At 68.8% G+C, this 362,775-nt stretch carries 323 protein-coding genes, 2 tRNA genes, 1 pseudogene and 4 riboswitches (1 of these 330 only partly in view); of the genes and pseudogenes, 166 read left to right on the forward strand and 160 right to left on the reverse strand.

Features of this window, described 5'->3' with window-relative positions:
• Window positions 1-992 carry the 5' portion of a serine hydrolase domain-containing protein gene (locus ACFWZU_RS00805; RefSeq protein ID WP_439699507.1) on the reverse strand. It extends 304 nt beyond the left edge of the window, so 992 of the gene's 1,296 nt are visible here — the first part of the coding sequence; the start codon lies at window positions 990-992; the stop codon falls past the left edge of the window.
• Window positions 993-1,270: 278 nt separating this feature from the next.
• Here ACFWZU_RS00805 and ACFWZU_RS00810 point away from each other — a divergent pair, with 278 nt between their 5' ends.
• Complete coding sequence (locus ACFWZU_RS00810) at window positions 1,271-2,494, forward strand: NTP/NDP exchange transporter (protein WP_439699804.1); 1,224 nt, start codon at window positions 1,271-1,273, stop codon at window positions 2,492-2,494.
• Between the two features lie 76 nt (window positions 2,495-2,570).
• Here the strand turns inward: ACFWZU_RS00810 and ACFWZU_RS00815 are convergent, their stop codons facing one another.
• The 3 genes from ACFWZU_RS00815 to mtgA all read right to left on the reverse strand — a co-directional run bounded on the left by ACFWZU_RS00815 (window position 2,571) and on the right by mtgA (window position 4,752).
• On the reverse strand, window positions 2,571-2,999 hold the full coding sequence (locus ACFWZU_RS00815) for a CBS domain-containing protein (protein ID WP_439699508.1): 429 nt from the start codon (window positions 2,997-2,999) through the stop codon (window positions 2,571-2,573).
• An 86-nt stretch (window positions 3,000-3,085) separates the two neighbouring features.
• Window positions 3,086-4,009: a glycosyltransferase family 2 protein gene (locus ACFWZU_RS00820; protein ID WP_439699509.1), complete on the reverse strand. Its 924-nt coding sequence runs from the start codon at window positions 4,007-4,009 to the stop codon at window positions 3,086-3,088.
• A 2-nt stretch (window positions 4,010-4,011) separates the two neighbouring features.
• The gene (gene mtgA / locus ACFWZU_RS00825) at window positions 4,012-4,752 is read right to left on the reverse strand and encodes a monofunctional biosynthetic peptidoglycan transglycosylase (RefSeq protein WP_439699510.1); all 741 of its coding nucleotides are present in this window, start codon (window positions 4,750-4,752) and stop codon (window positions 4,012-4,014) included.
• A 108-nt stretch (window positions 4,753-4,860) separates the two neighbouring features.
• Here mtgA and ACFWZU_RS00830 point away from each other — a divergent pair, with 108 nt between their 5' ends.
• Window positions 4,861-5,760, forward strand: coding sequence for an Hsp33 family molecular chaperone HslO (locus ACFWZU_RS00830; RefSeq protein WP_439699511.1), 900 nt, complete (start codon window positions 4,861-4,863; stop codon window positions 5,758-5,760).
• 46 nt (window positions 5,761-5,806) lie between these two features.
• On the opposite strand, the gene ACFWZU_RS00835 is transcribed toward ACFWZU_RS00830, so the two are convergent.
• Window positions 5,807-8,701 carry an EAL domain-containing protein gene (locus ACFWZU_RS00835; RefSeq protein WP_439699512.1) on the reverse strand — a complete coding sequence of 965 codons (2,895 nt, stop codon included), beginning with the start codon at window positions 8,699-8,701 and terminating at the stop codon, window positions 5,807-5,809.
• 277 nt (window positions 8,702-8,978) lie between these two features.
• Between ACFWZU_RS00835 and ACFWZU_RS00840 the strand changes: the two genes are divergently transcribed.
• Window positions 8,979-9,857, forward strand: coding sequence for a hypothetical protein (locus ACFWZU_RS00840; protein ID WP_439699513.1), 879 nt, complete (start codon window positions 8,979-8,981; stop codon window positions 9,855-9,857).
• Between the two features lie 170 nt (window positions 9,858-10,027).
• Here ACFWZU_RS00840 and ACFWZU_RS00845 read toward each other — a convergent pair whose 3' ends face one another.
• The 5 genes from ACFWZU_RS00845 to ACFWZU_RS00865 all read right to left on the reverse strand — a co-directional run bounded on the left by ACFWZU_RS00845 (window position 10,028) and on the right by ACFWZU_RS00865 (window position 14,710).
• Window positions 10,028-10,936 carry a DUF4097 family beta strand repeat-containing protein gene (locus ACFWZU_RS00845; RefSeq protein WP_439699514.1) on the reverse strand — a complete coding sequence of 303 codons (909 nt, stop codon included), beginning with the start codon at window positions 10,934-10,936 and terminating at the stop codon, window positions 10,028-10,030.
• A 22-nt stretch (window positions 10,937-10,958) separates the two neighbouring features.
• Window positions 10,959-11,378 (reverse strand): hypothetical protein, encoded by a 420-nt coding sequence (locus ACFWZU_RS00850; protein ID WP_439699515.1) that lies wholly within the window; start codon window positions 11,376-11,378, stop codon window positions 10,959-10,961.
• On the reverse strand, window positions 11,375-11,926 hold the full coding sequence (locus ACFWZU_RS00855; RefSeq protein ID WP_439699516.1) for an RNA polymerase sigma factor: 552 nt from the start codon (window positions 11,924-11,926) through the stop codon (window positions 11,375-11,377). Before ACFWZU_RS00855 ends, ACFWZU_RS00850 begins: the two co-directional genes overlap by 4 nt.
• A gap of 300 nt (window positions 11,927-12,226) precedes the next feature.
• Window positions 12,227-14,005, reverse strand: coding sequence for a phosphoenolpyruvate carboxykinase (GTP) (locus tag ACFWZU_RS00860; protein ID WP_439699517.1), 1,779 nt, complete (start codon window positions 14,003-14,005; stop codon window positions 12,227-12,229).
• A gap of 126 nt (window positions 14,006-14,131) precedes the next feature.
• Window positions 14,132-14,710, reverse strand: coding sequence for a TetR/AcrR family transcriptional regulator (locus ACFWZU_RS00865; protein WP_439699518.1), 579 nt, complete (start codon window positions 14,708-14,710; stop codon window positions 14,132-14,134).
• Window positions 14,711-14,814: 104 nt separating this feature from the next.
• On the opposite strand from ACFWZU_RS00865, the gene ACFWZU_RS00870 reads away from it, so the two are divergent.
• The 4 genes from ACFWZU_RS00870 (at window position 14,815) to ACFWZU_RS00885 (ending at window position 23,384) form a co-directional block, all read left to right on the forward strand.
• On the forward strand, window positions 14,815-15,708 hold the full coding sequence (locus ACFWZU_RS00870) for an alpha/beta fold hydrolase (RefSeq protein ID WP_439699519.1): 894 nt from the start codon (window positions 14,815-14,817) through the stop codon (window positions 15,706-15,708).
• A gap of 1 nt (window position 15,709) precedes the next feature.
• Window positions 15,710-18,181 (forward strand): acyl-CoA dehydrogenase, encoded by a 2,472-nt coding sequence (locus tag ACFWZU_RS00875; protein ID WP_439699520.1) that lies wholly within the window; start codon window positions 15,710-15,712, stop codon window positions 18,179-18,181.
• A 404-nt stretch (window positions 18,182-18,585) separates the two neighbouring features.
• Window positions 18,586-21,756, forward strand: coding sequence for a TonB-dependent receptor (locus ACFWZU_RS00880; protein ID WP_439699521.1), 3,171 nt, complete (start codon window positions 18,586-18,588; stop codon window positions 21,754-21,756).
• 110 nt (window positions 21,757-21,866) lie between these two features.
• Entirely contained in the window at window positions 21,867-23,384 is a 1,518-nt protein-coding gene (locus ACFWZU_RS00885) for a tryptophan halogenase family protein (RefSeq protein WP_439699522.1), read from the forward strand.
• 210 nt (window positions 23,385-23,594) lie between these two features.
• Here ACFWZU_RS00885 and ACFWZU_RS00890 read toward each other — a convergent pair whose 3' ends face one another.
• From ACFWZU_RS00890 to ACFWZU_RS00925, 8 genes are all read right to left on the reverse strand, one after another.
• Window positions 23,595-24,611, reverse strand: a complete 1,017-nt coding sequence (locus ACFWZU_RS00890; RefSeq protein WP_439699523.1) for a diguanylate cyclase domain-containing protein — start codon at window positions 24,609-24,611, stop codon at window positions 23,595-23,597.
• Window positions 24,608-25,180: a chemotaxis protein CheB gene (locus ACFWZU_RS00895; RefSeq protein WP_439699524.1), complete on the reverse strand. Its 573-nt coding sequence runs from the start codon at window positions 25,178-25,180 to the stop codon at window positions 24,608-24,610. Before ACFWZU_RS00895 ends, ACFWZU_RS00890 begins: the two co-directional genes overlap by 4 nt.
• Window positions 25,167-26,021: a CheR family methyltransferase gene (locus ACFWZU_RS00900; protein ID WP_439699525.1), complete on the reverse strand. Its 855-nt coding sequence runs from the start codon at window positions 26,019-26,021 to the stop codon at window positions 25,167-25,169. Before ACFWZU_RS00900 ends, ACFWZU_RS00895 begins: the two co-directional genes overlap by 14 nt.
• A gap of 10 nt (window positions 26,022-26,031) precedes the next feature.
• Window positions 26,032-29,676, reverse strand: coding sequence for a response regulator (locus tag ACFWZU_RS00905; protein WP_439699526.1), 3,645 nt, complete (start codon window positions 29,674-29,676; stop codon window positions 26,032-26,034).
• 76 nt (window positions 29,677-29,752) lie between these two features.
• Entirely contained in the window at window positions 29,753-30,688 is a 936-nt protein-coding gene (locus ACFWZU_RS00910; RefSeq protein WP_439699527.1) for a lysostaphin resistance A-like protein, read from the reverse strand.
• Window positions 30,689-30,832: 144 nt separating this feature from the next.
• Window positions 30,833-32,434, reverse strand: a complete 1,602-nt coding sequence (locus tag ACFWZU_RS00915) for a peptide chain release factor 3 (protein ID WP_439699528.1) — start codon at window positions 32,432-32,434, stop codon at window positions 30,833-30,835.
• A gap of 296 nt (window positions 32,435-32,730) precedes the next feature.
• Window positions 32,731-33,417, reverse strand: coding sequence for a M24 family metallopeptidase (locus ACFWZU_RS00920; RefSeq protein WP_439699529.1), 687 nt, complete (start codon window positions 33,415-33,417; stop codon window positions 32,731-32,733).
• On the reverse strand, window positions 33,414-34,133 hold the full coding sequence (locus tag ACFWZU_RS00925; protein WP_439699530.1) for a 2OG-Fe dioxygenase family protein: 720 nt from the start codon (window positions 34,131-34,133) through the stop codon (window positions 33,414-33,416). Before ACFWZU_RS00925 ends, ACFWZU_RS00920 begins: the two co-directional genes overlap by 4 nt.
• Window positions 34,134-34,532: 399 nt before the next feature.
• A riboswitch (SAM riboswitch) is annotated at window positions 34,533-34,647 on the forward strand.
• Window positions 34,648-34,727: 80 nt separating this feature from the next.
• Between ACFWZU_RS00925 and metX the strand changes: the two genes are divergently transcribed.
• Genes metX through ACFWZU_RS00940 form a run of 3 tightly spaced genes read left to right on the forward strand, consistent with a single transcriptional unit; the run spans window position 34,728 to window position 38,036 of the window.
• Window positions 34,728-35,756, forward strand: coding sequence for a homoserine O-succinyltransferase MetX (gene metX / locus ACFWZU_RS00930; RefSeq protein WP_439699531.1), 1,029 nt, complete (start codon window positions 34,728-34,730; stop codon window positions 35,754-35,756).
• 19 nt (window positions 35,757-35,775) lie between these two features.
• A complete protein-coding gene (gene metB / locus ACFWZU_RS00935; protein WP_439699532.1) occupies window positions 35,776-36,963 on the forward strand; it encodes a cystathionine gamma-synthase in 1,188 nt (395 codons plus the stop codon).
• Window positions 36,960-38,036, forward strand: a complete 1,077-nt coding sequence (locus ACFWZU_RS00940; RefSeq protein WP_439699533.1) for a homoserine dehydrogenase — start codon at window positions 36,960-36,962, stop codon at window positions 38,034-38,036. The genes metB and ACFWZU_RS00940 overlap by 4 nt, the downstream gene beginning before the upstream one ends.
• A gap of 168 nt (window positions 38,037-38,204) precedes the next feature.
• Here the strand turns inward: ACFWZU_RS00940 and ACFWZU_RS00945 are convergent, their stop codons facing one another.
• The 6 genes from ACFWZU_RS00945 to ACFWZU_RS00970 form a co-directional block, all read right to left on the reverse strand.
• Window positions 38,205-38,450, reverse strand: a complete 246-nt coding sequence (locus tag ACFWZU_RS00945) for a DUF6582 domain-containing protein (protein ID WP_439699534.1) — start codon at window positions 38,448-38,450, stop codon at window positions 38,205-38,207.
• Window positions 38,451-38,753: 303 nt separating this feature from the next.
• Window positions 38,754-40,418 (reverse strand): APC family permease, encoded by a 1,665-nt coding sequence (locus tag ACFWZU_RS00950; RefSeq protein ID WP_439699535.1) that lies wholly within the window; start codon window positions 40,416-40,418, stop codon window positions 38,754-38,756.
• Window positions 40,419-41,099: 681 nt separating this feature from the next.
• Complete coding sequence (locus tag ACFWZU_RS00955) at window positions 41,100-43,535, reverse strand: GH92 family glycosyl hydrolase (protein ID WP_439699537.1); 2,436 nt, start codon at window positions 43,533-43,535, stop codon at window positions 41,100-41,102.
• A 64-nt stretch (window positions 43,536-43,599) separates the two neighbouring features.
• Window positions 43,600-45,027 (reverse strand): glycoside hydrolase family 125 protein, encoded by a 1,428-nt coding sequence (locus tag ACFWZU_RS00960; protein ID WP_439699538.1) that lies wholly within the window; start codon window positions 45,025-45,027, stop codon window positions 43,600-43,602.
• On the reverse strand, window positions 45,024-47,687 hold the full coding sequence (locus ACFWZU_RS00965; protein WP_439699539.1) for a beta-mannosidase: 2,664 nt from the start codon (window positions 47,685-47,687) through the stop codon (window positions 45,024-45,026). The genes ACFWZU_RS00960 and ACFWZU_RS00965 overlap by 4 nt, the downstream gene beginning before the upstream one ends.
• Window positions 47,684-48,466, reverse strand: coding sequence for a copper homeostasis protein CutC (locus ACFWZU_RS00970; protein WP_439699540.1), 783 nt, complete (start codon window positions 48,464-48,466; stop codon window positions 47,684-47,686). The genes ACFWZU_RS00965 and ACFWZU_RS00970 overlap by 4 nt, the downstream gene beginning before the upstream one ends.
• Window positions 48,467-48,667: 201 nt before the next feature.
• On the opposite strand from ACFWZU_RS00970, the gene ACFWZU_RS00975 reads away from it, so the two are divergent.
• Both ACFWZU_RS00975 and ACFWZU_RS00980 read left to right on the forward strand, forming a co-directional pair.
• The gene (locus tag ACFWZU_RS00975) at window positions 48,668-49,642 is read left to right on the forward strand and encodes a GlxA family transcriptional regulator (RefSeq protein WP_439699541.1); all 975 of its coding nucleotides are present in this window, start codon (window positions 48,668-48,670) and stop codon (window positions 49,640-49,642) included.
• Between the two features lie 86 nt (window positions 49,643-49,728).
• Window positions 49,729-50,334, forward strand: a complete 606-nt coding sequence (locus ACFWZU_RS00980; protein WP_439699542.1) for a cytochrome P460 family protein — start codon at window positions 49,729-49,731, stop codon at window positions 50,332-50,334.
• A gap of 41 nt (window positions 50,335-50,375) precedes the next feature.
• Here ACFWZU_RS00980 and ACFWZU_RS00985 read toward each other — a convergent pair whose 3' ends face one another.
• Window positions 50,376-51,758, reverse strand: coding sequence for an L-serine ammonia-lyase (locus tag ACFWZU_RS00985; protein ID WP_439699543.1), 1,383 nt, complete (start codon window positions 51,756-51,758; stop codon window positions 50,376-50,378).
• Window positions 51,759-51,834: 76 nt separating this feature from the next.
• Here ACFWZU_RS00985 and ACFWZU_RS00990 point away from each other — a divergent pair, with 76 nt between their 5' ends.
• Window positions 51,835-52,065, forward strand: coding sequence for a glutaredoxin family protein (locus ACFWZU_RS00990; protein ID WP_439699544.1), 231 nt, complete (start codon window positions 51,835-51,837; stop codon window positions 52,063-52,065).
• Between the two features lie 187 nt (window positions 52,066-52,252).
• Here the strand turns inward: ACFWZU_RS00990 and ACFWZU_RS00995 are convergent, their stop codons facing one another.
• Genes ACFWZU_RS00995 through ACFWZU_RS01005 form a run of 3 tightly spaced genes read right to left on the reverse strand, consistent with a single transcriptional unit; the run spans window position 52,253 to window position 53,992 of the window.
• The gene (locus ACFWZU_RS00995) at window positions 52,253-52,819 is read right to left on the reverse strand and encodes a YceI family protein (RefSeq protein WP_439699545.1); all 567 of its coding nucleotides are present in this window, start codon (window positions 52,817-52,819) and stop codon (window positions 52,253-52,255) included.
• The gene (locus ACFWZU_RS01000) at window positions 52,816-53,388 is read right to left on the reverse strand and encodes a cytochrome b (protein WP_439699546.1); all 573 of its coding nucleotides are present in this window, start codon (window positions 53,386-53,388) and stop codon (window positions 52,816-52,818) included. The genes ACFWZU_RS00995 and ACFWZU_RS01000 overlap by 4 nt, the downstream gene beginning before the upstream one ends.
• On the reverse strand, window positions 53,375-53,992 hold the full coding sequence (locus tag ACFWZU_RS01005; RefSeq protein WP_439699547.1) for a YceI family protein: 618 nt from the start codon (window positions 53,990-53,992) through the stop codon (window positions 53,375-53,377). Before ACFWZU_RS01005 ends, ACFWZU_RS01000 begins: the two co-directional genes overlap by 14 nt.
• 108 nt (window positions 53,993-54,100) lie before the next feature.
• Here ACFWZU_RS01005 and ACFWZU_RS01010 point away from each other — a divergent pair, with 108 nt between their 5' ends.
• Together ACFWZU_RS01010 and ligD are read left to right on the forward strand one after the other, a co-directional pair.
• Complete coding sequence (locus ACFWZU_RS01010; RefSeq protein WP_439699548.1) at window positions 54,101-55,069, forward strand: Ku protein; 969 nt, start codon at window positions 54,101-54,103, stop codon at window positions 55,067-55,069.
• A gap of 85 nt (window positions 55,070-55,154) precedes the next feature.
• Complete coding sequence (gene ligD / locus ACFWZU_RS01015) at window positions 55,155-56,078, forward strand: non-homologous end-joining DNA ligase (RefSeq protein WP_439699549.1); 924 nt, start codon at window positions 55,155-55,157, stop codon at window positions 56,076-56,078.
• Window positions 56,079-56,370: 292 nt separating this feature from the next.
• Here ligD and ACFWZU_RS01020 read toward each other — a convergent pair whose 3' ends face one another.
• The 5 genes from ACFWZU_RS01020 to ACFWZU_RS01040 are packed head-to-tail and all read right to left on the reverse strand — an operon-like array spanning window position 56,371 to window position 62,900.
• The gene (locus ACFWZU_RS01020; protein ID WP_439699550.1) at window positions 56,371-58,320 is read right to left on the reverse strand and encodes a M1 family metallopeptidase; all 1,950 of its coding nucleotides are present in this window, start codon (window positions 58,318-58,320) and stop codon (window positions 56,371-56,373) included.
• Between the two features lie 14 nt (window positions 58,321-58,334).
• Entirely contained in the window at window positions 58,335-59,546 is a 1,212-nt protein-coding gene (locus ACFWZU_RS01025) for an AGE family epimerase/isomerase (protein ID WP_439699552.1), read from the reverse strand.
• A complete protein-coding gene (locus ACFWZU_RS01030; protein ID WP_439699553.1) occupies window positions 59,543-60,511 on the reverse strand; it encodes a carbohydrate kinase family protein in 969 nt (322 codons plus the stop codon). Before ACFWZU_RS01030 ends, ACFWZU_RS01025 begins: the two co-directional genes overlap by 4 nt.
• On the reverse strand, window positions 60,508-61,830 hold the full coding sequence (locus ACFWZU_RS01035) for a sugar MFS transporter (RefSeq protein ID WP_439699555.1): 1,323 nt from the start codon (window positions 61,828-61,830) through the stop codon (window positions 60,508-60,510). The genes ACFWZU_RS01030 and ACFWZU_RS01035 overlap by 4 nt, the downstream gene beginning before the upstream one ends.
• 20 nt (window positions 61,831-61,850) lie before the next feature.
• Entirely contained in the window at window positions 61,851-62,900 is a 1,050-nt protein-coding gene (locus tag ACFWZU_RS01040) for a LacI family DNA-binding transcriptional regulator (protein WP_439699556.1), read from the reverse strand.
• A 140-nt stretch (window positions 62,901-63,040) separates the two neighbouring features.
• Here ACFWZU_RS01040 and ACFWZU_RS01045 point away from each other — a divergent pair, with 140 nt between their 5' ends.
• From ACFWZU_RS01045 to ACFWZU_RS01060, 4 genes are all read left to right on the forward strand, one after another.
• A complete protein-coding gene (locus tag ACFWZU_RS01045; RefSeq protein ID WP_439699557.1) occupies window positions 63,041-65,305 on the forward strand; it encodes a GH92 family glycosyl hydrolase in 2,265 nt (754 codons plus the stop codon).
• 531 nt (window positions 65,306-65,836) lie between these two features.
• Window positions 65,837-67,609 (forward strand): ATP-binding protein, encoded by a 1,773-nt coding sequence (locus tag ACFWZU_RS01050; protein ID WP_439699805.1) that lies wholly within the window; start codon window positions 65,837-65,839, stop codon window positions 67,607-67,609.
• On the forward strand, window positions 67,606-68,052 hold the full coding sequence (locus tag ACFWZU_RS01055; protein ID WP_439699558.1) for a response regulator: 447 nt from the start codon (window positions 67,606-67,608) through the stop codon (window positions 68,050-68,052). The genes ACFWZU_RS01050 and ACFWZU_RS01055 overlap by 4 nt, the downstream gene beginning before the upstream one ends.
• 46 nt (window positions 68,053-68,098) lie before the next feature.
• Window positions 68,099-69,673 carry a response regulator gene (locus ACFWZU_RS01060; protein WP_439699559.1) on the forward strand — a complete coding sequence of 525 codons (1,575 nt, stop codon included), beginning with the start codon at window positions 68,099-68,101 and terminating at the stop codon, window positions 69,671-69,673.
• A 213-nt stretch (window positions 69,674-69,886) separates the two neighbouring features.
• Here the strand turns inward: ACFWZU_RS01060 and ACFWZU_RS01065 are convergent, their stop codons facing one another.
• Together ACFWZU_RS01065 and ACFWZU_RS01070 are read right to left on the reverse strand one after the other, a co-directional pair.
• Window positions 69,887-71,314: a sigma-54-dependent transcriptional regulator gene (locus ACFWZU_RS01065; RefSeq protein WP_439699560.1), complete on the reverse strand. Its 1,428-nt coding sequence runs from the start codon at window positions 71,312-71,314 to the stop codon at window positions 69,887-69,889.
• Window positions 71,315-71,464: 150 nt separating this feature from the next.
• Window positions 71,465-73,045: a sensor histidine kinase gene (locus ACFWZU_RS01070; RefSeq protein ID WP_439699806.1), complete on the reverse strand. Its 1,581-nt coding sequence runs from the start codon at window positions 73,043-73,045 to the stop codon at window positions 71,465-71,467.
• 344 nt (window positions 73,046-73,389) lie between these two features.
• Here ACFWZU_RS01070 and sucC point away from each other — a divergent pair, with 344 nt between their 5' ends.
• The 3 genes from sucC to ACFWZU_RS01085 all read left to right on the forward strand — a co-directional run bounded on the left by sucC (window position 73,390) and on the right by ACFWZU_RS01085 (window position 77,332).
• Complete coding sequence (gene sucC / locus ACFWZU_RS01075) at window positions 73,390-74,550, forward strand: ADP-forming succinate--CoA ligase subunit beta (RefSeq protein WP_439699561.1); 1,161 nt, start codon at window positions 73,390-73,392, stop codon at window positions 74,548-74,550.
• Window positions 74,551-74,563: 13 nt separating this feature from the next.
• On the forward strand, window positions 74,564-75,436 hold the full coding sequence (gene sucD, locus ACFWZU_RS01080) for a succinate--CoA ligase subunit alpha (protein WP_439699562.1): 873 nt from the start codon (window positions 74,564-74,566) through the stop codon (window positions 75,434-75,436).
• 279 nt (window positions 75,437-75,715) lie between these two features.
• Window positions 75,716-77,332: an NAD+ synthase gene (locus ACFWZU_RS01085; RefSeq protein WP_439699563.1), complete on the forward strand. Its 1,617-nt coding sequence runs from the start codon at window positions 75,716-75,718 to the stop codon at window positions 77,330-77,332.
• Between the two features lie 103 nt (window positions 77,333-77,435).
• Here the strand turns inward: ACFWZU_RS01085 and ACFWZU_RS01090 are convergent, their stop codons facing one another.
• On the reverse strand, window positions 77,436-78,263 hold the full coding sequence (locus ACFWZU_RS01090) for an outer membrane protein assembly factor BamD (protein WP_439699564.1): 828 nt from the start codon (window positions 78,261-78,263) through the stop codon (window positions 77,436-77,438).
• Between the two features lie 68 nt (window positions 78,264-78,331).
• Between ACFWZU_RS01090 and rluD the strand changes: the two genes are divergently transcribed.
• Together rluD and pgeF are read left to right on the forward strand one after the other, a co-directional pair.
• Window positions 78,332-79,300: a 23S rRNA pseudouridine(1911/1915/1917) synthase RluD gene (gene rluD / locus ACFWZU_RS01095; RefSeq protein ID WP_439699565.1), complete on the forward strand. Its 969-nt coding sequence runs from the start codon at window positions 78,332-78,334 to the stop codon at window positions 79,298-79,300.
• A 79-nt stretch (window positions 79,301-79,379) separates the two neighbouring features.
• Window positions 79,380-80,123, forward strand: coding sequence for a peptidoglycan editing factor PgeF (gene pgeF, locus ACFWZU_RS01100; protein ID WP_439699566.1), 744 nt, complete (start codon window positions 79,380-79,382; stop codon window positions 80,121-80,123).
• Between the two features lie 73 nt (window positions 80,124-80,196).
• On the opposite strand, the gene ACFWZU_RS01105 is transcribed toward pgeF, so the two are convergent.
• Both ACFWZU_RS01105 and ACFWZU_RS01110 read right to left on the reverse strand, forming a co-directional pair.
• Window positions 80,197-81,972 (reverse strand): acyl-CoA dehydrogenase C-terminal domain-containing protein, encoded by a 1,776-nt coding sequence (locus ACFWZU_RS01105; RefSeq protein ID WP_439699567.1) that lies wholly within the window; start codon window positions 81,970-81,972, stop codon window positions 80,197-80,199.
• A 67-nt stretch (window positions 81,973-82,039) separates the two neighbouring features.
• Complete coding sequence (locus tag ACFWZU_RS01110) at window positions 82,040-82,519, reverse strand: hypothetical protein (protein WP_439699568.1); 480 nt, start codon at window positions 82,517-82,519, stop codon at window positions 82,040-82,042.
• A 153-nt stretch (window positions 82,520-82,672) separates the two neighbouring features.
• On the opposite strand from ACFWZU_RS01110, the gene ACFWZU_RS01115 reads away from it, so the two are divergent.
• A complete protein-coding gene (locus tag ACFWZU_RS01115; protein ID WP_439699569.1) occupies window positions 82,673-83,140 on the forward strand; it encodes an SET domain-containing protein in 468 nt (155 codons plus the stop codon).
• A gap of 77 nt (window positions 83,141-83,217) precedes the next feature.
• Window positions 83,218-83,766, forward strand: coding sequence for a type 1 glutamine amidotransferase domain-containing protein (locus ACFWZU_RS01120; protein WP_439699570.1), 549 nt, complete (start codon window positions 83,218-83,220; stop codon window positions 83,764-83,766).
• A gap of 298 nt (window positions 83,767-84,064) precedes the next feature.
• Here ACFWZU_RS01120 and fusA read toward each other — a convergent pair whose 3' ends face one another.
• The gene (gene fusA / locus ACFWZU_RS01125; RefSeq protein WP_439699571.1) at window positions 84,065-86,104 is read right to left on the reverse strand and encodes an elongation factor G; all 2,040 of its coding nucleotides are present in this window, start codon (window positions 86,102-86,104) and stop codon (window positions 84,065-84,067) included.
• A gap of 442 nt (window positions 86,105-86,546) precedes the next feature.
• Here fusA and ACFWZU_RS01130 point away from each other — a divergent pair, with 442 nt between their 5' ends.
• Both ACFWZU_RS01130 and ACFWZU_RS01135 read left to right on the forward strand, forming a co-directional pair.
• Window positions 86,547-87,368, forward strand: a complete 822-nt coding sequence (locus tag ACFWZU_RS01130) for a hypothetical protein (RefSeq protein WP_439699572.1) — start codon at window positions 86,547-86,549, stop codon at window positions 87,366-87,368.
• Between the two features lie 81 nt (window positions 87,369-87,449).
• Window positions 87,450-89,378 carry a hypothetical protein gene (locus tag ACFWZU_RS01135; protein ID WP_439699573.1) on the forward strand — a complete coding sequence of 643 codons (1,929 nt, stop codon included), beginning with the start codon at window positions 87,450-87,452 and terminating at the stop codon, window positions 89,376-89,378.
• Between the two features lie 187 nt (window positions 89,379-89,565).
• Here the strand turns inward: ACFWZU_RS01135 and ACFWZU_RS01140 are convergent, their stop codons facing one another.
• The 5 genes from ACFWZU_RS01140 to ettA form a co-directional block, all read right to left on the reverse strand.
• Window positions 89,566-90,717: an FG-GAP repeat domain-containing protein gene (locus tag ACFWZU_RS01140; RefSeq protein ID WP_439699574.1), complete on the reverse strand. Its 1,152-nt coding sequence runs from the start codon at window positions 90,715-90,717 to the stop codon at window positions 89,566-89,568.
• Between the two features lie 118 nt (window positions 90,718-90,835).
• On the reverse strand, window positions 90,836-91,174 hold the full coding sequence (locus ACFWZU_RS01145; RefSeq protein WP_439699575.1) for a TfoX/Sxy family protein: 339 nt from the start codon (window positions 91,172-91,174) through the stop codon (window positions 90,836-90,838).
• A gap of 73 nt (window positions 91,175-91,247) precedes the next feature.
• On the reverse strand, window positions 91,248-92,402 hold the full coding sequence (locus ACFWZU_RS01150; protein ID WP_439699576.1) for a hypothetical protein: 1,155 nt from the start codon (window positions 92,400-92,402) through the stop codon (window positions 91,248-91,250).
• Between the two features lie 168 nt (window positions 92,403-92,570).
• On the reverse strand, window positions 92,571-93,398 hold the full coding sequence (gene pyrF, locus ACFWZU_RS01155) for an orotidine-5'-phosphate decarboxylase (RefSeq protein WP_439699577.1): 828 nt from the start codon (window positions 93,396-93,398) through the stop codon (window positions 92,571-92,573).
• Window positions 93,399-93,635: 237 nt separating this feature from the next.
• Window positions 93,636-95,294: an energy-dependent translational throttle protein EttA gene (ettA, locus tag ACFWZU_RS01160; RefSeq protein ID WP_439699578.1), complete on the reverse strand. Its 1,659-nt coding sequence runs from the start codon at window positions 95,292-95,294 to the stop codon at window positions 93,636-93,638.
• Window positions 95,295-95,449: 155 nt separating this feature from the next.
• On the opposite strand from ettA, the pseudogene ACFWZU_RS01165 reads away from it, so the two are divergent.
• The 9 genes and pseudogenes from ACFWZU_RS01165 to nusB form a co-directional block, all read left to right on the forward strand.
• A pseudogene (locus ACFWZU_RS01165) lies at window positions 95,450-96,256 on the forward strand (DUF817 domain-containing protein); the annotation flags it as partial.
• 117 nt (window positions 96,257-96,373) lie between these two features.
• Window positions 96,374-97,627: a serine hydroxymethyltransferase gene (gene glyA, locus ACFWZU_RS01170; RefSeq protein WP_439699807.1), complete on the forward strand. Its 1,254-nt coding sequence runs from the start codon at window positions 96,374-96,376 to the stop codon at window positions 97,625-97,627.
• 101 nt (window positions 97,628-97,728) lie between these two features.
• A complete protein-coding gene (gene nrdR / locus ACFWZU_RS01175; protein ID WP_439699579.1) occupies window positions 97,729-98,241 on the forward strand; it encodes a transcriptional regulator NrdR in 513 nt (170 codons plus the stop codon).
• 123 nt (window positions 98,242-98,364) lie between these two features.
• Entirely contained in the window at window positions 98,365-99,513 is a 1,149-nt protein-coding gene (ribD, locus tag ACFWZU_RS01180) for a bifunctional diaminohydroxyphosphoribosylaminopyrimidine deaminase/5-amino-6-(5-phosphoribosylamino)uracil reductase RibD (protein ID WP_439699808.1), read from the forward strand.
• Window positions 99,514-99,630: 117 nt separating this feature from the next.
• Window positions 99,631-99,777: riboswitch (FMN riboswitch) on the forward strand.
• Window positions 99,778-99,900: 123 nt separating this feature from the next.
• A complete protein-coding gene (locus ACFWZU_RS01185; protein WP_439699580.1) occupies window positions 99,901-100,542 on the forward strand; it encodes a riboflavin synthase in 642 nt (213 codons plus the stop codon).
• Between the two features lie 92 nt (window positions 100,543-100,634).
• A complete protein-coding gene (gene ribBA / locus ACFWZU_RS01190) occupies window positions 100,635-101,726 on the forward strand; it encodes a bifunctional 3,4-dihydroxy-2-butanone-4-phosphate synthase/GTP cyclohydrolase II (protein ID WP_439699581.1) in 1,092 nt (363 codons plus the stop codon).
• 180 nt (window positions 101,727-101,906) lie between these two features.
• Window positions 101,907-102,827, forward strand: coding sequence for a muramoyltetrapeptide carboxypeptidase (ldcA, locus tag ACFWZU_RS01195; RefSeq protein ID WP_439699582.1), 921 nt, complete (start codon window positions 101,907-101,909; stop codon window positions 102,825-102,827).
• A 130-nt stretch (window positions 102,828-102,957) separates the two neighbouring features.
• Window positions 102,958-103,419, forward strand: a complete 462-nt coding sequence (ribH, locus tag ACFWZU_RS01200; protein ID WP_439699583.1) for a 6,7-dimethyl-8-ribityllumazine synthase — start codon at window positions 102,958-102,960, stop codon at window positions 103,417-103,419.
• The gene (nusB, locus tag ACFWZU_RS01205; protein WP_439699584.1) at window positions 103,419-103,865 is read left to right on the forward strand and encodes a transcription antitermination factor NusB; all 447 of its coding nucleotides are present in this window, start codon (window positions 103,419-103,421) and stop codon (window positions 103,863-103,865) included. Before ribH ends, nusB begins: the two co-directional genes overlap by 1 nt.
• A 79-nt stretch (window positions 103,866-103,944) precedes the next feature.
• Here the strand turns inward: nusB and ACFWZU_RS01210 are convergent, their stop codons facing one another.
• Window positions 103,945-104,433 (reverse strand): nuclear transport factor 2 family protein, encoded by a 489-nt coding sequence (locus tag ACFWZU_RS01210; RefSeq protein WP_439699585.1) that lies wholly within the window; start codon window positions 104,431-104,433, stop codon window positions 103,945-103,947.
• Between the two features lie 147 nt (window positions 104,434-104,580).
• Between ACFWZU_RS01210 and thiL the strand changes: the two genes are divergently transcribed.
• From thiL to ACFWZU_RS01300, 18 genes are all read left to right on the forward strand, one after another.
• Window positions 104,581-105,543 (forward strand): thiamine-phosphate kinase, encoded by a 963-nt coding sequence (gene thiL / locus ACFWZU_RS01215; RefSeq protein WP_439699586.1) that lies wholly within the window; start codon window positions 104,581-104,583, stop codon window positions 105,541-105,543.
• Window positions 105,544-105,585: 42 nt separating this feature from the next.
• The gene (locus ACFWZU_RS01220) at window positions 105,586-106,089 is read left to right on the forward strand and encodes a phosphatidylglycerophosphatase A family protein (protein ID WP_439699587.1); all 504 of its coding nucleotides are present in this window, start codon (window positions 105,586-105,588) and stop codon (window positions 106,087-106,089) included.
• 121 nt (window positions 106,090-106,210) lie between these two features.
• Window positions 106,211-107,179 carry a potassium channel beta subunit family protein gene (locus ACFWZU_RS01225; RefSeq protein WP_439699588.1) on the forward strand — a complete coding sequence of 323 codons (969 nt, stop codon included), beginning with the start codon at window positions 106,211-106,213 and terminating at the stop codon, window positions 107,177-107,179.
• A gap of 1,067 nt (window positions 107,180-108,246) precedes the next feature.
• Entirely contained in the window at window positions 108,247-109,518 is a 1,272-nt protein-coding gene (locus ACFWZU_RS01230; protein ID WP_439699589.1) for an efflux RND transporter periplasmic adaptor subunit, read from the forward strand.
• A 168-nt stretch (window positions 109,519-109,686) separates the two neighbouring features.
• Complete coding sequence (locus ACFWZU_RS01235) at window positions 109,687-110,400, forward strand: ABC transporter ATP-binding protein (RefSeq protein ID WP_327475897.1); 714 nt, start codon at window positions 109,687-109,689, stop codon at window positions 110,398-110,400.
• A 149-nt stretch (window positions 110,401-110,549) separates the two neighbouring features.
• Window positions 110,550-111,857, forward strand: a complete 1,308-nt coding sequence (locus ACFWZU_RS01240) for an ABC transporter permease (RefSeq protein ID WP_439699809.1) — start codon at window positions 110,550-110,552, stop codon at window positions 111,855-111,857.
• A 13-nt stretch (window positions 111,858-111,870) separates the two neighbouring features.
• Window positions 111,871-113,103, forward strand: a complete 1,233-nt coding sequence (locus ACFWZU_RS01245; RefSeq protein ID WP_439699590.1) for an ABC transporter permease — start codon at window positions 111,871-111,873, stop codon at window positions 113,101-113,103.
• Between the two features lie 168 nt (window positions 113,104-113,271).
• Window positions 113,272-114,585 carry an ABC transporter permease gene (locus ACFWZU_RS01250; protein ID WP_439699591.1) on the forward strand — a complete coding sequence of 438 codons (1,314 nt, stop codon included), beginning with the start codon at window positions 113,272-113,274 and terminating at the stop codon, window positions 114,583-114,585.
• A gap of 8 nt (window positions 114,586-114,593) precedes the next feature.
• Window positions 114,594-115,832, forward strand: a complete 1,239-nt coding sequence (locus tag ACFWZU_RS01255; protein WP_439699592.1) for an ABC transporter permease — start codon at window positions 114,594-114,596, stop codon at window positions 115,830-115,832.
• Between the two features lie 46 nt (window positions 115,833-115,878).
• The gene (locus ACFWZU_RS01260; RefSeq protein WP_439699593.1) at window positions 115,879-117,177 is read left to right on the forward strand and encodes an ABC transporter permease; all 1,299 of its coding nucleotides are present in this window, start codon (window positions 115,879-115,881) and stop codon (window positions 117,175-117,177) included.
• A gap of 9 nt (window positions 117,178-117,186) precedes the next feature.
• The gene (locus ACFWZU_RS01265; RefSeq protein WP_439699594.1) at window positions 117,187-118,407 is read left to right on the forward strand and encodes an ABC transporter permease; all 1,221 of its coding nucleotides are present in this window, start codon (window positions 117,187-117,189) and stop codon (window positions 118,405-118,407) included.
• 46 nt (window positions 118,408-118,453) lie between these two features.
• The gene (locus ACFWZU_RS01270) at window positions 118,454-119,755 is read left to right on the forward strand and encodes an ABC transporter permease (protein ID WP_439699595.1); all 1,302 of its coding nucleotides are present in this window, start codon (window positions 118,454-118,456) and stop codon (window positions 119,753-119,755) included.
• 10 nt (window positions 119,756-119,765) lie between these two features.
• Window positions 119,766-120,989 carry an ABC transporter permease gene (locus ACFWZU_RS01275; RefSeq protein ID WP_439699596.1) on the forward strand — a complete coding sequence of 408 codons (1,224 nt, stop codon included), beginning with the start codon at window positions 119,766-119,768 and terminating at the stop codon, window positions 120,987-120,989.
• Window positions 120,990-121,219: 230 nt separating this feature from the next.
• A complete protein-coding gene (locus ACFWZU_RS01280; RefSeq protein ID WP_439699597.1) occupies window positions 121,220-122,542 on the forward strand; it encodes an ABC transporter permease in 1,323 nt (440 codons plus the stop codon).
• A gap of 44 nt (window positions 122,543-122,586) precedes the next feature.
• Window positions 122,587-123,801, forward strand: a complete 1,215-nt coding sequence (locus ACFWZU_RS01285; protein WP_439699598.1) for an ABC transporter permease — start codon at window positions 122,587-122,589, stop codon at window positions 123,799-123,801.
• 204 nt (window positions 123,802-124,005) lie between these two features.
• Window positions 124,006-125,319, forward strand: coding sequence for an ABC transporter permease (locus tag ACFWZU_RS01290; protein WP_439699599.1), 1,314 nt, complete (start codon window positions 124,006-124,008; stop codon window positions 125,317-125,319).
• A 68-nt stretch (window positions 125,320-125,387) separates the two neighbouring features.
• Window positions 125,388-125,705 (forward strand): hypothetical protein, encoded by a 318-nt coding sequence (locus ACFWZU_RS01295; RefSeq protein ID WP_439699600.1) that lies wholly within the window; start codon window positions 125,388-125,390, stop codon window positions 125,703-125,705.
• Between the two features lie 24 nt (window positions 125,706-125,729).
• The gene (locus ACFWZU_RS01300) at window positions 125,730-126,620 is read left to right on the forward strand and encodes an ABC transporter permease (RefSeq protein ID WP_439699601.1); all 891 of its coding nucleotides are present in this window, start codon (window positions 125,730-125,732) and stop codon (window positions 126,618-126,620) included.
• Between the two features lie 39 nt (window positions 126,621-126,659).
• Here the strand turns inward: ACFWZU_RS01300 and ACFWZU_RS01305 are convergent, their stop codons facing one another.
• The 3 genes from ACFWZU_RS01305 to ACFWZU_RS01315 are packed head-to-tail and all read right to left on the reverse strand — an operon-like array spanning window position 126,660 to window position 129,650.
• Window positions 126,660-127,112 carry a response regulator gene (locus ACFWZU_RS01305; protein ID WP_439699602.1) on the reverse strand — a complete coding sequence of 151 codons (453 nt, stop codon included), beginning with the start codon at window positions 127,110-127,112 and terminating at the stop codon, window positions 126,660-126,662.
• 19 nt (window positions 127,113-127,131) lie between these two features.
• Window positions 127,132-128,202, reverse strand: a complete 1,071-nt coding sequence (locus tag ACFWZU_RS01310; RefSeq protein ID WP_439699603.1) for a sensor histidine kinase — start codon at window positions 128,200-128,202, stop codon at window positions 127,132-127,134.
• A 2-nt stretch (window positions 128,203-128,204) separates the two neighbouring features.
• A complete protein-coding gene (locus ACFWZU_RS01315) occupies window positions 128,205-129,650 on the reverse strand; it encodes an ATPase domain-containing protein (RefSeq protein ID WP_439699604.1) in 1,446 nt (481 codons plus the stop codon).
• Window positions 129,651-129,985: 335 nt separating this feature from the next.
• Between ACFWZU_RS01315 and ACFWZU_RS01320 the strand changes: the two genes are divergently transcribed.
• The 7 genes from ACFWZU_RS01320 (at window position 129,986) to ACFWZU_RS01350 (ending at window position 136,616) form a co-directional block, all read left to right on the forward strand.
• Entirely contained in the window at window positions 129,986-131,326 is a 1,341-nt protein-coding gene (locus ACFWZU_RS01320) for a sigma-54-dependent transcriptional regulator (RefSeq protein WP_439699605.1), read from the forward strand.
• Between the two features lie 35 nt (window positions 131,327-131,361).
• Entirely contained in the window at window positions 131,362-131,658 is a 297-nt protein-coding gene (locus ACFWZU_RS01325) for a hypothetical protein (protein WP_439699606.1), read from the forward strand.
• A 57-nt stretch (window positions 131,659-131,715) separates the two neighbouring features.
• The gene (locus ACFWZU_RS01330; protein ID WP_301143809.1) at window positions 131,716-132,048 is read left to right on the forward strand and encodes a hypothetical protein; all 333 of its coding nucleotides are present in this window, start codon (window positions 131,716-131,718) and stop codon (window positions 132,046-132,048) included.
• Window positions 132,049-132,076: 28 nt separating this feature from the next.
• The gene (locus ACFWZU_RS01335; RefSeq protein ID WP_439699607.1) at window positions 132,077-133,453 is read left to right on the forward strand and encodes a sensor histidine kinase; all 1,377 of its coding nucleotides are present in this window, start codon (window positions 132,077-132,079) and stop codon (window positions 133,451-133,453) included.
• A 94-nt stretch (window positions 133,454-133,547) separates the two neighbouring features.
• Entirely contained in the window at window positions 133,548-134,489 is a 942-nt protein-coding gene (locus ACFWZU_RS01340; RefSeq protein ID WP_439699608.1) for an SPFH domain-containing protein, read from the forward strand.
• 415 nt (window positions 134,490-134,904) lie between these two features.
• Window positions 134,905-135,354 carry an NfeD family protein gene (locus ACFWZU_RS01345; protein ID WP_439699609.1) on the forward strand — a complete coding sequence of 150 codons (450 nt, stop codon included), beginning with the start codon at window positions 134,905-134,907 and terminating at the stop codon, window positions 135,352-135,354.
• Window positions 135,351-136,616, forward strand: coding sequence for a threonine/serine ThrE exporter family protein (locus ACFWZU_RS01350; protein WP_439699610.1), 1,266 nt, complete (start codon window positions 135,351-135,353; stop codon window positions 136,614-136,616). The genes ACFWZU_RS01345 and ACFWZU_RS01350 overlap by 4 nt, the downstream gene beginning before the upstream one ends.
• Window positions 136,617-137,309: 693 nt before the next feature.
• Here ACFWZU_RS01350 and yjgA read toward each other — a convergent pair.
• On the reverse strand, window positions 137,310-137,873 hold the full coding sequence (gene yjgA / locus ACFWZU_RS01355) for a ribosome biogenesis factor YjgA (protein WP_439699611.1): 564 nt from the start codon (window positions 137,871-137,873) through the stop codon (window positions 137,310-137,312).
• Window positions 137,870-138,109, reverse strand: coding sequence for a DUF1653 domain-containing protein (locus ACFWZU_RS01360; RefSeq protein WP_439699612.1), 240 nt, complete (start codon window positions 138,107-138,109; stop codon window positions 137,870-137,872). Before ACFWZU_RS01360 ends, yjgA begins: the two co-directional genes overlap by 4 nt.
• A gap of 90 nt (window positions 138,110-138,199) precedes the next feature.
• Between ACFWZU_RS01360 and pmbA the strand changes: the two genes are divergently transcribed.
• Both pmbA and ACFWZU_RS01370 read left to right on the forward strand, forming a co-directional pair.
• Window positions 138,200-139,552 (forward strand): metalloprotease PmbA, encoded by a 1,353-nt coding sequence (gene pmbA / locus ACFWZU_RS01365; protein WP_439699613.1) that lies wholly within the window; start codon window positions 138,200-138,202, stop codon window positions 139,550-139,552.
• A gap of 205 nt (window positions 139,553-139,757) precedes the next feature.
• The gene (locus ACFWZU_RS01370; protein ID WP_439699810.1) at window positions 139,758-140,102 is read left to right on the forward strand and encodes a DUF4870 domain-containing protein; all 345 of its coding nucleotides are present in this window, start codon (window positions 139,758-139,760) and stop codon (window positions 140,100-140,102) included.
• Window positions 140,103-140,198: 96 nt separating this feature from the next.
• Here the strand turns inward: ACFWZU_RS01370 and ACFWZU_RS01375 are convergent, their stop codons facing one another.
• The 19 genes from ACFWZU_RS01375 to pyrH form a co-directional block, all read right to left on the reverse strand.
• The gene (locus ACFWZU_RS01375) at window positions 140,199-141,134 is read right to left on the reverse strand and encodes a polyprenyl synthetase family protein (protein ID WP_439699614.1); all 936 of its coding nucleotides are present in this window, start codon (window positions 141,132-141,134) and stop codon (window positions 140,199-140,201) included.
• Window positions 141,094-141,351 carry an exodeoxyribonuclease VII small subunit gene (locus ACFWZU_RS01380; RefSeq protein ID WP_439699615.1) on the reverse strand — a complete coding sequence of 86 codons (258 nt, stop codon included), beginning with the start codon at window positions 141,349-141,351 and terminating at the stop codon, window positions 141,094-141,096. Before ACFWZU_RS01380 ends, ACFWZU_RS01375 begins: the two co-directional genes overlap by 41 nt.
• Before the next feature lie 186 nt (window positions 141,352-141,537).
• Window positions 141,538-142,842: a tRNA lysidine(34) synthetase TilS gene (gene tilS / locus ACFWZU_RS01385; RefSeq protein WP_439699616.1), complete on the reverse strand. Its 1,305-nt coding sequence runs from the start codon at window positions 142,840-142,842 to the stop codon at window positions 141,538-141,540.
• Complete coding sequence (locus tag ACFWZU_RS01390; RefSeq protein WP_439699617.1) at window positions 142,835-143,587, reverse strand: NYN domain-containing protein; 753 nt, start codon at window positions 143,585-143,587, stop codon at window positions 142,835-142,837. Before ACFWZU_RS01390 ends, tilS begins: the two co-directional genes overlap by 8 nt.
• A 606-nt stretch (window positions 143,588-144,193) precedes the next feature.
• Window positions 144,194-145,150: an acetyl-CoA carboxylase carboxyltransferase subunit alpha gene (locus tag ACFWZU_RS01395; RefSeq protein WP_439699618.1), complete on the reverse strand. Its 957-nt coding sequence runs from the start codon at window positions 145,148-145,150 to the stop codon at window positions 144,194-144,196.
• 159 nt (window positions 145,151-145,309) lie between these two features.
• Window positions 145,310-148,852 carry a DNA polymerase III subunit alpha gene (gene dnaE, locus ACFWZU_RS01400; protein ID WP_439699619.1) on the reverse strand — a complete coding sequence of 1,181 codons (3,543 nt, stop codon included), beginning with the start codon at window positions 148,850-148,852 and terminating at the stop codon, window positions 145,310-145,312.
• 95 nt (window positions 148,853-148,947) lie between these two features.
• Window positions 148,948-149,154: a hypothetical protein gene (locus ACFWZU_RS01405; RefSeq protein WP_439699620.1), complete on the reverse strand. Its 207-nt coding sequence runs from the start codon at window positions 149,152-149,154 to the stop codon at window positions 148,948-148,950.
• Between the two features lie 185 nt (window positions 149,155-149,339).
• Window positions 149,340-150,068, reverse strand: a complete 729-nt coding sequence (gene rnhB, locus ACFWZU_RS01410) for a ribonuclease HII (RefSeq protein ID WP_439699621.1) — start codon at window positions 150,066-150,068, stop codon at window positions 149,340-149,342.
• A 55-nt stretch (window positions 150,069-150,123) separates the two neighbouring features.
• Entirely contained in the window at window positions 150,124-151,320 is a 1,197-nt protein-coding gene (lpxB, locus tag ACFWZU_RS01415) for a lipid-A-disaccharide synthase (protein ID WP_439699622.1), read from the reverse strand.
• Window positions 151,321-151,410: 90 nt separating this feature from the next.
• Complete coding sequence (lpxA, locus tag ACFWZU_RS01420; RefSeq protein WP_439699623.1) at window positions 151,411-152,184, reverse strand: acyl-ACP--UDP-N-acetylglucosamine O-acyltransferase; 774 nt, start codon at window positions 152,182-152,184, stop codon at window positions 151,411-151,413.
• Complete coding sequence (gene fabZ, locus ACFWZU_RS01425; protein ID WP_439699624.1) at window positions 152,181-152,654, reverse strand: 3-hydroxyacyl-ACP dehydratase FabZ; 474 nt, start codon at window positions 152,652-152,654, stop codon at window positions 152,181-152,183. The genes lpxA and fabZ overlap by 4 nt, the downstream gene beginning before the upstream one ends.
• Window positions 152,647-153,675, reverse strand: a complete 1,029-nt coding sequence (lpxD, locus tag ACFWZU_RS01430; protein WP_439699625.1) for a UDP-3-O-(3-hydroxymyristoyl)glucosamine N-acyltransferase — start codon at window positions 153,673-153,675, stop codon at window positions 152,647-152,649. Before lpxD ends, fabZ begins: the two co-directional genes overlap by 8 nt.
• Before the next feature lie 191 nt (window positions 153,676-153,866).
• Window positions 153,867-156,263: an outer membrane protein assembly factor BamA gene (gene bamA / locus ACFWZU_RS01435; protein WP_439699626.1), complete on the reverse strand. Its 2,397-nt coding sequence runs from the start codon at window positions 156,261-156,263 to the stop codon at window positions 153,867-153,869.
• Window positions 156,264-156,419: 156 nt separating this feature from the next.
• Complete coding sequence (rseP, locus tag ACFWZU_RS01440; RefSeq protein ID WP_439699627.1) at window positions 156,420-157,766, reverse strand: RIP metalloprotease RseP; 1,347 nt, start codon at window positions 157,764-157,766, stop codon at window positions 156,420-156,422.
• A gap of 39 nt (window positions 157,767-157,805) precedes the next feature.
• Window positions 157,806-158,996, reverse strand: coding sequence for a 1-deoxy-D-xylulose-5-phosphate reductoisomerase (locus tag ACFWZU_RS01445; protein ID WP_439699628.1), 1,191 nt, complete (start codon window positions 158,994-158,996; stop codon window positions 157,806-157,808).
• On the reverse strand, window positions 158,993-159,814 hold the full coding sequence (locus tag ACFWZU_RS01450) for a phosphatidate cytidylyltransferase (RefSeq protein ID WP_439699629.1): 822 nt from the start codon (window positions 159,812-159,814) through the stop codon (window positions 158,993-158,995). Before ACFWZU_RS01450 ends, ACFWZU_RS01445 begins: the two co-directional genes overlap by 4 nt.
• Window positions 159,815-159,839: 25 nt before the next feature.
• Entirely contained in the window at window positions 159,840-160,562 is a 723-nt protein-coding gene (gene uppS / locus ACFWZU_RS01455; protein ID WP_439699630.1) for a polyprenyl diphosphate synthase, read from the reverse strand.
• A gap of 224 nt (window positions 160,563-160,786) precedes the next feature.
• Complete coding sequence (frr, locus tag ACFWZU_RS01460; RefSeq protein WP_439699631.1) at window positions 160,787-161,344, reverse strand: ribosome recycling factor; 558 nt, start codon at window positions 161,342-161,344, stop codon at window positions 160,787-160,789.
• A gap of 165 nt (window positions 161,345-161,509) precedes the next feature.
• Complete coding sequence (gene pyrH, locus ACFWZU_RS01465; RefSeq protein WP_439699632.1) at window positions 161,510-162,232, reverse strand: UMP kinase; 723 nt, start codon at window positions 162,230-162,232, stop codon at window positions 161,510-161,512.
• 122 nt (window positions 162,233-162,354) lie between these two features.
• Here pyrH and ACFWZU_RS01470 point away from each other — a divergent pair, with 122 nt between their 5' ends.
• A complete protein-coding gene (locus ACFWZU_RS01470; RefSeq protein WP_439699633.1) occupies window positions 162,355-162,741 on the forward strand; it encodes a VOC family protein in 387 nt (128 codons plus the stop codon).
• Between the two features lie 251 nt (window positions 162,742-162,992).
• Here ACFWZU_RS01470 and tsf read toward each other — a convergent pair whose 3' ends face one another.
• Window positions 162,993-163,877, reverse strand: coding sequence for a translation elongation factor Ts (tsf, locus tag ACFWZU_RS01475; protein WP_439699634.1), 885 nt, complete (start codon window positions 163,875-163,877; stop codon window positions 162,993-162,995).
• A 60-nt stretch (window positions 163,878-163,937) separates the two neighbouring features.
• On the reverse strand, window positions 163,938-164,822 hold the full coding sequence (gene rpsB, locus ACFWZU_RS01480) for a 30S ribosomal protein S2 (RefSeq protein WP_439699635.1): 885 nt from the start codon (window positions 164,820-164,822) through the stop codon (window positions 163,938-163,940).
• A 305-nt stretch (window positions 164,823-165,127) separates the two neighbouring features.
• On the opposite strand from rpsB, the gene map reads away from it, so the two are divergent.
• Both map and glnD read left to right on the forward strand, forming a co-directional pair.
• Window positions 165,128-165,892 (forward strand): type I methionyl aminopeptidase, encoded by a 765-nt coding sequence (gene map, locus ACFWZU_RS01485; RefSeq protein ID WP_209616282.1) that lies wholly within the window; start codon window positions 165,128-165,130, stop codon window positions 165,890-165,892.
• Window positions 165,893-166,189: 297 nt separating this feature from the next.
• Complete coding sequence (gene glnD / locus ACFWZU_RS01490; protein ID WP_439699636.1) at window positions 166,190-168,757, forward strand: [protein-PII] uridylyltransferase; 2,568 nt, start codon at window positions 166,190-166,192, stop codon at window positions 168,755-168,757.
• A 40-nt stretch (window positions 168,758-168,797) separates the two neighbouring features.
• Here glnD and ACFWZU_RS01495 read toward each other — a convergent pair whose 3' ends face one another.
• Window positions 168,798-169,913 (reverse strand): HD-GYP domain-containing protein, encoded by a 1,116-nt coding sequence (locus ACFWZU_RS01495; protein ID WP_439699637.1) that lies wholly within the window; start codon window positions 169,911-169,913, stop codon window positions 168,798-168,800.
• A gap of 150 nt (window positions 169,914-170,063) precedes the next feature.
• Here ACFWZU_RS01495 and dapD point away from each other — a divergent pair, with 150 nt between their 5' ends.
• The 3 genes from dapD (at window position 170,064) to dapE (ending at window position 172,491) form a co-directional block, all read left to right on the forward strand.
• Entirely contained in the window at window positions 170,064-170,891 is an 828-nt protein-coding gene (dapD, locus tag ACFWZU_RS01500) for a 2,3,4,5-tetrahydropyridine-2,6-dicarboxylate N-succinyltransferase (RefSeq protein ID WP_439699638.1), read from the forward strand.
• Window positions 170,888-171,244 (forward strand): Spx/MgsR family RNA polymerase-binding regulatory protein, encoded by a 357-nt coding sequence (locus ACFWZU_RS01505; protein WP_439699639.1) that lies wholly within the window; start codon window positions 170,888-170,890, stop codon window positions 171,242-171,244. Before dapD ends, ACFWZU_RS01505 begins: the two co-directional genes overlap by 4 nt.
• Before the next feature lie 113 nt (window positions 171,245-171,357).
• Entirely contained in the window at window positions 171,358-172,491 is a 1,134-nt protein-coding gene (gene dapE / locus ACFWZU_RS01510; protein WP_439699640.1) for a succinyl-diaminopimelate desuccinylase, read from the forward strand.
• A 197-nt stretch (window positions 172,492-172,688) separates the two neighbouring features.
• Here dapE and ACFWZU_RS01515 read toward each other — a convergent pair whose 3' ends face one another.
• Together ACFWZU_RS01515 and ACFWZU_RS01520 are read right to left on the reverse strand one after the other, a co-directional pair.
• On the reverse strand, window positions 172,689-173,942 hold the full coding sequence (locus ACFWZU_RS01515; RefSeq protein WP_439699641.1) for an RNA polymerase sigma factor: 1,254 nt from the start codon (window positions 173,940-173,942) through the stop codon (window positions 172,689-172,691).
• A gap of 132 nt (window positions 173,943-174,074) precedes the next feature.
• Entirely contained in the window at window positions 174,075-174,500 is a 426-nt protein-coding gene (locus ACFWZU_RS01520) for a YciI family protein (RefSeq protein WP_439699642.1), read from the reverse strand.
• A 133-nt stretch (window positions 174,501-174,633) separates the two neighbouring features.
• Between ACFWZU_RS01520 and ACFWZU_RS01525 the strand changes: the two genes are divergently transcribed.
• Window positions 174,634-175,023 carry a DUF3224 domain-containing protein gene (locus ACFWZU_RS01525; RefSeq protein ID WP_439699643.1) on the forward strand — a complete coding sequence of 130 codons (390 nt, stop codon included), beginning with the start codon at window positions 174,634-174,636 and terminating at the stop codon, window positions 175,021-175,023.
• 314 nt (window positions 175,024-175,337) lie between these two features.
• Here the strand turns inward: ACFWZU_RS01525 and ACFWZU_RS01530 are convergent, their stop codons facing one another.
• Window positions 175,338-177,758 carry a penicillin acylase family protein gene (locus tag ACFWZU_RS01530; protein ID WP_439699644.1) on the reverse strand — a complete coding sequence of 807 codons (2,421 nt, stop codon included), beginning with the start codon at window positions 177,756-177,758 and terminating at the stop codon, window positions 175,338-175,340.
• On the reverse strand, window positions 177,755-178,546 hold the full coding sequence (locus ACFWZU_RS01535; RefSeq protein WP_439699645.1) for a phosphodiester glycosidase family protein: 792 nt from the start codon (window positions 178,544-178,546) through the stop codon (window positions 177,755-177,757). Before ACFWZU_RS01535 ends, ACFWZU_RS01530 begins: the two co-directional genes overlap by 4 nt.
• Window positions 178,547-178,647: 101 nt before the next feature.
• Here ACFWZU_RS01535 and ACFWZU_RS01540 point away from each other — a divergent pair, with 101 nt between their 5' ends.
• On the forward strand, window positions 178,648-179,142 hold the full coding sequence (locus ACFWZU_RS01540; protein WP_439699811.1) for an NUDIX hydrolase: 495 nt from the start codon (window positions 178,648-178,650) through the stop codon (window positions 179,140-179,142).
• Window positions 179,139-179,552 carry an NUDIX hydrolase gene (locus tag ACFWZU_RS01545; protein ID WP_439699646.1) on the forward strand — a complete coding sequence of 138 codons (414 nt, stop codon included), beginning with the start codon at window positions 179,139-179,141 and terminating at the stop codon, window positions 179,550-179,552. Before ACFWZU_RS01540 ends, ACFWZU_RS01545 begins: the two co-directional genes overlap by 4 nt.
• Before the next feature lie 113 nt (window positions 179,553-179,665).
• Here the strand turns inward: ACFWZU_RS01545 and ACFWZU_RS01550 are convergent, their stop codons facing one another.
• The 11 genes from ACFWZU_RS01550 to crcB form a co-directional block, all read right to left on the reverse strand.
• The gene (locus tag ACFWZU_RS01550; RefSeq protein WP_439699647.1) at window positions 179,666-181,084 is read right to left on the reverse strand and encodes a M16 family metallopeptidase; all 1,419 of its coding nucleotides are present in this window, start codon (window positions 181,082-181,084) and stop codon (window positions 179,666-179,668) included.
• An 8-nt stretch (window positions 181,085-181,092) separates the two neighbouring features.
• A complete protein-coding gene (locus ACFWZU_RS01555) occupies window positions 181,093-182,466 on the reverse strand; it encodes a M16 family metallopeptidase (protein ID WP_439699648.1) in 1,374 nt (457 codons plus the stop codon).
• Between the two features lie 274 nt (window positions 182,467-182,740).
• Window positions 182,741-183,517, reverse strand: a complete 777-nt coding sequence (locus tag ACFWZU_RS01560) for a lipoate--protein ligase family protein (protein ID WP_439699649.1) — start codon at window positions 183,515-183,517, stop codon at window positions 182,741-182,743.
• Entirely contained in the window at window positions 183,514-183,819 is a 306-nt protein-coding gene (locus ACFWZU_RS01565) for a biotin--protein ligase (RefSeq protein WP_439699650.1), read from the reverse strand. Before ACFWZU_RS01565 ends, ACFWZU_RS01560 begins: the two co-directional genes overlap by 4 nt.
• 52 nt (window positions 183,820-183,871) lie before the next feature.
• On the reverse strand, window positions 183,872-184,288 hold the full coding sequence (locus ACFWZU_RS01570; RefSeq protein WP_439699651.1) for a hypothetical protein: 417 nt from the start codon (window positions 184,286-184,288) through the stop codon (window positions 183,872-183,874).
• A gap of 257 nt (window positions 184,289-184,545) precedes the next feature.
• A complete protein-coding gene (parC, locus tag ACFWZU_RS01575; RefSeq protein ID WP_439699652.1) occupies window positions 184,546-186,786 on the reverse strand; it encodes a DNA topoisomerase IV subunit A in 2,241 nt (746 codons plus the stop codon).
• A gap of 207 nt (window positions 186,787-186,993) precedes the next feature.
• Window positions 186,994-187,851: a TraB/GumN family protein gene (locus tag ACFWZU_RS01580; RefSeq protein WP_439699653.1), complete on the reverse strand. Its 858-nt coding sequence runs from the start codon at window positions 187,849-187,851 to the stop codon at window positions 186,994-186,996.
• A 16-nt stretch (window positions 187,852-187,867) separates the two neighbouring features.
• Window positions 187,868-188,893 carry a proline iminopeptidase-family hydrolase gene (locus ACFWZU_RS01585; RefSeq protein WP_439699654.1) on the reverse strand — a complete coding sequence of 342 codons (1,026 nt, stop codon included), beginning with the start codon at window positions 188,891-188,893 and terminating at the stop codon, window positions 187,868-187,870.
• 76 nt (window positions 188,894-188,969) lie between these two features.
• Window positions 188,970-190,094: a cyclopropane fatty acyl phospholipid synthase gene (gene cfa, locus ACFWZU_RS01590; RefSeq protein ID WP_439699655.1), complete on the reverse strand. Its 1,125-nt coding sequence runs from the start codon at window positions 190,092-190,094 to the stop codon at window positions 188,970-188,972.
• A 29-nt stretch (window positions 190,095-190,123) separates the two neighbouring features.
• Window positions 190,124-190,459, reverse strand: coding sequence for a DUF190 domain-containing protein (locus tag ACFWZU_RS01595; RefSeq protein ID WP_439699656.1), 336 nt, complete (start codon window positions 190,457-190,459; stop codon window positions 190,124-190,126).
• A gap of 10 nt (window positions 190,460-190,469) precedes the next feature.
• Window positions 190,470-190,859, reverse strand: a complete 390-nt coding sequence (crcB, locus tag ACFWZU_RS01600; RefSeq protein WP_439699657.1) for a fluoride efflux transporter CrcB — start codon at window positions 190,857-190,859, stop codon at window positions 190,470-190,472.
• A gap of 73 nt (window positions 190,860-190,932) precedes the next feature.
• A riboswitch (Fluoride riboswitch) is annotated at window positions 190,933-191,013 on the reverse strand.
• A gap of 173 nt (window positions 191,014-191,186) precedes the next feature.
• Between crcB and ACFWZU_RS01605 the strand changes: the two genes are divergently transcribed.
• The 4 genes from ACFWZU_RS01605 to chaB all read left to right on the forward strand — a co-directional run bounded on the left by ACFWZU_RS01605 (window position 191,187) and on the right by chaB (window position 195,982).
• Entirely contained in the window at window positions 191,187-192,443 is a 1,257-nt protein-coding gene (locus tag ACFWZU_RS01605) for a multidrug effflux MFS transporter (RefSeq protein ID WP_439699658.1), read from the forward strand.
• A gap of 154 nt (window positions 192,444-192,597) precedes the next feature.
• Window positions 192,598-194,820: a DUF5916 domain-containing protein gene (locus ACFWZU_RS01610; protein WP_439699659.1), complete on the forward strand. Its 2,223-nt coding sequence runs from the start codon at window positions 192,598-192,600 to the stop codon at window positions 194,818-194,820.
• Window positions 194,821-195,072: 252 nt separating this feature from the next.
• Entirely contained in the window at window positions 195,073-195,696 is a 624-nt protein-coding gene (locus ACFWZU_RS01615) for a DNA-3-methyladenine glycosylase (protein ID WP_439699660.1), read from the forward strand.
• A 58-nt stretch (window positions 195,697-195,754) separates the two neighbouring features.
• Entirely contained in the window at window positions 195,755-195,982 is a 228-nt protein-coding gene (chaB, locus tag ACFWZU_RS01620) for a putative cation transport regulator ChaB (RefSeq protein WP_209614420.1), read from the forward strand.
• 165 nt (window positions 195,983-196,147) lie between these two features.
• On the opposite strand, the gene ACFWZU_RS01625 is transcribed toward chaB, so the two are convergent.
• The 5 genes from ACFWZU_RS01625 to ACFWZU_RS01645 all read right to left on the reverse strand — a co-directional run bounded on the left by ACFWZU_RS01625 (window position 196,148) and on the right by ACFWZU_RS01645 (window position 199,220).
• Window positions 196,148-196,615: a hypothetical protein gene (locus tag ACFWZU_RS01625; RefSeq protein ID WP_439699661.1), complete on the reverse strand. Its 468-nt coding sequence runs from the start codon at window positions 196,613-196,615 to the stop codon at window positions 196,148-196,150.
• Window positions 196,616-196,677: 62 nt separating this feature from the next.
• Window positions 196,678-196,947, reverse strand: coding sequence for a cell division topological specificity factor MinE (gene minE, locus ACFWZU_RS01630; protein WP_439699662.1), 270 nt, complete (start codon window positions 196,945-196,947; stop codon window positions 196,678-196,680).
• A gap of 1 nt (window position 196,948) precedes the next feature.
• On the reverse strand, window positions 196,949-197,764 hold the full coding sequence (gene minD, locus ACFWZU_RS01635) for a septum site-determining protein MinD (RefSeq protein ID WP_439699663.1): 816 nt from the start codon (window positions 197,762-197,764) through the stop codon (window positions 196,949-196,951).
• Between the two features lie 38 nt (window positions 197,765-197,802).
• Window positions 197,803-198,582, reverse strand: a complete 780-nt coding sequence (minC, locus tag ACFWZU_RS01640) for a septum site-determining protein MinC (protein ID WP_439699664.1) — start codon at window positions 198,580-198,582, stop codon at window positions 197,803-197,805.
• 8 nt (window positions 198,583-198,590) lie between these two features.
• On the reverse strand, window positions 198,591-199,220 hold the full coding sequence (locus ACFWZU_RS01645) for a GNAT family N-acetyltransferase (RefSeq protein ID WP_439699665.1): 630 nt from the start codon (window positions 199,218-199,220) through the stop codon (window positions 198,591-198,593).
• A gap of 195 nt (window positions 199,221-199,415) precedes the next feature.
• On the opposite strand from ACFWZU_RS01645, the gene ACFWZU_RS01650 reads away from it, so the two are divergent.
• The 7 genes from ACFWZU_RS01650 (at window position 199,416) to ACFWZU_RS01680 (ending at window position 208,438) form a co-directional block, all read left to right on the forward strand.
• Window positions 199,416-200,645 carry a sensor histidine kinase gene (locus tag ACFWZU_RS01650; RefSeq protein ID WP_439699666.1) on the forward strand — a complete coding sequence of 410 codons (1,230 nt, stop codon included), beginning with the start codon at window positions 199,416-199,418 and terminating at the stop codon, window positions 200,643-200,645.
• An 89-nt stretch (window positions 200,646-200,734) separates the two neighbouring features.
• A complete protein-coding gene (locus tag ACFWZU_RS01655) occupies window positions 200,735-201,376 on the forward strand; it encodes a response regulator (RefSeq protein ID WP_091333901.1) in 642 nt (213 codons plus the stop codon).
• Window positions 201,377-201,729: 353 nt separating this feature from the next.
• Window positions 201,730-203,133, forward strand: coding sequence for a polyketide cyclase (locus ACFWZU_RS01660; protein ID WP_439699667.1), 1,404 nt, complete (start codon window positions 201,730-201,732; stop codon window positions 203,131-203,133).
• Between the two features lie 279 nt (window positions 203,134-203,412).
• Window positions 203,413-204,339, forward strand: a complete 927-nt coding sequence (locus ACFWZU_RS01665) for an ATP-binding cassette domain-containing protein (protein WP_439699668.1) — start codon at window positions 203,413-203,415, stop codon at window positions 204,337-204,339.
• Window positions 204,339-205,073 (forward strand): ABC transporter permease subunit, encoded by a 735-nt coding sequence (locus tag ACFWZU_RS01670; RefSeq protein ID WP_439699669.1) that lies wholly within the window; start codon window positions 204,339-204,341, stop codon window positions 205,071-205,073. Before ACFWZU_RS01665 ends, ACFWZU_RS01670 begins: the two co-directional genes overlap by 1 nt.
• Before the next feature lies 1 nt (window position 205,074).
• Window positions 205,075-206,940 carry a Gldg family protein gene (locus ACFWZU_RS01675; RefSeq protein WP_439699670.1) on the forward strand — a complete coding sequence of 622 codons (1,866 nt, stop codon included), beginning with the start codon at window positions 205,075-205,077 and terminating at the stop codon, window positions 206,938-206,940.
• Between the two features lie 646 nt (window positions 206,941-207,586).
• Window positions 207,587-208,438 (forward strand): cytochrome c oxidase assembly protein, encoded by an 852-nt coding sequence (locus ACFWZU_RS01680; RefSeq protein ID WP_439699812.1) that lies wholly within the window; start codon window positions 207,587-207,589, stop codon window positions 208,436-208,438.
• A 61-nt stretch (window positions 208,439-208,499) separates the two neighbouring features.
• Here ACFWZU_RS01680 and ACFWZU_RS01685 read toward each other — a convergent pair whose 3' ends face one another.
• Window positions 208,500-208,940, reverse strand: coding sequence for a copper chaperone PCu(A)C (locus ACFWZU_RS01685; protein ID WP_439699671.1), 441 nt, complete (start codon window positions 208,938-208,940; stop codon window positions 208,500-208,502).
• Window positions 208,937-209,539 carry an SCO family protein gene (locus tag ACFWZU_RS01690; RefSeq protein ID WP_439699672.1) on the reverse strand — a complete coding sequence of 201 codons (603 nt, stop codon included), beginning with the start codon at window positions 209,537-209,539 and terminating at the stop codon, window positions 208,937-208,939. Before ACFWZU_RS01690 ends, ACFWZU_RS01685 begins: the two co-directional genes overlap by 4 nt.
• A 71-nt stretch (window positions 209,540-209,610) precedes the next feature.
• Here ACFWZU_RS01690 and ACFWZU_RS01695 point away from each other — a divergent pair, with 71 nt between their 5' ends.
• Both ACFWZU_RS01695 and ACFWZU_RS01700 read left to right on the forward strand, forming a co-directional pair.
• Window positions 209,611-210,006 carry a DUF423 domain-containing protein gene (locus ACFWZU_RS01695; RefSeq protein WP_439699673.1) on the forward strand — a complete coding sequence of 132 codons (396 nt, stop codon included), beginning with the start codon at window positions 209,611-209,613 and terminating at the stop codon, window positions 210,004-210,006.
• A gap of 31 nt (window positions 210,007-210,037) precedes the next feature.
• Window positions 210,038-210,418: a hypothetical protein gene (locus tag ACFWZU_RS01700; RefSeq protein WP_439699674.1), complete on the forward strand. Its 381-nt coding sequence runs from the start codon at window positions 210,038-210,040 to the stop codon at window positions 210,416-210,418.
• 81 nt (window positions 210,419-210,499) lie between these two features.
• Here ACFWZU_RS01700 and ACFWZU_RS01705 read toward each other — a convergent pair whose 3' ends face one another.
• The 3 genes from ACFWZU_RS01705 to ACFWZU_RS01715 form a co-directional block, all read right to left on the reverse strand.
• The gene (locus ACFWZU_RS01705; RefSeq protein WP_439699675.1) at window positions 210,500-210,703 is read right to left on the reverse strand and encodes an Arc family DNA binding domain-containing protein; all 204 of its coding nucleotides are present in this window, start codon (window positions 210,701-210,703) and stop codon (window positions 210,500-210,502) included.
• 95 nt (window positions 210,704-210,798) lie between these two features.
• The gene (locus ACFWZU_RS01710; RefSeq protein WP_439699676.1) at window positions 210,799-211,665 is read right to left on the reverse strand and encodes an SPFH domain-containing protein; all 867 of its coding nucleotides are present in this window, start codon (window positions 211,663-211,665) and stop codon (window positions 210,799-210,801) included.
• Window positions 211,666-211,726: 61 nt separating this feature from the next.
• On the reverse strand, window positions 211,727-213,268 hold the full coding sequence (locus tag ACFWZU_RS01715) for a transglutaminase-like domain-containing protein (RefSeq protein WP_439699677.1): 1,542 nt from the start codon (window positions 213,266-213,268) through the stop codon (window positions 211,727-211,729).
• A 111-nt stretch (window positions 213,269-213,379) separates the two neighbouring features.
• On the opposite strand from ACFWZU_RS01715, the gene purT reads away from it, so the two are divergent.
• Together purT and ACFWZU_RS01725 are read left to right on the forward strand one after the other, a co-directional pair.
• The gene (gene purT, locus ACFWZU_RS01720; protein ID WP_439699678.1) at window positions 213,380-214,561 is read left to right on the forward strand and encodes a formate-dependent phosphoribosylglycinamide formyltransferase; all 1,182 of its coding nucleotides are present in this window, start codon (window positions 213,380-213,382) and stop codon (window positions 214,559-214,561) included.
• Between the two features lie 221 nt (window positions 214,562-214,782).
• Window positions 214,783-216,318 (forward strand): FMN-binding glutamate synthase family protein, encoded by a 1,536-nt coding sequence (locus ACFWZU_RS01725; protein ID WP_439699679.1) that lies wholly within the window; start codon window positions 214,783-214,785, stop codon window positions 216,316-216,318.
• Between the two features lie 153 nt (window positions 216,319-216,471).
• Here the strand turns inward: ACFWZU_RS01725 and ACFWZU_RS01730 are convergent, their stop codons facing one another.
• The 4 genes from ACFWZU_RS01730 to ACFWZU_RS01745 all read right to left on the reverse strand — a co-directional run bounded on the left by ACFWZU_RS01730 (window position 216,472) and on the right by ACFWZU_RS01745 (window position 219,589).
• The gene (locus ACFWZU_RS01730; protein ID WP_439699680.1) at window positions 216,472-217,197 is read right to left on the reverse strand and encodes an arginyltransferase; all 726 of its coding nucleotides are present in this window, start codon (window positions 217,195-217,197) and stop codon (window positions 216,472-216,474) included.
• A 69-nt stretch (window positions 217,198-217,266) separates the two neighbouring features.
• The gene (locus ACFWZU_RS01735) at window positions 217,267-217,659 is read right to left on the reverse strand and encodes a hypothetical protein (protein ID WP_439699681.1); all 393 of its coding nucleotides are present in this window, start codon (window positions 217,657-217,659) and stop codon (window positions 217,267-217,269) included.
• 10 nt (window positions 217,660-217,669) lie between these two features.
• Window positions 217,670-218,536, reverse strand: coding sequence for an acyl-CoA thioesterase II (gene tesB, locus ACFWZU_RS01740; protein ID WP_439699682.1), 867 nt, complete (start codon window positions 218,534-218,536; stop codon window positions 217,670-217,672).
• 498 nt (window positions 218,537-219,034) lie between these two features.
• The gene (locus ACFWZU_RS01745) at window positions 219,035-219,589 is read right to left on the reverse strand and encodes an N-acetylmuramoyl-L-alanine amidase (RefSeq protein ID WP_439699683.1); all 555 of its coding nucleotides are present in this window, start codon (window positions 219,587-219,589) and stop codon (window positions 219,035-219,037) included.
• Between the two features lie 65 nt (window positions 219,590-219,654).
• Between ACFWZU_RS01745 and ACFWZU_RS01750 the strand changes: the two genes are divergently transcribed.
• The 5 genes from ACFWZU_RS01750 to ACFWZU_RS01770 all read left to right on the forward strand — a co-directional run bounded on the left by ACFWZU_RS01750 (window position 219,655) and on the right by ACFWZU_RS01770 (window position 226,011).
• Window positions 219,655-220,173, forward strand: coding sequence for an alpha/beta hydrolase (locus ACFWZU_RS01750; RefSeq protein WP_439699684.1), 519 nt, complete (start codon window positions 219,655-219,657; stop codon window positions 220,171-220,173).
• Window positions 220,170-222,359 (forward strand): bifunctional 23S rRNA (guanine(2069)-N(7))-methyltransferase RlmK/23S rRNA (guanine(2445)-N(2))-methyltransferase RlmL, encoded by a 2,190-nt coding sequence (gene rlmKL, locus ACFWZU_RS01755; protein ID WP_439699685.1) that lies wholly within the window; start codon window positions 220,170-220,172, stop codon window positions 222,357-222,359. The genes ACFWZU_RS01750 and rlmKL overlap by 4 nt, the downstream gene beginning before the upstream one ends.
• A 1,179-nt stretch (window positions 222,360-223,538) precedes the next feature.
• Entirely contained in the window at window positions 223,539-224,927 is a 1,389-nt protein-coding gene (gene chrA, locus ACFWZU_RS01760; protein WP_439699686.1) for a chromate efflux transporter, read from the forward strand.
• A 62-nt stretch (window positions 224,928-224,989) separates the two neighbouring features.
• Entirely contained in the window at window positions 224,990-225,478 is a 489-nt protein-coding gene (locus tag ACFWZU_RS01765; protein ID WP_439699687.1) for a GNAT family N-acetyltransferase, read from the forward strand.
• Window positions 225,479-225,510: 32 nt separating this feature from the next.
• Window positions 225,511-226,011 (forward strand): acyl-CoA thioesterase, encoded by a 501-nt coding sequence (locus ACFWZU_RS01770; protein WP_439699688.1) that lies wholly within the window; start codon window positions 225,511-225,513, stop codon window positions 226,009-226,011.
• Here ACFWZU_RS01770 and ACFWZU_RS01775 read toward each other — a convergent pair.
• The 6 genes from ACFWZU_RS01775 to ACFWZU_RS01800 all read right to left on the reverse strand — a co-directional run bounded on the left by ACFWZU_RS01775 (window position 225,983) and on the right by ACFWZU_RS01800 (window position 233,607).
• The gene (locus ACFWZU_RS01775; protein WP_439699689.1) at window positions 225,983-226,996 is read right to left on the reverse strand and encodes an acyltransferase family protein; all 1,014 of its coding nucleotides are present in this window, start codon (window positions 226,994-226,996) and stop codon (window positions 225,983-225,985) included. The genes ACFWZU_RS01770 and ACFWZU_RS01775 overlap by 29 nt on opposite strands.
• A 171-nt stretch (window positions 226,997-227,167) precedes the next feature.
• Window positions 227,168-228,454 carry an amino acid permease gene (locus ACFWZU_RS01780; protein WP_439699690.1) on the reverse strand — a complete coding sequence of 429 codons (1,287 nt, stop codon included), beginning with the start codon at window positions 228,452-228,454 and terminating at the stop codon, window positions 227,168-227,170.
• A gap of 147 nt (window positions 228,455-228,601) precedes the next feature.
• On the reverse strand, window positions 228,602-229,681 hold the full coding sequence (locus tag ACFWZU_RS01785) for an aromatic ring-hydroxylating oxygenase subunit alpha (RefSeq protein ID WP_439699691.1): 1,080 nt from the start codon (window positions 229,679-229,681) through the stop codon (window positions 228,602-228,604).
• Window positions 229,682-229,733: 52 nt separating this feature from the next.
• Entirely contained in the window at window positions 229,734-229,931 is a 198-nt protein-coding gene (locus tag ACFWZU_RS01790) for a hypothetical protein (protein ID WP_439699692.1), read from the reverse strand.
• A 68-nt stretch (window positions 229,932-229,999) separates the two neighbouring features.
• Window positions 230,000-231,490, reverse strand: a complete 1,491-nt coding sequence (locus ACFWZU_RS01795; protein ID WP_439699693.1) for a S10 family peptidase — start codon at window positions 231,488-231,490, stop codon at window positions 230,000-230,002.
• 242 nt (window positions 231,491-231,732) lie between these two features.
• A complete protein-coding gene (locus ACFWZU_RS01800) occupies window positions 231,733-233,607 on the reverse strand; it encodes a 3'-5' exonuclease (protein ID WP_439699694.1) in 1,875 nt (624 codons plus the stop codon).
• 177 nt (window positions 233,608-233,784) lie between these two features.
• Here ACFWZU_RS01800 and ACFWZU_RS01805 point away from each other — a divergent pair, with 177 nt between their 5' ends.
• Window positions 233,785-234,978: a GGDEF domain-containing protein gene (locus ACFWZU_RS01805; protein ID WP_439699695.1), complete on the forward strand. Its 1,194-nt coding sequence runs from the start codon at window positions 233,785-233,787 to the stop codon at window positions 234,976-234,978.
• Between the two features lie 72 nt (window positions 234,979-235,050).
• Here ACFWZU_RS01805 and ACFWZU_RS01810 read toward each other — a convergent pair whose 3' ends face one another.
• Window positions 235,051-235,476 carry an OsmC family protein gene (locus tag ACFWZU_RS01810; RefSeq protein ID WP_439699696.1) on the reverse strand — a complete coding sequence of 142 codons (426 nt, stop codon included), beginning with the start codon at window positions 235,474-235,476 and terminating at the stop codon, window positions 235,051-235,053.
• Between the two features lie 142 nt (window positions 235,477-235,618).
• On the opposite strand from ACFWZU_RS01810, the gene ACFWZU_RS01815 reads away from it, so the two are divergent.
• A complete protein-coding gene (locus ACFWZU_RS01815; protein WP_439699697.1) occupies window positions 235,619-235,894 on the forward strand; it encodes a GNAT family N-acetyltransferase in 276 nt (91 codons plus the stop codon).
• 75 nt (window positions 235,895-235,969) lie between these two features.
• Window positions 235,970-236,650 carry a DUF1345 domain-containing protein gene (locus ACFWZU_RS01820; protein ID WP_439699698.1) on the forward strand — a complete coding sequence of 227 codons (681 nt, stop codon included), beginning with the start codon at window positions 235,970-235,972 and terminating at the stop codon, window positions 236,648-236,650.
• A 29-nt stretch (window positions 236,651-236,679) separates the two neighbouring features.
• On the opposite strand, the gene ACFWZU_RS01825 is transcribed toward ACFWZU_RS01820, so the two are convergent.
• Window positions 236,680-237,162 (reverse strand): YajQ family cyclic di-GMP-binding protein, encoded by a 483-nt coding sequence (locus ACFWZU_RS01825; protein ID WP_439699699.1) that lies wholly within the window; start codon window positions 237,160-237,162, stop codon window positions 236,680-236,682.
• 91 nt (window positions 237,163-237,253) lie between these two features.
• Between ACFWZU_RS01825 and ACFWZU_RS01830 the strand changes: the two genes are divergently transcribed.
• Both ACFWZU_RS01830 and ACFWZU_RS01835 read left to right on the forward strand, forming a co-directional pair.
• A complete protein-coding gene (locus ACFWZU_RS01830) occupies window positions 237,254-238,429 on the forward strand; it encodes an NAD(P)/FAD-dependent oxidoreductase (protein WP_439699700.1) in 1,176 nt (391 codons plus the stop codon).
• A gap of 146 nt (window positions 238,430-238,575) precedes the next feature.
• A complete protein-coding gene (locus ACFWZU_RS01835) occupies window positions 238,576-239,457 on the forward strand; it encodes an NAD(P)-dependent oxidoreductase (RefSeq protein WP_439699701.1) in 882 nt (293 codons plus the stop codon).
• Between the two features lie 65 nt (window positions 239,458-239,522).
• On the opposite strand, the gene ACFWZU_RS01840 is transcribed toward ACFWZU_RS01835, so the two are convergent.
• Window positions 239,523-239,993 (reverse strand): YaiI/YqxD family protein, encoded by a 471-nt coding sequence (locus ACFWZU_RS01840; protein WP_439699702.1) that lies wholly within the window; start codon window positions 239,991-239,993, stop codon window positions 239,523-239,525.
• A complete protein-coding gene (locus ACFWZU_RS01845) occupies window positions 239,990-240,871 on the reverse strand; it encodes a PhzF family phenazine biosynthesis protein (RefSeq protein ID WP_439699703.1) in 882 nt (293 codons plus the stop codon). The genes ACFWZU_RS01840 and ACFWZU_RS01845 overlap by 4 nt, the downstream gene beginning before the upstream one ends.
• Window positions 240,872-241,009: 138 nt before the next feature.
• On the opposite strand from ACFWZU_RS01845, the gene ACFWZU_RS01850 reads away from it, so the two are divergent.
• The 3 genes from ACFWZU_RS01850 to ACFWZU_RS01860 are packed head-to-tail and all read left to right on the forward strand — an operon-like array spanning window position 241,010 to window position 243,356.
• The gene (locus ACFWZU_RS01850; RefSeq protein WP_439699704.1) at window positions 241,010-241,612 is read left to right on the forward strand and encodes a rhomboid family intramembrane serine protease; all 603 of its coding nucleotides are present in this window, start codon (window positions 241,010-241,012) and stop codon (window positions 241,610-241,612) included.
• 8 nt (window positions 241,613-241,620) lie between these two features.
• Window positions 241,621-242,559 carry a diacylglycerol/lipid kinase family protein gene (locus ACFWZU_RS01855; RefSeq protein ID WP_439699705.1) on the forward strand — a complete coding sequence of 313 codons (939 nt, stop codon included), beginning with the start codon at window positions 241,621-241,623 and terminating at the stop codon, window positions 242,557-242,559.
• A complete protein-coding gene (locus ACFWZU_RS01860; protein ID WP_439699706.1) occupies window positions 242,556-243,356 on the forward strand; it encodes a metallophosphoesterase family protein in 801 nt (266 codons plus the stop codon). The genes ACFWZU_RS01855 and ACFWZU_RS01860 overlap by 4 nt, the downstream gene beginning before the upstream one ends.
• On the opposite strand, the gene ACFWZU_RS01865 is transcribed toward ACFWZU_RS01860, so the two are convergent.
• Complete coding sequence (locus tag ACFWZU_RS01865) at window positions 243,281-243,895, reverse strand: hypothetical protein (protein ID WP_439699707.1); 615 nt, start codon at window positions 243,893-243,895, stop codon at window positions 243,281-243,283. The two genes, ACFWZU_RS01860 and ACFWZU_RS01865, sit on opposite strands and share 76 nt — an antisense overlap.
• 7 nt (window positions 243,896-243,902) lie before the next feature.
• On the opposite strand from ACFWZU_RS01865, the gene ACFWZU_RS01870 reads away from it, so the two are divergent.
• The 5 genes from ACFWZU_RS01870 to pncB all read left to right on the forward strand — a co-directional run bounded on the left by ACFWZU_RS01870 (window position 243,903) and on the right by pncB (window position 247,734).
• Window positions 243,903-244,292 carry a hypothetical protein gene (locus ACFWZU_RS01870; RefSeq protein WP_439699708.1) on the forward strand — a complete coding sequence of 130 codons (390 nt, stop codon included), beginning with the start codon at window positions 243,903-243,905 and terminating at the stop codon, window positions 244,290-244,292.
• 107 nt (window positions 244,293-244,399) lie between these two features.
• A complete protein-coding gene (locus ACFWZU_RS01875) occupies window positions 244,400-244,798 on the forward strand; it encodes a hypothetical protein (protein ID WP_439699709.1) in 399 nt (132 codons plus the stop codon).
• Between the two features lie 52 nt (window positions 244,799-244,850).
• Window positions 244,851-245,936: an aminopeptidase gene (locus ACFWZU_RS01880; RefSeq protein ID WP_439699710.1), complete on the forward strand. Its 1,086-nt coding sequence runs from the start codon at window positions 244,851-244,853 to the stop codon at window positions 245,934-245,936.
• Between the two features lie 183 nt (window positions 245,937-246,119).
• The gene (locus ACFWZU_RS01885; protein WP_439699711.1) at window positions 246,120-246,506 is read left to right on the forward strand and encodes a hypothetical protein; all 387 of its coding nucleotides are present in this window, start codon (window positions 246,120-246,122) and stop codon (window positions 246,504-246,506) included.
• 46 nt (window positions 246,507-246,552) lie between these two features.
• The gene (pncB, locus tag ACFWZU_RS01890; RefSeq protein WP_439699712.1) at window positions 246,553-247,734 is read left to right on the forward strand and encodes a nicotinate phosphoribosyltransferase; all 1,182 of its coding nucleotides are present in this window, start codon (window positions 246,553-246,555) and stop codon (window positions 247,732-247,734) included.
• Window positions 247,735-247,740: 6 nt separating this feature from the next.
• Here the strand turns inward: pncB and ACFWZU_RS01895 are convergent, their stop codons facing one another.
• The gene (locus ACFWZU_RS01895) at window positions 247,741-247,872 is read right to left on the reverse strand and encodes a hypothetical protein (RefSeq protein ID WP_439699713.1); all 132 of its coding nucleotides are present in this window, start codon (window positions 247,870-247,872) and stop codon (window positions 247,741-247,743) included.
• Between the two features lie 100 nt (window positions 247,873-247,972).
• Here ACFWZU_RS01895 and ACFWZU_RS01900 point away from each other — a divergent pair, with 100 nt between their 5' ends.
• Complete coding sequence (locus ACFWZU_RS01900; RefSeq protein WP_439699714.1) at window positions 247,973-248,458, forward strand: glutathione peroxidase; 486 nt, start codon at window positions 247,973-247,975, stop codon at window positions 248,456-248,458.
• A gap of 82 nt (window positions 248,459-248,540) precedes the next feature.
• Here ACFWZU_RS01900 and dacB read toward each other — a convergent pair whose 3' ends face one another.
• On the reverse strand, window positions 248,541-250,040 hold the full coding sequence (gene dacB / locus ACFWZU_RS01905; protein WP_439699715.1) for a D-alanyl-D-alanine carboxypeptidase/D-alanyl-D-alanine endopeptidase: 1,500 nt from the start codon (window positions 250,038-250,040) through the stop codon (window positions 248,541-248,543).
• A gap of 100 nt (window positions 250,041-250,140) precedes the next feature.
• On the opposite strand from dacB, the gene ACFWZU_RS01910 reads away from it, so the two are divergent.
• Complete coding sequence (locus ACFWZU_RS01910; RefSeq protein WP_439699716.1) at window positions 250,141-250,623, forward strand: FKBP-type peptidyl-prolyl cis-trans isomerase; 483 nt, start codon at window positions 250,141-250,143, stop codon at window positions 250,621-250,623.
• A 95-nt stretch (window positions 250,624-250,718) separates the two neighbouring features.
• Here ACFWZU_RS01910 and ACFWZU_RS01915 read toward each other — a convergent pair whose 3' ends face one another.
• Window positions 250,719-251,807 carry a phospholipase A gene (locus tag ACFWZU_RS01915; protein WP_439699813.1) on the reverse strand — a complete coding sequence of 363 codons (1,089 nt, stop codon included), beginning with the start codon at window positions 251,805-251,807 and terminating at the stop codon, window positions 250,719-250,721.
• Between the two features lie 174 nt (window positions 251,808-251,981).
• A complete protein-coding gene (locus ACFWZU_RS01920; RefSeq protein ID WP_439699717.1) occupies window positions 251,982-252,635 on the reverse strand; it encodes a hypothetical protein in 654 nt (217 codons plus the stop codon).
• Between the two features lie 121 nt (window positions 252,636-252,756).
• Here ACFWZU_RS01920 and ACFWZU_RS01925 point away from each other — a divergent pair, with 121 nt between their 5' ends.
• Window positions 252,757-254,040: a winged helix-turn-helix domain-containing protein gene (locus ACFWZU_RS01925; protein ID WP_439699718.1), complete on the forward strand. Its 1,284-nt coding sequence runs from the start codon at window positions 252,757-252,759 to the stop codon at window positions 254,038-254,040.
• Here ACFWZU_RS01925 and ACFWZU_RS01930 read toward each other — a convergent pair.
• Complete coding sequence (locus ACFWZU_RS01930) at window positions 254,037-254,528, reverse strand: hypothetical protein (protein WP_439699719.1); 492 nt, start codon at window positions 254,526-254,528, stop codon at window positions 254,037-254,039. The genes ACFWZU_RS01925 and ACFWZU_RS01930 overlap by 4 nt on opposite strands.
• Before the next feature lie 308 nt (window positions 254,529-254,836).
• Here ACFWZU_RS01930 and ACFWZU_RS01935 point away from each other — a divergent pair, with 308 nt between their 5' ends.
• The 6 genes from ACFWZU_RS01935 to ACFWZU_RS01960 all read left to right on the forward strand — a co-directional run bounded on the left by ACFWZU_RS01935 (window position 254,837) and on the right by ACFWZU_RS01960 (window position 259,142).
• Window positions 254,837-255,046 carry a cold-shock protein gene (locus ACFWZU_RS01935; protein ID WP_209614482.1) on the forward strand — a complete coding sequence of 70 codons (210 nt, stop codon included), beginning with the start codon at window positions 254,837-254,839 and terminating at the stop codon, window positions 255,044-255,046.
• Between the two features lie 261 nt (window positions 255,047-255,307).
• Window positions 255,308-255,517 carry a cold-shock protein gene (locus ACFWZU_RS01940; RefSeq protein ID WP_091333775.1) on the forward strand — a complete coding sequence of 70 codons (210 nt, stop codon included), beginning with the start codon at window positions 255,308-255,310 and terminating at the stop codon, window positions 255,515-255,517.
• A 95-nt stretch (window positions 255,518-255,612) separates the two neighbouring features.
• A complete protein-coding gene (locus ACFWZU_RS01945; RefSeq protein ID WP_439699720.1) occupies window positions 255,613-256,479 on the forward strand; it encodes an alpha/beta hydrolase family protein in 867 nt (288 codons plus the stop codon).
• A gap of 171 nt (window positions 256,480-256,650) precedes the next feature.
• On the forward strand, window positions 256,651-257,724 hold the full coding sequence (locus tag ACFWZU_RS01950) for an NADH:flavin oxidoreductase/NADH oxidase (protein WP_439699721.1): 1,074 nt from the start codon (window positions 256,651-256,653) through the stop codon (window positions 257,722-257,724).
• 12 nt (window positions 257,725-257,736) lie between these two features.
• Window positions 257,737-258,612 carry a pirin family protein gene (locus ACFWZU_RS01955; protein ID WP_439699722.1) on the forward strand — a complete coding sequence of 292 codons (876 nt, stop codon included), beginning with the start codon at window positions 257,737-257,739 and terminating at the stop codon, window positions 258,610-258,612.
• A 227-nt stretch (window positions 258,613-258,839) separates the two neighbouring features.
• Window positions 258,840-259,142: an Mpo1-like protein gene (locus tag ACFWZU_RS01960; RefSeq protein WP_439699723.1), complete on the forward strand. Its 303-nt coding sequence runs from the start codon at window positions 258,840-258,842 to the stop codon at window positions 259,140-259,142.
• 92 nt (window positions 259,143-259,234) lie between these two features.
• On the opposite strand, the gene ACFWZU_RS01965 is transcribed toward ACFWZU_RS01960, so the two are convergent.
• Genes ACFWZU_RS01965 through ACFWZU_RS01975 form a run of 3 tightly spaced genes read right to left on the reverse strand, consistent with a single transcriptional unit; the run spans window position 259,235 to window position 262,033 of the window.
• Window positions 259,235-260,251 (reverse strand): response regulator, encoded by a 1,017-nt coding sequence (locus tag ACFWZU_RS01965; protein WP_439699724.1) that lies wholly within the window; start codon window positions 260,249-260,251, stop codon window positions 259,235-259,237.
• Window positions 260,248-261,597 (reverse strand): sensor histidine kinase, encoded by a 1,350-nt coding sequence (locus ACFWZU_RS01970; RefSeq protein ID WP_439699725.1) that lies wholly within the window; start codon window positions 261,595-261,597, stop codon window positions 260,248-260,250. The genes ACFWZU_RS01965 and ACFWZU_RS01970 overlap by 4 nt, the downstream gene beginning before the upstream one ends.
• A gap of 40 nt (window positions 261,598-261,637) precedes the next feature.
• Window positions 261,638-262,033: a cytochrome c gene (locus tag ACFWZU_RS01975; protein WP_439699726.1), complete on the reverse strand. Its 396-nt coding sequence runs from the start codon at window positions 262,031-262,033 to the stop codon at window positions 261,638-261,640.
• Between the two features lie 137 nt (window positions 262,034-262,170).
• Between ACFWZU_RS01975 and ACFWZU_RS01980 the strand changes: the two genes are divergently transcribed.
• On the forward strand, window positions 262,171-262,956 hold the full coding sequence (locus ACFWZU_RS01980) for a tRNA threonylcarbamoyladenosine dehydratase (RefSeq protein ID WP_439699727.1): 786 nt from the start codon (window positions 262,171-262,173) through the stop codon (window positions 262,954-262,956).
• A gap of 169 nt (window positions 262,957-263,125) precedes the next feature.
• Here the strand turns inward: ACFWZU_RS01980 and phbB are convergent, their stop codons facing one another.
• Together phbB and gluQRS are read right to left on the reverse strand one after the other, a co-directional pair.
• Complete coding sequence (phbB, locus tag ACFWZU_RS01985) at window positions 263,126-263,866, reverse strand: acetoacetyl-CoA reductase (RefSeq protein WP_439699728.1); 741 nt, start codon at window positions 263,864-263,866, stop codon at window positions 263,126-263,128.
• A 183-nt stretch (window positions 263,867-264,049) separates the two neighbouring features.
• Window positions 264,050-264,913, reverse strand: a complete 864-nt coding sequence (gene gluQRS, locus ACFWZU_RS01990; RefSeq protein ID WP_439699729.1) for a tRNA glutamyl-Q(34) synthetase GluQRS — start codon at window positions 264,911-264,913, stop codon at window positions 264,050-264,052.
• A gap of 198 nt (window positions 264,914-265,111) precedes the next feature.
• Here gluQRS and htpX point away from each other — a divergent pair, with 198 nt between their 5' ends.
• Complete coding sequence (gene htpX, locus ACFWZU_RS01995) at window positions 265,112-266,002, forward strand: protease HtpX (protein WP_439699730.1); 891 nt, start codon at window positions 265,112-265,114, stop codon at window positions 266,000-266,002.
• Between the two features lie 73 nt (window positions 266,003-266,075).
• Window positions 266,076-267,944: a molecular chaperone HtpG gene (gene htpG / locus ACFWZU_RS02000; protein WP_439699731.1), complete on the forward strand. Its 1,869-nt coding sequence runs from the start codon at window positions 266,076-266,078 to the stop codon at window positions 267,942-267,944.
• Window positions 267,945-268,034: 90 nt separating this feature from the next.
• Here the strand turns inward: htpG and ACFWZU_RS02005 are convergent, their stop codons facing one another.
• Together ACFWZU_RS02005 and ACFWZU_RS02010 are read right to left on the reverse strand one after the other, a co-directional pair.
• Window positions 268,035-268,919, reverse strand: coding sequence for an EamA family transporter (locus tag ACFWZU_RS02005; protein ID WP_439699732.1), 885 nt, complete (start codon window positions 268,917-268,919; stop codon window positions 268,035-268,037).
• A 133-nt stretch (window positions 268,920-269,052) separates the two neighbouring features.
• Complete coding sequence (locus ACFWZU_RS02010; RefSeq protein ID WP_439699814.1) at window positions 269,053-269,988, reverse strand: oxygenase MpaB family protein; 936 nt, start codon at window positions 269,986-269,988, stop codon at window positions 269,053-269,055.
• Between the two features lie 217 nt (window positions 269,989-270,205).
• Between ACFWZU_RS02010 and ACFWZU_RS02015 the strand changes: the two genes are divergently transcribed.
• Window positions 270,206-271,753, forward strand: a complete 1,548-nt coding sequence (locus ACFWZU_RS02015; protein WP_439699733.1) for a tetratricopeptide repeat protein — start codon at window positions 270,206-270,208, stop codon at window positions 271,751-271,753.
• Window positions 271,750-272,469, forward strand: coding sequence for a hypothetical protein (locus tag ACFWZU_RS02020; RefSeq protein WP_439699734.1), 720 nt, complete (start codon window positions 271,750-271,752; stop codon window positions 272,467-272,469). The genes ACFWZU_RS02015 and ACFWZU_RS02020 overlap by 4 nt, the downstream gene beginning before the upstream one ends.
• Here ACFWZU_RS02020 and ACFWZU_RS02025 read toward each other — a convergent pair whose 3' ends face one another.
• Window positions 272,470-272,622 carry a hypothetical protein gene (locus tag ACFWZU_RS02025; RefSeq protein WP_439699735.1) on the reverse strand — a complete coding sequence of 51 codons (153 nt, stop codon included), beginning with the start codon at window positions 272,620-272,622 and terminating at the stop codon, window positions 272,470-272,472. It lies immediately after the preceding gene.
• A gap of 250 nt (window positions 272,623-272,872) precedes the next feature.
• Between ACFWZU_RS02025 and ACFWZU_RS02030 the strand changes: the two genes are divergently transcribed.
• From ACFWZU_RS02030 to ACFWZU_RS02040, 3 genes are all read left to right on the forward strand, one after another.
• Window positions 272,873-273,334, forward strand: coding sequence for a metallophosphoesterase family protein (locus ACFWZU_RS02030; RefSeq protein ID WP_439699815.1), 462 nt, complete (start codon window positions 272,873-272,875; stop codon window positions 273,332-273,334).
• Between the two features lie 288 nt (window positions 273,335-273,622).
• Window positions 273,623-274,897, forward strand: coding sequence for a M20 family metallopeptidase (locus tag ACFWZU_RS02035; RefSeq protein ID WP_439699736.1), 1,275 nt, complete (start codon window positions 273,623-273,625; stop codon window positions 274,895-274,897).
• A 31-nt stretch (window positions 274,898-274,928) separates the two neighbouring features.
• Complete coding sequence (locus tag ACFWZU_RS02040; protein ID WP_439699816.1) at window positions 274,929-275,582, forward strand: trimeric intracellular cation channel family protein; 654 nt, start codon at window positions 274,929-274,931, stop codon at window positions 275,580-275,582.
• 14 nt (window positions 275,583-275,596) lie between these two features.
• Here ACFWZU_RS02040 and pnuC read toward each other — a convergent pair whose 3' ends face one another.
• The 3 genes from pnuC to ACFWZU_RS02055 all read right to left on the reverse strand — a co-directional run bounded on the left by pnuC (window position 275,597) and on the right by ACFWZU_RS02055 (window position 279,774).
• Window positions 275,597-276,181, reverse strand: a complete 585-nt coding sequence (gene pnuC, locus ACFWZU_RS02045) for a nicotinamide riboside transporter PnuC (RefSeq protein WP_439699737.1) — start codon at window positions 276,179-276,181, stop codon at window positions 275,597-275,599.
• Entirely contained in the window at window positions 276,181-278,343 is a 2,163-nt protein-coding gene (locus ACFWZU_RS02050; RefSeq protein ID WP_439699738.1) for a TonB-dependent siderophore receptor, read from the reverse strand. The genes pnuC and ACFWZU_RS02050 overlap by 1 nt, the downstream gene beginning before the upstream one ends.
• A 62-nt stretch (window positions 278,344-278,405) precedes the next feature.
• Window positions 278,406-278,503, reverse strand: a riboswitch (TPP riboswitch).
• Between the two features lie 137 nt (window positions 278,504-278,640).
• Entirely contained in the window at window positions 278,641-279,774 is a 1,134-nt protein-coding gene (locus ACFWZU_RS02055) for a phosphotransferase enzyme family protein (RefSeq protein WP_439699739.1), read from the reverse strand.
• Between the two features lie 120 nt (window positions 279,775-279,894).
• On the opposite strand from ACFWZU_RS02055, the gene ACFWZU_RS02060 reads away from it, so the two are divergent.
• Both ACFWZU_RS02060 and ACFWZU_RS02065 read left to right on the forward strand, forming a co-directional pair.
• Window positions 279,895-280,794, forward strand: coding sequence for an AEC family transporter (locus ACFWZU_RS02060; RefSeq protein WP_439699740.1), 900 nt, complete (start codon window positions 279,895-279,897; stop codon window positions 280,792-280,794).
• Between the two features lie 35 nt (window positions 280,795-280,829).
• A complete protein-coding gene (locus tag ACFWZU_RS02065; RefSeq protein ID WP_439699741.1) occupies window positions 280,830-281,234 on the forward strand; it encodes an RNA-binding S4 domain-containing protein in 405 nt (134 codons plus the stop codon).
• 31 nt (window positions 281,235-281,265) lie between these two features.
• Here ACFWZU_RS02065 and ACFWZU_RS02070 read toward each other — a convergent pair whose 3' ends face one another.
• From ACFWZU_RS02070 to mutS, 3 genes are all read right to left on the reverse strand, one after another.
• Window positions 281,266-281,688: an organic hydroperoxide resistance protein gene (locus tag ACFWZU_RS02070; RefSeq protein WP_439699742.1), complete on the reverse strand. Its 423-nt coding sequence runs from the start codon at window positions 281,686-281,688 to the stop codon at window positions 281,266-281,268.
• Complete coding sequence (locus tag ACFWZU_RS02075) at window positions 281,685-283,175, reverse strand: catalase (RefSeq protein WP_439699743.1); 1,491 nt, start codon at window positions 283,173-283,175, stop codon at window positions 281,685-281,687. Before ACFWZU_RS02075 ends, ACFWZU_RS02070 begins: the two co-directional genes overlap by 4 nt.
• Before the next feature lie 110 nt (window positions 283,176-283,285).
• A complete protein-coding gene (gene mutS, locus ACFWZU_RS02080; protein ID WP_439699817.1) occupies window positions 283,286-285,877 on the reverse strand; it encodes a DNA mismatch repair protein MutS in 2,592 nt (863 codons plus the stop codon).
• Window positions 285,878-286,294: 417 nt separating this feature from the next.
• On the opposite strand from mutS, the gene ACFWZU_RS02085 reads away from it, so the two are divergent.
• From ACFWZU_RS02085 to ACFWZU_RS02110, 6 genes are all read left to right on the forward strand, one after another.
• A complete protein-coding gene (locus ACFWZU_RS02085) occupies window positions 286,295-286,810 on the forward strand; it encodes a CinA family protein (protein ID WP_439699744.1) in 516 nt (171 codons plus the stop codon).
• Window positions 286,811-286,937: 127 nt separating this feature from the next.
• Complete coding sequence (gene recA, locus ACFWZU_RS02090) at window positions 286,938-287,972, forward strand: recombinase RecA (RefSeq protein ID WP_439699745.1); 1,035 nt, start codon at window positions 286,938-286,940, stop codon at window positions 287,970-287,972.
• Between the two features lie 110 nt (window positions 287,973-288,082).
• Window positions 288,083-288,577 carry a regulatory protein RecX gene (locus tag ACFWZU_RS02095; protein ID WP_439699746.1) on the forward strand — a complete coding sequence of 165 codons (495 nt, stop codon included), beginning with the start codon at window positions 288,083-288,085 and terminating at the stop codon, window positions 288,575-288,577.
• Between the two features lie 54 nt (window positions 288,578-288,631).
• Window positions 288,632-291,259, forward strand: coding sequence for an alanine--tRNA ligase (gene alaS / locus ACFWZU_RS02100; protein WP_439699747.1), 2,628 nt, complete (start codon window positions 288,632-288,634; stop codon window positions 291,257-291,259).
• Between the two features lie 274 nt (window positions 291,260-291,533).
• A complete protein-coding gene (gene csrA, locus ACFWZU_RS02105) occupies window positions 291,534-291,740 on the forward strand; it encodes a carbon storage regulator CsrA (protein WP_209618355.1) in 207 nt (68 codons plus the stop codon).
• A gap of 70 nt (window positions 291,741-291,810) precedes the next feature.
• Window positions 291,811-291,903, forward strand: a tRNA-Ser gene (locus ACFWZU_RS02110).
• A gap of 110 nt (window positions 291,904-292,013) precedes the next feature.
• On the opposite strand, the gene ACFWZU_RS02115 is transcribed toward ACFWZU_RS02110, so the two are convergent.
• The 6 genes from ACFWZU_RS02115 to ACFWZU_RS02140 form a co-directional block, all read right to left on the reverse strand.
• Window positions 292,014-292,478 carry a hypothetical protein gene (locus tag ACFWZU_RS02115; protein WP_439699748.1) on the reverse strand — a complete coding sequence of 155 codons (465 nt, stop codon included), beginning with the start codon at window positions 292,476-292,478 and terminating at the stop codon, window positions 292,014-292,016.
• Window positions 292,475-293,641, reverse strand: a complete 1,167-nt coding sequence (locus tag ACFWZU_RS02120) for a sialidase family protein (RefSeq protein WP_439699749.1) — start codon at window positions 293,639-293,641, stop codon at window positions 292,475-292,477. The genes ACFWZU_RS02115 and ACFWZU_RS02120 overlap by 4 nt, the downstream gene beginning before the upstream one ends.
• 13 nt (window positions 293,642-293,654) lie before the next feature.
• On the reverse strand, window positions 293,655-295,910 hold the full coding sequence (locus ACFWZU_RS02125) for a TonB-dependent receptor (protein ID WP_439699750.1): 2,256 nt from the start codon (window positions 295,908-295,910) through the stop codon (window positions 293,655-293,657).
• Window positions 295,911-296,096: 186 nt separating this feature from the next.
• Window positions 296,097-296,675 carry a response regulator transcription factor gene (locus ACFWZU_RS02130; RefSeq protein WP_245188033.1) on the reverse strand — a complete coding sequence of 193 codons (579 nt, stop codon included), beginning with the start codon at window positions 296,673-296,675 and terminating at the stop codon, window positions 296,097-296,099.
• Window positions 296,676-296,743: 68 nt separating this feature from the next.
• Complete coding sequence (locus ACFWZU_RS02135) at window positions 296,744-298,012, reverse strand: ATP-binding protein (protein ID WP_439699751.1); 1,269 nt, start codon at window positions 298,010-298,012, stop codon at window positions 296,744-296,746.
• A gap of 43 nt (window positions 298,013-298,055) precedes the next feature.
• Window positions 298,056-299,612 (reverse strand): peptide MFS transporter, encoded by a 1,557-nt coding sequence (locus tag ACFWZU_RS02140; protein WP_439699752.1) that lies wholly within the window; start codon window positions 299,610-299,612, stop codon window positions 298,056-298,058.
• Window positions 299,613-299,863: 251 nt separating this feature from the next.
• Here ACFWZU_RS02140 and ACFWZU_RS02145 point away from each other — a divergent pair, with 251 nt between their 5' ends.
• The 4 genes from ACFWZU_RS02145 to ACFWZU_RS02160 all read left to right on the forward strand — a co-directional run bounded on the left by ACFWZU_RS02145 (window position 299,864) and on the right by ACFWZU_RS02160 (window position 302,408).
• On the forward strand, window positions 299,864-300,250 hold the full coding sequence (locus ACFWZU_RS02145) for a diacylglycerol kinase (protein ID WP_439699753.1): 387 nt from the start codon (window positions 299,864-299,866) through the stop codon (window positions 300,248-300,250).
• 133 nt (window positions 300,251-300,383) lie between these two features.
• Window positions 300,384-301,007, forward strand: coding sequence for a LemA family protein (locus tag ACFWZU_RS02150; RefSeq protein WP_439699754.1), 624 nt, complete (start codon window positions 300,384-300,386; stop codon window positions 301,005-301,007).
• 1 nt (window position 301,008) lies between these two features.
• The gene (locus tag ACFWZU_RS02155; RefSeq protein WP_439699755.1) at window positions 301,009-301,905 is read left to right on the forward strand and encodes a TPM domain-containing protein; all 897 of its coding nucleotides are present in this window, start codon (window positions 301,009-301,011) and stop codon (window positions 301,903-301,905) included.
• Window positions 301,905-302,408 carry a TPM domain-containing protein gene (locus ACFWZU_RS02160; RefSeq protein WP_439699756.1) on the forward strand — a complete coding sequence of 168 codons (504 nt, stop codon included), beginning with the start codon at window positions 301,905-301,907 and terminating at the stop codon, window positions 302,406-302,408. Before ACFWZU_RS02155 ends, ACFWZU_RS02160 begins: the two co-directional genes overlap by 1 nt.
• Window positions 302,409-302,495: 87 nt before the next feature.
• On the opposite strand, the gene ACFWZU_RS02165 is transcribed toward ACFWZU_RS02160, so the two are convergent.
• A complete protein-coding gene (locus ACFWZU_RS02165) occupies window positions 302,496-304,442 on the reverse strand; it encodes an alpha/beta hydrolase family protein (protein WP_439699757.1) in 1,947 nt (648 codons plus the stop codon).
• A 183-nt stretch (window positions 304,443-304,625) separates the two neighbouring features.
• On the opposite strand from ACFWZU_RS02165, the gene lgt reads away from it, so the two are divergent.
• Window positions 304,626-305,504, forward strand: a complete 879-nt coding sequence (gene lgt / locus ACFWZU_RS02170) for a prolipoprotein diacylglyceryl transferase (RefSeq protein ID WP_439699758.1) — start codon at window positions 304,626-304,628, stop codon at window positions 305,502-305,504.
• Between the two features lie 88 nt (window positions 305,505-305,592).
• Here lgt and ACFWZU_RS02175 read toward each other — a convergent pair whose 3' ends face one another.
• The gene (locus tag ACFWZU_RS02175) at window positions 305,593-306,600 is read right to left on the reverse strand and encodes a TIGR00266 family protein (RefSeq protein ID WP_439699759.1); all 1,008 of its coding nucleotides are present in this window, start codon (window positions 306,598-306,600) and stop codon (window positions 305,593-305,595) included.
• Window positions 306,601-306,757: 157 nt separating this feature from the next.
• On the opposite strand from ACFWZU_RS02175, the gene ACFWZU_RS02180 reads away from it, so the two are divergent.
• The gene (locus tag ACFWZU_RS02180; RefSeq protein WP_439699818.1) at window positions 306,758-307,654 is read left to right on the forward strand and encodes a thymidylate synthase; all 897 of its coding nucleotides are present in this window, start codon (window positions 306,758-306,760) and stop codon (window positions 307,652-307,654) included.
• A 52-nt stretch (window positions 307,655-307,706) separates the two neighbouring features.
• Here ACFWZU_RS02180 and ACFWZU_RS02185 read toward each other — a convergent pair whose 3' ends face one another.
• The 5 genes from ACFWZU_RS02185 to ACFWZU_RS02205 are packed head-to-tail and all read right to left on the reverse strand — an operon-like array spanning window position 307,707 to window position 314,030.
• On the reverse strand, window positions 307,707-307,958 hold the full coding sequence (locus ACFWZU_RS02185; RefSeq protein ID WP_439699760.1) for a hypothetical protein: 252 nt from the start codon (window positions 307,956-307,958) through the stop codon (window positions 307,707-307,709).
• Window positions 307,959-307,987: 29 nt separating this feature from the next.
• Complete coding sequence (locus ACFWZU_RS02190) at window positions 307,988-308,926, reverse strand: DUF6671 family protein (RefSeq protein ID WP_439699761.1); 939 nt, start codon at window positions 308,924-308,926, stop codon at window positions 307,988-307,990.
• Entirely contained in the window at window positions 308,923-309,936 is a 1,014-nt protein-coding gene (locus ACFWZU_RS02195; protein ID WP_439699762.1) for an L-threonylcarbamoyladenylate synthase, read from the reverse strand. Before ACFWZU_RS02195 ends, ACFWZU_RS02190 begins: the two co-directional genes overlap by 4 nt.
• Window positions 309,933-312,434 carry a YbcC family protein gene (locus ACFWZU_RS02200; RefSeq protein ID WP_439699763.1) on the reverse strand — a complete coding sequence of 834 codons (2,502 nt, stop codon included), beginning with the start codon at window positions 312,432-312,434 and terminating at the stop codon, window positions 309,933-309,935. Before ACFWZU_RS02200 ends, ACFWZU_RS02195 begins: the two co-directional genes overlap by 4 nt.
• A gap of 9 nt (window positions 312,435-312,443) precedes the next feature.
• Window positions 312,444-314,030, reverse strand: coding sequence for a proton-conducting transporter transmembrane domain-containing protein (locus ACFWZU_RS02205; RefSeq protein WP_439699764.1), 1,587 nt, complete (start codon window positions 314,028-314,030; stop codon window positions 312,444-312,446).
• Between the two features lie 99 nt (window positions 314,031-314,129).
• Here ACFWZU_RS02205 and ACFWZU_RS02210 point away from each other — a divergent pair, with 99 nt between their 5' ends.
• Window positions 314,130-315,026, forward strand: coding sequence for a LysR family transcriptional regulator (locus tag ACFWZU_RS02210; RefSeq protein WP_439699765.1), 897 nt, complete (start codon window positions 314,130-314,132; stop codon window positions 315,024-315,026).
• A 173-nt stretch (window positions 315,027-315,199) separates the two neighbouring features.
• Here the strand turns inward: ACFWZU_RS02210 and ACFWZU_RS02215 are convergent, their stop codons facing one another.
• Genes ACFWZU_RS02215 through ACFWZU_RS02225 form a run of 3 tightly spaced genes read right to left on the reverse strand, consistent with a single transcriptional unit; the run spans window position 315,200 to window position 317,187 of the window.
• A complete protein-coding gene (locus tag ACFWZU_RS02215; protein WP_439699766.1) occupies window positions 315,200-315,766 on the reverse strand; it encodes a GNAT family N-acetyltransferase in 567 nt (188 codons plus the stop codon).
• A gap of 4 nt (window positions 315,767-315,770) precedes the next feature.
• Window positions 315,771-316,259, reverse strand: coding sequence for a GNAT family N-acetyltransferase (locus ACFWZU_RS02220; protein ID WP_439699767.1), 489 nt, complete (start codon window positions 316,257-316,259; stop codon window positions 315,771-315,773).
• Window positions 316,260-316,284: 25 nt separating this feature from the next.
• Entirely contained in the window at window positions 316,285-317,187 is a 903-nt protein-coding gene (locus tag ACFWZU_RS02225) for a hydroxymethylglutaryl-CoA lyase (protein ID WP_439699768.1), read from the reverse strand.
• A gap of 236 nt (window positions 317,188-317,423) precedes the next feature.
• Here ACFWZU_RS02225 and rpmI point away from each other — a divergent pair, with 236 nt between their 5' ends.
• The 7 genes from rpmI (at window position 317,424) to ACFWZU_RS02260 (ending at window position 322,414) form a co-directional block, all read left to right on the forward strand.
• The gene (rpmI, locus tag ACFWZU_RS02230; protein ID WP_026635107.1) at window positions 317,424-317,621 is read left to right on the forward strand and encodes a 50S ribosomal protein L35; all 198 of its coding nucleotides are present in this window, start codon (window positions 317,424-317,426) and stop codon (window positions 317,619-317,621) included.
• A 12-nt stretch (window positions 317,622-317,633) separates the two neighbouring features.
• Window positions 317,634-317,993 (forward strand): 50S ribosomal protein L20, encoded by a 360-nt coding sequence (gene rplT / locus ACFWZU_RS02235; protein ID WP_091333679.1) that lies wholly within the window; start codon window positions 317,634-317,636, stop codon window positions 317,991-317,993.
• A 257-nt stretch (window positions 317,994-318,250) separates the two neighbouring features.
• Window positions 318,251-319,246, forward strand: coding sequence for a phenylalanine--tRNA ligase subunit alpha (pheS, locus tag ACFWZU_RS02240; protein ID WP_439699769.1), 996 nt, complete (start codon window positions 318,251-318,253; stop codon window positions 319,244-319,246).
• A gap of 9 nt (window positions 319,247-319,255) precedes the next feature.
• Window positions 319,256-321,634: a phenylalanine--tRNA ligase subunit beta gene (pheT, locus tag ACFWZU_RS02245; protein WP_439699770.1), complete on the forward strand. Its 2,379-nt coding sequence runs from the start codon at window positions 319,256-319,258 to the stop codon at window positions 321,632-321,634.
• 1 nt (window position 321,635) lies between these two features.
• On the forward strand, window positions 321,636-321,935 hold the full coding sequence (gene ihfA, locus ACFWZU_RS02250; RefSeq protein WP_091333672.1) for an integration host factor subunit alpha: 300 nt from the start codon (window positions 321,636-321,638) through the stop codon (window positions 321,933-321,935).
• Window positions 321,916-322,272 (forward strand): MerR family transcriptional regulator, encoded by a 357-nt coding sequence (locus tag ACFWZU_RS02255; RefSeq protein ID WP_209618439.1) that lies wholly within the window; start codon window positions 321,916-321,918, stop codon window positions 322,270-322,272. Before ihfA ends, ACFWZU_RS02255 begins: the two co-directional genes overlap by 20 nt.
• A 65-nt stretch (window positions 322,273-322,337) precedes the next feature.
• Window positions 322,338-322,414, forward strand: a tRNA-Pro gene (locus tag ACFWZU_RS02260).
• A gap of 275 nt (window positions 322,415-322,689) precedes the next feature.
• Here the strand turns inward: ACFWZU_RS02260 and serA are convergent.
• The gene (gene serA / locus ACFWZU_RS02265; RefSeq protein WP_439699771.1) at window positions 322,690-323,922 is read right to left on the reverse strand and encodes a phosphoglycerate dehydrogenase; all 1,233 of its coding nucleotides are present in this window, start codon (window positions 323,920-323,922) and stop codon (window positions 322,690-322,692) included.
• A 123-nt stretch (window positions 323,923-324,045) separates the two neighbouring features.
• Here serA and ACFWZU_RS02270 point away from each other — a divergent pair, with 123 nt between their 5' ends.
• Window positions 324,046-325,431, forward strand: coding sequence for an FAD-binding oxidoreductase (locus tag ACFWZU_RS02270; RefSeq protein WP_439699772.1), 1,386 nt, complete (start codon window positions 324,046-324,048; stop codon window positions 325,429-325,431).
• A 70-nt stretch (window positions 325,432-325,501) separates the two neighbouring features.
• Complete coding sequence (pip, locus tag ACFWZU_RS02275; RefSeq protein WP_439699773.1) at window positions 325,502-326,458, forward strand: prolyl aminopeptidase; 957 nt, start codon at window positions 325,502-325,504, stop codon at window positions 326,456-326,458.
• 130 nt (window positions 326,459-326,588) lie between these two features.
• Here the strand turns inward: pip and upp are convergent, their stop codons facing one another.
• Complete coding sequence (gene upp, locus ACFWZU_RS02280) at window positions 326,589-327,227, reverse strand: uracil phosphoribosyltransferase (RefSeq protein WP_439699774.1); 639 nt, start codon at window positions 327,225-327,227, stop codon at window positions 326,589-326,591.
• A gap of 165 nt (window positions 327,228-327,392) precedes the next feature.
• The gene (locus ACFWZU_RS02285) at window positions 327,393-328,889 is read right to left on the reverse strand and encodes an aminotransferase class III-fold pyridoxal phosphate-dependent enzyme (protein ID WP_439699775.1); all 1,497 of its coding nucleotides are present in this window, start codon (window positions 328,887-328,889) and stop codon (window positions 327,393-327,395) included.
• Between the two features lie 266 nt (window positions 328,890-329,155).
• Between ACFWZU_RS02285 and ACFWZU_RS02290 the strand changes: the two genes are divergently transcribed.
• The 5 genes from ACFWZU_RS02290 to ACFWZU_RS02310 are packed head-to-tail and all read left to right on the forward strand — an operon-like array spanning window position 329,156 to window position 333,881.
• Window positions 329,156-330,082: an ATP-binding cassette domain-containing protein gene (locus tag ACFWZU_RS02290; RefSeq protein ID WP_439699776.1), complete on the forward strand. Its 927-nt coding sequence runs from the start codon at window positions 329,156-329,158 to the stop codon at window positions 330,080-330,082.
• A 1-nt stretch (window position 330,083) separates the two neighbouring features.
• Window positions 330,084-330,869 carry an ABC transporter permease gene (locus tag ACFWZU_RS02295; RefSeq protein ID WP_439699777.1) on the forward strand — a complete coding sequence of 262 codons (786 nt, stop codon included), beginning with the start codon at window positions 330,084-330,086 and terminating at the stop codon, window positions 330,867-330,869.
• A gap of 38 nt (window positions 330,870-330,907) precedes the next feature.
• Complete coding sequence (locus tag ACFWZU_RS02300; protein ID WP_439699778.1) at window positions 330,908-332,101, forward strand: sensor histidine kinase; 1,194 nt, start codon at window positions 330,908-330,910, stop codon at window positions 332,099-332,101.
• A complete protein-coding gene (locus ACFWZU_RS02305) occupies window positions 332,101-333,282 on the forward strand; it encodes a sensor histidine kinase (RefSeq protein ID WP_439699819.1) in 1,182 nt (393 codons plus the stop codon). Before ACFWZU_RS02300 ends, ACFWZU_RS02305 begins: the two co-directional genes overlap by 1 nt.
• Window positions 333,279-333,881, forward strand: a complete 603-nt coding sequence (locus tag ACFWZU_RS02310; RefSeq protein WP_439699779.1) for a response regulator transcription factor — start codon at window positions 333,279-333,281, stop codon at window positions 333,879-333,881. Before ACFWZU_RS02305 ends, ACFWZU_RS02310 begins: the two co-directional genes overlap by 4 nt.
• Before the next feature lie 128 nt (window positions 333,882-334,009).
• On the opposite strand, the gene ACFWZU_RS02315 is transcribed toward ACFWZU_RS02310, so the two are convergent.
• Complete coding sequence (locus ACFWZU_RS02315; RefSeq protein ID WP_439699780.1) at window positions 334,010-334,795, reverse strand: enoyl-CoA hydratase/isomerase family protein; 786 nt, start codon at window positions 334,793-334,795, stop codon at window positions 334,010-334,012.
• A 282-nt stretch (window positions 334,796-335,077) separates the two neighbouring features.
• Between ACFWZU_RS02315 and ACFWZU_RS02320 the strand changes: the two genes are divergently transcribed.
• The 3 genes from ACFWZU_RS02320 to ACFWZU_RS02330 are packed head-to-tail and all read left to right on the forward strand — an operon-like array spanning window position 335,078 to window position 337,472.
• A complete protein-coding gene (locus tag ACFWZU_RS02320; protein WP_439699781.1) occupies window positions 335,078-335,320 on the forward strand; it encodes a FeoA family protein in 243 nt (80 codons plus the stop codon).
• Window positions 335,317-337,167, forward strand: a complete 1,851-nt coding sequence (gene feoB, locus ACFWZU_RS02325) for a ferrous iron transport protein B (protein WP_439699782.1) — start codon at window positions 335,317-335,319, stop codon at window positions 337,165-337,167. The genes ACFWZU_RS02320 and feoB overlap by 4 nt, the downstream gene beginning before the upstream one ends.
• Window positions 337,164-337,472: a DUF6587 family protein gene (locus tag ACFWZU_RS02330; protein WP_439699783.1), complete on the forward strand. Its 309-nt coding sequence runs from the start codon at window positions 337,164-337,166 to the stop codon at window positions 337,470-337,472. Before feoB ends, ACFWZU_RS02330 begins: the two co-directional genes overlap by 4 nt.
• 175 nt (window positions 337,473-337,647) lie before the next feature.
• Here ACFWZU_RS02330 and ACFWZU_RS02335 read toward each other — a convergent pair whose 3' ends face one another.
• From ACFWZU_RS02335 to ACFWZU_RS02345, 3 genes are all read right to left on the reverse strand, one after another.
• Entirely contained in the window at window positions 337,648-339,255 is a 1,608-nt protein-coding gene (locus ACFWZU_RS02335) for a carboxyl transferase domain-containing protein (RefSeq protein ID WP_439699784.1), read from the reverse strand.
• 212 nt (window positions 339,256-339,467) lie between these two features.
• Window positions 339,468-339,884 (reverse strand): hypothetical protein, encoded by a 417-nt coding sequence (locus ACFWZU_RS02340; RefSeq protein ID WP_209618510.1) that lies wholly within the window; start codon window positions 339,882-339,884, stop codon window positions 339,468-339,470.
• A gap of 158 nt (window positions 339,885-340,042) precedes the next feature.
• Entirely contained in the window at window positions 340,043-341,221 is a 1,179-nt protein-coding gene (locus ACFWZU_RS02345) for a thiolase family protein (RefSeq protein WP_439699785.1), read from the reverse strand.
• 201 nt (window positions 341,222-341,422) lie between these two features.
• Here ACFWZU_RS02345 and ACFWZU_RS02350 point away from each other — a divergent pair, with 201 nt between their 5' ends.
• The gene (locus tag ACFWZU_RS02350; RefSeq protein ID WP_439699786.1) at window positions 341,423-344,239 is read left to right on the forward strand and encodes a S8 family serine peptidase; all 2,817 of its coding nucleotides are present in this window, start codon (window positions 341,423-341,425) and stop codon (window positions 344,237-344,239) included.
• Window positions 344,240-344,331: 92 nt separating this feature from the next.
• Here the strand turns inward: ACFWZU_RS02350 and ACFWZU_RS02355 are convergent, their stop codons facing one another.
• The 4 genes from ACFWZU_RS02355 to ACFWZU_RS02370 form a co-directional block, all read right to left on the reverse strand.
• Window positions 344,332-345,489 (reverse strand): isovaleryl-CoA dehydrogenase, encoded by a 1,158-nt coding sequence (locus ACFWZU_RS02355; protein WP_439699787.1) that lies wholly within the window; start codon window positions 345,487-345,489, stop codon window positions 344,332-344,334.
• 306 nt (window positions 345,490-345,795) lie between these two features.
• Entirely contained in the window at window positions 345,796-346,899 is a 1,104-nt protein-coding gene (locus tag ACFWZU_RS02360; protein WP_439699788.1) for a Glu/Leu/Phe/Val dehydrogenase dimerization domain-containing protein, read from the reverse strand.
• A 226-nt stretch (window positions 346,900-347,125) separates the two neighbouring features.
• Window positions 347,126-347,464: a YXWGXW repeat-containing protein gene (locus ACFWZU_RS02365; RefSeq protein WP_439699789.1), complete on the reverse strand. Its 339-nt coding sequence runs from the start codon at window positions 347,462-347,464 to the stop codon at window positions 347,126-347,128.
• Between the two features lie 348 nt (window positions 347,465-347,812).
• Window positions 347,813-348,610 carry a M48 family metallopeptidase gene (locus ACFWZU_RS02370; protein WP_439699790.1) on the reverse strand — a complete coding sequence of 266 codons (798 nt, stop codon included), beginning with the start codon at window positions 348,608-348,610 and terminating at the stop codon, window positions 347,813-347,815.
• A gap of 185 nt (window positions 348,611-348,795) precedes the next feature.
• On the opposite strand from ACFWZU_RS02370, the gene ACFWZU_RS02375 reads away from it, so the two are divergent.
• The 3 genes from ACFWZU_RS02375 to ACFWZU_RS02385 all read left to right on the forward strand — a co-directional run bounded on the left by ACFWZU_RS02375 (window position 348,796) and on the right by ACFWZU_RS02385 (window position 350,788).
• Window positions 348,796-349,398: a TetR/AcrR family transcriptional regulator gene (locus ACFWZU_RS02375; RefSeq protein ID WP_439699791.1), complete on the forward strand. Its 603-nt coding sequence runs from the start codon at window positions 348,796-348,798 to the stop codon at window positions 349,396-349,398.
• A gap of 10 nt (window positions 349,399-349,408) precedes the next feature.
• The gene (locus ACFWZU_RS02380; protein ID WP_439699792.1) at window positions 349,409-350,332 is read left to right on the forward strand and encodes an alpha/beta fold hydrolase; all 924 of its coding nucleotides are present in this window, start codon (window positions 349,409-349,411) and stop codon (window positions 350,330-350,332) included.
• Between the two features lie 114 nt (window positions 350,333-350,446).
• Window positions 350,447-350,788 (forward strand): hypothetical protein, encoded by a 342-nt coding sequence (locus ACFWZU_RS02385; protein WP_439699793.1) that lies wholly within the window; start codon window positions 350,447-350,449, stop codon window positions 350,786-350,788.
• 9 nt (window positions 350,789-350,797) lie between these two features.
• On the opposite strand, the gene ACFWZU_RS02390 is transcribed toward ACFWZU_RS02385, so the two are convergent.
• Window positions 350,798-352,285, reverse strand: coding sequence for a PLP-dependent aminotransferase family protein (locus ACFWZU_RS02390; RefSeq protein ID WP_439699794.1), 1,488 nt, complete (start codon window positions 352,283-352,285; stop codon window positions 350,798-350,800).
• Window positions 352,286-352,387: 102 nt separating this feature from the next.
• On the opposite strand from ACFWZU_RS02390, the gene ACFWZU_RS02395 reads away from it, so the two are divergent.
• The 4 genes from ACFWZU_RS02395 (at window position 352,388) to ACFWZU_RS02410 (ending at window position 359,689) form a co-directional block, all read left to right on the forward strand.
• Window positions 352,388-353,353 carry a transporter gene (locus ACFWZU_RS02395; RefSeq protein ID WP_439699795.1) on the forward strand — a complete coding sequence of 322 codons (966 nt, stop codon included), beginning with the start codon at window positions 352,388-352,390 and terminating at the stop codon, window positions 353,351-353,353.
• 175 nt (window positions 353,354-353,528) lie between these two features.
• A complete protein-coding gene (locus ACFWZU_RS02400; protein ID WP_439699796.1) occupies window positions 353,529-353,873 on the forward strand; it encodes a hypothetical protein in 345 nt (114 codons plus the stop codon).
• Window positions 353,874-354,053: 180 nt separating this feature from the next.
• Window positions 354,054-357,656: a methylmalonyl-CoA mutase family protein gene (locus ACFWZU_RS02405; protein WP_439699797.1), complete on the forward strand. Its 3,603-nt coding sequence runs from the start codon at window positions 354,054-354,056 to the stop codon at window positions 357,654-357,656.
• Window positions 357,657-357,709: 53 nt separating this feature from the next.
• Window positions 357,710-359,689: a hypothetical protein gene (locus ACFWZU_RS02410; RefSeq protein WP_439699798.1), complete on the forward strand. Its 1,980-nt coding sequence runs from the start codon at window positions 357,710-357,712 to the stop codon at window positions 359,687-359,689.
• Window positions 359,690-359,948: 259 nt separating this feature from the next.
• On the opposite strand, the gene ACFWZU_RS02415 is transcribed toward ACFWZU_RS02410, so the two are convergent.
• Window positions 359,949-360,302 (reverse strand): hypothetical protein, encoded by a 354-nt coding sequence (locus ACFWZU_RS02415; RefSeq protein ID WP_439699799.1) that lies wholly within the window; start codon window positions 360,300-360,302, stop codon window positions 359,949-359,951.
• A gap of 144 nt (window positions 360,303-360,446) precedes the next feature.
• On the opposite strand from ACFWZU_RS02415, the gene ACFWZU_RS02420 reads away from it, so the two are divergent.
• The 3 genes from ACFWZU_RS02420 to ACFWZU_RS02430 form a co-directional block, all read left to right on the forward strand.
• On the forward strand, window positions 360,447-361,643 hold the full coding sequence (locus tag ACFWZU_RS02420; protein WP_439699800.1) for a DUF6161 domain-containing protein: 1,197 nt from the start codon (window positions 360,447-360,449) through the stop codon (window positions 361,641-361,643).
• A 384-nt stretch (window positions 361,644-362,027) separates the two neighbouring features.
• The gene (locus tag ACFWZU_RS02425; RefSeq protein WP_439699820.1) at window positions 362,028-362,684 is read left to right on the forward strand and encodes an HNH endonuclease; all 657 of its coding nucleotides are present in this window, start codon (window positions 362,028-362,030) and stop codon (window positions 362,682-362,684) included.
• On the forward strand, window positions 362,638-362,775 hold a 138-nt coding region (locus tag ACFWZU_RS02430), incomplete at its 3' end, for a transposase (protein WP_439699821.1). The genes ACFWZU_RS02425 and ACFWZU_RS02430, both read left to right, overlap by 47 nt.

Here is a 362,775-nt window from a genome sequence, read left to right on the forward strand (position 1 = left end):
CGGCCGTTGCGCCAGGGAGAGGAATGCAGTTCGGCCGGCGTGCGCACACCCGGCGCATGCAGCACTTCCAGCGTGGCCGGCGTGAACACGTCGGGGCGCCCACCCATCTGCGCGATCAGCCATTTCTCCATGTCGCGCAGGCTGGCGTTGACGCCGGCCGCCGGGGCCACGCGGTAGTAGTTCTCCTTCGGCTCGAACGGCACCCAGCCGCGCCGCGCGCGGCGGTGCGGGCGCGCCCAGCTCTTGCTCGATTCCAGCCCGGCCCGGCCGTAGCTGGCGGTGCTCATGCCCAGCGGCAGGAAGATCCGCCGGTCGACCAGCTTGTAGAAGAAGTTGCCGGTCATCGCGTATACCACGTCGCCGATCAGGCTGAAGGCGACGTTCTGGTAGCCGTAGCACTTGCCCACGCCGCAGGTCATGTCGACCTGGTCGAGCTTGCGCACCAGCTCTTCGTAGGGCACGTCGTCCTCGAGCATGTTGTCGTAGGTGTTGCGCGGCAGCCCGAGGCGCTGGCCCAGGATGTCGGCGACGGTGGCGCGCTGGGTGTCCGGCATGTTCTTGAGCTTGAAGAACGGCAGGACGTTGACCAGCCGCGTGTCCCACGCCAGCTTGCCGTCCTGCACCAGGATCGCGGTGAGCCCGGTGGCGAACGCCTTGGACAGCGACGCGAGGCGGAACACGGTGTCCGGTTTGACCGGTTCCTTGTCCGCGGCATCGGCGTAGCCGATGGTGCCTTCGAACACCACCTTGTCGTTGACCACGACCGCGGTCGCCAGGCCGGCGACGGCGTTGCGCTGCTCCAGCTTGCCTAGCCACTGCCTGTACGCCTCCAGTGTCTCCTTCACCCGTGCGGGCGGGAGCGACTGCGTGGTGGAATCGATGGCCGGTGCGGTGGCGGGTGGCGAAGCTGGCGTGGAAGCGTGGGCCAGCGAGGGGGTAGTCGCTGCGCCGAGCAGGCCGGCGATCAGCAAGGGAAGCGTACGAAGCTGCATGCCTGGAAGGGTCCGGCGCAAAGCCTTGAAAGGGGAACAAGAGACGGCCTGGGGCAGGCACGATGCCCTCGATTGTGGGCTACGCGGGCCAGCTCGACAACGTGAGCAGGCAGTCGCCAGGCTGCCGGTGTTCAGCCGGTCGGGGTGGGTGCGCAGGCGCCGCGTCCGGCGCGCGACTGCCGACCGGCCCGCCCATGCTAGGCTTTGGCGCTCCCCACGAGGCTGGACTCTCCGTGAGCCTGCGCCACAACGCCCGCGCCGACGAGCGCAGCGGGCTGATCCTCTCCACGCTGGCCTTCTTCCTGGTGATGGCCGGCTATTACATCATCCGACCCGTGCGCGACCAGTTGGGCGGCGCGGTAGGGTCGCAGTCGTTGCCGCTGTTCTACGCGGTGACCTTCGCCGTGATGCTGCTGCTGACCCCGGTGTTCGGCTGGCTGGTGGCGCACGTGTCGCGCCGGCGGCTGCTGGCCTGGAGCTACAGCTTCTTCATCGTCTGCCTGGTCGCCTTCGTGCCGGCATTCCTGGCGCAGGAACGGATCGGCGCGCGTCTGCTGGGCGTGGTGTTCTACGTCTGGGTCAGCGTATTCAACCTGTTCGTCGTGTCGCTGTTCTGGAGCTTCATGGCCGACATCTTCGTCAGCCAGCAGGCGCGGCGGGTGTTCCCGCTGATCGCGCTCGGGGGCATGGGCGGGGCGATCTTCGGGCCGCTGCTGACGCGATGGCTGTTGCACGTGCTCGGCGTGGCGCAGTTGCTGGTGGTCTCGTCCGCCGCCCTGGGGCTTGCGCTGTTGTTGCTGCTGCAACTGTCGGCGCGCGACGAACTGGCAGGCGACGGACGCGCCTCGCAGGGTACCGGTGGCTCGCTGTGGGCCGGCATCCGCGAGCTGTGGTCGCGGCCGTTCCTGCGCTACATGGCGATGCTCATGCTGCTCGGCGACGGCATCGGCACGCTGGCCTACGCGTTGATGGCCGACTACGCGAAGGCGCATTTGGCCGACCGCGTCGCGCGCACCTCGTTCTACAACGACCTGGACCTGGCGACCAACGCGCTCGGCGCCCTGCTGCAGCTGACGCTGACGCGATGGCTGCTGGTGCGGTTCGGCGCCGGCTGGGGCCTGGTGGTGCCCGCCCTGGTCAATATCGGCCTGCTGCTGATGGTCGCCGTGTTCGGCCCCGGCGACGTGCGTCTGCTGGGCATGGCCGTGCCGTTGCTGGCCGTGATGCTGGTGACCACGCGCGGGTTCGCCTATGGCATGACCAAGCCGGCGGTCGACGCGCTGTACACCCGCGTGCCGCGCGAGACGCGCTACAAGGGCAAGAACTTCGTCGAGACGGCCGTGTGGCGCTTCGGCGACGTGCTGGTGACCAGCGGCGTAAGCCTGCTGGCGTGGCTCGGTGTGGGCGTGGGCGGCATGGGCTTGATCGGCGCCGGCGTGGCGACGATGGCGGCGTGGGTCGCGCGACGGGCCGGGCGGGCACCGGATCTGGCCAGGGACTGAGCCGGGCCCGCGGCCGTAGGGTGGGCTTCAGCCCACGCGCCCTGGCAAGGTGGGCTGAAGCCCCCTAAGAAAACGATCAACTGGTGATGTAGCGCTGCAACTGCTCGATCTGCTCGGCCTGCGCGTCGATCACCGCCTTGACCAGATCGCCGATCGAGATCACGCCGACCACGCGGCCGTCCTCGACCACCGGCAGGTGGCGCACGCGGCGCTCCGTGCACAGGCGCATGCAGTCGAACACGTCGGTTTCGGGCGCAATGGTCAGTGGATCGCTGCTCATGATGTCGGCCACGGCCGTCTGCGCGGAGGAACGTCCCTGCAGGATCACCTTGCGGGCGTAGTCGCGCTCGGAAACGATGCCCGAGAGCGACGCGTCCTTCATCACCACCAGCGCGCCGACGCGGCGTTCGGCCATCTGCCGGATCGCGTCGAGCACCGGGGCCTCGGGTGCGATCGCGTAGACGTCGCTTCCCTTGCTCTGCAGAAGATGCCTTACCTGACGCATGCCCGGTGCTCCTCTTCGGCTTGCGCCGAGTCTAGCGCCGCGGTGTCGGCGGGGCGTGTAGATGCCGACCGGCGGCCCCGGGCGGGCTACAGGTGTTCTTCTTCGACGAAGTACAGCGGGCGTTGCTTGCTCTCGGCATAGCTGCGTCCCAGGTATTCGCCGATCACGCCCAGCGCCAGCAGCTGCACGCCACCGAGGAACAGGATCACCAGCATCAGCGTCGGGTAGCCGCGGACCGGGTCGCCCCAGATCAGCGCCTTGGTCAGCACCCATAGCCCGTAGACGAAGGCAAGCAGCGAGGAACCCAGCCCGACCCAGGTCGCCAGCCGCAACGGTGCGCTGGAGAACGAGGTGATGCCCTCGATGGCCAGCTGGGTCAGGCGCCAGTAGTTCCATTTGGTGCGGCCCCCGTGACGGGGCTCGCGCTGGTAGCGCACGGCGGTCTGGCGGTAGCCGATCCAGGCGAACAGGCCCTTCATGAAACGCTGGCGTTCGCGCAGTTTCGACAGCGCATCCAGCGCGCGGCGCGAAAGCAGGCGGAAGTCGCCGGTATCGCGCGGCAGCGGGGTTTCGGAGAGACGCTCCATGGCGCGGTAGAAGCCGGCCGCGGTCAAGCGCTTCAGGCGCGTCTCGCCGGCTCGCGCGCTGCGCGTGGCGTAGACCACGTCGAAGCCGGCGCGCCATTGCTCGACGAGCTCGGGGATCAACTCGGGCGGGTCCTGCAGGTCGGCGTCGATCACCACGGCCGCGCCAGCGGTGACGTGGTCCAGTCCTGCGGTAAGCGCGGCCTCCTTGCCGAAATTGCGCGACAGCTTGAGCGCACGCACGCGCCGGTCGCCTGCCCGCAGCGCCTCGATCGCGGGCCAGGTGCCATCGGTGCTGCCGTCGTCGACGTAGAGCACGGCGCTGTCCAGCGCCAGCGTGTCGAGCACGGCGCCAAGGCGCTGGTGGAACGCGTCGAGTACGGCCGCCTCGTTATAGGCGGGGACGACGACGGTCAGTTCGCTCATGGTCAGTGTCCTCGCCGCACGCGCGGGGGATGGTTCGCGTCCAGGTAGCCGGGGCCACCCAGGTGCTGCATCTGTCGAAGGATCCATTGCGTGCGGCGCTGGACGTAGGCGCTGGGGCGGTCGGCATGCAGGCGGCGCGGGCTGGGCAGCACCGCGGCCAGGCGCGCGGCCTGCGCCGGTCCAAGCCGCGCCGGCGGCACGTGGAAGTACGTCTCGCTCGCCGCGGCCACGCCATAGATGCCGTTACCCAGCTCGGCGATGTTCATGTACACCTCGAGGATGCGCCGCTTGGGCCAGGTCAGCTCGATCAGCACGGTGTAGTAGGCCTCCAGCCCCTTGCGCACGAAGCTGTGGCCATTCCAGAGAAACAGGTTCTTGGCGACCTGCTGGCTGATCGTGCTGGCACCGCGCAGGCGCTTACCCTCGTCGGCATCGTCCAGCGCATCCTGGATCTGTTCGAGGTCGAAACCGTGATGGAACGGAAACTTCTGGTCCTCGCTGGCCACCATCGCCAGCGGCACGTACGGCGACACGCGCTCCCACGGCACCCAGTGCTGTTGCAGCCGGAAATCACGCTCGCCGTGCAGCCAGGCGCCCACGCGCCGCTCCATCATCATCGCCGAGGTCCACGGCGGCACGAAGCGCAGCACCAGCACCACCAGCCAGGACAGCGCGAGCCACGAGACCACCAGGATGGCGAGCGGGCGCAGCAGGCGGCGGAGGGCGGTGCGCAGCGGTGGCATCGTCTTGGCGTCGACCTTGGGTAGCAAACCCGGGGAGTATAAGCGGCCTATTGTCCCCCGCCGCCGCTGCCCCCATCTCGACTGATTCCCCGTGACGAGGTCTTTTTTGTGGAAACCGTGCTTGTCGAAGACGTGCTGCATCGCTTCGTGCTCGAACGCGCCGGCGTGCGTGGCGTGCTGGTGCGGCTGGGCGCCGCCTGGCGCGAGGTCGCCGGGCGCTCCGACTACCCGGCACCGCTGCAGGAGCTGCTGGGCCAGAGCCTGGTCGCCAGCGCGTTGCTGACCGGCAACATCAAGCTGGAGGGCGCGCTGTCGATCGAGCTCAAGAGCAGCGGCGCGCTGCGCCTGCTGTTCACCGAGTGCAGCGACCAAGGGCGGCTGCGCGGCCTGGCGCGCTGGAACGATCCGCTGCCCGAGCCGCTGGACCTTTCCGCGCTGCCGGGCGCCGTCATGGCGATCACCATCGGCCACGCCGAGCGTGGCCAGCGCTACCAGGGCCTGGTCGAGCTCGGCCAGCCGGAGCTGGCCGGCGCGCTGGAAAACTACTTCCGCCTGTCCGAGCAGCTGCCGGCACGCCTGCTGCTGGCAGCCGACGGCGAGCACGCGGTCGGGCTGATGCTGCAGAAGCTTCCGGGCGAGGGTGGCCACGATGCGGTCGAGGACGAGGATGCCTGGAGCCGCGTGCTGCACCTGACCGGCACGCTGGGCCGCGAGGAAATGCTGGCGACCGCGCCGGAGCACTTGCTGTACCGGCTCTATCACGAGGAAACCGTGCGGCTGTTCGAACCGCGACCGCTGGCGTTCGGTTGCAGTTGCTCGCGCGAGCGGGTCGAATCGATGCTGCGTTCGCTCGGCAGGGACGAAGTCGAAGCTGCGCTGGCGGCGCGCGATGGCGAGGTCGAGGTGATCTGCGAGTTCTGCGCGCAGCGCTACACCTTCGATCGCATCGATGCCGAGCACGTGCTCAGTGGCGGGGTGAGCGCGGATACGTCGACGACGTCGCAGTGAGCTGGCAGGGCGGGCTGAAGCCCTCCCTGCGCCACCATCGTCTGCATCACGCCACGGCCGGCGTCGGATCGGCCGGCAACCACACGCTGATCGGCTGCGGGCGTGCGAACAGGAAGCCCTGACCGTAACGGCAGCCGACGCGCATCAGCGCCTGGCGCTGGTGTTCTTCCTCGATGCCTTCGGCGATCACCAGCATGTTGAGCGAGTCGGCCAGTACCTGGATCGCGCGTACCACGGCCAGGCCCTGGCCGTCGCCCTCGCGCGGCAGCTCGGTAATGAAGGAGCGGTCGATCTTCAGTGTCTCGAACGGGTACTGATGCAGGTAGCTCAGCGAGGAATAGCCGGTGCCGAAGTCGTCCAGCGCCACCCGCACGCCGCGGCTGCGCATGTTCTCCAGGATGCGCTTGACCTGCGCCGGGTTGTCCAGCAGCGCGCGCTCGGTCACCTCGATGCGCACCTGCCGCGGCGGCAGGCCGTGCTCGGCGAGCAGGGCGAGCAGGCGGGCATCCAGATCCGGAAGACGGAAATGGCGGCCAGACACGTTGATGCTGACGAACCCGTCCTTGCCCAGCAGCTGCGGCGCCTGCGCGCAAACCTGCTCGAAGATCTGCCAGTCGATGCTCTCGGCGCAGCCGGCTTCCTCGGCGATCACCAGGAATTCGCCCGGGGCGAGCAGGCCCCGGTCCGGGTGGTGCCAGCGCAGCAGCGCCTCGTAGCCGACCACGCGGCCGTCTTCCAGCGCCACGATGGGCTGATAGAACGGCACGAATTCGTTGCGCGCCAGGCCACGGCGCAGGTCGCTCTCCAGCTCCAGCAGCGACAGCGCCTCGCGGCGCAGGCGGTCGTCGAACACCGCCGCGCGGTGGCGGCCTTCGTCCTTGGCGCGATACATCGCCGCATCGGCGTCGCGCAGCAGCTCTTCCGGTTTCTGGTAGTGCGGGCCCGGCAGGGCCACGCCGATCGAGGCAGAGGTGAATATTTCCTTGGCGCCCAGGCGGAACGGTACCTGCAATTCAGCGATGACGCGCTCGGCGACCGCCACTGCGGTCGCCGGGTCGGCGATACCTTCCAGCAGCACGGCGAACTCGTCGCCGCCCAGGCGCGCGACCACGTCGCGGGTCTTCAGGCACGCGCGGATGCGCCCGCCGACCTGGAACAGCAGGTCGTCGCCCACCAGGTGCCCGACCGAATCGTTGATGACCTTGAAGCGGTCCAGATCGATGAACAGTACGGCGAAGCCGCCCTCATCCGGTTCCCCGCGATAGCGTTCCAGCGCCTGCTCCATCCGCTGCAGCAGCAGCGTGCGGTTGGGCAGGCCGGTAAGCGAGTCGTGCAGGGTTTCGTACTTGAGCCGGCGCTCGACCCGTTCGCGTTCGGCGATCTGCTCGCGCAGGTCGCGGTTGGCCAGTGCCAGCGCGCGGGTGCGCTCGGTGACGCGGCGCTCCAGCCCCGCGTAGGCCTGTTTCAGCGATTCGGCCGTGTGCTTGCGCTGCAGGGCGTTGGCAATGTGGTAGCTGACGAAGGTGAGCAGTTCCTGGTCACGCTCGTTGTAGGTGTGCTCGGGGGTGTAGCTCTGCACCGCCAGCACGCCCATCACCTTCTCGCCCCACACCAGCGGCACGCCGAGCCAGCACAGCGAATGGGTACCCTGGCGCTGGATCTCGCCCAGCGCGGTCAGCCGTTCCAGTTCGGCAGAGTCGGCCAGCAGTGGCTTGCCGTGGCGAAGCACGTATTCGGTGGCGCCGCGGCCGTGCAGTCGCGGCGCCGGCACGTTGTCCACCTCGTCGACCGAATAGGGGAAGGTCAGCTGCCCGTTGTCTTCGTCGACCAGTGCAATGTAGAAGTTCCGAGCGTAGAGGAGTCCGCCGATCACCCGGTGTACGGCCGAGTAGAAGGTATCGAGGCCCTCGGAGGTGCTGGCCAGTTCGGCGATGCGGAACAGTGCCGCCTGCAGCCGCTCGCCGCGCTGGCGCTGTAGCACTTGCTGGCGCAGCACGCGATTGGCCTCGCGCAGGGCGGCCGTGCGGTCGGCCACGCGCCGCTCCAGTTCGGTCTGCGCCTGGCGCTTTTCCAGCGCGGCCTGCACGTGCTGGGCCACGTAGCAGAGCAGCTCGCGGTCCTGCGTGGTGTACTGGGTATCGGCGCGGTAGCTCTGGATCACGATACCGCCCACCACCTTGGCTTCGCGCAACAACGGCACGCCCAGCCAGTGTTCGCAGTCCGGCCCGATCAGTACCAGTCGGTCGGGCACCGTGCGGTTCAGCTCTTCGATCGAGCCCATCATGGCGCGCCCGCCCTTGAGCAGGTTCCAGGTCAGGCTGTGTTCCAGGTCGGCCAGCGGCACGCTGCGCTCGGGCGAGGGCGGGTCGCGGTCGGCCGCATCGGCGTAGTACGGGAAGCGCACGCTGTCGGTGGCTTCGTCGTAGAGCACGATGTAGAAGTTCTCCGCATACATCAGGCTGCCGACGATGGCGTGCAGCGAGCGCATCATCTCGGCCATGTTGCGTTCGGTGCCGGCCTGTTCGGCGATGGCGAAGAGCGCCCGCTGCAGCCGCTCGGCGAGCGCCAGGCGCGAAATCGCCTCATACAGTCGCGCGGTCTCGGCCTGCTGGCGCATCCGCGTACCGGCCAGGCGGCCGAACCAGGCCAGCCGTTCGCGCAGCGGCTCGGACAGCGGCGTCTCCGGTTCCAGCACCAGCACGCGCAGCCCTTGCGGGTCCTCGGCCAGTTCCATCCGGCCGGCGGCGGCCGGAACCTCTTCGCCGCCCAGCTGGCGCCAGCCCAGGCGGGCGCGCACGTGCCAGTCCGACAGCAGGGTTTCGCAGACCGCCGCCACGCTGCCCGCGTCCGCGGCTCCGAACAGCCGCTCGACCGCCCGGTGCAGCACTTCCCGGTCGGCGGGGAAGGTCGGGGGCTCGCGGGTGGGAGGAGCCGGGTTCATGGCGCGTTTTCAGATTCCGTGGCGGGGCCGTGGCGTGACTATATCGTGCGCGGAGGGCTTTGTCGGAGTCTGTTTTGCCTGAATTTTCATCCCCGGGGAACCCTCTTTTCACGCCGGGGTCCACCGATGCGGGTTATGTGCCTGGGTTCACCGTTTAGGGGCCTGCCCGCTTCCGATGGGGTGTTAGGTAAAAGTAAAGGAGCTATACTCCCCCCAAACGAATGGCATACGCCTGCCTGTCACCTGCCGAACGCCCATACCGACCATGCGCCGCCTGTTGCCCCTGCTGATCTTGCTGATGCCGCTCGCCGCGGCAGGGCAGTCGCTGGACGGAAACCGGCAGGCCGTGGCGCAGCAGCTGCTGCACCCGACCACCGGCCAGGCGGCCGACCTGGGCTATGGGGTCGGGCTACGCGACCGCGACGGCCGCATGCTCATGCTCAAAGCGGGCGTGCAGCCGGCCGGTGCGAGCCAGCGTGCCGACGCCCTGCTGGCCTTTCCGGTGACCGACGCCGGCAGCGTCAGGTCGACCGACCTGCAGTACGGGCTCGACCCGCATCTGCAGATCCACGCCGGCGTCAGCGAACACAACGGGATGTCGCCCAGTCCACGGGTGGTCGGCAGCGAGATCGGCGCGACGTACAACCTCGGCCGCTACAGTGTCGGCGTGAGCGTAGGCGCCGACAGCACGCCCGACCAGCGCCTGCCGCGGGTCCTGCCGGGCGCCACGCCCGGCGTGAACGGCCTGCCCGATTTCGACAGCAGCGCCCAGCTCAATGCGCGCGGTCGCGTGGCGGTCGGCGGGCATAGCGGCATCGACCTGGGTGCCAGCGTGGGCCGTATCCGCCTGCTGCCGGGCAACGAGCTGGGTATCAATTCGCTGGACCAGAAGGCATTGACCTTCGGCGTCGACCACGGACCGCTGAGCGGCACGCTGGTCGGCCGCACCATGCAGCCGACGCTGCCGGGCGGCTACTACGGCGACAAGCGCTGGAGCAGCATCGACCTGGGCGTCACCCTGCGGCTGCCGTGGCAGGGCGAACTGAGCATCGGTGCCCAGAACCTGTGGTCCTCGGGAACCTCGGTGCCCACGCCGGCAGGCCCTGAGCCCGATCAGTCGCGCACGCCGTACGTGCAGTACCACCAGGACCTGTAAAGCACATCGAACAAGCAAAAGGCCGTCGCATGCGACGGCCTTTTTGTTTGACTGGCTGTTGCGTGGATCCGGCGCATCCGCTTGGCGCTGCAGCCATGGTCTTGCTCAACCAGACTGCAGCGTGCAGCGCCCAGCGGCAAGGGAAGTTCCTCGCCTTTCGGAGCGTGCCTTCAATCCTTCTTGCGGATGCGCAAGTCGCCGCTGAAGGTTTCCACGTGGATGCGGCCGTTGCCGCCACCGACGTCGGCGTTGAGTTCGCTGCCGGGGCCATGATCGTGCTCGATGGCCTCGCCGAAATCGCTGCGCAGGTCGCCGCTGAAGCTGCTCGCATGGATCGATGCGGAAAGGTTCGATGGCACCTGGATCTGCACGTCACCGCTCATGCTGTCGAGGTCGATGCTGCCGTGCTCGGCGAGGCCGCCGCTGAGCTGCACGTCGCCCGAGACCGTGCTCAGGTTGAATTTCTTCCACGGCCCGCCGCTGGCCTGGATGCGGCCGGAGACCGTCTGCAGGTCAGCCTGGGCGCCCAGCGCGGGCGCAAGGATGTCGCCACTGACCGTCTGCAGGTCGGCACGCTCGGCATGGCCGGATTGCTGCACGGTGCCGCTCACGCTTTCGACCGACAGGTCGGGGGTGCGGGCGTTGATCCGCACGCGGCCGCTGACCGAATTGACCGAGATCTCGCCGCCGTCCATGCCGTCGATGCCCAGCGGCGCGCTGACCACTTCCACGTCCAGCGTGGCACCCTTGGGCACGTGCAGGTCGAGCGTGGTATCGCCCATCGAGTTGTCGCCGTTCCAGTTGAACCAGCCCTTCGAGCCATCGCCCCTGGGCTTGACCTTGATTTCCAGGTCGCCGTTGTCGCCGTCGATGGCCAACGGCGCGGCACCTTCGCCGAGCGAACCGGTGACCTGCACCTCGTTGCGGTCCCAGGCGGTGATGGTGACCTGGCCCTTGACGTTGCTCACGCTGATGCGTGCGTTGGCATTGGCCGGGTGGTGCAAGTTGATCGGGGTGTCGGCCAGCGCCTGGCCGATGCACAGGGCGAGCAGCAGGGGAAGATAGCGTACGTTTTTCATGCCTTGACTCCTCGAGGGGTTCTCAGCCTGCCTGCTGGTCGAGCTGGCGCAGCCGCGATTGCTGTTGGCGGGTGCGCGACAGAAGTCGCTGCAGTGCCGGTGAATGGGGGGCCTGTTCCAGTGCCTGCCTCAGTTCCAGGCGCGCGGCGTCCAGTTCGATCGCCGCACCGGCCAGGCGCGGATCGTCCGGCTTCCACGGCTGGGCCGACGCGGTGACGGTGGTCTGCGGGTGGTCGGGCAACTGGCCCTGGCGCAGGCTCAGGGACACCGCGAGCAGGCTCAGGCCCGCGAAGCTGGCGGCAAGAAGCCAGCCCGGGCGCGAGCTGGCGCGCACCGGTTCGGCCGGTTCCAGCGCGGCGTCGATTCGCGTCCACAGGTCGTGGCGCGGTGCGACCGGCGCGCGCAATTCGCGCAGCTGTCGACGCCATTCGAATTCGTTCATGACGACTCTCCGGGTTCGAGCATCCGGCGCAGCAGCCCGCGTGCACGGTGCAATTGCGCCTTGGACGTACCGACGGCCATGTCCAGTTCGCTGGCGATCTCCTCGTGGCGCCAGCCTTCCACGTCATGCAGTACCAGTACCGCGCGGGCACGTGGCGGCAATTTGGCGATGGCGCGCTCCAGTTCCTCGCGCTCGGCGGCGCAGAAGGGCACTTCGCCGGGATCGGGCAGGTCCTCTTCGCCGACGAAACCGACCGGCTGCGCCCCGCGCGAACGGATGTCCATCAGCGCCACGTTCACCGCCAGCCGGTACAGCCAGGTACCGAAAGCGCTCTCGTGGCGGAAGTCGCCAAGCTTCTGCCAGGCACGCACGAAGGCGTCCTGGGTCAGATCCTCGGCACGGGCGTGGTCGTAGCCGGCCAACCGGTAGACCGCACCGTAGATACGGTCGACATGCTGGCGGTACAGCCGCTGGAACGCATGGCGATCGCCCCGGGCCGCGGCGCGCGCGTCATCGGCGTCGGACCACGCGACAGGCGGTGGCGGCATCGGGCTTCCAGTGGCGAGGCAGGCGGCTTCCATCTTGCCAGCTTGGATGCACGGAAGTGGCGGAACGTTTAAGGCTCGCGCTCCCTCTGTACAAAGGGAACGGGCTGGGGTGAGGGGGCGATGGCCGCGAGTGGCGTGCGTCTGGCAGGCTGCGTTTGCCGCCCCAGCAAATCCCCGCACTCTTGCGAGGCTCGCCTTTCAGCCCGCCCCTCTCCGGAGGGAAAAGGGTGCTGGTCTGCGGCAGGCCCGGGAGGTGCCCGGATACCAGCCCCTCTCCCGGCGGGAGAGGGGCTTCGTCCATCAGGCCGTGGCGGCGCGGGGCGCGGTTTCGGCGGCGGACAGCCCGCTGGCCACGCGCTGCTGTTCCTGGTGCAGGCGCTCGGGCATGCGCGGGCCGAAGCTGGCCAGGTACTCGCCGATGGCGTCGAGCTCGGCCTGCCAGCCGGCAGTGTCGATGTCCAGCAGTTCGCTGGCGGCTTCGCGCGGGAGGCTCAGGCCGTCCAGCTTCAACTCGCCCTCGGCCGGGATGATGCCGATCGGCGTCTCCACGCCACGAGCCTTGCCGTCGACGCGGTTGATCATCCACTCCAGCACGCGCAGGTTCTCGCCGAAGCCCGGCCACAAGAACTTGCCGTCCTTGCCCTTGCGGAACCAGTTGACGTGGAAGATCTTCGGCAGCTTCATGCCCGGCTTGTCGAACGACAGCCAGTGCGCGAAGTAGTCGCCGTAGTGGTAGCCGCAGAATGGCTTCATCGCCATCGAGTCACGACGCAGCACGCCGACCGCGCCGGTTGCCGCGGCGGTGGTTTCCGAACCCATCGCCGCGCCCATCAGCACGCCGTGCGCCCAGTCGCGCGCTTCCATCACCAGCGGAAGCAGCGAGGGGCGGCGGCCGCCGAAGACGATCGCGTCGATCGGCACGCCCTGCGCGTCCTCGGCCTTCTCCGACCAGGTCGGGCACTGCCTTGCGCTCACGGTGAAGCGCGAGTTCGGGTGCGCGGCCGGCCCGTTGGCCGGATCGTAGGGGCGGCCCTGCCAGTCGGTGACCGGCGTACCGGGCAGGCCTTCCCACCACGGCTGGTTGTCGGCAGTGACGGCAACGTTGGTGAAGATCGTATTGCGCGAGATGGATTCCAGCGCGTTGGAATTGGTCGCCGTGCTGGTGCCCGGCGCCACGCCGAAGAAGCCGGCCTCCGGGTTGATCGCGTACAGGCGGCCGTCCGCGCCGGGCCGCATCCAGCAGATGTCGTCGCCCACGGTCCACACCTTCCAGCCGTCCTTGCGGTAGCCCTCCGGCGGAATCAGCATGGCCAGATTGGTCTTGCCGCAGGCCGAGGGGAAGGCGGCGGCGACGTAGTGCGTCTCGCCCTTGGGATTCTCGATGCCCACGATCAGCATGTGCTCGGCCAGCCAGCCCTCGTCGCGGGCCTGGTTGGAGGCGATGCGCAGCGCGTGGCACTTCTTGCCCAGCAGCGCGTTGCCGCCGTAGCCGGAGCCGTAGGACTTGATCGTGCGCTCCTCGGGGAAGTGCATGATGAAGCGGCGCTCGGGGTCGAGCTCGCCGGTCGAGTGCAGGCCCTTCACGAACGTGCCTTCGCGCTCGATGCGCTCCTGCGCGGCCTTGCCCATGCGGGTCATGATGCGCATGTTGGCCACCACGTACGGGCTATCGGTGATTTCCACGCCGCAACGCGACAGCGGCGAGTCGATCGGGCCCATGCAGTACGGGATGACGTACATGGTGCGGCCTTCCATGCAGCCGTCGAACAGCGCATCGATCTTCGCGTGCGCCTCGGCCGGATCCATCCAGTGGTTGTTGGGGCCAGCGTCGTCCTGGTTCTTGTGGCAGACGAAGGTCAGGTGCTCCACGCGCGCCACGTCGGACGGGTTGGAGCGGTGCAGGTAGCAGCCCGGGTGGGTTTCCTGGTTGAGCTCGATCAGGGTGCCGTCGGCCAGCATCTCCTTGACCAGCTGCTGGTACTCGGCCTCCGAGCCGTCGCACCAATGGATCTTCGCCGGACGCGTGCGCGCCGCCACCTCGTTCACCCAGCGCTCGAGCGCTTCCAGCTTGCTGGCCATGATGTCCTCTTCAAGGTCTTAGGAAAAAAGGGTTCCGGAACGCTAGTTTGCGTGCACTGGTATTGCAAGGTTGAGTGCAGCAAAAGGCGCGCGCAGGCGCGCGTAACCCCGCCCCTGAAGGCCTTATCAGGCCGGAATCAATGTCGCGATCATGTGTTCCACGTAGGCGTCGAAGTCCTCGTGGCTGATGCGGGGCAGGCCGAGCGTGAAATTGAGCTGCAGGAAGCCGACGTAGGCGGCGTAGGTCAACCGCGCCCGGTTGAGTGCCTCGGGGCCGGACAGGCCGGCCTGGCGGAAGGCGGTGGCCAGGAACTCGGTGCGGCGTTGCGACACGCGCGCCATCACCGGGACCACCAGCGGGTGATCGAGTGCCTTGAGCAGCGCGGCATAGACGCGATGCGGACGCAGTTCATGGGCGACACGCCGGAACAGCTCCGGCAGCCGCTCGCGCGGATCCGCGATGGCCTCGATCTGCGCGATCACCTCGCGCTCGCCGTACTGTTCCCAGCGTTCCAGCGCCGCCTGCAGCAGCGCTTCGCGGGTGCGGAAATGCCAGTAGAAGCTTCCCTTGGTCACGCCCAGCCGGCGGGCCAGGGCTTCCACCGCCAGCGCCCCGACGCCCTGTTCGGCGATCAGGTCCAGGGCGGCGTCCTCCCAGTTTTCGGCGGACAGGCGGGTGCGTTCGGGCTTGCTGCTGGCGTTCATTGGCGCATGGTAGCGCTTGTGGATGGGCTGGCGACAGGCGGGACCCGGTCGCGTGGCACCCACGCTGGCGCGGTTGACGGCGCTTCGATCAGCAATCCATACTCATGCGTATGGTATCAATCCACACAAGTGCTTTTCCGAGCCACGACGGGGTCCCCCTGGCGGTCGACGTGCGTGGTGCCGGCGCGCCGACGTTGCTGTTCGCGCACGGCTTCGGCCAGACCCGGGGTGCCTGGAACGGCGCGGCCGACGTGCTGGCGACCCGCGGCTGCCGCTGCGTCAGCTTCGACAGCCGCGGCCACGGCGAAAGCGGCCGCGTGACGGGCGGCGATTACCACATGGACCAGTTTGCCGGCGATCTTCACGCGCTGGCGCTGGCGCAGCCCGAGCCGCCGGTGCTGGTCGGCGCCTCGATGGGCGGCCTGCTGGGCCTGGTGCTGGCGGGTGAGGCGCGACCGGCGCCGTTCCGCGCGTTGGTGCTGGTGGACATCACGCCGCGCTGGGAAACCGCCGGCGTCGAGCGCATCCTGGCCTTCATGCAGGCCCATCCCGACGGTTTCGCCGATTACGCCGAGGCCGCCGAGCAGGTCGCCGCGTACCTGCCGCAGCGACGCGAGCGCAAGCGCGAAGAGCAGCTGAAGCCGCTGCTGCGCGAGGGCGCCGACGGCCGCCTGCGCTGGCACTGGGATCCGGCCCTGCTTGCCGGCGTCGTGAGCGAAAGCGAGCGCTACCAGCCGCGCCTGCTGGCGGCCGCCGCGCGCGTGGACGTGCCGGTCCTGCTGCTTTCCGGCGAACGCAGCGACCTGGTCTCGCGCGATACCGTGGCCGAGTTTCTCAAGCTCGTGCCGCACGCACGCCACGTGGAGGTCGCCGGCGCCACGCACATGCTCGCCGGCGACGCCAACGACGCGTTTACGCGCGAAATCGCCGCGTTCATCGATGATGTTTTCCCGGACGGCCGAGCCCGCCGCCCGACCATCCCGCAAGAGGTGCATTGACATGTCCGTGTTCCTGACCCTGCTGGCCGCCATCGTGGCGACCGGCGCCTGTGCCTACCACCGCACCAGCCTGCGCACCTGGGCGATCGCCACGGTGGCCGCCACGCTGGTGGTGGGCGTGCTGACCGGCGCCTGGGTGACGATGACCGTGCTGCTGGTCATCGAGCTGCTCATCGCCGTGCCGCTTTTGATGCCGGCCTTCCGCCGCCGCCAGATCAGCGCGCCGCTGCTCAAGCTGTTCGCGCGCGCCACGCCCACGCTCTCGACCACCGAGCAGACGGCGCTGGAAGCCGGCACGGTCGGTTTCGAGGGCGAGCTGTTCTCCGGCAAGCCGGACTGGCGGCAACTGCTCAAGCAGCCGAAGCCCGAGCTCAGCACCGAGGAGCAGGCCTTCCTCGACGGCCCGGTGGAAGAGCTGTGCGCGATGATCGACGACTGGCAGATCACCCACGAGCTGGCCGACCTGTCGCCGGAGGTCTGGGCGTTCATCAAGAAGAACAAGTTCTTCGGCATGATCATTCCCAAGCAGTACGGCGGCCTGCAGTTCTCCGCGCTGGCGCATTCGGCGGTACTGCAGAAGCTGTCGACGGCCTCGGCGACGGTGTCCTCCACGGTGGCCGTGCCCAACTCGCTGGGGCCGGCCGAACTGCTGCTGCACTACGGCACCGAGGAGCAGAAGAACCACTATCTGCCCCGTCTGGCGGCCGGCGAAGAGATCCCCTGTTTCGCATTGACCGGCCCCTACGCCGGCTCCGACGCCACCTCGATTCCCGATTACGGCATCGTCTGCAAGCAGATGGTCGACGGCGTCGAGACGCTGGGCGTGAAGCTCAACTTCGACAAGCGCTACATCACGCTGGCGCCGATCGCCACGGTGATCGGCCTGGCCTTCCGCATGTACGACCCCGAGCACCTGCTGGGCGAGACCGAAGACCTGGGCATCACGCTGGCGCTGCTGCCGCACACGACCCCGGGCCTGGAGGTCGGCCGTCGCCACTTCCCGCTCAACATCCCGTTCCAGAACGGTCCGGTTCGCGGCAAGGACGTGTTCGCGCCGCTGTCGACCATCATCGGCGGGCCGCAGATGGCCGGCCACGGCTGGCGCATGCTGGTCGAGGTGCTGTCGGTGGGACGCGCCATCTCGCTGCCCTCCAACGCGACCGGCGCGATGCGCGCCTCGGCCGCGGCGACCGGCGCCTACGCGCGCATGCGCAAGCAGTTCGGCCTGGCGATCGCGCGCTTCGAGGGCGTGGAGGAAGCGCTGGCGCGCATCGGCGGCCTGACCTATGCCACCGCGGCGCTTTCGCGCTCCACCGCGGCGGCGGTCGATCGCGGCGAGAAACCTGCGGTGACCTCGGCCATCGCCAAGTACCACGCCACCGAATGGGCTCGCCAGGTCGCCAGCGACACGATGGACGTGCACGGCGGCAAGGCGGTGCAGCTGGGCCCGAAGAACTACGCCGCGCGCGGCTGGGAGAGCGTGCCGATCGCGATCACGGTGGAAGGCGCGAACATAATGACGCGCAGCCTGATGATCTTCGGCCAGGGCGCGATCCGCTGCCATCCGTACGTGCTCAAGGAAATGCAGGCGCTCTCCATCGCCGACTACGGCGAGAAGCTGCGGACCTTCGACCGGCTGCTGTTCGGCCACGTCGGATTCGGCATCTCCAATGCCGTGCGCAGTTTCGTGCTGGGCATCACCGGCGCGACCATCGGCCAGAGCGCGGGCGATGCCTACACGCGCCGCTTCTACCGCAAGCTCGACCGTTACTCGGCCGCACTCGCGCTGTGCGCGGACGTGTTCATGGGCGTGCTGGGCGGCAAGCTGAAGTTCAAGGAGAAGCTGTCCGCGCGGCTGGGCGACGTGCTGTCGTACCTGTACATCGCCAGCGCCATGCTCAAGCGCTATGAGGATACCGGCCGCCCGGAGGCGGATCGTCCGCTGCTGGCCTGGGCCTTCCACGAATGCATGTGGCGCACGCAGATGGCGCTGGACGGGGCGATCCGCAACTTCCCGGTCAAGCCGGTGGGTTTCCTGCTGCGCGCGCTGGTGTTTCCGTTCGGTCGCCGCGAAGTGCCGCCTTCCGATCGCCTGGGCCGCCGCGTGGCCGCCATCCTCACCGCGCCGGGCGAGGCACGCGACCGCCTGATCGACTGGGTCTACCTCACGCCCACGCCGAACAACACCATCGGCCGCATGAACGCGTTGCTGCCCGACGTGATCGCCGCCGAGCCGGTCGAACGCAAGTTCGGCAAGGCGCTCAAGGCGGGCCAGCTTGAGGCGCACGACTACGAAGGCCAGTTGGCCGAAGCGGTGCGCGAAGGCGTGATCACCGAGGCCGAGGCCGCGCTGCTCAAGCGCGTGCGCGATGGCGTGTTCGAGTTCATCTCGGTGGATGACTTCGATCCGTCCGAGCTGGGCGCCGCGGTGACCCGGGCGGACAAGCAGCCGCGCTCGGTGGCGGTGGCCTGACCGCCTGACGGTCCCGGGCAGGGTGGGCCCAGGTCGGCTCCATCTCGCCCGGCGCCTCTCTGGGTGATGGCCGGGCAGGGTGCGGTCTCGAGGCCTCTGTTCGAGCACAGGAAGAAGGCGCCGGTTCGTGCAGAGCCGGCGCGACCCGGTGCATCTCACGACGGTGCGCGGCATCACCGGTCGCTGCCTCACAGGCGCTGCACGGCGGTTCGGGGCGCAGCGAACGCCTTGCTGTTCCGCAGCATTACATCGTCGAGCAATTGGGCTATGTTTCTGTCCGTTTCGTTTAGATCGATCTAAACCGCCGAGTCGGTAGGGGGCTGGCGAAGGCGATCCAGGTCGAGCGCAGGGGAAGCGGTTTGCTCTGAATTTGTAACGATCTAAATTCTCTTGGGAGGGGAACCATGAAAAGCCCATTCGTGCCGGTCACGCTGTTGGCCGCGGCGGTCCTGGCAGCGCTTTACTGCGGCAATGCCCAGGCGCAGACCCAGGATCCGCAGAACCAGTCCCAGCAGGGCCAGGCCGACACCGGCACCAAGGCACAGGCGGACCAGGCCGTATCGCTGTCCAAGGTCCAGGTCACCGGCTACCGCTACTCGATCGAAAAGAGCCTGGACCAGAAGCGCGAAGCCAATGCGATCGTCGAGGTCATCACCGCCGAAGACGTCAGCAAGTTCCCCGACAAGAACGTGGCCGACGCGCTGCAGCGCGTGCCCGGCGTGATCATTTCGCGCGACGGCGGCGAGGGCAAGAACGTCAGCGTCCGCGGCCTCGCATCCGAGCTCACGTTGACCGAGTTGAACGGCAACTACATCGCCACCGCCGAATCCAACGGCGATCCGACCCGTTCCTTCAACTACACCTTGCTGCCGTCGAACATGCTCTCCAGCGCCGAGCTGTTCAAGACGCCGGAGGCACGCATCGACGAGGGCGGCATCGGCGGCACGGTGATCCTGCACACGCGCCGCCCGCTGGAAATGGAAGCGAACACCGGCTTCGTCTCCGCCGAAGGCACTTGGGCCGACACGACCAAGAAGACGGACGGCCAGTTCTCCGGCCTGTACTCGTGGCACGACAAGGCCGAGCGCTTCGGTTTCCTCATCGGCTACACCAACCAGAAGCGCACCACGCGCACCATGGGCGCCAGTACCGAAAACTGGCAGTGGTACGGCGATGACTACGACGCCCACCCCGCCACCGACGTCAACGGCCAGCCTTCGGGCATGACTTCCTACTGGTGGGGGCAGTCCGGCTTCAACGACCAGAACCATCCCTACACCGGCACCTTCCAGGATGGCTGGCCCACGGAGTGCGGCTATTACTGCAACTTCATGATGCCGACCTCGGTGAACCTCAACGTCACCAACGAGGACCGCGAGCGCAAGGGCGGACAGGTGACCCTGCAGTTCCGCCCGGTCGACAACCTGACCCTGACGGCCAACTACTTCCGCTTCGACCTGTCGCAGGATTCCCAGACCAACACGCTGAAGATTCCGGAGTGGAACCTGGCCCGCTACGCCGGCGACGGCAACTGGCCCGGCGGGCGCATGCTCGACGGGCTGACCTTCGACCCCAGCGGCACCATCGTCACCGGCGCCAATTACTCGGTGCATCCGGGCAAGACCTACTACTGCAGCGGCGACGAGGCGGCGGCGGGCGGATTGACCAACACCGGCGGCTTCGGCCCGGACGACTGCAGCATCCCGACCCCGCAGATCACCGGCAGCTACAACCACGAAAAGGCGGTGTCGCAGACCGCGGACATCGGTGCCGAGTGGGTGGGCGAGTCCTTCGACGCCAGCGTCAAGGCCGGCCGCACCTGGGCCAGCGGCGGCCCGCAGTTGCAGATTTCCGTGCCGATCAAGCCGCGCCGCCAGAATGCATCGGGCGACTACGACCTGGGCAACTATGCCAGCGCCTGGAGCCTGGTCGGCACGCCGACGATGACCTTCTCGCCGGAACTGATGGCCAATCTCCTCAACGGCATCGGCGAAGTCGACCTCGGCTCGACCGGGTCGTCCTGGACCCGCAACCAGACCAAGCAGAAATACGCCCAGGCCGACTTCACCTGGCACGCCTACGGCGACTGGATGGACTCGCTCCAGTTCGGCGTGAAGTATCGCAACGGCGGCACCCACCGCAGCACCGGCAACAACTACTGGGTCTGCCAGGGCACCGATCCGGCCGACTACGACAACCGCTTCCAGAACGGCTGCGATCCCACCGCCTCGGTGTTCCAGCCGCAGTTCCTGTATGGGCAGCCGCTGGGCAACCTCGCCGGCGGCATCAACGCCAGTTCGTTCCCGGCGATCAACTACCCCGCCTACGTCGCCTACCTCAACCAGACCTACGGGGCGATGCAGACGCGCAACGAGGACAACTTCATCTACAACGTCGGCGAGAAGATCTACTCGGGATACGTGCAGCTCAACTTCAAGACCGAGCGCCTGCGCGGCAACGTCGGCGTGCGCCTGGCGCGCACGCGGCAGCACGCCGACTCGACCGACCAGGTCGATTACTACAACGACTATTTCTTCGACGGCCCCGACGGCAACCCGGCACCGTGCCAGACCGGCAACCTGCCGGCGGCCGGTGCACCCGCCGGGTCCGGTTGCGTCAGCGGCTTCACCACGCTGCCGGACAGCCAGACCAACCCGGCTACCGGGCATGTCTCCTCGTTCGTGGTCAGCTCGCTCGATCGCACCTACACCGACGTGCTGCCCAGCTTCAACGTCGCCTACGACCTGACCGACGACCTGGTACTACGTGGCGCCGCGTCCAAGGTGATCTCCCGTCCCGGCTACAACGACATCGCTGCTCCCGGCGGCCTGCAGTACTACAGCCCCGAATACGTCAACGACCGTCGCCTGATCGGCGGCGGCGACGAAGTGGGCTGGTACGGCGCCGGCAGCAACAAGAGCCTGGAGCCGTACAAGGCCACCCAGTACGACCTGGGCCTGGAGTGGTACTTCCATCCCGGCTCGGTGCTCGGTGTCGACGTGTTCCGCAAGGACGTCAGCAACTTCTCGGTGCCGGTGGTGCAGGACGTGTCGATGGACGTCGGCGGCCAGACCGTGACCGTGCAGAACTACTCGACCACCGCGGGCGGCCGCGATGGCGTCTCCAAGGGTGTCGAGCTGTACGCGCAGCACACGCTGGATTTCGGCCTCGGCTTCCAGGTGAACTACACGTACAACAAGACCAACGAGGCGGCGATCACCCTGGAGGATGGCACCGAGATCGGCACCTCGCCGCTGGTCGGCAGTGCGAAGAACCAGGCCAATTTCACGGTGTTCTACGAGACCGAGCGTTTCCTCGCGCGCGCGTCCTACAACCGTCGCGGCGAAGTGGTGGACGGCCTGGTCAACGGCCTGAACGTCTACGAGGAGCCCTACCAGCAGATCGACCTGAACGCGGCGTACAACATCACCAAGGCGTTCAGCGTGACTGCGTCGGTGCTCAACCTCACCAAGGAAGAGTCGCGCTCGCATCTGGGCAACGACACCAGGGCGCGCTTCTACTCCAACGGCTACGCCGGGCGCATCGTCTACATGGGCCTGACGTACAAGTTCTAGGGAGGCTTTCACCCCGTGCCGCGAGGCACGGGGAACCTTCCAACGGCAGTCGCCTGTACTCCCCGGGCGCTGCCGTTTTCTTGTGTGCATCCCACGCGAAGGCAGCAGCGATGGACGACAACCGCATCCGCAACATCGTCGTCGTGGGCGGCGGCAGTGCCGGCTGGGCCGCGGCGGCGGCGCTGGCCACCTACCTGGGCAAGGGCGCCCGCATCCGCCTGGTCGAGTCGGAGGAGATCGGCATCGTCGGCGTGGGCGAATCCACCGTGCCGTTCATGAAGACCTTCAACGCCCAGGTGCTGGGGATCCCCGAAGCCGACTTCGTCGCGCGGACGCAGGGCACGTTCAAGCTCGGCATCCAGTTCAACGACTGGGCGCGCATCGGCGACAGCTACGTGCACGGCTTCGGCACCATCGGTCGCTCGCTGGGGCCACTGCCGTTCCACCAGTACTGGCTGAAGTTGTTCCTCGCCGGACGTGCGCCCGACATCGGCGCCTTCTCGCTGCCGACCGTCGCGGCCCCGCTCGACCGGTTCACCACCGGCGCGGCCGATGCGCCGCCCGGGTCGCCGCTGGCGGACATCGCCTACGGCTACCAGTTCGACGCCGGACGGTATGCGCGCTACCTGCGCGAGCTGGCCGAGCGCCGCGGCGTGCAACGGATCGAAGGCCGGATCGTCGATGTCGTCCAGCGCGGCGGGGATGGCTTCATCGAGGCCGTGTTGCTCCAGGGCGGCGAGCGCATCGAGGGCGAGTTGTTCATCGACTGCTCGGGGTTCCGTGGCCTGCTGATCGAGCAGACCCTGAAAACCGGTTACGACGACTGGAGCCAATGGCTGCCCTGCGACCGCGCGATGGTCGTGGCGTGCGAAAGCGCCGGGCCGCTGACGCCCTACACGCGCGTGACCGCGCGCGCGGCGGGCTGGCAGTGGCGTATTCCGCTGCAGCACCGCACGGGCAACGGCTACGTGTATTCCAGCCGGCACATCAGCGACGACGAAGCTGCCGCGAGCCTGCTCGAAACCCTCGACGGCACGGCGCTGGGCGAGCCGCGACCGCTGCGTTTCACGCCCGGCAGGCGCAGAAAGTTCTGGGAAAAGAACGTCGTCGCCGTCGGCTTGGCGGGCGGCTTCATGGAGCCGCTCGAATCGACCGCCATCTACCTCGCGCAGTCGGCCATCCAGCGCCTGCTCGGCCTGTTCCCGACGCCGGCGTTCGACCCGATGCTGGCCGATCGCTTCAACCGCGAGTCCGCCTTCGAGCACGAACGCGTGCGGGATTTCCTGGTGCTGCACTACCACGCGACCGAACGCAACGACACGCCGTTCTGGGACCACTGCCGCACGATGGCCATCCCGGACCCGCTGCGCGAGGCGATCGAGCTGTTCCGGATCGACGGCCGCTATTTCCGCAACGGCGAGGACTTCTTCGCGCTGCCGAGCTGGGTGCAGGTGATGCTCGGCCAGCGCATCGTGCCGCAGGGCTACCATCCCATCGTCGACGAGGTACCCGAGGCGGACCTGGTCGCTTTCGTCGAGCGCGCGCGACGGACGATTGCCGCGTGCGTCGAGCGCATGCCGTCGCACCAGGCGTATGTCGACGGGCATTGCAAGGCCGCCCCGGAGTAACCGCCCGGGCGGTCATGAATCGATATCGAAGGACCGGTTGCTCTCCTGCCTGCACGGATTTCCGCGCTTCCCTGTAGGAGCGCACCTTGTGCGCGACCGGTAACTCCACCATCCGGCACGACCCGCCATGGCGGTCGCGCACACGGTGCGCTCCTGCAGGTTCAGGCCGCTCCCTTGATGCGCCCCTGATGCATGGGTTTCGGGATTCCGCTACGACCGTGCAGCGGTCTCGTCCGCCAGCACGCAGCGGTTCTTGCCGCCGTCCTTGGCCCGGTACAACGCCCGGTCAGCGGCCTGGATCAGCGCCTCGTCGCTGGCCACCTGCGCACTCCACGGCGCGACGCCGATGCTGGCGCTGACATGGGCCACGACGGCGCCCTGCGGCGACACCATCGGATAGGGCTCGGCCAGGCTGGCGCCCAGTTCCTCGCAGCGACGCAGCAGCACCGGCAGCGCCTGCATCTGGCCCACGATCAGCGCGAACTCGTCGCCGCCCAGCCGCGCGACCGTGTCGCCGACGCGCAGGTTGAGCTTCAGCCGCGCGGCGATCGCCTGCAGCAGCGCATCGCCGGCGGGATGGCCGTGGCGGTCGTTGATGCCCTTGAAGCCGTCGATGTCCAGCAGCACCAACGCGAAGCCCGGGCCACCCTCGAGCGCATGGCGCAGCGCGGCGCCCAGCCGGTCGTGGAACAGCACGCGGTTGGGCAGGCCGGTCAGCATGTCGTGGGTCGCCTGGTGGCGCACCTGCGCCTCGACGCGCTCGCGCTCGGCGATCTCCTGCTGCAGCTGGTGGTTGCGCTCGGACAGCTCCTCCAGGGTCAGTTCCAGCTTCGCGCGCGCGGCGTAGAGCTCCAGGAACACGCGCACCTTCGATTGCAGGATCACGTCGTTGATCGGCTTGGCGATGTAGTCCACCGCGCCGGAGCGGTAGCCCTTGAGCCGGTTCAGGTCGTCCGCGTAGGCGGCGGTGACGAAGATGATCGGTGTCTCGTGGAGCTGATCGGCCTCGGTCAGCAGTGAAGCCACCTCGAAGCCGTCCATGTCCGGCATGTTGACGTCCAGCAGGATCAGCGCGAATTCGTGGTCCAGGCACAGCGCGAGCGCCTCGTTGCCGCTGCCGGCCTCGTACAGGTCGGCGCCGGCGTGGGCCAGCAGGCGGCGCATCGCCACCAGGTTGGCGGGGGTGTCGTCGACCACCAGGATCTTCGGTCGCGTCGTGTCGGTCATGCGCGGTGGGCCAGTTCGTTGAGCAGCGGCGCGATGCGCGCCAGGGGCAGGCAGTGGTCGGCGCCGGCCTGGTCGAGCGCGGCTTGTGGCATCGCCGGCGCGAGCGCCTCGGCCGGGTCCTGCACGATGGCCAGGCCGCCGGCCTGGCGGATGCGGGCCAGGCCCTGCGCGCCATCGGCGCTGGCGCCGGTCAGCATCACGCCGGCCAGGCCCGCGCCGTAGGCATCCGCGGCGCTCTCGAACAGTACGTCGATCGACGGGCGCGAATAGTGCACCGGTTCATCTACCGAGTAGGCGAAAAAACGGTCGCGCTCGATCAGCAGATGATAACCGGCCGGGGCCAGATGGATGATGCCGGCCTCCACCGGCCAGCGCTCGCGCGCCTCGCGCACCGGCAGCCGCGCGTGCCGCGCCAGCAGCGGCCCGAGCAGGCCGGTGCCCGGTTCGGCGCTGTGGCTGCACACGATCACCGGCAGCGGAAGCGGCGGCACGAGCGCGTGCAGCAGGGGCTTGAGCGCGCCCAGCCCGCCGGCCGAACAGCCGATCACGATCGCCTCAAGCCTTGCCATCGGGTATGCGGAAAACGTTGCGGCGGTAGATCCGGAGATCGGCATCGAGCGCGGTGAAGTCCCCCGCGCTGGCCGCGAACTCCAGGCTCTCGCGCAGCCCCAGGCACAGGAAGCCGCCGCGCACCAGGCTGTCGCGGAACAGGGCGAGCACACGGTCCTGCAGCGGGTTGGCGAAGTAGATCAGCACGTTGCGACAGAGCACCAGTTGCGCCTCGCAGAACACCTTGTCGGTGACCAGGTTGTGGTTGGCGAAGCTGACGTTGCGGCGCAGGCGCTGGTCCAGCTTGATGAACTCGTAGCGCGCGCTGTAGTAGTCGGCCAGCGAGTGGCGCCCGCCGGCCTCCAGGTAGTTGCGCGACCACGCTTGCGCAGCGCGGGCGGGGTAGATGCCCTCCTGCGCGCGCCTGAGCGCGGCCGGGTTGAAGTCGGTGGCATAGATCTGGCAACGGTCGTAGAGGCCTTCCTCTTCGAGCAGGATGGCGAGCGAGTACACCTCCTGCCCGCTGGCGCAGCCGGCCTGCCAGATGTTGATGCGCGGCCAGGAAGCAAGCAGCGGCAGCACCTGTTCGCGCAGCGCGCGGAACACCGGCGGGTCGCGGAACATGTCCGAGACCGGCACGGACAGCCCTTCGATCACGTCGAACACGAATTCCGGCTCGTGCAGCAGGCGGCCGGTCAGCGCGCTGATGGTGCCGGTGGCGTGCGTCTGCACCAGCTGGCGCACGCGCCGGCGCAGCGAGGCGGACGCGTAATGGCCGAAGTCGTAGCCGTGGCGCTGGCGCAGGGCGCGCACGAACAGCTCCAGCTCGATGTCTTCCAGCGCGGGGTCGATCAGGTCCATCGCGCGGCGCTCAGTGCGGCAGCCATACGCGCAGCAGCGAGGCGAGCTTGTCGATGTCCACCGGCTTGGAGAGGTAGTCGCTGGCGCCGGCCTCCAGGCATTTCTCGCGGTCGCCACGCATCGCCTTGGCGGTCAGCGCGATGATCGGCAGCTGCGCGAATGCCGGCTGCGCGCGGATCGCGCGCATCGTCTCGTAGCCGTCCATGCCCGGCATCATGATGTCCATCAACACCAGCTCGGTGGACGGGTTGTCCTCCAGCGCCTTGAGCGCCTTGTGGCCGTCCTGCGCCATGGTGACCGCCAGGCCCCAGCCGCGCATCACCTTCGACAGCGCGAACAGGTTGCGCATGTCATCGTCCACCAGCAGCACGCGGCGGCCCTTCAGCTCCTCGCCCGGCGGCGGCTGCTCGGCGGCACGGTGCGGCGCGTGCTGGATCGAGTGAAGGAAGAGGCTGACCTCGTCCAGCAGGCGCTCGGGCGAGCGGGCGCCCTTGACCACGATGGCGTCGGTGTACTGGCGCAGCCTGAGGTTCTCCTCGCGGCTCAGGTCGCGGCCGGAATAGATCACCACCGGGGGCACGCCGGCGGGTGTGGCGGCCAGGTGTTCGAGCAGTTCCATGCCAGACATGCCGGGCAGACCCAGGTCCAGCACGATGCAGTCGTACCTGGCCTCGCCGGTCATGCGCAGCGCGGCCTCCGCCGAATCGGCCTCGTCGATCTCCACGCCGTCGCGGCGCAGCATCGTGCGCACGGCCGTGCGCGAGGCGGCATCGTCGTCCACCACCAGCAGGCGACGCGTGTTGCCCTCGGCGAAGTGCAGCAGGCGCTCGAACGCCGCGTTGATCGCCTCGCGGCTGACCGGCTTGGTGAGGAAGCCCACGGCCCCCAGCTCGCGCCCGCGGCCGGCCTCGTCGGTCGCGGAGATGAAATGCACGGGGATGTGGCGCGTGGCCTCGTCAGCCTTGAGGCGCTCCATCACGGTCCAGCCGTCCATGCCGGGCAGCATCACGTCCAGCAGCACGCCGGTGGGGCGGTACTCGCGGGCGAGCGCCAGGCCGCTCTCGCCATCGGCGGCGGCCAGCACGCGGTGGCCATTGCGCCGGATCATGTCGGCCAGGATGCGGGCGAAGGCCGGGTCGTCCTCGACCAGCAGGATCACCGTGTCGCGGGGCGCCAGCTGGGCGCGGTCGTCCTCGATCGCTTCGGGCAGCAACGCGCTGGTATGCGCGCGCGGCGCCGGTGCGGGGGCGTGCGTGGGCGTCGTTGCGGCGGACGGGGTAGCGACCGCTGGCGCGTTCTCCGGCAGCAGCACGCTGAACGTGCTGCCTTCGCCCGGCATGCTGCGCAGCACGATGTCGCCGCCCAGCAGCGCGGCGATGCGCCTGCAGATGGTCAGGCCCAGCCCGGTGCCGCCGTACTGCCGGCTGGTGCCGGCGTCGACCTGCTCGAAGGCCTGGAAGATGCGGTCGAATTTCTCGGGCGGGATGCCGATGCCGCTGTCGCTGACCTCGATGGCCAGCAGCGGCTGGCCGACCAGGGCGGGCGGGATGCGCGTATCCGGGACGGGGCGGCCGATGCGCACCCGCACGCCGCCCCGGGCGGTGAACTTGAACGCGTTGCCGAGCAGGTTGTTGGCGACCTGTTCCAGCCGCGCGCTGTCGGTGTGCAGCGCCACCGGCATGCCTTCGTCTACCTGCACCTCGAACGCCAGGCCCTTTTCCTGCGCCACGTGGGCGAAGGTGCGCCTGAGCGCGCGCGCGAACACCGCCAGCGGCAGTTCGTCGATGACCAGCTCCATCTTGCCGGCCTCGATCTTGGAGAGGTCCAGGATGTCGTTGATCAGCCGCAGCAGGTTGGAGCCGGCGTCGTGGATGATCCGCGCCGACTCGACCTGTTCCTCGTCCAGGTTGCCTTCGTCGTTGTCGGCCAGGCTGCGCGAGAGGATCAGCAGGCTGTTGAGCGGCGTGCGCAGCTCATGCGACATGTTGGCCAGGAAGTCGGACTTGTACTGGCTGGCGCGCTCCAGTTCCAGCGCCTTCTGCGCGGTCTCGCGCTGCATCGCCTCGAGCACCTGCTTCTGCTGCTTGAGGATGTCGCCCTTTTCGCGCAGCTCCTCGTTGGACGCCTGCAGCTCCTCGGTCTGCACGCGCAGTTCCTCCTCCGAGACCGTCAGCCGCTGGGACTGCTCCTCCAGCTCGCGCGTCTTGGCCTGCAAGGCGGCGTTGGCGTCGCGCAGGCCCTGCTGCTGCAGGCGCAGCGCCTCCTCGGAGCGGCGCAGGTGCTCGGCCTGCTCGCGGGTCTGTTCGAGCAGGTCCTGCGTGGCGATGGCGCGGGTGAGGTTCTCCTGGGTAAGCGCGACGATCGGCAGCAGTTCGTCCAGGAATTCGCGGCACAGGGACGTGACCGGCTTGAAGCTGGCCAGCTCCAGTACGCCGACCAGGCGCTCGCGGAACAGCACGGGCAGGATCAGCACGTGGCCAGGCAGGGCTTCGCCCGCGGCCGAGTGGATGCGCAGGTAGCGCTCGGGCACGTTGTCCAGGGCGATCGGCTTGCGCTCGATCACGCACTGGCCGACAAGCCCTTCGCCCGGCACGTAGGCTTCGGCCGGGTTCCAGGACTGGCGCAGGCCGTAGCTGCCGAGCAGGTCCAGCCGTTCGCTGGCCGCGTCGTAGCCGTAATACAGCGCGACCCCGGCCTGGGCCAGCGGCGCCAGCTCGCTCGCGAGCGTCGCGCCGAAGTCGCGGTGCGTGCCAACCTCCTGCAGGCGCTGGACCAGCCGCGAGACCTCGGTCTTGACCCAGTTCTGCGCGCTGGCGCCGATGGCCATCCGCTTGAACACCTCGAGCGCGCGCGCGATCTGTCCGATCTCGTCGCGCCGGCCCTGGCGGGTGATGGTGACCGAATGATCGTTTGCCGCCAGGCGCGACATCAGGGTCGTCATCTGGTGGAGCGGGCGGGTGATGATGCGCCGCGTGAGCTGCAGCACGTAGGCGCCGTAGAGCAGCGACAACACCGCCGCGAGCGCGTTGAATATCCGCATGAGCTCGAGCGTGTGCTCCAGCCGCGCGTTGCGCTCGGTCAGCAGCGACTCTTCGGTGCCGGCCATCTGCGCGAGGACGCCCGTCACGTCCGGAACGGTCACGCTGCGGTGGGCGAAGAAGTCCTGCTGGATGCGCTCCCGCGCGCCGGCGTCGTGGGCGCCCCGGCTTACCGGCGTCACCACGTAGGCGACGATCTCGCGTTGCCAGCGCGTGGCGAACGCCTCGGCCCGGTCGAGCCGGGCCTGCTGCAGCGGGTTGTCGGCGGTGAGCACGCGCAGTTGCTTCAGGCCGGTCGCCAGCTCGCGGCCGCCCTGCTCGAACGCGGCCAGCTCCGCGTTGCTCTGCGTGAGCATGTAGCCCCGCGCCCCGACCTGGGCGGTCAGCATGGCGTCCTTGACCGTGTCGATGGCGATCAGCACCCGGTAGGTGTGCTCGGTCCAGCGGCGGTGTACCGTCTGCTGCTGCAGCGAGTAGAGCGTGGCCAGGTTGGCGAGCAGGAACACCACCAGCAGTGGCCCTATCACCAGCAGCATCTTGCGCTGCACCGGCAGGTGCGCCAGCCAGGAGTAACGGGAGGGATCGCGTTGGGAGTCGTCGGGTGTCGCTGCCGGCATGCGTGTGTCGCCGTGGTTGCGGTGGCCGTGGGTATCGCCGCCACGGCTGGCACTGTCCGCCGGCGACGAGGCCAGATTAGCTGCCCGGGATGGGCATGGGTAGGGAAGCGGACCGCGCTTGCGCCGGCCGGCGGCGCCAGCACGGCGGCACGATCAGTCCGCGTCGCAGGGCCACCGTCAGCAGCATGGCCGACACCAGCGAGCAAAGCACCAGGGCCACCACCGACGCCTCGGCGCCGAACACGCCGCCGCTCAGCCAATCCGGGCCGCTGCGGGTGGAAACCAGCCAGCCGTCCGCCTTGGTGCCGGAGACCGGTATGCCGTAGACCGTGCCCTGCATGAAGTTCCAGGCCGCGTGCAGGCCCATGCAGATCCACAGCGAGCGGGTGACCAGATAGAGCAAGCCGAACAGGATGCCGGCCTCGATGGCGATCGCCAGGCCGGCCCACAGTGTGGCGCCCGGATTGTTGAGATGGGCGGCACCGAAGAACAGTGCCGAGACCAGCAGCGCGACCCAGCTGCCGAGCCCTTCCTCGATGATCCGGTAGAGCACCCCACGGCAGATGATTTCCTCGCCGATGCCGGCGCCCAGGCCGACCGTCAGCGCGGCGAGCATCCAGTGTGCGTCGGGGTTGGTGCCGACGATGTCGTAGCTGCCGAGCAGCCACAGGGCACCGACGACGGCGCTGAACAACAGAGCCCCGGCGGCCAGGCCGAGCGCACCGTCGGGCGCCAGGCGCCGCAGCGCCAGTTCGCGTACCGGCCGGCGCTCGATCAGCTTGACCAGCACCAGGTAGGCCAGCAACGGGGCCACGGCGCGGAAGCCGAATTCGCGCAAGCCCTTGGCGATCGGGCTGTCCGTCGGCCCGTGCGGCAGCAACCCGAACAGCATGCTGGCGGCGATCATCAGTGCGACGAAGAACACCAGCCGGGCGACCGGCGAAAACACCAGCCAGCGCTGCCAGCGCGGGGCTTCGGTGGGCGTGACGAAGGCGATACGGTAGCCGTGCATGCGTTTTTCCCCTGGTTGGAGGAGGCACGCTAGCAGCGGCCGCGGTCCGGGCCCAGTGGAGAATGTCACCTCGGGCCCCTGTAGGAGCGCACCTGTGCGCGACCGGGGGGGCATGGCGGAGGTGCGCTCCTGCAGGGGAAGCCGTTACACCTCGACCGAGGCCGCGTGCTCACGCGTGGCCGAGAAGCGCACCTTCGGCCAGCGCTCCTGCGCCAGCTGCAGGTTGACCCGCGAAGGCGCCAGGTACACCAGCTCGCCGGCGGCATCGATGCCCAGGTTCATCGCGTTCTTCTCGCGGAACTCCTCCAGCATCTTCGGATCGTCGCAGTGCACCCAGCGGGCGGTCGCCACGCCGACCGGGTCGAACGAGGCGTCCACGCCGTATTCGTCCTTCAGGCGGTAGGCCACCACGTCGAACTGCAGCACGCCGACCGCGCCCAGCACCAGGTCGTTGCTCATCAGTGGGCGGAAGAACTGGGTGGCGCCTTCCTCGGACAACTGCGCCAGGCCCTTCTGCAGCGCCTTCATCTTGAGCGGATCGCGCAGCCGCGCGCGGCGGAACAATTCGGGCGCGAAGTTGGGAATGCCGGTGAAGGACACCGGCTCGCCCTCGGTGAAGGTGTCGCCGATGGAAATAGTGCCGTGGTTGTGCAGGCCGATCACGTCGCCCGGGTAGGCGCTTTCGACGATCTCGCGGTCGCTGGCCATGAAGGTCAGCGCGTTGGCGATGCGCACGTCCTTGCCGGTGCGCGTCTGCACCATTTTCATGCCGGCCGAATAGGTGCCCGAGCACACGCGCATGAACGCCACGCGGTCACGGTGCGCCGGGTCCATGTTGGCCTGGATCTTGAACACGAAGCCGGTCAGCTTCTCCTCCTCCGGAGTCACCTGCCGGCCCAGCGTGCTGCGCGGGCGCGGGCTGGGTGCGTGCTCGACGAAGAAGTCCAGCAGCAGCTGCACGCCGAAGTTGTTTACCGCCGAACCGAAGAACACCGGCGTGAGCTTGCCGGCAAGGTAATCCTCCAGCACGAACGGGTTGGACGCGCCCTGGACCAGCTCCAGCTCGTCGCGCAGCTCGGCCAGCATCTCGGCGCCGACCGCCGCTTCCAGGCCGGGCGCGTCCAGGCCCTTGAAGATGGTCGAATCCTGCCGGGTGAAGTTCTTGCCCGGCTCGTAGACGTGCACCTCGTCCAGCAGCAGGTGGTAGACGCCCTTCAGGCGCTTGCCCATGCCGATCGGCCAGGTCACCGGCGTGCAGGCGATGCCGAGTACCGACTCGACCTCGTCCAGCAGCTCGATCGGCGAGCGGCCTTCGCGGTCGAGCTTGTTGATGAAGGTCATGATCGGGGTGTCGCGCAGGCGGCATACCTCCATCAGCTTGATCGTGCGCTCCTCCACGCCCTTGGCGCAGTCGATCACCATCAGCGCCGAATCGACCGCGGTGAGCACGCGGTAGGTGTCCTCGGAAAAGTCGGCATGGCCCGGGGTGTCGAGCAGGTTGACGATCTTGCCCTCGTAGGGGAACTGCATCACCGAGGAGGTCACCGAGATGCCGCGCTCCTTCTCCAGCGCCATCCAGTCGGAGGTCGCGTGGCGCGCGGCCTTGCGGCCCTTGACCGAGCCGGCCATCTGGATCGCGCCGCCGAACAGCAGCAGCTTTTCGGTCAGCGTGGTCTTGCCCGCGTCAGGGTGGCTGACGATGGCGAAGGTACGGCGGCGGCGGGTTTCGGACAGGTGCGTGGACATGCTGGGAGCTTCGAATGCGCGAACCGCCGATTGTACCGCGGCACAGGCGTGATCCCTCCCCGTGTTCGCGGGGGAATGCGCGGCAGGGGGTCTGGAACCCTTCCACCGTTTACGGGGGAAGGTGCCCGCAGGGCGGATGGGGGAGGTCCGGCGAAAGGCTTACCCGGGCATCGCGTCCAGGAGCGCCCCCATCCGCCTGTCGGCACCTTCCCCCGCGTGCGCGGGGGAAGGCTCCATAGGAGGCGTGCCGCAGGATCGTTCCCCCGCGTTCGCGTAGCAAGGCTTGGGACGCGGCTTTAGGCGGTCGATCTCTTCAGGGAGGCAGCCCGAGGCGCGATGAGCAGGTCCTCGAAGAACGCCCCGTACGGCTCGGTCGGGTGCGCGATCTGGATCTCCAGCACCCACAGCCCGGCCGAAGGCGTGCCCTCCAGCGTGCCGAGGTCGCCGCCCTTGTGCACCGAGTGTGGGTAGTCGCCCAGGCGATGGCCCTTGATCGCGTGGTTGAAGCGCCAGCCCATCGCCTGCGCGCGTTCGCTGGCGAAGTCGTACAGCGCGCGGCCGCTCAGGCCGTCGTCGCGCCACGTGCGGGCCACTTCGTCGAACAGGGTGCGTGCGGCCTCCGCGCAGGCCTGGTGCTGTGGCGCGTTGCCGAGGGCGAAGGTGTCGCCCACGTCGCCCTCGTGCCCGTCGAACACCAGCCCCAGGTCGATGAAGTAGATGTCGTTGTCCGCCAACCGGACATCCGGGTTGGAGCGCTGGCGGTAGGTCTTGGTCGTGTTGGCGCCGATGCGGATGATCGGCGGGTGCCAGAGGCGCTCGACGCCATGTTGCGAGAACAACTCGGCGGCGATGGCCTTGGCCTCGGCCTCGCCGATGCCCGGCTGCATGCGTTGGCGGATGTCGAGCAGCACCGCCCAGCTGCGCTCGCGGGCGCGCTGCATCAGCGCCGCGTCGTAGCGACGACCGACCGCTTCGCGGTTCATGCGCGACCCCGCGCGGCGTCGCGGAAGGTCACGACCAGCACGTCACGGTGTGCCGGTTGCGCGGGATCGACCGGAGTAACCGCAGTGACCCCGTGGAACACGCGCGCGTCGTCCACCAGCGCCGCGTCGAACGGACGGGTGAGGGTGAAGCTGCCGAGCAGGCGACCGTCGGCGGTGTGGATGGTGGTGGTGCCGCTTTCGATGTTGGTGCGGTCGATGAGCAGCACGAGCACGTAGTCCACGCCGTCGCGGTGCACGCCTTCGGGCGTGGGCTCGCCCGCCTCGTCGGCGCGCGCCTCGATGCGGAACTGGTGCACCTCCACGTGCCAGCGAGCCACGCCCGGGGCGAGCGCCCCGAAGCAGCCATGGCAGAACTCGATGATGCGGCGGAGGCTTGGCCCGTCGGCGGTGACAGGCTCGAACCAGCGCTCGATGTCGCCCTGCAGGGTGTTGTAGGTCTTGCTCTGGTAGTGCGGCTGGTGCGCCTCGCGACGGACGCCAGCTGCGTCGGCCGAGAAGACCGCGTGGCGGCGTCGGCGGTGGCGGCCGGTGGAGGCCAGGTAGGCGTCCGGGGCCAGGTCGTTCCAGCTGGCGGTGAACGCGGCCCAGTCGGGCAGGGCATGCGCGTCGAGCAGCGCCTGCATCGGGCCGGCGGCAACGAAGGCGAAGCCGTCCTGGCGGAGCTGGTCGTGCAGCGCGGGGAGTGCGGCGGTCATGGCTGGGATGGCGGGGAGGGGGCATCAGGATACGCCCGATCGGAACGCCTGCTCCCCTCAGCCATCAGCATGCTGCGATCCGAGCCCTCTCCCCTCAGCCCAGCAACACGCCGCGATCTGAAGCCCTCTCCCCTCAGCCATCAGCATGCTGCGATCTGAAGCCCTGTTCCTCTGGGGAGAGGGCTGGGTGAGGGGGCTGGGGCTCGCGGGAAGGCTTGTTCGTGCGTTGAGGGTATTCTCGTTTGTCGCTCTGTAGCCGGGCTACTGCAGGAGTGGCCCCTCACCCCAGCCCTCTCCCCGCAGGGGAGGTGGAGCAAATCGTGGCGACTATCGGCATAAGGACATCCAGACGTCTAAACGTCTATTGACATGCATGCGCGTCAGGCCCACACTGCGCCCCACTCATCGAGACCGGCGGAGGGATAGGCCCTTTGATGCCGGGGCAACCTGCGGGAAGCGTTCCCGCGACGGTGCCAATTCCTGCGGGGCGCTGGTCGCCACCGAGAGATGGGCGTGATTCGTCGCTGGCGTCGTATCGCCGGTGGCGGGTGGCGACCTTTCCGGTTCCCGCGGGCGATGCCCACGGAGAACCGCATGACCGCCCAGCCGCTGCCCCTGCCCCTGCCCCTGCCCCTGCCCGTATCCGCCGCAGTCACGCCGCGCGTGGACGCCCGCATGGGTGGCCTCACCGCCCAGCGCAGCACCCGCCGGCTGACGCTTTCCCCGAAGTACGGCCATGGCGCGCGCGACGTCGACGTGCGCTACCTCTGGTGCGGCGCGGCCGATGCACCGACCGTGATCGTCCAGGGCGGCATTTCCGCCAGCCGCGACGTGGCTGCCTCCGACGGCGCGGTGGGCTGGTGGCAAGCGCTGGTCGACGCGGGCGCTGCCATCGACCTGGACCATTACCGCGTGCTGGCGATCGACTGGCTGGCGCCGGCCGAACTGGGCGTCGATGCGGTTTCCAGCGAAGACCAGGCCGACGCGCTGGCCGCGCTGCTGGAGGCGCTAGGCATCCATCGCGCGCATGCCTTCATCGGTGCGTCGTATGGCGCCATGGTGGCGCTGGCCTTTGCGGCACGCCATCCGCGTGCGCTGGACCGGCTGGTGGTGCTGGCCGGCGCGCATCGCCCGCATCCGCTCGCCTCGGCCCAGCGCAGCGTGCAGCGCGGCATCGTGCGGCTCGGGCTGGCCAGCGGCCAGGCCAAGGAAGCCCTCGGCCTGGCGCGCCAGCTCGCGGTCACGACCTACCGCGGCCGGGAGGAATTCGCCCGCCGCTTCGCCGGCGCACCCGAATTCCGCGACGGCCGCTTCCGCCTGCCGGTGGAGGATTACCTGGAGCACCAGGGCCGCCGCTTCGTCGAGCGCTTCGACGCCGAGCGTTTCCTCGCCCTGTCCGAGTCGATCGACCTGCACGACGTCACGCCCGAGCGCATCCCCACCCCCGCCACCCTGGTCGGCTTCGCCTCCGACCTGCTGGTGCCGCTGGCGGACCTGTGCGAGCTGCAGCGGCGCCTGCATGGCCCCACCACGCTGGAAGTCCTGCAGTCGCCCTACGGGCACGACGGCTTCCTCAAGGAAACCCACCAGCTCGCGCCGCTGATGCGCGCCGCGCTGGCCTGACATCCCACGGAGCATCCCCATGAGCGAATCGGCCCCCTGTACCCGCGCCGTGCGCGCCGGCATCGAGACGGACACGCAGCACGGAGCGGTCGTGCCGCCCTTGCACCTGTCGACCAACTACAGCTTCGACGGACTCGGCGGCAAGCGGCCGTACGACTACTCGCGCAGCGGCAACCCCACCCGCGACCTGCTGGGCAACGCGCTGGCCGAACTGGAGCTGGGCGCGGGCGCAGTGGTCACCGCCAGCGGCATGGCGGCGGTGGCGCTGGCGCTCGAACTGGTGCCGCCCGGCGGCCTGGTGCTGGCGGCGCACGACTGCTACGGGGGCACCTGGCGACTGCTCGACGCGTGGGCGAAGAAGGGTCGCTTCGAGCTGGCCTTCGCCGACCTCACCGACCGCGCCGCGCTGGCCGAGGGCCTGGCGCGCAAGCCGGCGCTGGTGTGGGTGGAAACCCCGTCCAACCCGCTGTTGCGCATCACCGACATCCGCCACGTGGCGCAGGCCGCGCATGCGGTGGGTGCGCTGCTGGTGGTGGACAACACCTTCCTTTCGCCGGCGTTGCAGCAGCCGCTCGCGCTGGGCGCGGACGTGGTGGTGCACTCGACCACCAAATACATCAACGGCCACAGTGACGTGGTCGGCGGCGCGGTGGTCGCGCGCGACGCAGCGGTAGCCGAGACGCTCAAGTGGTGGGGCAACTGCCTGGGGCTGACCGGCGCGCCGTTCGACAGCTTCCTCACCCTGCGCGGCCTGCGCACGCTGGCCGTGCGGTTGCGCCAGCACCAGGAGAACGCACTGCGCATCGCCGAGTATCTGGCGCTGCACCCGGCGGTGAGCGCGGTGTACTACCCCGGCCTGCCGGGTCATGCGGGCCATGCGCTGGCCGCGCGCCAGCAGCAGGGCTTCGGCGCCATGCTGAGCTTCGAGCTGGCCGGTGACCAGGCGAACGTCGCCGCCTTCGTCGACGGGCTCGGGTTCTTCTCGCTGGCCGAGTCGCTGGGTGGCGTGGAAAGCCTGATCGCGCATCCGGCCTCCATGACTCACGCCGCGATGGCGCCGGAGGCGCGTCGCAACGCCGGCATCGCCGACACGCTGCTGCGCATGTCGGTCGGCATCGAGGATGGTGACGACCTGCTGCTGGACCTTTCCCGCGCGCTCGACCGGGCGGCGGCCGCCCAGCCGTCCAGACGCCGGGTGAGCGCATGAGCGCGGTGCTGGCCGACTGTTCGCAGCCGGCGGCACCCGTCGCCGTGGTGCTGCTGGGCACCGGCGTCGTCGGCGGCGCGCTGCTCAAGCTGCTCGATACGCCGGCGGCGGCGCCGCTGCGGCTGGTCGGTGCGGCCAACTCCCGGCGGCAGCAGACCGATCCGTGGCGGCTGGCGCAACGTAACCTGCGCGAGCAGCTGCGTCACGAGGGCGACCCGCGCGACGACGCTGCGCTGTTCGCCGCCCTGGACGCCAGCGACGCGGCGGCCAAGGTCATCGTCGACGCCACGGCCAGCGCCGCGCTGGCCGTGCGGCATGCCTCCTGGCTGGCGCAGGGTTACCACGTCGTCACCGCGAACAAGGCACTGGCCGGCGGCGAGCTGGCCGGCTGGCGGGCACTGCAGGCGGCGCTTGCGAGCGGCGCGCGCTACGGCGACGCGGCCACCGTGGGCGCCGGGCTGCCGGTGCTCTCCACGCTGCGCCGCCTGCGCCGTTGTGGCGACAGCCTGCTCACGCTGGAGGGTGTGTTCTCTGGCTCGCTCTCCTACCTGTTCAACCAGTACGACGGCAGCCTGCCGTTCTCCGCGCTGCTCGACCAGGCGCGTGCGCTCGGCTACACCGAACCGGATCCACGCTTGGACCTTTCCGGCGAGGATGTCGTGCGGAAGCTCTTGATCCTCGCCCGCCATGCCGGCTTCTCGCTGGGGAGCGACGAGGTGGAAGTCGAAAGCCTGGTGCCGCCCGCCCTGCGCGAGGTGGACACCGCAACGTTCCTGGATCGCCTGTCCGAGCTCGACGCGGCACTGGCCGAGGGCCGCGCGCAGGCGGCCGCACGCGGGAACGTGCTGCGCTTCCTGGCCCGCCTCGACCAGCGCGGCCGTGCGCGTGTCGGGCTGGTCGAGGTGCCACCCACGCATCCGTCCGCGCGGTTGTACGGCACCGATAACCAGTTCGCCCTCACCACCACCCGCTACAACACCCAACCCATGGTGATCCAGGGCCCGGGCGCGGGGCCGGAGGTCACCGCGCAAGCCTTGCTCGGCGATGCCCTCGCAGTGGCGTGCGGAAGCTAGATGGATGAGATCCTTGCCGGCAGCGCCATCGGCGGCGTGTAGCCGGCCGCCCGAGGGACATGCCGCCAGCGGTCCGACGGCGTCTGACGGGTGCTCACGGCAGGGGAGCCGGGCTCTCGCCGAGAGGCGCTCCCGGAGGCCTGGCACCGTACCAGACGGGACGCTCGGTCAGGACGGCTTGCCCAGCTCCCGCCAGCTCTTCTCGCTCACTTCGACATCGAACTTTTTCGCCGCCGCCTTGATGCGCGTCCATGCCTCGTCGCGTTCGTCGTCAGTGACGCCCTTGACCTGATCGAAGCGCGCAATGGCGTTGCGGACGTGGCTGGCGTCCTCCAGCGGCTCCTTGCGCTGGTCGGGAAAGGCGAAATTGCCGCGGGACAGGTCGTCCCGCTTGTCGCTATCGAGCTCTGCCATGGGAAGGTTCCTCGGGTTGGGACTGGATCGGCCGGCGTACTGCGCAGTGAGCGGCGTGTCGGTGAACACGGCAGTCACCGCCCTCGCGCCGGAAGGGTTCCTTTTCCCGCCGGGCCGTGGCGGATCCATCTGGTCGACGATGTTCACCCCCCGCCGGCGCGTCTTGACCGCCTGACCCTAGGGCGCAACGCGGACGATGTTGTCGCGTAAGCGGTAAGCCGCATGTATGGACGGCGTGAGCGCTGCTTGCAAAAAAAACGCGCGGCTCATGGCCGCGCGTCGGGTCGTGATGATGGGTCCGGGTCAGTGGCCGGTGATCTTCTCGGCCTCTTCCTCGTCCGGCGGGATCTGCAACGCATCCGGATGCTGCGCCGCCTGCTCGCGCTCGGCCTCGATGGCCGGCGTGCGCCAGCCCGACGCCACGCCCCACAGGTAGAACACCAGGCCGATCACCCCGACCACGGCGAGGTCGTAGCCATAGGGAATGTAGTCCAGGCCGCCGAATTTCGCGCTGCCGATGCGCGACACGGCCGCCAGCGTGATCAGGTACGCGATCAGCCACCACGCACCCTTCAGGTGCCGGCCGAACTCGTGCCAGCCGTGCTTGGCCGTGTAGTAGAAGTACACCGGCAGCGCGACCACCATCAGCAGGATGATTTCGCCGGTCAGCGGCCACTTGGCCCAGTACAGCAGTTCCGCCGACATGATGAAGGCGATGCCGGCGATCACCGGCAGGCCGGCCAGCTTGAACGGGCGGTGCAGTTCCGGCGCGGTGCGGCGCAGCGTCATCACGCTGACCGGGCCGGTCAGGTAGGAGATGATCGTCGCCACCGAGATCACCGCGGCCAGCGAGTCCCAGCCGCGGAAGAAGAACAGGAACAGGAACGACACCACCAGGTTCAGCCACATCGCCGGGCGCGGCACGCCGGACTTCGGGTCGATGCGGCCGAAGATGCGCGGCAGCGTGCCGTTGCGCTCCATGCCGTAGATCATGCGGGCGGTGGTGGCGGTGTAGGTCATGCCGGTGCCGCTGGGGCTGACGAAGGCGTCGGCGTAGAGCAGGATCGCCAGCCAGTTGAGGTTGACCAGCACCGCCAGCTCGGCGAACGGCGAGCTGAAGTTGATGCCCTTCCAGCCGGCCTGCGCCAGCAGATCCGGCGGCACCGCGCCAAGGTAGGCGATCTGCAGCAGCACGTAGACCACGGTCGCCAGCGCAATCGCGCCGATGATCGCGAACGGAATGCTGCGGCCCGGGTTGTGCGCTTCGCCGGCGAGATTCACCGGGCTCTGGAAGCCGTTGAAGCTGAACACGATGCCGGCGGTGGCCACGGCGGTGAGGATCGCAGCGAAATCGTTCGCGTGGCTGCCGCCGGCGGCGCCGACCGCAAGATTCTCGCCGTGGAAGCCGCTGGCGATCAGCGCGATGCCGGTCGCCGCCGGGATGATCAGCTTGATCAGCGTGATCAGGCTGTTCGACTTGGCGAACAGCTTGACGCTCCAGTAGTTGAGCAGGAAGTACACGACGACCAGCACCGCGGCGATGCCCACGCCCAGTGGACTGAGCTCGCCGTGGGCACCGGGCACCGCGTGGTAGAGGTCCTGCGCCCACTGCCATTTCCAGCCGGCCATGTACTGGACCGAGGCTTCGGCTTCGACGGGGATCACCGAGACGATCGCGATCCAGTTCGCCCATGCCGCGATGAAGCCGACCAGCGAGCCGTGCGAGTAGTGGCCGTAGCGCACCATGCCGCCGGACTCGGGGAACATCGCGCCCAGCTCGGCGTAGGTCAGCGCGATCGACAGGATGATCGCCGCGCCGAGCACCCAGGCCCAGATCGCGCCGGGACCGGCCAGCTTGGCGGCGTTCCAGGCGCCGAACAGCCAGCCCGAACCGATGATCGAGCCCAGGCCTGTGAACATGAGTGCGAAAGGACCGACGTCACGCCGGATGGAAGTCTGGTTCGCCATCGAGGGCCCCTGTGTCTGTCAGGCGCTGAGCGCCAAAACGGTGATGGTCGCAAAGTGGACCGGGCATGTCACCTGCGATGGCGGCTACCTGGGCCCGCGGACGTCCGGATGTCTGGTTGGGATGAGTGCGACGCTCTCCCCGGGGAGCGGGTGCCTCGTGCTGTAGGAGGCTTTCCACCAAAGCGGATCCTTCCCCCGCACGCGGGGGAAGGTGCCCGAAGGGCGGATGGGGGAAGTCTTGCGAAAAGCCTGCTCGTGGATCCGGCCCAAGAGCGCCCCCATCCGCCTGTCGGCACCTTCCCCCGCAGTCGCGGGGGAAGGATTCGGTTGTGCGGGGCGGCGTTGCTACCGAACAGAAATGCCGCGGCGCGCTCCTGGAAGCCTTCCTGCCAACCGTCCGCTGACAACAGAATCCTTCCCCCGCTTGCGGGGGAAGGTGCCCGAAGGGCGGATGGGGGAAGTCTTGCGAAAGACTTACCCGTCGATCCGGCGCAAGAGCGCCCCCATCCGCCTGTCGGCACCTTCCCCCGCAGTCGCGGGGGAAGGATTCGGTTTGGGGGAGCGAGGTAAGCCTCTACCCCTTTCCCGCCGCGAGTCCCTACGCGAGAGGGCTACATTCTCCGTTCGTGCCGAGGCCAGGGGTACCGGGGTCATGACACCCGCTTTGGCTCGCACCCGGAGCTAAACCTTGCCCGCCGGCGCCGCCTGTCCGAACGACGGCGGCCGGTCCGCGGGCGCCGCACCGAACTTCAGGTTCGGCGTCGCGCCCATCTCGAACTCCAGCGTTCCGCCGGTCGCCAGTTCCGCATGGCTGATCCAGCTCTTGGTCCACGGCTTGCCGTTGAAGCGCACCGACTGGATGTACGGCTTGTCTGGCCCGTTCCCCTGCGTGCGCACCACCAGCTTCTTGTCACCAGCGAGCATCACCTCGGCCTGGTCGAGCAGCGGACTGCCGAACACGTAGTTCGTGCTCACCGGATCGACCGGGTACAGCCCGAGCGCCCCCATCACGTACCACGCGCTGGTCTGTCCGCAGTCTTCGTTGCCCGCCAGCCCGTCGGGTTCGGGCCGGTACATCTTTTCCAGCAGCATGCGCACGCGCGCCTGCGTCTTGTGGTGCGCGCCGGTGTAGGCATAGAGGTAGGCCACGTGGTGGCTGGGCTCGTTGCCGTGCGCGTACTGGCCGACCATGCCGGCGATATCCGGCGGCGCGTCGCCGGGCAGCGCCGAGCTGGTCTCTAACAATTCGTCGAGCTTGCGCTCGAACGCCTGCTCGCCACCGAACAGCGGCATGTAGCCGTACAGGTCGTGCTGGTTGAGGAAGGTCGCTTCCCAGGCGTTGGACTCGGTGAAGTCGCGCCACTTGGCGCCATGGCCCATCGCGCGAGGGTCGAACGGTTGCAGCCACTTGCCGTCGCTGCCGCGCGGGCGCACGAAGGTGAGCTTCTTGTCGAACACGTTACGGTAGTTGCGCGAGCGTTCGCGCAGGTGCTTCGCGTCGTCGTGCGCGCCGACGGCCTCGGCCAGGTGCGCCATCGCCCAGTCGTCGTAGCTGTACTCGAGCGTCTTGCTGACCGACTCCCACTCCTTGTCGGCCGGGATGTAGCCCAGCTTGCGGTAGTCCGGCAGGCCGCGGTAGTCATCGTCCATCGCGCGCTTGCGGAAAAGCGGCCAGGCCTTGGCGTAGTCGATGCCGGTGAAGCCCTTGGCGTGCGCCTCGGCGATCACCACGATCGAGTGGTAACCGATCATGGTGCCGGTTTCCACCCCCTGCAGCGGCCACACCGGCGGCCCGTCCGGACTTTCCGCGGTCATGCGCACCAGGCCGTTGACCAGGTCGGGCACGCGCTCGCTCTGGAACAGCGTGAGCAGCGGATGCAGCGTGCGGTAGGTGTCCCACAGCGAGTAAGTGCTGTAGTTGTGCTGGCCCTTGGGCAGCGTATGCACCTTCAGGTCCATGCCGCGGTAGCGGCCGTCCACATCGCTGAACAGCGTAGGCGCCAGCATGGTGTGGTAGAGCGCACTGTAGAAGGTGCGCTTGACCGGCTCGGACGGGCTGTCGATGCGGATGCGCGAGAGCTCGCGCTCCCAGGTGTCGGCGGCCTGCTGCTGCACGCCCTCGAAGTCCCAACCGGGAACTTCCGATTCCAGGTTGCGCCGCGCGCCGTCGATGTCGACGGCCGAGATGCCGACCTTCACCAGCAGCGGCTCGCGCGCCACGTCGCTGAAATGCAGCGCGGCCTTCAGGTGCTTGCCGTGCGCCTCGCGCGAGCCAGTGGGCAGGGCCGTGTCGTCGCTGTACAGCGCGGCGCGGGCGACCGGGCGCGAGAGCTTCATGGCGAAATACATGTAGCGCCCGTTCGCCCACTGGTGCACGCGCCGGCTGCCGACCAGCAGGTCGTCGCCAACGAGTTTCAGGGTCGCGTCGCTGACCTTGGCCGGCACGTCGGGATCGTCGTGGAAGCCGTGCGCCAGGTCGACCAGCAGGTGGCCGTCGCCCTCGCCGTGGAATGTGTAGCGATGCAGGCCGGCGCGCAGCGTCGCGGTCAGCTCGGCCAGGATGTCGTGGTCGGTCAGGTGCACGCGGTAGTAGCCGGGCTGCGCCTGCTCGCCGTCGTAGCGCGAGCGGTAGCCATGGCCGGGCTGGCCGACCGCATCGGGCGGCAGACGCGTGCTCGCGAACGCCGCTTCGTCGAAATGCGACTGGTAGTTCTTGTCCGGTAGCCCCCGCTCGCCCGGCTGCAGCAGCACCGGCCCCTGCGCCGGCATCACCAGCACGTCCAGCATGTCGCTGGCCCCGGTGCCCGAGAGGTGCGTATGCGAGAAGCCCATGATCGACCCGTCGCGCTGGTGGTAGCCCGAGCAGGCGTCCCAGCCGGCGTCGTTGGTGTCCGGGCTCAACTGCACCATGCCGTAGGGCAGGGCAGCACCCGGGAAGGTGTGGCCATGGCCGCCGGTGCCGACGAACACATCCACGAAGCGCGAGACGCCTTCGCCCGCGCCCATCGATGAACGGCCGGCGCCCAGCCGGCTCATCGCAAAACCCGGCAGCGTGCCGGCGCCGCCCAGTGCGGTCAGGGCGCCCATGCCTTGCAGGAAGCGTCTGCGGGTCACCATGTCGAGTTCTCCTGTGGGTCGGTGGGCGGCAACACGGATGCCGGCCCCGGGGTGGAAAGTGGGTTCACGGGTTGCGCAGCAAGGCGGGTTGCGTGTCGGCGAGCTTGACGATCAGCTCGCCGAACAGGCTGTTGGCCCAGGCGAACCACGCGCGCGTGAAGTGCGCGGGGTCATCCTGGTCGAACGCCTCGTGCATGAAGCCGGTGCCCGCATCGGTGTCGCGCAACCAGCGCAGGCACTGGCGGATCTCGGCCGGATCGTTGCTGGTCAGCGCGCGCATGGTGATCGCCATCGGCCAGATCATGCGCAGGCCCTCGTGCGGGCCGCCGATGCCCTCGGCCGCCGTGCCGCGGAAGAAATACGGGTTCTGTTCGCTCCAGGCGCGCGCGCGGGTGCGACGGTAGCGCGGATCGGCGGTCGCGCAGCAACCGAGGTAGGGCAGGCTGAGCAGGCTCGGCGCGTTGGCGTCGTCCATGAACAGGCGGTTGCCGTAGCCGTCGATCTCGTAGGCCCAGTAGTCGCCGTCGGCATCGGGCACGCGGCCGTCGCGTTCGATGGCCTTGGCCACGTCGTCGGCCAGCGCCGTGCAGTCGCCGGCAAAGCCCGCGTCCTGATGGATGGCGCGGCTCATCGTGGCGAGTTGGCGCAGGGAGGCCACGGCGAACAGGTTGGCCGGCACGAACAGGGGGTAAAGGCACGCGTCGTCGGACGGCCGGAACATCGAGTGGATCATGCCGTTGGGGCGTGTCGGGTTGCCGTAGCCCTCCAGCGCCAGCGTCTCGGTGGGGCGGTCGCTGGTGCGCTGGAAGTGGTACGGGCCGCGGCCGTGCCTGCGTTGCTGCTCGCGGAAGGTTTGCACGACCCGGTGCATGGCCGCGCGCCAGTCATCGTCGAACGGCGTGGTGTCGCCGGTTGCCTGCCAGTAGCCGTGCGCCAGGCGGATCGGCCAGCACAGCGAGTCGACCTCCCATTTGCGCTCGCCCACGCCGGGCTTCATGTCGGTTTCGTCGCTGCGCGCCCACGACAGCGGCTGGGCGTGCGGATCGGGCATGAACGCGTTGGCGTAGGGATCCAGGCGAATGCAGCGCGCCTGGCGCCGGATCAGCCCATGGAACAGCCGCTGCAGCGCGCGGTCCTGCTTCGCCAGCGGCAGGTAGGGCGCAACCTGCGCGGAGGAATCGCGCAGCCACATCGCCTCGATGTCGCCGGTGATCACGAAGGTGTCCGGCTTGCCCTCCAGCGTGCCCAGCTCGACCGTCGTGTCGAGCGTATTCGGATAGCAGTTGCCGAACATCCAGGCGAGCTTGGGATCGCCGATGCGGGCCTGTACGCGCGCCAGCTCGCGCTCCACCACGTCGCTGGTGAAGCGGCGCTTGCCCGGCGGCGGGCGCTTGCTGGCAAAGCCGGGCGTGCGGGCCATGGCGACGTCGCCGATGGCGCCGGCGGCTGCCGTGGTGCCCAGCAGTTTGAGGAAGTCGCGGCGGGTGGTCATGGCGCAGTTTCCATGGCATGTGCAAGGTCCTGCACCTGCAGGGCTTGCCGGAGCGCCTCGGCCGAGGCCTTGCTCTCGACATCCAGCGTGACGGGCTCGCCCGGCAGCAGGTCGAAGCCGTTGTCCGACAGGCCGGCATCGAGATCGCCGAAAGACACCCACACGTCGCGCGCCAGCGCATCGGTGGTGAGCGTCAGCGTGTAACCCCTTGCCGCAGGCGCGAGTTGCGCATGGACGTGTGGCTGCGGAAGGCGCAGGTCCTTCGGCAGCGCGAAGAACACCAGGTTGCGCGAGACGGGCTTGCCGTCTGCGATCAGTTCGAAGGCGGCGAACGTGGCGCGTGGATCGGCGCCATCGAGCAGTTGCGCATCGGTGTAACGGGCGATCTGCGTGCTTGCCAGCGGAGCCAATGTCACGTCGTGGTTTTCCTCGCGCCGCACGTGGCCGGCGAAGTCCATCAGGCGCAGCCGCCAGTGCGCGGCAAGCGGTGTCGTGCGGTCGGAGACCAGCGACACGGTGGTCGTTCCCTGATGACGCAACGCCGCCACCAGCAGCGGCGCGTAGAACCGTCGGGCACGGAACTGCAGTGCCTTCCATCGGCCGTACGCATCGATGCTCGACCAGGTCACGCCCGGCCACAGGTCGTTGAGCTGCCAGTAAAGCGAACCCATCGACCTTGGCCGCGAGGCGCGCAGGTGCTCGGCCGCGAGCGCGATGCCGTCGGCCTGCATCACCTGGCTCAGGTACACCAGCGCGGGAAAGTCCTTCGGCTCGCCGTACTCCCGCCGCACGTAGTCGAGCAGGCGCCGGTCGCCGTTGCCGCCGTCGAACTTCTGGTGCGCGCGCAGCACCGGCGCATCCGCCTGCAACGGTGCTGCACCGGCGAACGCACGGATCGTGCGCAGGTCAGGGAACGACTGCAGGCCGTACTCGGACTGGAAACGCGGTGTGATGTCCAGGTAGGCGGTGGCGGGTCTGGCCTCGCCCGACCAGACGTCCCAGTAGTGGTAGTCACCGTCGTCCAGGCTGTTGGCGAAGCCATCGCCGCCCTGGCTGGGCGAACTCGGCCAGTAGGGCACGTCGGGATCGTTCTTCGCGACCACCTCGCGCAGCACCTTGCCGAACAGGTCGCCCATGCCTTGCCTGATGCGTTCGTTTTCCTCCGGCGCCAGCGAGCGCTGGAGCGCCTTGCGGTCGCCCCACGACAACCAGCTGCTCTGCACCTCGTTGTTGCCGCACCAGAGCACGATCGACGGATGGTCGGACAGGCGCTCGACCTGCTCGACTGCCTCCTGGCGGACGTTCGCCACGAAGGCGGCGTCCCGCGGCGGGATCGCGCCGCCGAACATGAAGTCCTGCCAGATCATCAGCCCCATGCGGTCGGCCATCGCATAGAAGGCGTCGGGCAGGTAGTAGCCGCCGCCCCAGACGCGCAGCATGTTCATGTTCGCCGCGCGTGCCGATGCGAGCGTCTGGCGCATGCGCGCCTCATCCACGCGGGTGGGGAAGCTGTCGAACGGAATCAGGTTGGCACCCTTGGCGAAGATCGGGATGCCGTTGACGACGAACGCGAAGCTGCGGCCCCAGCGGTCCTTCTCGCGCCGAAGCTCGACCGTGCGCAACCCGATCTGGTGCGAACCTTCGTAAAGCGGCCTGTCGCTGTCACCCAGCCGCACGCGGACCGTGTACAGGTCCTGCGCGCCGTACCCTGCCGGGTACCACCGCTTCGGATGGTCGATCGTCAGTGGCACGCCCACGCGGTGGCGGCCCGCAAGCACTTCCACATCCGCAAGCCGCCGGGCCACCGGCTGGCCATCCGGCCCGTACACGCGTATTTCCGCGGGCAACGAGGCGTCGCTGTCCGCGTCGATGTCCAGTTGCACGGCCAACTGCGCCGCCTGCGCATCCAGGCGCTTCTGCGCGACATGGAACTCGGCCACGCGCGGCCCGTCCCAGCTGTCCAGATGCACCGGCTGCCAGATGCCTTCGGTCACGATGCGCGGACCCCAGTCCCAGCCGTACTGGTAGGCGGCCTTGCGCACGTAGTTGGCCGTCTGCAGGCCCTTGGGCTCGTCGCCGAAGGCCGAGTCGAACTCGCCCGGCAACGCGTACGGCTGCCGCTTGAGCCAGGGCTGCAGGCGCTTGATGGGCGAGAACAGCCGCACTTCCAGCGTGTTGCCGCCAGCGTGCAGCCAGGGCTTCGCGGGTGCGGCCCAACGCCGGAACATGTTGTCCGCGTCGAGCAGCTTGTGCCCGTTGAGGTAGACCTCGGCAAAGGTGTCCAGCCCGTCGAACACCAGTTGGACGTGGCGGCGCGCCAGCGTGGCCTCATCCACATCGAAACGGGTGCGGTAGGTCCAGTCGGACAAGCCCACCCACTGGATCGCCGCCTCGTTCTGTCCCACGAAGGGATCGGCCACCAGCCCGGCCGCCATCAGGTCGGTCTGCACCGTGCCCGGCACGGTGGCGGCGAGCCAGCGGGCCGCTTGCGGGTGCTCCGCCTCGTGCGCATCGCCCGCTGCGAGGCGGACCTGCCAGCCCTGGTCCAGACGCTGCGTCGCCGGTGCCGCCCACCCCGGACCCGTCAACAGCAGCGCACCGACGAAGCCGGCCAGGCCCGGCATCAGGCGCGTTCTGGCGGGCGCGGGCTGGATCGTCATGACACTCCGCGCTGGGCCGAGGCCGCGATGTCGCGGGCGGCCAGGTCTTGGAGCACCGATACCATCGCGTGGACTTCCGCCGCGTCGCTTCGCCATTCACCCGTCGTCATGCCATCCAGCCCTGTCTGCCGATGGCGCATGCCCGACGGCAACGCACGCTTCGCCGAAGCATGGAACTCTCGCGCGCCCGTCGCCTGGGCCAGCGCAGCGATGTTGCCGGCATGGATACCCGCACCGGGCATGACCACCAGCCGCCCGGCCGCCTGTTGCACCAATGCGCCCAAGGCGACCGCGCCCTCCATCGCACTCGCCCGCGCGCCGGAACTGAGCACGCGCTCGCACCCCAGCCCGATCACCGCCTCCAACGCCTGAGCCGGGTCCGCGACCATGTCGAAGGCACGATGGAACGTGACGCCCAGCCGCCCGGCCGCACCGACCAGCGCCCGGCATCGCGCCTGGTCGACCCGACCCTCGGCGTCCAGCACGCCAAGCACCACGCCGTCGCACCCCAGCGCCACACAGGCCTCGACGTCACGCAGCATCACTTCGCACTCGAAGTCGTTGTATAGGAAATCGCCCGCGCGCGGCCGGATCAACACGTACAGCGGAATCGTCAGCCGATCCCGCGCGGTGGCAATCTCGGCGTAGGAAGGCGTCACGCCCCCCAGCTCCAGCGCCGCGCACAACTCCACCCGCCCGGCGCCACCTTCCTGCGCGGCGAGCGCGGAGGCGACCGAATTGGCGGCGACTTCGAGCAGCGCGGGGGTGGGATTGCGCATCAGGACGCCCGCTCACTCGCGCAGGAACCCCGCAGGCCGGGGATGCAGCCGGGCACGCTTGGATTGGGTGGCGGGCAGCCCATGATGGCCTATGATTTAGATCGATCTATACGGCACGGTAGCATCGCTCGGACAACCATGCATGCGGCGGTGCAGTAACCCCGTAGGCTTGCCCCCCGCGGGGCCGATTACGATGGCGAGATGACCAGACCCAACTCGATCAAAACCATCGGCCTGCTCGCCTATGACGATATGCAGGCGCTCGACCTGGCCGGTCCGCTGGACGTATTTGGCGCAGCCAACGCGTTCGGGTCGGGCTCGCCGAGCTATGAGCTTTGCGTCATAGGCCTGGGCACCCACGCGGTGCGCGCGGAGAACGGCCTGGCCATCGTGCCCGATCATGCGCTCGAAGGCGCACCGCCGCTGGACACCTTGTTGATCCCCGGTGGCGCCGGCGCCCGCCAAGGCCTTGATCGCGACGCGAGGCTGCTGGGCTGGGTGCGCGAGCGGGCGCTGCTGACGCGTCGCGTCGTTTCGGTCTGCACCGGCGCCTACATCCTCGCGGCGACCGGTTTGCTTGACGGTCGGGCGGTTACCACGCACTGGCAGTTCGCGGACGATTTGACGCGCCGGCATCCGGCTCTGCGCGTGGACCCGGACCGCCTGTTCATTCGCGACGGATCTTTCGCAACGTCGGGAGGGTTGACCGCCGGCATGGACCTGGCGCTCGCACTCGTCGAGGAGGACCTGGGCGCCCCGGCCGCCCTCAGCGTGGCCCGCCATTTGGTGATGTACGTGAGACGACCGGGTAACCAGGCGCAGTTCTCGGCACCGCTGGCTGCGCAAGCGCAGGGCGATCGTCGGATGGGCGCGTTGGTGGACTGGCTGCTGGCGCACCTCGACAGCCACCTCAGCGTCGAGCGCATGGCCGAACAGGTCGCCATGAGTACGCGCCACTTCCGCCGGGTGTTTGCCGACACCTTCGACACGACGCCGGCGCGTTTCGTGGAGAAGTTGCGGCTGGAACAGGCTTGCCTTCGGCTGACGGTCAGCCGCGCATCGGTCGAACGCATCGCCGCGGGTGTCGGATTCGGCAGCGCGGATGCGTTCCGTCGCGCCTTCCGGGCGCGCTACGGCACCTCGCCCCACGCCTACCGCGAGTGCTTCTCCCGCTGAATTCTGGCCGGAACCGTCGGCATCCTGTCCTTCCCGCCGTGCTTCCCGGCGCCACACTGTTTCCCACTGTTCCCCGGACTCCCCTCGTGCTCGCCATCACCCGCTACTTGCCGCTCGCCGTCGCTCTTGCACTGGCCGTGCCGGTTTCCGCCAGCGAGACTGCCGCCAGCCGTACCCGCGTCCCGGTCTACACTGCCGATGGCGAGCTGGTGCTGCCTTCGGATTACCGCGAGTGGGTCTTCCTCAGTGCCGGCCTGGGCATGAGCTACAGCGAGAAGGCCCCGGCTGGCGAGCCGACTTTCGACAACACGTTCGTGGATCCGGAGAGCTACCGCGAGTTCGTCCGCACCGGCACCTGGCCCGACAAGACGCAGATCGTGCTTGAAATGCGCGATTCGACCAGCCGCGGCTCGATAAACCGGCACGGCTACTACCAGCGCGGAGGCGCGCAGGATGTCGAGGTCCACGTGAAGGACACCGCGCGCTTCAGCGGCTGGGCCTTTTTCGGCTTCGACGGGAAGACTTCGGCCAAACGGATCCCGCAAAGCGCGCCGTGCTATGCCTGCCACGCCGCCCACGGGGCGGTGGATACGACCTTCGTGCAGTTCTATCCGACGCTGTTGCCGCTTGCCCGGCAACACGCCACGCTGAGCGCTGCGTTTCTCGAAGACGAAGGAAGGACGATCAAATAGGCTCTGTCGGGCTGCCACGGGGCGAGCGGACGCCCGCAGGCTCAGCACTCGATGACGTTCACCGCCAGCCCGCCGCGGCTGGTTTCCTTGTACTTGTCCTTCATGTCCCGCCCGGTGTCGCGCATGGTCTTGATGACCTTGTCCAGACTGACGCGGTGTTTGCCGTCGCTCTTGAGCGCCATGCGGCTGGCGTTGATGGCCTTGACCGAGCCCATGGCGTTGCGCTCGATGCAGGGAATCTGCACCAGGCCGCCGATGGGGTCGCAGGTGAGTCCGAGATTGTGTTCCATGCCGATCTCGGCGGCGTTCTCGACCTGCCAGATGCTGCCGCCCAGCGCGGCGGTGAGGCCGCCGGCGGCCATCGAGCAGGCGACGCCGACCTCGCCCTGGCAGCCGACTTCGGCGCCGGAGATGGAGGCGTTTTCCTTGTAGAGGATGCCGATGGCGGCGGCGGTCAGCAGGTAGTCGACGATGCCGTTCTCGTCCGCCTTCGGGCAGAAGCGCAGGTAGTAGTGGCCGACCGCGGGCACGATGCCGGCGGCGCCGTTGGTCGGCGCGGTCACGACGCGGCCACCGGCGGCGTTTTCCTCGTTGACGGCCAGCGCGTAGAGGTTGACCCAGTCCAGGATGGTGAGCGGGTCCTTCAGCGCGGCCTCGGGCTGGTTGCGCAGCTCATCGGCCATCGCCGGGGCGCGGCGCGCGACGTGCAGGCCGCCGGGCAGGGTGCCGGGCGAGCGCAGGCCGCGCGAGACGCAATCGGCCATGGCCTTCCAGATGGTCAGCAGGCCGGCGCGGGTTTCCGTCTCCGGGCGCCACACGCTTTCGTTGGCCATCATCAGCTGGGCGATGGTCATGCCGTGCTGCTCGCACAGCGCCAGCAGGCGGTCGCCGGTGGAGAACGGGTAGGGCAGTTCGGTGGTGTCGGCGACGATGCGGTCTTCGGCCGCCTCGTCGTGGTTCACCACGAAGCCGCCGCCGACCGAATAGTAATCACGCGTGGCCAGCTCGTTCCCGTCCGCGTCGTAGGCGGTGAAACGCATGCCGTTCGTATGCAGCGGCAGCTTCTGGCGCTTGTTGAAGACCAGGTCGGCCTTCTCGTCGAAGGCGATCTCGTGCTTGCCCAGCACGCACAGCCTGCGGGTGGCGCGGATGCGGGCGAGGATGTCGGGGATGAGGTCCGGATCGATCGTGTCCGGGTGGTGGCCTTCGAAGCCCAGCAGCACTGCCTTGTCGGTGCCATGGCCGCGGCCGGTCATCGCCAGCGAGCCGTAGAGCTCGGCACGTACGCGCGCGACGCGATCGAGCACGCCCTTCTCCTCCAGCCAGCGCTCGCCGAAGCGGGCAGCCGCGCGCATCGGCCCGACCGTGTGCGAGGACGACGGCCCGATGCCGATCTTGAAGATGTCGAAAACGCTGACGGCCATGGGTGCGCTGCGTGGGATGGGGTGAACCCGTTATTCTACGCGCCCCCTTCACGCTTGGCAGTCCATTCGCCGCCGCATGGCCGACCTTGTTCTCTACCAGCGCGACTACTGCCACCTGTGCGACCAGGCGCTCGCCGTGCTTGCCGCGGCGCGGGCGCCGGAGTTCGACAGCGTTTGGGTGGATGACGATGAGGCGCTCGAGGAACGCTACGGCACGCGGGTGCCGGTATTGCGCGATGCCAGGGACGGGCGGGAGCTCGATTGGCCGTTCGATGCGGAGGCGGTGCGGAGGTTCGTGAGGGGCTGAGGCAAGGCTTCCCCCATCCGCCCTTCGGGCACCTTCCCCCGTGGAACGGGGGAAGGACCGTAGCGGGCGCTCCCCGGATGAGCCTGCCTCCGTGGAATGGAGAACGATCGAAGCGGGCGCTCCCCGAGTGAGCCTTCCCCGTTCCACGGGGAAGGTGCCGACAGGCGGATGGGGGTTCCGCGGAGCGCTACTTCGGCGCGAGCACCAAGTGCGCGTTGACGGTCACGTCGTTGCCGATCACCGAGGTGTCGGCGTACTCGCCCCCGCCCACGCCGTAGTCCAGCCGCTTGAGCGTGCCGCTGACGTCCATCAGCGCGGTGCCGCCCGGTTGCGGGGTGAAGGTCACGGTGAGGTCGAGCGGGTGGGCCTCGCCGCGCAGGGTCAACCGGCCCCGCGCGATGACGTGCGTACCGGCCTGGACGAACTCGGTCGCCACGTAGCGGGCCTGCGGGTACTTGGTCGCGTTGAAGAAGTCCGCCCCTGGCAGCGCGCCGTCGCGGTCGGCATCGCCGGTGCTGGCGCTGGTGGTGTCCACGGCCACGTCGAATTTCGATTGCGCCAGGTGTGCCGGGTCGAAGCGGATCGCCGCGTGCCACTGCGCGAAGCTGCCCTGGAACGGCGCGCCCTGGAAGGTCGCGGTGAAGCCGAGCGTGCTCTGGTCCTGCAGCACGCGGTAATCGGTGGCCGAGACCGCCATCGGCAAGGCGAGGCAGAACAGCAGCGGAGCCAGGTGCCGCAGGGCCGGTCGGGTCATGCAGTATCTCCCTTGGACTGGCGACGCAGGCGGGCGAACGGCCACATCCGGCGAAGCACGTCGTCGTTGTCGAACACATGGTGCTTGAGCGCCGCGCCGACGTGGGCCACGAGCACAAGCAACAGGATCCAGAAAAGGTATTCATGCACCTCGTGCGAGAAGCGGCGCAGGTCGGGGTTCTTCGCGGCGATCGCGGGCAGGTTGAACAGCTTGAAGAACTGCAGCGGGTAACCGCGGACGGAGTTGAACCACCAGCCCGACAGCGGCAGCGCGGCGACCAGGACGTACAGCACGGCGTGAACCACGCGCGCGGCCCATAGTTGCCAGCGTGGCGCCGGCAACTCGCGCGGCGGGCGGTTGAACGCACGCCACAGAACGCGCAACACGAACAGCGCAAGCACGGTGAGGCCGATCGACTTGTGCAGCGCCATCCAGTTGACCTTCTGCATCGGCGAGCTGGCCAGGTCCATCAGCAGGCCGAACACGCCGTTGCCCAGGATGAGCAACGCGATCGTCCAGTGGAAGAACTTGGCGACGGCGCCCCAGCGCCACTCGTCATTTCGCAACATCGGCGTCCTCCTGGTGGCGTTCCTCGCGGATGGCCTCGATTTCCAGCCACACGGACACGTGCTGGCCGATCGAGCCCTGGTTGGCGGTCATGCCGAAATCGGTGCGGTCGAGCATGGCGGTGGCGGAAAAACCGGCGACGGTGTGCAGGCCGAAGATGGTGCGCGCCTGGCGGTTGAACGTAAACGGAATGTCGACGGGACGGGTGAGGCCCCGCAAGGTCAGGTTGCCATGCAGCACGCCGTGATGGTCGTCCCTGCGTTCGACCGAGGTGCTGGCGAAGTGGGCGTAGCGCGCCTTGTCCGCGTCGAGGAAAGCAGGCTTGAGGACCGCGGCGTTCCAGTCCGCGTCGCCCATGTCGAGGCTGGCCAGGTCGATGTCCAGCGTCGTGGCGGCGTGGCTCCAGTCGTCCGGATCGAAGCGCAGCCAGCCGCGCGCGATGTGCAGGCGGCCGAACGGACGCGAATAGCCATCGTGGCTCACGCTGAAGAGGATCTGGCTGTGCACCGTGTCGTAGCGGTAGCGATGCCCGGCCGCGCCCGCGGCGAGCGGACACAGCAGGGCGGCGCAGGCAAGCAGGCGGGCAGTGGCGGGCAGGGCGCTCATCAAGCCAAGTCTGGACGATCGTTGGCGTGGGTGCCAGCGCGAATCCTTGGCGTTTCATGCACGCCCCGCGTGTCAAACCTCCAGACCCGCCATTTTTGGAGGTAGGCCATGGCTCGCCCCATCTGGACCGGCACGCTGTCGTTCGGGCTGCTGAACGTCCCGATCCGCCTGATGACCGCCGAGCGCAAGGTCGACCTGCACTTCCGCATGCTCGACCAGCGCAACAACCAGCCGGTGCGTTACGAGCGCGTCAATGCCGAATCGGGCGAAGAGGTGCCCTGGAAGGACATCGTCAAGGCGTACGAGTATTCCAAGGGCAACTACGTGGTGCTGGAGGAATCGGACATCCGCAGCGCGGCGGCCGAAGCGCACGAGACGGTGGAGATCGATACCTTCATCGACGCCGGCCAGCTCACCCCCGCGTACTTCGAGAAGCCCTACTTCCTGGTGCCCGGGAAGAAGGCCGAGAAGGGCTACGTGCTGCTGCGCGAGACGCTCAAGCGCACGAACAAGATCGGCATCGCGCGGGTGGTGATCCGTACCCGCGAGTACCTGTGCGCGGTGATGCCGCAGGAGGAGGCGCTCATGCTGATCCTGCTGCGCTTCCCGCAGGAGCTGGTCGACGCCGACGAGTACGCGTTGCCGGACAAGGCGGCTTCCGAATACCGCATCAGCGACCGCGAGCTGGACATGGCGGGCGAGCTGATCGAGTCGATGTCCGGCAAGTTCGAGCCGGAGCATTACAAGGACGAGTTCCGCGAGCGGCTCACCGCGGTGATCGAGCAGCGGCTCAAGAGCAAGGGCGTCACCACCACGCTCGAGGAAGAGGAGCCCACGCACGCCAACGCCACCACCAACGTGGTCGACTTCATGGCGTTGCTCAAGAAGAGCATCGAGGGCAAGCAGCGCACGCCGGCCAAAGGCAAGGACGAGCCGGAGAAGTCGGACAAGGCCGAGAAGAAGCCTGCGGCGAAGAAGGCGGCCGCCAAGAAGGCCGAGCCCGAGACCAAGAAGGCCTCGCGCAAGAGCCCGGCCAAGAAGGCGACCGCCACGCGCAAGGGGCGCAAGGCCGGATGATCCCCTGTAGGAGCGCACCTGTGCGCGACCGCCATGCATCCCGGTCGCGCACCTGTGCGCTCCTGCACATGAGGCATGCGTGACCATGCACGATCAAACCACCGAGGCTGCCAGTCGCCGGCCACGCGCCGACAAGCCGGTCGACGTCGCCGGCGTGCGCATCACCCACCCTTCGCGCGTGGTCTATCCGGACGACGGCATCACCAAGGGCGAGGTGGCTGCCTACTACGCGGCCGTCGCCGACTGGATTCTCCCCGAGATCGTCAACAGGCCGCTGTCGATGGTGCGCTGTCCCGGAGGCACCGACAGCGCCTGCTTCTTCCAGAAGCACCACGCGGCCAAGCTCGGCTCCAGCGTGCGGCCCATTCCGCTGGAGGAAAAGGAGGGTGGCGAGGACGACTACGTCTACATCCGCGATCGCAAGGGCCTGTTGCAGCTGGTACAGATGAACACGATCGAGTTCCATCCGTGGGGCTCGCGCGTCGACAAGCCCGATTCGCCGGACCGCATCGTGCTGGACCTCGATCCCGCGCCAGGCGTGGCGTGGAAGGCCGTGGTGGATGGTGCGCGCGGCATTCGCGAGCTGCTCGATGAGATGCAGCTGACGAGCTTCGTGCGCACCAGCGGCGGCAAGGGCCTGCATGTGGTGGTGCCGTTCCGGCGCGGGCCCGGCTGGCAGGCGGTAAAGGATTTCTGCGAGCGGGTGGCGGACACGATGGTCGAGCGCGCGCCCGACCGCTACATCGCCACGGCCAGCAAGGCGCAGCGGGAAGGGAAGATCTTCATCGACTGGCTGCGCAACGCGCGCGGGGCGACCAGCGTCTGCAGCTGGTCGCTGCGGGCGCGCGTGGGCGCGCCGGTGGCGATGCCATTGCGGTGGGACGAACTGGGGAAGGTCGGAGGCGGCGCTGCTTTCGGCATGCAGGCCGCGATGGAGCGGGCGCGGAGTCTGAAGACCGATCCCTGGGAAGGCCTGGCCAAGCTGCAGCAGCGGTTGCCGAAGGGCTGAGGCGGGGCTTCCCCCATCCGCCCTGCGGGCACCTTCCCCCGTGAACGGGGGAAGGATCGGGTTGGCGCTTTCGGCAGGCATGCGAGGTGTGGCCAGCGAGCCTTTCCCGTGAACGGGGGAAGGACCGGGGTGGCGCTTTCGGCAAGCTTGCGAGGTATGGCCAGCGAGCCTCCCCTCGTGGTCGGGGAAGGCTCGGGGTCGGGCTTTCGGCAAGCTTGCGAGGTGTGGCCAGTGAGCCTTCCCCCGTTCCACGGGGGAAGGTGTCGACAGGCGGATGGGGGCAACCCGCCGGCTATTTCACCTTCAACACGTCGTTGGCGCGATCCGCCTCCGGCAGCGCGTGCGCCGGGTCGAGCATGGCCGACACCACCTTGCGCGATCCAGCGACCCGCACCACGTACTCGCGGTGCTGCTGCCAGGTCTCCACCGGCACGCGCACGTCCTTGGTGCTGCCGTCGTCGTAGGTCACCCGCAGCGTGTTCGGCAGCACCAGCCGGTCCAGGTTTGCCACCGTCACCGCCGCGCCGTGCGTCCAGTCGCCGTCGATCGGCTGCACCTTGCGCACCGTCATGTCGAAGGTCCAGTTGTGCTGGTACCAGCCACGCCAGAACCAGCCGAGGTCCTCTCCCGCTTCGCTCTCCATGAAGCGGAAGAAGTCCGACGGCGAGGGATGGTGGAAGGCCCAGGTCGCGATGTACTTGCGGAACGCGTCGTCGAAGCGCTCCGGTCCGAGGATCTGCTCGCGCAGCAGCACCAGGCCGAAGGCGCTCTTGAAGTAGCTGATCGGGTGGCGGTACTTCTCGCTCGTTTCATCCGCGCCGTTGAGCAGGACTGGCGCGTCCGGATCGGCGATCACCTGGGCGATCTCGTCCGCCGGATTGCCCTTGCCCGGCGCGTACTCGCCATCGCGCTTGGGTGCGAACTCGCCGTGGTTGAAGGCCTCGTCCTCGTAGATGTCAACGAAGGTGTTGAAGCCCTCGTCCATCCAGGCGTGGCGGCGCTCGTTGGAGCCCACGATCATCGGGAACCAGGTGTGTCCGATCTCGTGCGCGATCAGACCGTGCAGGCCGCCGCCCTTGGCGCGCTTGTGGTCGAACGTGATGCCGGGATACTCCATGCCGCCGGCAGTGCCGGCCTCGTTGATCGCCACCGGCCAGGGATAAGGGAACCACTGCCTGGAGAAGTACTCGACCGAGGCCTTGAGGAACTCGGTGGCCCGGCTCCACTCGCTCTCGACCGGATAGACCGACATCGCCAGCGCGGTCTTGCCGTGCGGCAGATTGATGCGGGCGGCGTCCCATACGTACGCCCTGGATGCGCCGAAGGCGACGTCGCGGGTGTTCTGCATGCGGAAGTGCCAGGTCAGCGTGCCGCCCTGCCTGGGACGGCTGGACGGCTGGGTGACTTCGGCCGGCGTGCGGATCATCACCGTCTTGTCGCTGTGGCGGGCTTCGTCCAGCCGCTTGATCTGCGTCGGCGTGAGCACCTCCTGCGGGTTCACCAGCTCGCCGGACCCGGCGACGATCATGTCCGAGGGGACGGTGACCTTGTAGTCGAAGTCGCCGTACTCCAGATAGAACTCGCTGTTGAGGTAGGGCGAGGTGTCCCAGCCGCGCAGGTCGTCGTAGACGCACAGGCGCGGATACCACTGGGCGATCTCGAAGATGTCGCCGTTCCTGCTCGCGTTGACGTCCATGCGGCCGCCGAACTCGCCCGGCACGGTGAAGCTCCAGGCGATGTGCACGCGCACGCTGCCGCCCTTGGCCTTCACCGCTTCGGGCAGGCGCAGTTGCATGCGGGTGTCGGAGACGACCCACTTCACCGGCGTCAGGTGGCCGCTGCCGTCTTCCACCTGCACCGAGGCGATCTGGTAGCCGTGCGTGAACTCGGTCGGGAACTCGCTGGTGAACGCGCCGCGCGCATCGGTCTTGTAGCGGTTCTGGTCCAGCTGCAGCCAGAGCACGTCCAGCGCGCTGGGGCTGTGGTTGGTGTAAGTGATCGTCTCGTGGCCGCTGAGCAGGCGGCTGGCAGGGTCCAGCGTGGCCTCGATCGTGTAGTCGGCGCGGTTCTGCCAGAACAGCGGGCCCGGCTTGCCGTCGCCGGAGCGGTAGGCGTTGACCGGGTCGGGGTAGGTGAACGGGGCAAAGGTCTGAAGCGGGTCGTAGCGCGGCGCGTCGGCCGCGGCGGCGAGCGTGGCAGCCAGCGCCAGCGCGCCGGCCATGCAGACTGCGAGTGCCTTCATCGAAAGTCCCCTGTTCATGGTTGGCCGCCGGCGCGGATCAGCGCGAGCACTTCGTGGCAGGCGCCCATGGTGTGGTAGTCGACCTTGCCGGCCGGGCTCTTCTCGTCGTCGTACTTGCGGTTGTCGTGGGTGAGGATGCGATACCACGCGCCGTGCTCGTGATCCACGAAATGCTCCCACGCGTACGCCCACAACCGCTCGTACCACTGGTCATACACCGCCTCGCCGGTGCGTGCGTGCAGCAGCGCCGCGGCAGCCAGCGACTCGGCCTGCACCCAGAAGTACTTGTCCGGGTCGCAGATGCTGCCGTCGGGCGCGAAACCGTAATGGATGCCGCCGTGCTTCGGGTCCCAGGCGCGCATCAGCGCGGTGTCGAACAGATGCCGGGCGGTCGGCAGCAGCCAGCGTTCCTCGCGGCCGCGCCCGGCCAGGTGCGACTCCAGGATCACCAGCAACTTGGCCCACTCGGTCTGGTGGCCGGGCTGGAAGCCCCAGGGGCGGAACAGGTGGCGCGGGTTGTCGCGGTTGTAGTCCCAGTCGACGTTCCAGTCGGCGTCGTAGTGTTCCCACACCAGGCCGCCGGCCTTGGCCGCCTGGCGCCGCGTCATGTGGTCGGCCAGCAGCAGCGCGCGGTCGAGGTAGCGCACGTCGTCCGTGGCCTGGTAGGCGGCCAGCATCGCCTCGCACATGTGCATGTTGGCGTTCTGGCCGCGGTAGGAGGAGAAGTGCCAGTTCGCGTCCGCCTCGTCGCGGTAGAGGCCGGCCGCGGCGTCCCAGTAGTGCCTCTCCAGCAGCGCCCAGGTCTCGTCCATCCACAGCTCGGCCTCGACCAGACCGGCGCGCAGCGCGCTGGCGCAGGCCAGCAGCACGAAGGCGACGCCGTAGGCGTGGTTGGTGCGGTCGTCCGGCTGGCCGTCGCGCAGGGTCCAGGCGTAGCCGCCGGTGGCCGGGTCGCGGTGCACGTCGCGCAGGTAGCGCAGGCCGTGGCGCGCGGCTTCCAGGTAGGCGGGGTCTTCGAACTCCATCGCCGCGAAGGCGTAGTTGAAGACGAAGCGCGTGCTGCTGACCAGGTGCCGATGGCTGCGGTCGTAGATCGTGCCGTCGTCCCTGAAGTAGTGGAAGAAGCCGCCCGCCGGGTCGATCGCGCGCGGGTGGTAGAACGCCATGGTCCGGGCGATGTGCTCGCGCAGGAAACTCTCGCTGCGGAAGTCGGGGAGGGTGTTCATCGGTTCGATTCCAGGAAGGCGTCGACTTCCGCCGCACTCGGCATCGCGGTGAACGAGCCTTGGCGGGTGACGGTGAGTGCGCCGCAGGCGGCGGCGAAGGAGAGCATCCCTTCAAGCGCCGCGTCGTCGCGCAGCAGCGCCTCGAAGGCGTCGGCATGGCCGAGCGCGGCGAGCCGGTACAGCAGGCCGCCGACGAAGGCGTCGCCCGCGGCCGTGGTGTCGACCGCCGTCACCTGCGGACAGGGCAGCTCGCCGCTTGCGTCGCGGCGGAACCAGCGCAGCGGCCGCGGACCGTCGGTGACCACCAGCAGGCGCGTGCGACCGCGCCACAGACGATTGAGCAGTGCGCCGTCCTCGGCCAGCCAGGCGAATTCCTCGGCACACAGCTTGACCACGTCTGCCAGGTGCAGCGCCGGCCATACCGAGGGACGCGGGTTCGACTCCCGCGGCCACAGCGCCGGGCGCAGGTTGAGGTCGAAGCTGACCAGCGCGCCGGCGGCGTGCGCGCGGCGCATGCCCTCGCGGGTGGCTTCGGCGAGATCGGGGTCGGTCATGCTGTTGGAACAGACGTGGAACACCGCGGCGTCATCGAACGCCTGCGCACGGAAGTGCTGCGGGCGGAACAGCAGGTCCGCCGAGGGCGGGCGATAGAAGTTGAAGCTGCGCTCGCCGCGGGCGTCCAGGCTGACGAATGCCAGCGCGGTGTTGGCTTCGTCGGTGCGCGCCACGTCGGCCACGCCCACGCCGGCGCGCTGGAGGCTGTCGAGCAGGAAGTCGCCGAACGGGTCGCGCGCGAGCATCCCGGCGAAGCGCGCCGCGCCGCCCAGGCGCGCCACCGCCACCGCCACGTTGGCCGGCGCGCCGCCGGCGAAGGGCACGAACGCGCGCGGGAAGCCGGTCGCGCCGCTGCCCTCGGCGTGGAAGTCGATCAGCGCCTCGCCGAAGCAGAGGATCGGACGGCTCATCGATCCTCCAGCGCTGCGCCAACGATGCGCGAACCGCGCAGGCCGTAGAACACGATGTAGGCGTAGCACACCGCCGGAAGGACGAAGGCCGCCTGCACGCCGATGGCATCAGCCAGCGCACCCTGAGCGAAGGGAATCACCGCACCGCCCACGATCGCCATGATCAGCAGGCTGGAAGCCTTTTCGGTCAGCGGCCCGAGCCGCTCGATGCCCAGCGTGAAGATGGTCGGGAACATGATTGAGTTGAACAGGCCGATCGCCACGATGCTCCAGGTGGCGGTCATGCCGGCGGTGCTCATGGTGACTGCCAGCAGCACGATATTGACCGCGGCGAACAGTGCCAGCAGCGCGCGCGGCGAGTAGCGGGTCATCAGCCAGGAGCCGGCGAAGCGGCCGATCATCGCGCCCAGCCAGTAGTAGGACACGTAGGTCGCGGCCGTGGTCTCGGGCATGTTGCCGATGCGCGGCAGCGACAGGTAGTTGACCATGAAGCTGCCGATCGCCACTTCCGCGCCGACGTAGCAGAAGATCGCGATCACGCCGAACAGCACGTGCGGGATGCGCAGCGCGTCGAGCAGCGTGTGGTGCCCGCGGTCGGCCTGCTCGGTGGCTTCCTCCAGCGCCGGCAGGCGGAACAGGTACACCAGCACGGCCAGCACGAACAGCGCGATGGCCAGCCCAAGGTAGGGCCCCTGCACGGCCTGCGCTTCCTGCGCCCGGTAGAGCAGTTGCTCGGCGGGCGAGAGCTGGGCGACTTCGAGCGAGCTTTTCACGGCGACGGCGAGGATGAGCAGGCCGCCGAAGTGGGGTGCCAGGAACGTGCCGAACGAATTGAGCGCCTGCGCCAGCGTGAGGCGGCTGGAGCTGGTTCGCGCCGGTCCGAGCAGCGCCACGTACGGGTTCGCGGCCACCTGCAGCACGGTGATGCCGGTGGCCAGCACGAACAATGCGCCGAGAAAGGCGGGGTAGGAGTGCAGCCCCGCCGCCGGCCAGAAGCCGGCGGCGCCGAGCCCGGCGATCGCCAGTCCCGCGACGATGCCGAGCTTGTAGCCCAGGTGCGCCACCAGCCGGCCGGCGGGCAGCGACATGAGGAAGTACGCGCCGAAGAAGGTGAATTGCACCAGCATCGCCTGCTTGTAGTTCAGCTCGAACAGCGCCTTCAGGTGCGGAATGAGGATGTCGTTGAGGCAGGTGAGGAAGCCCCACATGAAGAAGATCGTGGTGACCACCGCGAGTGCTGCCGGATAGGTGGTATAGCGCTCGCGCGGCCCGTCGGCAGGGGCGGCGGGCGACCGGTTGGGAGCTTGCGTGATGGCCATGGGGGACTCCTTCGGTCCTGTCAGGCGAGGGGCGGGCAACTGCTGGCACGGATCACTAGCTTGACCGGCGCGACGATGCGCCGTGCTTCGGCTTCCGGATCGCGCAGGCGCTCCAGCAGCATCTGCGCGGCCTGGCGCCCGCGCGCGCGCGGCGCGGCGGCGAGCGTGGTGAGCGAGGGCGTGGCAAGCGCGGCCTCGGCGATGTCGTCGAAGCCGGTCAACGCGAAATCCTGCCCCGGCGCCAGCCCGCGCTCGGCGAGGCCGTGCATCAGGCCCAGTGCCACCGCGTCGTTGTAGCAGACCGCCGCGGTGGGCGCGGGATCGGCCTTGAACAAAGCTTCGGCGCAGCGGGCCGCATCCAGGCGGGTGGGCAGGCACTCGACCTCCCAGTGCGGCGCCATCGGGAACCCGACGGCCTTCATCGCCTCACGGTAGCCCGCCCGGCGCTGCCGGCAGGAGGAGGAATCGCCGTGGCCGCCGAAGAAGGCGATGCGCCGGTGGCCCTGCGCGATCAGGTGGGCGGTCGCTTCGCGCGCGCCCTGCTGGTTGTCCAGCGCCAGCGAATCCCAGTGCGCGTATTCGGGCTGCTCGCCGCTGAGTTCGCGGTTGAACACCAGCAGCGGCGTGCGCGCGCCGACCGCGGCCAGCACCTGGCGGGCATCGCTGCCCTCGGCGGGCGAGAGGATGATGCCGCCGGGGCCATGCTCGATCAGCGAGCCGAGCACGGCCTGTTCGCGCTTGGGCGACTCGCTGGACGAACCCAGCAGGGTGACCATGCCCGCCTCGCCCACCACATCGTCCACGCCCGCGGCGAACTCCGCGAAGAACGGGTTGGCCAGCTCGTTGATCACCAGCGCGATCGACGAGGAGGTGCGCCGGCGCAGGTTGGCAGCAGCGCGGTTGTAGACGTAGCCTTGGCGCCGCAGCTCTTCTTCGACGCGGGCGCGGGTGTCCTTGTTGACCAGCGGGCTGTCGCGCAGCACCAGCGATACGGTGGCGCGCGAGACGCCGCAGGCCGCGGCGATGTCGCGCACGGTGACCTTGCGGCCGAGCGGGGTGTTGCTTTCCATTGGGCACCCGGGAAAAGGACGGTTTGGAACGATCCAAATCTAGCCGATCCTGAGCGAACCGGCTTCACGCAGCGCAACATGCGCCGCGGGCGGCGCGCTGCTAGCGTAGGTATTTGGAACGATCCAAATGGAGCCTCCCGATGGCCGTCCGCCTGTCCTGCCTTGCCTTCGCCCTGGCCCTTGCACCCGGCCTTGCCCTTGCGGCCGCCGGCCACGCGGGCGAAGTCGACCCGCGCATCGGCACGGGCGGCGACGGCCACACGTTTCCCGGCGCCACGGTGCCCTTCGGCATGATCCAGCTCTCGCCGGACACGGCGATGCCGGACTTCAAGCACGCCTACAAGTGGGCCGCCGGTTACCAGTATGGCGACGACAGCATCCTGGGCTTCTCGCATACGCACTTCTCCGGTTCGGGCCACTCGGACCTGGGCGACGTGCTGGTGATGCCCATCGCGGGCGAGGTGAGGCTGGAGTCGGGCGATCCTGCCAAGCCGGGCAGTGGTTACCGCTCGCGTTTCGACCATGCCACGGAAGTCGTGCAGGCCGGCTACTACGCCGTGACCCTGGCCGACTACGGCATCCGGGCGGAGCTCACCGCCGGACGCCGCGTGGGCTGGCACCGCTACACCTTCCCCGAGGGCAAGAGCGCGCACCTGCTGCTGGACCTGCGCCCGAGCATCTACGACTACCCGGGCAAGGTGCTGTGGTCGCGCCTGCAGGTGCACGACGACGGGACGGTCACCGGTTGCCGCACCACCCGCGGCTGGGCGCCGGGGCGCGAGCTGTGCTTCGCCATGCGCTTCAACCAGCCGATCACCGCGCGCACGCTGTACGACCGCGAGAACGACGTGGTCTACAAGGGCTTCAAGGGGCCCGGCAACCAGCCGGTCGACCGCGACGCGCAGAACGGCCGCGCGCTGGTCTGCGTGTTCGACTTCGGCAGGCTCGCCAGGCCGCTGGAAGTGAAGGTGGCGATCTCGCCGGTCAGCGCCGCCAATGCCGTGGCGAACCTCGACGTGGACGGCAAGGGATGGGATTTTGACGCCCGCCGCGCGCAGGCGAAGGCGGCCTGGGACAAGGCGCTGGCGGTGATCGACATCGATGCATCGGCCATCGTGCGGAAACAGTTCTATACGGCGCTCTACCACGCCATGCTCTCGCCCACGCTGAGCATGGACGCCAACGGCCAGTACCGCGGGCCTGACCACGCCGTGCACCAGGCCGACGGCTACGAGTTCTACTCGACCTGGTCACTGTGGGACGTCTACCGCGCGCAGCAGCCGCTGATGGTCCTGCTCAACCCCGGACGCAGCACCGACTTCATCCGCTCGCTGATCGCCGCGCGCGAGGCGAGCCCGTTCGGCATCCTGCCGGTGTGGGCGTACCAGGGCCTGGAGACCTGGTGCATGATCGGCTACCACGCCGTACCGGTGATCGCCGACGCCTGGATCAAGGGCGTGCGCGGCTTCGATGCGGACAAGGCACTGGACGCCATGGTCGCCAGCGCCACGTACGGGCCGTACGGCGACCTGGCCGACTACATGCAGCTCGGCTACGTGCCGATCGACAAGGAGCCGGAAGGTGCCTCCAAGACGCTTGAATACGCTTATGACGACTGGTCGCTGGCGCAGATGGCCAGGGCGATGGGGCGCGATGACGTCGCTGCCACCTTCGACAAGCGCGCCGGCAACTGGAAGAACGCGTGGGATCCCCGGACCGGTTTCATGCGCGCGCGGCTGTCGAACGGCAATTTCCGCACGCCATTCGATCCTGCCGCCGCCGGCTACGGCACCGACTACACCGAGGGCAATGCCTACCAGTATTCCTGGTACGTCCCGCAGGACGTGCCGGGGCTGATCCAGGCGATGGGCGGGAACGCGAAGTTCATCCAGCGCCTCGACGGGGTGTTCGACGCGAAGATCGACCCGGCGCACTTCAAGCATGTGGAGGACATCACCGGCCTGATCGGCTGGTACGCCCACGGCAACGAGCCCAGCCACCACATCGCCTACCTGTACGACTACGCCGGCGCGCCGTGGAAAACCCAGCAGCGGCTCGGGCAGATCATGGACAGCCAGTACGCGGCGCGGCCCGACGGCCTGTCGGGCAACGATGACCTCGGCCAGATGTCGGCCTGGTACGTGTTTACCGCGATGGGCTTCTATCCGGTGACGCCCGCCAGCGACGTCTACGCCATCGGCAGGCCGTTCGTCGAACGGGCCACGCTGCACCTGGCCAACGGCAGGGATTTCACCATCAGCGCCGCACCGCTGGACGACGCACACCCCTACGTCGGCGAGGTCACCCTCAACGGCAAGCCGCTGGCCAAGCCGTTCCTGCACCACGGGCAGATCCTTGCCGGCGGCGAACTGCACTTCCGCATGCAGGCGCAGCCGGCGCGGTGACGTGGCTTGCACCCTCTCCCCTCCGGGAGAGAGCAGATGAGGGGCCGGGCTTGCGGGGAGCCGCGCAAGCAAACGCCATGGCAGGCTCAGGCCAGTGTGATACCCGATCCCAGCCCTTTCCCGCAGAGGAGAGGGCGAACGGCGGTGCTGGTCGGCCCTCCCGCACGCGAGCGCGCTATGAACCCTCTCCCCTCCGGAGAGAGGGCAGGGTGAGGGGGCGGGGCTCGCGGGGAAGCTCACAGGGCGGTGGGCCGTTCCACAGCTTCCCGGTAGGCGGTCCAAGGCCAGTGCGACCCCTCGCCTCAACCCCCTCCCCGGAAGGGGGAGGGAGCAGAGCACACGCGCCCGCCATCACCCGCCGCTAACGCGCCGTCGGCTTTCATTGCACGTTTACCGGCCGAGGGGCGATAGGCCGTAAGCTCCGCGGGTCGACGCGCCGTGAGGAACCCTCTCCGCATGCCCAGCCGCCATCGCGCCCTGTTGCCCGAGCTCCGCCGCGGCCTGCACCGCTGGCGGGTGCCGCGTTGGCGCATGGCCGGCCTGCTGAGCGCGGTGCTGGTGATCGTGCTGCTGCCTTATCTGGCCACCAGTACCAGCCATGATGATGCGATGGAAGCGAGCCAGCTGGTCACGCATTCCTCCGAGGTCAAGTCGCTCACTTACCGTATCGCCTACGTCACCCGCAGCAGCGAGGCGGCGATCTTTCGCCTGCTCGAGGGTGCAAAGGAGCCCGGGCTGCTGGACAAGGCCCGCCAGGCCGGCAACGACGTACCCGCGCTGCTGGGCCAGTTGAGCGACATGACCCGCGACAACCCGACCCAGCAGGCCGCGATCGGCGCGCTGGGCAACGTGGTCAACGGACGGCTGGCGTTGCTGGAGCAGGCGCTCGCGCGCATCCAGCACGGCGACCGCGCCGGCGCGGTGGCGGCGCTGCACGACGCCGGCACGCTGTTCCCGATGGACGGCCAGATCGATACCGTCGTGCGGAACGAAGGCACCGTGTTGATGGAACGTCGCGCGCACGCGCGGCGCAGTGCCTTCGAGAGCGCACTGGTGCTGGCGATCACCTCGATCGCGCAGATCGTGCTGCTGTCCATCGTCGTGTTCGTCTCCGAGCGCCAGATCGCCCGCCGCATGCGTGCCGAGACGCGCGAGAGCCAGGCGGTGCGGCGTGCGCAGATGATCGTGCAGGCCGTGCGCGAGCCGATCGCGCTGCTCAACCCGCAACTGTGCACGCTGCTTGTCAATACCGCTTTCAGCGAGTTGTACGGACTGCCGCAGGAGGAACAGCGCGAGCTGCGGCCGCTGCAGGAAGTAGGCGAGGGGGCCTGGACCGATGGCGCGCTGCTGCAGCGCCTGCGCGACGTGTTGCTGCACGATCGCGAACTGTGGGACTACGAGCTGGTCCAGCGCACGGTTGGCGGGATCGACCGCCACGTGATGGTCAACGCCCGCCGCCTGCAGCAGCACGAGGGCGAACAGCCGGTGCTGCTGCTGACCGTCAGCGACGTCACCGCGCGCGCCCTGGTCGAACAGCAGGTGAAGGAACTGAACCGCCAGCTCGAGGGCAAGGTCGCGCAGATCTCCGACGTGAACCGTGAGCTGGAGGCCTTCAGCTATTCGGTCTCGCATGACCTGCGCGCGCCGCTGCGCCACATTGCCGGCTTCACCGGCAAGCTCAAGCGGCACCTGAACGAGCACCTGGACGAAACCTCCGCGCACTACCTGGACGTGATCTCCACCTCCGCCACGCGCATGGCGCAGCTGATCGACGACCTGCTGGTGTTCTCGCGCCTGGGCCGCGGCGCGCTGAGGCTGCAGGCGGTGGACATGCAGTCGCTGGTCGACGAGGCGCGTGCGCTGTGCGAATCGGAGGCGGGCGACCGGCGCATCGAATGGACCATCGGCCCGCTGCCGATCGTGATCGGCGACGAGAACATGCTGCGCACCGTCTGGCAGAACCTGATCGGCAACGCGGTCAAGTACACCGGCCGGCGCGAGGTCGCGCAGATCGCCATCACCGTGGACCGTGACCGCGACGGTGAATATGTCTTCACGGTGGCCGACAACGGCGCGGGTTTCAATATGGAGTACGCCGGCAAGCTGTTCGGCGTGTTCCAGCGGTTGCACCGCGCCTCCGAGTTTCCCGGCAACGGCATTGGATTGGCCAACGTGCGCCGCATCGTCGCGCGCCACGGCGGCCGGGTCTGGGCCGAGGCCGAGCCGGACCGCGGCGCGAGCTTCCATTTCTCGCTGCCGGCCACCGAACTGGCCGAGGCGCGCACCACGAGGCTTTCGTCATGAACAACCGTCACCTGGGTCCCGTGCTGCTGGTCGAGGACAGCCTGGCCGACGCGGAGATGGCCATGGACGCGCTGCGCGAGGCCAACCTGGCCAATCCCGTGGTGCACGTGGAAGACGGCGTCGACTGCCTGGACTACCTGCACTGCCGCGGACCCTGGCAGGGTCGAGAGGACGTCGATCCGTCGGTGATCCTGCTCGACATCAAGATGCCGCGCATGAACGGGCTGGAGGTGCTGACCCGGTTGCGCGCGGACGAGCGGTGGCGGCTGATCCCGGTGGTGATCCTGTCCTCCTCGCGCGAGGAGAGCGACCTGGCGCGCAGCTGGGACCTGGGCGTGAACGCCTATGTGATCAAGCCGGTGGACGTGGACCAGTTCTTCGAGGCGGTGCGCACGCTGGGCCGCTTCTGGGCCGTGCTCAACCAGTTGCCAGAGCACGAATGACTGCGGGTGCTGGACGACGGAACGAAACAGGAGCGCAATAGACTGCATGCCCAACGCCACCACACGACCGCTGCCCACCATCCGCATCCTGCAGGTCGAGGATGATCCGATCGATGCGGAACTGATCCAGGCGGAACTCGACGCCGACGGCATCGAATACCAGGTCCGGCTGGTGGATGACGAGGCCGGTTATAAAGCCTGCCTGGACGAATTCCACCCGGATATCGTGCTGTCGGACCTGAGCCTGCCAGGCTTCTCCGGCCAGCGCGCGCTGGAGCTGCTGCGCCAGCATGACGAGGACCTCCCCTTCATCTACGTCTCGGCCACGCTGGGCGAGGAGGCGGCGGTCGAGGCGCTGCGCAACGGCGCCACGGATTACATCCTCAAGCAGAATCCCACGCGGCTGGCCAGCGCCGTGCGCCGTGCACTGGCCGAGGCCGAGGCGGTGCGCGCCAAGCGCCGTGCCGAGGCCGAGCTGATCCGCGCGCAGCGCTTCGAAAGCCTGGCGATGCTCGCCGGCGGCCTGAGCCATGACCTGCGCAACCTGCTGCAGCCGCTGCTGCTGGCTGGCGACAGCCTGCAGGACTACCAGGACGACCCGCGCCTGGCGCGCCTGGGTGCACTGGTGCGCGACTGCGGCCGGCGCGGCCTGCAGATGGTCCAGTCGATGCTTTCCTTCGCCCGCGGCGCGCGCCGTGCCGAGCAGGTGCGCGTGGGTGCGCTGATGGACGCGCTCGGCCTGCTGCTGCGCGGCAGCGTGCCGCGCGCGGTGAAGATGGACGTCGACATCGGCGACCGCGAGCTGGCGTTCGAAGGCAATCACACCGAGTTGCAGCAGGCCCTGCTCAACCTCTGCCTCAACGCGATCCAGGCGATGGGCGAGGCCGGTGGCCAGCTACGCATCGAGGCGCGGGAGTGCGAGGTGGCGGAGGATTTCTTCCTCCCCGGCGAGCAGCCGCACCTGGGCCGCTACCTTTGCCTCACCGTCGCCGATACCGGCCCGGGGATACCGCCGGAGGTGCGCGAGCACCTGTTCGAGCCGTTCTTCACCACCAAGGAGAGCGGCACCGGCCTCGGCCTGCTTTCGTGCCAGCGCATCGTCGCCGGCCACAACGGCGTGATGCGGCTGGAAAGCGAGCCTGGCAAGGGCACCGCCTTCCACCTCTACATTCCCATCGAAGAACCGGATGTCGAGGCGGTGGCGCAGGAGGAGCAGGGCGAGAGCCTGATGGGCGAAGCCGAGCGCGTGCTGGTGGTGGTGGAGGAGGCCGGCCCACTGTCGCTGCTGGTCGACATCCTCGACGGCTACGGCTACCAGCCGCACGCCAGCCAGAGCGGCACCGCCGCGCTGCAGTGGATTGAAGCCCACGGCGTGCCGGACCTGGTGGTGATGGATGCGGACATGAACCTGTTCACCGGCGTGCGCACGCTGGCGGCACTGCTCGAGCACGGCTATCGCCGCTCGGTGCTGCTGCTGGCGCGCCCCGAGGCGCCGCCGGATCTGGAGGAATTGCCCCGGCTGGACCGTCTCTACCTGGTCGACAAGCCGATCAACACGCAGCAACTGTTGCGGACGATGCGCCAGGCGCTGGGCGGGCAGGAGGTGGAGGTAGGTGACTAGATCCCTCTCCCCGCGGCCAGGAGAGGGTTGGCGAGAGGAGAGGTTCTCGCCCTTGTGGGAGCTTGCTTGCGGCCCCCGGTACATTCCCCGACACGGCGGGAGGGCCACGCAAGAACGAGAAGCAAGGCAGCGCTCCCGGGGACATTCCACGGAGCCCGCGCCCCCCAGCCCGACCTTCTCTCCAGGATGCGCCCCTCGCCGTAGGAGCAAGCGTCAGTCGATGCCGAGCTTCTTGAGCTTGTAGCGCAACGCCCGGAAGGTGATGCCGAGCTTCTTCGCCGCCGCGGTCTTGTTGTAGCGGGACTCTTCGAGCGCCTTGATGATCGCGGTGCGTTCGAGGTTGCTGATGTAGTCATCCAGCGGCACGCCGCTGCCCGGGCCGGTGGCGTGCGGCACCGCCGGCTGCGCGGCCACCGCGGCACCCGGTTGCGGCGCGTGCATGGCGGCATGCGCGGCATTCATCGGCTCGGGCTGGCGCAACGGCCGTTGCGGCAGCATGAGATCTTCGGCCCCGATGCTGTCGCCATCGCACATCGCCATGGCGCGCTCGAGGATGTTTTCCAGCTCGCGCACGTTGCCGGGAAAGTCGTATTCCTCCAGCGCCTGCTGCGCATCCGGCCGTAGCCGTCCGGGCGTGCCGCCGCTCTTGGCGGCCAGCGAGCGCAGGATGAAGGCAGCCAGTTGCGGCACGTCGCCGCGGCGCTCGCGCAGCGGCGGCACGCGCAGTTCGATCACGTTGATGCGGTAGAACAGGTCCTGGCGAAACTGGCCCTGCTCGACCAGCCGGGCGAGATCCTTGTGGGTGGCCGAGAGGATGCGCACGTCCACCGGCACTTCCTCGCGCGCGCCGATCGGGCGCACCGCCTTTTCCTGGATCGCGCGCAGCAGCTTGACCTGCATGTGCAGCGGCAGCTCGGCGACCTCGTCCAGGAACAGCGTGCCGCCGTGGGCGGCCTGGAACAGGCCCTCCTTGTCGGCGCTGGCGCCGGTGAAGCTGCCTTTCTTGTGGCCGAAGAACTCGCTTTCCATCAGCTCGGAGGGGATCGCGCCGCAGTTGACCGGCACGAACGGTCCGCTGGCGCGCGGCCCCTGTTCGTGGATCAGCCGTGCGACCAGTTCCTTGCCCACGCCGGACTCGCCGGCGATGTAGACCGGCGCCTGGTTGCGCGCGAGCTTGGCGATGGTGGCGCGCACCTGCTGCATGGCCTGCGAGTCGCCAACCAGCCGTCCGGCCGAGCCGGTCGCCGTGGCGCCACCGCCGCTCTTGCGCTCCTCGGCCAGTTGCAGCGCGGTGCGCACCAGCCGGCGCAGCATCTGGATGTCGACCGGCTTGGAGACGAAATCGAAAGCGCCGGCCTTGAGCGCATTCACTGCCGCGTCGACGTTGCCGTAGGCGGTGATCATCGCCACCGGCATGTCCGGGTGGGTGGCGGCGATCAGCTCGATCACCTCGTGGCCGGTGCCGTCGGGCAGGCGCATATCGGTAAAGCACAGGTCGTAGCTGCGTTCGCCCAGGGCCCGGCGGGCCTCGGCCACGGTCCCCACCGCCTCCACCTGCAGGTCCATGCGGCCCAACGTGATGGTGAGCAGCTCGCGGATGTCGCGTTCGTCGTCGATGACCAGGACGGTCTGTGCGGACATGGTTCTCTTCGGCAGGCGGAAACAGTGGAAGGGTATAGCAGTTTGGCGGTTCTGTGCTCTGCTCCGGACCAAGAAAATGGCGTGACTGCGCGCTTCACGCTCGGCTCCCTCTCCCCGTTTTCGACAAGAGCAGGGAGAGGGAGCCGAGCGTCACGCCGCCTCGCCGGCGTCGGCCGGGTGCCTTGCCGGCGGCGTGAGGGTCAGCCGGAAGCAGCTGCCGCCGCCGGCGACGCGCACATATTCGAGCGACGCCTGGTTCGCCTCGCTCATCTGCCGGGCAAGGTACAGGCCCAGCCCGGTGCCGTACTCGTGCGTGGTGTAGAACGGCTCGAAGATCTGCGCGGCCACCTTGGGCGCGATGCCGGGGCCGCGGTCGATCACTTCGAGGATCGGCACGCCGTGTTCGCCCTGGCGCACCACCACCATCACCCGCGCCGGCTCGCCGGGCATGCGGCCATAGCGCAGCGCGTTCTGCACCAGGTTCCACACCACCTGCTGCAACTGCTGCGGATCGGTCACCGCGGCCACGGCCACCGAGCCGGTGATCACGCGCAGCGAATCGCCGCCGATGTCGTTGCCCTGCTTGTATTCCTCCACGAAGCCATTGGCCCAGCGGCCCAGGTCCAGCGTCTCCGGGCGCGAGCGCTCGCGACGGGAGAGCTGCAGGATGTTCTCGATGATCTCGTTCAACCGCACGCAGTGGTTGTTGATGATCTCGACCATGCGTGCGTCGCTGGCGGCAAGTTCCTTGGACTCGGCCAGCAACTGCGCCGAGTAGCGGATCGCCGCCAGCGGGTTGCGGATCTCGTGCGCGATCGAGGCGGACAGGCGCCCCAGCGAACTCAGGGTCAGCTCCTCCGCGCGCCGCGACAGCAGCGAGGTGTCGTCCAGGAAGATCAGTACGTGCGAGTCGTCGTTGGGCGCCAGGCGGGTGAACCGCGGCACCACCTCCGGCACGCCGTCGGCCAGCTGGGTGGCGGTCTCGTCCAGCTTGCCCGAGGTCATCCAGTGGTACAGGCGGCGCGAGAGCTCGGGCGCCAGCTTGCCCAGGTCGCGCTGGTCCGACGGCGGGTTGCCCAGCAGCATCCAGGCCGATTCGTTCAACTGGTGGATGCGGTTGGCGTCGTCCACCAGCAGCACGCCGGTCTTCATGCGCCGGATGATCAGCTCGTTGACCTGCGAGAGGTTGGCCAGGTCCAGGCTGCGCTGTTCGGCCAGCGCCTCGGTGGCGCGCAACTGACGCCCGAGCACGTGGCAGAGGGTGGTGGTGGCGAAGTACGCCACGCCGAGCAGGCCCGATTCGAGCAGGTCGCCATCACCATGCGCCTCCACGAGCAGCGTGTGCCCCAGCATGCCCAGCGTGGCCAGCGCCGCGAAGAAGCATGAAAGCCGCAACGGCAGCACCAGCGCGCCGGTGGAGAGGTTGACCGCCAGCATCATCGCGATGCCGATGCGCGCATCGTGGATCAGCCAGGCGGCCAGCACCGCCACCATGATGTCGACCACCAGTGCGCCGGAGACCACCAGCCGCGCGTTCGCCATCGCGTTGCGGGTCTGCACCAGCATGCCCAGGGCGAACAGCAGGTAGACCCCGATCACCACGTAGGCCAGCACCGGCTGGTCGACGGTCGGCCAGGTCAGTCGCGGCGAGCTGAGGGCCAGGCCGGTGTAGACCAGTGCCTGCGCCAGCCGGAAGTAGTTGAGGAAGAACAGTTCGTGGCGGATCGCCATCGCGGCCGGGCGGGCCGGCTGGAAAACGGGCGGTTCGGCGCTGGGTATCGTGGAAGGCACGTTGACGGCTTGGACGTGGCGTTCGTCCGAGTATAGACAGGCCGGCGCGTGCCGCCAGCGCCGTGGCGCACGGATGGGGCGGCACGGGCGGCACTTTCCATCACGGCCGCGTTTGCGCGAAAATGCCCGGCCGTATTGCGCGATTCGTGCCCGGTTGACTCCAGGCAGCGCGCACTGCACGCCGGCAGCGTGCTGAAAGCCGCCGTCCGACCTCTCCCGCGCCCACGCAGCCCCAAGCGCGCGTGCGGCCCGATACGTTTTCCCCGTTCGCTCGAGGTATAGGAATGAATTTCCACGAGTACCAGGCCAAAGAGCTGTTCGCGCAGTACGGAATTACCGTGCCGCCGGGCAAGGTTGCCAACTCCCCCGACGCCGCCGTCGACGCCGCCAAGGCGCTGGGCGGCTCGCAGTGGATGGTCAAGGCGCAGATCCACGCAGGCGGCCGCGGCAAGGCCGGCGGCGTCAAGTTCTGCAAGAGCCTCGACGACGTGCGCGCTGCCGCCAAGGGCATGCTCGGCACGAACATGGCGACCTACCAGTCCGCCGGCCGCGCGCTGCCGGTGAACCTGGTGCTGGTGACCGACGCCACCAACATCGCCAAGGAGCTTTACCTCTCGGTGCTGGTCGACCGTGACTCCAAGGCGATCTCGTTCATCGCGTCCAAGCACGGCGGCGTGGACATCGAGCAGGTGGCCCGCGACACGCCCGAGGACATCCACACCATCGTGGTGGACTTCGTCGAAGGCCTGCAGCCCTACCAGTGCCGCAACCTCGGCTTCGCGATGGACCTCAACGCCAAGCAGGTCAACCAGCTGACCAAGATCATGCTGGGCCTGTACAAGCTGTTCAACGAGAAGGACCTGTCGCTGGTGGAGCTCAACCCGCTGGCGATCCTCGAGGACGGCAACCTGGCCGCGCTCGACGGCAAGGTGAACTCCGACGACAACGCCGACTTCCGCCATCCGGAACTGGTCGCCATGCGCGACCTGACCCAGGAAGACCAGGCCGAAGCGGCTGCCGTGCAGCACAACCTCAACTACGTGACCATGGACGGCTCGATCGGCTGCATGGTCAACGGCGCGGGCCTGGCCATGGCCACCATGGACGTGATCAAGCTGGCGGGCGGCGAGCCGGCCAACTTCCTCGACGTCGGCGGCGGTGCCACCAAGGAGCGCGTGACCGAGGCGTTCAAGCTGATCCTCTCCTCCGACAAGGTGAAGGCCATCCTGGTCAACATCTTTGGCGGCATCGTGCGCTGCGACCTGATCGCCGAGGGCATCATCGCCGCGGTGAAGGAAGTGGGCCTGACCATCCCGGTGATCGTGCGCCTGCAGGGCACCAACGTGGAGAAGGGCCGCGAGCTGCTGGCCAACTCCGGCCTGGCGATCACGCCGGCCGACGATCTCAACGACGCGGCGCAGAAAGCCGTGGCCGCCGCGAAGTGAGGAGCGAACAAGCATGAGCGTTCTGGTCAACAAGAATACGAAGGTGCTGGTGCAGGGTTTCACCGGCCAGCAGGGCACCTTCCACGCCGAGCAGGCGATCGACTACGGCACCAAGATCGTCGGCGGTGTCACCCCGGGCAAGGGCGGTTCCGAGCACATCGGCCTGCCGGTGTTCAATTCGATGGACGAGGCGGTTGCCGAGACCGGCGCCGACGCGTCGGTCATCTTCGTGCCGCCGCCGTTCGCGGCCGACTCGATCCTGGAAGCGATCGACGCGGGCATCCGCGTGATCGTCGCGATCACCGAGGGCATCCCGGTGCTGGACATGCTGCGCGTGAAGAACGTGCTGGCGCAGCATCCGGAGACCGTGCTGATCGGGCCGAACTGCCCGGGCATCATCACCCCGGGCGAGTGCAAGATCGGCATCATGCCGGGGCACATCCACAAGCCGGGCAAGGTCGGCATCGTGTCGCGTTCGGGCACGCTGACCTATGAAGCGGTGTTCCAGACCACCAACGAAGGCCTGGGCCAGTCCACCTGTATCGGCATCGGCGGCGACCCGATCAACGGCCTGAACTTCATCGACTGCCTGAAGCTGTTCCAGGACGATCCGCAGACCGAGGGCATCATCATGGTCGGCGAGATCGGCGGCAGCGCCGAGGAAGACGCGGCCGAGTTCATCGGCGAGTACGTGACCAAGCCGGTGGTGTCGTTCATCGCCGGTGCGTCGGCCCCGGCCGGCAAGCGCATGGGCCATGCCGGCGCGATCATCTCCGGCGGCAAGGGCACGGCGGCGGCGAAGTTCGCGGCGCTGGAGAAGGCCGGCGTGACGACCGTGAAGTCGCCGGCCGACCTGGGCAAGACGCTGGCGAAGCTGATGAAGTAAGGCGCGTCACTTCGCGCACGACAGAAGGCCACGCGAAAGCGTGGCCTTTTGCTTTTAAGGCTCCCTCTCCCCTCCGGGGAGAGGGTCGGGGTGAGGGGCCGGGGCTCGCGGGAAAGGCCATTCGAACCTGAAGAGCAGAGCTGAGGCGCTTACGAAGCCTTCCGCGAGAGCGCCCCCTCACCCCAGCCCTCTCCCCGAAGGGGAGAGGGGGCCACAAGCGTTGGCCCGCCAAACACCCGCCCCCACTATCATGGCGATCCCCCAACGCCCCTTCCTCCCATGAGCACCCAACTCCGCCTCGCTTTGGCCCAGTTCGATTTCACCGTGGGCGCCGTCGCCGCCAACGCCGCCAAGATCCGCGAGCTGACGAAGCAGGCGCACGCGGGCGGCGCGGACCTGGTGGTGTTCCCCGAACTGGCGGTCAGCGGCTACCCGCCCGAGGACCTGCTGATCCGCCCGAGCTTCCTGCAGGCCTGCAACGAGGCGATCGCCACGCTGGCGCAGGACACCAACGGCCTCGCCGCGCTGGTTGGCTTCCCGCACAGCGAGGGCGAGGTCTACAACGCCGCCGCGCTGTTGCGCGATGGCCGCATCGAGTGCGTCGCGCACAAGCAGGCGCTGCCCAACTACGGCGTATTCGACGACAAGCGCTACTTCCGCCCGGGCCACGCCAGCGCCATCGGCATGGTCAACGGCGTGCGCGTGGGCTTCCTCGTCTGCGAGGACATCTGGGAGCCCGAGCCGGCTGCGCAGGCGGCTGGGGCGGGCGCAGAGCTGATCGTAGTGATCAACGCCTCGCCCTGGGACGACGCCAAGCAGGCCACGCGCGAGGCCTTGCTCGCCGCGCGGGCGCGGGAAACCGGCTGCGCCATCGCCTATCTGAACCTGGTCGGTGGGCAGGACGAGGTGGTGTACGACGGCGCCTCGATGCTGGTCAACGGCGACGGTACGGTCGCCGCACGTGCGCCAGCCTTCGTCGACGCGCTGCTGTGGGCCACCTTCGATCCGGCCACTCGCACGCTGAGCGCGGAGAACTGGCCGGTCGCCGCCGATACGCGTCCGGAGGCGGTGCTGTACGCCGCGCTGGTTCGCGGCATCCGCGACTACATCGACAAGAACGGCTTTCCTGGCGTACTGCTGGGCCTTTCCGGCGGCATCGACTCCGCGCTGACCCTGGTGCTCGCGGTCGACGCGCTGGGCGCCGAACGCGTTACCGCGGTGATGCTGCCGACCCGCTACACCTCGAAGCTCTCGCTGGACGGTGCGCGCGAACAGGCCGAGCGCCTGGGCGTGGCCTACCACGCGATCGATATCGAGCCGACCTACCAGAGCTTCCTGGCCGCGCTGGCGCCCGCCTTCGGCGGCAGGCCCGCCGACACCACCGAGGAAAACCTGCAGTCGCGCACCCGCGGCGTGATGCTGATGGGCCTGTCCAACAAACACGGCCATCTGCTGCTGGCCACCGGCAACAAGAGCGAAATGGCGGTCGGCTACGCCACGCTCTATGGCGACATGTGCGGCGCCTATGCCCCGCTCAAGGACGTCTACAAGACGGTGGTGTACCGGCTCTCGCGCTGGCGCAACGAGGCCGGCTGCGTGATCCCGCCGGCGGTGATCGACCGCCCACCCTCGGCCGAGCTGCGCGAGGACCAGACCGACCAGGATTCGCTGCCGCCCTACGACGTGCTCGACACCATCCTCAAGCGCTTCATCGAGGACGAGCAATCGCAGGCCGAGATCGCCGCCGCCGGCTTCGAGCCCGATACGGTGCGACGCGTCGCCAGCCTGGTATTGCGCAACGAATTCAAGCGCCGCCAGGCGGCCCCCGGCCCACGCGTCACCACCCGCGCCTTCGGCCGCGAACGCCGCTATCCCATCACCTCCGGCTGGAGGTAGCACCTGCAGGAGCGCTCCGGTGCGCGACCGCGATCCAGCATGGGTCACGCACAGGCCGGTTCCTGCAAAAAGGAAAGGCCGGCGATGCGCCGGCCTTCTTTTTTCAATGATGTCCCGAGAAGGGAATCAGCTTGCGCAACGTCGACGGCGCATGCGGCCACTTCGGATCGTCAAGGTACGGATGATCCGGATAGTTGAGCGCCAGCACCTTGCGCACGTTCTCGGCCTGTGCCTTCTGGTCCAGCGCCAGGTAGCTGCGCGCCAGGATGGCCAGCGCGTCGCCCGTCTGCGGTGCCTGCTGGTAGTGCTCGACCACGTACTGCGCGCGGTCGGCCGCCGCCACGAACGCCTTGTTGCGAAGGTAGAACTTGGCCACATTGATCTCGTACTGCGCCAGGATGTTGCGCAGGTAGATCATGCGCTGGCGCGCATCGGCGGTGTAGGCACTGTCGGGGAAGCGACGGGCCAGCTCGGAAAAGTCGTCGAACGCCTGCAGGTTGTAGGCCTGGTCGCGCCGCGCCTGCGAGCCCTCGCGCGAGATGAAGCGCTCGATCACGCCGCTGGTGCGACCGAAATTGATCAGGCCGCGCAGGTAATAGGCATAATCGACATGCTTCTGGGTCGGATAGGTCTTGATGAAGCGGTTGATCGTCGAGTACGCGTCGTCCGGCTGGTTGTCCTTGTACTGCGAGTAGGCCAACTCCAGCTGCGATTGCTCGTTGTAGTCGCCCGACGGGAAGCGCGCGATCAGGCGCTGGTAGGCCTTGGTCGCCGCGGCGTAGTCGCCGTTCATCAGGTCGTCGTGGGCGGTGGCGTAGAGCTTCTCCACCGGCATGGTGTCGATGGTCTCGCGCTTGTGGCCGAACATCGAGCAGGCGCCCAGCGAGAAGCCCAGGACCAGCACGGCGAGCAGTTTGAAGAATACGCGCATTGGGAATTTTGTATGGATGTGATCGTGGGGATGATAGCCCAAACCGTCGGCCACCCGCGGAGGGCGGCATGACCGTCATCCGTCACCAGGCGCAGGTTCCGCTGTCGGCGGCAGGCAGGCGCTTCGACCAGGCGCTGGCCGAGATGTTCCCGGACTATTCGCGCTCGCGGCTGGCCGGCTGGATCAAGGCCGGGGCGGTGACCCTGGATGGCGCCGTGGCGCCGCCGCGCCAGCTGCTGCGCGGTGGCGAGCAGGTGCGGCTGGAAGCCGAGCTGGCCAACGAGGTGCAGAGTGCGCCCGAGGCGATCGACCTGGCCATCGTGCACGAGGACGAACACCTGCTCGTGCTGGACAAGCCCGCCGGCCTGGTGGTGCATCCGGGCGCGGGCAACCCGGCCGGGACCCTGCTGAACGCGCTGCTGCACCACGACGCCACGCTGGCCGAGCTGCCGCGGGCAGGCATCGTGCACCGGCTGGACAAGGACACCTCCGGGCTGATGGTGGTGGCCCGGTCGCTGGCCGCGCATACCGCGCTGGTGGACATGCTTTCGCGGCACGAGGTGGAGCGGCAGTACGAGGCGGTGGTGCTCGGCACGCTGGTCGCCGGCGGCACCGTCGATGCGCCGATCGGACGGCACATGGGCGACCGCCTGCGCCAGGCCGTGCGCGACGAGGAGGACGGCAAGCACGCCGTCACGCACTACCGCCTGCGCGAGCGCTTCCGGGCGCACAGCCTGATCCAGTGCAACCTGGAAACCGGCCGCACCCACCAGATCCGCGTGCACATGGCGCACATCCACCATCCGCTGGTCGGCGATCCGCTCTACGGCGGCAGCCTGCGCCTGCCCAAGGGGGCGACGCCGGCGCTGGTGGCCGCGTTGCGCGGCTTCCGCCGGCAGGCGCTGCACGCCGAGCGGCTGGCCTTCGAGCATCCGGCGACGGGCGAGGCGATGGCCTTCGAGGCCAGGCGGCCGGGGGACATGGACGCATTGATCGCAACGCTGCATGCCGATGCGCTGGAGCAAAGCGAGCCGTAGCCTGCAACGCGGGCCCTCCACCGACGGGAGGCATGCACGGGCGCGCTATGCTTGCCGCTCCCCCGAGACGGCCATCCCCGTGACCGAACCCTGGATCCTCCCCGACTGGCCCGCGCCGCGTGGCGTGCATGCGGCCGTGACCACGCGCCACGGCCCGGGCATTTCCACCGGCGCCTACGCGCGCTTCAACCTCGGCCTGCGCAGCGGCGACAGCAGCGAGGCGGTAGCGAGCAACCGCGACGCGCTGGGCCACGCACTCGACCTGCCGTCCGGGCCGCGCTGGTTACGCCAGGTGCACGGCACCACCGTCGCGCAACTCGGACCGCTTGCCAGCGACGAGGAGCCGCAGGCGGACGCGGCCGTGGCGCACCTGCCCGGCACGGTGCTGGCGATCCTCACGGCCGACTGCCTGCCGGTATTGTTCTGCAGCGAGGACGGCGCGCGCATCGGCGCTGCGCATGCGGGTTGGCGCGGCCTGGCCGCGGGTGTGCTGGAGGCGACGATGGACGCGATGGGGACGGCGCCTGCACGGCTGATGGCATGGCTGGGGCCCTGCATCGGCGCACCTTCCTACGAGGTAGGCGAGGAAGTGCGCGCGGCGTTCGTGGAGCGGAACGCGCAAGCGTCCACCTGCTTCACCGCGACGCGGCCCGGCCACTGGCGCTGCGATCTGGCCGGCCTGGCGCGACAGAAACTGGCCGCCGCTGGCGTGACACGCATCCATGGCGGCGGCTTCGACACGCTGGTCGACGAGCGCTTCTATTCCTATCGTCGTGATGGCGCCAGCAGCGGCCGTTTCGCAAGCCTGATCTGGCGCGACTGAGGCAGGGTGGGCTTCGGCCCACCGCCACCTCGCGACGATGGCAGGCAGGGCCGGAGTCCACCCTGCGCCGGCCTCAACTCACGGCGGGAATGCTCGCCACGCCTTCCTCGATCGCCGCGCGATGGGCCGCGCAACGCGGCAGCATCCGCGCGAAATAGAACCGTGCGGTATCCCGCTTGGCCTGCCTGAACGCCGCGGACTGCGCGCTGCCCTCGGCGGCCGCCACGCTGCGCGCCCACATGTAGGCCAGCGCCACGTAACCGGAGTAGTAGAGGTAGTCCACCGCCGCCGCGCCCAGCTCTTCCGGGTTGGCCTGCGCGCGCTCGGCCAGCGCCATCGTGAGCGCCTGCCACTCCTTGGCCGCCTTCGACAGCGGCCCGATGAATTCGCCCAGCGCCGCGTCGCCCGCGTGCTGCTGGCAGAAGCCGGCGATCTCCTCCAGGAAGTGGCGGAAGCCCGCACCCTTGAGCTGCATGATCTTGCGGCCCAGCAGGTCCATCGCCTGGATGCCGGTGGTGCCCTCGTAGAGCGTGATGATGCGGGCGTCGCGCACGAACTGCTCGACGCCGTTCTCGGCGATGTAGCCGTGGCCGCCGTAAATCTGCAGCGCTTCCTTGACGCTCTCCTGCGCCAGCTCGGTGAGCACGCCCTTCACGATCGGGATCAGGAACGCGACCAGCTCGCCGGCCTTCGCCCGCGCGGCCTCGTCGGCGGCGCGCTCCTCGACGTCCAGCTGCAGCGCGGCGTACAGCATCAGCGCGCGGCCGCCCTCGACGATGGCGCGCTGGGTCAGCAGCATGCGGCGCACGTCCGGATGCACCACCAGCGGGTCGGCCGGCTTGTCGGGGTAGACCGGGCCGCTCAGCGCGCGGCCCTGCAGGCGCTCGCGGGCGTAGTTGAGGCTGTTCTGCAGGCCGCGCTCGGCCAGGCCGATGCCCTGCACGCCGACCGCCAGGCGAGCCGCGTTCATCATCGTGAACATCCCGAACAGCCCCTTGTGCGGCTGGCCGATCAGCCAGCCTTCGGCGCCGTCGAAGTTCATCACGCAGGTGGGCGAGCCGTGGATGCCCATCTTGTGCTCGATCGCACCGGCAGCGACCGCGTTGCGCGCGCCCATGGAGCCGTCGCGCGCGACCTTGAACTTCGGCACCACGAACAGCGAGATGCCACGGCTGCCGGCTGGCGCGTCGGGCAGGCGGGCCAGCACCAGGTGCACGATGTTCTCGGTGAGGTCGTGCTCGCCGGCGGTGATGAAGATCTTGGTCCCGGTGACGCGGTAGCTGCCGTCGGCGGCGGGTTCGGCGCGGGTCTTGAGCAGGCCCAGATCGGAGCCGGCCTGCGGCTCGGTCAGGCACATGCTGCCGCACCAGCGGCCCTCGACCATCGGCTTGAGGAAGACCTCCTTCTGCCAGTCGTCGCCGTGCAGCTGCAGCGCGTGCGCCGCGCCCTGGCTGAGCAGCGGGTAGTTGCCCCAGGCGAGGTTGGCCGAGTCGAGCATCTCCTTCATCGCCACGCCGATGACTTCCGGCAGCGCCTGGCCGCCCATCGTCTCGGGCATGGTCAGGCCAGCCCAGCCGCCTTCGACGTAGGTGCGGTAGGCCTCCTTGAAGCCCTTCGGGGTAGTGACCGTGGCGGTCGCCTTGTCGAAGTGGCAACCCTCGGCGTCCCCGGAGGCGTTGAGCGGGGCGAGCACCTGCTCGTTGAAGCGCGCCGCTTCCTCCAGCACCGCATCGAGCAGATCGCGGGTGTGGCCCTCGCCGCCGGCCAGCGGCGTCAGCGTGGCCTCCGCGCGGAACAGGTCGTGCAGCACGAAGCGCATGTCGTCGAGCGGGGCCTTGTACATCGTCATCGGAAGTTCCTCGGATCAAGCGTAGGGCGGGCTTCAGCCGGCCATTGCGGTGTGTGCGGGGGCGTGGTCAGCGCCAGGTATTGGCGATGCCCGGCACCGGCGAGAGCCAGTCCTTGCCGGAGAAGTCGAAATCGCGCGGCGCCTTCTCCTGCTCCGGTTTGGCCCGGACGCTGCCGGAGAGCGTGTAGGGCAGCGCGCCGGCACTGCCCTTCGCGGCGCTGGCCGCCAGGGCCTTGGCCATTGCCGGCGTCGGCAGCACGTCGATCTGGACCGAGTCGCCAGCGAAGGCGGGGATGTCGCGCTCGAAGTTGCCGTGCACGCGCACCGGCACGCTGTCGGCCATCGCCAGCTGCGCGTCGAGCGCGGTGAAATCCATGCCGCCGTAGCTGTTGTTCTGGATGCGCACGGTCAGCCGCCAGGCACCGCCGGGCGCAAGCTCCAGCTGCTGGATGCTCACGGTGGGCGGGAACACGCTCTTGCGGGGCGGGCCGCAGGCGATCAGGGCGAGGGCCAGCGACAGCGGGACGATCCAGCGCAGGAAACGCATCGTGGGATACTCCAAACGATCGTTCGAATCCCTGATTCTAACCATAGCCGGCCGGTCCGCGTCAGCCGAACGGCGGACGCGACGGTTGGCGTGGTTTCGCGGTGCGCGCCGAACGGGCATCATCAGCGTCTTTCGCCCCAGGGTTCCCCACGCATGTCACGCCGCTACGTCGCACGCCGCTCCCCCATCCACGGCAATGGCGTGTTCGCCACCGCGCCGATCAAGAAGGGCGAGGAGATCGTCGAGTACAAGGGCACGCTGATGACCCACGCCGAGGCCGACGACATGTACGGCGACGGCGGCGAGACCGGGCACACGTTCCTGTTCACGCTCAACGACGACTACATCATCGATGCCAACCGCAAGGGCAATACCGCGCGCTGGATCAACCACAGCTGTGCGCCGAACTGCCGCGCCGTGGTGGAGGAAAGCGAAAGCGGCAACCCGCGCAAGGACCGCGTCCTGATCGAGGCCATCCGCGACATCAAGCCGGGCGAGGAACTGACCTACGACTACGGCATCGTGCTGGATGTGCCCTACACCGCGCGGCTGAAGAAGCTGTGGCAGTGTCTGTGCGGGTCGCCCAACTGCACCGGGACGTTGCTCAAGCCCAAGCACTAACGCCCGGATGACATGCGCAAGACGCCTTGCGCATGCAGCACGCGTCATGCTCCCCGTTTCATTCGCAGGAGACCACCATGACGCCATCGAAGAAGCTCAGCGGCCGCGCCATCGCCGTGCTCGCCACCGACGGGTTCGAGTATTCCGAACTGACCGAACCCAAGCGACTGCTCGAGGAAGCCGGCGCCGACGTGCAGGTGGTCGCGCCCGGCGACGCCAAGGAAATCAAGGGCTGGAAGGGCGGTGACTGGGCCGGCAGCGTGCCGGTGGACATGAAGCTGGAGGAGGTCGATGCCTCGGACTTCGACGCGCTGGTGTTGCCGGGCGGGGTGATCAACCCCGACAAGCTGCGCACGCAGCCGGCCGCAGTGGAACTGGTGCAGGCGTTCGCCAAGGCCGGCAAGACGGTCGCGGCGATCTGCCACGGGCCGTGGACGCTGATCAACGCGGGCCAGGTCGATGGCCGCAAGGTGACCTCGTGGCCGTCGCTGAGGCAGGACCTGGAAAATGCCGGCGCCAAGTGGGAGGACCGCGAGGTCGTGCGCGACGGCAACCTGATCACTAGCCGCAAGCCGGATGACATTCCGGCGTTCGCCAACGCGGTGATCGAGGCGCTGGCGGCCTGAGTCCGGAGGCTTCCCGCAAGACTTCCCCCATCCGCCCTGCGGGCCCCTTCCCCCGCGCGCGGGGGAAGGATCGTTAGCGGGGTTCCAGCGTGGCCTGCGCCCGCGTGCGGGGGACGAACGGCTGGCGTGGCCTTCCCCGGAATCCCCCTTGCTGGGATGGGTCGGAAGCGCTGGCCCCCGGTCATCCCTCCCCCACGTGCGGGCCACGAGCAGCCAGCGCGGCCTCCACCGTGATCCTTCCCCCCGTTCCACGGGGGAAGGTGCCGACAGGCGGATGGGGGAGGCCTTGCCTCAGCCCTCAATCCTCCTCCGCATGCGGCTTCCACGCCTCGGAAAGCTGCCTCTGCACCGGAGGCGGCACCGGCTCGTAGTGCGACAGATCCAGGCTGTAGCGGCCCTGGCCCCCCGTCATTGCCTTCAGTTCGGTCGGGTAGTCGGTCAGCTCCGCCAGCGGCGCCTGCGCCCGGATCAGCAACTCGCCGCCACGCTGCGTATCGGTACCCATGATGCGCGCGCGCTTGCCGGCGAGACTGCCGGTGACGTCGCCCACGCTGGCCTCGGGGATGGCGACTTCCACATCCACGATGGGCTCCAGCACGATCGGCCGCGCCTTGCCCACCGCGTCCATGAACGCCTTCCTGCCCGCGCTGACGAACGCCACCTCCTTCGAATCCACCGGGTGGTACTTGCCGTCATACACGGTCACGCGCAGGTCCTGCATCGGATAGCCGGCGACCGCGCCGTTCTCCATCGCCTGGCGCACGCCCTTCTCGATTGCCGGCAGGAACTGGTTGGGGATCACGCCGCCCTTGACCTCGTCGACGAACTCGAAGCCGGCGCCGCGATCGAGCGGGTCCACGCGCAGGAACACCTCGCCGAACTGCCCCGCCCCGCCGGTCTGCTTCTTGTGCCGGTGGTGGCCGTCGGCGTGCGCGGCGATGGTCTCGCGGTAGGCAATGCGCGGCGGATGTGTATCCACCTCCACGCCGTAGCGCTCGCGCATGCGTTCGAGCATGACCTTCAGGTGCAGCTCCGACAGCCCGCGCACCACGGTCTCGTTGAGCTCCTTGTGGTGCTCCATGCGCAGGCACGGGTCCTCCTCGGCCAGCCGCGCCAGCGCCTGCGAGAGCTTCTGCTCCTGGCCCTTGTGCCGGGGCGTGAGCGCCAGGGCGAACATCGGCTGCGGGTAATCCATCGACGCGAGGTGGATGCCGTCCTCTTCGTGCGAGTCGTGCAGCACGGCGTCAAAGTGGATCTCTTCCACCTTGGCCACCGCCGCAATGTCGCCTGCGATCGCCTGCTCGATCTCCACGTGCGCCTTGCCGTCGAGGCGGAACAGGTGGCCCACCTTGAACGGCTTGCGCGAATCATCGACGAACAACTGCGTGTCGCGCCGGATCGTGCCCTGCCACACGCGGAACACGCCCAGCTTGCCGACGAACGGATCGTTGACGATCTTGAAGACGTCCGCGATGACGTGCTTGGCCGGATCGCCGTCGACCGTGATCGCCTCGCCCTGCCCATCGACGAACGGCGGCGGATTGCCCTCGGCCGGATTGGGCAGCAGGCGGCCTGCAAGGTCCAGGAACTCCGCGGCGCCCACGCCGGTGCGCGCGCTGACGAAACAGATCGGCACCAGGTGGCCTTCGCGCAGGCATTGCTCGAACGCGTCGTGCAACTGTTCGCGGCTGAGCGCCCCTTCGCCCTGGTCGAGGTAGGCGCCCATGGTTGCTTCGTTGATCTCCACCACCTGGTCCACGATCTGCTGGTGCGCCGCGGCCAGCGAGGAGAAATCGGTCGTGCCGTCACTGTGGAAGAAGCAATCGAGCACCTGCGTGCCGCCCTGAGCGGGCAGGTTCACCGGCAGGCACTCCGGCCCGAACTCGTCGCGCAGCGTGTCGACCAGCATCGCCAGACGCGCGCCCTCGGTGTCGATCTTGTTGACCACCAGCACGCGCGCCAGGCCGCGCTCGCGCGCCCGCTCCATCATGCGCCGGGTACCGTGCTCGACGCCGTTGCCGGCGTTGACCACGATCGCCACCGTCTCCACGGCCGCGAACGCCGCCAGCGTGGCGCCACGGAAATCGGCGTAGCCGGCGGTGTCGATCAGGTTGATGTGGCAGCCGTCGCGGTCGATGCTCGCGATGGTGCTGTCGATGGAATGCCCGCGCGCCTTTTCCTGCGCGTCAGTGTCCGACTGGGTGGTGCCGCGTTCGACCGAACCGATCGTCTGGATGACGCCGCCGGCATGCAGCAGGGCTTCGAACAACGTGGTCTTGCCGGTGCCGGCGTGGCCGGCGAGCGCGATGTTGCGGATGTTTCCCGTGTTGTACGACACGATGCGACCCTCCTCTTGCGGGGCGCGGGACTCGCATCGGCATGAACGGCGCCGCACGAGGCCGCGCATGGCGGCTGACGATGGCGGGCCGTCATGGTCGTCCTCAAGCGCGCGAGCGCGGGCGGGGCGGTCATGGCGGGGTGCGGCGGGTGCCGCCTGTGTAGCCTTGTGCGATCGGTGCGCGCGGTCAAGTTGCAATGCGGGCGGGAACCCCCTGGAAACGTGATGGTCTTGCGAAGGCGGGCATGAGACGGCCCGCTTCCCCACGCACGGAGCTTTTCCCATCGTTTCCCCGCCGCAGGTCCCGCCCCATCGTTGGCGTCCCCCTTCGCCGCGCGCCGGACTGGCGCCGCTGGACGAGGACACCCGCGCGCTGCTGCGCGCCCGGCGCGAGCGGACGCCGCCGCGCGAACCCTGGCGGTATCGCCTCGCGCTGGTCCTCATGCTGGCGCTGCATGGCCTGTTCGCCATTGTCGTGTGGTGGGAGATGCAGCCACGGCCGGCGCGCGAAGTCGTCCATGCCCGCGTCGGCGGTGCGTTGCAGGTGCGCCTGATCGCGCGTCCGCCCGCGACGGCTCACGCAGCACCGCCTGCCGTGCCGAAGCCACCGTCCGCCACGCCGGCGGCACCACCGGTGCGCGAGCGGCCACGCCAGGACGCGATGACCGCCAGCCTCCCCGCCCCGGCCAGCGCCGTGACGGCCGTGACGCCACGCCTCTACGACAGCCCCGGCCAGCCCCTGCTTCCGGCTGGCGCCGCGACCGTCGCCACGCCGACGCCCGGCTACGTCCAGCGCATGCCACAGGGCGACAGCCGGGTGATGCGCCACGACACGCCGATCAAGTACCAGGCCACGCGCTTCGAGGAGTACTTCCCGCCGCCGGACGAGACGATCCTGGGACAGGCCCGCCGCGGCATCCTCCGCGCTACCCACACCGGCGAAAAGAAATCGGTCAGCCTCGGCCATGGCATCCACCTCAAATGCAAGACGCTGTTCGGTATCCCCACGCCCAATTGCACGATGCCGCCCGCGCCACCCTCGAAGAAGGACGGGGACGAGCGCCTCGACATGGCCCCGGCGCCGCTGGCCAGGGAACTGGAGCCGCCGGCGCGCAAGCTGTCCGAGTGCATCGCCCTATACCGCGACGGCAAGCCGCTGCCGCACGGCTGCCCGGTCGATACGCCCGCGCGCGCGGTGGATGCCGAATGCGGCGAAGCGCGCCAGGCGGGCAAACCGTTGCCGGCGCATTGCCGCAAGCCGTGACGTGCGCCATCGCAAGGCGGGCGCATCGGCCGGCGTTTCACGCGCCCGCGGCGCAGCCACCCCGCAAGCTACACTTTCGCCATGCCCCAGCCCCCCGCGGACAAGCCGAGCGACTCGCCCGCCGACGCGCGCCCGGTGGTCATGCTGCGCTCGCCGCGCGAGGCCGCGTCGGAAGCCATCGTCTACCGCCGCCGGCGCGCTGAACGGCCGCACGACCGCGGCCTGCGCATCGCCGGCCTCGCCGGCACGTTGCTGGTCCATCTGATGGTGTTGTTCGGGGCCATTCTCGGCCCTGCCTACGACCTGCAGGAACCCGAATACAAGAGCGAGCCGCTGCAGGTGCGCCTGATCGACAAGCCCGAGCCGCCGCCTCCGCCGCCGGTGCGCGGCACGCCGCCCAAGCGCGTGGGGCCCCGCCACCGCGGCAACACGAGCACGGCTACGGCGACGCAGGCGCCGGCTACGCCAGCGACACCGACGCCCGCCAGGCCCGACACGCCAGTCATCACCGTGACTGCACCCAAGGCGACCATCGAGATTGCCAAAGCCGCCGCGCCGGCCCCGCCGCGAACGCTGCCGCGTCCGCAGCCCACGCCGGACCTCACGCCCGTGCCGCTCGCCGGCACGCCGCCCCGGATCAACCTGGACACGCCGGCGGCGATACGCCCGGTACCACCGAAATTCCAGCCCGAGCCCGTGCGCAAACCGCAGCCCGAAGGCAACCGGCCGATGCCCACGCCGCCTTCGCTGGCGATGCCTGCCGTGCCCGCGCAGGCGGCCCCGCCAGTGGCGGCTCCCCGCATTGCGCTGGACCAGGTGGCGCCGCCGAAGGCGCTGCCGCCCAGTACGGTGGAACTGGTGCGTCCGCAACCGCCGGCCGCGCCAGCCACGCCCGAGGTCGAGGCGATTCCGTTGCCGGCGCAAGCCGCGCCCACCATCAACCTGGCGCCACAGCTCAGCGCGCCGACGCCGCTGGTGCCCCGCGAACGCCCGCGCGTTCAGGCGCCCAGCATCCAGCTCGCCGAGCCAAGGCTCTCAGCCGTGCCGCTGGAGGCGACGGCCGCACCTGCCGCGCCGCAGCCGGCCGCGCCCGCCATCGACGTGCCCGCCATCGACCTGCCCACGGCGAACGCGCCCGCGGCATCCATTGTCCTGGCCCGCCCGCAGGTCGCCGTCACGCCCTCGAGCGAACCCACGCCGGGGCAAGCGGCCGCGCCGGCCGCACCCGCCGGCGAAGCCGCCACCGCACCGGGCAGCGCGAGCGCGCAGGAGAACGCGCCTGCCAGTGCCCCCGAGGCGGCACCACAAGGCAGCGACACCGGCACCCCGGGCGCCCGCGAAGGGGCGCCCGAGACCGCCAACGCCAACGGCACGCCCGCCCCGCAGGCCGGGCAGGGCAAGGGGCAGGGCGAGGGCAGGCAGGGCAACGCGCAGCCGGGTGCGGCCGAGGGCGTCGGGAAAGGCCGGCTGGGCAGCTACATCCAGCTCAAGCCGCACGGTGACGCCGAAATCATGGACCACCGCGCGCCCGACATCGGCTATCGGCCGACGCGCTTCGAAGACGACTGGGCGCCCGAAGGCGAGAGCTCGATCGACACTGCGCTGCGCCACGCGGTCGAGAAGACCACCATCAAGCACACCTTCCACCTGCCGCGGGGCGTGCGGCTCAACTGCAAGGTCAGCCCGCTGTTCCCCCTCGCGCTGTTCGGCTGCGGCGGCGATCCGCCCGCGAAAGCCGCGAGCGATCCGGACCTCTACAAGCGCCTGAATCTGGCGCCGGTGGAGTCGCTCGATCCGACGGCATCCGCCAGCGTGGCGAAACCGGCCACGACGCCCGTCCCTGCTGCGCCCGTCCATCTGGACAATGCTGCGCAGTGTGCCGCTGCCCGCGTCAGTGGCGGTCCGTTGCCGCCCGGGTGTCCGGACGTCGTGGACGGACCGCCACGGCCGATGCGGGCCCCCGCGCCGGCGACCAGTTCATGGGTACCTGCGAGCGACCAATTCCGCTGAGGTACAGCGTCGACGGGGGGCGTCGCCGAGTCGATTGGGCGACGGACGTCCGTTTGCAGGCCGGCCAGGGCGGGCTCGAGCCCACCCCGATCACGTGGCGGGGCACACCGGCCTCTTGCGGGACGGGACGCAAGGGACTGGGCGTGTCCACCGCGAAAGCGGATCGCCCACCGAGGCGTGGGCGTGACTACGGATTCCTTGCGGACCTCGACCCCGTACCCGCCGACGGCTTGGTCGGCCGGTTGAGGTAGACCGCATTCACGCTCTGGGAGTTGGCGAACACCAGGTCGGGATAACCGTCCCCATCCATGTCGCCGGCCGCGATGCCATAGGTGTCCGCATCGTCGTCGCCGAGCTGCACGCGGGCGAAGTGCTTGCCCGAACCGTCATTGAAGTAGACCGCGTTCGGCTGGCCGTCGTTGCCCTCTACCAGGTCAAGGTCCCCGTCGCGGTCGAGATCGGCGGCCGCCAATGCGTAGGTCCGCGCGTCCGCCGGGCCGAACGGCACGGCTTGCGCGAACCGGCCCGATCCACTGCCCAGGTAGATCAGGTTGGCGCCGTCGACCACGCCCAGGGCCAGGTCCGGCGTGCCGTCACCGTTGAAGTCGCCGGCCACGACCCGGCGGGAATCGGCGACGCTACCGGGCAGGGCGTACTCGGTGAAGCGGCCGGAGCCATCGCCAAGCAGCACCACGCTGGCCTGCCGGTCCCTGCGAGCGAACGCCACGTCGATATGGCCGTCCCGGTTGAAGTCGGCAGCTGCAACCGATGTCGATGCGCCGTCCGCGCTGCCGAGCGTGTGGGGGGCACCGAACCCGCCCTTGCCGTCGCCGGGGTAGAACACGTCCGGGTCGTGCCGCCTCGCCAGGACCAGGTCCGGTGCGTGGTCTTCGTTCACGTCGGCAAGGACCGCGCCCCGCGCGTTGCCGCCGCGCGTGCCCAGCCGCAGGCCGGGCGTGAAGTTCCCCTTGCCGTCGCCAAGAAACACCTGCGGCGGCAGTACGTCGTGGACGACGACTGCATCCAGATCCTTGTCCCCGTCCAGGTCGGCCAGGCCGATGGCGTAGCTGGGCATGGCCGCGTTGCCGATGGCGCGGGCTTCCAGCAGGCGGCCGTTGCCGGCGTTGAGGAAGGCGAAGTCCGGCTGGGCCCAGTGCCTGCCATTGGCGACCACCGCATCCAGGTCCCCATCGCCATCGAGGTCGCCCAACTGCACGTCGGCGCTCATCTGTTCGGACAGGTCGAACCACAGGAACGGGTCCGCCTCGAAGCTGCGTGCCTGGGTTGGCGGCGGGGCAACCAGGGCGGAACCGAGCAGGATGCAGAAGATCGAAAGCATGTCGTGTCCCTTGTTTGCGTGCGGTGGCGGGGCCGCGGCCACGCGCTCTGAGGCCGAACGCACGTCCTGCCCTTGCAGCCGTGCGGGCGACCGACCCGCTGTGGGTGCAGCGTCTGTCCTACTTCCGTGGGCCTCGCGTGGCTGATTTGGGTTTGGGCGTGGGCAGGGCCGTCGCGGTCGAGACGAGAAGGGCCTGCAACCGGTCCGCATCGTCCAGCCATTCGTCCGCGACAGGATAGGGTTTGGCGCCAGGGTAGGGTGGGTGGCGCGGCAGGGCTGCCGTCAGAGCTGCAGTGGCGTCCACCCCCTTGACGAACAAGCTGTTGTCGCAGGCGAAGGCAACCACTTTGCCGTCGACGTAGATGCCGTACTCGCCGAACATGCGCTTGAAGCCGATGCGGCCGCCGAGGCCGGATTGCTCGATGACGTAATCGACAAAGGAAGGATCGGTACTCATCAGTCAGTGCCTTGGTGTGGCGGCTGTACATGCGTTCCGCGGCTGCCGGCGGGCCAGAATGGATCGGCGCTGCCTACGAGCCGTTCCCGTTTCCACCCAGCTCCCGGACCAGGGACTCCAGTGTGGCGTACATCGGCAGGCTCTGGCCGATATCGTATTGCCCCGCGGCCACCTCGGTCCGCGCCTGGCGGCAGGTTTCGGCCCGCCCCGAAGGGTCCTCATCGAGGAGCCTGCTGGCCGCGTCGTCGCCCTGCTGCCGCACCAGTGCCATCTGGTTGGCAAGGATGCGTTGCGCCGCTTCCTCGCCACTGGACTCCCGCACGGCAGTGACCAGCGCGGTCTGGTACATCCGGCTGGCGTCCAGGAAAACCCCGTTCCGGCCGCGCTCCTGCCATGCCCGGAGCAAGCCCTTGGGCGGTACAGACGCACCGGGCATCGCGTCACAGGCAGCAGCCAGCGTGGACAGGTAGTGCTGGAGCGTGATCGTGAACCCGATGGCTTCCCAGCGCGCCTCGACCTCGGCCGTGTCGGTCGACCGGCGGTTCCGGGAGGCCGAGGTCGTCAGCGGACCGGTATGCGCCCTGATGCGCGCGACGCAGGAGGGGTAGGGCGGCTCTTCCCCGGCCACCTCGTCGCACAGCGTGACGGGCAGCAGCTCCTTCAGGCGCCCGGACCACAGGTCGGCGTCGATCCGCGGCGGCAGGTCCTGGCCACGTCCGCGCTCGAACCACTGCAGCGTGTAGTAGCTATGCGCGCCCTTCACGACCACGATCAATGCGGTTTCGCCGCGCGCCGCCTTGTCTCCCGCGACGCGGCCGCAGCCAGCCACCGCGGCAAAGGCCTCATGGCCGTCGACGGCGGGCGGGTCGAGCTCGATGCCGTAGTAGGTGTCCGGACAGCGCTGCCTGAAGCCGGTGGCGAGGTCGCTTGCGAACTCCTGTGGCGTGCGGTCCGAGTTGGCGGCGCCCGCCTCGGCCTCGAGGGTGATGCGCTGGGACCACGCCCCGGCGGTCTCCTGATCGCGTAGCGCCTCGAAGAGGTAGTGGGTGCCGTGTGTTTCCTCGTTCGCACGGTGGAAGCCTGTCGGCATGCGCCAGGCGACGAGCTGGCCGAAGACCGGCATGATCGCCATGACGGTGTCCTGATCCCGGGCGCGTGCGCCCGGTGGCATGGCCAGCGTGCCTGCCAGCACAACGATCCCTGCCCTGACCCATTGCCTGCCTGCCATGTCCGCGCCTTGTCCGTATGGCGAGCCGGCAGCTTAGGGACTCCCTGCTGGCAGGCCATCAGCCATGCGCTGAGGCCGGCGTAGTCCTTGCGCGCAGTGGAAGGGCGAATCGGCGCGCGAGCGTGCGGGCGACTGCGCGGGACTGGTGCGGGCGCAAGCCCGCAAAGCTCAACGGCAGCGGTTGATTTGCGCGCGCAGGCTTTCGGCGGCCTCGCGGGCGGCGGTCGCGAAGTCTTCGCCGTTGCCGGCGTAGAGGATGGCGCGCGAGGAGCTGATCATCAGGCCGGTGCCGTCGGCGGTGCGGCCGTGGCGCAGGACGGCTTCGACGTCGCCGCCCTGGGCGCCGATGCCGGGGACGAGCAACGGCATGTCGCTGACCAGGGCGCGAACTTGCGCCAGCTGTTCGGGCCAGGTGGCGCCGGTGACCAGGGCGCAGTTGCCGTTGCCGTTCCAGTCACGGGCAATGGTGCGGGCCAGGTGCTGGTAGAGCGGCAGGCGTTCGCCGCCGGTGCTTTCGACGATCAGGTCCTGCAGGTCGGCGGCGCCGGGGTTGGAGGTGTGGCAGAGCAGGATGACGCCCTTGTCGGCGCGTTCCAGGAAGGGCTGGATCGAGTCGCGGCCGAGGTAGGGGTTCAGGGTGACGGCGTCGGCCTGGTAGCGCTCGAAGGCTTCCGTCGCGTAGTGCCGGGCGGTGGAACCGATGTCGCCGCGCTTGGCGTCGAGGATCACCGGGATGCCGGGGTGCGCGTCGTGGATGTGGGCGATCAGTCGTTCGAGGGCGTCTTCGGCGCGCAAGGCGGCGAAGTGGGCGATCTGGGGTTTGTAGGCGCAGACGAGGTCGGCGGTAGCATCGACGATGGCGCGGCAGAAGGCGTAGACCGCGTCGGGCTGGTCGCGCAGGTGGGCAGGGAATTTGGCGGGCTCGGGGTCGAGGCCGACGCAGACGAGGGAGTTATTGCGCTGCCATGACTGGTGCAGGGACTGCATGAAGTGCATGGGAGGCTCCTCGTTGGTGGTGGTGGTGGTGAAGTTCGAGGCCAGCTTGGCCCCTCACCTCAATCCTCCCCGGAGGGGAGAGGAAGCGAAGGAGGCGCTTCGCGCTGCTTTGTCTCGATTGAAGCGGGCCCTCACCCCAACCCTCTCCCCGGAGGGGAGAGGGAGCTGGAGCCACGGGCCTCCCTTGCCCAACCCTCTCCCCGGCTTTGCCGGGGGAGAGGGAGTAGCAGCGGCGGCTTAGGCCAGCTTCTTGTACTTAACGCGCTTGGGACCGGCGTCGTCGCCCAGGCGGCGCTTCTTGTCGGCTTCGTACTCGTTGTAGTTGCCGGGGAAGAACTCCACGTGCGAGTCGCCCTCGAAGGCGATGATGTGCGTGGCGATGCGGTCCAGGAACCAGCGGTCATGCGAAATGACCACCGCGCAGCCGGGGAACTCCAGCAGCGCGTCTTCCAGCGCGCGCAGGGTCTCCACGTCCAGGTCGTTGGACGGCTCGTCGAGCAGCAGCACGTTGCCGCCCTGCAGCAGGGTCTTGGCCATGTGCAGGCGGCCGCGTTCGCCGCCGGACAGGTTGCCGACGATCTTCTGCTGGTCGGTGCCCTTGAAGTTGAAGCGGCCGATGTAGGCGCGCGACTGGATCTCGAAGTTGCCGATGGTGAGGATGTCCGAACCGCCGGAGACCTCCTGCCACACGTTGTTCTTCGCATCGAGCGCGTCGCGCGACTGGTCGACATAGGCGAGCTTGACCGTGTGGCCGAGCTTGACCTCGCCCGAGTCCGGCTGCTCCTTGCCCATGATCATCTTCATCAGCGTCGACTTGCCCGCGCCGTTGGGACCCATCACGCCGACGATCGCGCCGGCCGGGATCTTGAACGACAGGTCATCGATCAGCAGGCGGTCGCCGAAGGACTTGGACACGTTCTTGAACTCGATCACTTCATTGCCCAGGCGCTCGCCCGGCGGGATGAAGATCTCGTTGGTCTCGTTGCGGCGCTGGTATTCGACCGAATTCAGTTCCTCGAAGCGGTTGAGGCGCGCCTTGCCCTTGGACTGGCGGCCCTTGGCGGCCGAGCGGATCCACTCCAGTTCCTTTTCGATCGCCTTCTGGCGCGACTTCTCCTGCTGCGCTTCCTGCTTCAGGCGCTGGTCCTTCTGCTCAAGCCACTCGGTGTAGTTGCCCTTCCACGGAATGCCGCGGCCGCGGTCGAGCTCGAGGATCCACTCGGCGGCGTTGTCCAGGAAGTAGCGGTCATGGGTGACCGCCACCACGGTGCCGGGGTAGTCCTGCAGGAAGTGCTCCAGCCACTCGACCGACTCGGCGTCCAGATGGTTGGTCGGTTCGTCGAGCAGCAGCATGTCGGGCTTGGACAGCAGCAGGCGGCACAGCGCCACGCGGCGCTTCTCGCCACCCGAGAGCGGGCCGACCTTGACGTCCCACGGCGGCAGGCGCAGTGCGTCCGCGGCCACTTCGAGCTGGCGCTCCAGCGCGTGGGCGTCGTTGGCGGCAAGCAGGTTTTCAAGCTGCTCCTGCTCCTTGGCGAGCGCGTCGAAATCGGCGCCTTCCTCGGCGTACGCCGCATAGACCTCTTCCAGGCGCTTCTGCGCGTCGAGGATCTCGTGCACGCCTTCCTCGACCACTTCGCGGACGGTCTTCTCGGGATCGAGCTGCGGTTCCTGCGCCAGGTAGCCGACCTTGATGCCCGGCTGCGGACGGGCCTCGCCCTGGAAGTCGGTGTCCACGCCGGCCATGATCTTGAGCACCGTGGACTTGCCCGCGCCATTGAGGCCCAGCAGGCCGATCTTGGCGCCGGGGAAGAAGCTGAGCGAGATGTCCTTGATGATCTGGCGCTTCGGGGGAACGATCTTGCTCACCCCGTTCATGGTGTAGATGTACTGCATGCTTCGGCTCCCTAAGGGCGTCCGCGGGCCGCAAAGGCGGTCCGGCGGCTAAAGGCGGGGAAATGACCGCCAATTATCGCCGATCGGGCCCCGTCTTGCCATGCGGCGGGCCTTTGCGCCCCGGAGCCTTGGGGTTTTGCCGCGGGGAGCGGGCGATGGAAGCGATCGGCGGCGTACGCGGTTCGAGGCGTGGCTGGCGCGGGCTGGAACGGTGGGTCGGCCGGCAGGCGGCCCGCCGCGGGCGGCTGGCGACGTTCGCCTACGAGTTCGTCTGCTTCGGCGTGAAGCAGGCCTCCGCCTGCCTGTTCGGCGGGTTGATGGTGGCACTGCTGCTGGCCTCGTGGCGCTGGTACCCGGCCGAGGCGCCGCTGGCGCGCTACGACTTCATCACGCTGATGGCGATCGCCATCCAGCTGGCGCTTCTGGCCACCGTGCTGGAAAGTCCGCGCGAGGCGCGGGTGATCGCGTTGTTCCACGTCGTCGGCACCCTGATGGAACTGTTCAAGACGGCGGTGGGCTCGTGGACCTATCCGGAGCCGTCGCTGCTGCGCCTGGGCGGCGTGCCGCTCTTCTCCGGCTTCATGTACGCCTCGGTCGGCAGCTACATCGCGCGGGCCTGGCGGCTGTTCGACTTCCGCTTCAGCGCGCACCCGCGCTTCGCGCCCGCCGTGGCACTGGCGCTGGGCATCTACGCCAACTTCTTCACCCACCACTACCTGCCGGACGCCCGGCCGCTGCTTTTCGTGGCGCTGGCCTGGCTGTTCCGGCGCACCTGGATCCACTACCGCATCCGCCGCGTGCACCGGTGCATGCCGCTGCTGCTCGGTTTCGTGCTGGTGGCGTTGTTCATCTGGCTGGCGGAGAACGTGGGTACCTTCAGCCGCGCCTGGCTTTATCCGGCGCAGCGGCACGGCTGGTCGATGGTGCCGCTGTCCAAGCTCGGCTCATGGCTGCTGCTGATGGTGATCAGCTACGTGATGGTCTGGGCGCTGCACCGGGGCGGCGCCGATGGTGGCCGCAAGCCCCCGGCGGGGCTACACTTTCCGGCTTGCACCCATCCCCACCCGCCGAGGCGACGCATGTTCCCGACCGATTGCACGATCGAAGGTTTCGACCCTGAGCTGGCCCGCGCCATCGCCGACGAAGCGCGCCGCCAGGAAGACCACGTCGAGCTGATCGCCTCGGAGAACTACGCCAGCCCGCGCGTGATGGAAGCGCAGGGCTCGGTGCTGACCAACAAGTACGCCGAGGGCTACCCGGGCAAGCGCTATTACGGCGGTTGCGAGTACGTGGACGTGGCCGAGCGCCTGGCGATCGACCGCGTCAAGCAGCTGTTCGGCGCCACCTACGCCAACGTGCAGCCGCATTCGGGCTCGCAGGCCAACCAGGCGGTGTACCTGGCGCTGCTGCAGCCGGGCGACACCATTCTCGGCATGAGCCTGGCCCACGGCGGCCATCTCACCCACGGCGCCAAGGTCAACATCTCGGGCAAGCTGTTCAACGCGGTGCAGTACGGCGTGAACGAGGCCGGCCTGATCGACTACGACGAGGTCCAGCGCCTGGCCAGCGAGCACAAGCCGAAGATGCTCGTCGGTGGCTTCTCCGCCTACTCGCAGGTGGTCGACTGGAAGCGCATGCGCGAGATCGCCGATTCGGTCGGCGCGATCTTCTTCGTCGACATGGCGCACGTGGCCGGCCTGGTCGCCGCCGGCGTGTACCCCAGCCCGCTGCCGCACGCGCACGTGGTCACCTCGACCACCCACAAGACCCTGCGCGGTCCGCGTGGCGGCATCATCGTCGCGAAGGACGCAGGGGAGGAGATCGAGAAGAAACTGCAGTCGATCGTCTTCCCGGGCATCCAGGGCGGCCCGCTGATGCACGTGATCGCGGCCAAGGCAGTCGCCTTCAAGGAGGCGCTGGAACCGGACTTCAAGGCCTACCAGCAGCAGGTCGTCAAGAACGCCCAGGCGATGGCCAGGACCATCATCCAGCGCGGCTACAAGATCGTCTCCGGCGGCACCGAGAACCACCTGATGCTGGTCGACATGATCGGCAAGGGCGTCACCGGCAAGGACGCCGAAGCGGCGCTGGGCAAGGCGCACATCACGGTCAACAAGAACGCCGTGCCGAACGACCCGCAGAAGCCTTTCGTCACCTCGGGCCTGCGCGTGGGCACCCCGGCCGTCACCACCCGCGGGTACAAGGAAGCCGACTGCATCGATCTGGCCAACTGGCTGTGCGACGTGCTGGATGCCCCGGCCGACGAGGCCGTGATCGCCAAGGTTCGGGGACAGGTCGAAGCGCAGTGCAAGAAATTCCCGGTGTATGCCTGAAGGGCCGCGAATGGAGAATGGTCAATCGCCAATCGTAGAGGCGGTTTCCTCGGGCTCTGGCTCTTTACCATTGTCTGTTTCCCACTGACGATTCCGACCTGATGCATTGCCCCTTCTGCCAGCACGAAGACACCCGCGTGATCGACTCGCGGCTGACCGAGGACGGCGCCACCGTGCGCCGTCGTCGCGAGTGCCCGCAATGCGGCGAGCGCTTCAACACGTTCGAAACGGCGGAGTTGAAGCTGCCAGCGATCGTCAAGAGCGGCGAGCGGCGCGAGGCGTTCGACGAGCGCAAGCTGCGCACCAGTTTCGAGCGCGCGCTGCAGAAGCGTCCGGTGGCCAGCCATGACGTGGACAACGCGGTGCGCGAGATCATCAACGACCTGCGCCGCAGCGGCGAGCGCGAGGTGCCTTCGCGCCAGGTCGGCGAACTGGTGATGCGCGAGCTGAAGAAGCTCGACCAGGTCGCCTACGTGCGCTTTGCGTCGGTCTATCGCAAGTTCGAGGACGTGCAGGCGTTCCGCGAGGAAATCGAGAAGCTCGAGCGCGATCTGCCCGGTCTCGATGGCCTGCAACTGCCGCTGCTCGGCAGCGGCAAGCGGCCCGCCAAATAGCCGCGGACCGAAGTAGGGTGGGCTTCAGCCCGCCGGCTCTGATGCGGAGGAAGCGGTGGCTGAAGCCCACCCTACGATAGTGGCGCCATGACCGAAGCGTTCTCCAGCATCGACCACCTGCACATGGCGCATGCGTTGCGCCTGGCCGAGCGCGGCCTTTATACGACCCAACCCAACCCGCGCGTGGGCTGCGTGATCGCGCACGGCGAGCGCGTGGTCGGCGCCGGCTGGCACCAGCGGGCGGGCGAGCCACATGCGGAGGTGTTCGCCTTGCGCGAAGCGGGCACTGCCGCGCGGGGCGCCACGGCCTATGTGACGCTGGAGCCCTGCGCGCACTTCGGTCGTACCCCGCCGTGTGCCGACGCGCTGGTAGCCGCGGGCGTGGCGCGGGTGGTGGTGGCGGCGGAAGACCCGTTTCCCGCGGTTCGCGGGCGAGGGCTGGAGAAGCTGCGCGCGGCAGGCATCACGGTGGCATCAGGGCTGCTGCGCGAGCAGGCGCGCGAACTCAACGTCGGGTTCTTCAGCCGGATCGAGCGCGGCCGGCCGTGGGTCCGGGTGAAACTGGCGATGAGCCTGGACGGCCGCACCGCGCTGGCCGGCGGCGAGTCGAAATGGATCACCGGGGCGGCCGCGCGGGCGGACGTGCAGCGCTGGCGCGCACGGAGTTCGGCGATCCTGACCGGCAGCGGCACCGTGCTGGCCGACAACCCGCGCCTCACCGTGCGTTTGCAGGAAGGCGCGGACCGCCCCCGGTTTTCCGCGCGGATGGCCGGGGCAGGGGACAACTCCCTCTCCGCCGACCCCGCCGGGGGAGAGGCGGCGGCCTTTTCCCCGGCAGCACCACTGCGCGTGATCCTCGACCGCCAGCTCCGCACGCCCGCCGGCAGCCACGTGCTCGATGCGCAGGCGCCAACCCTGCTCATGCATGCGGCCAACGCGCCGGTGCCACCGCACCTCGCGGGCGCCGATCGCATAGCGCTGCCGGAAGGACCAGGCGGCCTGGACCTGCATCTCGCACTCGCCGAGCTCGCCCGCCGCGACATCAACGAGCTGCACGTCGAAGCCGGCCCCACGTTGTGTGGGGCGCTGCTGGCGGCCGGCCTGGCCGACGAACTGCTGCTCTATATCGCGCCCGTGTTGCTCGGCGACACGGCACGCCCCCTGCTGGCCCTGCCGCCGCTGGCGCGGATGGAGGAGCGTTGGCGCCTGCGCACGCTGGACCGGCGCATGGTGGGTGAAGACATCCGCCTGCAGCTGCGAGCGGAGGTGTAGGAGCGCACCCTGTGCGCGACCACCATGCGGCGCCGAACCGCGCGTTCGCGCGCAGGGTGCGCTCCTACAGGGATCGGGGCGCCGGTGGTAGACTTCGGCGGCCGGCTTCGCCGGCACACGCGTCTTCAGGGCGGGGCGAAATTCCCCACCGGCGGTAGGTTTCGCAAGAAACGAGCCCGCGAGCGCTTCCGCCTCGGCGGAAGGTCAGCAGATCCGGTCGAACACCGGAGCCGACGGTCACAGTCCGGATGAAAGAAGACGGTCGCGCGCATGGCTGCCAAGGCCGTGCGTGGGCCTCATGCCTTGGGGCGTTCTCGCTCGACGTCACGGAGAACGTTTCATGTCCCCATCCTTCTGTTTCGCCGCCTCCGTCCAGCAGGTGCGCTGATGTTCACCGGCATCATCCAGACCGTCGGCCGTATCGCGCGGCTCGAACCGCGCGGCGGGGATGTGCGCCTGCACGTCGATACCGCCGATCTCGACCTGGCCGACGTCCAGCCGGGCGATTCGATCGCCGTGTCGGGCGTGTGCCTGACGGCGATTTCGCTCGGCGAGCACGGCTTTGCGGCCGACGTGTCCAACGAAACCCTCTCGCTCACCACCCTGGGCCAGCTCAAGGCCGGCGATCCGGTCAACCTGGAAAAGGCGCTGCGGCTGGCCGACCGGCTGGGCGGACACCTGGTGTCCGGCCATGTCGACGGCGTGGGCAAGGTGGTCTCGATCGCGCCCGACGCGCGCTCGCAGCGCTGGACCTTCGAGGTGCCGTCGCAGCTGGCGCGCTACATCGCCGCCAAGGGCTCGATCTGCATCGACGGCACCAGTCTGACCGTCAACGAGGTGGCCGGCACGCGCTTCGGCGTGAACCTGATCCCGCACACCGTCGCACACACGGCTTTCCACGCCAGGCGCGCGGGCGACGCGGTGAACATCGAGGTGGACGTGATCGCCCGCTACGTCGAGCGGCTGATCGGCAGCGGCCAGGCGCCGCGGCTGGACGAGGCGTTCCTCAAACAGCACGGCTTCGCCTGACTGCAAGCCGCTCTCCCGGCGAGGGGCGGTGGGGTGCGCGCCCGGCGTGCGCCCACCGGGCCTCTCATCCGCAAAGCAACCGGATCCCACGCATGCCCTTCAACACCATCCCCGAAATCCTCGAAGACCTCCGCGCCGGCCGCATGGTCGTGATCCTCGACGACGAGGACCGCGAGAACGAGGGCGACATCGTCATGGCCGCGCAGATGGTGCGGCCGGAGGACGTCAACTTCATGGTCCGCGAGGCGCGCGGCCTGCTGTGCCTGACGCTCACCGAGCAGCGCACGCGCCAGCTCGGCCTGCGCCCCATGGTCAGCGACAACACCTCGCCGTACCACACCAACTTCACCGTCTCGATCGAGGCGGCCGAGGGTGTCACCACCGGCATCTCGGCGCACGACCGCGCGCGGACCATCCAGGTGGCGGTCAAGTCCGACGCGAAGCCGCAGGACCTCTCGCAGCCAGGCCACATCTTCCCGCTCACCGCGCAGCCCGGCGGCGTGCTCACCCGCGCCGGCCATACCGAGGCCGGCTGCGATCTGGCGGCACTGGCCGGGCTGGAACCGGCGGCGGTGCTGATCGAGATCCTGCACGAGGATGGCTCGATGGCGCGCCGCCCCGAGCTGGAAGTCTTTGCCGCCAGACACGGATTGAAGATCGGCACGATCGCCGACCTGATCCGCTACCGGCTCGAAACCGAGAAGACGATCCAGCGCGTGCACGAGGAAGAGGTGCAGACCGAGTTCGGCCCGTTCCGGCTGGTCGCCTGGCGCGATGCCATCCGCCACGGGCTGCATTACGCACTGGTGCGCGGCACGGTCGACGACGGCGCGCCGGTACTGACTCGCGTGCACGTGCGCAACACGCTTTCGGACGTACTCCACCTGACCCGCGACGACCTCGGACTCACTGTCACCGCCGCGCTCCGTCGCATTGCCGACGAAAGCCGCGGCGTGCTGCTGGTGCTCTCGGGCGAAGACACCGCCGAGGCGCTGCTGGCGCGGCTCAAGCGCCAGCCGGTCGCGCTGGCGCCGGAGGATGCCCAGCAGCAGGAATGGCGCCAGCTCGGGCTGGGCGCACAGATCCTCACCGACCTGGGCGTGCACAAGCTGTGCGTGATGGGTACGCCGCGCAAGCTCGTGGGCCTGGCCGGGTTCGATCTGGAAGTGGTGGAGTACGTTTGATGGCGTCGCCGGCGGCTCACGCTGTAGGAGGGCACCTGTGCGCGACCGGGAAGGTGGTCGCGCCCAGGGTGCGCTCCTGCCCGGGCAGGTCGTCGGCAGAGGCAAGGCCTCCATCGAAGGCGATCGGCAACCCGTTCGCAGCTGTCTTAGGATGACCCGCAACCCACCGCCATCAAGCCCATGCCCAACGCCCGCATCCGCCTGATCGCCCCCTCTGGTTACGCCCACGACCCCGCCGTCATGGCGCGCGGCGTGGCGCGCCTGCGCGAGGCCGGCTGCAGCGTCGAGGGCCTGGAGGTGCTGGAGCGCGCCGAGCTGCGTTTCGCCGGCAGCGATTCCGAGCGTGCGCGCGACATCAATGCGCTGGCCACGCTCGACACGCTGCCGGACATCGCCCTGGTCACCCGCGGCGGCTACGGCGCGGCGCGCCTGCTCGCCCAGCTCGACTACGACGCCCTGCGCGAGCGGCTGGCCGGTTCCAGCCTCGCGCTGGTCGGCCACAGCGATTTCACCGCGCTGCAGCTGGCGTTGTACGCCCGAAGCGGCGTGCGCACCTTCGCCGGCCCGTTGTTGGCCGACCTGGGCGCCGAACCGGCACCGACCTTCACCTGGAAGCACTTCTGGACCACGCTCTGCTCGGATGCCACCGTCGCCACCTGGCCCGGCACCGGCGAGGCCACGCTGGACGCGCAGGGCACGCTGTGGGGCGGCAACCTGGCGGTGCTGTGCAGCCTGCTCGGCACGCCGTATTTCCCGGCGATCGAGGGCGGCATCCTGTTCGTCGAGGACCTGGCGGAGCCGCCGTACCGCATCGAGCGGCTGTTCTACCAGCTGCAGTTGTCCGGCGTGCTCGCAAGACAGCGCGCACTGGTGCTGGGCGACTTCCACGCCTGCCGCCCGGGTCCGCGAGACAACGGCTACGACCTGGAGGCGGCCCTCGCGCAGCTCCAGCGCAGCGCCGGCGTCCCGGTGGTCCGTGGCTTGCCGCACGGTCATGCCGACCGTCAGCTGACGTTGCCGTTCGGCGGCCAGGCTCGCCTGCGTGTCGCGGGGGGCGAGGCACGGCTCGAATGCTCCCATTACCCGCATCCGTCCCTGTAGGGGCGCACCCTGTGCGCGACCCCGCCGCCCCGGGTCGCGCACAGGGTGGGCTCCCACAGGAGATATCGCCGGCCCAAACCCGTAAAATACCCGGCCCCGCAAGGCCTTCCCGTCTGCCCAAGGATTCGCAATGAAGATCATCGAAGGCGACTTCGCCACGCCCACGGGCCGTTTCGCCATCGTCGCCGGCCGTTTCAACGGCTTCGTCGTCGAGCCGCTGGTGGCCGGCGCGCGCGACGCACTGGTGCGCCATGGCGTGAAGGACGAGGCGATCGACCTGATCCGCGTGCCGGGCGCCTGGGAGATCGCGCTGGCCGCGCACAAGCTCGCCAACTCGGGCCGCTATGCGGCGGTGATCGCGCTGGGTGCGGTGATCCGCGGCTCCACGCCACACTTCGACTACGTCGCCGGCGAGTGCGCCAAGGGCCTGGCGCAGGCCGCCTACGCCTCCGGCGTGCCGGTGGCGTTCGGCGTGCTGACCACCGACAACATCGAGCAGGCGATCGAGCGCGCCGGCACCAAGGCCGGCAACAAGGGCGCCGACGCGGCGCTGGCCGCGCTGGAAATGGCCAACCTGTACGGGAAGCTGTGATGAGCGCACCGCAGGGCATCGACCTGGCCGCCCGTTCGCGCGCCCGCCGCCGCGCGCTGCAGGCGCTGTACGCCTGGCAGTTGTCGGGCAGTCACATGAAGGCCGTGATCGACCAGTTCCGCCATGAGCAGGACATGGAAGTGGCCGACCTGGATTACTTCGAGGACCTGCTGCACGGCGTGGAAGCGCACGTCGGCGAGCTCGATAGCGCCCTCAAGCCCTATGTCGACCGCGAGGTTGACCAGATCGATCCGATCGAGCGCGCCGCGCTGCGCCTGGCCGCCTACGAACTGAAGTACCGGCTCGACGTGCCTTATCGCGTCGTCATCAACGAGGCGATCGAAGTGACCAAGCGCTTCGGCGCCGACCACGGGCACAGCTACGTCAACGGCGTGCTGGACAAGCTCGCCGGCGAACTGCGCTCGGCCGAGAAGGGTGCGCGCTAGCCCGTAGGGTGGGCTTGGGCCCACCCCGCCGGCGCCCGTTACGGACGAGCGGCGGGCTGGAGCCCCTCCTGCGCCGTCCCTACGGCTCGCACTGGCGGCTGTTGTCGGCGATGGCCGCAATGCGCCACTGCCCATCCACCCGCACCAGGTTGAACACGTCCGTGCCGCAGTGGTGCGGCTTGCCGTCGAGCAGGAAGGTGTAGGGCGCCCACACCACCGCCAGGTCGCGGTCGACCATCACCTGCGGCTTGCCGATGCGCTCTTCGATGTTTTCCTTGCCCGGCTTCACGTGGTCGACGAAGTCGCCCAGGGTGAGCTGCACCGGCTTGCCCTCGCGCATCAGCGTCGCCGTTCCGGCCGGCAGCACCTGCGCGCGCATGGCCGCCTGGTCATGCTTGGCCATGGCGTCGAAGAAGGCATGCACCGGCTCCAGCACGCCGCGGGCGCCGGGCGTGTCCGCCAGCGCGGCGGCGCAGACCAGGATGAGGCCGCCGAGCAGCGGCAGGAGCCGCTGGTGGCCGATCGAAAGCGCAAGGGCACGGCCGTGTCGAAGCAGGGAAGGGCGCATGCTGTGTCTCCCGGGGCAAGACCCGATTCTAACCAGCGTGATCGGCGCCGGAGCCTGTGCCATTGGGCAGGGTCGGCAAGGCGCGAGGCTTGCATCCGCGGGCGGGCGGATGCTCTGCTTGCGCGTTCCCAAGACGACGGCCACGCCATGGAATTCCGCCTGATCGACCGCATCCGCGAACGCACCGCGCTGGCGCGCGAGGACGTGCGGCTGGGGATCGGCGACGATGCCGCGGTGCTCGCGGTTCCCCCTGGCCAGCAACTGGCGGTGGCGATCGACACGTTGGTCGAGGGCGTGCATTTCCCGCACGGGACCGCACCGCAGGACATCGGCTGGAAGGCGCTGGCGGTGAACCTGTCCGATCTGGCCGCGATGGGCGCGACGCCGGCCTGGGCGCTGCTCGCGCTGACCCTCCCGCAGGGCGATCCGCCCTGGATCGATGACCTGGCGGAGGGCTTCGCCCGACTGGCGCGCGAGCACGGCGTGGCGCTGGTCGGCGGGGATACCACCCGCGGTCCGCTCTGCCTGAGCGTCGCGGTGCACGGTTTCGTGCCGGCGGGGCAGGCGCTGGCGCGCAGCGGGGCCTGCGTCGGCGACGCCGTGTTCGTGACCGGGTCGCTCGGCAGCGCCGCCGGCGGACTGCGGCTGGTGCAAGGCAGGCTGCCGTTCGATCCAGGCAACGAGGCGCACCGCAGCTTGCGCGCGCGCCTGGACCGCCCGACGCCGCGCGTGCGTGCGGGCGTGGCGCTGCGCGCGCATGCGAGTGCCTGCATCGATGTGTCCGACGGCCTGCTCTCCGACCTGGGACACATCTGCGCGGCCAGCGGCGTCGGTGCCGAACTCGACCTCGATGCGCTGCCGTTGCTGCCCGCGCTGCGCAGCGTGTTTGGTCACGCCGCCGCCCGCGAACTGGCGCTGACCGGCGGTGACGACTATGAGCTTTGCTTCACCGTGCCGACCGCCGCGGTCGGCCCCATGCAGGCGGCGCTGGCCGAAGTCGGGGCACACGCCACGCGCATCGGGGCGGTCATCGAAGGGCAGGGCGTGCGGGCAATCGGCGGCACTGCACTGGCCGCGATGCGGGGCGGCTGGGATCATTTCGGTGCCTAGCCAACCCGCGCCCGCGTGCGCGCGCAAACCCACGGAATCCGCATGACCGACAGGAAGAACCTCACCCCCGACCAGCGCCGCCGCCTGCTCGCCCTGCCGGCAGGGTGGCTCGCCTGCGGATGGGGCTCGGGCCTGGCGCCCGTGGCGCAGGGCACGTTCGGATCGCTCGCGGCAATCCTGCCCTGGCTGGCGCTGCGCCACCTGGGCCTGCCGCTCTACGTGCTGGTGCTGGTGCTGGCCTTCGCGCTGGGCGTATGGGCCTGCGACGTAGGCGGACGTGCACTGGGCGTGGACGACCACCGCAGCCTGGTATGGGACGAGTTCGTCGGGCAGTGGCTCGCGCTGCTGCCGCTGCTCCTGCTGCCGGCGCCGTGGTGGATGATCGCGGTGGGCTTTGGCCTGTTCCGCCTGTTCGACGTGTGGAAGCCCTGGCCGATCGGCTGGCTGGACGGCCATATGAAAGGCGGCCTGGGCGTGATGATCGACGACGTGGTGGCCGGCGCCTACGCGGCCATCGTGCTGGCGCTGGTCGCCCTCGCCCTGTAGGAGCGCACCTGTGCGCGAGCACCGGTCCAGTTGGTGGATGGCGGTCGCGCACAGGGGTGCTCCTACAAGATCTTGAGGCCATGTCGGCGACAATGGCCGCTTTCGCCTGAGGAGCCCCGCCATGCTCTACCGCCGCCTCGGCCGCACCGGCCTGCAATTGTCCGCGCTGTCATTTGGCGCGTGGGTGACCTTCGGCCGCCAGGTCGGGCGCTCGCAGGCGCGCGAGTTGCTGGCGCTGGCGTGGGACCGGGGCGTCAACTTCTTCGACAACGCCGAAACCTACAACCGCGGCGACGCCGAGCGGCTGATGGGCGACGTGCTCGCGGACCTGCGCTTCCCGCGCGACAGCTATTGCGTGTCGAGCAAGGTGTTCTTCGGCGCCGTGGACAACCCCAAACCCACCCAGCGGGGGCTCTCGCGCAAGCACGTGATCGAGGCCTGCCACCAGGCGCTCGAGCGCCTGCGCGTCGATCACCTGGACCTCTACTTCTGCCATCGCCCCGATCCGGACACGCCGATCGAAGAGACGGTGGCGGCGATGGACACGCTGGTGCGCCAGGGCAAGGTACTCTACTGGGGCACCAGCGAGTGGCCGGCCGAGGCGATCGCCGAGGCGCACCGGATCGCGCGCGAGAACCACTGCTACGCGCCGGTGGCCGAGCAGCCGCAGTACAACCTGCTGCATCGCGAGCGGGTCGAGCGCGAGTACGCGCCGCTGTACGAGCGCTTCGGCATGGGTACGACGATCTGGTCGCCGCTGGCGTCCGGGCTGCTGGCCGGGCGCTACAACGAAGGCATTCCGGACGACTCGCGCCTGGCGCAACCGGGCTACGAGTGGTTGCGCGAGACGGTGCTCGGCTCCGGGCGCGAACGGGTGGAGCGGGTGCGCCACCTGGCGCCGATCGCGCAGGAGCTCGGCGTGAGCCAGGCGCAGCTGGCGCTTGCGTGGTGCCTGGCCAATCCGCACGTGTCCACGGTGCTGCTGGGCGCGAGCCGGCGCGAGCAACTGGAGCAGAACCTGGCGGCGCTGGAGCTGGTGCCGCGCATCGACGCGGCGATGAGGCAGCGGATCGAGCAGGCCGTGGGGTGAGGGCTTCCGCACACGGCCGGGCGCCCGCGCTCGGCTCGCTTTCCTCTCCGGGGAGAGGGTTGGGGTGAGGGGCCGGGGCTCGCGGGGATATTCGCGTTAGGTGTTGCCTTGCGTGTTGTTCTTGCTGGGTTTTTCCGCGACTGGGCTCGCCTGCGGCGGGCTTTCGATCGCCTGCCGGCGCTCGAGTCACTTTTCTTTGCTGGCCCAAAGAAAAGTAACCAAAAGAAACGGCCTGGCGCAGCCCGGGGTGGCTGAAAAGCTAGGTGCCACCTCGCCCTGCTTGGATGGTCTCTTGCTCTTAGAGGAGCTGCCGCCGCTTTACCGCGGGCGCTCGGGAGTTGGGGCAAGGGGGGGGCTTGCGGTGGCGTGGGGCTGCTACCGATTTGCGCCTTCAGAGCGGTCGAGGGTTCTGACGCGCCGAACCGCACGACGAGCCGAGCCGAGCACGACGGCTTCGTTCGTTTCGCTTTGTGATTGCGAGCCCTACTGGCGAGCACGACAAGCTCCGTCGGCGAGAGACCCACAAAAGCCGATACCAGCAAACCCGCTGCATGCCTCCCTTGCCTCACCTCCCGAGCGCCCGCGGTAAAGCGGCGGCAGCTCCTCTAAGAGCAGGAGACTGACCAAGCAAGGCGGGGAGGCACCTAGCTTTTTGGCCACCCCGGGCTGCGCCAGGCCGTTTCTTTTGGTTACTTTTCTTTGGGCCCGCAAAGAAAAGTGACCCGAGCGCCGTCAGGCGATCGGAAGCCCGCCGCAGGCGAGCCAAGTCGCGGAGGAACTTGCAAGAACGACAAGCAAGCCCCTGCTCGGCGACCATTCCCGCGAGCCCCGGCCCCTCACCCCGACCCTCTCCCCGGCGGGGAGAGGGAGCAGAACGGGCAGGCATGCCTTTCTTCGGCCGCGGTGTCCGGCCGCTTGTCCGCCTGTCCGTCGCCGTGTCCGCGGACAGCGGACACATCGAACACGGTTTCCGCAAAAGCACGCAGCCGCAAGGCCTGCGCGGTTCCGACACGACTTGGCACGGCGGTTGCTCAACCAGCCACAGTCATATCCGTCAGGACCGCCCGATGATCCGCGACACCTCCGCTCAAGACCGCCTGGTCGAGGTCAAACCCAACCGCAAGCGCCAGTTGCTGTTTGCCGGCATCGGCCTGGCCGTGCTGGCGACGCTGGCCTTTGCGCTGCCGACCGCGATGCGGCTGTTCTCGGCCGACGCATCGGTGAGCGCCTCGCGCCTGTCCTTTGCCACCGTCGAGCGCGGCCTGTTCGTGCGCGACATCGCGGCCGAAGGCAAGGTGGTGGCGGCGGTCAGTCCGACCATGTACGCCACCTCCGGCGGTGCGGTCACGGTCAAGGTGCATGCGGGCGACACGGTGAAGAAGGGCCAGGTGCTGGCCGTCATCGACAGCCCGGAACTGACCAACAAGCTGCTGCAGGAAGAGTCCAACGCCGACGCGATGGAAGTGGAATACCAGCGCGCGCAGATCGAGGCCCGCAAGCAGCGCTCCTCGCTGCAGAAGGCCTACGACAACGCGCTGATCGACCAGCAGGCGGCCGAGCGCGACCTCGCCCGCAACGAGAAGGCGTTCAAGCTGGGCGCCGTCTCGGGCATGGACGTGGACCGCGCCAAGGACACCCTGCAGAAGGCCAGGCTGACCACCCAGCACGCCAAGTCCGATCTGGGGATGGACAACGCCAGCCTGAACTTCGACATCAAGTCGAAGAAGCTCGCGCACGAGCGCCAGGTGCTGCTGGTCAAGGACCTGCAGCGCCAGGTCGACGACCTCAACGTGAAGTCGCCGGTCGATGGCCAGGTCGGCCAGCTGTTCATCGCCGAGCGCGCCACCGTGGCCAAGGACGCCAAGCTGCTGAGCGTGATCGATCTCTCCGCGCTGGAAGTGGAGATGCAGGTGCCCGAGAGCTTCGCCCGCGACCTGGCGATCGGCATGAACGGCGAGATCACCGGCAACGGCCACACCTGGAAGGGCATCGTCAGTGCGATCTCGCCCGAGGTCGTGAACGGTGAAGTGGCAGCGCGCCTGCGCTTCGACGGCAGCACGCCGAAGCAGCTGCGCCAGAACCAGCGCCTGTCCGTGCGCATCCTGCTCGACAAGCGCGACAACGTGCTGACCGTGCAGCGCGGCTCCTTCGTCGACGAATCCGGCGGCAACTTCGCCTATGTCGTGCACGACGGCATTGCCGAGAAGAAGCCGATCCGCGTGGGGGCCAGCAGCATCGACAAGGTCGAGATCCTGGATGGCCTCAAGGAAGGCGACCGGATCGTGATTTCCGGCACCGACAACTTCAAGGATGCGGCCAAGGTCGCCATCAGCGACTGATCACTGGCGGGGAACGGAGCATGGGGAACAGGAAAAAGATGAATCCGGAGGCGGCCTCCTCGCCGTGGAAACCCCCGGAGTGGTGACCCCAGACACCACGTGCACCTCATCCCGTTCCCCATCCTCCGTTCCCTGCACGAACCACCACCACCACCGAAGGACGTAACCATGCTCAAGATGACCCACCTGTCCAAGGTCTACCGCACCGAAGTGGTGGAGACCTACGCCCTGCGCGACTTCAACATCGACGTGAAGGAAGGTGAATTCGTCGCCGTCACCGGTCCGTCCGGCTCGGGCAAGACCACCTTCCTGACCATCGCCGGCCTGCTGGAGACCTTCACCGGTGGTCACTACCACCTCGACGGCATCGAGGTGAGCCAGTTGAACGACAACGCGCGGTCGAAGATCCGCAACGAGAAGATCGGCTTCATCTTCCAGGCGTTCAACCTGATCCCCGACCTCAACGTCTACGACAACGTCGAAGTGCCGCTGCGCTACCGCGGCATGAAGGGCGCCGAGCGCAAGCAGCGCATCATGGACGCGCTCGAGCGCGTGGGCCTGGCCTCGCGTGCCAAGCACTACCCGGCCGAACTCTCCGGCGGCCAGCAGCAGCGCGTGGCGATCGCCCGCGCGCTGGCCGGCTCGCCCCGCCTGCTGCTCGCCGACGAACCGACCGGCAACCTGGACACGCAGATGGCCCGCGGCGTGATGGAGCTGCTGGAGGAGATCCATCGCGAGGGCGCCACCATCGTCATGGTGACCCACGATCCGGAGCTGGCCGCCCGCGCCCAGCGCAACGTGCACATCATCGACGGCCAGGTGGTCGACCTGTCCGAGGAGCCGCGCTTCCACGCCCACAACGCTCGGGTCGCCGACGCCTGACGTTGCCTGAAAGTCCCCTACCTCGGCGTCTGCCGGGGGAGAGGGGGCAACGCCGACGCCTGACGTTGCCTGAAAGCCCTCTCCCCGGACCTGCCGGGGAAGAGGGAGCAGAAGCGGCCGTGCATCCACCTATCCGGGATATCTCCGACATGTTCGCCTACTACTTCCAGCTTGGCCTGCGCAGTCTGCGCCGCAACCCGCTGTTGACCGCGTTGATGGTGATGGCGATCGGTTTCGGCGTGGCCGCCTCGATGATCACCTACTCGGTGTTCCGTGCGACCTCGAACAACCCTATCCCGCAGAAGTCCGATCAGCTCTACGCGGTGCAGATCGCCAACTGGAAGGCGGAAGACCTGGACCAAGGTGAACCGCCTCCGGCGCTGACCTACACCGACGCCATGGCCTTCATGCAGGCGCACAAGGCCAAGCGCCAGACCGCGCTCTATCCGATCGCGCCCTCGGTGATCCCGGCCGACGCCAGCCGCCTGCCGATCGAGGAGAACAGTTACGCCTGGTATGGCGATGCCTTCGCCATGTTCGACATCCCCTTCCTCTACGGCGGCCCGTGGACGCAGGCGCAGGACGACGCGCGCGCCGCGGTGGTGGTGATCGGCAAGAAGCTCAACGACAAGCTTTTCAACGGCAAGAACAGCGTTGGCAAGACGATCAACCTCGACGGGCATGACTACCGCATCACCGGTGTGATCGGCGAGTGGGATCCGCAGCCACTGTTCTTCGACCCGGTCAACACCGGCGGCTTCGGTGACCCGATCGGCCTGTTCATTCCGTTCACCCGCGCCATCGACCTGCAGATGACCACCGCGGGCAACAACAACTGCAACGAAACGCCGGGGACCGGCTGGGACAACTGGCTGCATTCGGAGTGCATCTGGATCGAGTACTGGGCCGAGCTTCCGACCCCGGCCGACGCCGATGCATACAAGCGCTGGCTCACCGGCTACGCCGCCGAGCAGCAGCGGGCCGGCCGCTTCAAGTGGGCGCCGAACGTGCGCCTGCGCGACGTCACCGACTGGCTGGACTTCCAGAAGGTCGTCCCGCCGGAATCGAAGATCTCGCTGCTGGTGTCGCTGGGCTTCCTGCTGATCTGCCTGGTCAACACCATCGGCCTGCTGCTGGCCAAGTTCATGCGCCGCTCGCCGGAGATCGGCGTACGCCGGGCGCTGGGCGCATCGCGCAAGGAGATCTACGCGCAGTTCCTGATCGAGGCGGGCACCGTGGGCCTGACTGGCGGCGCGCTCGGCCTGCTGCTGACCGGCCTGGGCGTGCTCGGGGTGGGCTGGGTGTTCGACGAACAGATCGCCCGCCTGGCCACGCTGGACGGCTCGCTGGTGGCGCTGACCCTGGTCGCCGCGGTGCTGGCCACCTTGCTGGCCGCGTTCTATCCCACCTGGCGGGCCGCGCAGGTCCAGCCTGCGTGGCAGCTGAAGTCCAACTAGAGGAGCGACGACGATGTTGCAGATCAAGCCCATTCTCGCCGCCCTCAAGCGCCACAAGGCCGGCACCGTCCTGATCGCGCTGCAGATCGCGCTGACCCTGGCGATCGTGTGCAACGCGCTGTTCATCATCCAGCAGCGCACCGAGCACCTCTCGCGCCCGACCGGGATGACGGAGACCAACCTGCTGACCGTGGCCAACCGCTGGGTCGGTGCCGACGACAAGAACACGCCCTCGCTCGGCAAGACCGACCTGGAGGCGCTGCGCCGCATGCCGGGCGTGGTGGACGCGACCATGACCAACTCCTACCCGCTGCGCGGCGGCGGCTGGTCGACCAGCGTCAACACCACACCCGAGGCGAAGAAGGAGATGGCGCACACCACGCTCTACTTCACCGACGACCACGCGTTGGCAGCGATGGGGGCCAAGCTGGTGGCCGGCCGCAACTTCCGCCCGAGCGAGATCGAGTGGGTCGACGCGAAGGAGTTCCAGACCACGCCGGTGGTGATCGTGACCAAGGCGCTGGCGGACAAGCTGTATCCGGACGGCAGCGCGCTGGGCAAGGTGCTGTACCACTCCGGTCACACCAAACCCAGCACCATCGTGGGCATCGTCGAGCGCCTGCAGGTGCCCTGGACCGGCACCTGGGCCAGCAACTTCGCCGAGAACACGATCCTGATTCCGCGCCTGCTGACCGGCAACTTCGGTAGCTACCTGGTGCGCACGCAGCCCGGGCAGCTCGAGCGCCTGACCAAGGCCGTGCCGCAGTTGCTGATCCAGACCAACCGCATGCGCGTGATCCCGGAGGAACGCGGCGTGCGCACCTTCGCCGAAGTGCGCGAGCAGGCCTACAAGAGCGACCGCGGCATGGCGATCCTGATGGGCGTGGTCTGCGCGGTGCTGCTGGCGATCACCGCCGCCGGCATCGTCGGCCTGACCAGCTTCTGGGTGGGCCAGCGGCGCAAGCAGATCGGCGTGCGCCGGGCGCTGGGCGCGACCAAGCACGACATCCTCTCCTACTTCCTCACCGAGAACCTGCTGATCGGCGCCGGCGGCGTGCTCGTGGGCGCGGCCCTGGCGATCGGCATGAACCTGTGGCTGGTGAGCCATTTTGAGATGGAGCGGCTGTCGCTGCTGTACGTGGCCGCGGGCGTGATCGCGCTGCTGCTGCTGGGGCAGGGCGCCGTGCTGGCGCCGGCGATGAAGGCCTCGCGCGTGCCGCCGGTGGAGGCGACGCGTTCGGTCTGATCTGCGCCTCACTCTCCAGCGGGACGAGGGCCGCCCAAAGGCGCGGTCCCGCCCGCCACTTGATCGAAGGCGGGCAACGGTTCGGGCGAGCGCAGAGCTTGCGCTTCGCCCCTGCCTCACTCCAGACCCTCTTCCCACGGACGGGAGCGGGCAGACACGGGATGCCGGATGTTTCTCCATTACCTCCAACTCGGCCTGGCAAGCCTTCGGCGCAACCCGCTGCTGACGGCGTTGATGGTGATGTCCATCGGCTTCGGCGTGGCCGCGTCGATGATCACCTATGAGGTGTTCCGGGTGGTTTCCAGCGATCCGATCCCGCACAAGTCCGCGCGCCTGTTCGTGCCGCAGATCGACAACCGCGGGCCGCGCTACAACCGCGATGGCGAGCCGCCGGACGCGCTTACCTATACCGACGCGGTGGCGCTGATGCAGGCCCGGCGCGCGCCGCGCCAGACCGTGCTGTACGCGGTGGGGCTGTCGGTGATGCCACGGCAGCCGGGCCGGCTGCCGTTCAAGGCGCTCGGCTACGCCACCACCGCCGACTTTTTCACGATGTTCGACCTGCCGTTCCTGCACGGCGCCGGCTGGCCTGCCGGCAGCGACGCTGCGCGCGTACCGGTGGTGGTGATCGGGCGCCAGCTCAACCAGCGCCTGTTCGGCGGAGCCGACAGCGTGGGGCGCGAACTGGTGATGGACGACCAGGCCTACCGCGTGGCCGGCGTGATCGACGACTGGAACCCGCAGCCGCGCTTCTTCGACATGTTCAGCAGCAATGGCTACGCCGACGCGCCGCAGATCTTCATTCCGTTCCAGTTTGCCGTCGACGCCGGCATCGAGACCTACGGCAACAACAGTTGCGGCAGCGGCGGCAAGCGCGGTTCGGACCGGCAGAGCTGGCTCCGCGGCGAATGCGTCTGGATCAGCCCATGGGTGGAGCTGGACGACGCGGCGCAGGTACAGGGGTATCGCCGGTTCCTGGAGGACTACGCGGGCCGGTTGCGCGAGGCGGGCCGTTTCGGCTGGGCACCCAACGTGCGGCTGCGCAACGTGCGCCAGTGGCTGGACTATCGCGGCGCGGTGCCGCCGGAAAGCCGGATCGCGCTGGCCGTGGCGATCGGCTTCTTCGCGATCTGCCTGGTCAACACCATCGGGCTGCTGCTGGCGAAGTTCCTGCGCCGCGCGCCCGAGATCGGCGTGCGCCGCGCGCTGGGCGCCTCCCGGGGAGACATCTATCGGCAGTTCCTGGCCGAGGCGGGCATGGTGGGGCTCGCCGGTGGCGCGCTGGGCGTGCTGCTGACGGGCGTGGGCATGTTCGGCGTGGGGCTGGTGTTCCAGCCGCAGATCGCGCGGCTCGCCCACCTGGACCTGCGGCTGGTGGCGCTGTCGCTGGCGGTGGCGATCGGCGCCACGGTGCTGGCGGCGTTCTATCCGACCTGGCGGGCCGCACAGGTGCAGCCGGCCTGGCAGCTGAAGTCCAACTGAGGCAAGCCATGGACATGCAGGTCAGGCCCATCCTCAGCGCGTTGCAGCGGCACAAGGCCGGCGCGGTGCTGATCGCACTGCAGATCGCGCTGACCCTGGCGATCGTCTGCAACGCGCTTTTCATCGTGCACGAGCGGCTGTCGCACCTGTCCGAGCCGACCGGGCTGGACGAGGCGAACACCTTCGTCATCCAGAACGAGTGGGCCGGCAAGGCGTCCTACGCGCGACTCGACGCCGAGGCGCGTGCCGACCTGGAAGTGTTGCGCCGCCTGCCGGGCGTCGCCGACGTGACCATCAGCAACTCCTATCCGCTGCGTGGCGCCGGCTGGGATGACGGCATCCGCCTCTATCCCGGCCAGCTCACCGACACCACCGGCGCCACCGTGTACTTCGCCGACGACCATTTCCTGGGGACACTGGGGCTCAAGCTGGTCGCGGGCCGCGACTTCCGGCCCGAGGAGATCGGCGCCATGGCGGCCCAGGATCGCCTGGACCCGGGCGAGGTCATCGTCACCCGGGCGTTGGCCCAGGCGTTGTTCCATGGCGACGGGGCGGTCGGACGCACGATCTACCTGGCGGGAGGCAACCCCGCCACGGTCGTCGGCGTGGTCGAGCGGCTGCAGGCCCAGAGCGTGGCCCGCTGGGCGGCCGACTTCGCCCACCGCGTGGTGATCGTTCCGCGGCGGCTGGTCAGCTCGCTGGGTACTTACTACATCGTGCGCACGCATCCTGGCCAGATGGCCACCGCGATGCACGCGGCGCCCGCGGCGCTGGTCGCCCGCAATCCGCGCCGCATGTTCGACCCCGAGCTGGGTGTGCTGAGCTTCGCCCAGGTGCGCGAACGCGCCTACGAGAGCGACCGCGGCATGGCCACGCTGATGGGGGTGATCAGTACGGTCCTGCTTGCGATCACCGCTGCGGGAATCGTCGGCGTCACCAGTTTCCGCGTGGGCCAGCGGCGTCGGCAGATCGGCATCCGCCGCGCGCTTGGCGCGCGCCGCCGCGACATCCTCGGCCATTTCCTTACCGAGAACCTGCTGATCGCCCTCGCCGGCGTGCTGCTTGGCGTGGTGCTCGCCGTCTCGATGAACGTTTGGCTGGTGGTACGGCTCGGCGCGCCACTGATGCCGCCCCTGTACCTGCTGGCCGGTGTGGTGCTGCTGCTGTTGCTGGGGCAGGCAGCGGTGCTCGCGCCGGCGATGAAGGGTTCGCGCGTGCCGCCAGTGGAGGCCACGCGCAGCGTGTGATGCAGCCCGGCCTTCCCGAGGGGGAGGGATCCGGCGAGGAGACCTGATGTTCGGCTACTACCTCCAACTTGCGCTGCGCAGCCTCGGCCGCAACCGCGTGCTGACCACGCTGATGGTGCTCGCGCTGGCGCTGGGCATCGGCGCGTGCATCACCACACTGACCGTACTGCGGCTGCTCTCGGGCGACCCGCTGCCCGGCCGCAGCGCGCAGCTCTACTACCCGCAGATCGATCCGTATCCGAAGGACGGCTACATCCCCGGCGAGAGCAGGCCGCAGGAGAACCTCACCTGGGTCGACGCGAACAACCTGTTCCACGCCCACCGCGCGCCCCGCCAGGCGCTGGTCGCGCTGGGCTCGGCCAAGATCCAGTCACGCGACGCGGGCGGGCGTCCGTTCTTCGGCGATGCGGTGATGACCACCGCCGATTTTCTGCCGATGGTCGGCGCGCCGTTCCGCTACGGCAGCGCGTGGAGCGCCGATGACGATGCCGCCGGCGCGCGCGTGGTGGTGATCGCCGACTTCCTCAACCAGAAGCTGTTCGGCGGCGCCAACAGCGTGGGCCGCACGCTGCGCCTGAACGGCCACGACTTCCGCGTGGTCGGCGTGCTCGGCCACTTCTCGCCGCAGCCGCGCTTCTATGCGATCAATATCGGGCGCAGCTACGGCGAGGGCGATGCTGCGTTCCTGCCGCTGCGCGCCGCGCGCGCGGTGCAGCTGGATCCGAACAACATCAGCTGCTGGGAAGCGGCCGACATCGAGCACCTGGAAACCGCGCCGTGCATGTGGCTCGGCCTGTGGGTCGAGCTGCCCGACGCCGCGGCGGTGGCCAGCTACCAGCGCTTCCTCGACGGCTACGTGCGCGAGCAGATCGCGCAGGGCCGCTTCCACCGCACCGACACGGCGCTGCCGGACGTGCTGCAGTGGCTGCGCAACGAACACGTGGTGCCCGACGATGCGCAGCTGCAGGCCGGGCTGGCCTTCGGCTTCCTGCTGATCTGCGTGACCAACACCATTGGCCTGCTGCTCGCCAAGTGCCTGCGACGCTCGCGCGAGATCGGCGTGCGCCGCGCGCTGGGCGCCACGCGCGGGGCGATCTTCGGGCAGTTCATGGTCGAGGCAGCCATCGTCGGCCTGGCCGGCGGCCTGCTCGGCCTGGTGTTCGCCGAGCTGGGCCTGTGGGGCATCCGCCACCAGCCTGCCGAATACGCGAGCCTGGCCCGCCTGGACCTGTCGATGTTCGCGTTCACCTTCCTGGTCGCGCTGCTGTCGGCGCTGGTCGCCGGGCTGCTGCCGGCCTGGCGCGCCTGCGTCGTGTCGCCCGCGCCGCAACTGAAGAGCACCTGAGGTCACGCCATGGAAATCGGACCCATCCTGGCCAGCCTGCGCAAGCACCGTATTCCGGCGCTGCTCATCGTGCTGGAAATCGCACTGGCCTGCGCGGTGCTGTGCAATGCCGTGTTCATGATCAGCGAGCGCGCCGGCGAGATCGGCCTGCCCAACGCGATCGACGAGCAGGCCTTGAGCGTGGTGACGCTGACCGGCGCCGACCCGGACCGCGCCAGCAGCGAGATCCCGCGCAACCTCGACGCGCTGCGCCGCATTTCGGGCGTGCAGGCGGTGGCGGTGCTCAACACCGTGCCGCTCTCGGGCAACGGCTGGAACAGCAACTTCACCACCCGGCCGGACATGAAGCCGACCGACAAGGGCAGCATCAACTCCAACGTGTACCTGCTGGGCGAGGGCGCCGACCGTGCCCTGGGCCTGGACCTGAAGCAGGGCCGCATGTTCAGCGCCGAGGACTACGCCACCGCCTCGATGGGCTCCTCCTTCATGCCCGAGACGCACGTGGCGATCGTCAACCAGCGCCTGGCCGAACGGCTTTGGCCCGGCCAGTCGCCGCTGGGGCGCAAGATGTACGTGGGCCAGTACTGGTACCAGGTCGTGGGCGTGGTGGCGAACGTGCTGCGCCCGAAGCAGGCGGGCGCGGGACTGCCGGGCATCTACGACGCGGCGTTCTTCCCGATGCAGCCGACCGACGCGCTCGGCTACTACGTGCTGCGCAGCGCGCCGGGCGATCGCGATCGCGTCGCGCGCGAGGCCGAGGATGTGCTGGGCCGGCTGGAGCCGGGCGCCGTGGCCGAAGGGCGGACCTTCCCCGACATCCGCAGCGATTATTTCTCCGGTGCCGCCAGCATGGTCTGGATGCTGGTGCTGGTGTGCGTGGTGATGCTGGCGGTGACCGCCTTCGGCATCGTTGGCCTGACCAGCTTCTGGGTCGCGCAGCGGCGCCGCCAGATCGGCATCCGCCGCGCGGTCGGCGCGCGGCGCAGCCACATCCTGAGCTATTTCCGCACCGAGAACTTCCTGCTCAGCGGCGCCGGCGTGGTGCTGGGCATGGTGCTGGCCTTCGCCATCAACCTGTACCTGATGCAGCACTACGAGATGGACCGCATGCCCTGGTACTACCTGCCGGTCGGCGCCATCGCGCTGTGGCTGCTCGGGCAACTGGCGGTGTTCGGCCCGGCCCACCGCGCCGCCGCAGTGCCGCCGGTGGAAGCCACGCGCAGCGCATGAACCTTTCCCTCTCCCGCTGGGAGAGGCCATTGACGGAGAGACCGGGATGTTCGGCTACTACCTCGACCTGGCCCTGCGCAGCCTCAGGCGCAACAAAGCGCTCACCGCGCTGATGGTGCTGGCCATCGCGCTGGGCATCGGCGCGTGCATGACCACGCTGACCGTGCTGCACGTGCTCTCGGGCGACCCGCTGCCCGGCAGGAGTGCGCAGCTGTACTACCCGCAGCTCGATCCGCAGGACATGGACGGCTATCAGCCCGACCAGGACCCGCCGGTGCAGGTGACCTGGACCGACGGCATGAACCTGCTGCATGCCGGGCGCGCCGACCGCCAGGCGCTGATGACCGGCGGCGCGGTGCCGGTGCAGCCGGCGCAGTCCTCGATCGAACCGTTCTTCGAGGATGCGCGCTACACCACCGCCGACTTCTTCCCGATGTTCGAGGTGCCGATCCGCTACGGCCGCCCGTGGACGAGCGCCGACGACGAAGCGCACGCGCGCGTGGCGCTGATCTCGCGCAAGCTCAACGACAAGCTGTTCCAGGGCCGCGACAGCACCGGCCAGACCCTCCGCATGAACGATGTCGCCTTCCGCATCGTCGGCGTGCTCGACAGCTGGCGCATGACGCCGCACTTCTACGACCTCAACAACGGCAGCTATGCCGAAGACGAGGGCGTCTACCTGCCGCTGACCACCGCCTACGAGCTCAAGCTCGGCCGCAACGGCTCGACCGACTGCTGGGGCAAGGGCTCCGACCCGGACCACATGGATGTCGCCCCTTGCGTGTGGCTGCAGTTCTGGGTGCAACTGGACACGCCGGCCAAGGCCGCCGCGTACAAGCAGTTCCTGGTCAACTATTCGCAGGAGCAGAAGGCGCTGGGCCGCTTCCAGCGTCCCCCGAACGTGCGCCTGCCCGATGTGATGGGCTGGCTGGACTACAACAAGGTGGTGCCCGGCGACGTGCGGCTGCAGGCGTGGCTGGCGCTGGGTTTCCTGCTGGTCTGCCTGGTCAACACGGTCGGCCTGATGCTGGCCAAGTTCCTGCGCCGCAGCGCCGAACTGGGCGTGCGCCGCGCGCTGGGCGCCTCGCGCCGCGAGGTGTTCATGCAGTTGTTGGTGGAATCGGGCGTGATCGGCCTCACCGGCGGCATCGCCGGCCTGCTGCTGTCGCTGGTGGGCCTGTGGCTGGTGCGCAAGCAGCCGTCCGACTATGCCGCGCTCGCCCACCTGGACGTGCCGATGCTGCTGGCCACTTTCCTGCTGGCGGTCGGCGCGTCGCTGCTGGCCGGCCTGCTGCCCGCCTGGCGCGCCTGCCAGGTCACTCCCGCGCTGCAGCTGAAGAGCAACTAGGAGCCTCGCCATGGACATCCTCCCGATCCTCTCCACGCTGCGCCGCCACAAGATCACCGCCCTGCTGCTGGTGCTGGAGATCGCGCTGACCTGCGCGATCGTCTGCAACGCGGTGTTCCTGATCAACCAGCGGCTCGAGCGCATGCAGATGCCCAGCGGCGTGGCCGAGCACGAGCTGGTCCAGATCCAGGCCTTCGGCATCGGCGACACCGCCGACGCCAAGGCGCACGCCCAGGAAGACCTCACGGCGCTGAGCCAGATTCCCGGCGTGAAGTCGGTGGCGCTGACCAACCAGGTGCCGTTCACCAACAGCTCCTGGAACACCAGCGTCAAGCTCGACCCCAAGCAGAAGCAGGCGACCCTCAACGCCACGCAGTATTTCGGCGAAAACCTGCTGCGCACCTTCGGGGCCAGGCTGGTGGCCGGCCGCGACTTCGAGCCGGACGAATACCTGGACATGCGCCTGGTGGCACGCGACGAGAAGCTCGCCAAGAAGGTCGTCTCCGTGATCATCACCCGCGACCTGGGCCAGAAGTTGTGGCCGGGCCAGTCCGCGCTGGGCAAGACCCTCTACCTGGGCGGCGATCCGGTGCGCGTGGTCGGCGTGGTGGCGGGCCTGATCCGTCCGTCGCTGTTCGGTGGCGATTCGACCGCGCAGTGGTCGATGGTGTTCCCGTTGCGGATGGATTCGGACAACGCCAGCCGCTACGTGATACGCACCGCGCCGCAGGACCGCGACCGCGTGATGGCGGCGGCCGCGGCCACGCTGCGCAAGACCGACCCGCACCGCATCATCCTGGAGAAGAAGACGCTGGACGACATCCGCGCCGAATTCTTCCAGGACGATCGCGCGATGGCCGGCCTGCTCGGCGGCGTTTGCGTGGCACTGCTGGTGGTCACTGCGCTGGGCATCGTCGGCCTGGGCAGCTTCTGGGTCGCGCAACGCCGCCGCACCATCGGCGTGCGCCGCGCGCTGGGCGCCACCCGCCGCAACATCCTCACCTACTTCCAGACCGAAAACTTCCTGCTGGCGACCATCGGCATCGCACTGGGCATGCTGCTGGCCTACGGCATCAACCTGTTCCTGATGCTGCACTACGAGCTGCCACGGCTGCCCGCCTATTACTTCCCCGTGGGTGCGATCACGCTGTGGCTGATCGGCCAGGTGGCGGTGCTCGGCCCGGCCATGCGCGCGGCGGCGGTGCCGCCGGTGGTGGCGACCCGATCGGTGTGAACGCGAAGGAGACCAGCCGATGAATACTTCGAACGCAAATCACGCGGGCGCCCCGCAGGCGCAAGGCAGGCGGATGCCCGGGGATGCACGAGGCCTGGCCCGCACGCCGCTCGATCGGACCCGCGACGGGGCCATCGCGCGCTTCCTGCGCAGCAAGGGCGCCACGCCGGATGGCGAGCGCCGCGCGGCGACTCGGTAACGCACCGGCACGCCGACCACTGGAGCAACGAATGTTTGGTTACTACCTCGACCTCGCCCTGCACAGCCTCAAGCGCAACAAGGTGCTCACCGGCCTGATGGTGCTGGCGATCGCCGTCGGCATCGGCGCCAGCATGACCACGTTGACGGTGATGCACCTGCTGTCCGGCGATCCGATGCCAGGGCGGAGCGCCACGCTGTTCTATCCGCAGGTCGACCCGACCGACAGTCCGGCGCCGGACAGCCAGCCGCGCGACGTGATGGACTACCGCTCGGCGGTCGACCTGTGGAGCGCGCATCGCGCCGATCGCCAGGCACTGATCGCCAGCACCGCCCTGAAGATGCGGGCGCCGGGGGTGAACCTGCCGCCGCAGATGGCGCGGGTGCTCGCGACCACCAGCGACTTTTTCCCGATGTTCGCCGCGCCGCTGATCTACGGAAGCGGCTGGACGCCGGCCGACGATGCGCAGCGCGCGCGCGTGGCGGTGATTTCCACCGACCTCAACAACAGGCTGTTCGGCGGCGCCAACAGCTTAGGCCGCACCTTGCGGCTGAAGGATTCGGACGTGCGGATCGTGGGCGTGCTGGCGCCCTGGCGTCCCTCGCCGCAGTTCTACGACGTTGCCGGGGGGCGCTTCTCGGAGGGCAGGACCGCCTCCTTCTATGCCAAGCCCGAGGACGTCTTCATGCCGTTCAGTGCGGCGCAGGATGTCGCCGGCAACGAATTCAACGTGTTCACCTGCTGGGGCAACCTCGAAGCGCTCAAGCATCTGCAGACCGCGCCCTGTGTCTGGGTGGCGCTGTGGGTGCAGCTGGGCGACGCGGCGAAAGTCGCAGGCTACCGCCGCTTCGTGGCCGACTATGCCGGTCAGCAGAAGGCGCTCGGCCGCTTCGTGCATGCCGACAACACGCGGATGATGGACTTGATGCAATGGCTGGACTTCAACCACGTCGTACCGAGCGACGTGAGGCTTCAGGTCGTGCTGGCGTTCGCGTTCCTGCTGATCTGCCTGTTCAACACGGTTGGCCTGCTGCTTGCCAAGTTCCTGCGGCGCAGCGGCGAGATCGGCGTCCGCCGTGCGCTCGGCGCAAGCCGTGGCGCGGTGTTCGCCCAGTGCCTGGTGGAGGCCGGCATGATCGGCCTGCTCGGCGGCCTCGGCGGCTGGTTGCTGACCCTGGCGGGCCTGTGGCTGGTGCGGCGCCAGCCGGTCGAGTACGCCGACTTGGTGCACCTGGACGCGGGCATGTTCCTGGCCACTTTCGTGCTGGCCGTGCTGGCCGCACTGCTCGCTGGCCTCGTGCCAGCCCTCCGCGCGAGCCGCGTTACGCCCGGCCTGCAATTGAAAACGCTTTGATGCGCTGCCCGCAGCCGCACCCCTGAAGGGAGCCCGAAGGAACCATGCAGATACAACCTGTCCTCGCCGCGCTGCGCCGCCATCGCCTGGCCACGCTGCTGATCGTGCTGGAGATCGCGCTCGCCTGCGGCGTGCTGTGCAACGCCTGCTTCCTGATCGCCAACCGGTTGCAGCAGATGCACATGCAAAGCGGCGTCCAGGAAAGTTCGCTGGCGGAGCTGACCCTGACCGGATTCGAGCCGTCGCAGGCGACCGACCTCAATGCCCGCGTGCTCGATGGCCTGCGCACCATCCAGGGCATGCAGTCGGTCAGCGTGATCAACGCCGTTCCCTTCGGCGATCACGCCGGCACCGCTGGCATCAAGCTCAGCCGTGACGCGCAGGAGATCGCCGGCGTGGTCGACTTTTACGTGGGCGGCCCTGGCAGCTTCGAGGCGCTGGGCACGCGCGTGGTATCGGGACGCGCGCCTCAGGCAACCGACATGCGGCCGGTGGTCGACTTCCTCCCCAAGGGCGCCTCGGTGCTGGTGACGCGCGCGCTGGCCGAACACCTGTGGCCCGGCGCCGATCCGCTCGGCAAGGTGATCTGGTGCGCCGACCGGCCATTCCGCGTGACGGGGATACTCGATCACCTGGCCCGGCCTTCGGGCGGAGAAGGGGGCCCGGAAACCCGCGAGTGGTCGGTGTTCGTGCCCGCGCTTCCCGGCGAGAATCTGGCCGGCGTCTATCTGTTGCGTGCGGCGCCGGACCAATTGGACCGGGTGTTGCGCGACGCGCGCGCGCGTATCGCCAAGGTCGCACCGGAAGTCGTGGTCGACAGCCACGGCAGCCAGACCCTTGCGCAACTGCGGGACCGCTATTTCCGCGACGACCGCGCGATGGCCGGCATGCTGGTCGGCGTGATCGTCGCGCTGCTGCTGGTGACCTCGCTGGGCATCGTCGGCCTGACCAGTTTCTGGGTGGCACAGCGGCGCAAGCAGATCGGCATCCGCCGCGCGCTGGGCGCCACCTGCGGCGACATCCTGCGCTACTTCCAGACCGAGAACTTCCTGATCGTCAGCTTCGGCATCGGGCTGGGCATGGTGCTGGCGTTTGGCATCAACCTGCTGTTGATGACCCGCTACGAGCTCCCACGCCTGCCGCTGTGGTACCTGCCGATCGGAGCGCTCGTGTTGTGGGGGCTGGGCCAGCTGGCCGTGCTGGCGCCGGCGCTGCGCGCGGCGGCGGTACCGCCGGTGGTGGCGACGCGCTCGGTGTGAGTTCGCCGCAAGGGCGCCGCAAGGGCGCCCATCCGCCTGTCGGCGCCTGCCCGCGCGCGGGGGGGAAGGGTCGGCAGGTGGGGCGCAGTCGGGTCCTTCCACCTGCGCGCGGGGGGCTTGACAGGAGGGGCAGTGGGTCCTTTCCCCGTTCCAAGGGCGAATGGGGCGACCTCGCCGCAGCATTCGATTCGCCGGGAGCAAGAAATGTTCGTCTATTACATCGATCTCGCCCTGCATAGCCTCAGGCGCAGCCCGATCCTCACCGGCCTGATGGTGCTGGCGATCGGACTGGGCATCGGTGCGAGCATGACGATGATCACCGTGCTGCACGTGATGACGGCCGATCCGCTGCCCGGCAAGAGCGCGCAACTCTTCCGCCCGCGGCTGGACCCCACGCCGCTCGATTACAAACAGCACGAAGGCAGCCCTGACCCGAGCGACAACTTCACCTGGCCCGACGCCATGGCGCTACTGGATGCCCACAAGGCCACCCGGCAGGCGGCCATGGCGGGCGGTTCACTGCTGGTGCGCCCGTCGCGCGAGGGAATGCAACCGTTCGACGCGAACGGGCGCTATGCCACGGCGGATATATTTGCCCTGTTCGGCGTGCCGTTCACGTACGGGCAGGGCTGGTCGGACGCACAGGACAAGGCGCGTGCACGTGTGGTGGTGCTTGGCGATGGACTCAACCGCCAGTTGTTCGGCGGCCGGGACAGCGTCGGCCGGACCGTGCGGCTGGGTGACACCGATTTCCGGGTCGTCGGCGTGACGGCAAGGTGGCAACCCGATCCGCTGTTCTATGCCGATACGTCCAGCCGGCAGTACGCCGCCATGGACCAGTTCTTCCTGCCACTGGCCACCGCGGTCGACCTGCAGCTGGGCGTCAACGGCAATTTCAGCGGATGGGGCAAGGATCGCGGGGCGAACCGAATGCTCAGCGCGACGACGAGCTGGCTGCAGTTGTGGGTGCAATTGGACGGGCCGGCGCAGGTCGCGGCCTACCGCCAGTTCCTCGTCGACTATTCGGCGGAGCAGAAATCGCTCGGACGCTTCCAGAAGCCCGCGACCAACGCGGCGTTGTATGGCCTGATGGCATGGCTGGCCCATGCGAACCTGGTGCCGGACGACGTGCGCCTGCAACTGTGGCTGGCGCTGGGTTTCCTGCTGGTGTGCATGACCAACATCGTGGCGTTGTTGCTGGCGAAGTTCCTGCGCCGCAGCGGTGAGATCAGCGTGCGCCGCGCCATGGGCGCACGGCGACGCGACATCTTCCTGCAGCTGGGCATCGAGGCGGCGGTAATCGGCACGGCCGGTGGCGTGTCAGGCGTGGCCATCGCTCAGCTGGGCCTGTGGAGCGTGCGCCAGCGCCCCGACGACTACGCACGGCTGGCGCAGATGGACGTGCCGATGCTGCTGGGCACGGTGGCGCTGGCGATCGCCGCCAGCACGCTGGCCGGGTTGCTTCCCGCGTGGCGTGCGTGCCGACTGCCGCCTGGGTTCCAGCTAAAGACGTTGTGACGAGTCATCCCCGGCGCGGCGATGGCATCCCGAGACCAGCCCTCCGATCGGCACAAGGATATTTCTCCATGCCATGGCAACCCATACTGGCCAGCCTGCGACACCATAAGTTGACTGCGGCTCTGCTCACGTTGCAGGTCGCGATCACCCTGGCCATCGTGTGCAACGTGGTTTACATGATCGCCGGCCGCGTCGAGCGGATCGGCGTGTCGACCGGCCTGGCCGAGGACGAGCTTTCGGCCGTTCCCAGCCGGAACATCGACAAGGTAACCAACCCCGCGGCACAGCTTGCTGTCGATCTGGCAGCGTTACGCGCCATCCCCGGCGTGCGAGCCGCAGTGGCGGTCAGCTATTCGATGCCGCTCAACCGGAACGAGTCGTCCTAGGGCCTCTGCCCGAGCAAGCAGGCGTTGGACCGTGCGATACAGCGCAATTCGCTCGAGGGAAGCGGCTGCGTCGAACCCAGCATCTACGACGGCACCCCGGGCCTGGTCGACACCTGGGGCCTGGACCTTGTCGAAGGGCGCGACTTCGGTCCGGATGACTTCGTGGCCAATGGCAAACCGGTCGTGGCGATCATCACGCGTGCGCTGGCGCAACATCTTTATCCGGGGCAGCGTGCGCTTGGACAGAACATGTACGACGGCGACAGATTCATCCGTGTGGTCGGTATCGTGCAGACGCTGGTGCGCCCGGAACTGCGCGGCGATGGCACCAACAACGACAGCATACTGCTGCCGCAAGCGCCCGATGGTGCCGGCGCGCTCTACGTACTGCGCAGCGCACCGCAGGATCGCCAAGGGGTCATGGCACGGGCAAGCGCCGCGCTGCGGGAAATCAACCCCAGTCGCCTGATCAAGCCCGAGCGGCTGCGGACCTACAGCGAAATACGCTCTAGCTATTTCCAGCGCGACACCACCATGATCGGCCTGCTGGTCGCCTCGGTGCTGGGTCTGTTGTTCGTCACGGCGTTGGGCATCGCGGGCCTGGCCAACTTCTGGGTACAACAGCGCACGCGCGCGATAGGCATTCGCCGCGCCATCGGGGCCACGCGCACGGACATCCGTCGCTATTTCCAGGCGGAGAATTTCCTGATCGTCGGTGGCGGGGTGCTGCTGGGCATGCTGCTGGCGGTGGTGCTGAACCTGCTTCTGATGAGCCGGTACGAACTGCCGCGCCTGCCACTGTGGTACCTGCCGGTCGGGGCTCTGGCTTTGTGGGGACTGGGTCAGCTGTCGGTATTGGCGCCGGCCGTGCGCGCCTCGCGCGTGCCGCCGGTGGTGGCGATGCGCTCGGCGTGATGGGAATCCAGCCCTTGGTCGTCGTGGCCTGCGCTGCCGTCACGCCTCGTGGATTCGCCGGGCGTCCAGCCATCCCTCGTTCGCTGCGGTAAACCACGTCAGGTTGGGGATGGCCGGCCATGGCTCGGCCTGGTGGCTGGCCAGCCGTGCGGCCACCGCGTCGACCGCGGCCACGGCATCATCGGGCGAAAACGGCTTGGCCAGCACGCCCAGTGCACGGGTCCCGCCAGCGCAAACCTGTGCGAGCTGCCCGGTCGCGAACAACGAGGGGATCCCATAGCACTCGTGCAGCTCGCGCACCAGGTCGATGCCCGAACGCGGCCCTTCGAGGTCGACGTCGACCAGCGCGAGCGCAGGGCGATCCGTCGCCACCAGCTCCAGCGCGTCCTCCACCGAAAGGGCAGGGCCGAGCACGCGATGGCCGTGCGCGGTCAGCGCGTCTTCCAGCATGAAGGCGAGCAGGGAGTTGTCTTCGGCGATCAGGACCAGCATGCAGGACGGCTACCTTGGGTCAGGCGAGCGAGGCTACCGCTTCCACGCCCTCGGGCATCGCGGCGAAGGTGGAAAGCGGAATGGACATCACGCAGCGCAGGCCGCCGGGCAGGAACTCCAGCTCCGCGGTGCCGCGCAGGGTGCCCTTGACCGCGGAGCGGACGTAGGCGGTGCCGTAGCCGCGCCGCGTGGGTGGTTCGACGGCGGGGCCACCGGTCTCCTGCCAGGTGATGCGAATCGCCCCGTCGGGGTCCGGGGCGGATGCGCAGTGCAGTTCCACCTGGCCGGAAGGCGTCGACAGCGCGCCGTATTTGGCGGCGTTGGTCGCCAGTTCGTGCAGGCTGAGCGCAAAGGCCACCGCGGGCGCCGATTCGAGCATGAGCGGCGGCTGGTCCACCTGGATCCGATCGGGGGTGTGCGAGCGGTAGGGCGCCAGGACCAGCTCGGCGATGTCGGCGATCGAGCGCGGCCGGTTCGACATCACCAGCGCGGCATGCACGCGCGAGAGCGCGTTGAGACGTCCCTCGAAACGCTCTGCGAAGTCCTCCAGCGAGTCGCTTTGCCGGCGGGTCAGGTGGTAGATCGCATACACGTTGGCCAGCGTGTTCTTCACGCGGTGGTTGAGCTCGCGCTGGAGTTCCTCCTGCAGGGCGATGTGGTCGCGCAATTCGAACTGGCGACGGCGCGCAGCCACTGCCGCTTGTACCGCGGTCAGCAATTCCACCACGCGGACCGGGCGCTGCAGGATCGTCAGCTTGGTCTGCGGGAGCGCATCCTCGAGCCCCACCAGGCTCGGCCCGCTGCGCTGGGCCCCGTCGAGCAGGAGCACGATCGGAAGTTCCGACCACGGCGGCTGGGCGGCGAGCGCGCCGCCGAGCGCATCCAGCGTCTGCGGCCGCAGGGCTTCCTGCGTCACGATGGCGGCGGTGCAGTCGGGAAGGTTCCCGACCAGTTCGTCGATGTCGGCGCAACAGACATGATCGATGCCGTTCTCGCCGAGCAGGGTGCCCAGCAGGGCGGCATCCTGACGGTAGGGCGCGAATATCAACGTCTTGTGCAATGCCTGTCCCGGTTCGAGCAAAACGGCCATTATTACCGGATCGGGCCGCTCGGTCCCAGCGGCGGCGGATTGAACGCCTGCACCTTGACCCCCTCGGGCTCGATCACCAGTTCGTGCACGTCCAGGTCGTGCGGACCGTGGCGTTTCTTGACCACGGTCACGCTGCGCCGGATCAGGCCGGGCCATTCGTACATGCGCAGCAGGATCACCGCGTCGCCCAGGAAGCTCACGTCCACGTCGGTACCGACGTTGTGGCCGAGCAGGCCGTGCTGGGCGACGATCAGGATCGACAGCACGCCGCGTCGCGACAGGTACTTGACCAGCGACTGGATCTGCATCACCGCCTGGTTGCTCTTGGGCAACGCGCCCAGGTAACCGGTGAAACTGTCGATGAGCACCACGCGCACGTCGTGCTCATCCACCGCCTTGCGCACGATCTGGGAGAACTCGCCGGGCGAGATTTCCGCCGGATTGAAATCCTTGATCTGCAGCTGCCCCGATTCCTGATAGGGTCGCAGGTTCATGCCCAGGCCTTCGGAACGGCGGAAGAAGGTTTCCAGGCGCTCTTCGAACAGGAACATCGCGACCGACTCGCCGCGTTCCAGCGCCGCATGGGAATAGATGGACGCCAGGGTCGACTTGCCGGTGCCGGCCTGGCCGACGATCAGCGTGGTGGTGCCCGCTTCCAGGCCACCGCCCAGCATCTCGTCCAGCTCGCCGATGCCGGACTTGATCAGCGCGGTGCGCGCAGCTTCCGGGGCCAGGCGGGGTACCAGGCGCGGGTAGATCTCCACGCCCTGGCTCGAGCGGATGGCCATGTCGTGGTAGCCATCGAAGAACGCCACGCCGCGCATCTTGCGTACCTCCACGCGGCGCTGCGCGATGCCGTACTCGGGCAGGTCCTTGGTCAGGCAGAGGATGCCGTGGGCCAGGCCCTCCAGCTCCAGGTCGCCACCATGCTCGGCCCCGACGTCCAGCAGGAGAGCGGCAATGCCCTGCTTGGCCAGGAACACCTTGAGCGCCAGAATCTCGCGTCGGAAGCGCATCGGGTCCCCGGACAATTGCCGGATTTCCATCAGCGAGTCGTAGACGATCCGCTTGGGCTTGATCTCGCGGATCGCCTTCTCGACCGCCCGCTGCGTGCGGTCCAGCCGCAGGTCGGCCGAATGGAAGATGGTCTGGTCGGTGGCGGGGTCGAGCGCTTCGGCGGCCTCCAGTTCCTCGATGTGGACGCCCTCGAGCGACCATCCGTGGGATTGGGCGATGTGCTCGAGTTCGCGCCGCGACTGCGAAAGGGTCACATAGAGCACCGGTTCGCCACGGGCGACGCCCTCGCGCAGGAACTGCAGGCTGAGTGTGGTCTTGCCGGTGCCGGGGGCGCCCTGGACGAGGTACAGCCGTGGGCCGGGCAGGCCGCCTCCGAGAATCTGATCGAGGCCGGCGACGCCTGTCGCAACAACGGAGGTCTGGGTATTCAAGAAAGGACTCGGATGGGACGCGCCGTCCGCAGGGTCGGACACGTGGGAATAAGGGGGCCGGTGGCCAGGTCGTGCGCTCCCGGGAGCAGGGCGCTGGGGGATTCCTTCCGGCAGGTGCTGGTTCGTGATCCTGGCGCTACGCTGCGCCGGTAAGTCGCGTCTGGCTGGATAAAAGCCGACCGGGCGATTGCATCCAACGCGACATGACAGGCGCGTGATGGAGGCAGGTTACAGCCCATCGGAAGATGCATGGCCGGGTTGGTTCCGGGGCGTCGCGCGACTGTGGCAACCTTTTGGCGTGGAGATGCATCCATGCCCACATGTGCAGGAAAAAGATGCGTACCGTCCTGATCATTGACGACAACCCCGCGGTCGGCGAGGCGCTGTCGCTGCTGCTTTCGTTGCACGACATCCGCCCGCTGATCGCGCTCACGCCCGAGGACGGCCTGGCGACGCTGGACCGCGAGCTGGTCGACGTGGTGATCCAGGACATGAACTTCACTGCGGACACGACCTCGGGGGAGGAGGGCGTGGCGCTGTTCCGCGCGATCCGCCAGCGCCACACCGACCTGCCGGTGATCCTGCTGACCGCCTGGACCCACCTGGAAACCGCGGTGGAGCTGGTCAAGGCCGGTGCCGCCGACTACGTGGCCAAACCATGGGACGACACCAAGCTGCTGGCGACGGTGGAAAACCTGCTGGAGCTGTCCGAGTCGACCCGCGAGGTCAACCGCACCCGCCGCGAGCGGCGGCGTCGCCGCGACGTGTTGCGACAGACCTACCATCTGGACGGGCTGGTGTTCGCCTCCGACGCGATGGCGCAGACGCTCGAGCTTGCCTGCCAGGTCGCCCGATCGCACGTGCCGGTGCTGATCACCGGGCCCAACGGCGCGGGCAAGGAGCGCATCGCCTGCATCGTGCATGCGAACTCGCCGGTGCGGAACGGGCCATTCGTGGCGGTCAATTGCGGCGCGCTTCCCGGCGAGCTGATCGAGGCGGAGCTGTTCGGTGCCGACGCCGGCGCCTACACCGGTGCCAACAAGGCGCGCGAGGGCCGCTTCGAGCTGGCCGACGGCGGCACCCTGTTCCTGGACGAGATCGGCAACCTGCCGCTGCCCGGCCAGGTCAAGCTGCTGCGCGTGCTCGAGACCGGGCAGTTCGAACGGCTGGGCTCGGGCCGCACGCGCCAGGTCAAGGTGCGCGTGCTGTCGGCCACCAATGCCGATCTCAAGGCGATGGTGCGCGCCGGCACCTTCCGCGAGGATCTCTACTACCGCCTCAACGTGATCGAGGTGAACCTGCCGCCGCTGGCCGAGCGCACCGACGACATCGTGCCCCTGGCCGAGCACTTCCTCGACGGCCGCGCCGAGCTCGGCGACGCCGCGCGCGAGGCACTGGTCAGCTATCCGTGGCCAGGCAACGTGCGCGAGCTGAAGAACGCGATCGAACGCGCCGCGCTACTGGCAACCGACGGGGTGGTGACGCCGCAGCTGCTCAACCTGCCGCAACACACGCCGGCGGTCGCGCGCAACCTGGACGAACCCAGCCGCGAGGCGGTCGAAACCGCACTGCACCGCGCCGATGGCGTGGTCAGCCGGGCCGCGCAGTCGCTGGGGTTGTCGCGCCAGGCGCTGTACCGGCGGATGGAGCGTTACGGGCTGGCGGTGCAGGGCTAGAATCGGCACGGACCATGGCAGCCCAGGAGCGTGGCATGACTTTCCGGAAGCTTGCAGGCTGGGCCATGGCGCTTGGCTGCACGGTGGGCCACGCCCAGGCCACGATGGAGCTTCACCCGCCGATCCCGCAGTTGCCCGGCGACCGGACCAGCGACCATTTCCATCTCGGGCGCGAACACGCTTCCCATTCCCCGCAGTGGGCGACCAACCTGGGCCAGAGCGTCGTTCGCGCCGTGGCGTTGAAGCACCGGATGACCAGCGGTCCTCTGGTGCAATATGGATCGCCAGACCGCCACTGCGGATTCGACAGAGAGGATCCCAGCTGCGCCTGAGGCGCTGGATGTCGATCCGCGGCCGGATGACTTGCCCCCACTTTCGAGGAGTAGCCCATGCCACGCAGTTCCCTCTTGCTCGCTACCCTCCTGGTGGCCACGGCTGCCCAGGCCCAGAGCGCGCCTCCGGTTCCCCGGGCGAGCGACAGCTGGAGCCAGCCCGCGCCGGCCGCGACCGTCGGTTATCGCGAAGCGGCGCTTCCCAGGACGACCGATAGCTCCCGATCGCACTTCAAGTTCAAGGACCGCCGCAGTTACACGCCGCCGTCCGCCAACGCGGCGCAGCAGCATTCGGGCAACGCGGCGGTCGGTTCCATGGGCACCATGGACCGCAATGGCCGCCCCGCGGTCAACTGCCCCGCGACCCCGATGGATCCTGCGTGCCACTGACATCCCGGGCCCGAAGCCGGAGCCTCGCATGCAACTGAGATCGCTGCAGGCCCGGCTGACCGGGCTGCTCATGCTGGCGAGCCTCAGCGGCGCGCTGGTCTACGCCGGCCTGACCCAATGGCCGTTGCCGCAGGTGCTGGCATGGCTGCGCCACGACCCGCGCCTGGGCGTCCACTTGCCGACCTGGCCGGGCATCTCCGGCAGCCTGCTTGCCACCATGGTGGTGCTGTTGCCGCTGGCATTCTGGTTGGGCGGCCAGGTGATGTCGCCGATCCGGCGCCTGCTGCGTGCGCTCGAAGGCGCGGTGGCGAGCTACCGCGACGGCGACTTCAGCTTCTCCATCTCGGCCGACCGGCGCGACGAGCTGGGCGCGTTGATCCGCATGCACAACACGCTCGGCCAGACCCTGCGCGAACAGCGCCAGCACCTGGTGCAGCGCGAGTTGCTGCTCGATACCGTCGTGCAGCACACGCCCGTGTCGCTGGTGCTGGCCAATGCCCAGGGGCGCATCGCTTACGCGAACATCGCCGCGCGGCACCTGTTCAACGAAGGGCGCAGCCTCAACGGGCTGGATTTCGGCGAACTCCTGCTCAACGTGCCCGAGGCGCTGCGCCGGGCGGTGGAGAGCGGCGAGGATGCCTTGCTCAGCGTGCCGATGGACGGTACCGATGAAACCTTCCACCTGTCACAGCGCCTGTTCCGGCTGCAGGGACGGCCGCACAAGCTGTATTCGCTCCGCCGCATGACGCGCGAGCTGTCGCGGCAGGAAGTGGCGACGTGGAAGCGGGTGATCCGCGTGATCAGCCACGAGCTCAACAACTCGCTCGCGCCGATTTCGTCGCTGGCGCACTCGGGCGCGGAACTGGCCCGGCGCGGCGACCTGGCCCGTCTGCCGGGCGTGTTCGCCACCATCGGCGAGCGTGCGCGCCACCTGCACGGCTTCATTGCCGGCTACGCCAGCTTTGCCAAGCTGCCCGCGCCGCAGCCGCAGGCGATCGACTGGCAGGCTTTCCTCGACAGCCTGGCGCTGCACTGCCGGTTCCGCCTGGCGGGGCCGGTACCGGCCGAACCGGGCTGGTTCGACAAGGCGCAGGTCGAGCAAGTGCTGATCAACCTGATCAAGAACGCGCACGAGGCCGGCGGCCCGGACGACGGCGTCACGCTCGGGCTCGCCCAGGTCGGCCATGACTGGCGCATCGAGGTGGCCGACCGCGGCCCGGGCATGAGCGAGACGGTGCTGGCGCAGGCCCTGCTGCCATTCTATTCGACCAAGCGCGCCGGCACCGGCCTGGGACTTGCGCTGGCACGCGAGATCACCGAAGCGCATGGCGGTCGCATCACCCTGGCCAACCGCGAGGATGGTGGCCTGCGGGTCAGCCTGCTGCTGCCAGCAAGAAACCAGTAAGAGGCGCCTGTTCCTGGCCGCATCGCGGGCGCGCACAGGCGCGCCCTGCAGGCATCGCGCGCCTATACTGGTCGCTCAACCACAGGAGGGGGCCATGGGCAGCTGGATAATCGGCGTGGTGCTGGTGTTGCTGGTGATCATCGTGATCGCCAAGCTGGTGCGGATCGTGCCGCAGGGCTACGAATGGACCGTGGAGACCTTCGGCCGCTATACCCGCACGCTGAGCCCGGGCCTGCATTTCCTGGTGCCGTTCTACCAGGCCGTCGGCGCCCGGATGAACATGATGGAGCAGGTGCTCGACGTACCCTCACAGGACGTCATCACCAAGGACAACGCAGTCGTGCGCGTGGACGGCGTGGTGTTCTACCAGGTGCTGGACGCGGCCAAGGCCGCCTACGAGGTAGCCAACCTGGAGCAGGCGTCGCTGGCGCTGGTGATGACCAACATCCGCACGGTGCTGGGCTCGATGGATCTGGACGAGTCGCTGAGCAAGCGCGACACCATCAACGCGCAGCTGCTGCGCGTGGTCGACGAGGCCACCCACCCGTGGGGCGTCAAGGTCAACCGCATCGAGATCAAGGACATCGCGCCGCCGCGCGACCTGGTCGACGCGATGGCCAAGCAGATGAAGGCCGAGCGCGAGAAGCGCTCCAACATTCTCGAGGCCGAGGGCTTCAAGCAGGCGGCGATCCTCAAGGCCGACGGCGAGAAGCAGAGCGCGATCCTGGCTGCCGAAGGCAAGAAGGAAGCCGCCTTCCGCGAAGCCGAAGCGCGCATCCGGCTGGCCGAGGCCGAGGCCGAGGCGACCCGGATGGTGTCCGACGCCATCGCCAGCGGCAATATCAACGCGCTCAACTACTTCGTCGCCAACAAGTACGTCGAGGCGCTGAAGGAGATCGCGCATTCGCCCAACCAGAAGATGCTGCTGCTGCCGATGGAGGCCACCGGCGTGATCGGTTCGCTGGCGGGCATCGCCGAGCTGGCCAAGGAGGCGCTGTCCCAGCAGGGGACCAAGGCGGTGCCACCGCCGCGTTGAGGCCAGGCTTCCCCCATCCGCCTGTCTGCACCTTCCTCCGTGAAACGGGGAAAGGACCCGGATGTGGGGTCCGGGGCCGCTCTTTCTCGCGCGAAGACCGATCCTTCTCCTCGCTTCGCCAGCAGTGCGCCCGCAAGGCCGAGGACGCTTTCGTGCCTCTGCGCGGGGAGGGCCGAAAGTGGAGTGTAAGGACGCGCTCCGTCGCGGGCGCGGGAAAATCGATCCTTCCCCGTTTCACCGGGAAGCTGCCCGACCTGCGGGCCCGGGCGCGCCGGCGGAGCGGCGAAGCCGGCCCCGTAGGGGCGAGCACCATGGATGGCGCGAGTAAGGGCGGATGGGGGCAACCCGCCGCACGCCACCGCTTGCCGCCGCTTGTCGCAAGCAACACCATCGCCACACGCAACCCGGAGTCCGCATGTCCTCCACCCTCGCAACCCATCACCTCTGGTGGCTGCTGGCCCTGCTGCTGATCGCGCTGGAGGTCGGCCTGCCGGGCTACTTCCTGCTCTGGATCGGCATCGGCGCGGGCGCCACCGGCGTGCTGGCCTGGCTGTTCCCGGGGATGTCGCTGCTGACGCAGGCGATCGCCTTCGCGGTACTCGCGTTCCTCGCCTGCGCGGTGTACGCCCGCGTGCTCAGGCCCCGGCTCAAGCGCGGCGACGCCGCCAGCGAGCGGCTCAACCGCCGCGGCGCGCAGATGGTCGGCCAGCGCTACGTGCTGATCGAGCCGATCGTCAACGGTCGTGGCAAGGCGCGCGTGGGCGATGGCGAGTGGCTGGTCAACGGGCCTGACCTGCCGCTCGGCGCCACCGTCGAGGTCGTCGGCGTCGACGGCAACACCCTGCAGGTACGATCGGCCACATGAGCGGGCTGATCCCGGGGGCGGCGCAGGCACCGCTGGAAACCCGCATCGCGTTCCTGGTGGAACTCGCGCGCCGGCTGCACCAGTACGGCACGTCGGCGCCGCGCCTGGAGATGGCCATTTCCGCCTCGGCGCAGCGGCTGGCGCTGATCGCCGATGTCTGGTCCAGCCCGACCGCGATCATCATCTCCTTCGCCGATGCCAGCGCCGAGGAAGGCCTCGCGCAGGTCACCCAGGTGATGCGGTTGCCGCCGGGCGACGTCCACCTGGCGCGCCTGTGCGAGGCCGACGCGATCGCCGACCGCGCCATCGCCGGGGAACTGGGCCTGCGCGAAGGTTTCCATCTGTTGCGCGAATTGGGCCGGCCGGAAACGCGGCGGGCGCAGGCAGGTGTGATCGGCAGCTACGGCCTTTCCGCGGCGAGCGTGGCGGCGTTGTTCCTGCACAGTTCCTGGGCCGACCTGGTCGTCGCCGGGGCGATCGGCCTGCTGATCGGCCTGATCACCGTGCTTTCGGCCACGCGGCCGCGGCTGGCGGCCGCCAGCGACGCGATCTGCGCCCTGGTGGCGACCGCCGGCGCGATCCTGGTCAGTGCGTTCGTGGTGCCGCTGGCGATCAAGTCGGTGGTGCTGGCCGCGTTGATCGTGCTGGTGCCGGGCATGTCATTGACCACCGCGGTGCGCGAGATTTCCAGCCAGCATTTGACCTCGGGGATGGCGCGCATGGGCGGGTCGATCGCGACCCTGCTCAAGCTGACCTTCGGCACGGTGGCGGCCAGCCAGCTGTGCGCGGCCTTCGGCGTGACGGCGGGGACGTTCGCGTTGCAGCCGTTGCCGCGCTGGATGGATTGGCCGTCGCTGCTGGTCGGCGCGCTGGGGTTCGCGATCCTGTTCCGGGCGGCGCGGCGCGACTGGATCGTGGTGGTTGTCGCGGTGGCGGTCGGTTACCTGGCCACCCGCTGGGGCGGTCTGCTGTCCCACGCGGTGCCCGGAGCGCCGTTTGGCGTTTTCCTCGGCGGGTTGTTGCTCGGGGCGATGGCGAACCTCTATGCGCGGTATCTGCATCGGCCTGGCGCAGTGGTGCGTGAGCCGGGGATCATTTTGCTGGTGCCCGGGAGCGTGGGGTTCCAGAGCGTGTCTTATCTGTTCGAGCGCGACACCACGCTGGGGATGGACAGTTTCATCTTGCTGATCACGCTGTTGATTTCGCTCGTGGCCGGGTTGTTGTTCGGGGATCTGCTGGTGTCGCCGCGGCGGTCGCTCTAGCTTCGAGAGGGGCTGTTCGGGCGAAGATTCGCAACGAACCGTTTCGGAGCGAAGGCTTTAGAGCGAGAGGCTTTAGAGCGAGAGGCTTTAGAGCGAGAGGCTTTAGAGCGAAGAGCTTTCGGACGCCGTTGGCGCCCGAGTCACTTTCTCTTGCTTGCCCAAGAGAAAGTAACCAAAGAGAAGGGCACCCCGATGGCGCGCCCTGCGGGCCTTCGGCCCGCCGGGTGCGCGTTCGGATGGCGGGGTTTTTCGACGGGGCTCCTGCCCCGACGAAAAACTGGCCGGCGTCCTGCCGGCCACCCTGCGGGCTGATCCGCCACCCGCCCGCCGCGCCATAGGGGCCGGAAGCAGCGCGCTCCTGCGCGCACTTTTCAATAAGGCCAGAGCGCAGAAGCCAGAGCGTAGGGCCAGAGGCCAGAGTCGGCGCAGAGTCTGGCGCAGAGCCGCAGTGCCAAGCCAGAGTGCAGAGCCGAGGTGCAGAGCGGAGGAGGGCCGAAGTGCACAGCCACATCGCAGAACACGCCGCAATGCCGGGGCGCGGAGCGAAAGCCGGAGTGCGAGGCGAGACTGCTTTCGCCGCGAAGGACTTGGTGGAAAGCGCTTGCGGAAAACGAGCTCCCTCTCCCCTCCGGGGAGAGGGTTGGGGTGAGGGGCGGGGCTCGCCTCGGCCTGTCGGCCAGGGCGGCGGGTGTTTCAGTCTTCGGCGCCCTGGCCCTCGTCGCCCGCTTCTTCCTGCTGCAGTTCCTTGAGCAACTGGAAGATCTCCCGGTACGCCCGCGGCGGCTTGTTCGCTGCGCGCTCGCTGCGTGCCTGGCGGATGAGCGAGCGCAGGTGCTGGCGGTCGACGGAAGGGTGTTCGGCGATCAGCGAAGCGGCGGCCTCGTCGTCGTCGATCAGTCGATCGCGCAAGGCCTCCAGGCGATGCATGGCCGCGGTTTCCTGGCGCTGGCGTTCGCGGTTCTCGCCCAGTTCCGCGCGCACGCTGTCGAACACCGCGTCTTCATGGCGGCGCATCTTCTTGGCCAGGAACGCGAGCTGGCGCTTGCGCGCGATGTGCGAGCTGATCCGCCGCACGTTGGCGATTTCGTCGCGCACGTCCTCGGGCAGGTCGAGCTTGGCCAGGCGGCTGGGCGGAAGCTCGACGAGCTGGTTGGCGAGCGCCAGCACGGCGAGCGCTTCGCGACGCTGCTGGGTACGGCTGGGACCGTAGTCCTGCTCGTCGAGTTCGGTCTGGTTGCGGCTGCGGCTGGGACTCACGGGCTTTCCATCGGGTCGGGTGGGCTGGGCATTTCCAGCGCGAAGCGGGGCACGGGCTCACCATCGACCGTGACGGTTTGCACGAACATCGCCATCGGGCGCACCCAGAGGCCGTGCTCGCCGTACAGCGCGCGGTACACGACCAGTTCTTCCAGCGTCTCGCTGTGGCGGGCGATGCCGAGCACCTGGTAGCGCTGGCCCTTGTAGTGTCGGTAGATGCCGGCGACCGGTGGCATGCGCGCTCCTTTTGATCGGTCAGGGCGACCCCATGTCCGGAAGTCGTGCAGTGTTTCGCCGCCCATTCTACCTGCCTGAAGGAACGCCCCGTGAGTGCAGCCGTCCTGTCCGCCGACACCAGCCACCAGGAACTCGACCGCCTGGCCGAGCTCGCCGAGGATGTCATCCGCCGCGCGCGCATCGCCGGCGCCAGCGCGGCCGAGGTGGCGGCGAGCATCGACAGCGGCCTGAACGTCAACGTGCGCCTGGGCGAGGTGGAGACGGTCGAGCACACGCGCGACCGCGGCTTCGGGCTGACCGTGTACTTCGGCCAGCGCAAGGGCACCGCCAGCACTGCCGACCTCAATCCCGCCTCGATCCAGGCCACGATCGACCAGGCCTGCGCAATCGCGCGCTTCACCGAGGCCGACCCTGCCGCCGGGCTGGCCGATCCGGCGCGGATGGCGACCCGCTTTCCCGACCTTGATCTTTGGCATCCGTGGCAGGTCGATACGGCCGAGGCGATCGCGCTGGGCCAGCAGATCGAGGCCGCCGGTCGCGCACACGCGGGCATCACCAATTCCGACGGTGCCGCCGTGCAGGCGGGCCAGACCCTCTCGGTGTACGCCAACTCGCACGGCTTCGTCGGGCGCGAGCGCGCCACGCGCCACGCGCTGTCGCTGTCGCTGATCGCCGGCGAGGGCGACGGCATGCAGCGCGACTACTGGTACGACTCGGTGCGCGACGCCAACGACTTCATGAGCGCGCAGGCGCTGGGTGACAAGGCGGCGAAGCGCACGCTGGCGCGGCTGAACTCGCGCAGCCTGGGCACGCGCCAGTGCCCGGTGCTGTTCGTGCCCGAGCTCGCGCGCGGGCTGATCGGGCACCTGGTCAGCGCGGTGAGCGGCGGCGCGCTGTACCGGCGCGCCAGCTTCCTGCTCGATCACGCCGGCAAGCGCGTGATGCCCGAATGGATGAACATCGTCGAGCGTCCGTTCCTGCCGCGCGGCATGGGCTCGGGTGCATTCGATGCCGAAGGCGTGGCCACGACGGACAGCGCGCTGATCGAAGGCGGCGTGCTGGCGCGCTACATCCTCGGCAGCTATTCGGCGCGCAAGCTCGGGCTGGAATCGACCGGCAACGCCGGCGGCATCCACAACCTGCTCGTCGAGCCCGGCCAGGACGACTTCGACGCCCTGCTCAGGCGCATGGGCACCGGCCTGGTGGTGACCGAGGTGATGGGCCAGGGTGTCAGCACGCTCACCGGCGACTATTCACGCGGCGCGGCAGGCTTCTGGGTCGAGAACGGGCAGATCGCCTTCCCGGTGGCGGAGATCACGATCGCCGCCAACCTGCGCGACATGTTCGCCGGCATCGTGGCGGTGGGAAGCGACGTGGACCGCCGGGCGCAGATCCTGACCGGCTCGATCCTGCTGGACCGGATGACCGTCGCCGGCCAGTAGCCTTTGGCCTATGGCGCCGCCGCGCGGCTTTGCTAGCATCGCGCCACCGGCGACAGGCCGGCGTCATCGAAGGAAAGAGGAGCCTGGCATGAGCGTTCCACCCGATTCCGTCGTACCGCCCCCGCCGCCTTCGGGCGAGCCGGTCCCGCCGCCCGAGCCGTTCGATTCGGCCGGCATGCCCAGCCATGAGGAACGCCAGTGGGCGCTGTTCGCGCACCTTTCCGCGCTGGTCGGCGGATTGCTCACAGGCGCCTTTGCCGGCCTCGGCTGCTTCATCGGGCCACTGATCATCTGGCTGATCAAGAAGGACACGATGCCTTTCGTGGATGACCAGGCCAAGGAGGCGCTGAACTTCAACATCACCCTGGCCATCGTCGGGGTGGCGCTGTTGCTGCTGACCTTGATCACCTTCGGCTTCGGCGCGCTGCTGACGGTGCCGGTCGGCATCCTGGTCGGCATCGCCTGGCTGGTGTTCACGATCATTGCCGCGATCAAGGCGAACGAGGGCGAGCGGTACCGCTATCCGTTCACGCTCCGGCTGATCAAGTAAGACCCGGGTGGGCTTCGGCCTGCCCGTTCCCTGTAGGAGCGCACCTGGGCGCGACCGTGAGCATCCCGGTCGCGCACAGGTGCGCTCCTGCGACTTTTAGTGGGAGCGCGTGGCGGCGTAGTGCGCCAGTTCTTCCAGCAGCGCGGCCCCTTGGCCGAAGGGCGCGATCGCCTGCAGGGCGGTGGCGGTCAGCTCCGCAAGGCGCTCGCGCGAAGCGTCCAGCCCGATGATCGAGGGGAACGTCGGCTTGTCGGCCGCCGCATCCTTGCCGGCGGTCTTGCCGATGACCGCCGATTCGCCCTCCACATCGAGGATGTCGTCCCGCACCTGGAACGCCAGGCCGACGGCGGCGGCGTAGCGGTCCAGCGCATCGAGCGCTTCGAGGTCCGCCCCGGCGGTAAGTGCGCCCAGGCGCACAGCGGTGCGGATCAGTGCGCCGGTCTTGCAGGCGTGCATGTGTTCGAGCTCGGCCAGCGTGAGCTTGCGGCCCACGGCCGCCAAGTCCAGCGCCTGGCCACCGGCCATGCCTTCGGCGCCGCAGGCGCGGCCCAGCACGCGCAGCATCTGCAGCGTGCGTGCGGCATCGGTGCCGGTGTGCGGATCGTGGGCAAGGATCTCGAAGGCGAGCGCCTGCAGGGCGTCGCCGGCAAGGATCGCCATCGCCTCGCCGTAGACGATGTGGCAGGTCGGGCGGCCTCGGCGCAACGCGTCGTCATCCATCGCCGGCAGGTCGTCGTGCACCAGCGAATAGGCATGGATCAGTTCGACCGCGCAGGCCGGCGCGTCAAGTTCGGTGCCATCCGTCCCCAGCGCGTGGCCGGCGGCATAGACCAGCAGCGGACGCAGCCGCTTGCCGCCGCCAAGCACGGCGTAGCGCATGGCCCCGTGCAGTTCCAGTGGCGGCTGCTGCTCGGAGGGCAGCACGCACGCCAGCGCGGCGTCGGCGCGCGCGGTCAGCGCGAGCAGCCGGGGGCCGGGTTGGGACGGCGCGTCAGGGTTCGGATTCGAAGGGTTCGGCGTCGTCGGGCGCATCGGGATCGAGCAGCAGGCGCACGCGCAGCTCGGCCTTGTCGAGGGCTTGCTGGCAGTGGCGGTAGAGGCCGATGCCGCGCTCGAAGGAGGCCAGCGATTCGTCCAGGCTCAGCTCCCCGCCCTCCATGCGCGCCACCAGTTGTTCGAGCTCGTCCAGCGAGTGCTCGAAGTCGGCGACGGACGGGGTTTCCGCGGGGGCGGGAGCGGGTTTGGCCATGGGCCGCAACGCTAGCGCAGCGGGGGGTGGGAATCAATGTTTTCGCGGCCTGGCAAGGCTGCTTGCTTCGAGCGCCGCGCCCCCATCCCCTCACGCCGGGAGGGGCCGTCACGCGGGTGAGGTTCGGTCAGAGCCAAGCGTGTGCGCTCGCCGGTCCCCTCGCCGGAAGGGAAGGATGGTTCTGGCTCAGTCCGCCGGCATCCAGCGCGGGTGCGCGCGCGCGGCATCGAACAACGCCGCGCCGCGTGCCGTTCGCCACAGGTCGGCGACCGCCACCAGTTCGCCTTCCGCGTAGAGCAACGGGCAGGCTTCGCGGCGCCAGGGCGGCAGCGCCATCTGCTGGAACAGGTCGCGCAATTCGCGGGTATGTCGGTCGCCAGCGGGCTTGAGGCGTTCGCCGCCCCGGCGCAGGCGCACGGTCAGCGGCGCGTCCAGGCGGGTAGCCGGGGTGAGGGCCAGCTGGCCCCCGCCGGGCAAGGTCAACGGCTCGCCGTGCCAGGCCGCCTCCCAGTCCGGATCCACCGATGCCTGCGGCGCGTGCGCCCATAGCCGGCCCTTCCAGATGTGCAGCTCGGCCCCCGGCCAGCGCACGCAGGGCTGCTGGCCCGGACGGGCATGGCACTGGCGTTCGATCTGCCGACGCTGCGCCGCCGTGGGCGCCGGCAGGCCTTTGGCGTGCAGCCAGTGGTCGAGCAGGGGCTCGCGCAGGGCCGGATCGAGGGTGAGCCAGGCGCGTGCATCGAGGCTGTCGCTGACGGGGTCATGCAAGGCGCCGAACGCTTCGAGCCAACGCGCGCGCAAAGCATCGTCAGCGGCGCGGCACAGCGCGGCGCTGTGCAGGATGGAATCGACGGCGTGCGGCCAATGCCTTCTCAGGCGCGGCAGGATCTCGCGGCGCAACTGGTTGCGTCCGAGGGTGGTGTTGCAATTGGAGGGATCGTCGATGCAAGCCAGCGCGTGCGCCTCGACGTAGGCGCGCACCATCTGGCGCGGGAGATCCAGCAGCGGGCGCCAGAGCCAGCCACGGCCGAGCGGACGGACCGCCCGCATGCCGCCAAGTCCCTGCGGGCCGGCGCCGCGCAGCAGCTTGAGCAGCACGGTTTCGGCCTGGTCGTCGCGATGGTGCCCCAGCAGCAGCCATTCGCCCGCTTGCAGCACGTCGGCGAAAGCGGCGTAGCGCGCGTGCCGCGCGGCGGCCTCGAGGCCCTCGCCGCCGGCACGGGCGACCTCCACCTTGCGCACCTCGCAGGCGAGCCCGAGGGATGCACAAAAAGCCGCTGCGCGCGCCGCCCAGTCGCCGCTTTCCGGATGCAGCCCGTGGTCCACGTGCAAGGCGCGCAGCCCGCGCGCGCGCGCCTGTGGCAACGCGGCCAGCGCATGGAGCAAGGCGGTCGAGTCAGGTCCGGCGCTGAAGGCGACGCACAGCGCACCCTCCGGATGGCTGGCGAGGGCGTGGCGCAGCGTGTCCGGCAGCGTGCGCGGGCTACTCACGGCTGGCCGGCTTCTTCTTGTTGCGCACGTAGATGTGCTTGCCGTTGCCGAGCTGGCGATCCTCGGTCTCGAACAGTCCGATGGCGCCGATCAGGCCGCTCAGCTTGCCGTAGCCCCAGTTGCGCGAGTCGAACTCCGGCGCGCGCTTGCTGACCATGCTGCCGACCGCGCCCAGGCCGGCCCAGCCGGTGTCGTCGGCGGCATCCTCGATGGCGTTGCGGAGCAGGTTGACCAGCCGGGTGTCCTGGCGCAGCTCCTGCGTGTTCATGCGCTGCGTGGGCTCCGCGGGCCTTTCGCTATCGCTGTCCGGTTTGCCCAGCACGTCGGTGTAGATGAACTTGTCGCAGGCGGCCACGAACGGCGCCGGCGTCTTGCGTTCGCCGAAGCCGTACACGGTCAGGCCCGATTCGCGCAGGCGCCCGGCCAGGCGGGTGAAGTCGCTGTCGCTGGAAACGATGCAGAAGCCGTCGAAGCGTCCGCTGTAAAGCAGGTCCATCGCATCGATGATCATCGCCGAGTCGGTGGCGTTCTTGCCCTTGGTGTAGCCGAATTGCTGGATCGGCTGGATCGACAGGTCCAGCAGCCGGTCCTTCCAGCCGCGCAGATGGTTGTCCGTCCAGTCGCCGTAGGCGCGCTTGACGTGGGCAGTGCCGTAGCGGGCCACCTCGGCGAGCAGGCCCTCGGCCAGGCCGGGCTGGGCGTTGTCGGCGTCGATCAGTACGGCGAGCTTGGCGTGGTCGGCCATGGCGATACCCCTTGGAACGGACGTCGATGGTAAACCGCCGGCGCACCTGGCTCTCTGTAGGAGCGCACCTGTGCGCGACCGCGGGCTTCCCGGTCGCGCACAGGTGCGCTCCTACAGGGATCCTCGGAAACTCGTGGGCGATGCTTTTGGCGGCCAGATCGGGCGAGAGCATCGCCCGCGAAAGGGGAATGACTCGGCGTCCCTACAGGGTCACCCGCTGAAGTTGAGCTCGATGTCCAGGCCGCAGGGATCGGTGAGGAAGAGCTGCACCTGGCCCAGTTCGTCCACCTCGTCGGTCTCGTAGGCCAGCCCGGCCGCATCCAGCCGCGCGCGGGTGGCGGCAAGATCGGTGCGGTGCAGGCGAAAGCCAGGTGATTGAGGTGGCCGGTCGGGGCAGCAGAGGTGTCACCCGGTCCGGCGATCGTCAGGTGCAGCACGTCGGTCTCGCCGGCGTAGAGCCAGTGCCCGCGCGAGCCGGAGCGGAATGCCGGCCGCGGGCCTTCGTGCAGGCCCACCACGTCGATATAGAAGCGGCGCAGGCGTTCGATCATGGCCTGCGGCGCGCGGATGTTCGCGTGGGCGAGGCCGCGCACGCCAGCCATGGGTTTATTCCGCGTAGGCGCCGTAGCCGCGCAGGCGCTTGTAGCGCTGTTCCAGCAGGTCGGGCCCGGCGATCGTGCCAAGCTCGTCGAGCTGGTTCATCAGCACGGCCTTGAGGCGCACGGCCATCGACCGCGGGTTCCGGTGGGCACCGCCCAGCGGCTCGCGGATGACCTTGTCGACCAGGCCCAGCTCGTGCAGGCGCGGGGCGGTCATGCCGAGCGCCTCGGCGGCGTCGCGCGCCTTGTCCTGGCTCTTCCACAGGATCGAGGCGCAGCCTTCGGGCGAGATCACCGAGTAGGTCGAGTATTGCAGCATGTTCACGCGGTCGCCCACGCCGATCGCCAGCGCGCCGCCGGAGCCACCCTCGCCGATCACCGTGCAGACGATCGGGGTCTTGAGGTCGGCCATTTCCAGCAGGTTGCGGGCGATCGCCTCGCTCTGGCCGCGCTCCTCGGCGCCCACGCCGGGGTAGGCGCCGGGGGTATCGATGAAGGTCAGCAAGGGCAGCCCGAAGCGCTCGGCCATCTTCATCAGGCGCAGCGCCTTGCGGTAGCCCTCCGGGCGCGGCATGCCGAAGTTGCGGCGCACCTTGGTCTTGGTGTCACGGCCCTTCTGGTGGCCGATGATCATCACCGGCCGGCCGTTGATGCGGCCCAGGCCGCCCACGATGGCGGCGTCATCGGCAAAGGCGCGATCGCCGGCCAGCTCCTGGAACTCCTCGCAGATCACGCCGATATAGTCCAGCGTGTAGGGCCGCGCCGGATGGCGCGAGAGCTGGGTGACCTGCCACGAATTGAGGTTGCGGAAGATCTCGGCGGTCTTGACCTTGAGCTTCTCGCGCAGGCGCGAGACTTCCTCGTCGATGTTGAAGGCCTGGCCATGGCTGGCATGGCGCAGTTCTTCGATCTTCGCTTCCAGTTCGGCGAGCGGCTGTTCGAAATCGAGGAAGTTGGGGTTCATTCGCGGGCGATTCGGGACGCTGAGCGGGCCAGTATAGCCGGGGTGGGTGGAAAGGCGGGAACGCAGGCGTATGGGTTATGGCGGTTCGCCCGGGGTGATGGCGTGCCTTGTTCCCTCGTTTGCCGGGAGAAGGTCCCGCCAGGGCGGGAGAGGGACACGTCAGGCTTCGGACTTGACGATCCGGAGCCTGGCCGCCTCCACCCATGACAGTCCCCGCAGGGCGCGCAGCAGGTCGGGGATGGCGTCCACGCGCCACTGCTCGCCCAGCTCCAGGTCCGCCTGGGCGCTGCGGTTGTGGTAGCCGTGCAGGATCACCGTGGCGCGGCCGCCACGGTAGCCGGCGAGGGTCTGCCTGAGTTCCTGCTCGAAACCCGGGCCGATGCCGTTGAGCTTGACCCTGAGCGCGCGCGCGTGGCGTCGGCAGGCGTCGGCCAGGGTCATGGCGCCGCGGGCGCGCAGCTGGAAGCCGCCGCCGGAGAATTCGTCGATGCGCAGGCCGCCGTCGACGATCAGCATCTCGTCGCGGGTGAGCAGCGGCGCGACCTGCTGGTAGAGCTCGCCGAAGAAGCTGACCTCAATGACGCCGGTGCCGTCCTCCAGCCGTACGAAGGCATCACTGTCGCCGCGCTTGCGCACGGCGGTGACCATGCCGGCGACCGTCCAGGGCGTATCGGGGCCACGGCGGAAGCGGTTCTCCTCGCCGTCGTTCTTGCGCGGGCGCGGCGGCTGGTAGCGCTCGGCGATCTCGCCCAGCGGACAGGTGGAAAGCTGCGCCAGTTCCTCGCGCCACGGGTCGGTCGGATGGCCGGAAAGGTAGTGGCCGAGCGTGTCGCGCTCGCCCTGCAGCTTCTGCTCCAGCGGCCATTCGGGCGCGGTCGGCAGCTCGATCTGCACCGCCGGCGTGCTGGTCCCCATCAGCGCGCCGAACATGTCGTTCTGCCCGGACTGCTTGTCGCGCAGGTGCTGCTCGGCGGCTTTCATCGCGTCCGGCAACTGCAGCATCAGACTGGCGCGGTTGGGCGCCAGCGCGTCCAGGCTGCCGGAGAGGATCAGGGCTTCCAGCACGCGGCGGTTGAGCTTGGCCGAATCGACGCGACGGCAGAAGTCGGCCAGGTCCCTGTACGGCCCGCCACGCAGCCGCTCCTCGACGATCGACTCGCAGGCGCCCTGGCCGACGCCCTTGATCGCGCCGAGGCCATAGCGGATGACCTTCGGTTCCACCGCCACGAACATGAAGTCCGAGGCGTTCACGTCCGGCGGCAGGATGGTCAGGCCGATCGCGCGCGACTCGTCCAGGAACGTCACCGCCTTGTCGGTGTTGTCCATGTCCGAGGAAATCGTCGCGGCCATGAACTCGGCCGGGTAGTGCGCCTTCAGCCACGCGGTCTGGTAGGACACCAGCGCGTAGGCGGCCGCGTGCGACTTGTTGAAGCCGTAGCCCGCGAATTTCTCCATCAGGTCGAAGATCGCGTCGGCCTTGTCGCCGGGGAGTCCGTCCCTGGCCGCACCTTCGCGGAACGTCGCGCGGTGCTTGACCATCTCCTCGACTTTCTTCTTGCCCATCGCGCGGCGCAGCAGGTCGGCGCCGCCGAGCGTGTAGCCGCCGACGATCTGCGCCATCTGCATCACCTGCTCCTGGTAGACCATGATGCCGTAGGTCTCTTTCAGGATCGGCTCGACGCGCGGGTCGGGATACTCCACGTCTTCGCGGCCGTGCTTGCGCGCCACGAAGCTGGGGATCAGGTCCATAGGGCCGGGGCGATAGAGCGCCACCAGCGCCACGATGTCGCCGAAGCGGTCGGGCTTGGCGTCCTTGAGCATGCGCTGCATGCCGGAGGATTCGAGCTGGAAAACCGCCACCGTCTGCGCGCGCTTGAGCAGCTCGTAGGTGGGCGCGTCGTCCAGCGGCAGCGCGGCGATGTCGATCGAGTCCTCGCCGGCTTGCGCGCGGCGTGCGTTGATCGCCTTCATCGCCCAGTCGATGATCGTGAGCGTGCGCAGGCCCAGGAAGTCGAACTTGACCAGGCCGACCGCTTCGACGTCGTCCTTGTCGTACTGGGTGACCATGCCGGCGCCGCCCGGCTCGCAATACATCGGCGCGAACTCGGTCAGCGGCTTGGGCCCGATCACCACGCCGCCGGCGTGCTTGCCGACATTGCGGGTGAGGTTCTCCAGCTTCAGCGCCAGGTCGATCAGCGTGCGCGCTTCCTCGTCCTGCTCGTACAGCTCGCAGAACTCCCTGACGACGCGGTCGGGTTCCTTCTTCGACTTCTCCGAACGGCCCAGGGCGTCGGAAAGCGTCAGGTCGAGCGGGCGCGGCGGGATCAGCTTGGCGATCTTGTCGACCGCGTTGTAGCCCATGCCCAGCACGCGGCCGGAATCGCGCAGCACCGCCTTGGCCGCCATCGAGCCGTAGGTGATGATCTGGCTGACGTGCTCGCGGCCGTACTTGCGCGCGACATAGTCGATCACCTCGTCGCGCCGGTCCATGCAGAAGTCGATGTCGAAGTCGGGCATCGACACGCGTTCGGGGTTGAGGAAGCGCTCGAACAGCAGGTCGAACTGCAACGGGTCCAGATCGGTGATCTTGAGCACCCAGGCGACCAGCGAGCCGGCGCCCGAACCGCGGCCCGGGCCCACCGGGATACCGTTCTGCTTACCCCAGTTGATGAAGTCGGCCACGATCAGGAAGTAGCCGGGGAAGCCCATCTTGATGATGACGTCGAGTTCGCGCTCCAGTCGCGACTCGTAGTCGGCCAGCGTGTAGCCCGGCGCCAGCGGGTTGGCGGCCAGGCGCTCCTTCAGGCCCGCGCGCGCGGTGTCACGGATGTAGCTGTCGAGGTCGTAGCCCTCGGGCACCGGAAAATCGGGCAGGTAGTAGGTGCCGAACTTGAGCTCCAGATTGCAGCGCCTGGCCAGCTCGACCGTGTTCTGAAGCGCCTCGGGCAAGTCGGCGAACAGTTCCGCCATCTGTTTCGGCGACTTCAGGTACTGCTGTGCGGAGTAGTCGCGCGGGCGCTTCGGATCGGCCAGCACGCGGCCCTGGTTGATGCACACGCGCGCCTCGTGCGCCTCGAAGTCGTCCTGCGTGAGAAAGCGCACGTCGTTGCTGGCGATGAGCGGCAATTCGAGCGCGTCGCCCAGGGCCAGCGCAGCGGTGTTCCAGGTTTCCTCGCCCTCGCGGCCGCAGCGGGTGAGTTCGAGGTACAGGCGGTCGGGGAACAGACGCACCAGCGGATGCAACCGGGCCACGCCGGCATCGATGCCCTGGCTCACCGCGATGCGCCCGATCTCGCTCTCGCGTCCCAGCAGGGCAATCAGCCCGGCGGTCGTCCCGGGCGTCAGCCAGCTCGCCTCGACCAGCGCCTTGCCGCCCTGCTGGCCGTCGCGCCAGGCCCGCGACACCAGGCGCGACAGGTTGAGGTAGCCCTCGCGATTCTGGCAGACCAGGGTCAACCGCCACGGACGCGGGTCGTCGGGCGAGCCGATCCACAGGTCGCAGCCGCCGATCGGCTTGATGCCCGCGCCGCTGCACGCCTTGTAGAACTTCACCAGCGCGAACATGTTGCTGTCGTCGGTGAGCGCCACCGCCGGCATGCCCTCGCGCACGCAGGCATCGACCAGCGCCTTGATGCGGATGGTCGAGTCGACCAGCGAGTACTCGCTGTGCAGGTGGAAGTGGACGAAGCGTGCGGACATCAAGGACTCGGGAGCATTCCCCGGCTTAGTCCGTGAAGGCTACGCTGCGGTGCCCGCTTCCCACAAGCTTGACAGCGGGACAGGCCTCGCGGCCGTGCTCAATGGACGAAAAACCGCTCGCCGTCCTCGTTCCACTCGACGTAGTGGTCGAACCCGCGGGTCTCCAGCGGATGCCGGTCGTAGTCGACGTGGCAGTAGGCGGGGACGCTGGGCAGGCGGCTTTCGTCGGGCTCGACGGTGGGGCTGGCCGCTGGGGCGGCGAAGGGTTTGAGTGCAGAGCGCACATGGAAGAAGCGCGACAACATGGCACGACTCCTGCGGAGGGGTTTTCCGCGGTGGAGGACGACGGCGTCCGTGCGTACGCTGGAAGAGGCCGCATGGCGGTCTTTCCATGTGGATAGGATGCTCCACTCGCGCGGAAAGTTGCATAGACCTGTGGCCTATATTTCCAGCCGGGCCTGCTGTGCGGCGAAGGCCGCCGCGATGCGTATCAGAACAGCGTGCCCTGGTCGGACAGCAGCTTGACGGGCGCGAAGCTGCGCCGATGCAGGGGGCAGGGTCCAAGCTCCCTGAGCGCCGCCAGGTGCTCCGGTGTGGAGTAGCCCTTGTGGCTGGCGAACCCATAGCCAGGGTGGTCGGCATCCAGCGCGCACATCAGGCGGTCGCGGGTGACCTTGGCGATGATCGACGCGGCGCTGATCGCCGGCTTCAACCCGTCGCCGCCGACGATCGCCTTGCCGGGGCAGGGCAGCGCCTTGGGCAACTGGTTGCCGTCGACCCACGCCTCGTGGGCGGTCACCTTCAGGCCGGCCACGGCCCGGCACATCGCCGCCATGGTCGCCTGGTAGATGTTGATGCGGTCGATCTCCTCCACTTCGACCAGCACCACGTGCCAGGCCAGCGCGCGCTGGACGATCTGTGCGTAGAGCGCCTCGCGACGGGCCTCGGTGAGTTTCTTGGAGTCGTCCAGGCCTTCGATCTTGTGGCGCGGGTTGAGGATTACGGCGGCGACTGCCAGCGGACCCGCGAGGGGGCCGCGGCCGGCTTCGTCGACGCCCGCGACGAGGCGCTTCGCCTTTGGAGAAGTCTTGCGCTGCGGGGCGGGCTGGCCGTCTTCCTCTCCCCTGCGGGGAGAGGATTGAGGTGAGGGGGCAAGGCTTGCGGGAAGCTCGATCGAAGCACGCTTCGATGAGCTGCTGTCGCCAGGGTGGCCCCTCACCCCAGCCCTCTCCCCGGAGGGGAGCGGGAGCACGTCCACGGCCTCGTCCAAATCGTCAGGACGCACGGGGAGCCTCCAGCAGCTCCGCCACGGCGGCGGCCGCGCGCTCGCCCGCGCCACCCTCTTCGGAGCCGCGCAGCGCGCGGTGCAGTTGCTCGAACGCGGCGACCACCTGCCCACGCCGTTCGCTGTCGGCGAACAGCGCCAGCGTGGCCTTCGCCAGGTTCTGCGCGGTGCAGTCGTCCTGCATCAGCTCCGGAACGAGCTTGTCCTGGCCCAGTCCGCAGGCGCGCGCCAGGATGTTGGGCAGGGCGTAGACGTCGGTCTTGAGCATGTTGAAGGCGCGGGCGATGCGGTAGCTCCACGGCGACACGCGGTAGCCGACCACCATCGGGCGTTTGGCCAGCATCGCCTCCAGCGTCGCGGTGCCGGAGGCCAGCAGGACCACGTCGGCGGCCAGCATGGCCTCGTGCGCGTGCCCCTCGATCAGCAGCGGTGCGCTCTCGTCGCGCGGGCCCCTGGCCAGCAGGGCCTTCAGCCGCGCATGCACCTGCGTGTTGGCCGCGGGGAGCACGATGCGCAAGCCGGGCAGGGCCGCGCTGACGTTCCGCGCCGCATCGATGAAGATCGCTCCCAGCCGTTCGATTTCCGACGGCCGGCTGCCAGGCAGTACAGCCAGGACCGGGGCATCCTGCGGCAGTTGCAGCGCCTCGCGCGCGCCCACGCGGTCGGACACCAGCGCGAAGCGATCGGCCAGCGGATGGCCGACGAAGCGGGCGTCAACGCCATGGCGCTGGTAGATCGGCGGTTCCATCGGGAACAGGCACAGCACGCGGTCCGCGCTCAGGCCGATCTTCTCCGCGCGCTTCTCGCGCCAGGCCCACACTGAGGGGCTGACGTAATGCACGGTGCGCAGGCCGGCCTCGCGCAGGCGGCGTTCCACGGCCAGGTTGAAATCCGGCGCGTCGATGCCGACCACAACGTCCGGGCGAGCCTCGAGCAGGCGTCCGAGCAGCGCCTTGCGCAGGCGCAGCAGGCGCGGCAGGTGCCGCAGCACCTCAGCGAAGCCCATCACCGAGAGTTCCCGGATGTCGTACCAGGACTCGAAGCCCTCGCGCTGCATGCGTGCGCCGCCGATTCCGACGAAGCGGGCCTGCGGATAACGCCTGCGCAGCGCGGCGATCAGCTCGGCTCCGAGCTGGTCGCCGGAATCTTCGCCGGCGATGAGGGCGATGAGGGGGGAGGAACTCATGGAGCGGGAGTGTAGCGGTGCAGGCTGCGGCGGTCACCGGAAGCGCAGACCGACGTCCCCCCGGCAAGAGCCGAACGCGACCTCGCGGTGTCAGCGGGCGAGCGAACGCTCGCTGCGATCCAGGAACGCCAGCATCTCGCGCACGTCGTCGCTGTCCTGCGCCTGGGTTTCCAGCTGCGCGCGCGCCTCGGGCAGCGACAGCCCGGCCATGTACAGCGTGCGGTAGGCGCGCTTGATTGCCGAGATGCGCGGCGCGTCGAAGCCGCGTCGCTTCAGGCCCTCGCTGTTGATGCCGCGCGGGCGGCCGTGCTGCTCGTTGGCCATCATCACGAATGGTGGCACGTCCGAGCCCACCAGGCAGCCCATGCCGATGAAGGCGTGCGCGCCCACCTTGCAGAACTGGTGCACGCCGGCGTAGCCGGAGACGATCACCCAGTCGCCGATCTCGACGTGTCCGGCCAGCGCCGAGTAGTTGGAAAACACCACGCGGTTGCCGACCTGGCAGTCGTGCGCGATATGCACATAAGCCAGCAGCCAGTTGTCGTCGCCGATGCGGGTGATGCCGCCGCCCTCACCGGTGCCGCGGTTGATGGTGACGAACTCGCGGATCAGGTTGCGGTCGCCGATCACCAGCTCGGTGCGCTCGCCGGAAAACTTCTTGTCCTGCGCCGCGCCGCCGATCGAGGCGAACTGGCTGATCCGGTTCTCGCGGCCGATCCTGGTCGGTCCCTCGATCACCACGTGCGGGCCGACCACCGTACCCTCGCCGATCTCAACCTCCGCACCGATCACGCTGTAGGCGCCGATGGTGACGTTCCTGCCGATGACGGCGCCGGGATCGATCTGGGCGGTGGGGTGGATCATTTGTCGGACCTCGCGGCGCACATCAGTTCGCAGCTGGCCACTTCCTTGCCTTCGACCAGCGAGCGGGCGACGAACAGGCCCATCCCGCGCATCAGGCGCTTGAGCGAGACCTCCAGCCGCAGCTGGTCGCCCGGCACCACCGGTGCGTTGAAGCGCGCGTTGTCGACCTTGGCCAGGTAGAACAGCGGGCTGCCCTGGTCGCCTTTCAGGCGGCTGGAGATCTGCGTCAGCAGGCCGGCGGCCTGGGCCATCGCCTCGACGATCAGCACGCCCGGCATCACCGGATGGCCGGGAAAGTGGCCCAGGAAAAAATGCTCGTTGATCGTCACGTTCTTCAGCGCCACCACGCTCGTGTCCGGCACCAGCTCGATCACGCGGTCGACCAGCAGGAAGGGATAGCGGTGCGGCAGCAGTTGCTGGATCTGCTCCACGTTGACCGGCAGGGCCCACGTCGCGGGGGTATCACTCATCGTTACTGTCCTTCTCCAGCGCCGACAGGCGGCGCGCGTACTCATCCAGGTGCTTGAAGCGGGCGGCGTTCTTGCGCCACTGGCGGTTGTCCTGCAGCGGCACGCCCGAGGAATATTCACCCGGTTCGCGGATCGAATGCGTGACCAGGCTCTTGGCGGTAATGGTAACCCGGTCGGCCAGCTCCAGATGGCCCAGCACGCCGGCGTTGCCGCCGATCTGGCAGTAGCGGCCGATCCGGGCGCTGCCGGCGACCGCGGCGCAGCCGGCCATGGCCGTGTGGGCGCCGATCCGGACGTTGTGGGCGATCTGGATCTGGTTGTCCAGCCGCACGTCTTCCTCGAGGACGGTATCGCCCAGCGCGCCGCGGTCGATCGTGGTGTTGGCGCCGATCTCGCAGTCGTCGCCGATGCGCACGCCGCCCAGTTGCGGGATCTTGACCCAGTGGTCGCGCTCGAAGGCGAGGCCGAAGCCGTCCGAGCCGATCACCGCGCCCGGGTGCACCAGCACGCGCTTGCCGAGCGTCACCCGCGTGACCAGGGTGACCCGCGCGACCAGGCGCGATTGCGCGCCCACCGTGCAGTCCGGGCCGACGATGCAGTGCGGCCCGAGGACCGCGCCATCCTCCACCACCGCACCATCCTCGATCACGCAGTGCGGGCCGATGCTGGCGCTGGCGCTGACCTTCGCGCTGGTGGCGACCACTGCGCTCGGGTGGATGCCGCGGGGCGCCGTCGGCAGGCGCTCGAACAGTGCGGCGATCCTGGCGTAGGCAACGTACGGGTCGGCGGCGACGAGCGCGGCGGTGGGACAGTCGGCCACGTTCTCCTCGCGCAGCACCACCACGCCGGCTCGGGTGGCCTTCAGCTGCGCGGTGTACTTGCCGTTGGAGAGAAAACTGAGCTGGTCCGGCTGCGCCACGGCAAGCGTGCCCACGCCACCGATCTGCCGCGCACCGTCGCCGTGGTAGGCGAAGCCGAACCGCTCGGCCAGCTCGGCCACCGTGTAGTTGTGCTCGCTCATGCGCGCTCCTTTGGGGCAGGGCATTGTAGGCGAGGGCGCGGCGGGGCACGACTCCCGGCGGCGGGTGGTTCCCGCAGGAGCGCATCCGTGCGAGCGGACGGGATGGCGGTCGTACGGGGTGCGCCCCTGCAGGGGCGCCCAAACAAAACGCGGCCCGAAGGCCGCGTTCCAGGGAACCGTTTTACCTGAGGTCAGAACTGGCTGCCGAAGGTGAACTGGATGCGTTCCTCGTAGTGGCGATCGATCGGGTTGGAGCGGATCGGCACGGCGAAGTTGATGATCAGCGGACCGATCGGCGCCTGCCACTGCAGGGCGATACCGGCAGAGGCGCGCAGGTCGCTGGCGTTGAAGGCCTGGTAGTTGCGGAAGGCATTGCCGACGTCGAGGAACGCCGACACGCGTGCGGTGTTGATGTCCTTGAGGAACGGCAGCGGGATGAACACCTGGGCCGTGCCGAGCACCTTGAACGCGCCGCCGATCGGCTGGGCGTACTGGTAGTAGCCGCTGCTGCAGGTGCCGTTGGCGTTGGGCGTGCTGGAGGCGCCGGACGCGCCGATGCACACCTTCGGGCCCAGGGTGTTGTCCTGGAAGCCGCGCACGTCGCGCACGCCGCCGGAGTAGAAGTTCTCCCAGAACGGGAAGTCATACGGCTGGCCGGCGTCGAAGTCGCCGAAGGTGCGGCTGTAGGTCTGGTTGCCGTAGCTGTCGCCGTAGCCGACCTGGCCGTCCAGGTACAGCACGAAGCCGCCACCGACCGGCCAGTAGTGGTTGGCCTCGCCCATGAACTTCCAGTACTGCACGGTCGAGCCGGGCAGGGCCACTTCGGTACTGGCCGAGAGCAGGCCGCCGCGGGTGGGCGCCCAGTAGCCGTTGCGGGTGTCGTGGTTCCAGCCCAGCGTGCCGGTCCAGGTATGCACGGTCCGGTTGCCGATGGCGTTCTGGTAGTCCACCAGCACCTGCGGGGTGATGCCGGGGTAGGTGTTGATCTTGTTGCTGGACAGGCCCAGGCCCACGCGCAGGCCGTCGGTCTCGCTGATCGGGATGCCCAGGTAGGTGGAGAACGCCTTGGTGCTGTTCTCGTAGTTGGCGAAGTCGGTGTTGCCGTAGTCGGTCTTCGAATAGCTCGCGCTGTAGCCGATGCCGACGTTGTTGTCGGTCAGGTAGGGGTTGTAATAGCTGGCGGTGACGCGCGAGTAGTAGGAGCTGTGCTCGGCGCCCACGCTGAAGCTGTCACCGGTGCCCAGGAAGTTGTTCTGCGACACCGAGGCGTTGAGGATCATGCCCGAATACTGCGAGTAGCCCACGCCGAACATCAGGCTGCCGGCGGACTGCTCTTCCACCTTCACGGTGACGTCGACCGCATCCTGCGTGCCGGGCACGCGCTGCTTGTCGACGTCGACCTTCTTGAAGTAGCCCAGGCGCTGCAGGCGGATCTTCGAACGGTCGACCGCGGCCTGCGAGTACACCGTGCCCTCGAGCTGGCGCATCTCGCGGCGCAGCACGTCGTCCTCGGTGCGGGTATTGCCCTGGAACACCACGCGGCGCACGTACACGCGCTGGCCGGGTTCGATGAAGAAGGTCATGTCGACGGTGCGCTTGTCCTTGTCGAGCTTGGGCACCGGGGTGACCTTGGCATAGGCATAGCCGATGTTGGCCAGGATGCCCTTGATCGCGTCGGAGGTCGCCTCGACCCGGGCGCGGTTGAAGGTGTCGCCCTTCTTGACGAAGACCAGCTTGCGAAGCACGTCTTCGGGCAGGATCAGCTCGCCGAGCAGGTGCACGTCCGAGACGGTATAGACCTCCCCTTCCTTGATGCTGGCGGCGATGTACATCGCGCGCTTGTCCGGCGCGATGGTGACCTGGGTGGAGTCGACGCCGAAGTCCGCGTAGCCGCGGTCCATGTAGTAGGACTGCAGCTTCTCCAGGTCGCCGGAGAGCTTCTCGCGCGAGTACTGGTCGTCCTTGGAGTACCAGGACATCCAGTTGGAGGTGTCCGACTCGAAGTCCTCGCGGATGTCCTTGTCGGTGTAGGCGGTATTGCCGACGATGTTGAGCTGCTTGATGCGCGCGGCCTTGCCCTCGCGGATCTCGATGTCGATCGCCACGCGGTTGCGGTCAAGCCGGGTCACGTGCGGGTCGACCGAGACGTTGTACTTGCCGCGGTTGTAGTACTGGCGGATCAGTTCCTGCTGCACGCGGTCCAGCGAGAGCCGGTCGAAGGTCTCGCCCTCGGACAGGCCGATCTCCTTCAGGCCCTTGCGCAGGTCTTCTTCCTTGATGTCCTTGTTGCCGCGCAGGGTGAGCTTGGCGATCGAGGGCCGCTCGACCACCTTGATCACCAGGATGCTGCCCTCGCGGGAGAGCTCGACGTCGCTGAAGAACTTGGTGTCGTAGAGGGCGCGGATGGCGCGGGCGGCCTCTTCGTCGGTCAGGCGGTCGCCCTTGTTGACCGGCAGGTAGTTGTAGACCGTGCCGGCGGAGATGCGGTTGAGGCCATCGATACGGATGTCGGAAACGACGAACGGCTCGAACGCCAGGACGTTGGCGGAGAGGGAGGCAAGCAGTAGCAGGGCGGCGATACGCTTCATCGTCGATTCCGGTGGGTTATTCCGACGGCCGGCCGCGAGGCCGTTCCAGCATGGTCTGAAGGGAAAGGGCCAGACCCCGTCCCGGAATGCACCCGTGCGCCGTGGCGGGCGTCACTGCCACGACGTGGCCGATGGCCGCGGGGAAGAGCGCGCGCGTCACGAGAGCAGGGTGCGGTGTATGTCGTTGTAGAACGCCAGCCCCATCAGCGTGAACAGCAGAACCAGGCCGATGTACTGGCCGATCACCTGGGTCCGCTCGCTCACCGGGCTGCCTTTGACCAACTCGATAAGGTAATACAGCAGGTGACCGCCGTCCAAGACGGGGATCGGGAGCAGGTTGAGGATGGCCAGGCTGAGCGAGACCAGCGCAAGGAAGTTGAGGAACCAGGGCAGGCCCATTTGCGCCGACTGGTTGGCGACCTGGGCGATGCCGATCACGCCGGACAGGTTCTTGGTCGAAGCCTCGCCGCTGACCATCTTGGCGATCATGGTGAACGTCTGGCGGGTGCTGTCCCAGGTGGAATTGAGCGCTGCGCCCAATGCCTTGACCGGGCCGTAGCGCCGCATCGCGCTTTCGCCGGGTAGCGCGCCGATGCCGACCGACCAGCGCGCGGGCTCGCCCTGGAGCGATTCGTAGCGGGCGATCACCGGCAGGTGCAGGGTCTGCGGGCCGCGACGCACGGTCACATCCAGCCTGGGCGACTGCGTGGCTGCCTCGCGGATTGCCTTGGCGAACGCCTCGAAATCGGCCACCGGCTTGCCGTTGACGGCAAGCAGCACGTCGCCCGGTCGCATGCCCGCCTGCGCGGCAGGCTGGCCCGGGATCACCGTGGCGGCGACCGCCGCCGGCGGCGCCAGCTTCAGGCCCAGTTTGTCGAAGTACTTGTCGATGCTGCGGCCGGGCACCAGTTCCTGCAGCGGCAGCACGACGTCGCGCTGGCTGCCGTCACGGCCCTTGACCACCAGGGGCAGCGGTTCGCGGCCGAGCAGGGCGGTGGCGATGTCGTCCATCGCGTCGCTCATGGTGGCCACTGGCTCGCCGTCCACGCGCAGCAGGCGGTCACCCGGCTGGATGCCCGCGGTCGCGGCCATGCTGCCGGGCGTGGCGGTCACCACCGGCGCGGCGTCCGGCCGGCCCAGCATGAACATCAGCCACAGTGCCGCCACCGCGAAGATCAGGTTGAAACCCGGGCCGGCGATGACGATGGCGATGCGCTTCCACACGCTCTTGCTGGTGAACTCCACATCGCGCAGCGCCGGGTCCACGTCGCCCTCGCGCGCATCGAGCATCTTGACGTAGCCGCCCAGCGGGATCATCGCGACCTGGTACTCGGTGCCGTCGCGGCCGATGCGCTTCCACACGGCGCGGCCGAAGCCGACCGAGAAGCGCAGCACCTTGACCCCGCAGCGGCGCGCGACCCAGTAATGGCCGAACTCATGGAAGGTCACCAGCACGCCGAGCGTGACCAGCAACCAGAACACCGAGCCGAAGAAGGGATTCATCTGGAAAAACCTGGGGATTTCTTCTCGAGTCCGAGCTTATCAGCAAGCCGTGCGCAACTTGCGCCGCGCCACTGAACGTGCCTGCGCGTCGCGTTCGCGCAGCGTCTGGACATCGACCACGGGCTGGGCCGGCAGTTCCGCAAGCACCCCCTCGACCAGGTCGGCGATCGACAGGAACGGCAGCGCGCCGGCCAGGAAAGCCTCCACCGCGACCTCGTTGGCGGCGTTGAGGACCGCGGGGGCGTCGCCACCCTCGCGCAGGGCGGCAAAGGCCAGCGCCAGGCAGCGGAAGGTTTCCAGGTCCGGCTTCTCGAAGGCGAGCGGGGCGCAGGCGGCCAAATCCAGCGGTGCCACGCCCGCCTCGATCCGCTCGGGCCAGGCCAGCGCATGGGCGATCGCCGTGCGCATGTCCGGATTGCCCAGTTGGGCGAGCACCGAGCCGTCGGCGTACTCGACCATGGAATGGATCATGCTCTGCGGGTGCACCACCACGTCGATGCGCCCGGGCGCGGCACCGAACAGGTGGTGCGCCTCGATCACTTCCAGGCCCTTGTTCATCAGGGTGGCCGAATCGACCGAGATCTTGCGGCCCATCACCCAGTTGGGGTGTTTGCAGGCCTGATCCGGCGTAACGCTGGCGAGCTCGGCACGACTGCGGCCGCGGAACGGACCACCCGACGCGGTCAGGATCAACCGGCGTACCCCGTGCGCATCGAGCTCCGGCCGACCGCCCGGCAAGCACTGGAAGATCGCGTTGTGTTCGGAGTCGACCGGCACCAGCTCGCCGCCGCCTTCGCGCAGCGCGGCCAGCAGCAGCGGCCCGGCCATCACGATCGATTCCTTGTTGGCCAGCAGCAGGCGCTTGCCGGCACATGCGGCGGCCAGCGTCGACTCCAGCCCGGCGGCGCCGACGATCGCGGCGACCACCGTATCGCACAGTGGCCCGGCCGCCGCCGCGGCGATCGCTGCGGCACCGCTGGCCACCTCGCACTGCACGCCGGCGGCGGCGAGCTGGCGAGCCAGGGCGCCCTCCATGGCCGGATCGGCCACGATCGCCAGCTCCGGCCGGTGCGCCACGCAGAGCGCCACGAGCGCCTCGACGTTGCGGTTTGCTACCAGCACGGTGGCGCGGAAGCGCTCCGGGTGGCGGGCGATCACGTCGAGCGTGCTGCCACCGATCGAGCCGGTGGCGCCCAGCACGGCGACCCGGCGGGCTACGACGTTGCTCATAGGCCGAGCAGCAACTTGCCCAGGGCGAAAACCGGAACCGCAGCGAACACGCTATCCATGCGGTCGAGCAGGCCACCGTGGCCGGGGAACATGCGGCCGGAATCCTTCACCTGGGCGTGGCGCTTCATGAGGCTTTCGACCAGGTCGCCGACGATCGAGGCCGCCACGGTGAGCACCGCCAGCAACGCCAGCGCCAGCAGGCGCCAGCCCTGCACCCCGAGCAGCATGCCGCCGACGACCGCCACCAGCGCACCGGCAACCAGCGCGCCATACGCGCCAGCCCAGGTCTTGCCCGGACTGATGTTGGGGGCGAGCTTGCGCTTGCCCAGGAAGCGGCCGCTGAAATAAGCGCCGATGTCGGCCGCCCACACGAGGAACAGCGTCAGCAGCGTCCACCAGTGGCCATTGGGCTCACTGGCGTGGATCGTCTGCAGCCCCACGAATGCCGGAAAGGCCACCAGCGCGCCGGCGGCAAGCTTCAGATTGCGGTTTTCCGCGGTCGGTGCGGCGGCGAAGGCAAAGTTTTTCAGCCACACGCAGGCCAGCGCCCACCAGGCAGTCCCCGCGACCAGTGCCGGCCACGTGATCCAGTCGCGTAGCCACCACAACAGCGCGAACACCACCAGCGCCACCCCCAGCAGCAGCGCACGCGCCGGCCGGTTGCGCAGCCCGGACAGGCGCGTCCACTCCCACAGCCCGGCAAGGAATGCCGCCATCACCACGAGGGCGAACAGCCAAGTCCAACCCGGCGGCAGCAGGATCACCAGGATCGCCAGGGGCGCGAGCAGCAGGGCGGTGAGGGTGCGTTGGAGCAGCATCGAGGATCCTTGGGTTATCGACCGATCATACGGATCGGGCGACCTGCTCGCCGGTCTTGCCGTAACGGCGTTCGCGGCGGGCAAAGTCCTCGATGGCGCGGGCCAGGCAGGCCTGGTCGAAATCCGGCCACAAGGTGTCGGTGAAGTAGAGCTCGGCGTAGGCGAGCTGCCAGAGCAGGAAGTTGCTGACGCGCACCTCGCCGCCGGTACGGATGAACAGGTCCAGCGGAGGCAACTCGGCCAGCGACGTATAGCCGCCCAGGCGCGCCTCGTCGAGGTCCTCCAGGCGCAGCTCGCCCTGTGCGACCGCGATCGCCGCCTGGCGTGCGGCATGCACGATGTCCCAGCGGCCGCCGTAGTTGACCGCCACGTTGAGCGCGAGCTTGAGGTTGTCCGCGGTTCGCGCCATCGCCAGCTCCATGCGCTTGCGCAGTTCGGCGTTGAAGGCGGTGAGGTCCCCGATGAAGCGCAGGCGCACGCCCTGCTCGTGCAGTTCGTCCACTTCCTTGTCCAGCGCGCGCAGGAACAGTTCCATCAGCGCACCGACTTCCTCATCCGGACGGCGCCAGTTCTCGCTGGAGAAGGCGAACAGGGTCAATGCCTCCACGCCCTGGCGCAGGCAGCCTTCGACGACCTCGCGTACGGCCTTGCGGCCGGCGTTGTGGCCGAAGCTGCGCGGGCGCAGTCGCGCCTTCGCCCAACGGCCGTTGCCGTCCATCACGATGGCGATGTGGCGGGGGATGGTCATGGGTGCGCGCGGCTGGATCCTTCTCCCCTCCGGGGAGAAGGTGGCCCGAAGGGTCGGATGAGGGGCTGGGGCTCGCGGGGAAGGCTGCGTGCGCCAACTCCGGAGAGAGCTTCCCGCAAGAGCGGCCCCTCACCCCGGCCCTCTCCCCCTGCTCTCACAAAAGACGGGGCAGAGGGAGCAGTGCGAGAGGCGTGCGGAGTGTTCATGGCGATGAGCGGAGCCGCTCAAATGGCCATCAGCTCGTCTTCCTTGGCCTTGACCACGGCATCGACTTCCTTGACGAAGCGGTCGGTCAGCTTCTGGATCTCGTCGTCGGCGCGGCGCTCGTCGTCCTCGCTGATCTGCTTGTCCTTGAGCAGGTCCTTGACCTTCTGCATGGCATCGCGGCGGATGTTGCGGATGGCGATCTTGGCGTTCTCGCCCTCGTGCGACACGTGCTTGGCCAGCTCCTTGCGGCGCTCCTCGGTCAGCGGCGGCATGTTCAGGCGGATCACGGTGCCGGCGGTGGTCGGCGTGACGCCGATGTCCGAGGCCATGATCGCCTTCTCGATCGGCGCCACCATGCTCTTCTCGAACGGCGAGATCTGGATCGAGCGGGCGTCGGCCAGCGACACCGAGGCGACCTGGTTCAGCGGCATGTCCGAGCCGTAGTAGGGCACCTTGATGTGGTCGACCAGCGCGGTGCTGGCACGGCCGGTGCGCAGGCGGGTCAGGTCGTGCTTGAGCGCGTCGATGCTCTTGCCCATGCGGGTCTGGGCATCGGTCTTGATGTCGTTGAGCATGGGGGTCACCCGGCGTTGCGTGAAGCTGGAAAGTATAGCAGCGTGCACATGTCGACGGCCCGGCCCGTGAACTCCTTGCAGGCGCGCACCTGTGCGCGACCGCCATGCTCATCCGCACGGGATGGCCGACCTTGCCGGTCGCGCCCGCGGGCGCTCGTCGGAAGATCAGCTGGCGGTGACGAGCGTGCCGACCTGGGCGCCCTGCATGATACGCATGAGGTTCCCCGGCACGGTCATGTCATAGATCCGCAGCGGCATGCCGTGGTCGCGGCACAGGGCGATCGCGGCGGTATCCATTACCTGCAGGTTGCGCTGGATGACCTCGTCGTAGGTCAGCTGTTCGTAGCGCGTGGCGCTGGCGTCGCGTGCGGGATCGGCGGTGTACACGCCATCGACCTTGGTGGCCTTGAGCAGCAGGTCGGCGCCGATCTCCACCGCCCGCAGCGCGGCGGCCGAATCGGTAGTGAAGAACGGGTTGCCGGTGCCCGCCGCGAACAGCGCGATGCGGCCCTTCTCGATGTGGCGGATGGCGCGGCGGCGGATGAAGTCCTCGGCCACGTCGTGGATCTGGATCGCGCTCATCACGCGCGCATAGCCGCCGCGCTTCTCGATCGCGTCGGCCATCGCCAGCGCGTTCATCACGGTGGCGAGCATGCCCATGTGGTCTCCGGTCACCCGGTCCATGCCGGCCGCCGCCAGGCCTGCGCCGCGGAAGATGTTGCCGCCGCCGATCACCACGCCCACTTCCACGCCGGCCTTGCGCACCTCGATGATCTCGTTGGCCAGCCGGCCGATCACCTTCGGGTCGATGCCGTAGTCCGCCTCGCCCATCAATGCTTCACCGGAGAGCTTGAGCAGGATGCGGCGGTACTTGGGCTGGTCGCTCATGGGGTCTCCGGATTGTGGGTAAACCGGCATATTGTAGCCGCGCGGCGGTACGACGTCAGGCGCAGGGCGCGCGAACGGGACGAATCGTTCATGCTGCAGAACCGCCAACCTCTGGAGTTCCCATGCACCTCGGCGCGATCGCCTTGCTTGTACGCGACTACGACGAAGCCATCGCGTACTACACCGGTTCCCTCGGCTTCACGCTGATCGAGGACTCGCCGCAAGGCGCAGGCAAGCGCTGGGTCATCGTGGCGCCGCCGGGATCGCTCGAAACGCGTCTGCTGCTGGCGAAGGCTGCCAATCCGCAGCAGTTGCAGGCGGTGGGCAATCAGTCGGGCGGACGTGTTTTCCTGTTTTTGCACACGGCCGACTTCCACGCCAGCTATCAGGCGATGCGCGCCAAGGGCGTTCGCTTTTGTGAAGAACCACGCGAGGAGGCGTACGCCACCGTCGTGGTGTTCGAGGATCTCTACGGCAACCGCTGGGACCTGTTGCAGCCGCGGGGCTGAGGGGCGCGGCGGTCACGATGGGCGGAAAGGGCGAATGCCCGTGACCGCGAGTTCGCCAGAGGCGAGCCTCGCATTGCGGGACACCTGAGCCCCGAGAACCCCGTCGGAGCGCACCATGTGCGCGACCGCAGGCCGCACCATGCCGGTCAGCCTGCAACGCGCGGTCGCGCCTGCACGGGCGCCGCTTGGTCGGGTGAAGAACAAAAAAGGCCGCGGTTGCCCGCGGCCTTCTTCAGCGATGCAGATGGCGCTTAGGCCAGACCCGCCTGCTTCATCACTTCGGCGTGGAAATCCTCTTCCACCTTCTCGATGCCTTCGCCGACGGCCAGGCGCACGACCTGCTGCACGTCCGCGCCTTCCTTCTTCAGCGCGTCGCCCACGGTCATGTTGGTGTCCAGCACGTAGGCCTGGCCCAGCAGGGTCACTTCCGAGACGATCTTGTTGATCTTGCCGGAGATGATCTTCTCCAGGATCTCGGCCGGCTTGGCCTTGTCCTTGTCCGACATCTGGCTCAGCGCGATTTCTTTTTCCTTGGCGATGAAATCGGCCGGGACGTCATCGGCGCGCACGTACGGCGGGTTCATCGCCGCCACGTGCATCGCCACGCCCTTGGCCAGCTCCTCGGAGCCGCCCTTGATCGCCACCAGCACGCCGATGCGGACGCCGTGGACGTAGCTGCCGATCTTGCCGTCGGTGGTCTCGACGCGCGCCATGCGGCGCACTTCGATCTTCTCGCCGATGGTCGCGACCAGGCCCTTGGCGGCCTCTTCCACGCTGCCGGCACCCGGGTAGGCAGCACCGTTCAGCGCGGCCACGTCGGCGGCGCCGGACTTCAGCGCGACGTCGGCGACGGTGTCACTGAACTTCACGAAGTCGGGGTTCTTGGTGACGAAGTCGGTCTCGCAGTTGACCTCGACCAGCACGGCCTTGCCGTTGTCCTGGGCAGTGACCACGCGGCCTTCGGCGGCGACGCGGCTGGCCTTCTTGTCGGCCTTGGCCAGGCCCGACTTGCGCAGCCATTCCATGGCGACGTCGATGTCACCGTTGTTTTCGACCAGCGCCTTCTTGCATTCCATCATGCCGGCGCCGGAGCGCTCGCGCAGCTCCTTGACCAGTTGTGCGGAGATATTGCTCATCTTGAATCCTCGAATCTTGGTGTGCCGTGGCGGCCGGGCCGCCACGGCAGCGTGAAAGGCTTACTCGACGGTTTCGGTCGATTCGCGACCGCCACGGCCGCGGCCGCCGTCGCGACGCGGCGCGCCGGCGCCCTTCTTGGCCGGGCCACGGTTGTCGCGCTCGCGACGGGCCGGGGCGGCCTTGCGCTCGTCCTTGGCGACCGGGTTGCCTTCTTCGTCCAGCTCGACGAACTCGTTGGCGTCGCCGTGGGCGGCGTCCGGGGCGGCAGCCTTGCCTTCCAGGATCGCGTCGGCGGCGGCACGGGCGTACAGCTGGATCGCGCGGATCGCGTCGTCGTTGCCCGGGATGGCGTAGTCCACCAGTTCCGGGTTGTAGTTGGTGTCAACGACGGCGATCACCGGGATGCCGAGCTTCTTCGCTTCCTGCACGGCGATGTCCTCGTGGCCGATGTCGACCACGAACAGCGCGTCGGGGAGGCGGTTCATGTTCTTGATGCCGCCGAGCGAATTCTCGAGCTTGTCGCGCTCGCGGCGCAGCGAGAGCACTTCGTGCTTGACCAGCTTGTCGAAGGTGCCGTCGGTCTCGGCCGCTTCCAGCTCCTTCAGGCGGGCCACCGACTGCTTGACGGTGCGGAAGTTGGTCAGCATGCCACCCAGCCAGCGGGCGGTGACGAACGGCATGCCGGCGCGGGCGGCCTCTTCGGCCAGCGGCTCGCGGGCCGAGCGCTTGGTGCCGACGAACAGGATGGTGCCGCGCTTCTGCGCCAGGCCCGACAGGAAGTTCATCGCGTCGGTGAACAGCGGCAGGGTCTTCTCGAGGTTGATGATGTGGATCTTGCCGCGCGCGCCGAAGATGTACGGGGCCATCTTCGGGTTCCAGTAGCGGGTCTGGTGACCGAAATGCACGCCAGCTTCAAGCATCTGGCGCATGGTGACTTGTGCCATGGTGGTGTTCTCGATTGTTGGGCCGCCAAGCAAGCGACCCGGGGGTTGGGACCTCCACGCATCCCCGGCTTCGACCACGGCCGCCTTGAAAGACGGGCCGCGGCACCCCGAAGACGGTGCCGATACGTGTGTGGCGTTGGTTGGGCTTGGCACCGCGTGGGCGCTACAATCCCGTTTCGTCTTGCGCCGTGGACCTTCTCGTAAGGACTTCAACGGCTTGCAAAACCGTGCAATTGTAGCCGGTGCGCCGGCTTCGCGGCAAGCAGCCGGCCCCCGGCGCTGCCGCCCCCTCCAAAGCGGATTCCATGGCCATTACCCTCAAATCTCCCCAGGATCTCGAAGGCATGCGCGTCGCCGGCAAGCTGGCGGCCGAAGTGCTGGCGCTGCTCAAGGAGCACGTCAAGCCAGGCGTCACCACCGAGGACCTGGACCGGATCGCCTACGAGCACATCGTCAACGTGCAGAAGGCGGTGCCGGCCAACGTGGGCTACAACGGCTTTCCCAAGACGCTGTGCACCTCGGTCAACCACGTGATCTGCCACGGCATCCCGACGCCGGGCAAGGTCCTGAAGGACGGCGACATCATCAATCTGGACGTCACCGTCATCAAGGACGGCTGGCACGGCGATACCAGCCGCATGTACTTCGTCGGCACGCCGTCGGTATTGGCAAAGCGTCTGGTCGAGACCACCCACGAAGCGATGATGCGGGGCATCGAGCAGGTGCGCCCCGGTGCCCACCTGGGCGACATCGGCCACGCGATCCAGAAGCACGCCGAGGCGGCCGGTTTCTCGGTGGTGCGCGAATACTGCGGGCACGGCATCGGCAAGGTCTACCACGACGAGCCGCAGGTGCTGCACTACGGCAAGCCCGACACCGGCGTGGAGCTGAAGAAGGGTATGACCTTCACCGTCGAGCCGATGATCAACGCCGGCAAGCCGCAGACCCGGCAGCTGCCGGACGGCTGGACGGTGGTCACCAAGGACCACTCGCTCTCCGCACAGTGGGAGCACACCGTGGCGGTGACCGACGACGGCTTCGAGATCCTGACGCCGTGGCCGGATGCCTGAGGCAAGGCGGCCCCCATCCGCCTGTCTGCGCCTTCCCCCGTGAACGGGGCAAGGCTCGATAGGTGGGTGTGCGGCAGGTGGGGCCTCGCCTCGCCCGCACAGCAAGGCCCGATAGCCCGGTGCGCGTCACGTGATCCTTCCCTCGCCCGCGGGGGAAGGTGCCCGAAGGGCGGATGGGGGAAGCCTCGCGACCATGCCTCATCCACCGCTGGCCGTTAAGCTTCCCGGGTGACCATTCCACCCACCCTTCCTGCACTTCCCCGCCTACCCCCGGCCGTGCCGCGCTCGGGCGTCTCGGTGGAAGCCCGTCGCGCCCTGCGCCAGCTGCTTGAAGACGTCGACCGCGCGCTGACCGCCGCCTTCCGCGACGGTGTCGACGCCGGCGCGCTCGCCCGGCGCCGCGGCGAGGCGGTCGCGCGCGTGGTCGCCCACGTCTGGACCGCCTGCCTGGGCGAGGTCGACGGCGCGGCGCTGTTCGCCGTCGGCGGCTTCGGCCGCGGCCTCTTGTTCCCCCATTCGGACGTCGACCTGCTGGCGCTCGTGCGGGAGGCGCAACCGGCCCGCCTGCGCGCGCTGGAGCAATGCTTCGCCACGCTGTGGGACGTCGGCCTGAAGGTCGGCCACGCCGTGCGCGATCCGCTGCAGTGCCGCGCGCTCGCCGCGCAGGAAGCCAGCGTGTTCACCAGCCTGCTCGACGCGCGCCGGCTGGCCGGCGACCCGGCGATGGACGCCGAGCTGCAGGCGATCGTGGACGACCCGGCGCTGTGGCCACCGTCCGCCTATCTCGCCGTGCGCCTGGCCGAGCGCGACGCACGCCACGCGCGCTACGACGACACCGCCTACAACCTCGAACCCAACATCAAGGAAGGCCCCGGCGGCCTGCGCACGCTCGATGCGCTGCGCTGGCTCGGCAAGCGCCTGGCGCATGCCGACGGTTTCGAGGCGATGGTCGGCGAGGGCCTGCTCGATCCTGCCGAGTGCGCCACCCTGGAGCAGTCCGAAGCGACCCTGCGCCGCTACCGCTACGCGCTGCACCTGGAAGCCGGACGCGCCGAGGAGCGGCTGCTGTTCGACTACCAGCGTGCGCTCGCCGCGCGACTGGGCTTCGTCGACGAGCACGCCACCAACCTGGGCGTGGAGCAGTTCATGCAGGGCTACTACCGCGCCGCGAGCCAGATCGAACGGCTGGGCGTGCAGATCGTCGAACGCTTCGAGGAAATGCTCGAACCGGCCGAGACGGCGGCGCCGGTGGGCGAGGACTTTCTGCGCTACGGCTCGAGGCTGGCCGCGCGCGACCCGGACGTGTTCCTGCGCCGCCCCGCTGCGCTGGTGGAGGCCTTCTTCGCGCGCCTGGACGAGCCCGGCATCGTCGGCTTCACCGCCGACACCATGCGGCGCATCCATCAGGCCACTGCGCAGCTCGACGGCGCGCTGGCCGATGATAGGGAGGTACTTGCCGCGTTCCTGCGCCTGCTGCGCCAGGGCGCCCGCTCGGTGGACGCCTTGTGGCGGATGAACCGCCACGGCCTGCTCGCCGCGATCCTGCCCGCGTTCGGCCGCGTGTTCGGGCGCATGCAGTACGACCTGTTCCACGTCTACACGGTCGACGAACACACGCTGCGCGTGCTGCACAATGTCGCGCGTTTTGCCGACCCGGCCGCGCAGGCCGAATTCCCGCTCGCGCGGGAGATCTGGCCGACGTTGCCCACGCCCGAGGTGCTGCTGCTCGCGGCGCTGTTCCACGACATCGCCAAAGGCCGCGGCGGCGACCATTCGCTGTTGGGCGAGGAGGAGGCGCGGGCGTTCTGCACGAAGCTCGGGCTGCCGCCCAACGACGTCGAGCGCGTGGCCTGGCTGGTGCGCCACCACCTGCTGATGAGCGTCACCGCGCAGCGCCAGGACATCACCGACCCGGACGTGGTCGCGCGCTTTGCGCAGGTAGTGGAAAACCGCGAACAGCTCGGCCAGCTCTACCTGCTCACCATCGCCGACATCATCGGCACCAGCCCCAGGCTGTGGAACGGCTGGAAGGACCGCCTGCTGGCCGACCTCTACAGCGCCACGCGTTACGCCCTGCGCAGCGACGTGGAACTGCCCCGCGACGCCGCCACCCGCGTGCGCGAATGCCAGGAGTACGCGCTGCCGTTGCTGCAGGCGGACGGCTTCGACACGGCCACCGTCGGGCGCGTGTGGGCCGGCTTCCCGCAGGCGAGCTTCCTGCGCCACCGGCCCGAGCAGATCGCCTGGCAGACCGCCGCGATCCTGCGAGCCGACGGCGTGCTGCCGCTGATCGCGGTGCATCCGCTGTCGGTGCGCGGCACCACCGAACTGTTCGTCTACACCCCCGACCGCGACGGCCTGTTCGCCACCGTGACCGCGATGCTCGATCGCCTGCGCCTGTCGGTGCTGGAGGCGCGCGTGCTGGTTTCGCCGAACGGCATGGCGCAGGACACATTCCTGCTGCTGGACACCGACACGGAGCAACCGGCCACCCCGGCGCGCGCCGACGAACTCCAGCAGCGCCTGGCTCGCGCGCTGGCGCAGACCGTGCCGGTACACCCGGCGCGACGCAGTGCCTCGCGCCAGCTCAAGCATTTCCAGATGACGCCGCGGATCGGCTTCCATGCCGCCGGCGGCCGCACCCAGCTGGCGCTGGTGTGCACGGACCGCCCCGGCCTGCTGGCTGCGGTGGCGCAGGCGATGGTCGAGGCGCAAGTGCGCGTACACGACGCGCGCATCGCCACCTTCGGTGAGCGCGTGGAGGATTTCTTCCAGCTCACCGACCGTCATGACGCACCGCTGGACGACGCGCAGCAGGAGCAGTTGCGCCGGGCCTTGCTGGCGCGCCTGGGGCAGGGCGGCTGAGAAGCCCCTGCAGGAGCAAACCCGTGCGCGACCGCGACGGTCACGCCACTGCGTCGGCACCCCACAGCGCTTGCATGTCCACCTCGATATCCAGCGCGGCCAGATCGACCACCTCGCTGACGTGGTGCGCTTCCACGTCACCGCGGCGGCGGATCGGGGAGCCCACGCGCAGGCCGTCGTGAGTGGTGAGCGAGGCGACCACCGGCTGGTGGCCGACCGGTCCGCGCTGGGTGACCACCGCGATCGAACCGTTGCGCAGGCGCACGCCGGTGCCGGGCGGGTAGATGCCCAGCGTCTTGATGAACATCCGCGCCAGCCGCTCGTCCAGCGCGGCGCCCTCGTTGAGGAACAGCCAGCGCAAGGCGAGCGTGGGTTGCAGCGGCGGCCGGTAGTCGCGTCCGGAGACCCGCGCGCAATAGACATCCGCCAGCGCCAGCAGGCGCGCGGGCCGGCCGATCTCCTCGCCCATCTTGCCGCCCGGGTAGCCGCTGCCGTCGGCGCGCTCGTGGTGGTCGCGCACGGCGTTGAGCCACGCGGCGCTGGTGATGCCGTGGTCGCGCAGTCGGGCCACCCCGAGCCGGCAGTGTGCGCGCACCGCCAGGTGTTGTTCGTCCGAAAGCGGCCCCTCCAGCGCGACCAGTTGCTCATGCAGTTCGAACATGCCGATGTTCATGGTCAGCGCGGCGGACACGGTCGCCGCCAGTTCGACCGGTTCCAGCGCCATGGCGGTACCGGTCAGCTGGCAGGCGATCGCGGCGTTGACGGCATGGCGCGAGCCATAGGGCCCCTCGGGACACAGCAGGATGCTGGCCAGCGCCACGTCCGGGTTCCGGCGGCAAGCCTCGCGCACCCGCTCGGCGATCTCGGCCAGCGTGCCGGGGAAGTCCGTCGGCGAGGGGTCGGCCAGCAGCGCCTGCAGTTGTTCGCGCGCCTGGAGCACCAGCGCCAGCGGCGAAGGCGGGGGCGGCAGGAAGGGGCCGCGGCATTCTTCTTCCGACCCGTAGAACAGGCCTTGCTCGAGCAGCTTCTCCAGCTGTGCCTCGGTGCCGATCACCTGGCCCAGGGGCATCAGCAGTTTGCCCCGGGCGTCGTAGGCATTGAATCGCAGGGGCTGGCCGACCGTGATCTCGGCCGGGTCGATCGGACGCCGTGGCATGGCTCTGTTTCTCCGTCTCCCGCGTTCGCGTGAGCCGCGGGGAGCGAATGGGAATCGGCAACACCGGCACAAACTTGAGTTAGGCGGGGTGTGCGGCGGTGGCTCTCCGTATACTGGGGCGCTTCCCGAACCCCCTTGCTGCGAGCCGCCATGCCTGCCATCGAGACCCTGATCGACGACGCCTTCGAGCGCCGTAGCGAACTCACCCAGAGCGAGATCGAAACCCACCTGCGTCCGGCGCTTGGGCAGGTGATGGAGCTGCTCGAACAGGGCGAGCAGCGCGTGGCCGAGCCGGACGGGCACGGCGGCTGGACCGTCAACCAGTGGCTCAAGAAGGCTGTGCTGCTGTATTTCCGGATCAACGGCAACCGGGTGGTCGACGGTGGCGCCGCGCTGGCCTTCGACAAGGTGCCGCTGCGCTTCGGCCATGGCAACGACGCGGAGCTCGAGAGCCTGGGGGCGCGCATCGTGCCGGGCGCGCTGGTGCGCCGGGGCGCGCACGTCGCCAGGGATGCGGTATTGATGCCTAGCTACGTCAACATCGGCGCCTACGTCGGCGCCGGCAGCATGGTCGATACCTGGGCGACGGTCGGCTCCTGCGCGCAGATCGGCGCGCGCGTGCATCTGTCCGGCGGCGTGGGCATCGGCGGCGTACTCGAGCCGCTGCAGGCGAACCCGACCATCATCGAAGACGACTGCTTCATCGGTGCGCGCTCCGAAGTGGTCGAGGGCGTGGTGGTGGAGAAGGGCAGCGTCATCGGCATGGGTGTGTTCCTGGGCCAGTCCACCCGTATCTACAACCGCGCCACCGGCGAGGTCAGCTACGGCCGCATCCCGGCCGGCAGCGTGGTGGTCGCCGGCAGCCTGCCGGCGAAGGACGGCAGCCACAGCCTGTACGCCGCGGTGATCGTCAAGCAGGTCGACGAGAAGACGCGCGCCAAGACCGGCATCAACGAGCTGCTGAGGAGCGCGCAATGACCGTCACGCTGTACGGCCTGCCGAACTGCGATACCTGCAAGAAGGCGCGCAACTGGCTCGCCCGTTTCGAGGTGCCGCACGCGTTCGTCGACTACCGCGCCAATCCCGTGCCGGCGGCGACGCTCAAGGCCTGGGCGCAACAGCTGGGAGGCTGGGAGAAACTGGTCAACAAGTCCTCCACCACCTGGCGCAACCTGCTGCCGCAGCGCAAGAACCCCGGTTCCGATCCGGAGTGGACGCTGCTGCTGAAGGAATACCCGGCACTGGTGCGCCGGCCGGTGGTGGTGCAGGACGACGGGGCGGTGAGCGTCGGTTTTACCGACAACGGGTTCAAGAAGCTGTTCGGCAAATAAAGTTCCCGCGTCGGGAGTCTTCCTGTAGGAGCGCACTTGTGCGCGACCGCCATGCACCCGGTCGCGCACAAGTGCGCTCCTACAGGGATTTCGTAAGCAGGTGGGAGTTTCGCTTGAGCGACGTACTGGACTTGACCCGTGACCTGATCGGCCGCCGCTCGGTGACCCCCGAGGATGCCGGCTGCCAGGCGCTGATCGCTGGACGGCTCGCACGGGCGGGCTTTGCCATCGAGCACCTGCGCCATGGCGAGGTCGGCAACCTGTGGGCGACGCACGGCGGCGAAGGTCCCACGCTGGTCTTCCTGGGCCATACCGACGTGGTGCCCAGCGGTCCGGAGAACGCGTGGCAGAGCCCGCCGTTCGAGCCGGTCGTGCGCGATGGCCGCCTTTACGGCCGGGGGGCCGCCGACATGAAGGGTTCGGTCGCCGCGATGGTGCTGGCGCTCGAGCAATTCGTGACGACGCGCCCGCAACACGCCGGCCGCGTCGCGTTGCTGCTGACCAGCGACGAGGAAGGTCCGACCAACCTCGATGGCGTGCGTCGCGTAGCCGAGACGTTCCGCGCGCGTGGCGAGCGGCTGGACTGGTGCGTGGTCGGCGAGCCTTCGTCGAAGGAGCGGCTGGGTGACCTGATCCGCGTCGGCCGCCGCGGCTCGCTTTCTGGCACGCTCAGCGTGCGTGGCGTGCAGGGCCACGTGGCCTATCCGGAAAAGGCGAGGAACCCGATCCACGCCTTCGCCCCGGCGCTGGCCGAACTGGTGGCTACCCGCTGGGACGAGGGCAACGCGGACTTCCCGCCGACCTCGTTCCAGATCTCCAACCTCAACGCCGGTACGGGCGCCACCAACGTGATTCCCGGCGCGCTCGTCGCGCAGATCAACTTCCGCTACTCGACCGCCAGCGGTGCCGCTGAACTGCGCGCGCGCACTCAGGCCATCCTCGAGCGCCACGGCCTGGACTGGCAGCTGGACTGGAATCTTTCCGGCGAGCCGTTCCTGAGCGCCGCGGGTGGCCGCCTGCGCGAAACCGTGCTCGGCGTGTGCCGCGAGCTATGCGGCATGGAGCCGGAGCAGAGCACTGGCGGCGGGACGTCCGACGGGCGTTTCATCGCGCCACTGGGCGCCGAGGTGGTGGAGCTGGGACCGGTCAACGCGACCATCCACAAGGTGGACGAGTGCGTGGCGGTAGCCGACCTGGAGCGGTTGCCGGGGCTATACCAGGCGATCTGCGAAAGGTTGCTGGGCTAAGGCGCAAGAGCGCCCCCATCCGCCTGCCGGCACCTTCCCCCGCATTCGCAGGGGAAGGCTCGATGGGTGGTTTTGCGCTGCCGATCCGCAGTCGCGGGGGAAGACGCTGCCGATCCTTCCCCCGCGACTGCGGGGGAAGGTTCCCGAAGGGCGGATGGGGGCGCCTTTGGCGGGGAGCCCTGCCCAACCCGCCGCCGTCACCCACACGCTCCGGCACGCGCCAGCATGACACTGCGTTCCTGCGCGTTGTGCGTAAGCGCCGCAGCGCGCTCGAATTCAGTGCGAGCCTCGTCGCTTCGCCCAAGCCTGGCCAACAGGTCGCCGCGCACCGCCGGCAGCAGGTGATAGCCGGCCAACGCCGCGACCTCACGCAAGGCATCGACCAGCGCCAGCCCCGCGGCAGGGCCCTCGGCCATGGACACCGCCACCGCGCGGTTGAGTTCCACCACCGGCGAAGGCGCCACTTGCGCCAGCCGGGCGTAGAGTGCGGCGATGCGCGGCCAATCCGTGGCCTCGGCCGTGGTCGCACGCGCGTGGCAGGCGGCGATCGCTGCCTGCAGCGCGTACGGGCCTTCGGCGCCACCGAGGCGGCCGGCGCGTTCCAGCGCCTCCAGTCCACGGTGGATCAGCAACTGGTCCCACAATGCGCGGTTCTGCTCCAGCAGCAGCACGGGGCGACCATCCGCGCCCACGCGTGCATGGCTGCGCGAAGCCTGGATCTCCATCAGTGCAAGCAGCCCGAGTACTTCCGGTTCGCGTGGCATCAGCCCGGCCAGGGTGCGGCCCAGGCGCAGGGCTTCCTCGCACAGCGCCGGGCGCATCCAGTCGTCGCCGGCGGTGGCGGTGTAGCCCTCGTTGAAGACCAGGTAGATCACGCCCAGCACCGCCGCCAACCGTGCCTCGAGTTCGGCACCGCGCGGGACCTCGAACGGCACGCGCCTGTCGGCCAGCGTGCGCTTGGCGCGCACGATGCGCTGGGCGATGGTCGGCTCGGCGGTCAGGAAGGCGCGGGCGATTTCCGCGGTGGTGAGGCCGCCGAGCAGGCGCAGGGTGAGGGCCACCTGCGCCTCGGTGGAGAGCGCGGGATGGCACGCGGTGAAGATCAGCCGCAGCAGGTCGTCGCCGATGTCGTCGTCGAGCGCTTCGAGGTTGGGCATGGTGAACGCCTCGTGCTCCGGGTCGCCATCCAGCGCCGCGTGCTTGCGCTCGACCAGCTGGCGGTGCCGCAGCAAGTCGATGCCGCGCCGCTTGGCCGCCGTCATCAGCCATGCGCCGGGGTTGTCCGGCACGCCCGACGTCGGCCACCGCTCCAGCGCCGCGACCAGCGCGTCCTGTGCCAGCTCCTCGGCCAGGTCGATGTCGCGCACGACGCGGATCAGCGCGGCGACCAGCTTGGGCGCTTCCAGACGCCAGACGGTTTCGATCGCGCGGTGGGTCTCGGCTTGGCTCATGCGGCCGATCAGACCACCGCGCGCAGGGGCCGGCAAGCCCGCGTCGCCGTTCGCGGGAGCTCACTTCGGGTGATGCCTTTTTTGGGGATCAGGGCAAGCATCGGCCAGACGTGGGCTCTTCCGGCGGTGGGTTCACGTCTTGCCGGCCACTTCGGCGCGCAGGCGCTCTTCGGTCTCACGCATCTCGGGTGTCATCGCCTCGCCGAAGTCGTCGGCCTCGAACAGCGGCCGGATCTCGATCGAGCACTCGCCCTCGAACGGCGGCGGGCAGCGGCGCGCCCACTCGAGCGCCTCGTCCATCGAGCGTACCTGCCACAGCCAGAAACCGGCGATCAGCTCCTTGGCCTCGGCGAAAGGTCCGTCGACCACGCTACGGCCGTTGCCGGCGAAATGAACCCGCTTGCCAGCGGCGCTGGGCTTGAGGCCTTCGCCGGCCAGCATCACCCCCGCCTTCACCAGTTCCTCGTTGAACGCCATCATCTGGCGCATGAGCTTTTCGCTCGGCATCACGCCGGCTTCCGATTCGGCCGTGGCGCGGACCATCACCATGCAGCGCATCGCTTTTCTCCTTCGTGCGCCGGCGGATGCCGGCTTCCGTTGATACGACGCGCGGGCGCCGGCATTTTCGACATCGCGTCGCGCCGCGCCTGCGGCATGATGGACGGCCGCCATCACCGACCGGGAGTGACCCATGCACGCCAGCGGAACCTTCGACGTGAAGCTTGCTCCACAGCCAGCCGCGCCCGGCACCGAAGCAGCGCAACTCGGTCGGCTGTCGATCGACAAGCGCTTCCAGGGCGATCTGGAGGCCACCAGCCTGGGCGAGATGCTCTCGGCGGGCACCGGGGTGCCCGGTTCGGCCGGCTACGTGGCGATCGAGCGGGTAAGCGGGTCGCTGCACGGGCGGCAGGGCAGTTTCGTGCTGATGCACTACGGATTGATGGAGCGCGGCGCACCAAGCCTGCGGGTGTCGGTGGTGCCGGACTCGGGCACCGGGGAGCTGGTGGGCATCAAGGGCGAGCTGGCTATCCGCATCGAGCAGGGGCGGCACGAGTGCGCGTTGGAGTACGAATTGGCGTAAAGCTCTTCGCGTGCCGTCGCCAGTATGGCGGTGGCTTTCCGGGAGGTTGCTGTCTGACGAGCGGGCTTCCGCGAGCCCCGGCCCCTCACCCCAGCCCTCTCCCCGGAGGGGAGAGGGAGCAAAGGCTATGCTCGTTCCCTCTGGGAAGCCGCAGCCGCATTGAAGCCCTCTCCCCTCCGGGGAGAGGGTTTGGGTGAGGGGCCGGGGCTCGCGGGGAAGCTGGCCATTGCTTCCAGCTCGAAGCCCCTGCTGGCTGCCGGTGAGCCTTTCGCCAGGCCGCCCCCTCACCCCAAGCTCTCTCCCGGAGGGGCGCTTTACGGCGTGCCGGGGCTCAACGTCAGGGTCCACCTGGCGGGACCGGGAAGCAGCGGGGTGGGTCGGCCGTCGACCCATTCCGCGTGTCCCGCGCCGTAATAGGGCGACAGCGGGTTGTCGCTCTGGCCGCCAGGCATCTCCAGGATGCCTCGCGCTTCGTGACCGGGCGAAACCGCCAGCCGTTCGGAGGCGCCGAAACCGGGCGCGGCCACGCGGGGCATGTTGGCGTCCCCCGGCAGCGGCGTGTCGGGCATGTCCAGGAAGCGCGCCAGGAAGTGCGGCAGTGCCGGCGAGAGCGCGTGGTGGATATCCGCGGGATTGACCTCGCCCCACGTGCGCGCGGCCAGCCCGCCCGGCTGCCCGCCCAGCTCCGTGGCCACGCGGCGCGCGGCGTCCTGGAGCAGCGCGTTCCAGTTGCGGTAGTGCGGGTCGAGCAGCCACGCGGGCTGGTCGCGCAGCAGCGACCACACGGCCGCCTCCGCGTTGCCGGTGCCCGAAGGCCAGGAGAAGTCCGGGTAGCGCGCCTTGACCGTCGCCACGAACGGCGCCAGCGCCAGCCGGTGCACTTCCGTGCGGAAGGCGCGCACCAGCCGGTAGTCCACGCTGTCGGGTGCGGCGCGGTTGCGCCAGTTCGCGGTGCGCTCGCGCAGTGCCTCGAGCGCGGGATCGGAGGTCCCCGCCAGCGTGTCCTGCAGCAGCCGCTGCCAAGGGGTGAGGAAGACCGCGCGATCGTCGAGCTGGATGTCGAGCAGGTTGCCGGGGGTGAACATGCTGTGCATCCGCAGATCGTCGCGGATCTGCTGCGCCCGCGCGCCGAGGTCATGGCCACCGTTGCCGAGCAGATCCAGCGCGGGACCATCCACGGTGCGGTTGTTGGCGGTCCACAGCCGCCCGCCGGACGGGTCGACCACGCGCGGGTACTGCGAGGGCGGCGCCCAGCCCTGCCAGCCAGTGCCCGCCTGCGACCAGTCCGCCGGCTGCTGCGGCTCGCTGCCGAACGGGCGCACGGGAATCACATTGCCGGCGAGCGTCCAGCCGATATGCCCCTCCCGATCGGCGACCAGCAGGTTCTGCGGCGGCATGCCCAGGGTCGGCGCCAGGTCCAGTGCGGCGGCTACGCTGGGTGCGCGCTCCAGCTGCATCAGGCCCAGGTTGTAGGCATGCGGGTCCTGCGCGATCCAGGCCAGGGCCAGCGGCGTGCCGTCGGTGTCCTTGGCGAGGATCGGCCCCCAGCGGGTGTCCTGCACTTCGAGCACGCGGTCGGGCGCGCCTTTGACGTGGACGCGTTCGGCGTGGTGCTCGATCGTCGCCCAGCCGCCGGGCACCTTGTAACGCGAGGGATTGGCCGGGTCGCGCGTGACCCGCACCCAGTCCAGCCAATCGCCGTAGCTGTTGGTGAAGCCCCAGGCGATCTGCCCGTTGGAACCGACCACGAGTGCCGGCGTGCCGGGCAGGGTCACGCCCACCGCGTCGCGTGTGCCGCCGGGCGCCTTGGCATCCGGATAGCGCAGGCGCGCGCGGAACCAGATGTCCGGCACGCGCAGCCCCAGGTGCATGTCGTTGGCGAGCATGGCCGCGCCGGTGTCGGTGAGCTGGCCGGCGACCGCGAAATGGTTGCTGCCGGGATGGCGCTCTTCCAGCGCCGGCGCGAGCGCGGCGGCCACCGATGCCACCGGCGTGGCAGGCGCCGGCTGTGCGCGCAGGTCGAACACGCCCGCGCCGGGCAGCACGGGCGGGCGCGACAGCGTGCCGGTGAGCGGCGCTTCCCAGTCCGGGTCGGGCGAGAGCAGGAAATCCACCAGCGGCGCCGGCAACGCGGCCCGCATGCGCGCGATGTCCAGCTCGCGCGTGTTGCGGCCGTGGCCGTTGAGGTCCAGGTACATTGCGCCGATCACCAGCAGGCAGTCCTCCGAACGCCAGCGCCTGGGTTCGCTGCCCAGCAGGAAGTATTCCCACGGCTTCTCGCGCAGGTCGGCCAGGCCGGCGTTGACGCCGTCGCGGTAACGGTCGAGCACCTGCTTCTGTTCGGGCGTCATCGCCGCGTAGGCTGCCTCGGCGACCGCACGCAGGCGGTGGCGGCGGATGTCCAGGTCGGTGTCCAGCGCCGCCGGGCCGACCAGTTCGGCCAGCTCGCCGGCCGCCACGCGGCGCATCAGGTCCATTTCGAACCAGCGTTCCTGCGCGTGCACGAAACCCAGCGCGAAGGTCGCGTCGGCGCGGCGGCGCGCGTCGATGGTGACGCTGCCGTTGGCGTCGCGCACGATCTTCACCGGCGCGGACAGGCCCGCCACCCGAAGTCCGCCATCCAGCCGCGCGCGGCTGCCGGCGAGCAGGGACCAGCCGGTGGCGAATGCCGCGGCCAGCAGCACCAGCACCACCAGTGCGAGGGCGCGCCACCACGGAAAGCGGCGGCGAATCATTCCGGCGCGAACACCGCGAACATGCCGGCGTAGGGCTTGACCATGAAAGCCGGCGCGCCGGCGTAGCCTTCGTCGCCCAGGTAGAACTGCGAGATGGTGCCGTCCAGGAACAGCGCATCGCGGCAGCCCAGTTCATCGCGGAACAGCCGCGCGAAGGTGTGGAAGTTGACCGGCGCTTCGCTCACGGCGAACACCACATTGCGCGGCGTGCGGGCGCATACGCCGCTGCGCCACTTCAGGCTGTCCGAGTCGTGCATGAAGGCCGGGTTGATCTCGCCGTCGATCACCAGCATCGGCCCCGACTGCGTGGCCCACTGCGCCTTGCGCCCATCGGCCTTGAAGTCCGCGCTAGTTTCGACCGCTGCCTTGCCATCCGGGTAGATCGCGAACACGCCGTTGGGCAGCAGCGAGAAGTTGCCGGAGGCGGGATTGCCGTGCGCCATGTTGAGCGGCACCAGCCGCTTGCCGTCCTCCACGTACAGCCCGAGTGGCTTGAATGCCGCGTCGTAGATGCCGGCGTTGGCGGCGAACAGCAGCCGCCGGCCGTGCTTCTCGCCCCACTGGCGCAGATTGTCGATGCTGCCGAACGCTTCGCCGCTGTCGGGCGCGCGCCAGTGCAGGGTGAGCGGCTCGCGCTTGAGGTCGATGCTGACCACGCGGTAGTTCTGCCCCTCGAACGCGCGCTCCTCGCTGTCCAGCGCGCGCGCTTGCGGCGCGCAGCCGGCCAGGGCGGCGAGCAGCAGGGGGACGATCGCGGCGAGCGGCAGGCGGGGGACAAAGCGGATCATGTCCCGATGGTCGCCGCCCGGATGCGACAGGCGCAAGTGTGCGCGCGGGCGCATGTTCAGGCCCGGCGCTACACTTGCCGCTTTGCCGCCCCTTCCCGCCGATGTCGACCGCCTACTGCCCCATCGTCGCCACACTCGGCTACGTGCTTTCGCCCGACCGCGAACACGTGCTGATGATCCACCGTAACGCCCGCCCGGACGATCAGCACCTGGGCAAGTACAACGGCCTGGGCGGCAAGATGGAACCGGGCGAGGACATCGCCGCCTGCATGCGCCGGGAGATCCGCGAGGAGGCCGGCATCGAGTGCACCTCGATGTGCCTGCGCGGCACGCTCAACTGGCCCGGCTTCGGCAAGCAGGGCGAGGACTGGCTGGGTTTCATCTTCCTGATCGACGGCTTCGAGGGGACCTGCCACACCGGCAACCACGAAGGCACGCTGGAGTGGGTACCGCGCGCACGGCTGATGGAGCTGCCGATGTGGGAGGGCGACCGGCATTTCCTGCCGCTGGTGTTCGACGAGGACCCGCGGCCATTCCATGGCGTGATGCCGTACAAGAATGGCCGGATGCAGTCGTGGTCGGTCACGCGGTTGTGAGCTCGCCGGTCATACGCATCGTCGCGGCGGTGATCCGCGACGACGCCGGCCGCACGCTGCTGGTGCGCAAGCATGGCGCGACGGTGTTCCAGCAGCCCGGCGGCAAGCGTGATCCGGACGATGCGGACGACCTGGCCACGCTGGCGCGTGAATTGCGCGAGGAGCTGGGTTGCGAGCTCTCGCCCGGTTCCGCGCGGCTGCTGTGCCACGCAGGCGCGGCAGCCGCCAACGAGCCGGGACATCGGGTGGAGGCGGCGGTTTATACGGTGGAGGTGCGCGGCGGGCCCGTCGCGCAGGCGGAGATTGCGGAGCTGTGCTGGATCGATCCTGCCGCCCCGGGCAACAAGCCGATCGCCACGCTGAGCCGCGAGCACATCCTGCCGTTGCTGCCGGCACACACGCCCATGTAGGAGCGACCGCGGTGCATGGCGGCGCCTCGCGGGTCGTGTCGATGGCGGTCGCGCACAGGTGCGTTTCAACAAAGGCATGCGGCCACGGCTTGCCCGTGGCCGCATGGTTACGCTCAGGGCTTGTATACCTCGAACGCGCCGAAAGGCTCCAGCTGCGCGTCGATCGCCTTGGGATCGCCGACCACCACGATGCTCTGGTCCCTGGAGGCGAAGTACTTGCGCCCCATGGCCTGCACCTGGTCGGCGGTGACCTTGTTGGCTTCAGCGACGTAGCGGCCCAGGAAGTCCGGCGGCAGACCGTCGATCCAGTAGCCGGCCATGGTCGCCGTGAGCGCGCTCTGGATCTGGTTGCGCAGCAGGTAGATGCCGCCGACCAGCCGCTTGGCGCCGGTCAGTTCCTCCTCGCTGGGCGCCTGCGTGGCCATGCTGTCGTACAGCTTGGCCAGTTCCGCCAGCGTGGCGCCGGTGACCTCGTTGCGCACGTCGACCCGGGCGAACGCGCTGCCGCCGGCACGCTGGGCGTCGAACTGCGAGAACGGACTGTACGAATAACCCTTGTCCTCGCGGATGTCCTGCGTGATACGGCTGGTGAATCCGCCGCCGAGGATGGTGTCGGCCACGGTCAGCGGGATGAAGTCCGGGTTGCTGGCGGCGATCACCGGGCGGCCGTAGCGGATGTTGCTCTGCACCGCGCCGGTGCGCGGCACGATCAGGCGATCCGGCGATCCTTCATGCGGCGCGGGCGCGGTGCTGGCGAGCGCCTTGCCATCGGACTTCCAGCCGCCGAACGCATCGCTGGCCAGCTTGAACGCCTGGTCGGCGTCGATCCGGCCGACGATCACCAGCAGCGCCCGGTCGGGCTGGAAGCGGGCGTCATGCAACGCACGCAGCGTGTCGGGGCTGCTCGCCTGGACGCTGGCCTCGTCGAGCGCATCGCGTGCATACGGATGCGTCCCGAACGCAGCGTGGTCGAAGGCACGCTGTGCCTGCCAGTCGGGGTCGGCCTCCTGCACCTTCAGCTCCTGCATCGCGTTGGCCTGGGCCAGCGCGACCTCCTTGGCCGGGAAGCTCGGATGCAGCGCCGTATCGGCCACCAGTGCGATCAGCTCAGGGGCGTGCGAAGCCAGCGCGTCGGCGCGGATCGTAATGGCGTCGGCGTAGGCGCCCGTGCGGTAGTCGCCGCCGATGGATTGCAGCTTCTCGGCGATCTGGCGCGAGCTGAGCGAGGCGGTGCCCTCGTCGAGCAGGCGCGCCATCATCTCGGAGATAGCCGGGGTCTTGAGGTCGTCCGCGGCGGTGCCGCCCAGTACTGCCAGTTCCACGTTGACCTTGGGCAATCCGTCGCGTGGCACGACCCACACCGTCAGGCCGTTGGGCAGGGTGCGGTGCTGGATCTGCGGGGTGGGCAGTGGTTTCTCGGGACCGTAGGCCGGCAGGTCCTTCGGCAGCGGCCGGGTGGAGGCCTGCGCGAAACCTGCCAGCGAAAGCCCCACGGCCAGCGCGAGCAGCTTGAACGTCTTGTTCGTCTTCATGGCGATCCTCACTTGGCAGGGGCTTTGGCGGCGGCGACGGGACGGCGCACGACCACGCTGCGGTTGGCGTCGGTGAGATACGTGCGGGCGACGCGCTTGATGTCCTCGGCGCGCACCGCTTCGATCCAGCCCGGCATCTTATTGGCGACATGCGCATCGCCCCACAGCGTCTGCAGCTTGGCCATCGTGTCTGCGCGGTTGATGAAGGACTCCAGGCCGCCGTACCAGTCCGACAGCATCTTGGTCTTCACACTGGCCAGCGTGGCGTCGTCCACGCCTTCGGTGGCGACCTTGGCGATCTCTTCATCGAGTGCGGCGAGCACCTGGTCGGGCGTGGCGTTGGGCTTGTAGATGGCGAACAGGCCTAGCAGTGCGGGGCCGGCGTAGTCGCTGCCGTCGCCCAGCGGGAAGTTCATGCCGCCCTGGATGTTGAGCAGCAGCTGGCGGCCCTTGACCAGGCCCTGGTAAAAGCGCGAAGCGTCGTCGCCGACCAGCAGTTGCGAGAGCACCATCATCGGTACCTGGTCGGCGCTTCCGCGCGGCGGCATCTTCCAGCCGACCGCCAGCGCCGGCACCTTGGCCAGCGCGTCCGTTTCCTCGGCGTGGCGCGGCTTGGTGTTGAGCGGCTCGGACACGTCCGGGCGCTTGGGCAGATCGCGCGCGGGGATGTCGCCGAAGTACTGCTGCGCCAGTTTGAACGCTTCATCCGGCGTGACGTCACCGGCGATGCCCAGCACCGCGTTGGCCGGCTGGTAGAACGTATCGTGGAAGGTCTTCACGTCCGCGATGGAGGCGTGGTCCAGATCCTTGAATGAGCCGTAGCCATCGTGCTTGTTGGCCCACTTGTCGAAGGCCAGCGCGTTGAGGTCGGTCCAGAAGAACAGGCCGTAGGGCTGGTTCTTCACGTTGACGCGGATTTCTTCCTTGACGACGTTCTGCTGGTTGGCCAGGTTCTTGGCACTGAAGTCGAGCGACTTCATGCGATCGGCCTCCAGCCACAGGATCGGCGCCAGCGCGGAGGAGGGCGCCGAGGCGATGTAGTTGGTGTAGTCGGCGCGGGTCGAGCCGTTGAATACGCCGCCGCCACCCTGGATTACCCGTTCGAAGGTGCCCTTGGGCGCGTCCGGCGTGCCCTCGAACATCAGGTGTTCGAACAGGTGAGCGAAGCCGGTGCGGTTCTGTGGCTCCAGGCGCATGCCTACGTGGTAGACCATGCTGATGCCCACGGTGGGCGAGCTGTGATCCTCGGAAACCACCACGGTCATGCCGTTGTCGAGCTTCTTGACGGCGACCGGCAATTTCCACGTATCGCGGTCGGCGGCGTGCGCCGCGAGGGCCAGGCCCAATCCCGCCACCAGGGCGGCCATGCGTAAAACGCGCATCTGCATCTCCTTTGTCCACGCGAATGGAAGCCCGATCCTGCGGCGGTGGGGGAAGGGGTGCAAGTGACGTTTGGGAGGTGCGTGCGGGCGCAGGCCCGACCCTTCCCCCGTTTACGGGGGAGGGTGCCCGAAGGGCGGATGGGGGCGTCCTTGCGAGGGGCTTACCTGGGCCGCGCGCCCAGAGGCGCCCCCATCCGCCTGTCGGCAGCTTCCCCCGCGTTCGCGGGGGAAGCTCGGTGACGGGGAGCTCGGTGCGCGGGTCGCGACCGCGGTCTCAGGGGACGTCGGCGGTCCAGGCGGTGCTGGAGAACTTTTCCCTGGCCAGCATTTCGGCCTGGGCCAGTTCGTCCGGGCGCAGCGTGTCGTCGACCATTCCGTGCCGGTGGCGGAAGGTGGCGATCATGTGGTCGATGATCGCCGCGCGCGGCAGGCCGGTCTGGCTGCGCAGCGGGTCGACGCGCTTGGCGGCGCTTTGCGTGCCCTTGTCCGAGAGCTTCTCGCGACCAATGCGCAGGACCTCGAGCATCTTGGTCGCATCGATGTCGTAGGCCATGGTGACGTGGTGCAGCACGGCGCCGCCGCGGTGGGCCTGCGCGGCGCCGGCGATCTTGCCGCCGGCGGAAGTTATGTCGTTCAGCGGCTGGTACCAGGCCTCGATGCCCAGCTCGGCGAGCGCCTCCAGCGTCCAGGCGTCCATCCACGCGTAGGCCTCCTGGAAGCTCATGCCCTTGATCAGCGAGAGCGGTGCGTAGATCGACCAGGTGATGGTGTTGCCCGGTTCGATGAACATGGCGCCGCCGCCGGAGACGCGGCGCACGACCTCGATGCCATGGCGGCGCGCGGCCTCCGCGTCGACCTCGTTGCGCAACGACTGGAAGCGGCCGATCACCACCGCGGGGCCGCCCCATTCCCAGATGCGCAGCGTCGGCGGCCGGTGGCCGGCGCCGACTTCGTGGGTGAGCACCTCGTCCAGCGCCATGTGCAGCGCGGGCGGTTGCGGGTCCGTGTGGATCAGCTGCCAGGCGTGGTCGCGCCAAAGCGTGCGGGTCATGGGGCCATTCCCTGGTCGATGGCGTGCTGGTCGATGGCGCGGCGGACGGCGACCGCGATGGCTTCGGGTGAGATGCCGTACATCATCACGCCCGGTGCAAGTCGGGCCCGCACCGCGGCGGCGAGCATGTGTTCGTCCGCATCGGCGCGCTGCCCTTCCAGCGCGGCGTCGATGGCGTGCAGGGCATCGTCCGGTTCGAGGAAGAAGTCGCCGCTCACCTGCACCTGGGCCAGGCAGCCGCCAACGATGGACAGGTCCACCACGATCAACTTGCCGCCGGGCATCTTGTACTCGCCGTGCATGGGTCCCTCCGCTCGCGCCGGCGGGAAGGCTAGCGCAGAGGCGTCTCGCGCGTCAGTGACCGCGCTCGTGGAAATGCCCGGTTCCGGTGCCGATGGAGAGGCTGACGCCGCCCCTGGGATGGTCGCAGCTGCCGAACGCCTTGCTGAGGCTGACCATGCCGTGCTGGTAGTTGCCGTCCACGTGGCTGCCGCCCATGACGCCCACGCCCACGCTGCCGTGGAGCTGCGCCTGGTCGTAGGTGGCGTCGTCGCAGTCGTCCGTCGCGATGTCCTCGTCCGCGGCGGTACGGCCGCTGTGGTCGCCGTAGTAGACGCCGGGAGCGCTGGCCGGTTTCGGCGCCGTGCTCGCCGCAGCGGGCAGGTCGCTGGGCGGGAGTTTCAGGTTCAACGGCTGGCTGGCGCTCTGCGACCAGGCCGGCGTGGCCAGGACGGCGGCGAGTAAAGCAGCGGCGGAAAGAAGGGAGCGCATGGGAGATCCGGTCGGACGGTGCCTGTATTCAACGGGCGGGGCGCGGTCAGGTGTACCGGGGTTGGAGTGGTGGCTGGCGTGAAAGTTCTCGGTGAAGAGACACGCCGTTGTGCTTCCTCTCCCCTCCGTGGCTGTGGCTCGCCGGGACGATCGATCGGGCCCCGCTTTGGTTCCAGATGACCGCAAGCGTGGCCCCTCACCCCGGCCCTCTCCCCGGCGGGGAGAGGGAGCAGTTCGCGGCGGCTTGCGGTTACGCGTCAACCCGTGGTCTCGATCCGCTCCACGCGCCGCAGGCCGCGGGGCAGCAGGCCGCCACGGGTGGCGCGGTTGCCGCCGTACTCGACCAGGTCGTTCCAGCGCAGCGTGAGCTTGCGCTGGCCAGCGTAGAGCGTCACCTCGCCCTTGCCCTCGGCGACCACGGCGATGCCGGCAACGCGTTCCTCGCCGCTGGCCAGCTTGGCCTTGGGCACCTCGATCAGCTTGTTGCCCTTGCCCTTGTCCAGTTCCGGCAGCTCGGCCACGGAAAACATCAGCAGGTGGCCTTCGGTGGTGACCACCACGATGCGGTCGCGCGCCGGATCCGCGCTGGCCTGGGGCGCCAGGATCTTCGCTCCCTCGCTCAGGCTGATGATCTGCTTGCCCGCCTTGTTGCGGCCGGTGAGCGCCTCGAAGCGGGCCACGAAGCCATAGCCGAAGTCGGTGGCCAGGATCAGCCGCGTGTCGTTGTCGCCGGCGGTGAGGGCGTCGAAGCCGGCGCCGGCCGGTGGGCTGAAGCGGCCGGTGAGCGGTTCGCCGTTGCCGCGCGCCGAGGGCAGGGTGTGCGCCGGCGTGGAGTAGCTGCGGCCGGTGGAATCGATCACCGCGATCTGCTGGGTGGTGCGCGCCTTCACCGCCGCGAGCAGGCCGTCGCCCTCGCGGTAGTTGAGGCCCTCGGCATCGACGTCGTGGCCCTTGGCGGCGCGGATCCAGCCCTTCTGCGAAAGCACCACGGTGACCGGCTCGCTGGCGACCAGCGCGCTCTCGTCCAGCGCCTGCGCCACTTCGCGTTCGACCAGCGGCGAGCGGCGCGCGTCGCCGTATTTGACGGCATCGGCGCGCAGCTCTTCCTTGATCAGGCCCTTGAGCTTGGCGGGTGACTTGAGCAGCACGTTGATGCGCGCGCGCTCCTCCTCGAGCTGGTTGCGCTCGGCCTCGATCTTCATTTCCTCCAGGCGCGCGAGCTGCCGCAGCCTGGTCTCGAGGATGTAGTCGGCCTGTTCCTCGGACAGCCTGAAGCGCTTCATCAGCACCGGCTTGGGCTCGTCCTCCGAGCGCACGATGCGGATGACCTCGTCCAGGTTGAGGTAGGCAATGTGCAGGCCTTCGAGCAGGTGCAGGCGCCGTTCGACCTTGCCCAGGCGATGGTTGAGGCGACGCGTCACCGTGTCCGTGCGGAAGGTCAGCCACTCGGCGAGGATCTTCTTCAGGTCCTTCACCTGGGGGCGGCCGTCCAGGCCGATCATGTTGAGATTGACGCGGTAACTCTTCTCCAGGTCGGTGGTGGCGAACAGGTGCTGCATCACCTCGGCCGAATCGACGCGGTTGGAGCGCGGTACGACGACCAGGCGGATCGGGTTTTCGTGGTCGGACTCGTCGCGCAGGTCCTCCACCATCGGCAGCTTCTTGGCGCGCATCTGCGCGGCGATCTGCTCGAGGATCTTCGAGGGGCTGACCTGGTGCGGCAGCGCGGTGATGACGATGTTGCCGTCCTCCACCTGGTACACCGCACGGGCGCGCAGCGAGCCGGTGCCGGTCTGGTAGATCGACAGCAATTCCTTGCGCGGGGTGATGATCTCGGCCGCGGTCGGGTAGTCGGGGCCGGGCACGTGCCCGGCCAGGTCCGCGACGGTGGCATCGGGGTTGTCCAGCAGGTGGATGCAGGCGGCCACCACCTCGCGCAGGTTGTGCGGCGGGATGTCGGTGGCCATGCCCACGGCGATGCCCATCGAGCCGTTGAGCAGTACATGCGGCACGCGTGCAGGCAGCCAGGACGGCTCCTCCAGCGTACCGTCGAAGTTGGGTACCCAGTCGACCGTGCCGTGCGCCAGCTCGCCCAGCAGCGCCTCGGCGATCGGGCTGAGCTTCGACTCGGTGTAGCGCATCGCCGCGAAGCTTTTCGGGTCGTCCGGCGAGCCGAAGTTGCCCTGGCCGTCGACCAGCGGATAGCGATACGAGAACGGCTGCGCCATCAGCACCATCGCCTCGTAGCACGAGGTGTCGCCGTGCGGATGGAACTTGCCGATCACGTCGCCGATGGTGCGCGCGGATTTCTTGGGCTTGGCGGTGGCGGCCAGGCCGAGCTCGCTCATCGCATAGATGATGCGCCGCTGCACTGGCTTGAGGCCGTCGCCCACGAAGGGCAGGGCGCGATCGAGCACCACGTACATCGAGTAGTCGAGGTAGGCCCGCTCGGCGTATTCCTTGAGCGGGATCTGTTCGAAATTGGCTTGCAGGTTCATGCGGGGGTTTCTTGCACGGGTAACCGGCCGATGGTGCCAGATCGGCCGCGGAGGGGACAGCGGGGAGGCTGGGCAGGGGCGCTCGTGCACGCCCGTGTTGGCTGCCTCGCGCTATCGGGGTGTCCTTGCAGGAGCGCACCTGTGCGCGACCGCGATGCTCCCGGTCGCGCACAGGTGCGCTCCTGCAGGTGGTGTTCCAGGTCTGGCCTACAGGCGATCGACGTTCTCGCCCTGCTTTTCGAGCTGTTCCTGCAGGCTGTCCGGGCCGGCGAGGTGCGCGGCACCGACGGCGACGAAAACCGTTCCCGGCTGCTGCAGCATCGCGGCAACCCGCCTGGCCCAGGCCTCGTTCCGCTCGACCAGCAGGCGCTGGTAGAGCTGGGGCTCTTCCTTGCGCATCAGGTCGTTCTCCAGGCGGGCCAGCGCTTTGTCGTCGCCGCGCTTCCAGGCCTGGATGATCGCCTCGAGGTCCACCGTGGCGCGCTCGGTGTCGCGCAGGGTCGAACGGAGCATGGCCAGCTGCATGGCTTGCGGCATGTCCGCGAGGAACCGGATCTGCTGCTCGGCCGTTTCCAGCGCGCGCACCGGTTTGCCGGCTTTTTCCATTGCCGCGCGCAGCTGCCGGTCCACGCCTTGCGCCGGGTCCAGTCCAGCCTGCGTGAGCGGTGCGACCGTCAGGGTGAGCGCGGCCAGCCACGGACGCATCATGTTGAGAGACGCCACGCCGCCGGGCACGTTGGCCAGGCGCGCGGCGCGTTCGAGCCGGTCGCGGTCGAACGGCGTGAGCAGGCCGGTGAGCGGGTGCGCCATGTCCATCCCGTAACGCAGCACCAGCGCGGTCATGTTGGCCTGGTCGTCGTCCACGATCTCCACGTACAGCGCCTGGCTGTCGGCCAGCGCCTTGTCCAGCGCCGGGAAGCGCCAGTCGGTGTCGTGTGGCAGCAGGTGCACGGTGCCGAACAGGTAGATCGTGGTGTCGGCGTCCCTGACCACCCAAAGGCCCGGGCGGGCCATCGCGGGGCCGGCGACCGACGCCAGCAGGAGTGCAAACAGGAGGGCGCGCATCCGCATCATGGGCCGCTCACTCGACGCCGTGCAGGAAGCGGATGAGGCCGTCGAAATACACGTGCTGGTCGTCGTACATGGCCATGTGGCTGCCCTTGGGGCAGAGCAGGAACTGGCCCTTGGGCAGGCGCTTGGCCATGCCGGCCATGTAGGCCGGCTGCATGGTGTCGTACTTCGCCGCGATCACCAGCGTGGGCACGTTGATGCGGTGCAGGTCCGCGCTGCGGTCCCAGTGTTCGAGCCGGCCGCTGGCGCCCAGTTCGCTGGGGCCCTGCATCAGCTGGTAGATGTGTTCGTTGACGTGGTTGAACGAGCGCACTACCGGCTCGGGCCACTGCGCGAAGGGCATGCGCAGCAGGTGCTTCTCGTAGTGCATCGGCATCAGGATCTGCATGTAGCGTGGATCATCGGTGCGGTGTTCCGCTTCCAGCTTCTGCACCTCGGCCAGTGCCTTCGGATCCATCGAGGGCATCAGTACCTTGCGGGCGTACTCGTTGTACGCGGGGATCGAGTCGACCATGTTCGAGATCACCAGGCACTTGAGGTGCTGCTGGTACTTGAGGGCGTACTCGATCGCCAGCACGCCGCCCCAGGAATGGCCGAGCAGGCAGAAGTCGTCCTTGTCCAGGTGCAGCGCCTGGCGCACCTGTTCGACTTCGTCGACGAAGCGGTCGGTGGTCCACAGGTCGTCGCTGCCCGGACCCTTGGGCTGCTCCGAATAGGCCGAGCCGAGCTGGTCGTAGTAGTAGTACTCGATGCCGGCAGCGGGAAAGTAACTGTCGAACGCCTCGAAGTACTCGTGCGTCATGCCCGGGCCGCCGTGCAGCAGGAGCACCTTGAGCCGGGGGTTGTTGCCCACGCGCTTGGTCCAGACCTTGAAGTGGCCCCTGGGCGTGTCGATCGTGATCATCTTCACGCCGCCGCTGAGCACGTCGTCGTGGCCTGCGTGGGAGAAATAGTCCGGTGGCGTCTGCGCGGCGTGGCTGGTGCCGACGCAGGCCAGGGCGAGGATGGCGAGCAGGGCGGGCAGTAGATGCTTCATGGCGGTCCCCCAGGGTGGCACCGCCACTATCCCGCGCCGGGGCGATCCGCTTCAACTGCCGCCGGCGTCCTGCCTGTCAGCGTGGCACGCGGTAGCCGCCGGGAACGCCGCGCGGGCTCAGCGTCAGTTGCCACAGCTGGTCGCGGCGGCTGCGGAACACCGCGGCGGAGACGGCCAGGTAGTAGTGCCACATGCGGCGGAAGCGCTCGTCGTAATGGTGCGACAGCGCCGGCCAGGCCGCGTCGAAGTTGGCGCGCCACGCGGTCAGCGTCCTGTCGTAGTCGGCGCCGAAGTTGTGCCAGTCCTCGACCACGAACAGGCCCTCGAGGGCGGAGGCGGTCTGGCTCATCGCCGGGATCATCGAATTGGGGAAGATGTACTTCTCGATCCACGGATCCGGTCGCGAGGGCGCGCCGTTGCTGCCGATGCAATGCAGCAGGAACAGGCCATCGTCCCGCAGGCAGCGCCGTGCCACTTCGAAATAGCTGCGGTAATTGAGCGCGCCCACGTGCTCGAACATGCCGATCGACATGATCGCGTCGAAAGGCTCGTCCAGCTCGTGATAATCCTGCAGGCGGATTTCCACCGGCAGTCCGGCACACAGTGCCTGCGCGTACGCGGCCTGCTCCTGCGAGACGGTGATGCCCACGCCCTGGATGCCGTAGTTCTGCGCCGCGTACTTGAGTGCCTCGCCCCAGCCACAACCGATGTCGAGGACGCGCTGGCCCGGTTGCAGGCGCAGCTTGCGACAGACCAGGTCGAGCTTGGCGACCTGGGCCTCGTCCAGGTTGCCCGCCTCGGCCCAGTAGCCGCAGGAATACACGAGCCGCTCGCCCAGCATCGCCTGGAACAGGTCGTTGCCCAGGTCGTAGTGCGCCTTGCCGATCTCGAAGGCATGCTCGCCACGCTGCAGGTTCACGAAGCGCGCCTTCAGGTGCGCGATCAGCGTGTCGAGGGTTTTCAGCTCCTCGTCGATCTGCGCGCGCAGCAGGCGGGTGAACAGACCGGGCAGGTCGTCGCTGTCCCACCAGCCGTCCATGTAGGCCTCGCCCAGGCCAAGCGAGCCGTGCGCGAACACGCGGGCGTACAGGCGCTCGTCATGCACGCAGAGGTCGCAGGGTGGCTGGTCGGCGGCCCGGACACCGGCCAGCGCTAGCAGCTCGATTGCGCGTTGCTTGAGGGACTGCTGGCGGAAGGGCATCGCGTCGCTCCTTCAGATGGCGGCACGCCTCACTGCGCGCCCAGAACTCCAAAGCGTATGGTCGAGGTTGCATACACCGCGTGGATGCCCGCCTCGCGCACGCGTGCGAGCAGCGCATCGGCCTGCGCCGGCGGTAGCAGGAACTCCACCTTCACCGGCAGGTCGTCGGCGAGGTCGAAGAACGCTTCCTCGTGCAGCACCCCGTGACGGCCGAAGCCGGCGGTGGCGCGGAACACCGAGCCACCGCCGATGCCCTGCCGCCTGGCCTGTTCGAGCAGCCATTCGGACAGCAGCCTGCCGTCGTGGCGCGCGCGCAGATGCACGTAGAAGCACAATTGGACGCCTTCGGTGGTCGTGTCGCTCACGGTGATGCTCCTAGAGGACGCGCAACAGGCCGCGCGCAATCGCGATGCCCAGCAGAGTCAGGCTGATCGAGCCGACCAGGTGCACCAGCAGGTGGCCGGCGAACCACAGGTACTGCTGGCGCAGCAGCAAGGTGGAGGATTCGGCCGAGAAGGTGGAGAAGGTGGTCAGGCCGCCGAGGAAACCGGTGAACACGAACAGGCGCAGTTCCGGCGGAAGGGTCTGGAAGTGGTCCCATACGCCCAGCGCGCCGCCCATCAGCAGGCCGCCGAGCAGGTTGGCTGCCAGCGTGCCCGGCGGCAGCGTGGGAAAGACGTGGTTGAGCAGGCTGCCGAGCAGCCAGCGCAGCCAGCAGCCAAGCGCGCCGCCGAAGCCGATCGCAAGGAATCCGGTGTAGCCCACGAGAGCGCCTCCCCTGAAAGGTCGAAATCGCCGGACCTGCGCGCTGCGGGCACACGCCCGCACCCGGAGCATCCGGTGTGCAGGCATCATCAACCCCTCGGGCGGGGCGGTTCGTTCCGCGAGGAACGGGAGGCATGCCATCTCCCATCCGGCGCATGCTAGCCGATGGCCGTGTGCCAGGCCAACGCTACGCGGGCTTTGCAGGAGCCCCCGCTCGTGCGCCACGCTCCTTCTGCCGCCATGGAAGCGCGTGGCCCGCGATCGGGCTGCTGCCGGGGCAACGCGGGGCCGCGTGGCATACTCGCCGCCGCTCCCCGGCCCCATCCGATGACCACGACTCCTCCCCCCATCCGGCGCAGCCTGCCATGGCTGCTGGCCGCGCTGTCGATGATCGGCCCGTTCTCGATCGACGCCGTGTTCCCGGCGTTCCCGTTGATCGGGTCGCGCTTCGGCGTGGACGAGGTGGCCCTGCAACAGCTCCTGAGCATCTACCTGCTGACCTACGCGGTGATGAGCCTGTTCCACGGGGCGATTTCCGATGCGGTCGGGCGCAAGCCGGTGATCGTGGCGGGCATGCTCGGCTACGCGGCCGCCTCTGCTGGCGCCGCGCTGTCGACCTCCTTCGGCATGTTGCTGGTGTGTCGCGGTATCCAGGGCGCCTGCGCCGGCGCTGGCCTGGTGGTGGGGCGCGCGGTGATCCGCGACAGCCTCGAGGGCGAGGCGGCGCAGCGGCTGATGTCGCAGGTGATGATGATCTTCGGCGTGGCGCCGGTGATCGCGCCGATGGTGGGCGCCCAGCTGCTCGGGCTCGATGGCTGGCACGGCATCTTCTGGGTGCTGACCGGCTTCACCCTGATGCTGGCGGCACTGCTGCTGTGGCAACTGGACGAAACCCACCCGGCGGCGGCACGCAGCCGTTTCGCGCTGAAACCCTTGCTCGCCGGCTACGTGGCGTTCGGACGCGACCGGCCGTTCTGGCCGCTGCTCGTCTCCTGCTCGGTGAACTTCGCCGGGCTGTTCCTGTTCATCGCCTCGGCGCCGCGGATCATCCGCGGGCTGCTCGGGCTGTCGGCGCAGGGCTTCCCCTGGCTGTTCATCCCGGTGGTGGTCGGCCTGGTGGGGGGCGCCTGGATATCCGGGCGGCTGGCCGGTCGCCGCGGCGTGGGCTTCACCGTGAACCTCGGTTACGCGGTGATGTTGCTGGCCTGCGCGTCGCACCTGGTCCTCGCCCTGGCGTTCCCGCAGCCGCGGCTGCCCTGGTCGATGCTGCCGCTGGTGCTGCACGGCGTGGGCGTGCAGCTGGCCTTCCCGACGCTGACCCTGTTGCTGCTGGACCGCTTCCCGCACAGGCGCGGCGGCATCTCCTCGGTGCAGGCTTTCGCCAGCCTGCTGCTCAACGGCGCCGTGGCGGGCGTGCTCTCGCCCATGCTCTCGACCAGCCTGCTGCACCTGGCGCTGGGGGCGAGCGTGTTGACGGTGATCGGCGTGCTGTCGTGGGCCTGGTACCAGCGCATCATCCGCACCCCGCGGACGCCGCCGCCGCGCGACATCGAGCTGCAGGCCCAGATCGCCGAACCGCGCTGACTGTCGCGGGCGTGTCCGCGGACACCGGCCCCGGCGTGACTTTCGCCAGTCGGCGTAGTGGGGATGGCCGTCTATCCTTGCGACATCCCCCCGCTTCCCCTTGCCGATGCGCCCACCCGATCGACGCTCGTTCCGACCCCATGCCCCGCGTGCCATGCGCGCGCTGGCCTTGCCGCTGGCACTGCTGCTGGCCACACCGGCCATGGCGGTCGACGTGGACGGCCACATCGACCCGGTCGAATGGCAGGGCGCAAAGCACATCACCGATTTCCGCAAGGTGCAGCCGCTCAATGGCGAGCCGGGCAGCCTGCCGACGGAAGCCTGGGTGCTGTCCACGCCGGACGGCCTGGCGATCGCCTTCCGCTGCACCCAGCCGCCGGGCGTGCCGCGCACGCACCAGCGCATCCGCCGCGATGAACAGGCGCAGGTCGACCGCGTGAACCTGATGGTCGACTTCGACGGCGACGGGCGCACCGGCTACAACTTCATGGTCACCCTTACCGACGACCTCAACGACGCGGTACTGACCAACGAGAGCCGCTTCAACACCGACTGGGACGGCAACTGGAAGCACGCCGTCAGTGAGGATGCGCAGGGCTGGTCGGTGGAGATGCTGATTCCCTGGTACATCGCGCCGATGCGCAAGGCGGTCGGTGGCGAGCGCACCATTGGGCTGTACCTGGACCGCGTGATCGGCTCGACCGGCGAGCGCGACGCCTGGCCGGTGGCGAGCTTCAACAAGCCGCGCTTCCTCTCCGATTTCACGCCGGTGACGCTGCCGGCGTACACGCAGTCGCTGTTCGCGATCACGCCGTACGCGGTGGCCATCCGCGACCAGGTGCGCGGCGACAACACCTTCGACGGCGGCGCGGACATCTTCTGGAAGCCCAACGGCCAGACCCAGTTGACCGCGACGATCAATCCGGACTTCGGCCAGGTGGAAAGCGACGACCTGGTGGTCAACTTCGGCGCGGAAGAAACCTTCTTCACCGACAAGCGTCCGTTCTTCACCGAGAACCAGGGCATCTTCGACTTCAGCATGCTGATCGACAACAGCCAGCTGATCTACACCCGCCGGGTCGGCGGGCCGTCCGACGACGGCAACGGATCGGGCGACGTGACCGGTGCGCTCAAGCTCAACGGCAGCGTGGGCGCGACCCGCTACGGCGTGATGGCGGCGCAGGAAAGCGGCGACGCCGGGCGCACCTTCTCGGCGTTGCGGCTGATCCACGACTTCGGCTCGCAGACGCTGGGCATGGAGGCGACGCGGGTGGATCGCCCGTGGCTGGATCGCGACGCCGACGTGCTGGGCATCGACCACCGCTGGCAGCCCAACGACAAACTCACTGTCACCAGCAACGTGGTCGGCAGCGCGATCGACCAGCACGGCACCACCACGCGCGGCTACGGCGCCACGTCGGTCGTCGAGTACGAAATGAACGAGCGCTGGACGCAGGAGTGGCTGGGCATGCACTTCGACGACAGGCTCGACCTCAACGACTTCGGCTACCTGCCGCGCAACAGCCTCAACTACGTCCACTACGAGGTGCGCCGCCGCTTCGCCGACCTGCCGGCCGGCTCGCGCTACGCCTCGCACGTATGGCACTGGCGCGTGGTCGGCATGGACAACGACCACGGCCTGTCGCTGCAGCGGCAGTTCCGGGTGATCCGCGAGAGCCAGTTGCGCGACGGCGGCGAGGCGGATTGGCAACTCAACCTCAACGCGCCCGCGCACGACGACGAACTGACCCGCGGGCACGGCGCCCTGCGTACGCCACTCAATGCCGTGCTGGACTGGGAACGCCAGAGCCCGCGCAAGGGCAACTGGGCGTGGGAATCCGAAGTGGAGTTGATGGGCAGCGACCGGGTCGGCCTGCACCGCATCGGTTATGCGGCTACTTTCCAGCCGACCTACTTCATCAACGACGCCTTCAGCGTCTTCACTGGCGTGACTTACCAGTTCAACCCCGACTGGCTGGTCTGGCAGCACGACAACCTCATCGGCAGCTTCGACAGCCACCAGGTGATGCTCGACGCGGGCGTCAACTGGAACATCGGCAGTCGCCAGGAACTGCGCGTCAAGCTGCAGGCATTGGGGCTGGACGCGCAGTTGCTGCAGGCCTATCGCGTCAGTGGCGACATGCGTGCCGTGGCCGTGGACGATCCGGTGAACGACTTCAGCGTGCGCAACCTCGGTTTCCAGATCCGCTACCGCTACGAGCTGGCGCCGCTGTCGGACCTGTACGTGGTGTACGGCCGTGGTGGCTACGCATTCGATCCGCTCTACCGCGAAGCCGGCAGCCAGTTCAGCCGCAGCTTCGACCTGCGCGACAGCGAGCAGTTGCTGGTCAAGCTGGCGTACCGCTTCGAGCTTTGATCGGCGCGGAATGGGCCACCGCCCCGCGCCTCGCTCCCAAAGGCGCCCCTATCCGCCTGTCGGCACCTTCCCCCGCGTTCGCAGGGGAAGGCTCGGTGGCGCGGCATCCGGGACGGCGTGGAGCCGCGTGCTGATCCTTCCCCCGTTTGACGGGGGAAGGTGCCCGAAGGGCGGATGGGTGGCGCCTTGCGGAAGAACCCCGCTTTCCCCGCCTCCGTCGAACGTTGACGCCACGCGGAGCATGCTGCGCCCATGACCCCCGACTTCATCGCCTCGCTGCTCGGCCGGCCGGCCACCGTGCTGCCGCGCGCGTTCTTTGCTCGCGATCCGCGCGCGGTGGCCCCCGAGCTTCTCAACAAGGTGCTGTTGAACGCGGACGGGCGCAGCGGGCGCATCGTCGAGACCGAGGCGTACTGCGGCGCCATTGATCCGGCCGCGCACTCGTGGCGCGGACGCACCGCGCGCAACGCCACCATGTTCGGTCCGCCGGGGTTGCTCTATGTGTACTTCACCTATGGCATGCACTGGTGCTGCAACCCGGTGTGCGGCGAGGAGGGCGAGGGCGTGGCGGTGCTCCTGCGCGCGCTGGCGCCGTTGACCGGATTGGCTGCGATGCGCGCGGCGCGACCGAACTGCAGGCACGACCGCGATCTCTGCCGTGGGCCGGCCCGCCTGTGCCAGGCGCTGGGGATCGACGGGGCACGGGATGGTATCGACTTGGTCGATGGAACCGGCGGGTTCGCCGTTGTCGACGATGGCGTGCTGCCGCCCGCCGAACCGGCGGCATCGCCGCGGATCGGCATCACACGCGCGGCAGAGGAGCCCTGGCGTTGGTATGTGGCCGGCGATCGGCACGTGTCCGGCAAGCGCGGTTGACGCGCGTTTGATGCTGGCAGGCGGACGGTGGTGTCCCCCCAAACCAGGAGGCCGAGCCATGCCGTACAAATCCACCCGCGACCTGCCCGAGTCCGTGCGCGACAACCTGCCGCCGCACGCCCAGGACATTTTCAAGGAAGCGTTCAACAGCGCCTGGGACGAGTATGCGGATCCGGACAAGCGACGGGGCAAGGAATCGCAGGAAGAGGTGTCGTTCAAGGTCGCCTGGTCGGCGGTGAAGAACGAGTACGAGAAGGGCGACGACGACAAGTGGCACCGGAAGTAGCTCGCGCGATCTTTCCCCCGAGCGCGGGGAAGGTGCCCGGAGGGCGGATGGCGGAAGCCTTGCGGGAATGACCGGCGCCAGCTATCACAACGCGAGAGCGAGCCTCTCCGCGAGCCCCTGCCACTCACCCAAGCCCTCGCCCCGTAGGGGAGAGGGGACTGAGCCTCAGGCCAGGTTGCGCGTCTTCAGGAACGCCAGCGCCTCGGCCGCATCCTGCTCGAACCACGCCCGCGTCGAGCCCAGCCGGAAGCTGTAGCCCCAGGCATCCATGTCGGTCATCAGCCGCGCGCGACCGACCCCGGGCAGCGCATCGGCGAGCAGGATCTGCAGGTAGCAGGTGGCGTCTTCTTCCTCGACCGAATCGGTGGCATCGGTATGCACCTGACTGCGCCGCTCCGCTGGCAACACCAGCAGATGGCAGGCCTCGTGCAGCAGCGAGTGCACCGGCGTGTCGTCGCGCGCGTAGACGGTGGTGCCGATGATGCCGGCCTCCTCGTCACCCCAGAAGCTTCCGGGGATCGGTTCGCCGGCGGGCACGCGGCGAAGCGCCAGGCCGCGGCGGGCGAGCAGGGCGGTGGGAGCCTCGTAGCCGATGTCGGCAAGGCGCAGGACGTCAGGAGTGTTCATGGGCATGGGGCGGGCTCGAGCCCGCCGCTGTGGCGACGCAAGGTGGGCTCAAAGCCCACCCTGCGGGTTTACGGCGCGCTGGCGGCCTTGCCGTCGGGCAGGGCGACCGACAACTCGAGCACCTCGTGGCCACTGTCGCGCTCGACGTTGATGTTGATCGCGTCGAGGTCGACGTTGACGTACTTCTTGATCACCTCGAGCAGCTCGTTGCGCATCAGTGGCAGGTAGTCCGGAGCGCCGCGGGTGGAGCGCTCCTGCGCCACGATGATGCGCAGGCGTTCCTTGGCGACCGAGGCGGTGGGTTCCGGCTTGCGCTTCAGGAAATCGAGAATGCCCACATCAGCCTCCGAACACGCGCTGGAGAAAGCCCTTCTTGGCCACTTCGGTGAAGCGCAGCGGACGGGCTTCGCCGAGGATCCGCGCGACGGTATCGCGATACGCCTGGCCGGCGTTGGAGTTGTCGTCCAGGATCACCGGCACGCCGGCGTTCGAGGCGGCCAGCACGTTCTCCGATTCGGGAATCACGCCGACCACGGTGATGCCGAGGATTTCCTCGACGTCCTTCACGCTGAGCATCTCGCCCAGCGCCACGCGCGCGGGGTTGTAGCGGGTCAGCAGCAGGTGCTGGGTGATCCCGGACTCGCCGCGCTCGGCGCGACGGGTCTTGCTGGCGAGCAGGCCGAGGATGCGGTCCGAGTCGCGCACCGAGGAGACCTCCGGGTTGACCACCACCACCGCGTGGTCGGCGAAGTACATCGCCAGGTGCGCGCCCTTCTCGATGCCGGCGGGCGAATCGCACACGATGTAGTCGAAGCCGTCGTTGGACAGGTCGTCGAGCACCTTCTCGACGCCTTCCTGGGTCAGCGCGTCCTTGTCGCGGGTCTGGCTGGCGGCCAGCACGAACAGGTTCTCGTGGCGCTTGTCCTTGATCAGCGCCTGCTTGATGGTGGCCTCGCCGTGCACGACGTTGACGAAGTCGTACACCACGCGCCGCTCGCAGCCCATGATCAGGTCCAGGTTGCGCAGGCCGACGTCGAAGTCGATCACCGCAACCTTCTTGCCGGCCATCGCCAGCCCGGTGGCCAGCGAGGCGCTCGTGGTGGTCTTGCCGACACCGCCTTTGCCGGACGTGACGACGATAATCTCAGCGCTCAAGGGCTTTTCTCCGGAACATGCCTGGGTGGGATCGCCGGTCACAGCCGGGCGATCATCAATTTTTCACCATCGAGCCAGCATTGCACAGCCTGGCCTTCGAGGTCCTTGGGGATCTGTTCAAACACACGGTAGTGGCCGGCGATGGCCACCAGTTCGGCGCGGAAGTCGGACACGAAGATGCGCGCCTTCTCGTCGCCCTGCGCACCGGCCATGGCCCGGCCGCGCAGGCTGCCGTAGACGTGGATGGAGCCATCGGCGATCACCTCGGCGCCGTTGGCGATGGCGCCGGTAAGCACCAGGTCGCGCTCGCGCGCATAGACCTGCTGGCCCGAGCGCACGGTGCCGTCGTGGTGCTGCGCACCCAGCGTGGAGCTGGCCGGTGGCGCGGCATGGATCGGTTCGCGCACCGGTTCGGCGCGCGGCGCCGGTGCCGGTGCCGGTGCCGCAGCCGCGGCGGGCGCGGGCGGCGCGATACTGCCGCCGTCGGCCGGCTCGTAGGCGGCGCGGAACTTGGCGATCAACGGCAAGCCCATGCGCTGGGCCAGTGCCTCGGTGGCGCTGGTGCCGTAGGCCAGTCCCACCGGCAGCATGCCGGCGCTGCGCACGGCCTCGAGCAGCGCGTCGACGGTGCCGTCGTCGGGCAGCTCCATCAGGTGCGAAAGGTCCAGCACGACGGCGGCGCGGGAAAACAGTTGCGGGGCCGAGCGCACGCGGCGTTCCAGTTCCTCGCACAGTGCGGCGGCATCCACGCGGCGCACGCGCACGCAGGCGATGCCGACCTGGCCGAAACGCAGGTCGCAAGCTTCAGTCGTATCCATCTTTACTGTCACGGGTGCCGCTCTCCGGCGAGACGGCGTGGCTGGGAGGTGAGGGGCGAGGCGGGCACCGGCAGCTCGCGCTCGGCGAGCCACGGTTCGTCCGGCAGGCCGCCGTTCTCGAGCCAGGTCTCGCGCACGTAGGCGTAGCTGGGCAGATCCTTGGCCAGCAGGCTCACCTGCGGGCCGGAATCGCCCATGCGCTGCTGGCCGACTTCCTGGAAGCCGTAGGTGCCGTGGAACAGCACGACCACGTCGTCGCGCGGCTCCAGGAATACCTCGCAGGTAAGCAGCGGCACGCGCACTTCGGCGTAGCTGGTCACGTCGCAATACAGGATCCGGCCCAGGCCGTGGCGGCGGAACGCGTTGCCGATCACGATGCGGTCGATGTAGACGAACGACTCGTAATGATCGGAGAACCAGCGGTAGTTCGGGCTGTCGTAGTTGCCGCCGTCGCGCAGGGCCATGAGAAAACCCGCCAGCTGGCCGTCGATCTCGGCAACGCGGAAGTAGTCGGCACGCTCGTAGAAGTAGCGCAGCTGCGCGGCGTCCAGGGCGAGGATGGAGCGGCCGGCGGCGTTGTTGAGCGCCAGCACGGCATCCAGGTCGTGCTCGCGCACGTCGCGGATGGCTAAGGCCATTCGTTGCTCCGCAGATAAGCAGTCAGTCGGTGGGTCGCCAGGGACGTCCCGCAAGTGCGCATTATGGCATGCGGGGGCGACTCGCACATCCTGCGCGCGGCTGTAAAACCTTTGTAAAACGAGAGCCTGCGTGACCGGTGGCAGGGTGACTTTCCGCGCATTGCGCGGGGCCGGCGTAGGCCTATGATGCCGGGTATGTCCTGGACCAACTTCAACCATATCCGGCTGCTGCGGCTGACCGGACTGTTCACCTACCTCTGCGTGGCGCTGCCGCTGTTGCCCGGCAGCTGGAGCCTGGCCCAGGTCAATGCGTGGTGGAGCAATCCGAACATCTCCGGCTGGATTCTTTCCTACCTGGTGTTCGGGCTGACCTATCTTCTGCTGACCGGCCGCTCGGGCATGAGCCGCCAGAGCGGACGTGCGCAGGTGCTCAAGCTGTTCGGCCTGGTGGTGCTGACCGGGTCGGCGGTGGCCATGGGCTGGTTCAGCCAGAGCGGCCTGTCGGCCATGCTGATGCTGGTGATCGCCGTCGTCCTGCCCTGGCAGTTGCCGGTCGTGGCCGGGCTGGTGTGGATGCTGGCGCAGAACCTGATGCTGATCCCGATCATCGCCAGTTACATGGGTTGGACGATCGTCACCGCGTTCCTGCAGGTGTGCATGTACCTGGGCATCTCGGCGCTCGCGTTCTTCACCTCGATGGTCGCCAGCCAGCAGACCGAGGCGCGCGAGGCGCAGCGGCGGCTCAATTCCGAGCTGCGCGCCACCCGCGCATTGCTGGCCGAATCCACCCGCATCGCCGAGCGCATGCGCATCGCGCGCGAGCTGCACGACCTGATCGGCCATCATCTGACCGCGCTCAGCCTGAACCTCGAAGTGGCCAGCCACCTTGCCAACGACAGCGCGGGCGAGCACGTCCGCAAGGCGCAGGCCACTGCGCGCCATCTGCTTTCCGACGTGCGCGAGGCGGTCAGCGAACTGCGCCAGGACGATGCGATCGACCTGACCCAGGCACTGCGCAGCCTGATCGAGGGCGTGCCGGGGCTGACCGTGAACGTGGACATGCCGCCCCGCTTCGCCGTGGAAGACCCGCGTCGGGCGCAGGTGCTGCTGCGCTGCGCGCAGGAAATCATCACCAATTGCGCCAGGCATGCCGGCGCGCGGCAGCTGTGGCTGACCTTCGCCTACGCCGATGCCAACCAGATCGGCCTGCACGCACGCGACGACGGCCGCGGCGCGGCGCACTTCAAGCCCGGCAACGGCCTGTCCGGCATGCGCGAGCGGCTGGCCGAGTTCGGCGGCAGCGTGGCGGTCGATACGGCCGTCAGCGAAGGATTCGCGCTGACCGTGCGCCTGCCGCTGGGCGAGGCGCTGGAACTGGCCCATTCACCGTCCCGGCTCGAGCCGCCGGCGTTGAGCATGTCGTGACGCCAGCTCGCCGCGTCCCATGCCAGAATGGCGGGCAGCGCCCGGCGCTGCGCAATCCGCAGCCATCACCGCAATCTTGAGGAACCGCGATGATTTCCGTCTGTCTCGTCGATGACCAGAACCTGGTGCGCCAGGGCGTCCGTTCGCTGCTGGATCTGGCCGAAGACATCCGCGTGGTCGCCGAATGCGCCGATGGTGCGCAGGCCGTCGCCGACATCCCGCGGATCAAGCCCGACGTCGTCCTGCTCGACCTGCGCATGCCCAACATGAGCGGGCTGGAGGTGCTGCAGGCACTGTCTGCACGCGGCGAACTCCCCCCGACGATCATTCTGACCACCTTCGACGACGACCAGCTGGTGCTGCAGGGTCTCAAGGCCGGCGCGCGCGGTTACCTGCTCAAGGACGTCTCGCTGGAGCAGCTGGTCGAAGCCGTGCGCACGGTCGCCGCCGGTGGCTCGCTGGTCGCGCCGATGGTCACCCAGCGCCTGCTGGCCGGGGTGGGACGCATGCAGAACCAGTTCACCAGCCTGGAGCAGCCCGATCCGCTCACCGAGCGTGAGACGGAAATCCTGCGCCTGTTGTCGGGCGGCTACTCCAACAAGGAAATCGCCAACTCCCTGAAGGTGGCCGAGGGGACGGTGAAGAACCACGTCTCCAACATCCTCTCGAAGCTGGGCGTGCGCGACCGGACCCGGGCGGTGCTCAAGGCGCTGGAGCTGGGGATCGTCTGACAACAAGGGCGGTAGCGCCTCCCTCGCCGGAGCCGATCCGTGGGCGATGCGCTTGGCGGTGTTTCGGGAAGAGCATCGCCCACAAGTGGGCTCCTGCATGTGGCCGTCGGCTGCGGAACGCTTGGGGCATCGCCGCCGCTCAGGCAGGCCCCGGGCACCGTCCCGACACCGCTTTCACGGCACCCAGGCAGGCCCTGGTTCGCCTGATGGCGTTCCAGCCCGCGAGCAAGTACCATCCCAAGCTTCGGTATTTCACCGACCCTCGCCGTGCCTTCCTCCGGGGTCCACCCTGTGGCGCGGAATCCGACGGGAACCTTTAGCGCTGCGCGGAAAACGCTCGGAGAACCCAGGTAATGATGCGTGTTCTTGAATTCATTGTGGCCCTGATCATCGTCGCCGTGGTCGGTGTCGTGGTAGGCGTGATCATGCCCGGCAGCGGCCATGTGGAGCGGTCGCTGGTCTTCGGCAAGGACATGCGCCAGGTCTACGACGTCCTCAACAACTTCCGCCGCTTCGAGGACTATGCCTCGCTGCGCCAGGAGGATCCGAAGATCCAGTTCAAGCTCTCCGGCAAGGACTACGGCCCGGGCGCGGAAATCAGCTGGACCAGCGAGAACGACCGCATCAGCGACGGCAAGCTCACCATCGCCAGTGCCGAGCCGGACTTCTACAAGGTCGACAACACGGTCAACGACGCCAAGATCGTGTGGAACCTGGACAACGACTGGCGCGGGCAGGACAAGCACTTCACGCTGGACCTGGAGCGCCAGGGCAGCCGCCACCAGCTGACCAAGGTGACCTGGTCCTACGACGTCGCCTACGGCTTCAACCTGATCAACCGCTACTCGAACCTGTACATCCACGGCGACCCGGACTCGCTGATCCAGACCAGCCTGGGCAACCTGCAGAACGTGCTGGCGGCGGTGCCGAACATCGACTACGGCAACCTGGTGCCGTACATCCGCCCGACCCAGCCGACCCCGATGCTGCTGGTCTCCAGCTCGATCCCGCGCAGCGGCGGCCTGGCCGCCCTGGACGACGCGACCGCCACCGCGGTCAAGCAGATCCAGGATGCCGCCAAGAAGCTCGGCGTGAACGTGGTCGGTCCGCGCGTCATCTTCACCACCAACTTCGGCGACCAGAACTACACGTTCGACGTCGGCATGCCGATCGATGCGACCAGCCTGACCGTTGCCGGCCAGAGCCAGGAGCTGACCGCGCCGCAGCCGCCGAAGCTCGGCGAGGAAGAGCCGGCCGAGGCCTCCAGTGCGCCGGCCAACGCCAGCAGCACCGCCGCCGCCAAGCCGGCCGGCCCGCAGCCGGGCGACCATGACCGCTGGGGTCGCCTGATCGTGGACAACAACGTGCGCGCCACGCTGGCCTACGGTGGCCCCGCCCTGATGGGCGTGTGGAACGGCACCGCTGCCGGCGTGCCGCAGACCCGCGAGATGCTCAAGGCCTACGCGCAGACCCACGGCTACAAGTTCGACGAAGTGACCAACCGCCTGTACGACATCGAAGTGCAGCCGGAGGTCAAGGACAAGGGCGGCAACATCACCACGTACGCCAAGTACGAGGTCTACCTGCCGCTGCTGGGCGAGAACGTGCCGGAGCAGACCCCGGAGCAGGCCGCCGGCATCCCGCAGCCGACCCTGGAGCCGGCACCGGCCGCCAGCGCTTCGGCGCCCGCCGCCGCCAGCTCCGCCGCAGCCGCCAGCTCGACCGCTGCGCCGGCCGAGGCTGCCAGCGTCCAGTAAGCGCCACGTATCCGGCCTGTCAAAAACTGCCCGCCTCGCGCGGGCACTTTTTTATGCACGGTCGAACACGGCTGGCTGCCCGGCCCGCGCTCCTGCCCGCGGAGATGGGAGGAGGCGATCAGGCAAACCGCCGGACAGCAGAGGCGTTTGATCACGCCACATCCAGCGTGAGCGATGCGCTCGCGCATGCGGGGAACGGTGCCTGATGCGGGTGGAGGCAACCTGCGCACCTTCGCGCCGGTGCGCTAGAGTGATGGGCCAGTTCAGGCCCCGCATCGCATGATCGAAGCTGACCGACTCACCCGCTGCTACGGCCGCCTGATCGCGGTGGACGCGCTGTCCATCCGCGCGGAGCCTGGCCAGGTGCTGGGCCTGCTCGGTCCCAACGGCGCCGGCAAGTCCACCGCGATGCGCATGATCGCCGGCTTCCTGGCGCCGACTTCCGGTACCGCGCGGGTCTGCGGATATGACGTGCAGCGCGAGCCGTTGAAGGCCAAGCGCGCCCTCGGCTATCTGCCCGAGGGCGCGCCCAGCTACGGCGAAATGACCGTGCGCGAGTTCCTCACCTTCATCCTGCGCGTGCGCGCCTTGCCGGCGGAGGCGGGCTTTCGTCGCTTCGACGAGGTGGTGACGCACCTGCAGCTGGAGGACGTGCTGGACCAGTGCATCGACACGCTGTCCAAGGGGCTGCGGCGGCGCGTGGGCCTGGCCCAGGCGATCCTGCATGATCCGCCGGTGCTGATGCTGGACGAACCCACCGACGGCCTGGACCCGAACCAGAAGCACGCCGTGCGGCGGCTGATCGATTCGATGGCGCGCGAGCGCACGATCCTCATTTCGACGCATCTGCTGGAGGAGGTCCATGCACTCTGCAACCGCGTGGTGATCATCGCCCGCGGCAAGCTGCTGGCCGACGCCACGCCGGCCGAGCTGGAGGCGCGCTCGCGCTATCACGGTGCGGTGTCCTTCAGCGCACCCGGCAGCGGCGTCTCGCAGGAAATGCTCGGTCGCCTGCCACAGGTGGCTGCGATCGAGGTGGACCCGCTGGACGGGCGCATCACCGTGTTCCCCAAGCCCGGCGCACGCATCCTGGAGCCGGTCGAGGACCTGCTGCGCCAGCAGGGCCTGGAAGTGTCGGAAATCCAGCTCGAGCGCGGCCGGCTGGATGAAGTCTTCCGTCAGATCACGATGGGGGAGGGCGCCTGATGCACCCGGTCGCCGCCATCATGCGCCGCGAGCTGCGCAGCTATTTCGTCACGCCGGTGGCCTACGTCTTCCTGGTGATCTTCCTGGTGCTGGCCGGCCTGCTCACCTTTTACGCGGGCGACTTCTACGAGCGCGGGCTGGCTGACCTGCAGCCGTTCTTCGTGATGCACCCGTGGCTGTACCTGATCCTGGCGCCGGCGCTGTCGATGCGCATGTGGGCGGAGGAGTCCAAGTCCGGCACGCTGGAGCTGCTGCTGACGCTGCCGGTGACGCTGGTGCAGTCGATGCTGGGCAAGTTCCTCGCCGCCTGGCTGTTCCTCGGGCTCGCGCTGGCGCTGACGTTCCCGATCTGGATCACCGTCAACTACCTGGGCGATCCGGACAACGGCGTGATCTTCGCCGGTTACCTGGGCAGCTGGCTGATGGCCGGCGCGTTCCTGGCGATCGGCGCCTGTCTGTCCACGCTCACCCGCAGCCAGGTGGTCGCCTTCATCCTCACCGCGCTGGTGTGCGTGCTCTTGATCCTGGTCGGCCAGCCGCAGGTACTGGACTTCTTCCAGGGCGCGCTGCCGCGCAAGCTGGTCAATGGCGTGGCGCACCTGTCGATCCTCCGTCACTTCGAGGCGATCGCGCGCGGTGTGCTCGACGTGCGCGACCTGATGTACTTCCTGCTCACCATCCTCGCCTGGCTCACCGCCGGCGTGCTGGTGCTCGACCTGAAGCGGAACCGCTGACATGCGTCGCCTGCACATCGGTCGCCGCACCTGGCTGGTCACCGCGCTGGTCGCGCTGACGCTCGCCTTCATCGGCATCACCCTGGCCAGCAGCCGCGGCCTGCAGGCCGCACGCGTCGACCTGACCGCCGATCACCTGTACACGCTTACGCCAGGGACCCAGCACATCATCGACGGCCTGCGCCGGCCGTTGAAGCTCACCCTGTATTTTTCGGAGCACGCCACTCGCGATCTGCCGCAGCTGCGCAGCTACGAACAACGGGTACGCGAGATGCTGCAGGAGATGGTCGCCCGCTCGCGTGGCCGCATCCGTCTGGCCGTGATCGATCCGGTGCCGTATTCGGACGACGAGGCCAGCGCCGAAGGCGGCGGCCTGACCCCGATCAACGGCGGCAGCAACGGCGAGCGGGTGTTCTTCGGTCTGGTGGGCAATACGGTGGCTGGCGGCGAAGGGGAGAGCGAGGAGCGCAGCCTGTCGATCCCGTTCTTCGACCCGGCGCGCGAGACCTTCCTCGAATACGACATCGCCAAATTGCTGTACGAGCTGGACCAGCCCAGCAAGCCGCACATCGGCCTGATCAGTTCGCTGCCGCTGGCCGGCAACGCGGCGATCGGCGAGCCGCCGTGGGCGGTCGTGCAGCAGCTGGAGCAACTGTTTGAAGTCAGGACGCTGGACGCCGACACGCTCACCCGCGTGGGCGATGACATCCAGGTGCTGCTGCTGGTGCATCCCAAGCGGCTGCCGGATGCCGCTGTCTACGCGCTGGACCAGTACGTGCTGCGGGGCGGGCACCTGGTGGTGTTCGTCGACCCGGACGCGGAGCTCGACACCACGCCCTACGTGGACAGCAATGGCGTCACCGACGACCACAACTCCGACTTGTCGCGACTGTTCGCCGCCTGGGGCGTGACGTTCGATGCGCACTCGGTGGTGCTGGACCGTTCGCGCGCGCTGCAGATCGAATTGGCCGGCACCAACCTCAACCACCCGGCGATGCTGGGCCTGGGACCGCAGGAGCTCAACCACAACGACGTGGTGACCGCCAGCCTGCAGCGCATCAACGTGTCCACCGCCGGCAGCTTCGACCTCGCGCCGAACGCGCAGACGCGCCTGCTGCCCTTGATCCAGAGCAGCGCCGAGGCGGAGAAGGTGCCCGCGCAGCGCGTGCTGGAGGCGGCCAGCGACCCGACCGCGCTGCTGCAGGGCTACCAGCCGGACAACCAGCACTACGTGATTGCCGCGCGTCTGCGCGGGACCTTCCATAGCGCTTTCCCGCAGCGTGCCGCAACGCCGGGGCACCTGGCTGAATCCAGGCCTGATTCCGAGGTCGTGCTGGTGGCCGATACCGACATCCTCAGCGACCGGCTGTGGGTGGAGATGCAGAGCTTCCTGGGCCAGCCGATGCTCTCGGCCTTTGCCAACAACGGCGACTTCGTCACCAACCTGGCCGACAACCTGAGCGGCTCTTCGGCACTGCTTTCCATCCGCGGACGCTCGGCCTCGCAGCGTCCGTTCACCCGCGTGCGGGCGTTGCAGGCGGCGGCCGACCAGAAGTTCCTGGTGAAGAAGCAGGAGCTGGAGCGGGAACTGGCCGAGACGCGGCAGCGGTTGGACGAGCTGCAGAAGAACGGGCGCTCCAGCGCGGCCAGTGCGCAGCAGAAGAGCGAGATCGAGCAGTTCCAGCAGCGGCGGCTGGCGATCAACAAGGAGCTGCGCGATGTGCAGCACCAGCTCAATGCGGAGATCGATGCGCTGGGGTTGCGGCTGAAGGTGATCAACATCGTGCTGGTGCCGGCGCTGGTGACGTTGATCGGGCTGCTGTACGGGTGGCGGCGTGTTCGCCAGAGTCGGTCGCGGCCGGGCTAGGGCGCGGTCGCTCTCGTAGAGCTTTCGGTCGCCTTCGGCGCCCGAGTCACTTTCTCTTGCTTGCCCAAGAGAAAGTAACCAAAGAGAAGGGCACCCCGATGGCGCGCCCTTCGGGTGCGCGTGCGGGCGGCGGGGTTTTCCGACGGGGCTTCCTGCCCCGACGAAAAACTGGCCGGCGCCCTGCCGGTCACCCTGCGGCTGATCCGCCACCCGCCCGCCGCGCCATACGGACCCGGGTAGAGCAGCGCGCTTCCTGCGCGCACTTTTCGGCGGAACCAAGGCCGAGGCGAAAAGCCGGAGCGAAAGGCCGGAGCAAAAGGCCGGAGCAAAAGGCCGGAGCGAAAGGCCGGAGCGAAAGGCCGGAGCGAAAGGCCGGAGCGAAAGGCCGGAGCGAAAGGCCGGAGCGAAAGGCCGGAGCGAAAGGCCGGAGCGAAAGGCCGGAGCGAAAGGCCGGAGCGAAAGCATGGACTTTGCGGTGAACCGGCTCCCTCGCCCCTCCGGGGAGAGGGTTGGGGTGAGGGGCCGGGGCCCGCCTCGAGCTTCCACCTGTGACTCTGACGTCCGCCAAAGCGGCAATCTGCCGCAAGCGCCCCGGCGCCTTGCCGTGGGGTCTATCCTTGCAGGCTGGTGGTTGCGCGGGCCGGTAATGGCGCTGTTGCTCAAATGGATCGTGCCGTGGGAGTTCTCGTGGGTGTTCCTCGCGAGCTTCCTCGTGGCCGCGGTGCTGTACTGGCGTGGCTCGCGCGCGCTCGGCGTGAGCCTGGCCCGGCGCCTGTCGTTCTGGAGCGGCATGGCGATCATCTACCTGTCGCTGCACACCTACCTGGATTACTACGCGGAGCACGAGTTCTTCATGCACCGCATCCAGCAGGTGCTGCTGCATCATCTCGCGCCGTTGCTGGTGGTCGCCTCCTACCCGGGGTCGGTGCTGCGCGCGGGCCTGCCGCTGGAGTGGCGCGCGCGGGTGCTGCGCCCGGTGCAGCAGTCGGCGCCATGGCGCGCGGTGAGCGCGGTACTGTTCAACCCGGCGCTGGCGACGTTCCTGTTCATCGCCTTCATCCTGATCTGGCTGATCCCGGCGATGCAGACGCTGGCGATGCTGGACTGGCGCATCTACCGCTTCATGAACTGGACGATGCTCGGCAGCGGCTTCATCTACTGGGCGCTGGTGCTGGACCACCGGCCCCGTCCGCCGGGGCGGATGATCCCGGGGCTGCGGGTGCTGTCGCCGGCGATCACGATGTCGCCGCAGATCCTGGCGGGCGCGATCATCACGTTTTCCAAGACCGATCTGTATCCGATCTTCGAAATCTGCGGACGCGCGTTCACGTTCAACGTGTTGACCGGCCAGATGGTCGGCGGCGTGATCACCTGGGTGCCGGCGGCCATGATCGAATCGGTGGGCGCCTTGCTGGCCCTGCGCCAGTGGCTGGCGCTGTCGCGGCGCGGGCGCATCCGGCGAGAGCACCGCGCGCCGCCGCGTCCGGCACGCACATAGGCGGCGGCCCGCCGCCTCTCGCCGCACATCGGAGGTGGGTCGAAGCCCACCCTGGACGGGACTACAGCGCGTTTGCCGGCTTGGCGAGGAACCCGGTGGCCAGCGTGCTGCCGTCGGCGAAGTGCAGCGTGATCTGCACCGTCTGGCCCGGCTGCACCGGCTTGACCGCGTCCATCAACATGAAGTGGTAGCCACCCGGCGCGAGCGCGACCTCGCCGTGCGCCGGCACGGTGAGCCGGTCGACCATGCGCATGCGCCCCATGCCCGTATCGGTGGAGCTCTCGTGGAGCATCACGCTGCCGTAGGCCGCGCTGCTGGCGCCATCGAGCACGGCCGGCTGATCGCCATCGTTGCGCAGGGTCACGTAGCCGCCGGCGGGCAGGCTGGCGGGCATCACGCGGATCCAGGCATGGCCGGCATGCACCTGATCGGCCTGGCCTGCATGGGCGGCACTGGCGCCGAGCAGCCCGGCGAGCAGCAGCGGCAGGTAGCGAAGGGTCATGTTCCGGTTTCCAGCAGCAGGTAAAGGTCGTGGACGAGGTCGTCCTGCGAGGCGGCCGGCGTGGCGAGCAGGCGCGCCCGTCCCTGGCGGTCGAACAGGTAGATCGCCGAGCTGTGGCTGACCTCGTACTGGCCGTTCGCCTGGGACGGCTCGCGGGTGAACGCGGAGCGATAGCGCTTGCTCAGTGCTTCCAACGCCCGTGGTGTGCCGGTCAGGCCGACCGCGCGCTTGTCGAAGGCATTGACGTAGGCGTGCATGATCGCCGGCGTGTCGCGCGCGGGGTCGACGCTGACGAACAGGATGCGCGCGCCGTCCGCCTTGGGACCCACCCGCTGCAGCACGGCGTGCAGGTGCGCCAGCGTGAGCGGACAGACGTCCGGGCAGTGCGTGTAGCCGAAATAAAGCAGCACCACCTTGCCGCGGTAGTCCTCGCCCGTGACCGGCTTGCCGTTGTCGTCGGTGAGCTGGAAGGCGAGGTCGGGCATGTGCCCGCTGATGTTGGTCAGCCGCCAGGGCAGGGCCTCCTCGCGGTGGCAGGCGGCCAGCAACAGGGCGGCGCCCAGCAGCAGGACGAGGCGGGCCAGGCGCAAGGGCTTCATGCAAGAATCCGGGCAATGCATCCTGCCAGCATACGCCACGCGGCCTTGCCGGCGCCGCCGACGAGGAACCCATGCGACAACCTGTCCCCGCCTTGACGCGTGCGATGCCCTGGCTGGTCGGCGTGGCCGGCGCCAGCGCGGTGCTGCTGGGCGCGTTCGGCGCGCACGCGCTGCGCGGCGTGCTCGGTGCCGGCGAACGCGAGCTCTGGCATACCGCCTCGCAGTACCACTTCTGGCATGCACTGGCGCTGGCGATTGCCTGCCTGGCGCCGGCGGGCAAGGCGCGTCGCTGTGCGCTGGCCGCCTTCGCCGTCGGCATCGTGCTGTTCTGCGGCAGCCTTTACGCGCTGGCGTTGGGCGCGCCGCGCTGGTACGGCGCGATCACGCCGCTGGGCGGGCTTGCCTTCATCGCCGGGTGGATCGCGCTGGGACTGGCCTTTCATCGCACGGACAAGGCCGCGTCATAACCGCGTCATGCCCCGGCGCGAAGCTGCGGGCATGCGCCAACCTCTCTCCCTAAGGCAATCGCTGCGTCGACTCGATGGTCGCGCAGGGTTCGCTGCCACGTTCCTGGCAGCGGCGACGCTCACCGGTGTTGCGATGCCGCCTTCGAGCGAGGCGCCGCCCAAACAACTGGTGCGCTGGACCGATGGCAACCACGATTGGCTGCTCGTCGCCGATCGCCAGCACGACCGTATCCAGGCCTACGACGCACGCGACGGACGTCCGCTGAGGGTGCTGGACCGGCGTTCCGGTCTTGCCGATGTCGACCGGATGGTGCTCGAAGGGCATTGGCTGGTGGTGCTTGGCAGCGACGGAGCAAAGCGGGTGCGGCTACCGGAACTGCGACCGCAGCCGTTGGTGCAGGCAGCGCGCTGAGAGTTTCCTGTAGGAGCGCCCTCGGGCGCGACCGTGACGTTCGCGGTCGCGCCCAAGTGCGCTCCTACAGGGGATGCGCGTTCAACGGGTATCCGTGTCCGATTCGTCGTCCGTCACCGGCTTGCTGGTGCCGGCCTTCAACCGGCCCGACTTGCGCAGCGCATCGCGCAGCACGTACTCGATCTGCGCATTGACGCTGCGCAATTCGTCGTCGGACCAGCGCTGCATGGCTTCGAGCACGCTTGCGCTGATCCGCAGCGGATAGGCTTTCTTCTGCGCCGGCATCGACTCAGTCGCGCTTGCGCCGCGCGGCGACCGCCACGGCGATGATCAGGATCACGACGATGACAGGAATGGCGTAGCTCATCGCATGTTCTCCCTCAGCCGTACAGCGTGCCGGTGTTGACCACCGCCTGAGTGCCACGCTCGCCGCAGAGCACCACCAGCAGGTTGCTGACCATGGCCGCCTTGCGCTCTTCGTCCAGCTCGACCACGCCACGGCGGCTCAACTGGTCCAGTGCCATCTCGACCATGCTCACCGCGCCTTCGACGATACGGGTGCGGGCGGCGATGATCGCGCCGGCCTGCTGGCGCTGCAGCATCGCCTGGGCGATTTCCTGCGCGTAGGCCAGGTGGCTGATGCGCGCCTCGATCACCTGCACGCCGGCCTGTTCCAGCCGCGCCTGGATTTCGTCGCGCAGGTGGTTGTTGATCACCTCGCCGTGGCTGCGCAGCGAGGGCTGGCCGTCCTCGTGGGCGTCGTAGGGGTAGCTCTGCGCCATCTGGCGCAGCGCGGACTCGCTCTGGATGTGCACGAAATTCTCGTAGTCCTCGACGCGGAACACGGCTTCGGCGGTGTCGATCACCTGCCAGACCACCACCGCGGCGATCTCGATGGGGTTGCCGTCGTTGTCGTTGACCTTGAGCTTGCCGCTTTCGAAGTTGCGCACGCGCAGCGAAAGCCGGCGCTTGGCATAGAACGGGTTGGTCCAGCGCAGGCCTTCCTCGCGCACGCTGCCGGCGTAGCGGCCGAACAGCTGCATCACCTGCGCCTCGTTGGGCGCAACCTGGAAAAACCCCTTCAGCAGGAACCCGGTAAATGCCAGCAGCAACATGCCGGGGATCACGTGCGGCGCCGGTTGCGCCCCATCGGCGCTCACCAGCAGCACGACGCCGATGGCCGCCAACACCAGGCAGACCCCGATGAAAGGAATGCCGGCGATCGAAAAACCCTTGCGTTCGTTCATGACGCTACCTCCCTAAGGTGTAGGGAGTAGATATCAAAAACATATCACCTTGCAAGTGCTGTCAGTGGCCCGGTCCCGCCCCGCTGCCGCCCGAGCTGCCGCCGGCACTGCCGCCCGGGCCTCCGCCCGGTCCCGACGAACCACCGCCGGCGGGCAGGCTGAGGTCGGCCCCGGGCACGGCCTGGCGGATGTGCAAATTGCCGAACAGCTGGGTCGTGGCGGCGAAATGCCAGGGGTCGCCGTCGCCGCTGGCCAGCGCCAGGTGCGTGCTGTCGAAATGCCGCAGCGCGGCGTCGAAGCTCTGCCATCGTCCATGCACCCAGGCCTGGACCCATTCGTGCGGGATGAACAACTGCGAGGCGCCCGCAAACCGGTCGGCGTACACCATGCCCGTGACCACCCGGGCAGGTATGCCCTGCGCCCGTGCCATCGCCGCCAGCAACACGGCGTATTCGGTGCAATCGCCTTCGCGGCTGTTCACCACTTCCAGCGCCGAGGCATAGCCGACGTCCAGACCATGGCCGGTGATGTAGTTGCTGACGAACTGGCGCAGCCGGCGCATGCGCTGCAGGTCGTCGTGCGCGCCGCCCACCGCCTGCGTGGCCAGGCGCCGGATCGCCGGCGCGTCGGACTGCAGCCAAGCGTTGGGCTGCGTGTCGGTCGGCCGTGGCGGCGCCTGCCGGCCGGCGTGGGAGGTGCCCACGTCCAGCATCCAGTCGGTGCCACCCAGCGGGGTGACCTGTTGCTCGTCGGTGGTGATGAAGGGCTGGCCGATGTTGCCGCTGATGCGGATGCGGTAGCGCATCGGCACGGCGCGAACGTAAGCGGGAAGCCAGCGCGGCGAATCGACCGTGGCCGCACGCAGCATGTCCACCGGCTGGTTGGGCGCCAGCGCGCAGGCGCGGTCGCAGGCGAGCATTTCCATGGGTTGGCCGAGCAGGCTCATCAGACCCTTGCGGGCGATCCCCTCGCCGTCGACCCACAGATCGAGCGTCTGGCGCCCACGCGCCAGTGAGAGCGTCTGGCGCTGGTGACTCAGGCGCACGGGACCGTCGGGCAGGGCCACGGTCTCCTCGCCCAGCACATCTACCCGTACGTGCACGACCTGCTGGCTGGAGGGGTCGAACTCGTGCAACTGGTAGTGGGTGCCCGGCGCGCGCCCGGCGGCGACGGTGGCCAGGCGCTGGCCTTCGGCAAGCAGGGCATCGCCTGGCCAATTCATCGAGGTGATGGTGGTCTGGCCGCCCACCGTGGTGGTGACGCGGTAGCGTCCGGTGTCTTCGGGGACGGCTTCGACCGTGCTGTCCATCGACGACATCCGCGTGCGCGAGGCGAAGCCCAGGGGTTCGCCCTCCGGCCCTTCGACGCTCTGGCTCATGTTGCCCAGATGCATGGGCTTGCCGGAGCGGCTCAGGTCCAGCGACAGCGTCTGCGTGGTGGTGAGGATGTCGCCGTCGCGCACGCGGTCGATCTGGACGTGGCCGACCTTGCGGCCGCCGAGCAGGACGGTCATCCACTCGGTCTGCACCGGTACGGCCGCTTGCGCGGAACTACAGATGCCCAGCCAGATCGCAGGCACCAAGCTGAGCAGAACGCGTCGCATGGTCATTCCCGGGGATGGATGACGCTCCCAGTGGAACCGTTGGCCGAGCTGGCGTCAATGCGCAGTGCAGCGTAGCCCTACAATGCGCGCCAATCTTCCAGGGAGCTTTCCATGAAGCCTTTCGGCACGCCGCTTTCCGATCACGCCGTGCGCGTCCTGCTGCTCGGTTCGGGTGAGCTGGGCAAGGAAGTGGCGATCGAACTGCAGCGCTTCGGCGTCGAGGTCATCGCGGTCGACCGCTATGCCGATGCGCCCGCGATGCAGGTGGCGCACCGCAGCCACGTCATCGACATGCTCGATGGCGCGGCGCTGCGTGCGCTGATCGCGCACGAGAAGCCGGATCTGGTGGTCCCCGAGATCGAGGCCATCCACACACCGACGCTGGTCGAGCTGGAGAAGGAGGGCCTGCGTGTGATCCCGACCGCACGCGCTGCCTGGCTGACGATGGACCGCGAAGGCATCCGCCGTCTCGCCGCCGAGGAGCTCGGCCTGCCGACCTCGCCCTACCGCTTCTGCGACACGCTGGCGGAGTACCTCGCGGCGGCCGAGACGATCGGTTACCCGTTCGTGGTCAAGCCGGTGATGAGTTCGTCGGGCAAGGGACAGAGCACGGTGCGCGCTGCCGCCGAACTGGAGGAGGCCTGGGATTACGCGCAGTCCGGCGGGCGCGCCGGGCAGGGGCGGGTGATCGTCGAGGGCTTCGTGGATTTCGACTACGAGATCACGCTGCTCACCGTGCGCCACGTCGACGGCACCAGCTTCTGCCTGCCGATCGGCCACCGCCAGGAGCATGGCGACTACCGCGAATCGTGGCAGCCGCAGCCGATGAGCGAGGCGGCGCTGGCGGAGGCGCAGCGCCAGGCGGCGGCGATCACCCGGGCGCTGGGCGGCTGGGGCGTGTTCGGCGTGGAGTTCTTCGTCAGGGGCGACCGCGTGATCTTCTCTGAGGTCAGTCCGCGTCCGCACGACACCGGACTGGTGACGCTGGTGTCGCAGGAACTGTCGGAGTTCGCGTTGCACGCACGGGCCATTCTCGGTCTTCCGATCCCGGTGATCCGCCAATGGGGGCCGTCGGCCTCGTGCGCGGTGCTGGTCGAGGGCGAGGGCCGCCATCCGCGCTATCACGGCGTGGCCGAAGCGCTGGCCGAGCCGGACACGCAGTTGCGCATCTTCGGCAAGCCGGAGGTGAAGGGGCGCCGGCGCATGGCGGTGACGCTCGCGCGGGACGTCGACGTCGAGGCCGCGCGCGCCAAGGCGGTGCGCGCGGCGGCGTGCCTGAAGGTCGAGCTGTGATCAAGCGTGTCGGATGCCGCTCCCTCTCCCCTTCGGGGAGAGGGCTGGGGTGAGGGGATAAGGCTTGCGGGAAATCCCGGGCAAGCCTTTTCTGGAGGGCGCCTTCTCCACTGTGCTTCCCGGCGAGCCCCGGCCCCTCACCCCAACCTTCTCCCCGGGGGAGAGGGAGCCTGTCCGCGCGATAGGCTAGGCTCTTCGCTTCACCGGAACGGAGGAAACCCATGGCATCGGACGGCTTCGCGCACTGGCTGATCGTGCTGGTCGAAACGCTGGCGGCGTTCTTCGTACTGATGCTGGCAGTGGCGGTAGTGGTCGTACTGGCGGTCTGGGTCGCCGACCGCTACCAGACCGGCAACGCGGTGCTGCGCAACTTCCCGGTCATCGGCCACTTCCGCTACGGTTTCCTGCGCCTGGGCGAGTTTTTCCGCCAGTACCTGTTCGCCAGCGACCGCGAGGAGCTGCCGTTCAACCGCGCCCAGCGCGTGTGGGTCTACCGCGCGGCGAAGAATGCCGACACCACCATCGGCTTCGGCACCACGCGTGATCTCTCAGCCGAAGGCGTGCCGTTCTTCGTCAACGCGCCGTTCCCGCGGCTGGAAGGCCACCACGTCGATCCGAAGCCGGTGCGGATCGGCCCGTACGCGCGCGAGCCCTACGACCACGCCGCGTTCTTCAACATCTCCGCGATGAGCTACGGCGCGCTCTCGGCACCGGCGGTGCGAGCGCTCTCGCACGGCGCGGCCAAGGCCGGCATCTGGCTGGATACCGGCGAGGGCGGGCTTGCCCCCTACCACCTGGAGGGCGGTTGCGACCTGGTGTTCGAAATCGGCACCGCCAAGTACGGCGTGCGCACGGCCGACGGCCAGCTCGACGACGGGCGCCTGCGCGCGATCTGCGCGCACAAGCAGGTGAAGATGGTCAGCATCAAGCTCGGCCAGGGCGCCAAGCCCGGCATGGGCGGCCTGCTGCCGGGCGTGAAAGTGACGCCCGAGATCGCCGCGATCCGCGGCATCCCGGTGGGGGTGGATTCGCAGAGCCCCAACCGCCACCTCGACATCGCCGACGTGCCGCAGTTGCTGGACGCCATCGCGCACGTACGCGAGGTCGGCGGCAAGCCGACCGGCTTCAAGGCCGTGCTGGGCGACCCGGAGTGGATCGCGCAGCTTTGCGACGAGGTATGGAAGCGCGGCATCGAAAGCGCGCCGGACTTCATCATCGTCGACGGCTCCGAAGGCGGCACCGGCGCGGCGCCGCAGACGCTGATGGAAGGCATGGGCCTGCCGCTGCACGAGGCCTTGCCGGCGCTGGTCAACACGCTGATCGCCAAGGGCCTGCGCGAGCGCATCAAGGTGATCTGCTCGGGCAAGCGCATCACCGCCTACGACGTGGCATGGGCGCTGTCGATGGGTGCGGATTTCGTCAACTCGGCGCGCGGCTTCATGCTGGCGCTCGGTTGCATCCAGTCACTGCAATGCAACCGCAATACCTGCCCGACCGGCATCACCACGCAGAACCCGAAGCTGCAGCGCGGGCTGGTGGTCAACGACAAGAGCGAGAAGGTCTACCACTACGCGCGCAACCTGATGTACGAGGTCGGCATCATTGCGCACAGCTGCGGCGTGGACGATCCGCGCCAGCTCGATCGCACGCACTGCCGTGTGGTGGGCGACGACGGACTGTCGGTGCCGTTGATCAAGCTGTTTCCGTATCCGGAAGCCGGCTCGTCGCGGATGGTCGGGCAGGGGCCCTCGATCTAGCGCGTGGGCGGTTCGGGGCAAGGCGTCCCCCATCCGCCCTTCGGGCACCTTCCCCCATGAACGGGGAAGGATCACGTTGGGGCGCGTTACCGAAGCCTTCCCCCGCAAGGCGGGGAAGGTGCCGACAGGCGGATGGGGGCGCTTTTGGGCGCGTCAGCGAATCCGTGACTGGCCTGCGTCGAGCGGGAACCAGCCTTCGCGCGTGCGCACCTGCAGCGGATGGAAGCGCCGCTTGTAGTCCATCTTCTCGTGGCCTTCGATCCAGAAGCCCAGGTACAGCCACGGCAGGCCGCGGCGGCGCGCCAGTTGCACCTGCTGCAGGATCGCGTAGGTGCCCAGGCTGCGCGCGCTCTCGCCCGGATCGAAGAACGTGTAGACCGCCGACAGGCCGTTGATGCACACGTCGGTGACCGCCACCGCCAGCAGCCGTTCGCCCAGGCGGAATTCCAGGAACAGCGTGGGGCTCCACGGCGCGGTGAGGAAGCGGCGGAAGTCGCTGGCGTCGGCCTCGTCCATGCCGCCGCCGGCGTGGCGGGTGCGCAGGTAGCGCTCGTACAACGCGTGGCGCTCGGCGTTGTAGCCGGCCATGCACTCGACCACGGTGAGATCCGCATTGCGCTTGAGGCAGCGCCGCTGCCCGCGATCGGGCACGAAGTGTTCCACGTCGATGCGGCACGGCGTGCAGGCGCGGCACTGCGGGCAATTGGGGTAGTACAGGTGACCGCCCGCACGACGGAAGCCGCGCTCCAGCGCCGGGCCGTAGAGCTGGTCCAGCCGCGGCGCGGCCGGATCGATCACCAGGTTCTGCGCCGTGCGTTCGGCGTAGTAGCCACAGGCGTGCGGCAGGGTCTGGAACAGGCGGACGCGTTCGGAGCGCATGAGCCCGATTCTATGACCGAGCGCGCGAGCGGTTGCAAATTTTCCGAGAAAGCCGCCTTGATCGAGGCGCTAGATCTTGTCCATGTAGCGCAGCATCAGGATCACGAAGGCCGCGGCGAGCGCCAGCAGCACGATGCGGCGCACGCGCGTGGCCACGCCGGCGCGGCGGGTCTCCGGCGTCGGATTGCGCGCCGCGGCCAGTTCCTCGCCGTGGCGCACCATCGGCTCGATGCCCAGTCCGCGCATCAGCGTGCGTGCCTGGGTGTAGTCGTCGGCGCGGTTGACCCACACCTGGGGCCAGCTCTCGCGGCTCTGGTCGCGCTGGGAGTAGCTGAAGCGCTGGTAGCTCGGGCGATTCCAGTTGGAGCGTCCGGTTATGGTCGTCTCGATGCCGTGTTCGGCGAGCAGCGCGACCACGCGATCGATGTTTTCCTGCCGGGGGGAGGTATAGAGGGGACGCATGGCCGAAAGTTTAGCCGTTGCGCAGGCGGATCAGGCCTTCCTGCGCGGTGGAGGCGACCAGCCGCCCGTCGCGGCTGTAGATCTGCCCGCGCGCCAGGCCGCGGCCGCCCTGCGCGGTCGGGCTGTCGAACGAGTACAACAGCCACTCGTCCACGCGGAACGGGCGGTGGAACCACATCGCGTGGTCGAGGCTGGCCATCTGCACGTTGTGGGTGAGGTAGGAGATGCCGTGGGGCAGCGTGGCGGTGCCGATCAGGTGGAAGTCCGACGCGTAGGCGAGCAGGGCGCGGTGCAACACCGGCGAGTCGCCGATCGGCGCGGTCAGCCGGAACCAGATGTGCTGGATCGGCGGCCGCTTGGCTGGATGCAGTTCGTCGCGCGGCCACACCTGGCGGAACTCGAACGGGCCGTCGATGCCGAGCCAGCGCTGCAGTTTCACCGGCAGCTTGGCGAGCTCGTCCGGAGGCAGGTGGCGCATCGGCTCGAGGTCTTCGGGCGCCGGCACTTCGGGCATGGCGCTCTGGTGCTCAAAGCCTTTCTCCGGTTCCTGGAAGGACACCGCGCCGTTGAGGATCGGCTGGCCGTGCTGGATCGCGACCACGCGGCGTGCCGAGAAGCTGCCGCCGTCGCGGGCGCGCTCGACCGAGTAGACGATCGGTGCGTCGATGTCGCCGGCGCGCAGGAAGTAGGCGTGCAGCGAGTGGGCCTCGCGCCTGGGATCGACCGTCTGCTGCGCGGCCGACAGCGCCTGGCCGAGTACCTGGCCGCCGAACACGAAGCGGGTGCCGATGTCGCGGCTCTGGCCGCGGAACAGGTTGTCTTCCAGTCGCTCGAGCTGGAGCAGGTCGACCAGTTCCTTGACGTGTTCTTCCCGCATGGGGTGTCCGTGGTGCGTGAGGGAATACGGATTATAGGGGCTTTGCTCCCTCTTCCCTCCGGGGAGACGGCCTGGATGGGGCTCGCCTCGGCGGTTGATGAGAGCTAGAGCAAGAGCTTTCGGACGCCTTCGGCGCCCGAGTCACTTTCTCTTGCTTGCCCAAGAGAAAGTAACCAAAGAGAAGGGCACCCCGATGGCGCGCCCTTCGGGTGCGCGTGCGGGCGGCGGGGTTTTCCGACGGGGCTTCCTGCCCCGACGAAAAACTGGCCGGCGCCCTGCCGGTCACCCTGCGGCTGATCCGCCACCCGCCCGCCGCGCCATAGGGGACTTGGGAAGAGCAGCGCGCTTCCTGCGCGCACCTTTCAGAGGAGCCAGAGCGAGAGCGGAAAGCAGGAGCGAAAGGCAGAAGCGAAAGGTGTGGATGTGCCGCGAACCGGCTCCCTTTCCCCTCCGGGGAGAGGGTTGGGGTGAGGGGTCGGGGCTCGCGGGGAAACCCGGTCAGGCCCGAACCCGCTCCAAACCACACGCCGGAACGATTACGTCCCACGGGAACAGTGGTCCCGGATCGAGCTTGCGCGGCACCATCACGACCGGATCGTCAGTAGCCGGCACGCGCGCGGTATCGAGGTCCTCATGACCCGCAATCGCACGCAGGTTGGGAAACGCCCGGCGCAGTTCGGCGAGCAGCTCCTGCAGCGCCTCGATTTGCACCTGCGGATAAGCCTCGCTCATCGTCTGGTTGCCCGCAGCAAACCAGTCCGGATAGCGCCCGCGATTGACCAGCTCGATCCCGATCGAATCGGCATTGCGCCCACGCACGTGGTGCGCGATGCGCGTGCCAGGCACATAACGCAGTACCGCGCCATTCCGATCGACGTAGTAATGCCCGCTGTTGCCGGCGCCGCTTTCGTACAGCACCTTTTCGCCGTACTCCCGCGCGGTCGCCAGGTCCGGCAGCTCGGTACAGTGGATCACCACCAGCGTCACCGCCTCGGCGGGCCGTTCGGGCAGGCGGTCGACGTAGGGCAGCGGCTGGTCGGTGATCGCGGGCATGAAGGGAAGTCTCGCACGGCACCGGCTATCATGCGCGGTCCCACGGCGGTCCGGAGTTCCGAGCGATGCGCGCCACGATCCTTCTTTCGCACGGCTCCGATTCCAGTCCGGAGGCCACCAAGGTCAGCACGCTGGCGGCGCTTGCCGAGGCACGCGGCTGGCGCACGCGGCGGCCCGACTATCGCGAGGACGACGTGCACGGCCATGCCGGTTCGGTGGCGCCGAGACTGGCGCGCCTCGGCGCCGCCATCGCGGCCTGCGAGGTGCCGCCGGTCCTGGTGGGCTCCAGCATGGGTGCGTTCGTCTCGGCGTTGGCCTCGCTGCAGCACCCGGTTGCCGGGCTGTTCCTGATGGCCACGCCGCCGGCGATCCCGGGCGTCGACAGTGCGCTGGACGTACGCCATGACGTTCCCACACTGCTGGTGCACGGTTGGCGTGACGAGCTCTGCGCGGTGGACGGCGTCTACGCGTTCGCGGCGCGCCGTCGATTGCCGCTGCTGACGCTCGATGACGACCACCGCCTGAGCGGCAGCCTTCCCGTGATCGAACAGCAGTTCGCCCTTTTCCTCGACGCGCTGGCATGAACCACTACTTCGCCACCTGCCCCAAGGGCCTGGAATACCTGCTGCGCGACGAACTGCTCGCGCTCGGCGCCGCCGAGGCGCACGAGTCGCTCGCCGGCGTGCGCTTCGCCGGCACGCTGGAGACCGCCTATCGCGCCTGCCTGTGGTCGCGACTGGCCAGCCGCATCCTGCTGCCGCTGGCCGAGTTCGATGCCGCCGACGACGAGGCGCTCTACGCGGGCGTGCAGTCGATCGACTGGTCCGCGCACCTGGCCCCGCACGGCACGCTGGCGGTCGATGCGCATACCGCGCTGAGCAAGCTCACGCACAGCCAGTTCATCGCCCAGCGCGCGAAGGACGCGGTAGTCGACCAGTTCCGCCAGCGCGAAGGCGCGCGCCCGGGCGTGGATACCGAGGAACCGGACGTCCGCCTGAACCTGCGCCTGAAGCGTGATCGCGCCACGCTCTCGCTCGACCTGGCCGGCACCCCGCTGCACCGCCGCGGCTGGCGCGAGCAGCAGGGCGAGGCGCCGCTGAAAGAAAACCTCGCCGCGGCAATGCTGCTGCGCGCGCACTGGCCGCAGGTCTACGCCGACGGCGGCGCGCTGCTCGATCCGATGTGCGGTTCGGGCACCTTGCTGATCGAAGGCGCGCTGATGGCTGCCGACGTGGCAGCGGGCCTGCGCCGCGAGTACTTCGGGTTCCTCGGCTGGAAGCAGCACGACATCGCGTTGTGGCGCGGCCTGCTCGACGAGGCGAGCGAGCGGGCCGAGGCGGGCCTGCGCGGCCTGCGCGCGGCCTTCATCGGCGCCGACGCCGATCCACGCATGGTGCAGGTGGCCAAGCGCAACGCCCAGGAAGCCGGCGTGGCCGGTTTTCTCACGCTGGAAAAGCACGACGTGGCGCACGCCGCGCCGCCGCCCGGCCAGGCGACCGGCCTGGTGATCACCAACCCGCCTTATGGCGAGCGCCTGGGCGACCGCGCGCAGATGCCGCAGCTCTATCGCGCGCTGGGCGATGCACTGCGCACACGCTTCGTCGGCTGGCGCGCGGCGGTACTGGCGGGCGATGCGGAACTCGGCCACGCGCTCGGCCTGCACGCGGACAAGCGCTATGCGCTCTACAACGGCGCACTGGAAACCGTGCTGCTGACTTTCGTCCTGAGCCCGAAGGACAGCGCACCGCGCGAGCGCAAGCCGCTATCGCCCGGCGCGCAGATGCTGAAGAACCGCCTCGAGAAGACGGTGCGCCACCAGCGCAAGCGGCTCGCGCGCGAAGGCGTCTTCTGCTGGCGCGCCTACGACCAGGACCTGCCCGAGTACGCCGCCGCGATCGACGTCTATGGCCGCGCGGATGCCGAGCCCTGGCTGCACGTGCAGGAATACCGCGCGCCCCCCGACGTCCCGGTGGATGTCGCCCGCACGCGCCTGCGCGAGATCGTGCGCGTGGCCGGGGACGTCTTCGGCGTGCCGCGCGAGCGCATTGCGCTGAAGACCCGCGAGCGCGGCAAGGGCGGCGCCAAGTACGGCCGCTTCGACCAGCGCGGCGAGTTCCACGAGGTGGAGGAGGGCGGCCTGCGCTTCCTGGTCAACCTCACCGACTACCTCGATACCGGCCTGTTCCTCGACCACCGGCTGGTGCGCGGGAAGCTGCGCGAGCTGGCGCGCGACAAGCGCTTCCTCAACCTGTTCGCCTACACCGCCACGGCAAGCGTGTATGCCGCCGCCGGCGGCGCGCGCGACACCACCAGCGTGGACCTTTCAGGCACTTACCTGGAGTGGGCCTCGCGCAACCTGGCACTGAACGGCTTCACCGGCGCGGCGCACCGACTGGTGCAGGCCGACGCCACGACGTTCCTGCGCCAGGACCGCGGCCACTACGGGCTGATCTACGTCGACCCGCCGACCTTCTCCAATTCCAAGCGTGCCGAGGACTTCGACGTGCAGCGCGACCACGCGGCGCTGCTGCTGGCCTGCGCCGACCGGCTGGCGAGCGACGGCGTGGTGGTGTTCTCCAACAACTTCCGGCGCTTCAAGCTCGACGTGGGGGCATTGGAGGAGCGCTTCACCATCGAGGACTGGAGTGCGGCCAGCATCCCGTTCGACTTCGCCCGCCGCGCCGACATCCACGGCTGCTGGCTGTTGCGCCTGCACCCGCAGGCCTCGCCGTGGGAGGACAGCGTCCGGCACCTGCGCGGACGCCGCTGACTCCTGCCGGGAGGCAGCCGGCGCGGTGATACGCAGGACCGGCTTGCCCACGAGGTCCTTCAGCGGGAAATACGCATGGTGCGTGGCCGGATCGACCGCCACGACATGCGCGTTCGGGCCGAGCACGCCTCGGCCGAGGGCGCGGACGTGACGCCCCTTCACTTCGAACAGCGCCACTTCGCCCGACTCGCTGGCGACGTACAGCCAATCCGGCCCCGGGTCGTAGGCAAGCACGTCCGGGCCTTCACCTACGGCGAACGACGCGACCACGCGGCGGCTGCGCAGGTCCAGCACCAGCAGCGTGGCGTTGTCCTCGCAGGCGACGAAGGCCAGCCGCGCGGGGGCGTCGATGTAGAGGCCATGGTTGCCCCGCGCGCCCGGCAGCCGGATGCGCGCGACGACCTTGTCGGTCGCCGGGTCGATCTCGGCCAGTTCGGCGCGCGTCTGCACGTTGGCGAACACGTGTCCGGACACGGGGTCGTATTGTGTATTGCCTGCCTCGCCGCCGAGCGCGATGGTGCCCACGCGACGGTTGCTGCGCACGTCGATCACCGTATCGCTGCCACCGTGCTCGTTGGACACGTAGAGCTTGTGTACCTGCGGCGCGTACGCCATGCCGTCGGGGTAATCGCCTGTCGGTATCCGCGCCAGGATCTTCAGGCCCGTCGCGTCGATCGCCACCACTTCGTCCGTGCCGGTGGCCGAGGCATAGACACGATCCAGGCCGGGAATCGCCAGCACGCCGTGCACCTGGCTGACGCCGGGAATGTCGGCGACCACCTTGCGGCGGCGCGTATCGAACACGGTCACCACGCCGTCGCCCAGATGCGCCAGGAACAGGAGGTGATGGGCCGGGTCCAGGCTCGCGTAGTCCCAGCGCGTGGTGCGGCCGGTCAGCGGCGCATCGGCGACCGTGGTGAGCGGCAGGTAAGGTTTCGCCCGGCCGCAGGCAGTCGACGCGGTGATCAGGAGGGCCAGGACCAGGCCCGCCACGAGGGGCCGGTGACGAAGGGTTTCGGTGAGCATGGCAACGTCCTCCCAGGCTTCACACAGCGTAGGATGCGGCGCTTATAACACTGCGGTCGTGCACCGCGGCGCAGGCGGTGTCCGCTGGGGAGCCAGGGCGAGGTGGACCGCTGGCCAACCGATCGTGTCCCCACCCATGCCGGACCTGTGCCGATGAACGAGCGGTCTTCCAGCGACGTCGACAGCCTGCCGGTTTCGCTGCGCGAAGCGACCCGCGTGTGGGCCAGGATCGGCCTGCTCAGCTTCGGCGGCCCGGCCGGCCAGATCGCGCTGATGCATCGCGAGCTGGTCGATACGCGGCGGTGGATCAGCGACGCGCGCTTCCTGCACGCGCTCAATTACTGCATGTTGCTGCCCGGGCCGGAGGCCACGCAGCTGGCGATCTACATCGCCTGGATGCTGCATCGGACCGCCGGCGGCCTGGTCGCCGGCGTGCTGTTCGTGCTGCCGGGTTTCGTCACCATCCTGGCGCTGAGCATCGTCTACGCGCTCTACGGCCAGGTCCCGCTGGTGCTGGCGATCTTCATGGGGCTGAAGGCGGCCGTGCTGGCGGTGGTGGTCGAGGCGGTCATACGGATCGGCCGCAAGGCGCTGAAGAACCGCATGATGGTGGCGATCGCTGCGCTGGCCTTCGTGGCGATCTACTTCTTCCGCGTACCGTTTCCGTTGATTGTGCTCGGCTCCGGCCTGTGGGGCCTGCTCGGGCGCTGGTGGGCGCCGCGCAGCTTTCCGGCGCCGGCGTCGGCCGCGGCCGATGCATCGTCCGATTACCTCATCGACCGCCTGCTGGGGCAGGGGCGGCTGACGCATACGCGGCCTTCGGGCGCGCGTGCGTGGCGGGTGGCGCTGGCCTGGCTGGCGATCTGGTGGCTGCCGGTGCTGGCGGTGATCGCCGCGTTCGGGCGCCAGAGCGTGCTGGCGCGCGAGGGGCTGTTCTTCAGCCAGACCGCGGTGGTCACCTTCGGCGGCGCCTATGCCGTGCTGGCCTACATCGCCCAGCGCGCCGTGGTCGGCTTCCACTGGATCACGCCGGGGCAGATGCTCGACGGGCTGGCGCTGGCCGAGACCACGCCCGGGCCGTTGATCATGGTGGTGCAGTTCGTCGCCTTCCTCGGCGCCTACTACCACCAGGCTGGCCTGTCGCCGCTGGCCGCGGGCGTGGCCGGGTCGGTGCTGACCACTTGGGTGACCTTTGCGCCGTGCTTCCTGTGGATCTTCCTGGGCGCTCCCTACATCGAGGCGCTGCGCAGCAACCGGGCGCTGCATGCGGCGCTGTCGGCGGTCACCGCCGCGGTGGTGGGCGTGGTGCTGAACCTGTCGGTGTGGTTCACCCTGCACACCGTGTTCGGTCGCGTGGACGAGCGCCAGTTCGGCGGATTGCGGCTGGAGCACCCCCACTGGGCAACGCTGCAGTGGCCGTCGGCCGTGATCGCGGCCCTGGCCATGCTGGCGATGCTGCGTTTCAAGATCGGCATGGGGCGGGTACTGCTCGGGAGCGGTGTGGTGGCGCTGCTCTGGCAGTGGCTCGGTGGGGCGCTCTAGCCGGGTGTGGCATACCGTTCGGACGCGACGCACACTGTCGCCCGACGATGACAGGGCTAGCCATGTCCGACCTGCACCTGCGCCTGGGACGCCCCGACGATGCGCCGGCGATCAGTCTGCTCGCCCGCCGGGTGGCACGGCGCTGGATCCTGCCCGACCAGTCGCACGAGGCCGGCCAGGCCCTGCTGGCGCGACTGGGCACGCGGGTGCTGCGCGAGCGCATGCGGGAGGGCCAGCGTTTCCACCTGGCCTGGCTGGACGAGGTGCTCGTGGGTATCGCGGGCATGCGCGACGACAGCCACCTGGTGCAGTTCTTCGTCGGCACGCGCTACCAGGGTCGCGGCATTGCCACCCGCCTGTGGCGGCGTGCGATGGCCGATGCCGTGCGTCGCGCAGGCACGCGTCGGTTCACCCTCAACGCCACCCGCCTCGCGGTGCCGGTCTACGAGCACCTGGGCTTCGTCGCCACCGGCCCGGAAGGGTTCTCGCCCGCGGGCGTACGCACGACCCCGATGGCGCTCGACATCGGGGCCTCGCGCGTGCAGGCATAATCGAGCGCTGCCTCCGACACCCCAGGACCGCCATGCCCGGCCAGCAGAACGAAGTGACCTTCCGCTTCCTCGCCCAGCCTACCGACGTCAATTTCGGCGGCAAGGTGCACGGCGGCATGGCGATGAAATGGATCGACCAGGCCGGCTACGCCTGCGCGGTGGGTTGGAGCGGCGCGTACTGCGTGACCGTGTCGGTCAGCGGCATCCAGTTCATCGCACCGATCCTGATCGGCGACCTGGTCACCGTGCGGGCGCGGCTGATCCATACCGGCACCAGCAGCATGCACCTGGCGGTCGACGTGCTGGCGCAGGACCTGCGCAAGGGCGAACAGCGGCTGGCGACCAGTTGCGTGATGGTGTTCGTGGCGCTGGACAGCCCCGACGGGGGCAAGCCGACGCCGGTGCCGCGCTGGGAGCCCAAGAGCGACGAGGACCGCCGCCTGCAGGACTACGCGCGCCGGCTGATGGAGCTGTCCAGGACGATGGAGCAGCAGGTCGCCGTGCTCAGGCCCGCGGCCGCACCGGTGACTTGATCTCCCCGGCAGGCGGTACCCGCCACAGGAACCGCTCCAGCCACTGCGGACTGGTCAGCGGGCCGAGCAGCCGCTCGGCCGGCACGCTGGACAGCACGCGGACCAGCAGCCAGGCGGCGAGCAACAGCACCAGCGCGTTTGCCAGCGGCGGCTGGCCGGCCTCCAGCCAGGCGAACAGGCCGGCGGCCACCGCGAACTTCACGATGAAGCCATGTGCGAGATACGCCTGCAGGCTGCGCCCGCCCGCCGCCGTGGCGGCGAACTCGCGGCGCGGGACCAGCGCCAGGAACGCCGCGCTGCCGGCGACGCCCGCACCCAGCCGAAGCACGCGCCACAACGTGCCGGCGGCATCGTCCACACCCAGCGCCGCGTAGCCGTTGCTGCCGTAGAGCCAGCGCGGGTCCGGCACGGCGCTGGCCGCGCGACCAAGCGCCAGCAGCGTGGCCAGCGCCAGCGTGCACGCCAGCGGGCCGCGCAGGCGCTCGCGCCACGCCGGCGCGTACCGGTGGCCGATCAGGAAGAACGGGAAGAACGACGCCGTGCGCGAAAGCGACATGCGATACCCGACGTCGTCCGCCCAGCCGGCCATCAAGGCGAACAGGCAGGCGAGAAGGAGCGGATGGCGCAGGCGCATGAACAGCGGCAGCAACAGGCGCCAGGCCGCCAGGCTCGGCAGGTACCAGAGCAGCCAGTACGGCGTGGTGACGCCCCTGGGTCCGGCATCGGGCCAGCCCGGCGTCTGCGCCGCCAGCGCATACAGCGCCTGGAACAGCAGGTAAGGCAGCAGCAGGCGGAAGGTGATCCGCTTGAGCAGTTTCACGTCCACCTCGGTCCGCGCCACCGCACCGGAAAGGAAGGCGAAGGCCGGCATGTGGAACAGGTAGAGGAAGCGGTACAGCGCGTCGATCGCGGCGATCCCCCGCAGCGGCTCGAGGCTGTGGCCGAACACCACCAGCGTGATCAGGGCCAGGCGGGCGTTGTCCATCCACGCATCGCGTGCCGGCCGGACGGGCGACTCGCGGACGGGAAGCATGTCGGCGGTGCGGGAAAATCCATACATCCGCCACAGGCTAGCGACGGCCGGGTGCACGGGACGTCCGCGGAAGACCCGCCATGGGGCCGTCCATTCAGGAAGGTGGCCGATTCGTGGCGGGGTCTACGGAACGCCCGAGCGCCGGCGCTGGCACAGCAGCACCGGCAGGCCCATCGCCACCAGCGCGCCGGCCCACAGCAGCGATTCGACGCCGGTGCCGACCAGTGCCCACAACGCGTAGGCCAGCGCGCCGCCGGCGATCAGCCGCCGCCACCATCGCGCGGTGGGCTCGATCCGCCACCAGGCGAGCACGCTCACCACGTAGGGCAGCAGCGTGGTGGCGGTGGAGAGCAGGATCGAGAAGGTGAACAGCGCCACCAGCGTGCGGCTGTAGTTGGCCACGATCAGCGCACTGGCCAGGCCGCTGCCCAGCACCAGCCCGAAGGCCGGTGTGCCGCGCGCGTCGAGCCGCGCGAAGCGTGCCGGGAACAGACCGTCCTGCGCCGCGGCCAACGGCGTCTGCGCCTGCAGCAGCACCCAGCCGTTGAGCGCGCCGAAGCAGGAGATCGTCGCCACGGCAGCCAGCGCGGTGCCCGCCGCCGGGCCCCACACGCGTGCCGCGGCAGCCACCATGGGGGCGGCGGAGCGGCGCAGTTCATCCAGCGGCAGCAACCCGATGACGACGGTGCAGGCGAGCATCGTGGCCAGCCCCGCGACCAGCATGCCGATCACGGTGGCGCGCGGCACCGTGTGTTCCGGGTCGCGGACTACGCCGGTCGGCACGGTGGCCGCCTCGAAGCCGAGCATGGCCCACAGCGTCAACGCGGCGACCGACGTGGCGACGCCCAGCAACGGCAGGCCGCTGGGATTGAACGGGCGGTACGCGCCGGCGTGCGCCCAGACCAGCCCGAGCAGGCCGAACAGCACCAGCGGCACCAGCTTCAGCAACGTGGTCAGCATCTGCACACGCGCCGCTTCGCGCACGCCGGCCAGGTTCACCGCGGTGCACAGCCACAACGCGCCCAGCGCGCAGGCGGCCGAGCGCAACGGCGTGGCGGTGGCAGCGGGCCACAGCGCGCCGAGGCTTCCGGCGAAGGCCACCGCGATCGCCGCGTTGGCGCTCCAGGTGCACACCCAGTAGCTCCACGCCACCACGAAACCGGTGCGGTCGCCGAACGCACGCCGCGCGTAGCCGTAGGCGCCGCCGTGGTTGCGTATCGCGCGCGCCAGCCAGGCGTAGACCAGCGCCAGCAACAGTGCGCCGGCCAGGGTCAGCGCCCAGCCGAGCAGGCTCGCCGCGCCGTACGGCGCCAGCGCCGCGGGCAGCAGGAACACGCCGGAGCCGATCATGTTGCCGACGACCAGGGCAATCAGGGCCAGCTGGCCGAGCGGTTTGGTGTTACTGCGCATGCAAGTTCCTCCGCGCTGAGCGGACCTGCTCCTCCCCCTGCTTGCAGGGGGAGGCCGGGAGGGGGTTGCGTGAGCTTGCGGCGAGCCCCGGGCTACCCCTCCCCAACCCTCCCCTGCCAGCAGGGGAGGGAGCCGCTGGCGAGGTGTTCATGCGTGCTCGCGGTAGGCGCGGCGCAGCAGTTCGTGGAAGTGGTGGACCGCGTTCTCGCGCAGCGGATTCAACCGTCCGCTCTCGTAGGAGCCGGACGCCAGCCCGCGCTGCACGTCCTCGCAGATCGTCACGTCCTCGTCCTGCACTTCGTCGCTGAAGGCGACGTCGCGGTCACGCCTGACGCGCGCTTGTTCGCTCGGGTCGGGCGCGTAATAGAAGTCGAACTCCACGCGGCAGCGGTCCCCACCCAACGGCAGCACGCGGTTGGTCTGCAGCCGCCCGGGCAGGATGTTGAGCATCGTGTTGGGGTAGAGGAAGTAGTAAAGCGCCTCGCCGCTGCCATAGAGCTCGTCCGCGCTCTCCAGCGGGCTGTACTGGCAGGAGTACCACTGCGCCGTCTCGGTGACGTAGCTGCGGTAGTCCAGCACGCTGTTGAGGCCCGGGTGGATGTGTGGCACGTGGTAGCCCTCCAGGTAGTTGTCCACGTACACCTTCCAGTTGCAGGCCACCTCCCAGCTCGCGCGGTGGTGGAACTCGAAGCCGGCCAGCGAGCGGCCTTCGCCCAGGCGGGCGTCGATGCCCTGGACGACATCGTCGAACGGTGGCGCGTCGCCGGTGGCGACGAAGACCAGGCCCTGCCACACCTGCACGCGCGCCTCGGGCAGGCGGATCGTGGCGGGGTCGAAGTCCGGCGTGCGGCCCATCTCCGGCGCGCCGCGCAGCACGCCGTCCAGGCCGTAGGTCCAGCCGTGGTAGCGGCAGCGCAAGGCGGTCGCGCCCTTGCCGTCGCAGCTGGCGACCGGGCCGGCACGATGGCGGCAGACGTTGTGGAAAGCGCGGATGGTGGCGGCGTCGCTGCGCACCACGACGATCGGCAGGCCGGCGATGGCGGTGACCAGGTGGTCGCCCACGCCGGCCAGTTGCGACTGGTGGCAGACCAGTTGCCAGCTCTTCGCGAACACGGCCCTGGCGTCGAGTGCCGGCATGCGCGGATCGGTGTAGCAGCGCGCCGAAAGCGCGTGCGCATGATCGAGTGGCTGGGCGGCAAGGATATCGGGCGTGAGCAGCTCGGTCATGGCGGCACCGGCGGTTGGGTTGGGGAATCGCGTCCTGCGGGCGTCGCCTGCGTTACTGGCCCTCGTACCAGACCGAAACGTTGACCGAGGTGGGCTCAAGACTACCGCCGCTGGACGATTGCAGAACGTGGACCACGCGGATGGACGGGTTCGCCGCCAGCCAGTCGTTGACCTCCCGCTGCAGGACGTCGGCAAAGGCTTCCGGACGGGTGAAATAGCCGGATTTGCGGCAGAACAGCTTGCATCGCATGGGATCATCCCTGATGGCCAGGCGACAGTGTACGGGTGCGGCTCCCGAGGAAGCCGGCACCTTCGCACTCAGGGCGCGCCGTAGAGCGCCTTGACGTCCTTCAACAGCGCCGCCTGGCTGTCCGGGCGGGCGTAGAACATGTGGCCGCCGGGGTAGCTCTTCACCTGCACGCGGGTCGCATCGCCCATGGCGGGCATCTGGTCGACGATCAGCACCGAGGCCATGAACGGGCAGGACAGATCGTCCCAGCCGTGCGCGATCAGTACGCGCAGGCCCGGGTCGTTGGCGACCGACTCGCGCAACTGGGAAACCGAGCCATCGATCGCGTCGTCGTCCTCGTGCCAGAGGCGGTTCACGTCGTAGCTCAGCGCGTTGTAGCGCCCCGAATATTTCCAGCCCACGGTCCGGGTGACGAAGTCGACCATCGCGGTGGTGGTTGGCGCGATGATGCCGTTGAGGATCGGGTCGCCGGTGCGCTGGCGCGGCGCGTACGGGAACGGGTCCCAGGCGGTGACGTTGGAGTCGTAGCGGCTGCCCAGCTTGCCTTCGGCGCGGTACACCTCGCGCAGGTAGGCCTGCGTCTCGATGCGTCCGCCGGAGCGGCGCACGAACAGCGGGTCCAGGCCGGTCAGCTCGGTGACCTTCCTGATCACCCGCTCGGTTGCCTGCGGGTCGGAGCGGCCGCGCATCAGGTCGGTGGCGTATTCGCCACGGGTGTACTCGACGACCTGCGCCATCGCTTCGGGGGTGAACTTGTGCTCGCGCTCCAGGTGCGCCGCGGCGATCGAGGGCAGGGTCAGCATCCACGGCAGCGGCGAGACGTTCTCGTCGTTGGAGGCGGCCGGGTCCAGGTAGGGCGAGACCAGCACCACGCCCTTCATCGCCACGCCCAGCTGGGTCTGCAGGTAGTCGGTGATGCGCGGGCCACGGAAGCCGCCGTAGCTCTCGCCGACCAGGTACTTGGGCGACTGCAGGCGGCCGTTCCTGACCAGCCAGTCGTAGACGATGCGCGAGAGGTACTTGATGTCGTTGTCGGTGCTGTAGAACAGCTCGGTGGCCTTCTTGTCGTCCACCAGCGCGCGGCTGAAGCCGGTGCCGACCGGGTCGATGAACACCAGATCGGTGAAGGGCAGCCAGCTGCCGGGGTTGTCGTGCAGGGTCGCCGGATCGGACGGGTTGTCGCCCTCGACGCCGAAGTCCACGCGCTTGGGCCCGATCGCGCCCAGGTTGAGGTAGACCGAGGAGGCACCGGGCCCGCCGTTGAGCGCGAAGGTCACCGGGCGATCGCCGCCACCCATGGTATAGGCGGTGTAGACCACCTCGGCGACCGTATTGCCCTTTTCGTCGCGTACCGGCAGCGAGCCGACGGTGACGGTGTACTTGAGCGTGCGGCCGTCGATCTGCGCGGTCTGCCGGGTGTGCGCGTCGGCGGGGAAGGGCGGCAGGTGGAAGTCGCCTTGGCTGGCCTCGGCGGCGGGCTTGTCGGCGGCGACGGCGGGGGCGGCGAGGCCGGCCAGCAGCGAGGCGGCCAGCAGGGTGGCCTGGAGAGTCTTGCGCACGGTGATTCCCCTTGTTGCGGAAACGGCCAGCCTAGCGGGTGGTGGGGCTTGAGGGGTGTGCCCAAAGGCATGGGGGGCCGGGGCAAGGCTTCCCCCATCCGCCTGTCGGCACCTTCCCCCGTTCAACGGGGGAAGGCTTACTCAGGTGGCTCCGCGTGCGACGTTGGTCGCATGTTCGATCCTTCCCCCGTTCACGGGGGAAGGTGCCCGAAGGGCGGATGGGGGCGACCGGAGCGCGATCCTCAGGCCGGCAGGGCGACCAACTGGTCCTGCACCTGGTTGATCGCGTCGCGGATGCGCTTGCTGAACACCGAGTCGTCGTGGTGGATCAGCACCAGCCGCTCGGTGGCGCGCGTCATCGCCACGTAGAGCAGGCGCGCCTCCTCGGCCTCGTCCTTGCCTTCCTTGGGCAACGACCCCAGGCCCGGGATGATCACGAACGGGAACTCCAGCCCCTTGCTCGAATGCATCGTGACCAGCTTCACCGTGTCACCGACGGCGAACAGCGCGCCCTTGCCGCGGCCCTCGGCCAGCCGCGCGGGAATCCCCTCGCGTTCCAGCGCCTCGGCAAGCTTCTCGCCCTCCCACTGGTTGCGGAAGATCACCGCCATCTCCGACCACGGCCGGCCGTGCGCCTGTTCGTCACGCAACTGCGCGATCAGCACCGTGAGCTGGGCCGGCGCGGTCTCCACGCGGATCAGCTCCGGCACCGGGCCGCGGCGGCCGGCGCTCTCCGGGGCCACCAGCGGCACGCCGTCGCCGTCGTCGTCACGCTCGATGAGCAGTTCGTTGGCAAAGCCACGCGCCACCGCCAGGATCTCCAGCGTGTTGCGGTAGTTGAGCTTGAGGATGGTGGTGCGGCCCTGCGCCTGGATGCCCAGGCTCTTCCAGCTCACCTTGCGCCGGTCGGCCTTGCCGTAGATGTTCTGCGCGTCGTCATAGAGCACCAGCAGCGAATTGGTCGCCGGGTCGATCATCTGCACGATCAGCTTGTACCAGTCCGGCTCGAAGTCGTGGCCTTCGTCGACCAGCACCGCGCCGTACTGGAAGCGCGGGATCTGGCCCTTGTCGACGCCGGCGATCACCCGCTCGACCATCTGCGCGAAGAACCCGTCCGCGCCCTTCGGCGGCAATTCCACGTGGTAGGCCGTGAGCATCTTGTGGCACCACTTGTGGAAGTTGTAGACCTGCACTTTCTCGGCCAGCCCGCGCTCGCCGATCAGTTGTTCCAGCCGCGCGGCGAGCGTCTTGTTGTAGCAGAGCACGAGGATCGGCCGGTTCATCGCCCGCGCCAATTGCATGGCGCGGAAACCCAGGATCATGGTTTTTCCCGAGCCCGCGACGCCGTGAATGATCCGGTGCTCGTCGCCCAGCGAGCGCGCCAGCTGCTCCTGCTGTGCGTCCATCACCTTGACCAGTTCGGGGATCTGCAGCGGCCGCACCGCCGCGTCGGTCGGGCCGAACAGGCCGAACTGGCCGCTGCCGGCCTCCACCCGCAGCTCGGGGAACAGGTGCCAGCGCACGCGATCGATCTGCGGCAGCGTCATCGCAACCGGGAAGGCGTAGGGGAACATCGCCCACAGCCGCTCCTGGAAATCCTCCGACTCGACCGATTCGTAGAACTCGTCGCGGCAGATCGCCAGGTGCGCCGGGATCACCGCCTCCAGCCCGCCGTCCTCGAACTGCTTGCGGCTGATGTTGGACAGCACCACGCCCCACGCCCACGGCATGATGATCTTGCCGGCATGGCGGTGCCCCGGCGGGAAGCGCAGCGCCGGGTCGCGCTCGAGCACCACGCCGATCTCCAGTGCATAGGCGCGCGCCTGCAGCAGTGGGTGGTTCTCCTTCACCAGGCCACGCTCGGTGACCAGCGTGAACTGCGTACTGTCGGCGTGCTGGATGGTCTCGGCCTTCCAGTCCTTCACCTCCAGCACCAGCAGCCCGCGGCGCGGGTGGAACACCACGAAGTCCGGGCGCCGCTGCTTCAGGCCGACCGGCACGTCGTACCAGAGCAGGTAGTCGTCCTCCAGCTTCTGTTCCAGCCGCTGGGCGAAGCGCTTCTCGCCCGCGGTCATGCGGGGCAGGCAGCTGTTGAGGGTCGGGATCAGGGTGGCCATTCCGCGTCCGTTTGGGCTTTTTGCGTGGAAAGTAGCGGACCTGGGGGCGCTGTCAACGCTAAAGTCGCGCCAGCCAGCGCCGATACGACGGGCGACGACCGGGCAAGGAGCGCCATCGCGGACACGCGATATCAGGGCGGGAGCCATCGTCACGTTCGGGCGCGGGGAGAGCCCAGCATGCCCATGCATATCGAAACGCTGTCGCTGATCAGTGCCGTCCAGTCGCTGGTGCTGGCCATCCTGCTGTGGGCCGGCACGCACGGCGGCCCCGGCGCCGCACGCACCAGCCTGAAGATGCGCGCCGGGGCACTGGCGGTCGAATCGGCTGCCTGGGGCATGCTGGCGGCGCAAGCCTGGGTGCACCCGGCGCAGCTGGTGCTGGGCGGCAACGCGCTCAACCTGATGGCGCAGGGCATGTCGGTGGTCGCGCTGCGCATGCTGCTGGGTGAATCGTTGCGCTGGCGCACTGCGCTGGCGATCGGCGTGGTGGGCTGGCTGGGGGTGGCCTGGTTCGGGGTGGTCGAGGCGGACTACCGCATGCGCGTGCTGTGGGGTTCGGCCGCGATCCTGGCCGACATCGCGCTACGCATGCAGGCACTGCTGCGCGGCGGGCCGCGGCACAGTTCCCGGGCGCGGGTGGCGCTGGTGGTCATGAACGCCGCCGCGGCGCTGCTGCTGGTCTGGCGCAACGGCCAGTTGTGGTTCGACCTGAACCCGCCGGGGGACATCATCCAGCCCAGCACCGTCAACTACATCTACGTGTTGCTGTCGGGCATGCAGCCGTTGTTCCTCAGCATCGGCTTCCTGCTGCTCTACAACGAGACGCTGCAGCGCGAGCTGCACCAGCTGGCGCGGGTCGATCCGCTCACCGGCGTGAAGAACCGCCTGGCGCTGACCGAGAACGCGACCCAGATGCTGTCCCAGGCCAATCGCGGGGGGCGCTCGATGGGCGTGCTGATGATCGATGCGGACCACTTCAAGAGCGTCAACGACCGCTTCGGCCATGGCGGTGGCGACAAGGTGCTGCTGGCGCTGGTGCGCAGCATCCGGGCGACGCTGCGCGCCGGCAACGTGATCGGGCGCATCGGCGGGGAGGAATTCGTGGTGCTGGCGCCCGACACCAGCCTGGAGCAGGCACTGGTGCTGGCCGAGCGCATCCGCGGCACGGTCGAGTCCACGCCACTGCTGGTGGACGGGCACCTGCTGCAGCTGACGGTATCGATCGGCGCCGCGGCGACCGAGCCCGGCGAGAGCGACGTGGGGGCCCTGCTGCAGCGCGCCGACGCGGCGCTGTACGCGGCCAAGCACGCTGGCCGCAACCGGGTGATGGCATCCGATCCGGCGCTGGTCGGGCGGCGCCTGCTGGCCTGATCCGCCGGCGGGCTCTCGGCCCATCTTCCCGTGCGACCGCGGTGGCTCAAGCCACTTGCGCCTTCTCTGCCGTCAGCCTTCCAGCGCGGCGTCGAGCGCGATGTCGGCGCGCAGCACCTTGGACACCGGGCAACCCTGCTTGGTCTCCTGCGCGATGCGCTGGAACGTGTCGGCATCGCTGCCCGGCACGCGGGCACGGCAGTTCAGCGCGATGGTGGTGATGGCGAAGCCGTCGCCCTGCTTGTCCAGCGTCACCTGCGCCCTCGTCTCGATCCGCTCCGGCGTCAGCCCGGCGTTGCCCAGGCCCAGCGAGAGCGCCATCGAGAAACAGCCGGCCAGCGCGGCGCCGATCAGTTCCTCCGGGTTGGTGCCGGGACCGTCCTCGAAGCGCGACGCGAAGCCGAACGGTGCCTCGCGCAACACGCCGGTCTGCGTGGAGATGGTGCCCTGGCCGTCCTTCAGGCCGCCGGTCCAGGTGGCGGAAGCGGATTTCTTCATGGCGTTTCCCTCGGGCTCGGATGGACGGGGCAGTGTGGGCGCCGCGCCATGCAGGCCACGCGAACGCACGCCGGCGACCGCTTCACGCGCGTTTTGCCAGCGCCAGCCGTAAGCTTCCGGCTTTCCATCGGCGAGCATCGGCATGAGCTTCGACATCCGGCACGATCCCTCGGCCCAGCGCTTCGAAACCGTGGTGGACGGCCAGCATTGCGAACTGGATTACCGCCTGTCCGGCAAGGTGATGACGATCACCCACACGGGCGTGCCGGTCGCCGTGGAAGGCCGCGGCATCGCCTCGGCGCTGACCCAGGCCGCGATGGAAGCCGCGCGCGCCCAGGGTTGGACCGTCGTGCCCGCCTGCGGCTATGCCGCGGCCTGGTTGCGCCGGCATCCCGAGTTTGCCGATCTGCAGGCCTGATCGGGCGCTCCCGCCGTTGTGCCCGCCGTGCGGCCTCGGCCACACTGGCGCCGGCGCGCGGTCGCAGGAGGCCCGATGAGCGATTCCCACCCCAACGGCAAGCGGCATCGCCGCCACGGGCTCGTCCATGCGTTGCGCGCGCGGCCCTCGCTGCTCCTCGGCGGCGTGGCGCTGCTGGTGGTGGCCGTCGGGGCGTGGGGGCTGGGCATGCATCCGGCGCCGGCGTTCCTGCTCGGCTTCGACGCCGGCGCGCTGTCCTTCATCGGCCTGCAACTGCGCGAGTTCCACCGGGCGACGCCCACCAGCATGCGCGAGAAGGCACGCCGCGAGGACGCCGGGCGCTGGGGCATCCTGTGGAGCGGGGTGGCGATCTCGACCGTGGTGCTGGTGGCGCTGGGCACCGAACTGGAGGCGGGCAAGACCGGCGGGCTGCCCGCCATCGTGGTGGCGGCCGCGAGCATCATGCTCAGCTGGGGCTTCCTCAACACGCTGTTCGCGCTGCATTACGCACACGGCTACTACGGCGGCTACGGCGAGCAGCACAAAGGGCTGGACTTTCCCGGAGGCGGCGAGCCCGATTACTGGGACTTCGCCTATTTCGCCGTGGTGATCGGGATGACCTTCCAGGTGTCCGACGTGCAGGTCACCAGCCGCGAATTGCGCCGGATGGTGCTGGTGCACGGCGTGATCGCCTTCTTCTTCAACGTGTTCATCGTGGCGGTCAGCGTGAACATCGTGGCCGGGCAGGGCGCGTAGGCAGGCAACTGCTGCGAGAAGGGTCGCACTCAGTCGCGGAAGTTGTCGAACTGCAGCGGCAACTCGACCTCGGACTTGCGCAGCTGGGCGATCGCCAGTTGCAGGTCGTCGCGCTTCTTGCCGGTCACGCGCAGCTTGTCGCCGTTGATCTGCGCCTCGACCTTGAGATTGGCCGCCTTCAGCTCGGCCACCAGCTTCTTGGCCACCGGCTGCTCGATGCCCTGCTTGACGGTGATCTTCTGCCGCGCACCGCCCAGGTTCACCTCCGGCTCGGCCACGTCCAGTGCGCGGATGTCGATCTTCCGGCTGGTCAGCCGGCCGCGCAGGATGTCGAGCATCTGCTGCAGCTGGAAATCGCTGGGCGCGCGCTGGGTGATCACGTAGCCGTCCAGCTCGTAGCTGGCGTCGATACCCTTGAAGTCGAAGCGGTTGGCCAGCTCGCGGTTGGCCTGGTCGACCGCGTTGGTGAGTTCGTGCTTGTCCACTTCGGAGACGACGTCGAAGGAAGGCATGGTGGGCACCTGATCGGGTTGGAAAGCGTCAAAGTGTAAGCGCTCGGCGATAATGTGCGGCCAGCGCCCGGTGCGCGCTCCCTGCCATTGAATGAAAACCGACGTCCTCATCATCGGCGCAGGTGCCGCCGGCCTCATGTGCGCGATCACCGCCGGCCAGCGCGGCCGGCGCGTGCTGGTGCTCGACCACGCCAACAAGCCGGGCAAGAAGATCCTGATGTCCGGCGGCGGGCGCTGCAATTTCACCAACCTGGGCGTGACGCCGTCGAACTACCTGTCGGCCAACCCGCACTTTGCGAAGTCCGCGTTGGCTCGGTACACGCCGGCCGACTTCATCGCGCTGGTGGAGAAGCACCGCATCGCCTACCACGAGAAGGAGCTCGGCCAGTTGTTCTGCGACGACTCCTCCAAGCAGATCGTGCGCATGCTGCTGGACGAGTGCGCGGCCGCCGGCGTGCGCGTGGAGACCGGCTGCGCCGTGGAACGCGTGCGCCACGGCGAGGCCGGTTTCAGTGTGGCCACGGCGCGCGGTGAAGTGCATGCCCAGGCGCTGGTGGTGGCCAGCGGTGGGCTGTCGATTCCGAGCATGGGCGCCACCGGCTTCGGCTACGAACTGGCGCGCCAGTTCGGCCACGCCGTGTTGCCCACGCGTGCCGGGCTTGTGCCGCTGACGTTGAGCGGCAAACATCAGGAGCGCTACGCGGAGCTGGCCGGCGTGGCGCTGGCGGCCGAGGCGCGCTGCGGCCGGCAGGCGTTCCGTGCGGGGCTCCTGTTCACCCATCGCGGCGTCAGTGGGCCATCGATCCTGCAGATTTCCTCCTACTGGCACCCGGGCGAGGAGCTGCGGCTGGATCTGCTGCCTGACCGCGACGCCGCGGACTGGCTGCCTGCCCAGCGCGCGGCACGCCCGGCGGCCGAACTGAAGACCGTGCTGGGCGACGTGCTGCCGAAACGGCTCGCCCAGCGCCTGTGCGAGCTCGACTTCGGCAACCGCCCCATGCGCCAGTACCGCGAGGCGGAGCTGGCCGCGATCGGCACCCGCATCAACGACTGGCCGCTGGTCGCCAGCGGTACCGAGGGCTACCGCACCGCGGAGGTGACCCTCGGCGGCGTGGATACCGACGGCCTGTCCTCCAGCACCATGCAATCGAAGCTCGTGCCGGGGCTGTACTTCATCGGCGAGGTGGTCGACGTGACCGGCTGGCTGGGGGGCTACAACTTCCAGTGGGCGTGGGCATCGGGCCATGCCGCCGGCGAGGTGGCGTGAGCGCTGGAACCGCAGGCTGGGCTTGAGCCCACCGTTCCGGGGCGCCAGACGCCCGGTGGGCTGAAGCCGGTCCGGCGCGTCGCGTTTGCATGCCTTCAACACCGCCGGTGTTCCATTAACCGGCCGCTCCACCAGGAGAACTTCCCATGAACATCGGCTTCCTCGGACTCGGCGCCATGGGCAGCGCCATGGCCAGCAACCTGCTCGCCGCAGGCCACGCGTTGACCGTGTGGAACCGTTCCGAAGGCCCCACCGAGCCGCTCGCCTCGCTCGGTGCCAAGGTCGCGCGCACGCCCGGGCGGGCGGTGCAGGGCCAGGTCGTGCACAGCATGCTGGCCAACGACCAGGCGGTGCGCGAGGTGTTCCTCGACGGTGGCGTGCTGGACGAGATGGATCGCGGCACCGTGCACGTCAACCACGCCACCATCTCGGTGGCGCTGGCACGCGAGCTGGCCCAGGCGCACGCGGAGCGCGGGCTGGGCTACGTCGCCGCGCCGGTGTTCGGTCGACCGGACATGGCCGCGGCGGCCAAGCTCAACATCGTGGTGGCGGGCCACCCGCACCTGGTCGAATCGGTGCGACCGCTGCTGGAGGTGCTGGGCAGCCGGCTGTGGCCCGTCGGCGAGGCGCCCGAGCGCGCCAACGTGGTGAAGCTGGCCGGCAACTTCATGCTCGCCTCGGCGATCGAAAGCATGGCCGAGGCCAGCGCGCTGACGCGGGCACATGGCGTCAGCGCGGCCGACTTCCTGGAGATCATGACCAACACCCTGTTCGCCGCGCCGGCCTACCAGGGCTACGGACGGCTGATCGCCGAAGAGCGCTACGCACCGCCGGGCTTCGCGTTGCCGCTGGGGCTGAAGGACGTCAACCTCGCGCTCGCCGCGGGGGAGGCGGCCCGGGTGCCGCTGCCGTTCGCCGGCGTGGTGCGCGATGCGCTGATCGAAGCGCTGGCCGGCGGCGGCGAGGGGCTGGACTGGGCGGCGCTGGCGCAGGTCGCCGCGCGCCGCGCACACCTCGATGGACCGTAGGGTGGGCTTCAGCCCACCGGCTTTCGCTGGTGATCAAGGTCGGTGGGCTGAAGCCCACCCTACGCTCACTTACAAGCTCTTCGGCGCTGCTGCAGCCAGCGGTCGAGCTGGTTGGCGAAGGCCTGCCGGTCGCGCGCATGGAACGCCGCCGGGCCGCCGGTATCCACGCCGGCGCCGCGCAGCTCGTCCATGAAGTTGCGCATCGACAACCGCTGCGCGATGGTCTCGCGCGTGTACAGCTCGCCGCGCGGGTGCAGCGCCAGCGCGCCCTTGTCGATGGCCTGCGCGGCCAGCGGGATGTCCTGCGTCACCACCAGGTCGCCCGCGGCCAGTCGCTGCACGATCTCGTTGTCGGCCACGTCGAACCCGCCGGCCACCTGGATCGCCCGCACCCAGCGCGTGGACGGCGTGCGCAGCATCTGGTTGGCGACCAGCGTCACCATCACCTGCGCACGTTCGGCCGCGCGGAACAGGATCTCCTTGATCGGCCCCGGGCAGGCGTCCGCGTCGACCCAGATCTGCGGCGCGCCGCTCACGCGCCGTTCCAGTGCAGCAGGCCGTCGACGACCGTGCGTGCGCGCCCACCGACCCAGATCGCGTCCGGCTCGATGCGTGCCAGCAGGCGCGCGTCGTGGCCCATCTCGCGCCCCTGGCTGATCGCATAGCCGCGCGCCAGCGCACCGTGCGGCTCGGCCTGGGCGATGTACGCGGCGATCAGGCCGTTGGCGGCGCCCGAAGCCGGGTCCTCGACGATACCCACGCCGGCGGGGAAGGCGCGCACCACCAGTTGGTAGTGACCCGACGCGCTGCGTGCGAATGCGCACAGGCCCATGCTGCCCGTGGCGCGGGCCAGCGCGCCGATGGCGCTGTGGTCGGGCAGCCAGCCACGCAGGCCCGCCTCGTCGGCGACCTCGGCCAGCCACCAGCGGCGCCCGCCGTCGACCAGCGCCGGCGGCAGCATGCCCAGCTCGATGCCGCCAAGCGTGGCTTCCAGCAGAGGGTGCGCATCACGGCCGGTGGCGAGCACCCGCTCGCCGGGCGATTTCAGCAGCAGGTCGCGCGACTCACCCTCGCCTTCGACGCGGATCGGCAACACCCCGGCGCCGCATTCCTGCCAGAGCAGGCCATCGACCGGCTGTGCCAGTCCGCAGGCCAGCACCGCGTGCGCGCTGCCGACACTTGGATGGCCGGCGAAGGGAATCTCGTGCTGCGGCGTGAAAATGCGCACGCGGTAGCTCGCCTGCCGTGTCGACGGCGGCAGCAGAAAGGTGGTTTCCACCAGCGCGGTCCAGCGCGCGAAACGCTGCATCTCGTCATCGCTCCAGTCGCGCGCGTCGGTCACCACCCCCAGGTGGTTGCCGCCGCCGCAGGTGGCAGCAAAGACGTCCAGATGCAGGTAGCGGATCGGTTCCATGCGTGTCCGTGGGGAGCGGGCGGATAAAGGCGCGCATGATACGCCCGGATGCCGCACCCGTGGCCGCGCGAGTCGACAAGGCGCAAGGGTGACGCCAAGATGGACGGTCCGCCCGTTGCTCAGGAAGCCCCAGCGCTCATGATCACCCTGGCCATCATCGCCATCACCTGCGTCGTCTCGTTCCTGGCCTTCAACAGGCCGAAGCTGCTGGACGACCTGATCCTCTGGCCGCCTGCGATCCAGCGCCATCGCGAGTACCACCGCCTGGTGACGTACGGGCTGGTGCACGCGGACTTCGGCCACCTGTTGTTCAACATGATCACGCTGTTCTTCTTCGGGCGGCTGATCGAGCAGTTCTATTCCGCTGAACTGGGCCGGCTGGGTTTCGTGTTGTTCTACATCGCCGCGCTGGTCGTCTCGATCCTCCCCACCTACATCAAGAACCGCCGCAACCCGAACTACCACAGCCTGGGTGCCTCGGGGGCGGTTTCGGCGGTGCTGTTCACTTACGTGCTGCTGGCGCCCTGGTCGAAGATCATCGTGTTCGTGCTGCCGATGCCGGCCGTGCTGTATGCCGTGCTTTACGTCGGCTACTCCATCTACATGGACCGCGCCGGCCGCGACAACATCAACCACAGCGCGCATCTGTGGGGCGCGGCCTTCGGCGTGGTCTTCACCCTGCTGATAGAGCCCAGGGTGTTCACTCACTTCCTTGCGGAGCTTTCCAACCCACGCATGTAGGGAGGTCCATGCCCACGACGCCAGATCGCCAACGACCGTTCTTCGTGGTGCTCAACCGCCGCTCGGGCAGCGGCGATGCCGGTGCCACGGAGGCGGCCATCCGCAGCACGCTCGACGCTGCGGGACGCTCCTATCGGCTGTTCTGCGCGAAACATCCGCGGCACCTCGGCGAGCTGGCGGGGCAGGCGGTCGAGGCGGCGCGGGCCCAGGACGGTGCGGTGGTGGTCGTCGGCGGTGACGGCACCATCAACGCGGTGGTGCAGGTCGTGCTGCCGAGCGGGTTGCCGCTGGGCGTGCTGCCGCAAGGCACCTTCAACTTCTTCGGTCGCTGCCACCGCCTTCCCGAGGGCGACGCCGGCGCGGGCATGCGCGGCCTGCTGGATGCGACGGAAATGCCGGTCCAGGTGGGCACGATCAACGAGCGCGTGTTCCTGGTGAACGCGAGCCTCGGGCTCTACCCCGAGCTGCTCGAGCGGCGCGAGCTGGACAAGCGCCGCTTCGGCCGGCACCGTCTGGTCGCGCTGCTGTCCGGGCTGCGGGCACTGCTGGGCGACTACCCGGACCTGCGCCTGTCGCTCTGCGAGGACGGCCAGTGGCAGGTTCGGCGCAGCACCACGCTGGTCGTGGGCGACAACCGCCTGCAACTGGAGAGCATCGGCATTCCCCAGGCCGGCGAGGTGGACCGCGGCTCGCTGGTCGGCATCGTGCTGCCGCCGCTGGCGCGCTGGCACATGATCTTCACCGCGGTGCGCGGGCTGTTCGGCCATCTGGGTGACGTGGAGAAAGTCGACAGTTTCGCCTTCACCGAGCTCGAGGTGGCCCTGCCGCGACGCCGGCAGATCAAGGTCGCCATCGACGGCGAGATCGTCCGCCTGCCGTTGCCGCTGCGCTTCCGGGTCGCGCCTCAGCCACTGCGGCTTCTGGTACCGCGGGACCGGCGCCCGTGAGCGTGCTGCTGCACATGTCCGACTCGCATTTCGGTACCGAGCGGGCGCCCGTGCTGGAGGCGCTGCGGCAACTGGTGCATGAGCGCCGCCCGGCGCTGGTGGTGCTGTCGGGCGACCTGACCCAGCGCGCGCGACCGGCGCAGTTCGCCGCGGCGCGCGCGTTCGTCGCCAGCCTGCCGGCGCCGTTCCTGGCGATCCCCGGCAACCACGACATCCCGCTGTACGCCCTGGCTGCCCGCCTGCGGGCGCCCTATGCACGCTACTCGGCCGCCTTCGGCCAGGAGCTGGAGCCGGCGTGGTCGTCGCCCGAATGGCTGGTGCTGGGGGTCAACACCACGCGCTGGTGGCGCCACAAGCAGGGCGAAGTGTCGCCGGCGCAGATCGAACGGGTGGCGGGGCGTCTGCGCCAGGCGGCGCCGGGCCAGCTGCGGGTGGTGGTGGTGCACCAGCCGATGGCGGTGATCGAGGCATCCGACCGGAGCAACTTGCTGCGCGGGCACGCGCAGGCGGCCGATGCATGGGCGGCGGCCGGTGCGCAGCTAGTGCTGGGGGGGCACATCCACCTGCCTTACGTCCGCCCCTTGCCGGAGCGTGGCGGCCGCCCCCTGTGGGTGGTGCAGGCCGGCACCGCGGTGTCGCATCGGGTACGCGGTGGCATCCCCAACTCGGTCAACGTGCTCCATCGCGTGGCCGCCGATGCCTGCGCGGCGGAGCGCTGGGACTACGACGCCAAGCGCGGTGTCTTCGCCTGCCACGAGCGGACGGATCTCGCGTTGCGTGCACCGCATGCACCCTGAATCGCGCGGCGCTTCATGCCGCGATCGCGCATGACAGCGGAGGATGCCCGCGCAATACTGGACGTGCAGGTCTTTTCGCCCGGTGCGTGGCGCATGCGGGCAAGGCTGCACTGACCACCGCAGGAGTGAGGACGCATGGCAACGACCCGCACGTCGGCCGCGAAGAAATCCGCGGCAAAGAAGGCAGCCGCCGGCAGCAAGGCGACGAAGAAGACCGCCGCCGCCAGGGCCGGCATCAAGACACCGATCAACCGCACCGCCGCTCGTCCCGCCGCCAAGAAGGCCACCGGCAAATCCGCGGCCGTGAAGAAGGCCGCCGGCAAGTCCACGGCCACGAAGAAGTCGCAGGCCACCAAGACGGCGGCGAAGAAGGCGACACCGAAGAAGGCGGCATCCAGCAAGGCGGCGCCGGGCAAGGCAGCCGCAAGGAAAGCGGCACCGAAGAAGGCCTCCGCCAGCAAGGCGGCGCCAAAGAAAGCCGCGCCGAAGAAGGCCGCCACGGGCAAGACCTCCCCGACCGCGGTCAGGAAGACGGCCACCGGGGCCATGCCGAAGAAGACGGCCGCCCGCAAGGCGGCGTCCGGCGGCATGGCAGCAAAGAAGACCGCGGTCAAACCGGCCGCGAAGAAAGCCGCTCCAGCGGGCAAGCCGAGCCGGTCCGGTGCCGCCAGGCCCGCCGCGCCCAAGGGCACGGCTCCGCGCAAGGCGGCCCCGGCGACCCAGCACATCAGCCCGGAAGAGGCGGTGGCGCACATCCAGGCCCTGCTCGATGCCAAGCAGGATCGCACCCGGCAGGCGTCCGATCGTCCCGCCGACGGGCAGCCGCAGCCGCACGGTGAATCGGCCATCCATACGCCGGAAAGCCCGCAGCTTCCCAGCGATGCGCCCAAGACCACCATCCCGGTCCATACCGGCCAGCGCGGCGCCAAGATCTGACGCCGCACCCCGCCGCGCCCGCGCATCCGCGGGCGCGGCGCTTAAGGGCGCATTCAAACCGCCGCGACTAGCGTGGCCTGCGTGACAGCAGTCACGGAGGTGAGCCCATGAAACGCATGCTTGCAGGACTGGCGCTGGTGCTCGGCACGGCGGCGCTCTCGGGTTGCTATTACGACCCCGGGTACAGTTACGTGCGCGGCAACGGCTATCAGGGCGACGCCTATTACGGCGAAGGTCCGTCGGTGATCTACCAGCCGGACTATTACGGCTATGGCGGCTATTACGGGCCCGGCTACGGCTACGGCTGCTGCTATTCCTCGGGAGTGAGCGTCGGCATCAGCGGCACCTGGTACGAAGGCTCGCATCACTACCGCGGGCGGGACTGGAGCCGCGACCGGCACGACTATCGCGACGAACGGCATGGCCGGCGCGAATGGCATGGGCGCGACGACCGCGGCCATGACCGGGGCGACTGGCGCGGGCGGCGCGGCCACGATCGCGACTGACCGGCGATAGCCGCGCCTCGTGCCGGAAGCGTTCGCTTGGCACAATCGCGGCATGCCTTTTCCGTCTCTTCGCGGGCGCACCGCGCGCCTGGCTACTGTCGCGCTGTGTCTTCTGCTCGGCGGCTGCGGCAGCCTGCGTTATTACGCCCACGTCGCGCATGGGCAGGCGTCGTTGCTCATGCACCGGCGGCCGATCGCCAAGGTGGTGCGCGACCCGGCCACCGCTCCGCAGCTGGCCGGCCGCCTGCGCCTGGCCGCCCAGGCCCGGCGGTTCGCCTCCGCCGTACTGGGGCTTCCCGACAATCGCAGCTACACCAGCTACGTGGACCTGCATCGGCCCTACGTGGCGTGGAACGTGTTCGCCACCCCGCCGTATTCGGTCGAGGCGCTGCCGCAGTGCTTCCCGATCGCCGGCTGCGTGGCCTACCGGGGCTACTTCGAGCAGGCCCGGGCGCAGGCTCGCGCGGCGGAGCTGAAGGCGCAGGGCAATGACGTGTGGATCGGGCCGGTGCCGGCCTATTCGACGCTGGGCTGGTTCGCCGATCCGATCGTCTCGAGCATGCTGCGCTGGGACGACGATGAGTTGGCCGGCACCGTCTTCCACGAGCTCGCGCACCAGCGGCTGTACGTCAAGGGCGACACGGCCTTCAACGAATCGTTTGCCAGCTTCGTCGAGCAGGAGGGCCTGCGCGAGTGGCGCAAGGCGCGTGGCTTGCCGCCGCCCGATCCACGCGACCAGGCGATGGAGCAGGGCTTCACCACGCTGGTGCTGGACCTGCGTGAACGCCTCAAGGCACTGTACGCAAGCACGGACGACCGGGCTTCGCTGGCGCGCGGCAAGCAGGCGGAGATCGAGGCGTTCCGCCGTCGCTATGCGCAGTGGCGCGACAGCCGCGGGTCGGGTGACGCGCGTTACGACGCCTGGGTGGCTGCGCCGATCAACAACGCCAAGTTGCTTCCCTTCGGCCTGTACGACCGCTGGACCAGCGCGTTCGCGGTGCTGTTCGAGCGTGCGGAGCGCGACTGGGGCGCGTTCTATGCCGCGGCAGGTGCGCTGGCGGGCAAGCCCGTGGCCGAGCGGACGCGGGCGCTCGAACGCCTCGCTGCCGCGAAGCCGGCCGGGCCTGCGAGCGAGTAAGGACCGTCGACTTCGACGTCGCCTCGGCCTGCGCTCAACGTGTGCAGCAAGCTGGTCGCCTTGTCGTCCCGCTCGCCCGCGGAGGCAGACGGATGAGCTTCGAGCGGAGCGGAATCGACGCGACACCTGAGCATGCCCGCGCCGCACCTTGGCACCTGTCGCCCACGCCCCAAACTCGGGACCATGGCCGACACCACCGTTCCGCATTTCTTCGAGCAGTTGCCGATGCGCCTCGTGCGCGAATCCGAGCTGGATGCCGCGCTGGCCGAACCGGTCGATGGCCTGGCCATCCTGTTCCTGTGGGGCCGCGACTGCCCCAACTGCGACATCGCCAAGCGCGCCATGCTGCTGGCACGCGAGCGCTTCCAGTGGCCGCGCGTGCGCTGGCTCCACGACAACGTCTACGAGGATCCCGGCATGGCCACCCGCTTCGGCCTGCACGGCATCCCGGCGTTCATCGTGTTTGCCGGCACGCGCAAGCTCGGCCGCATCACCAGCTGGCCGGGTGCGGATGCCTTCGTGCGCGCGATCGACGCGCAACTCGCCGCGCTGGCACCGGCGCGGGGATAATGCGTGTTCCGATCCGGCTCCGCGCCGGGTCCGGCCAGGCCAGCGCATGATCGTCCAGTCCCTGCTCGACACCGACCTGTACAAGTTCTCGATGATGCAGGTGGTGCTGCACCACTATCCGGCTGCGCACGTGGAATACCGCTTCAAGTGCCGCAATCCGGGCATCGACCTGGTGCCCTGCATCGACGAGATCCGCGCCGAGCTCGACGCGCTGTGCCGTCTGCGCTTCACGCCCGAGGAGCTCGACTACCTGCGTGGCTGGCGTTACATCAAGAGCGACTTCGTCGATTTCCTGGGGCTGTTCCAGCTCAACGCCAAGTACGTGGAGATCGCGCCTTCGCCAGCGGCCAACGGCGAGATCGAGATCCGCATCCGCGGCCCGTGGCTGCACACGATCCTGTTCGAGGTCCCGCTGCTGGCGATCGTCAACGAGGTCTATTTCCGCAACACCCGGCCTGGCCTCGACCTCGCCGAAGGCCGCGCACGCCTGAGGGCCAAGATCGAGCTGCTGCGCGCGGACCCCGAGTACGCCGACTGCCGCATCGCCGACTACGGCACGCGCCGGCGTTTCTCGCGCGAATGGCACGAGGAGGTGGTGCGCACCCTGCGCGATGGCCTGGGCGAGCAGCTGGCCGGTACCAGCAACGTCTGGATGGCGTGGAAGCTCGGCCTCACCCCGTTGGGCACGCTGGCGCACGAATACCTGCAGGCACACCAGGCGCTGGGGCCACGGCTGCGCGATTCGCAGCGCGTGGCGCTGGAAACCTGGGCGAAGGAGTACCGCGGCGACCTGGGCATCGCGCTGTCGGACGTCTACGGCCTGGACGCGTTCCTGCGCGACTTCGACATGTATTTCTGCAAGCTCTTCGATGGCACCCGGCACGACTCGGGCGATCCGTTCGACTGGGGTGAGAAGGTGCTGGCGCATTACCGCGCCAACCGCGTCGATCCGCGCACCAAGATCCTGGTGTTCAGCGACGCGCTGAACATGCCGCGGGTGATGCAGCTCTACCGCCATTTCCGCGGGCGCTGCCAGCTCGCCTTCGGCGTCGGCACCAACCTGACCAACGATGTCGGGCCCACGCCGCTGCAGATCGTCATCAAGATGGTCCGCTGCAACGACCAGCCGGTGGCCAAGCTCAGCGATTCGCCCGGCAAGAACATGTGCGACGACGCGGCCTATGTCACCTACCTGCGGCAGGTGTTCGACATTCCGCCGGAGGCTTGAGGCGAGCTACGGCCCGATGTGTCGATCGCGCCGCGCACGCACGCGCACCTGCCGGCGCGGCGCCTCGCGGCATGCCGCGTAGGCCAGCAGCACGAGCGTGGCGAGCGCGACCAGGGCGGAAAGGATCAGGTGCATCATGGCAGCATCGTCCTGGGGGTGCCTGGCGGGAAATGACCATCGCTCATGTGCATATGCCGCGGCCGGCGTAGACTGGCCGACACCTTATGGGAGCCTTTGCATGAGCAGCGTCTACGACTTCTCCGCGCGCGATATCGACGGCCAGGAGCGCTCGCTAGCCGACTGGCGCGGGCGCTGGCTGCTGATCGTCAACGTCGCCTCCAAGTGCGGTTTCACCCCACAATACGCCGGATTGGAGGCGCTGTCCCGCGCATGGCGCGAGCGCGGGTTGACCGTGCTCGGCTTCCCCTGCGACCAGTTCGGTCACCAGGAGCCGGGCAGTGAGGCGGAGATCCGCCAGTTCTGCAGCCTCAATTACGAGGTGAGCTTCCCGCTGTTCGCCAAGGTCGAGGTCAACGGGCCCGGTGCGCATCCGCTTTATCGCTGGCTCAAGCGCGAGGGCAGGGGCGTGCTCGGCAGCGAGGCGATCAAGTGGAACTTCACCAAGTTCCTGGTCGATCCCGAGGGACAGGTCGTCAAGCGCTACGCGCCGACGGATACGCCGGAGAAGATCGAGGCCGATCTGGCGCGACGGATCACAAGCTGACCCCGGCGCTGTAGGAACGCACCTGTGCGCGACCGCCATGTACCCGTTGCGAAGGCCATCGCGTTCGCTCACAGGTGCGCTTCTACAGGCTGCGCTCGTCCATTTCGGCCAGCAGGACGGCGATCGCATCGACCTCCGCGCTGGCCGAGCTGCCCTCCGGGGGCACGTAGTCGTTGAGCAGGATCGCGAACGCCAGGTGCTCGCCGGCCGCGCTGGTGACGTAGCCGGCCAGGCAGTTCACGTACGTCATGCTGCCGGTCTTGGCGTGCACGTTGCCCGCGGCGGGCGTACCGCGCATGCGCGAGGCCAGCGTGCCGTCGACGCCGGCCACCGGCAGCATGTCGCGCACGCGGCCGGCGTCCGGTCCGTTGGCGAGAAAGGCGAGCAGGCGGACCAGCGCGTTCGGTGTGGTGAGGTCACGTCGGGAGAGGCCGGTGCCTTCGCCCACCAGGCTCGCCGAAGGCGGAATACCGATGCGGTCGAGCAACTGGCGCAGCGCGTGGATGCCCCAGTCGGCCGTGCCCAGGAAACCGGACGGCGCGAGCGGATCATCCGTTGCCGCGGCATGGGCGCGCGTACCGGCCAGCTGCAGCAGGTTCTGCAGGTACAGGTTTTGCGAGCGCTTCAGTCCCTCGCGCAGCAGCGTGGCAAGCGGTGGGGATTGCACCTGCGCCAGCACGGTGGTGCCTGCCCGCAGCGCCGTATCCTGCTGCTGCGGCCAGCGCCGCACGCGCACTTCGCCATCGACCGTGATGCCATGTCGCTGCAGCGACTGCAGCAGCAACTGGCCGGCCACCTGTGCCGGATCGGCCATGGCCAGCCGGAAACTGCGCGGCGGTGACTGCGCCGGGATGGACCCAAAGGCGTGCAATAGCTTGCTGCCCGGCGCGCGGTAGAGATGGATGTCGTCCGTGGTGCCGGTGAGCAGGCGGTCGTCCAGCAGCATCGCCGCGGCGGGCGGATCGAACGCCAGTTGCGCCGGTTCGCCCGTGCGCGCCGCGGGCGTCACGGTCAGCCGCAGCTGGTTCTCGTACACGCTCAGTGCCGAGGCCGGCGCGGCGAAACCGGCGAGCAGGTCGGTGGCTTCCCAGCCGTCGCCGATCGCCGGTCCGGCGAAGTAGCTGGCATCGGCCACCAGATCGCCCTGTACGCGGCGCACGCCCCTGGCCGCCAGTTGATCGGCCAGCGCGTCGGCCCAGTCCGCGGTGGACGGGTCGGCACCCAGCGAGGGATCGCCCATGCCGTAGAGCACCAGCGGCCCCTGCACGCGCCCGCGCTTTCCCGGGGCGGAGCCGAGCACGCGGGTGGGGATGCGGTAGCTTGCATCCAGCCCGTTCAGCACCAGCGCCGCGGTGTACAGCTTGGCGGTCGACGCGGGCAGGAACAGCTTGTCGGCATCGTGCGCATACAGCGTGCGACCGCTGTCGAGCGACACCACCGCAATGCCCCAGCGCGCGGCGGCGAAGCGCGATTGGGCAAGGCGTGCGTCGATCGCGGCGCGCGTGGCGGGCAGGTCCATGGCCGCCGCGTGCAGCGGAGCCAGTGCGAGGGCGAGCAGGGAAATCAGGCGGAGAAACTTCATTCCCGCAGTATCGCAATCGCGCGGCCACGGCGCAGGCCGGTGTGACGGGGCCTCGACCCCGACCTGTTAAGCTGGCCCATTCACCGACAACGAGAGTGCCATGCAGATCGCAGACAACACCGTCGCCTCTTTCCACTACACGCTGACCGACGACGAGGGACGCGTCATCGACAGCTCCGAGGGACGCGAGCCGCTGTCCTACCTGCACGGTACCGGCCAGATCGTGCCGGGCCTGGAGAAGGTGATGGCCGGGCGCCAGGCGGGCGACCAGTTCAAGGTCGACGTGTCGCCGGAGGAAGGCTACGGTCCGCGCCATGCCGAGTTGATGCAGGAAGTGCCGCGCGAGGCGTTCCAGGGCGTGGAGGACATCCAGCCGGGCATGCAGTTTCAGGGCCGCGGCCCGCAGGGCGTGATCAATGTGACCGTGGTGCGCGTGGACGACGACAAGGTGCACATCGACGGCAACCACCCGCTGGCCGGGCAGACGCTGCACTTCAACGTCGAGGTGACCGACGTGCGCGAGGCCAGTGCGGAAGAGCTTCAGCACGGCCACGTGCACGGCCCGGGCGGGCACGACCACTAAGTACCGGCACCACCTTTGCTGGAGCCCGCTTCGGGGCGATGTTCTTCGGCGCAGGTGCCGAAGGGCATCGCCCACAAGCGGGCTTCTGCTTTTCCTCAGTACCAGTCCAGCAGCGACACGCCCAGGCCCAGGTAGGTGGCGTTGTGGTTGTAGTCGATCAGGCTTTCGCCGTAGCCCTTGAACAGCTCCATGTAGCCGCGCAGGTTGCCGGCCAGCGGGAAGCTCCAGGTGAACTGCGCGGCGCCATGGCTGCGGCTGCCGCCGCGGAACGAGTGGCGCAGCAACATGCCGAACTCCTGCCCGTTCCATTCGTGCACGATCTGCACTTCGCCGCGGCCCATGTAGTCGCTGATGTCCGGGTTGTTGTCGTCGGTACCGCCTTCGGGGATGCGCCACCACGGGCGCAGCATGATGGTCCAGTTGCCGCGCTCGAGGCCGATGTCGGCAATCACCCGGTTCCAGCTGCGCGAGAGCGGGTTGGAGCGGCCGTTGGACTGGTGGTTGATGCCGATCCCCAGCATGCGCCCGTCCCAGCCCAGCAGGTCGTAATGGGTGTCGAAGACCAGCATCGCCTCGGGTTCGTAGTTGGTCTCGCGGAACGGACGCGACAGGCGGTCGTTGTAGACCTGCCAGCGGGAGGACTGGGTATAGCCCAGCCACAGGTCGCCGGTGTCGCCGAACACGCCCTGCCACAGCTTGGTCTTCAGGCTGAGCTGGAACTTGGCCTCGACGTTGTCCAACCGCTCCGGCGTGGTCACCGTGTTGAGCGGATTGGGACTCTGCGGACGCTCGTTCTGGTTGCTGGTGGCGAATACCGGCAGCAGGTAGACCGGCTTGTAGCCGCGCACGTTGAACGTGCCCAGCTTGGCTTCGGGCGAGAGCTCCCAGCGGCTGTCCAGCAGGGACAGCGGGGCGGACACCTCCGGGTTCTCCTGCGCGGCGACCTGGCCGGGGTTGCGGTCGTGGCCGAACACACTCGGCAGGAGGGTTTCCTCGTCGATGCGCTTCTGCGCCACGGGCAGGTTCACACGGCCGGTGGCGTGGTCGTAGCAGGCCAGCCGCTGCGCGTCGCTTTCGATGGCGGTGCAGGCGCGGATGTCCATCGGGTCGGGGTTCTGCGCGTGCGCCGCGCAAACCCAGAGCCCGCCAAGTGCCGCGAGCACCGCGGTCGTACCGTGCTTGATCAAGGGCGTCGCTTCCTGGGGCAATGGGGCGAAGTCTAGCGAGCGACGGCCCAACCGGCCGTGACGGGCGGACAGGCCGTCATGCGCAGGTGCCACGAGCGGAGCGGCGGCCCGGCCGCTCGGGGCAAAAAAAAAGCCGGCCGCGAGGCCGGCGAGGGGAGTGTCGAGCAAAGTTCAGTGGGACTGCCAGGCCTCGTACTCGCGCTGGGTAACGCGGCCGTCGCCGTTCTTGTCGGCATAGCCGAAGTCGTTGGCCAGCGGCGGGTAGCTGGCGGCTTCCTGCATGGTGATCGACTTCTTGCCGTTGGCCAGCTGGCCGAAGTCGGGCGCCGGCCCGGCGGAGGAGGCCGGCGGCATGGAGGACTTGAACTCCACGTTGGCGTTGCCGCCGGCGTTCATGCCCGCGCCGTTCATGCCGCCACTCATGTTGCCGTTGGCGTCCATGTTGCCGCTGGAATCCATGTTGCCGTGGTCCATGCCATTGTTCATGCCCTGGTTGCCGTTCATGCCGCCCGAGTCATTGCCCATGGGCGGCGGGGCGCTGGATGCCGGCGGCGGCATGCTCTGCATGCTCGAGCTGGTCGGCGGTGCCGGCGGCGTCGCGTTGGGGTCGGGCGGCGGCGGGGGCGTCGGCGGCATGTTCGACTGCGGCGAGCCGGCCGGGGGCGGCGGCATCGGGGTAGTCGGCGGCGGGGGCGCCGGATTGCTCGGGTCCGACGGCGGCGGGGGCGGCGTCGGGGGCGTGGGAACGTCCTGCGCCATCAAAATGCCGGACGCGAGCAGCGAACCGGCGACAAGGGCGGACAGCCATGGCTTGCGGAATTTCATCATCGATACTCCATGCCAGAATGCGGGGGCGCGGGCTTGGAACAATCGATGGGGCCGCCGCGCTTCCGGCACGCTAACAAACGATTTGTAAACGCGGCCTCATCTTGCGCAGTAGGGTTCCGTGAAGTCCCAGACCACGTTGTCTCCCGCTTTATCCAGCCAAACGCTACCGCTGGGCCTGGCCCAGGCCCGTCGCCTGCACCTGGCCGCGCAGGGCCTGCTGCGGCCGCTGGGCCGGCGCCCGCGTCCTGGCGACGTGGTGGCGGCGATCGGGCGGATGCGCCTGCTGCAGATCGATTCCATCCATGTCGTCGCGCGCAGCCCTTATCTGGTGCTGCACGCGCGGCTGGGCCATTACGACGGCAGCTGGCTTGACGAGGCGCTGGCACAGGGACGCATTGCCGAGTGCTGGGCGCACGAGGCCTGTTTCGTGCCTGCGGCGGACCTGCCCCTGCACCGCGCATGGCGCGAGCGCGGCGCGCACTGGGCGCATCGCCACGCGGCGCGCATGCATCGCGACCACCGCGCCGACATGGATGGACTGTTGGAACGGATCCGCACGCAGGGCGCCGTGCGTGCGGCCGACTTTCCGCGCGCCGACCGTGGCGCCAGCGGCTGGTGGGAGTGGAAGCCGGAAAAGCGCTGGCTGGAAGCCTGGTTCGCGCTGGGCGAGCTGATGATTCCGCGGCGCGAGCGCTTCCAGCGCGTGTACGACCTGGCCGATCGCGTGCTGGGCAAACTCGATCCTCCCTTCGTGCCGAGCCCGCTCGACACCCCCGGCCTGCGCCAGCGCTTCATCCTCGACAGCGTGCGTGCGCTGGGCATCACCCAGGCGCGCTGGGTCGCCGATTACTATCGGCTCAAGCCCGCGGTGGACGATGCCGAACTGGCGCCGCTGGTCGCCGCGGGCGAGCTGGAGATGGTTCCGGTGCAGGGCTGGAGCGCGCCCGGCTACGTCCACCGCGAGCATGCGCCGCTGCTTGGCAAGGCGCGCGCGGGGCAGCTGCGGGCGACCCACACGACCCTGCTCTCGCCATTCGATCCGCTGGTCTGGGACCGGGCCCGCGCGCAGGCCATGTTCGATTTCGAGTACGCGATCGAGTGCTACACGCCTGCACCAAAAAGGCGCTACGGCTACTACGTGCTGCCGATCCTGCATCGCGGCAGCCTGGTCGGGCGGCTGGATGCCAAGGCACATCGCGGGGAGGGCGTTTTCGAGATCAAGGCGCTGTTCCTGGAGCCCGGCCAGGGGGCCACCCCGCGACTAGTCGGGGATGTGGCCGATGCGATCGCACGTACCGCGCAATGGCATGGAACGCCGGCGCTTCGGCTGGAGCGCAGTGAGCCGGCAGCCTTCGGGCGCGCCTTGCGCGCCCATTGGAAGAGCGCCGGGTTGACCGGCTAGTCGCCGGCCTGGCTGCCCGGCGTGGCCGGAGCGGACTGGCAGGATTTGCCGTGCAGCGCCTGGCGCAACTGGCTCGCCAGCGAGTTGCACCGCGCGGCCAGGTTGGGGCGGATCTTCGGATCCTGCGAGTCGCGCAGCAGGCTGGTGCGCATGGCCTCGTAGCGGCCCTGGATCTGGTCCGGCTTGTAGATCTGCGCGGCCTGGTGGCAGGCGACGTAGCTGGCCAGGTAGTCGTCGCACGCGGGGACGCCGGTGCTCTGCGGCAATGCCGCCTGTTCCGGCGTGCTCGTCGCGGCGCCCCGCTCTTCGTGGCTGGCGCGGCTCTCGCGGCTTTCGCCGGGTTGTGCGGCAGGAGCCGGCCGGGTTTCGCCGGCGGCCTGTGGCTGGCCGGCAGTCGAGCCCGAACGCGCCGGGTGGTTGGCACATCCGGCCAGCAACAGGCCGGCGCCGAGCAGGGCGATGGTCAGGCGCGGGAGGGCGAGCTTCATAGCGGACATTCCTGTGGCTGCAGTGCGGCTGGCGACCTCGACACTAGACAAACGGCACCGTGAAGGAAATCTGAAATTTTCCCCGCCGAAAAAAGGCTCCGCGCCGTTCAGTTTGGCGGTCGCACACGCGATCGGTACCGGCTATGATGCGCCCACTGTGTTTGCCGGGGTCACCAGAGTCATGTGGCCCGATGCCGCCGACCGGCGCTTCATCGAATCACCCCTAGGGTTTTCCTTGCACACCAGTAAGTCGGCCCCGCATGTCGCGGCGGTCGAGTCTCTTTTGATCCAACCTAGTGGAGTGTTTCATGTCTGATCGTCAGATCGGTACCGTCAAGTGGTTCAACGACGCCAAGGGCTTCGGCTTCATCAGCCGTGACAACGGCCCGGACGTGTTCGTGCACTTCCGTGCCATCAGCGGCACCGGCTTCAAGAGCCTGCAGGAAGGCCAGAAGGTCAGCTTCAAGGTCGTGCAGGGCCAGAAGGGCCTGCAGGCCGACGAGGTCATGCCGGCCTAAGCGGTTTTCCGCAAAGCCACGAGAGAGCCGGGCAGCGATGCCCGGCTTTTTATTTGCCCGGAAAAGGGGTTTTCCGGCGCCACTTGCTTTCAGCAAATTTCCGTTATGCTTGGGGCACTGTGTCTGCTCGGTCCACGTGCGTGCCCCGAAGCGCCGATTCCCCGAATCACGCCTCGCTCCACCCGCTCCCTGCATGCCCAGTAAGCCGTCGGCCAAAGGGGAGGTCGACTTGTCTCAGCATCGTGCAGAACGGAGTGAGTCATGTCGGATCGAGAGATTGGCACCGTCAAGTGGTTCAACGACGCCAAGGGCTTTGGCTTCATCAGCCGGGAGAGTGGCCCCGACGTCTTCGTGCATTTCCGCGCCATCAGCGGAACGGGCTTCAAGAGCCTGAAGGAAGGCCAGAAGGTGAGCTTCAAGGTCGTGCAGGGCCAGAAGGGCCTGCAGGCGGACGAAGTCGCCCCGGCCTGAGGCGGATCGAACGTTTGCCAAAGGCCGGCGCAAGCCGGCCTTTTTTTGTGCGCGCGCCGCCGCTTCGCTAGCCTGTGGTTTTTGGGCGCAAACCCATGGATGCGGACCTCAGTGACCCCGTGCGCATCGAGCGCGTGATCGCCGCCGATGGCGCGGCCAGCGAGCTGCTGCTGGTCGGCCAGCCGGCACAAGGCCGCTGGCTCTACTGGCTGCCCGCGATGGGCGTGCCGGCGAAGCACTACCTGCCGCTGGCGCAGGCGCTGGCGGGGCGTGGCGTGGCGGTGGCGCTGCACGAATGGCGCGGCATCGGTTCCAGCGACCGGCGCGCGGGACGGCGACAGGACTGGGGCTACCGCACCCTGCTGCAGGACGACTTGCCCCGCGGGCTCGCCGCCGCCCGCGCGGCCTGGCCCGGGACGGCCGGCTACCTGGGCGGGCACAGCCTCGGCGGGCAACTGGCGGCAATGTATGCCGGTGCCCACCCCGCTCAAGTCGCCGGACTGGTGCTGGTGGCCAGTGGCGCGCCGTACTGGAGAAACTTCCGCCACGGCTGGCTGATTGGCGCGTCCTACGTGGCGGCACCTGTGCTGGCCCGGCTGTCCGGACATTTCCCGGGGCGGCGCATCGGCTTCGGCGGAAACGAGGCGCGCGGGGTGATCGACGACTGGGCGCGCACGGGCCGCACCGGCCATTACGCGGCCGCGAGCATGGGCGACCTGGAGCCGGGCATGGCGGCCTTTGCCGGCCCGGTGCTGGCCGTGCGTCTGCGCGACGACTGGCTGGGCCCTGCCGCCTCGCTGGAATGGCTGCTGGGCAAGCTGCCGCGCGCGGCCATCACGCGCGAGGTGCTCGGCCCCGACGAACTGCACGGGCCCGCCGACCATTTTGGCTGGATGAAGACGCCCGCCCCGGTGGCCGCGCACATCAACGCGTGGCTGGTTCCAGGCCCGCAACCCCTGTAGGAGCGCACCTGTGCGCGACCGCCCGAAGCATGGCGATCACGGTCGCGCACGGGTGCGCTCCTGCAGAAGACCTCGCGGCTCAGGCCCCGGAGGAGGGCGATGGAACCCGCCTCTTGAAGCGGGCCACGCACGTCGTCATCTGATGGGCTTGTCTCTCCGCAAGGCCATCGCATGGAACTGTTCACCCCCTTCGCGCAGCGCAGCCTGACGTTGCGCAACCGCATCGTCATCGCGCCGATGTGCCAGTACTCGGCCACCGATGGCGTGCCGGACGACTGGCATCTGGTGCATCTGGGCAGCCGCGCGGTGGGCGGTGCGGCGGCGGTGGTCGCCGAGGCCACCGCCATTTCGCCGGAGGGGCGCATCTCGCCCGGCGATACCGGCCTCTGGAACGAGGCGCAGGTGGCTGCCTGGCAACCGGTCACCGCCTTCATCCGCGGCCAGGGCGCCGTCGCCGGCGTGCAGCTCGCGCACGCCGGACGCAAGGCCAGCGCGCAGCGCCCGTGGGAGGGCGGTGGTCCGCTGCCGGTGGGGCATGGCGACTGGGCCACGGTGGCGCCTTCGGCGATCCCCTTCGACCAGGGCTGGCACACGCCGCAGGCACTGGACGAGGCGGGGTTGCGCAAGGTGGTGGACGATTTCCGCGCGGCCGCAACGCGCGCGCTCGCCGCCGGGTTCCAACTGGTCGAGGTGCATGCCGCCCACGGCTACCTGTTGCACCAGTTCCTCTCGCCGCTCAGCAACCATCGCACCGACGCCTATGGCGGCAGTTTCGAGAACCGCACACGGCTGGTGCGCGAGGTACTGGCAGCGGTACGCGAGGTGTGGCCCGAGTCGTTGCCGATGTGGCTGCGCATCTCTGCGACCGACTGGGTTCCCGGCAAGGACGGCGTGCACGGCTGGAGCGAAGAGGAAAGCGTGCGCCTTGCGCGCGAGGTCAAGCCGCTGGGCGTGGACCTGATCGATGTGTCCAGTGGCGGTCTGGTGCCGCGCGTGAAGATCCCGGTCGGCCCCGGCTACCAGGTGCCGTTCGCCGCCCGTATCCGTCGCGAGGCCGACATCGCCACCGGGGCGGTGGGGCTGATTACCGAATCGGCGCAGGCGGCCGGTATCGTCGAGCAGGGCGAGGCCGACCTGGTGCTGATCGCCCGCGAGAGCCTGCGCGACCCCTACTTCCCGCGCCGCGCGGCACAGGAGCTGGGCGCATCGCTCGCTGCGCCGGTACAGTACCAGCGCGCCTGGTAGCGGAGCCCGAGCATGGACCACACGCCACGACTGATCGAAGGCCGCAAGCACGACCTGGGCGACGGCTTCACCGTGCGCCGCCTGTTGCCCGCGCTGCTGGCGCGGCACCTCGGCCCATTCGTGTTCTTCGACCACATGGGCCCCGCCGACTTCGCGCCGGGCAAGGGCATGGACGTGCGGCCGCATCCGCATATCGGCCTGGCCACCATCACCTGGCTGTTCGAGGGCGCGATACGCCACCGCGACAGTCTCGGCAGCCTGGCCGACATCCGTCCGGGCGAGGTCAACTGGATGACCGCGGGCCGCGGCATCGTGCATTCCGAGCGCACCCCGCCTGAGGAGCGAAACAACGGCCAGCGCCTGCACGGCATCCAGCTGTGGGTGGCGCTGCCGCGCGAGGACGCCGAAGTGGCGCCGGAGTTCCACCACCACGACGCGGACGAACTGCCACGCATCCGCCGCGATGGCGCCAACCTGCTGCTGATCGCGGGCACCGCCTACGGCGAGCGTTCGCCGGTGAAGGTGTTCGCGCCGATGTTCCTGATCGAGGCCAACCTGGCCGAGGGCGCCATGCTGGACTGGCCGGGTGAGCACGCCGAGCGGGGCGTGTACGTGGTCGAGGGCGAGGTCGAGTGGGGCGACGTCGTGATCGGCGCCGACCGCATGGCGGTGCAGGGCGGCAGCGCCGCGGCGCCGCTGCGTGCGCGGGCACCGAGCCGGCTGATGCTGTTCGGCGGCGCGCCGCTGGATGGCGAACGGCACCTGTGGTGGAACTTCGTGGCCAGCTCGCGCGAGCGTATCGAGCAGGCGAAGTCGGACTGGGCAGCGGGGCACTTCGGCGTGGTACCGGGCGACGACAAGGAGTTCATTCCTCTGCCGGAGCATTGAAGGAACCGGGTTCGGTTCAACCGGAGGCAACCGTTCGCGCCGAGTGCGGGCGCCACCAGCGAGCGAAGTCGAGCGCCTGTCCGAACGCTGCGCTCTGCCTGGCTTGCCTTCGACGCCGGCGCGGCGCGGTTACCCCGGCGGACGGAGATTCCTGGCGGCCCGGCTTGAACCCGCTGCCGGCTGAGCGCACGCTCCCCGCATCGCTCGCCGGAAACATCGTCACCGCCATGTCCGAGTTCGCCCGCTTCCGCGACTTCTACCCGTTCTACCTCGGTGAACACCGCAACCGTGCCTGCCGCCGGTTGCACTTCGCCGGCAGCACACTGGTGCTGCTGGTGATCGCCGTGGCGATCGCGACCGGCGAGGCACGCTGGCTTTGGCTGGCACCGCTGGCCGGCTACGGCTTTGCCTGGATCGGCCACTTCATGTTCGAGAAGAACCGTCCGGCCACCTTCCGCCACCCGCTCTACAGCCTGGCTGGCGACTGGGTGATGTACTGGGAGATCCTGCGCGGTCGCCAGCGGATGTAACGCCTCGTGCGTGGCGTGGTGGCGCAGGGTGGTTTCAGCTCGTCGCCCGTCGCCTCGATGCCATGGTGGGCTCAAGGCCACCTTCGAAGTCGTCAGGCGCCCAGCGCCTGGTCCTGCTCGCCGAGCCAGTCGCGGTAGTTGCGCAGTTTGCCGAGCTGGAAGCGCGAGACGTCCTCGATCATGGCCAGGTGATACCACTGCTCGCCGCGCACCGTCACCGCCGGATGCAGCAGCGCTTGCGCATCGCCGATGCCCTCGTGGTAGTAGCCGTCGCCCTCGCCGAACCAGGGCAGCCGGTCGCCCTCGCGCAGCGCGGCCAGGAGTTCGGCCGGGGCGCCCAGGTCGCTGGCGATCTCGTAGTGCGCGCGCAGGTCTTCGTCGGTCTGGATCAGCACGAAGCGCCCGCGGCCACGCTCGTCCAGCAGCAGCATGCCGGTCGGGTTGACGTGCAGGTAGCACTCCACCGCCGGGAAATCGCCGACCAGGCCGCGGAACGCCTGCTGGAACGCCTTGTCGCGCAGAAAGCGCACGTTACCCAGCGCCAGTGCCTCGGCCACGAAGCCGCCCACGCGCTCGAAGTAGCGCCGCTGCAACGCGCGGATGCCCAGTTGCAGCTTGTCGATCGCCTGCGGATCGCTCTTGCGGATGAAACGGTCGATCACCCCGGCGTTGAACGCTTCGATCGCGGTGCAGTCGTCGGCAGTGCCGGTCAGCAGGATCTTGCCGATGTGCGGGTTGGCCAGTTCCCGGCAGAACGAGATGCCGTCCATCTCCGGCATGGTCAGGTCGACCACCACCACCGACACCTCGGCGAAACGCTCCGGATCGAACATCACCCGATGGATCGAGTCGATGTCCAGCGCGACCAGTTCTCGCGTTTGCGAGGAGCGGTCCTTCCAGTGGTACATCCAGCCGCCGCCGGGCACCGCGCGGATGCCATGGCTGCCTAGCTCGGCCAGCGCCCGGCGCGGCGAGCTGTAGCTGCGCAGGCGCAGGCTCGGGTCGAGCAGCAGGGGCATGCTGTCGAGGTACTTCTCGTGGTCGTCGACCAGCAGCGTGGTGGTGGGGAAATGGAACGGCAGGATGTCGCCGTGGAAGTCGATGCTCATGCCGAAAGTCCCTGTCCAGATGGCACGTATGGCGGAAACGTCACGAAGAATTCGGTGTATTCGCCCCAGCGCGAGCGGCAGCTGATGCGCCCGCCCATGCGTTCGACGGCACTTTGCGAGAAGGCCAGGCCGATGCCCAGTCCGGCGCCGTCCCGCCCGTCGCTGTGGGAATAGAAGCGGTTGAAGATGCGCGGCAGCACGTCCGGCGGAATGCCCGGCCCGGTGTCGCGCACGCGGATGCAGTGGCCGCCGGTATCGCTGTCCAGGCTCACGTGGATTTCGCCCTTGCCGGCACGGCCGGTGTGGAACAGCGCATTGCGAAGCAGGTTGAAAAGCACGTGGGTGAGCAGCGTCTCCGAGCCCATCAGCACGAAGTCGGTGGGTGCGGTCGACAGCTTCACGCGCTCGCGCTCGGCCTGCGAGGCGTACGGATAGCGCGCCAGCGCCTGGGCCACGCAGGCGCGCGCGTGCAGCGGCTCGAACTGCAGGGTGCCCATCGGCTTGGCCGCCATGAGCAGCATGTCGATCACGGTGTGCGCGTGGTTGACCTCGTGCTCGATCACCGCGATGCCGCGCTGCAGCGCCTGCAGGTGCGGACCGCGCAGCGCGGCCACCGGCAGGCCGGCGCGCTCGGCCACGCGGTGGCTCTCCAGCAGGTTGGGCAGGTACCGGCCGATCGCGCGGCCGGCCATCTGCACCGAACCCAGCGGCGTGCGCAGCTCGTGCGCGATGTTGTTGGAGGCGCCGATCAGCGCCTTGACCTTGGCCTCGTCGGCGAACTTCTGCGAGAGACTGGCCAGCGGTCCCAGGATCAGCGTCAGCGCCAGCACCGGCGCGTACTGCAGCAGCGCGTGCAACGGCCACGCGTCGTGCGGTCCGAGCTGGAACGCCAGCGAGGCCAACGCCGTGCCGAGGCTGTAGATCAGCGCGAAGCTCGCCAGGTCGAACAGCATCATCGTGATGAAGATCGAGAACAGGTGCGCGCCCATCCAGACGATCGTGCCGCCGTTGCGCAGCAGCAGGTAACCGAAGAAGAACGGCAGCACGAACGTGATCACCGCGTACCAGTACAGCGGCAGCCACGGCTTGAACGAGCGTGGCCACCAGCGCTGCAGCGCCAGCGGCAACAGCACTATGCAGCCGGCCACATGCAGCCCCAGGTTGCTGTAGGGCTGCGGCAGCACGCAGGTCCACAGGAACCAGTACAGCGGCATGAACAGGCCGCCGAGCAGGCACATCACCGGCATCATCGGCTGCGAGTAGCGCGCCCGGGTGAACATCGCGTTGTCCACCCGCCGCCGCAACTGCTGCAGCCGGGAACGGCGGCGGTGCGGTGGGTGGCTCATCCCTGGCGTCGACATGGCATCCGGCCGTGGGGGGTTGGGCTTACCGGTATTGCTGGTGGCAGGACTGGCAGGCGTCGCCGACCGGCTTGATCGCCTGGGCCAGCGCCGCGCAATCGGTCGGATGCGCCTGCACCGCATTCTGCAGCGCCGTGCGCAGGCGGCCGGAGTGGTCCAGGAAGTCCTGCTCGGCGCCCGGGAAGGCGACGGGGATGTCCGACGCGGTCGACTGCAGGCGCAGGAGGTGGTCGTTGACCTGCGCGGCATCGCACTGCTTGCTCTTGACCGCCTGGCCAAGCGCGCCCATGTGATGGCCCATCACCGTCATCACCGCGTGCGGCATCGGGTTGCGGTCGCCCAATGCCTTCATGGCGAATACGGTGCCGAGGACGCCGATGACCAGGCCGAGCAGGAGCAGGAGTGCGGAACGTGCGTTCATGGTGGACCGCCCTTGAAGAGTGTGAAGGGCCAGAATACCGAAGCATCGACGCCTTTCGTAGCCGTAAAATGGGCTTTTCCGCGTAGGAAACCGCACGCGATGGCAGGCAGCATCCACCCCCTCCCGGGGCAGGCCGCATGAGCGGCCCGCATTACCCGGTCGAACGCTTCGAGGGCGTCGAACGCCTGTACGGCCGGGGCACCATCGAGCGCCTGATGAACGCCCATGTCTGCGTGATCGGCATCGGCGGGGTCGGCTCCTGGGCGGTCGAGGCGCTGGCGCGCAGCGGCGTGGGCCGGTTGACCCTGATCGACGCCGACGAGGTGTGCCTGTCCAACACCAACCGCCAGCTGCACGCGCTGGATGGCCAGTGGGGCAAGCCCAAGGTGGGGGTGATGGCCGAGCGTGCGCATGCGATCAACCCGCGCATCCGGCTGGAGGCGATCGAGCGCTTCCTCACCACGGCCACGCTGGACGAGCTGCTGGATCGTGGCTACGACGTGGTGCTGGATGCCTGCGATGCCTTCCGCGTGAAGCTGGAGGCCATCGCCTGGTGCCGCCGGCGCAAGTTGCCGGTGGTGACGGTCGGTTCGGCCGGCGGGCGCACCGATCCGACGCAGATCCGCGTGCGCGATCTGTCGCGTACCGAGCACGATGCGATGTTCAGCCTGATCCGCAAGAAGCTTCGGCAGGATTTCAACTTTCCGCGGAACCCGGACCGCTACTTCGGCGTGTCGGCGGTGTATTCGCTGCAGAACGTGCAATACCCGCAGCCGGATGGGAGCGTGTGCGGGTTGCGCCCGCCGGGCGGGGATTCACTCAACCTGGCCTGCGGCGGCGGGTTGGGCGCGGCGACGCACATCACCGGAGCGTTCGCGTTTGCGGCGGTGGGGAAGGTCTTGGAGAAAGTGCTGGAGAAGTAGCTCGCCTCCAAAGAGGTCGCCATCGAGCCTTCCCCCGCGACCGCGGGGGAAGGTGCCGACAGGCGGATGGGGGCGCCCTTGGGCGCGATGCATGGGTGGATTCGATGCAAGACTTCCCCCATCCGCCCTTCGGGCGCCTTCCCCCGTGAACGGGGTAAGGATCCATGGCTCACCACCCCATGTAGTGCCCGCCGTTGATCGCCAGATTCGATCCGGTGATCCAGCTCGCTTCGTCGGTGGTGAAGAAGGCCACCGCGTGCGCGATCTCCTCGGGCTTGCCCAGCCGCCCGATCGGGATCTGCGCCACGATCTTTTCGCGTACCTCCTCCGGGACGGCCATCACCATGTCGGTTGCCACGTAGCCCGGCGACACCGTGTTTACCGTGATGCCGAACTTCGCGTTCTCCTGCGCCAGCGAGATGGTGAACCCGTGCATGCCGGCCTTGGCCGCGGCGTAGTTGGCCTGGCCGTACTGGCCTTTCTGGCCGTTGATCGAGCTGATCTGCACGATGCGGCCCCAGCGGCGCGCGCGCATGCCCTCGATCACCGGACGGGTGACGTTGAAGCAGGCGTTGAGGTTGGTGTTCACCACCTCGGTCCACTGCTGGTAATCCATCTTGTGGAACGTGGTGTCGCGGGTGATGCCGGCGTTGTTGACCAGGATCTGCACCGGGCCGCATTGCGCTTCCACGGCGCGCACCATCGCCTCCGCCGAGCCCGGTTCCGCCACGTCGCCCGGCACCATGCACACGTCGATGCCTTCGGCCGCCATGCGTTCGCGCCAGGCCCGTGCCTTGGCCTCGTCGCGGTAGTTGGTGGCGACGCGGTGTCCCTGGCGCGCGAGGTAGCGGACGATCGCGCTGCCGATGCCGCCCGTGCCGCCGGTGACCAGTGCGGTGCGTGGGTTCATTGCCGAGATTCCCGATGCCAGACGCCGGTGCTGGCGTGCCCTGCATGTATACCCCAACTTCATGACAGCTGCTGCCCCTGGCCTCCTGCAGGAGCGCACCCTGTGCGCGACCGCCATGCGTCATCCACGCCACAACCAAAGCTTGCGCGCCCCGGTGTCGCGCCGTCGCGCACAGGTGCGCTCCTACAGGGGGCGCGCAGCCAGGCGGGGCAGGCGGGCGGGATCGAAACGCTCCAGCGCGGCTTCCAGCAGGGCCGCGGGGCTGCGTGCACCCGTGGACGTCTGGACGTCCAGGAAGGCCAGCGCCTTGCGCAGCGCCGGCAACGGCTCGGTCGGGTCCACCGGATGCGCCTGTTCGGACTTGGACAGCTTGCGCCCCTGTGCATCCAGCGCCAGCGGCAGGTGGCGGTACGCCGGCATGGGCAGGCCGAGGCACTGCTGCAGCCAGATCTGCCGCGGGGTGGAGTCGAGCAGGTCGTTGCCGCGCACCACCTCGGTGATGCCCTGGAACGCGTCGTCCACCACGCAGGCCAACTGGTAGGCGTAGTAGCCCTCCACGCGACGGATGACGAAGTCACCGGCTTCGTCCCGCAGGTTCTGCCGTTGCGGCCCCTGTTGCGCGTCGTCGAAGTCGATCGTCACGTCCGGTACGCGCAACCGCCAGGCGGGCGGGCGGTCCGACTCGGGCAGCGCGATGCAGCGCCCGTCGCGATGCATCCCGCCCTCGGCCGCCAGTTGTGCCCGGCTGCACCAGCAGGGAAACACCAGGTCGGCGGCGCGCAGGCGCTCGAAGGCGGCGTCGTAGGCGTCGCGGCGTTGCGACTGGAACAACGCGGGGGCGTCGGCGACCAGCCCGAATGCTGGCAGCGCGGCCAGGATTGCCTGCGCCGAACCGGCGACCTCGCGCGGCGGATCGATGTCCTCCACCCGCACCAGCCACCGCCCGCCCGCATGGCGCGCGCACAGCCAGCTGCCCACCGCGGCCACCAGCGAACCGAAGTGCAGCAGGCCGGTGGGGGAGGGGGCGAAGCGGCCGCAGTAGGTCATCCGCGCAGTCTACCGACGTGGCGGCTTGCGCCGGGATGGGGCGGCGCGAAGTCGCAGGCAGGCGCGACCCCGGAACCGACGTCACGGGGGCTGGTCTGAACCTCTGCGAGGCGGCTTTCCCCTTGAAACCGGCCGCCCGCGCCCCGAATCTCCCCCGCGGTGCGAACCGCTTTCCCATGACTGCCAAACGAGACAGCCGTGCGTCGAATCGTCCTCTTCCTTGCCACCAACATCGCCGTCCTCCTGCTGCTGAGCATCGTCTGCCGCCTGTTCGGCATCGACCAGTGGGCCGCCGCCCACGGCTACGGCGGCATGACCGGATTGCTCGTCTACGCCGCGGTGTTCGGCATGGGCGGCGCCTTCATTTCGCTGGCGATGTCCAAGACCATCGCCAAGTACTCCACCGGCGCGCGCGTGATCGAGCAGCCGCAGACCGCCGCCGAGCGCTGGCTGGTCGACACCGTGCGCCACCACGCCCAGGCCGCCGGCATCGGCATGCCCGAAGTGGCCATCTACGACGCGCCGGAAATGAACGCGTTCGCCACCGGGATGACGAAAAACAGCTCGTTGGTAGCGGTCAGCTCCGGCCTGCTGCAACAGATGGATCGCGAGCAGGTCTCGGCCGTGCTCGGCCACGAGATCGGCCACGTCGCCAACGGCGACATGGTGACGCTCACCCTTATCCAGGGCGTGCTCAACACGCTGGTGATCCTCGCCGCGCGCGTGGTGGGCAACCTGGTCGACAGCTGGCTCAACGGTGGCCGGGACAACCGCGGCGGCATCGGCATGGGCTACTTCGTCACGGTGATGGTGCTGCAGGTGGTCTTCGGCCTGTTCGCCTCGATGATCGTGGCCGCCTTCTCGCGCTGGCGCGAGTTCCGCGCCGACCGCGCGGGTGCGCAGCTGGCCGGCCGCGGGTCGATGATCTCCGCACTGCAGCGGCTCAAGGGCGATCATGGCCAGACGACGCTGCCCAAGGCGATGGCCGCCTTCGGCATCTCTGGCCACATGGCCGCGGGCCTGCAGCGCCTGTTCATGAGCCATCCGCCGCTGGACGAGCGCATCGCGGCGCTGCAGGCGGCGCGGTAAGCCGCCGGATCCGGCCGCCGATGCCGTATACGGGAACATTCAAGCAAACACGCAAGCCATGGAACCTCCACGCATGAACGCATCCACCGAAACCCGCAAATTCGAAGCCGAAGTCGCTCAGGTCCTGCACCTGGTCACCCACTCGCTCTACTCGCACAAGGAAATCTTCCTGCGCGAGCTCGTTTCCAATGCCTCCGACGCCTGCGACAAGCTGCGCTTCGAGTCGATCGCGCAGCCGGAACTGCTGGCCGGCGAGGGCGAGCTTCACATCGACGTGAGCTGGGACGAACAGGCGCGTACCGTCACCGTGCGCGACAACGGCATCGGCATGAGCCGCGACGAGGTGGTGGCGAACATCGGCACCATCGCCAGCTCCGGCACGCGGCGTTTCCTGGAGGCGATGAGCGGCGAGCAGAAGGCCGACGCGCGCCTGATCGGCCAGTTCGGCGTGGGCTTCTACTCCGCCTTCGTGGTGGCCGACAAGGTCACCGTGCTGACCCGCCGCGCCGGTGCGGCGAACACCGAGGGCGTGAAGTGGGAGAGCGACGGCAAGGGTGAGTATTCGCTGGAACAGGTCGAACTCGACGAGCGCGGCACCACCGTGATCCTGCACCTGAAGGCCGGCGAGGACGAATTCCTCAAGCGCTGGCAGCTTTCCTCGTTGATCCGCAAGTACTCCGACCACGTCGCCTTCCCGATCCGCATGCCGAAGGAAGCGGAAGGCAAGCCGACCGACGAGTGGGAAACCGTCAATGACGCCGGCGCCCTGTGGACCAAGCCGAAGAGCGAGATCAGCGACGAGGATTACGTCAGCTTCTACAAGTCCCTCGGCCACGACTTCAACGACCCGCTGGCCTGGACCCACAACCGCGTGGAGGGAAGCCAGAGCTTCACCACGCTGCTCTACCTGCCGGCGCAGCCGCCATTCGACCTGATGATGGGCGGCCGCGACGAGCGCAAGGGCCTGAAGCTCTACATCAAGCGCGTCTTCATCATGGATGCGGCCGAGGAGCTGCTGCCCAACTACCTGCGTTTCGTGCGCGGCGTGGTCGACGCCGACGACCTGCCGCTCAACGTCAGCCGCGAGATCCTGCAGCACAACCGCCAGCTCGACCGCATCAAGGCTGCCTGCGTCAAGCGCGTGCTCGACCTGATCGAGAAGCTCGCCCGCGACGAGCCGGAGAAGTTCGCCACCTTCTACAAGGCCTTCGGCAACACGCTCAAGGAAGGCATCGCCGAGGACGCCAACAACCGCGAGCGCATCGCCAAGCTGCTGCGCTTCGCATCGACCAAGAGCGAGGGCGCCGGGCAGACGGTCGGCTTCGACGACTACATCGGCCGCATGAAGGTGGGCCAGGATGCGATCTGGTACATCACCGCCGACAGCTATGCCGCCGCGGCCGGCAGCCCGCAGCTGGAAGCGTTCAAGGCCAAGGACATCGAAGTCCTGCTGATGTCCGACCGCATCGACGAGTGGATGCTCGGCTCGCTGAGCGAGTACGACGGCAAGAAACTCCAGAGCGTGGCCAAGGGTGAGGTGCCGCTGGACGAGGCCGACCGCAAGAAGCAGGAGGAAGCCGCCAAGGCGGCCGAGCCCCTGCTGGCGAAGATGAAGGAGCTCCTCGGCGATCGCGTCGGCGACGTCAAGGTGTCTGCCCGCCTCACCGACAGCCCCTCGTGCCTGGCCCTGTCGGATTACGAAATGGCGCCGCACCTGGCCCGCCTGTTGCGCGAAGCCGGCCACGACATGCCCGAGTCCAAGCCGACGCTGGAGATCAACCCGCAACACCCGCTCGTGCAGCGCGTGGAAACGGAGGCCGATGCAGACACGGCCCGCGACCTGGCCATGTTGCTGCTGGACCAGGCCGAGATCGCCGCCGGCGCGCAACTGCCCGACCCGGCAGCGTTCGTGCAGCGGATGAACCGCGTGTTGCTCGGATAAGGCCACGACGGACGACAAGAAGCCCGCCAACCGGCGGGCTTTTTTTTCTGCCGCTCAAGGCGCGGCGCGACAGCCCGGCTCGGCGGTTCCTCAGTTGGCCAGCGGTTCCGCTTCGGCTGCCGGCTGCACGGTGGCCGCCGTCCCGGCCGCCGCCACGATGATTGCGAGGATCGCCGCCCACTGCATCGGGGTGAGCTGCTGGTCCAGCAACGCCGCGCCGGCCATCGCCGCGATCGCCGGCTCCAGGCTCAACAGCGTGCTGAAGGTGCGCGCCGGCAGCCGCGTCAGCGTGACCATCTCCAGCGAATAGGGCAGCGCCGAGCTGAGCAGCGCCACGCCGAGCGCGTACGGCAGCAGGCTGGGCGACAGCAGCGCGTCGCCGGCATGCGCGACACCGAACGGGATCACCAGCAAGGCGCCGATCGAGATGCCCAGCGTGACCGCATCGCCGCCGTGGCTCGCCCCGACCTTCTTGCCCAGCACGATGTACAGCGCCCAGCCCACGCCGGCGGCCAGTGCATACATCACGCCGACCGGATCGAGCGCCTGGGCCTGTGCGCGCAACGGCAGCAGCAGTGCCAGGCCGGCGATCACCAGTGCGATCCAGACGAAGTCCAGCGGCCGACGCGAAGCGAACAACGCCAGCGCCAGCGGCCCGGTGAACTCCAGCGCGACCGCGATGCCGAGCGGGATCGTGCGCAGCGACATGTAGAACACCAGGTTCATTGCGCCCATCGAAAGGCCGTAGCCCCAGAGCGCACGCCAGTCGCGCCGGCTGCCCGCCCGCCGCCACGGCCGTCGCCACAGCAACAGGATCAGTGCACTGAGCCCGAGCCGATAGGCGGTCGCGCCCTGCGCCCCCACCTGGGGAAACAGATGCCTGGCGAGCGACGCACCGCATTGGTACGAGACCATGCTGACGAGCAACGCACCGACGGCGAGCGCGACCGGGGCGACGGCGGAGCGGGATGACATGCAGGCAACCGGGGAAGGGCAGTTCGCCCATGATGCGCGCGGGCCCGGCCAAAGCCCACTGGCCGGACCGCTGCGTGTGGGTCATTGCTGACAACGCACTGGCAGCAGCGCGGACGGCGCCCGTGCGTGCCCTTCAGTGCGCCGCGGCGCCGGGCTCCTGCCGGTCGGCCGGCGCGGGCCAGTCGCGCATCGCCTCCGGCGGCACGCCCACGCGTCGGCACGAGCGGCTGACCACCCCGCTCTCCTTCAGTGCGGCGCGGAACGCCGGCGCCATCGACCACAGCAATCGCGCGGCCACGCGCGCCTGCCGGCGCTGCCGGGGTGTGTGGCACAGCAGGTCGCCCGCCCATGCGGGCAACAGCGCCATGCCGGCATGCAGGAAGACGTCGCGGGAGAGACCGGCGAACGGCACGGGCAGGCGCACCTCGGCGAGCACCCGCAGCACCTCGCGCGAGCGCCCGGTATAGGCCAGGCGCGGCTGTATCGCGGCAAAGTAGTCGGCCACCTCGCCTTCCGAGGCGGGCACGTCGCGCGCGCCGAGCGCCTCGGCAACGCGGCGCACTTCATCGTAGTAGCGGTCGGCGATCGCACGCGGCACGGCATGGTGGGCGAACCGGCGGTAACCGGCCAGGAAACTGTGCGCCTCGGTGACGTGCACCCAGGTGAGCAGCGCAGGATCGTCCGCCGCGTAGGGCGTGCCGTCTTCACCGGTACCGCGCACGAAGCCATGGATCCGCCGTACGTGCCCGATCAACCCTTCGGCGGCCGCGCGGGGCGCGTACGTCGTGGCCCCGACGAACGTGGTGGTGCGGCGCAGCCGCCCGACCAGGTCGCCGCGGAAATTCGAATGGTCCCACACGCCGGCCAGGGCCAGCGGGTGCAGCGTCTGCATCATCAGCGCGGCCAGCCCCCCGGCGAGCATGCCGGGAAAGTCGGCATGGATGCGCCAGGTCACGCTGTCCGGGCCGAACAGGCCCGGGTCGCCGCGCGGGTGGTCGTAATCCAGCGTGCTGTCGGGATCGCGCGGGAACGCGCCCAGTACCCAGCGGCGGATCGGTTCGCCGGACATGCGATGGAGCAGGTCGGACAGCACGGCGCGAAGTTCCGTTTGGAAAAGCCCAGCATCGGCGTCCGTGCCGGCCGTCGCAACTGGCCATGCGCGTGGCACACAAGCGTCCGATTACCAGTACATAATGCGCCGGACGCAAGGAGCCTGTATCACGCAGGCACATGCCGGGGGGCATATGGGCGCATGGGGAAAGCGGGCGGCACGTACGGTGCTGGTCATGGTGTCTGGCGGTTGCGCGTGGGCCGGCGCGTCGCCGGCCAGGGGGGCGGACGTGCCGGCGCGGCCGCCGCTCTATGCCGACGCGCCGGACGTGGTGCGCACCTTCCTCGTGGCGGCCAAGCGCGCCGAGGCGCTGCACGATCCGCTGGCACGCTGCCTCGCCTATCCCGACTACCCGGGCAACGCGTGGCCCAAAGGCCTGGCCGAGGCTTACTGCCATTACCTCTTTGATCCGTCGGTGACGCTCGCGATGGTGCGCCAGGCGCTCGACAGCCATGCGGCCGACAGCCTGGAGGCGCGGTTCAGGGCGGATCTCGAACGCCACTTCGTCAAGGATCGTTTCAGCGAAATCATCCATCGGGACTTCGCCGTCTTCGACGCTTCGCAGGCGTCAGGCCAGCTCACCCAGCGCTGGCTGGAACAGGCCCCGCACAGTGCCTACGCCCTGACCGCCCGCGGCATCTACTTCGGCCATATGGGCATGAAGGCGCGCGGCGGTGCCTGGGCGAAGGACACGCCGCCGGAAAACATGCAGCGGATGTCCGAGTTCATGGCGCGCGCGATCGATCTGTTCCAGCAGGCGATCAGGATCGAGCCGCGTCTGCTGGACGCCTACGTCGGCCTGGAGGATGTCGCCAACACGGACAGCCGGGGCGAACTGGAGGAGCAGGCTTTCGACTCCGGCATGGCGATCGACCCGGCCTGCAAGGTGCTGACGGGCTATCGCATGGTCGCGCTCACTCCGCGCTGGGGCGGCAGCTATCCCCGGATGGTGGCGCTCGCCAACCAGTTGAAGGCGTTCCTGCCCCAGCGTCCGCTGCTTGCGCTCAATACCGAGTGGCCGCTGGTCGACCTGGCCGACCAGGTCAGCAGCCAGGTCAGTTACGAAAAAGGCCTCGAGGTGCTCAAGCCCGTAGTCCTGCGCACGGCCCACGCCGGCGTGCTCGCAGACGTGGCGGAGTGGTCCGACCACGTCCAGCCGGTCGATCGCTGGGAGCAACTGATGCTGCTGCTGGAGGCCGGCCGCTTCGAGCAAGGCTCCGAAGAAGTCGCACGGTTGCGCGGTCGCCTGCTGTTGCTGGTGGCGCGCGAGCCAGCCTGGGCGCAGTCCAGCCTCGCCTACGCGGTGAGCAAGGAGCCGGGGGATGCCTATGCGCACTACCTGTTGGCTGCCTCGTACTGGAACGCGGGCGATCCGGCCCGCTCCGAACACGACTACGTGCTGGCGATGGACGATGCCTCGAACCGCCAGGACGCGCTGTACGAGGTCACCCGGGCCATGCTGCAGGCCAAACAGCCAGCCAAGGCGCGACGTTACGTGGACCGGCTCAACAAGGAATACCCCGACGATGGCCCGGGCTGGTACCTGCGCGCGAGCGTGCTGATTGCGCAGGGCCGCAACGGTGAGGAGGTGACGACGGCGCTGCGCAGGTTCGTCGCCACGGCCGATCGCAGCGACATCAGGCAAGCGATGCAGGTACGCGAGGCGGAACGCACGCTGGGCCAGGTCGACGCGTTCATGAAGCGCATGAAGGCGAAGCCATGAGCCCCGCCTTGCGCCTGGCTGCCACCACGCTGGCGTGGGCGATCCCGATGCTCGCAGCGCACGCGGTCGACCACACGCGCGTGCTCGACCCGCAGGAGAAGGTGGCCGGCCGCAGCCAGGCGGACTACGCGATCGCCTGGTGGCAATGGGTCATGCGCCTCCCCGACGGGGTTCGCGCTTACCAGGATCCGAGCGGCGCGCAGTGCGCGATCAACCAGCACGGGCCGGTCTGGTTCCTGGCCGGCACCGAGGGAACCATGGAGGCCCGGCGCGAATGCCTCATTCCGGCGGACACGCATGTGTTCGTGCCGGTCATCGCGGTGCTGGCGCACGCCTCGCCCGGCAAGCCGCTGGCCTGCGGGCAGGCGCAGGCAAGCGTGCGGGCGACCAATGATCACCTGGCGCAGGCGCAGGTGCTGCTGGACGGCGAAGTCATCGCCCACGTGCCGGAACACCGGCTGCGCACGCGCTGCTTCGATGCTTTCCAGGACGCGAAGTATGTCGAACGGCATGCGCCCTACGTGCCGGCGGCCAGCGATGGCTACTGGCTGATGCTCGCTCCCTTGCCGCCCGGCACGCATCGGCTCTCGATACGGGCGCGCTACGATCATCCGGGCGGGCTGCAGGGCGACCTGGAAGAGGTTTTCGAGTATCAGCTGCGGGTCGGCGGAAAGCTGGCGCCCTTGCCGCGGGTCGGCCAGCCAATCAGCACCTGATCAGCTGGCGACACCCACCGCCGCCGCCGGTACGTGGCTGGCTGCGGCCACGGCCCGCGGCGAAGGCATGACCAGCATCGCGCTCATGACGGCCAGGCACAGCAGCATGCAGGCGGCGAAGAAGCTCTGCAGCAGGACGGTTTCGAATTTCATGGCGGTTCTCCGGGTGGTGGAAGGAAGGCTCTCGCGGATGGGATGGCACAACCCGTGCCAAGGTTTAAAAGCAAGGCGCCATGCGGCCTGCGGGGAATCGCCCGTGGCCGTGAGCGGCGTCCGCGGACACCGCGGCCGCGCGTCCGGACAGTCGCGGACGGACAGCCGGCAACCGCAGCAACCATGACGGTGCGGTCGCGCCGGGTGCGCTAGCGTGCGGGGCGACGACGGCAAGAGAGCGACCAACACGATGTTCCGCGTGGGCCTGATTTCCGACACCCACGGCCTGCTGCGCCCGGCCGCGGTGGATTTTCTGCGCGGCTGCCAACGCATCATCCACGCGGGCGACATCGGCGGCCCCGCCATCCTCGACGCGCTGTCGGCCATCGCCCCGCTGACCGCCGTGCGCGGCAACAACGACCGCGACGCCGGGTCCGCCCAGCTGCCGGAAACGGCGACGCTCGAACTGGGCGCCGTGCGGCTGTACGTGCTGCACGACCTCAAGGCGCTTGCGGTCGATCCGGGCGCGGAGGGTGTCCACGTGGTGGTTTCGGGGCACTCGCACAAGCCGCTGGTCGAGGAACGCGCAGGCGTGCTCTACGTCAATCCCGGCAGTGCCGGGCGGCGTCGGTTCAAGCTGCCGATCGGCGTGGGCGAGTTGCTCATCGATGGGCGCGAGGTGATGCCGCGGATCGTGGAGCTGGACGGCTAGAAGGCCCGCGTCGGGTCGCGGCGCGGTGCGAAGGAACCTGCGGTGCAACGCAAGCTATTGCCTGCCCGCTTCACCCGTCCTTGCCAGCCCAAGCGCATGATGCCGGCAAGCTGCACGAACGCATCGATGCGATGGCTCTGCGCAGCGTGGATGCTCCCGGAAGCCTCGTCCCTTGCTTGCATCGCGGCCATCCGCACCACGCACTTTCTGGTGTCGGGGCGCGGAGCTGATCGCGTCGGAACGCCAGCGCCGGCCCCGCGCCAGCCTCCCCCAGCGGACCCCATGCCCATGACCACCACGCAGACAGACGCCACCGCCACCTCGCTGGGCAACCTGCAGGACCTGCTTCCCGCGCTGGAGAAGCTCTACACCGATATCCACGCGCACCCCGAACTGTCGATGCAGGAAACCCGCACCGCCGCGCTGGCCGCCGACCATCTGCGGAGCGCCGGTTACGAGGTGACGACCGGGGTCGGCAAGACCGGCGTGGTCGGCCTGCTGCGCAACGGCGAGGGGCCGACCGTGATGCTGCGCGCCGACATGGACGCCCTGCCGGTGAAAGAGGCGACCGGTGCGCCGTACGCGAGCAAGGTCGAAGCCGTCGACCGCGAAGGCAACAGCGTGCCGGTCATGCATGCCTGCGGCCATGACATGCACGTCAGCTGGCTGGTCGGTGCCGCCACGCTGATGGCGCAGACCCGCGCGCAGTGGCATGGCACGCTGATGGCGGTGTTCCAGCCGGGCGAGGAAACCGCCGAAGGGGCCCGCGCGATGATCGACGACGGACTCTTCCAGCGCTTCCCCAGGCCCGACGTGGTGCTCGGCCAACACGTCATGGTCGGGCCGGCAGGCGCGGTCGCAGGTCGCACCGGCGTCATCACCTCGGCCGCGGACAGTCTGGAGATTCGCCTGTTCGGGCGTGGTGCGCACGGCTCGATGCCGCAGGCGAGCATCGACCCGGTTGTGATGGCGGCGGCGACCGTGCTGCGGCTGCAGACTATCGTCTCGCGCGAACTGTCGTCCACGGAGGCAGCGGTGATCACCGTCGGCTCGCTGCAGGCCGGCACCAAGGAAAACGTCATTCCCGACGAGGCCGTCATCAAGCTCAACGTGCGCACGTTCGACGACGGCGTGCGCACGCGCGTGCTCGATGCCATCACGCGCATCGCCAACGCCGAGGCGGCCGCCTCCGGTGCACCCAGGCCGCCACAGATCACACCGCTGGACCGCTACGCCCTGGTGAACAACGATGCCGCCGCGGCGCAGCGCGTGGTCGAGGCGTTCCGCGCATTCTTCCCGCCGGAGCGGGTGCGGCAGACCGGACCGACCTCGGCCAGCGAGGACTTCGGCTCATTCGGTGCCGAGTGGCACGTGCCCCCGGTGTTCTGGTTCGTCGGAGGGACCGATCCGGACACCTACGCGAAAGCGAAGGGCGAAAACCGCCTCAACGAGATACCGACCAACCACAACCCGGCTTTCCTGCCGGTCATCCACCCCACCCTGGAAACCGGGGTGGAGACCCTGGTGGTGGCCGCGCGCGCGTGGCTGTCGCCTGCGACCTGAGCCACGGGCAACCGGAGCCGGCCATCCGATGATGCACATCCTGGTGCTCGTGCTGGATCTGGGCGGTACCTTCGTGTTCGCCATCAGCGGCGCGATGGTCGCGGTCAAATATCGTTTGGACGCGTTTGGTGTGCTGGTGCTGTCGTTTGCCGCCGGCAACGCCGGCGGCATCACGCGCGACCTGCTGATCGGCGCGATACCGCCGGCGGCCATCGACGACTGGCGCTACGTGGTGGTGTCCGCGCTGGCGGGCACGATCACGTTCCTGTGGTATCCGGTCACCCGCCGCTACAGCCGGGACGTGCTCTGGCTCGATGCCGTGGGGCTGGCCTTCTTCGCGGTCGCCGGCACCGAGAAGGCGCTCGTCCACGGCATTCACCCGATGATGGCGGCACTGCTCGGCATGCTCACCGGCATCGGCGGCGGCATGCTGCGCGATGTCCTCGTGTCCGGCATTCCCACCGTACTGCGCACGGACCTCTACGCACTGGCCGCGCTCGCCGGCGCGGGCGTGGTGGTGGGCGGGCACCTGCTGCAGGTCCCGCCGACGATGGCGGCGGTGGCCGGTGGAGGCGCTTGCCTGGCACTGCGCTTCATGGCGATCCGCCGCGGCTGGCACCTGCCGTCGGCCCGGTGGGGGCCTGGCGCGGCACCCGACAACCACCATGACGGCAACGGCCGCTGATCGAAATCGCAGGTTCAGCCGATCGCAGGGTGGGCGTCGGGCACGGACTGGCGCGCGCGGCGCCAGTCGCGCAGGCCGATGGCGGCCAGTACGACGAAACCGGCGTACAGCACCGCGGTGATCAGCAGGTCCTTGTAGACGTACTCGCCGACGTAGATCACGTCGACCACGATCCACAGCCACCAGGCGGCGATGTGGCGGCGCCCCTGCCACCACTGCGCGACCAGGCTGAAGGCGGTGAGTGCGGCGTCCAGCCAGGGCAACGCGGCGTCGGTCCAGCGGTGCATGACGTAGCCGAGCGCGAGCGCGCCGGCGAGGCCCAGTGCCAGATGGCCCGCGAACTGGCGCGGCGGTAGCCTCGCCACCTGCACGCGGCCATCGCTGCCCAGGTGCTTGAGCCAGCGCAGCCAGCCGTACACGATCAGCCCCGCGAACGCGGCCTGCAGCAGGGCATCGGAGTAGAGCCTGGCGTCGATGAAGATCCCGCTGTAGACCACCACTGACGCCAGGCCCACCGGCCAGCACCACGGGCGCCGCCGCGCGGTGAGCCATACGGCCCACGCGCTCAGCACCGCGCCGATGAGCTCGATCGCACCCATCAGAACGCGTAGCTCACGGAAAGCCGGGCCAGCCGCGGCGCGCCCGGGAACAGGTAGCTGTCGCCGAAGGCGCTGCCGGTGTCGCGCCAGTAGAAGCGGTTGAACAGGTTGTCGATCGACAGCCGTGCGGTGAGCGCATGGCCGCCCAACGTGGCCACGTAGCGCACGCCGGCGTCGAGCACGTTGTAGGCGGAAACGCGCACGCGGCCGTCGGGGGTGGCGGCGTTCGGCGAGGCGTAGCGCCAGCCGCCGAGCAGGCTCAGCTGCGGTGCGAACGGAAGGCGGTAATCGGCGTACACGGCGGCACGCACGCGCGGCACGTTGACGACCTGGTGGCCTTCGTACGCAGGCGTGCCGGTGTCCTGTGCACGTGCGCGGATGAAGCTCGCGCTGGCGGTGAGTTCGAGGTCATCGCCGACGCGGCCGTGCGCACCCAGCTCCAGCCCGGTGTGCACCTGTTCGCCCTGCTGCACGAAGGTGAAGCCGTAATCGGAATCGTCCGGCTGGGCGAACTGGTAGGGCTGGCGGATGCGGTACAGGGCGGCGGCGAGATCGAGCGCGCTGCCGACGGCGTACTTCAGGCCGGCTTCGAGCTGGCGCGACAGCCGCGGTGCGAGCATCTGGCCGTCATTGCTGGTCCAGTACGGCGCTTCCTTGCCCAGTGACAGGCCTTCGCTGTAGCTGAGGTACGTGGTGAGCGCCTCCTCCGGCTGCCACAGCACGGCCGCCTGCGGCAGCGTTTTGCTCAGGCGGGTATCCCGCTCGGGGGCCCCGTCGCCGTCGTAGGCACGCTCGTGCAGGCGGACGAAGCGACCGCCGGCGACCAGCTGCCACTGCTCGCCAAGGTGCAGCCGGTCCAGCGCGAACAGCGAATGCTGCCAGCTGGTGAGCCGGCGTACCGCGGGACCGGGCTGGTTGGGCGAGGGCGCGAAGTAGGGTGGGTCCAGATCGGCGATGTTGGCGGTGCCGACGTAGTCGTAGACGTCGGCACGCTGATCGTTGAGGCGCCGGAACGCACTCGCGCCCAGCGTGAGCTGGTGGCTTACCACGCCGGTGTCCAGGTGGCCTTCCAGCGTCCCGCGCGCTTCGTCGTCGATGCGCGTGTCGTCGGGGCTGCGGTAGTCGTAGACGTCGTAGTCGCCGTTGGGCGCGAAGTAGTTGCCCGGCGCGCCGGTGGCGCAGGCGGGCGAGTAGAAGCAGCCGTAGGCGAACGCCACGTTGTCGTCGATCACGCTGCGGCTGTGGCCCGCGGCCAGGCGCAGGCGCCAGTCGTCGCTCAGCGCATAGTTGAAGCGTGCGCTGGTGTTGGCCGCATGGATACTCACCGGCTGCTGCCACGGCTCGAAGCCGAGCATTCGGGTGGGATCGGCGTGGTCGGGAATCGTGTTGCCGCCAAGCAGCTGGTAACCGGACACCGAGCGCTGCGCGCTGGCCTGGTAGTCGCTGTCCAGTTCCAGCGTGGCTTCGGGGGTAATGCGCCAGTCGGCGGCCACGGCGTAGAAATTGCGGCGCCCGTCGGCGTGTCGCTCATAGGAATGGATGTCTTCCCACGCCAGGTTGGCGCGCACGCCGAAGGCCGGCGTCAGCCAGCCGCCGACGTCCAGCGCGCCGTAGCGCGAACCATGCGAGTCGGTGCCCAGCGTCACCTCGCGCACGTCGGCCGGGCGCTTGCTGACGAAGTTGACCACGCCGCCCGGCTCCATCACGCCGGCCTGCAACCCGGCCAGGCCCTTGAGCACTTCCACCCGCTGCTTGTCCTCCAGCGCGACCGGCTGCTCGCCGGCGATGGTGAGGTTGTTGATGCGCAGGCCGGTGGCCAGATCCAGCGGATAGCCGCGGATGGCGATGTCCTGGTAGTAGCCGACTGGCGCGTAGTTGTCGCCCAGCGAGGCATCCTCGCGCGCCAGTTCGCTCAGCGAGCGGATCTGGCGGTCGTCGATCTGCTTGCGCGTGACCTGCGTGACGGCGGCCGGGGTGTCGTGCAGCGAGGCGTTGCCGTAGGCGTCGATGGCGGTGCCGTGGCGGTCATCGTGGGTCCGGCCTTCCACCCGCACGGGCGCCAGTTCCTTCGCCTGGGTGGCATCGGGCTGGTCGGCGGCGTACGCGGTCGGGGCCAGTGCGGCGAGGAGGGCAAGCAGCAGGGGAGTGCGGGGCAGGGTCATCGTCGGCTCGTCGGAAGGGGACACGAACGAAGCGACGGTCAGGCGCACGCCCGGACGGACGCGCGACTGCTTATCAAGCTCCCTACGCCGGTACAAGCCGGATCAGGTTCCAAGGGACTCTCTCAGCCCGGCCGTTCGCCGGGCACCCCCGCTTCAAGACCGGTATTGAAGCATGGAATGGACGTCCAATCCAAACGCTCGCCCTGGGCGCGGCCGGATCGAGCGGCTTCCACATGCCTGCGCGCGCTACCACTGCGCGCGCGAATGCCAGCTGCGCGCAGCATTAGCGGCTCCGGTTCAGGCAAGCGCCCGGATGGCGTCGAGCAACGCGCGTCCAGGGGGCGTGGCGAACCATGCCGCGTGCCCGTGCAGAAAGGTGTGGTAAGCCACGTCGGCGTTGGCCGGCGAGCCGGTGACCGCCGCGAAGTACTCCACTTCCGACAGCGCGAAGTCCACGTGCACCAGCGGCAGGAGATCGGCCAGCAGGTGGATGTCCGACGCGGACAGCGGGCGCTGTGCGCGGTATCCGGCGATCAGCGCCCGTGCGGTGTCCGGGTGGGCGGCGTCCGCCCGGTCGAGCGCCAGCCAGGCAATCGCGTTGCGCTCGATCGCGGTGGCCAGGTCGAACAGCGCGAACGTGCGCGCCGCCAGCCCGAAGTCGAGCACGGCGGTGATGGACGCTTCCGCGCTGCCGCCACTCCAGCACAGGTTGGAAACATGCCAGTCGCCGTGCGTCCACAGCCTTGGCTGCATGGCAAGCGACGCCTGTATGGCGGGGTGAAACGGCGCCAGCGTCTCACCGATTTCGGAGCGCCAGTCGCGTTGCGCCAGGTAGGCCGCCAGTCCCGGCCGGTCCGGCAATTGCCTTTCGATGGTCGCGAGCGGGTCGGCTGCCTCGAGTATCTCACTGCGCGCGACCAGCCGATGCGTGCCGCGCTGCCTGGCCGTATAGCCTTCCGCGGCGTCGTGCACACGGGCAAGCATGGCGCCGGCCGTGTGCGCGTGGGCGAGGTCGGGCAGCGGCGTCCAGGAGGCGGTTTCGCGGTACAGGTCCAGGCCGGCAGCGGGCGCATGCACCTCGTACGTCCAATCGCCCCGCGCGATCGCCGTATGGCCATCGGCATCGGCCAGCACGGACGGAACGGGCACGCCCGCCGCACGAAGCCAGGCCATGAAGGCGTGTTCTTCGTCCAGCGTCTCGGGCGTACGCACACTGCGGTGGTGGCGTTTGACGAACACTCGGCCGTCGGCGGTATCGACCAGGGCCGCGGCCGACAGCGGGCGCGGGCTGTGCCATCCGATGGCGTCGGCCGAAGCGATCGACGGATAGCGGGCCAGCAGCGCAGCCACTTCCGATCGGGCGAGCGGCGGCCAGTCGGGATGGGCGTCGTCGTCGGCCAGGCCGTGGACGCGATGGTCGGTGTCGTTCATGCGGCCATTATCGCGTCGCTTCGATGCGCCTGCTCCAGGAGCGGTGGGCTGAGCACCGTCCTGCGGCATGCCGTCACCCTCCTTCCGGCATGCTATGCCACCGCTTCCCCGGACATCTCGATGACTGCCTTGCTTCTGCTGTTCACCTGCCTGGTGCTGGGCGCGCTGGTGGCGCGCCTTGCCCGGCCGCCGGCAGGTCTCGCGGCGGGACTGAACTGGTGGGTGATCAACATCGCGCTGCCCGCGCTGGTGCTGGAGCTGATCCCGAAGCTTCGGTTCGATCCGCACTTGTGGTTCCCGATCATAGCCATGTGGCTCACCTTCGGCGGCGCCTGGCTGCTGTTCGGGCTGTTGGGGCCGCGTCTGGGCTGGTCGCGCGGGCGCATCGGCGCCTTGATCCTGGTTTGTGGCCTGGGCAATACCTCGTTCATGGGCTATCCGCTCATGCAGGCGTTATACGGCCAGCCCGGCCTCACGCTGGCGGTCGTGGCCGACCAGCTCGGTGCGTTTCCCGTGCTCGCCTCCGCCGGCATCGTGGTGGCCTGCCTTTACGCCGGACGCGCGCCGGAGCCGGCGATGATCGTGCGGCGCATCGTCACGTTCCCGGCGTTCGTGGCGTTGCTGGTGGGAATCGCGGTGGGCGTGCTGGGCGGCTGGCCGGTGGTCGTCGAGGGCGTGTTCGCACCGCTCGGAGCCACACTGACGCCGCTGGCGCTGTTTTCGGTGGGGCTGCAGTTCCGCTTCCATCCGGGCGAGCGCCAGTTCGCCGCCGCGGGCCTGGGGCTGGGCTGGAAGCTCGTGCTGGCGCCCCTGGCTTGCTGGGTGCTCGGCATCGCTGCGGGCGTGGGTGGCCTGGTCCTGACGGTAGGCGTGCTGCAGGCCGCGATGGCGCCCATGGTATCGGCCACCATCCTGGCCGACGAATACGGGCTGGACCCGCCGCTGGCCAACACCATCCTGGGCGCAGGCATCGTGCTGTCATTGCTGACCGTGACGCTGGGCAGCGCGTTGCTCGGGTGATGCAAGGGCGCCGGATCGCGCGGGATAATCAACCCATGAACGAAATGCAGGACATGCCGCTGGCCGTGCGTGCCGACGTGTGGTTGTGGGCCGCGCGCTTCTTCAAGACACGCAGCCTGGCCAAGCAGGCGATCGATGGCGGCAAGGTCGACGTTAATGGCAGCGGCTGCAAGCCGGCCAAGACGCTCCACGTGGGCGACCGGATCGAGCTGACCCGTGGCGAGGAACGACTGGAGGTGGTCATCGTCGCGCTGTCGCAGATGCGCGGCCCGGCCCCGGTGGCGCAGGGACTCTACCGCGAGACCGAAGCCAGTGCCGCCGCCCGCGAGGCGGCCCGCGCGCAGCGTCGGCTGGGCGCGGCCGGGTTGCTGCGGCCGCCGACGCGCCCGGACAAGCAGGCGCGCCGGCAGATCCAGCGATTCAAGGACGGGCAGACCTAGGGCCCGTGCCGCGTGGGCACGGGCAGCCGGGTCACTCGATGATCAGGGTCACCTCGATGTTGCCGCGGGTGGCGTTGGAATACGGGCACACGGTGTGCGCCTGGTCGACCAGCGCCTGCGCCCGCGCGCGCTCGATCCCCGGCAGCCGGATGCGCAACTGCGCCTGGATGCCGAACCCTTGCGGGATCGGGCCGATCCCCACTTCGGCGGTGATCGACGCGTCGGCGGGGACGTGGGTCTTCTCGCGGGCGGCGACGAAGCGGATCGCACCCAGGAAGCAGGCCGCGTAGCCGCAGGCGAAGAGCTGCTCCGGATTGGCGCCATCGCCACTGCCGCCCATTGACTCGGGCGGCGCCAGCTTGACGTCCAGTCGCCCGTCGGGGGTGCTGGCGCGCCCGTCGCGGCCGCCGGTGGCGGTGGCCTGCGCGGTGTAGAGGATCGAGTCGGGCTTCATGCAGGTTCCTTGTCGTTGCCATCCAGCAGCGAGGTGGCGAGCGCGAGGTTGCGCAGCGCGTGCTCCACGCCCGCCCCGTAGGCCGGGTCGGCCTGGTTGCAATGGGCGATGTGACGCTGCTGGATCTCGAACGGCGCGCCGCCGAGCGAGCGGGCAGTGTTGTCGAACAGTGCGTGGCGCTCGGCCAGGCTCATGCGCTGGAACAGCGCGCGCGGCTGGCTGAAGTAATCGTCGTCCTCACGATGGTTCCAGTGGTCGGCGGCCCCTTCGAGCGACAGCGGCGGCTCGCGGAAGTCCGGCTGCTCCTGCCAGTGGCCGTAGCTGTTGGGCTCGTAACCGGGGGTGCGGCCGTGGTTGCCGTCGACCCGCATCGCACCGTCGCGGTGGTAGCTGTGGAACGGGCAGCGCGGCTGGTTGACCGGGATCTGGTGGTGATTCACGCCCAGCCGGTAGCGCTGCGCGTCGCCGTAGGAGAACAGCCGCGCCTGCAGCATGCGATCAGGCGAAAAGCCGATGCCCGGCACCACCTGCGCCGGATTGAACGCGGACTGCTCGACCTCGGCGAAGAAGTTCTCCGGGTTGCGGTTGAGTTCCATCACGCCGACCTCGATCAGCGGGTAGTCCGCGTGCGGCCACACCTTGGTGAGGTCGAACGGGTTGTAGGGCACGCGCGAAGCGTGGGCTTCGGGCATCACCTGCACGAACAGCGTCCACTTCGGATGGTCGCCGCGATCGATCGCCTCCAGCAGGTCGCGCTGGTGGCTTTCGCGGTCCTTGCCGATGAGCGCCTCGGCTTGCCTGTCGGTGAGATTCCTGATGCCCTGCTGGGTGCGGAAGTGGAACTTCACCCAGTAGCGCTCGTTGGCGGCGTTGATGAAGCTGAAGGTGTGCGAGCCGAAGCCATGCATGTGCCGGTAGCTGGCCGGGATGCCGCGGTCGCTCATGACGATGGTGACCTGGTGCAGCGCTTCGGGAAGCGAGGTCCAGAAGTCCCAGTTGTTGCGCGCGCTGCGCATGTTGGTGCGCGGGTCGCGCTTGACCGCGTGGTTGAGGTCGGGAAACTTCAGCGGGTCGCGCAGGAAGAACACCGGCGTGTTGTTGCCGACCAGGTCCCAGTTGCCTTCCTCGGTATAGAACTTGACCGCGAAGCCGCGGATGTCACGCTCGGCATCGGCCGCACCGCGTTCGCCGGCGACGGTGGTGAAACGGGCGAAAAGTTCGGTCTGCTTGCCGACTTCGGAGAACAGCCTGGCGCGGGTGTAGCGGGTGATGTCCCGCGTGACGGTGAAGGTGCCGTAGGCGCCCGAGCCCTTGGCGTGCATGCGCCGCTCGGGGATCACCTCGCGGTCGAAGTGGGCGAGCTTCTCCAGCAGCCACACGTCCTGCAGCAGCGCCGGACCGCGACGGCCGGCGGTCATCGTGTTCTGGTTGTCGGGCACCGGAGCGCCGGCGGCGGTGGTGAGCTTGGGTTTGCGGTGGTCGTTCATGCGCGTGGCTTCCGGTGGTGGTGAGCCACTGTAGGAAGCACGCGACGATAGGGGAATTCGATTGTTTGGATGGGCGCGATAGCATTTGGCTATCGAGCGACGGGCCAGCCTCAGTGCACCAGCGCCTTGAGCCGGTAGAGCGTCTCGAGCGCCTCGCGCGGCGACAGCGCGTCCGGGTCGAGACGCTTGAGCGCTTCCTCGGCAGCCGAGGGCTGCGCGCTGAACAGGCCCAGTTGCGGCGAGGCCGATGGCGGCGCGCCGGCAGCCGGTCCGGAGGCCTGCATGCCTCGCTCGAGCTCCGCCAGGGTGCGGCGCGCATCGGCAATCACGCTCTTGGGCAGACCCGCCAGCGCCGCCACCTGCAGACCGAAGCTGCGGTTGGCAGGGCCTTCCTTGACGGCGTGCATGAACACCAGTTGGTCGCCCCGCTCCTTATGGTGATGTTCCACCGCGTCCAGATGCACGTTGGCGATCGACGGGTACTCGCCGGCCAGCTCGGTCAGCTCGAAGTAGTGCGTGGCGAACAGCGTGAATGCGCGACTGTGCGTGGCCAGGTGCACGGCCGCGGCGCGGGCGAGGGCGAGGCCGTCGTAGGTGCTGGTGCCGCGGCCGACTTCGTCCATCAGCACCAGGCTGTGCTCGCTGGCGTTGTGCAGGATGTTGGCCGTCTCGCTCATCTCCACCATGAAGGTGGACTGGCCACGCGAAAGATCGTCGCCCGCGCCGATGCGGGTGAAGATGCGGTCGACCGGCCCGATGCAGGCGCGCGATGCGGGTACGTAGCTGCCGATGTGGGCGAGCAGCACGATCAGCGCGTTCTGGCGCATGTAAGTGCTTTTGCCGCCCATGTTCGGGCCGGTGATCATCAGCATGCGGCGGGCGTCGGTAAGGTCCAGGTCGTTGGGTTCGAAGGGCTCTGCGCGCACCTTCTCCACCACCGGATGGCGGCCGCGCTCGATGCAGATGCCGGGCGCGTCGGTGAGATCGGGCGCGCGCCAGTCCAGCGTCTCGGCGCGCTCGGCCAGGCAGGCGAGGACGTCCAGTTCGGCGATGGCGGACGCGGCATCCTTCAGCGGCGCGAGGCGCTCGATCAGCGTAGCGAGCAGGTTCTCGTACAGTGCGCGTTCGCGCATCAGCGAGCGCTCGCGCGCCGAGAGCACCTTGTCTTCGAAGGCCTTGAGCTCTCCGGTGATGTAGCGCTCGGCGTTCTTGGTGGTCTGCCGGCGGGTGTAGTGCGTCGGCGCCTTGTCGGCCTGCGCGCGGGTGATCTCGATGTAGTAGCCGTGCACGCGGTTGTAGCCGACCTTGAGCGTGCTGATGCCGCTGGCCGCCTTCTCGCGTTCCTCCAGTTCGACCAGGAACTGGTCGGCGTTGGTGGACAGCCGGCGCAGCTCGTCGAGTTCCGCGTCGTAGCCTTCGGCTATGACGCCGCCGTCGCGCTGCAGCACCGGCGGTTGCGCCACGACCGCGCGCTGCAGGAGCGCGGCAGTCTCGGCGTGGTCACCGATGCGCGCGACCAGTGTGTGCAGCAACGGACTGTCCAGCGCGGCAAGTTGCTCGCGCAACACCGGTGCGGCCGCGAGGCCATCGCGCAATGTCGAAAGGTCGCGCGGGCGCGCCGAGCACAGCGCCACGCGGGCCAGGATGCGCTCCAGGTCGCCGATGCCGCGCAGCTTCTCGCGCAATGGCTCATATGCGCGCGCCTCGATCAGCGTGGCGATTGCCTGGTGGCGCAGGCGCAGCGTGTCGCGCGAGCGCAGCGGGCGGTTCAGCCACCGACGCAACAGGCGCGCGCCCATCGGCGTGACCGTCTCGTCCAGCACGCCGAGCAGGGTGTGCTCGATGCGGCCGCTCGGATGCGTGTCCAGCTCGAGATTGCGCCGCGTGGCCGCGTCCAGCGCGATGGTTTCGCCGGCGTTCTCCACGGCCATGCCGGTGAGGTGCGGCAGGGCGCTCTTCTGGGTTTCCTCGACATAGCCGAGCAGGCAGCCGGCCGCGGCGATCGCCAGTGGCAGCCCTTCGACACCGAAGCCGCCGAGATCGCGCGTGCCGAAGAAGCGGTTGAGCTCGCGGCGCGCGGCATCCAGGTCGTAATGCCACGGCGGGCGCTTGCGCAGGCCGGGCAAGGCGGTGACCAGGTTCGGCCATCCGCCGTCCTCGCCGACCAGCGTCTCGGCCGGCTGCAGGCGCGCGAGCTCGGCGGCGAGCGCCTCGGCGCTGGGCACTTCGCTGAGCAGGAAGCGGCCGGAACTCAGGTCCACCCAGGCCAGCCCAAAGGCCCCCTGCGCACCGGCGTGGATCGACAGCAGCAGGTTGTCGCGACGTTCTTCCAGCAGCGCCGAGTCGGTCACCGTGCCGGGCGTGACGATGCGTACCACCTTGCGCTCGACCGGACCCTTGGAGGTCGCCGGGTCGCCGATCTGCTCGCAGATCGCCACCGACTCGCCGAGCTTCACCAGCCGCGCCAGGTAATTCTCCGCCGCGTGGTAGGGCACGCCGGCCATCGGGATCGGCGCGCCGGCCGACTGCCCGCGCTGGGTCAGCGTGATATCGAGCAGTCGGGCCGCCTTGCGCGCGTCGTCGTAGAACAACTCGTAGAAATCGCCCATGCGGAAGAACAGCAGCACGTCCGGGTGCTCGGCCTTGTGGGCCAGGTAATGGCGCATGAAGGGAGTGTGCGAGGCGGAGTCGTTGAGGTTCATGCAGGACATCAGGCGGCGGTCGCCGGCGGCGGTAATCACGCGAGAGGCATCGGAGTGTACACGGCGTGAGCCGTGGCCCGGCCGCGCAGAAGGCAGGCAATGGCACGACCAGCAGGAGCGCACCGATGCGTGACCGGGATGCATGGCAACCAGGCCCACACCCGGCCGGTGGATGCCGATCGCGCCCAGGGGCGCCCCGCATCCGCCTGTCGCCACCTCCCCAGTTCGCGGAACGTGCTGCGCCGCGTGTGTGATCCTTCCCCCGCTTCCACGGGAGAAGGTGCCCGCAGGGCGGATGGGGGAAGCGCGCCTCAACCCGCCCCGGCATCGCAGGCGCCGCGTGGCAGAAGCTGACCGTACAACCTTCCTTGCCGCGACATCCCTCGAGCGGGTAGAACGGTCCCTTTCCCTGCCGGAATGCCCGCCGTGCCCCTGTCCGCCCCCACCGATGCCGAGCTCTCCGCACTGGCCGCCCGGGTCGCCACCGACCTCCAGCAGCACAAGCTGATGCTGGTGACCGCCGAGTCCTGCACGGGCGGCTGGATCGCCAAGACCCTCACCGATCAGCCCGGAAGCTCGGCCTGGTTCGACGCCGGCGTGGTGGTCTACAGCTACGAGGCCAAGGAGGCGCTGCTCGGCGTCAATCCGCGCACGCTCGAACACACCGGCGCGGTCAGCGAGGAAACCGTACTGGAGATGGTTTCCGGCGCGATGGCCCGGTACGGCGCCGGTGTCGCCGTGGCGGTCACCGGTATCGCCGGGCCTTCGGGCGGTACGCCGGACAAGCCCGTCGGCACCGTCTGGATCGGCTGGAAGCGCCGCGGCGGCTACGCCCGTGCGCAGCTGTTCCATTTCGCCGGCGACCGCGAGGCGATCCGCCGGCAAAGCGTGGCCGCCGCGCTCAACGGCGTGCGGAAAGCGCTGACGGAATGAGGCGTCCTGCGCTGGCGGCGGGGCTTGACGGCTGTGGGATAATCAAGGCCTTGGCAGATCGCAGTCCGTGAGATTCCGACCGGGCAAGATCGCTCCCATTCCTCGCCACACCACCGGGATTCCCACGATGGACGACAACAAGCGCAAAGCGCTGGCCTCTGCCCTTGGCCAGATCGAGAAGCAGTTCGGCAAGGGCGCGGTGATGCGCCTTGGCGACCGCACCGACGACGCCATCGACACCGTCTCCACCGGCTCGCTGGGCCTGGACATCGCGCTGGGCGTCGGTGGCCTGCCGCGCGGTCGCGTGATCGAGATCTACGGTCCGGAGTCCTCGGGCAAGACCACGCTGACCCTGCAGGTGATTGCCAACTGCCAGAAGAACGGCGGCACCGCCGCGTTCGTCGACGCCGAGCACGCGCTCGACCCGACCTATGCCGAAAAACTCGGCGTCAACGTCGCCGACCTGCTGGTCTCGCAGCCGGACACCGGTGAGCAGGCGCTGGAAATCGCCGACATGCTGGTGCGCTCCGGCGCGGTGGACGTGGTGGTGGTCGACTCGGTCGCCGCGCTCACGCCGAAGGCGGAAATCGAAGGCGAGATGGGCGACTCGCACGTCGGCCTGCACGCCCGCCTGATGAGCCAGGCGCTGCGCAAGCTCACCGCCAACATCAAGAAGTCCAACTGCCTGGTGATCTTCATCAACCAGATCCGCATGAAGATCGGCGTGATGTTCGGCAGTCCCGAGACCACCACCGGCGGCAACGCGCTGAAGTTCTACGCCTCGGTGCGCCTGGACATCCGCCGCATCGGCGCGGTCAAGAAGGGGGACGAGGTGATCGGTTCGGAGACCCGCGTCAAGGTGGTCAAGAACAAGGTCGCGCCGCCGTTCCGCCAGGCCGAGTTCGAGATCCTCTACGGCGAGGGTTCCTCGCGCGAGGGCGAGATCATCGAGCTGGGCGTGAAGGAAAACCTGATCGACAAGTCCGGCGCCTGGTACAGCTACAACGGCGACCGCATCGGCCAGGGCAAGGAAAACGTGCGCCAGTTCCTGCGCGACAACCCGGCCATCGCCAACGAGATCGACCAGCAGTTGCGCGCGCGCCTGCTGGTGGGCGGCGGCAAGGCGGCCGCGGCCTCCGAAGAGGCACTGGAAGAAGCCTGAGGCGTGCGACCGTCCGATCCTGGTAGCGCCTTTTCCTCCGGCCGGCGGCCGGGGGAGAAGGGCGGGGTCAGGCGAAGCCTTCCGGCCCTTCGAACACATGGCGGCTTCCGATGAAGCGCCGACCGGACGACCCGGACAAACCCAAGCGCAGCGCCTACGACAAGGCGCTGGGTCTGCTCGCCCGCCGCGAACATTCGCGTCGCGAGCTGAAGACCAAACTCCGCCAGGGCGGCTACCAGGGCGAGGAAGCCATCGCCGCGATCGATCGCCTGGGCGAGCAGCGCTACCAGGACGATGACCGCTTTGCCCAGGTGCTGGTGCGCAGCCGCGCCTCCCAGGGCTACGGCCCGCAGCGTATCCGCGCCGAGCTCAAGACCCACGCGGTGCCCGACGCGCGCATCCGTGAATTGCTCGACGAGGCGGAGGTCGACTGGGACGCCTCGGCGATCGACCAGCTCCGCCGCCGCTATGGCGGCAAAGGCGTCGTCGACCGCGCCGAACGCGCCCGACGCGCGCAATTCCTCTTGCGTCGCGGCTTTGCCGCCGCCACAGTACGACGTGCTACCCACGCCGAAGTGGACGACGCTGCCGACGAAATCGACTGATTTCAACGGCGGTGGCCGCCGGCGTGGCCTTTTTTGTCTACGCCTGCGCTGCCCATGAAAACCGCCGACATCCGTTCGACCTTCCTCGAATTCTTCCGCGCCAAGGACCACGCCATCGTGCCGTCCAGCTCGCTGGTACCGGCCAGCGATCCCACGCTGCTGTTCACCAACTCCGGCATGGTGCAGTTCAAGAACGTGTTCCTGGGCAGCGAGAAGCTGCCGTACGCGCGCGCCGCCGACGTGCAGCGCTGCCTGCGCGCCGGCGGCAAGCACAACGACCTGGACCAGGTCGGCTACACCGCGCGCCACCACACCTTCTTCGAGATGCTGGGCAACTGGTCGTTCGGCGATTACTTCAAGCGCGACGCCATCGCCTACGCCTGGGAACTGCTCACCGGCGTATTCAAGCTGCCGGCCGAGCGCCTGTGGGTGACGGTCTACCAGTCCGATGACGAGGCCTACGACATCTGGAACAAGCAGGTGGGCGTGCCGGCCGAGCGCATCGTGCGCATCGGCGACAACAAGGGCGCGCCGTTCGCCTCGGACAACTTCTGGCAGATGGCGGACACCGGCCCCTGCGGCCCCTGCACCGAAATCTTCTATGACCACGGCCCGGGCGTGGCCGGCGGCCCGCCGGGTTCGCCCGACGAGGACGGCGACCGCTACATCGAGATCTGGAACCTGGTGTTCATGCAGTTCGACCGCGCGCCGGACGGCACGCTCTCGCCGCTGCCGGCCCCCTGCGTGGACACCGGCATGGGCCTGGAGCGCCTGGCCGCCGTGCTGCAGCACGTGCACTCCAACTACGAGATCGACCTGTTCGAGCACCTGATCCGCGTGGCCGGCGAGCTGACCGGCACCAAGGACCTGGCCAACAAATCGCTGCGCGTGATCGCCGACCACATCCGCGCCTGCTCGTTCCTGATCGTCGACGGCGTGCTGCCCTCCAACGAAGGTCGCGGCTACGTGCTGCGCCGGATCATCCGCCGCGCGTTGCGCCACGGCTGGATGCTCGGCGTGCGCGGCGACTTCTTCTGGAAGATGGTCGCGCCGCTGGTGGAGGAGATGGGCGCGGCCTATCCCGAACTGGCCGCAAAGCAGGCGTTCGTCGAGGATGCGCTGCGCACGGAGGAACAGCGCTTCGGTGAGACGCTCGAGCACGGCATGCGCGTGTTCGATGAAGTGGCGAAGAAGGCCGGCAGCGCCATTCCCGGCGCCGATGCCTTCCGCCTCTACGACACCTACGGTTTCCCGGTCGACCTGACAGGCGACATCGCGCGCGAGCGCGGCCTCACCGTCGACATGGCCGGTTTCGAGCAGGCCATGAACGAGCAGCGCGAGCGCGCGCGCGCCGCCGGCCGCTTCGAGGCGAAGGGCCAGATGCCGGCCGATCTCGCCAGCCGCCTGGCGCCGACGGTGTTCCTGGGCTACGACGCGCTCGCGGCGACCGGCTGCAAGGTGGTCGGCATCGTGCGCGACGGCAAGCAGGTCGATGCGCTGGACGATGGCGAGGAAGCCCTGGTGATCCTCGACCGCACGCCGTTCTACGCCGAGTCCGGCGGCCAGGTCGGCGACACCGGCGTGCTGGGCCACGCGGATGGCCGTTTCGAGGTCGGCGATACGCTCAAGATGGGCGGCGTGTTCTTCGGCCATGCGGGGCGCTGGCACGGCGTGGCGCTGCGCACCGGCGACACGCTCGACGCCCAGGTCGACACCGCGCGCCGCCAGTCCACCGTACTCAATCATTCGGCGACGCATCTGCTGCACGCGGCGTTGCGCCAGGTACTTGGCGAACACGTCGCGCAGAAGGGTTCGCTGGTCGCGCCCGAGCGCCTGCGTTTCGACTTCTCGCACTTCAAGCCGCTCAGCCGCGACGAGCTTGCCGCGGTCGAGGCGCTGGTCAACGCCGAGGTGCGCCGCAACGCGCCGGCGGAAGTACATCAGATGGCCTACGACGAGGCGATCGCATTCGGCGCGATGGCGCTGTTCGGCGAGAAGTACGGCGATCAAGTGCGCGTGCTCAGGATGGGTGACTTCTCGACCGAGCTTTGCGGTGGCACGCATGTCAGCCGCACGGGCGACATCGGCCTGTTCAAGATCGTCAGCGAAGCAGGCGTGGCCTCCGGCGTGCGCCGCATCGAGGCCGTGACCGGTGAGGGCGCGCTGGCGTTCGTCGCCGACGAAGAGCGGCGCCTGGGCGAACTGTCGCATCTGCTCTCGGGTAGCGGTGACGACGTGATCGAAAAGCTGCGCCAGCTGTTCGATCGCCAGAAGAAGCTCGAACGCGAACTCGAGTCGCTGCGCAGCAAGGCAGCCGGCAGCGCGACCGCCGACCTTGCGGGGAACGCCCGCGACGTTGCCGGCATCAAGGTGGTGGCTGCGCGCCTCGAGGGCTTCGATGCCAAGTCCCTGCGCGACAGCGTCGATCAGCTCAAGCAGCAGCTGGGCGATTGCGTGGTCTTGCTGGCCGGTGCGGCCGACGGTCGCGTGTCGCTGGTGGCTGGCGTGCACGGCGCTGCGCTTGGCCGCATCAAGGCCGGCGACGTGGTGGCGCACGTTGCACAGCAGATCGAAGGCAAGGGTGGCGGGCGCCCCGACATGGCCCAGGGCGGTGGCCTGGATACGACCCAGTTGCCGGCCTTGCTGGGCGCCTTGCCGGACTGGATCGGCCAAAGGATGTAGGCCGTCCGAAGCATTGTGAATCGGGGATTTATCGCCCGCGAAATGCGTTGCGCGCGGCGCTCGCGCTCGGCTAGTATCGGACGACTGTCGGCGGCATGGACCCACGGTGTCGCCGCGAGGCAAGGGCATTCATGGTGAGTGCCTTGGCTGTGAGCCGGGGAAGGCGGTAGGGCCTTCGACGGACTTTCGTCGAACTGACTGGCGATGGGGCTCAGGGGTGAAGCTCCATCGTGCGGCAGGCCTGTGACCAACAGCATTAATGGAGTAACACAACATGTTGATTCTGACCCGCAGGGTCGGTGAAACCCTGATGATCGGTGACGAGGTGACCGTTACCGTTCTCGGCGTGAAGGGCAACCAGGTGCGTATCGGCATCAATGCCCCGAAGAACGTGGCGGTCCATCGCGAAGAGATCTACCAGCGGATCAAGGGCGAGCACGAGTCCGGCGGCGGCACGTCCGGCGAAACCGGCGAACACTGATCACGAACGCTTTACCTCGGCGGCGTCGGCCGGTATCCTTGCCGGCTCCGCGAAAGCGCGGAACACACCCGGAGAGATGCCCGAGAGGCCGAAGGGGCTCCCCTGCTAAGGGAGTATAGGGTCAAAAGCCTTATCGAGGGTTCGAATCCCTCTCTCTCCGCCAGATACGCAAAACGCCCCGAGAGGGGCGTTTTGCGTATCTGGAAGTCGACCAAGCGCGCTTCGGCTCACTCGCCACATGCAACCCAACCGTACGGTGGGGTGGAGCCCACCCTACGGTTTCGGGCCGAGGGCCTGCAACTGCTTTTCCGTCAGTTCGCCGCTGTATCCCTGGCGGGAGCCATCGGCGCGGATCACCAGCACGCGCGGTGTCTCGCCGCCCCATTCGGGATCGAGCAGATAGTTGAGCCGCTCCGGCGTGGCGTCGGCGTACGCGCGGGCAGGCCAGGCCGTCATGCCGGCGGTGGCGAGGCGCTTTTCGATGGCCTTGGCATGGGCCATGTCGTCGGTGGCCACGGTGACCAGCTCGATACTCTTCGGATGCGCCTGCTGCAATCGCGCCAGGGCTTGCAGGTTCGGTTCGCAATACGCGCAGTCCAGCGCCCACAGGGCGATCAGGCGCTCGCCGTGGGCCGGTGGCGCAAGCAGGGCGGGGACGTCGGTTGCGCTCAACGGCTTCAAGGAGCCGGCCGTGGCGAGGCCCGGCAGCAGCAACAGGGCGACGAGCCAAGGCTTCATGGCGTCGTCCCGGCGGAGAGCAGGCGGAAGCCGGTCGCCGTATTCCAGGCGACGTAGGCCCGACCATCGCGCAGCACCAGCTGCGGCGAGCCCACCGCCGCGGCGCTGCTTGCCAACGTGCGCGGCGTGCCGAAATGCAGCCCGCCGTCGTCCGAGCGGCGCAGCATCAGCGTCTCGCCTTTCGCGTCGACCTGGTTCCACGCCACCCACACCGTGTTGCCATCCACCGCGATATCCGCGTGGCTGGCACCGGCGCCGGCGATCGCCTGCGCGTGTGCGGCGTGCTGGCCAGGCTGGAGCTGGCCGTACCGGATGGTCGGTTTGCCGTGGGCCTCGTACCAGACCGCGTGGCGGGTGCCGTCCGGTGCAATCGCAAGGCCCGGGCCGTGGTGCGGGCAGCCGGCGATGTGCCAGCCGCTGAAGGTGGCGCGCTCGGCATGGCTGGCCCCGCCGTCGGTGCGCAGCACGGCGAAGGCGTGGTCGCGGATGTTGTCGCCATAGACCGCGCGGAAGAACGCGGCGATATCGCCCTGCCGCGTGTGCGAGAGCGCGATGCGGCAGCACTCGCAACTGTGCTCTGCAAGCTTGCGCTCGGGGACGAAGCTCGCGCCGCGATCGTCGGACCACGCGTAGTACACGGCAGCGCCCAGGTAGGGCTTGCCCGCTGCCTCGGCCGCGGCCTGGTCGCGCTTGTCGATCCAGGCCAGCACCACGCGCCCCTTGCCGTCGACGGCGAGCGCATCGAAGCGGTGGGTGATCTCCGCGCGATCGTGGTGGACGGTGAGCGGCGCGGAGAAATGGGCGCCGTCATCCAGCGAACGGGCGAAGCGCACGAAGCCGGTCCACGGCTTGGCGCGCGGTTGCGACCAGCTCACGTAGATCTCGCCTTTCGGGCCGAACGCCAGCTTGGGCCGGTTCTCGCCTTCGGCGTAGATTGGCTCGGGCGTGGCATTGACCGGCACCGGCGCGCTGAAGGTCTTGCCCAGGTCGTCGGAGTGGCGCAGGCGCACGTGGCCGTCGGCGGCATCGGCCACCCAAAGCCGGCCTTGCGCGTCGAACGCCGCGCTTGCGCCAAGCGGCGGCTCCTTCGGCATGGCCATGCGCTCGTGCGCAGCCACCGGCGCGACGGCAAGGCAAAGCAGCAGGATCAGCAGACGACGCATGGGATTCCTTCGGCTACAGCTCCCAGCGCACGCCGCCGACCCAGGTGCGGCCGGCATAGGGGTGGTAGACCCAGTAGCGCGCGTTGGTGAGGTTGTCCACGCCCAGCGAGGCGGTCCAGCGCGGGGCGAAATGCCAGCGCAGTTTCGCATCGGCGACCGTGAAGGCACTGACGGCGCCGTAGGTGTCGACGAAATCGCTGTTGTCCAGCGAGCCGTACTGGCGACCGGAGCGGCGGATGCCCAACGAGGCTTCCCAGCCGTCGGCAAAGCGGTAGTCGGCGAACAGGCTGGCGCGCAGGCGCGGGATGCGCGGGAACCATTTGCCTTCGGCCAGCGGGTAGCGGCGGTCGCGCAGGGTCTTGGCGTCGTTCACGGCCACGCTGGCGGTGAGGTCCAGCCCGGGCGTCCAGAGGTCGGTCAGCGCAAGCTCGCCCTCGATGCCGCGGATGCGCGTCAGGTCGATGTTCTGCACGTTGGTGACAGTGGGCGTGACGGTGATGTCGGTCTGCGTGTAGAGCGCATCGGCGATGCGGTCCTGGAACAGCGAGACGCGCCAGTGGCCGTCGGTGAGCTGCCGCTTGAGCGTGAGGTCCATCGAGTTGTCCCGCTCAGGCTTGAGGCTGGGGTCGTTGCCGACGATCGCGTTGGCGGCGATCGCACCCTGGAACAGCTCGGCCACGGTCGGGTAGCGCACGGCCTTGCCCCAGGCCAGGCGGAGCTGCCAGTCGGGCGCGAAGTCCCACTCGAGCGCGGCCTTGGGCGACAGGTCGCTGCGCTGGCGGTCGGCGTAACGGACGGTCGCGGCGCTGTCCGCACGGCGTCCGCCGTAGGCGCGCCATTGCTCCCAGCGAGCACCCAGCGTCAGTGCCCAGGCATCGGCAAAGCTCCAGACGTCCTGCAGGTAGGCGGCGCGCGTCTGCGTGCGGCCGGCGAAGGCGCTCGCCAGCGCACCGTCGGCGGTGCCGCGCCAGTCGCTGGCGGCGAACACGCGCGAATCGAGCACGTAGCGGTCGCCGTGCAGGCCGGCGTAGAGCATGTGCGTGTCGCCCAGCGGGCCGGAGCTGCGCAGGTCGAGCGTGTCCCAGCCGGAGCCTGCGTTGTCCGCCACGGTGCCGGGACCGCCCAGCGGGCCGACCGGCGGCGGCAGCGACGCGTTGCGCGCGAGCGCGCGGGCGAAGTCGTAATGGCTGGCGACGGCGGTCCAGCGCCAGTCGCCGGACCAGTGGCCATTGAACTCGGCGCCGTACAGGAGGTGGGTATCCTCGCTGCCGCTCGGCGCCAGGCCGCTGGCCGGCAAGGTCCAGGTGCCGCCATAGGCGCTCACCGTGCCCGCGGCGACCGGCTGCCCGCCGGCATCGCGCAGGAAGCTGCGCGTACGGTCCTCGGCGTGGTTGTGCCACCAGCCGAGCGTGAACAGCGCCGCCGCCCGGTCGGTCAGGTCCACCCCGAGCTTGAGCTTGGCCTGGGTCTGCACGGTGTGCTCGATGCTGTTGGCGCCATAGACCAGGCGAGGACTGCCGTTGGGATTGCGGTCGAGCGTGGCGCCATCCACTGCGACGGCAGCCGACGGATCGCCGCCGGCCTTGGCAGTGGCGTACTGCATCGGCTGGCCGTGGTTGTCCAGCCGGTCGAGGGTGAGCAGCCAGCTCCAGCGGCCCTGCCGGTTGCCGAGCGAAGCGGCGGCGTGGCGGCCGTTGTAGTGGCCGCCGGCGCCATAGGCGTCGCGGAAATCCTGGCTCATGACCTGCATGCTGGCGCTGGCGGTGAGCCGCTCGGGCAGGCGCGTGTGGATCAGTACCGTGGTGCCGATCGAGTTGCCCGGATAGAGCGCCGAGTAGGGACCGTACAGCACGTCGACCGCGCCGATTTCCCCGGGCGCGACCATGCCCCAGCGCGGCGCACCGTCCCAGCCGTTGGTCATCAGGTTGGAGAGCAGCAGGCCGTTGGAATAGACCAGGCTGCGCGCGCTTTGCAGGGTGCCCGCGTTGCGCCCGCTGATGATCGCGTTGGGGTCGCCGATGTAGCGCGAGCGCACCTGCAGGTTGGGCGCGAAGCGCAGCGCGTCGGCACTGGTGGTGACGTTCTGCCGCGCGAGCTGGGCGCGGTCGATGCGCACGCTGACCGCCGGCGTCTCGGTGACGTGGGTGTCGCTGGCGTGCACCATCACCGGTGCGAGCGTGGTGGCTTGCGGTGGCGTGTCGGCGGCGTGCAGCAGGGCAGGGGTAGCCAGGAGGGCGAGCACGCAGATGCCGGGCGATCGGGGCTTCACGGTCAACTCTGGACGTGGGTCGAGGCTTCGCAGCATAGCGGCGCCAATGTGCACGGCCAGATGACGCGTTGTCGCACGGGAGTGTGGAAAGCCCGCGCTGGCGGGGAGAAGAAGGGTGGGCTTGAGCCCACCAGGTCGCGCGAGGCAGGCGGCCGGTGGGCTGAAGCCCACCCTACGTGGGCACGATCATTCGCCCGCGTCGGGACGCTCGCGCACCGGATGCTTGCTCAGTTTGCGCTGCAGCGTGCGGCGATGCATGCCCAGGCGCCGCGCGGTCTCGGAGATGTTGCCGTCGCATTCGGTCAGCACGCGCTGGATGTGTTCCCACTCCAGCCGGCGCAGCGCGAGAGGCGCTTCGGGCGCCTCCGGCGGCTCGTCGTCGGCGGGTGCCGGGCCTTCGCCCTCGAGCAGCGCACGCACCACCGCGTCGGCATCGACCGGCTTGGCCAGGTAGTCGTGGGCGCCGCGCTTGATCGCTTCCACGGCGGTGGCGATCGAGGCGTAGCCGGTCAGCAGCAGGATGCGCATCTCCGGCACCAGCGCGTGCAGTTCGGAGATCAGCTTCAGCCCGTTCTCCTCGCCCAGCTTGAGGTCCAGCACGCAGTAGCGTGGCTGGTGCCGGCGGGCCAGCTGCCGCGCCTCGTCGGCGCGGGTGGCGCCGATCGCTTCGAAGCCACGCGAGCCCAGCGCGCGGGAGAGCACGCGGACGAAGGTGGCGTCGTCGTCGACGATCAGCAACTGGCGGGGAGCGTTGGCGTCGGTCATGAGGGCTGTGGGAGCGGCATCGGGAAAGACATTCTTGCCCGAGCGCGTCGCAGTTGCACGTTCGGCGGTCAGCCGGCGCCGATCGCGGCTAGCGGAAGGCGCAGGCGCACCTGCGCACCTTCCCCCGTGTTGCCCGCCGTCAGTTCGCCGTTGAGGCGCTCGGCGGTCGCTTCGGCCAGCGCGAGGCCCAGCCCGAGGCCGCCCTGTTTGCCGCTGCGGCCAAGTTCGCCCAGTTCGGCCTGGCTGTCGAAGCCGGGGCCGTGGTCGCGCACGGTCAGCTCCAGCCAGCCGTGCTCGCAGCGGATCTGCAGTTCGACCGCGTCCGAGCCGCGCGACTCCGAGGCGTCGGCCGCATTGTTGAGCAGGTTGATCAGCGCGTGGCGCAGGCCCGCCGGCACGCGCAGCACCAGCCGGGCGGTGGCGTCGGGCAGGTCGAGCGCGAGCTCCGCTTCCGGGCGCAGCAACTGGAAGCGCTCCAGGCAACCGTGCACGAAGGCCTGCAGCGACATCCGCTCGGCCTCCTGCGACAGCTGCGCCTGGCCGAAGGCGACCATCTCGCGCAGGATCGTGCGGCAGCGATCGACCTGCTCCTGCAGCAGCGCGAGGTCTTCTTCCAGCAGGGCATCCTGCGCATGCTCGCGGCGCAGCTCGGGCAGCAGCGTGCGCATGGTCGCCAGCGGCGTGTTGAGCTCGTGTGCGGCACCTGCGGCCTGGGTGGCAATGGCGAGGATGCCTTCGTCGCGCAGCGCGCGCTCACGCACGCGCTGCACTTCGAGCTGCTGCATGCGCAACGCGCGCGCCAGCCGGTTGATGAAGAAGCCCAGCAGCAGCGCGGTGATCACGAAGTTCACGCCCATGCCGAGGATGTGCAGCGGAAAGCCGCCGCCGTGCATGGGCAGCGGCAGCGGTTCGTAGCGATAGAGCAGCAGCAGGTAGGCCACGCCGGCGAGGGCTGCCACCGCCAGCACCGCCGGCACCGACAGGGCGGCGGCAGTCAACGCGATCGGCACCAGCAGCAAGGTCACGAACGGGTTGCTGGCGCCGCCGGTGAAGTAGAGCAGATAACCCAGCACCAGCGTGTCGACCGCCACGTGCAGGATGGTTTCCCACTCGCGCACCGGCCAGGGCTGGCCGAGCCGCCAGGCGGCGAACACGGCGAAGACGGCCAACGCGCCGATGCCGGTCAGCAGCGGCAGCAGCGGAATCGGCAGGTGCATCCACAGCGCGCAGACCAGCACCGCCACGCTCTGCCCGGCGATCGCGCAAAGGCGCAACCAGGCGAGCATGCGCGTGAGCGCGAAAGGACCGATGCGGCGGTTGGCGTGCCGGTGGGGCATGGTGCGAAAAAAAGGCGCCGCGGAGGTCCGCGGCGCCGCGGGATCAGCCCGGGAGTTCCCAGCCTTCCTCGCTGCGCACGGGCGGCAGCGGATCGGCTGCGGCGGCGTGTTCGGCGTGGCTGTTGGAGAGCTTCTTCATCAGCGGCAGCACCGCCACGGCGATTGCCGTGCAGCCCAGACCGACCCAGCCCAGCTTGGTGAACAGGCTGGTGTAGATCTCAAGCGACTGCAGAGGGTCGTTGAGACCCTCGGGGATGTGCGCGAAGTTGGCGACCACGCTGCCCAGGTACTGCGAGATACCCGAGGCCACGTAGTAGGCGCCCATCATGAAGCCGCCCATGCGCGCCGGCACGTAGCGGGCGATCATGGCCAGGCCCAGGCCCGACACCAGCAATTCGCCCAGCGAATACAGGCCGTAGCCCCAGACCATGGTCCACGAGGAAACCTGGCCCGCGACGGCCCAGTGCGCGCCGACGCCGTAAACGAAGAAGCCGGCCGCGACCGCGGCGAAGCCCAGCGCGAACTTGGCGGCGACGGACGGATCCTTGCCGACGCGGCCGAGCGAGTTGTAGATGAACACCAGCACCGGGCTGAGCAGCACGATCCAGATCGCGTTCAAGTTCTGGTACTGCTCCGGAATCCAGGTGAACAGGTGCATGCCGAACACGCTGAAGTCCAGGTCCACGTTCTTCTGCGCGAACAGGTTCAGCGAGGTCGACATCTGCTGGTAGAAGATGAAGAAGAAGATCGTCTGGACGGTCAGCACCAGTGCGGCGACCAGGCCGGCCCGCTCGCTGCGCTCGCTCGAGCGGATCAGGTGGATGAAGATGCCCAGGATCACGACGCCCGCGGCATACACGCAGATGCGCGCCACCGTCTGGCTCTGCAGGATGAAGGCCGAGACGAACACCATGCCGACGGCCGCCAGCATGACCGCGCCGAAGCGCGCGAGATTGAACGGCTTCTGGTCCGGCGCCGAGCCGATGTGGCGCAGCGTACGGCTCATCAGCGTGTAGTTGACCAGGCCCAGCAGCAGGCCGATGGCGCAGATGCCGAAGGCGGTGTGCCAGCCCCAGGCGTCGCCGTAGCGCTCGCCCACGTAGTCGCGCACCCAGGGCGTCAGGGTCATGGAGATCATCGAGCCGACGTTGACCGCCATGTAGTAGATGGTGAACGCGCTATCGATCTTGGTGTCGTCGCCCTCGTAGATCTTGCGCACGAGGTTGCCGGCATTGGGCTTGAAGAAGCCGTTGCCGACGATGATCACACCGAGTGCGACGTACAGCAGGTACGGGTTGTCGGTGGGAATCCACAGCATCGCGTAGCCCAGGCCCAGCACCACCGCACCGGTCAGCATCGTGCGGCGCGTGCCGATCAGCTTGTCGCCGACCCAGCCACCGATCGCGGGCGTGGCGTAGATCAGCGCTGCAGCCGCACCCCAGACGAGATTCGCGTGGGTATCGATGAAGCCGAGCTTCTTCATCATGTAGGTGACCATCAGCACCTGCATGCCGTAGAAGCCGAAGCGCTCCCACATTTCGATGAGGAAGACGGTGCTGAAGGATCGCGTTTGCGATACGGGTGGATTCTGGATTGCCATGGAGTTTCCGAGCGGTTGAACACAGACAGCCGCGGCGCGGCCTGCTCTGCAACCCTGAACCGGGCTGCAATCACCCGAGGGTAACCCATCCGCCACGGGCGTAACGCTGCAGTGCGGCATGCCGTCCCTCGACCCACGCTGTGGCATCATGGCGCGCTTGCCGCCGGCCGATCGCGAGTAGCCGCCCATGTCGACAGCCCCGTTTCCGCCGCCCTCCGGCTCCGCCTTCGCGCGGAAGGACGCCTGAGCACATGGCCGCCGAAGGATTCCGCGGGCCGCGGCAATTGTGGAACGCATTGCGCTGGTCGATGAAGGGCCTGCGCGCCGGCTGGCGACACGAAGCCTCGTTCCGCTTCGAGGTCTGCCTCGCGGTCGTGGTGATCCCGCTGGGACTCTACCTGGGCAATGGCCCGCTGGAGAAGCTGGCGCTGGCGCTGCCGGTGTTCCTGGTGCTCTCGGCGGAGCTTCTCAACTCGGCGATCGAGGCGGTGGTCGACAAGGTCAGTCCCGAGTTCCATGAGCTGGCCGGTCGCGCCAAGGACATGGGCTCGGCCGCCGTGTTCGTGCTGCTGGTCTTCATGGGCCTGAGCTGGACGCTGATCGTCGGTCCCCGGCTGCCCGCGATCCTGGCCATGTAGCGCGGCAGCCCCGCTCAGCCGACAGCTTTTCGCCCGAACGTCACGGCAGGCCCAGGCACGCCCCTACCGGGCTCGTTGACGCTGGCCGGAGCCTGACCCTACGCTGGCGCACCCCCTCATCCGGAGCGCCGCCATGAAGACCCTTCGCGTGATCGTGCTGTCGCTGCTCGCCGTGCTGCTCAGCGGTTGCGGCTACAACGCCATCCAGCGCCAGGACGAGGCGGTCAAGGCCGCCTGGTCGGAAGTGCTCAACCAGTACCAGCGCCGCGCCGACCTGGTGCCGAACCTGGTCAATACGGTCAAGGGCTATGCCCAGCACGAGGAGCGCGTGCTTACCGAGGTCACCAATGCCCGCGCCCGCGTGGGCAGCGTGCAGGTCACCCCGGACACCATCAATGACGCGCAGAAGCTCAAGCAGTTCCAGCAGGCCCAGGGCGAGCTGTCCAGCGCGCTGTCGCGGCTGATGGTGGTCAGCGAGCGCTACCCGGACCTGAAATCCAACGGCCTGTTCCAGAACCTGCAGGCGCAGCTGGAGGGCACCGAGAACCGCATCACCGTGGCGCGCAACCGCTACGTGCAGTCCGTGCAGGAATACAACTCGATGATCCGCACCTTCCCGAACAACCTCACCGCCAAGATGTTCGGCTACCAGGTGAAGCCGAACTTCACCGTCGAGAACGAGAAGGCGATCTCCACCGCACCGACAGTCGATTTCGGCACGCAGGCGCCCGCGCCGGCCGGCTCGGCCGCGCACTGACATGGCCGCTCGCGCGCCGAGGCTGGCGTGGCTGCTGCTCGGCCTGCTGCTCCTCGTGGTCGGCTCGGCAGCACAGGCTGCCGAGGTTCCGACGCTCAAGCGCCACGTCACCGACCTGACCGGGACGCTGAGCGCGCAGCAGGTCGACCAGCTCGATGGCCAGCTGGTCGCGCTGGAGAAAGGCAAGGGCGCGCAGCTGGTGGTGCTGATGGTCGGCAGCACCGGCGAGCAGGACATCGAAAGCTACTCGCTGGCGGTGGCCGAGCAGAACAAGGTCGGGCGCAAGGGCACCGACGACGGCGTGTTGCTGCTGGTGGCCAAGGACGACCGGCGGGTGCGAATCGAGGTCGGCTATGGGCTCGAGGGCGCGATTCCCGATGCCGCGACCGCGCGCATCATCCGCGAGTACATCGCGCCGAAATTCCGCGAGGGCGACTACTACGGCGGCATTCACGACGCGGTAGGCGCGCTTACCCAACTGATCGAGGGCGAGCCGCTGCCGCCGCCCGTGCAGGGCGCGCCGCGCGAACATCGCGGCATCGGCTTCCAGCAGGCGCTGTTCATCGGCATCTTCATCGCCTTCTTCCTGCGCAACCTATTCGGCCGCGCCAATCTGTTCGTGCGCACGCCGCTGGGCGCGGGCATCACCGGCGGCATCCTGTGGCTGGTCGCCGCCAGCCTTGGCGCCGCGGCGCTGGGCGCGATCATTGGCGGCGTGTTCATGCTGCTGCCCGGCGGCGGCGGCCGCTCGATCGGACGCGGTGGCTGGGGTGGCTGGGGCGGTTTTGGCGGCGGTGGTTTCGGAGGGGGCGGCTTCGGCGGCGGTTTCGGCGGAGGCGGCGGCTTCAGTGGTGGCGGCGGCAGCTTCGGCGGCGGCGGTTCTTCGGGGAGCTGGTGATGACACCCGTGCAACGATTGCTCGCCAACCTGTTCGGCGGCTGGTTCCAGCTACGCCAGCGCTTCCCCGCCATGTTGCTGGACGACCTGGCCGCCGCGGTCACCGTCGGCGAGCGTGGCCACCTGGGCGAGGTGCGTTTCGCGGTGGAATCGCGGCTGACCGTGCGCGCGGTGCTCGCTGGCATGGACGCGCGAACGCGCGCACGGGACGTCTTTGCCCAGCTGCGCGTGTGGGACACCGAAGAAAACTGCGGCGTGCTGATCTACCTGCTGCTGTCGGAACAGCGGATCGAAATCGTGGCCGACCGCGGCATCGCGCGCCGCGTGGCGCAGGATCAATGGGACGGTGTGTGTGCGCTCATGCGTGAGCATTTCGCGGCCGGCCGCTGGCGCGAGGGCAGCCTGGAAGGCCTGGCCGCCATCAACGCGCTGCTGCGCGAGCACTTCCCCGCGGACGATCGCGACAACCCGGACGAACTGCCCGACCGGCCGGTGCTGCTGTAGCAGCTCGCGGAACCGTAGGGTGGGCTTCAGCCCACCACCCGCGCATAAGGCGGTGGGCTGAAGCCCACCCTACGGGAATCCGGAGGCTCAGGCCCCCTTGCCGATGTGCTTCTCCAGGAACGCCTGCAGCGCGTTGTAGAAGTCGACGCGGTTCTGCTCGTCGTAGAAGCCATGGCCTTCGCCGGGCTTGCTCATCCATTCGTAGGGCTTGTGGGCCGCATCGAGCGCCGCGCGCATGGCCTTGGCCTGGGCGAACGGGGCGCGCTTGTCGTCCTCGCCGTGGACGAGCAGGACGGGAACGGTGATCTTGTCGGCGAGCTTGTCGGGCGAGTTGGCATCGAGCTCGGCGTCGTTGCGGCCGATCACGGTGGTGAGGTAGCTGCGGCCGCTCTCGCTTTCCTGGATGTCGCCCTTCTTGTACATCATCTTCAGGTCGTAGATGCCCGCATAGCCCACGGCGCACTTGAACATGCCGGGCGCGCGGATGACCGTCATCATCGCCGAGTAGCCGCCGAAGCTGCCGCCGTACACGCATACGCGCGCCGGGTCGGCGTAGTGTTCGGCGACCGCCCATTTGACGCCGTCGATCAGGTCCTGCTGGATGCGCGTGCCCCACTTGAGGTAGCCCGCTTCCTGGAAGTCCTCGCCACGGCCGCCCGAGCCGCGGTAGTTGACCTGCAGCACCAGGTAGCCGCGACTGGCCAGGAACTGCGCGTCGTCGTCGTAGAACCAGTCGTCGCGCACGCCGATCGGGCCACCGTGCGGCAGCAGCACCATCGGCAGGTTGGTCCCGGGGCGGCCCGGCGGCAGCGTGAGGATGGCTTCCAGTTCGGTGCCGTCGCTGGCCCTGAAGCGCAGCGGGCGGCGTTGGGCCATCCTGCCCGGGTCGATCCACGGCGCCGCATCGAACAGCTTGCGCACCTTGTAGGTGTGCGTGTCGATCAGGAAGTAGGAGCCAGGGGCGCGGTCGCTGGCCACGCTGAACAGCAGTTGCCCGCCGTCCTCGCTGTAGTCGACGAAGTGCACGTACTGGCCAGGGAATTTCATCGCCAGCGCGCGGTGCAGCTTCGCGGCCGGCAGGTTGGGATCGATGTAACGCAGCTGCGGGAGGCCGGTGTCGGGAATGGTCGCGAACGGCTGGCGGGGCAGTGGCGTCCACTCGATGCCGCCGACGTCGCCGAAGTCCGCCGCCGCCAGCACCCTGCGGTTGCCGCCGTTCTCGTCCTGCTCGACGAGCGAGGCCGGCCCACCGCCGGCGTCGTACATCGCGTAGACGCGCTGGTGGTCGGGGGTGAAATCGATCGGTGCGAAGGTGCCGCCGATCTGTTGCGCGGTCAGCGACTGCCAGTGGCCGTCCTGGTGGAGGTAGACGACGTACTCGAAGTTCTCGTTGCGGCCGTAGGCGTAATGCGCCTGTCCATCGGCGCCGACCATGAAGGTCATGTCGCCCTCGCCGATGTCGCCGATCAGGTGGCGGGTATTGGCGCTGGCGTCGACATTGTAGAGATAGCTGTGGTCAGGGCTTTCCCACGGCATGGCGGCCATGTAGAAGTGCCCGTTGGCGTGCTCGGGCAGGCCGTCGACGGTGCCCCAGCCGCGGTCGGTGCCACGTGTGGCGGCGCGCGAGCTGTACTTGACCTCGTGGCCGTAGAGGTAGTCCTGGTGCTTGCCGTCCACGTCGGTGGCAATGATCTCGCCGGTCAGGAACGGCTTGTCGATCGAGCCGTATTCCTTGCCCTTCTCGACCACCAGCCGCGTGGGGCTTACCCAGGTGATGCCGGCAGGCAGCTCGTACTTGGGCATACGCAGCATGCTGGCGGGCCGGGACATGTCGTCGACGCGGTAGACGACGAGCGCATGCGAGCTGCCGTCATCCCAGCGCACGGCCAGGTACTTGCCGTCGGGCGACAGCCGCGGCATCGACAGCGACGGGTGGCGCGCGAAATCTTCGACCGGAAGCAGGTCGGCTGCCGCGACGATCGCGGATGCCCCCAACAGGGCCGCGCACAGCGCGGCCCGCGTGAATCGGTTCATCATCCCTTCCCCCGTAAGCTCCCTGTGGCGGGCGCGGCCACCGGGAGCGCGGTGGCCGGCCTGGCGGCGTCCCCGCCGCGCGCGTTCGCCGCGATTCTAGTGAGAGCGGATCGCGGGCTGGAAGGGCCTGCGCCGGCCAGGCAGGCCCGGCTACACTTGGTCTTTGCCCGCCATTCTTCCGCCATGACCCAGCCTTTCACCGTCCACTTCGATCCGATCGCCTTCCACATCGGGCCCGTGCAGGTGCACTGGTACGGGCTGATGTACCTGCTCGGTTTCCTGGGCGCGGGCCTCCTGGGCGAGCGGCGGCGCCAGCTGGGCCGCCTGCCGGTAAGCCGCGATGCACTGAGCGACCTGGCGTTCTACGCGATGCTCGGCATCATCGTCGGCGGACGCGTGTGGTACATGCTGTTCTATTACGCCGGCGGCCTGCACTGGATCTGGACCGATCCGCTGGCGCTGTTCAAGGTGTGGGACGGCGGCATGAGTTTCCACGGCGGCCTGATCGGCGTGCTGGTAGCTGCCTGGTGGTGGTCGCGGCGGCATCGGCTGCACTTCTTCGACACCATGGATTTCGTCGCGCCGCTGGTACCGCTGGGACTCGGCCTGGGGCGGCTGGGCAACTTCATCAACGGCGAGCTGTGGGGCAAGCCCAGCGACGTGTCGTGGGCGATGATCTTCCCCAACGCGAAGCTCGAAGATGTCCAGCTGGCGCACGGCCAGCCGGCGCTGGCGCAGCAATTGGCGCAGTTCGGTGGCATCCCGCGACACCCCTCGCAGCTGTACGAGCTGGCGCTGGAAGGCGTGGTGATGTTCGCGGTGTTGTGGCTGGTGTCGATGAAGCCGCGCCCGCGTTACCTGGTGTCCGGCCTGTTCGCGCTGATGTACGGCTGCTTCCGGTTCGCGGTGGAGTTCGTGCGCGTGCCCGACCCGCAGCTGGGCTACCTGGCCTGGGGCTGGCTCACGATGGGGCAGGTGCAGTCGCTGCCGTTGATCGTGATCGGGCTGGTGCTGGTGGCGATGTCGCGCCGGGCGCCGACGCTGGTGCCGGCGGCGCACTAGCACGCCCGGATGTGCTGCAGGAGCGCACCCCTGTGCGTGACCGTGTGCATCCCGGTCGCGCACGGGGTGCGCTCCTGCAGGGCGATGGCTAGAAGTTGTTGTCGCCGCCGATCAGGTCGCCCAGGCCACCGAGGATCGAACCTTCGCCACGGCGCTGGCCGCCACCCTGCGGCGCGGCCGCCAGCATGCGGCCGGCCATGCGCGAGAACGGCAACGACTGCAGCCACACCTTGCCCGGACCGGTGAGCGTGGCCAGGAACACGCCCTCGCCGCCGAACAACATGCTCTTGATGCCGCCGACCGGACGCACGTCCATGCTCACCGTGTCGTGGAAAGCGACCACGCAGCCGGTGTCGACGTCCAGCCGCTCGCCGGGCTTCAACTCACGCTCGACCACGGTGCCACCGGCGTGCACGAACACCCAGCCGTCGCCCTCGAGCTTCTGCATGATGAAGCCCTCGCCGCCGAACAGGCCGGTGAGGATCTTGCGCTGGAAGTAGATGCCCAGTTGCACGCCGCGGGCGCCGGCCAGGAACGAATCCTTCTGGCAGATCAGTCGGCCGCCATGCTCGGAAAGCTTCATCGCCATCACGGTGCCGGGGTAGGGCGCGGCGAAGGCGACCTTGGCCTTGCCGTTGCCGGTGTGGGTGAACACGGTGGTGAACAGGCTCTCGCCGGTGATCACGCGCTTACCCGCCGACATCAGCTTGCCCATCAGGCCACCGCCTTGGGCAGAGCTGGAGCCGTCGCCGAAGACGGTGTCCATCTGCACCGCCGATTCCTTGTACATCAGCGAACCGGCCTCGGCGATCGCGCTCTCGCCCGGATCGAGCTCGACCTCGACGAACTGCATGTCGCTGCCGACGATGCGGTAGTCGACCTCGTCGGAGGCGCCGTAGCGGCCGGCCGGCGGAGGCGGCGGGGCGACGGCCATGTCGGTGGCGGGCTGGAATACGCTGTGGATCGGCCGCCACTCGCCAAAACCTTCCTTCCAGCAGTAGCCGTCGGGACGGCTGCGCGCCTGCGCACGGGCGCCCTCGTCGTCCAGCGGACCGATGCGTTCGTTGTTGCCGTAGCTGAAGTACCACTGCGTCATGTTGGCCGTCCCTTGGGGTGCAAGGGCACGAGTCTAGGCCGGCACGGGGCCGCTGGGGGAGTGACGGATGTCACCACGGTGGCGCAGGCCGCGCGGGCGGCCTGCCGGTAGAATCGCGACTGGCCAGCACACACCCATCGACGCAGAAGGCATGAGCATGCGGCATCCGGAGTACCAGTATCTCGATCTGCTCGAGCAGGTTCTCGACCGGGGTGACCAGCGGCTCGACCGCACCGGCGTGGGCACCCGTTCGGTGTTCGGCGCGATGGTGCGCTTCGACCTGTCCGACGGCACGGTGCCGGTGCTGACCACCAAGCGGGTGTACTGGAAGCTGGCGGTCAAGGAGATGCTGTGGTTCCTGACCGGCGGCACCAATATCCAGCCGCTGCTGCGCGAGAACGTCAGGATCTGGACCGACTGGCCGCTGGCTGCCTACCGCCGTGCCACCGGCGAGGAGCTCTCGCAGGAGGCGTTCGAACGGCGCATCATCGAGGACGACGCCTTTGCCGCCCGCTGGGGCGAGCTTGGCCCGGTGTACGGCAAGCAGTGGCGGCGCTGGCTCGGCGCCGATGGAACCGAACACGACCAGATCGGCACGCTGGTGAAGACGCTGCGGGAGAATCCGGCCAGCCGGCGCATGCTGTTCCACGCCTGGAACGTCGGCGAGCTGGCGGGCATGGCGCTGCCGCCGTGCCACATGGTCTACCAGTACCACGTGACCTCCGATGGGCGGCTTAACTGCCTGCTGTACCAGCGCTCGGCCGACCTGCTGCTGGGCGCGCCGTTCAACTTCGTCGGCGCCGCCGCGCTGCAGCTGATGCTCGCGCAACAGGCCGGGCTGCGCCCGGGCGAACTGGTCTGGGTGGGCGGCGACGTCCACCTGTACCTCAACCACGTCGAGCAGGCCCGCGAGCAACTCGCCCGCGAACCGCGCCCCTTCCCTCGCATGACCCTGGCCCGCCATGCCCAGAGCATCGACGACTATCGGATCGACGACTTCGTGCTGGAAGACTATGCCCCGCACCCGCCGATCAGGGCGGACGTGGCAGTCTAGCCTGCCCTTGGACTGCCTCGATGCATCAGCCGGCGTCTCGTCGTGTCGGTGCTCAAACCGTGGAGCAGGGCGGCTCTCGCGCGGGCACCGCTGGCGCCAGCAGGCCGTCGACCAGCGCGCTGGCGCGCTCGCGCAGCAGCAGGTCGAGCAGCTCAAGGTCGTTGAGCAACTGCACTGGCTGATGTGAGCGCGCCGAGCGCAGGCAGGCCTTCAGCCAGTCGCTCGTGCCCGGCTGGGCCAACAGCCAATCGATGCGCTCGTCGGCTTGCGCCAGGCGTTCCTGCGGGGTCATCCGTCCAGACATGCGTTGGGCTCCTTGCACCCGTGGGTGCCTCAGGGATTGCACAGATCGCAGCGTGCGGGGTCCGCGACGGGCGCGGCGGCCGCGCGCTCGATCCGGTAAGCGCACCCGGCGCAGGTGACCACCTCGGCGACGGTCACCGCAGTCGGCGAGCCGCACGCTGCGCAGGGCAGGCCCGGTACGCGCTCGCTCACGACAAAGCCGGGGCGCGCGCAGCGGGGGCAACATGAGCGATAGCGACGCAGCAGGTCGACCGTGGCCCGGCGGATGGCGCGCATCCGGGTAGGGTTGCGATGCGCGCGCATGTCCGTTTCCAGATGCGCCGCGCCGCAGCGGGCGATGGCCTCGGCCACCGCGGCATGCAGCTCCAGGACCGTGGCGATGTTCTTGCGCAGCAGCCGCGTGGGCGCCGGCTGGCCACCGATGCTCCCCATCACGATGAGGCCGTGGGACGGAAAGCCGATTCGCGCGGCGAATGCTTCCGCGGCGGCCATCTCCTGGACCTGTGTGTGGGCGAAGTTGGTGCGCGGGGTGAGGTGGTAACCGGTCAACTCCAGCCCGTCGCGCCGATCCACCAGCATCACCAGCTCGCCGTCGACCGGCAGGAACGGCACCTGCGGATGCGGCCCGAAGCTGCCCTCGCTGGCCAGGCCGACCCGCGCCCGCGGCATGCGTTCGAACGCCGCGGCGATCTTGGCGCGAGCCGCGTCCTCCGGCGTGCCGGTGCGCGGGACGTCCCGGCTGAAGGTGCCGAAGCGGTCGGTGTCCAGCCCCGGGGGGATTTGCACCGCCACGCCGAGCGTGCGCTGCAGCAGCGGCGCGATCGCCCGCTCCTTGCCGTGCATGGTGGCGAGTACTGCCGTGATCGGTTCAGCCATCGACGCCGGCGCCTGTGGTGCCCTGCCGGGCCTTGCCGCCGACCGGGCGACGGTACGCCGGGAGCCGCCGCCGCATGCGGGCCAGGTCGTCATGCGAGCCGGTCGCCCAGGCCAGCGGCGCGCCACAGGCGGTCGCGCAGGGCGTGGCCGAGCCCCTGGTCGGGGGGCGGCACCGCGATCAGCACGTCCAGGCGCAGCCGGTCCGCCTCGCGCAGCCGCCGGTACAGCTGCCGCGCCTGCTCATCGGGGGCGCCACCGAGCGCCAGCCAGTGAACCTGCGCAGGCCACGCCGGCGCGCGTGCCGCCGACAGCACGCCGACGCGGGCCTGCTGCGCCAGCCAGCGGTGGACCTCCGCGGCGACCTGGTCCTCCGGCACCAGCACCACGGTCGCCTGGGGGGCGTAATGGACATTCATGCGGCCCGGCACACGGAGCGCCGGGCCGGCTACCGGAGCGAGCGCCTGGCCGGTCACCTGCCGCAGTTCCTCTTCGCCGATCACGCCCGGCCGCAGGATGCGCACGCCGCCGGTCGACACGTCCACGATGGTCGACTCGATGCCGACCTGGCACGGGCCGCCATCGAGCACTACTGCCACTGCATCGCCGAGTTCGTCGCGCACGTCGCTTGCGGTGGTCGGGCTGATCTTCTTGTGGCGGTTGGCCGAAGGCGCGGCGACGCCGCCGCCGAAGGCCTGCAGCACATGGAGCGCCAGCGGATGGGCCGGGACCCGCAAGGCGACCGTATCCAGTCCGCCGGTCACCGCGTCCAGCACGCCGGCCGCGCGCGGCAGCACCAGGGTGAGCGGCCCGGGCCAGAACGCCTCGGCCAGCCGCCACGCGGCGTCGGGCACGCGGGCGGCCCACTGCGGCAACTGGTCGGCACCGTGCAGGTGCACGATCAGTGGATGGTCCGCCGGACGTCCCTTGGCCGCGAAGATCCGCGCCACGGCCGCGGGGTTGCCGGCGTCCGCGCCCAGCCCGTAGACGGTCTCGGTCGGCAGGCCGATCAGCAAGCCCTGACGCAGTGCCGCCACCGCCGCGTCGACGTCGGTCCCGGGCGGCCCTGACGCGCCACCGGTCGTGGCGGATGACGCCGTACTCATGGGGTTGGCTCCCACTGCAACCGTCCGCGGTAGCGCTGCAGCGGACCGTGGCCCTCGCCCATGGCGAACAGGTGGATCCAGCCTTGGTCGACCAGCTGGCGCACCGGCTCATGCCGGGCAATGATCGTGTTGATCGCCTCCAGTGGCGCGTCGATCACCACCGACAGCCGCAACGGTTCGTGCAGCAGGCGCTTGCCGTCATGCAGCGACTGCCACGGCAGGCCGCTGCGCAGGTCGCCGCCGTTGCCCTCGAGCACGCCGAGCCGGCCGACCACGTTGTGCAGCACCTTGTTGCCGCAGCCGAACACCCGGTTGTCGACCACCGAACCGTAGTACTGCAGGTTGATCCAGGCGCCGACCACCATCGGCGCGGTCATGATCGACTCGAGCACGGCGAAGCCTTCGTCCTGGCGCCAGTCGTAGGAGTTGAGGAAGGCGCGTCCGCCCAGGTCGAGTCCCCGGGTGCGGCTGCGCGGGGCGATCACGTAGGCGGCGCAGCCGGCCAGGCCCAGCTCCGGCCGTACCTGGCTCCAGTCGGTGCCGCGTGCCGCCAGGGCGGCCGCGGCGGTGGGAGTCCGCGGCAGGCCCAGCGCGGCGGTGCGCTCCAGCCGGGTCCGTGCGCCGGCCGCGGCGAGCCATTCGTTCAGACGGCCCAGCTCGGCGGCATGGCTGGCGGGGAGCTGTTCCGCGTCGAACACGGTCACCCGGTCGGTGGTGGTGTCGTGCAGCGCGGCGAGAAACCAGGTGTCCGACGGTATGGCGATGCCGCGCCCGGCGAGCGCCTCGCGCACCGGCGGATCGTTCAGCACCGCCGCGGCGATGCGGGCGTTGGCCTGGCCCGGGTGGCCGCCACAGGCGCCGCAGTCCAGGCCGCTGGCGTGCGGGTTGTTGGCCGAGCTGGCGCCGTGGCCGACCAGCAGCACCAGCCGCGCGAAGTCCTGGCGCAGCGACATCGCGCGCAACGCGCCCTCGGCCAGCTGGACCCGGGTGGGCAGGTCGATCCCGCTGGCGTGGCCGTCGATCGATTGCGGCGTGATGTCCGGCGCCAGGCGCGCAAGCACATCCGCCGCCAGTCCCCGCGTGCCCGGTTGCGGCTCGGGCCGACCGAAGCCGAACGCGTGCGCGGCCAGCTTGCCGGCGTACAGCCAGCCCATCGATTCGACGTAGCTGAAGGACGACACCGCGGCGAGTTTGAACCAGCGCCAGGCCGAGCCTATGCGCAGCCGCACGCGCCGCAGCGAGGCGATCGTGCGTGCCTGCTGCGGGCTGGCGCCGCGTACGCTCTGGCGCACGGTGATCGTCGGTGCGATGAGTACGGGGCATTGCGCCCCGCCGCGGCTGCGACCCAGCGGCACGTATTCGATCGGCATGCCGAAGAAGCCGGCGACACCGAACGTCTCCACCTCGTCGGCCACACCTTCCAGTGCGCGGCGGAACACCTCCGAGCGCACGTCGATGCAGAACGCGGCCTGCACCGCAGGGCGGTTCGCCGGCCGGGCGGACGGCACACCGGCCAGGCGCGCGCCGAACTGACGCTGCCAGCCGATCTCGTAGGCATCCTGCAGCAAGGCATCGAGCGCCCGTTCGGCGGATTCCGCCGGCGCGTCGCCGTAGCGTTCGCGCGCCTGCGCCCAGGCCTCCGCGACCGCCGGCCGGGCGGCGAACACCTCCAAGATGGCCACCTCCCAGGCCAGCCGCACGGCCAGCAACTGCAGCAGCGTGCTGTCGCCACGCTGCTGCAGCGCGCTCTGCCAGCCCAGGTAGCGCGCATAACCGGCCCAACCGCCGATGCTCATCAGCAACCGGTGGAAGTAGTTGGCAAGGCCTGCTGCGTCGAGCTGCAGGCGGGCGGCGCCGGCCTGGATCATCGCCTCGGCGGTCGCCGGCAGCGCGCCGACGATGCGGCGAAAACCCGCCAGCCCCATGATCCCCGGCGTACGGTCGACCATCGCCTCCTGTCGCCATGACGCGTACGGGCCCAGGTGCCGCGAGGGCGAAGGCCACAGCGCCTGGCCCTGGTCGAAGTAGCCGGCCGCCCACGTCGCGATGCGCTCGCAGGCCAACCCCGCCCAGTCCCGTCCGGTCGTCTGGCTGGCCGCATCGAGCGCGCTCGCCCAAGGCGCAGGCTCCGCCAAGGGCGCATCCTGCAAGGCGCGATGCAGCGACGGCAGGTCTCGCGGGGCCGGGCTGTTGCGGGGCAGCCGCCGCAGCGCCAGCGCCAGATCCTGCTCGCCGATCCGCCCGTGGGCGACCGCCTCGCGGTAGAACGCGCGTGGCATGGTCATGCGGGCACCCGCCGTCCCCGCCATAAGCCCCGCCGCCTCGGTGAAGCTGCGGTCGGTCAGGCCCAGGAACGGGTTCACCGCCACGAAGTGCGCCAGTGGCCACAGTGGCGCGATGCGCTGGCATGCCTGCGTGGCCGCATCCAGGGCGGCGCAGGATTCGTGCCCGGGGACCGGCGCGTCCGTGTCGTCGAGTTGCAGTGCAATGGCATTCATCGGGCGGCCTCAGGCGACAGTGGAGGGGTGGCCGGCGGGCTCACGGCGGCGCAATGCGCCGATCAGCCGGTCGGCCCAGGCGTTGACGTACAACCCGTTGGCCAGGTGCACGCGGGCGATGCGCCAGGCCGGCCGCTGCATCCAGCGCGGCGCCAGCGCCTGCAGCAGGCTGACCAGCGCGAACGAGCCGACCGCCAGCCCCATCACCCAGCGACCGGTCCGGTCCGGCGCGGGGATTGGCGGCAGGGTGGCCGCGGTCAGGCCCACGGCGCCGCGTTCCAGGGCGAAATAGGCGACCGTGGTGATGCCCGCCAGCAGCAGCGTGCGAAGCACCAGGCGCGCGTCCGTGGCGCCCTGCCAGGCGGGCGCCAGCAGCAGGCTGGTGCCCATCACCAGGATCGCGCCGAGGCTCAGCACCGCCGGCTGCGGATCGGCGAACACCCCGAACAGCCATCCGGTGACCAGGTAGATCGCCAGCGCCAGCACCAGGCTGATCAGCGCCGAGCGCAGCCGCGGCCGGTGCGGCATCGGCACGGCGTTGGTCTCGATCACGCTGCCGGAGGACAGGAACGCGTGCGCCTTGTACAGCGAGTGGGCGAGCAGGTGCAGCAGCGCGATGGCGAAGGCACCGAGCCCGCACTGCAGCGTCATGAACCCCATCTGCGCCACCGTCGACCACGCCAGTGCGCCCTTGACCGTGGTCTGGGTCAGCATCACCACGCCGCCGAACAGCGCGGTGAAGCCGCCGACCAGCGCGATGAAGTGCAGCGAGGGCATCGACAGCAGCATGACGTCGGCGAAGCGGATCATCAGGAAACCGCCGGCGTTGATGATCCCGGCGTGCAGCAAGGCCGAGACCGGGGTGGGCGTGTCCATCACTTCAGGCAGCCAGCCGTGCGCCGGAAACTGCGCCGACTTCATCAGTGCCGCCATGCCGAGCAGCGCCACCACCGCGGTCGTTGCTGTCCCCGTCGCCGCCACCGGCAGGGCGTGCGCACGTGCCAGGAGGGTGGCGATGTCGGTGCTGCCGAACAGGTGCGCCAGCAACACCGCCGCGCTGACCAGGCACACATCGCCCAGCCGTGCGGCGATGAACTTCTTGCGCGCGGCGATGCGCGCGGCAGGGCGGTCGCGGTAGAACAGCAGCATGCCATGCAACGACAGGCTGGTGGCGCTCCACGCCACCACCAGCTGGGCCAGGTTGCCGGCCAGCACCAGCAGCATCACCGCGGCGAGGGTCCGGCACAGGCCGCGGACGAATTCGCCCTGGCGAGGGTCGCCGTCGAGGTAGTTGCGGCTGTATTGGACGACGATCACGCCGACGAAGGCGACCAGCACGAACATGCTGCAGCTGATCGCGTCCAGGCGTACCGACAGGCCGATGCCCGCGGCGCCCAGCAGCGGGCTGGTGGTGGCGCCCTGGACCGCGGTGACGACCGCCGCCAGCACCGCCCACAGCAGTGCCGCCGCGCTCGTCAGCCGACTGGCCGCAAGCGCCCGCGTGGCTGGCCGGTCGCCGTCACGCACCGGGAGCCGCCATGCGAGCAACAGCCCCGCGGGGGCGAGCAACGCCAGGGTCGCAAGGAAGGGGGGCATCGGGTTCTCCGCGGCTGTCAAAACGGCGCGAAGGCTACGGCACGCGGATCATTCTATAAAATACAATTAAACGAATTGATCAATATATGGATTAGAACGATGGCCGCGTTGAACTACAACCACCTGCGTTACTTCTGGGAAGTCGCCCGCGAAGGCAACCTCACCCGTACCGCCGAAAAACTGCTGGTCTCGCAGTCGGCGTTGTCGATCCAGATCCGCAAGCTGGAGACGCAACTGGGCCATGACCTGTTCGAGCGCAGCGGCCGGCAGTTGCTGCTGACCGAGGCCGGCCAGATCGCCTTCGACCATGCCGAGGCCATCTTCGCCGGGGGCGCCGAGTTGCTGGCGACGCTCAAGCATCGGCCGGACGGGCATCGCTCGATCCTGCGCGTGGGTGCGCTGGCGACCCTGTCGCGCAACTTCCAGATCGGCTTCCTGCGCCCGCTGCTGGCGCGGCCGGACGTGGAGGTCATCGTGCGCTCCGGGACCACCGCCTTTCTGCTGCAGGGGCTGGAGGCGCACCGGCTGGACGTGGTGCTGGTCAACGTCGCGCCGCCGCGTGACGCGGCCACCTCGTGGGTGGCGCACGAGATCGCCGAGCAGCCGGTCAGCCTGATCGGCACGCCCGCGCGCATTGGCAAGGGCGACACGCTTGCCGGCCTGCTTGCCAGTCAGCCGCTGGTGCTGCCGACCATGGAGAGCAGCGTGCGGGTCGGCTTCGAGGCGCTGGTCGATCGTTTGGGGGTGCAGGTCAAAGTCGCGGCCGAAGTCGACGACATGGCGATGATGCGACTGCTCGCGCGCGAGGACATCGGCCTGGCGGTGGTGCCGCCGATCGTGGTCAAGGACGAGCTGGCCAATGGCCGGCTGGTCGAGGCCCGGCAACTGCCGCAACTGAGCGAGACCTTTTTCGCGGTGACGATGAAGCGGCGCTTCCCCAACCCGCTGCTGCGCGAGCTGATCGGCCCGCGCACGGCGATGGAGCTGACCGAGTAGGCCGTGTCGGGCTGCCGCGACGAACCGCTCGCACGGCCCATTCCGGTGGCACACGCGCCTCCGGCAGGTGCCCTGATGGCACCTGCCGGAGGAAGGCTTCGACCGAGCCGATGTCAGCGGTCGCAGGCTAGCTGACGGCCCGGGCGGGCGTGTGATGCCGCAGGTGGCTGTCTTCAGCACTCCAGCCAGCGGGCGAGCTGGGCGGAATCGCGAAGGTTCCCGAACGGCACCACCGGCGCCGGTGGCTCGGCGGGCTGCTGCAAGGTCTTCTGCCAGACCCCGACATCCCACCAGCGACCGAGCTTGTAGCCGCTCTGCCGCCACACGCCCGCGGGCGTGAAACCCATCGTTTCGTGCAGGCGCACGCTCGGCTCGCCAGGCAGGGTGATCACCCCGACTGCCTGGTTGATGCCCTGCAGGCGCATCACCTCCAGCAGCACGCCGTACAGGCGCCGGGCCAGCCCCGCACGCTGTGCGTCGGCGCGCACGTAGATCGAGGTCTCCGCGATCCAGTCGTAGGCGGCGCGCTCGCGGAAGCGGCTGGCATAGGCGTAGGCGAGGATCTCGCCATCGTGTTCCCACACCAGCCACGGGTAGTGCGCCAGCCGCGCGGCAATGCGGTCGGCCATCGCTGGCACGCCGGGCAGGGCGGTCTCGAACGTGGCGACGCCCCCGGTGACCGAGGGCGCGTAGATGGCATGGATCGCCGCGGCGTCGTCGGGACGGGCAACGCGGATCATGGCGTTAGAGCTCGCGCAGGTAGTAGCGGTCGCAGCCGTGGTGGCCGGTACCGCCCATCGCCTGGCAGATCGGCGCGAAGCCGCTGCGCCGGTAGAGCGCCTGTGCCGCATCCATGCCGGTCAGGGTTTCGAGGTAGCAGCGGCGGTAGCCCAGTGCGCGTGCCGCGTCGAGGCAGCGCTCCATCATCGCCGTGCCGGCACCGATGCCGCGCGCCTCGGGCAGGAAATACATCTTGCGCAGTTCGCACACGTCCGGCTCGCCGCCGTCCAGCGGCGCCACGCCGGCACCGCCGATCACCACGCCACCGCGCTCCACCACGAAGTAGGCGCGGCCGGGCTGCGCGTAGGCTTCAGCCATGTGGTCGACCTCGACGTCATGGATGGCGAAGCCGGGGCCGTCGGCGCCGAATTCGGGCATCACCTTGCGGATGATCGCGGCCACGACGATATCGTCGCGCGGTTCGATGGGGCGGATCAGGAAGCTGGCAGTCATCGGTCGAAGTTTGGTTGCTGGGTTTTCAGGCCGCCGTGCGCGCGCGGGTGACGCGGCTGGCGGTGTCCTTGTGCAGTTGGGCGGCGAGCCAGGCGCCGGTGGCGATGAGCAGGTCCAGGTCGACGCCGGTCTGAAGGCCCATGCCCTGGAGCATGTAGACCACGTCCTCGCTCGCCACGTTGCCGGTGGCGCCCTTGGCGTACGGACAGCCGCCGGTGCCGGAGACGGCACTGTCGACCACCCGCACACCTTCCTCCAGGCACGCCAGGATATTCGCCAGGGCCTGGCCGTAGGTGTCGTGGAAGTGCACCGCCAGCGCCTGCACCGGCACGGCCTGCGCCACCGCGCGCAGCATCGCGCGCGCCTTCACCGGCGTGCCGACGCCGATCGTGTCGCCCAGTGAGACCTCGTAGCAACCCAGCGCATGCAGCCGCTCGGCCACACGCACCACGTCGGCGACGGCCACCTCGCCCTGGTACGGGCAGCCGAGCACGGTGGAGACGTAGCCACGTACCGCCACGCCGTCCGCCCTGGCGCGTTCGACCACCGGCACGAAGCGCTCGATCGATTCATCGATCGACGCATTGACGTTCTTGCGGTTGAACGCCTCGCTGGCGGCGGTGAACACGGCGATCTCCTGCACGCCGACCGCCCGCGCCCGCTCGTAGCCCTGCATGTTGGGCACCAGCACCGGATAGCGCACGCCGGGCACCTTGCGGATGCCGGTGAAGACCTCCGCGGCGTCGGCCAGTTGCGGTACCCACTTGGGGCTGACGAAGCTGGTCGCCTCGATGGTGGTCAGGCCAGTGGAGGACAGCCGGTCGATCAGCGCGATCTTCACCGCTGCCGGCAACAGGGTCTTTTCGTTCTGCAGCCCGTCGCGCGCGCCCACTTCGACGATGCGGACGGTATCGGATGGGGACGTCATGGCAGCTCCGGGGGACGCGGAATCGCCACTTTAGCCGGTCCGGACCGGCCATGGTCCCGGGCGGGCGCAAAGGTGCCCGGCAGGCTGGCTTTACCACGGGCGCGTCCGTATAATCGCCGGTTCGATCCACACGGACGGGTCGTGAACCGATATCGGCAGGACGGAAAGCGTGGCTTGTCAGGCCACCGCCGAATCAGTCAGAAACCGGGCAATCAAGCCCACCCAGGAGCATTCCCATGCCCAAGATCAAGACCAACCGGGCGGCCGCGAAGCGTTTTCGCAAGACCGCCTCGGGCAAGTTCAAGGCCGGTCACGCCTTCAAGTCGCACATCCTGACCAAGAAGTCGACCAAGCGTAAGCGCAACCTGCGCGCCACCAACCACGTCAAGGCGTGCGACACCAAGGGTGTGGCTCGCATGTTGCCGTACGTCTAAGGGGAGAACACCATGGCTCGTGTAAAGCGTGGCGTTACCGCCCGTCGTCGTCACAAGAAGATCATCGGCCGCGCGAAGGGTTACTACAACGCCCGTCGCAAGGTCTTCCGCGTAGCAAACCAGGCCGTCATCAAGGCCGGCCAGTACGCCTACATCGGCCGCAAGCAGCGCAAGCGCCAGTTCCGCGCGCTGTGGATCGTGCGTATCAATGCCGCCGCCCGTCAGTTCGGCCTGTCCTACAGCCGCCTGATCAATGGCCTTTCCAAGGCCGGCATCACGATCGACCGCAAGGTGCTGGCGGACATCGCCGTGCACGACATCAAGGCGTTTGGCGCCATCGCGGAAAAGGCGAAGGCCAGCCTGGCCGCTTGATCGTCGTCACCGACGGTATGCTGTAAATCAAGCGGGGAGAAGGCCAACGCCTTCTCCCCGTTTTTATTTCAATTACGTGCTCTTGTGCGTTCGCTTCCTCTCCCTTCCGGGGAGAGGATTGAGGTGAGGGGGACAAGGCTTGCCTTGGGCTCCATCAAAGCCGCTTTGATCGCGGCAACAGCGCAAGAGCGGCCCCTCACCCCAACCCTCTCCCCGGAGGGGAGAGGGAGCTAGAAGCCAAAGCGGAAACCGCACCGATGGACGATCTGGAAAGCCGCGCAACCAAGGCCCTGGCCGATATCGAAAGCGTCGCCTCGCTCGACGCGCTGGAAGCCCTGCGCGTGGGCCTGCTCGGCAAGAGCGGTATCGTCACCGCCGCCCTGAAGTCGCTGGGCGCGCTCGCCCCGGACGAGCGCAAGGCCCGCGGCGCCGAGGTCAACCGCGTCAAGGAGCGCTTGGCCGATGCGCTGTCGGTGCGCAAGCAGGCACTGGAACAGGCCGAACTCGACCGCCGGCTGGCGTCCGAAAAGCTCGACATCACCCTGCCGGGCCGCGACGGCGAGCGTGGCGGCATCCACCCGATCACCCGTGCGCTGGAGCGCATCGCCGCGATCTTCTCGCGCCTGGGTTATCAGCGCGCCGAAGGCCCCGAGATCGAGGACGACTGGCACAATTTCGAGGCGCTGAACTTCCCGCCGCACCACCCGGCGCGCGCCATGCACGACACCTTCTACTTCGGCGACGGGCGCCTGCTGCGCACGCACACCTCGCCGGTGCAGATCCGCTCGATGGCCGGCCGCCAGCCGCCGATCCGCATCATCGCGCCGGGCAAGGTCTACCGCAGCGACTCGGACCAGACCCACTCGCCGATGTTTCACCAGATCGAGGGCCTGCTGGTCGACGAGACCTCCAGCTTCGCCGACCTGAAGGGCACGCTGGCCGAGTTCGTGCGTGCGTTCTTCGAGCGCGACTTCGAGATGCGCTTCCGCCCCAGCTATTTCCCGTTCACCGAACCCTCGGCCGAGGTGGATATCCGCTGGGAAACGGAGGACGGCCAGAGCCGCTGGCTGGAAGTGCTCGGCTGCGGCATGGTCCACCCGAACGTGTTGACCAACTGCGGCATCGATCCGGAGCGCTACACCGGCTTCGCCTTCGGTCTGGGCGTCGAGCGCTTTGCCATGCTGCGCTACGGCGTCTCGGACCTGCGCGCGTTCTTCGAGAACGACCTGCGCTTCCTCAAGCAGTTCGCGTAAGGAAACCCGATGAAATTCTCCGAGAACTGGCTGCGCGAGTTGGTCGAGATCCAGGCCGACCGCTCCGAGCTGGCCCATGCGCTGACCATGGCCGGGCTGGAAGTGGAAGAACTGAGCGTGCTGGGCGAGGGTCTCGCCGGCGTGGTGGTGGGCGAGATCGTCGCCGCGGAGAAGCATCCCGAAGCCGATCGCCTGAAGATCTGCAAGGTCGCGGCCGGGCAGGGCGAGCCGCTGCAGATCGTCTGCGGCGCCCCCAATGCGCGCGTAGGGCTGAAGGCCCCGCTGGCCATGATCGGCGCCGTGCTGCCCGGTGACATCACGATCAAGGCCGCCAAGCTGCGCGGCGTGGAATCGGCAGGCATGCTGTGCTCGGCCAGGGAGCTCGGCATCGACGCCGATGCTTCCGGCCTGATGGAGCTGCCGGCCGACGCGCCGGTCGGCCAGCCGCTGGCGCAGTTCCTGGCCCTGCCGGACGCCAGCATCGAGCTCAAGCTCACCCCGAACCGCCCCGATTGCCTGGGGCTGGTCGGCCTGGCGCACGACGTGGCGGCGCTGTTCGGCAGCCGCGTGCTGGTGCCGGTGCAGGATCCGGCGCCGGTCACCTCCGATGCGCGCCGCGGCATTCGCCTGGAAGCAGGCAAGGATGCGCCGCGCTATCTCGGCCGGATCATCGAAGGCATCGACGCGGCCGCGCGCTCGCCGCTGTGGCTGGCTGAGCGCCTTCGCCGCGCGGGCCTGCGCCCGATCAGCGCGGTGGTCGACGTGACCAACTACGTGATGCTGGAGCTGGGCCAGCCGCTGCACGCCTTCGACAACGACACGCTCGAGGGCGACATCGTGGTGCGCCACGCGCGGCCGGGCGAAACGCTGAAGCTGCTCGACGGCAGCGACGCGAAGCTCGACGGGGGCTTCGTGGTGATCGCCGACGACCGCAAGGCGCTGGCCGTGGCCGGCGTGATGGGCGGCCACGATTCCCGCGTCACCGATGCCACCGGCACCATCTTCCTGGAATCGGCGCATTTCGCGCCGGCGGCCATCATGGGCCGCGCGCGCAAGCTCGGCCTGCACACCGACGCCTCGCACCGCTTCGAACGGGGCGTCGATCCGGAGCTGCCGCGCCGCGCGCTCGAGCGTGCCACCGAGCTGCTTCTTTCCATTGCCGGCGGCAAGGCCGGCCCGGTGCTGGTCGCCGTGAACCCGGCTGACCTGCCGCAGCCCGCCACGGTGATCCTGCGTCGATCGCGCCTGGCGCGCGTGCTGGGCCTCGTCGTGCCGGATGAGGAAGTCACGCGGATCTTCACCGCGCTGGGCATGGCGGTGCACCCGACCGCCGAGGGCTGGCAGGTGACCGCGCCGACCAGCCGCTTCGATATCGAGCGCGAAGAGGACCTGATCGAGGAGGTCGCACGCGTCTTCGGCTATGACCGCATCCCCACGCATACCCCCGCTGGTGCGCTCACCCTCGCTCCCGAGCCCGAGGCGCGCATCGGCGAACTTCCGCTGCGCGAACAACTCGCCGCACGCGACTATTACGAGGCGGTCAACCTTTCGTTCGTCAGCGCCGAATTGCTGGCCCGATGGGGCCACACGGAAAACCTCGTGCCGCTGGCCAACCCGCTCTCGGCGGACCTGGCGGTCATGCGGCCTTCGCTGCTGCCCGGGCTGGTCGAGGCGCTGCGCCACAACCGTGCGCGCCAGCAGGAGCGGGTGCGGCTGTTCGAAGTGGCGCGCGTCTTCGCCGCCGGCGATCCGCCGCTGGAAACCCCGAGCCTGGCCATCGCCGCCTGTGGCGGCGCGCACGCCGAACAATGGGCGCAGCCGGCGCGAACGTACGATTTCTTCGACCTCAAGGGCGACCTCGACGCGCTGCTGGCCTGGGGCGGACAGCCCGAACGCTGGTCGCTTCACGCCGACGATCTGCCGTCCTGGCTGCATCCGGGTCGTGGCGCCCGTGTCGCGCGCGACGGTGAGACGGTGGGCTACCTCGGCGCCCTGCACCCGCAATTGGCCAAGGCACTGGACCTCGGTCCCGACGTGCACGTTCTGGAAGTGGCCCTGGCGCCGCTGCTGGACCGCGATCTGCCGCGAGCGCGCCCCGTGCCGCGTTTCCCCTCCGTGCGCCGCGATATCGCCGTCGAGGCGCCCGAAGAGGTGCGCTGGTCACAGATCGACCAGGCCGTCCGCGGCACGCTGGGCAGCCTCCTCAAGGAGCTCAGGCTGTTCGACCGTTACAGCGGCAAGGGTGTCGATATAGGCCGAAAGAGTCTCGCTATGGGCTTGATTTTGCAGGACGCTTCACGCACGCTTACCGACGACGACGCGGACCGCTGCGTGCGTGATGCGGTGGCTGCGTTGGAAACGACATGCAAGGCAAAGTTGCGAGGTTGAGATGGCGCTGACCAAGGCGGAGATGGCCGAGCGCCTGTTCCTCGAGGTGGGCCTCAACAAGCGTGAGGCAAAGGAATTCGTGGACGCCTATTTCGAGGTCGTCCGCGAAGCATTGGAAAGGGGCGAGCAGGTGAAGCTGTCCGGCTTCGGCAACTTCGACCTGCGTCAGAAGAACCAGCGACCGGGTCGCAACCCCAAGACGGGCGAGGAGATTCCGATCTCCGCCCGCCGCGTGGTGACGTTCCGTCCGGGGCAGAAACTCAAGGTGCGAGTCGAGAGCTATGCTGGACCAAGGGAATAACACCGAGCTGCCCGCCATCCCGGCCAAGCGCTACTTCACCATCGGTGAAGTCAGCGAGCTGTGCGGGGTCAAGCCGCATGTGCTGCGCTACTGGGAGCAGGAATTTCCTGCGCTCAACCCGGTCAAGCGCCGCGGCAACCGTCGCTACTACCAGCGCCACGACGTGCTGATGATCCGCCAGATCCGCGGCCTGCTGTACGACGAAGGCTTCACCATCACCGGCGCCCGTGCCCGGCTGGAAGGTCCGCAGGCGCGCATGGAGTCGAGCATGTCCCACCAGATCGTGCGCCAGGTGCGCATGGAACTGGAAGAAATTCTGACCCTGCTGCGCCGCTGAAACATCCGCATCTGCTATAGTTCGCCGTCTGTTCACCGCGAACGCGGCGGACACACGAGTCACGTCGGGGCGTAGCGCAGCCTGGTAGCGCATCTGCCTGGGGGGCAGAGGGTCGTCGGTTCGAATCCGGCCGCCCCGACCAATTCGGTAATCAAGGAAAAAAACGGCGCCTCCGGCGCCGTTTTTGTTTCGCCGGGCGTCGTTCAGGCTGCGCATGCGCTGAAGCCGAAGCTCCCACGGGCAGGACCCCGGTGGCCAGCGTCACGCGTTACCGCAACCTCACCCCAACCCTTGCCCGGGTAGCAGGCTCAAGCCACAAGCTGCACCCCTGGTGCTGGCGACAGGCGGGTGAGGCTAGGGGCGGAGGGCGGCAGCCGGAGCACCGCTCCGGCTGCAACGAAGCGAGGCCAGGCCGCCTCAATACAGCACGCGGGTCTTCAACGTGCCCGGAATCGCCGCCATCCGCTCCTTCAGCGCCTGCGCTTGCGCCGCGTCCGTCGCGACATCGATGACGACATAGCCGACCTCCGAATCGGTCTGCAGGAACTGCGCGTCGATGTTGATGTTGCCGGCCGAGAACAACTCGTTGATGCGCGACAACGTGCCCGGCACGTTGCGGTGGATGTGCAGCAGACGGCGGCTGCGCGGATGCTCCGGCAACGACACTTCCGGGAAATTCACCGCCGAGAGCGTCGAGCCGTTGTCGCTGTAACGCACCAGCTTGCTCGCCACTTCGATGCCGATATTGTCCTGCGCCTCGAGCGTGCTGCCGCCGATGTGCGGGGTGAGGATCACGTTGTCCATGCCCACCAGCGGCGACACGAAGGCATCGTCGTTGCCCTTGGGTTCGGACGGAAAGACGTCTACCGCCGCGCCGGCCAGGTGACCCTTGAACAGTGCCGCGGCCAGCGCGTCGATGTCCACCACGCTGCCGCGCGAGGCGTTGACGAGCAGCGATCCCTGGCGCATCCGCGCCAGTTGCCCGGCGCCGATCATCATCCGCGTCGCCGGCGTGTCGGGCACGTGCAGCGTCACCACGTCCGCCGCCTCGAGCAGGTCATCCAGGCTCGCTGCGGCGCGCGCGTTGCCCAGCGCGAGCTTGGCCTCGATGTCGTGGAACAGCACGCGCATGCCCATGCTTTCGGCCAGCACGCCCACCTGCGTGCCGATGTGGCCGTAGCCCACGATGCCGAGCACCTTGCCGCGCGCCTCGTAGCTGCCGGTGGCGGACTTCGACCAGCCGCCGCGATGGCACTGCATGTTCTTCTGCGGGATGCCGCGCAGCAGCATGATGGCCTCGGCCACGACCAGCTCGGCCACGCTGCGGGTGTTGGAATAGGGTGCGTTGAAGACCGGCACGCCCAGCCGGCGCGCGGCGCCCAGGTCCACCTGGTTGGTGCCGATGCAGAAGCAGCCCACCGCGATCAGGCGCCGGGCGTGTTCCAGCAGCTCGGGCGTGAGCTGGGTACGCGAGCGGATGCCGACGATATGCGCTTCGGCCAGGCGCGCCTTGAGCTCGGCCTCCGGGAGCGCCTTCTGATGAACCTCCACCTGCGTGTAACCGGCGTGGCGGAAGGTGTCCTCCGCGCTGCGGCTCACGCCTTCGAGCAGCAGCACGTGAATGTCCTGCCGGGGGAACGAGGTCTTCATCGGTGCAAGTCCATGCCGGGGCGAGCGGCTACTATGCCAGAGCTCCCGTGCTTTTGCGGCACTGCAGCACTGGACCGCGCCGTACCCGCTCTGGCAGGCTGGCGGCTCCCCCCCGGAGCCGCCATGACCGACCCCCGCCTCGCCGAACTGACTGCCCGCGTCCCCTCGCTGCGCCTGCTCACCGAACTGGCCGACCTGATCCACTACGGCCGCGACTGGACCCGCCGCTGGGGTCCCGCGCCACTGGCCGTGGCCTTGCCGGGCACGGTCGGGGAGGTCCAGGCCATCGTGCGCTGGGCCAACGAGCGACAGGTCGCGCTGGTGCCCTCGGGCGGCCGAACCGGCCTGTCCGGCGGCGCGGTGGCGGCCCGCGGCGAACTGGTGCTCAGCCTGGAGCGGATGAATCGGGTGCTGGGCTTCGACGCGACCGACCGCCTGCTCGACGTCGAGGCTGGCATCACCCTGCAGGCCGTGCACGATGCGGCGCGTTCGCACGGCTTGCTCTATCCGGTGGATTTCGCCGCGCGGGGCTCGTGCACGATCGGCGGCAACGTCGCCACCAACGCGGGCGGCATCCGCGTGGTCCGCCACGGCACCACCCGCGAGTGGATCGGCGGGCTGACGGTGGTCGCCGGCAACGGCGAGTTGCTGGAACTCAACCGCGGCCTGGTGAAGAACTCCAGCGGCTACGACCTGCGCCATCTGATGATCGGTTCGGAGGGCACGCTGGGCGTGGTGGTCGGCGCGCAGCTCAAGCTCACCGATGCGCCCCCGCCGGCGCAGACCATGCTGCTGGCGCTGCCGCACATGGACGCGCTGATGCAGGTGTTCGCGCTGTTCCGTTCGCAGCTGAAGCTGCAGGCATTCGAGTTCTTCACCGACGTCGCGCTGAAGCACGTGCTGGCGCACGGAGCGCAGCGCGCGATCGACGCCAACCAGCCGTACTACGTGGTGACCGAATACGACGCGCTGGACGAGAGCGACGAGCAGGCGGCACTGCTGGCGTTCGAGGACGGCGTGCGCGAGGGCTGGATCAGCGACGGGGTGATCGCGCAGAGCGAGTCGCAGGCGGCCACGCTCTGGCGGCTGCGCGAAGGCATCACCGAGAGCCTGGCGCCATGCAAGCCGTACAAGAACGACATCGCCCTTCGCATCGGCGCCATGCCGGCGTTCCTGCGCGAGATGCAGGCATTGCTGGCGCAGGAATATCCGCAGATGGAGGTGGTCTGGTTCGGCCACATCGGCGACGGCAACCTGCACATCAACGTGCTGCCGCCAGAGGACATGCAGGAGGCCGAATTCATCGCCCATTGCGAGCGGGTGACCCGCCTGCTGGCCGACACCCTGCAGCGCCATGGCGGCAGCATTTCGGCCGAGCACGGCATCGGCCTGGTCAAGCGGGCGTACCTGGGAAGCACCCGCAGCCCGGCGGAGATTGCCCTGATGCAAGGGGTGCGCAGGGTGTTCGATCCCAACGGCATCCTCAATCCGGGCAAGCTGTTCGAATAGGTCCCCGGCTCCTACAAAGGACGCGGCGGGTGCTAGCCTTGATCGCTTCCCACCCCACGGAGAACCAGGCATGACCGAGGAACGCCGCGCGTTGTATCCGGAGATCGAACCCTACGACAGCGGCATGCTGCCGGTATCCGGGCTGCACACGATCTACTACGAGCAGAGCGGCAATCCCGACGGCAAGCCGGTCGTGTTCCTGCATGGCGGCCCCGGCGCCGGCGCGAGCCCACGTTGCCGCCGCTTCTTCGATCCGGCGGCCTACCGCATCATCCTGTTCGACCAGCGCGGCTGCGGGCGCTCGACGCCGCACGCCGAGCTCACCGATAACACCACCTGGGATCTGGTCGCCGACATCGAGCGGCTGCGCGAGCACCTGGGGATCGCGCGCTGGCAGGTGTTTGGCGGTTCCTGGGGCTCGACCCTGGCGCTGGCCTACGCGCAGACGCACCCGGACAAGGTGACCGAGCTGGTCCTGCGCGGCATTTTCATGCTCCGCCGGTGGGAGCTGGAATGGTTCTACCAGAAGGGTTGCGACGCGCTGTATCCGGATGCCTGGGAGCCGTACCTGGCCGCGATTCCGGAAGCCGAGCGCGGCGACCTGATGAGCGCCTACCACCGCCGCCTCACCAGCCCGGATGCTTCGACCCGGCTGGAGGCTGCGCGGGCATGGTCGACCTGGGAGGCCGGCACCAGTTTCCTGTTCCAGGACCCGGGCTACATCGCCAGCAGCGGCGAGGACGAGTTCGCGCTGGCGTTCGCGCGGATCGAGTGCCACTACTTCGTGCACGGCGGCTTCTTCGAGCATGACGACCAGCTGCTGCGCAACGTCGAGCGCATCCGCCGCATCCCTACGGTGATCGTGCAGGGCCGGTACGACGTGGTGTGCCCCATCCGCAGCGCATGGGACCTGCACCGCGCCTGGCCGGAAGCGGACCTGCGCATCGTGCAGGACGCGGGACACTCGGCATTCGAGCCGGGCATCACGCACGAGCTGATCGAAGCGACCGATCGCTTCAAGGGCTGAGCGCTGCGTCCTGCGCGATCTCCCCTGCGCGGCGAGAGACCGGGGCTCGTCATGCGCCGGCGAAGAAGTGGGGATGCGATTGCCAGCTCGCCGGTAATGCCCGGCGGGGATGCCGGTTCCTGCGGAGTCCTCAACCGGGCAGTTGCCTGGTCCCGAAGATCTTGTCTCCCGCGTCCCCCAGCCCGGGCAGGATGTAGCCCTTGTCGTTGAGCCGCTGGTCGATCGAGGCGGTGTAGATCTCCACGTCGGGGTGCGCCGCTGCGATGCGCCCCAGCCCCTCGGGCGCGGCGACCAGGAACAACCCCTTGATGCGCCGGCAACCGGCCGCCTTGAGCATGTCCACCGTCGCCACCAGCGTGCCGGCGGTTGCCAGCATCGGATCGACGATCAACGCGGTGCGCTCGTGCATGCTGCCGCTGAGTTTCTCGTAGTACGGGACGGGCGCCAGCGTGGCCTCGTCGCGCTGCACGCCGACCACGCTCACCTTGGCCGAGGGGATCAGGTCCAGCACGCCTGGCAGCATGCCCAGCCCCGCGCGCAGGATCGGCACGATGGTGACCTTCTTGCCCTTGATGCGCTCCACCGTCACCGGGCCGGCCCAGCCCTCGATGGTGTCCTCGAGCGTGTCCATATCCTTGGTCGCCTCGTAGGTGAGCAGGGCGGCGACCTCGGAGGCGAGCTCACGGAATTCCTTGGTGCTGATGCCGGCGCGGCGCATCAGGCCGAGCTTGTGGCGGATCAGCGGATGGCGGACTTCGGTCACGGGCATGGCGGGTTCCCGGTCAGGTTCGCGAATCCCCCAACCTGCCGAGGCGTCACTCCCGCAAAAGCGGCATGACCCCCGAGGGCTGGCGGCCTTTTGGTCATTCGTGCGCGGTCGTCCGTGCACGAAAAAGGGCGCGCCGTTACCGACGCGCCCTTCGTTGCAGCTAGCTCAGGCCGCCTCGGCGGTCTGCTTGCGCGGGCCCTTCAGCAGCGCCTGGCGCACGTGGTCGACGACCAGGTCGACTTCGGCGCTGGTGACGTTGAAGTGCGGGGTGAAGCGCAGCGAATTGGCGCCGCCGTGGATCACGCCCACGCCGTGCTCGCGCATGTACTCCTCGGTGGAGTTGCTGCCGTAGCACTTGAACTGCGGCGCCAGTTCGCAGGAGAACAGCAGGCCCGTGCCCTGCACCTTGGTGATCAGCCCGCCCAGTTCGTCCTTGAGCTTGTTGAGCTTGGCCACGAACTCCTCGCCGCGGGCCTTGATGTTGGCGCGCACCGCGTCGGTGAGCAGCTCCATCGTGGCGAGCGCGACGTCCAGCGCGCGCGGGTTGGTGGTCATGGTGTTGCCGTAGATGCCCTTGCGGTACAGGCCGGCGGTGTGGTCGCTCACCGCCAGCACCGACAGCGGATACTGGCCGGCATTGAGCGCCTTGGAGAAGGTCTCCATGTCCGGCGCCGGCAGGTTCTCGAAGCCGGGGTAGTCGATGATCGACAGCACGCCGTGCGCGCGCAGGCCCGCCTGGATCGAGTCGACCAGCAGCAGGGTGCCGTGCGCCTCGGTCAGTTCGCGTGCGGCCTTGTAGAACTCCGGCGTCACGGCGCGGCCCGGGTCGCCTTCGCCCATCACCGGCTCCAGGAACATCGCCTCGATGAACCAGCCGTGCTTGTCGGCATCGGCGAATGCGGCCTTCAGCTGCTCCACGTCGTAGGGCGCCACCGTGATCAGCGTGTCCTCGTGGCGGTAGCTGGCCAGGTGTTGCTGGTAGGTCTTGCGGCTGGAATCGGAGTACAGCGCAGGCTTGTCGGTGCGGCCGTGGAAGGCGCCACGCACGGACAGGCGCTTGATCGTGCGATTGGCGTAACGACCGCCCGCATCGGTCATCAGCTTGGCGTTGACGTCGGCGATGCGGCAGGCCAGGCCGACAGCTTCGGAGCCGGAGTTCAGGCACAGGTAGTGCTTGTACGGATTGGCACCGCGGCTGCGGCCCAGCTCCTGGTCCATCGCGCGGGTGAAGCGCAGCTGCGAGACGCTCGGCGACATCACGTTGGCCATCACCTGCGGCCGGGACAGCGCCTCCAGGATGGCCGGCTGGTTGTGGCCGAAGCCGAGCATGCCGTAGCCGCCATTGTCGTGCAGCACGGCGCCCTTGAGCGTCACGATCCACGGGCCGCGCGCGGCGGCCGGCAGGTACGGATTGATCGCGTCGTCCGGGTAGAAATTGACGTAGCCGGCCTGGGCCTGGGCCAGCTGCTCGGACTCGTCCAGCTTGAGGAAATCGCCAAGCTCCGCGCGCAGTTCGCGATGTCGGGCCAGGGCCTCGCCGACCGCCTGCACCAGTTCGGGGGCGCTGGCCGCCATGCGCTCGATGCTGGCGTCGTCCAGGCCAACGGTCCGCGGCTTGCCGCCGAATTCGCGCATCTCGCGCAGCTGATCGATCACACCCATGGCAGTCCTCCTCGTGGCCGGCGGGCGCCCGATGGCGCCGCCGGCGGTGATTGCGGGCACGCGCGACTTGAGGCGCATGCGGTTGTGCGGACCCGTCTTTTCGCCGTGAAAAGCGCGCGTGACAGGCCGGGGATAGACCCAAGGATACCGTGCGCCCGGCTCCGCCGTAACCCCGCATGACGGCTGTCACCAGCGCCGGCTGACGTCGACCAGTGTCCGCAAGGCCTTGCCATGCCTAATGTTTGCGTCCATACCAAGGAGGCACCATGGACATGTCCGCCATCCCGGCCGCGCGCCTGCGCGGCGCGGTCAAGCGCTACGGCGCGCTCACCGCCGTCGACGGCCTGGACCTTGCGTTGCACCGCGGCGAGCTGCTTGCCCTGCTCGGCCCCAATGGCGCCGGCAAGTCCTCCGCGATCGGCCTGCTGCTGGGGCTGCATCGGGCGGACGCGGGTGACGTGGAGCTGTTCGGGCTGGATCCGCAGCGCATCGAGGCGCGCCGGCGGATCGGCGTGATGCTGCAAAGCGCCACGCTGCCGCCGACGCTGCGCGTGCGCGAGTTGCTGCGCCTGACCGCCAGCTACTACGCCAATCCGCGCGTGCTGCAGGAATCGGCCGAACTGGCCGCGGTCGAAGACCTGGTCGACCGCCCCTACGGCAAGCTCTCCGGCGGCCAGCAGCGGCGCGTACAGTTCGCGCTGGCGCTGTGCGGGCGTCCGCAACTGCTGTTCCTGGACGAACCGACCGTCGGCATGGACATCCAGGCGCGCCAGGCGCTGTGGGCGGCGATCCGCCGGCTGGTCGGCGAAGGCTGCTCGGTGCTGCTGACCACGCACTACCTGGAAGAGGCCGAGGCGCTGGCCGATCGCGTCTGCGTGATGACCCGCGGCCGCGCCATCCACGAAGGCACGGTCGACGAGCTGCGCGCCCGCGTGGGCGTCAAGCGCATTCGCTGCATCAGCACGCTGCTGCCCGAAACGGTGGCCGACTGGCCCGAGGTGGTGGAGGTGCGCATGGAAGGCGGTCGCCTGCAGCTGACCACCGCCGAGGCCGAAGTGGTGGTTCTGCGCCTGCTGCAGAACGACGCCTGGCTGCGCGAGCTGGAAGTGCAGCGCGCGGGCCTGGCCGAAGCCTTCACCGAACTCACCCGCGATGCCGACACATCGTCCAGCGACCAGCGAGAGGCAGCCTGACATGAACACGCTTTCCCTGGACCCGACCGCCGACAACGACGCGATGCCCGCCGGACGCGTGTTCGGCGCCTACCTGGCCGAGGCGCGCAGCGAGTGCCTGCGCTATCTGCGCGCGCCGAGCTTCATGCTGCCGATCACCCTGTTCCCGGGCATGTTCTACCTGGTGTTCGGGGTGCTGATGGCCAGGGGCGAGGGCACCGACGCGGCGCGCTACCTGCTGGCCAGCTACGCCACCTTCGGCGTGATGAGCCCGGGCCTGTTCGGCTTCGGCGTGTCGCTGGCGCTGGAGCGCGATGGCGGCCTGCTCACGCTCAAGCGCGCGTTGCCGATGCCGCCGGGCGCCTACCTGCTGGGCAAGATGCTGATGGCGATGGCCGCGGCGGCGTTCGTGGTGCTGCTCCTGCTGGGGCTTTCCCAGGTCGCGCACGTGTCGCTGTCGCCCACGCAGGTCGCGGCACTGCTGGCGACCGGCGTGCTCGGTGTGCTGCCGTTCTGCGCGCTGGGCATGTTCATCGGCACGCTGGTCAAGGGGCAGGGCGGCCCGGGCGTGCTCAACCTGATCTACCTGCCGATGGCGTTCCTGTCCGGCCTGTGGTTCCCGCTGCCGATGCTGCCCAAGGTGCTGCAGCAGGTCGCGCCGCTGTGGCCGAGCTACCACCTCGATCGCCTCGCGCTGGCCGCTGTGGGCATGCGCCAGGACGCGCTGGCCGGGCACGTGCTGGTGCTGCTCGGCTTCACCGTCGCGTTCCTGTTGCTCGCGGCGCGCCGGCTGCGCCGCTTCGGTTGAAGTAGCATCGGCGCGATAGCGCTTTGGGGACCCGGACCATGAACCGTCTTGCCCGCTGGTTTGAGCCCGAGCCTGGGTCGCGCATCAGCGAAATCATCCAGCAGGGCAAGTCGCCCCGGATGGAGTCGGTCCATCTGCTGTGGTCGGCCTGGTTGTTCGTCACGCCGCTGTTCGATCGCGGCTATACGTGGGGCTGGGCAGCCATCACGGCGCTGACCTACCCGGTGTTCGTGGCGCTGTTCGCCAAGTCCATGCTGGTACCGCGGAACATCGCTTCGCGCTATGGCATGGGGCTGGCCATTTTCGGCATCGTGCTGGTGCCGTTCTATTCGGGCAGCGTCAACTACTTCATCTACGGCTGCGTATCCTGCAGCGTGAGCAGCCGCCGCCTGGCGCCGTTCCTGTTGCGCCTGCTCCTGCTGAACACGGTGTTCGTGCTGGTGACCTGGAAGGTCGGTTACCCGTGGCAGGCGCTGATCGCGTTTCCGATGATGACCATCATCATCGGCATGGTGACGCACGTGGAACGGATCGGGCACGAGCGGGACGCCGCGCTCAAGCTCTCCCACGACGAAGTGCGCCGGCTCGCGGCGACCGCCGAGCGCGAGCGCATCGGGCGCGACCTGCACGACCTGCTGGGCCACACGCTTTCGTTGATCACGCTCAAGCTGGAACTCTCGCGCAAGCTGTTCGACCGCGATACCGAGGCGGCGCGGCGCGAGGTGATCGAGGCGGAGAACGTCGCCCGCCACGCGTTGGCACAGGTGCGTGCGGCGGTCACCGGCATCCGCGCCACCGACCTGGCGGCCGAACTGGCCTCCGCGCGCCTGCTGCTGGAATCCTCCGGCGTGCACCTGGATTACGGCCAGCCGCCCTGCCTGCCGGCCGAGACCGAGCGCGGCTTGTCGCTGGTGCTGCGCGAGGCGGCCACCAACATCGCACGCCATGCGGCCGCCACCTGTGCCAGCGTGGCCTTCGAGTGCATCGACGGCGGCCTGTGCCTGACCGTTTCGGACAACGGCCGCGGCGGGGTGCTGGAAGAAGGCAACGGCCTGACCGGCATGCGCGAGCGCGTGCGCGCGCTGGGTGGCCGCCTGCAGATCCATTCGCAGCAGGGGCAGGGCACGCGCCTGCGGGTCGTGGTGCCACTGCGGGCGGCGGCGATGCAGGCCGCGGCGGCACCGGTCGCACCTGTCGGCGGCCTCTCGATGACGGCGGAAGCGCGCCCGTGATGCGGTGGTTCGCACCGCGACCGGACTCCCTGCTGGGGCAACTGCGCTCGCCGCTGTACATGCGCTGGCAGGCGGGCCTCTCGCTGTTCGCGCTGGTGGCCCTGTTCCAGGGGCCAGCCTCGCTGCACCGTCCGCTGGGGTCGTGGCTCGTGTCCACGCTGCTGGCCGTGCCGGTGTTCGTCTATCTGTATTCGCGGGTTTACGTCGGGCCGCGCCGGCGCGTGGAATGGTACGTGGCCGGCATGGCCGCCACCGGCCTGGCGCTGTGGGCCTGCAACCCGTCCGGGTTCATCCTGCTGATCCTCGCCAGCGTCGTCTCCGCCTTCTCGCCCTCGTGGCGGCGCTGGCTGGCCAGCGTGGCGGTGATGGGTGCGTTCGCGCTGGCCAAGGCGTGGTCGTTCGGCGATCCGCTGAGCGTCGCACTGTGGGTGGCGATGGCGGGCCTGTTCGGCGGCTTCAGCAACGTCGCCTACATGCACAGCGCGCGCAAGGATGTCGAACTGAGCCTGTCGCAATCGGAGGTGCGGCGCCTGGCGACGCTGGCCGAGCGCGAGCGCATCGGCCGCGACCTGCACGACCTGCTCGGCCACACGCTGTCGCTGGTGGCGCTGAAGTCGGAACTGGCCAGGCGCCTGGCCCTGGCCGAACCGGCACGCGCGCAGCGCGAAATGGCCGAGGTCGAGCGCGTCGCGCGCCACGCCCTCGCCGAAGTGCGCGCCGCCGTGACCGGCATGCGCTGCAGCGACCTGGGCGCCGAACTCACCTCCGCCCGGCTCATGCTGGAAGCTTCCGGCGTGGCGTTCGAGGGCGTCCTGCCGGACGGCCTGGCGCTGCCGGATGGCATCGAGGCTCCCATCGCGCTGGTGCTGCGCGAGGCCATTACCAACATCCACCGCCACGCGCGCGCCACCCGGGCCAGCGTGAGCGTGGCTTTCGAGGACGACATGCTCCAGATGCGTATCTGCGACAACGGACGCGGCGGCCTGGCCGCGCATGGCAACGGCGTCAGCGGCATGCGCGAGCGCGTGCGCGCGCTGGGCGGGACACTGGCGATCGACTCGCCGCCGCGGCACGGCACGACGCTGTCCATCCGCGTGCCGGTGGCCACGCCGGCGAACCTGCCGGTGGCAGGCTGCCCCGCGGAATCCACCCTGTTTCCTGCCGCCGGGAGCGCCGCATGATCCGCGTGCTGCTGGCCGAAGACCAGGCGATGGTACGCGGCGCACTGTCGGCGCTGCTCAATCTGGAAAGCGATATCGAAGTGCTCGGGTCGGCGGCCGATGGCGAGAGCGCCTGGCGCGAGCTGCAGCGGCTCAAGCCGGACGTGCTGGTCACCGACATCGAGATGCCCGGCCTGACCGGCCTGGAACTGGCCCAGCGCATCCAGCGGCAGGAACTGCCGATGAAGGTGATCATCGTGACTACCTTCGCCCGCCCCGGCTTCCTGCGCCGCGCGCTGGACGCAGGCGTGTCCGGCTACCTGCTCAAGGACGCCCCCGCCGAAAACCTGGCCGAGGCGTTGCGCACGGTGCACCGCGGCGGCCGCGCCATCGACCCGCAACTGGCGCTGGAAGCCTGGACCGAAGCCGACCCGCTGAACGACCGCGAGCGGCAGGTCCTGCGCCTGGCGGGCGAAGGCCTGTCGGCCGGCGACATCGCCACCCGGCTCACCCTCTCGCACGGCACCGTACGCAATTACCTGTCCGAGGCGATCGGCAAGCTGGGTGCGGGGAACCGCATCGAGGCGTTCAGGCTGGCGCGGCAGAAGGGCTGGCTGTAACCGACACCATCGACGGACCGGCGCCTGGCTTTTGCAGGCGCCCGCTTGCGCGCGATGCTCCTGGTGGCGATCGCACGGTGCATCGCCCGCAAGCGGGCTTCTGCAGTGAAAGCGGGTCCTGTCGTCCGTCAGCTCGCCCACCGGGGCGCGCGCTTGTCCAGGAACGCGCCCAAACCTTCCTGCCCTTCGGCCGACACCCGCAGCCGCGCGATCAGCTCGGCGTTGTCCGCGTCGATGGCACCGGCGCCCTTCTCGTCGATCCCGGCCATGCGCAGCGCCAGCTGCTTGGCCTCGCGTTGCGCCTGCGGACCGGCCTTGGCGAGCAACTTCAGCGTGAAATCGACCGCCTCGTCCAGTCCCTCGGCCGGCGCCACGCGGTGCAGCAGGCCGATGCGGCAGGCCTCGGCCGCGTCGAAGATCTCGCCGGTGAGGAACAACCGGCGCGCCTGGCGCACACCGATGGCGGCGACCACGTAGGGCGAAATCACCGCGGGCACCAGGCCGAGCTTCACTTCGGTCAGGCCGAACCTGGCGCCCTCCGCGCCGATGGAGATGTCGCACGCGGCGATCAGCCCCACGCCGCCGCCGTACGCCGCGCCGTTGACGCGCGCGATGGTCGGCTTGGGCAGGAATTGCAGCGTGCGCACCAGCGCCGCCAGACGCAGCGAGTCCGCGCGGTTCTCGTCCTCGCTTGCCGACGCCATGCCGCGCATCCAGTTCAGATCCGCGCCCGCGGAGAAGCTCGCGCCCGTGCCGGTCAGCACCACCGCGCGCACGGCATCGTCGCGGCCGGCCTCCACCAGCGCAGTGGTCAGCTCGGCGATCAGGCCGTCGTCGAAGGCGTTGTGCACGTCCGGGCGGTTCAGCGCGATCTGGCGGATGGCGGCGCGGTCGGTGACGAGGATGGCGGACATGCGCGGGGCTCCCTGCGGAAAGCGGGGAGTGTAGCGGGGCGGTGTGAGGCAAGGCTTCCCCCATCCGCGTGTCGGCACCTTCCTTCGTGAACGGGGAAGGTTCACTGGCTGCCACGCGCTTCGCTGTTTCCCGGTCGCCCGGATGCTGCGTCCCCGGTCCTTCCCCCGTTCACTGGGGGAAGGTGCCCGCAGGGCGGATGGGGGAGCCTTGCGACAAAGCCCCCTGCGCACCAGGCCCCTTTTGCCTATAATGCGAACCATTCTTATCTCCAATACCCCGCCGTGCGCCTCTCCGACTTGCCCAAAGGTTCGCCCGCCGTGGTCGACCGCGTGGACGATGCCCACGCCGGCGACCCCATCGCGCAGCGCCTGCGCGACCTGGGCTTTGTCGACGGCGAGCCGGTGCGCGTGGTCGCGTGCGGCCCGCTCGGCGCCGATCCGCTGCTGATCCAGATCGGCTCCACCCGCTTTGCCCTGCGCCGCAGCGAGGCGGCGCGCATCGTCGTGAAGGCGGAGGCGGCATGAGCGCGCAGGGCCTGCGTATCGCGCTGGTGGGCAACCCCAACTGCGGCAAGACGGCGCTGTTCAACCAGCTCACCGGCGGGCGGCAGAAGGTCGCCAACTACGCCGGCGTCACCGTCGAGCGCAAGGAAGGCCGTTTCGTGGCGCCGTCCGGCCGCGTGCTGCAACTGCTCGATCTGCCGGGCACCTACAGCTTCGATGCGGCCAGCCCCGACGAGCAGATCACCCGCGACGTCTGCGAGGGCCGCTACCCGGGCGAGCCGGCGCCCGACCTGATCGTCTGCGTGGCCGATGCCACCAACCTGCGCCTGCACCTGCGCTTCGTGCTGGAGGTCAAGCGCCTGGGCCGGCCGGTGGTGCTGGCGCTCAACATGATGGACACCGCGCGCCGGCGCGGCATCGTGATCGACGTGCCGGCGCTGCAGCGGCTGCTCGGCGTGCCGGTCGTGGAGACGATCGCGGTCAGGCGTGGTGGCGCGAAGGCGCTGATCAACCGCGTCGATGGCGACGTGCCGGTGGCCGCACCGGTGCAGCCGGACGATCCGGCCAGCCGCAACGACCTGCATACGCAGGTGCGCGCGCTGATGGCCGCGACGGTGATCATGCCGCGCGCCACCGACGCCGTGGATGACGCGATCGATCGCTGGGCGCTGCATCCCGTGTTCGGCCTGGGCATCCTGGCCGTGCTGATGTTCCTGATCTTCCAGGCGGTGTTCTCCTGGGCGCAGCCGATCATGGATGCCATCGAGGCGGGCGTGGGCACGCTCGGCGGCTGGGTGACCTCGGCGCTGCCGCCGCACAGCGCGCTGCACAGCCTGTTGAACGACGGCATCTTTGCCGGCCTGGGCGCGGTGCTGGTGTTCCTGCCGCAGATCCTGATCCTGTTCCTTTTCATCCTGGTGCTGGAGGAATCCGGCTACCTGCCGCGCGCGGCGTTCCTGCTGGACAAGCTGATGTTCAAGGCCGGCCTGACCGGGCGTGCCTTCATTCCGCTCCTGTCGAGTTTCGCCTGCGCGATCCCCGGCATCATGGCCACGCGCAGCATCACCGATCCGCGCGACCGGCTCACCACCATCCTGGTCGCGCCGCTGATGACCTGCTCGGCGCGCCTGCCGGTCTACACGCTGCTGATCGCCGCGTTCATCCCGCACCGCACGGTGTGGGGCGTGTTCAACCTGCAAGGCGTGGTGCTGTTCACGCTGTACGTGGCCGGCATCGTCAGTGCGCTGGCGGTGGCGTTCGTGATCAAGCGTTTCCGCAAGGACAAGAGCGAGCACGCGCTGCTGATGGAGCTGCCGTCCTACCGCCTGCCGAACGTGCGCGACGTGGCGCTGGGGCTGTGGGAGCGCGCCAAGATCTTCCTCAAGCGCGTGGGCGGCATCATCCTGGCGCTGACCGTCTTGCTGTGGTTCCTCTCCAGCTTCCCGGGGCCGCCGCCGGGCGCCAGCGGGCCGGCGATCGATTACAGCCTGGCCGGCCGCCTGGGCCACGCATTGCACTACGTCTTCGCGCCGATCGGCTTCAACTGGCAGATCTGCATCGCGCTCGTGCCCGGCCTGGCCGCGCGTGAAGTGGCGGTGTCGGCGCTCGGCACGGTGTACGCGATGTCCGGCAGCGATGACACCATCGCCAACCAGCTCGGGCCGCTGATCGCGAATCAGTGGTCGCTGGCCACCGCGCTCAGCCTGCTCGCCTGGTACGTTTTCGCGCCGCAGTGCATGTCGACGCTCGCGGTGATCCGGCGCGAGACCAACTCCTGGCGCAACGTGGCGATCACTGCCGGCTACCTGTTCGGCCTGGCCTACCTCGCCTCGCTGTTGACCTACCAGATCGCGCGGGTGCTCTCGTGAGCACCTTCGCGATCGTGCAGGCGGCGGTGCTCACGCTGGTGCTGCTGGCCAGCCTGGTGGCCGCATTCCGCAAGTTGCTGCCACAGACGGCCAAGCGCTTGCAGGCGCGTCTTTCGGCCGCGCTGGACCGCCCCGGTCGCGCCGCGGCCCTGCGGCGCGTGGGGGCCTGGCTGCAGCCGGCCGACGCGAAGAGCGGCGGTTGCGGCAGCGGCGACGGCTGCTCCAGCTGCGGCGGCTGTGCACCGGCGCCTCGGGCGCAGGAACCGGTGCCGCTGCATTTCCGTCCGCGCGGTCGCCGAGGCTGAGCGACCCGCGGAGGCCGCCACCCGTCGAGGTCATGCACCAAACGCCACCGCGCATCCGTTGCGCACGGACGGTGCGATAGAGAGAAACCGCGAACGACCGGAATCCCTGTAAGAGCGCACCTGTGCGCGACCGCGCGGCATGCGCGGTCGCGCACGGTCCCGCTCTCGCAGGGAGCTACATACGAAACACGCCGAAGCGCTGCGGCTCGATCGGCGCGTTCATGGACGCCGAGATGGCCAGGCCCAGCACGCGACGGGTGTCGGCCGGATCGATGATGCCGTCGTCCCACAGCCGCGCACTGGCGTAATAGGGATGGCCCTGGCGTTCGTACTGCTCGCGGATCGGCGCCTTGAACGCATCCTCCTCGTCCGCACTCCACCCCATGCCGGCAGCCTCCAGGCCGTCCCGCTTGACGGTCGCGAGCACGCTGGCGGCCTGCTCGCCGCCCATCACGCTGATCCGCGCGTTGGGCCACATCCACAGGAAGCGCGCGCCATAGGCACGGCCGCACATGGCGTAGTTGCCGGCGCCGAAGCTGCCGCCGATCACCACGGTGAACTTGGGCACGTGCGAGCAGGCCACGGCGGTGACCATCTTGGCGCCGTCCTTGGCGATGCCGGCCTGCTCGTACTTCTTGCCGACCATGAAGCCGGTGATGTTCTGCAGGAACACCAGCGGCACGTTGCGCTGGTTGCACAGCTCGATGAAGTGGGCACCCTTGAGGGCGCTCTCGGCGAACAGGATGCCGTTGTTGGCGACGATGCCAACCGGGTAGCCGTGGATGTGCGCGAAGCCGGTGACCAGCGTCTTGCCGTAGCGCGCCTTGAACTCGTGGAACTCCGAACCGTCGACGATGCGCGCGATCACCTCGCGGATGTCGAACGGGCGGCGGGTGTCCTGCGGGATCACGCCGTACAGTTCCTCGGCCGCGTACCTGGGCTCGACCGGGGCCTTGAGTGCAAGCGGCATGTCCTTGCGGCGATTGAGGCTTGCGACTACGTTGCGCGCGATGGAAAGCGCGTGCGCGTCGTTTTCGGCGTAATGGTCGGCGACGCCCGAGACGGACGTATGGACGTCCGCGCCACCGAGGGCCTCGGCATCGACCACCTCGCCGGTGGCCGCCTTCACCAGCGGCGGGCCGCCCAGGAAGATCGTGCCCTGCTCGCGCACGATGATCGTCTCGTCGCTCATCGCCGGCACATAGGCGCCACCGGCAGTGCAGCTGCCCATCACCACGGCGATCTGCGGAATGTTGAGCGCCGACATGCGCGCCTGGTTGTAGAAGATGCGGCCGAAGTGCTCCTTGTCCGGGAACACCTCGTCCTGCAGCGGCAGGAACGCGCCGCCGGAGTCGACCAGATAGATGCACGGCAGCCGGTTCTCCAGCGCCACTTCCTGTGCGCGCAGGTGCTTCTTGACCGTCATCGGGAAGTAGGTCCCGCCCTTGACCGTGGCGTCGTTGGCGACCACCACCACCTCAATGCCGTTGACGCGGCCGATGCCGGTGATGATGCCTGCGGCCGGCGCGGCGTCGTCATACATGCCGTGCGCGGCCAGCGGCGAGAGCTCGAGGAACGGCGAGCCGGGGTCGAGCAGGGCGCGGATGCGCTCGCGCGGCAGCAGCTTGCCGCGCGCAGTGTGCTTCTCGCGCGCCTTGACGCCGCCGCCTTCGGCATTGCGCGCAAGCTGTGCCTTCAGGTCGTCGACCAGCGCGCGCAGGGCGGCGCTCGAGGCCTGGAAATCGGGCGAACGGGTATCGATCTGCGAAGCAATGCTGGTCATCGGACTGGACTCTGGGTCATTCGTTCGGGACCGCCCGCGGCGGCGTGTCATCCATGGCCGCGATAGCGATACGGAACCGAGCGCACGGGCCAAACACCCGATGATAACCGGCGGCCATCGCCCGTGCGGTTAATACCTGTGGCGCGCGAAAGGCGCGCATAAAAAAACCGGCCGCAAGCGGCCGGTTTTTTCCGATCGGACGAACCGAAGGATCAGTGACCCTTGTTCTGGTCGTCGGCAGCATCCTTGGCGTTGTCGGCGGCGTCCTTGGCAGCGTCGGCAGCCTTGTCAGCCTGGTCCGAAGCGTTGTCGGCGGCGTCCTTGGCCTGCGACATGGCGTCCTTCGACATGTCGTTGTTGGCCGGGGCGGCAGCCGAGGCGGCAGCAGCAGCCTGCTGGGCCTGATCAGCAGCCTGGCCGGCGGCGTTGGCAGCCGTGGTGGCCTGCTGGGCAGCCTGGTCGGCGGCCGGCGAACCGGTCTGCGCCGCAGCCTGCTGGGCCTGGTCAGCGGACTGCTGAGCCTGGTCGGCGGACTGCTGGGCGTCCTGCGCGGAATCCTGCGCGCCGTTGCTGCAAGCCGCCAGCAGCGCGACGAGCGCGGAGGCGAGTAGGGTACGCGTCAACTTCATGGTGGATCTCCTTTGCCGTGGAATGCCGTTTTGGCCGCGTATTAATAGCGCTTTCGCCGAACACGCGCCATATGTTTTACCGCTGGCCTTCAGTACATATTAAAAAGCCGGTTAACAGGCTTTCATTCGCTCCGTCGACAGAAGGTGACGGAATGGCCTTAATCCAGTCGTTCCACCGCGATCGCCGTGGCTTCGCCACCGCCGATGCACAGCGATGCCACGCCACGCTTGCCGCCGCGGGTCTGCAAGGCATTGAGCAGGGTGACCACCAGGCGCGCGCCGCTGGCGCCGATCGGGTGGCCCAGCGCGCAGGCGCCGCCGTTGACGTTGAGCTTCTCGTGCGGCACGCCCAGCTCGCGCATCGGCGCCATGGCGACCACCGCGAACGCCTCGTTGACCTCGAACAGGTCGACGTCCTCGACCTTCCAGCCGGCCTTGTCCAGCACCTTCTGGATCGCGCCGACCGGCGCGGTGGTGAACCACTCCGGCTCCTGCGAGTTGGTGGCGTGGGCCACGATGCGCGCCAGCGGCTTGATGCCGCGCGCCCTGGCGTCGTCCGCCGAGAGCAGCACCACGGCGGCGGCGCCATCGGAAATGCTCGACGAGCTGGCGGCGGTGATGGTGCCGTTTTCCTTGCGGAAGGCGGGCTTGAGGGTCGGGATCTTGGTGATGTCCGAGCGGCCCGGCTGTTCGTCGGTATCCACCACCACGTCGCCCTTGCGGCCCTTGACCGTCACCGGGACGATCTCGTCGGCGAAGGCGCCGGAAGCCTGCGCAGCCTGCGAGCGCTTGACCGATTCGATCGCGAAGGCGTCCTGTTCTTCGCGGCTGAACTGGTACTTGTCGGCGCACTGCTCGCCGAAGATGCCCATCGCCTTGTTGTCGTAGGGGTTGGTCAGGCCGTCGTAGGCCATGTGGTCGACCAGCTGGCCGTCGCCGTAGCGGATGCCGGTGCGCGCGTTGACCATGTGCGGGGCGTTGGTCATCGACTCCATGCCGCCGGCCACCACCACCGCGGCCGAGCCGGCCTTGATCAGGTCGTGCCCCAGCATGATCGACTTCATGCCCGAGCCGCACACCTTGTTGATGGTGGTGCAGCCGACGGCCGGCGGCAGGCCGGCGCCGAGCGATGCCTGCCGGGCCGGCGCCTGGCCGAGGTTGGCGGTCAGCACGCAGCCCATGATCACTTCGCTGACCTCGGAGGGCGCCACGCCTGACTGCTCCAGCGCTGCACGGATCGCGGTCGCGCCGAGAGTGGGGGTGGGCACGCCGGTGAACTGGCCGAGGAAGGAGCCGATGGCGGTGCGCTTGGCGCCGGCGATGACGACGTCGGACATGGGGTTTCTCCGCAAGGCTTGGGCGCGCCCGGCGCGCCGTGGACGATTGCCCATTATCGCAGTCCATGCGGCAGTGCGGCAAACGCGCCCTCGTGCACGTCCCGCGCGCACGGTGTTGTGGGAAACTGACCGCCGGGTCGCAGGCCAACGGCCCGCGCGATCGCGGGGGCCTGCATGGGAACGGGTGTGGGGAGAACCAGCATGAATACGCAAGCATTGCGCCGCCGGGACGTGGCGTTGGGCATCCTTGTCGCACTGGGCCTGAGCGCGTGCGGGGGCGGCGGCAGCAATGTCCGCCCCGCACCGCCGCCCGCGCAGCCACCGCCGCCCTCGACGCCCACCGACGAGCCGCCGCTGGACGCGCAGCTGAAGCTGACCCACACCTACGCCGCGCACAACCAGGGGTACACGGGCGCGGGCGTCACCATCGGCATCATCGACAGCGGCGTGATGCGCAACCATCCCAGCCTCGCGGGACGGGTGATCGACGAGCTGATCTACGTCGATACGCAAGTCAACAACACCAGCGTCGACGATGTGGTCGGGCATGGCACCTGGGTTTCGGAGATCGCCGCGGGCGGACCGGCCGGCCAGTTCCCCGGCGGTATCGCGCCGGGCGCCAAGCTGGTGTCGGCGCGCATCATCGCGGACAAGGAGCCGACCGACGACGGCTCCGGCCAGGGCAACGCCGTCGGCGCTTCGGATGCCGACTTCTTCGGCCAGACCCTCAACCCCGCGCTGATCGCCGATGGCGTGCGCATCCAGAACAACTCCTGGGGCGGCATCTACTGGGATACCTCCGACGCGTCCATCAACCAGGCCTTTGGCCAGGCCTACGATGACTTCGTGCTCAACCACGACGGCCTGGTGGTCTTCGCGGCAGGCAACGACAGCCGCGCCGATCCCAGCGACATCGCCGCGCTGCCTTACCTGGCGCCCGAACTGGAGCGCGGCTGGCTGGTGGCCGTGGCGGCCGACAGCAATAGCGCGGACGCCGGGAACACGAAGCTGGCCGATTACTCCAATGCCTGCGGCAAGGCGATGGATTACTGCCTGACCGCACCGGGTGACGTGATCGTCGCCGACAAGGATTATCCCAATAGCGATCCGAGCAAGGACTACTGGATCGTCACCGGCACCTCCTTCGCAGCGCCGCAAGTGTCCGGCGCGGCGGCGCTCGTATGGGAGGCGTATCCCTACTTCACCAACGACCTGGTGCGCCAGACTCTGCTGGGCACCGCCGACGACCTCGGCGCCGCCGGGCCGGACCCGGTGTTCGGCTACGGGATGCTCAACGTCGGCAAGGCGGTCAACGGCCCGGCGAAGTTCGACTGGGGCGACGCCACGGTCGACTTCACCGGCGAGTCGAGCTGGAACAACCCGATCTCCGGCGCCGGCGGCCTGGTCAAGCAGGGCAGCGGCACGCTCAACCTGACCCAGGCGTCGACCTACACCGGCCTGACCCACATCGAGGGCGGCATCCTCAACACCCAGTCGCTGGCCGGTGCGCTGCAGGTGGACGCGGGCGGCACCCTGGGCGCGGCCACCCGCATCGGTGGCGACGTGGACAACGCCGGCGTGGTCACCGTCAGCGGAAGCGACCTTGCCGTCGGCGGCAATTACTCGCAGCACGATAACGGCCGGCTGGCGCTCGAACTGGGTTCGGTACTCGACGTGGCCGGCACGGCGACGCTTTCCGGTGGCGACCTGTATGTCATCGGCAAGCGTTCCGACTACGTGGTCCACACGCACACCGACGTGCTCGTGGCGAACGGCGGCCTGACCGGCACCTTCAGCGCGATCACCGCGGCCTCCAACGTGATGCTCACCGCCACGGCCGGCTACGACGCCACCAGTGCCTGGCTGGACGTGACCCGCGCGGACGTCACCGCGATCCAGGGCATGAGCTACAGCGCCTCCAGCTACAACGCGGCGCAACGCGTGGAAGGCGCCTTCCACCAGCTCGACGGCCAGTTCGCCTCCAGCGGTACCGGCTCGGCGCCGGCGTCCGGCGGCTTCGTCACGGGTGCGGCGCACCTGCAGCAGGCAGCGACGCTCGCGAGCGCCAGCCAATCGCTGGAAAGCCTCTCTGGCCAGCTCCACGCCGCCAGCGCGGCGATGACCTTCGAGGCGATCGATGCGGGCACGCGGGCGCTGTCCGACCGCTTCGACCGCCTGCTCGACAGCAGCGGCACCGGCGGCTGGACGCAGAACCTGGGCTACCACGGCGACCTGGCGCGCAGCGGCTATGCGAACGTCGGCGTGGACCTCTCCGGCGTGCTGGTCGGCCAGGACATGCGCATCGGCAGCAACGGCGTGGCCGGCTTCGCGCTCAGCCAGTCGCAGGGCCTGGGGCGGCTGGTGGAAACCGCCGACCAGGGCCGCAGCCACGCGGCGGAAGCCATGCTCTACGGCGGCCTGGTACGGGGCGACGCGTACCTGATGGGCCGCGTGGGCATGGGCAACTATCGCGAATCCATGCGCCGCAACGTGCTGCTGGGGCCCGCCTTCGCAGGCGTGGGCAGCGACAGCCACGGCCGCTACGACGTCGCCTACGGCGAGAGCGGCTATCGCACCACGCTGGGCCGGCTGACGCTCACCCCGTATGCCAGCCTGCAATACGCGCGTATCGACAGCAGTGGCTTCAACGAACCGGGTGCCTGGGGCTTCGGCCTCAAGGCCGACTCGCATGCGATCGAGCGCTGGCAGGCCGGACTGGGTCTGCGTGCGGCGCGGCAGTGGAGCCTTGCCAACGGCGGCAGCCTCGACCTGCAGGCCCACGTGGCCTGGCAACGCGCGATCGCCACGCGCGGCGACGTGTTCGAGGCAAGCTTCACCGGCATCGACCAGTGGGCGCCGCTGGGCGGCATCGGGCTGTCGCGCTATGGCGGCGTGGCAGGCATGACGCTGGATTGGGCGATGTCGCCGCGGGCCGGTGTCACCTTCGGCCTCGACCACCGGTTTGCCCAGCGCGAGCAGGGCAGCATGGCGACGCTGGCGTACCGCTTGTCGTTCTAGCCAGCGCTGGGCGGGCTTCGGCCCGCCCTCCAAGTGCGTGGTGGTGGGCTTGAGCCCGCCTGCGAAAAAGGGCCCGCAATGGGCCCTTTTTGTTACGCCTTGCCGTGGAACAGTTCGCGCCCGATCAGCATGCGGCGGATCTCGTTGGTGCCGGCGCCGATCTCGTAGAGCTTGGCATCGCGCAGCAGCCGCCCGGCCGGGAACTCGTTGATGTAGCCGTTGCCGCCCAGCGCCTGGATCGCCTCCAGCGTCACCTTCACCGCGTTGGTCGACGCATTGAGCAGGCACGCCGCCGGATCGATGCGCGACTTGATGCCCGCGTCGAACTGCTGCGCGACGAGGTAAGCGAAGCCACGCGAGGACTGCAGCGCCGTGTACATGTCGGCCACCTTCGCCTGCATCATGCCGAACGTGCCGATCGGCGCATTGAACTGCTTGCGCTCGCGCACGTAGGGCAGGGTGAGGTCGAGCGCCGCCTGCATCAGGCCCAGCGGCCCACCGGAAAGCACCAGGCGTTCGGTGTCCAGGCCGCTCATCAGCACGCGCACGCCTTCGTTGACCTCGCCGACGATGTTCTCCGCCGGGATCTCGCAGTTGTCGAACACCAGCTCGCAGGTGTTGGAACCGCGCATGCCGAGCTTGTCGAGCTTCTGCGCAGTGGAGAAACCCTTCATGCCCTTCTCGATGATGAAGGCCGTCATGCAGCGGCTGCCCGCGGCGCGCGGCGCGGTGCGCATGTAGACCAGCAGCACGTCGGCGTCGGGGCCGTTGGTGATCCACATCTTCGAGCCGTTGGCGACCCACACGTCCCCTTGGAGCTCGGCCTTGCAGCTCATCGAGCCGACCACGTCGGAACCGGCGCCCGGCTCGCTCATCGCCAGCGCGCCGACGTACTCGCCCGAGCACAGCCTGGGGATGTACTTGCGGCGCTGCTCCTCGTTGCCGTTGTAGAAGATGTTCTGCACGCACAGGTTCGAGTGCGCGCCGTAGGAGAGGCCGACCGAACCGGAGGCGCGGGAGATTTCCTCCATCGCCACCATGTGCGCCAGGAAGCCCATGCCCGTGCCGCCGTATTCGGTCGGGATGGTCATGCCGAGCAGGCCCATCTCGCCGAACTTGCGCCACAGGTCTTCCGGGAAATGGTTCTCGCGGTCGATGCGGTCGGCGCGCGGGGCGATCTCCTTCTCCGCGAAGGCGTGCACGCTCTCGCGCAGCAGGTCGATGTCTTCTCCGAGCGGGAACGGGCGCATCCTTGGAACTCCTTGCGGTTGGGTGGGAGATTTTAGCGCGGTCGGTCGTGTGGCTTGCGGCAAGCCTTGCCCCATCCGCCCTTCGGGCACCTTCCCCCGGTGAGCGGGGGAAGGATCAAGCTGCGGTGCGCCCACCCAGTGAGCCTGCCCCGTTGACGGGAGAGGACCAAGTTGCGGAGCGCCCGCCAGTGGGCCTTCCCCCGTTCACGGGGGAAGGTGCCGACAGGCGGATGGGGGAAGCCTCGCCTGGACCCGGCACAAACAAAAAGGCCGCCAACCGGCGGCCCTTTCGTCAACGCGAAAGCATCACTGCCCGCGCATGCGCCCCTGGAAGCGCGTACCGCCATTGCCCATGTGCGGCAGCTTGATCTTGCCAATGGACTCGATGCGCTCCTCGGCCAGGCGATCGGCGGCCTTGTAGGTCGGCACGCCCTGCGTCTTGGAGATCTCGAAGATCCGGCCCAGGTTGTAGTAGATCGTGCGCATCATGCGCATGGCGCGTTCGCGGTTGTAGCCGTCGATCTCGAGCGACACGTTCATCACGCCACCGGCGTTGACCGCGTAATCCGGCGCGTACAGCACGCCGCGCTTGTTCAGCTCGTCGCCGATCGCGTCGGTGGCCAGCTGGTTGTTCGCCGCGCCGCAGATGATCTTGGCCTTGATGCGGTCGATGGTCTGCTCGTTGACCGTGCCGCCCAGCGCGCACGGCGAGTAGACGTCGGCGTCGACGTCGTAGATCTCGTCCAGGCCCACCGCCTCGCAACCCAGCTCGTCGACGCAGCGCTGCACCGCATCCTTGTTGATGTCGGTGACGAACACCTTGGCGCCCTGCTCGCGCAGCAGCTTGATGAACTCCGAACCGACGTGGCCGGCGCCCTGCACGGCGTAGCTGTACTTGCCGACGTCCTCGTTGCCGTGCTTGAAGTTCAGCGCGGCCATCAGGCCCTGCAGCGTGCCGTAGGCGGTGAACGGCGACGGATCGCCCGAACCGCCGTGCACCTGGTGCACGCCGGTCACGTACTCGGTCTCGCGGAACACATATTCCATGTCGTTGACGTCGATGCCGACGTCCTCGGCGGTGATGTAGCGGCCGCCCAGCGAGTTGACGAAACGGCCGAACGCGCGGAACAGCGCCTCGGACTTGTCCTTGGACGGATCGCCGATGATCACCGCCTTGCCGCCGCCCAGGTTCAGGCCGGCCACGGCGTTCTTGTAGGTCATGCCGCGCGACAGGCGCAGCACGTCGTTGACCGCGTCCTGCTCGGTCTTGTACGGCCACATGCGCAGACCGCCGAGCGCCGGGCCCAGCACCGTGTTGTGGATCGCGATGATGGCCTTCAGGCCGGCGTCCTGGTTGTGGCAGAAGACGACTTCTTCGTGACCCGTCTTGGCGATGGTTTCAAAGATCATTGGAACGATGACTCCACGAGTGGGCGGCAGCCACGGGGAATGGCGTGTCGCGGAAAGGTGGCGGGCCGATCCAGCGCGGACCGCCGTAAGCGGCAGAAAACGCTTGAAAGTCAAAGCCCCGGCAAGGGCCGGGGCGGTCAATTCAGTCGACTAGTTTAGTACGTCGGCGCCCTGGCCGTTTCCGCGGCGCAGCAAGCCGGACGCCAGGGGCGCCCGGCCTTCACCGTCAGCGGTGCCAGTGGCCGCGGTGGAAACGCCAGTCGCGGCCGTGCCGTTCCCAGCGCTCCGGGCGGTAACGGTAGCCGGGACGCTCGCGCACCCAGTAGCCCTCCCGCCACACATGCCGGTGGATGTGCGGGCTCCAGCGCCAGTAGCCCGGCGCCCACACGTAGCCCGGGCGGGGCCGCACGTGCACCACCCGCACCGGCGGTGGCGGAGGCGGCACGCCGATGCGCACGCCGACCGTCGCATGGGGGCTGGCCTGCGCGGTCGGGGCATAGGCGGCCGTACCGAACGCCAGGCCGAGGCCGGCGAGCAGCGCGAGGGGACGGGTGATGGAACGCATCGTGTTCTCCGTGGGCGCCGCGCGTGGCGGCGTGCAGTCCGGAGAACGGGGCGGGGCGTGGCGTGTTGACGTATGGCTCACGTGCGTTCAGCGGACAGCAGGCTGTTGGCTTCCCGCAAGGCTTCCCCCATCCGCTGTCGGGCACGTTCCCCCGTGAACGGGGGAGGGACCAGGCTGCGGCGTCTCGCACTTCCCCATGACCCGGGGAAGGACCCAGGCTGCCGTCCCTCGCACCTTCCCGTGAGCGGAAGAGAGCCGCGCTGGAGCCATTCGAGCCTTCCCCCCGCGAACGCGGGGAAGGCGGATGGGGGCGCCGTTGCCGCAGCCCCGCGCGAACAGGGAAACGCTTTACATCTTGCAGTTGGGCGAATGCCCGCTCGCCCGCGCCTGCTGGTACACCGGCAGCAGTTGCTGCGCCTGCTGGCCCAGCACCTGCGCGCGCTTGTTCGGCGCCGGGTGGGTGGAGAGGAACGCGGGCGTGCCGCCGCCGCCCTGCTTCTCCATCTTGTCCCAAAGCGTGACCGCCGCGCGCGGGTCGAAGCCGGCCTTGGCCATGTAGCGCTGGCCCAGGGTGTCGGCTTCGGCTTCCTGCGTGCGCGAGAACGGCAGCAGCACGCCCACCGTCGCGCCTGCGCCGAGCAGGGCGGCGACGTTGCCGGCGTCCGCGCCGCGCGTGCCGGCGTAGATGCTGCCAGCGGTCACCGCCGCCTGCGCCGCCATGTTGTCGGACACGCGCTCGGCGCCGTGGCGGGCGACCACGTGGGAGAGCTCGTGCCCGAGCACGACCGCCAACTGGTCCTGGTTGCTCGCCACCTTGAACATGCCCTGGTTCACGCCGATGCGGCCGCCGGGCAGTGCGAAGGCGTTGGCGGTGTTGTCGTCGACGATCTGCACTTCCCATTGCTGGGTGTTCCACGGCGGCGGCAGCACCGAGACCAGCGCCTTCGCGACGCAGGTGGCGTAGGCGCGCTCCTTCGGCGCGTTGGCGAACTTGCCCTGCTGCCGCATCTGGTTGAACGAGGCCAGGCCCATCTGGCTCATCTGCGCATCGGACACCACCATCAGTTGCGAGCGTCCGGTGGGCGAGGTGGCGCAGCCGGCAAGCAGTGAGGCGAGGGCTGCGGCGATCAGCAGGCGGGGCTTCATGAGGCGTCTCCTTTGCGGTGGCAGCACCGGAGGATAGCCGCAGCGCCCGCCTAGATCCGATGAACGCGCGGTCTCCTGCAGGAGCGCAACTGTGCGCGACCGCCATGCATCCGGTCGCGCCCGGGTGCGCTCCTACAGAAAACTGCCTCTTTAATAGAACGAACGGTCGTGCTATTGTGCACCGCATGACCGCCACGACTGCCCCCGCCAAAGGCCTCGCCACCCGCGAGCTCATCCTGGAACACGCCTACGAACTGGCCCGCGTGGGCGGGCTCGAGGGCCTGTCGATCGGCACGCTCGCCACCGACGTGGGCATGTCCAAGAGCGGCGTGTTCGCCCATTTCGGATCGCGCGAAGACTTGCAGCTGGCCGTGCTGGATGCGGCCGCCCGCCGCTTCATGGCCCACGTGCTGATGCCGGCGCTGTCCGCACCGCGCGGCCTGCCGCGCCTGCGCGCGATCGTCGCCCAGTGGTGCGAGTGGGGCCGCATGCACACCAGCGGCTGCGTGCTGCTCACCGCCGCGGGCGAATACGACGGGCGCGAAGGCCCGCTGCACGACGCCGTCGTCGCGCAACAGGCCGGCTGGCGCGGCGAGCTGGAAAAAGGCATCGCCCAGGCCGTGGCCGCCGGCCACCTGCGTGCCGACACCGACGCGCCGCAGCTCGCCTTCGAGATCTACGCCCTGATGCTCGGCCTCCACCACGACGCCGGACTGTTCGGCTTCGAGCAGGCCATCGGGCGCGTCCACGCCGCCTTCGAGCGCCTGTGGCGCAGCTGGCAACCTTGAGGATCGACCCATGTCCACCGTGATGCGCCGTCCGGGCCTGGCCGCCCGCTTCAAGCTCGCCACCGTCCGCACCAGCTTCGCCCTCGGCGGCGCTCTGGCGCCGCGGCGCACGGCCGATCGTGCCGCACGGCTGTTCGCCAAGCCCTTCGCCAGCAGCCGCGTACGCGCCCGTGCCGCCACGCCCGACGCGGCGATGCGGCGGGAGACCCTGCCGGTCAACGGCCAGTCCATCGCGACCTACGTCTGGGGCGACCCGGCCACGCAGCCGTACGTGCTGCTGGTGCACGGATGGTCGAGCTTCGGGCTGCGCTTCCTGCCGTGGATCGAGCGCCTGCGCGCGCTCGGCTATGCCGTGGTGAGCTTCGACCAGCCCGGCCATGGCCTGAGTACCGGCGACTACTGCACGCTGCCGGAGTTCGCTAACACCGTGCGCGCGGTGGGCCGCCACTACGGCGACGCGGAGCTGGCGATCGCCCACTCGCTCGGCGGCGCTGCCGCCGCGCTGGCCCAGGGCGAACAGTGGCGTGCGCGCCGGCTGGCGTTGATCGCGCCGGCGGCCGACATGCATGCCGCCACCACCCGCTACTTCCGCTTCGTGCGCCTGGGCGAGCGCCTGCGCCGCCCGTTCTACGCCTGGCTGGTCAACCGCACCGGCATCACCGTGGATGAGCTGCAGATGCACCGCCACGTCACCGCGCTTGGTCAGCCCGGCCTGATCGTGCATGACCTGGACGACGCCGACGTGCCGTGGGAAGAGGGCGAGCGCTACGCCCGCCACTGGCCCGGCGCCCGCCTGCTCACCACGCAGGGCCTGGGCCACCACCGCGTGCTGGACGCACCGGAAGTGGTCGAGGCCGTGCTCGCTTTCGCCCGTGGCGAAACGGTGGGAGCGCGCGTGGTGGCCTCGGCCAATCTCCCTTACGGACTGGCCTGAACGGGCGCGGGCCGCTGCACGCGTCCTTTAGCCGTACTTCACTCCTTCCGGCGCAGTGTCGGCGAGCGTGCCCCAGGGGCGCGCATCCGATCGTTGGCCGAAAGGAGAACACGTATGAAGACCCGGCGTTTCCTGACCCTCGGAGGCGGCGCGGTCGCGTTCGCCCTGATCGTCGCGGCGGGCGCGGCATCCGCGCAGGAGGCTGCGGCAGGCGCCGCCAGCAGTGATAACGGCGCATCCTTCCAGAGCCTGGACAAGAACCAGGACGGGCACCTCTCCCGTTCCGAGATCCCGGCCGACATGCCGCTGCTGCGTACCCGCCTGTCCACCTACGACGCCAACCAGGACGGCTCGCTCGACGCGCACGAGTTCGCCGCGGCCCAGGCGGCCCTGCATGCCGGCGGCCACGCCGGCGGAAGCGACAGCACGCCGGCTCCGCGGCATTCGGGGGGCTGAGGCCAACCGTCAGCGCGAGCCCTGCAGGCAGCACGCCAGCCGGCGGATGCCCTCGTCGATGGCGTGCGCGTCCGTGCCGCCGTAGCCGAGGATCGGCCCGTGGCGCGCGCCCGGCCCGCGCCAGCATGGCGACAGCGGCCGCACGGAAACGCCTTCCCGCGCGGCGGCGCGCGAGAGCGCGATGTCGTCCACGCCCGGCGGCAACAACGCGGCGAGCTGCATCCCCGCCTCCGCGCCGACCACCTGCAGCCGGCCCGGGAGGTGGCGCTCGATCGACGCCAGCAGCGCCGCGCGGCGGGCCGCGTACAGCGTGCGCATGCGTCGGATGTGCCGGGCGAAATGGCCCTCGCGGATGAAGTCGGTCATCGCCCGCTGCGGCAGCATGGCCGAGCAGGTGTCGAGCGCATCGCGCGCCGCGCGGAAGGCGGGCACCAGGTCCTTCGGCACCACCAGCCAGCCCAGCCGCAGGGCGGGGAACATCACCTTGCTGAAGGTGCCCACGTAGATCACCCGCCCGTCCGCATCGAGTCCCTGCAGTGACGGCACCGGCTTGCCGCCGAAGCGGTATTCGCTGTCGTAGTCGTCCTCGACGATCCAGCGTCCTTCGCGCGCCGCCCATTGCAGCAGTTGCATGCGCCGCGAGGCACTCATGGTCACGCCCAGCGGAAACTGGTGTGACGGCGTGAGGTAGACAATCCGCGCATCCGGCCCGCGGCGGATCCCTTCGGCCACGTCGAGCCCGTCCTCGTCGACCGGCACAAGCACGGCCTTCGCGCCCACCGCCGCCAGCGCCTGGTGCGCGCCCGGATAGCCCGGCTCCTCCATCCAGGCGCTGTCGCCGTCGTCGAGCAGGACGTGGGTGCACACCTGCACGCCATGCTGCGCGCCAGTGGTGATCATCACCTGCGAGGCATCGGCCCGTACCGCGCGCACGGTGCGCAGGTAGTCGGCGACCGCCTCGCGCAGCGGCAGGTAGCCGAGCGGATCGCCGTAGACCAGCGATTCGGCATCCACGCCGCGCGCGTGCCGGCTGAGCAGGCGCGCCCACGCCTGGTGGGGAAAGGCGTCCAGCGCCGGCAGGCCCACGCGGAGGGCGCCCTGGCTGTCGAGCCAGGTCTGCTCGGGGCCCGCCATGGCCGCGGCGCGCGCCGCGATCCGGCGGCCGGGCGAAGGCGCCGCCGACACCGGGGAACCGCGCGACCGGCGCGGTTTGTCCGGCCTGCCCAACGGGATCGCAGCGGCCACGCAGGTGCCGGCCCCGGTGAACGTCTCCAGGTAACCTTCGGCGTGCAATTGCTCGTAGGCGCTTAGCACCGGCAGGCGCGAGACCTTCAGCTCGCCGGCCAGTGCCCGCGTCGATGGCACGCGTTGGCCCGGCTGGAGTTGCCCCTCGACGATGGCGCGCCGGAACCACTCCGACAGCTGCCGATAGATGGGCACGTCGCCATCCGGATCGAGCGCGATCGGCGGCAGCAGGCTGGCGGATACGCGTTTCATGCGCGGGTCCCAAGTGGTCATGCCGGATCATAGCGAAGTGGCTATTCGCGCAAGCCACTGTGGCGCCTAAGGTGCGTGTTTCCGGGGCACGGTGGAGGCGGCATGGGCATCGAACGGCAAGCGGTGAAGCGGCGCAGGCGGCGCCTGCTCGGCGGCCTGCTCGCCTGGCTCGCGGTGGGTGCCGTGTTCGCCCAGGACGCCCCGCGCCAGTCCCGCGACGACGCCTGGTGGACCGGGCCGATGCTCGCCAACTCGGCCGAGACGCTGCCGCGCGGGCACGTCCTCATCGAACCCTACGTCTATGACGTGCAGACCCGCGGCAACGACGGCTTCGGCTCGCGCGCCTACGTGCTCTACGGCCTGACCGACGACCTCACCGTCGGCGCCATCCCGATCGTCGGCTACAACGGCCTGCACCACGGCCCGAACAGCTCAGGCATCGGCGCGGGCGACCAGATCCTGCAGGCGCAATACCGCCTGACGCGGTTCCACGAAGGCAGTTGGTTCCCCACCCTGGCCATCATGCTGCAGGAAGCCGTGCCGACCGGCCGCTACAAGCGCCTGGCGCGGGCCGCCGACGGCATGGGCGGCGGCGCCTGGGCGACCACGCTGGGCCTCAACGCGCAGAGCTACTTCTGGATGCCCAACGGCCGCATCCTGCGCGTGCGCTTCAACGCCACCTGGACCTTCGCGCGGCATGCCGACCTGGACGGCGCGAGCAGCTACGGCCCCGGCCCCGACTTCCACGGCCGCGCCACGCCGGGCGACGCGTTCTACGTCGCCACCGCCTTCGAATACAGCCTCACCCTCCGCTGGGTGCTCGCGCTCGATCTCACCTACAGCCGCAGCGACGCCACCCGCGTGGTCGGCGTCGACGACCCGCTCGGCCTGCCGGCGACACCCGTGCACGCGAGCTCCGGCCGCAGCGAGGCGTTCGGCTTCGCGCCCGCGGTGGAGTACAACTTCAACGCCAACGTCGGCGTGCTGCTCGGCGTGCGCGTGATCCCCGGCGGGCACAACGTCACCCGCTCGGTCACACCGGCCATCGCCGTCAACATCGTCCACTGAACCAGCCGTGGCGCCAGCAAGGTGCGGATCAGCCGATGTCGCGGGTTTGACATGCGCTGATGCCGGGAGCATAACGGCCCTGATGGACAACCGGCCCGCCGTATCCCTGGATGGTTCACCAAGCCCTCCTGGGACAACCAAAGGAGACAGGCATATGGGAAACCCGAAAAGGTCGATGGCGATCCTCTTGTTTGCGGGTGTCGCCCCGGTAGTGGCAGCGTCCCAGCTGCCTGCGGATTTCAGCAGGCTCGATACCAATCACGATCAGCGCCTCAGTCGCATCGAAGTGCCGCCTTTGTCCATGCTCAAGCAGCATTTCGCGAACTTCGACCGCAACCACGACGGCCTCCTTGATGCCGGCGAGCTCGCTCAGGCGGAGCGCACGGTGCGAATCTCCAGGGAAGCCGGCCAAACGTCTTCACTGCGCGACCGCATGCCAAGCGAACCTCAACCCGCGCCCGCTCCGCCGGTGGGATATGTCAACAACTCCAGCGGCAGCAAGGGCAGTAGCGGCCACTAGCTGCACACCCGACACAGCCGAGGCCCCCGATCACCGGGGGCCTCGTCGTTTGGGGCCGGCCACTGACAGGGGATTTCACGGACCGTCCCGGGTCGCCCGCCCGCGGGAAAGGCACGACCGCGCTCTTGACCCCGATCCACTAGAATCGAGGGGTTCAGAGCTAGAGATGTCGGAGTCCCCATGAGTTCCCCCGCCAGCCACGTCCCCGCCGCCGCCGCGCAGGCCGAAACCACCCCGCTGCGTTTCGTCACCGCCGCCAGCCTGTTCGACGGGCACGACGCGGCGATCAACATCATGCGCCGCATCATCCAGAGCCAGGGCGCCGAGGTGATCCACCTGGGCCACAACCGCTCGGTGGAAGACGTCGTGCGCGCCGCGCTGCAGGAAGACGCCGACGCCATCGCGCTGTCCTCCTACCAGGGCGGCCATGTCGAGTACTTCAAGTACATGGTGGACATGCTGCGCGAGCGCGGCGCCAGCCACATCCGCGTGTTCGGCGGCGGCGGGGGCACCATCACCCCGGAAGAGATCCGCGAACTGCAGGCCTACGGCGTCGAGCGCATCTACCACCCCAACGACGGGATGAAGATGGGCCTGACCGAGATGATCGAGGACGTCATGCAGCGCACCCGCGCCGCGCAGGCGGCGCGCCTGAAGGCCGAGCAGCCGGGCGTGCCGAAGGTCGACATCGACGACGAGATCTCCGTCGGTCACATGCTCACCGACATCGAGGAAGCCCGCCTGGGCGAAACCGAACTCACCCGCCTGCGCAAGGAATGGGACCTCGCCGGCCGCAAGACCCCGGTGCTCGGCCTCACCGGCACCGGCGGCGCCGGCAAGTCCTCGGTGGTGGACGAACTGCTGCTGCGCTTCCTGCACGCCTTCCCCGAAATGCGCATCGCCGTGCTCGCCGTCGACCCGACCCGCCGCCGCTCCGGCGGCGCGCTGCTGGGCGACCGCATCCGCATGAACTCCCTGCGCTCCCACCGCGTGTACATGCGCTCCATGGCCACCCGCCGCCAGCACATGGCCACCAACGAGGTGCTCAAGGACTGCATCGCCTTCCTCAAGAGCCAGCCCTACGACCTGGTCATCGTGGAAACCGCCGGCATCGGTCAGAGCGACTCGGAGATCGTGGATCTCGTCGACTTCCCGATGTACGTGATGACGTCCGACTACGGCGCCGCCAGCCAGCTCGAGAAGATCGACATGATCGACTTCGCCGAGCTGATCGTGCTCAACAAGTTCGACAAGCGCGGCGCCGAAGACGCCCTGCGCGACGTGCGCAAGCAGTGGAAGCGCAACCGCACCGCCTTCGCCCTGAAGGACGAGGACGTGCCGGTCTACCCGACCATCGCCAGCCAGTTCAACGACCCGGGCGTGACCTGGATGTTCGCCAACCTGTGCCGCCTGCTGCGCGAGAAGAAATGGGGTCAGAGTCATTTTTCGAACGAAGGCGCAGGCAAGAACGAGGGACAGGGGTCGAAAAATGACTCTGACCCCATTTCTTCCCCCCACGCCATCGGCAGCCCGAACTGCAGTTTCCAGCCAGACCTCGACACCAGCCTCAAGGAACCGCGCGCCACCGTCCTCATCCCCGGCAGCCGTGTGCGCTACCTCGCCGAGATCGCCGAGCAGGGCAGGGGCATCAACAGCTCCATCGCCCGCCAGGCCGAAGCCGCCAGCAAGGCCCAGCACTACTACGAATCCCTCAAGGAACTGGAGGACGACGCGCTCCCGCGCCCGCTGGACCTCTACGACCACACCCAGATCCTTCCCCCGCCCGCGGGGGAAGGTGCCCGAAGGGCGGATGGGGGAGACCTTGCGGTAGACCGCACCCTCGCGCTCCTTCGCCAACGCTACAACGAAGCGATCAAGGAACTGACCAGCGAGTCGGTTCATCTCCTGCGCGATTGGCCCGCCCTGCGCGAATCGGTCACCAAGGACGTCAACGAATACCAGGTCCGCGGCAAGACCATCCGCGTGGAGAACTATCGCGAATCCCTGAGCCACCAGAAGATCCCGAAAGTCGCCCCGCCCAAGACCGAAAGCTGGGGCGACCAGTTGCTCTTCCTCGGCAAGGAAAACCTCCCCGGCCACTACCCCTACACCGGCGGCGTCTACCCGTACCGCCGCACCGGCGAAGACCCCACCCGCATGTTCGCCGGCGAGGGCACCCCGGAGCGCACCAACCGCCGCTTCCACTACCTGAGCCAGGGCGGCGCCGCCACGCGCCTGTCCACCGCGTTCGACTCGGTCACCCTGTACGGCGAAGACCCGGCCCCGCGCCCGGACATCTACGGCAAGATCGGCAACTCCGGCGTCAACATCGCCACCCTGGACGACATGAAGAAGCTCTACTCCGGCTTCGACCTGTCCGCGCCGACCACCTCGGTCTCCATGACCATCAACGGCCCGGCGCCGATGATCCTGGCGATGTTCATGAACACCGCGATCGACCAGAACGTGGAGAAGTACCTCAAGGCCGACGCCGCCCGCTGGGCCGAGGCCGAAAAGAAGATCGCCAAGCTCTACGAAGGCCGCGAGCGCCCGCGCTATTCGGGTGAACTACCGAAGGGCAACGACGGTTTGGGCTTAGGGTTGCTCGGCGTCACCGGCAACCAGCTCGTCGACGCCGAGACCTACGCCCGCATCAAAGCCGAAACCCTGGCCGCCGTGCGCGGCACCGTGCAGGCCGACATCCTCAAGGAAGACCAGGCACAGAACACCTGCATCTTCTCCACCGAATTCGCCCTGCGCATGATGGGCGACATCCAGCAGTACTTCGTCGAGCACAAGGTCCGCAACTTCTACTCGGTGTCGATCTCCGGCTACCACATCGCCGAAGCCGGCGCGAACCCGATCAGCCAGCTCGCCTTCACCCTCAGCAACGGCTTCACCATCGTCGAGTACTACCTCGCCCGGGGCATGCACATCGACGACTTCGCGCCGAACCTGAGCTTCTTCTTCAGTAACGGCATGGACCCGGAGTACACCGTCATCGGCCGCGTCGCCCGCCGCATCTGGGCCCGCGCCATGCGCGAGCGCTACGGCGCCAGCCCGCGCAGCCAGATGATGAAGTACCACATCCAGACCTCCGGCCGGTCGCTGCACGCGCAGGAGATCCAGTTCAACGACATCCGCACCACGCTGCAGGCGCTCTACGCGCTGTTCGACAACTGCAACAGCCTGCACACCAACGCCTACGACGAAGCCATCACCACGCCGACCGAAGAGAGCGTGCGCCGCGCCGTGGCGATCCAGATGATCATCAACAAGGAACTGGGCCTCAACTTCAACGAGAACCCCTGGCAGGGCAGCTACGTGGTCGAGGAGCTGACTGACCTGGTGGAAGAAGCCGTCTACAAGGAGTTCGAGGCGATCAGCGAGCGCGGTGGCGTGCTCGGCGCCATGGACACCATGTACCAGCGCGGCAAGATCCAGGAGGAGTCGCTGTATTACGAACACAAGAAGCACGACGGCTCGCTGCCGCTGATCGGCGTGAACACCTTCCTGCCGAAGGAACACGGCGGCGAAGTGGCCACCGAGATCGAGCTCATTCGCTCCACGGAGGAGGAGAAGGGGCAGCAGATTGCCAACGTGCGGGCGTTCGGGGAGGCGCGGAATGGGTTGGCGCCGGAGAGCCTCAAGCGGTTGCAGCAGACGGCACGGGAGCGGAAGAACGTTTTCGAGCAGTTGGTCGAGGCAGTGAAGTACAACTCGTTGGGGCAGATCAGCCACGCGTTGTATGACGTGGGTGGGGAGTATCGGCGGAATATGTAACGAGTAGTTTAGTCAGGCCGGTTGGCGTTTACTTGAGCGAGGAAGGGGGCGAAATGGATGTATTTGGACTGGCCGACGCGACGTCGGCAGAGGAGCTGGCACGGCTTCGCAAACGGGAGCTGCGGAACCTCTTGACGTCATACGCCGATGAGGCAGACGTCTTTGCGGAAGTTATTCAGAACGCGTGGGACTCTCTCCTCATTGCAAACGCGAGGCAGTTGTACCGCCCGGGGGAAGTCCCAACCATTACCGTTGTAATTGGTAGACGTGCGGGCGGTGACCCCCACTACCTGATGGTCGTCGACAACGGCACTGGGATGGCGCCTAACGTTGCACGACGGTTCACGGCTCCGGGGTATTCCGCAGAAAAGGCGCTGGGCCGTTCTATTGGATACAAGGGCGTGGGAGCATCTTTCTTTTTTGCCGCCTCGAACAAGGTCGGGTTCCTGACGCGGGATGCTTCGGGCGCTGTCTCCCAGGCAACCGTATCGGGCGCCTACGCCTGGGTGATGGGGAGCCAGGAGCCGGTACCGCGTGTTGAAAACGCCATGACCTGTCCTCCGGCGGTTGCTGACCTGCTCAACTTCCAGCGCGGCACGGCCGTGTATTACGAGTTTCACGCCGGCGGCAAACCCAAAAGCCTTTCGCACATCGTTATCAACGATTTAGACAAAGAGCGCGAGGCGAAGAAGTGGGCGACGTATCTGGCCGCCAAAACCGCCCTCGGACAGGTCAACCCGCTGTCTAGTTTTACCCCGACAATCAACGTCTGGTTGGACGATGGTGTGGAGGTTACAAAGACGACCTGGGTGCTAGGGCCGTATGACCGAACTAGAAACCATCTCGGATACCCCTACCCGTGGCGTGTTTTTGCAGTACACAAGGACGTTGAAGACATCCTCTCGACTCCGGAAGCCAGTCGGAGTTGGACCCACGCAGGGAAACATCAGGCCCTTAGGTTGCGCTGGAACAAGGAACAGGTGCTGCGCCTCAGTCCACCAATTGACTTTACTGAAGAGGAGTCCGAGGTTCTGGAGGCGAACTTCGACTTTCTTGATGTATTTTTTGCCTACTCCACGGACGTCTTAGGCGAAGTACACAATCGCACGGGTACGCGCGCGAAGCAGGTTCGATATGGCGTGCGCTTGGCGGTGGATGGAGTCCCTCAAGGTAGAATGCTCGAGTTCGATCTTACGAGCAACACAGGTCTCGCGAGGCAGGCGCACGCTCTCTGCGCATTCAAGAAGCTTGAGCTTGACACCGGGCGCAAGATTCCTGCCAGTGAGGTGGTGTCCGAAGTCGTTCGCAAGCTGACCGTCCGAGCGATGACTCAACTCGCTGACTTCCGCTGGGCGATGAAAAAGAAGCAGCGGTCCGAGCCGGCCATCGACCTCGATTCTTGGCGCAGCAAAGTAGAGGAGAGGATGTCAGGCTCCATCGTTCGGACGCTATTCGAAAGGCTCGGCTCGCGGTCGCCGCTCCTGGTGGACCCTGACTCTGAGCAGGACGTAATCGCCTTATTTACGGGCTTATTGTCGGCGAGCGTCCTGAAAGGCTACACGCTCGCTGCGCTCTCTGGCTTTAATCGTTATGACGGCCTGATCACGATTGACGATTCTTCCGCTCAGGTTACCAACCACGACGACGCCCTTTCGGTGCAGGCACCAGACGCACACCGCGGTGGAGCGCTTAAAGTGATTGAGTTTAAACAGCAGTTCCAAGATCTTCTCCTCGACTTCGACGAGGCAAAAAAACGACCGCAGGATATAGATCTGCACGTCTGCTGGACTCTGCCGAAGCTGAATGTAGGGCGCGGCTCCCTGAGGTACACCTACGGCGACCGAAGGGATTTCCGCCAGGTCTATGGAATGACTCACCTTTGGGCCGACGAGAACGACACCAGCGAGATTCCGGTGATATCCCTGAAGCACCTCGTCTGTGAGGCGCTCATGCTGCGCGAGGCAAACGAACCCGGGATCGGCACGGCGCGCTTCAATGAGCTTCTTCTCGCCGATCGAGACGCTTCCATCTAGCACAGGTGGCATTCGCTGTCACATAACGGCGACCTAAGAAGCGGGGTCGGTTCGTGCCGGAAGGGGAAAAGCGGCGGCAGGTTCATTTCCTGCGAGTTGAAGTGAACCTGACCCGTTCGCCCCGGCTGGCTCTTTGAGAGAGCCTGTAGAGCATGCTCATAAGCACTGTGATCACCCCCGATCGGTTAGTGGAGCTGGTGAGACTTTGTTTACAAGAGCTGCATGAACTTACGGCGTCGAGTTTGGCCCATCACTTGGATTAATGCGGCGACGTATGACCTGCCTCCGCTAGGGATTTCAATTCCTGCGCGTGACGATGGTTGGGATCCGCATATTGAAGTGCCCCAATGTAATGTTTGGCGATGCGGCCATCCTTATCCAGGTTGGCCGAGCAATGCGCCTGGGCGTGCGAGTATTCGTCGAATTCGCGGAAACGAAGCTTGATCTCATATATCGCATTTACTCCGCGCCCATCTCGGCGAGCGGAACTCACGATTCCGTTGAATTTGTTTTCTATGAGCCCCACGAAGGACAATTCGTCCAGGTGGGCGTCATCTTTGGCCTCTACGTCGAACCATATTTCTTTGCTACCAATGTGAAATGAAAAGTTCAAAGCAAGTCTCCATCGTTGGTGGCGGAGGACGGGTTCCACATTGCCGTATAGCTAGCGCTGGGGATCCAGGTCGGACGGATCAGCTAACCTAGAGGCTGTTACCGTGACCCGCAAGCACGCCGCGAAAACGTGAAGGAGCAAGCCATGGATAGCAAGACCTCTCCTCTTCTGCCGTCTCCGATCCCGATCACGTTCTTCGCTACGGACCACGTTAAAGAGTTCGCGCGCGTGTCGGACGTCGTGGAGTGGGCAACGCTCCAGCAGGCGGCCTGGGTGTCGGCGAAACCGACCCAGCAAGCTCTAGCCCAACAGTGGGAAGCCCAACGATCGCAATGCGTGGTCATCCTGCAGACCGCAACCGTGCTCGGCGCGCTGCTTGATAAGCCTGCTGATGAGCGAACTCCTCAGGACAATCAGCAGATCACCGACCATCACCAGGCTTTGAGGAACCGGTTGGCTAATTACGCCTCGGGTCAAGTCTTAAGCACCGAGCACCCGCAGTTTGGCCTCATCCAAGCTCTCGCCGCGGCCGATCCCAATGCTGGCGCCGTATTGTTGGTGTCGTTCATGCCAAATGGGGCTCAGCTGCTCGACCGGGCGCACACATTGGACGCAATCGTCCGAGCTGGTGCATCCGCCGCGTGGCTAGACAATGCTCGCGGAAAAACTATAAAGGCTCTTCGCTCGGAACTATCCGCCCTGAAAAGAACTGCGCAAACAGAAATTGAGACTTGGCGTACGACCATAGACGAACACTCTTTGGCGACTCGCGCGAATCTTCAAGAGCACAAGGACGCCCTTGAAGAACGCACTGGGATGTGGGATCGAATGCGTTCTCGCTGCGAGGACGAGTGGAATGAGCTTAAGCACATTTATGATGAAAAGCTTGCGCTCTTAGCTCCCACAGAATACTGGCGTACCCGGGCGAACTCTCACAGGACTAAGGCCATTTGGTATGCCGTGGCGTTCGCTCTGGCGCTGTCAGTTGGTCTTGCGCTTTTCTCGTGGCTGGCTATCGACCACTTGATTAAACCAATCGGCACTTCGGTCGTGTTAGTTCTTTTGCCGGTCCTCGTGCCAGCATTCGCTGGCGTCTGGGTTCTGCGGATACTCGGACGCTTGCTCTCCGAGAATCTAGCGATCGCTCAAGATGCGTCCGAACGCGAGACGATGGTTAAGACCTTCCTCTCTCTTATGCGCGACGAGACTACCGGTAAATCGGTAGTGACCGATGAAGATCGGCGCATCATCCTCAACGCTTTGTTTAGGCAGTCAGCAGTCACGGCAACGGACGACACTCCGCCGATTCATTGGTTGCAGGCTTTCAAGGCTAAGCCTTAGCAGCTGACTAGAACTAGCCGAATAAAGGGGACGTGGTTAATTCAAAAAGGGGTCAGGGTCATTTTTCTCCAGCGGCGCGCGCTTTTCTAGTCGACCGCGGGACGTCCAAAGGAGGTTATCGTGCCTAACCATGCTGAACGTGCCTACCGTGCTTGGCCCATACTAACTGGCGTTGCTAAGCAACGTAATCCACCTATCACCTATGGAGAGCTAGCTTCTCGGCTAGACATACACCACCGTGCTGTGCGCTACGTATTGTCTGAAATCCAAGACTACTGTTTGTCCGAAAAGAAGCCGCCCTTGACGATTCTCGTGGTAAATGCGGCAGACAGACTGCCTGGAGAGGGTTTTATTGCTTGGGATGTAGACGATCTAGGTGCCGGAATGGAGCAAGTGACTAGCTTTCCTTGGGACGAAATTGCTAACCCCTTTTTGTATGCTGCTTCGGGCGACACCGAGGAGGACTTGGCTGAGCGTCTAGTAGCCAACCCATTGCAATCTGAAGATGTGTACGCGCTTGTCAGGGTGCGTGGTCCGGCTCAGTCGATCTTCAGGAAAGCGCTTCTCCGAGCTTACGACTACCGATGTGCAATTTGTGGTTTGAGCTTTCAGGACGCGCTTGAGGCAGCCCACCTTATTCCGTGGCCTCAAGCCACTCCCGCACAACGAATGTCGCCGACCAATGGCGTCCTACTCTGCTCTATCCATCATCGGCTTTTCGATCACGGAATGATTACCATCGGGCCAAACTGGACAGTTCGATATTTCGACCCAAGGGGACGAGAGGGTCCGTACTCGGCTATCGATGAGCAGGTTAGTACTACGCTTCACGGTAAACCGGCCATCATGCCTGCCGACCCGCGCCACCACCCCGCGCCCGAGGCCTTGGCGCATCATTACAAACGGTTTGAGTGGTCGTTTGACGGCGACGTCCCCCCGCCTTTGAGTAGCACACCGGTTTGGAGTCCAATCCCCCATCCGAAGGAGATTGGACGTGAAGAAACGCTTTTCCGAAGAGCAGATCATCGGCTTCCTGCGTGAGGCGGAAGCCGGCATGGCGGTGAAGGACCTATGCCGCAAACACGGCTTCAGCGAAGCCTCCTACTACCTGTGGCGCAGCAAGTTCGGCGGC

Source organism: Frateuria sp. GZRR33, assembly GCF_051900425.1.
GTDB lineage: Bacteria > Pseudomonadota > Gammaproteobacteria > Xanthomonadales > Rhodanobacteraceae > Frateuria_A.

Coding starts and splice junctions, on each gene's coding strand:
- ACFWZU_RS01450 (WP_439699629.1), bottom strand. CDS start 159,814: ATGCTGCTCCAACGCACCCTCACCGCCCTGCTGCTCGCGCCCCTGGCG.
- ACFWZU_RS01505 (WP_439699639.1), top strand. CDS start 170,888: ATGACCGTCACGCTGTACGGCCTGCCGAACTGCGATACCTGCAAGAAG.
- ACFWZU_RS01065 (WP_439699560.1), bottom strand. CDS start 71,314: ATGTCCGCACAGACCGTCCTGGTCATCGACGACGAACGCGACATCCGC.
- ACFWZU_RS01870 (WP_439699708.1), top strand. CDS start 243,903: ATGCCGAAGAAGACGGCCGCCCGCAAGGCGGCGTCCGGCGGCATGGCA.
- minC (WP_439699664.1), bottom strand. CDS start 198,582: ATGGATACGACTGAAGCTTGCGACCTGCGTTTCGGCCAGGTCGGCATC.
- ACFWZU_RS01765 (WP_439699687.1), top strand. CDS start 224,990: ATGTCCGACCTGCACCTGCGCCTGGGACGCCCCGACGATGCGCCGGCG.
- ACFWZU_RS01895 (WP_439699713.1), bottom strand. CDS start 247,872: ATGATGCACCTGATCCTTTCCGCCCTGGTCGCGCTCGCCACGCTCGTG.
- ACFWZU_RS02400 (WP_439699796.1), top strand. CDS start 353,529: ATGGCGATCCTCTTGTTTGCGGGTGTCGCCCCGGTAGTGGCAGCGTCC.
- ACFWZU_RS00910 (WP_439699527.1), bottom strand. CDS start 30,688: ATGCACGGCTACCGTATCGCCTTCGTCACGCCCACCGAAGCCCCGCGC.
- ACFWZU_RS01050 (WP_439699805.1), top strand. CDS start 65,837: ATGGCCGGCCTGCTGAGCGCGGTGCTGGTGATCGTGCTGCTGCCTTAT.
- ACFWZU_RS01615 (WP_439699660.1), top strand. CDS start 195,073: ATGACCCCCGACTTCATCGCCTCGCTGCTCGGCCGGCCGGCCACCGTG.
- lpxD (WP_439699625.1), bottom strand. CDS start 153,675: ATGAGCGAGCACAACTACACGGTGGCCGAGCTGGCCGAGCGGTTCGGC.
- ACFWZU_RS01395 (WP_439699618.1), bottom strand. CDS start 145,150: ATGAACCCCAACTTCCTCGATTTCGAACAGCCGCTCGCCGAACTGGAA.
- ACFWZU_RS02040 (WP_439699816.1), top strand. CDS start 274,929: ATGCACATCCTGGTGCTCGTGCTGGATCTGGGCGGTACCTTCGTGTTC.
- ACFWZU_RS00845 (WP_439699514.1), bottom strand. CDS start 10,936: ATGAAAAACGTACGCTATCTTCCCCTGCTGCTCGCCCTGTGCATCGGC.
- ACFWZU_RS01345 (WP_439699609.1), top strand. CDS start 134,905: ATGTCCTCCACCCTCGCAACCCATCACCTCTGGTGGCTGCTGGCCCTG.
- ACFWZU_RS01060 (WP_439699559.1), top strand. CDS start 68,099: ATGCCCAACGCCACCACACGACCGCTGCCCACCATCCGCATCCTGCAG.
- ACFWZU_RS01625 (WP_439699661.1), bottom strand. CDS start 196,615: ATGCCCATGAACACTCCTGACGTCCTGCGCCTTGCCGACATCGGCTAC.
- ACFWZU_RS00820 (WP_439699509.1), bottom strand. CDS start 4,009: ATGAGCGAACTGACCGTCGTCGTCCCCGCCTATAACGAGGCGGCCGTA.
- htpG (WP_439699731.1), top strand. CDS start 266,076: ATGAACGCATCCACCGAAACCCGCAAATTCGAAGCCGAAGTCGCTCAG.
- ACFWZU_RS01660 (WP_439699667.1), top strand. CDS start 201,730: ATGATGCGTGTTCTTGAATTCATTGTGGCCCTGATCATCGTCGCCGTG.
- ACFWZU_RS01020 (WP_439699550.1), bottom strand. CDS start 58,320: ATGAAGGCACTCGCAGTCTGCATGGCCGGCGCGCTGGCGCTGGCTGCC.
- ACFWZU_RS02215 (WP_439699766.1), bottom strand. CDS start 315,766: ATGATCCGCGTTGCCCGTCCCGACGACGCCGCGGCGATCCATGCCATC.
- ACFWZU_RS01335 (WP_439699607.1), top strand. CDS start 132,077: ATGCAACTGAGATCGCTGCAGGCCCGGCTGACCGGGCTGCTCATGCTG.
- ACFWZU_RS00990 (WP_439699544.1), top strand. CDS start 51,835: ATGGCCGACCTTGTTCTCTACCAGCGCGACTACTGCCACCTGTGCGAC.
- ACFWZU_RS02005 (WP_439699732.1), bottom strand. CDS start 268,919: ATGTCATCCCGCTCCGCCGTCGCCCCGGTCGCGCTCGCCGTCGGTGCG.
- ihfA (WP_091333672.1), top strand. CDS start 321,636: ATGGCGCTGACCAAGGCGGAGATGGCCGAGCGCCTGTTCCTCGAGGTG.
- ACFWZU_RS02010 (WP_439699814.1), bottom strand. CDS start 269,988: ATGTCCGGCGAACCGATCCGCCGCTGGGTACTGGGCGCGTTCCCGCGC.
- tesB (WP_439699682.1), bottom strand. CDS start 218,536: ATGCGGGAAGAACACGTCAAGGAACTGGTCGACCTGCTCCAGCTCGAG.
- ACFWZU_RS02285 (WP_439699775.1), bottom strand. CDS start 328,889: ATGGGTGTGATCGATCAGCTGCGCGAGATGCGCGAATTCGGCGGCAAG.
- ACFWZU_RS02175 (WP_439699759.1), bottom strand. CDS start 306,600: ATGACGCAGTGGTACTTCAGCTACGGCAACAACGAACGCATCGGTCCG.
- ACFWZU_RS02195 (WP_439699762.1), bottom strand. CDS start 309,936: ATGAGTACGGCGTCATCCGCCACGACCGGTGGCGCGTCAGGGCCGCCC.
- ACFWZU_RS01005 (WP_439699547.1), bottom strand. CDS start 53,992: ATGAGCGCCCTGCCCGCCACTGCCCGCCTGCTTGCCTGCGCCGCCCTG.
- ACFWZU_RS02130 (WP_245188033.1), bottom strand. CDS start 296,675: ATGACCGACGCCAACGCTCCCCGCCAGTTGCTGATCGTCGACGACGAC.
- ACFWZU_RS02355 (WP_439699787.1), bottom strand. CDS start 345,489: ATGCGCCCGTTCCCGCTCGGAGAAGACATCGACCTGCTGCGCGAGAGC.
- ACFWZU_RS01885 (WP_439699711.1), top strand. CDS start 246,120: ATGGCCGACACCACCGTTCCGCATTTCTTCGAGCAGTTGCCGATGCGC.
- ACFWZU_RS00950 (WP_439699535.1), bottom strand. CDS start 40,418: ATGGCGAACCAGACTTCCATCCGGCGTGACGTCGGTCCTTTCGCACTC.
- ACFWZU_RS02225 (WP_439699768.1), bottom strand. CDS start 317,187: ATGACGTCCCCATCCGATACCGTCCGCATCGTCGAAGTGGGCGCGCGC.
- ACFWZU_RS01140 (WP_439699574.1), bottom strand. CDS start 90,717: ATGCTTTCGATCTTCTGCATCCTGCTCGGTTCCGCCCTGGTTGCCCCG.
- ACFWZU_RS00915 (WP_439699528.1), bottom strand. CDS start 32,434: ATGTCCACGCACCTGTCCGAAACCCGCCGCCGCCGTACCTTCGCCATC.
- sucD (WP_439699562.1), top strand. CDS start 74,564: ATGAGCGTTCTGGTCAACAAGAATACGAAGGTGCTGGTGCAGGGTTTC.
- ACFWZU_RS01725 (WP_439699679.1), top strand. CDS start 214,783: ATGGCATCGGACGGCTTCGCGCACTGGCTGATCGTGCTGGTCGAAACG.
- thiL (WP_439699586.1), top strand. CDS start 104,581: ATGGAATTCCGCCTGATCGACCGCATCCGCGAACGCACCGCGCTGGCG.
- ACFWZU_RS02220 (WP_439699767.1), bottom strand. CDS start 316,259: ATGACTGCCAGCTTCCTGATCCGCCCCATCGAACCGCGCGACGATATC.
- lpxB (WP_439699622.1), bottom strand. CDS start 151,320: ATGAGTTCCTCCCCCCTCATCGCCCTCATCGCCGGCGAAGATTCCGGC.
- bamA (WP_439699626.1), bottom strand. CDS start 156,263: ATGAAGCGTATCGCCGCCCTGCTACTGCTTGCCTCCCTCTCCGCCAAC.
- ACFWZU_RS01525 (WP_439699643.1), top strand. CDS start 174,634: ATGCACGCCAGCGGAACCTTCGACGTGAAGCTTGCTCCACAGCCAGCC.
- ACFWZU_RS02410 (WP_439699798.1), top strand. CDS start 357,710: ATGGATGTATTTGGACTGGCCGACGCGACGTCGGCAGAGGAGCTGGCA.
- ACFWZU_RS01770 (WP_439699688.1), top strand. CDS start 225,511: ATGCCCGGCCAGCAGAACGAAGTGACCTTCCGCTTCCTCGCCCAGCCT.
- ACFWZU_RS02315 (WP_439699780.1), bottom strand. CDS start 334,795: ATGTCCGCCATCCTCGTCACCGACCGCGCCGCCATCCGCCAGATCGCG.
- ACFWZU_RS01040 (WP_439699556.1), bottom strand. CDS start 62,900: ATGGAAAGCAACACCCCGCTCGGCCGCAAGGTCACCGTGCGCGACATC.
- gluQRS (WP_439699729.1), bottom strand. CDS start 264,913: ATGACCTACTGCGGCCGCTTCGCCCCCTCCCCCACCGGCCTGCTGCAC.
- ACFWZU_RS01910 (WP_439699716.1), top strand. CDS start 250,141: ATGCAGATCGCAGACAACACCGTCGCCTCTTTCCACTACACGCTGACC.
- ACFWZU_RS02385 (WP_439699793.1), top strand. CDS start 350,447: ATGAAGACCCGGCGTTTCCTGACCCTCGGAGGCGGCGCGGTCGCGTTC.
- ACFWZU_RS01825 (WP_439699699.1), bottom strand. CDS start 237,162: ATGCCTTCCTTCGACGTCGTCTCCGAAGTGGACAAGCACGAACTCACC.
- ACFWZU_RS00905 (WP_439699526.1), bottom strand. CDS start 29,676: ATGCCGGCAGCGACACCCGACGACTCCCAACGCGATCCCTCCCGTTAC.
- ACFWZU_RS01560 (WP_439699649.1), bottom strand. CDS start 183,517: ATGACCCGCACGCTTTGGCGCGACCACGCCTGGCAGCTGATCCACACG.
- ACFWZU_RS01235 (WP_327475897.1), top strand. CDS start 109,687: ATGCTCAAGATGACCCACCTGTCCAAGGTCTACCGCACCGAAGTGGTG.
- ACFWZU_RS00875 (WP_439699520.1), top strand. CDS start 15,710: ATGTCCGTGTTCCTGACCCTGCTGGCCGCCATCGTGGCGACCGGCGCC.
- ACFWZU_RS00965 (WP_439699539.1), bottom strand. CDS start 47,687: ATGACGATCCAGCCCGCGCCCGCCAGAACGCGCCTGATGCCGGGCCTG.
- dapD (WP_439699638.1), top strand. CDS start 170,064: ATGCCTGCCATCGAGACCCTGATCGACGACGCCTTCGAGCGCCGTAGC.
- ACFWZU_RS01295 (WP_439699600.1), top strand. CDS start 125,388: ATGCCATGGCAACCCATACTGGCCAGCCTGCGACACCATAAGTTGACT.
- ACFWZU_RS00975 (WP_439699541.1), top strand. CDS start 48,668: ATGACCAGACCCAACTCGATCAAAACCATCGGCCTGCTCGCCTATGAC.
- fabZ (WP_439699624.1), bottom strand. CDS start 152,654: ATGAGTGATACCCCCGCGACGTGGGCCCTGCCGGTCAACGTGGAGCAG.
- ACFWZU_RS01260 (WP_439699593.1), top strand. CDS start 115,879: ATGTTCGGCTACTACCTCCAACTTGCGCTGCGCAGCCTCGGCCGCAAC.
- ACFWZU_RS00855 (WP_439699516.1), bottom strand. CDS start 11,926: ATGCCGCCACCGCCTGTCGCGTGGTCCGACGCCGATGACGCGCGCGCC.
- recA (WP_439699745.1), top strand. CDS start 286,938: ATGGACGACAACAAGCGCAAAGCGCTGGCCTCTGCCCTTGGCCAGATC.
- ACFWZU_RS01645 (WP_439699665.1), bottom strand. CDS start 199,220: ATGGCCTTAGCCATCCGCGACGTGCGCGAGCACGACCTGGATGCCGTG.
- ACFWZU_RS02030 (WP_439699815.1), top strand. CDS start 272,873: ATGTTCCGCGTGGGCCTGATTTCCGACACCCACGGCCTGCTGCGCCCG.
- ACFWZU_RS01695 (WP_439699673.1), top strand. CDS start 209,611: ATGCGACAACCTGTCCCCGCCTTGACGCGTGCGATGCCCTGGCTGGTC.
- ligD (WP_439699549.1), top strand. CDS start 55,155: ATGCACGATCAAACCACCGAGGCTGCCAGTCGCCGGCCACGCGCCGAC.
- ACFWZU_RS01495 (WP_439699637.1), bottom strand. CDS start 169,913: ATGCCACGGCGTCCGATCGACCCGGCCGAGATCACGGTCGGCCAGCCC.
- uppS (WP_439699630.1), bottom strand. CDS start 160,562: ATGACCATCCCCCGCCACATCGCCATCGTGATGGACGGCAACGGCCGT.
- ACFWZU_RS02390 (WP_439699794.1), bottom strand. CDS start 352,285: ATGAAACGCGTATCCGCCAGCCTGCTGCCGCCGATCGCGCTCGATCCG.
- ACFWZU_RS01515 (WP_439699641.1), bottom strand. CDS start 173,942: ATGAGCCAAGCCGAGACCCACCGCGCGATCGAAACCGTCTGGCGTCTG.
- tsf (WP_439699634.1), bottom strand. CDS start 163,877: ATGAGCAATATCTCCGCACAACTGGTCAAGGAGCTGCGCGAGCGCTCC.
- ACFWZU_RS01285 (WP_439699598.1), top strand. CDS start 122,587: ATGCAGATACAACCTGTCCTCGCCGCGCTGCGCCGCCATCGCCTGGCC.
- cfa (WP_439699655.1), bottom strand. CDS start 190,094: ATGCCCTTCCGCCAGCAGTCCCTCAAGCAACGCGCAATCGAGCTGCTA.
- ACFWZU_RS00995 (WP_439699545.1), bottom strand. CDS start 52,819: ATGACCCGACCGGCCCTGCGGCACCTGGCTCCGCTGCTGTTCTGCCTC.
- nrdR (WP_439699579.1), top strand. CDS start 97,729: ATGCATTGCCCCTTCTGCCAGCACGAAGACACCCGCGTGATCGACTCG.
- ACFWZU_RS02340 (WP_209618510.1), bottom strand. CDS start 339,884: ATGAAGTTGACGCGTACCCTACTCGCCTCCGCGCTCGTCGCGCTGCTG.
- ACFWZU_RS02135 (WP_439699751.1), bottom strand. CDS start 298,012: ATGCCCCACCGGCACGCCAACCGCCGCATCGGTCCTTTCGCGCTCACG.
- metX (WP_439699531.1), top strand. CDS start 34,728: ATGACCGCCCAGCCGCTGCCCCTGCCCCTGCCCCTGCCCCTGCCCGTA.
- ACFWZU_RS01360 (WP_439699612.1), bottom strand. CDS start 138,109: ATGCCACCGGTCGCCGGCATCTACCGACACTACAAGGGCCAGCGCTAC.
- pheS (WP_439699769.1), top strand. CDS start 318,251: ATGGACGATCTGGAAAGCCGCGCAACCAAGGCCCTGGCCGATATCGAA.
- ACFWZU_RS00945 (WP_439699534.1), bottom strand. CDS start 38,450: ATGGCAGAGCTCGATAGCGACAAGCGGGACGACCTGTCCCGCGGCAAT.
- ACFWZU_RS01265 (WP_439699594.1), top strand. CDS start 117,187: ATGGAAATCGGACCCATCCTGGCCAGCCTGCGCAAGCACCGTATTCCG.
- ACFWZU_RS01090 (WP_439699564.1), bottom strand. CDS start 78,263: ATGCGCGTATTCTTCAAACTGCTCGCCGTGCTGGTCCTGGGCTTCTCG.
- ACFWZU_RS01270 (WP_439699595.1), top strand. CDS start 118,454: ATGTTCGGCTACTACCTCGACCTGGCCCTGCGCAGCCTCAGGCGCAAC.
- ACFWZU_RS01940 (WP_091333775.1), top strand. CDS start 255,308: ATGTCGGATCGAGAGATTGGCACCGTCAAGTGGTTCAACGACGCCAAG.
- ACFWZU_RS00985 (WP_439699543.1), bottom strand. CDS start 51,758: ATGGCCGTCAGCGTTTTCGACATCTTCAAGATCGGCATCGGGCCGTCG.
- ACFWZU_RS01655 (WP_091333901.1), top strand. CDS start 200,735: ATGATTTCCGTCTGTCTCGTCGATGACCAGAACCTGGTGCGCCAGGGC.
- ACFWZU_RS02370 (WP_439699790.1), bottom strand. CDS start 348,610: ATGAAGCCCCGCCTGCTGATCGCCGCAGCCCTCGCCTCACTGCTTGCC.
- ldcA (WP_439699582.1), top strand. CDS start 101,907: ATGCCCAACGCCCGCATCCGCCTGATCGCCCCCTCTGGTTACGCCCAC.
- ACFWZU_RS02425 (WP_439699820.1), top strand. CDS start 362,028: ATGGAGCAAGTGACTAGCTTTCCTTGGGACGAAATTGCTAACCCCTTT.
- ACFWZU_RS01570 (WP_439699651.1), bottom strand. CDS start 184,288: ATGCGCTCCCTTCTTTCCGCCGCTGCTTTACTCGCCGCCGTCCTGGCC.
- ACFWZU_RS00815 (WP_439699508.1), bottom strand. CDS start 2,999: ATGCGTCAGGTAAGGCATCTTCTGCAGAGCAAGGGAAGCGACGTCTAC.
- ACFWZU_RS02120 (WP_439699749.1), bottom strand. CDS start 293,641: ATGCGTCGTCTGCTGATCCTGCTGCTTTGCCTTGCCGTCGCGCCGGTG.
- rplT (WP_091333679.1), top strand. CDS start 317,634: ATGGCTCGTGTAAAGCGTGGCGTTACCGCCCGTCGTCGTCACAAGAAG.
- ACFWZU_RS01920 (WP_439699717.1), bottom strand. CDS start 252,635: ATGAAATTCCGCAAGCCATGGCTGTCCGCCCTTGTCGCCGGTTCGCTG.
- ACFWZU_RS00895 (WP_439699524.1), bottom strand. CDS start 25,180: ATGGCAAGGCTTGAGGCGATCGTGATCGGCTGTTCGGCCGGCGGGCTG.
- ACFWZU_RS02310 (WP_439699779.1), top strand. CDS start 333,279: ATGATCCGCGTGCTGCTGGCCGAAGACCAGGCGATGGTACGCGGCGCA.
- ACFWZU_RS02305 (WP_439699819.1), top strand. CDS start 332,101: ATGCGGTGGTTCGCACCGCGACCGGACTCCCTGCTGGGGCAACTGCGC.
- ACFWZU_RS00925 (WP_439699530.1), bottom strand. CDS start 34,133: ATGACCGCCGCACTCCCCGCGCTGCACGACCAGCTCCGCCAGGACGGC.
- ACFWZU_RS01310 (WP_439699603.1), bottom strand. CDS start 128,202: ATGGCCGTTTTGCTCGAACCGGGACAGGCATTGCACAAGACGTTGATA.
- ACFWZU_RS01255 (WP_439699592.1), top strand. CDS start 114,594: ATGGACATGCAGGTCAGGCCCATCCTCAGCGCGTTGCAGCGGCACAAG.
- ACFWZU_RS02420 (WP_439699800.1), top strand. CDS start 360,447: ATGGATAGCAAGACCTCTCCTCTTCTGCCGTCTCCGATCCCGATCACG.
- ACFWZU_RS02270 (WP_439699772.1), top strand. CDS start 324,046: ATGACCGACCCCCGCCTCGCCGAACTGACTGCCCGCGTCCCCTCGCTG.
- ACFWZU_RS02210 (WP_439699765.1), top strand. CDS start 314,130: ATGGCCGCGTTGAACTACAACCACCTGCGTTACTTCTGGGAAGTCGCC.
- ACFWZU_RS01845 (WP_439699703.1), bottom strand. CDS start 240,871: ATGGAACCGATCCGCTACCTGCATCTGGACGTCTTTGCTGCCACCTGC.
- serA (WP_439699771.1), bottom strand. CDS start 323,922: ATGAAGACCTCGTTCCCCCGGCAGGACATTCACGTGCTGCTGCTCGAA.
- ACFWZU_RS02070 (WP_439699742.1), bottom strand. CDS start 281,688: ATGAAGCCCGACTCGATCCTCTACACCGCGCAGGCCACCGCCACCGGC.
- ACFWZU_RS01875 (WP_439699709.1), top strand. CDS start 244,400: ATGAAACGCATGCTTGCAGGACTGGCGCTGGTGCTCGGCACGGCGGCG.
- pip (WP_439699773.1), top strand. CDS start 325,502: ATGACCGAGGAACGCCGCGCGTTGTATCCGGAGATCGAACCCTACGAC.
- ACFWZU_RS01605 (WP_439699658.1), top strand. CDS start 191,187: ATGACCACGACTCCTCCCCCCATCCGGCGCAGCCTGCCATGGCTGCTG.
- ACFWZU_RS01585 (WP_439699654.1), bottom strand. CDS start 188,893: ATGAAGCATCTACTGCCCGCCCTGCTCGCCATCCTCGCCCTGGCCTGC.
- pyrH (WP_439699632.1), bottom strand. CDS start 162,232: ATGAGCGACCAGCCCAAGTACCGCCGCATCCTGCTCAAGCTCTCCGGT.
- nusB (WP_439699584.1), top strand. CDS start 103,419: ATGAGCGCACCGCAGGGCATCGACCTGGCCGCCCGTTCGCGCGCCCGC.
- glyA (WP_439699807.1), top strand. CDS start 96,374: ATGTTCCCGACCGATTGCACGATCGAAGGTTTCGACCCTGAGCTGGCC.
- ACFWZU_RS01145 (WP_439699575.1), bottom strand. CDS start 91,174: ATGAGTACCGATCCTTCCTTTGTCGATTACGTCATCGAGCAATCCGGC.
- ACFWZU_RS01850 (WP_439699704.1), top strand. CDS start 241,010: ATGATCACCCTGGCCATCATCGCCATCACCTGCGTCGTCTCGTTCCTG.
- ACFWZU_RS01445 (WP_439699628.1), bottom strand. CDS start 158,996: ATGAGCAACGTCGTAGCCCGCCGGGTCGCCGTGCTGGGCGCCACCGGC.
- ACFWZU_RS01530 (WP_439699644.1), bottom strand. CDS start 177,758: ATGATTCGCCGCCGCTTTCCGTGGTGGCGCGCCCTCGCACTGGTGGTG.
- sucC (WP_439699561.1), top strand. CDS start 73,390: ATGAATTTCCACGAGTACCAGGCCAAAGAGCTGTTCGCGCAGTACGGA.
- rpmI (WP_026635107.1), top strand. CDS start 317,424: ATGCCCAAGATCAAGACCAACCGGGCGGCCGCGAAGCGTTTTCGCAAG.
- ACFWZU_RS01135 (WP_439699573.1), top strand. CDS start 87,450: ATGCCCCAGCCCCCCGCGGACAAGCCGAGCGACTCGCCCGCCGACGCG.
- ACFWZU_RS01070 (WP_439699806.1), bottom strand. CDS start 73,045: ATGGCGATCCGCCACGAACTGTTCTTCCTCAACTACTTCCGGCTGGCG.
- ACFWZU_RS00900 (WP_439699525.1), bottom strand. CDS start 26,021: ATGGACCTGATCGACCCCGCGCTGGAAGACATCGAGCTGGAGCTGTTC.
- ettA (WP_439699578.1), bottom strand. CDS start 95,294: ATGCAGTACATCTACACCATGAACGGGGTGAGCAAGATCGTTCCCCCG.
- ACFWZU_RS01690 (WP_439699672.1), bottom strand. CDS start 209,539: ATGAAGCCCTTGCGCCTGGCCCGCCTCGTCCTGCTGCTGGGCGCCGCC.
- metB (WP_439699532.1), top strand. CDS start 35,776: ATGAGCGAATCGGCCCCCTGTACCCGCGCCGTGCGCGCCGGCATCGAG.
- ACFWZU_RS02160 (WP_439699756.1), top strand. CDS start 301,905: ATGACACCCGTGCAACGATTGCTCGCCAACCTGTTCGGCGGCTGGTTC.
- ACFWZU_RS01785 (WP_439699691.1), bottom strand. CDS start 229,681: ATGACCGAGCTGCTCACGCCCGATATCCTTGCCGCCCAGCCACTCGAT.
- mtgA (WP_439699510.1), bottom strand. CDS start 4,752: ATGCCACCGCTGCGCACCGCCCTCCGCCGCCTGCTGCGCCCGCTCGCC.
- ACFWZU_RS01550 (WP_439699647.1), bottom strand. CDS start 181,084: ATGAAGACGAACAAGACGTTCAAGCTGCTCGCGCTGGCCGTGGGGCTT.
- ACFWZU_RS01535 (WP_439699645.1), bottom strand. CDS start 178,546: ATGATCCGCTTTGTCCCCCGCCTGCCGCTCGCCGCGATCGTCCCCCTG.
- ACFWZU_RS01115 (WP_439699569.1), top strand. CDS start 82,673: ATGTCACGCCGCTACGTCGCACGCCGCTCCCCCATCCACGGCAATGGC.
- ACFWZU_RS01610 (WP_439699659.1), top strand. CDS start 192,598: ATGCGCGCGCTGGCCTTGCCGCTGGCACTGCTGCTGGCCACACCGGCC.
- ACFWZU_RS01935 (WP_209614482.1), top strand. CDS start 254,837: ATGTCTGATCGTCAGATCGGTACCGTCAAGTGGTTCAACGACGCCAAG.
- ACFWZU_RS00870 (WP_439699519.1), top strand. CDS start 14,815: ATGCGTATGGTATCAATCCACACAAGTGCTTTTCCGAGCCACGACGGG.
- ACFWZU_RS02290 (WP_439699776.1), top strand. CDS start 329,156: ATGGACATGTCCGCCATCCCGGCCGCGCGCCTGCGCGGCGCGGTCAAG.
- ACFWZU_RS02085 (WP_439699744.1), top strand. CDS start 286,295: ATGCCCGCCGTGCCCCTGTCCGCCCCCACCGATGCCGAGCTCTCCGCA.
- ACFWZU_RS00890 (WP_439699523.1), bottom strand. CDS start 24,611: ATGACCGACACGACGCGACCGAAGATCCTGGTGGTCGACGACACCCCC.
- ACFWZU_RS01390 (WP_439699617.1), bottom strand. CDS start 143,587: ATGGCCGACCACGCCAAGCTCGCCGTACTGATCGACGCCGACAACGCC.
- ACFWZU_RS02140 (WP_439699752.1), bottom strand. CDS start 299,612: ATGGCAATCCAGAATCCACCCGTATCGCAAACGCGATCCTTCAGCACC.
- ribD (WP_439699808.1), top strand. CDS start 98,365: ATGGCGCATGCGTTGCGCCTGGCCGAGCGCGGCCTTTATACGACCCAA.
- ACFWZU_RS02150 (WP_439699754.1), top strand. CDS start 300,384: ATGAAGACCCTTCGCGTGATCGTGCTGTCGCTGCTCGCCGTGCTGCTC.
- ACFWZU_RS01800 (WP_439699694.1), bottom strand. CDS start 233,607: ATGGCCACCCTGATCCCGACCCTCAACAGCTGCCTGCCCCGCATGACC.
- feoB (WP_439699782.1), top strand. CDS start 335,317: ATGAGCGCGCAGGGCCTGCGTATCGCGCTGGTGGGCAACCCCAACTGC.
- lgt (WP_439699758.1), top strand. CDS start 304,626: ATGACCCAGCCTTTCACCGTCCACTTCGATCCGATCGCCTTCCACATC.
- csrA (WP_209618355.1), top strand. CDS start 291,534: ATGTTGATTCTGACCCGCAGGGTCGGTGAAACCCTGATGATCGGTGAC.
- ACFWZU_RS01245 (WP_439699590.1), top strand. CDS start 111,871: ATGTTGCAGATCAAGCCCATTCTCGCCGCCCTCAAGCGCCACAAGGCC.
- purT (WP_439699678.1), top strand. CDS start 213,380: ATGAAGCCTTTCGGCACGCCGCTTTCCGATCACGCCGTGCGCGTCCTG.
- frr (WP_439699631.1), bottom strand. CDS start 161,344: ATGCTCAACGACATCAAGACCGATGCCCAGACCCGCATGGGCAAGAGC.
- ACFWZU_RS02115 (WP_439699748.1), bottom strand. CDS start 292,478: ATGAAGCCTTGGCTCGTCGCCCTGTTGCTGCTGCCGGGCCTCGCCACG.
- ACFWZU_RS01280 (WP_439699597.1), top strand. CDS start 121,220: ATGTTTGGTTACTACCTCGACCTCGCCCTGCACAGCCTCAAGCGCAAC.
- ACFWZU_RS01110 (WP_439699568.1), bottom strand. CDS start 82,519: ATGCGTTTCCTGCGCTGGATCGTCCCGCTGTCGCTGGCCCTCGCCCTG.
- ACFWZU_RS01675 (WP_439699670.1), top strand. CDS start 205,075: ATGCGTCGCCTGCACATCGGTCGCCGCACCTGGCTGGTCACCGCGCTG.
- ACFWZU_RS01230 (WP_439699589.1), top strand. CDS start 108,247: ATGATCCGCGACACCTCCGCTCAAGACCGCCTGGTCGAGGTCAAACCC.
- ACFWZU_RS00850 (WP_439699515.1), bottom strand. CDS start 11,378: ATGAACGAATTCGAATGGCGTCGACAGCTGCGCGAATTGCGCGCGCCG.
- ACFWZU_RS02295 (WP_439699777.1), top strand. CDS start 330,084: ATGAACACGCTTTCCCTGGACCCGACCGCCGACAACGACGCGATGCCC.
- ACFWZU_RS01735 (WP_439699681.1), bottom strand. CDS start 217,659: ATGCGTCCCCTCTATACCTCCCCCCGGCAGGAAAACATCGATCGCGTG.
- ACFWZU_RS00880 (WP_439699521.1), top strand. CDS start 18,586: ATGAAAAGCCCATTCGTGCCGGTCACGCTGTTGGCCGCGGCGGTCCTG.
- ACFWZU_RS00885 (WP_439699522.1), top strand. CDS start 21,867: ATGGACGACAACCGCATCCGCAACATCGTCGTCGTGGGCGGCGGCAGT.
- ACFWZU_RS01680 (WP_439699812.1), top strand. CDS start 207,587: ATGGCGCTGTTGCTCAAATGGATCGTGCCGTGGGAGTTCTCGTGGGTG.
- ribH (WP_439699583.1), top strand. CDS start 102,958: ATGAAGATCATCGAAGGCGACTTCGCCACGCCCACGGGCCGTTTCGCC.
- ACFWZU_RS01240 (WP_439699809.1), top strand. CDS start 110,550: ATGTTCGCCTACTACTTCCAGCTTGGCCTGCGCAGTCTGCGCCGCAAC.
- ACFWZU_RS01955 (WP_439699722.1), top strand. CDS start 257,737: ATGGACCACACGCCACGACTGATCGAAGGCCGCAAGCACGACCTGGGC.
- map (WP_209616282.1), top strand. CDS start 165,128: ATGGCCATTACCCTCAAATCTCCCCAGGATCTCGAAGGCATGCGCGTC.
- ACFWZU_RS01810 (WP_439699696.1), bottom strand. CDS start 235,476: ATGAAGAAATCCGCTTCCGCCACCTGGACCGGCGGCCTGAAGGACGGC.
- ACFWZU_RS01540 (WP_439699811.1), top strand. CDS start 178,648: ATGTCGACCGCCTACTGCCCCATCGTCGCCACACTCGGCTACGTGCTT.
- ACFWZU_RS01855 (WP_439699705.1), top strand. CDS start 241,621: ATGCCCACGACGCCAGATCGCCAACGACCGTTCTTCGTGGTGCTCAAC.
- ACFWZU_RS01150 (WP_439699576.1), bottom strand. CDS start 92,402: ATGGCAGGCAGGCAATGGGTCAGGGCAGGGATCGTTGTGCTGGCAGGC.
- chaB (WP_209614420.1), top strand. CDS start 195,755: ATGCCGTACAAATCCACCCGCGACCTGCCCGAGTCCGTGCGCGACAAC.
- ACFWZU_RS01350 (WP_439699610.1), top strand. CDS start 135,351: ATGAGCGGGCTGATCCCGGGGGCGGCGCAGGCACCGCTGGAAACCCGC.
- pyrF (WP_439699577.1), bottom strand. CDS start 93,398: ATGCACTTCATGCAGTCCCTGCACCAGTCATGGCAGCGCAATAACTCC.
- ACFWZU_RS01930 (WP_439699719.1), bottom strand. CDS start 254,528: ATGAAGCTCGCCCTCCCGCGCCTGACCATCGCCCTGCTCGGCGCCGGC.
- ACFWZU_RS01085 (WP_439699563.1), top strand. CDS start 75,716: ATGAGCACCCAACTCCGCCTCGCTTTGGCCCAGTTCGATTTCACCGTG.
- ACFWZU_RS02065 (WP_439699741.1), top strand. CDS start 280,830: ATGAACGAAATGCAGGACATGCCGCTGGCCGTGCGTGCCGACGTGTGG.
- ACFWZU_RS02190 (WP_439699761.1), bottom strand. CDS start 308,926: ATGACGACCTGGCCCGCATGCGGCGGCGGCTCCCGGCGTACCGTCGCC.
- rpsB (WP_439699635.1), bottom strand. CDS start 164,822: ATGGCACAAGTCACCATGCGCCAGATGCTTGAAGCTGGCGTGCATTTC.
- ACFWZU_RS02025 (WP_439699735.1), bottom strand. CDS start 272,622: ATGAAATTCGAAACCGTCCTGCTGCAGAGCTTCTTCGCCGCCTGCATG.
- ACFWZU_RS01305 (WP_439699602.1), bottom strand. CDS start 127,112: ATGCTGGTCCTGATCGCCGAAGACAACTCCCTGCTCGCCTTCATGCTG.
- pnuC (WP_439699737.1), bottom strand. CDS start 276,181: ATGGGTGCGATCGAGCTCATCGGCGCGGTGCTGAGCGCGTGGGCCGTA.
- ACFWZU_RS01470 (WP_439699633.1), top strand. CDS start 162,355: ATGCACCTCGGCGCGATCGCCTTGCTTGTACGCGACTACGACGAAGCC.
- ACFWZU_RS02050 (WP_439699738.1), bottom strand. CDS start 278,343: ATGACCCTGCCCCGCACTCCCCTGCTGCTTGCCCTCCTCGCCGCACTG.
- ACFWZU_RS02200 (WP_439699763.1), bottom strand. CDS start 312,434: ATGAATGCCATTGCACTGCAACTCGACGACACGGACGCGCCGGTCCCC.
- ACFWZU_RS00920 (WP_439699529.1), bottom strand. CDS start 33,417: ATGAACCGCGAAGCGGTCGGTCGTCGCTACGACGCGGCGCTGATGCAG.
- ACFWZU_RS01745 (WP_439699683.1), bottom strand. CDS start 219,589: ATGCCCGCGATCACCGACCAGCCGCTGCCCTACGTCGACCGCCTGCCC.
- ACFWZU_RS01750 (WP_439699684.1), top strand. CDS start 219,655: ATGCGCGCCACGATCCTTCTTTCGCACGGCTCCGATTCCAGTCCGGAG.
- ACFWZU_RS01010 (WP_439699548.1), top strand. CDS start 54,101: ATGGCTCGCCCCATCTGGACCGGCACGCTGTCGTTCGGGCTGCTGAAC.
- ACFWZU_RS02145 (WP_439699753.1), top strand. CDS start 299,864: ATGGCCGCCGAAGGATTCCGCGGGCCGCGGCAATTGTGGAACGCATTG.
- ACFWZU_RS01580 (WP_439699653.1), bottom strand. CDS start 187,851: ATGCGCGCCCTCCTGTTTGCACTCCTGCTGGCGTCGGTCGCCGGCCCC.
- ACFWZU_RS02345 (WP_439699785.1), bottom strand. CDS start 341,221: ATGTCCGACGTCGTCATCGCCGGCGCCAAGCGCACCGCCATCGGCTCC.
- ACFWZU_RS01000 (WP_439699546.1), bottom strand. CDS start 53,388: ATGTTGCGAAATGACGAGTGGCGCTGGGGCGCCGTCGCCAAGTTCTTC.
- ACFWZU_RS01105 (WP_439699567.1), bottom strand. CDS start 81,972: ATGACGATGTACAAGGCCCCGCTCGACGACATGCGCTTCGTGCTGCAC.
- ACFWZU_RS00865 (WP_439699518.1), bottom strand. CDS start 14,710: ATGAACGCCAGCAGCAAGCCCGAACGCACCCGCCTGTCCGCCGAAAAC.
- ACFWZU_RS01055 (WP_439699558.1), top strand. CDS start 67,606: ATGAACAACCGTCACCTGGGTCCCGTGCTGCTGGTCGAGGACAGCCTG.
- ACFWZU_RS01705 (WP_439699675.1), bottom strand. CDS start 210,703: ATGCCGGCGCAGAAGAAAGCCTATCCGCTGCGGATCAGCGCAAGCGTG.
- ACFWZU_RS01275 (WP_439699596.1), top strand. CDS start 119,766: ATGGACATCCTCCCGATCCTCTCCACGCTGCGCCGCCACAAGATCACC.
- ACFWZU_RS01120 (WP_439699570.1), top strand. CDS start 83,218: ATGACGCCATCGAAGAAGCTCAGCGGCCGCGCCATCGCCGTGCTCGCC.
- rseP (WP_439699627.1), bottom strand. CDS start 157,766: ATGAATCCCTTCTTCGGCTCGGTGTTCTGGTTGCTGGTCACGCTCGGC.
- ACFWZU_RS01375 (WP_439699614.1), bottom strand. CDS start 141,134: ATGCGCCCGACGACGCCGAACCCTTCGAATCCGAACCCTGACGCGCCG.
- ACFWZU_RS02375 (WP_439699791.1), top strand. CDS start 348,796: ATGACCGCCACGACTGCCCCCGCCAAAGGCCTCGCCACCCGCGAGCTC.
- ACFWZU_RS02035 (WP_439699736.1), top strand. CDS start 273,623: ATGACCACCACGCAGACAGACGCCACCGCCACCTCGCTGGGCAACCTG.
- ACFWZU_RS01320 (WP_439699605.1), top strand. CDS start 129,986: ATGCGTACCGTCCTGATCATTGACGACAACCCCGCGGTCGGCGAGGCG.
- ACFWZU_RS01330 (WP_301143809.1), top strand. CDS start 131,716: ATGCCACGCAGTTCCCTCTTGCTCGCTACCCTCCTGGTGGCCACGGCT.
- ACFWZU_RS01130 (WP_439699572.1), top strand. CDS start 86,547: ATGCTGGCGCTGCATGGCCTGTTCGCCATTGTCGTGTGGTGGGAGATG.
- ACFWZU_RS01250 (WP_439699591.1), top strand. CDS start 113,272: ATGTTTCTCCATTACCTCCAACTCGGCCTGGCAAGCCTTCGGCGCAAC.
- ACFWZU_RS01715 (WP_439699677.1), bottom strand. CDS start 213,268: ATGCGACGCGTTCTGCTCAGCTTGGTGCCTGCGATCTGGCTGGGCATC.
- ACFWZU_RS01405 (WP_439699620.1), bottom strand. CDS start 149,154: ATGTTGTCGCGCTTCTTCCATGTGCGCTCTGCACTCAAACCCTTCGCC.
- ACFWZU_RS01780 (WP_439699690.1), bottom strand. CDS start 228,454: ATGCGCAGTAACACCAAACCGCTCGGCCAGCTGGCCCTGATTGCCCTG.
- parC (WP_439699652.1), bottom strand. CDS start 186,786: ATGAACCTGCAAGCCAATTTCGAACAGATCCCGCTCAAGGAATACGCC.
- chrA (WP_439699686.1), top strand. CDS start 223,539: ATGAACGAGCGGTCTTCCAGCGACGTCGACAGCCTGCCGGTTTCGCTG.
- ACFWZU_RS01710 (WP_439699676.1), bottom strand. CDS start 211,665: ATGAACGAACGCAAGGGTTTTTCGATCGCCGGCATTCCTTTCATCGGG.
- ACFWZU_RS01790 (WP_439699692.1), bottom strand. CDS start 229,931: ATGCGATGCAAGCTGTTCTGCCGCAAATCCGGCTATTTCACCCGTCCG.
- ACFWZU_RS01380 (WP_439699615.1), bottom strand. CDS start 141,351: ATGGCCAAACCCGCTCCCGCCCCCGCGGAAACCCCGTCCGTCGCCGAC.
- ACFWZU_RS01835 (WP_439699701.1), top strand. CDS start 238,576: ATGAACATCGGCTTCCTCGGACTCGGCGCCATGGGCAGCGCCATGGCC.
- ACFWZU_RS00960 (WP_439699538.1), bottom strand. CDS start 45,027: ATGACCACCCGCCGCGACTTCCTCAAACTGCTGGGCACCACGGCAGCC.
- ACFWZU_RS01815 (WP_439699697.1), top strand. CDS start 235,619: ATGAGCTTCGACATCCGGCACGATCCCTCGGCCCAGCGCTTCGAAACC.
- ACFWZU_RS01340 (WP_439699608.1), top strand. CDS start 133,548: ATGGGCAGCTGGATAATCGGCGTGGTGCTGGTGTTGCTGGTGATCATC.
- ACFWZU_RS01960 (WP_439699723.1), top strand. CDS start 258,840: ATGTCCGAGTTCGCCCGCTTCCGCGACTTCTACCCGTTCTACCTCGGT.
- ACFWZU_RS02155 (WP_439699755.1), top strand. CDS start 301,009: ATGGCCGCTCGCGCGCCGAGGCTGGCGTGGCTGCTGCTCGGCCTGCTG.
- ACFWZU_RS01805 (WP_439699695.1), top strand. CDS start 233,785: ATGCCCATGCATATCGAAACGCTGTCGCTGATCAGTGCCGTCCAGTCG.
- ACFWZU_RS01685 (WP_439699671.1), bottom strand. CDS start 208,940: ATGACCCTTCGCTACCTGCCGCTGCTGCTCGCCGGGCTGCTCGGCGCC.
- ACFWZU_RS02095 (WP_439699746.1), top strand. CDS start 288,083: ATGAAGCGCCGACCGGACGACCCGGACAAACCCAAGCGCAGCGCCTAC.
- pncB (WP_439699712.1), top strand. CDS start 246,553: ATGATCGTCCAGTCCCTGCTCGACACCGACCTGTACAAGTTCTCGATG.
- ACFWZU_RS02380 (WP_439699792.1), top strand. CDS start 349,409: ATGTCCACCGTGATGCGCCGTCCGGGCCTGGCCGCCCGCTTCAAGCTC.
- ACFWZU_RS00860 (WP_439699517.1), bottom strand. CDS start 14,005: ATGGCCAGCAAGCTGGAAGCGCTCGAGCGCTGGGTGAACGAGGTGGCG.
- ACFWZU_RS02395 (WP_439699795.1), top strand. CDS start 352,388: ATGGGCATCGAACGGCAAGCGGTGAAGCGGCGCAGGCGGCGCCTGCTC.
- ACFWZU_RS02365 (WP_439699789.1), bottom strand. CDS start 347,464: ATGCGTTCCATCACCCGTCCCCTCGCGCTGCTCGCCGGCCTCGGCCTG.
- ribBA (WP_439699581.1), top strand. CDS start 100,635: ATGCCCTTCAACACCATCCCCGAAATCCTCGAAGACCTCCGCGCCGGC.
- ACFWZU_RS02075 (WP_439699743.1), bottom strand. CDS start 283,175: ATGAACGACCACCGCAAACCCAAGCTCACCACCGCCGCCGGCGCTCCG.
- ACFWZU_RS01975 (WP_439699726.1), bottom strand. CDS start 262,033: ATGAACGCACGTTCCGCACTCCTGCTCCTGCTCGGCCTGGTCATCGGC.
- ACFWZU_RS02180 (WP_439699818.1), top strand. CDS start 306,758: ATGCGGCATCCGGAGTACCAGTATCTCGATCTGCTCGAGCAGGTTCTC.
- ACFWZU_RS01700 (WP_439699674.1), top strand. CDS start 210,038: ATGCGCCAACCTCTCTCCCTAAGGCAATCGCTGCGTCGACTCGATGGT.
- ACFWZU_RS01900 (WP_439699714.1), top strand. CDS start 247,973: ATGAGCAGCGTCTACGACTTCTCCGCGCGCGATATCGACGGCCAGGAG.
- upp (WP_439699774.1), bottom strand. CDS start 327,227: ATGCCCGTGACCGAAGTCCGCCATCCGCTGATCCGCCACAAGCTCGGC.
- ACFWZU_RS01670 (WP_439699669.1), top strand. CDS start 204,339: ATGCACCCGGTCGCCGCCATCATGCGCCGCGAGCTGCGCAGCTATTTC.
- ACFWZU_RS01650 (WP_439699666.1), top strand. CDS start 199,416: ATGTCCTGGACCAACTTCAACCATATCCGGCTGCTGCGGCTGACCGGA.
- ACFWZU_RS02350 (WP_439699786.1), top strand. CDS start 341,423: ATGAATACGCAAGCATTGCGCCGCCGGGACGTGGCGTTGGGCATCCTT.
- ACFWZU_RS01950 (WP_439699721.1), top strand. CDS start 256,651: ATGGAACTGTTCACCCCCTTCGCGCAGCGCAGCCTGACGTTGCGCAAC.
- ACFWZU_RS01820 (WP_439699698.1), top strand. CDS start 235,970: ATGAGCGATTCCCACCCCAACGGCAAGCGGCATCGCCGCCACGGGCTC.
- ACFWZU_RS02335 (WP_439699784.1), bottom strand. CDS start 339,255: ATGACCAGCATTGCTTCGCAGATCGATACCCGTTCGCCCGATTTCCAG.
- ACFWZU_RS02165 (WP_439699757.1), bottom strand. CDS start 304,442: ATGAACCGATTCACGCGGGCCGCGCTGTGCGCGGCCCTGTTGGGGGCA.
- ACFWZU_RS01775 (WP_439699689.1), bottom strand. CDS start 226,996: ATGGACAACGCCCGCCTGGCCCTGATCACGCTGGTGGTGTTCGGCCAC.
- ACFWZU_RS01045 (WP_439699557.1), top strand. CDS start 63,041: ATGGCCGTCCGCCTGTCCTGCCTTGCCTTCGCCCTGGCCCTTGCACCC.
- ACFWZU_RS01830 (WP_439699700.1), top strand. CDS start 237,254: ATGAAAACCGACGTCCTCATCATCGGCGCAGGTGCCGCCGGCCTCATG.
- ACFWZU_RS00970 (WP_439699540.1), bottom strand. CDS start 48,466: ATGCGCAATCCCACCCCCGCGCTGCTCGAAGTCGCCGCCAATTCGGTC.
- alaS (WP_439699747.1), top strand. CDS start 288,632: ATGAAAACCGCCGACATCCGTTCGACCTTCCTCGAATTCTTCCGCGCC.
- ACFWZU_RS01965 (WP_439699724.1), bottom strand. CDS start 260,251: ATGAGCATCGACTTCCACGGCGACATCCTGCCGTTCCATTTCCCCACC.
- rluD (WP_439699565.1), top strand. CDS start 78,332: ATGACCGTCATCCGTCACCAGGCGCAGGTTCCGCTGTCGGCGGCAGGC.
- ACFWZU_RS02020 (WP_439699734.1), top strand. CDS start 271,750: ATGAGCCCCGCCTTGCGCCTGGCTGCCACCACGCTGGCGTGGGCGATC.
- ACFWZU_RS01035 (WP_439699555.1), bottom strand. CDS start 61,830: ATGGCCATCACGCAAGCTCCCAACCGGTCGCCCGCCGCCCCTGCCGAC.
- ACFWZU_RS01945 (WP_439699720.1), top strand. CDS start 255,613: ATGGATGCGGACCTCAGTGACCCCGTGCGCATCGAGCGCGTGATCGCC.
- ACFWZU_RS01565 (WP_439699650.1), bottom strand. CDS start 183,819: ATGCACGGCGAGTACAAGATGCCCGGCGGCAAGTTGATCGTGGTGGAC.
- ACFWZU_RS02205 (WP_439699764.1), bottom strand. CDS start 314,030: ATGCCCCCCTTCCTTGCGACCCTGGCGTTGCTCGCCCCCGCGGGGCTG.
- ACFWZU_RS00955 (WP_439699537.1), bottom strand. CDS start 43,535: ATGGTGACCCGCAGACGCTTCCTGCAAGGCATGGGCGCCCTGACCGCA.
- ACFWZU_RS01665 (WP_439699668.1), top strand. CDS start 203,413: ATGATCGAAGCTGACCGACTCACCCGCTGCTACGGCCGCCTGATCGCG.
- mutS (WP_439699817.1), bottom strand. CDS start 285,877: ATGAACCTCAACGACTCCGCCTCGCACACTCCCTTCATGCGCCATTAC.
- ACFWZU_RS01555 (WP_439699648.1), bottom strand. CDS start 182,466: ATGCGCGTTTTACGCATGGCCGCCCTGGTGGCGGGATTGGGCCTGGCC.
- ACFWZU_RS01325 (WP_439699606.1), top strand. CDS start 131,362: ATGACTTTCCGGAAGCTTGCAGGCTGGGCCATGGCGCTTGGCTGCACG.
- ACFWZU_RS01185 (WP_439699580.1), top strand. CDS start 99,901: ATGTTCACCGGCATCATCCAGACCGTCGGCCGTATCGCGCGGCTCGAA.
- ACFWZU_RS01225 (WP_439699588.1), top strand. CDS start 106,211: ATGCTCTACCGCCGCCTCGGCCGCACCGGCCTGCAATTGTCCGCGCTG.
- ACFWZU_RS01290 (WP_439699599.1), top strand. CDS start 124,006: ATGTTCGTCTATTACATCGATCTCGCCCTGCATAGCCTCAGGCGCAGC.
- ACFWZU_RS01880 (WP_439699710.1), top strand. CDS start 244,851: ATGCCTTTTCCGTCTCTTCGCGGGCGCACCGCGCGCCTGGCTACTGTC.
- ACFWZU_RS00835 (WP_439699512.1), bottom strand. CDS start 8,701: ATGAACCCGGCTCCTCCCACCCGCGAGCCCCCGACCTTCCCCGCCGAC.
- ACFWZU_RS01980 (WP_439699727.1), top strand. CDS start 262,171: ATGAGCGGCCCGCATTACCCGGTCGAACGCTTCGAGGGCGTCGAACGC.
- ACFWZU_RS02185 (WP_439699760.1), bottom strand. CDS start 307,958: ATGTCTGGACGGATGACCCCGCAGGAACGCCTGGCGCAAGCCGACGAG.
- rlmKL (WP_439699685.1), top strand. CDS start 220,170: ATGAACCACTACTTCGCCACCTGCCCCAAGGGCCTGGAATACCTGCTG.
- ACFWZU_RS02060 (WP_439699740.1), top strand. CDS start 279,895: ATGACTGCCTTGCTTCTGCTGTTCACCTGCCTGGTGCTGGGCGCGCTG.
- ACFWZU_RS02255 (WP_209618439.1), top strand. CDS start 321,916: ATGCTGGACCAAGGGAATAACACCGAGCTGCCCGCCATCCCGGCCAAG.
- pheT (WP_439699770.1), top strand. CDS start 319,256: ATGAAATTCTCCGAGAACTGGCTGCGCGAGTTGGTCGAGATCCAGGCC.
- ACFWZU_RS01030 (WP_439699553.1), bottom strand. CDS start 60,511: ATGAGCCGTCCGATCCTCTGCTTCGGCGAGGCGCTGATCGACTTCCAC.
- ACFWZU_RS02055 (WP_439699739.1), bottom strand. CDS start 279,774: ATGAACGACACCGACCATCGCGTCCACGGCCTGGCCGACGACGACGCC.
- ACFWZU_RS02360 (WP_439699788.1), bottom strand. CDS start 346,899: ATGATCTTTGAAACCATCGCCAAGACGGGTCACGAAGAAGTCGTCTTC.
- ACFWZU_RS01520 (WP_439699642.1), bottom strand. CDS start 174,500: ATGCGCTGCATGGTGATGGTCCGCGCCACGGCCGAATCGGAAGCCGGC.
- ACFWZU_RS02015 (WP_439699733.1), top strand. CDS start 270,206: ATGGTGTCTGGCGGTTGCGCGTGGGCCGGCGCGTCGCCGGCCAGGGGG.
- lpxA (WP_439699623.1), bottom strand. CDS start 152,184: ATGATCCACCCCACCGCCCAGATCGATCCCGGCGCCGTCATCGGCAGG.
- ACFWZU_RS01025 (WP_439699552.1), bottom strand. CDS start 59,546: ATGAACACCCTCCCCGACTTCCGCAGCGAGAGTTTCCTGCGCGAGCAC.
- ACFWZU_RS01730 (WP_439699680.1), bottom strand. CDS start 217,197: ATGCGCTCCGAACGCGTCCGCCTGTTCCAGACCCTGCCGCACGCCTGT.
- ACFWZU_RS01210 (WP_439699585.1), bottom strand. CDS start 104,433: ATGCGCCCTTCCCTGCTTCGACACGGCCGTGCCCTTGCGCTTTCGATC.
- ACFWZU_RS00940 (WP_439699533.1), top strand. CDS start 36,960: ATGAGCGCGGTGCTGGCCGACTGTTCGCAGCCGGCGGCACCCGTCGCC.
- dacB (WP_439699715.1), bottom strand. CDS start 250,040: ATGAAGTTTCTCCGCCTGATTTCCCTGCTCGCCCTCGCACTGGCTCCG.
- ACFWZU_RS01220 (WP_439699587.1), top strand. CDS start 105,586: ATGACCGACAGGAAGAACCTCACCCCCGACCAGCGCCGCCGCCTGCTC.
- phbB (WP_439699728.1), bottom strand. CDS start 263,866: ATGAACCCACGCACCGCACTGGTCACCGGCGGCACGGGCGGCATCGGC.
- ACFWZU_RS01970 (WP_439699725.1), bottom strand. CDS start 261,597: ATGAGCCACCCACCGCACCGCCGCCGTTCCCGGCTGCAGCAGTTGCGG.
- ACFWZU_RS02405 (WP_439699797.1), top strand. CDS start 354,054: ATGAGTTCCCCCGCCAGCCACGTCCCCGCCGCCGCCGCGCAGGCCGAA.
- ACFWZU_RS02300 (WP_439699778.1), top strand. CDS start 330,908: ATGAACCGTCTTGCCCGCTGGTTTGAGCCCGAGCCTGGGTCGCGCATC.